Annotated in this window: 379 protein-coding genes, 1 tRNA gene and 7 pseudogenes (1 of these 387 cut by a window edge); 187 read left to right on the top strand and 200 right to left on the bottom strand. The window is 63.0% G+C overall.

Annotation, left to right across the window (positions count from 1 at the left end):
* Window positions 1-118 precede the first annotated feature (118 nt).
* Genes FJV83_RS10040 through FJV83_RS10030 form a run of 3 tightly spaced genes read left to right on the top strand, consistent with a single transcriptional unit; the run spans window position 119 to window position 3,915 of the window.
* Window positions 119-1,048 carry a sugar ABC transporter permease gene (locus tag FJV83_RS10040; protein ID WP_142885579.1) on the top strand — a complete coding sequence of 310 codons (930 nt, stop codon included), beginning with the start codon at window positions 119-121 and terminating at the stop codon, window positions 1,046-1,048.
* On the top strand, window positions 1,048-1,905 hold the full coding sequence (locus FJV83_RS10035) for a carbohydrate ABC transporter permease (RefSeq protein WP_095774922.1): 858 nt from the start codon (window positions 1,048-1,050) through the stop codon (window positions 1,903-1,905). The genes FJV83_RS10040 and FJV83_RS10035 overlap by 1 nt, the downstream gene beginning before the upstream one ends.
* Window positions 1,906-1,926: 21 nt before the next feature.
* The gene (locus FJV83_RS10030) at window positions 1,927-3,915 is read left to right on the top strand and encodes a glycoside hydrolase family 127 protein (protein ID WP_142885427.1); all 1,989 of its coding nucleotides are present in this window, start codon (window positions 1,927-1,929) and stop codon (window positions 3,913-3,915) included.
* Between the two features lie 17 nt (window positions 3,916-3,932).
* Here the strand turns inward: FJV83_RS10030 and FJV83_RS10025 are convergent, their stop codons facing one another.
* The 7 genes from FJV83_RS10025 to FJV83_RS09995 all read right to left on the bottom strand — a co-directional run bounded on the left by FJV83_RS10025 (window position 3,933) and on the right by FJV83_RS09995 (window position 7,817).
* A complete protein-coding gene (locus FJV83_RS10025) occupies window positions 3,933-5,027 on the bottom strand; it encodes an acyltransferase family protein (RefSeq protein ID WP_142885426.1) in 1,095 nt (364 codons plus the stop codon).
* Between the two features lie 388 nt (window positions 5,028-5,415).
* The gene (locus FJV83_RS10020) at window positions 5,416-5,808 is read right to left on the bottom strand and encodes a DUF1801 domain-containing protein (protein ID WP_142885425.1); all 393 of its coding nucleotides are present in this window, start codon (window positions 5,806-5,808) and stop codon (window positions 5,416-5,418) included.
* Between the two features lie 33 nt (window positions 5,809-5,841).
* On the bottom strand, window positions 5,842-6,270 hold the full coding sequence (locus FJV83_RS10015; protein ID WP_142885424.1) for a DUF1801 domain-containing protein: 429 nt from the start codon (window positions 6,268-6,270) through the stop codon (window positions 5,842-5,844).
* An 11-nt stretch (window positions 6,271-6,281) separates the two neighbouring features.
* The gene (locus tag FJV83_RS10010; RefSeq protein ID WP_142885423.1) at window positions 6,282-6,503 is read right to left on the bottom strand and encodes a hypothetical protein; all 222 of its coding nucleotides are present in this window, start codon (window positions 6,501-6,503) and stop codon (window positions 6,282-6,284) included.
* A 36-nt stretch (window positions 6,504-6,539) separates the two neighbouring features.
* Window positions 6,540-6,932, bottom strand: a complete 393-nt coding sequence (locus tag FJV83_RS10005; RefSeq protein WP_142885422.1) for a VOC family protein — start codon at window positions 6,930-6,932, stop codon at window positions 6,540-6,542.
* 133 nt (window positions 6,933-7,065) lie between these two features.
* A complete protein-coding gene (locus FJV83_RS10000; protein ID WP_142878360.1) occupies window positions 7,066-7,497 on the bottom strand; it encodes an SRPBCC domain-containing protein in 432 nt (143 codons plus the stop codon).
* Window positions 7,494-7,817: a metalloregulator ArsR/SmtB family transcription factor gene (locus tag FJV83_RS09995; RefSeq protein ID WP_142885421.1), complete on the bottom strand. Its 324-nt coding sequence runs from the start codon at window positions 7,815-7,817 to the stop codon at window positions 7,494-7,496. Before FJV83_RS09995 ends, FJV83_RS10000 begins: the two co-directional genes overlap by 4 nt.
* 100 nt (window positions 7,818-7,917) lie before the next feature.
* Here FJV83_RS09995 and FJV83_RS09990 point away from each other — a divergent pair, with 100 nt between their 5' ends.
* Complete coding sequence (locus FJV83_RS09990) at window positions 7,918-8,781, top strand: NAD(P)H-binding protein (RefSeq protein ID WP_142885420.1); 864 nt, start codon at window positions 7,918-7,920, stop codon at window positions 8,779-8,781.
* On the opposite strand, the gene FJV83_RS09985 is transcribed toward FJV83_RS09990, so the two are convergent.
* The 5 genes from FJV83_RS09985 to FJV83_RS09965 all read right to left on the bottom strand — a co-directional run bounded on the left by FJV83_RS09985 (window position 8,778) and on the right by FJV83_RS09965 (window position 12,741).
* Window positions 8,778-9,494 (bottom strand): gamma-glutamylcyclotransferase, encoded by a 717-nt coding sequence (locus tag FJV83_RS09985; protein ID WP_095774932.1) that lies wholly within the window; start codon window positions 9,492-9,494, stop codon window positions 8,778-8,780. The genes FJV83_RS09990 and FJV83_RS09985 overlap by 4 nt on opposite strands.
* Before the next feature lie 121 nt (window positions 9,495-9,615).
* Window positions 9,616-10,137, bottom strand: coding sequence for an Hsp20/alpha crystallin family protein (locus FJV83_RS09980; RefSeq protein ID WP_095774933.1), 522 nt, complete (start codon window positions 10,135-10,137; stop codon window positions 9,616-9,618).
* A gap of 555 nt (window positions 10,138-10,692) precedes the next feature.
* On the bottom strand, window positions 10,693-11,010 hold the full coding sequence (locus FJV83_RS09975) for a hypothetical protein (RefSeq protein WP_142885419.1): 318 nt from the start codon (window positions 11,008-11,010) through the stop codon (window positions 10,693-10,695).
* Between the two features lie 80 nt (window positions 11,011-11,090).
* Window positions 11,091-11,783 (bottom strand): Imm52 family immunity protein, encoded by a 693-nt coding sequence (locus FJV83_RS09970; RefSeq protein ID WP_142885418.1) that lies wholly within the window; start codon window positions 11,781-11,783, stop codon window positions 11,091-11,093.
* A 49-nt stretch (window positions 11,784-11,832) separates the two neighbouring features.
* A complete protein-coding gene (locus FJV83_RS09965; RefSeq protein WP_142885417.1) occupies window positions 11,833-12,741 on the bottom strand; it encodes a LysR family transcriptional regulator in 909 nt (302 codons plus the stop codon).
* Window positions 12,742-12,839: 98 nt separating this feature from the next.
* Between FJV83_RS09965 and FJV83_RS09960 the strand changes: the two genes are divergently transcribed.
* The 3 genes from FJV83_RS09960 (at window position 12,840) to FJV83_RS09950 (ending at window position 17,270) form a co-directional block, all read left to right on the top strand.
* Window positions 12,840-14,063: an MFS transporter gene (locus tag FJV83_RS09960; RefSeq protein ID WP_142885416.1), complete on the top strand. Its 1,224-nt coding sequence runs from the start codon at window positions 12,840-12,842 to the stop codon at window positions 14,061-14,063.
* 82 nt (window positions 14,064-14,145) lie between these two features.
* Window positions 14,146-14,838, top strand: coding sequence for a DUF2270 domain-containing protein (locus FJV83_RS09955; RefSeq protein ID WP_095790478.1), 693 nt, complete (start codon window positions 14,146-14,148; stop codon window positions 14,836-14,838).
* Window positions 14,839-14,936: 98 nt separating this feature from the next.
* Entirely contained in the window at window positions 14,937-17,270 is a 2,334-nt protein-coding gene (locus FJV83_RS09950; RefSeq protein WP_246691840.1) for a cation:proton antiporter, read from the top strand.
* Between the two features lie 24 nt (window positions 17,271-17,294).
* On the opposite strand, the gene FJV83_RS09945 is transcribed toward FJV83_RS09950, so the two are convergent.
* The 8 genes from FJV83_RS09945 to FJV83_RS09910 all read right to left on the bottom strand — a co-directional run bounded on the left by FJV83_RS09945 (window position 17,295) and on the right by FJV83_RS09910 (window position 25,243).
* Complete coding sequence (locus FJV83_RS09945) at window positions 17,295-17,438, bottom strand: hypothetical protein (protein WP_095774938.1); 144 nt, start codon at window positions 17,436-17,438, stop codon at window positions 17,295-17,297.
* A gap of 343 nt (window positions 17,439-17,781) precedes the next feature.
* Window positions 17,782-18,717: a sigma-70 family RNA polymerase sigma factor gene (locus tag FJV83_RS09940; protein WP_142885415.1), complete on the bottom strand. Its 936-nt coding sequence runs from the start codon at window positions 18,715-18,717 to the stop codon at window positions 17,782-17,784.
* Window positions 18,714-19,472, bottom strand: coding sequence for an SDR family NAD(P)-dependent oxidoreductase (locus FJV83_RS09935; protein WP_142885414.1), 759 nt, complete (start codon window positions 19,470-19,472; stop codon window positions 18,714-18,716). The genes FJV83_RS09940 and FJV83_RS09935 overlap by 4 nt, the downstream gene beginning before the upstream one ends.
* Window positions 19,473-19,562: 90 nt before the next feature.
* A complete protein-coding gene (locus FJV83_RS09930) occupies window positions 19,563-20,444 on the bottom strand; it encodes an ABC transporter permease (protein WP_142885413.1) in 882 nt (293 codons plus the stop codon).
* On the bottom strand, window positions 20,441-21,394 hold the full coding sequence (locus FJV83_RS09925) for an ABC transporter permease (protein ID WP_142885577.1): 954 nt from the start codon (window positions 21,392-21,394) through the stop codon (window positions 20,441-20,443). The genes FJV83_RS09930 and FJV83_RS09925 overlap by 4 nt, the downstream gene beginning before the upstream one ends.
* A 14-nt stretch (window positions 21,395-21,408) precedes the next feature.
* Window positions 21,409-23,061: an ABC transporter substrate-binding protein gene (locus tag FJV83_RS09920; protein ID WP_142885412.1), complete on the bottom strand. Its 1,653-nt coding sequence runs from the start codon at window positions 23,059-23,061 to the stop codon at window positions 21,409-21,411.
* Between the two features lie 45 nt (window positions 23,062-23,106).
* Entirely contained in the window at window positions 23,107-23,880 is a 774-nt protein-coding gene (locus FJV83_RS09915) for a DUF427 domain-containing protein (protein ID WP_095774943.1), read from the bottom strand.
* 10 nt (window positions 23,881-23,890) lie between these two features.
* Window positions 23,891-25,243, bottom strand: a complete 1,353-nt coding sequence (locus tag FJV83_RS09910) for an LLM class flavin-dependent oxidoreductase (protein WP_142885411.1) — start codon at window positions 25,241-25,243, stop codon at window positions 23,891-23,893.
* Window positions 25,244-25,502: 259 nt separating this feature from the next.
* On the opposite strand from FJV83_RS09910, the gene FJV83_RS09905 reads away from it, so the two are divergent.
* Window positions 25,503-27,302, top strand: a complete 1,800-nt coding sequence (locus FJV83_RS09905; protein ID WP_142885410.1) for an ABC transporter ATP-binding protein — start codon at window positions 25,503-25,505, stop codon at window positions 27,300-27,302.
* A gap of 57 nt (window positions 27,303-27,359) precedes the next feature.
* Here FJV83_RS09905 and FJV83_RS09900 read toward each other — a convergent pair whose 3' ends face one another.
* The gene (locus FJV83_RS09900; RefSeq protein WP_246691839.1) at window positions 27,360-28,193 is read right to left on the bottom strand and encodes a class I SAM-dependent methyltransferase; all 834 of its coding nucleotides are present in this window, start codon (window positions 28,191-28,193) and stop codon (window positions 27,360-27,362) included.
* 80 nt (window positions 28,194-28,273) lie between these two features.
* A complete protein-coding gene (locus FJV83_RS09895; protein WP_142885409.1) occupies window positions 28,274-28,687 on the bottom strand; it encodes a DOPA 4,5-dioxygenase family protein in 414 nt (137 codons plus the stop codon).
* Window positions 28,688-28,886: 199 nt separating this feature from the next.
* Here FJV83_RS09895 and FJV83_RS09890 point away from each other — a divergent pair, with 199 nt between their 5' ends.
* Window positions 28,887-29,849 carry an ornithine cyclodeaminase family protein gene (locus FJV83_RS09890; protein WP_246691838.1) on the top strand — a complete coding sequence of 321 codons (963 nt, stop codon included), beginning with the start codon at window positions 28,887-28,889 and terminating at the stop codon, window positions 29,847-29,849.
* A gap of 393 nt (window positions 29,850-30,242) precedes the next feature.
* Here the strand turns inward: FJV83_RS09890 and FJV83_RS09885 are convergent, their stop codons facing one another.
* The 9 genes from FJV83_RS09885 to FJV83_RS09845 form a co-directional block, all read right to left on the bottom strand.
* Entirely contained in the window at window positions 30,243-31,412 is a 1,170-nt protein-coding gene (locus tag FJV83_RS09885; protein ID WP_142885408.1) for a hypothetical protein, read from the bottom strand.
* Window position 31,413: 1 nt separating this feature from the next.
* Window positions 31,414-33,333, bottom strand: a complete 1,920-nt coding sequence (locus FJV83_RS09880) for a hypothetical protein (RefSeq protein WP_142885407.1) — start codon at window positions 33,331-33,333, stop codon at window positions 31,414-31,416.
* On the bottom strand, window positions 33,333-34,460 hold the full coding sequence (locus FJV83_RS09875) for a hypothetical protein (protein ID WP_142885406.1): 1,128 nt from the start codon (window positions 34,458-34,460) through the stop codon (window positions 33,333-33,335). The genes FJV83_RS09880 and FJV83_RS09875 overlap by 1 nt, the downstream gene beginning before the upstream one ends.
* Complete coding sequence (locus FJV83_RS09870) at window positions 34,457-36,394, bottom strand: HAD-IIB family hydrolase (protein WP_142885405.1); 1,938 nt, start codon at window positions 36,392-36,394, stop codon at window positions 34,457-34,459. Before FJV83_RS09870 ends, FJV83_RS09875 begins: the two co-directional genes overlap by 4 nt.
* 6 nt (window positions 36,395-36,400) lie before the next feature.
* Window positions 36,401-36,970, bottom strand: a complete 570-nt coding sequence (locus tag FJV83_RS09865) for an NADAR family protein (protein WP_142885404.1) — start codon at window positions 36,968-36,970, stop codon at window positions 36,401-36,403.
* Window positions 36,971-37,437: 467 nt separating this feature from the next.
* A complete protein-coding gene (locus FJV83_RS09860; RefSeq protein ID WP_019859698.1) occupies window positions 37,438-37,683 on the bottom strand; it encodes a MoaD/ThiS family protein in 246 nt (81 codons plus the stop codon).
* An 11-nt stretch (window positions 37,684-37,694) separates the two neighbouring features.
* Window positions 37,695-39,959, bottom strand: a complete 2,265-nt coding sequence (locus FJV83_RS09855; protein ID WP_142885403.1) for a xanthine dehydrogenase family protein molybdopterin-binding subunit — start codon at window positions 39,957-39,959, stop codon at window positions 37,695-37,697.
* Window positions 39,960-39,961: 2 nt separating this feature from the next.
* On the bottom strand, window positions 39,962-40,438 hold the full coding sequence (locus FJV83_RS09850; protein ID WP_142885402.1) for a (2Fe-2S)-binding protein: 477 nt from the start codon (window positions 40,436-40,438) through the stop codon (window positions 39,962-39,964).
* Complete coding sequence (locus FJV83_RS09845; protein ID WP_142885401.1) at window positions 40,438-41,298, bottom strand: xanthine dehydrogenase family protein subunit M; 861 nt, start codon at window positions 41,296-41,298, stop codon at window positions 40,438-40,440. Before FJV83_RS09845 ends, FJV83_RS09850 begins: the two co-directional genes overlap by 1 nt.
* 290 nt (window positions 41,299-41,588) lie before the next feature.
* Here FJV83_RS09845 and FJV83_RS09840 point away from each other — a divergent pair, with 290 nt between their 5' ends.
* The 3 genes and pseudogenes from FJV83_RS09840 (at window position 41,589) to FJV83_RS09830 (ending at window position 43,683) form a co-directional block, all read left to right on the top strand.
* Window positions 41,589-42,032 (top strand): SRPBCC family protein, encoded by a 444-nt coding sequence (locus tag FJV83_RS09840; protein WP_095789881.1) that lies wholly within the window; start codon window positions 41,589-41,591, stop codon window positions 42,030-42,032.
* Between the two features lie 122 nt (window positions 42,033-42,154).
* On the top strand, window positions 42,155-42,610 hold the full coding sequence (locus tag FJV83_RS09835) for a hypothetical protein (RefSeq protein WP_142885400.1): 456 nt from the start codon (window positions 42,155-42,157) through the stop codon (window positions 42,608-42,610).
* Window positions 42,611-42,658: 48 nt separating this feature from the next.
* A pseudogene (locus FJV83_RS09830) lies at window positions 42,659-43,683 on the top strand (amidohydrolase).
* Window positions 43,684-43,698: 15 nt separating this feature from the next.
* On the opposite strand, the gene FJV83_RS09825 reads toward FJV83_RS09830, so the two are convergent.
* On the bottom strand, window positions 43,699-45,663 hold the full coding sequence (locus tag FJV83_RS09825) for an EAL domain-containing protein (protein ID WP_245318281.1): 1,965 nt from the start codon (window positions 45,661-45,663) through the stop codon (window positions 43,699-43,701).
* A 318-nt stretch (window positions 45,664-45,981) separates the two neighbouring features.
* Between FJV83_RS09825 and FJV83_RS09820 the strand changes: the two genes are divergently transcribed.
* On the top strand, window positions 45,982-47,016 hold the full coding sequence (locus FJV83_RS09820) for a class I SAM-dependent methyltransferase (protein ID WP_142885399.1): 1,035 nt from the start codon (window positions 45,982-45,984) through the stop codon (window positions 47,014-47,016).
* Here the strand turns inward: FJV83_RS09820 and FJV83_RS09815 are convergent.
* Window positions 46,989-47,243, bottom strand: a complete 255-nt coding sequence (locus tag FJV83_RS09815; protein WP_142885398.1) for a hypothetical protein — start codon at window positions 47,241-47,243, stop codon at window positions 46,989-46,991. The genes FJV83_RS09820 and FJV83_RS09815 overlap by 28 nt on opposite strands.
* 84 nt (window positions 47,244-47,327) lie before the next feature.
* Between FJV83_RS09815 and FJV83_RS09810 the strand changes: the two genes are divergently transcribed.
* Together FJV83_RS09810 and FJV83_RS09805 are read left to right on the top strand one after the other, a co-directional pair.
* Window positions 47,328-48,140, top strand: coding sequence for a PfkB family carbohydrate kinase (locus tag FJV83_RS09810; RefSeq protein ID WP_142885397.1), 813 nt, complete (start codon window positions 47,328-47,330; stop codon window positions 48,138-48,140).
* Window positions 48,141-48,364: 224 nt separating this feature from the next.
* Window positions 48,365-49,591 carry an alpha-D-ribose 1-methylphosphonate 5-triphosphate diphosphatase gene (locus tag FJV83_RS09805; protein WP_095774962.1) on the top strand — a complete coding sequence of 409 codons (1,227 nt, stop codon included), beginning with the start codon at window positions 48,365-48,367 and terminating at the stop codon, window positions 49,589-49,591.
* Between the two features lie 70 nt (window positions 49,592-49,661).
* On the opposite strand, the gene FJV83_RS09800 is transcribed toward FJV83_RS09805, so the two are convergent.
* Window positions 49,662-49,862, bottom strand: a complete 201-nt coding sequence (locus FJV83_RS09800) for a hypothetical protein (RefSeq protein ID WP_095774963.1) — start codon at window positions 49,860-49,862, stop codon at window positions 49,662-49,664.
* A 552-nt stretch (window positions 49,863-50,414) separates the two neighbouring features.
* Here FJV83_RS09800 and FJV83_RS09795 point away from each other — a divergent pair.
* The 5 genes from FJV83_RS09795 to FJV83_RS09775 all read left to right on the top strand — a co-directional run bounded on the left by FJV83_RS09795 (window position 50,415) and on the right by FJV83_RS09775 (window position 56,456).
* A complete protein-coding gene (locus tag FJV83_RS09795) occupies window positions 50,415-51,398 on the top strand; it encodes a substrate-binding domain-containing protein (RefSeq protein WP_142885396.1) in 984 nt (327 codons plus the stop codon).
* Window positions 51,395-52,399 carry an ABC transporter permease gene (locus FJV83_RS09790; protein ID WP_142887454.1) on the top strand — a complete coding sequence of 335 codons (1,005 nt, stop codon included), beginning with the start codon at window positions 51,395-51,397 and terminating at the stop codon, window positions 52,397-52,399. The genes FJV83_RS09795 and FJV83_RS09790 overlap by 4 nt, the downstream gene beginning before the upstream one ends.
* A complete protein-coding gene (locus tag FJV83_RS09785; RefSeq protein WP_095774966.1) occupies window positions 52,396-53,160 on the top strand; it encodes an ATP-binding cassette domain-containing protein in 765 nt (254 codons plus the stop codon). The genes FJV83_RS09790 and FJV83_RS09785 overlap by 4 nt, the downstream gene beginning before the upstream one ends.
* A 69-nt stretch (window positions 53,161-53,229) precedes the next feature.
* Complete coding sequence (locus FJV83_RS09780) at window positions 53,230-54,315, top strand: Gfo/Idh/MocA family oxidoreductase (RefSeq protein WP_142885394.1); 1,086 nt, start codon at window positions 53,230-53,232, stop codon at window positions 54,313-54,315.
* Between the two features lie 113 nt (window positions 54,316-54,428).
* Window positions 54,429-56,456: an amidase gene (locus FJV83_RS09775; RefSeq protein WP_142885393.1), complete on the top strand. Its 2,028-nt coding sequence runs from the start codon at window positions 54,429-54,431 to the stop codon at window positions 56,454-56,456.
* A gap of 66 nt (window positions 56,457-56,522) precedes the next feature.
* Here FJV83_RS09775 and FJV83_RS36935 read toward each other — a convergent pair.
* The 4 genes and pseudogenes from FJV83_RS36935 to FJV83_RS09755 form a co-directional block, all read right to left on the bottom strand.
* Window positions 56,523-56,822: pseudogene (locus FJV83_RS36935) on the bottom strand (CatB-related O-acetyltransferase); the annotation flags it as partial.
* Window positions 56,823-57,146: 324 nt separating this feature from the next.
* Window positions 57,147-57,494: a hypothetical protein gene (locus FJV83_RS09765; RefSeq protein WP_095774970.1), complete on the bottom strand. Its 348-nt coding sequence runs from the start codon at window positions 57,492-57,494 to the stop codon at window positions 57,147-57,149.
* A gap of 62 nt (window positions 57,495-57,556) precedes the next feature.
* Window positions 57,557-58,204: a ThuA domain-containing protein gene (locus tag FJV83_RS09760; protein ID WP_095789870.1), complete on the bottom strand. Its 648-nt coding sequence runs from the start codon at window positions 58,202-58,204 to the stop codon at window positions 57,557-57,559.
* Window positions 58,205-58,257: 53 nt separating this feature from the next.
* Complete coding sequence (locus tag FJV83_RS09755; protein WP_095789869.1) at window positions 58,258-59,280, bottom strand: LLM class flavin-dependent oxidoreductase; 1,023 nt, start codon at window positions 59,278-59,280, stop codon at window positions 58,258-58,260.
* A 105-nt stretch (window positions 59,281-59,385) separates the two neighbouring features.
* Between FJV83_RS09755 and FJV83_RS09750 the strand changes: the two genes are divergently transcribed.
* Window positions 59,386-60,483, top strand: a complete 1,098-nt coding sequence (locus tag FJV83_RS09750) for a CaiB/BaiF CoA-transferase family protein (RefSeq protein WP_142885392.1) — start codon at window positions 59,386-59,388, stop codon at window positions 60,481-60,483.
* 81 nt (window positions 60,484-60,564) lie between these two features.
* Here the strand turns inward: FJV83_RS09750 and FJV83_RS09745 are convergent, their stop codons facing one another.
* The 7 genes from FJV83_RS09745 to FJV83_RS09715 all read right to left on the bottom strand — a co-directional run bounded on the left by FJV83_RS09745 (window position 60,565) and on the right by FJV83_RS09715 (window position 67,646).
* Window positions 60,565-60,840 (bottom strand): hypothetical protein, encoded by a 276-nt coding sequence (locus tag FJV83_RS09745; protein ID WP_095793388.1) that lies wholly within the window; start codon window positions 60,838-60,840, stop codon window positions 60,565-60,567.
* Window positions 60,841-60,983: 143 nt separating this feature from the next.
* Window positions 60,984-62,480 (bottom strand): aldehyde dehydrogenase family protein, encoded by a 1,497-nt coding sequence (locus FJV83_RS09740; RefSeq protein WP_142885391.1) that lies wholly within the window; start codon window positions 62,478-62,480, stop codon window positions 60,984-60,986.
* A 173-nt stretch (window positions 62,481-62,653) separates the two neighbouring features.
* Entirely contained in the window at window positions 62,654-63,853 is a 1,200-nt protein-coding gene (locus FJV83_RS09735; RefSeq protein ID WP_142885390.1) for a mandelate racemase/muconate lactonizing enzyme family protein, read from the bottom strand.
* A 9-nt stretch (window positions 63,854-63,862) separates the two neighbouring features.
* Window positions 63,863-64,189 (bottom strand): NIPSNAP family protein, encoded by a 327-nt coding sequence (locus FJV83_RS09730; RefSeq protein ID WP_095775051.1) that lies wholly within the window; start codon window positions 64,187-64,189, stop codon window positions 63,863-63,865.
* A 104-nt stretch (window positions 64,190-64,293) separates the two neighbouring features.
* Window positions 64,294-65,652: a mandelate racemase/muconate lactonizing enzyme family protein gene (locus tag FJV83_RS09725; RefSeq protein WP_142885389.1), complete on the bottom strand. Its 1,359-nt coding sequence runs from the start codon at window positions 65,650-65,652 to the stop codon at window positions 64,294-64,296.
* A 61-nt stretch (window positions 65,653-65,713) separates the two neighbouring features.
* Window positions 65,714-66,880: a mandelate racemase/muconate lactonizing enzyme family protein gene (locus FJV83_RS09720; protein WP_095793361.1), complete on the bottom strand. Its 1,167-nt coding sequence runs from the start codon at window positions 66,878-66,880 to the stop codon at window positions 65,714-65,716.
* A 55-nt stretch (window positions 66,881-66,935) separates the two neighbouring features.
* Window positions 66,936-67,646 carry a GntR family transcriptional regulator gene (locus FJV83_RS09715; protein ID WP_095775052.1) on the bottom strand — a complete coding sequence of 237 codons (711 nt, stop codon included), beginning with the start codon at window positions 67,644-67,646 and terminating at the stop codon, window positions 66,936-66,938.
* Between the two features lie 213 nt (window positions 67,647-67,859).
* On the opposite strand from FJV83_RS09715, the gene FJV83_RS09710 reads away from it, so the two are divergent.
* The 6 genes from FJV83_RS09710 to FJV83_RS09685 all read left to right on the top strand — a co-directional run bounded on the left by FJV83_RS09710 (window position 67,860) and on the right by FJV83_RS09685 (window position 74,333).
* Entirely contained in the window at window positions 67,860-69,338 is a 1,479-nt protein-coding gene (locus FJV83_RS09710) for a sugar ABC transporter substrate-binding protein (protein WP_142876601.1), read from the top strand.
* Window positions 69,339-69,415: 77 nt separating this feature from the next.
* On the top strand, window positions 69,416-70,375 hold the full coding sequence (locus FJV83_RS09705; protein ID WP_095774979.1) for a sugar ABC transporter permease: 960 nt from the start codon (window positions 69,416-69,418) through the stop codon (window positions 70,373-70,375).
* Window positions 70,372-71,262: a carbohydrate ABC transporter permease gene (locus FJV83_RS09700; RefSeq protein WP_142885388.1), complete on the top strand. Its 891-nt coding sequence runs from the start codon at window positions 70,372-70,374 to the stop codon at window positions 71,260-71,262. Before FJV83_RS09705 ends, FJV83_RS09700 begins: the two co-directional genes overlap by 4 nt.
* A gap of 10 nt (window positions 71,263-71,272) precedes the next feature.
* Window positions 71,273-72,370 carry an ABC transporter ATP-binding protein gene (locus FJV83_RS09695; RefSeq protein WP_142885387.1) on the top strand — a complete coding sequence of 366 codons (1,098 nt, stop codon included), beginning with the start codon at window positions 71,273-71,275 and terminating at the stop codon, window positions 72,368-72,370.
* A 26-nt stretch (window positions 72,371-72,396) separates the two neighbouring features.
* The gene (locus FJV83_RS09690; RefSeq protein WP_142885386.1) at window positions 72,397-73,560 is read left to right on the top strand and encodes a mandelate racemase/muconate lactonizing enzyme family protein; all 1,164 of its coding nucleotides are present in this window, start codon (window positions 72,397-72,399) and stop codon (window positions 73,558-73,560) included.
* A 23-nt stretch (window positions 73,561-73,583) separates the two neighbouring features.
* Window positions 73,584-74,333: a ribonuclease activity regulator RraA gene (locus tag FJV83_RS09685; RefSeq protein WP_142876603.1), complete on the top strand. Its 750-nt coding sequence runs from the start codon at window positions 73,584-73,586 to the stop codon at window positions 74,331-74,333.
* A 102-nt stretch (window positions 74,334-74,435) separates the two neighbouring features.
* Here FJV83_RS09685 and FJV83_RS09680 read toward each other — a convergent pair whose 3' ends face one another.
* The 21 genes from FJV83_RS09680 to FJV83_RS09580 form a co-directional block, all read right to left on the bottom strand.
* Window positions 74,436-74,990, bottom strand: coding sequence for a flavin reductase family protein (locus FJV83_RS09680; RefSeq protein WP_245318270.1), 555 nt, complete (start codon window positions 74,988-74,990; stop codon window positions 74,436-74,438).
* Between the two features lie 58 nt (window positions 74,991-75,048).
* Window positions 75,049-76,269 (bottom strand): acyl-CoA dehydrogenase family protein, encoded by a 1,221-nt coding sequence (locus FJV83_RS09675; protein ID WP_142885385.1) that lies wholly within the window; start codon window positions 76,267-76,269, stop codon window positions 75,049-75,051.
* A 28-nt stretch (window positions 76,270-76,297) separates the two neighbouring features.
* Entirely contained in the window at window positions 76,298-77,086 is a 789-nt protein-coding gene (locus tag FJV83_RS09670; protein ID WP_142885384.1) for an alpha/beta hydrolase, read from the bottom strand.
* A 12-nt stretch (window positions 77,087-77,098) separates the two neighbouring features.
* A complete protein-coding gene (locus FJV83_RS09665) occupies window positions 77,099-78,115 on the bottom strand; it encodes an alcohol dehydrogenase catalytic domain-containing protein (protein ID WP_142885383.1) in 1,017 nt (338 codons plus the stop codon).
* A gap of 13 nt (window positions 78,116-78,128) precedes the next feature.
* Window positions 78,129-79,154 carry a branched-chain amino acid ABC transporter permease gene (locus FJV83_RS09660; protein WP_095774987.1) on the bottom strand — a complete coding sequence of 342 codons (1,026 nt, stop codon included), beginning with the start codon at window positions 79,152-79,154 and terminating at the stop codon, window positions 78,129-78,131.
* Window positions 79,151-80,014, bottom strand: a complete 864-nt coding sequence (locus tag FJV83_RS09655; protein WP_095774988.1) for a branched-chain amino acid ABC transporter permease — start codon at window positions 80,012-80,014, stop codon at window positions 79,151-79,153. Before FJV83_RS09655 ends, FJV83_RS09660 begins: the two co-directional genes overlap by 4 nt.
* The gene (locus FJV83_RS09650) at window positions 80,001-80,729 is read right to left on the bottom strand and encodes an ABC transporter ATP-binding protein (RefSeq protein WP_142885382.1); all 729 of its coding nucleotides are present in this window, start codon (window positions 80,727-80,729) and stop codon (window positions 80,001-80,003) included. The genes FJV83_RS09655 and FJV83_RS09650 overlap by 14 nt, the downstream gene beginning before the upstream one ends.
* Window positions 80,726-81,454 (bottom strand): ABC transporter ATP-binding protein, encoded by a 729-nt coding sequence (locus FJV83_RS09645; protein WP_095774989.1) that lies wholly within the window; start codon window positions 81,452-81,454, stop codon window positions 80,726-80,728. Before FJV83_RS09645 ends, FJV83_RS09650 begins: the two co-directional genes overlap by 4 nt.
* Before the next feature lie 25 nt (window positions 81,455-81,479).
* Entirely contained in the window at window positions 81,480-82,787 is a 1,308-nt protein-coding gene (locus tag FJV83_RS09640; RefSeq protein WP_142885381.1) for an ABC transporter substrate-binding protein, read from the bottom strand.
* A 66-nt stretch (window positions 82,788-82,853) separates the two neighbouring features.
* Entirely contained in the window at window positions 82,854-83,672 is an 819-nt protein-coding gene (locus tag FJV83_RS09635; protein WP_142885380.1) for an SDR family NAD(P)-dependent oxidoreductase, read from the bottom strand.
* Between the two features lie 69 nt (window positions 83,673-83,741).
* Window positions 83,742-84,629, bottom strand: a complete 888-nt coding sequence (locus tag FJV83_RS09630) for an intradiol ring-cleavage dioxygenase (protein WP_142885379.1) — start codon at window positions 84,627-84,629, stop codon at window positions 83,742-83,744.
* A 10-nt stretch (window positions 84,630-84,639) separates the two neighbouring features.
* The gene (locus tag FJV83_RS09625) at window positions 84,640-86,394 is read right to left on the bottom strand and encodes an FAD-dependent monooxygenase (RefSeq protein WP_142885378.1); all 1,755 of its coding nucleotides are present in this window, start codon (window positions 86,392-86,394) and stop codon (window positions 84,640-84,642) included.
* A complete protein-coding gene (locus FJV83_RS09620) occupies window positions 86,394-87,443 on the bottom strand; it encodes a branched-chain amino acid ABC transporter permease (protein WP_142885377.1) in 1,050 nt (349 codons plus the stop codon). The genes FJV83_RS09625 and FJV83_RS09620 overlap by 1 nt, the downstream gene beginning before the upstream one ends.
* A gap of 7 nt (window positions 87,444-87,450) precedes the next feature.
* On the bottom strand, window positions 87,451-88,314 hold the full coding sequence (locus tag FJV83_RS09615; protein WP_142885376.1) for a branched-chain amino acid ABC transporter permease: 864 nt from the start codon (window positions 88,312-88,314) through the stop codon (window positions 87,451-87,453).
* Between the two features lie 58 nt (window positions 88,315-88,372).
* The gene (locus FJV83_RS09610; protein WP_185973349.1) at window positions 88,373-89,080 is read right to left on the bottom strand and encodes an ABC transporter ATP-binding protein; all 708 of its coding nucleotides are present in this window, start codon (window positions 89,078-89,080) and stop codon (window positions 88,373-88,375) included.
* Entirely contained in the window at window positions 89,077-89,796 is a 720-nt protein-coding gene (locus tag FJV83_RS09605; protein ID WP_210248216.1) for an ABC transporter ATP-binding protein, read from the bottom strand. Before FJV83_RS09605 ends, FJV83_RS09610 begins: the two co-directional genes overlap by 4 nt.
* Window positions 89,797-89,852: 56 nt before the next feature.
* A complete protein-coding gene (locus FJV83_RS09600) occupies window positions 89,853-91,127 on the bottom strand; it encodes an ABC transporter substrate-binding protein (protein ID WP_142885374.1) in 1,275 nt (424 codons plus the stop codon).
* A gap of 26 nt (window positions 91,128-91,153) precedes the next feature.
* The gene (locus FJV83_RS09595) at window positions 91,154-92,215 is read right to left on the bottom strand and encodes a maleylacetate reductase (protein ID WP_246688966.1); all 1,062 of its coding nucleotides are present in this window, start codon (window positions 92,213-92,215) and stop codon (window positions 91,154-91,156) included.
* A complete protein-coding gene (locus tag FJV83_RS09590; RefSeq protein ID WP_142876616.1) occupies window positions 92,215-92,874 on the bottom strand; it encodes a phospholipase in 660 nt (219 codons plus the stop codon). The genes FJV83_RS09595 and FJV83_RS09590 overlap by 1 nt, the downstream gene beginning before the upstream one ends.
* A complete protein-coding gene (locus FJV83_RS09585) occupies window positions 92,871-93,830 on the bottom strand; it encodes a VOC family protein (protein ID WP_142885373.1) in 960 nt (319 codons plus the stop codon). The genes FJV83_RS09590 and FJV83_RS09585 overlap by 4 nt, the downstream gene beginning before the upstream one ends.
* Before the next feature lie 3 nt (window positions 93,831-93,833).
* Window positions 93,834-94,739, bottom strand: coding sequence for a dioxygenase (locus tag FJV83_RS09580; RefSeq protein WP_142885574.1), 906 nt, complete (start codon window positions 94,737-94,739; stop codon window positions 93,834-93,836).
* Window positions 94,740-94,832: 93 nt separating this feature from the next.
* Between FJV83_RS09580 and FJV83_RS09575 the strand changes: the two genes are divergently transcribed.
* The 8 genes from FJV83_RS09575 to fabG all read left to right on the top strand — a co-directional run bounded on the left by FJV83_RS09575 (window position 94,833) and on the right by fabG (window position 103,991).
* Entirely contained in the window at window positions 94,833-95,783 is a 951-nt protein-coding gene (locus tag FJV83_RS09575; protein WP_019859771.1) for a LysR family transcriptional regulator, read from the top strand.
* A gap of 237 nt (window positions 95,784-96,020) precedes the next feature.
* The gene (locus FJV83_RS09570; RefSeq protein ID WP_245318272.1) at window positions 96,021-96,878 is read left to right on the top strand and encodes a glycosyltransferase family 2 protein; all 858 of its coding nucleotides are present in this window, start codon (window positions 96,021-96,023) and stop codon (window positions 96,876-96,878) included.
* Window positions 96,875-97,828 (top strand): glycosyltransferase family 4 protein, encoded by a 954-nt coding sequence (locus FJV83_RS09565; protein WP_142885372.1) that lies wholly within the window; start codon window positions 96,875-96,877, stop codon window positions 97,826-97,828. The genes FJV83_RS09570 and FJV83_RS09565 overlap by 4 nt, the downstream gene beginning before the upstream one ends.
* A 296-nt stretch (window positions 97,829-98,124) precedes the next feature.
* Window positions 98,125-100,395 carry a propanediol/glycerol family dehydratase large subunit gene (locus tag FJV83_RS09560; RefSeq protein WP_142885371.1) on the top strand — a complete coding sequence of 757 codons (2,271 nt, stop codon included), beginning with the start codon at window positions 98,125-98,127 and terminating at the stop codon, window positions 100,393-100,395.
* A complete protein-coding gene (locus FJV83_RS09555; RefSeq protein WP_095789843.1) occupies window positions 100,392-100,811 on the top strand; it encodes a diol dehydratase small subunit in 420 nt (139 codons plus the stop codon). Before FJV83_RS09560 ends, FJV83_RS09555 begins: the two co-directional genes overlap by 4 nt.
* A gap of 9 nt (window positions 100,812-100,820) precedes the next feature.
* On the top strand, window positions 100,821-101,519 hold the full coding sequence (locus tag FJV83_RS09550; RefSeq protein ID WP_142885370.1) for a cysteine hydrolase family protein: 699 nt from the start codon (window positions 100,821-100,823) through the stop codon (window positions 101,517-101,519).
* 99 nt (window positions 101,520-101,618) lie between these two features.
* Window positions 101,619-103,145, top strand: a complete 1,527-nt coding sequence (locus FJV83_RS09545; RefSeq protein ID WP_095775006.1) for an APC family permease — start codon at window positions 101,619-101,621, stop codon at window positions 103,143-103,145.
* Between the two features lie 81 nt (window positions 103,146-103,226).
* Complete coding sequence (gene fabG / locus FJV83_RS09540) at window positions 103,227-103,991, top strand: 3-oxoacyl-ACP reductase FabG (RefSeq protein WP_142885369.1); 765 nt, start codon at window positions 103,227-103,229, stop codon at window positions 103,989-103,991.
* A 6-nt stretch (window positions 103,992-103,997) separates the two neighbouring features.
* Here fabG and FJV83_RS09535 read toward each other — a convergent pair whose 3' ends face one another.
* Together FJV83_RS09535 and FJV83_RS09530 are read right to left on the bottom strand one after the other, a co-directional pair.
* Window positions 103,998-105,002 carry a phosphotransferase enzyme family protein gene (locus tag FJV83_RS09535; protein WP_245438129.1) on the bottom strand — a complete coding sequence of 335 codons (1,005 nt, stop codon included), beginning with the start codon at window positions 105,000-105,002 and terminating at the stop codon, window positions 103,998-104,000.
* Window positions 105,003-105,122: 120 nt separating this feature from the next.
* Complete coding sequence (locus FJV83_RS09530; protein WP_142885368.1) at window positions 105,123-106,406, bottom strand: aspartate aminotransferase family protein; 1,284 nt, start codon at window positions 106,404-106,406, stop codon at window positions 105,123-105,125.
* 84 nt (window positions 106,407-106,490) lie between these two features.
* Between FJV83_RS09530 and FJV83_RS09525 the strand changes: the two genes are divergently transcribed.
* Window positions 106,491-107,252 carry an SDR family oxidoreductase gene (locus FJV83_RS09525; RefSeq protein WP_142885367.1) on the top strand — a complete coding sequence of 254 codons (762 nt, stop codon included), beginning with the start codon at window positions 106,491-106,493 and terminating at the stop codon, window positions 107,250-107,252.
* A 246-nt stretch (window positions 107,253-107,498) separates the two neighbouring features.
* Here FJV83_RS09525 and tssH read toward each other — a convergent pair whose 3' ends face one another.
* A complete protein-coding gene (gene tssH, locus FJV83_RS09520; protein ID WP_142885366.1) occupies window positions 107,499-110,351 on the bottom strand; it encodes a type VI secretion system ATPase TssH in 2,853 nt (950 codons plus the stop codon).
* Between the two features lie 329 nt (window positions 110,352-110,680).
* Between tssH and tssA the strand changes: the two genes are divergently transcribed.
* The 17 genes from tssA to FJV83_RS09435 all read left to right on the top strand — a co-directional run bounded on the left by tssA (window position 110,681) and on the right by FJV83_RS09435 (window position 130,917).
* On the top strand, window positions 110,681-111,856 hold the full coding sequence (gene tssA, locus FJV83_RS09515) for a type VI secretion system protein TssA (RefSeq protein WP_095775012.1): 1,176 nt from the start codon (window positions 110,681-110,683) through the stop codon (window positions 111,854-111,856).
* 5 nt (window positions 111,857-111,861) lie between these two features.
* The gene (gene tssB, locus FJV83_RS09510; protein WP_019859789.1) at window positions 111,862-112,398 is read left to right on the top strand and encodes a type VI secretion system contractile sheath small subunit; all 537 of its coding nucleotides are present in this window, start codon (window positions 111,862-111,864) and stop codon (window positions 112,396-112,398) included.
* A gap of 3 nt (window positions 112,399-112,401) precedes the next feature.
* Entirely contained in the window at window positions 112,402-113,907 is a 1,506-nt protein-coding gene (gene tssC / locus FJV83_RS09505; protein ID WP_095775013.1) for a type VI secretion system contractile sheath large subunit, read from the top strand.
* An 83-nt stretch (window positions 113,908-113,990) separates the two neighbouring features.
* Window positions 113,991-114,440: an Hcp family type VI secretion system effector gene (locus FJV83_RS09500; protein WP_162034372.1), complete on the top strand. Its 450-nt coding sequence runs from the start codon at window positions 113,991-113,993 to the stop codon at window positions 114,438-114,440.
* On the top strand, window positions 114,427-115,179 hold the full coding sequence (gene tssE / locus FJV83_RS09495; RefSeq protein WP_095775014.1) for a type VI secretion system baseplate subunit TssE: 753 nt from the start codon (window positions 114,427-114,429) through the stop codon (window positions 115,177-115,179). The genes FJV83_RS09500 and tssE overlap by 14 nt, the downstream gene beginning before the upstream one ends.
* Before the next feature lies 1 nt (window position 115,180).
* A complete protein-coding gene (tssF, locus tag FJV83_RS09490) occupies window positions 115,181-117,055 on the top strand; it encodes a type VI secretion system baseplate subunit TssF (protein ID WP_142887314.1) in 1,875 nt (624 codons plus the stop codon).
* Window positions 117,019-118,086, top strand: a complete 1,068-nt coding sequence (tssG, locus tag FJV83_RS09485; RefSeq protein ID WP_142887313.1) for a type VI secretion system baseplate subunit TssG — start codon at window positions 117,019-117,021, stop codon at window positions 118,084-118,086. Before tssF ends, tssG begins: the two co-directional genes overlap by 37 nt.
* Window positions 118,083-119,543: a type VI secretion system-associated FHA domain protein TagH gene (tagH, locus tag FJV83_RS09480; RefSeq protein WP_142887312.1), complete on the top strand. Its 1,461-nt coding sequence runs from the start codon at window positions 118,083-118,085 to the stop codon at window positions 119,541-119,543. Before tssG ends, tagH (FJV83_RS09480) begins: the two co-directional genes overlap by 4 nt.
* A gap of 3 nt (window positions 119,544-119,546) precedes the next feature.
* On the top strand, window positions 119,547-119,999 hold the full coding sequence (gene tssJ, locus FJV83_RS09475; RefSeq protein WP_019859795.1) for a type VI secretion system lipoprotein TssJ: 453 nt from the start codon (window positions 119,547-119,549) through the stop codon (window positions 119,997-119,999).
* Between the two features lie 40 nt (window positions 120,000-120,039).
* Window positions 120,040-121,374, top strand: a complete 1,335-nt coding sequence (gene tssK / locus FJV83_RS09470; RefSeq protein WP_142887311.1) for a type VI secretion system baseplate subunit TssK — start codon at window positions 120,040-120,042, stop codon at window positions 121,372-121,374.
* A gap of 4 nt (window positions 121,375-121,378) precedes the next feature.
* Window positions 121,379-122,707 carry a type VI secretion system protein TssL, long form gene (tssL, locus tag FJV83_RS09465; RefSeq protein WP_142887310.1) on the top strand — a complete coding sequence of 443 codons (1,329 nt, stop codon included), beginning with the start codon at window positions 121,379-121,381 and terminating at the stop codon, window positions 122,705-122,707.
* A gap of 1 nt (window position 122,708) precedes the next feature.
* Window positions 122,709-126,251: a type VI secretion system membrane subunit TssM gene (gene tssM, locus FJV83_RS09460; protein ID WP_142887309.1), complete on the top strand. Its 3,543-nt coding sequence runs from the start codon at window positions 122,709-122,711 to the stop codon at window positions 126,249-126,251.
* Window positions 126,233-126,775 carry a type VI secretion system-associated protein TagF gene (gene tagF / locus FJV83_RS09455; protein ID WP_095789828.1) on the top strand — a complete coding sequence of 181 codons (543 nt, stop codon included), beginning with the start codon at window positions 126,233-126,235 and terminating at the stop codon, window positions 126,773-126,775. The genes tssM (FJV83_RS09460) and tagF overlap by 19 nt, the downstream gene beginning before the upstream one ends.
* Entirely contained in the window at window positions 126,775-127,878 is a 1,104-nt protein-coding gene (locus FJV83_RS09450) for a DUF2169 domain-containing protein (protein WP_142887308.1), read from the top strand. The genes tagF and FJV83_RS09450 overlap by 1 nt, the downstream gene beginning before the upstream one ends.
* Window positions 127,875-128,897 (top strand): beta-ketoacyl synthase N-terminal-like domain-containing protein, encoded by a 1,023-nt coding sequence (locus FJV83_RS09445; RefSeq protein ID WP_095775023.1) that lies wholly within the window; start codon window positions 127,875-127,877, stop codon window positions 128,895-128,897. Before FJV83_RS09450 ends, FJV83_RS09445 begins: the two co-directional genes overlap by 4 nt.
* Window positions 128,897-129,886: a DUF4150 domain-containing protein gene (locus tag FJV83_RS37525; protein ID WP_280951248.1), complete on the top strand. Its 990-nt coding sequence runs from the start codon at window positions 128,897-128,899 to the stop codon at window positions 129,884-129,886. The genes FJV83_RS09445 and FJV83_RS37525 overlap by 1 nt, the downstream gene beginning before the upstream one ends.
* Window positions 129,877-130,917: a hypothetical protein gene (locus FJV83_RS09435; RefSeq protein WP_095793327.1), complete on the top strand. Its 1,041-nt coding sequence runs from the start codon at window positions 129,877-129,879 to the stop codon at window positions 130,915-130,917. Before FJV83_RS37525 ends, FJV83_RS09435 begins: the two co-directional genes overlap by 10 nt.
* 1 nt (window position 130,918) lies before the next feature.
* Here FJV83_RS09435 and FJV83_RS09430 read toward each other — a convergent pair whose 3' ends face one another.
* The 3 genes from FJV83_RS09430 to tssI are packed head-to-tail and all read right to left on the bottom strand — an operon-like array spanning window position 130,919 to window position 134,031.
* Window positions 130,919-131,272, bottom strand: coding sequence for a hypothetical protein (locus FJV83_RS09430; RefSeq protein WP_142887307.1), 354 nt, complete (start codon window positions 131,270-131,272; stop codon window positions 130,919-130,921).
* Entirely contained in the window at window positions 131,269-131,694 is a 426-nt protein-coding gene (locus tag FJV83_RS09425) for a DUF6484 domain-containing protein (RefSeq protein WP_142887306.1), read from the bottom strand. Before FJV83_RS09425 ends, FJV83_RS09430 begins: the two co-directional genes overlap by 4 nt.
* A gap of 9 nt (window positions 131,695-131,703) precedes the next feature.
* On the bottom strand, window positions 131,704-134,031 hold the full coding sequence (tssI, locus tag FJV83_RS09420) for a type VI secretion system tip protein VgrG (RefSeq protein WP_142887305.1): 2,328 nt from the start codon (window positions 134,029-134,031) through the stop codon (window positions 131,704-131,706).
* Window positions 134,032-134,278: 247 nt separating this feature from the next.
* On the opposite strand from tssI, the gene tagH (FJV83_RS09415) reads away from it, so the two are divergent.
* The 8 genes from tagH (FJV83_RS09415) to FJV83_RS09380 all read left to right on the top strand — a co-directional run bounded on the left by tagH (FJV83_RS09415) (window position 134,279) and on the right by FJV83_RS09380 (window position 148,784).
* Window positions 134,279-135,358: a type VI secretion system-associated FHA domain protein TagH gene (gene tagH, locus FJV83_RS09415; RefSeq protein ID WP_142887304.1), complete on the top strand. Its 1,080-nt coding sequence runs from the start codon at window positions 134,279-134,281 to the stop codon at window positions 135,356-135,358.
* A gap of 263 nt (window positions 135,359-135,621) precedes the next feature.
* The gene (tssL, locus tag FJV83_RS09410) at window positions 135,622-137,133 is read left to right on the top strand and encodes a type VI secretion system protein TssL, long form (RefSeq protein ID WP_142887303.1); all 1,512 of its coding nucleotides are present in this window, start codon (window positions 135,622-135,624) and stop codon (window positions 137,131-137,133) included.
* Complete coding sequence (gene tssM / locus FJV83_RS09405) at window positions 137,133-140,663, top strand: type VI secretion system membrane subunit TssM (protein WP_185973479.1); 3,531 nt, start codon at window positions 137,133-137,135, stop codon at window positions 140,661-140,663. Before tssL (FJV83_RS09410) ends, tssM (FJV83_RS09405) begins: the two co-directional genes overlap by 1 nt.
* A gap of 135 nt (window positions 140,664-140,798) precedes the next feature.
* Complete coding sequence (locus FJV83_RS09400) at window positions 140,799-141,578, top strand: PP2C family serine/threonine-protein phosphatase (RefSeq protein WP_095793321.1); 780 nt, start codon at window positions 140,799-140,801, stop codon at window positions 141,576-141,578.
* A complete protein-coding gene (locus tag FJV83_RS09395) occupies window positions 141,575-144,211 on the top strand; it encodes a serine/threonine-protein kinase (RefSeq protein WP_142887301.1) in 2,637 nt (878 codons plus the stop codon). Before FJV83_RS09400 ends, FJV83_RS09395 begins: the two co-directional genes overlap by 4 nt.
* 102 nt (window positions 144,212-144,313) lie before the next feature.
* Window positions 144,314-144,724 (top strand): DUF1036 domain-containing protein, encoded by a 411-nt coding sequence (locus FJV83_RS09390; RefSeq protein ID WP_245437832.1) that lies wholly within the window; start codon window positions 144,314-144,316, stop codon window positions 144,722-144,724.
* The gene (locus FJV83_RS09385) at window positions 144,721-147,156 is read left to right on the top strand and encodes a M23 family metallopeptidase (protein WP_142887300.1); all 2,436 of its coding nucleotides are present in this window, start codon (window positions 144,721-144,723) and stop codon (window positions 147,154-147,156) included. The genes FJV83_RS09390 and FJV83_RS09385 overlap by 4 nt, the downstream gene beginning before the upstream one ends.
* A gap of 302 nt (window positions 147,157-147,458) precedes the next feature.
* Window positions 147,459-148,784, top strand: a complete 1,326-nt coding sequence (locus tag FJV83_RS09380) for a caspase domain-containing protein (protein ID WP_142887299.1) — start codon at window positions 147,459-147,461, stop codon at window positions 148,782-148,784.
* A gap of 84 nt (window positions 148,785-148,868) precedes the next feature.
* Here FJV83_RS09380 and FJV83_RS09375 read toward each other — a convergent pair whose 3' ends face one another.
* Window positions 148,869-149,372, bottom strand: coding sequence for an OmpA family protein (locus FJV83_RS09375; protein WP_095789815.1), 504 nt, complete (start codon window positions 149,370-149,372; stop codon window positions 148,869-148,871).
* Here FJV83_RS09375 and FJV83_RS36385 point away from each other — a divergent pair.
* The gene (locus tag FJV83_RS36385) at window positions 149,371-149,517 is read left to right on the top strand and encodes a hypothetical protein (protein ID WP_179296064.1); all 147 of its coding nucleotides are present in this window, start codon (window positions 149,371-149,373) and stop codon (window positions 149,515-149,517) included. The two genes, FJV83_RS09375 and FJV83_RS36385, sit on opposite strands and share 2 nt — an antisense overlap.
* A gap of 64 nt (window positions 149,518-149,581) precedes the next feature.
* On the top strand, window positions 149,582-150,118 hold the full coding sequence (locus tag FJV83_RS09370) for a hypothetical protein (RefSeq protein WP_245437831.1): 537 nt from the start codon (window positions 149,582-149,584) through the stop codon (window positions 150,116-150,118).
* 46 nt (window positions 150,119-150,164) lie between these two features.
* Here the strand turns inward: FJV83_RS09370 and FJV83_RS09365 are convergent, their stop codons facing one another.
* The 3 genes from FJV83_RS09365 to FJV83_RS09350 form a co-directional block, all read right to left on the bottom strand.
* The gene (locus FJV83_RS09365) at window positions 150,165-151,388 is read right to left on the bottom strand and encodes a caspase domain-containing protein (protein ID WP_095775036.1); all 1,224 of its coding nucleotides are present in this window, start codon (window positions 151,386-151,388) and stop codon (window positions 150,165-150,167) included.
* A 22-nt stretch (window positions 151,389-151,410) separates the two neighbouring features.
* The gene (locus FJV83_RS09360; RefSeq protein WP_246691837.1) at window positions 151,411-152,454 is read right to left on the bottom strand and encodes an OmpA family protein; all 1,044 of its coding nucleotides are present in this window, start codon (window positions 152,452-152,454) and stop codon (window positions 151,411-151,413) included.
* 556 nt (window positions 152,455-153,010) lie between these two features.
* On the bottom strand, window positions 153,011-155,560 hold the full coding sequence (locus FJV83_RS09350; RefSeq protein ID WP_142887192.1) for a caspase family protein: 2,550 nt from the start codon (window positions 155,558-155,560) through the stop codon (window positions 153,011-153,013).
* A gap of 919 nt (window positions 155,561-156,479) precedes the next feature.
* Between FJV83_RS09350 and FJV83_RS09345 the strand changes: the two genes are divergently transcribed.
* The 6 genes from FJV83_RS09345 (at window position 156,480) to FJV83_RS09320 (ending at window position 160,807) form a co-directional block, all read left to right on the top strand.
* A complete protein-coding gene (locus FJV83_RS09345; protein WP_095789812.1) occupies window positions 156,480-156,914 on the top strand; it encodes a hypothetical protein in 435 nt (144 codons plus the stop codon).
* Between the two features lie 123 nt (window positions 156,915-157,037).
* Window positions 157,038-158,078, top strand: a complete 1,041-nt coding sequence (locus tag FJV83_RS09340) for a L,D-transpeptidase (RefSeq protein WP_348645173.1) — start codon at window positions 157,038-157,040, stop codon at window positions 158,076-158,078.
* Between the two features lie 210 nt (window positions 158,079-158,288).
* On the top strand, window positions 158,289-159,083 hold the full coding sequence (locus tag FJV83_RS09335; RefSeq protein ID WP_245438126.1) for an HdeD family acid-resistance protein: 795 nt from the start codon (window positions 158,289-158,291) through the stop codon (window positions 159,081-159,083).
* Window positions 159,084-159,390: 307 nt separating this feature from the next.
* Window positions 159,391-159,858 (top strand): Hsp20 family protein, encoded by a 468-nt coding sequence (locus FJV83_RS09330; protein WP_095775928.1) that lies wholly within the window; start codon window positions 159,391-159,393, stop codon window positions 159,856-159,858.
* A gap of 87 nt (window positions 159,859-159,945) precedes the next feature.
* Entirely contained in the window at window positions 159,946-160,455 is a 510-nt protein-coding gene (locus FJV83_RS09325) for an Hsp20/alpha crystallin family protein (RefSeq protein WP_095775929.1), read from the top strand.
* Window positions 160,456-160,573: 118 nt separating this feature from the next.
* Window positions 160,574-160,807 (top strand): hypothetical protein, encoded by a 234-nt coding sequence (locus FJV83_RS09320; protein ID WP_179296579.1) that lies wholly within the window; start codon window positions 160,574-160,576, stop codon window positions 160,805-160,807.
* 497 nt (window positions 160,808-161,304) lie between these two features.
* Here the strand turns inward: FJV83_RS09320 and FJV83_RS09315 are convergent, their stop codons facing one another.
* Window positions 161,305-161,607 carry a DUF982 domain-containing protein gene (locus FJV83_RS09315; protein WP_281408865.1) on the bottom strand — a complete coding sequence of 101 codons (303 nt, stop codon included), beginning with the start codon at window positions 161,605-161,607 and terminating at the stop codon, window positions 161,305-161,307.
* Between the two features lie 287 nt (window positions 161,608-161,894).
* Window positions 161,895-162,242 carry a hypothetical protein gene (locus tag FJV83_RS09310; protein ID WP_142887194.1) on the bottom strand — a complete coding sequence of 116 codons (348 nt, stop codon included), beginning with the start codon at window positions 162,240-162,242 and terminating at the stop codon, window positions 161,895-161,897.
* A gap of 342 nt (window positions 162,243-162,584) precedes the next feature.
* Between FJV83_RS09310 and FJV83_RS09305 the strand changes: the two genes are divergently transcribed.
* The 5 genes from FJV83_RS09305 to FJV83_RS09285 all read left to right on the top strand — a co-directional run bounded on the left by FJV83_RS09305 (window position 162,585) and on the right by FJV83_RS09285 (window position 165,556).
* Window positions 162,585-162,899, top strand: coding sequence for a co-chaperone GroES (locus tag FJV83_RS09305; protein ID WP_095775977.1), 315 nt, complete (start codon window positions 162,585-162,587; stop codon window positions 162,897-162,899).
* 60 nt (window positions 162,900-162,959) lie between these two features.
* Complete coding sequence (gene groL, locus FJV83_RS09300) at window positions 162,960-164,588, top strand: chaperonin GroEL (protein ID WP_142887195.1); 1,629 nt, start codon at window positions 162,960-162,962, stop codon at window positions 164,586-164,588.
* Window positions 164,589-164,646: 58 nt separating this feature from the next.
* On the top strand, window positions 164,647-164,877 hold the full coding sequence (locus FJV83_RS09295) for a hypothetical protein (protein WP_095775933.1): 231 nt from the start codon (window positions 164,647-164,649) through the stop codon (window positions 164,875-164,877).
* Window positions 164,878-164,961: 84 nt separating this feature from the next.
* Window positions 164,962-165,282 (top strand): DUF982 domain-containing protein, encoded by a 321-nt coding sequence (locus FJV83_RS09290; RefSeq protein WP_095775934.1) that lies wholly within the window; start codon window positions 164,962-164,964, stop codon window positions 165,280-165,282.
* A gap of 25 nt (window positions 165,283-165,307) precedes the next feature.
* Complete coding sequence (locus tag FJV83_RS09285) at window positions 165,308-165,556, top strand: DUF982 domain-containing protein (protein ID WP_142887196.1); 249 nt, start codon at window positions 165,308-165,310, stop codon at window positions 165,554-165,556.
* A gap of 345 nt (window positions 165,557-165,901) precedes the next feature.
* Here the strand turns inward: FJV83_RS09285 and FJV83_RS09280 are convergent, their stop codons facing one another.
* Window positions 165,902-167,305, bottom strand: coding sequence for a PLP-dependent aminotransferase family protein (locus FJV83_RS09280; protein WP_142887197.1), 1,404 nt, complete (start codon window positions 167,303-167,305; stop codon window positions 165,902-165,904).
* 80 nt (window positions 167,306-167,385) lie between these two features.
* Here FJV83_RS09280 and FJV83_RS09275 point away from each other — a divergent pair, with 80 nt between their 5' ends.
* Complete coding sequence (locus FJV83_RS09275; protein WP_142887198.1) at window positions 167,386-168,555, top strand: MFS transporter; 1,170 nt, start codon at window positions 167,386-167,388, stop codon at window positions 168,553-168,555.
* A 306-nt stretch (window positions 168,556-168,861) separates the two neighbouring features.
* Window positions 168,862-169,401: a dihydrofolate reductase family protein gene (locus FJV83_RS09265; RefSeq protein ID WP_095775938.1), complete on the top strand. Its 540-nt coding sequence runs from the start codon at window positions 168,862-168,864 to the stop codon at window positions 169,399-169,401.
* 125 nt (window positions 169,402-169,526) lie between these two features.
* Here FJV83_RS09265 and FJV83_RS09260 read toward each other — a convergent pair whose 3' ends face one another.
* The 5 genes from FJV83_RS09260 to FJV83_RS09240 form a co-directional block, all read right to left on the bottom strand.
* A complete protein-coding gene (locus FJV83_RS09260) occupies window positions 169,527-170,690 on the bottom strand; it encodes a mannitol dehydrogenase family protein (protein WP_246691836.1) in 1,164 nt (387 codons plus the stop codon).
* A gap of 102 nt (window positions 170,691-170,792) precedes the next feature.
* A complete protein-coding gene (locus tag FJV83_RS09255) occupies window positions 170,793-171,818 on the bottom strand; it encodes a zinc-binding alcohol dehydrogenase family protein (protein WP_142876651.1) in 1,026 nt (341 codons plus the stop codon).
* A gap of 73 nt (window positions 171,819-171,891) precedes the next feature.
* The gene (locus FJV83_RS09250) at window positions 171,892-172,806 is read right to left on the bottom strand and encodes a sugar ABC transporter substrate-binding protein (protein ID WP_095793312.1); all 915 of its coding nucleotides are present in this window, start codon (window positions 172,804-172,806) and stop codon (window positions 171,892-171,894) included.
* Between the two features lie 95 nt (window positions 172,807-172,901).
* Window positions 172,902-173,687 (bottom strand): ATP-binding cassette domain-containing protein, encoded by a 786-nt coding sequence (locus tag FJV83_RS09245; protein ID WP_142887200.1) that lies wholly within the window; start codon window positions 173,685-173,687, stop codon window positions 172,902-172,904.
* On the bottom strand, window positions 173,684-174,736 hold the full coding sequence (locus FJV83_RS09240; protein ID WP_246691835.1) for an ABC transporter permease: 1,053 nt from the start codon (window positions 174,734-174,736) through the stop codon (window positions 173,684-173,686). Before FJV83_RS09240 ends, FJV83_RS09245 begins: the two co-directional genes overlap by 4 nt.
* 167 nt (window positions 174,737-174,903) lie before the next feature.
* On the opposite strand from FJV83_RS09240, the gene FJV83_RS09235 reads away from it, so the two are divergent.
* Entirely contained in the window at window positions 174,904-175,788 is an 885-nt protein-coding gene (locus tag FJV83_RS09235; RefSeq protein WP_142887201.1) for a GntR family transcriptional regulator, read from the top strand.
* A gap of 153 nt (window positions 175,789-175,941) precedes the next feature.
* On the opposite strand, the gene FJV83_RS09230 is transcribed toward FJV83_RS09235, so the two are convergent.
* From FJV83_RS09230 to FJV83_RS09190, 9 genes are all read right to left on the bottom strand, one after another.
* Entirely contained in the window at window positions 175,942-176,706 is a 765-nt protein-coding gene (locus FJV83_RS09230; protein ID WP_245318383.1) for an SDR family NAD(P)-dependent oxidoreductase, read from the bottom strand.
* A 607-nt stretch (window positions 176,707-177,313) separates the two neighbouring features.
* Window positions 177,314-178,039: an ABC transporter permease gene (locus FJV83_RS09225; RefSeq protein ID WP_095775944.1), complete on the bottom strand. Its 726-nt coding sequence runs from the start codon at window positions 178,037-178,039 to the stop codon at window positions 177,314-177,316.
* A complete protein-coding gene (locus tag FJV83_RS09220) occupies window positions 178,036-178,749 on the bottom strand; it encodes an ABC transporter permease subunit (protein ID WP_142887202.1) in 714 nt (237 codons plus the stop codon). The genes FJV83_RS09225 and FJV83_RS09220 overlap by 4 nt, the downstream gene beginning before the upstream one ends.
* A 77-nt stretch (window positions 178,750-178,826) precedes the next feature.
* Entirely contained in the window at window positions 178,827-179,624 is a 798-nt protein-coding gene (locus FJV83_RS09215; protein WP_142887203.1) for a transporter substrate-binding domain-containing protein, read from the bottom strand.
* A gap of 73 nt (window positions 179,625-179,697) precedes the next feature.
* Complete coding sequence (locus FJV83_RS37520; RefSeq protein ID WP_142887226.1) at window positions 179,698-181,713, bottom strand: DUF2817 domain-containing protein; 2,016 nt, start codon at window positions 181,711-181,713, stop codon at window positions 179,698-179,700.
* A gap of 22 nt (window positions 181,714-181,735) precedes the next feature.
* Window positions 181,736-183,229 (bottom strand): FAD-binding oxidoreductase, encoded by a 1,494-nt coding sequence (locus FJV83_RS09205; protein WP_142887204.1) that lies wholly within the window; start codon window positions 183,227-183,229, stop codon window positions 181,736-181,738.
* Complete coding sequence (gene hisC / locus FJV83_RS09200) at window positions 183,226-184,347, bottom strand: histidinol-phosphate transaminase (RefSeq protein WP_142887205.1); 1,122 nt, start codon at window positions 184,345-184,347, stop codon at window positions 183,226-183,228. Before hisC ends, FJV83_RS09205 begins: the two co-directional genes overlap by 4 nt.
* Window positions 184,348-184,394: 47 nt before the next feature.
* Window positions 184,395-185,522, bottom strand: a complete 1,128-nt coding sequence (locus FJV83_RS09195) for a 2Fe-2S iron-sulfur cluster-binding protein (RefSeq protein ID WP_142887206.1) — start codon at window positions 185,520-185,522, stop codon at window positions 184,395-184,397.
* On the bottom strand, window positions 185,519-186,559 hold the full coding sequence (locus tag FJV83_RS09190) for an aromatic ring-hydroxylating dioxygenase subunit alpha (RefSeq protein WP_095790412.1): 1,041 nt from the start codon (window positions 186,557-186,559) through the stop codon (window positions 185,519-185,521). Before FJV83_RS09190 ends, FJV83_RS09195 begins: the two co-directional genes overlap by 4 nt.
* A gap of 123 nt (window positions 186,560-186,682) precedes the next feature.
* Here FJV83_RS09190 and FJV83_RS09185 point away from each other — a divergent pair, with 123 nt between their 5' ends.
* Complete coding sequence (locus FJV83_RS09185) at window positions 186,683-187,612, top strand: LysR substrate-binding domain-containing protein (protein ID WP_142887207.1); 930 nt, start codon at window positions 186,683-186,685, stop codon at window positions 187,610-187,612.
* 495 nt (window positions 187,613-188,107) lie between these two features.
* Here FJV83_RS09185 and FJV83_RS09180 read toward each other — a convergent pair whose 3' ends face one another.
* Entirely contained in the window at window positions 188,108-189,007 is a 900-nt protein-coding gene (locus FJV83_RS09180) for a GNAT family N-acetyltransferase (protein ID WP_095775953.1), read from the bottom strand.
* Window positions 189,008-189,254: 247 nt separating this feature from the next.
* On the opposite strand from FJV83_RS09180, the gene argE (FJV83_RS09175) reads away from it, so the two are divergent.
* The 6 genes from argE (FJV83_RS09175) to FJV83_RS09150 all read left to right on the top strand — a co-directional run bounded on the left by argE (FJV83_RS09175) (window position 189,255) and on the right by FJV83_RS09150 (window position 195,854).
* Window positions 189,255-190,379: an acetylornithine deacetylase gene (gene argE, locus FJV83_RS09175; protein WP_142887208.1), complete on the top strand. Its 1,125-nt coding sequence runs from the start codon at window positions 189,255-189,257 to the stop codon at window positions 190,377-190,379.
* Between the two features lie 11 nt (window positions 190,380-190,390).
* Window positions 190,391-191,314 (top strand): glyoxylate/hydroxypyruvate reductase A, encoded by a 924-nt coding sequence (locus FJV83_RS09170; protein WP_142887209.1) that lies wholly within the window; start codon window positions 190,391-190,393, stop codon window positions 191,312-191,314.
* 23 nt (window positions 191,315-191,337) lie between these two features.
* Window positions 191,338-191,691, top strand: a complete 354-nt coding sequence (locus FJV83_RS09165; RefSeq protein WP_095775980.1) for a cupin domain-containing protein — start codon at window positions 191,338-191,340, stop codon at window positions 191,689-191,691.
* Between the two features lie 167 nt (window positions 191,692-191,858).
* The gene (locus tag FJV83_RS09160; RefSeq protein WP_095775956.1) at window positions 191,859-193,322 is read left to right on the top strand and encodes an aldehyde dehydrogenase family protein; all 1,464 of its coding nucleotides are present in this window, start codon (window positions 191,859-191,861) and stop codon (window positions 193,320-193,322) included.
* Window positions 193,323-193,332: 10 nt separating this feature from the next.
* Window positions 193,333-194,376, top strand: coding sequence for a tartrate dehydrogenase (locus FJV83_RS09155; RefSeq protein WP_142887210.1), 1,044 nt, complete (start codon window positions 193,333-193,335; stop codon window positions 194,374-194,376).
* Between the two features lie 17 nt (window positions 194,377-194,393).
* On the top strand, window positions 194,394-195,854 hold the full coding sequence (locus FJV83_RS09150; RefSeq protein ID WP_142887211.1) for an NAD-dependent succinate-semialdehyde dehydrogenase: 1,461 nt from the start codon (window positions 194,394-194,396) through the stop codon (window positions 195,852-195,854).
* Window positions 195,855-195,889: 35 nt separating this feature from the next.
* Here FJV83_RS09150 and FJV83_RS09145 read toward each other — a convergent pair whose 3' ends face one another.
* Window positions 195,890-197,164 (bottom strand): FAD-binding oxidoreductase, encoded by a 1,275-nt coding sequence (locus FJV83_RS09145; protein ID WP_142887212.1) that lies wholly within the window; start codon window positions 197,162-197,164, stop codon window positions 195,890-195,892.
* A 16-nt stretch (window positions 197,165-197,180) separates the two neighbouring features.
* Complete coding sequence (locus FJV83_RS09140; protein WP_142876667.1) at window positions 197,181-197,849, bottom strand: haloacid dehalogenase type II; 669 nt, start codon at window positions 197,847-197,849, stop codon at window positions 197,181-197,183.
* On the opposite strand from FJV83_RS09140, the gene FJV83_RS36380 reads away from it, so the two are divergent.
* The 8 genes from FJV83_RS36380 (at window position 197,848) to FJV83_RS09105 (ending at window position 206,567) form a co-directional block, all read left to right on the top strand.
* Complete coding sequence (locus tag FJV83_RS36380) at window positions 197,848-197,988, top strand: hypothetical protein (protein WP_185973476.1); 141 nt, start codon at window positions 197,848-197,850, stop codon at window positions 197,986-197,988. The two genes, FJV83_RS09140 and FJV83_RS36380, sit on opposite strands and share 2 nt — an antisense overlap.
* Before the next feature lie 180 nt (window positions 197,989-198,168).
* The gene (locus FJV83_RS09135) at window positions 198,169-199,008 is read left to right on the top strand and encodes a GNAT family N-acetyltransferase (RefSeq protein ID WP_142887213.1); all 840 of its coding nucleotides are present in this window, start codon (window positions 198,169-198,171) and stop codon (window positions 199,006-199,008) included.
* A gap of 13 nt (window positions 199,009-199,021) precedes the next feature.
* Window positions 199,022-200,395 (top strand): aspartate aminotransferase family protein, encoded by a 1,374-nt coding sequence (locus FJV83_RS09130; RefSeq protein WP_142887214.1) that lies wholly within the window; start codon window positions 199,022-199,024, stop codon window positions 200,393-200,395.
* A 237-nt stretch (window positions 200,396-200,632) separates the two neighbouring features.
* The gene (locus tag FJV83_RS09125) at window positions 200,633-201,355 is read left to right on the top strand and encodes an HAD-IA family hydrolase (RefSeq protein ID WP_142887215.1); all 723 of its coding nucleotides are present in this window, start codon (window positions 200,633-200,635) and stop codon (window positions 201,353-201,355) included.
* 64 nt (window positions 201,356-201,419) lie between these two features.
* The gene (locus FJV83_RS09120; protein ID WP_142887216.1) at window positions 201,420-203,030 is read left to right on the top strand and encodes an ABC transporter substrate-binding protein; all 1,611 of its coding nucleotides are present in this window, start codon (window positions 201,420-201,422) and stop codon (window positions 203,028-203,030) included.
* An 86-nt stretch (window positions 203,031-203,116) separates the two neighbouring features.
* Window positions 203,117-204,067 carry an ABC transporter permease gene (locus FJV83_RS09115; RefSeq protein WP_095775982.1) on the top strand — a complete coding sequence of 317 codons (951 nt, stop codon included), beginning with the start codon at window positions 203,117-203,119 and terminating at the stop codon, window positions 204,065-204,067.
* Complete coding sequence (locus FJV83_RS09110) at window positions 204,064-204,915, top strand: ABC transporter permease (protein ID WP_095775964.1); 852 nt, start codon at window positions 204,064-204,066, stop codon at window positions 204,913-204,915. The genes FJV83_RS09115 and FJV83_RS09110 overlap by 4 nt, the downstream gene beginning before the upstream one ends.
* On the top strand, window positions 204,912-206,567 hold the full coding sequence (locus FJV83_RS09105) for an ABC transporter ATP-binding protein (RefSeq protein WP_142887217.1): 1,656 nt from the start codon (window positions 204,912-204,914) through the stop codon (window positions 206,565-206,567). The genes FJV83_RS09110 and FJV83_RS09105 overlap by 4 nt, the downstream gene beginning before the upstream one ends.
* 76 nt (window positions 206,568-206,643) lie before the next feature.
* Here the strand turns inward: FJV83_RS09105 and FJV83_RS09100 are convergent, their stop codons facing one another.
* Window positions 206,644-207,120, bottom strand: coding sequence for an Lrp/AsnC family transcriptional regulator (locus FJV83_RS09100; RefSeq protein WP_038644676.1), 477 nt, complete (start codon window positions 207,118-207,120; stop codon window positions 206,644-206,646).
* Between the two features lie 223 nt (window positions 207,121-207,343).
* Between FJV83_RS09100 and FJV83_RS09095 the strand changes: the two genes are divergently transcribed.
* A complete protein-coding gene (locus FJV83_RS09095) occupies window positions 207,344-208,669 on the top strand; it encodes an FAD-binding oxidoreductase (protein WP_142887218.1) in 1,326 nt (441 codons plus the stop codon).
* Window positions 208,670-208,707: 38 nt separating this feature from the next.
* Here FJV83_RS09095 and FJV83_RS09090 read toward each other — a convergent pair whose 3' ends face one another.
* From FJV83_RS09090 to FJV83_RS09070, 5 genes are all read right to left on the bottom strand, one after another.
* Window positions 208,708-210,075, bottom strand: coding sequence for an FAD/NAD(P)-binding oxidoreductase (locus FJV83_RS09090; RefSeq protein WP_142887219.1), 1,368 nt, complete (start codon window positions 210,073-210,075; stop codon window positions 208,708-208,710).
* Window positions 210,072-210,374, bottom strand: a complete 303-nt coding sequence (locus FJV83_RS09085; protein ID WP_142887220.1) for a (2Fe-2S)-binding protein — start codon at window positions 210,372-210,374, stop codon at window positions 210,072-210,074. The genes FJV83_RS09090 and FJV83_RS09085 overlap by 4 nt, the downstream gene beginning before the upstream one ends.
* Entirely contained in the window at window positions 210,371-212,356 is a 1,986-nt protein-coding gene (locus FJV83_RS09080; protein ID WP_142887221.1) for a hydantoinase B/oxoprolinase family protein, read from the bottom strand. The genes FJV83_RS09085 and FJV83_RS09080 overlap by 4 nt, the downstream gene beginning before the upstream one ends.
* A gap of 4 nt (window positions 212,357-212,360) precedes the next feature.
* Window positions 212,361-214,439, bottom strand: coding sequence for a hydantoinase/oxoprolinase family protein (locus tag FJV83_RS09075; RefSeq protein WP_142887222.1), 2,079 nt, complete (start codon window positions 214,437-214,439; stop codon window positions 212,361-212,363).
* A gap of 89 nt (window positions 214,440-214,528) precedes the next feature.
* Window positions 214,529-215,428 (bottom strand): LysR family transcriptional regulator, encoded by a 900-nt coding sequence (locus FJV83_RS09070; protein WP_095790431.1) that lies wholly within the window; start codon window positions 215,426-215,428, stop codon window positions 214,529-214,531.
* A 236-nt stretch (window positions 215,429-215,664) separates the two neighbouring features.
* Between FJV83_RS09070 and FJV83_RS09065 the strand changes: the two genes are divergently transcribed.
* Window positions 215,665-216,786 carry an FAD-binding oxidoreductase gene (locus FJV83_RS09065; protein WP_142876676.1) on the top strand — a complete coding sequence of 374 codons (1,122 nt, stop codon included), beginning with the start codon at window positions 215,665-215,667 and terminating at the stop codon, window positions 216,784-216,786.
* Between the two features lie 418 nt (window positions 216,787-217,204).
* On the opposite strand, the pseudogene FJV83_RS36920 reads toward FJV83_RS09065, so the two are convergent.
* From FJV83_RS36920 to FJV83_RS09055, 3 genes and pseudogenes are all read right to left on the bottom strand, one after another.
* Window positions 217,205-217,351 (bottom strand): annotated as a pseudogene (locus tag FJV83_RS36920) (LysR family transcriptional regulator); the annotation flags it as partial.
* 1 nt (window position 217,352) lies between these two features.
* A complete protein-coding gene (locus tag FJV83_RS36375; RefSeq protein ID WP_095775973.1) occupies window positions 217,353-217,604 on the bottom strand; it encodes a hypothetical protein in 252 nt (83 codons plus the stop codon).
* Window positions 217,605-217,719: 115 nt separating this feature from the next.
* A complete protein-coding gene (locus FJV83_RS09055) occupies window positions 217,720-218,022 on the bottom strand; it encodes a hypothetical protein (protein ID WP_142876677.1) in 303 nt (100 codons plus the stop codon).
* A 232-nt stretch (window positions 218,023-218,254) separates the two neighbouring features.
* Here FJV83_RS09055 and FJV83_RS09050 point away from each other — a divergent pair, with 232 nt between their 5' ends.
* The 9 genes from FJV83_RS09050 (at window position 218,255) to FJV83_RS09010 (ending at window position 227,841) form a co-directional block, all read left to right on the top strand.
* A complete protein-coding gene (locus tag FJV83_RS09050) occupies window positions 218,255-219,397 on the top strand; it encodes a helix-turn-helix domain-containing protein (RefSeq protein ID WP_095775974.1) in 1,143 nt (380 codons plus the stop codon).
* 396 nt (window positions 219,398-219,793) lie between these two features.
* Window positions 219,794-221,443, top strand: coding sequence for an EAL domain-containing protein (locus tag FJV83_RS09045; RefSeq protein ID WP_142887227.1), 1,650 nt, complete (start codon window positions 219,794-219,796; stop codon window positions 221,441-221,443).
* Between the two features lie 161 nt (window positions 221,444-221,604).
* On the top strand, window positions 221,605-222,123 hold the full coding sequence (locus FJV83_RS09040) for a ubiquinone biosynthesis methyltransferase UbiE (protein WP_142885922.1): 519 nt from the start codon (window positions 221,605-221,607) through the stop codon (window positions 222,121-222,123).
* Complete coding sequence (locus FJV83_RS09035; RefSeq protein ID WP_142885923.1) at window positions 222,120-223,298, top strand: class I SAM-dependent methyltransferase; 1,179 nt, start codon at window positions 222,120-222,122, stop codon at window positions 223,296-223,298. The genes FJV83_RS09040 and FJV83_RS09035 overlap by 4 nt, the downstream gene beginning before the upstream one ends.
* The gene (locus tag FJV83_RS09030) at window positions 223,295-225,661 is read left to right on the top strand and encodes a SpoIIE family protein phosphatase (RefSeq protein WP_142885924.1); all 2,367 of its coding nucleotides are present in this window, start codon (window positions 223,295-223,297) and stop codon (window positions 225,659-225,661) included. The genes FJV83_RS09035 and FJV83_RS09030 overlap by 4 nt, the downstream gene beginning before the upstream one ends.
* Window positions 225,662-225,664: 3 nt before the next feature.
* On the top strand, window positions 225,665-226,225 hold the full coding sequence (locus tag FJV83_RS09025; RefSeq protein WP_185973379.1) for an ATP-binding protein: 561 nt from the start codon (window positions 225,665-225,667) through the stop codon (window positions 226,223-226,225).
* A gap of 17 nt (window positions 226,226-226,242) precedes the next feature.
* Window positions 226,243-226,581 (top strand): hypothetical protein, encoded by a 339-nt coding sequence (locus tag FJV83_RS09020; protein WP_095775874.1) that lies wholly within the window; start codon window positions 226,243-226,245, stop codon window positions 226,579-226,581.
* A 155-nt stretch (window positions 226,582-226,736) separates the two neighbouring features.
* Window positions 226,737-227,399, top strand: a complete 663-nt coding sequence (locus tag FJV83_RS09015; RefSeq protein WP_246691834.1) for a DNA ligase — start codon at window positions 226,737-226,739, stop codon at window positions 227,397-227,399.
* 70 nt (window positions 227,400-227,469) lie between these two features.
* A complete protein-coding gene (locus tag FJV83_RS09010; RefSeq protein ID WP_142885925.1) occupies window positions 227,470-227,841 on the top strand; it encodes an Hpt domain-containing protein in 372 nt (123 codons plus the stop codon).
* A gap of 8 nt (window positions 227,842-227,849) precedes the next feature.
* Here FJV83_RS09010 and FJV83_RS09005 read toward each other — a convergent pair whose 3' ends face one another.
* From FJV83_RS09005 to FJV83_RS08980, 6 genes are all read right to left on the bottom strand, one after another.
* Window positions 227,850-229,277: a glycosyltransferase family 2 protein gene (locus FJV83_RS09005; protein ID WP_185973380.1), complete on the bottom strand. Its 1,428-nt coding sequence runs from the start codon at window positions 229,275-229,277 to the stop codon at window positions 227,850-227,852.
* On the bottom strand, window positions 229,274-230,311 hold the full coding sequence (locus FJV83_RS09000) for a HEAT repeat domain-containing protein (protein WP_142885926.1): 1,038 nt from the start codon (window positions 230,309-230,311) through the stop codon (window positions 229,274-229,276). The genes FJV83_RS09005 and FJV83_RS09000 overlap by 4 nt, the downstream gene beginning before the upstream one ends.
* Window positions 230,312-230,313: 2 nt before the next feature.
* Window positions 230,314-232,056, bottom strand: a complete 1,743-nt coding sequence (locus FJV83_RS08995; RefSeq protein WP_142885927.1) for a YaiO family outer membrane beta-barrel protein — start codon at window positions 232,054-232,056, stop codon at window positions 230,314-230,316.
* On the bottom strand, window positions 232,056-232,448 hold the full coding sequence (locus FJV83_RS08990) for a response regulator (RefSeq protein ID WP_142885928.1): 393 nt from the start codon (window positions 232,446-232,448) through the stop codon (window positions 232,056-232,058). The genes FJV83_RS08995 and FJV83_RS08990 overlap by 1 nt, the downstream gene beginning before the upstream one ends.
* A 255-nt stretch (window positions 232,449-232,703) precedes the next feature.
* Window positions 232,704-233,090: a response regulator gene (locus FJV83_RS08985; RefSeq protein ID WP_095775925.1), complete on the bottom strand. Its 387-nt coding sequence runs from the start codon at window positions 233,088-233,090 to the stop codon at window positions 232,704-232,706.
* Window positions 233,091-233,095: 5 nt separating this feature from the next.
* On the bottom strand, window positions 233,096-235,537 hold the full coding sequence (locus FJV83_RS08980) for a response regulator (RefSeq protein WP_095775880.1): 2,442 nt from the start codon (window positions 235,535-235,537) through the stop codon (window positions 233,096-233,098).
* 383 nt (window positions 235,538-235,920) lie between these two features.
* Here FJV83_RS08980 and FJV83_RS08975 point away from each other — a divergent pair.
* Window positions 235,921-236,073 (top strand): annotated as a pseudogene (locus FJV83_RS08975) (transposase); the annotation flags it as partial.
* 325 nt (window positions 236,074-236,398) lie between these two features.
* Here FJV83_RS08975 and FJV83_RS08965 read toward each other — a convergent pair.
* On the bottom strand, window positions 236,399-238,468 hold the full coding sequence (locus FJV83_RS08965; RefSeq protein WP_142885929.1) for an NAD(P)-binding protein: 2,070 nt from the start codon (window positions 238,466-238,468) through the stop codon (window positions 236,399-236,401).
* Window positions 238,469-238,749: 281 nt separating this feature from the next.
* Between FJV83_RS08965 and argE (FJV83_RS08960) the strand changes: the two genes are divergently transcribed.
* Window positions 238,750-239,916, top strand: a complete 1,167-nt coding sequence (gene argE / locus FJV83_RS08960) for an acetylornithine deacetylase (RefSeq protein WP_142885930.1) — start codon at window positions 238,750-238,752, stop codon at window positions 239,914-239,916.
* A gap of 12 nt (window positions 239,917-239,928) precedes the next feature.
* Here the strand turns inward: argE (FJV83_RS08960) and FJV83_RS08955 are convergent, their stop codons facing one another.
* The 11 genes from FJV83_RS08955 to FJV83_RS08905 all read right to left on the bottom strand — a co-directional run bounded on the left by FJV83_RS08955 (window position 239,929) and on the right by FJV83_RS08905 (window position 251,621).
* On the bottom strand, window positions 239,929-240,864 hold the full coding sequence (locus FJV83_RS08955) for a LysR family transcriptional regulator (RefSeq protein WP_142885931.1): 936 nt from the start codon (window positions 240,862-240,864) through the stop codon (window positions 239,929-239,931).
* A 50-nt stretch (window positions 240,865-240,914) separates the two neighbouring features.
* Window positions 240,915-242,405, bottom strand: a complete 1,491-nt coding sequence (locus FJV83_RS08950) for an aldehyde dehydrogenase (protein WP_142885932.1) — start codon at window positions 242,403-242,405, stop codon at window positions 240,915-240,917.
* A 25-nt stretch (window positions 242,406-242,430) separates the two neighbouring features.
* Window positions 242,431-243,105, bottom strand: coding sequence for a DUF1028 domain-containing protein (locus tag FJV83_RS08945; RefSeq protein WP_095789196.1), 675 nt, complete (start codon window positions 243,103-243,105; stop codon window positions 242,431-242,433).
* A 4-nt stretch (window positions 243,106-243,109) separates the two neighbouring features.
* Window positions 243,110-243,526, bottom strand: a complete 417-nt coding sequence (locus FJV83_RS08940) for a RidA family protein (protein ID WP_095775926.1) — start codon at window positions 243,524-243,526, stop codon at window positions 243,110-243,112.
* A 44-nt stretch (window positions 243,527-243,570) separates the two neighbouring features.
* On the bottom strand, window positions 243,571-244,845 hold the full coding sequence (locus tag FJV83_RS08935) for an NAD(P)/FAD-dependent oxidoreductase (protein ID WP_095775886.1): 1,275 nt from the start codon (window positions 244,843-244,845) through the stop codon (window positions 243,571-243,573).
* Between the two features lie 143 nt (window positions 244,846-244,988).
* Window positions 244,989-246,593: a GMC family oxidoreductase N-terminal domain-containing protein gene (locus tag FJV83_RS08930; RefSeq protein ID WP_142885933.1), complete on the bottom strand. Its 1,605-nt coding sequence runs from the start codon at window positions 246,591-246,593 to the stop codon at window positions 244,989-244,991.
* Between the two features lie 10 nt (window positions 246,594-246,603).
* Window positions 246,604-247,407: an ABC transporter ATP-binding protein gene (locus tag FJV83_RS08925; protein ID WP_095775888.1), complete on the bottom strand. Its 804-nt coding sequence runs from the start codon at window positions 247,405-247,407 to the stop codon at window positions 246,604-246,606.
* 13 nt (window positions 247,408-247,420) lie between these two features.
* Window positions 247,421-248,233 (bottom strand): ABC transporter permease, encoded by an 813-nt coding sequence (locus FJV83_RS08920; protein WP_245318373.1) that lies wholly within the window; start codon window positions 248,231-248,233, stop codon window positions 247,421-247,423.
* A 151-nt stretch (window positions 248,234-248,384) separates the two neighbouring features.
* Complete coding sequence (locus FJV83_RS08915; protein WP_095775890.1) at window positions 248,385-249,374, bottom strand: ABC transporter substrate-binding protein; 990 nt, start codon at window positions 249,372-249,374, stop codon at window positions 248,385-248,387.
* Window positions 249,375-250,280: 906 nt separating this feature from the next.
* The gene (locus FJV83_RS08910) at window positions 250,281-251,099 is read right to left on the bottom strand and encodes an NmrA family NAD(P)-binding protein (RefSeq protein ID WP_246691833.1); all 819 of its coding nucleotides are present in this window, start codon (window positions 251,097-251,099) and stop codon (window positions 250,281-250,283) included.
* Window positions 251,100-251,198: 99 nt separating this feature from the next.
* Complete coding sequence (locus FJV83_RS08905) at window positions 251,199-251,621, bottom strand: DoxX family protein (RefSeq protein WP_142885935.1); 423 nt, start codon at window positions 251,619-251,621, stop codon at window positions 251,199-251,201.
* A gap of 119 nt (window positions 251,622-251,740) precedes the next feature.
* On the opposite strand from FJV83_RS08905, the gene FJV83_RS08900 reads away from it, so the two are divergent.
* From FJV83_RS08900 to FJV83_RS08840, 13 genes are all read left to right on the top strand, one after another.
* The gene (locus FJV83_RS08900) at window positions 251,741-252,646 is read left to right on the top strand and encodes a LysR family transcriptional regulator (RefSeq protein WP_142885936.1); all 906 of its coding nucleotides are present in this window, start codon (window positions 251,741-251,743) and stop codon (window positions 252,644-252,646) included.
* A 655-nt stretch (window positions 252,647-253,301) separates the two neighbouring features.
* Window positions 253,302-253,664, top strand: a complete 363-nt coding sequence (locus FJV83_RS08895; RefSeq protein ID WP_142885937.1) for a hypothetical protein — start codon at window positions 253,302-253,304, stop codon at window positions 253,662-253,664.
* 144 nt (window positions 253,665-253,808) lie between these two features.
* Window positions 253,809-254,243, top strand: a complete 435-nt coding sequence (locus tag FJV83_RS08890) for a peptidylprolyl isomerase (RefSeq protein ID WP_142885938.1) — start codon at window positions 253,809-253,811, stop codon at window positions 254,241-254,243.
* 70 nt (window positions 254,244-254,313) lie between these two features.
* On the top strand, window positions 254,314-254,514 hold the full coding sequence (locus tag FJV83_RS08885) for an RES domain-containing protein (protein WP_142885939.1): 201 nt from the start codon (window positions 254,314-254,316) through the stop codon (window positions 254,512-254,514).
* 233 nt (window positions 254,515-254,747) lie between these two features.
* Window positions 254,748-255,017 carry an acylphosphatase gene (locus tag FJV83_RS08880; RefSeq protein WP_095775897.1) on the top strand — a complete coding sequence of 90 codons (270 nt, stop codon included), beginning with the start codon at window positions 254,748-254,750 and terminating at the stop codon, window positions 255,015-255,017.
* Window positions 255,018-255,187: 170 nt separating this feature from the next.
* A complete protein-coding gene (locus tag FJV83_RS08875) occupies window positions 255,188-255,838 on the top strand; it encodes a Rieske (2Fe-2S) protein (protein WP_142885940.1) in 651 nt (216 codons plus the stop codon).
* Window positions 255,838-256,683: an aromatic ring-hydroxylating dioxygenase subunit alpha gene (locus tag FJV83_RS08870; protein WP_095775927.1), complete on the top strand. Its 846-nt coding sequence runs from the start codon at window positions 255,838-255,840 to the stop codon at window positions 256,681-256,683. Before FJV83_RS08875 ends, FJV83_RS08870 begins: the two co-directional genes overlap by 1 nt.
* Window positions 256,680-257,339, top strand: a complete 660-nt coding sequence (locus FJV83_RS08865; protein WP_095775899.1) for a glutathione S-transferase family protein — start codon at window positions 256,680-256,682, stop codon at window positions 257,337-257,339. Before FJV83_RS08870 ends, FJV83_RS08865 begins: the two co-directional genes overlap by 4 nt.
* A 1-nt stretch (window position 257,340) precedes the next feature.
* Entirely contained in the window at window positions 257,341-258,720 is a 1,380-nt protein-coding gene (locus tag FJV83_RS08860) for an amidohydrolase (protein ID WP_095789186.1), read from the top strand.
* 27 nt (window positions 258,721-258,747) lie between these two features.
* Entirely contained in the window at window positions 258,748-259,845 is a 1,098-nt protein-coding gene (locus FJV83_RS08855) for a BMP family ABC transporter substrate-binding protein (protein WP_179296006.1), read from the top strand.
* 4 nt (window positions 259,846-259,849) lie between these two features.
* Window positions 259,850-261,376, top strand: coding sequence for an ABC transporter ATP-binding protein (locus tag FJV83_RS08850; RefSeq protein WP_142885941.1), 1,527 nt, complete (start codon window positions 259,850-259,852; stop codon window positions 261,374-261,376).
* Window positions 261,373-262,473, top strand: a complete 1,101-nt coding sequence (locus FJV83_RS08845; protein WP_095775903.1) for an ABC transporter permease — start codon at window positions 261,373-261,375, stop codon at window positions 262,471-262,473. The genes FJV83_RS08850 and FJV83_RS08845 overlap by 4 nt, the downstream gene beginning before the upstream one ends.
* A complete protein-coding gene (locus FJV83_RS08840; RefSeq protein ID WP_095792995.1) occupies window positions 262,470-263,381 on the top strand; it encodes an ABC transporter permease in 912 nt (303 codons plus the stop codon). The genes FJV83_RS08845 and FJV83_RS08840 overlap by 4 nt, the downstream gene beginning before the upstream one ends.
* A 364-nt stretch (window positions 263,382-263,745) precedes the next feature.
* On the opposite strand, the gene FJV83_RS08835 is transcribed toward FJV83_RS08840, so the two are convergent.
* The 10 genes from FJV83_RS08835 to FJV83_RS37515 form a co-directional block, all read right to left on the bottom strand.
* Complete coding sequence (locus FJV83_RS08835; protein WP_095792947.1) at window positions 263,746-264,474, bottom strand: ABC transporter ATP-binding protein; 729 nt, start codon at window positions 264,472-264,474, stop codon at window positions 263,746-263,748.
* Window positions 264,467-266,245, bottom strand: coding sequence for an ATP-binding cassette domain-containing protein (locus FJV83_RS08830; RefSeq protein WP_142885942.1), 1,779 nt, complete (start codon window positions 266,243-266,245; stop codon window positions 264,467-264,469). Before FJV83_RS08830 ends, FJV83_RS08835 begins: the two co-directional genes overlap by 8 nt.
* The gene (locus tag FJV83_RS08825) at window positions 266,232-267,065 is read right to left on the bottom strand and encodes a branched-chain amino acid ABC transporter permease (RefSeq protein WP_142877211.1); all 834 of its coding nucleotides are present in this window, start codon (window positions 267,063-267,065) and stop codon (window positions 266,232-266,234) included. The genes FJV83_RS08830 and FJV83_RS08825 overlap by 14 nt, the downstream gene beginning before the upstream one ends.
* Before the next feature lie 64 nt (window positions 267,066-267,129).
* Window positions 267,130-268,281 (bottom strand): substrate-binding protein, encoded by a 1,152-nt coding sequence (locus FJV83_RS08820; RefSeq protein WP_142885943.1) that lies wholly within the window; start codon window positions 268,279-268,281, stop codon window positions 267,130-267,132.
* A 53-nt stretch (window positions 268,282-268,334) separates the two neighbouring features.
* Window positions 268,335-269,180 carry a nitrilase family protein gene (locus FJV83_RS08815; RefSeq protein WP_142885944.1) on the bottom strand — a complete coding sequence of 282 codons (846 nt, stop codon included), beginning with the start codon at window positions 269,178-269,180 and terminating at the stop codon, window positions 268,335-268,337.
* Between the two features lie 248 nt (window positions 269,181-269,428).
* Window positions 269,429-270,073 carry an ANTAR domain-containing protein gene (locus FJV83_RS08810; RefSeq protein ID WP_095792942.1) on the bottom strand — a complete coding sequence of 215 codons (645 nt, stop codon included), beginning with the start codon at window positions 270,071-270,073 and terminating at the stop codon, window positions 269,429-269,431.
* The gene (locus FJV83_RS08805; protein WP_095792941.1) at window positions 270,073-271,206 is read right to left on the bottom strand and encodes a transporter substrate-binding domain-containing protein; all 1,134 of its coding nucleotides are present in this window, start codon (window positions 271,204-271,206) and stop codon (window positions 270,073-270,075) included. The genes FJV83_RS08810 and FJV83_RS08805 overlap by 1 nt, the downstream gene beginning before the upstream one ends.
* Before the next feature lie 833 nt (window positions 271,207-272,039).
* A complete protein-coding gene (locus FJV83_RS36915; protein ID WP_246691831.1) occupies window positions 272,040-272,153 on the bottom strand; it encodes a YdhR family protein in 114 nt (37 codons plus the stop codon).
* A gap of 176 nt (window positions 272,154-272,329) precedes the next feature.
* Window positions 272,330-272,761, bottom strand: a complete 432-nt coding sequence (locus FJV83_RS08795; RefSeq protein ID WP_246691830.1) for a hypothetical protein — start codon at window positions 272,759-272,761, stop codon at window positions 272,330-272,332.
* Between the two features lie 50 nt (window positions 272,762-272,811).
* Complete coding sequence (locus FJV83_RS37515; protein ID WP_280951258.1) at window positions 272,812-272,946, bottom strand: hypothetical protein; 135 nt, start codon at window positions 272,944-272,946, stop codon at window positions 272,812-272,814.
* Between the two features lie 155 nt (window positions 272,947-273,101).
* Between FJV83_RS37515 and FJV83_RS08790 the strand changes: the two genes are divergently transcribed.
* A complete protein-coding gene (locus FJV83_RS08790) occupies window positions 273,102-273,380 on the top strand; it encodes a hypothetical protein (RefSeq protein ID WP_142877206.1) in 279 nt (92 codons plus the stop codon).
* Window positions 273,381-273,856: 476 nt separating this feature from the next.
* On the opposite strand, the gene FJV83_RS08785 is transcribed toward FJV83_RS08790, so the two are convergent.
* Window positions 273,857-274,780, bottom strand: a complete 924-nt coding sequence (locus FJV83_RS08785) for a LysR family transcriptional regulator (RefSeq protein ID WP_142877205.1) — start codon at window positions 274,778-274,780, stop codon at window positions 273,857-273,859.
* 102 nt (window positions 274,781-274,882) lie between these two features.
* Between FJV83_RS08785 and FJV83_RS08780 the strand changes: the two genes are divergently transcribed.
* Complete coding sequence (locus FJV83_RS08780; protein WP_095775912.1) at window positions 274,883-275,575, top strand: alpha/beta hydrolase; 693 nt, start codon at window positions 274,883-274,885, stop codon at window positions 275,573-275,575.
* Between the two features lie 628 nt (window positions 275,576-276,203).
* Here the strand turns inward: FJV83_RS08780 and FJV83_RS08775 are convergent.
* The 3 genes from FJV83_RS08775 to FJV83_RS08765 are packed head-to-tail and all read right to left on the bottom strand — an operon-like array spanning window position 276,204 to window position 280,787.
* Window positions 276,204-279,770: a molybdopterin cofactor-binding domain-containing protein gene (locus FJV83_RS08775; RefSeq protein ID WP_142885946.1), complete on the bottom strand. Its 3,567-nt coding sequence runs from the start codon at window positions 279,768-279,770 to the stop codon at window positions 276,204-276,206.
* Window positions 279,767-280,270 (bottom strand): (2Fe-2S)-binding protein, encoded by a 504-nt coding sequence (locus FJV83_RS08770; protein ID WP_095789177.1) that lies wholly within the window; start codon window positions 280,268-280,270, stop codon window positions 279,767-279,769. The genes FJV83_RS08775 and FJV83_RS08770 overlap by 4 nt, the downstream gene beginning before the upstream one ends.
* Window positions 280,271-280,307: 37 nt before the next feature.
* The gene (locus FJV83_RS08765) at window positions 280,308-280,787 is read right to left on the bottom strand and encodes a MarR family winged helix-turn-helix transcriptional regulator (protein ID WP_095792937.1); all 480 of its coding nucleotides are present in this window, start codon (window positions 280,785-280,787) and stop codon (window positions 280,308-280,310) included.
* Between the two features lie 390 nt (window positions 280,788-281,177).
* Between FJV83_RS08765 and FJV83_RS08760 the strand changes: the two genes are divergently transcribed.
* Genes FJV83_RS08760 through FJV83_RS08740 form a run of 5 tightly spaced genes read left to right on the top strand, consistent with a single transcriptional unit; the run spans window position 281,178 to window position 285,670 of the window.
* Window positions 281,178-282,317, top strand: a complete 1,140-nt coding sequence (locus FJV83_RS08760; RefSeq protein WP_095792936.1) for an FAD-dependent monooxygenase — start codon at window positions 281,178-281,180, stop codon at window positions 282,315-282,317.
* On the top strand, window positions 282,317-283,141 hold the full coding sequence (locus FJV83_RS08755) for an alpha/beta hydrolase (RefSeq protein ID WP_142885947.1): 825 nt from the start codon (window positions 282,317-282,319) through the stop codon (window positions 283,139-283,141). Before FJV83_RS08760 ends, FJV83_RS08755 begins: the two co-directional genes overlap by 1 nt.
* Window positions 283,138-283,893, top strand: coding sequence for an Asp/Glu racemase (locus FJV83_RS08750; RefSeq protein ID WP_095775918.1), 756 nt, complete (start codon window positions 283,138-283,140; stop codon window positions 283,891-283,893). Before FJV83_RS08755 ends, FJV83_RS08750 begins: the two co-directional genes overlap by 4 nt.
* 11 nt (window positions 283,894-283,904) lie before the next feature.
* Window positions 283,905-284,594, top strand: a complete 690-nt coding sequence (locus tag FJV83_RS08745) for an N-carbamoylsarcosine amidohydrolase (RefSeq protein ID WP_095775919.1) — start codon at window positions 283,905-283,907, stop codon at window positions 284,592-284,594.
* A 50-nt stretch (window positions 284,595-284,644) separates the two neighbouring features.
* A complete protein-coding gene (locus FJV83_RS08740; protein WP_095775920.1) occupies window positions 284,645-285,670 on the top strand; it encodes a leucyl aminopeptidase in 1,026 nt (341 codons plus the stop codon).
* Between the two features lie 98 nt (window positions 285,671-285,768).
* Here FJV83_RS08740 and FJV83_RS37690 read toward each other — a convergent pair.
* Window positions 285,769-286,050 (bottom strand): annotated as a pseudogene (locus tag FJV83_RS37690) (shikimate dehydrogenase); the annotation flags it as partial.
* Window positions 286,051-286,209: 159 nt separating this feature from the next.
* On the opposite strand from FJV83_RS37690, the gene FJV83_RS08735 reads away from it, so the two are divergent.
* The gene (locus FJV83_RS08735; RefSeq protein ID WP_246691829.1) at window positions 286,210-286,641 is read left to right on the top strand and encodes a substrate-binding domain-containing protein; all 432 of its coding nucleotides are present in this window, start codon (window positions 286,210-286,212) and stop codon (window positions 286,639-286,641) included.
* Between the two features lie 473 nt (window positions 286,642-287,114).
* On the opposite strand, the gene FJV83_RS08730 is transcribed toward FJV83_RS08735, so the two are convergent.
* Window positions 287,115-287,480 (bottom strand): hypothetical protein, encoded by a 366-nt coding sequence (locus FJV83_RS08730; protein ID WP_142885948.1) that lies wholly within the window; start codon window positions 287,478-287,480, stop codon window positions 287,115-287,117.
* A 152-nt stretch (window positions 287,481-287,632) separates the two neighbouring features.
* On the opposite strand from FJV83_RS08730, the gene FJV83_RS08725 reads away from it, so the two are divergent.
* From FJV83_RS08725 to FJV83_RS08665, 13 genes are all read left to right on the top strand, one after another.
* Complete coding sequence (locus FJV83_RS08725) at window positions 287,633-288,103, top strand: hypothetical protein (RefSeq protein WP_142877196.1); 471 nt, start codon at window positions 287,633-287,635, stop codon at window positions 288,101-288,103.
* A 905-nt stretch (window positions 288,104-289,008) separates the two neighbouring features.
* Entirely contained in the window at window positions 289,009-289,830 is an 822-nt protein-coding gene (locus tag FJV83_RS08720; protein ID WP_142885949.1) for an alpha/beta hydrolase, read from the top strand.
* Between the two features lie 75 nt (window positions 289,831-289,905).
* A complete protein-coding gene (locus FJV83_RS08715; protein ID WP_210248221.1) occupies window positions 289,906-290,892 on the top strand; it encodes an alpha/beta hydrolase in 987 nt (328 codons plus the stop codon).
* A gap of 169 nt (window positions 290,893-291,061) precedes the next feature.
* Window positions 291,062-291,976, top strand: a complete 915-nt coding sequence (locus tag FJV83_RS08710) for an alpha/beta hydrolase (RefSeq protein ID WP_142886065.1) — start codon at window positions 291,062-291,064, stop codon at window positions 291,974-291,976.
* Between the two features lie 62 nt (window positions 291,977-292,038).
* Complete coding sequence (locus FJV83_RS08705) at window positions 292,039-293,010, top strand: MBL fold metallo-hydrolase (RefSeq protein ID WP_246691828.1); 972 nt, start codon at window positions 292,039-292,041, stop codon at window positions 293,008-293,010.
* Window positions 293,011-293,038: 28 nt separating this feature from the next.
* Window positions 293,039-293,788 (top strand): SDR family oxidoreductase, encoded by a 750-nt coding sequence (locus tag FJV83_RS08700; RefSeq protein WP_142885951.1) that lies wholly within the window; start codon window positions 293,039-293,041, stop codon window positions 293,786-293,788.
* 61 nt (window positions 293,789-293,849) lie between these two features.
* The gene (locus FJV83_RS08695; protein ID WP_185973390.1) at window positions 293,850-294,269 is read left to right on the top strand and encodes a DUF6130 family protein; all 420 of its coding nucleotides are present in this window, start codon (window positions 293,850-293,852) and stop codon (window positions 294,267-294,269) included.
* 42 nt (window positions 294,270-294,311) lie between these two features.
* Window positions 294,312-295,241: an MBL fold metallo-hydrolase gene (locus tag FJV83_RS08690; protein ID WP_142885953.1), complete on the top strand. Its 930-nt coding sequence runs from the start codon at window positions 294,312-294,314 to the stop codon at window positions 295,239-295,241.
* Window positions 295,242-295,369: 128 nt separating this feature from the next.
* Window positions 295,370-295,966 (top strand): pyridoxamine 5'-phosphate oxidase family protein, encoded by a 597-nt coding sequence (locus tag FJV83_RS08685; RefSeq protein ID WP_142885954.1) that lies wholly within the window; start codon window positions 295,370-295,372, stop codon window positions 295,964-295,966.
* A 14-nt stretch (window positions 295,967-295,980) separates the two neighbouring features.
* Window positions 295,981-296,322, top strand: coding sequence for an SH3-like domain-containing protein (locus FJV83_RS08680; protein ID WP_142885955.1), 342 nt, complete (start codon window positions 295,981-295,983; stop codon window positions 296,320-296,322).
* A 2-nt stretch (window positions 296,323-296,324) separates the two neighbouring features.
* A complete protein-coding gene (locus FJV83_RS08675; protein ID WP_142885956.1) occupies window positions 296,325-296,978 on the top strand; it encodes a nitrile hydratase subunit alpha in 654 nt (217 codons plus the stop codon).
* Complete coding sequence (locus FJV83_RS08670; protein ID WP_142885957.1) at window positions 296,975-297,319, top strand: SH3-like domain-containing protein; 345 nt, start codon at window positions 296,975-296,977, stop codon at window positions 297,317-297,319. The genes FJV83_RS08675 and FJV83_RS08670 overlap by 4 nt, the downstream gene beginning before the upstream one ends.
* Entirely contained in the window at window positions 297,316-297,729 is a 414-nt protein-coding gene (locus tag FJV83_RS08665) for a DUF302 domain-containing protein (protein ID WP_142885958.1), read from the top strand. The genes FJV83_RS08670 and FJV83_RS08665 overlap by 4 nt, the downstream gene beginning before the upstream one ends.
* Before the next feature lie 35 nt (window positions 297,730-297,764).
* Here FJV83_RS08665 and FJV83_RS08660 read toward each other — a convergent pair whose 3' ends face one another.
* The 4 genes from FJV83_RS08660 to FJV83_RS08645 are packed head-to-tail and all read right to left on the bottom strand — an operon-like array spanning window position 297,765 to window position 302,191.
* The gene (locus tag FJV83_RS08660) at window positions 297,765-298,601 is read right to left on the bottom strand and encodes a response regulator (protein WP_142885959.1); all 837 of its coding nucleotides are present in this window, start codon (window positions 298,599-298,601) and stop codon (window positions 297,765-297,767) included.
* A gap of 41 nt (window positions 298,602-298,642) precedes the next feature.
* Window positions 298,643-299,074 carry a response regulator gene (locus FJV83_RS08655; protein ID WP_142885960.1) on the bottom strand — a complete coding sequence of 144 codons (432 nt, stop codon included), beginning with the start codon at window positions 299,072-299,074 and terminating at the stop codon, window positions 298,643-298,645.
* Entirely contained in the window at window positions 299,071-299,769 is a 699-nt protein-coding gene (locus tag FJV83_RS08650; RefSeq protein ID WP_142885961.1) for a response regulator, read from the bottom strand. The genes FJV83_RS08655 and FJV83_RS08650 overlap by 4 nt, the downstream gene beginning before the upstream one ends.
* A gap of 4 nt (window positions 299,770-299,773) precedes the next feature.
* Window positions 299,774-302,191, bottom strand: coding sequence for a PAS domain S-box protein (locus tag FJV83_RS08645; RefSeq protein ID WP_246691827.1), 2,418 nt, complete (start codon window positions 302,189-302,191; stop codon window positions 299,774-299,776).
* A gap of 1,251 nt (window positions 302,192-303,442) precedes the next feature.
* Here FJV83_RS08645 and FJV83_RS08640 point away from each other — a divergent pair.
* Complete coding sequence (locus FJV83_RS08640) at window positions 303,443-304,909, top strand: M81 family metallopeptidase (protein WP_095773741.1); 1,467 nt, start codon at window positions 303,443-303,445, stop codon at window positions 304,907-304,909.
* A 78-nt stretch (window positions 304,910-304,987) separates the two neighbouring features.
* Here FJV83_RS08640 and FJV83_RS08635 read toward each other — a convergent pair whose 3' ends face one another.
* The 6 genes from FJV83_RS08635 to FJV83_RS08610 form a co-directional block, all read right to left on the bottom strand.
* Window positions 304,988-306,013, bottom strand: coding sequence for an ABC transporter ATP-binding protein (locus FJV83_RS08635; protein ID WP_142885962.1), 1,026 nt, complete (start codon window positions 306,011-306,013; stop codon window positions 304,988-304,990).
* On the bottom strand, window positions 306,010-307,053 hold the full coding sequence (locus FJV83_RS08630; protein ID WP_246691826.1) for an ABC transporter ATP-binding protein: 1,044 nt from the start codon (window positions 307,051-307,053) through the stop codon (window positions 306,010-306,012). The genes FJV83_RS08635 and FJV83_RS08630 overlap by 4 nt, the downstream gene beginning before the upstream one ends.
* Window positions 307,050-307,943 carry a D,D-dipeptide ABC transporter permease gene (gene ddpC / locus FJV83_RS08625; protein ID WP_010914232.1) on the bottom strand — a complete coding sequence of 298 codons (894 nt, stop codon included), beginning with the start codon at window positions 307,941-307,943 and terminating at the stop codon, window positions 307,050-307,052. Before ddpC ends, FJV83_RS08630 begins: the two co-directional genes overlap by 4 nt.
* A complete protein-coding gene (locus tag FJV83_RS08620; protein WP_032928857.1) occupies window positions 307,943-308,959 on the bottom strand; it encodes an ABC transporter permease in 1,017 nt (338 codons plus the stop codon). The genes ddpC and FJV83_RS08620 overlap by 1 nt, the downstream gene beginning before the upstream one ends.
* Window positions 308,960-309,220: 261 nt before the next feature.
* On the bottom strand, window positions 309,221-310,762 hold the full coding sequence (locus FJV83_RS08615) for an ABC transporter substrate-binding protein (RefSeq protein ID WP_010914230.1): 1,542 nt from the start codon (window positions 310,760-310,762) through the stop codon (window positions 309,221-309,223).
* 95 nt (window positions 310,763-310,857) lie between these two features.
* The gene (locus FJV83_RS08610; protein WP_095773697.1) at window positions 310,858-311,541 is read right to left on the bottom strand and encodes an XRE family transcriptional regulator; all 684 of its coding nucleotides are present in this window, start codon (window positions 311,539-311,541) and stop codon (window positions 310,858-310,860) included.
* Window positions 311,542-311,670: 129 nt separating this feature from the next.
* Here FJV83_RS08610 and FJV83_RS08605 point away from each other — a divergent pair, with 129 nt between their 5' ends.
* The 5 genes from FJV83_RS08605 (at window position 311,671) to FJV83_RS08585 (ending at window position 317,357) form a co-directional block, all read left to right on the top strand.
* Window positions 311,671-312,822, top strand: coding sequence for an FAD-binding oxidoreductase (locus tag FJV83_RS08605; RefSeq protein WP_142885963.1), 1,152 nt, complete (start codon window positions 311,671-311,673; stop codon window positions 312,820-312,822).
* 26 nt (window positions 312,823-312,848) lie between these two features.
* Window positions 312,849-314,111: an amino acid deaminase gene (locus FJV83_RS08600; RefSeq protein ID WP_142885964.1), complete on the top strand. Its 1,263-nt coding sequence runs from the start codon at window positions 312,849-312,851 to the stop codon at window positions 314,109-314,111.
* 53 nt (window positions 314,112-314,164) lie between these two features.
* Window positions 314,165-315,829 carry a serine hydrolase domain-containing protein gene (locus tag FJV83_RS08595; RefSeq protein WP_142885965.1) on the top strand — a complete coding sequence of 555 codons (1,665 nt, stop codon included), beginning with the start codon at window positions 314,165-314,167 and terminating at the stop codon, window positions 315,827-315,829.
* Between the two features lie 56 nt (window positions 315,830-315,885).
* Window positions 315,886-316,491: a pyridoxal phosphate-dependent aminotransferase family protein gene (locus tag FJV83_RS08590; RefSeq protein WP_185973383.1), complete on the top strand. Its 606-nt coding sequence runs from the start codon at window positions 315,886-315,888 to the stop codon at window positions 316,489-316,491.
* A gap of 68 nt (window positions 316,492-316,559) precedes the next feature.
* Window positions 316,560-317,357 (top strand): M55 family metallopeptidase, encoded by a 798-nt coding sequence (locus FJV83_RS08585; RefSeq protein WP_142886068.1) that lies wholly within the window; start codon window positions 316,560-316,562, stop codon window positions 317,355-317,357.
* A gap of 80 nt (window positions 317,358-317,437) precedes the next feature.
* On the opposite strand, the gene FJV83_RS08580 is transcribed toward FJV83_RS08585, so the two are convergent.
* The 10 genes from FJV83_RS08580 to FJV83_RS08535 all read right to left on the bottom strand — a co-directional run bounded on the left by FJV83_RS08580 (window position 317,438) and on the right by FJV83_RS08535 (window position 329,834).
* Entirely contained in the window at window positions 317,438-318,028 is a 591-nt protein-coding gene (locus tag FJV83_RS08580; RefSeq protein WP_246691825.1) for a DUF1349 domain-containing protein, read from the bottom strand.
* 119 nt (window positions 318,029-318,147) lie between these two features.
* Window positions 318,148-319,035 carry an alpha/beta hydrolase gene (locus FJV83_RS08575; RefSeq protein ID WP_142885966.1) on the bottom strand — a complete coding sequence of 296 codons (888 nt, stop codon included), beginning with the start codon at window positions 319,033-319,035 and terminating at the stop codon, window positions 318,148-318,150.
* A gap of 147 nt (window positions 319,036-319,182) precedes the next feature.
* Window positions 319,183-320,829, bottom strand: a complete 1,647-nt coding sequence (locus tag FJV83_RS08570) for a GMC family oxidoreductase (RefSeq protein ID WP_246691824.1) — start codon at window positions 320,827-320,829, stop codon at window positions 319,183-319,185.
* Between the two features lie 3 nt (window positions 320,830-320,832).
* A complete protein-coding gene (locus FJV83_RS08565) occupies window positions 320,833-322,329 on the bottom strand; it encodes a GMC family oxidoreductase (RefSeq protein WP_142886071.1) in 1,497 nt (498 codons plus the stop codon).
* A 10-nt stretch (window positions 322,330-322,339) separates the two neighbouring features.
* The gene (gene ugpC, locus FJV83_RS08560) at window positions 322,340-323,440 is read right to left on the bottom strand and encodes a sn-glycerol-3-phosphate ABC transporter ATP-binding protein UgpC (protein WP_095773691.1); all 1,101 of its coding nucleotides are present in this window, start codon (window positions 323,438-323,440) and stop codon (window positions 322,340-322,342) included.
* A gap of 5 nt (window positions 323,441-323,445) precedes the next feature.
* Window positions 323,446-324,324 (bottom strand): carbohydrate ABC transporter permease, encoded by an 879-nt coding sequence (locus FJV83_RS08555; RefSeq protein ID WP_142885967.1) that lies wholly within the window; start codon window positions 324,322-324,324, stop codon window positions 323,446-323,448.
* Window positions 324,314-325,210, bottom strand: a complete 897-nt coding sequence (locus FJV83_RS08550; protein ID WP_142885968.1) for a sugar ABC transporter permease — start codon at window positions 325,208-325,210, stop codon at window positions 324,314-324,316. Before FJV83_RS08550 ends, FJV83_RS08555 begins: the two co-directional genes overlap by 11 nt.
* Window positions 325,211-325,303: 93 nt before the next feature.
* Entirely contained in the window at window positions 325,304-326,557 is a 1,254-nt protein-coding gene (locus FJV83_RS08545) for an ABC transporter substrate-binding protein (protein WP_246691823.1), read from the bottom strand.
* Window positions 326,558-326,623: 66 nt separating this feature from the next.
* A complete protein-coding gene (gene hisD, locus FJV83_RS08540; RefSeq protein ID WP_142885970.1) occupies window positions 326,624-327,934 on the bottom strand; it encodes a histidinol dehydrogenase in 1,311 nt (436 codons plus the stop codon).
* Between the two features lie 97 nt (window positions 327,935-328,031).
* A complete protein-coding gene (locus FJV83_RS08535) occupies window positions 328,032-329,834 on the bottom strand; it encodes a thiamine pyrophosphate-binding protein (RefSeq protein WP_142885971.1) in 1,803 nt (600 codons plus the stop codon).
* Window positions 329,835-330,237: 403 nt separating this feature from the next.
* Here FJV83_RS08535 and FJV83_RS08530 point away from each other — a divergent pair, with 403 nt between their 5' ends.
* On the top strand, window positions 330,238-330,954 hold the full coding sequence (locus tag FJV83_RS08530) for a hypothetical protein (RefSeq protein WP_246691822.1): 717 nt from the start codon (window positions 330,238-330,240) through the stop codon (window positions 330,952-330,954).
* Window positions 330,955-330,994: 40 nt separating this feature from the next.
* On the opposite strand, the gene FJV83_RS08525 is transcribed toward FJV83_RS08530, so the two are convergent.
* Window positions 330,995-331,816, bottom strand: a complete 822-nt coding sequence (locus FJV83_RS08525) for a helix-turn-helix transcriptional regulator (protein ID WP_095773686.1) — start codon at window positions 331,814-331,816, stop codon at window positions 330,995-330,997.
* 138 nt (window positions 331,817-331,954) lie between these two features.
* On the opposite strand from FJV83_RS08525, the gene FJV83_RS08520 reads away from it, so the two are divergent.
* From FJV83_RS08520 to hisN, 3 genes are read left to right on the top strand one after another with little or no spacing between them, the layout of a single operon-like run.
* The gene (locus FJV83_RS08520; RefSeq protein ID WP_246691821.1) at window positions 331,955-332,950 is read left to right on the top strand and encodes a Gfo/Idh/MocA family oxidoreductase; all 996 of its coding nucleotides are present in this window, start codon (window positions 331,955-331,957) and stop codon (window positions 332,948-332,950) included.
* Between the two features lie 43 nt (window positions 332,951-332,993).
* Window positions 332,994-333,872: a sugar phosphate isomerase/epimerase family protein gene (locus FJV83_RS08515; RefSeq protein ID WP_246691820.1), complete on the top strand. Its 879-nt coding sequence runs from the start codon at window positions 332,994-332,996 to the stop codon at window positions 333,870-333,872.
* Between the two features lie 45 nt (window positions 333,873-333,917).
* Window positions 333,918-334,700, top strand: a complete 783-nt coding sequence (hisN, locus tag FJV83_RS08510; RefSeq protein ID WP_142885973.1) for a histidinol-phosphatase — start codon at window positions 333,918-333,920, stop codon at window positions 334,698-334,700.
* A gap of 29 nt (window positions 334,701-334,729) precedes the next feature.
* Here the strand turns inward: hisN and FJV83_RS08505 are convergent, their stop codons facing one another.
* The 3 genes and pseudogenes from FJV83_RS08505 to FJV83_RS36910 form a co-directional block, all read right to left on the bottom strand.
* Complete coding sequence (locus FJV83_RS08505) at window positions 334,730-335,542, bottom strand: MFS transporter (protein WP_142885974.1); 813 nt, start codon at window positions 335,540-335,542, stop codon at window positions 334,730-334,732.
* A 622-nt stretch (window positions 335,543-336,164) separates the two neighbouring features.
* Window positions 336,165-336,725, bottom strand: coding sequence for a DeoR/GlpR family DNA-binding transcription regulator (locus FJV83_RS08495; RefSeq protein WP_246691841.1), 561 nt, complete (start codon window positions 336,723-336,725; stop codon window positions 336,165-336,167).
* Between the two features lie 51 nt (window positions 336,726-336,776).
* A pseudogene (locus tag FJV83_RS36910) lies at window positions 336,777-336,920 on the bottom strand (DeoR family transcriptional regulator); the annotation flags it as partial.
* Window positions 336,921-336,976: 56 nt separating this feature from the next.
* On the opposite strand from FJV83_RS36910, the gene FJV83_RS36370 reads away from it, so the two are divergent.
* From FJV83_RS36370 to FJV83_RS08485, 3 genes are all read left to right on the top strand, one after another.
* A complete protein-coding gene (locus tag FJV83_RS36370; protein WP_179296458.1) occupies window positions 336,977-337,174 on the top strand; it encodes a hypothetical protein in 198 nt (65 codons plus the stop codon).
* A 1,089-nt stretch (window positions 337,175-338,263) separates the two neighbouring features.
* Window positions 338,264-338,515, top strand: coding sequence for a hypothetical protein (locus tag FJV83_RS08490; protein WP_095773681.1), 252 nt, complete (start codon window positions 338,264-338,266; stop codon window positions 338,513-338,515).
* Window positions 338,512-339,747, top strand: coding sequence for a tyrosine-type recombinase/integrase (locus FJV83_RS08485; RefSeq protein WP_246691819.1), 1,236 nt, complete (start codon window positions 338,512-338,514; stop codon window positions 339,745-339,747). The genes FJV83_RS08490 and FJV83_RS08485 overlap by 4 nt, the downstream gene beginning before the upstream one ends.
* 21 nt (window positions 339,748-339,768) lie before the next feature.
* On the opposite strand, the gene FJV83_RS08480 is transcribed toward FJV83_RS08485, so the two are convergent.
* A tRNA-Ile gene (locus tag FJV83_RS08480) sits at window positions 339,769-339,844 on the bottom strand.
* A 134-nt stretch (window positions 339,845-339,978) separates the two neighbouring features.
* On the opposite strand from FJV83_RS08480, the gene FJV83_RS08475 reads away from it, so the two are divergent.
* A complete protein-coding gene (locus tag FJV83_RS08475; protein ID WP_095773679.1) occupies window positions 339,979-340,689 on the top strand; it encodes an SIMPL domain-containing protein in 711 nt (236 codons plus the stop codon).
* A 272-nt stretch (window positions 340,690-340,961) separates the two neighbouring features.
* Here the strand turns inward: FJV83_RS08475 and FJV83_RS08470 are convergent, their stop codons facing one another.
* Together FJV83_RS08470 and FJV83_RS08465 are read right to left on the bottom strand one after the other, a co-directional pair.
* Window positions 340,962-341,348: a hypothetical protein gene (locus FJV83_RS08470; protein WP_095789166.1), complete on the bottom strand. Its 387-nt coding sequence runs from the start codon at window positions 341,346-341,348 to the stop codon at window positions 340,962-340,964.
* Between the two features lie 203 nt (window positions 341,349-341,551).
* The gene (locus tag FJV83_RS08465; protein ID WP_095773677.1) at window positions 341,552-341,998 is read right to left on the bottom strand and encodes a YcgN family cysteine cluster protein; all 447 of its coding nucleotides are present in this window, start codon (window positions 341,996-341,998) and stop codon (window positions 341,552-341,554) included.
* Window positions 341,999-342,196: 198 nt separating this feature from the next.
* On the opposite strand from FJV83_RS08465, the gene FJV83_RS08460 reads away from it, so the two are divergent.
* Both FJV83_RS08460 and FJV83_RS37510 read left to right on the top strand, forming a co-directional pair.
* Entirely contained in the window at window positions 342,197-344,461 is a 2,265-nt protein-coding gene (locus FJV83_RS08460) for an OmpA family protein (protein WP_142885976.1), read from the top strand.
* 249 nt (window positions 344,462-344,710) lie between these two features.
* On the top strand, window positions 344,711-344,845 hold the full coding sequence (locus FJV83_RS37510) for a hypothetical protein (RefSeq protein ID WP_280951033.1): 135 nt from the start codon (window positions 344,711-344,713) through the stop codon (window positions 344,843-344,845).
* 263 nt (window positions 344,846-345,108) lie between these two features.
* Here FJV83_RS37510 and FJV83_RS08455 read toward each other — a convergent pair whose 3' ends face one another.
* Window positions 345,109-345,975, bottom strand: coding sequence for an NAD(P)-dependent oxidoreductase (locus tag FJV83_RS08455; RefSeq protein ID WP_142885977.1), 867 nt, complete (start codon window positions 345,973-345,975; stop codon window positions 345,109-345,111).
* A 186-nt stretch (window positions 345,976-346,161) separates the two neighbouring features.
* Between FJV83_RS08455 and FJV83_RS08450 the strand changes: the two genes are divergently transcribed.
* Window positions 346,162-346,428, top strand: a complete 267-nt coding sequence (locus FJV83_RS08450) for a type II toxin-antitoxin system VapB family antitoxin (RefSeq protein WP_095789163.1) — start codon at window positions 346,162-346,164, stop codon at window positions 346,426-346,428.
* Between the two features lie 240 nt (window positions 346,429-346,668).
* Here FJV83_RS08450 and FJV83_RS08445 read toward each other — a convergent pair whose 3' ends face one another.
* Both FJV83_RS08445 and FJV83_RS08440 read right to left on the bottom strand, forming a co-directional pair.
* Window positions 346,669-347,304 (bottom strand): helix-turn-helix transcriptional regulator, encoded by a 636-nt coding sequence (locus tag FJV83_RS08445; protein WP_142885978.1) that lies wholly within the window; start codon window positions 347,302-347,304, stop codon window positions 346,669-346,671.
* 8 nt (window positions 347,305-347,312) lie between these two features.
* Complete coding sequence (locus FJV83_RS08440) at window positions 347,313-348,185, bottom strand: S1C family serine protease (protein ID WP_142885979.1); 873 nt, start codon at window positions 348,183-348,185, stop codon at window positions 347,313-347,315.
* A gap of 168 nt (window positions 348,186-348,353) precedes the next feature.
* On the opposite strand from FJV83_RS08440, the gene FJV83_RS08435 reads away from it, so the two are divergent.
* The gene (locus FJV83_RS08435) at window positions 348,354-349,304 is read left to right on the top strand and encodes a trypsin-like peptidase domain-containing protein (protein WP_142885980.1); all 951 of its coding nucleotides are present in this window, start codon (window positions 348,354-348,356) and stop codon (window positions 349,302-349,304) included.
* A gap of 44 nt (window positions 349,305-349,348) precedes the next feature.
* Here the strand turns inward: FJV83_RS08435 and FJV83_RS08430 are convergent, their stop codons facing one another.
* A complete protein-coding gene (locus FJV83_RS08430; protein ID WP_185973384.1) occupies window positions 349,349-352,090 on the bottom strand; it encodes a patatin-like phospholipase family protein in 2,742 nt (913 codons plus the stop codon).
* 176 nt (window positions 352,091-352,266) lie between these two features.
* A complete protein-coding gene (locus FJV83_RS08425) occupies window positions 352,267-352,692 on the bottom strand; it encodes a VOC family protein (protein WP_142885982.1) in 426 nt (141 codons plus the stop codon).
* Between the two features lie 66 nt (window positions 352,693-352,758).
* Here FJV83_RS08425 and FJV83_RS08420 point away from each other — a divergent pair, with 66 nt between their 5' ends.
* Window positions 352,759-353,388: a TetR/AcrR family transcriptional regulator gene (locus FJV83_RS08420; protein WP_095773668.1), complete on the top strand. Its 630-nt coding sequence runs from the start codon at window positions 352,759-352,761 to the stop codon at window positions 353,386-353,388.
* Here FJV83_RS08420 and FJV83_RS08415 read toward each other — a convergent pair.
* Window positions 353,318-354,277, bottom strand: coding sequence for a LysR family transcriptional regulator (locus FJV83_RS08415; protein ID WP_095773667.1), 960 nt, complete (start codon window positions 354,275-354,277; stop codon window positions 353,318-353,320). The genes FJV83_RS08420 and FJV83_RS08415 overlap by 71 nt on opposite strands.
* 107 nt (window positions 354,278-354,384) lie before the next feature.
* Here FJV83_RS08415 and FJV83_RS08410 point away from each other — a divergent pair, with 107 nt between their 5' ends.
* The gene (locus tag FJV83_RS08410; RefSeq protein WP_142885983.1) at window positions 354,385-355,017 is read left to right on the top strand and encodes an FMN-dependent NADH-azoreductase; all 633 of its coding nucleotides are present in this window, start codon (window positions 354,385-354,387) and stop codon (window positions 355,015-355,017) included.
* Window positions 355,018-355,072: 55 nt separating this feature from the next.
* Here FJV83_RS08410 and FJV83_RS08405 read toward each other — a convergent pair whose 3' ends face one another.
* Complete coding sequence (locus FJV83_RS08405) at window positions 355,073-355,372, bottom strand: AzlD family protein (RefSeq protein WP_142885984.1); 300 nt, start codon at window positions 355,370-355,372, stop codon at window positions 355,073-355,075.
* Window positions 355,369-356,103 (bottom strand): AzlC family ABC transporter permease, encoded by a 735-nt coding sequence (locus FJV83_RS08400; RefSeq protein WP_142885985.1) that lies wholly within the window; start codon window positions 356,101-356,103, stop codon window positions 355,369-355,371. Before FJV83_RS08400 ends, FJV83_RS08405 begins: the two co-directional genes overlap by 4 nt.
* A 171-nt stretch (window positions 356,104-356,274) precedes the next feature.
* On the opposite strand from FJV83_RS08400, the gene FJV83_RS08395 reads away from it, so the two are divergent.
* On the top strand, window positions 356,275-356,733 hold the full coding sequence (locus FJV83_RS08395; protein WP_142885986.1) for an Lrp/AsnC family transcriptional regulator: 459 nt from the start codon (window positions 356,275-356,277) through the stop codon (window positions 356,731-356,733).
* A 144-nt stretch (window positions 356,734-356,877) separates the two neighbouring features.
* Window positions 356,878-358,080 carry an MFS transporter gene (locus FJV83_RS08390; RefSeq protein ID WP_095789156.1) on the top strand — a complete coding sequence of 401 codons (1,203 nt, stop codon included), beginning with the start codon at window positions 356,878-356,880 and terminating at the stop codon, window positions 358,078-358,080.
* Between the two features lie 262 nt (window positions 358,081-358,342).
* On the opposite strand, the gene FJV83_RS08385 is transcribed toward FJV83_RS08390, so the two are convergent.
* On the bottom strand, window positions 358,343-359,812 hold the full coding sequence (locus FJV83_RS08385; RefSeq protein ID WP_095789155.1) for a PLP-dependent aminotransferase family protein: 1,470 nt from the start codon (window positions 359,810-359,812) through the stop codon (window positions 358,343-358,345).
* Between the two features lie 97 nt (window positions 359,813-359,909).
* Here FJV83_RS08385 and FJV83_RS08380 point away from each other — a divergent pair, with 97 nt between their 5' ends.
* The 6 genes from FJV83_RS08380 to FJV83_RS08355 all read left to right on the top strand — a co-directional run bounded on the left by FJV83_RS08380 (window position 359,910) and on the right by FJV83_RS08355 (window position 365,319).
* Entirely contained in the window at window positions 359,910-361,028 is a 1,119-nt protein-coding gene (locus tag FJV83_RS08380) for a Gfo/Idh/MocA family oxidoreductase (RefSeq protein ID WP_142885987.1), read from the top strand.
* A complete protein-coding gene (gene iolE / locus FJV83_RS08375; protein WP_095773660.1) occupies window positions 361,025-361,924 on the top strand; it encodes a myo-inosose-2 dehydratase in 900 nt (299 codons plus the stop codon). The genes FJV83_RS08380 and iolE overlap by 4 nt, the downstream gene beginning before the upstream one ends.
* Window positions 361,925-362,038: 114 nt before the next feature.
* Window positions 362,039-362,995, top strand: coding sequence for a sugar ABC transporter substrate-binding protein (locus FJV83_RS08370; protein ID WP_095773659.1), 957 nt, complete (start codon window positions 362,039-362,041; stop codon window positions 362,993-362,995).
* A gap of 89 nt (window positions 362,996-363,084) precedes the next feature.
* Entirely contained in the window at window positions 363,085-364,182 is a 1,098-nt protein-coding gene (locus FJV83_RS08365) for an ABC transporter permease (RefSeq protein ID WP_095773658.1), read from the top strand.
* Window positions 364,182-364,976, top strand: coding sequence for an ATP-binding cassette domain-containing protein (locus tag FJV83_RS08360; RefSeq protein ID WP_095773657.1), 795 nt, complete (start codon window positions 364,182-364,184; stop codon window positions 364,974-364,976). The genes FJV83_RS08365 and FJV83_RS08360 overlap by 1 nt, the downstream gene beginning before the upstream one ends.
* 112 nt (window positions 364,977-365,088) lie before the next feature.
* Window positions 365,089-365,319, top strand: a complete 231-nt coding sequence (locus FJV83_RS08355; RefSeq protein ID WP_142885988.1) for a hypothetical protein — start codon at window positions 365,089-365,091, stop codon at window positions 365,317-365,319.
* 164 nt (window positions 365,320-365,483) lie between these two features.
* Here the strand turns inward: FJV83_RS08355 and FJV83_RS08350 are convergent, their stop codons facing one another.
* Complete coding sequence (locus FJV83_RS08350) at window positions 365,484-366,371, bottom strand: NmrA/HSCARG family protein (protein ID WP_142885989.1); 888 nt, start codon at window positions 366,369-366,371, stop codon at window positions 365,484-365,486.
* A 103-nt stretch (window positions 366,372-366,474) separates the two neighbouring features.
* Between FJV83_RS08350 and FJV83_RS08345 the strand changes: the two genes are divergently transcribed.
* The gene (locus tag FJV83_RS08345) at window positions 366,475-367,365 is read left to right on the top strand and encodes a LysR family transcriptional regulator (RefSeq protein WP_095789152.1); all 891 of its coding nucleotides are present in this window, start codon (window positions 366,475-366,477) and stop codon (window positions 367,363-367,365) included.
* Window positions 367,366-367,459: 94 nt separating this feature from the next.
* On the opposite strand, the gene FJV83_RS08340 is transcribed toward FJV83_RS08345, so the two are convergent.
* Together FJV83_RS08340 and FJV83_RS08335 are read right to left on the bottom strand one after the other, a co-directional pair.
* Window positions 367,460-369,898, bottom strand: a complete 2,439-nt coding sequence (locus tag FJV83_RS08340; RefSeq protein ID WP_142885990.1) for an FAD-dependent oxidoreductase — start codon at window positions 369,896-369,898, stop codon at window positions 367,460-367,462.
* 129 nt (window positions 369,899-370,027) lie between these two features.
* A complete protein-coding gene (locus tag FJV83_RS08335) occupies window positions 370,028-370,321 on the bottom strand; it encodes an HlyU family transcriptional regulator (protein ID WP_095792876.1) in 294 nt (97 codons plus the stop codon).
* A 247-nt stretch (window positions 370,322-370,568) separates the two neighbouring features.
* Between FJV83_RS08335 and FJV83_RS08330 the strand changes: the two genes are divergently transcribed.
* Entirely contained in the window at window positions 370,569-371,357 is a 789-nt protein-coding gene (locus tag FJV83_RS08330) for a CmcI family methyltransferase (protein WP_246691818.1), read from the top strand.
* Window positions 371,358-371,442: 85 nt separating this feature from the next.
* Here the strand turns inward: FJV83_RS08330 and FJV83_RS08325 are convergent, their stop codons facing one another.
* The 9 genes from FJV83_RS08325 to FJV83_RS08285 all read right to left on the bottom strand — a co-directional run bounded on the left by FJV83_RS08325 (window position 371,443) and on the right by FJV83_RS08285 (window position 381,202).
* Entirely contained in the window at window positions 371,443-372,219 is a 777-nt protein-coding gene (locus FJV83_RS08325) for a TylF/MycF/NovP-related O-methyltransferase (RefSeq protein WP_142885991.1), read from the bottom strand.
* 245 nt (window positions 372,220-372,464) lie between these two features.
* Window positions 372,465-373,106, bottom strand: a complete 642-nt coding sequence (locus tag FJV83_RS08320) for a TetR/AcrR family transcriptional regulator (RefSeq protein WP_095789150.1) — start codon at window positions 373,104-373,106, stop codon at window positions 372,465-372,467.
* Between the two features lie 282 nt (window positions 373,107-373,388).
* Complete coding sequence (locus tag FJV83_RS08315; RefSeq protein ID WP_142885992.1) at window positions 373,389-374,060, bottom strand: PadR family transcriptional regulator; 672 nt, start codon at window positions 374,058-374,060, stop codon at window positions 373,389-373,391.
* A 154-nt stretch (window positions 374,061-374,214) separates the two neighbouring features.
* Complete coding sequence (locus FJV83_RS08310) at window positions 374,215-374,607, bottom strand: DCC1-like thiol-disulfide oxidoreductase family protein (protein WP_142885993.1); 393 nt, start codon at window positions 374,605-374,607, stop codon at window positions 374,215-374,217.
* 13 nt (window positions 374,608-374,620) lie between these two features.
* Entirely contained in the window at window positions 374,621-375,679 is a 1,059-nt protein-coding gene (locus FJV83_RS08305; RefSeq protein ID WP_142885994.1) for a DMT family transporter, read from the bottom strand.
* A 211-nt stretch (window positions 375,680-375,890) separates the two neighbouring features.
* Window positions 375,891-376,184: a GYD domain-containing protein gene (locus FJV83_RS08300; protein ID WP_027047268.1), complete on the bottom strand. Its 294-nt coding sequence runs from the start codon at window positions 376,182-376,184 to the stop codon at window positions 375,891-375,893.
* A 183-nt stretch (window positions 376,185-376,367) separates the two neighbouring features.
* Entirely contained in the window at window positions 376,368-378,392 is a 2,025-nt protein-coding gene (gene rpoD / locus FJV83_RS08295) for an RNA polymerase sigma factor RpoD (RefSeq protein WP_095773647.1), read from the bottom strand.
* Window positions 378,393-378,758: 366 nt separating this feature from the next.
* Window positions 378,759-380,693, bottom strand: a complete 1,935-nt coding sequence (dnaG, locus tag FJV83_RS08290; RefSeq protein WP_095789148.1) for a DNA primase — start codon at window positions 380,691-380,693, stop codon at window positions 378,759-378,761.
* Window positions 380,694-380,833: 140 nt separating this feature from the next.
* Window positions 380,834-381,202 carry an RcnB family protein gene (locus FJV83_RS08285; protein WP_095792873.1) on the bottom strand — a complete coding sequence of 123 codons (369 nt, stop codon included), beginning with the start codon at window positions 381,200-381,202 and terminating at the stop codon, window positions 380,834-380,836.
* A gap of 384 nt (window positions 381,203-381,586) precedes the next feature.
* Here FJV83_RS08285 and FJV83_RS08280 point away from each other — a divergent pair, with 384 nt between their 5' ends.
* The 5 genes and pseudogenes from FJV83_RS08280 to FJV83_RS08260 all read left to right on the top strand — a co-directional run bounded on the left by FJV83_RS08280 (window position 381,587) and on the right by FJV83_RS08260 (window position 386,127).
* A complete protein-coding gene (locus tag FJV83_RS08280; RefSeq protein ID WP_095773644.1) occupies window positions 381,587-383,251 on the top strand; it encodes a Na/Pi cotransporter family protein in 1,665 nt (554 codons plus the stop codon).
* A gap of 130 nt (window positions 383,252-383,381) precedes the next feature.
* A complete protein-coding gene (locus FJV83_RS08275) occupies window positions 383,382-383,591 on the top strand; it encodes a DUF2061 domain-containing protein (RefSeq protein ID WP_095773643.1) in 210 nt (69 codons plus the stop codon).
* 148 nt (window positions 383,592-383,739) lie between these two features.
* A complete protein-coding gene (locus FJV83_RS08270; protein ID WP_142877175.1) occupies window positions 383,740-384,924 on the top strand; it encodes an MFS transporter in 1,185 nt (394 codons plus the stop codon).
* Window positions 384,925-384,933: 9 nt separating this feature from the next.
* Window positions 384,934-385,029, top strand: a pseudogene (locus tag FJV83_RS36905) (MerR family transcriptional regulator); the annotation flags it as partial.
* A 66-nt stretch (window positions 385,030-385,095) separates the two neighbouring features.
* Entirely contained in the window at window positions 385,096-386,127 is a 1,032-nt protein-coding gene (locus tag FJV83_RS08260) for a P1 family peptidase (protein WP_142885995.1), read from the top strand.
* A gap of 107 nt (window positions 386,128-386,234) precedes the next feature.
* Here FJV83_RS08260 and FJV83_RS08255 read toward each other — a convergent pair whose 3' ends face one another.
* Both FJV83_RS08255 and FJV83_RS08250 read right to left on the bottom strand, forming a co-directional pair.
* Window positions 386,235-386,792 (bottom strand): GNAT family N-acetyltransferase, encoded by a 558-nt coding sequence (locus FJV83_RS08255; protein WP_142885996.1) that lies wholly within the window; start codon window positions 386,790-386,792, stop codon window positions 386,235-386,237.
* Between the two features lie 46 nt (window positions 386,793-386,838).
* Window positions 386,839-387,549: a DNA helicase gene (locus FJV83_RS08250; RefSeq protein ID WP_142885997.1), complete on the bottom strand. Its 711-nt coding sequence runs from the start codon at window positions 387,547-387,549 to the stop codon at window positions 386,839-386,841.
* Window positions 387,550-387,926: 377 nt separating this feature from the next.
* On the opposite strand from FJV83_RS08250, the gene FJV83_RS08245 reads away from it, so the two are divergent.
* A complete protein-coding gene (locus tag FJV83_RS08245; protein ID WP_142877172.1) occupies window positions 387,927-388,925 on the top strand; it encodes a hypothetical protein in 999 nt (332 codons plus the stop codon).
* A 39-nt stretch (window positions 388,926-388,964) separates the two neighbouring features.
* Here FJV83_RS08245 and FJV83_RS08240 read toward each other — a convergent pair whose 3' ends face one another.
* Window positions 388,965-389,756 carry an alpha/beta fold hydrolase gene (locus FJV83_RS08240; protein WP_142885998.1) on the bottom strand — a complete coding sequence of 264 codons (792 nt, stop codon included), beginning with the start codon at window positions 389,754-389,756 and terminating at the stop codon, window positions 388,965-388,967.
* A 100-nt stretch (window positions 389,757-389,856) separates the two neighbouring features.
* Between FJV83_RS08240 and FJV83_RS08235 the strand changes: the two genes are divergently transcribed.
* Window positions 389,857-390,783: a LysR family transcriptional regulator gene (locus FJV83_RS08235; RefSeq protein WP_142885999.1), complete on the top strand. Its 927-nt coding sequence runs from the start codon at window positions 389,857-389,859 to the stop codon at window positions 390,781-390,783.
* Between the two features lie 36 nt (window positions 390,784-390,819).
* On the opposite strand, the gene FJV83_RS08230 is transcribed toward FJV83_RS08235, so the two are convergent.
* Entirely contained in the window at window positions 390,820-391,272 is a 453-nt protein-coding gene (locus FJV83_RS08230; RefSeq protein ID WP_185973385.1) for a GatB/YqeY domain-containing protein, read from the bottom strand.
* A 273-nt stretch (window positions 391,273-391,545) separates the two neighbouring features.
* Between FJV83_RS08230 and carA the strand changes: the two genes are divergently transcribed.
* Window positions 391,546-392,763, top strand: a complete 1,218-nt coding sequence (gene carA / locus FJV83_RS08225; protein ID WP_142886000.1) for a glutamine-hydrolyzing carbamoyl-phosphate synthase small subunit — start codon at window positions 391,546-391,548, stop codon at window positions 392,761-392,763.
* 70 nt (window positions 392,764-392,833) lie between these two features.
* On the opposite strand, the gene FJV83_RS08220 is transcribed toward carA, so the two are convergent.
* Together FJV83_RS08220 and FJV83_RS08215 are read right to left on the bottom strand one after the other, a co-directional pair.
* Entirely contained in the window at window positions 392,834-394,099 is a 1,266-nt protein-coding gene (locus tag FJV83_RS08220; RefSeq protein ID WP_142886001.1) for a TCR/Tet family MFS transporter, read from the bottom strand.
* A 219-nt stretch (window positions 394,100-394,318) separates the two neighbouring features.
* Entirely contained in the window at window positions 394,319-395,242 is a 924-nt protein-coding gene (locus FJV83_RS08215; RefSeq protein WP_095773634.1) for a neutral zinc metallopeptidase, read from the bottom strand.
* A 245-nt stretch (window positions 395,243-395,487) separates the two neighbouring features.
* On the opposite strand from FJV83_RS08215, the gene FJV83_RS08210 reads away from it, so the two are divergent.
* A complete protein-coding gene (locus FJV83_RS08210) occupies window positions 395,488-397,503 on the top strand; it encodes a hypothetical protein (protein ID WP_246691817.1) in 2,016 nt (671 codons plus the stop codon).
* Between the two features lie 126 nt (window positions 397,504-397,629).
* On the opposite strand, the gene FJV83_RS08205 is transcribed toward FJV83_RS08210, so the two are convergent.
* Together FJV83_RS08205 and mntR are read right to left on the bottom strand one after the other, a co-directional pair.
* Window positions 397,630-397,818, bottom strand: a complete 189-nt coding sequence (locus FJV83_RS08205; protein ID WP_142886002.1) for a hypothetical protein — start codon at window positions 397,816-397,818, stop codon at window positions 397,630-397,632.
* Window positions 397,819-397,913: 95 nt separating this feature from the next.
* Window positions 397,914-398,366, bottom strand: coding sequence for a manganese-binding transcriptional regulator MntR (gene mntR, locus FJV83_RS08200; protein ID WP_095773632.1), 453 nt, complete (start codon window positions 398,364-398,366; stop codon window positions 397,914-397,916).
* A gap of 231 nt (window positions 398,367-398,597) precedes the next feature.
* Here mntR and FJV83_RS08195 point away from each other — a divergent pair, with 231 nt between their 5' ends.
* From FJV83_RS08195 to FJV83_RS08185, 3 genes are all read left to right on the top strand, one after another.
* Window positions 398,598-399,962, top strand: coding sequence for an Nramp family divalent metal transporter (locus FJV83_RS08195; protein ID WP_142886003.1), 1,365 nt, complete (start codon window positions 398,598-398,600; stop codon window positions 399,960-399,962).
* Between the two features lie 54 nt (window positions 399,963-400,016).
* Window positions 400,017-400,859, top strand: coding sequence for a protein-L-isoaspartate O-methyltransferase (locus FJV83_RS08190; RefSeq protein ID WP_185973386.1), 843 nt, complete (start codon window positions 400,017-400,019; stop codon window positions 400,857-400,859).
* 117 nt (window positions 400,860-400,976) lie between these two features.
* Window positions 400,977-401,627: a dihydrofolate reductase family protein gene (locus FJV83_RS08185; protein WP_095789136.1), complete on the top strand. Its 651-nt coding sequence runs from the start codon at window positions 400,977-400,979 to the stop codon at window positions 401,625-401,627.
* Window positions 401,628-401,868: 241 nt separating this feature from the next.
* Here the strand turns inward: FJV83_RS08185 and FJV83_RS08180 are convergent, their stop codons facing one another.
* The gene (locus tag FJV83_RS08180; RefSeq protein ID WP_095773629.1) at window positions 401,869-402,738 is read right to left on the bottom strand and encodes a LysR substrate-binding domain-containing protein; all 870 of its coding nucleotides are present in this window, start codon (window positions 402,736-402,738) and stop codon (window positions 401,869-401,871) included.
* Window positions 402,739-402,834: 96 nt separating this feature from the next.
* Between FJV83_RS08180 and FJV83_RS08175 the strand changes: the two genes are divergently transcribed.
* Window positions 402,835-403,434: a LysE family translocator gene (locus FJV83_RS08175; RefSeq protein WP_142886005.1), complete on the top strand. Its 600-nt coding sequence runs from the start codon at window positions 402,835-402,837 to the stop codon at window positions 403,432-403,434.
* Between the two features lie 215 nt (window positions 403,435-403,649).
* Here FJV83_RS08175 and FJV83_RS08170 read toward each other — a convergent pair whose 3' ends face one another.
* The gene (locus FJV83_RS08170) at window positions 403,650-404,444 is read right to left on the bottom strand and encodes an SDR family oxidoreductase (protein WP_142886006.1); all 795 of its coding nucleotides are present in this window, start codon (window positions 404,442-404,444) and stop codon (window positions 403,650-403,652) included.
* Between the two features lie 211 nt (window positions 404,445-404,655).
* Here FJV83_RS08170 and FJV83_RS08165 point away from each other — a divergent pair, with 211 nt between their 5' ends.
* Entirely contained in the window at window positions 404,656-405,111 is a 456-nt protein-coding gene (locus FJV83_RS08165; protein ID WP_095792860.1) for a MarR family winged helix-turn-helix transcriptional regulator, read from the top strand.
* An 81-nt stretch (window positions 405,112-405,192) separates the two neighbouring features.
* Here FJV83_RS08165 and FJV83_RS08160 read toward each other — a convergent pair whose 3' ends face one another.
* Window positions 405,193-406,371: an MFS transporter gene (locus FJV83_RS08160; protein ID WP_095792859.1), complete on the bottom strand. Its 1,179-nt coding sequence runs from the start codon at window positions 406,369-406,371 to the stop codon at window positions 405,193-405,195.
* Window positions 406,372-406,576: 205 nt separating this feature from the next.
* Between FJV83_RS08160 and FJV83_RS08155 the strand changes: the two genes are divergently transcribed.
* Window positions 406,577-406,933 (top strand): helix-turn-helix transcriptional regulator, encoded by a 357-nt coding sequence (locus FJV83_RS08155; protein ID WP_142886007.1) that lies wholly within the window; start codon window positions 406,577-406,579, stop codon window positions 406,931-406,933.
* Between the two features lie 32 nt (window positions 406,934-406,965).
* Here the strand turns inward: FJV83_RS08155 and FJV83_RS08150 are convergent, their stop codons facing one another.
* A complete protein-coding gene (locus tag FJV83_RS08150) occupies window positions 406,966-407,436 on the bottom strand; it encodes a nucleoside deaminase (protein ID WP_095773623.1) in 471 nt (156 codons plus the stop codon).
* Window positions 407,437-407,647: 211 nt separating this feature from the next.
* Between FJV83_RS08150 and FJV83_RS08145 the strand changes: the two genes are divergently transcribed.
* The 3 genes from FJV83_RS08145 (at window position 407,648) to carB (ending at window position 413,346) form a co-directional block, all read left to right on the top strand.
* Entirely contained in the window at window positions 407,648-408,406 is a 759-nt protein-coding gene (locus FJV83_RS08145; protein ID WP_142886008.1) for a metallophosphoesterase family protein, read from the top strand.
* A 202-nt stretch (window positions 408,407-408,608) separates the two neighbouring features.
* Window positions 408,609-409,592: an SH3 domain-containing protein gene (locus FJV83_RS08140; RefSeq protein ID WP_246691816.1), complete on the top strand. Its 984-nt coding sequence runs from the start codon at window positions 408,609-408,611 to the stop codon at window positions 409,590-409,592.
* 250 nt (window positions 409,593-409,842) lie between these two features.
* Window positions 409,843-413,346, top strand: coding sequence for a carbamoyl-phosphate synthase large subunit (gene carB / locus FJV83_RS08135; RefSeq protein WP_142886010.1), 3,504 nt, complete (start codon window positions 409,843-409,845; stop codon window positions 413,344-413,346).
* Window positions 413,347-413,371: 25 nt separating this feature from the next.
* Here the strand turns inward: carB and FJV83_RS08130 are convergent, their stop codons facing one another.
* Window positions 413,372-413,739: the 3' portion of an anti-phage dCTP deaminase gene (locus FJV83_RS08130; protein WP_142886011.1), read on the bottom strand. Its footprint extends 1,144 nt past the window's final position; only the last 368 of its 1,512 coding nucleotides appear in the window; its start codon lies off the right edge, out of view — the gene reads right to left on this strand; its stop codon occupies window positions 413,372-413,374.

The following is a 413,739-nucleotide window of genomic DNA, read 5'->3' as shown; positions in this document are numbered from 1 at the left end:
GACCTCCGCCTCGCGCTCAAGTCGGTGACGCGGGGGGGGGGGGCCCGGCGTGCTCCCTACCTCCCAACAAGGGGGAGGTAGGGCGGCCAACTGAATGCGACGCAAGACCAGGCAAAGCATGACCACCATCATCGCAAGCACCACCGCCCCGCCCCGCGCCCGGAAACTCGTCGGCGCCGGGCGCCGGCAATGGATCGGCCTCATCTATGTCGCGCCGGCGGTGGCGCTGGTCATGGTGTTCTTCGTCATCCCGCTCGGCATGACGGCGTGGATGTCGCTGCACAACTGGCCGCTGATGGGCGAGCACGCCTTCGTCGGCCTCGACAATTACTGGGCGATCCTGCGCGACACCAGGTTCTGGAACGCGCTCAAATTCACCGGCTACTACACGGTGGTCGTCACCATCGCGATCTTCGCCGTCGCCTTTCCCTTGGCGATCTTCATCGAGAAACCGCGGCCGCTGACCAACCTCTACCGCACTTTCTTCTTCATGCCGGCGGTGGTCGGTTTCGCCTCGGCGAGCCTGCTCTGGTCATGGCTGCTCAACGTCGATTCCGGCCTGTTCAGCCCGGCCGCCTACGACCTCGGCCTGATCGACAGGAAGTTCAACCTGCTCGCCACCTTCCAGCCGGCCTTCTGGTCGATCATCGCCATGGTGGTGTGGAAGGTCGCCGGCTTCACCATGATCATCCTGATGACCGGCCTGCAATCGATCCCGCAGGATCTGCAGGAGGCCGCCGTCATCGACGGCGCCGGGCCGTTCGCGCGGTTCCAGGCGATCACCTTGCCGCTGATGCGCCGCACGCTGGCCCTGGCGCTGATCCTGTCGGTCGCGGGCTCGATCCTTGCCTTCGACCAGTTCTACATCATCCTGCGCGGCGGGCCGCGCAACCAGACGCTGACGGCGGTCTACTGGATCTTCAACCAGTCCTTCGTGTCGTTCAAGCTCGGCTATGGCGCGGCACTCTCCATGGTGCTGCTGGTCATCCTGGTGGCGCTCAGCCTCATCCAGCTGTGGCTGTTGCGCAAGCCCGAGGGGCTCGACTGATGGCGCAGGCGATATCAGCCAGAGGCAAGTTTGCCGCCCGCCTCGCCAGGCACTCCACCGGCATCATCGCCTCGGTGCTGTTCGTGGCACCCATCGTGTGGACGGCGCTCTCGGCCTTCAAGCCGGCGGCCGAAGCGCGCCTGCCGCCGCTGCCACCCTGGCCGACCACGGGCTTTTCGCTGGAAAACTATGCCACGCTGAACTCCTTCGGCGACGGGCTCTGGGTCTCGGCGCAGAACAGCATCTATGTCTCGGTGATGACCGTCCTGCTGTCGGTCATCGTCAGCGTGCTGGCCGGCTACGGCTTTTCGCGCTTCCGCTTTCCGTTCAAGGACCTGTTCTTCGTCCTCATCCTGTCGACGATCATGATCCCGTTCCAGTCGATCCTGACGCCGATCTTCCTGGTGCTGACCAAGCTTGGCCTGCACAACACGCTGACCGGCCTGGTCGGCGTCTATGTGACGCTGCAATTGCCGTTCTCGATCTTCATGATGCGCAATGCCTTCGACGCGGTGCCGCGCGAGATCGAGGAGGCCGCGCGCATGGACGGCGCCGGCAACGCCACCATGCTTTTGAAGGTGATGCTGCCGCTGGTCTGGCCGGGCGTCGTCACCATCGCGCTGTTCGCCTTCCTCGGCGCCTGGAACGAATTCCTCGCCGCCCTGGTGCTGATGACCGACCAGTCCAAATTCACGCTGCCGGTGATGATGACGGCACTGCAGTCGGGCCGCTTCGGCGCCATCGACTGGGGCGCCGTGCAGGCGGGCGTCACCGTGATGATGGTGCCGTGTCTCATCCTGTTCCTTGCTTTGCAGCGCTTCTACATCCGCGGCCTGATGGCCGGGGCCGTCAAATAACAGACTGAATGGAGTGAGTTCATGACCGAATCGCCATCCCCTCGCCCCGCCTCGAAGCGAAAGCCGAAACTCGCCTTCCGGCCGCTGCCGGTGCCGCAGGTCGATGTGCAAGGCTTCTGGGGCGACCGGGCCGATGCGGTGGCGACCCGCACCGCCGACATCCTCTACGAGCGCTGCGTCGAGGCGCGCATGCTGGAGCAGATCGATCCGGACCGCCCATCGCCCGGCATCGTCATTCCCTTCCACTCGCCCTCGCCCGATGAAGCGGACCGCCAGGGCGCCGAATTCACCGGCTCGACGGTGACGACGCAGATGTTCTGGGATTCCGATCTCGGCAAGACGATCGAGACCGCGGCCTATTCGCTCTACCGGCGCAAGAACCCCCGGCTGGAGAAGAAGATCGACGCCGTCATCGACATGTACGGCAAATTGCAGCAGGAGGACGGCTATCTCTCCAGCTGGTACCAGCGCATCCAGCCCGGCAAGCGCTGGACGAACCTGCGCGACTGCCACGAACTCTATTGCGCCGGCCACCTGATCGAGGGCGCGGTCGCCTATTACCAGGCGACGGGCAAGCGCAAGCTGCTCGACATTATGTGCCGCTACGCCGACCACATCGCCTCGGTGCTGGGACCAGAGCCCGGCAAGAAGAAGGGCTATTGCGGCCATGAGGAGATCGAGCTGGCGCTGGTCAAGCTGGCGCGGGTGACGGGCGAGCAGAAATACATGGATCTGGCGAAGTACTTCATCGACCAGCGCGGCCAGCAGCCGCACTATTTCGACGAGGAGGCGCGCGCCCGCGGCGCCGACCCCAGGGCCTATCATTTCAAGACCTACGAATACAGCCAGTCGCACCGGCCGGTGCGCGAGCAGGACAAGGTCGTCGGCCACGCGGTGCGTGCCATGTACCTCTATTCGGGCATGGCCGACATCGCCACCGAATATGGCGACGATAGCCTGCGCGTCGCCCTCGACCGGCTGTGGGACGACCTCACCACGAAGAATCTCTACATCACCGGCGGGCTCGGCCCGTCGGCGCACAATGAGGGCTTCACCAGCGATTACGATCTGCCCAATGAGAGCGCCTATGCCGAGACCTGCGCCGCCGTCGGCCTGGTGTTCTGGGCAAGCCGCATGCTCGGCATGGGGCCGAACGCCCGCTACGCCGACATGATGGAGCGCGCGCTCTACAATGGCTCGATCTCCGGCCTGTCGCTCGACGGCTCGCTGTTCTTCTACGAGAACCCGCTGGAAAGCCGGGGCCGGCACAACAGGTGGAAATGGCACCGCTGCCCCTGCTGCCCGCCCAATGTCGGGCGCATGGTCGCCTCGATCGGCAGCTATTTCTACAGCCTGGCGGACGATGCGCTTGCCGTGCACCTCTACGGCGATTCCACCGCCCGCTTCGACATTGCGGGCACGCCGGTGCAGCTCACGCAGGCAAGCCGCTATCCCTGGGAGGGCGCCGTGGAGATCACGGTCGAACCGCAAGCGCCGGTGGAGTTCACGCTGCATCTGCGCGTGCCGGCATGGAGCAGCAGCGCCACGCTTCAGATCAATGGCGAGGCGGTCGACCTCGAAGACATGACCAGCGACGGCTATGCCGCGATCCGGCGCCGTTGGCAGAAGGGCGACCGCGTCCGGCTCGACCTCGAAATGCCGATCGAGCGGCTCTACGCCAATCCCGAGGTCAGGCAGGATGCCGGCCGCGTCGCGCTGTCGCGCGGGCCGCTGATCTACTGCGTCGAGGCATCGGACAATGACGGCCGGCTGCACCGCCTGACCCTGCCCCGCACGGCAAGCATAGAGGCACATCAGGCGCCCGAACTGCTGGGCGGCGTGGTGACGCTTTCGGCCACGGCACGAGCCGATGCCGGCGACGGCTGGGAGGACGGACTCTACCGGCGTGAGCCGCCGGCCAGCGTCGAGACGCGCCTGACCGCCATCCCCTATTACGCCTGGGACAACCGTGAACCGGGCGAGATGCTGGTGTGGCTGCGGGATGGCTGAGGCTTCCCGCTGCTCGACTATGTCCGGCTTGATTGGCCGGCGGCCGCCGGCAGCGCCGCGCTCGGTGCCGCTTGCGGGGCGCTGTTGTCGATATGCGCCCAGGCCGTCCGTTCGAACAGGAACATGCCGAAGCCGACCCGCTGGATGATGAGGTAGAGCACGACGGGGCTGATGATCGAGACCAGCAGCACCGCCAGGCTAAGCACGCCGGTATCGGTCAGCAGGCCGCTTGCCAGTGCGGCGCCACGGAAGAGCGACATCGGGATGGTGAAAGCGACATAGACGACCAGCGAATGTTCGCCGAGCCAGCGCAGCCATTCCATCGAGGCGAATGTCGACAGCAAGCCGCCAAGCACGCAGAGCGCCACCGCGCCAGCGACGGCCAGGGTGAGATGCAGCGGCGGCCATGCCGCCAGCCCCATCTGCATACCGACGGGATGCATGGCATATCCAGGCGAATAGACGAGCAATCCATTCACGATCGCCCACACGAGCAGGCCGGCGGCGGCCAGCATCGGGCGGGGCTGCGTCCATTCGACGAGGCGGAACACCAGCGGCGCCATGACGAAGCCAAGGTAGAAGAACACGAAATAGGCCGCGAATTGTTCGACCGCATAGCTGTCGGGATGCGGCGCCCACATCTGAAGTCCGGCAGCAATCGGGATGACGGTCCAGGCCGGCACGCGGAATTGCCGCAAGAGCTTGGCGGCAAGGCCGAACACCGCCAGCATGTAGACGAACCACAGCACGCCGTAGGGCTGGATGACGGCCATTGCCAGATCGTGCAGCATGCCGCCGGGATCGCGGCTGAAGATGCCGATTTTCAGGCCGATCGAGATGATCGCCCACAGCACATAGAAATAGAGATAGTGGACGACGCGCCGGTCGATGTAGCGCCGCCACGGCCGGTCGATCACCTGCGACAGGAACAGGCCGGAGATGAGGAAGAATTCCGGCATGCGGAACGGCGTCGCGAAGCCGATGACATAGTGGAGGAAGCCGACGCCGCCCGTGTACTCGCCGGTGTTGTAGGCCGCGTACATCATCACCACGAGGATGATCGAGAGGCCTTTGGCCGTGTCCACCCACGGCATGCGCATCGGGTTGTTCATGGCAAATCCATCCGGGGGCCGGCCGAGGCGGCCAGCCATCATCCGGCGACATCTAGCACCATCAGGCTTCCCAGATCGTAAACACGGCTGGTTTTGGGGGTGCGAGGCGATATCAGCAGCTGCCTTCTGGCAGATCCCATGGTCGCGTGGGCGTCGAAATCGCCACAACTTCCACCGTCGGCGCTGCCCCTCACCTGCCTGCCGGCATCCTCTCCCCGTAAACGGGGCGAGGGACGCTGTTGTCGGCTATTTCGCCAATCGCCAGCGTTGCAAAAAATGCGCCGGCGTTGCGGCCAGGCCCTCTCGCCCCGTTTACGGGGAGAGGATGCCGGCAGGACAGTGAGGGGCAGCGCTGACGTCGACCGTTGGATAACGGCCCATGACGCAGTTACTTTCGAGCCTTGGAAGTATTCAGCGCCACGGCGGCCCGCACCAGCGCCTTCAGCGCCTCTTCGTCGACTTCCTCACCCTTCTGAAAATCGATCGCCCGCCGCGTGTTGCCTTCGAGGCTGGAGTTGAACAGCCGCGTGGGGTCGGGCAGCGCCGCGCCCTTGGCGAAGGTCAGCTTGACGATGCTCTTGTAGGTCTCGCCGGTGCAGATCATGCCGTCATGCTCCCAGACCGGAACCCCGCGCCACTTCCAGGTCTCGACGACATCGGGATCGGCTTGATGGATGAGCGCGCGCAGCCGGCCAAGCATGTCGCCGCGCCAGTCGCCGAGTTCCGTGATCCTGCCGTCGATCAGTTCGGAGGGGGATTTGCTCTCCTGCGATCCGGTCATGCTGTTCTCCTCGAGACTTGGACAATAATGCGCTCACATGCGCTCGCCAGGCAATTGGCTGGCCTGCTTCACCCAGGCGCTGAATTGCGCCTCGTCGAACGCGTCGTCCTCATGGATGTCGAGGTAGCGCGTGTCCCGACTTTTGGATTCGCCCGGCGGCACCGGATCCAGCGACATGCCGCGAAAGAAGGTCACCTTGATGTATCTGGTGAAGCAATGGAAGCTGAGGAACCAGCCTTCGCCCTCGATGCCGTAGAAAGGCGAGTTCCATTTCACCGCCTTGTGCACGCCGGGCACGGTGCGCCCGATGAGCGCGTCGAGCCGCCTGCCCATCTCGCGCTTCCAGCCCGGCATCGCCGCGATATAGGCCTGCACCGGAGCGTCGCCATAACCCTTGGCGATCTGCGGATTGCCGCCGGAAAGCAGCTTCGGCTCATCCTTGGCCGGGGTCGACTTGGCCATGCGCCTTCCTCCTATCCATTGGCCCGCTGTGCGTTGCGTCCTTTCGCGACATAGGGCAGCACGAACATATAGAGGCCGCTGAACAGCATAAGGAAGAGCGGCGGCAGTGGCGAATAAACCACCCAGGCGGGCGGCTGTCCAAACGCCATGGTGACGAAATTGGCGACGACGGTCGCCGTGAAGATGATCGACAGCCAGCGATGCGCCTGCCTGATCCATGTGCTCCAATCCAAAATGACCTCCCGTGAAAACGTGTGAAACCAGGCGCGCTACCAGCGCACCAGCTGCGTGATCTGGATGAGATTGCCGCAGCCGTCATTGAGCTTGGCGATGGTCGAGCCGGTCACCTCGGTCGGCGCCGTGGCGAATGTGCCGCCGCGTGCCTTGATGCGCTCATGATCGCCCTTGATGTCGTCGGTGAAGAACATCACCGCCGGCTGGCCCTGCTCGAACATCGCCTGCTGATAGGTTTTGGCGGCCGGCTGGTCGTTGAGGGCCAGCTGCAGCTCGGTGCCCTCGGGCTCGTCCGGCGAGGCGACCGTCAGCCAACGGAACGGCCCATTGCTGAAATCGGCCTTCTTGGTCAGGCCGAGCACGCCGGTGTAGAAGGCAAGCGCCTTTTCCTGGTCGTCGACATAGATGCTGGTCAGTTTGATCTTCATCGTCTTTCTCCATGGGTTTTGCTGGCGGTGTGCCGCCCGGTGAAGTCAGGGGTTGGGTTCGATCGGCCGGCGGAGCAATTCCAGGAAAAGTGTGAAACGGTTTTCCGTCCGGAATTGCGTCAAAACAACGGGTCTAATCTGTCCGGTCGAGAAGCTGCTCCAGCTTCTCGAAGAATTGCGGCCAGCCCATCTTGGCGCCGCCATAGGCGCGCCGCTGCTCCGGCCGGAAGCCGGATTGCTCCATGCGCAGATGCGTTCCGGTTGGCGTTGGGGTGAGCGTGAAGGTCACCACGCTCCTGAGATCGAATGCCGGATCCTGGTGCGCGAGGTTCCAGGTGTAGGACAGCGTCTTGTTCGGCTCGACGGCCAGCACCTCGCAATCGAGCACGCCGCCCCAATCGGCGCTGATGTTGAAGCGGTGGCCGACATCAGGCTTGAAATCGTTCTTCATCAGCCACTCCTCGATCAGATGCGGTTGTGTCAGCGCGCGCCAGAGTTTTTCCGGCGGATGGGAAATCTGCCGCTCGACGACGACAGTGCGGTTTTCAGTGGCACTATCGTTCACTGATCCATCCTTTTGAGCAAATCCTCGAGATCATCGAACCGGCTCTCCCAAAACCCGGCCATCTGGCGTGTCCAGTCCATCAGCGGCGCCAGCGCGCCAAGCTGCGCGCTGTAGTGCGTCTGGCGGCCTTCATGGCGGTCGCGCACCAGACCGGCCTGCTTGAGCACGCCCAGATGCTTCGACACCGCCGGCTGCGACACGCCGGACTGGTTCGTCAGCGCCCCCACCGTCTGCTCGCCCTGGCGGCACAGCCGTTCGAAGATCGCCCGCCTGGTCGGGTCGGCCAGTGTCCTGAAGAGCATGTCATGGGTATCCGGCATCTCAGATCGATAACCCGTTGGCTATTGGTTGACGTATAACCGCAGGGATATATGTTCGTCAAGCGGTAGATTGAAGCGGCGGTAGATTGGAGCGGCAGGAATGATCCTCGTCACCGGAGCCACCGGCCATATCGGACGCGCCGTCGTCTCGAGGCTGGTGTCGTCAGGCCATGAGGTCGCCGCGCTGGTCCGCAAGCTCGAGGCAGGGCAAGGGCGCCTGCCCCGGGAAACAGCACTACGCGTCGGTGACTACGAGGACGCCTCGACACTCAAAGCAGCCTTCACCGGCATCGACAGGCTGGTCCTGATTTCAAGTGATGGCGCTGCGGATGCGGTCACGCGCCATCACGCCAACGCCATCGCGGCCGCGACGGCGGCGGGTGTGCGCCACATCACCTTCACCAGCATCGTCGATATCGGCGAGACCTCGCCCTTCTACTACGCGCCCGCCTATCGCGACGCCGAGCGCCGGCTGGCCGCCAGCGGCGTGCCCTCGACCATCCTGCGCTGCGGCCTCTACAGTGATTTCATCCTCGACACATGGCTTGCGCCCGCCTCGGGACAATTGGTGCTGCCTGCCGGACAGGGCCTGGTTGCACCGGTCTCGCGCGATAATGTTGCAGCAGCCGTCGCCGCGGTGGCGACTGGGGCTCACACATCCCGCGCGGTCTACACGATCACCGGAGGCCGGGCGCTGGGCTTCAACGAAATCGCCGCCTGCTATGGCGAGGCGACAGCATGGCCTCTGCGCTATCACCCCTGCTCCCTCAGCGAATATCTGGCCTCGGCGTCGGCGCGCCTCGACGAACCCTGGCCGCGGGCCTTCACGACGCTGTGCGCGTCGATCGCCGAGGGCCGCTATGGCGGGGTCTCCCGAGACTTCGCCATACTCACGGATAGGCAGCCGGAGAGCTTTCGAGATTTCCTGGCTCGCGCAATGTCCGCAATGCCGGCTGAAGGCTAGATGGCGCCATGGGCGCGGCCGATCTCCTGCGCCACCAGTTCCTGCAACTGCCACAGATTGCGGTCGCGTATACCGCAGGCGTCGAGGTGGCGGATCGTCTCGAACAGATACTGCGCGCCCGAGCCCCAGTGGCCGACGGCCCTGGCCAGCGTCGCCGCGACCGCGGGCTTGTCGAGCTTGCCGGCATAGCGCGGATTGGCGGGATCGACGACGAAGCCGAGCGCCCGGCTCGCCCCGCCCTCGGTGCTGACCTGCAGCCAGCGCGGCACGTTGACGGCGGGCAGGATGGTCATCTCGCGGCGCAGCAGCGCTTCCAGATTTTCGGCGACCGGCTCGGCGATTTCGAACACCATGCCTTGGCACTGGCCGCCGCGGTCGAGCGCCATCATCAGGCCGGGCTGTTCGAGCGTGCCGCGAAAGCGCTGCACCGTGAAGCAGAACGATCGGTGCCAGCCCCGCGCCACCGCGCGCTCGCCACCCCGGACCTCGCCTGCCGGCTTCCACAGCAGCGAGCCATAGGCGAACAGCTTCAGCGGTCCGGGCGGCGCAGAGGCCAGGATCTCGTCGCGAAACCGCGCATAGTCGGCGTCCGTCATATAGACCATGCCCGGCGTCGGCCCGGCATCCGCGACCACGCGCATGGTCCGCGCCACCAGCGCCTCGGTCAGCGCCATCGGCGCCTTGCGCGGTACGGCGGAAATGGCCTTGTTCATCCTTGCGCTCCCAGCCTTGCCGCCATGTTGCCGAAGGCTGGGGGATTCTCAAGGGCGACCGGCGCGAAATCCCGCCAGTCAATGCCGGGCGTGCGCGGCACGCACGCCCGGCAGGTCTGTTCTAGTGCTTGGTGCTCTTGCCGCCGATGGGAATGCGCTTAGCCTTGCTCTGCGCCTTCTCGGACTTCGGCAAGCTCACGGACAGTACGCCATTGCGGAAGTCGGCGGCGACCTTGTCCTCCGCGACTTCGAAGCCGATCGGGATGCGACGTTCGAAGCGGCCATAGAACCGCTCGGAGAACTGACGCTCCTTGTCGTCGGTTTCGGAGTGTTTTTCGCCGCGCAACGTCAGGACGCCATCATCGAGCAACACCTCGATGTCCTTCTCCTCCATGCCGGGTATCTCGGCTGTCACGCGGATATCCTTGTCCGTTTCGGAGATTTCCACGCTGGGCCAACCGGTGCCGGCCAAAGAGAACCTGCCCATGGACGGAAGCCGCGACTCGAAGCCGCGGAACATGTCATCTACCAGGCGGCTCATCTCGCGATGCAGGCCCATGAACGGGTCCCGATCGCCTTCGCGAAAGAGGGTCGCAGACTGGCTGGTGTCGCGGCTCCACGGCATGAGATCACGAATGGTCATTGCACTTTCTCCTTTCTTGATCCTGTTTCTGGTACGTTCGTATGCACTGGCTGTGCTCCGGAGGACAATGCGCCGTCTGAAGCCGGCATCGCTGCCAGCCTGATCCGTGCTTGCTGTTTTCGCTCTGCTTCTGGTCCGATCCGCTCAACCTTTGGGAACGCCCTCGCCCGGTCGCGGGTCTCCCGCAACGCTCCGGCACATGATGCCCGAGTTCGACGGTCACCGCCCATGAAGCTGACGCCCGCGTCTGCACCGGCCCATCTGGCGGCGGCATGGTCGATCTGGGGTTCGTTGCGGAGGGGTCAAGACCTGGTAATGCAAAGTGATCGTCGAATGCACGTACGCCCGCCTGGGGCAATCTGGCCGCCTTGCACAAGGCCGTTCGCGACTGGGGATCGAAAAGCCCCGCTTTCCTTGTCCAGGCTTGCAAGCAACTGGCCGCCGCGCTGCCCCAGGCACAATCCCTTGCCCTTGCCGGCCAGGGCCACAATGCACCCGACCTGACCGGCACGGCAGCTGTCGCCCGCCTGCTGGAACAGGTTTTCACGCCGCAACTCAGCGAACTGAAATCCATCCAAGCTGGTCCATGAACTGGATGAGCCTCGGCACCACGGCATCGGGTGTCGTCTCCCTGTGCCATTGCCTTCGCACCATGGCGGTGTCGACATATCGAAACTCGATCCGCCCGGACGCCAGTGGGCTCACCTTCAGATAAGGCCCGGAATAAGGCTCGGCATCCACCTGCTGAATACACAGATCAAACATCGACATCCATCCAAACAAAACGGAACTCAAAGGACCGCCTGCTATGAACGAGGCAAGCGCTTCTACGCCGCCGAGCGCCGAAGCAAACGGGTCGGCCGCGTCACCCAAACGCCTGCCTTGGATGGAGCCAACGATGTCTGGCCAGGAGTTCTGCATCGGTTGAAGGTGTTGGGACCAGGAGCAGCCTGTCAAGAGGGTGGGGTTGCAGGCAGCGCGGGCAATCTCTTTTCCATGAACGGCGCCACCGCATCATTGATCCAGAGGCGTCCTCGATCGGCCGTCACTTGTTGTCTCCCAATCTCTCGGCCTGCTGGACCCAACCCGCTTTGCGACTGGTAGAAGGCGTATTGAACATGGCTCGGGTCCCAAGGTGCACCAGCGGCATGCGCGCCATGGAAATGTCGCCAGATCGTCCCCCAGACAGGCTGCCATATATTGATGGCCTCCCGGAACACATCCAGGAGAACACCAACAGCAAGACCTTCTTCGTTGCGAAAGCTGAGTTCGAGCAAGGCATTGTTCTGGCTGTCTTCGGACAGATATTGCGAATAGGCACCGCAATGGACCGAGGTCGACGCTTCTAGATTCCCATGACGCTGGTTCCAAAGCGACAGCCTGTATCCAAGTTCCGGAATGGGCTGGCGCGGCGCAATATCCGTCTTGTTCTGCCCCTTCAACAGCAAGCGTCGCAAAACCTCCGGCGACGACGTATCGAAAGGCTCGGATAGCATCGCTTGCTTGAGCGATCGGCCCACGGGCGCCCAACGGGCGAGCCCTGGGTCGGCTTTCGCCAGAACGCGAAAGTACGCTGCGGCTTGCGGGATCAACTCGTCGAGAGGGCGTTGCCTGGGGCCCCAATACACGCAGATGTTGACCGACACGGCACCCTCCCCCGGAGTGGAGTCTTTCTCACGACAACTGGCCACCAACTCATGACACCAGCGGCATCGGCACCTTCAGCCCGTCGATCAGCGCATCTCGAAACAGCGCGATCGGGCGGCTGAGCCGTCCGGCGGGCGGGCGGTGCAGCAGCCAGGCGCGCACTTGCGGCTTGAAGTCGGGGCAGTCGATGACCTCGACGGCGTCGCGCCAGCGGCTGTCGGCGAAGGCGCCGGGCGTGACGATGCCGATGCCATGGCCGCGCGCCACCAGCGACATTCTGAGGTCGACGCTGAGCGCCTCCACCCCGACCTGGAACGGCAGCCTTGCCGCCTCGAAACTTTGGCGGATGAAGGCGCGAAACCCGCAGCCGTTTTCGTTCATCACCCAGGCAAAGCGCGACAGGTCGGCGAGCTTCGCCGGCTTCGGCACGCCAAGACCGGGGGACGCGACCAGCAGCACCGACTGCGCGCCGAGATCGTCGCAGACCAGCTCGTCCGGCGGCGCCAGGCCTTCGGCCAGGCACACCGCCACGGCGTCGAGTTCGCTGCGCGCCACCTGCTCCACCAGCCTTGGCGACCAGCCCGAGGTGATGCGCAGCGTCAGCTGCGGAAAGGCGGCACGCAGCGTGTCGAGCGGCAGCGCTAGTGCTGCGTCGGAGAGATAGGGCATGACACCCAGGCGGAACTCGCCCTTGATCTCGCCTTGCGGCGACACGCCCGCCCTGAGATCGTCCAGCGAGCGCAGCACCCGCCTTCCATGCTCATAGGCCTCGCGCCCCGTAGCTGTCGGCTTCAGCGGCTTCGACTGGCGGTCGAGAAGTGCTGTCGCCAGACCATCCTCCAGATTCTGGATGCGGCGCGTGACGCCCGGCTGGGTGAGGTTCAGCCTGGCGGAGGCGCCGACGATCGAGCCGGTTTCCACCACGGCGATGAAGGCTTCGAGGTCATGGATGTTCATGCACATCTCGCATAATCATTATCGAATTGATTGAATTGTAGCATGATAATACTTCGGCATAAAGTCCTCAAACAATATGCAAGTTTATTGAGGACCTCATGCTCGACACCAAGGACGGCCAGTTATGCGGGCGGCTGCCCGCCAGCACCATCACCGGCCCGCAGACGCTGCTCTTCGCCGCCTCCACCGGCATCATCGTCACCAATCTGTTCGCGCCGCAGACGCTGATCGGGCTGATCGGCCCGTCGCTCGGCGCCAGCGCCGCCAGCGTCGGCCTCGTCGCCATGGCCACGCTGCTCGGCTATGCCGCCGGCCTGTTCTTCCTGGTGCCGATGGCCGATCTCGCCGAGAACCGCGCCTTGATCTTGCGCATGCTCCTGACGGCGGCCCTTGCAGCGGGCGCCGCTGCCTTCGCGCCCACCATCGCCTCGCTGCTGGTCGTCCTGTTCGTCCTCGGTGCTGCCTGCTCGGCGATCCAGATCCTGGTGCCGATCGCAGCCTCGATGGCGCCGCCCGGCGAGGCCGGCCGCGTCATCGGCGATGTCATGAGCGGACTGATGATCGGCATCCTGCTGGCGCGGCCGCTGGCCAGCCTCATCGCAGACGCCTGGGGCTGGCGCGCCTTCTACGGCCTCAGTGCTACCGCGCTCGTCCTGCTCGCCGGCGTGCTCGCCTTCACCTTGCCGCAGCGGCGCCCGGAAGCAAAATCGTCCTACGGCGCGCTGATTGCCTCGCTGTTCGGCCTGCTGCGCGGCGAGCCGGTGCTGCGGCGGCGTGCGCTGACTGCGGCGCTGGTGATGGCGGCGTTCAGCCTGTTCTGGACGGCGGTCGCCTTGCGTCTCGCACAGCCGCCTTTCGGCCTTGGCCAGCGCGGCATTGCGCTCTTCGCGCTTGTCGGCGCCGGCGGCGCCGTGGTCACGCCGCTGTTCGGCCGCGCCGGCGACCATGGCTGGACGCGATCCGCCACCATCGCCTGTCACCTCGTGCTGATCGGCGCTATGGCGCTCGCCGCCTGGGCCGGCGCCTCTCAGCCCGGTGCGTCATGGCAATCGCTGGTGCTGATGGGCGTCAGCGCCGTGCTGCTCGACATCGGCGTCACCGGCGACCAGACGCTCGGCCGCCGTGCCGTCAATCTGCTTCAGCCCGAGGCCCGCGGCCGGCTCAACGGCCTGTTCGTCGGCATCTTCTTCATCGGCGGCGCCATCGGCTCATTGCTGGCCGGCGCTGCCTGGACTTGGGGCGGGTGGACCTGCGTGTGCGCCATCGGCGCAGTCTTTGGCGCCACCGCCCTGGTGGTCGACTGGATCGGCGAGCCGGAATGACCGGGCGTTCTTACAATCACGCCGAGTAGCCCAAGGGAACTATGTTGCCGGCAAACTGTTTTAGTCCTTGCCGGAGGATGCCATGAACGATGCGTCGGCGACGCCCGCGGGTCCCGTCCTTTCATCGACGGAGCGCGTGAACACGCTGTCGCATTTCCACCGCGCCGAGATCGCGCGCATGGCGGGCTGGCGCGATCGGCTCGACAGGACCACGAACTGGGCGATCACCGTGGTGGCGGCGATGCTCTCGGTTTCGCTGTCGACGGCCAGCGCGCATCATGGCGTGCTGTTGTTCGCCATGCTGCTGATCCTGCTGCTTTTGTGGATCGAGGCGCGCCGCTACCGCTTCTTCGACTTCTACCGCGCACGCGTGCGCCAGTTCGAACGTCACTATTTCGCGCAGATCTTTTCGCCGCAGCCCGACTTCGCCTCGGATTGGCTGCTCATCGTCGGCGAAGGCCTGCGCGCGCCGAAATTCCTGCTGTCGCAACGTGCCGCCCTGGTGCGCCGCCTGCGCCGCAACTACATTTACCTTTTCCTCATCCTGCTGTTGGCCTGGGTATTGAAGATCTCGACACCCAGCCTGCAAACCGTCGGCACCAGGGTCGGCTTTGGCGGTTCGCTGCGCGAAGCGGTCGACAGCGCCGCCCTTGGTCCCATACCAGGCATCGCCATCGTCGCGTTCGTGGCCGCGTTCTACATTGGGCTGCTTGCCATAGTCGTGTTCGCGGCCGGCGACGACGGCGAACTCGCCTTTGGCGATGTCCACGTCTGACCGGATGATCGACTTCCAATTCCGGCAACAGGCGGCTGCAACGCAAAGGCCGGCCATGCGTTGTCATGGTCAGTCCGCCGCGACGTTTGAGGGAACCCATGAACCGGCAACCGGCAACGACGTCAGGCCGCCTCGCGGCCACCCTCGTGCTGGCCACCCTTGCCCTGGCACCGGCAAGCCGCGCCTTCGCCGCCCAGGCGCCCGGACATGCGTCGGGCATGGGCGGCTCGGCCGAGGGCCTGTTCGTCGCCGAGATCGTGCTTCTCCTGCTGGTAGGCCGCGGCCTCGGCGAAATCTTCCAGCGTTACGGCCAGCCGGCGATTATGGGTCAGCTGATCGGCGGCATCCTGCTCGGGCCCTCGCTGTTCGGATGGATATGGCCCGACGCCCAGCACCTGATCTTCTCCAGCGATCCGGCGCAGAAGGGCATGATCGATGCGGTGTCCCAGCTCGGCATCCTGCTTCTCCTGCTCCTGACCGGCATGGAGACGGATCTGCGCCTGGTGCGCCGCGTCGGGGCGGCCTGTTTTTCGATCTCGATCACCGGCGTCGTCGTGCCTTTCGCCTTCGGCTTCGCGCTGGCACAATTCCTGCCGGACTCGCTGCTGTCCGACCCGCGGCAGCGCGTCGTCGCCGGGCTGTTCCTCGGCACGGCGCTGTCGATCTCCTCGGTCAAGATCGTCGCCATGGTGGTGCGCGAGATGAACTTCATGCGCCGCAATCTCGGCCAGGTCATCATTTCCTCGTCCATCATCGAGGACACGATCGGCTGGCTGGTCATCGCGGTGACCTTCGGCATCGCCACCAATGGCAGCCTGCAGGTCTTGCCGCTCATCACCACGGTGGCCGAGGTGGCGCTGTTCATGGTGTTTTCCTTCACCATCGGCCGCCGGCTTGTCTTCACGCTGATCCGCTGGAGCAACGACTCTTTCCGCAGCGAATACGCCGTCATCACGGTCATCCTCATCATCATGGGCGTCATGGCGCTGATCACCAACCTGATCGGCGTACACACGGTGCTCGGCGCCTTCGTCGCCGGCATACTGGTCGGTGAATCGCCGATACTGTCCGACCACATTGAGAGCCAGTTGCGCGGCCTCATCACCGCGCTGTTCATGCCGGTGTTCTTCGGCATGGCCGGCCTGTCGGCCGACCTCACCGTGCTTACCGACCCGACGCTGGCGCTGCTGACGCTGGCATTGGTCGCCATCGCCAGCATCGGCAAGTTCGGCGGCGCCTTCCTCGGCGGCCGGCTGGCCGGCATGTCGCTGAAGGAAGCCACCGCCGTCGGCAGCGCCATGAACGCCCGCGGCTCGACCGAGGTCATCGTCGCCAGCATCGGCCTGTCGATGAACATCCTGTCCCACAATCTGTTCACGATGATCGTCACCATGGCCGTCATCACCACGCTGGCCATGCCGCCCATGCTGCGCTGGGCGCTCGGCCGCCTGCCGGTTGGACATGCCGAGAAGCAGCGCGTCGATCGCGAACTGCTCGACGAACGCGGCTTCGTTTCCAGGCTGGAGCGCCTGCTGCTGCTGGTCGACGACAGCCCGGTCGGCAAGTTCACCGCCTACCTTGCAGGCCTGGTCGGCGGCGGCAGCGGCATGCCGACCACTCTGCTTCATCTCCAGGATGGCAGGCTCGCCGGTCAGGTCGGCGACAAAGGCCCGGAACGGGCGTCCAGGGAGGTAAAGAAAGGCGCCGCCAGGAGCGCAAGGGCCGTCAGCAAGGCCGAGGACACGCTTGTCGACAGGGTCCACCTCACAGCCCGCACCGAGCTTCAGGCCAGCGCCGAGACAATCGCCGCCGAAGCCCGCAAGGGCTATGGGCTTCTGCTGGTCGGACTGGAGAACATGCTGACCGACAAAGGCACCTTCAGCGGCGCGCTGAAGGACGTCAGCAGCGGTTTCGACGGCCCGCTCTGCCTCGTGCTGAACGGCGCCAAGGCCGATGGAAAGATGCCGGCGCTGCGCGCCGGAACGACGATACTGGTCCCCGTCAACGGCACCGAGGTCGCGCGCCGCGCCGCCGATTTCGCGCTGGCGCTGGCGCGGCCGCACCGCGCCCGCGTCAAGGTACTCTATGTCTCGCAGGCCAGGCAGGGCAGCCGGCCGGGCACGGTCTCGCACCGCCGGGAGGAAGCCGTGCTCAAGGATGTCGCCGATCTCGCGGACCGCTACGGCGTCGCCGTCGATACCGCGATCCGCACCCGCGCCACGGCGGACAGGGCGATCGCCAGGGAGGTGACCAAAGGCGCCGCGATGGTGGTGATGGGTGTCACCCAACGGCCGGGCGAAGAGCTGTTCTTCGGCGACACCGCGACGGCGGTGCTCGCCGCGGTCGCCTGCCCGGTCGTGCTTCTGGCCAGCGAACGCGTCAAGCGGGCCGACGCCAATGCCAACGAGGCGGCGGCCGAAATCAACGCCTGATCATTCCGGCGCAGCTATCGGAACCTACAGACCGAAGAACTGTCGCCCGATCATGTAGCCCAACGCCGCCACGACGAGCGGGAACAGCGCCGGCGCTGCCTTGCTGAAGAAGGAAACTTTCGTGTCCTTGGGCGGCACATAGCGTGCGTTGCCGAGATTCTTGGTCATTGCTACCCCGCGCCAAACCAGACAGTTTTGCGCATGCCGTTATCCCAAACCGCTACGCGGTTCCGGCCGGCATGCATTAGCAGACGCTTATTAACGGCATGGCCAAATTAACGGGTTGCAAAGAAATTCGATCGAATAGGCGACCATTGCGTCAGGAGAATTCCACGCTTCGGGAACCGATCGTGCGCGACCGCTGGCCCGGTCAAGATCATCGTCACCTCGGGCCAGCAACAGCCGGCGCGGACGCTATGCCGAATGGCGGCGTCTTTCCGCCCAAGCCCTATGCGGCTGTTGCAGCCACCATCCAGGGCCTGCTCGACCAGGAACCCGCAGCCCCAAGACATCAGAGCTTGATTCCGTGACCGAAAGACCTGACGTCGCTCGCCAGAACCAGCCTGGCATCGTCGGCAACATAGCCGACATAGCGATAGTCACGGATGAAGCTGATGCGCCCTTCCCGCCACTCCAGCCACATGAAATGGGTTGGCTTCGGGGCCGCCCGATGTTCGAACACCGCGATCACCTCGCGGCCTTCGACCCATGCCGGCTTGAGCCACAGGCCCTCGCTCTTGGCATAGATCGTGAAGAACATCCCAACATCGGCCGCACCTGATCGTGACGGGTGCATGGACTGCTGAAGTCTCACATCATCGGCAAGCAGCGCACGCAAGCCATCCCAGTCGCGCTGGTTGAACAGATCGGTGTAACGGACCACTTTGGCGGAAGCGATGCGCGCATCGGGAAGCCGGCTGGCCTGGGCGTTGATCTCCCGAAGCCGGGCACGGCCGCGCGACAGGTGCGCTTTCACAGCATCGACCGAAATGCCAAGCAGGGCCGCGATCTCAGCCAGGGGCTCATCGAGCACATCTTTCAAGATGATGACGCTGCGCTGGACGACCGGGAGCTCCGCAAAGCGCGACACGGCGGTTTCGATTGCCTCCTTTCGCATCAGCGTCTCCACCGCATCGGCTTTGCTGTCATCGGCGATTTCAAGCGCCGTCTCGATGGGCTCCGCAACGCGGGTTGCGCGGCTGCGCAGCAGGTCCAGCGCCCTGTTGTGGGCAATGCGGAACAGCCAGGGCCTGAGCTGTGGCACCGCGCACAGTTCGTCCAGCGCAACGAAGGCCCGGGCAAAGGTGTCTTGCACCACATCCTCGCCATCGATGACGGAGCCCATCAGGCGCGCGCAATAGCGGTGCAGCTCTGGCCGCAGCGCGGCGGCAAGGGCAAGCAGTCCTTCGCGTCGATCGCGGTCCACACCAGGCTCTCGTTCGTTCAAGCCGCCGCGCCTTCCATGATGGTCACGCCCGCGTCGCCATTGAGGCCGAAGACGACGCCCTCGGCATATTGCGGGTCTTCCAGCACCGAAACCACCCTGTCACCGAACGACCGGGGCGGCATCGGCGCCCCAAAGCGGGTGACGAATTGTTCCGGCGTGATGCCCATGGAGCCTGCGTAGGCGCCTGCCGCGGCGTCGCCGGTTCCGGTACCGAGAATCATCTGCCGCGGCAGGATCGCCTGGAAGCGAATGCCGAGCTTCTTCTCCTGCGAGACGCCATTGGCATATTTGGCCATGAACCAGAGCATGCGCTTGGAGCCGCCATAACCGCCGGACATCTGCGATCCGGTAACGGCAGCACCACTCGATCCCACCAGCACCCGGCTGCCCGGCTTGAGCGGCAGGTTCAGCGCCGCCTGCAGCCAGTACAGGCCAGCCTTGACGTCGGTCTCCCAGGTGACGGAGAAATCCTCCCATCTCAGCTGATCCAGCCGCCCCATCCGGGGTGTGGCGCCAGCATTCAGCACCAGTATGTCAGGGCTGACTTCGCCAAGGATACGATAGGCCGCGTCCTCGTCCGTGACGTCGGCGCCAATCGTGGCGACCCCGAGCCGCGCACGGACCGCCTCCAGCGCTTCGGCGCCACGCGCGACGACCGTCACTTGGGCATCATGCTCGACCAGCGCTTCGACCAATCCCAGGCCAAGCCCACGGCTGCCACCGGTGACCACGATTTTCTTGTCCTTGAGGCTCATCGACCCTGCTCCATTGCTTCACTGTAGCAAAGACGTTTGAGCATCGGGAAAAGAGTCAGCCCCGCGCCGATCAACCTGTTCGACTACCGCCTACTTGTCGCTGTTTTCGAAGGCACCGATGCCTTGCGCGATGAGGTTGGTGGCCATGACCAGCGAGATGATCGCGGCCGAGTTGAAGACCACCACCCACCATTTGCCGCCGGTGAGGAAGCCGTAGCCGTCGGCGATCGCCAGCCCCCAATCGGCCGATGGCGGCTGGATGCCGAGGCCGAGGAAGCTCAGCGTCGCGATCGAGAAGAAGGCGTAGCCTAGCCGGGTGATCAATTCGATCAGGATGGTTTCCCGCACATTGGGCAGGATTTCGAGGAACATGATCGCCAGGCGTCCCTCGCCGGCGAGCCGGGCGGCGCTGACATAGTCGCGCTCGCGCTGTTCGCGCGTGGCGGTGCGCACGGTGCGCGCCACTAGCGGCGCATAGGCAAGGCCGATGACCGCGATGACGGTGAGGTTTGACGGGCCGATCGCCACCAGCGCCATCGTCACCAGCACGATGAAGGGCAGCGACATGACGGCATCGAGCAGCCGTGCGCCGACCGCATCGACCAGGCCGCCGAAGGTGCCGAGCACCAGGCCGATGACGCTGCCGGCGGCCACGCCCGCCAGCGTCGCCAGTGGCGCCACCAGCAGGATGTCGCGCGAGCCGACGACGATGCGCGAAAGCACGTCGCGCCCGAGCTGATCGGTGCCGAACCAGTGCACCGCGTCGGGCGGCGTCATCATCGACAGGAAATCCTCGGCATAGGGATCGAACGGCACGAACCGCGCGCCGAACACCGCACAGGCAACCCACAACAGCAGCACCACCGAGCCGATCGCGGTCGACGGCGCCAGATCGGGCAAAAAACCGCGCAGCCGGCCGACCCAGGAGAGCCTGATGTCACCGAGCATGGGAGACTGGGCGAGATCGGTCATGGCGCGTTGCGCCGGCGCTGGCGCGGGTCGAGCAGCGCCTGCAGGAGATCGCCGATCGCGGCCGTCGACACGAAAATCGCAGCCATCACCAGCACGCCGGCCTCGAGCATCGGGAAATCGCGCGCCTTGGCGGCGCTCAGCACCAAATTGCCGAGACCCTGTATGCCGAACAGCGCCTCGATCACCACCAGCCCGCCAAGCAGGAAGCCGCTTTGCGTGGCGATGACCGCCACCGTCGGCACCATCGCGTTGCGCAGCACATGCTTGAACAGCACCTGCGAGGGGCTGAGACCCTTGAGGATCGCGGTGCGCGTATAGTCCGCGCCGCGCGCCTCGATAACCCCTGCCCTGGTCATGCGCGCCACATAGCCGATCAGGTTCAGCACCAGCGGCAGCGCCGGCAGGATGAGATAGTAGCTGGACGTCCAGAAACCGGACCCATTGGGCGCGGCACCGGTGATCGGAAACCAGGCCAGCCACAGGCCGAAGACCATCAGCAACAGCAGGCCTGAGACGAAATCGGGCACGATCGAGAGCGAGACGCCGGTCAGCACGATCAGCCTGTCGGCAAGGCTCCCCGAGCGCAGGCCCGCGACGACGCCGGCGCCGATGCCGACCGGCACCAGGAACAGCAGCACGACGCCGGCCAGTGCCGCGGAGTTCCTGATGCTCGACAGAACGAACGGCGCCACCGGCGCGCGCATCGACAGCGAGTCGCCGAAGTCGCCCGTGATGGCCCGGCTGAACCAGTGCCAGTACTGCGCAAGAATCGGCTGGTCGGTACCGAGCTTGCGGTTCAATTCGGCGACCGCCTGCGCATCGGCGAACGGGCCGAGCATGACGCGGCCGACATCGCCGGGCAGCACCTGCCCGGCGAGGAAGACCAGCGCGCTGACCAGCCACAGCGTCAACAGCAGCGAGCCTGCGCGTACCGCGAGCGGCCGCGCCATCGAGGCGATGCCGCTCACACGAACGACACCTTGTCGAGCAGCAGATGCGAGATCGCGGTGAAGCGCACGCCCTCCACCTTCGAGGAGACGATGCGGCTGTATTGCGAGAAATAGCTGATGATCAGCGGCGTCTCGTCGAGCAGCAAATTCTGGATCTTGCCGGCGGCGAACCGTTGCGCCTGCAGGTCGCGGGCCTTGCCGTAGTCGATGAGCAGCGCGTCATAGTCCGGACTGTTGAAATGCGCCGCGTTCCAGGCGCCCGAGCTCTTCAGCGTCGCGTTGAGGAAGATATCGGGCGTACCGCGATGACCGAAATCGGTGATGCCGAGATTGGAGTCCAGCCATGGCGAGCTGCCGAACGTCGCCGAGCCGTAATAGGCGTCCTGCGGCAGCACGTTGAGCTTGATGTCGATGCCGGCCTTCCTGGCGAAGTTCTGGATGATCACGGCATAGTCGGGAATGTCGTAGGCGCGTTCGGTGGTCAGCGTCACCTCGAAGCCGTTGGGCACGCCGGCCTCGCCGAGCAGCCGCTTGGCCTCGGCGATGTCCTGCTTGCGCTGCGGCACGGACGGATCGGCCGACGGGAAGATCGGCGCGAACGGCGTGTCGTTGCCGACGACGGCGCGGCCCTTGAGCAGGCCCTTGACCACGGCCTCGCGGTCGATGGTCAGCGCCAGCGCGCGCCGCACGCGCTTGTCGGTGAACGGCGCCTGGTCGGTCCGCAGATGCGCCGGATCATGCGAGCTGGCCTGCACGCTGAGCAGCTTGAAATTGGGATTGCCTTCGATCGCCAGCTCAAGCCGCGTGGTCGAGGGGATGACGTCAAGCTGGCCGGCCTGCAGCGCCAGCACCTGCGCCTGCTCGTCGTCGAAGAACTTGATCTCGACGCGGTCGGGCAGCGCCTTGTCACCCCAATAGTCCGGGTTGCGCACGAAGCTCGCGCCCTGCTTGGGGCGGAAGGACTCCAGCTTGAAGGGACCCGTGCCGTTGAAGGTCCTCTCGAAATCGCCGGCATAGTCGGCCGGCACGATGACGGCATTGTAGACGTCGGAGGAAACGTAGAACGGGAAGTTGCTGTTCGACTGGTCGAGATCGAAGGCGACGGTTTCGTCGTCGACGACCTTGGCGCCGCCCTTGGAGAGAATGCCCTTGTAGGCCGACAGCGCCGACGAGCCGCTGGCCGGATCGACCAGCCGTTCGAAGCTTGCCGCCACGTCCTTGGCGGTGACGGTGCGGCCGTCGTGGAACTTCACGCCGGGCCTGAGCTTGAACGTCCAGCGCCTGGCCGTCTCGTCGGCTTCCCAGGACAGCGCAAGCTTCGGCTGCAGCCCGTCCTTGGGATCGTCGAGGATCAGGTACTCGCCGACCTGGCTGATCACGCCGATGCTGGCCGGATCGGTGATCGTGACGGGATCGATCGCCTTGGTCGGCTGGCCGAGCCCGACACGGACCGTGCCGCCAGGCGTCGCCGCGCTTGCCGCGCCCGGTGCGAACAGGCCATGCGAGGCGGCAAAGCCGGTGAGGCCTAGAAGTGCCGCGTATTTCAGGAGGTCGCGGCGCTTGAGGAAGCCCTGCGCATATTCGTCGACCGCGACATTCCAGATGTCGCCGGTATGGCCGCGCGTCGACTGGTTGCGCAGCAAATCGATGTCGGAACGTTTCGTCATTGTCAGTCTCTCGTCAATTGGAGGATGGGGGAGAAAAAGCCGCCGTCAGGCCGGCTGGCCGTCGAGATGGATGCGGTCGACCGCTTGCGGATAGAAGGCGATCAGCCCTTTGATCCTGGGCATTTCGTCGATCGGGTCGCGGTAGCTCCAGGCAATGTCGGGGCGCACCGAACCGTCCTTCAAAAGGCCCGACCAGTAGGAGGCGATGCCCTTGTAGGGACATCGCGTCGTCGAGTTGGACGCCGTCAGCCGCTCCAGCCGGACATCCTCCGGGCGCAAATAGAAGCGCGTCGGCAGATGGGTCTCGAACAACAGCACCGGCCGGTGGCTGTCGGCGATGATGTCGCCGTCGAACCAGACCTGCACATGGCTGGAACTGTGCAGCACATCGATGCGCGCATAGGGATCCCGGGCATGGACGAAGACTTCCTCTTCCTCCTCGAACCACTGGTCGACCGCCTTCCAGGTGAAGGCGATGCGGCCGGCGAGCGGCGCCAGGCTTTCATCCGGGGGTGCCGTGAACGACCACGCCGCATGGGCGGCGCGCCTGTCGCCGCTGTCGATGTCCCAATAGGCGGTCTCGCCGCCGACGGCGTGCGGCTCGCGATGCGGCGACGGCTTCAGCACCGACGCATCGACCGAGGATGGCGGGAAGAAATAGATCGGCAGGAAATGGTTGGAGCGCAGCACCAGCACATTGCGGCTGTCGGCGATGGTGCGGCCGCCGAACTTGACGCGCACACGCTTGGGGCTGTGCAGCACATTGACGAGACGCGGAGCGGTCGCTTCGCGCGGCTGGAGATTAGGGGCTGCGGTCATGGCTGCCTCCTCAGGACACGGCGCGCTGATTGGCGCGCTGCTCGGCGAAGCGGTTGGCGGGGCGGTCAAGGCCGAAGCGATCGCGCAATGTGCCGGGCGCATATTCGGTCGGGACGAGGCCGCGCCGCTGCAGTTCCGGCACCACCTGCTCGGCGAAATTCACCCAGTCCTCGGGCAGCAGCGGGAACATCAGGTTGAAGCCGTCGGCGGCGCCCGAGATGAACCAGTCCTCGAGCTGGTCGGCGATCTGCTTCGGCGTGCCGGCGACCGTCGGCACCGAGCCGCTGTTGGCGAGTTTGCGGGCGATGTCGCGCAGGCTGAGATTCTGCTTCGACCATTGCTTGACGCGGTTGAGCGAGGTGCGCCCGCCATTGAAGGTGCTCTCGTCCGGCAGCGGCGGCAGCGGCCCGTCCGGCGGATAGGCCGAGAGGTCGATGCCGCTCCAGCTCGACAACAGGTCGATGCCGACCTGGTCGGGGAGAAGCGTCTGCAGATATTCCTGCTTGTCCCGGCCTTCGGCCTCCGAGGCCGCGACGACAGGCAGGATGCCGGGCAGGATCTTGAAGCTCTCCGGCCGCCGGCCATGGCGCGCCAGCCGCTCGTTGATGTCCTGGCGGTATTTGATGCCGTCTTCCCGGGTGCTGTAGATGGCGAAATGCGCATCGGCATGGGCGGTGGCGAAATTCTTGCCGTCCTCGGACGAGCCGGCCTGGACGATCAGCGGATGGCCCTGCGGCGGCCGCGACACGTTGAGCGGCCCGCGCACCTTGAAGTGCTTGCCCTTGTGGTCGATCGGATGGACCTTGTCGGGATCGGCGAAGAACCCCGTCTCCTTGTCGATAAGGAGCGCCTCGTCCTCCCAGCTGTCCCACAGCGCCTTGACGATATCGAGAAATTCGCCGGCGCGCTCATAGCGGAAGGCGTGCTCGATATTGCCGTCGCGGCCGAAATTGCGCGCCTCCTCGTCCATCGCCGAGGTGACGACGTTCCACGACGCCCTGCCCTTGCTGATATGGTCGAGCGAGGCGAACAGGCGCGCGACATTGTAGGGCTCGCTGTAGGAACTCGACGCCGTGGTGATCAGGCCGATATGGCTGGTCACGGCGGCCAGCGCCGACAGCAGCGTCAGCGGCTCGAGGCGGGCATTGGCATAGTGCGCGACGCCGCTCTTGACCGAATCCCAGATCGACACGTGGTCGGCGACGAAGATGGTGTCGATGCGTGCCCGTTCGGCCGCCTGCACCAGCTCGCGATAATAGTCGAAATCCAGCACTTCGCGGCCCGGCGCGCGCGGGTGACGCCATGCCATGCGGTGGTCGCCCTGCGGATTGAAGAAGAACGCGCTGAGGATCATGTGCGACATCTCTGTTCCTTCCCTGCGGATGCGGAAAACCGCCAGTGCGGCGGCCTGTGGCCGCGCCCCGAAAATTGTCCAGTCAGCGAAAGTTAGATTGCGCCCAGGCTTAATTCGAGTAATTTTATAGAGATTGTTTCATATGAAAGCGGAAGCGATTGCCCCTGATCGCGGCGCGCGCAGAAAGTGGTTTCCGGTCGTCCCCATGTCTTCGGTTTTGACAACAATGTCTTCGGTTTTGCCAACAATGCCTTCGGTTTTGCCAACAATGTCGTCAGTTCTGAACGTCGAGCACCTCTCCGTTTCCTATCGCGGAGCCAGGCACCGCGCGGTCGACGATATCTCGCTCAAGATCGGCCAGGGCGAAGCGCTCGGGCTGGTCGGCGAATCCGGTTCCGGCAAGAGCTCGGTGGCGCTGGCGGTGCTGCGCTATCTGCCGAGGCATGCCCGGGTCGAAGCCGCGCAACTGGCCTTCGAAAACCGCGAGATCCGCGACCTCTCCGCCAACGAGCTGCGCCGGCTGCGCGGCGACCGCATCGCCGCCGTCTACCAGCATCCGGGCTCGGCGCTGAACCCGAGCATGACCATTGGCGGCCAGATCACCGAGACGATCCTGCGCCACCGCCCGATGCATCACGACGATGCGTTTGCGCGCGCTGCGCAACTTCTGAGCCGCGTGCGCGTCGCCAATCCCGAACGCGTGCTGCGGCTCTATCCGCACGAACTGTCGGGCGGCATGCAGCAGCGCGCCAACATCGCCATTGCGATCGCGCTCGACCCGGCGCTGCTGGTGATGGACGAGCCGACGACGGCGCTCGACGCCAGCGTCCAGTCCGAGATCATCGCCATCCTCGACGATCTGCGCCGCGAGCACCGCACCAGCATTCTGCTGATCAGCCACGACATCAATCTGATCCGCCGTTCCTGCGACCGGGTCTCGGTGATGCAGTCCGGCTCGATCGTCGAAACCGGTGCCGCCGAGGAGGTTTTCGACAGCCCGCGTCACGCCTACACGCGGGCGCTGGTCGCCGCCATTCCGACGCTCAACCGCACCAAGCGCGACGGCAGGCTGGCCGAGGATGCGAGCCCCGTGGACATAATCTCCGACGCGCCGGCCGGGGAGCCAGCGGAAAGCGCCCTGCCCGCACCGCGGCGCGAAACCGCCCTCTCTTGCCGGGGCATAAGACAATCCTTCGGCGGCCAGCCGGTGCTGCACGGCATCGACCTCGACATCGCCAGCGGCGAGACCTTTGGACTGATCGGCGAGTCCGGTTCCGGCAAGTCGACGCTGGCCCGCATCGTCACCGGCCTGCAGCCGCCGACGGCGGGCACGGTCGAACTGTTCGGCAAGGCCGTGGCGCCGTTGGTCGAGCGGCGCCGGCCCGGCGAGCGGCGCGACGTGCAGATGGTGTTCCAGTCACCCGACCGCACGCTCAACCCGCGCCAGCGCATCGGCCGCATCCTCGGCCGGCCGCTGCGCCGGCTGGCCGGCCTGCCGCGCCGTGCCGTGCCGCAGCGCGTCGGCGACCTCCTGGCCTCGGTGCGCCTCGCCCGCACGACATCCCGGCAGAAGCCCGGCACGCTGTCCGGCGGCCAGCGCCAGCGCACGGCCATTGCCCGCGCCTTCGCCGGCCTGCCAAGGCTGGTGGTGCTGGACGAGCCGACCTCGGCGCTCGACGTCTCGGTGCAGGCGACCGTGCTCAACCTGCTCAACGACCTGCAGAAGAAAGGGGATACCGCCTATCTCTTCATCAGCCATGACCTCAGGGTCGTGCGCTACATGGCAGACCGCATCGGCGTGCTCTATCGCGGCCGCCTGGTCGAGACCGGTTCATCCGACCAGATCTTCGCCGGCCCCAACCATCCCTACACGCAGTTGCTGCTGGCGGCCTCGTCCAACGACGGACAGGCCGCCACCATGGCCGAAGCACAAACCGCCACCGCGCCCGGCGGCTGCGCCTTCGCCGGCCGCTGCCCGCTGGCCGACGCCGGCTGCCACGCAGCCGAGCCTGTCGCCCGGGAAGTCGCATCGGGCCATTTCATCGCTTGCTGGAAGCACGCCGGTTGAGGGTGGCCCCGAGATAAAGCCGGCGCGCCGGCGATTTGAGCAGCTTCACGCCGAGCGCTAAATCCGGCAGACCGCCATGACGAAGAACTCGCGGTAGCAGAAGTCGGGATCGTCGAGCAGGCGATCGGGCCGCTGCTTCAGCTCCCGCCAATAGGCCTGGTCGGCGTCAGGCAAGGCGTAGCCAGGCGCGACGCTGGCAAAATAGGCCAGCAGGTCGCGAACATAGTCGCGCGTGAAGCGAGGCACGGGCGCCCAGCGCTCGACCAGCCAGCCCTTGCGGCTGACGACCTCCAGGCCCGCCTGCCGCAGCCGCGCCGGAAGCGTCGAACCGCAATCGGTGCCGAGCACGCCCCGGTCGCGAAACCCCTGCAGCCTGGCGGCCATGAAGCGCGCCAGCAGGGCCAGGTCCATGGGCAGGATCTGCAGGATCGTCGAATCGAAATCCTTGACGGCGAAGATGCCGCCCGGCTTCAGCACGCGCCTGGCCTCGCCGACGGCAAGCTCGAACTCGGCCGGCGTCAGATACTGCATGACATTGCCGGACCAGACGCAATCGAACGATGCGTCGGCGAATGGCAGCGACAGGATGCTGCCGACACGCGTGGCAATTTCCGGCGGCTCGGGCAGCGTGCCCGCGAGCGCCTCGACCCGGCCGATGTTTTCAGGCGCGAGGTCGAGCGCGGCGATGAAGCCGGATGGGCCGACGGCCCTTGCGATGAGCGGCAGGAAGCCGCCGCTGCCGCATCCGGCGTCGAGCACGCTCCAGCCCGGGCGGATACCGGCGTCGCGCAAGGCCGCCTCATATTCGGGCCGCGACGATTCGAAATGAAGATCGAGCCAGCCGGCCTCGCTCGCTTCGTGACCGGTGGACGTTTGGTTCCTGGCAGACAAATGATGACCCCCCATGGCGGGCGGGATAGAAGCGCACCCAACGCCATCACGCAATGCCCTGCGAAGCAGGCGACGCCGGTCTACGCCGGCAGCGTCGGCTCGGTGTTCGGCTCCAGCGCCTCTTCCGCCTCATGCTCGTCCGGAAGCACGTCGCCATGCACCCCCAGCGGCCGGCCGATCCAGACCGGATCGACCAGATGGTCGCGCTTGGGATTGTTCGTGTTCGGGTGGATGAGGATGCTCAAGCCGCCATGGTTCAGCATCAGCCACGGAACCAGCGCGCCGAAAATCCCGGTTGCGAAGGAGACCTGGTACATGGCCTGCTCATGTGGGCCGACTTGTCTGTCGTGCCAACTGCCCAGGCGCACGCGGAACCGTTCGGCGATGCGCAGACGCAGCCATTCGGCATGCTGCCGCTCGGCCTGCCCGTCGAAATAGATATGGGCGTGATAGCTGGCGATCTCGGCAAGCGGCCTTGGACTGTCTTGGCTCATCTCGATGCCCTCCTCGCGGCGTGTCCGGCCATTCAGCCCAAGAACGCGGCTTTAAGCAAGGCCGCTCGAGCCGCCGGGAAGACCGGCAATGGCTGGACGCGGTTCTGATCGGCCAGGCAACCGTCACGCCGCTCGCGCCGCCAGGCTTTCGGCCCCGCGCACATCGTGTAGTCTGACGGTTTTCTCAGGGGAATATGACATGATGAACACCGCCGAAACCCTGCCCTATCTGTCGTCGGCGGTTCTCGATCGCCTGGCGATCTCCACGCCTGAAATCGTCGACGAGATCGAGCGCCAGATCGTCGGCCAGAGGCGCGGCGAAGTCTGGTGCGCGCCGAAGGCCGCCGTGTGGCCGGGCGACGACCGCTACTTCATGGCCACGCTCGGCGTCGCCTCAGTGCCATCAGTGCTGGCCACCAAGTCCCTGGTGGTGAACCCGCGCAACGCCGCGCGCGGGCTGGCGACGCTCAATTCGCTGATCACCCTGCTCGACGCAGAGACCGGCCTGCCGCTGGCCCTGGTCGACGGCAATTGGGTGACGGCCAAGCGCACGGCGGGCCTCAGCGCCGTCGCCGCCAGGCGCATGGCAAGGCATGATGCGTCGTCCGTCGCCTTCATCGGCTGCGGGGTGCAAGCGCGCGGCCATTTGGAGGCATTCGCCGACCTCTTTCCGCTGCGCGAAATCCGCGCCTTCGGCCGCGGCAAAAGCAATCGCGACGCGCTCTGCGAAATGGCGCGGTCGCGCGGCTTGAACGCAATCCCCTGCGACACGGCAAGGGAAGCGGTGGAGGGCGCCGACATGGTGGTGTCGACGGTGACGCTGGTGCCCGAACCCGAACCGGTCCTCGATGCCAACTGGCTGAAGCCAGGAAGCTTCACCGCCATCACCGACCTCGCTTTGCCCTGGCTGCCCGCAACCATGCGCCGCCTCGACCGCATCGTCGTTGACGATCTGGAGCAGGAGAAGCAGATGCCCAAACCCATGGTCGACCCCACGCTGGTCGCCGGCGACCTGACAGGCCTGGTCTGCGGTGATTTTGCGGGGCGGCAGGGCCCAGGCGAGACCACGGCGTTCGTGTTCCGGGGCATGGCTGTCGGGGATCTGGCGGTGGCGGGGTTGGCGTATATGCGCGCGCAGGCGGCGGGGGTGGTTGGGAAGTAGGGGCAAGGGAGGGAATGGGTTTCGGTACGGATCGCATCAGGCCGAAGTTCGCGACCGGGATTCGCGCTTCGCTGGCGTCGTGGGCAATGAAGAGCGTTTCCGCGTGCGCGCCGGGGCGTTGGCACCGGCAAAGTCGGATGACTAGGCGCGGCGGGGGATGCGATCCTTGCGGGCAGGCGCGAGATTGAAGAGGGGATTGCGGCGACCACAGCGACGTTGCGGGAGAGGCAGACGTTTTTGTTGTGAGGTGGGGCCACATGACGAAGATTGGACCCCAAAGTCGACCTTCGCAGCCGGCTCCCAAACGGCTATTTCACGACGCATGTCGGCTGTGGCCGAGCAATTGCAGCCCCTAGAGGCAATCGGTGCGTAGGAGTGTGACTAGTGCGCCAGCTATATCTGAAACGGATCGCCGGTTAGGACGAGAACCGACAGATCTGGCTTCGAAGATCGCAGCGCACCAACATCCGCAATATAACGCTTTGGCTCTGCATAAGGAATCGCAACGCCAGAAGTTGTATCAACGGAACGCATCTTCATTTCGAAACAAGCTAATGCGCTTCCGACAGTTATCAGTTTACTCGCGAGCGGTGTAACAACAAGACGGCTACCACCGATGACAGCTAGCGTGCTTCGGAAGCGTAGCATTGCCTCTAGTAATTGCCTGTACACCTCAAATGGGTGACCCTCATGAACATAAATAATATTACTGAGTGGCGTCTGCCGTTTTACAAAAAGCGCGTTGTCATACTCCGTGAGGAGTTTGTCACCTCTCCGCGGATCTCTTGATGGATGTGGTAGAACAGGACAAATTTCCGCCCAATCAGGGATGTTGCTTTCGACCTTCAACACTTGCGCGAGGCGATTTTCCCCAAGTATTGGAAACCACGCCATCGGCATATCTCGCAACGTCTCTGATTGAAAAGCCTCCGAATAACCCGGTATCAATACGAGATCATTACTTGGGTCCAGAGCTGCGATTTTGCTATCGAGTTCCGGATCTTCACCGACCAAAACCTGGAAGGTCACGCCCTGACGCGTCAGTCGGTCTTGACTATCCGTCGCAGGGACGATCCGGGCCAAGATAGAAAGAAGAATTGTGAGATAGACAATTCGAGGCAGCGAGCTGACATCGAGGATGACGTCGGTAACGTCGTCTAGATATGTAAGGATCTTGGATGCGCCAAGCCGCAGCATGATGGTCGCATTCAGCTCCTCGTCATCTTCTATTTCGTCGATGAAGTAGGTTTCGACCTTGCCAACACGACAGAATATTTCTTCCAGAATGCCTGCATTTTCTTCCGTCAACTCTTCGAGTTCAGACGACAACTGATAACCGCCAAAGCCGACAAGAAGAAGGGTCGCCTGTTCAATCTGGCATCCAGACGCGTTCAGCCGCTCGACATATTTGGAAATGACATCGTTTGCCCTCAGGTCGAAACCGCGACCAGCGATGTACAGAAGACGCATCGGACGATGGTTCGTTTTACGATCCGCATACATATCATCCCACAAGTCTTCGACCGCGACTCCGCGACGGAAGACATAGTTCTCCCAGATCATGTCATCGACCTCCCAAGCTGAGCTTTGCTGCAGGCTGATAGCCGCCTTCCATCCAGTCCGATAACTTCTGGATTGTGGTTTCCTGCCAACCTCCATATTGGAGCGGCAAGGAGAAGTGCGCGCAGAGTGTTCTGTTAAGGTAGAACACAGTGCCACCTTCGCGGTTGGTGCTTGCCGCACTTTCTCGAGTTACCAAAAGGTTTTCGGCGACGCATTCGAAGAGCACCTTTTTCAACTTGCCGATCTTGGTCTGGTCCTGGGTGCGCTCAAATTTCGAGAGCTCAGAGTTGGACAGCCGCACGCCGGTTACACCTGGAGCGTAGGGGGCATTGGGCTGGAACGTCCGGTCCCGACAGAATAAGCCGATCGAATCCAGCAATCGCTGAGCCATGGTCCCATCCTTGTGGTTGCGCGTTATGAAATCACGTTTGCTTGCGGCAGCCTCCTTGAATCTTTTTTCCTGCTCCTGCGGCAGCAACTCCCGGGACGCCCGTTGTCGAAGAACCTGCTTGGCCTTCATTCCCTCGTAAAGCGCTGCCGCCAAAGACAAAAGCTCTTCAATATTATTTGTTGCCAGTGTGCATAATCTCTCGATGCCATAATAATATGGGAATTTCTGCTCGAAATTGAGAAAAATCTCAGCAGCACCTTTTGCCGCGGCACTGTCACGCTCTTGAAGCTCTTCAGTTGGAAGCGGAGTTAGCTCAAACGAAAGCTGCTTGTCTGCCTCATCTCGCGCGATTAGGATTCTGGTTACATACAGGTTTATGATTGCGTCAAGGCTTGGCGTAGGCGGTCCAATTGCTGCATTGGCCAACCAATCCGAATAACGGATATTTCGCTTATGCCGGACGGCGAAGACGTTGAACAACGACTGCGCTTCCACATAGGCATCGTTCAACTCGTTGAGCGGAAAGTTCTCCTGAAGGTATTGCGCGAACGCCTGACCCGGAACGACAGTTTGCATTTGAAATCTTCGATCAAGGATGCTCTGCGCGAAGGCTATGAACTGTCTGTTGTTGCTGCCGGTCCCCCACAACTCCTCTAGCGCGTATTCACGCACATCACGGCCACTTCTTGCGCCTTGGGATAGAAACTCGTCGCCAAACGCGATGGTTCGGCTCGCCAGCCACACCGGAATAGACGGTCGCAGCGTGACCAGTTCATCGATCAAAAGCGAGCGCTGTGCCTTTCGTAGGGCCTGAACATCGTCGATCATCAACAGCCGGTTTACCGCAACGTCCCGACCTTTGTAAGAGAAACGGACAGATTGCAGCCATAACACCGATTCAAAGCGGGCATGGGAGGGGGGAGGATCTTCCGCCCTGCTCGAAGATAAGATGTCAAGATGCTCGTAGACGGCCCTCTCGCTGTCTTCGGCCCATTTCATCATAGTTGCTGCGGTATCGTGAAGAGGGATGGCCCTCAATCCATTGGCATCGGCAGCATAGTGTAGTTGCACGTTTTCAAGCGCATCGGGCATACCGTTATTGAGGAATTCTGACAGGCTGCGTAACGTGCGCATTACAATGCGGCAGTCCAGGAGTGCCCGAAACAACTCAGTGCTGGCATTCGACGCGCCGGGGGGCAGATCCGCATAGCCCGACGAGCAAGATACCATAACGCCCAATGTGACGGGCCCATCCTCTTCACCCAACACGCCCCGGTCGACCAGGAATTTGTACGTTTCTGCCTGATTGGGTCCGGCGTTCCAAAACGCCCGCAATGAGTTAGGGGTAAAGGCCCGCAATATTGTCGACTTGCCGCCGCCAGGCGGGCTGCGAAAAATGTGGACCGCACCCTTAAAACAGTCCTCATGGAGCTTTTCTAGGATTTTGGGCGAGAACAGGTGAACGAAGTCCTGATCGGACGTTGTCCGCTCAGACATACGTTCAAGAAAGGGATTAGCGCGATATGCCATTACAGCTCTCGATGCCTGCTTACCCTAGGAAACAGACCGAAGAACGACCTGTCTTCCGGGCCCCACAGCGCATAGATCGAATTGTTCGGGGTATTATGAGACAGGATTAACGGGAGCGCGCACGCCGCGAAGCCAAGCTTTGCGTCGCGTGTGCCCCCTATCCTGATGTGTTCGTCACTAGCTCGTTCGTCGTAGTATCGATCCTGTTTGGCGATCTCGATAATTGGAGCGTCGAGGGGCGCCGAGAGTGAGCTATATTTCTCGATCGGATGAAGCACATGTACTTTCAGTGGCTTATAGCCCTTTTCGTTCGTGAACCGCTCTGACCAGTACTCAATGTGGTCGATCGCTTGCCTAGTCGCGACATATAGAAGGAGAGACACTTCATAGTAGTTCGGGTTGATCAGGTCACCCTCATAAATTCGCTCATAAATCTTCTTTATTTTTCCTTTAAATTTGCGCTCTTCTGCATCATACCGGATATATGTGTTGCCACTCCCAGAGAAATCATCCACTAGCCAAACGAGACTAAAACGCTCCTTGTCACTTTGACCAGCACCGGCGCGCGGAATGAAGTTTCCGGTCGTCAGAGATTTGTGAAGCGCTGCCAGCATGTCCTCCGCCTTGGCGTCTCCTAGCTCATAAGCCTGCCAGATCTGCTCATTACTGATGGCTCCGTTGCTGGCCCGTCTAAGTTCGTTAGTATGAGCGCCGTCGCTCAGCCCAAGATAAAGCGACCGGATTCTCAACTCCTCGAAACGGGGGTGCGTCGCCAATGAAGCGACCTTGTGTGGCGCTATTTCATTTTCCTCGGCGACCAACCGGAGTCTGTCTTGAACGATCACATCGGAGTAAGAAAGTTTAACAAGGTGGGAAATCTCGCGTTCGGAGATAAAGATCAGCTTGTCTCGAACCAATTCGAGCGCCACCGGCCGATCATCCTTGTCGAATTGATTTAGCCACAAAGCCAAGCTTTCGACAAATTGTTTTCCTGGCCCGAACCGTTGATAGTGATTATATTTATATTCAGCCAGCAATTGAAGAACGGTAGCGTTACGTCCAACAACTTCGGAATCCTTCCAGTCCATCACTTGAGCGAGGAGAGCTTGAGCGTTGACGTCTTTCATTCTTCCTGACCGGAAAGCGAGAAGCTGAAACTCCCCTCATTAGAGGTCTGCATACGGTCCAGATACCACAAGGTCGCATCAACATCTCTCTTAAACCGAGGTGCTAGTTTCCAACCACGGTCAAGACGTCTCGATGGAAGATCGACGCTGAGGGAGAAGCGATGCTGCAGCAACGACGAGTCGTTTCCCGGCCACGCGCCCAAATCACCCATCGTGACGATTTCGTAGGGATCTATGCGCTCGCGTTGCACAATGTTTGCGACAACGTGCGATTTGCTGACCCCGCTTGCAAGGATATCAATGGAATGTTTGCTTCTAAGAATAGTACCGGTTTCAAGCCCCGATTGCTTCATTGCGTCCGCAACGACGAACCACATGTCCTCGGTGCTGACTCCATTCTGGAAGCGTACGCTCAACTGATGGGGAGGGTTTTCTCGTACAACGTAAATTGGCACACCACTAGACTTCAAGCTCGCCACAATCCGTTTCGCATGAATGAGGAAATCATTCAAACCTGCCTGTGCGGGCGGTCGGTGGCCGAGTTCGCCGATCCAGCCGCCATTGTAAAGACCCATTCGAATTCGCGGCCAAATAGACTTATCGAACAGACTCTCGAAGCTCTCTGCTATCGAGCCGCCGCGTCCTGAAGCAATTCCGATCATGACGCCGGCTTCGGCCAACCGCCGAATATGGGCGCAAATCGCCTCGGGCGGCGGTGTATCCACTGCATTTGAGCTGCACAATGTTCCGTCGTAGTCGAAGACCACCGCTCGAAACTTCTGGCTCTCCAGTGATGCTTCTGCCTCTAGCCGGGCTCGGCGAATTTTGCCGCTGCTGCGACGACTTGGCCACCTGGCACCCAGAACCTCATATTTGGAGTGTTCGCCGCGGATCTGTTCTTCTTCAGGCGGCGGTACCAATTCGCTCAGCTTCGCATAGTACAGTTTGCGGCCAAGCTCGGAGATCGTTGGTTTGGCGATATCCTTCCCTGCGGCATTTGCGACTTTCGAAACAAGATGCATGCCGCCCAGAAGGCCCGCGATCAGATCTGTCGGAGTCGATCCGTTCAGCGGCATTTCAAATGTCGCCACTTCGCGAGGGACCTGCGCGCGCATGTCCTGCCAAAGTCCTCCAACAGTTGGCTCTGTGATCACTAGAAGCGCCGTGTCCTTGGATCGCTCAGTGAGCCACAGGTGTCTCCCGTGTGCAAACGAACGGAAATCGGCAAGTTGAATGAAGAGCAGAGCGGATTCTGCAAACCTCGATTCAAGATCTTCGGCAATGGGCCGGAGGCGCGGCGAAAAAACGATGATCATGCTTCTACGAGTAACGGCCTCGCTGGCAAACGTGCCCGCACTTTCCAACCATTCGAACAAAGAGAGTTGATCGAAGCGGATGTCAGACATCCTGAAAAGGTTAGGCGGGCCATCCTTGTCGAGTTCGCCGAATGCTCGCGCAACTAGGGAGGCGCTCAAGGCAAGGCTGTTGGTCGCGAGATATCCGTCCTTCTGGGCTAGATCGAATACGTGCGGGGTGACGTCATTCATAGACCGGACCAGATCCATTAACGGGCTGTTCTGCCTGTTAGTGATCACATGGACAGCCCGAGAGCTATGCTGACGAGCTCGCTGCAATGCCTCCAATATGTCTGGGTTTTTGCCTTCAGCGGAGAAGATGAAAATCGGGCTGGTGGACGCCAAAGTCGGATTGCAGATCAGTTCAAGCGGGGTAATCGGCCGTGAAATGCGGCCTGTATAGGCTTCGTGGAGGCTGCATAGAAGGGAGGCAACAGTGTAGGAGCCGCCAGAACCCACGGCAATGACACTCGATTGGCTTGCTCCGGCGATCGCCGATTTGAGAGGCTCGATCGACTCAGCAAGTGCTCTGTCGAGGCTTGCTTGCAGTTGTTCCAGTTCGATTTCATATGGCGTCATCAGGAATCAGCGCGCATTTAAGCAAACAGATTGCTGTTGATCGACTGCTTCTTCCCGTTTTGATCGCGGAGCGTGCCCTACTGTGTGACCGGAAATCTGGTCCCGTAATTCCATAAGCATGATACCCAGCATATTTTTGCCTTTGCCGTTGATCTCTCCCCAAAGTCGATTGACGGCATTGTTCACGGAGCCAACTTCGACCAGCCTTTTCGTACCAGTGGAAACTAGGATTTGCGCCAGATCAGAATGTTGCGTGAACTTGGCACGGAGGACTCCCCGCATACGGTCAAACTTTATGCTCGCCCAGTTGGGAACCACGTCCCACGTGTAAAGACCGTGTGCGGCCATGGCCGCAAGCGAAGGACTCGGTGCGGCCAAAATCCATTCGCGAACTGCAGGTTTGAGGGCCTTTCCGGCTTGGTACGCATGTTCGGATGTGGGGAAAATGCGCCCCTCGAACTCGATCTCCCGCCGATAAAGATTGCTTAATACGCCATAAGGGCGCTCGTTGGCCCGATAGAATGAGATAACATCCGCTTCAGGCTGAGCGTTCAAGGCTATTTTTGTGGATTTCATTCCGTCGCAGCGCTCCGACTTCATCCTCTGATGGTCCTACTCCCGCGATTAGCATGTCGCATGCCATACGCCCATGCACCAACCTCGAAAATGGCGGTGGCCGTTCCACCGATATAATCGCTACGGTACATTGTCATGTTGCCGAGCGAGACTGGTAGCTTTTGCCATCAGGGGCAAGGCAATCAACCGCAAGGATTGCCGGAATACGATCAAGAGTACTAGCCATCAGACGCTGCGAAGGGCCGCATGATTCGGCCTTTGTTCTCGAGCGAGAGAGGTCTGTAACGGGTCAGACCAATAAATCGGCCCTCTTTCAGGTCAGCGTCCACCTACAGTGCATAACAGTCATGGGAGCCGCATGACTTGCCGGCGGAACTGGTAAGCAATTGCCAAGCCAATTCGAGCCGTTTCTCAAGTCCACGCTACTGGCCGGATCCCGATCAACGACCGCAGCAGCGAGCCTCCCCTCACCCCCCAGCCAATCTCGGCAGCAGAAAAATCTCCGCCCCCTCCGGCAGCTTCTTGCTCCACGTATCGCGATAGATCGTCCCGTCGATCGCAACCGCAATCCCCCGATCGATCCACGGCTCAAACCCGGGATACTGTTCAGCCAGTTTCCTGAACAGTTCCCTGATGTCCTTGGCTTCAACCTCGACCTTGCTCTTGCCGCCGGCGAGCTGGCCGAGCGCGCCCCAGAGGGTGACTTCGACCATTAGACCTCGCTTTACTCTCCCCGTTCCGCCTCGATCGCCGCCAGGATGCGTGGCGGCGACATCGGGATGTGGGTCATGCGCACGCCGGCCGCGTTCGACACCGCGTTGGCGATCGCCGCCAGCGGCGGCACGATCGAGGTTTCGCCGACGCCGCGCACGCCATAGGGGTGGTTGGGGTTGGGGATTTCAAGGATCTGCGTGTCGATCATCGGCAGGTCGGAGCACACCGGGATGCGGTAATCGAGGAAGCCGGCATTCTGCAGCCTTCCGTCCTTGCCGTAAATATACTCCTCGTTGAGCGCCCAGCCGATGCCTTGCGCCGCACCGCCCTGGTACTGGCCCTCGACATAGGTCGGGTGCACCGCCTTGCCGGCATCCTGCACCACCGTGTAGCGGATCACCCGGGTCGAGCCGGTCTCGGGGTCGACCTCGATGTCGCATATATGGGTGGCGAAGGAGACGCCGGCGCCGTCGGCGACGAGCTCGCTATGGCCGGCGATCGGCCCGCCGGTCTTGCCGGATTCGGCCGCGATCTCCTTCAGCGACAGTTTGCCGAGATTGCCGTGCTTCTCGCCCTTGGCGACCGCGTGTCCCTGTTCCCAGACCACGTCGTCGACGGAAATGTCCCACATCTGCGCGGCGCGCTCGCGCAGGATCTTGATCGCGTTGCGGGCGGCCGAGATGGTCGCCATGGAGGAGGAGAAGGTGCCGCGGCTGCCGTCGGTCATGTCGTTGTAGCCGAGGGATGAGGTGTCGGCGACGATGGCCTTGACGTGCTCATAGGCGATGCCGAGTTCCTCCGCCGCCACCAGCGACAGCGACGCGCGCGAGCCGCCCACGTCCACCGTGCCGACGGCGAGCGACACCGAGCCGTCCATGCCGATGTTGAGGTCGGTGCAGGTCTGGCCGCCGAAATTGAACCAGAAGCCGCAGGCCATGCCCCTGCCCTGGTTTTTCCTGAGCGGCGCCTTCATGTGCGGATGGTTCTTCACCGCTTCCAGCGTCGGGCCGATGCCGATCGGGCCGTAGACCGGGCCGTAGGACGAGCGCGTGCCTTCCTGCGCGGCGTTCTTGATGCGGAAGTCGACCGGGTCCATGCCGAGCTCCTTGGCGAGCTCGTCGACCGCGCTTTCGACCGCGAAGGCCGCCATCGGCGCCGACGGCGCGCGATAGGCCGCGGTCTTCGGCCGGTTGACCAGCACTTCGTAGCCGACGGTCTTGACGTTATCGAGCTTGTAGCAGGCGAAGGCCGTCATGGCGCCGATTTCGGCCCAGGAGCCGGCATAGGGGCCGGCGCTGTAGCGCAGCGTCGCTTCGGCCGCGGTGATGGTGCCGTCCTTGCGGGCGCCGATCTTGACGTCGATCGAGGTGGCGCTGGTCGGCCCCGAGGCGCGGAACACCTCGTCGCGGGTCATCACCAGCTTCACCGGCCGTCCGGCCTTGCGGGACAGGGCAAGCGCCACCGGCTCGGCCCAGACATGGGTCTTGCCGCCGAAGCCGCCGCCGATCTCCGACGAGGTGACGCGCAGCTTCGAGGCTTCCATGCCGAGCAGCTGGGCGCAGTGTTGGCGATAGACGAAATGGCCCTGCGTGCAGACCCACAGGTCGGCGGTGCCGTCGGACGAGACGCTCGCCACGCAGGCATGCGGCTCGATATAGCCCTGGTGCGTCTGCTCGGTCTTGAACGAGCGCTCGACGATGAAGTCGGCCTGGCCGAAACCCTGGTGGACGTCGCCATGGCCGAACTGGCTGCGCTTGGTGACGTTGGAGGGTTTTACCGGCTTTTCCTCCAGGCCCTCGGTGAAGATCGTGTCGTTGATCAGCGGGGCGTGGTGCTGCATCGCCTCGTCGACATCGGTGACATGCGGCAGGATCTCGTATTCGACCTCGATCAGCTTCAGCGCCTGCCTGGCCGTGCGGGCATCGACGGCGGCGACCGCGGCCACCGCATGGCCGTCATAGAGCGCCTTGGTGCGCGCCATGCAATTGTCGAGGATGTCGTACATGGCGGCATCGCCATCGGTGAGGTCGGGCAGGTCTTTCGCCGTGATCACCGCCTTCACGCCGCTCAGCTTTTCCGCCTTCGAAATGTCGATCTTGCGGATGATCGCGTGTGCGTGCGGGCTGCGCAGCACGCGGCCGACCAGCTGGCCGGCCATGTTGAAGTCGGCGCCGTAGCGGGCGCGACCCGTCACCTTGTCGACGCCGTCGGGACGGATGGGGCGCGTGCCGACGGATGCGAATTTACGCCCGGAAAAACGCGGATCGAAATTCATCTTCAGGCTCCCTTCATCACAATTGCGGCGTCCTGGACGGCGCGCACGATCTTGTCATAGCCGGTGCAGCGGCACAGGTTCCCGGCGAGCCCGAAGCGGATCTCCTCCTCGCTCGGGTCGGGGTTCTTGGCGAGCAGATCCTTGGCCGCGATCAGGAAACCCGGCGTGCAGATGCCGCATTGCAGGGCGGCATGCTCGAGGAATTTCTGCTGCAGCGTGTGCAGCTGGTCGCCATGCGCCATCCCTTCGACGGTCTCGATGCGCCGGCCTTCCGCCTCGGCGCCGAGCACCAGGCACGAGCAGACCAGCCGGTTGTCGAGGATGATGCTGCAGGCGCCGCAGTCGCCGGTGCCGCAGCCTTCCTTGGCGCCGGTCAGGCCGAGCCGGTCGCGCAGCACGTCGAGCAGCGTCTCGTCAGGCTGGCAGAGATATTCGATATTGTCGCCGTTGATTGTGGTCGAGACTGCAATGCCAGCCATTATTTGCCTCCTGCACGTGCGTAGGCGGTCGTTGCGGCTCTCCTGGCCAGCACGCCCGCGACTTTGCGTCTGAATTCGATGGTACCGCGCTTGTCGTCGATCGGGCGGCAGGCGCCGGCGCAGACTTTGGCCAGCCGCTCGAGCGCGGCCTCGTCCAGCTTCCTGCCGATAAGCGCCTCGGCGGCCTCTTCCACCAGCAGCACCGTCGGCGCCGCCGCGCCCAGCGCCACGCGGGCCGCCGTGACGACGCCATGCTCGTCGATCGTCAGGTTAACCCCGGCGCTGACCACGGCGATGTCCATCTCGGTGCGCGGAATGAAGCGCAGATAGGCATCGCCCGAACGCGGCGCGCGCTTGTCGAGCAGGATCGCCTCGATGATCTCGCCCTTGGCGAGCGAGGTCTTGCCCGGCCCGGTCGGCACGGCCTCGACGGCAATGGTGCGCTTGCCCGAAGGGCCGGCGATCACCGCCCTGGCACCCGCGGCCACCAGCGCCGGCACGCTGTCGGCGGCCGGCGAAGCATTGCAGAGATTGCCCGTTATGGTGCAGCGTCCCTGCACCTGCTTCGAGCCGATCAGCTTGGCCGCCTCGACGACGCCGGGCCATGCCTTTTTCAGGGCGGCATTCTCGCCCAGCACGGCGCAGGGAACGGCAGCACCGATGCTGAAGCCGTCCGCGGTTTCGCGGATTTCGCTCAAGCCGGCGATCGACTTGATGTCGACGATCAGGTCGGGCTCGACAAAGCCCCCCTTCATCCTCACCAAGAGGTCGCTGCCTCCGGCCAGAATGGCGGCCGTGCCAGCCGATCCGGCCAATTGGCCGACGGCATCTTCGATTGAAAGCGGACGTATGTAGCGCATCGTCTCCCCTTGGATATCGCGATTTCAGCGACCGTTATAAACACTCTCCTCATAATGGCTATCGGGTTCGTCGTTTGCGACGATTGGTCCAGCCGCCGCAAAATCGAGTCCCAAATCAGGCTGAATTGGCCTACGCCAGTGCATGTCGTCCAAAAGCGTGCAGCGGTTTTGCGACAACGACATGCAGAGATAGCCTACGGCCGGTTCTCGAAAATTTGCGAGCCCGTGTCGGATCGGTCAAGCCCCGTTCGTCCTTGGGACATCGAACAGGCATCATGAAAGGACAGGATATGCCCGGTACCGTACGTTTGCACCGCGTTCTCACCACCAGCCCGGAAAAGGTCTATCGCGCCTTCGTCGAAGCCGACGCGCTGGCGAAGTGGCTTCCGCCGAACGGCTTCACCTGCACGGTCCATCAGTTCGAGGCCAAGGTCGGCGGTACGTTCAAAATGTCCTTCCGCAACTTCACCACGGGCGGCAGCCACGCCTTTGGCGGCGAGTATCTCGAACTCGTTCCCGGCGAGCGCCTGCGCTACACCGACAGGTTCGACGACCCCAATTTGCCCGGCGAGATCCAGGTCACTGTGATCCTGAAAAAAGTCTCGGTCGGCACCGAAATCGACATCACCCAGGCCGGCATTCCCGACGTCATCCCGGTCGAGGCCTGCTATCTCGGCTGGCAGGAATCGCTGCGGAACCTGGCAAAGCTGGTCGAGCCGGAGATCAATCAGTAAGCAGCTCCAGAAAGCGCGCTGCACCGCCGCCGATGACATGCCCATCGGCGGCGGCTGTGCGTCGAGGCCTTGACCGTGCGATCGCCTGCGTGAAATCCTCCCGGCCAAAGGGAGGCGTTTCCATGCGATATCTGCTGCTCGTGCTGTCCACCCTGCTGCTGGCCACTTCCGCCGAAGCCAGGACCATCTATTACGGCAACAAGGTGGGAATGGAACTCACCATCGTCAAAAGGTCGGGCATCGGCTCCGAGCACGCCAGCATCCTGGCCAAGCACGACAGGCACAAGGCCGGCGTCTACTGCCGCGAATATGGCCACGATTTCTCCAAGGAGTGCATTGACGCGGAAATGAAGTCGCCCCTGCACTTCGAGATCACGGCCAACTGCAAGACCGGCAAATTCACCACCTTCTATGGCGCCAACATGCTGTTCCAGGGCCGCAACAAGGGCACTGAGGTGACGACGGACTACCTGATCACATCGATCGATGACAATGTGGTGCTCGATGGCTCCGGCGCCTCGTCATACGATGTCACCCTGGACCAGTTCAAAGCGCTCTGCCCCAATCGCGTACGCTAGCGGCGTTTGCGACACTGTGCCGATCGGAACAAACGGAGGCGCAAACGCATGGCCCTGACCAACCGGGATATCGTCGAGCTGACCGAATGGCGGCGCAAGCTGCACCGGCAGCCGGAAATCTCCAATGAGGAGGAGAAGACGGCGAAAGAAGTCGTCGCCTTCCTCGCCGACACCGGGCCGGACAAGGTGCTGACCGGCCTCGGCGGGCATGGCGTGGCGGCGGTCTACGACAGCGGCAAGGCCGGGCCGACCCTGCTGTTCCGCTCCGAACTCGACGCGCTGCCGATCGAGGAGCTGTCCGGCGTGCCGCACGCCTCGCAAGTGCCCGGCAAGTCGCATATGTGCGGCCATGACGGGCACACGGCGATTCTCGCCGCCCTTGGCCGGCAGCTGGGGCGCGAGCGGCCGGCCAGCGGCCGCGTCGTGCTGATGTTCCAGCCGGCGGAAGAGACCGGCAATGGTGCTGCCGGCGTCGTCGCCGATCCGCGCTACGGCGAGATCGCGCCGGATTTCGCCTTCTCGCTGCACAATCTGCCGGGCGTGCCGTTCGGCGAGGTCAGGCTCAAGCCCGGCGTGGTCAACTGCGCCTCGCGCGGCATGCGCATCGTGCTCGAGGGCAAGACCGCGCATTCCTCCATGCCCGAGACCGGCATTTCGCCGATGCCGGCGATCTCGGAGCTGATGCCGGCGCTGCCCGCGCTCGGCCACGCCACCTTCGCCGACGACGATTTCTCCATGGTCACCGTCACCCATGCCGCGATGGGCGAAGCCGTGTTCGGCATCGCGCCCGCACATGCCGAGGTGTGGGCGACGCTGCGCACCCGCCGGATGCGGTGGAGCACCTGCAACGCGCGCTCGACGAAGAAGGCGTCGTGCACGGGCAAGAGGCCCTGCCGATGCGCGCCTCGGAGGATTTCGGCCTGTTCGGCCGCAGTGCCAGATCGGCGATGTTCTTCCTCGGCGCCGGCGAACGGCACCCTTCCCTGCACAATCCGGATTATGATTTTCCCGACGACCTGATCCCGATCGGCTCGAGGATCTTCATGCGCACGGCGCGCAATCTGCTGGGGTGAGTTCGCCGGGCGTTGTCAGGCGGACCTGAGGAACGGGCGCTTCTGGACGCCCCGCTTTGCCTGGAAACTCGCGGCGGGAACCGGACGGCCGACGCGGAAGCCCTGGATCTTGTCGATGCCGAACTCGCGCATCAGCGCGATCTGCTCGTCGGTTTCCACGCCTTCGACCAGGATCTGGTGGCCGCGATTGCGCACCAGCGCGATGATGTCCTGCAGCATGGCCATGCCCTTCGGGGTGCCGCAGTCGTGCAGGAACGAGCGGTCGATCTTCACCGTATCGAAATCGATCAGACGCAGCCACGAAAGACCGGCGAAGCCGGTGCCGAAATCGTCGAGCCAGATCTTGATGCCGAGCAGCTTCAGGTCGCTGATGCAGCGCAGGATGTCCGAATGCATCTCCATCTCGAGCCCTTCGGTGATCTCGAAGGCCAGCCTGTTGCCGGTCACGCCCGTCTCGCCCAGAATGGTCGCGACGGACGCGGCGAAGCCAGGCGTCTTGAGCTGGATCGGCGAGACGTTGACACTGACGAGAGGGACGTGATCATCCGCCAGCAGCTCGGCGCACACCGTCCGTATGGCCCAGCGGCCGAGTTCCAGGATCGCGCCGGTGCGTTCCGCCACGGGAATGAACAGGCTCGGCGGAACCAGGGTTCCGTCCAGCATCTTGAGACGCATCAGCGCCTCCACCGCTTCGACGCGGCCCGACACGACATCCTGGATGGGCTGGTAGACGAGTGAAACGAGGCCCTGGCCGATCGCGATCTTCAGCAACGCCGCGAGGTTCTCGCTCTCGTCGCTGCTCTGCGGATCGGTCGGGTCGAACAGCCTGGCGCAATTGCGGCCGCTGGCCTTTGCCAGATAGAGCGCGCGGTCCGCCTCGTGGATGATCTTCTCCAGCTTGGCGCCGGCCTGCACCCTGGTGAAGGCGGCGCCCACGCTCGCCGTCACGATCGAAATGCCGTCGCGCCTGAGCTCATGGGTGATCGCCAGGGTCTCCACCGTGCGGCAAATGGCTTCCGCCAGTTCCGCGACCTGATCCTTCTTGTCCATGCGGGCGAGCACGATGAATTCCTCGCCGCCATAACGCCCGATCGAGCCATTGTAGTTCTTGATCAGGTCGCTCAGCGCGTTGGCCACATGGATCAGGCAGCGGTCGCCTTCCTGGTGGCCGTAGCAATCATTGAACTTCTTGAAGAAGTCGACATCGATGAGGATGGCCGCGAAGCCGTTGCCAAGCTTTTGCCAGTCGCTCCAGTAATCGCGCAGCTTCTCGTCGATCGCGCGCCGGTTTTCCAGGCCGGTGAGCGGATCCGTCCGCGACAGTCTGAGCAGGGCCTTGCCGCGTTCGGTGGCCTCCTTGTGCTGGATCTTGGCTTCCAGCGCGTTCAGGAAGACGTTGTAGCGCTCCTCATTCAGCTTCCAGTTCACATAGGAGGTGAAGGTGAAGCACGAAACGTAGAACGTCCCGAACACCATCTTGTATGTCAGCGAGGCGGGCAGGAAATAGTTCACCACGTACAGGATGCACAATATGATCGTCGACGTTATGATCGACACCTTGAAGCTGAACGTGAAAAATAGATTGGCACTCATCATGAAAATGGTGCCGAACACCATGTAGTAGGCGACGGTTTCCTTGTTGGCGCCCAGGGATGCCGGGAACAACCAGCCGACATAGCCGAAGATGATCGCCGCGGCGCAGGTCACGTCGAGCCACTCCGTCGCCACGCCCCGGCGAAGCTGTGTTTCCAGGGTCAGCAGAGCGGTCAATCCGACCGCGAAGCGCGCCGTGATCGTGTAGGCCGCCACGTCGGGTATCAGCAGCAGGTCCGACACCGAAAACAGCACATAGATGACGACGGCGATCCAGAGCCCAGGCCTGGCGTCTTTCCTTCGCTTCGCCAGGGCTTCGGCGCGGTAGAGGATGCGCAGTTCCGCCACCCCCAGTTCCTGGCGCGGATCATACGGTTCCACATCCACCGTATCGGCCGATCTGGACGACGCGCGTTCGCTCACAAATCCCCGGGTTGGGGGATTTTGCGCTCCGAACTCTCTTCCAGCTTCTGCCCCCACGCAGGACGACTCCTTGGGACGCGACACGATCGCCACGCGGTAAAATGCGATGGCGCCAGACAAGTTTGCGTTAACTCGGACCCAGAATCTTATCCGCAATATCGCTAATAAACTGAGATGGTTAGCGGGAAATTAATCATAACAATAAAATGCGCCCGAAGCGCCGTTGGCAAATGGAGCATTCTACGCAATAAGTTAACTGACTGTTAACCAAGGAGTCCTGGTGTGCAAACCGTGTTCGATGGGCAAAGCCTGATTACCGCAGAGATTATCGCCGGCAGCCTGCCCCGGGGTAAGCTCGAGCATCACGGCGAAGAGTTCGAAACCGCACGTGCGGAACTGGCGCTCATCCTCCACGCCACACAGCAGCAGATCGAGCAGCAGAAATATCCCGCCGAGATCGTACGCCGGCTTCTGTCGCTGCTCAGCGCGCTGCGGGCCAAGGTGCATCCCGACGTCTGGCAGGCCTTGATACCGGTGGCCCAGAACCACCCGATCCTGAAGTATTTTCTGGAGGATCCGCTGACGAACTGGTCCTTCACCAAGCCCAGGGGCTATTCCGGCGACGCGCAGCTGCTCGACTACATCTATTGCGCCCCGCATGTTGCCGAGAGTGTGGCCAACGCCTCGGAGATCGGCAAGGCGCTCTACAGCCATACCCAGAACGTTCCGTCATGCGTGGCGGCACGCGAACGGCGCGATCTCCTGACCCGCTATGTCGACGAGGCGGCGGCCAAGAACGGACCCGAAACCGAGGTTCTGGCCATCGCCGCCGGCCATCTGCGCGAGGCCAATCGCTCCGTCGCTCTGGCCGAGGGCCGTCTCAAGCGCTGGGTTGCGCTCGACCAGGATCCGCAGAGCGTGGGGCTGATCGCACGCGACTTCCAGGGCACCGCGGTCGAGGCCGTCGACGGCTCGGTGCGGACCGTGCTGACGCGGGGCCACAAGCTCGGCAAGTTCGATCTCATCTACGCCTCGGGCCTCTACGATTACCTCCAGCACAATGTCGCCGTGAAACTCACCAAGACCTGCCTGCAGATGCTGAAGCCGAACGGCACATTCCTGTTCGCCAACTACGCCGAGGGCACCCCTGACGCCGGCTACCGCGAAACCTTCATGGACTGGGTGCTGCTGCTGCGCTCGGAGGTCGACATGTGGAACATCGTCAACGCCAGCGTCGACCGCAACGCGGTAGAGGCCAAGGTGTTCTTCGGCGAGAACCGCAACGTGCTTTACGCCGTGATTGAGAAGCGCGGGTAAGCAGGCGGCGCGGGCATCCGGGAATGCCTGCGTGAATTGTTGGCTGTGTTTGGCTGAGAGGCGACCTTCGCCTCCCGGCCGCTTTCCGCCTCATCGCGGTTCTGGGAAGCCCTGAGCGGTTCGTCGGGCAGGCGCAAGGCCATGGCGTGGACGGTGTCTCCGTCCGTGCCGACGCCGGAACGCTTGACGAAGACGCGCTTGTCGACGGTGACGCCGACCCCGGTCATAGTGCGCCAAGAGCATGCCCGTGCGGCCTCATCGCCGATGCACTGGCGCCAGGCCTGGCGACCGAAGACCGAACGCAGGGGATCATGAGCAGAGTCATCGTTGTCGGCCACGTCAATCACGACCAGGTCTGGTCGCTGTCTTCGCCCCTCGCCTCGGGCGCGCGCCTCACCTATTCCGATCGTGTTGTCAGGCTTGGCGGCGGCGGCTTCCACACCGGCACCCGGTTGGCGAAGCTCGGCAATGATGTCCGGCTGATCAGCAATCTGATGGACGACGGCCATGGCCGGGCGGCACTCGCCGAATTGCGGGCGAGCGGCATCGACACCGGCTACGTCACCATGTGGGCCGGCGAAACCCGGTTCACCGAAATCCTGCTCGAGCCGAACGGCGAGCGCACCATTTTGAACACCAGCGGCCAGCTGCGCCCTCTCTTCGCCGCACCGGAGCCTGTCAGTGGCGACGCCGCCTATCTCAACGCCCTGGTGCTCGACGACGGTCTTGTTGCCTCGCTGCGGACGATCCCGCTAGTGGTCTCGCAGTTTCCGCTGCGCAGCACCTCGCACCGCCCGGCCGACATCGTCATCGGATCGCGCGCCGACTTTCCCGGCGAGAACACGCACGCGATCTGGGAGCGGGCATCAAGGATTGCCGGGCCTCGCCTGAGGACGCTGGTGCTGACCGATGGAATGGGGCCGATCTCGCTCTATGACGGCAAGGCGCTCAATCACGTCACGCCGCTGAAGCAGGTCTCCGTGCCCGACACGATCGGCGCCGGCGACTGCTTTGCGGGGATCTTCCTGCACGGCCTGCTGCAAGGGCTGATCCCTGAGCTTTCCGCCGAACAGGCCAGCCGGCAAACCGCCGAATGGCTGTCGGAACGATCACGTACCGGCTGAATTAGTGGCTCCGGCAAGGCCGGCTTTCATGAAAATGTCATAAAAATCAAATGGAAACCGGCATTCGAGTGAACTAGAAAACATGTCCTGGAGAGATCGTGATCGAGGCGTCGGCAAGCCGGCGCATCGTCGCCATGATCGGCGTCTTCATCATCCCAACGATGTCGCCGACCTTGTCGCCCGCGCAATCCACCTTGAAATCGCTGCCTTGCAAGAGACATGACATGTGGCTGAGTGAATTCGAAATTGTCCTGCGCGACCGCGTCATCCCCAACGGCGCCGTCAGGATCGAGAACGGCCGGATCGCCGAGATTCGCGAGAAGCCTGTCGGGCACGCCGACATCGAGGGCGGCGGCCGCCTGCTGCTGCCCGGCTTCATCGACATGCATGGCGACATGGTGGAGAGGGAAGTCGAGCCGCGCATCGGCGTGCATGTGCCGATGCGGATCGGCATTGCCGAGCTCGACAAGAAGCTCGCCTCCTGCGGCATCACCACCGCCTATGCCGCGCTCTCCTTCATCGGCGCCAGCGTCACCAGCGGCGTGCTGCGCTCGGAAGACCATACGACAGAAATCATCGGCACCATTGCCGGGTTGAAGGACCATCTGTTGGTCGACCACCGCATCCATGCCCGCTTCGAAGTGACCTTCACCCCGGCGCTTCCCACGCTGCGGAAGCTGATGGACGCCGGCAGGCTGCACCTGATCTCGCTGATGGACCACACGCCCGGACAGGGTCAATACCGCGACGTCGAGCTCTACATTGCCCGCATCGCCAAGGAGCGCGGCATGTCGGTTGCCGCGGCCTCCGAGGTCGTCGGCAAGCGCATGGCGGGCCGCGAAGGGCAAGGCGATGTGCTGAACGCCCTGCAGGACCTGTCGGCGCGAGCCCGGGCCGCCGGCATCGTGCTCGCCTCGCATGACGACGACACGCTGGAAAAGGTCGAACTGGTGCATGGCCTGGGCGCCGCGCTCAGCGAATTCCCGGTGACCCTGGAAGCGGCGCAGGAGGCCCGCAGGCTCGGCATGCATACCGCCATGGGGGCGCCCAACGCGCTGCGCGGCGAGTCCTATTCCGGCAATCTTTCCGCCCGGCAGGCCTATGAGGCCGGCTTGCTCGACATGCTGGCCAGCGACTACCATCCGGCGTCCATCCTGCCGGCCGTGCTCGGCCTGGCGGAGCTGCGAGGCAATGGCCTCGCGGCGGCGGCGGCGCTGACAAGCGCCAACCCGGCCAACGCCCTGGGGCTCACCGATCGCGGCGCCATCGAGCCCGGCCTTCTGGCCGATTTCGTGGTGGCCGACCGCCATCCCGTGCCACGCGTCCGCGCCACCTTCCGCGCCGGCCGCATGATCTACGGTGATGGCACGCTTGCACCAGCGGGCAAGGCAGAACGCGTTGGCCCGGTCGCGGCTGAACGGCTACCTGCTGCCGCCCGGGAAAGCGCGTAGCGCTTTCCCGGGGAATTGCATCAAAACAAGGTTGGAGCAGTTCGCCGTTTCCGGGAAACGGTGAACTGCTCTAAACGTCGAGCACGACCGTCATGCCGCGCACCTCGGCCATTTCCAGCAGCATGTCCTGCAAGGTTTCGATGGTGTGCGCCGCGCCGGTCAATGCCAGCAACTCGGTGATACTCTCTCTCATCGAAATGACCGCGACTCCGGTCTTCTCGGAAAGCAGCCGTCCGATGGCTGTGCGGATCATGGCATTGTGGTCAGGCATGATTCCCCCCTTTCATGCTGGATGACGGTAAAAGCCTTCTCAAACGGCATGCTTTTCCACAACTTCTGCGAGCTTTAGCTTACGCTTGCAAGCCGTTTTGGTATGTCTGATCTCCAGTATTTTTCTGACAGTTGCTCGGCGGCGACAGCGACGGCAGCACCCATGGATTGCCGCTTGGCGGCAAACGGGCCGGCGGCGGTGCCGACAGAGCCTGGTGAGAGCCCCGCCCCTGCCGAGCCGGCAATTCCGGAAATCTGTCGAAAGCGGCCCAACGAGCCAAAACCGCTTCGCACCATTTTAAATCTTGACGCGTGTCAATTTTTTATCAAACATGCGCAAATGCTGATGGGGCTAGGTCAGCGCTCTGGGAGGAGAAATGCCTGGCATGGAAAAGGTCCCGACCGGGTCCGTCGTCCGCGAGACGTTTGGCGTTCGCCGGGCCGCGGGCCGCGCGGCGTTGCCGATGCAAGCATGGCTCTCGCAGCACCGGCCACGGACGTTCGTGGGCTTGCCGACAAGACACATCCAACAATCAAGAAGCGGAGGAAAAAAATGCGCATCTTCAACGGCCTGACGCTTGGCGCGGGCCTGCTGGCAACCATTGTCTCGGCCCACGCCGAGGACGCGGCCAAGGTCGCGGCCATCGTCAAGGGCCTCGACAACCCCTTCTTCCAGACCATGCAGAAGGGCATCGAGGAGCAAGGCAAAGCCAGTGGCGTCAATGTCAGCGTCCAGGCCGCCGCCAATATGGGCGACGCCACCGGCCAGGCCGACCGTCTGACCGCCATGGCCATGCAGGACTTCGATTGCTACCTGGTCAACCCGATCAGCGTCTCCAACCTCGTCCAGGCGCTGGTGCCGGTCGCCCAGAAGAAGAAGCCGATCGTCAACATCGATTCGACCATCGACCCCGAACAGGCCAAGGCGGCCGGCTTTGCCGTCTCGACCTATATCGGCACCGACAATGTCGCCGCCGGCGCGCTGGCCGGCGAGGAAATGCTGAAGCGGGTGCCGAAGGGCTCCAAGGTGGCGCTGATCGCCGGCATCGTCGGCGATGTCGGCTCCAATGCCCGCATCAAAGGCTTCAAGCAGGCCGTCGAAGGCAAGCTCGAGGTGGCGGTGATGGTGAGCGCCGACTGGGATCGTGAGAAGGCGTTGACCGCCGCCACCGACATCCTCGCGGCGCACCCCGATCTCGCCGGCTTCTTCGCCGCCAACGACATCATGGCGCTCGGCGTCGAACGCGCCGTGCAGACCTCGGGCAAGGACGTCAAGGTGATCGGCCTCGACGGCATCGTCGACGCGCTGAAATCGATCGCGGCAGGCGAACTCACGGCCACCGTCGCCCAATATCCCTATGTCGTCGGCGCCATGGGTGTCGAAGCCTGTGCGTTGGCCGCCAAGGGCAAGGAACTGCCCGCCAACGTGCCCGCACCCGTGCTCCTGATCAACAAGGACAATGCCGACGCCTCGCTGAAGAACTTTCCGCGTCCCGGCGGCGATTATCCCGATCCCTTCCGCGAGATGCTGAAGTGAGCAATCCCACGGACAACGCGCCCGCCGAATGGGCGGCGGGCGCGGCGGAGGAGAGCCGCCCCTCCCTGTCGGCTCTCCTCCTGGATCCTTCCTTCTGGGCCGACTGGGCATCCGTCGTCGGCCTGGTCGGTCTCGTCATCGTCTTCGGCATCGCCCAGCCGGTCTTTCTCAGCGTCGCCAATCTGCAGGCGCTGCTGCTGGCGGCGGCTATCCTGGTCGTGTTGTCGATCGGCCAGACCTTCGTCGTCACGACGTCAGGCATCGACCTGTCGCTGGCGGCGGCCGTCATGCTTGGCGCCATCATCCTCGGTCTCCTCAACGCGGCCGGCTACGGCATCTTCATCGCCTGCGTGCTCGCGGTGCTCGCCACCAGCGCCATCGGCTTCCTCAACGGCCTCATCATCACCGCAGGCAAGATCCCCGATTTCGTGGTGACGCTCGGCACGCTGTCGGGCATCACCGGGCTTGGCCTGATCCTGTCGGGCGGCGAACCGACCATGGTCGGCTCGACCTTCCTGCTGAAACTCGCTTCGGGCTCGTTCGGACCGTTCGGCTATCCGGTCTGGGTAGCGATCGCGGCCGTCATTGTGGCGCATATCGCGCTCTACCACACGCGCTTCGGCGTCCATCTCTTGGCGACCGGCGGCCAGGTCGAAAGCGCCGGCGCGCTCGGCATCCGCACCAACCGCGTCAAGATCGCCGCCTACACCATCTCCGGCTTCTGCGCCGGCATCGCAGCCATTCTTCTGGTTGCCCGCATCGGCTCGGCCGAGCCGCAGATCAACACCAGCCTGCTCCTGAATTCGGTGGCAGCGGTGGTTCTGGGCGGCGTCAGCCTGTTCGGCGGCCGCGCCAGCATATTGGGCCCGGCCATCGGCGCGCTGATGCTCACCGCGCTGGTCAACGGGCTGACGCTGCTCAACGTCTCGGCCTTCTACCAACCGCTTGCTGTGGGCGCCATCGTGGTCCTGGCAGCGCTGATCATGCGGTACCAGAAATGAGCGCCGTCAGCCCCTCCTCCGCCTCGGACGCGATCATCGCCTGCAATGGCCTGAGCAAGCATTTCGGCGGCGTGCGCGCCTTCACCGACGTCGCCTTCCAGGCACGCCGCGGCGAAGTCACCGCCGTCATCGGCGACAATGGCGCCGGCAAGTCGACGCTGATCCGCTGCCTGGTCGGCGTGCATGTGCCGGATGCCGGCTCGATCGTCTTCGATGGCCGCGAACATCCCTTCTCCAACCCGGACGGAGCGCGCAAGGCCGGCATCGAGACCGTGCACCAGAACCTGGCGCTGATCGACGAACTGACGGTGGCGCAGAACCTGTTCCTCAACCGCGAGCTCGTGCGCCGCATCGGCCCCTTCGCTTTCCTCGACCGCAAGGCGATGAAACGCGAGGCGCGCTCCATGCTGTCGCGCCTGTCGATCAACGTGCCGTCGATCAACCAGCGTGTGCGCCGCCTGTCGGGCGGCCAGCGGCAGGCGATCTCGATCTGCCGCGCCGTCGGCTCCGGCGCCAAGCTGGTGGTGATGGACGAACCGACGGCAGCGCTTGGCGTGCAGGAGACCGCCAATGTCGAGGCGTTGATCCGCCGCCTGCGCGAACAGTCGGTCTCGGTCATCCTGGTCAGCCACAATTTCGATCAGGTGCGGCGCCTGTCCGACCAGATCTGGGTGATGCGGGCGGGAAAGATGGCCGCGACGGTGCGTGCCTCCGAGACATCAGGCAACGAACTGGTCGCGCTGGTCACCGGCGCGGTGTGATCGCCCAATCGTGAAATCAATCGTTGGCCGCCTCGGTCAACCCGCAAATGAAATCAAGGGAGTTTGAGAGTGGCGCCACTTCGTGTCGGGCTTGTGGGTCTTGGAGAGGTCGCGCAGTCGATCCATCTGCCCGTTCTGGCTGACCAGCGCGACCGCTGGGTAATCGCGGGCGTCTACGACGTCTCGCCAAGTCTGGTGGCCCTCATCACATCCGAATATGCCGCAAGAGCCTTCGACACGGCCGAGGCGCTGATCAATTCACCCGACATCGACGTTGTCTTCGTGCTGTCGTCGGACGACACCCACAGCCGCTTCGTGCGCGCCGCCATGCAAGCCGACAAGCACATCCTGCTGGAAAAGCCCGCTTGTCTCACGGTGCGCGAGATCGACGAGCTGCTGGCGTTGATGCCGGCCTACGGGAAGACCCTTTTCGTCGGCTACATGCGCCGCTATGCGCCGGCCTATCTCCAGGCGAGAGACGAATTGCCTGATCATGCCGACATCACCCATGTCCGCATCTTCGACCTGATTTCGGAGGGCCGGCATTTCCTGAAGAAGAGCCAGAACATCCTCTACCCCGACGACATCGACCCTGCCCTGCTGGCGCGCGGCGCCAGGGAGCGGGACGCGCTGATCCGCGAGGTTGTCGGCACCGACGCGCCGGCCGACCTGGTGCGCGCCTATCGCGGGCTGACGGCGCTGTCCTCGCACCACATCTCGGCGATGCGCGGGCTCATTGGCGAGCCCAAGGGCGTGGTTGCCGCGCACCGCACCAATGGCGGCGCCAACACGTCGGTCACCTTCGACTACGGCCATTTCGCCTGTCTCTATGATGCGGTGGTCGACGATCTCGGCCTGTTCGACGCCATGATCGAAGTGCGCTCCAACACCAGGCGCGTGCGTATCATCTACGACACGCCTTACATCCGCAGCCTGCCGACCCGGCTGGAGGTCACCGAAGCCGGCCCATTCGGCCCGGTGACGAAAAGCTTCGGGCCGCTTTACGGCGATGCTTTCTCCAACGAGTTGGAGATTTTCCATCGGCATATCATCGAGGGCACCAAGCCGCTGACCGACCTCGCCGATTCCCGCCGCGACCTGGCGCTGATGGCCGCGATCATCGAGCGCATGAAGGAGAGCGGCGGAGACGCCTGAGCACTGTCGGCAAGGCAGGAAAACCACGTTCCGACAAAGATTGACTGCTGGCCCTTGCCGAAGGAAGCGGGCTCGCTCATCCATGGCATACAGATAACAGCCTGGGACCCGTGATGACCGATGCCAGCCTTCATCTCGTCGAAGCGACGATCCATCAACTGCGCCGCGCCCTCGATGACGGCACGGTCACCAGCGTCGAGCTGGTCGCGGCGTATCTCAGGCGGATCGCGCATTTCGACCGGCATGGCGTCAGCCTCAACGCCGTCCCCGTGCTCAATCCGTCCATGTTCGAAGAAGCAGCGGCTTCCGACCAGCGGCGGCGCAACAATACCTTGCTCGGGCCGCTCGACGGCATCCCCTACACCGCCAAGGACAGCTACAAGGTCAAAGGCCTGACGGTCGCCGCCGGCTCGCCGGCCTTCGAGCACCTGGTCGCCAATGAGGACGCCTTCACCATCGCCCGGCTGCGCGCCGGCGGTGCGGTGCTGATCGGCCTCACCAACATGCCGCCGATGGCCAATGGCGGCATGCAGCGCGGCGTCTATGGCCGCGCCGAAAGCCCCTACAATGCCGACTACCTGACCGCCGCCTTCGCCTCGGGCTCGTCCAATGGCTCGGGCACTGCAACGGCCGCCAGCTTCTGCGCCTTCGGGCTCGGCGAAGAGACCTGGTCGTCCGGCCGGGCGCCGGCCACCAACAACGCGCTGGTCGCCTACACCCCGTCGCGCGGCGTCATTTCCGTGCGCGGCAACTGGCCGCTGGTGCCGACCATGGATGTCGTGGTGCCGCACACGCGGACCATGCCTGACATGCTCGAACTGCTCGACGTGATCGTCGCCGACGACCCGCAGACGCGCGGCGATTTCTGGCGTGCGCAGCCTTGGGTCGCGCTGCCGAAAAGCTCTCAAGTGCGGCCGCAGCGCTATGCCGATCTGGTGCTTGCGGGCTCACTGAAAGGCAAGCGGCTCGGCGTGCCGAAAATGTATATCGGCCGCGACAGCGAGGCCGATAAACCGATCGAAACCCGTGCCTCGGTGCACGCCCTGTGGGGACAGGCGGCGGCCGACCTCGAACGGCTTGGCGCCGAAGTGGTCGAAGTCGATTTCCCCGTCGTCTCCAACTACGAGCGCGACCGTCCCGGCGCCCGCACCATGGTCGAGCGCGGGCTGGTGCCGCCGGATTTCGCCGACCGCGAAATCTGGGATCTCTGCATCTGGGGCTGGGACGATTTCCTGCGCGCCAACGCCGACCCGGCCCTGCACGATCTCGCTTCGGTCGATGGCCCGAATATCTTCCCGCAGCCGCCCGGCACGCTGCCCGACCGCTATGAGGACGGCTTCGACCTGGCGGACTATGTCGAACGCGCCAAATCCGGCGTCACGCCCTTCAGGGACATCCCAACGCTTGAAGACGGCCTGAAAGGGCTGGAAGCGACACGGCGGATCGATTTCGAGGACTGGCTCGACGCGCAAGGCATCGACGCCGTGGTGCTGCCAGCCGCCGCCGATGTCGGCCCGGCCAACGCCGACATTAACGAGGCGTCGGCGGACCTTGCCTGGCGCAACGGCACCTGGGTCGCCAACGGCAATCTTGTCTGGCGCCATTTCGGCATCCCGACCGTCACCGTGCCGATGGGCACGATGGCCGACATCGGCATGCCGGTCGGCCTGACCTTCGCCGGCAAGGCCTATGACGATGAAAATCTGCTGCGCATGGCCGGCGATTTCGAGCGCGCCACCCAGCGCCGCACAAGCCCGCCACGCACGCCTGAACTGGCCGATGATGTGTTTTCAGGACGGAGCGCCAAGGCCGGTGGCAGCGCGGCGCCGCGACTTGCCATCGCGCTCGCCGCTGAGACGCGCAGGTCCGGAGATCAGGACGAGATCACAGTTACGCTCGACCTGCCTGTCGAGCCAACCGAAGCCAAGAACGCCGACGTCAAAGTCCATGTCAACGGAGAGCCGGTCGCGATGCAGCGGGCCGGGGCGCGCTTCAGCGGGCGTGCACTCGTGCCGGCCGCCGAGCATCAGCGCCTCCACAGCGTCTGGCGCGGCTCCTATGGCTCGATCGTGACAGTGGTGGTGCGGCTGGAGGATGGACGCACCGCCGGCGCCTATGTGATCACGGGAGGAATTGAGTGAGGGCATGATGTGCCGTTCGGCACAAGCGGAAAGCAGTTCCATGGATTCTGGATTGACGCCGTTGGGCTATGATGCGCGGTTGGCGGCGATGAAGGCATCAATGGATCCATAGAAGGTCGGCAGGTCGGCCTTGATCCTCTCGTCGCTCCATTCCCACCAGCGTATAGCGAGCAAACTCGCGATCTGGTCATCGGTAAACCTGTTCCGGATGAACCTGGCAGGATTTCCCGCCACGACCGCGTAGGGCGCCACGTCCTTGGTGACGACCGAGCCGGCTCCGACAACGGCACCGTCTCCAATGGTTATTCCCGGCAGGATGATTGCGCGTCGACCAATCCATACGTCGTTGCCGATTTTTGTCGGCCCGTTGACCACCAGATCATCATATGCCGCGATCGAATTTGTCATGTGAACTTCGAATGGAAAAGTCGAGACAAAGTGCGTCGGATGATTGGCACGACAAAGGAATAGCGTCTCCTCCGCAATGGAGCAGAACGCTCCTATTTCAAGCGGTGAGGTCTCGTCACAGCCATAAATATTGCTGGGCTTTGTGTAGAAGAGCGTTCTTCGCCCGATCGATGCGTGCTGCGGTATGTTTTCCGGCTTTGGCGCTCGTCGAAGACCGAGCATGGTTCGAAGTCTTCTTGCAAATCCCATTTTTTCCAAGCCATGGTTGGTCTTGACCGGCCGTCACGGAAAGCTGGCCGAGCGACTCGCCACAAAGGCCAAGTCCCGCTGAATGACGTCTCGTTTGTCCTGCGACAAGCCGACAAGCAGCTTTTCATCGAGATAACCTGCGCGAATGAGCTGCGCAAACACGTAGAGAAGCTGGGAATAGCGGTAATCGAACGTCCGATCGATGTCCCGCCGCCGTTCGCGCAAATAGTCTTCCAGCTCCCACATCTCGGAGGGCTGCGTCACCGCACCGGCCTTGCTTTTGAATTCGGCCATCGTCTTTGCGAGGGCCGTCTCAAGAGCCGTATCGAAGGCATGGCGCGCGAGCTTCTTCTCGGATGTGGACCAGTTGAAATCACTCATTGGATATCTCCGTAGATGTCCCAGCGAATTCGGCCCAGATTTTCACGGGATTTCCCGTGCCGCTACCCCCGCGCCGCCCAAAGCAAACCACGCTCGACAATGAGCGCCATTTCCGGCACCGCGAACTCGTCCGCGGTGTGCCCAAGGGAACTGTAAAACACCTTCCCCGCGCCATACCTTCGCTTCCAGACCACCGGCATGACGACACCATCGATGCCCGGAAAATGCGCGTCGCTGAAAGTGGTCGTCGCCAGCACCTCGTTGCTGGGGTCTACATGCATGTAATACTGCTCCGACCGGTAGGCGAAATCACCGACGCCTCTGGTGATCGGGTCGTCGGGCTGTGTGATCACCACCCGATAATCGATGATGTTGCCGGGGTGCGCGACCCATTGGCCGCCGGTCATGAACTGGTAGTCGGGCTCGTTGCGGAAACTGTCGCCCATCGTGCCGTGGAAGCCGCCGAGGCCTGTTCCCCCGCGAACCGCGGCGGTCAGATTCTGCAGCTCGGCCTTTTCGATCGTCGACATGGTGATGGCAGGCACGATGAGATCGAAGGAAGACAGTTCCGGATCGGCGAACATCGCCGTGCCCTGGCCCAGCGTGACATCGAACCCGTTGCGCTGAAGCAGTGCGCGGATGACGTTGGCGCTGCGTTCGGGCGTGTGGCCTTCCCAACCACCCCAGGCAATCAAAGCCTTCTTCGCCATGCCGTGAACCTCCTGAATCGCCAACCGCGATCGATGGTTACATGGCGCGGCCGTCAGCGCCAGCCCAGGGCCGGCGCGACATGGGTCAGGATCGCCTCGATGACGTGGGCGTTGTAGTCGACGCCGAGCTGGTTGGGTACGGTCAGCAGCAGCGTGTCGGCCTCGGCGATCGCCTCGTCCTGCGCCAGCTCCTTGATCAGCACGTCAGGCTCGGCGGCGTAGCTGCGGCCGAAGATCGCTCGCGTATTTTCCTCGATGAAACCGATCTGGTCGCGGCTCTCGTTGCCGCGGCCGAAATAGGCGCGGTCGCGGTCGTCGACCAGCGCGAAGATGCTGCGGCTGACCGAGACGCGTGGTTCACGCGCGTGTCCTGCCGCTTTCCACGCCTCGCGATAGATCCGGATCTGTTCGGCCTGCTGGATGTGGAAGGGCTTGCCGCTTTCGTCGAATTTGAGCGTCGAGCTCTGCAGATTCATGCCGAGCTTGGCCGCCCATTCCGACGTGGCGTTGGTGGCCGCGCCCCACCAGATACGCTCGCGCAGACCTTCCGAATGCGGCTCGAGCCGAAGCAGGCCGGGCGGGTTGGGGAACATCGGCCGTGGATTGGGTTGCGCGAACCCCTCGCCGCGCAGCGTGTCGAGAAAGACCTCGGCGTGATGCCGCGCCATGTCGGCGTCGCTTTTGCCTTCCTGCGGCTGGTAGCCGAAATAGCGCCAGCCATCGATCACCTGCTCTGGCGAGCCACGGCTGATGCCAAGCTGCAGCCGCCCGCCGGCGATGATGTCGGCGGCACCGGCATCCTCGGCCATGTAGAGCGGATTCTCATAGCGCATGTCGATGACCGCCGTGCCGATCTCGATGCGGCTGGTCTTGGCGCCCACCGCCGCCAGCAGCGGAAACGGCGAGGCAAGCTGGCGGGCGAAATGATGCACCCGGAAATAGGCGCCGTCGGCGCCGAGCTCCTCGGCCGCGACGGCGAGATCGATGGATTGCAGCAGCGCGTCGGACGCCGAGCGCACCTGCGATTGCGACGAGGGCGTCCAGTGCCCGAATGACAGAAAACCGATTTTTTTCATGGCCCTGAAGTATATGCGAGCGGCGCGTGCTTCAATGCCAAAACAGCGGGGTTACACACCGTCACCTTGCGCCGTACTCTGGGCCTGAACGCCGTGGAGGGGGGAATGCTGAAAGGGACGCGAATCGTCGAGATCGAGGCGCTCGGGCCGGCGCCATTCGCCGGCATGTTGCTCGCCGATCTCGGCGCCGATGTCATCGTCGTCCACCGCAAGCAGGCGCCCGTGCCTGGCCTGCCCGAACGCTCGCTGCTCGATCGCGGCAAGCGCTCCATCGCGCTCGATCTCCGGAATGCCGGGGATGTCGCCGTGCTGATGCGCCTCATCGCCACCGCCGAGGGCCTGATCGAGGGATTTCGGCCCGGCGTCATGGAGCGCCTCGGCCTCGGCCCGGAGGCCTGCCTCGCGGCCAATCCAGGCCTGGTCTACGGCCGCATGACCGGCTGGGGCCAGGACGGCCCGTTCGCCCGCACCGCCGGGCATGATTTGAATTATACCGGCGTGTCCGGCGCGCTGTGGTACGCCTCCTTGCCGGGCGAGCCGCCGATGGCGCCGCCGACGCTCACCGGCGACATAGGCGGCGGCGCGCTTTACCTGGTGATCGGCATGCTGGCCGCCATCATGAGCGCGCGTGCCGGCGGCCAGGGCACGGTGGTCGACGCGGCCATCGTCGACGGCTCGGCCCACATGATGAACCTGCTGATGGTGCTCGGCCAGTCCGGCGGGCTCGTCGCCGAACGCGGCCAAAGCCTTCTCGACGGCCCGCACTGGTGCCGCGTCTATCGCACCGCCGACGACGGTTTCATCAGCGTCCAGTGCATCGAGCCGAAATTCTATGCGCTGTTTCTCGACCGGCTCGGCCTCGCCGCCGATCCGCAATTCGCCAAGCAATTCGACCGCGATCTCTGGCCGGAACTCGGCAGCCGGCTGGCGGCGATCTTTGCCGCAAAACCGCGCGACGAATGGACCGGCCTGTTCGAAGGTTCCGACGCCTGCGTCTCCCCGGTGCTCAATCCATGGGAGGCGGCACAGCATCCACACATGGCCGCGCGTGGTTCCTGGCTGGCGGTGGGCGGCGTCCTGCAGGCAGCCGCCGCTCCGCGCTTTTCCGGATGGGCGCAAAAGACGCCGACGATAGGTCCCGCGCGCGACGAACACGGTACCGAGATTCGCGCGGAACTGGCGGGTCCCGCTGCAAACCGTTGAAATCAGCCAGTTTCAGGCTGCTGGAGTTGCAAATTGACTGCCGGGCCTGACACTGGCTTGCGCTGACAGCCAAGCGGCCAGCTATTTCCCGCAATGATGATCGTTGATCTTGTTCAACGCGTTCGCATCCGGCCCGACCCGATGGTAGGAACAGGCGCCCGCCGCCGTCGTGAACAGCTGCTGGTCGTAGTAGCGCGGACCGCCGAACAGGAAGCCGATGAGATCGTCATCGGCGGGAACGTAGCGTTCCGGCTCGGCCTGGTGGTGGCGATGCCTGGACCCGGCGAATGCCGACATTGACATGCCACAGGCCATCGCCACGGCAAGAGCGCAGATCGCAACCCGTTTCGTCGTCATCGCCAACACCCTCCTGGCCATTCGTATTTCCTATATAGGCAAAAATCACCAGCCGAACAAAGGTTCCCCCTGCAACGGTTCGCCTGTCCCGCGATTTGCCTGCGCCGCAGCGAACCGCACAGCGCGTCAGCCCCGCACACCCGTCAGTCTGTCTGGATCCAGACAGACTTGGTCTCCAGATACTCATGCAGATGCTCGATGCCGCCCTCGCGTCCATAGCCGGACATCTTCATGCCGCCGAACGGCACCGCCGGGTCGATGGCATGGTACATGTTGACCCAGACCGAGCCGGCCTTGATGCGGCGCGCCAGCTTGTGCGCGGTGCCGAGATGCGTGGTGAAGATGCCGGCGGCGAGCCCATAGGGCGTCGCATTGGCGCGCGCCACCGCTTCGTCGAGCGTGTCGAAGGGCATCGCCGAGATGACCGGTCCGAAGATCTCTTCACGCGCAATGGTCATCTTGTCCGACACTGCACCGAAGACGGTCGGCGCGATGAAGTTGCCGCCGTCATAAAGCGCGCCCGTCAGCCGCGAGCCGCCGGCGACCAGTTTGGCGCCCTCGTCGCTGCCGGCCTTGATATAGCCCTCCACCTTGCCGGCCTGCCTGGCATTGATCAGCGGCCCGATTTCGGTTTCCGCCTCGATGCCGTGGCCGATGCGCAGCCTGCCGGCGAATTCCGCGACGCGGCGCACGAACTCGTCGTGGATTTCGCGCGCCACGAACAGCCGCGAACCGGCGATGCAGATCTGCCCTGAATGCACGAACACCGCCATCGCCGCGACCGGAACGGCTTTGTCGATATCGGCGTCACGGCAGACGATGATCGGCGACTTGCCGCCGAGCTCCAGCGAAACCCGCTTGAGGTTGCTCACGCCCGCCCGCGCGATCGCTTGTCCGGTCGGCGTCGAGCCGGTGAAGACGATCTTGTTGACGTCTGGATGCTCGGCGAGCCGCGCCCCGGCCTCCGCACCTGTGCCGGTGACGATGTTGACGACGCCGTCGGGCACCCCGGCTTCCTGCATCAGACGCGCGATCAGCAACGGCGTCAGCGACGCCTCCTCCGAGGGCTTCAGCACGATGGTGCAGCCGGTGGCCAGCGCCGGCGCGATCTTCCAGATCGAAGCGGCGGTCGGCGCGCTCCAGGGAATGATCGCGCCGACGACGCCGACCGGCTCGCGCCTCGTGAAGGAGACGATCTCGCCAGGGATCGAGTTGTCGATCGCCTCGCCATGCAACGCCGTCGCCATGCCGCCATAGAAGCGCAGCATGCCGATGACACGGCGCCGGTTGGCCAGCGTGCGGGTGATCGGCAGCCCCATGTCGAGCGTGTCGGAAACGCTGAGCTCTTCCCAATGCGTCTCGAACAGGTCGGCGATGCGCAACAGCACGCATTGTCGCTCATAGGGCGAGAATTTCGACCACGGCCCTTCGAAGGCCGCGCGTGCGGCGGCCACGGCCGCGTCGACATCGGCCGCCCCGCCGCGCGGCACCGTGGCCAGCACCTCGCCTGTCGCCGGGTTCAGCGCCTGCATCTCCTCGCCGGACCGCGCCGCGACCCACTTGCCGCCGACGAACATCGGCCGGAATTCGCCATGGTAGAGCGTCGTGGCCTTCGCTCTCGGGTCGAAGTTGAGCGTCATCTCTTCCTCCTCACGAACTCCGCCGCGACTATTACTCCCGGCGCGGTCGACCTCAACATGGAAAGGGGAGCTTGGGCTGCATGCCGGCGACGTTGAGCACCGCAAGCGGCGCCCGGGGCGGCTGTCGGAAGCAGGTGCCAGGGCGCCTGCTTGCATGGCGAAAGAAGGATGGTTCAGTCGAAGAAGCCCGCATCCTCTTCGCTGAGATACTTCCTGGCCGCTTCGGCGTCGATATCGAGCCCCAGGCCCGGCGCTTCCAGCAGCTCCACCATGCTGTCCTTGACGATCTGCGCCGGCAGGCCGATCACCAGATCCTCCCACCACGGGTCAGAGGCGCTGGGATATTCGAACGCCACGTAATTTGCCGGCAAGGTAGCGCAGACATTGATCAGCGCGCCGAGGCCGAGCAGGCCGTTCGCGGTGCCGTGCGGCGCCATCAGGATCGAGTGCATATAGGCGTGCTCGGCAACCCATTTGAGCTCGGCAATGCCGCCGATATCGGCCGGGTCCGGACCGATCACCCGCACCGCCTGCGTCTCGATCAGTTCCTTGAAATTGTGCCTGAGGTAGATCTGCTCGCCGGTATGGATCGGCGTCGAGGTGGAGGTGGTCAGCTCGCGATAGGCCTGCGGATTGACCCATGGCACATAGTCGCCGGTCAGCATGTCCTCGAGCCACATCAGATTGTACTTCTCGACGGCGCGGGCGAACTTGATCGCATCGGGCAGCATCCAGCCCGGGCCGCAGTCGAGCGCCAGGCTGACCTTGTCGCCCAGCACCTCCTTCATCGCGATCACGCAGTCGAGCATGTGATTGAAACCGCGCTCGCTGATCACGCCCTGATCCATGGCGCCGTGATAGCCGGCCTTCTTCTGCGTCACGCCGTAATGGAAGCCCTCGATGCTGTCCTTCATGTTGGAGTGGAACGAGATTCCCTGCTTGACCATGAAGAAATTCTGCGGCTGCTCCATCATCCATTTGACGTCGGCGGCGTAATCCTCCGGCCGGTCGCCTGCGCGCTTGCGGCGGATCGAGCCGTTGTAGACCCGCACCTTGTCGCGCACCTTGCCGCCGAGCAGCTTGTAGACCGGCACGCCCGCCGCCTTGCCGGCGATGTCCCACAAGGCGTGCTCAATGGCGGAGACGGCGGCGCCATAGGGCTTGAACGAGCCGCGCTGGCGGATCTTCAGCATCACCCGCTCGACGTCGGTCGGATCCTCGCCGATCAGCGCCTCGCGGAAATGCAGCACGAAGGGCTTGAGATAGGTCTTTGTGAACTCGACTTCGCCCAGACCGTAGAGACCCTCGTCAGTGACGACGCGAACGATGGGATGCCGCCCGATGACGGCGCAGCGCAGGTCGGTGATCTTCATGGCGCAGTCCTAGTTCACAGACGAGAAAGCTGTCGGCGTGAGCAGCTGGCTGCTGATATTGGCAATGATCTGCCCGTCGCGCTCAGACTCGTCCCGGGCCCTGTGCCATGTCGGATCGGTGACGAAAGCCGACCATTTCGCCTCACGCTCGGCCAGCGATTCCCAGGCGAGGAAATAGGTGAGGCGATTGCTGTTTTCGCCGATCGCCGTGGTGAAAAACCCGGCTTGGCGGATGCCATGCCTCTCCCAGATGGCCAGCGTTTGGTCGGAAAAGCGCTTGAGCAAAGCCGGCAGCCTGCCCGGCAGGCAGTCATAGATACGCAGTTCGTAGATCATGGTTTCGTCCGTTTCTTTCTTCACCTCTCCCTTGGGCGAGGTCGACACGAATGGTCGGTGGTTGGCCCTGTGAGCCTGGCGGGAATGATGGCAGGGGGTCTGGGCTAACTCCAGGTCCGGTCCCAGCTATATTCATTGTTCCAATGCTCGGTGGATTGCCATATCCCCGTGACACCGGGCTGCAGATGCTGGCTGATCACCTCGTCGACCACATCGTCTATGCCCAGCCCCGGCTTGTCGGACACGGTGATGAAGCCGTCCTTGACGAGCGGCTTGGGCAGGCCGATGACGATATCGTCCCACCAGTCGACATCGGCGGAATGGTATTCGAGCGCCATGAAGTTCTCGGTCGCGGTGGCGACATGCGCGGCGGCCATCGCGGCGATCGGGCTTTCGGCCATATGGATGGCCATGGCGACGCCGTGATCCTGCGCCATGTCGCCGATCTTCTTGGTCTCGAGAATGCCCCCGCTGGTAAGCAGGTCCGGGTGGATGACGGAAAGGCCGCCGCTCTTCAGCAGCGGCTCGAAGCCCTCCTTGAGATAGATGTCCTCGCCGGTGCAGATCGGCACCGTGGTGGCCCCCTGCAACTGCCGGTACTGCTCGGTGTGTTGCCAGGGGATCACATCCTCCAGCCAGGCTGGAACGTATTTCTCGATACGGCGCGACAGGCGTATGCCGTCCTGCAGCGAGATGTGGCCGACATGGTCGATGGCGAGCGGGATCTCGTATCCGATCACCTCGCGAACCTCGTGGATGTACTGCTCGAGCAGGTCGATCCCCTTTTCGGTGAAATGCAGGCCGGTGAACGGGTGCTGCACGTTCTGCGCGTCGTAGGCGAGATTGCGGGCCTTGCGCTCTTCGAGCGTGCCGCCACGGCCGCGCGGATTGGCATGAAATCCTTCGAGCGCGCCGGCGGGCGCGGACACGGCGCCCGGGACATGGGCGATCTGCATCAAGCCCAGGTCCATCTTGAGGAAGGTGAAACCGCGGTCCATGCGCTGCTTGAGGCGCTTTCCGGTTTCGGTGCCGCTCGGTTTCTCGGCATCGGTATCGCAATAGACGCGCACCTGATCGCGGAACTTGCCGCCGAGCATCTGGTAGATGGGGACGCCATAGGCCTTGCCTGCGAGATCCCACAACGCGATCTCGACCGCCGAGACGCCGCCGCCTTGCCGGCCGTGACCGCCGAACTGCTTGATGCGGCGAAACAGGCGATCGATGTCGCAAGGGTTCTCGCCAAGCAGCCGGCTCTTCAGCATCAGCGCGTAGGTGGCGCTGGCGCCGTCACGCACCTCGCCGAGCCCGACGATGCCCTGGTTGGTATAGATCTTGAGCAGCGCCGAGGTGAACGGCGCGCCGACGATTTCGGCCACCCGCATGTCGGTGATGCGAAGGTCGGATGGCTTGGAATTCGTGTTGACCCGATTGAGAGCCTCGCCGGCTCCACCCGTTTTTGGCATGATTTGTCCTCGTTCTGGTCGGGGGCTTGTCGCCCCAGGCGCGTGCCGAAGTTGAGCCTTGCTAGCTCAGCTCGATCTCATGGGCTTGCAGGTAGTCGCGGTTCATCTCGACACCGAGACCAGGCTTCGACGTCAGCTTGAGGCTGCCGTTCGAAACATCGAGCGGTCTGTCGATGAGGTGATCGTATTTGCCCAGGTTCCACTCCGACGTTTCGAGCTTGTAGAAGTTCGGAACGGTCATCATCACCTGCGCCCCCGCGACCACGTTGATCGGCCCCGCGGCATCGTGCGGCGAGACCGGGATGTAGTAGGCTTCGCACAGGGCGGAAATCTTCTTGAGTTCGGTAATGCCGCCGGTCCAGGTGACGTCAGGCATGATGTAGTCAGCGAGCTTGTTCTCGAGCACCGGCACGAAATCCCATTTCGTATGGCCGCGCTCGCCCCACGAGATTGGGGCGCTGACCTTGTCACGAACCTGTTTGAGCGCGTTGAGGCTTTCGGGCGGACAGGGCTCCTCGAACCAGTCGATCTGGCCGGCTTCCTCCAGGCTGCGGCAGAGGCGAATGGCGGTGGGGACGTCGAAGCGGCCATGCGCATCGATGAGGATGTCGACGTCGGGGCCCGCCGTTTCGCGGATCAGAGCCGTGAGTTCGGCTGCTTCGCGCTCGTCCTTGCGGGTCATGCTGCCATCGAGATAGCCGTCCCGCTGCTCGCGCGACAGCCCATCGGCGCCGCGGCCCTGATGCGGAAAAGGGTCGAACTTGAGCCCTGTGTGCCCGGATTCGACGATGTCGCTGATTTCGCGGACCACAGCCTCCTTGCTGGTGAATTTGGCCTGGTTGGGATGGGTGTAGAGCGCGATTTCCTCGCGCACCGGTCCACCCAGCAACTCGTAGATCGGCTTGCCGAGGACTTTGCCACGGATGTCCCAGAGGGCTATGTCGATGGCGCTCACGCATTCGACGGCGGCGCCGCGGCTGCCCATATAGGTGAAGCTGCGAAAAATCTTGTGCCACAGGTGCTCTATGCGCGCCGGATCCTCGCCGGTCACGGCGGCGCCGATCTGTCGCAGGATCGTGCAGAGCGCACGGTTGGCAAGCTTTGTCGTGGTGGTGATCTCTCCCCAGCCGCTCACCCCTTCGTCGGTCGTGACTTCGACGAACAGGTACTCTCCCCAATAAGAAGCATCGGATTTGATCAGCCACGGCCGAATGCTCGTGATTTTCATCTCTCAACTACCTTTATCTGGAAGACCCGAAGAGCGGTGTTCCGGGCCGATTGCTCTACCCTGCCCGCGCGGCGTTGCGCGCGCGCATGTGTTCGAGGACATGCCGCCCGGAGCCCTCGACATGGCGCGCGATGAGTTCGGCTGCCTCGTCGGCATTTCCCGCCTTCACATGTGCGATGAGTTCGCGGTGCTCGCGAATGATCGCGGCACGCCGGGCGAGCGTGAAATTGAAACGCCGGCTCACGGCGCGCAGCACTTCGCGATGCTTCCACCAAAGCTCGGCGGCATGGCGGTTGTAGTGCCGCTGGTACATCACGGTGTGAAAGGCGGTGTCCAGCTCGCTGTGCCTGAACGTGTCGGCGAAGTTGTTCTCTTCGATCAGACCTTGAAGACGTTCGAGTTCGGCGATGTCCTCGTCGGTGGCCATGCTCACGAACCATCGCGTCAGGGCCGGCTCGATCAGCACACCGATCTCGTAGATATCGCGGACAAAATCCTGGTCTATGGGCCGCACGCGCGCCCCGCGATTGGGGAGAAAGGTGACAAAGCCTTCCCCACGCAGCAGTTGCAGGGCCTCGCGCACGGGATTGGTCGAGGTGCCGTGACGCCGGGCCAGATCGGTGACCACAAGCCGCTCGTTGGCGGCGAGCCGGCCCTCGATGATGTCCTCCCTGATCAGCTCATAAAGCGAGGCGCCCTCGCTCGAGGCCCCAAGAGGATCGATCCCCTCGGGTGGCTCTGCTTTGAATTCCCGCGTTTCGGCCAAGGCCGGTTCCCCTTCCATGAATACACGACTTTTTCGATATCACGCACGATTTCCATAAACAATGTACGATTTGTTGCGTTGACAGCCAATCTGCGATCTGAAAACGTGTAAAGCGCTCGAAGGGATACATTTGAGGAGATGTCCCCGCGGTCGACGAATAAAGCCGCTCGCCTCGATGCAGAGCGGCATGGGAGAGAAACCTGGAGGATACCTATGACGAGGTTCACACTCGGCGGTGCCGTCCTGCGCGGCACTGTCTCCACTGCATTAATCGCATCGTTGATGTCCGCACCGGCTCTGGCTGCTCCGCCGGTCGACTTGAGCAAGTGGTCGCCGGAATATGTGCGCTCCATTGCGGGCACGCAGGAATTTGACACGGCGGCCGATTGCGCCAAGGTCACCCCGCTCGACTACAAGGGGCGACTGACCTTCTGGTATCAGGGCGTGTTCGAGGGCGACCCCGATCTCTTGCGCCAGTACTACAAGGATTTCTTCGAGACCTTCCGCAAGACTTATCCGAACATCCAGCTCGAGGAACAGGCCCTCACCTACAACGATCTCCTGGACAAGTTCCGCACGGCGCTCCTTGGCAATGCGGCGCCGATGGCGGTCCGCCTGCAAATCCTGGGCGGCACCGAGTTCGCTTCAAAGGGCTATCTGCAGCCGCTCAAGCCCGAGGATGTAGGGTATTCGACGGATGATTTCTGGCCCGGCGCCATGAAAGCCGTGACCTGGGATGGCGTGACCTACGGCATTCCAACCAACAATGAAACGATGGCGTTCATCTGGAATGCCGATATCTTCAAGCGCGCGGGCCTCGATCCGGACAAGGCTCCGGCAACCTGGGACGACGTCGTCAAATATTCCAAGCAGATCCACGACAAGCTCGGCATTGCCGGTTACGGCCTCGTGGCGCGCAAGAATGCCGGCAATACCCCGTATCGCTTCATGCCTCAGTTGTGGGCCTATGGCGGCGGCGTCTTCGACGAAGCCAAGGCGAACCCGACCTATCAGCAGATCGAACTCGACAGCCCGCAGAGCAAGGCGGCGCTGCAAGCCTCTTACGACATGTACGTCCGCGACAAGTCGGTTCCGGTTTCGGCGCTCACCAACCAGCAGGCCGACAACCAGCCGCTGTTTCTCGCCGGCCAGCTCGGCATGATGATCTCGCACCCGTCCGACTACAACGTCATGCTCGACCTGCAGAAGAAGGCGACCGGCACCGACAAGGACAAGGCGCAGACCGTCATCGACAACATGCGCTACGGCCTTATTCCGACCGGCCCTGACGGCAAGCGCGCGGTCGTGTTCGGCGGCTCGAACATCCACATCCTGAAGCCCGAATATGTCGAGGGCGGCAAGGTGGACGAACCGGCCGCGAAGGCCATCATCTGCATGTGGACCAGCCCGGAATGGTCGCTGAAGATGGCCTATGCCGGCTCGAACCCGGGCAATCTCAACGGCTTCAAGACCAAATGGATGAAGGAGCGCCTGGACAAGATCAAGTTCCTCGATGTCACCACCTCGATGCTGCCATACGGCATCCCGTTCCCGGCGCTGCCGCAATCTCCCGAGATCATGAACATCATCATCCCGGACATGCTGCAGAATGCCCTGACCGGAGCGATGACCGTCGATCAGGCAGCGGACGACGCGGCCAAGAAGGTGAGAGACCTGATGGGCGGACTCTAGTCCGAGCCTGACCTGCGATCTTAGCCGGCTGCTCCGAGGGTCAGCCGGTTCGTTCCGAAGAACAAGGGCACGCCAAAGTGACGATCGTGACCGGCAAGGCCGAGGCTCGCCGAAGATTGCAACCCGGTGGAGCCGGCGTGCTGCGCAAGATCTGGGAGCATCGCGCCGACTACGCGTACGTGCTGCCCGCGATCGCCGTGATGCTCGTCGTCATCGCCTATCCGATCTACTACACGATCGAGCTGTCGTTCTTTAATACGCCGCCTGGCCTGCAGCTTCGCGACAAGACCTTCATCGGCTTCAACAACTACACCGCCATCCTCACCAGCGCGGTGTTCTGGAAGGTCACCTGGAACACGCTGATCTGGACTGTGGGATCCACCGTCATCTCCTTCGTCCTGGGGTTTGCCGCCGCGCTGGCGCTCCACCGCGACTTTTTCGGCCGTGGTGTCCTGCGCGCCATTCTGATCATTCCCTGGGTCATCAGCGCGGTCGCCGCCTCCTATATCTGGAAGTGGATCTACCACTCGGACTTCGGCATCATCGGCGCGGTGCTGGTCGGCCTCGGATTGGCCGACCGGCCGCCGAATTTCATCGACAGCGTCTCAACGGTGCTGCCCTCCCTGATCGTCGTCAACATCTGGCGCGAATTTCCGTTTGCCATGATCATGATGATGGCAGGCCTGCAGACGGTTCCCGAGCAGCTGCTGCGCGCCGCAAAGGTCGACGGAGCCAATGCGTGGCAGCGCTTCTGGCACGTCACCTTCCCGCATTTGAGCAATGTCTCGACCGTGACGATCCTGCTGCTGGCAGTCGCCAACTTCAACTCCTTCATCATCCCCTGGATCATGACCGGCGGCGGGCCGTCGAACGCATCGCATATCTGGATCACCCACATTTATGAGCTCGCCTTCGGCCGGCAGCGCTGGGGGGTGGCATCGGCCTATTCGGTGCTGCTGTTCATCATCCTGATGACGCTGGGCTACTTCTACGTCCGCGCGCTCAGCGGCAACGATCGCAAGGATGGGGGCGCATGAGCACGATTGCCGAGACAACTCCTCGAGGCCAGGCCCCTCGCCGCATGCGCATAGACGGATGGCGGTGGGGCGGACGCATCTTCCTCGTCTTCATGCTGCTTTACACCGCGTTGCCGATGGCCTGGATGCTGATCACCTCGATCAAGTCCGGCTTCGCCGCGATGCAATTCCCGCCGCAATGGTGGCCTGACCAACCGACCCTCGCCAGCTACCAGAAGCTGCTCGATCCGCAGAACAGCGTCGGCCAGGACTTCCTCCGCTTCTTCTGGAACAGCCTTTTCGTCTCGACCGCCACGACTGTCCTTTCGGTGATCGTGGCGGTTCCCGCGGCCTACGCGTTTTCGCGCTTCACCTTTCCGGGCCGGAACTTTCTGTTCTTCACCGTCTTGCTTCGCAACATGTTCCCGGCGGTGATCTTTCTCGTGCCGCTCTTCATCCTGATGCGCGCGATCGGGCTGGTGAACACGCATGGCTCGCTCGTTCTCACCTACCTGACATTCGGCCTGCCGCTGGCGATCTGGCTGCTCAAGGGCTTCTATGACAACATCCCGGTGCAGCTCGAACAGGCGGCGCGCATCGACGGGGCAACGCGGTTCCAGGCCTTCATCCTGATCGTCATGCCGCTCTCGACGCCGGGCATCATCGCCACGGCGATCTATTCCTTCATCGGCGCGTGGAACGAGTACATCTACGCCTACACCTTCCTCTCCAAGAACGAGCAGTTGACGCTGCCGGTCGGCATCCAGCGCTTTTTCTCGGAAAACACGACGGACTTTCCAGGCCTGATGGCGGCCAGCTTCATGATGAGCGTGCCCGTCGTGGTGCTGTTCCTCGTCCTGCAACGATACTTCGTACGCGCCCTTACAGAAGGCGCGGTCAAGCACTAGGGAGTTGCCGATGGCCCATGTGGTCCTCAAAGATCTCGTCAAGACCTATGGCGGCTTCAAAGCCGTCAACGAGGTTTCGCTGACGGTGAATGACGGCGAGTTCGTCGCGCTTGTCGGCCCCTCTGGCTGCGGCAAGACGACGACGCTCAACCTCATCGCCGGGCTGATCCCGATCACATCTGGCGACATCGTCATCGGCGACCAGGTGGTCAACGACCTCGACCCCAAGGACCGGGACATCGCAATGGTGTTCCAGAACTACGCGCTCTATCCGCAAAAGTCGGTCTATATGAACCTCGCCTTCCCGCTGCAGATGCGCAAGCTGCCCAAGGCCGAGATCGACAAGAAGGTCCGGGAAGCGGCGCGGGTGCTCGACATGACGCAGTTGCTCGAGCGCAAGCCGCGCGAACTCTCGGGCGGGCAACAGCAGCGCGTGGCACTCGGCCGCGCGCTCGTTCGGGATCCGGCGGTGTTCCTGATGGACGAACCGCTCTCCAATCTCGACGCAAAGCTGCGCGTGCAGATGCGCTCCGAAATCAAGCGATTCCATCAGGATCTCAAAGCGACGATCGTCTATGTGACGCACGACCAACTCGAGGCCGTGACCATGGCGGACAGGATGGCTGTGATGAACGGCGGCTATCTGCAGCAATATGATTCGCCGGCGCAGGTTTTCGCGCATCCCGCCAACATGTTCGTCGCCAGCTTCGTCGGCAGCCCGGCGATGAGCCTTATTCCGCTGGAGGCATCGACGGCAAACGGCGACACCGTCCTGAAGAGCGCCGAAGGCTGGAGCCTCCAGCTGTCGCAACGCAACGCGCGCAAGGCCCAGAATGCGACCACCAGGAAGATCGTGCTCGGTGCGCGACACTCGACGATCAAACTCCACAAAAGCGCGGTCCCCGGCGCCATTCCGGCCAAGGCCTATACGGTGGAACCAACCGGAGACGTCACCTTCGTGCAGGCGCTGCTCTCCGGCGCCATCGTCAACATCAGCGTGTCCCCCAACATTGCCGTCAAACCTGACGAGCAGATCTGGCTCGAGTTCGACCAGGAGCGGATGCACCTGTTCGACGGCGAAACTGAAATGGCTCTCGAGGCCGCCTGAGACAGGCGTTTGGGACGTGGGCGTTGATGACGACGAAGCTCAAGATCACCGCGATCAAGCCCTACCCGGTGTGGGTGGGAACGCGCAACCAGATGCTGGTGAAGGTCGAGACCGACCAGGGCATCTTCGGCTGGGGCGAGAGCGGCTTGAGCGGCCGCGAGAGGGCCGTGACCGGCGCGGTCGAACACTATCGCGAATTCCTCATCGGCCGCGATCCCCTGCAGATCGGCCGCATCTGGCAAGAGGCCTATCGCAGCCAGTATTTTGAAGGCGGCCGCGTTTTGCAGGCGGCGATTTCCGCCATCGACATCGCGCTTCACGATATCAAGGGCAAGGCGCTGGGCGTGCCGGTCTACGAATTGCTCGGCGGCAAGCAGCGCGACCGCGTCCCCACCTTCGCCTCGACCGGAGACGAGGCCGAGGGCGATATTGCCATCGAACGAGCCCGCGAATTGTACGAACAGGGCTGGCAGGCGATCCGCTTCTTCCCCGCCGGGCAAAGCAGCAAGGACATCTTCGAGCCGCGCGAGTCGATCGGCGTGACCGCGCGGATGCTGAACAAGGCCCGCGAGGCCCTGGGCGACGACGCCGTCCTCGGCATCGACTATCATCATCGGCTGTCGGTGGCCGAGGCGGCGAGCTTCTGCAACAAGCTCGACCGCGGCGTGCTCGATTTCCTCGAGGAGCCGATACGCGACGAAACCCCGGAAGCCTACGAATCCCTGCGCACGATGACCGACATCCCGTTCGCCATCGGCGAGGAATTTGCCAGCAAGTGGCAGTTCCTGCCCTACATCGAGCGCGGCATCCATCAGTTCAACCGGCTCGATGTCTGCAATGTCGGCGGGCTCACCGAAGCGATGAAGATCGCCGGCTGGAGCGAGGCGCACTATGTCGACCTGATGCCGCACAATCCGCTCGGCCCGGTGTGCACGGCCGCGACCGTGCATCTCGCCGCCGCGGTCCCCAATTTCGCCTGGCTCGAGACCAGGGTGCCGGAAAGAAAGCTGGGTTTCGACAGTTCCGAGTTCTTCCCCGTGCAACCGCAACTCGACGGCCCCGCCTATCCGGTCGGCGATCTGCCGGGGCTCGGCGTCGAGGTCAACGAGGCGGCGATCCAGGCGCAGAGCTTCCGCTTCTGGGAAGCGCCCCACCTCAAGCGCCGCGATGGTTCTGTCACCAACTGGTAGTTCAATTTGAACCGGAGTCCACCATGACGCATACCTCCGACATCATCCGGCCGCCCAAGGACCTGATCGAGGGACTGAGGGAGATCGGCGCCGCGACCGTTGCCGGCACGCTCGGCCACATGGGCTTCCGCAATCCGCATATGGTCGGACCGGTGGCGCAGAACCACGGCAAGTCGATCGTCGGGCCGGCGCTGACACTGCAGTTCCTGCCGCAGCGGCCGGATCTCTTCAACGAGGGAGAATATGCCGATCCGGAGACGCAACTGCATCGGCATGTGCTCTATCACGCCCAGGACGGCGACGTGGTCGTGGTGGACGCGCGCGGCGACATGAGCTCGGGTGTCTTCGGCGATATGATGTCGACCTACTTCAAGGGCAGAGGCGGCGCCGGCATCGTCATCGATGGATGCATGCGCGACAGGCCCAATGTCGAGAAGCTCGACCTGCCGCTATGGCTGCGCGGCTGGACGCCCAACTATCATGTGCAGACCAGCATCTATCCCAATGCCGTCAATGTTCCGATTGCCTGCGGCGGTGTCACGGTGATCCCCGGCGACATCATCGTTGCCGACGACGACGGCGTCGTGGTGGTTCCCGTCGCAATGGCGGCAAAGGTCATCGAGGAAGCCAAGAAGCATCACGATTGGGAAGTATTCTCGCGCGAGAAGCTCCTCCAGGGCGCCCCGTTGCAACGCTATTATCCGCTGCATGACGACGCCCGCGCAGAGTACGAGGCGTGGCGCAAGACAAACGGCTTGAGGAATCCGAAGTAGCACAGGGATTACCCCCGGCGGGTGGCAGCCCTTCCGGCAGCGCGATGGCCACTCGCCATATCGTCGAGCGATATTTTGAGCCCGCCTCGCCCACAGGCGGGCTTAAAGAAAACGGGACGTATCGAGCAGCTCGGCCACGCCGTCCAGTTCCTTGTGCAGGCGATGCCAACGACGGTCGAGATAGACCAGCGAATGCGCCTCAGGAGGGACCTCGTCCGGCTGTACCTCGCCTTCCAGCAACTCCGCCGCGACCAGCGTCGCGCCCTCGATCGGCAGCAGGCCGAGCCGGCGTGCGCGAAACCAGGTCGAAACGCCGGTATAGCGCGGTTCCCCCGTGGGCAGCCGCGCCCAGGCGCCCCCGGGCGGGAAGCGTTCCGCGCCGCTCGACGCACAGAGTTGCGCCAGGTCGATATCGGTGAAGCGGAGCAGGTGGATCACCATGGTCTCGGCCCGCAGCAGGGGCTCGGACGAGGTCGATTTCATCGACAGCGAGAAGGCGACGACCGGCGGCGCGGCACTCACCGAGATCAGCGAGGACACGGTCATCGCCACCGGTCTGTCGCCGGGGTCGGCCGTGATCACGGCGACGCCCGCCGGATGGCGGCGAAAGGCTTCGCGAAAGGCGTTGGTCATCGGATGCGGCGCGTTCATCGACATGTCTCTTCTGCTGCGTGGAAAGGCGGCCGGGCGGTGTCCACCCGCCCGGCCCTTCGGACTACTTCTTCTCGATCAGGTCGTAGAACTGCCAGACGCGGTCGCTCCACATGCCGCCGATGTCGCGGCCGGCCGAGGTGACGATCGACGGCGCGATCGTGAAGTGGTTGGCCGCCACCATCATCTCGCGGAAGGTGCGCTGGATCACACCGGCGCGCAGCGACGCACCGCCACCTGCGCGGTAGGCGAAGTTGCAGATATCGACGCCAACTTCGTGAATCTCGGACTTGGCCAGATGCACAAGGCTGATCTGCCGCGTCGACATCCTGTGGCCGGCCTCGACCGTCGCCTCGACGTCGCGCCAGGTTTCGAAGACAAAGGCGCGGGCGGCACGATAGCGGGCCTCGGCGCGGCCATAGTCGTGCCAGAACTTCTCGCTCTCGCCGATCAGCCCGGCGCGGCCCGACTTCGAGCGGGCGAATTTGGCGATCTCGTCCAGCATCCGCCGGCCGGCACCGAGAGCCCAGCCGGTATGGCCGATGGCGGCGAGGCCCACGACACCGAGGCTGAAGAACTCCTTCTGGCGCAGCGGCGGCGCGGTCAGGATCGGGAAGACGAGATCGTCGGCGATGAAGACCTCCTCGGCCGCATAGTCGATGGAGCCGGTGCCGCCGAGGCCCAGCACGTCCCAATTGCCGAGCTGCTTGTGCTCGGAGATCGGCGCATGCGCGCACATGACGATGACATTGCCGTTCTCGTCCTTGGCGGGCTTGCCGGTGCCGTCATCGACGAAGGCGGCGCTGTGGCTGTAGGTGGCGTGGCTGAAACCGCTGCCATAGCTCCACTTGCCGTTCAGGCGGTAGCCGCCGTCGACCTTCTTCAGCATGCCCAGCGGCGCGCCCTGCCCCGAGAAACGGTTGTCGGTGCCCGGCGCGAAAAGCCGCGCGACCGCGCTGTCCGGCAGGAAGGCCGCCGACATCGCGCCGATGCAGCAATGCACCATCGAAACCCAGCCCGCCGATCCCGAATGCCAGGTGATCGCTTCGATCAGTTCAAGGCCCTGCGTGGGTGGCAGCTGCGCGCCGCCAAGGCTCTCGGCGGCGAAGATATGCGACATGCGCAGCGGCTTCAGCGCCTCGAACGTAGCCTGGGTCAGTTCGCCGCTCTCCTCGTCGGCGGCGGCATTGGCTTCCAGGATCGGCCCGATCTCGGCGATCTTCTCCAGCAGGTCGCGATGGTCGACGGTCGTTCCCCATGAGCCATGCTTGATGGGTTTGTTCATCGTTTTCTCCTCCTTGTTTGAGTTGTGATCAGCCGGCGAGGAAGTCGCCGATCTTGTTCAGCGTTTCTGGTTTTTCCTGCATGACGAAATGGCCGGCATCCTCGACCAGGATCAGGCGTGCATCCGGGAGCGCCTCGACGAAGAGTGGCGCCTGGCTGGCCGGCAGCAGACGGTCCTTGGTGCCCCAGACGACCAGCGCCGGATTGGTGATGCGCGCCAGGAAGCGGCGCAGATTGGGATGGCCCATGCCGAATGGCGCCAGCAGGCGGCCCAGCGTCTCGCCTTCGCGGGCGCGGTCGGCGCCGAAGGCCTCCGCAAAGGCCGGGTCCGAGCCGTCGGGGAAATAGCGCAACGCCGCCGAGACGTCATGCGCCAGAAAGGCCGGCAGCTCCTGCGGCGCGACCGCGCCCAGATCGGTGGCCGGGTGCGCGGGATCGTTGAGCCCTGCCGGCGCGACCAGCACCACCTTGTCGAAGCGCTCGCGGGCAAGGCCGGCCAGCTCCGTCGCCATCCAGCCGCCCATGGAAAAGCCGATGAGATGAGGTTTTTCCGACAGTTTCAGGGCATCGAGCAGGTTCAGATAGTGTAGAACCATGTCGGACATCCCAGCCACATGCGGCGCGGCACCCGAAAAGCCGAAGCCCGGATGGCTGGGGCACAGAACGCGGAACCGGTCGGCGAGACCTGCTGCAAAGTCGAAACCTTCCAGCGTCGAGGCGCCGTGCAGGAACAGCACGGGCTTGCCCTTGCCGATGGCCTTCACCACCGTTTTTATGCCGCCGACATCGTAGTCGAGCGTTTCGAACTGAACGGTCATTCTTATTCCTCCTCAGACAAGATCGGGCTGGATCAGCACTTTGCACTGCGTGGTACGGCGGCGAAGGCTCTCGAAAACCTGCGGAACCGGCGAGAGGTCGATCCGATCGGTGATCAGCGCCTGCGGCGCGAAAGGTCCGCCGCGCAGCGCATCGAGGGCGACGCCGAACTCGTTGCACTGATGGAAGAAGACCGAGAACAGCAGGTTCACTTCCTTGGTCAGCGCGACGAACGGGTCCCATTCGTCGCCGCCGATGCACAGCCCGACGCCGACCACCGTGCCCTGCAGCCGGACCGCCTTGACCGCCGCGTCGATGAGACCGCGCTTGCCGACGCATTCGAAGACGATATCGGGCGCACCGCCGCAGAGATCGGCAAGGTTCTCGGCCAGCCTGTTGCCCGATAGCGCGAACCCGGTCGCGCCAAGCGCCAGCGCGCGGTCGCGCTGATGGCTGTGGATATCGGCCACGACCACGCACGACGCCCCCATCCGCCGCGCCCAGAAGGCGACGAGCAGGCCGATCGGTCCGGCACCCAGGACCGCGACCCGGTCTCCCGGTTTCATGCCCGAGCGCACGATGCAGTGCAGCGCGACCGAGAGCGGCTCGGCCAGCGCGCCGTCCTCCAATGCCACCTCTTCGGGCAAGACATGGCACTGGCGCGCGGCGACGGCCGCGTATTGCGCATAGCCGCCACCAATCAGCACCATGTCGGGGCAGCGGCCCGGATCGCCGCGCCTGCAGGCCTGGCAGTGCCCGCAGCCGCGCATCGGCACGACGGCAACACGATCACCGACCCCAAGGCCCGCCACGCGTGATCCCAGCGCGATGATGTCACCGGCGAATTCATGACCGAGAACGAAGCCTCCGCCGATGCCGAAAGGCACCGGATCCTCGGTGATGTGCAGGTCGCTGCCGCAGATGCCGCAAGCGGCGACACGCAGGACGACCTCGTCGGGCGCCGGCGTCGGGTCCGGCACCGTGCCGACGCGCAGCGGACTGCCGACCATATCAAAGATGGCTGCTTTCATAAGAACCTCCCTCTCAGCGGTCCGGATCGACGAGCTTGCGTCGGATCGGGAACCATGGCGCATCCCACCGTTTCGAGATCAGGCCCCAGATGCCCGTACGGGCGTAGAGCGCCACCAGCAGCGTCATCAGGCCGAGGACGACGAAATAGGTTGCGCCGTATTCACCGAACCAGCGGTCGGCGATGAAGAAGATCAGGGATCCGATCAGAACGCCCTCGATGGAGCCGATCCCGCCGACCATGACGATGAAGATCGCCACATTCGCCCACATCGGGTCGAAGGCCGAACCCGGCGTGATCCGCAGCTGCGCCATGAAATAGATCGCGCCCGCAAGGCCGCAGCCGACCGCCGACGCGACATAGACCAGGAAGCGCAGCTTTGCGACATTCACGCCCTGGCTGGCTGCCGCAACCGGATTGTCGCGCATGGCGATCAGCGCAAGGCCGAAGCGCGAGCGAAGCAGCCAGTAGCTGCCGCCGAGCGTGACCAGCAGCATGCCGGCGCAGAGCAGCGACATGGCGACATTGCGCTCGAAGGCCGAATAATCCTTCATCACGCGCAGCGACATGCCCGCGCCGGAATTGACCAACGGCATGTTCGAGGCCGTCAGCCGGAAGACCTCGGCCACCACCCATGTGCCGATCGAGAAATACGGTCCGTCCAGGCGATGAAGCAAAAGGTAGATCGGCACGGCAAGTGCGGCCGGCACCAGCAGCGACAGGAAGACCGCCGCGAACGGATTGATGCCGTAAGTCTGCGCCAACACGAAAAGCGCATAGCCGGCCGCGCCCATGAAGGCGTGCTGGCCCACCGAGACAAGGCCGGCATAGCCGGCGAGCAGGTTCCACATCTGCGCGACGGCGATGTAGCAGCATAACACCAGGATCGAGCGGATCGTGCCGGTCGAGGCCCACCACGGCATGGCCGCGACTGCGATCATCGCCAGCACCGCCAGCGTCATCGCGACGCGGCCGGAGCGGGTCTGGCGCTGCACCAGGACTTCGGGCGCCTCGGTTTCCACATAGGGGATCGCACTCATGACAATGCCTTTCCGAACAGGCCCTGGGGGCGGGTCGCCAGCACGATCAGGAAGACGATGTGTCCGGCGAGCACGCCAAAGCCCGGATCGATGCGGAAACCAATGGCCTGCGAGATGCCGAGGACCATCGAGCCGACGAAGGCGCCCCATACCGTACCCATGCCGCCGATGATCACCGCCTCGAACGCGTAGATCAGCTGGGCCGGTCCATCGGCCGGCGCGACGGTCGACCGCAGCGCCTGGAAGACGGCGGCAAAGCCCAGGATGCCGACCGCCGCCGCCGTCGCCATCGCATAGACGGCGCGCGGGTTGATGCCGGTCATCGCCGCCGCCTCGACATCGGCCGACGCGGCGCGCAGCGCCCGGCCGAAGCGCGTGCGCTTCAATGTCAGATCGAGGCCCCAGGTCAGGCCCGTGGCGACCGCCAGCACGATCAGCGGCAGCAGGCCGACATAGACGCTGCCGATCTCGATCGATTGGCTCTCGATCCCATGTCCGGGCAGCGACCGGCTGTTCGCAGACCAGATCTGCAGCATCAGGTTCTGCAGCGCGATCGACAGTCCGAAGGTCGCGATCAGCGAAGGCAGCGGGTCGCTGCCCACCACCCGGTTCAGCACGGCCTTCTGCAGCACCCAGCCCATAAGCACCGCGAGCGGCACCAACACGATCAGCACAGGCAGCGGTCCCAGGCCCCAGGCCGTAGCCATCGAGATGCCGATCAGCGACAGAAGTATCACCAGATCGCCATGGCTGATGTTGACGATGCGCATGACGCCGAACATCAGCGCCATGCCGAGCGCGTACTGGGCATACATGCCGCCCAGCAGGATCCCCTGCACCAAGGCGTCAAACCACTCCATGGCCCGCTCCAAAATAGGCTTTGCCGATCTGCTCGCGCGTGATTTCGGCCGACCTGCCGGTCAGGGTCACGCGCCCCTCCAGCATGCAGTAGAGACGGTCCGAGGCGGTCCGGGCGAGGCCGACATCCTGTTCGACCACGATCATCGCCGTCCCGGTGGCACGGATTTCGGGCAAGGCGGCATAGATCTCGCGGATCACCTTGGGCGCTAGGCCGAGGCTGATCTCGTCGCAAAGCAGCACGCGCGGCTGGCACAGCAGCGCGCGGCCGATGGCCACCATCTGCTGCTGCCCACCCGAGAGGCTCTGCACCTGCTTGCGGGCCTTCTCCTTGAGGATCGGGAACAGCTGGTGCAGCCGTGGCAGCGTCCATCCGCCCTTGGCGCCCATGCGCGCGGCCTGGTCGATGGCGACGCGCAGATTGTCCTCGACCGACATGCCGGTGAACAGGCGGCGGCCCTCCGGCACGATGGCGACGCCCTTCTGCACCATGCGGTCGGTCGCGGTACCACCGACAGGGTCGCCGTGCAGCCGCACCATCTCGCGCCCAACCGGGAGCAGGCCCATGATCGAACGCAGGAGGGTGGACTTGCCTGCCCCGTTGGCGCCGATCAGGGCCACGGCCTCACCCTGGTGCAGCTCGATGTCGATGCCGTAGAGCGCCTGGAAATCGCCATAGCGGGCCAGCAGCCCGCGGGTGGAAAGAACGGCCGTCATGCCTCGATCCCCATATAGACGCGCTGGACCTCGGGCAGCGCGATCACTTCGGCGGGCACGCCTTCGGCGATCTTCTCGCCGAAGTTCAGCACCAACAGCCGGTCCGCCACCGCCAGCAGCGCGTGCAGCACGTGCTCGATCCAGACGATGGTGATGCCGCGGTCGCGGATGCGGCGCACCAGCGCCACCAGCGCTTTCGATTCATCGTCGGTCAGCCCGCCCGCGATCTCGTCCAGCAGCAGCAGCTTCGGATCCGACGCCAGCGCGCGCGCCAGTTCCAGCCGCTTGCGGTCGAGCAGCGTCAGGGCGCCGGCCGAGACATTGGCCTTGTCGGAAAGCTCGCAATCGCGCAGCACCTGGGCGCAGAAAGCATAGCTTTGCTTCTCCGACCGGCCCCCGCCGAACGCGGCGGCGACCAGCAGGTTCTCGAAGGTGGTCATGCCGGAATAAGGACGCGGGATCTGATAGGTCCGTCCGATTCCCATCTGGCAGCGACGGAAGGGCGGCTCGCCGCGCAGCGCCGTGTCGCCGAGCTGGATCTCGCCGCCGGATGCCTTCAAATCGCCGCTGATCATGTTGAACAGCGTCGTCTTGCCCGCCCCGTTCGGGCCGAGGATGCCCAGTACCTCGCCCCGATGCACGTCGAAACTCACCTCATGCAGGACGCGGACGGCGCCGAAGGACTTCGACACGCCGCGCGCCGTCAGCAGGATTGCCCTATCCATGGATCCGTCCGCGTCCCTGCTCATGTCACCAAGCGATCGGCTTGATCGCCTGTTGGGGCGCGAAGAGCTGATTGACCGTGTTGTCGACGATCTTCAGGTCGTAGGGCCATTTCTCGCCCTTCACCCACTGGCCGCCGAAGATCGGCGTCTTGCAGATGTTCTTGTGCGGCGAACCGTCGAACTTGATATGGCCGACCAGCGTCTGCAGATCGGTGGCGACCAGCGCGTCGCGGTTGGCCTGGCGGTCGAGCGGATTGGAGGAGCGCTTCAATATGTCGAGCGCGACCTCGAGCAAGGCATGCGAATAGCCCAGCGGCTGCGTCCACTGCCGCTTCGCGTCGGCTTCCCACTGGTCGGCGATGTCGCGGCTGACCTGCCCGGTCAGCGACGACTTGAACGGGAAGGCCGGCGTCCACCAGACCTCGGAGGACATGCCGGCGCCGAGCGGACCCATCGCCTCGACGCCGCTTGGGAACAGCAGCGCCGCCGCCACCGTGACCGCCTTCGGCTTGAAGCCCTGCTGGTTGCACTGGGTGACGAAGGTCTTCAAATCGTCCGGATAGGTGATGCCGCCGATGATGTCGCAACCCTGCTTCTTGAATTCGGATATCTGGGCGGAGAAATCATTGGTGCGCGGCTGGAAGTAACCGGGCACGACGACGTCGTAGCCGGCCTTGCGGGTCGGCGCCGGCAGGCCGTATTCGTCATTGCCCCAGGTCTCGCCGTCGATGTTCTGGGGAAACAGCATCCCGACCTTCTTGTTGGTCTCCAGATGGTTCCAGAGCCCGACGAAGGTATTCAGCGCTTCGTCGAGACCCCAGAAGAAATGGTAGGTCCAGTCGAAGGTCTGCTTGCCGCCGCCGCGCGGCATGATCACGGCCTGCCAGGGCGCGCCCGAGGAGATGCACGGCGTCTCATAGAGTTCCGACTGTTCGGCCGCGGGCAGGATCGTGTCGGTGGTCGAAGCCGGAACGAGCAGGTGCACCTCGTCGTTCAGGATGAGGTTGCCGGCGATTTCCGATGCCTTGTTCGGATTGGACTGGCTGTCGCGATCGAGGATCTCGATCTCGTAGGTATTGCCGTTGGCGCATTGCAGCTGGCCGCCGAGCAGGGCGCGGATCTTCTGCAAGGTGTAGCCGTCCGTCTCGCCGAAGAGGGCGAGCGGACCGGTGGTGGGGCTGAGATAGCCAAGCTTGATCTTGCCAGCGGTCGCGGCGCGCACATAGCGCGGCATGGCCAGCGTACTGGCGGCCGCAACACCGGCCCCAATCCCCTTCAGCACGGTCCGGCGGCTGGGCAAACCCGATTTCACGAGTCTGTTGTAGTAGGTCATGTCATTTCCTCCCTGGGTTAAGCCGGCCCGTCCCCTCGACGAGACCGGCGTCGGTTCAAAGCTCCTTCAAGTCATGCGCAGCAGCGAGCCGCCATCGATGACGATCAGCGAGCCGGTGACGTAGGACGCGGCGGGCGACGCCAGGTATAGCGCCAGCCCCTTGATCTCCTCCGGATCGCCGATGCGGCCGACGAGCGACTGGGCCTCGAAGGCCTGGCGGTCGGCCGGATTGCGCAGCCGGCCACCGGCGATGTTGGTGATGAACGGTCCGGGCAGAATGGCGTTGATGCGGATGTTGTAGGCGCCGAGTTCCATCGCCATGTGGCGCACGAGATGGTTCACCGCGGCCTTGGCGGGCATGTAGGGCGTGCCCACGATGCTCTCGTTGATCAGCGAGGCGATGGACGACGTGACGATGATCTGGCCGCCGCCATTCGGCTTCATGTGCCGGACGGCATGCTTGATGGTGGTGTAGACCGAAGTCAGGTTGATCTCGATCACCTTGTCCCAATGCTCGTCGGCCAGGTTCTCGATGGCGCCCTCGGGGTTCCTCTCGCCGGTCGGGCTGTTGAAGCCCGGTCCGGCGTCGATCCCGGCATTGGCGAACACGACATCGATCGAGCCCGCCTTGTCGGCAACCTTGTCGAAGGCTTGGGCCATCGCCGCACGGTCGCCGACATCGACGACCTGGCCCCAGACATCGCCGCCCGCTGCCCTGATCGCGGCGACGGTCTTGTCCAGCCCGGCGGGGTTCAGGTCAAAGATGCAGACCTTCGCGCCATGCTCGGCCATGATCTCTGCATAGGCCTGGCCGATGCCGCTGGCGCCACCGGTGACGATCACCGACTTGCCTCTGACATCGAACATCTTCTCAAGTGCGGCCATCAGTTTCCTCCCATTTTTGCGCGATACGACCTGCTTGCGGGCGCCTTCGCGGCACCCACGGCGCGGGGGTCACTTCTTCTTTCGCGAAAGCACGAAATCGAACTCGACGTCGTAGAACGGCGCGGCAACCTTGGCCTTCGCCGCGGCTTCGGCATCCTCGACCTTGCGGAACTCGGCGAGCAGGCTCTGCTTCACGCCGAAGACGGCGTCCGTATCGATATACGGGTCGTCCGGATCGAAGATGTGCGTGGTAAGCGCGTCGAAACCCTCGGCCTCGACGATGTAGTGGAGATGCGCCGGGCGATAGGGGTGGCGCCCCAGTGCGCCGAGCAGCTTGCCGACCGGCCCGTCATCCGGGATCGGGTAGTATTTGGGCTTCGCACCGCGGAACCAGTAGCGTCCGTCAGCACCGGTGCGGAAGACGCCGCGCAGGTTGAAGTCGGGCTGGATGCCCTTCTGCTGCACATCGTAGAAGCCCTCGTCATTGGCCTGCCAGACATCGATCTTGGCGCCAGCGATCGGGTTGCCATCGGTGTCGAGGATGCGGCCATGCACGAACATGGGCTCGCCCTTCTGGTCGAGGCAGATGTTCGAGCCCATCGGCAGTTCGGGCGCGTCGGCGACATGGAATGGCCCCAGCACGGTTGATTCCGAGGCGCCGGACGGCTTGCGGTTGTTGATCGCGTCGACCAGCATCGAGACGCCGAGAACATCCGACAGCAGGATGTACTCCTGCCGCCACTCGTTGCAGATCTGGCCCGTCCGCGTCAGGAACATGATCGCCTCGAACCATTCCTCCTGCGTCGGCTCGATCTCCTTCACCGCCTCGTGCAGCTTGCGGGTGATGACCTCCATGACCTGGCCGAGCCGCTGGTCCTTGGCGTTCTTGTTGCGCGCCACGACGACTTCGGCCGAGTTGGCTTCAGTGAAATAGCCGTGTTCGTGTTCGTCGGTCATGGGATCCTCCTCAGCGCGCCAGAACGGATTTGAAGACGCGGCGCAGCTCGGTCGCCGGATCGGCCGCCAGCGTTTCGGAACGCCAGGCGACGTGATGGTCGGGGCGCACCACCAGGCAGCCGGAGTCGCGGATTTCGCGTGCGCGCGCCCAGTCGCCGGTATGGTCCTCGATCGGGCGGCGCGGGCCGATCACATGGGTGCGGATCGGCAGACCGAGTTCCGCGGCGACCGTCTCCGCGGCGGCGAGCCACGCCTCGCCGCCAATGCCGGTCAACAGCGTGAACTCGCCATGTCCGCAAAGGTCGAGTGTCGAGACCTTCCTGCCCGCGCGCTCGAACACCCAGACATGCGGCAGCCGCGCGCCGGGCCAAGTCGTGGGCGCATAGTGCAGCTCGCGATCCTTCTCGAAAGCCGGCTCGCGCTGGCCGTCGGTCACCACGGCGCCCGACGCATAGCGATGGTTCATCTCGACGCCATGGGCATCGAACTCGTATTTCTTGAAGGCGATGGCCTTGCGCAGCGCCTCGCGCTGCGTTTCGGCGGCTTGTGTGGCGTCGGCGCGGGCCTCCATGTTCCTCTGGATCTTGTCGTGATCCACGCCTCCATCCATGCCGAGCGCCTCGAAGATCGGGCCGAACTCGGCGATCGACTGGTTCGCGCGCGTCACGATCTGGCGCGCAATCGGCGCTCGCTCGGCCGAGTAGCTATTCAGAAGCCCGATCCCCGCCTGCCCCTTGACGACCTTGGCGAGTTTCCAGGCGAGGTTGAACCCGTCCTGGATCGACGTGTTGGAGCCAAGCCCGTTCGAGGGCGGATGCCGGTGCGCGGCGTCGCCCATGATGAACACCCGCCCCTTCTGCATGTGCGTGGCGAAGCAGTTGTTCACGGTCCAGGTGTTGGCGCCCAGGAGCTCGATCTCGAGCTCGGGATCTCCGACCAGCTGGCGCGCGACGCCGGTTGCCAGTTCGGGCGTCACATCGGGCGGCGGCTGGTTGATGTCGTAGCCCCAGACGATGAGCCACTCGTTCCACGGCCGCACCATGCGAACGAGACCCATGCCGATCCCGCCGACATCGGCACCGGGCTGCATGACCCAGTAGAGGACGCTTGGCCGGTGCGCGACGTATTTCGAAAGATCGGCCCGGAACAGGATGTTCATCGACCCGCCGACGCCCATCTTGCCCTCGAAAGGCAGGCCCAGATGCTCGGCCACCAGCGAGTTGCCGCCATCGGCGCCGACGAGGAATTTCGACCGCACGGTGAAGTCCCTGCCCGACAGCCTGTCGCGGCAGGTCGTGGTGACGCCGTCCGCATCTTGGACATGGCTGACATATTCGGTGCTCATGCGCGCCTGCGTGCCGCGCGCGCACGCCGTCTTGAACAGGATCGGCTCCATGAAGGTCTGGGGCAGATCGTTCATGAAGGACGGCGACGACTGGAGATGTTCAGCCTTGGAGAGCGGGTCGGTGCCCCAGCTTTTCATCCGGCCAAGCTCTTCGCCGGCCAGGCTTTCGCAGAACACGTTCTCGCCCATCAGCTCCTGCGGCGAGGCGTGCATCACGGCCTCGGCCTCGACCTCCGGCCCGAGGTCGCGCAGCACTTCCATGGTGCGCTGGTTGGTGATGTGGGCACGCGGCGTATTCGACAGCCAGCGGTAGCGGTTCACGACCATGTTGGCCACGCCGGAGCTGGCGAGAAGTGCCGCCGTGGCCGAGCCGGCCGGGCCCGTGCCCACGATCAGCACGTCGGTTTCGATATCCACCATCAAATTCCTCCCTCGATCTTCGGACCGGCCAGCCTGCGGCGGACCGGAAACAGGTGCAGGCCGGTGCGGGCCGAAATCAGCCCCCACAGCCCCTTCGGTGCGAACAGCATCACCGCGATGGCGGCGAGACCGAGTGTCATCAGGTACCAGCTGCCGTAGTCGGCCAGCGCTGAACGCAGCGCAAAGAACACCAGCACCCCGACGATGGGTCCCTCGATGGTGCCGATGCCGCCGATGACGACGATGAAGATGACATAGGCCGTCCAGTCGGTGACGACGAAGGCCGCCTCCGGCGAGATGCGGGCGGTCTGAACGAAGATCAGCGCGCCGGTCAGTCCGGTGGCGGCCGCGGCGATCAGAAACACCGCCCATTTGAGCCGCCCGACATCGACGCCGACCGCCTGGGCCGCATCGACATTGTCGCGCACGGCCGCCAGCGCCAGCCCGAGGCGACTGCGCAGCAGCCAGTAGATGCAGCCGGTGACGGCCACGGCCAGCGCCAGCGCCAGCCAATAGGCGAGAATGTCGCGGGCGGCCGCCTCGCGCACGCCGAACAGCGTCCGGATCGCATCCGTGCCCATGATGTTGCTGGTCGCCTCGCGTGGCAGCGAAGTGCCGGTGCCGCCGCCGAGCGCCTTCCATTGCGCGATCAGCAGCCGCGTCACCTCGGCGATCACCCAGGTGCCGATGGCGAAATAGGCGCCCTGCAGGCGGAAGGCGAAGAAGGCCGTGGGAACGGCCAGAGCCAGCGCCGCAAGGCCGCCCAGCAGGATCGCGGCAACCGGGTTCCAGCCCAGCAGGATCACGCCAGCGAACATCGCATAGGCGCCGATGCCGACGAAGGCCTGCTGCCCCACCGAGACGAGACCGCCATAGCCCGCCAGCAGGTTCCAGATCTGCGCCAGCGTCAGCATGGTGAGAATGAAGAACAGATCCTGTATGACACCGCGCGAGGTCACGGCGGGCAAGGCGAGCCCGGCAACGACGAGAACAATCACGGCGATCTCCGTGGCAGTTCCGGCGCGGGTGCGGGTTGTCAGCCGATACATGCCGCCCTCAATCCACTGCGCGCGGGAACAGGCCCCGCGGCTTGAGCAGCATCACGGCCAGAAAGGCGATGTGGCCCGCCAGGATCTGCCATTCCGGATTCACCGCCGCGCCGGCCGTCTGGGCCACGCCGATGATGATCCCGCCCGCAAGCGTTCCCCACAGGCTGCCGAGGCCGCCGATGATCACCGCCTCGAAGGCATAGATCAGCCGCGCCGGCCCGATCGAGGGATCGAAGTTCGCCCGCATGCCGAGATAGAGCGCCGCCAGCGTCACCACGACCATCGCGATCCCGGTGGCGATGGCGAACACCCGTTTCGGCTCGATCCCCATCAGGCCTGCCGTCACGGCGTCGTCCGAGGTGGCGCGGAAGGCACGGCCGAGGGCGGTGTGATAGAAGAGCCCGTTCAAGGCCACGATGGCGCAGATCGCGGACGCAAAGGTCATCAGCGGCATCACGCCCACCGTGACCAGCCCGAGATCGAGCGAGGCCCCCTCCAGCGCGCCTGCCGGAATGCGCCGGCTGTCTGCGGAAAAGGCTTCGAGCAGCCCATTCTGCAGGGCAACCGACAGGCCGAAGGTGACGAGAAGCGGCGGCAGGATATCCTTGCCAAGCACCCGGTTCAGCACGGCGGCCTGCAGCAGCCAGCCAAGCGCGAACATCACCGGCATGGCGATGAGCGCAGCGACCCAGGGCGACAGGCCAAGCAGCGTGACGCCCATCAGCACCAGATAGGCGGCAAAGACGATAAGGTCGCCATGGGCGAGGTTCACCAGCCGCATGATGCCGAAGACGAGGCTCAGCCCCGCCGCGAACAGCGCATAGAGCCCGCCCAGCAGCATTCCCTGCACGAGGGTGTCCAGCCAGATCATCGCCGCGCCCCCATCGTCAGGCGGCGGGAAAATTGCGCGGGCATGCGGTGCTGCCTCGTCATGCCGCCACTCCGAAATAGGCGGAATGGATTTCTTCGCGCGTGACATCGGCAGCCTTGGCGACCAACGTCACGCGGCCCTCCATCATGCAATAGACACGGTCGGCCACCGCCAGCGCCTTGCCGATGTCCTGCTCCACCAGCACGATCGCGGCGCCGCTTTCGCGGATCTTGGGAAGTGCTGCGTAGATGTCGCGGATGACGACGGGCGCGAGGCCGAGGCTGATCTCGTCGCACAGCAGCAATTCAGGATTGGACATCAGCGCCCGGCCGATCGCGACCATCTGCTGCTGGCCGCCCGAGAGCGCCGTGCCGGGGTTTTTGCGCCGCTCGCGCAGGATCGGGAAGAGGTCGTAGACCGCCTCCAGGCTCCACGGCCCCGGCGCCTTGCGCGCCTGCCCGCCGATCAGCAGGTTTTCCTCGACGCTCAGCGAGGCAAAGAGCCGGCGCCCTTCCGGCACCATGGCGATGCCGCGCTTCATGATCTCGGCCGAGGACAGCGCGCCGATGGGCTCGCCCCGGTGCAGAACCATGGCGGCCTCGTTGCGGATCACGCCCGTGATCGAGCGCATCAGCGTGGATTTTCCGGCGCCGTTGGCGCCGATGATCGCCACGCACTCGCCCGCCGCGACGGAGATATCCAGGCCGAACAGCGCCCGGAACTGGCCGTAATTCGCGGTGAGGGCGCGCGTCTCCAGCAGCATCAGACCTCGAGCCCCAGATAGATTTCGCGAACCTGCTGCGAGGCCATGATCGCGTCCGGCGCTCCGATCCCGATCACGCGCCCGAAATCCAGCACGAGAAGCCGCTCGACCACCGACGTCAAAGCATGCAGCACATGCTCGATCCAGATGATCGTGGTTCCCTTGGCGTGGATGGCCTTGATCGTCGCGACCAGCGCCTTGCATTCGCCCTCGGTCAGCCCGCCCGCGATCTCGTCCAGAAGCAGCAGCTCGGGGCCCGTCGCCAGGGCGCGGGCGAGCTCCAGGCGCTTGCGGTCGAGAAGGCTCAGCGATCCGGCCAGCACATTGGCCTTCCTGAGAAGTTCGGTCTCTTCGAGGATGCGGGCGCAATCGTCGACCATCTCGGCCTCGCGGCCGCCCCGGCCGAACGCGGCCGCGGTCAAGAGGTTCTCGAACACGCTCAGCCCCTCGAAGGGCTGCGGGATCTGGAAGCTGCGGCCGACACCCATGCGCACCCGATCCATGGCTGGGGCGCGGGTCACGTCGCGGCCGAGCAATTCGATGCGGCCTTCATTGGCGAGCAGATTGCCGGTGATCAGGTTGAAGAGCGTCGACTTCCCCGCCCCGTTCGGGCCGATGATGCCCAACGCCTCGCCGCGCGGCACCGAGACGGTCACGCCATCGGTAACCTTCAAGGCCCCGAAGGACTTCGAGACGTTTTCCAGCCTGAGTATCATCACTGTCATCCTCGGGTCGCGCCGAACGAGGGCGACGGCATCCGCCGCCCTCGGCGGCGTCAGGCCAGGGCTTCCATCTTGCCCGCGGTGGGGATCTCGGACGCGGTGGCGTTTTCGACGATCACCAGATCGAAGCCGCCGCTTGCCTTCTTGCGCCACTGGCCGCCGACGAGCGGCGTCTTGCAGACGTTCTTCGCGGCGAAAGGCGGCAGCGCCGCGCCGCTCCAGGCCACCTTGCCGACCACGGTCGTCATGTCGGTGGCCGCGATCGCCGCCGCGATCGCCTCGGCATTCGTCGGATCCGAAACGCGGCCCATGACATTGGCCGCCACCTCGAACAGCGAATGGACGAAGCCGATCGGCTGGGTCCACGGACGCCCGGTCTTGGCGGTGAAATCCGCCGCCAGGTCCGCCGAACTCTGACCCGTCACCGACGACTTGAACGGATGCGAGGCCGACCACCACACCTCGGACGAGAGGTTGTGGCCGGCGTCGCCGAGCGTCTCGACCGATTGCGGGAAGAGGATCGCCTTGGCCACCGTCACCGCCTTGGGCTTGAAGCCTTGCTGGCGGGCCTGGTTCCAGAAAGTGGTGAAGTCGGGCGGAATGACCACGCCGGTGACGATCTCGGCATTCGCCGCCTTGAAGGCGTTGACCTGCGCGGTGAAATCGTCCGAGAGGTTCTGATAGCGGCCGGGATCGCTGAGGCTGAAGCCTGCGGCATCGAGGCCCGGCTTCAGCCCGTTCTTGGGGTCACCCCAGGCATTGCCGTCGGCATCGTTGGGGAACAGCCCGCCCACCTTGCCGTTGGAGGAAAGCTGCTTCCACATGCCGGTGTAGACGGCGATGATGTCTTCGAGGCCCCAGAAATAATGATAGGCGAAGTTGAAAGGCTTCCACGACGATGGATCGGCCGGATTGCCCTGTTGGCCAATGAACCAGGGTTGCCACGGCGCCATGGTCGAGATGACCGGCACTCCCTCCGCCTCGCAGGTGGTGGCGACCGGGTTGGTGTTCTCGGGCGTCGAACCGACCAGCATCAGGTTGATCTCGTCGTCGACGATCAGGCTCTTCGCCACCTCGGCCGCGCGATTGGGGTTCGACTGGCTGTCCTTGACGATGACGTCGAAATTCTTGCCCGCCTCGGATGCGAGGAAAGCCTTGATGTTGTAGGCATCGCTTTCCGCGAAGCCGGCGAGCGGCCCCGTCTGCGGCGAAACATAGCCCAGGCGAATCTTGGCGCCCTGCGCGAGCGCCGGCGTCGCCAGCCGAGAACCGGCAAGCGCAAGACCTGTCGCCGCCGACGCTTTCAGTAAGCTCCGTCTTGTAATCATCTGCTCTTCCTCCCTCTTGCCTCTTGTCAGCCCCCTGGACGGCGTCCCTCAAACGCAGCCTGGAGGAGTTCCCTTATCGACCCCAAATCGATTGGCCTCGGATTCGCATAGGCGTTCCTCACCGCGATCGCCGCCGCGCGGTCGAGATCGGCTTGCCTGATGCCGATCTCCTTCAGGCTCAGCGGAGAGCCGACGGAGCGCGCGAAATCCCAGAGCCCGCCGCCCGCCGAGCCACCACCGAAGGCTTCGGCCATCGGCCGCAGCAGATCTGGCACCGCCGCTTCGTTGAAGGCGGTCGTGTAGGGCAGCAGGATGGCGTGGGTTTCGGCATGCGGCGTGTCGAACGAGCCGCCGAAGACATGCGCCAGCTTGTGATGCAGCGCCATCGAGACATAGCCGAGCGCGGTCGAGCAGCACCAGGCCGCGTACAGCGCCTGCGTCCGCGCCGCGCGGTCCTGCGGATTGTCGATCAGCCGCGGAATGCCGTCCCGGAACGCAGCCATGGCATCCCTGCACATCAGTACGATCACCGGGTTGCGGTCGGGGGCGTAGAAGGCCTCCATGGCGTGGGCGATCGCATTCATCGCCGAAGTGACGGTGAGACCAACCGGGAGGCTCAGTGTCAGATCGACGTCGTAGATCACCGTCTCGGGACGGATGTCCGGCGAGCGGCGTGTGGTCTTTTCGCCGGCCGCCGTCTCGCCGAGGATGTCGGTCATTTCCGAGCCGGCATAGGTGGTCGGGATCACCACCTGATCGGCGCCGGTGCGCACGGCGATGGCCTTGCCGAGCCCTGTGGTCGAGCCGCCGCCGAGGCTGACCACCGCCGTGGCGCCGCTGGCGCGGAAGGCGTCGACGGCATTTTCCGTGACCTCGACGGGGGTATGCATGACCGCGCCGGCAAAGACCCCGGCGGCGAGGCCGCCAAGGCTTTGAGCCAGCTTGTCCGCATCGGCCTTCTGATGTGGCGTCGACAGCACCAGCGCCTTGTCATGGCCGAGCCGCCGCACCTCCTCCTCGGCGCGGGCCATCGTGCCGGCACCGAAGATCACCCGCGTCGTGAGCCCGGGAAAGGTGAAACTGTCCATCATCGCGCCGCTCCCATGCGCGCACCCCGGCCGGCCTCCAGGTCGGCGATGATGGTGCCCAGCATTGCAATCTCGGCATCCGAAACCTCGTGGCTCCGGCCGGGGAACAGATCGGCCCGCAGGCTCGCGCCACTGCGGCCCAACGACTGCGCCGTATCGGCGAAGGCCGAGACCGGAATCCAGGGATCGGAATCGCTGCCGGAAAGATAGACCGGCACGCCGGCCGGCACGGCTTCGGAGCGCCCATCCGCCGGCACACCGACGCGACAGCCCGTGAAGGCGGCAAGCGCGTCCGGCGGCGGCAGCCCGGCGCAGAGATATTCGATCGACAGGCATGCTCCTTGCGAGAAGCCCGCCAGAAGCAGCGGCAGTCCGGGCAATTCCGCCCGCGCCGCCACCACAGCGGCCGCCAAATGGTCGAGCGCGTCGGAAAGGTGCGCGCGGGCGACCGGCGTCAACGGGTCGACGGCGCGCGCCTCCCACCATGTGCCGAGCGGCGCGCGCGGCAGGATGAATGCCACGGCCGGCGCGGAAAGCCGCGACAGCACATGCGACTGCATCTCCTCCGGCGATTGGCCGCGGCCGTGAACGAAGACGCAGATCGCCTTCGCTTGCGCGCCCTTTGGCCCGAGCCGGAGTGGACCGCTGCCTGAACTCACGCGAAATCCGCCTGTTCCAGACCGGCCTGCAATTCGCTCTCGCGGTCCTTGAACCATGGCGGGAAGACCAGCGTCTTGCCGATCTGGCCCGGGGGTTCGTCCTTGGCCCAGCCTTCCGGCGTGGTCCAGGCGAGTTCGAACAGCGCGCCGCCGGGCGAGCGGACATAGCAGGACTTGAAGTAATTGCGGTCCTTCTGCTCCGAGATATCGGTGAAGCCGAGGCCCTCGATATGAGCGCGCAACTTCAACTGGTTCTCTTCGTCGCCCGTGTTGAGGGCGAGGTGGTGGATCGTCCCGCCCGCCAGCGTCCAGGTGCCTTGCGCGCTGTCGCGATCGACGATCACCTCGACCCGCTGATTGACGCCGGTCGCGTCCGGCACGCGGAACACCAGTCCCTCGTGATTGTCCGCCTCCTTCTCCAGCGGCAATGCGACGGTCAGGAAATCGTCCATCGCGGTGCGATCCATCACCGCCACGACGGCGCCGTAGATGCCCTTGATGCCGTGGGCCTTGCCGATGCCCTGCGCCTCGTTGGTGATGGGCGCGCGCGGATCGCTGTCGCTTTCCACCAGCTCATGCGAGATGCCGCAGGGATGCGCCAAAGCCACGCGGTCGGCGCCAAAGCGTGTGATCTTGGTGGCCTTGATGCCGCGCGCGTTCAGCCGGTCCACCCAGAAATCCGCCGCCCCCTTGGGGATGGATTGCATGATGGTGCGCGACTGGTTGGTGCCGCGGCGGCCATAGACGCCCGGCTTGCGGAACGGGAAAGTGGTGATGATCGTCGAAGCATCGCCGTCGGGCGAGCCGTAATAGAGGTGATAGACCGGGATGACGCCGTCGAACAGGACGGTGCGCTTCACCGAATGCAGGCCGAGTGCCTTGGTATAGAAATCAAAATCTTCCTGAGCGCCATCAGTCGACAGCGTCAGATGGTGGTAGCCGCTGACACGGGCCATCGGTCATCTCCTCCCAGAGGTTTCGGTTTCGCCCGGCCGCTGCGGGCAGAGCACGAGATTGAGGTCGAGTGCGTGCTTCCGCTTTCCTCCATGGGGCGGCAGCGCGCGGAACTCGGCCATGAGTTCGGGTTTGACCCCGAAAATGGCATCCCGGCCGATCGCGGGGTCCGACCGGTCGAAGATGTGGGTCGTCAGCGTTTCGAAGCCCTGTGCCGAAACGCGAAAATGGATGTGTGCCGGCCGCTCGAGGCCAAGACCGAGCGCGGACATCAATTGACCGACAGGGCCGTCCGCCGGCAGCGTGTAGCCCTTCGGCTTGACCGTCATGAAGCGGAACCGCCCCTGCGGATCGGCACGGAAGCGTCCGCGCAGGTTGAATTCCGGTTGTCTGTCCGGTTCCTGGTTCTCGTACAGGCCCTCGGCATTGGCCTGCCAGATCTCGACCATAGCATCGCCGATCCCGGCGCCGCCGAGCGCCACGATCCGCCCTGTAACCTCCAGCGGCTCGCCCTTGTGGTCGCGCGAAATGTTCCCGCCGATCGGCATTTCCGGCACATCGGCCCGGTAGAAAGGTCCGGCCAGGGTGTTGGGGGTCGCCCCGGCGGGGCGCGGGCTGTTTTGATCCTCGATCAGCGAGGACACGCCCAGCACATCGGCGAACAGCACCCATTCCTGGCGCCGCGCATCGGCGTAATGGCCTACCTCGGTCAGGAAATCGATCGCCAGCCGGAATTCCTCGCCGGAAGGCCGCAACTCCACTATCAGCGCGTGCAACCCATCCACGGCCGCCTGCGCCGCCGCCGCCAGGCGGGACTGGCCCATCGCCGCCAGGCGCCGCGCGAATTCTTCGGCCTGCGTCGAGATCGCCTTGGGAAATTCATCCCTCTGGGGGTCGTGCTGGCCGTCCATTTCGCCGGGGCCTCCCTTCCCCTTGCCAAACGGGATAACACGGCCCGACGCGATGCTTGATGAGATGTCGCGCCCCTTGTATAGCATTTTGCTATGAAGCTGAACGAGCGCCACCTGATGCAGCTCGCCGCGGTGCTGGATGCAGGCGGCGTGTCGGAAGGAGCCGCCATGCTGGGCCTGACCCAGCCCGCGGTCAGCCGATCGCTGGCCATGCTGGAGGCGCGGGTCGGCGAGCCCCTCTTCCTCAAGGGCCGCCGGCCGCTGCAGCCGACACCGCTCGGTTTCCAGCTGGCGGCGCAAGGGCGCACGATCATCACGGCCTCGCGCAAGGCGTCGGATGCGGTGCAAGGCTTCATGAAAGGCACCAAGGGTGTCGTCCGCGTCGGCGGCGTGCCTTTCTTCATGGATGCCATGATCAGCCGGATGATCGGCGAATTCCAGAAGCTCGAGCCTGAGGTCACCGTCCAGCAAAGCTATATGAACCTGCCCGAGATGGTCGCGGCACTGGAGAGCAACCAGATCGACCTCGGGATCGTGCCGATCGGCGTGCTCGACCTCGGACCCGGCTTCGAATTCACCGAGATCCTGCCCGGACGCAATGTCGTGGCTTGCCGGCCAGACCATCCGCTGCTGCGCAATCGCCGCCTCAGGGCGCATGACCTGACCAGCTTTCCCTGGGTGGCGCCCCTGCCCGGCTCTCCGCTGATGTCGGACCTGCAGATGATCCTGATGAGCATCGGCATGTCGGACCTCAACGTGCGCTATTCGGGCGGCTCGCTGATGAGCGTGATCAACTTCCTCGCCGAAACAGATGCACTGGCCGTGCTGCCATTTTCCGTGGTCTTCGCGCAGCGGAAGGAGAACCGGGTGACGGTGCTCCCCTATGAAATCCCGCAGCCCAGCCGCTCACTGGGCATCCTGCGCCGGGTTGGCGGGCCGCGCTCTCCGGCGGCGGAGCGCTTCGCCGGCCACGTCACGACCGCCTTCGAGAATCTGAAGCACATCATAAAACGGCACGAGAATGCCGTCATCTGGGGTCGCTAGAGCAATTCACCGTTTCACGGAAACGACGCCACAAGCGGCCGTCTGGCCTGTTTTCCGAATACGCATATTCCCGAGACTCGCGATCGCGACGGGAACCGCTGTGAGCGGTTGCACTTCGGGTGACGGCGCGTTGGCATGGCGGGTCTGAGTCTTTAGACTTGTCATTTCGGCCAAGTTCAGTAATTGCGCCAGTTGACCGGCCAGCATCCGGAAGCACACAACGAAGGATTGAGGAACTTGGTCGAACTCAACACCAACATTGCGCATGCCGCGCGTGATCGGAAATCCCCGCGAGTCGTCGCGGTCCTTACAACACGCAACGAGGAACGGTTCGTCGCCGGATGTCTCGAGAACCTCTTTCGTCAAGGCGTACAGGTCTACATTTGCGACAATCAGTCGACGGACCGAACGCTGGAGATTGCCCAGCGCTACCGCGGGGCAGGGTTGATAGGATTCGAAAGCATCCCGCACAACGGCTGGTATTGCTGGGAACAGCTTCTTCGTCGCAAAGAGGAACTATTTCAGTCGCTCGAGGCTGACTGGTTCATGCATCTTGACGCTGACGAGATCCATCTTCCGCCGACTTCGTACTCATCGTTGGTCTCCGCCATTGCGGCAGCCGACGCACTTGGCTTCAATGCGATCGAGTCTTCCGAGTTCACGTTCATTCCCACCAGGGAAGCCCCCGACCACGACAATCCCAATTATCAAGACACGCTGCGCACCTACTACCCGTTCCGGCCGTTCTCCCCACACTGCGTCCGTGCGTACAAGAAACAGGACGGCCCCATGGAGATTGCGTGGTCAGGGGGCCATCGCGTGCGCTTCGGGGAGCCGGTGAGGCTCTCCCCCGAGCGTTTTCGCATGAAGCATTATCTGTTCCTGAGCGCGGAGCACGCCGCGCGCAAGTATGGTGGCCGCCGGTTCCTGAGCGAGGAGGTCAATGGTCGTGGTTGGCACGGATGGCGACCCCGTTTGCGACCAGGCGATATCCAACTGCCGGACACTACCCAGGTGCGCACCACTGCGACGGACGATGATCTGGACGAGGCCAATCCATGGTTGGCGCATTGGCTTGAGCGGTACGCCTCGTGAGCGATGGACACCTCCCCCGCATCCTGGCGATCGCGGACCGACCCGGCTGGGCGATCGATAGAAAGACCCAGAATCTCCGGCGCGTGCTGGCAAGGAAGTTCGAGATCGTCGAACGATTTCAGCATGATGTGACTGAGTCCGACGTGAACGCCGCGGATGTCGTGCTCATCTTCTATTGGTTCCAGATCGCGAAGCTGCCTCTGCCGGAATCGGTCCTCGCCCGGCGCTCTGACAGGCTGCTCATCGGGATCTGCAGCCACAGGGAGATGGAGGGCGAATTCCGCGAGCCCGGGCTCGCTATCCTGCAGCGGTTGGCGCGCGCCGTCTTCGTCAACAATCGGCAGCTCGAGCGCGAATACGCTCCTCTTCTGCGTATTCCGGTCCACTACACGCCCAATGGAGTCGACACGACATTCTTTTGCCCCCGGCCAGAGCCGCAACCCTATTCTGGCGAGCTCCGCGTCGGATGGGCGGGAAGTCTCGGCAACCATGGTCCGGCACATCGCGGCTTCCACGACGTCATCGAGCCCGCGGTCGCTGCCGTGCCGGGCGTGCGACTGCAGACTGCGATTCGGGAGCAGCACTGGCGCAACCATGACGAAATGCTCGACTTCTACCGGGATCTCGACGTTTATGTCTGCGCCAGTCGCAGCGAAGGCACACCCAATCCTTGCCTGGAGGCGGCGGCGTGCGGTGTCCCCGTGGTGACGACCCGTGTGGGAAACATGCCCGAGCTGATTCGGGATGGCGACAACGGGCTGTTCTTCGATGGAACCGCGGAAGGGCTTGCGAACAAGCTCGCCCTGTTGCGGGACACGTCATCGCTCCGGTCGCGGATGGCCGCCCGCATGATCGAGACGATCCGGGAGTGGGATTGGGGCGTGCAGGCGGAGAACTACGCGCACATGTTTACCTCGTTGCTCACCGCAGCGGAGCGGTCGGGCCGGTGAGACGTGCGGCTTCAGACGTGCCCGGCCAAACCTGATCTTTGGCGGCCGAATTCGATGCCGAAACACGTCGCGCCATGCTCCAGCAAAACGAAATAAATGCCGTATGACCTGTGGCACCGGCAGCCTCTGCCGTCGGTGGATTTCGAGCGCCTCAGCTGCGAAGATCGACAGGATGGCGAGCAGCTTCGGGTATTTTGAGCCTGCGGCGTGCGCCCCCTTGGCCGGCGGTCGATCCAGGGTCATTGTGTGGCGGGTAAGCTTTCACTAGTCTTTCGGCTGGGTCGAGGATCGCACGCATGACGCCGAAACTGAACCGCTGGAAGCGCTTCGCAGACTGGGACGAGCGGCCGTTGCGGCTGGACAAGTTTGCGGCGGAAGACCCCGCCAACGGCTTCTCCGCTTTCTCCAGTCCGGCCGATCCCCCACCCGGCATCGGCATCAGGGACGGGCGCGTCGTATCCCTCGATGGGGTGCTCGAACACGACTACGACATGATCGACCGCTTCATCGCCCGCCATCACATCGATCCGGAGGTGGCACCGGAAGCGATGTCGCTGGATTCGGCGACCGTCGCACGCTGGCTGGTCGACATGAACGTGCCGCGCGAGACGCTGGTGCGGCTCGCCCATGGCATGACACCCGCCAAACTCGCCGAAGTGGTGTCGCAGCTCAACGCGCTGGAGATCGCCTTCGCCTACTCGAAGATGCGGGCCCGCAAGACGCCGGGCAACCAGGCGCACGTCACCAACGCCAAGGACGATCCGCTGCAGCTCGCCGCCGATGCCGCGACCGCCGTCGCCTTCGGCTTCGACGAGATCGAGACAACGATGCGCGTGTCGCGCAACGCCTGGTCCAACGCAGTGGCATGCGCGGTAGGCGGCGCGGTCGGCCGCTGGGGAACGCTGTTCCAATGCTCCAGCGAGGAAGCCGAAGAGCTGCGCATCGCCATGGCCGGCTTTACCTCCTACGCCGAAACCGTTTCCGTCTACGGCACTGAAAAGTCGTTCACCGATGGCGACGACACGCCGTGGTCCAAGGCATTCCTGGCCGCCGCCTACGCCTCGCGTGGCGTCAAGATGCGCTGTACGTCGGGTGCCGGCTCCGAGTTACTGATGGGCTTCCACGAAGCCAAATCGCTGCTCTACCTGGAAGCGCGCTGCCTCTGCCTGCAGCGCGGCATGGGTGTGCAAGGCACGCAAAATGGCGGTATCGACGGAGCGCCCTTGACCGCCACCATACCCGGCGGCGTTCGCGAACTGATGGCCGAGAACCTCATCGCCGTCTGGCTCGATCTCGAATGCGCCTCGGGCAATGACGCGCGCTCGACCGAATCGGAAATTCGCGTCGGCGCCAAGATCCTTCCCTACCTGATTGCCGGCTCGGATCTGATCTGCTCCGGCATGGGATCGATCCTGAAATACGACAATTCGTTCAACCCGTCGCTGATCAACGGCGAGGAACTGGAAGATTATCTTGTGCTGCAGCGCGATTTCGAGGCCGATGGCGGATTGACGCCGCTGCCCGAGTCGCGGGCGATCGAGCTGCGCGAGAGGGCGGTGGAAGCGATCGCCGCCGTGTTCGAGGAACTCGACCTTTCCTCACCGACCGAGGACATGAAGAGCAGCGTGGTCTACGCTTCCGGTTCCGACGATACGCGCAGCCTGATGCCGCGCGACGTCAGCTTTATCAGCGAAGCCATCAAGGAGCGCGGCATCACCGTGATCGACGTGGTCAAAGCGCTGGCCAAGCGTGGGTTCCGCGAAGAGGCGGAGAACCTCCTCGACGTGGTCAAGCTGCGCCTTTCCGGTGACTATCTCCAGACATCGGCGATGATCCGCAATGGGCGGATCGTCAGTGCGGTCAACGATCCAAACGACTATCTCGGCCCCGGTTCCGGCTACCGCGTGTCTGAAGAACGGCGCCTGCAGCTCAATGACATCCGCGATGTGCTGGACCAGAAGGAGGTGCTGCGCTCGGAAGCCCTGCACGAGAAGGACGAGGCAAGGCACATCCGCTATCGCAACCTTGGGCCGGCGGCCAACGGATCGGCGAAGGACGATGTGGTCATCGGCATCAGCCCGGCCTTCGGGCTGAAGCTTTACCGGACGACGGCCGGACATCGGCTCTCCGAAGTGCTCGGCGCCATGCTGGATGCGATCCACGCACGCGGGCTCAAGGCGCGCGTCGTCCGCTTTCGCCATACGGCCGATACCTCCTTCCTCGGCCTGTCCGCCGCCCGGATGGCCGGCAGCGGCATCGGCATCGGCATCCAGGCCAAGGGCACGGCCGTCATCCACCAGCGCGATCGCCAGCCGCACAACAATCTGGAACTGTTTTCCAATGCGCCGATCACCAGGCTCGAGCACTATCGCGCGCTGGGTGCCAATGCGGCGGCCTATGCGCTGGGCGAAATGCCGGAGCCCATCGTGGTGCCGCAGCGGGGCGAGGCCATGGGGTCACGCTACCACGCCCGCGTCGCCCTCATCTACGCCATCGAAACCGGGCTGACGGAGGCCGGCGCGGCTCCCGAAGAGGTCGACGTCACCCTGACGGGGGTGAAATCGTGACCCACACGCGCGCCGACTATCCGCTCGCCGAAACACAGCCCGGCGCCGTGACGGGCAAGCGCGGCAAATCGCTTGCCGAGATAACGCTGGATTCGGTGCTCGCGGGCGACGTGACGATGGAAGACCTTCGCATCACCCCGCAAGCGCTCCAGGCACAGGCCGATGTGGCGCGCGATGTCGGACGGCCGACACTGGCACTCAACTTCGAGCGTGGGGCGGAGCTTGTCGAGGTGCCGCAGGATTTCATCATGCAGGTCTATGAACTGCTGCGCCCCGGCCGCGCCAAAGCCAAGGAAGAATTGCTCCAGGCCGCTGCCACGATGCGCGATACCTACCAGGCCGAACGCATCGCCCGTTTCATCGAGGAAGCCGCCGAGACCTACGCGGCGCGAGGCCTCTTCACGTTCCGCTTCTGAAAGGACCGCATGAGCTGGAAAACCGGATTCCGTTCGCTCTACTATCTCGGCGCGCCCGAGCCGGATGATCCGGTGCTGGTGCCGGCGCAAACCGCCATCCTGGTCATCGACGTTCAGAACACCTACCTGGAACGGCCGGATCGCGCATCGCTTTCGCAGCAGGAACAGCATCGCTACGATCTGTGGACGCCGTTCCACGAGCGTATGCACGGCACGGTCATACCGAACACGGGACGACTGCTGGCGCTGGCACGGCAAAACGGCATCGAATGCCTTTTTGCCCGCATCGCCTGCCACACCAAGGACGGGCGTGATCGCTCGCTCTCTCAGAAAATGCCGGGCTGGAACAATTTGCTGCTGCCGAAGAACGACGCACCGTCGCAGCTGGTTGCCGAGCTTCAGCCGGCCGGCGACGAGATCGTGGTGACCAAGACCACCGATTCCGCGCTGACGGGAACGAATCTGCGCCTGATCCTTCACAATCTCGGCATCCGGAATGTCATCTGCTGCGGTATCTTCACGGACCAATGCGTGTCCTCGACGGTGCGCAGCCTGGCGGATGAGAGCTATGCCGTCATCGTGATCGAGGATTGCTGCGCGGCGGCGACCGAGGAGCTTCACCGCAAGGAGCTCGAAATCATCAACATGATCTATTGCCACGTGATGTCGAGCGGCGAGCTATGCAAAATCATGGCCTTGGCAAAGTGACGCTGCGTCCGTACTGTCATGGCGGCACGAGCAGGCTGGGACACATCGGCCGCCCTGTGCGGGGAACTGCATACAGCTGTCACGAATGGAGAGGGCTTCATGGCCATAGAAACTGCACGCGGGACGATCGACGTCTCGAAGAGTAACAGCATCAACCTTTTGCACTCGAAGGCCGTTGGGCTCGCCGGAGTGCTCTTCCTGGCCGTCACCGGCGCGGCGCCAATGTCGGCGATGCTGGGCAATGTCCCGTTCGCGGCGGGCTACGGCATCGGCAAATATACCCCTGCCGCCTTCCTGATGGCGACGATCGTGCTGACCATCTTCTCGATCGGCTATGCCGCGATGGCATCGCGCGTATCGTCGGTCGGCGGCTTCTACTCCTTCATCAGCCAGGGGCTCGGCCGCGAGGTCGGCATGTCGGCGGGCATCGGCTCGCTCGCATGCTACTCGCTGTTCGAGGCTTCCCTCACCGGGCTGTTCGCCTTTTTCGGCAATCTGTGGCTTTCGCAGCATTTCGGCATCAACGTGCCGTGGATCGTGCTCGCGCTCGCCATGATCGTGGTCATCGCGGCCCTCGCCTACCGCGATGTGAAAGTGTCGGCACGGCTGCTCGGCATAGCCCTCATTCTGGAAGTGATCATGCTGGTGATCTTTTCGCTGGGCGTGATCTTTGCCCATGGTGGGACGAATTTTTCCGGCGATTCGCTCAATGTGTTCAAGGTGTTCACGCCTGTCGCCGAGCAGACAGTCGGAACCGTGGCCATACCGGCGGGCGCGGCGGCGGTCGGCATCTTCATGGCGTTCTGGTCGTGGGTCGGCTTCGAGATGGCGCCGAACTATGCCGAGGAATCCCGCGATCCGAAGCGCATCATTCCGCAATCGCTGCTGATTTCGGTCATCGGCCTTGGCCTGTTCTACACCTTCGTCAGCTGGTGCGCGGTGGCGGCCTATCCGACCGAGGCCGACATGGTAGCCAAGGCCTTCTCCGACGGCGTGAACTTCTTCCTGACACCCATTCAGAGTTTTGTCGGTGGCTGGGGCTACCAGTTGATGTCGCTGCTCATCCTGACCAGTTCCTTCGCCTGCGGCATGGCTTTCCACAACACCGCTTCCCGCTATCTGTATTCGCTGGCGCGCGAAGGCGTCCTGCCGCAGGCGATCGCCGAGACGCATGACCACCACAAGAGCCCGCACAAGGCCTCGGCGCTGCAGTCGGTGCTGGCGGCGGTATGGGTGCTGCTCTACGGTCTGGCCTACGGCTTCGACGATCCGTCGGGACAGGCCTGGCTTGGCGTCTATACGCTGTTTGCCGTGCTTGGCACCGGACTGCTTTTGGTGCTGCAGGCGGTTGTCTCGCTGGCCATCTACATGTGGTTCAAGAAGAACGGCGGCGGCAGCATGCTGACGACTGTCATCGCGCCGTTGATCTCGCTCGTTGTGCAGTTGGTCCTCGTCTACACGCTGGTCGCCAATCTGGCGACTCTGGGCGGCACCAATGGCTTTGCCAGGAGCATCCCCTATGTCGGGCTTGCGATCCTTATCGTCGGCCTGATCTGGGGCTTCGTGCTGAAGTCGGCCAACCCCAAGGCGTATGAGAACATCGGTCACATGGTGAACGAGGGCTAGGGCATTCTTCGCCCTGGATTTCCAGCGTCAACGGGGACGGAGCATCACTCTGTCCCCGTCTCATTTTTGGAGCTTCAAGTCATGACCCAGTCTCTGAGGGGTCGGTCCGTCGTCGTTACCGGCGGGTCGAAAGGCATCGGCAAGGGCATAGCGCGGGTGTTCGCACTCTCGGGTGCCAAGGTCGCCATCATTGCGCGCCATGTCGACCAGGCCGAAGCCGCGGCCGCCGAGATCGGCCATGGCGCCTTTGGCGCGGTTGGCGACGTTACCTCGCTCGCCAGCATCGAGAGCGCGCTTGCAGCGGCAGCCGCGAGAAACGGCAGTATCGACGTTTTGTGCGCCAATGCCGGCATCTTCCCGCAGGCACGGCTCGAGGACATGACCTCACAGCAATGGGACGAGGTTGTCGACACCAACCTCAAAGGCACCTTCCACGCGGTCAAGGCGGCGGTTCCCTATCTCAAGGCATCCGACCAGGGCCGCATCGTGCTGACGTCGTCGATCACCGGCCCGATCACCGGTTTTCCCGGCTGGTCGCACTACGGCGCCACCAAGGCGGGACAGCTCGGCTTCATGCGAACGGCCTGCATCGAACTGGCGAGATACGGCATCACCGTCAACGCCGTCATGCCCGGTAACATCGTGACCGAGGGCCTTGTCGGCCTGGGCGGGGACTACCAGAAGACCATGGCCGCCTCGATCCCCCTCAAGCGGCTCGGAAGCGTGGAGGACATCGGCTACGCCGCGCTCTACTTTGCGTCGAAGGAAGCCGGCTACGTGACGGGACAGACAATCATTGTCGATGGCGGCCAGATCCTGCCGGAGAGCCTGGAGGCACTGGCATAGGTTGGTTCAAAACTTGCTCAGATAGGCCTCGCACAGCCCGACCGTTCCCTCGGTATAGGGAAGGCCCATCGACTTGGCGAGGTCTGTCTCGGCGTGCGAGCCGATCCACGCGACCAAGAGCAGACGGCGCAGCATCACGAAGGTCTGGATCTCGTCTTCGTCCGCCCTGGGCAGGTCAAGCACACGGCGATAGCCGGTCGTCCATGACCGGATGAGATCGGCTGCCTGTGGCTCGTGCTCGTAGAAAGAGATGGGCGTCGCCGCGTCGTACATATACCAGCCGAAGCCGCAGTCGTCGAAGTCGATGACCTTCACCGTCTTGCCGTCGATCAGAAGGTTGGCGAGCCGCAGATCGCAATGGATGAGGCCGAAGCGGTCATGGCCCTTGCCGAAGGCGGCGAGCCGGCGGCCGATCAGCTCCGCGGTGCGGCCAAAAAGCCTGGCTTTCGCGGCATCGACGCCGATGCCGTCACGCCAGCGTCCCCAATGCGGCCTCTCCTCGCCGAGGCTTGTTTCGAAATCCCATACAGGGCGGCTGAACCAGGAAGGGCGCTTCCACTGCCGGGTGTGGATGTGCATGCGGGCCGTCACCTCGCCCAGCAGTTCGAAAGGTTCGCCAAGCGCCTCGCCTATGCCCGGCTCCGAACCGGTCTCCCATTGCGACAGCACGACATTGCGTGGTTGCGCCAATCTGGCATGGCCGACACGCTGGATTTGCTCACCGTCCTTCCCCGCCACCGGCACGGGCGTCGGGACGATCCCCGTCTGGCGCAGATCGGTCAGCCAGGCCAGTTCAGATTGAATGGCCGTCGTTGAATGGTAGCCGTCGCGATGGATGCGGAGCGCCCAGCGCCGGCCGTCGCGGGCCGCAATCTTGTAGGTCGCGTTCTCCGACAGATTGATCATCTCGACGGAAACGTCCGCCGGCAGATCGTAGTTGGCGGTGGCCGCCTCCGCCGTTTCCTGCAGGATCCCGAGTTGCTGGTCGTGGGTGAGCGCGTCGAAATCCATCACTGTCCGTCCTGCCCTATCCCAGCACACCTGTCCCCTGCCGGAACCCGCGCGATCCCGGCAAGCCCAGCCGCCCGTTCGCACTGGACGCCTGACAATTTCAACGAGGGTTGGACCATGTCAACTCGCCTTGCCTGCCTGATGCAGCAACGCCCGCGCGCGCGGCATTGCCGCATCGAAGCGATCCATGATGTCCCGGCAGGTCTCGTGGTCCAGAAGAACGCCGGGCTTCCATTGCAGCACCCGCTTGTCGAGCGACGAGAAGATCGCCCAGACGCCCTGCTCGTAGAGCGCACGCGACACGAAGACGGCGCCTTCCGGATGATTGCTGAATTCCAGCCCGAGGATCACGCCTTTCTGGCGTACCCCGGTGAAGATATCGCCGTGACGAACCTGCATCTCGCGCATGGCCTGCGCCATGAACTCGGTTACTGTGCCGACATTGGCCACCAGTTCGGGCCGCTGCAGCATCTCGATGACCTTGTGGCCGACGACACAGCCGAGTTCGGCCCCGCCGGTCGTCGAAATGTGGGCTGCCCCATCCTCGTTGAGCCAGCCGCCGGCTCTGTCGTTCACCAGCGCCGCGCTGATCGGATAGAGGCCGCCGGACAGGCCCTTTGCCGTCACCATGATGTCCGGCTGGACGCCGTAGGCCTGCCAGCCCCACATGCTGCCGGTGCGCATCAGGCCGGTCTGGACCTCGTCGGCGATGTACATCGCGCCATGCTTTTCGCACAGCGCCTTGCAGGCGGTGAGATAGCCGTCCTTCGGCATCGGGAAGCCGTAAGTGGCGGGGATTGTCTCCATGATCAGCGCCGCGACGTCTTCGCCCTTGAGCACCCGTTCCATGGCGTCGATATCGTTGAAGGGAACCTGGATGAACGTCTCCGGCTGGTCGGAGAGAAAGATCTTGGTGAAGCGATCGTCGCCGGTCGCCACGGCGAGCCCCGAATGCCCGTGATAGCCCTTGATGATCGACACGATCTTGCGCCGCTTGGTGGCATAGCGGGCGCTCTTGATGGCGATGTCCACCGCCTCCGCGCCGCCCGGCGCGAAGATCGCGTATTTCATTCCCGGCGAGACATTGACGAGGGATTCCGCCAGCGCCGTTCGCGCCACGGAAGGGAACCAGTGGTTGCCGATGTCGAAATAGTCGAGCGCGCTCTTCAGCGTCTCGACCAGCTCCGGATTGCGGTGACCGAGATTGTAGGTGCCGCCATTGAGGTGCAGGTCGATCAGGCGCCGCCCCGTCATGTCGTAGAGGAAATAGCCCTCTCGCCTGCCGATCACCAGATCAATCCCGGCCTTCTGCCAGAACCTGGTCTTGTCGGGGTTCCAGAAACGCATTGCCTTGTCGAAAAAATCCTGCTTCGACTCGAACTCGAAGGGGCCGAAGTCGTACATGCCTGTCTTGTCCTCAAGGGTTGATCGGGCGAGGCTCGCCCGATCGATGATGCAGGATTACCGACCGGCGAGAAAGGGGGAAGCATGATCCTGAAGGACAGGACCGCGATCGTCACCGGCGCGGGATCCGGCATCGGCAGGGCGGCGGCGCTGATCATCGCGCGCGAGGGTGCGGTGGTCGGCGTGGCGGATCGTAGCGCCGACGGCGCCCACGCGACGGTCGAACAGATTCTTGCCGTCGGTGGCCGGGCAAAGGCGCTTGTGTTCGACCTGACCGACGATCAGGCGCTTGAAGCCGGTTTTCACGATTTCATCCATGCTCAGGGCAGGATCGACATCCTGCACAATCATGCCGGCGTACAGGTCGAAGGCGACGTGCTCGGTGTCAGCGTGAAAGGCTTCGACACCTCCTGGACGCTCAATGTGCGGGCTCACTTCCTCGGTGCCCGCGTCGTCATGCCATTCATGAAGAAGGCAGGCCGCGGCGTCATCCTCAACACGTCGTCGAGCTCCGGCGTGCTCTACGACCGCGAGATGATCGCCTATACGACGACCAAGCACGCGGTGATCGCGATGACCAGGCAGATGGCCGGCGACTATGGCCGCTTCGGCATTCGCGTCAACGCGCTTTGTCCGGGTTGGGTGGACACGCCCTTCAATGCTCCTTTCATCGCCCAGATGGGAGGCCGGGAAGCCATCGAAGACTACATCCGCGAAAGGGTCCCGCTAGGCCGTTGGGCAACCGTCGAGGAGATCGCGGAGGCAGTGCTGTTTCTGGTGTCCGACCGGTCCTCGTACATGACGGGTCAAATCCTGGTTGTCGATGGAGGAGAAACGGTGATCTAGGACAATTCCGAGAAAGGTGTGAGCGGTTTTCCCGGGAAAGGCAGATAGCGCTTTCCCTTGAGAATTGCGTCAAAACAAAGAGTTAGAGCGGTTCGCCATCGCCATGAAACGGTGAAACGCTCCGGGAAATGCGCAGGTGCTTCAGCCTAGCGCGAGTGCCTTTCACGAGGGCCGGTGCGCCAATGATTGGCCTGAGCGGTCATAGGAATGCGTTTTGGTCGGCGCCAGGGAACGAACGTCGAAGATCTATTCGAAAGAGTAGGTAAATCCTTCCGACGAGGCACCGACGGTGACTTTTGTCATCTTCTTGCCCTCGAGCGAGCGATTGAGCACGCCGCGGCTGAGTTCCGGCAGCAGCGTGTTGGTGAGGATGGCGTCGATCATGCGTCCGCCGGATTCGATCTCGGTGCAGCGCGCCTTGACCATGTCCATGACACCGTCGCCGATCACCAGCTCGGCATCGTTGGTTGCCTTGAGGCGCCGCGCGATCTTGCCGAACTGGTGCCTGGTGATCGCCTCGATCATCGCGTCCGAGAGCGGATAGTAAGGGATTGTCACCACGCGGCCGAGGAACGCGGCCGGGAACACTTTCAGCAGCGGGCCGCGCAAGGCGGTGTCCAGGTCGTCCATGCCGGTGCGCAAGGTGCCGTTCTTCGTGCGGTCCATGATCACCTCGGAGCCGACATTCGAGGTGAGCAGGATCAGCGTGTTCTTGAAGTCGATCCGGCGGCCTTCGCTGTCGTCCATCATGCCCTTGTCGAAGACCTGGAAGAAGATCTCGTGTACGTCCGGATGCGCCTTCTCGACCTCGTCGAGCAGGATCACCGAATAGGGCTTGCGCCGCACGGCTTCGGTCAGGATGCCGCCCTTGCCATAGCCGACATAACCGGGCGGCGCGCCCTTCAGCGTCGAGACCGTGTGCGCCTCCTGGAATTCGGACATGTTGATCGAAATCAGGTTCTGCTCGCCGCCATAGAGCGTTTCGGCCAGCGCCAGGGCTGTCTCGGTCTTGCCGACGCCGGAGGGGCCGCAAAGCAGGAACACGCCGACCGGCTTCTCCGGCGCGCCGAGGCCGGCGCGGCTGGTCTGCACGCGCCTCGCGATCATCTCCATCGCATGGTCCTGACCGACAACGCGCTCGGACAAAGTGGCGGCGAGCTTGAGCGCCTTCTCGGTCTGGCTGGACAGCATCCGTCCCGTCGGGATGCCGGTCCAGTCCTGGACGACGGCAGCCACCGCATTGCGATCGACCGACGGCAGGATCAGCGGGGTCTCGCCCTGCGCCTCGGCAAGTTCCGCCATCAATTCGCGCAGTCGTGCCAGATCGGCAGTGGAATCCGGCACGGCAACGGGCTCGTGCGCGGCAGCGGCCTCCATCTTTGCCGCCTTTGTTTTCGGAGACTTGGCCTTCGAGCCCTTGGGTTCGGCCGTCTTGGGTTCGGCCGTCTCGGGTTTCGGCGTTTTGGCCTCAGCTGCCTTGCTTTCATGCGCCTCGGCGGCTGGCGCATTGACGGCCTCGCCCGGAGCGGCTTCCCCGCCCTCCACCGCGTCAAGCGGCACGCCCTCGCCTCGGAGTTTGGCGCGCAGGTCGAGAATCTCGGCGACAAGAGCCTTTTCCCGATCCCAACGCGCTTGCGCTGCCGCAAGCATGGTCTCGGTTTCCGCCAACCCGGCCTCCACGCGAGCCTGTCTGTCGGCCACTTCGATGCCGATCGCCGCCTCGCGGCCGATGATGCCTTCCTCGACCTCGAGCGCCTGGCGGCGGCGCAGAATGTCCTCGACCTCCGCCGGCGTAGCGTGCTGCGAAACGGCAACGCGGGCGCAGGCTGTGTCGAGGAGGCTGACCGCCTTGTCGGGCAGCTGCCTGGCCGGAATGTAGCGGTGCGAAAGCGAAACCGAGGCCTCGATTGCCTCGTCGAGGATCTGCACCTTGTGGTGCTGCTCGAGAACGCCGGCGACACCGCGCAACATCAGCACGGCCACCGTTTCGGAAGGTTCTTCGATCTTGACCACCTGGAACCGGCGGGTCAGCGCCGGATCCTTCTCGATATGCTGCTTGTATTCGGCCCACGTCGTGGCGGCGATGGTGCGAAGCTCGCCGCGCGCGAGCGCGGGCTTGAGGAGATTGGCCGCATCGCCGGTTCCCGCCGCGCCGCCGGCGCCGATCAGCGTGTGCGCCTCGTCGATGAAGAGGATGATCGGCGTCTCTGAGGCCTGGACCTCGTCGATGACGGCCTTCAGCCGCTTTTCGAACTCGCCCTTGACGCTGGCGCCCGCCTGCATCAGCCCGACATCGAGCATGCGTACGCTGACATTCTGAAGCGTCGGCGGCACGTCGCCCTGGGCGATGCGCAAGGCAAAGCCCTCGACGACCGCCGTCTTGCCGACACCCGCCTCGCCGGTCAGGATCGGGTTGTTTTGCCGGCGCCGCATCAGGATATCGACAATCTGACGGATTTCGGGATCGCGGCCGACGACCGGATCGATCTTGCCGTCGCGAGCACGCTGGGTCAGGTCGGTGGCGTATTTGGCGAGCGCCGAATCCCCGCCAGGGCCGCGTCTCATCGGCGTTTCGGCGGCCGCCGCGGCAGGAGGTGAGCCGGCTTCGAGCGAGCCCTCGGTGACGTCGCCAAAGCGGGCAATGACCCCGTCCGCATCGATCTTGTCGAATTCGGCGCTGATTTTCGAAACCAGCCCATCCAGCGCCGGCGTCTTCAGGCAGGCGAGAAGAATATGCGCGCTGCGCACCTCCTCGACACCGAATTCCAGTGTGGCCAGGCTCCAGCCTTCCTGTATGGCGTGGAAGATGTGATCGGAGAATTCCTCCACCGAGGTCGCGCCGTAGGGCAGCTTGTCGATGGCGCGGGTCATATCGGCGGTCAGCCGGCTGACATCCAGCCCGGCATCGGCGACGATCATCTGTACATCCGAGCGCTCGGACAGCACCAGTTGCTGGACGAAATGAACGAGCTCGACATAGGGGTTGCCGCGCATCTTCGCCGTGTCCGCGGCGGCCTTGAAGGCGCGCACCCCCGTGGGATTGAGCTTTGCAACCAGTTCCTTGCGCTTGAAACTCTGCGACGATCGGCGCTGTTCCATTGAACCTGCCCCCGAAATCTGCTGACCGTACCCTGCCATAGAAGCGGCCGCTTGACAAAGCCGTGTGACGAACGAGGCCTTCCGACCCGGTTCGGGCGGCACCTCGTGGTTACACAAGCCCTGCAAACTCCTGCAACAAACCCGGATTGCGGGCCGGGCATGCGAGCCATTTCGCATGCCCGGCCCGCCGATCGCACAATGGGTTTGGTTGAAAGATTACTGGAGAATTCAGCTTCTGTTAGTTTTTGAGGAAGTGCTCAATTGTCGTGGCATGGGACCGATGATAACGTTGCGTCACATGGGTCACAGGGCCTTTGCTGGGGGTAGGTGTGATTGATCTCGCACTCTGGCTGAATCCTCTGGACGGTGCGAACCCGTCGGGAGAGGATTTACGCAACGACCCGGCTTTTCATGAGCTGGAGCGGCTCACGGAAGCCCAGCTCAAGGTCGTCCACGACGGTGGCAACAAGGCTTCGCAGTCAACCAGCGCCGTCGACTGGGCGGCCGTCCTCGAAAAATCGGAAGAATTGCAGTCGCGCGGCCGGGATTTGCGCCTTCTGGTCATCGTCACGCGCGCGCTGGCCAATGAAGAGAAGCTCGCCGGCCTCGCCCAGGGGCTGACCCTGATCGCAAGGACTTTCGACCAGTACTGGGATACGATGCATCCGGCTTTGCGGACTGGTGCCACGCCCCGCGACGCGGCGCTGCGACGCATCAATGCGCTGCTTGACCTCCAGAACGGCCAGGAAGGCCTGCTGGCGAACCTCAGGCAGACCGTCTTCTTCTCACCGCGCGCCATCGGGCCGATCAGCGGGCGAGACCTGGAACAGGCAGCGCTCGACGAGCGCGTCATGCTCCAGGAAGCTGCCTCGGGCCTCGGAACCGCCGAAAAGGCAGCGCTGACGGCCGCCCACAACCAGCTGCTGAACCGGGTGCGCACAGGATGCGCGGCGCAGATCGATCAGGCCGCGGACACTGTCACGACACTTTTGGCCGATGCGCGCGCCGCGATTTCGGCGCTGGAGGCGGTGGATACCGCGCTCAATGCCCGCATCGACGGCAATGGCGCGGCCGTTCCGGATCTGAAGAAGTTCCTGCAGCGCCTGCTGACGACGCTGGAGCGGAATTCCAGCGCCGGCGCCATGGCCAACGGTGCGGCAAAGCCTGCCCCGCAGCCGGCCCAACCGGCATCGACGCCCACCCAAAACGGTCATGGAGCCGAAACGATGGCAAGTGTGGCAAGCTCCGTGGACGCCAGCGCCGGCCTGCCTGACCGGATCAACTCGCGCGACGACGTCGTCAAATGCCTCGATCTCGTGGTCGCCTTCTACGACCGCACCGAACCGTCCAGCCCTATCCCGCACCTCGCCCGGCGCGTGCGCAGGATGGTGCACATGGATTTCGTGGAACTGATGGAAGATCTCGCCCCGTCGGGACTGAAGGAATTCCGGCTGCTTGCCGGTGTCGCCGATCCCAAGAAGCCGGCCCAGAAGGATGAAAGGTAACCAGTATGCCAGCAGAGAGCAAAGCCAAGGTCATCGAAAGAAACCGCGCCCCGCGCGTGCAGATCGCCTACGACGTCGAAACCTACGGCAGCCCCACGACGATCGAGTTGCCGTTCGTCATGGCTGTCATGGCCGACCTTTCCGGCGCCTCGCAGACCAAGGAAGCGTCGAAGTCGGTTCTGGACCGCAATTTCGTCGAAACCGACGCCAATCGCTTCCCCAAATTCATGGAAGCGATGGGACCGCGCGTGAAGGCGCGTGTGAAGAACACGTTGCCGCAAGCAGAAGGCGCCGAGCGGGACGAGGAACTGGCGATCGATCTCACCTTTTCCAAAATGGGTGATTTCGCGCCGGACAAGATCGCCGAGCAGGTGCCGCAACTGGCCGAGATCCTCAAGATGCGGCGTCAACTCGAGGAACTGCTGGGCTTCATGGATGGCCGTGTCGACGCCGAAAAGCGCATCGCGCAGCTTCTGAACAACGAGCCGCTGCTGAGCAAGATCGCCGGCCAGGCGATTTCTGACGGCAAGGGCGAGGAGTAAGTCATGGCCGAACAGCAAAAGACCGCAGCCGCTACCGCCGAGGCCGAAGCCATCGATCTTGGCGAATTCAGCGGCCTCCTTGAAAAGGATTTCAAGGTCAAGAAGGACGACAGCGAGAAACTGCAGCAGTTGGTGCGCAACCTGGCGCTGGCCGCTCAGTCCCGTTCCGAGACGACGACCATCTCGTCCAACGCGATCAGGTCGATCAAGTCGCTGATCGCGGGCATCGACAAGATGCTGACGACGCAGGTCAACGAGATCCTGCATGCCCCGGAAGTGCGGGAGATGGAAGGCACATGGCGAGGCCTTTGGTACCTCATCAACAACACCGAGACGGACACCAAGCTGAAGATCCGGGTGATGAACATCTCCAAGGAGCAGTTGGGCGACACGCTGGAAGACTATGAAGGCCAGATGTGGGACCAGAGCCCGATCTTCAAGAAAGTCTACACGGACGAGTATTCGATGTTGGGCGGCGAGCCGATCGGCTGCATCATCGGTGCCTACGAATTCTCCAACCATCCGCGCGACGTCGGCCTGCTGCGCAACATTTCTGGTGTCTGTGCCTCGGCGCACACGCCATTCATCGCGGCTGCGTCGCCGCGGCTGTTCCGCATGGACAGCTGGCAGGAACTGCCGAACCCGCAAGACCTGCAGATGATCGTGAACAACCCGTCCTATGCCTCATGGCAGTCACTGCGCGAGAGCGAGGACGCCCGCTATATCGGGCTTACCATGCCGCGCGTGCTGGCACGCCTGCCCTACGGCTCGGAAACCGTTCCGGTGAAGGGCTTCACCTTCGAGGAGGAGGTGGGCGGCGACCACAACAAATATGTCTGGATGAACGCCGCCTTCCCGATGGGCGTCAACATCAACCGCAGCCACAAGCTCTATGGCTGGGGAACGCAGATCCGCGGCGTCGAGAATGGCGGCACGGTGCTCAACCTGCCGGTGCACGCCTTCCCGACGGACGACGGTTCGATCGCAATGAAATGCCCGACCGAGGTCGCCATCGACGACCGGCGCGAGGCGGAATTGGCGAAGCTTGGCCTGATGCCGATCCTGCACCGCAAGAACACCGATCTCGCAGCCTTCATCGGCGCGCACTCGCTCCAGGATGACGAGACACGCGCCGGGCGCCTCGTCGACCCCGACGCCCAGTCGAACGAAAGGCTGAGCGCCAACCTGCCCTACCTGTTCCCGGTGTCGCGTTTCGCGCATTACCTCAAGGCGATCGCGCGCGACAAGATCGGATCGTTCAAGGAACGCACCGATATGGAGATCTGGTTGACCGAATGGATCAACCGGTACGTGCTGGCCAATCCGGCCTTCGCCGACGACAAGGCACGGGCCAAGCGTCCGCTTGCCGCTGCCGAGGTTCAAGTCGACAGTGTCGAAGGCCGGCCCGGTTACTACAATGCCCGTTTCTATCTGCGTCCGCACTACCAGCTGGAAGGCATCAACGCCTCTCTCCGGCTGGTATCGGAACTGCCGTCAGTGAAGGGCTGAAGTCGCAGCGAAGTCATCTTGTTTCGTTTGAAAAGCGGTGGAGAAAGACAATGCCGACCACAGAGAGAAGCGAGGGTCCTTCAATGAAGATCGATGGTTTTTTGAAAGTTCCGGACATCAAGGGCCCGAGCAAGCGCGACGGCCATGAAGACGAGATCGAAGTGCATGGCGTCGATTACAAGATGATAGCGCCCTACGACCCGAATTCGCTTTCGCGACGCGGCCGTGTGTCGATGGGAATGATCAAATTCATCAAGCACTACGACAAGTCGTCGCCATATCTGAAGAAGGCGCTGTTCGAGAACAAGGCGCTCGACGAGGTGGTGTTCTCGGCACGCCGCACCATTGACGGCGAGACCAGCGACTATCTGGTCGTGACGCTCACCGACGCCTCGGTCATGGAGTACGATATGCGGCAGGCCACGGACGAGGCCGATCTTATCGAGGAAGAAGTCAGCTTCGCCTACAAGAAGATCAAGTTCGTCTACGACAAGGACGACGAGATCGAAATGGACGTCTATGTCGGCAAGTGAGGCCAAGCGGCCTGGCGCGAAGCCGCAGTTTGCCGGCAGTTCGCGGGCAAAGCGCGAGGCGGTCCAGCCTTCGCTCTGGGACCGCCTCGTCAACGACTTGCCTGGTGTGGCGTCGGAGATCGACGGGCTGCGCCGCCTTCTGGATGAAGAACTCGGCGCCGAGCGCGTCGAGGCTCTTCTTGCCGGCAGCGCACGCGGCATCGATACCGAAGCCGAACTGACGCCAGAGCAGAGGCGGCGCCTGCACCGGCTGGTCTTCCAGGCCGAACATCGCGCCGAGATCGAAAGCCGCGGTGTGGTGGTTTCGGCACGCGTGCTGAAAGAAGCCGTGCGGCGCGACATCGAGGCCCTGTTCAACACCGAGCGCTTCGAATCCGTACCGATGCTCTCCGATGCCGAACACGAACAGCCCCTGGACGAACTGCCGTCGCTCGCCGACTTTCCCGAGGTGCGCCGCAGCGTGGTCAATTATGGCGTGCCGTCCTTTTCCGGCCGCTCTTCGCGGGATTTCGACCGCGATGCGCTGGCGCGCGAAATCCGCGCGGTGCTTGCCACCTTCGAGCCGCGCCTGAAGGAGAGCGCCACGACCGTCAACGTCACGCTCGGAGACAAGACCGTCGGCCTCAAGATCGAGATCGACGCGGTGCTGATCATGGCCCCGACACCGGAGCGCATGCGGCTGCGCACCACGATCAATCTCGACAACGGCCTGGCACGAACCGAATTCCGGGAGACCTGAGATGGATCGGGTCTTCGTGGAGTACTACGAAGAAGAACTGACCCATATCCGGGCGTTGGCCGCGGAATTCGCCGACATGCATCCGGCGGTCGCCCGTAATCTTTCCCTCGACACGGTCCCCTGCCCCGACCCTTATGTGGAACGGCTGCTCGACGGCGTGGCCTTCCTGGCCGCGCGCACCCGCCTCAAGGTCGACGCGGAGCGCTCGCGCTTCTCGCGCGCCGTGCTCGATGTGCTTTACCCGGATCTGGTGACGCCGGCGCCGGCGACGGCGATGGCCGTGCTGAAACCCGGCCAGCAGGTGCAGTCAATGATTGCCGGCCACGCCGTCGCGCGCGGCACACGATTGGTCTCCGGCCTCAATCCAGGGCTTTCGACACGTTCGACCTTCACGACCGCGCAGGAGGTCACGCTGTGGCCGATCGCGATCACCTCGGTCGGTTATTTCCAGGATCGCAGCGCGCTCGCGGCTGCCGGAATCGCGCCGATCGGCGGCGCGCGCGGCGAGGCGGCGTTTCGCGTCACCCTCTCCCGGACGGGAAAGGGCAAGCTCAGCGAATTGTCGCTTGACCGTCTCGACCTCTATTTCGCCGGGCGTGCCAGGGCACCCTTGCTTTTCGATGCGATCTTCGGCGCCTGCTCGGCTCTCGGCGCGCGGGCGGAAGGCAAGACCAATCCGCTGACGGCGCTGCCCGAGCCCGAAATGGTCGGCATCCGCGACGACGAAGCGCTGATGCCGCGCACCCGTCCGACCTTCGAGGGCTACCGGCTGCTGCGCGAATATTTCATGATCCCGGAGCGCTTCCATTATGTGCGGGTCGCCGGCCTCCAGCCGGTGGTGCGCAAGTGCGATGCGGGGATCGAGATCATCTTCCTGTTCCGACGTCCGGTGCCCGAGCTCGCCGATGTGACGGTTGCCGACTTCGAACTGTTCGTGACGCCGGTCATCAATCTCTTCGAACGCGAATGCAACGTCATCGAGATCGACCCGCGCAAAACGCGTCAGGTGCTGCACGCCGACCGCACGCGGGCGCGGGATTTCGAGATCTTCCGGGTCACGCGGGTCGAGGACGCCGACGCCGAGAGCGGCGAGGCGACAATTCCCGAACTGTTCAGCCTGGGGCAGAACCGCGGCAGCGGCTGGGTCTATTCGATTGAGCGGCGTCCGCGCCGGGCCACCGAGGACGAGCGGCGCGAGGGCCTGACCCGCACCTCCTACACCGGCGACGATGTCTTCATCGCCGTCTCGCGGCCGGCAGGGAGCTCGCCAAACCGGCCACTCAAGCGGCTCGACATCACGGCGCTGTGCACCAACCGCGACCTGCCGATCCTGGACGACACGCCGACGCTGACGCTGGAGACCGCCGATCCGGTCGAAGCGGTGCGCTTGCTTGGAGCGCTGCGGGCGCCGCAGCCGGCAGTCCCGGCGTCCCTTCCGGCCAGCGCGGCCGGTGAATCCCGCGCCGACAATCTCGCCTGGCGGCTGGTGTCGCAGCTCTCTCTCAACTTCCTCAGCCTTGCCCAGGAAGGCCGTGGTGTCGATCCGCTGCATGCCTTGCTCGACCTTTATGCCGATCGCGGCGATCCCAGCCTTGCCCGCAACGTGCATTCGATCGTGCGCATCGATTCACGCCCGGTGATCGAGCGGCTCCAGATCGACGGGCCAATGTGTTTCGGACGCGGTACCGAAGTGACACTGCATGTCGACCAGTCCGTGCTGGCGGGGCAAAGTTCGCTGCTGCTTTCGGCCCTGCTTTCGCGGCTGTTCGCCCGCCATGCAGGGATAAACGGATTTGTGCGGACCCGTACCCGGTTGCTGCAGAAGCAGGAGGATGTGCCATGGCCGATGACGCCCGGCAATCGCTACCTGATCTAGCGGAGCCGGCAACGGTTGCGACCGAACCGTTGCTGGAGAGCTTCGACTTTTTCGAGTTGCTGCGGCGCCTGGAGCAGCGCGGTGGATTGTTCGGCCAATCCGGAACGGCCGACCGCGAGCCGGCGAGACTTGGCCAGCATGTGCGCCTGAGCTTCTCGGCTCGCGACGTCGTCAAGCTCCAGGACGCCGGGGACAAGGCCCACGCCCGGGTGACCGTCGCCAATCTCGGGCTGCTTGGACCGGAAGGACCGATGCCATTGCATCTGACACGCTGGGTGCTCGACCGGCTGTCGCAGCGCTGGTTCACCGGGGCCGACGCCGAGCAGACCAGCGACACGACCTTCGTCGATTTCGTCAACATCCTGCAACACCGCATGATGGCCCTTTACTATCGCGCCTGGGCTGACGCGCATCCGGCCGTGCAGGTCGAGCGGTCCGTCGGCGGGCGGGTTCGCGCCATGCTGGAGGCAATGTCCGGGATCGGCTTCCCCGGCACGCAGGATCCCGAACTCGACACTGTGCGACTGCGGCAGGCTGGATCGCTCGCCAACCAGATCGACGGCGCGGAGCGGCTGACGCTGTTTCTCGCCACCGCCTTCAAGGTGCCGGTGCAGATCAAGGAATTCGTCGCCGCTTGGATCACCATACCGAAGGCACTGCAGACGCGTCTCGGCAAGGCCCATGCCGGGCTTGGACGTGGCGCGACGATCGGGCCGCGGGTCTTCAGCCGCCAAAGCAGGATCGAATTGCGCATCGGTCCGTTGAGCCTCGACGACTTCAGGTCGTTCCTGCCCGGCGAACGGCGCCTTGGCCTGTTCGAGAAGGCGGTGCGCGACATGATCGGCGAGACGCTCGACGTCGATTTGCGCATCGTGCTCGCACGCGACGCCGTGCCGCCGCCACGGGTCGGGACCGTCCAGCTTGGCCGGACGGCCTGGCTGGCGCGTCCCGCCGAAAAGGGTGACGCCGACGATCTCAGATTGCACACCATCGTCGGCTGGCGGCCGGAAATGGCGGAGGCGGCCGCATGAGCCTGCTGCTGACGCTGGAACAAGGCCCGCGCTCGCAAGTGGTCAGGCAGACCCGGCTGGACGAGGGCGAATTGGTGATCGGGCGCAGCGCCGACGCCGGCTGGCAGATCGACGACCCGGACATGTTCGTCTCGCGCGCCCATTGCAAGATCAGCGGCGACCGGGATGGCTATTTGGTTACCGACACGTCGAGCAGCGGATTGTTCGTCGATGACTCCGACAGGCCCCTGGGTCCTGGCAGGTCGATGCGGCTGCAGAACGGCATGCGGCTGCGCATGGGCGACTATGTCTTTCACGTCGAGGTTCAATCCAAAGCGAACCGGACGTCGGTCGGCCCGGCCCCTGTCACCGGCCATCCCGCGCCTGCATGGTCATCGCCGGGAGCGCGAACGCCTGCCAGCATCGGCGGCGACGACTTCTTCTCGGCCAAGGTCGAGGAAGAACCGCGCCCGCCACGCCCGGCGGACTTGCCGAACCCGTTCGAGCAGCCCGTTCCGGGGGCTTATGACCGCCCATCGATCCAGCGCAGTTCGCCTGCCTTCGACGACCCGTTCAGCCTCGACCCGGTGGCGACATCGCAATCCAGCGATGCCGCTGCTCCAGGTCAGCCGGATCCGTTCGGGTTCGGCGAAATGCCTTCGCGCAACGATGCGTCCGGGCATGCGGCAAAGCCGGCCAGCTTCGATGACGATTTCAGCTTTGGGCCGGCCGCGACCCCGCCTCTGGCTAACGGCGCAGACCCGGCAGGACGTGTGCTGCATCAGGCTGAAAAGCCGCGCGCCGGGCATCCCTGGGATGTACCGGTGCAAGCAGCCGAGCCACCGCCGCCGCGACGCGCCGTTCCAGCGCCCAAGCCGGCGCGCCCGGCGCAGCCCGCATCCGGCGATATGGCACTTCGTGCCGCATTCTTGCGCGGCATGGGCGTCGAGGAGGCCGATTTTCCCGGCCGCGACCCGATCGCCGAAATGGAAAAATTCGGACGTGAATACCGGCTGATGCTGGATGGCTTGATGCAACTCCTGCGCAAGCGCGCCGAGGAGAAGGGAAGCGCGCGCGTCGCCCAGACGGTGGTCGGCGCTTCCGAGGTCAACCCGCTTAAATTCCTGCCGACGGCCGAGGATGTCATCGTCACCATCATCTCGGAACGCAGTCCGGGCTTTCTCTCCGGCGAGGCGGCGATCGACGACGCGGTAAAGGACCTTGCACAGCATCACATACGCGCCTGGCGCGGCGTTCAGGCCGCGCTTCGGCGCATGATCGACCGTTTCGATCCGGCCGCGATCGAGGAAGAGCTCAAGTCCAATTCCGCCATCGGCAATCTGCTCTCCGGCGGACGTAACGCCAAGCTGTGGGAGCTCTACCAGAAACGCCATCGCGACATCGCCCAGAGCGCGGAATCGAGTTTCCTGGGCGAGATCGGCGCGGACTTCAGGGACGCATATGAAGAGGAGGAGTAGGACATGATCGACAGACGCGAATTCGTCGTTGCCCTCGGCGCGACGGGGCTGCTTGCGGCGTGCCAGAGCGGCCCGCCGAAACCATCGGTTATCTCGGTCAACGTGACCGGGGGCGCCGGCATGAATCCAGGACCGGGCGGCGGCGACAGGCCGGTGACGGTACTGGTGATGCGGCTTGCCAGCACCGGCAAGTTCAACTCGGCCGACTATTTCGCGCTGCAGGGCGATGCCAGCTCGGCGCTCGGCGCCGACCTCATCGGCTCCGACACGATCTCGGTCGCGCCAGGCAAGACGGCGGCCAAGACCATCACGGTCGAGCCGAACGCCACGGCACTCGGCTTCGTGGCGCTGATCCGCGAGCCGGGCGGACGCAACTGGCGCACGACCAAGTCGGTATCGCCAGGGTCGAAATTCACCGTCAATGTCAGCCTCGGCAAGGGCGGCATTTCCGCCTAGCGACAGGGGCCACGGATGGTTGTGCGCAGAAAGTAATGGCATGAGCGATGCAAACAGGGTGCTGTGGTCGGAGGGCCTGTTTCTCAGGACCCAGCACTTCCAGCAGCAGGATCGGTTCTTCGAGGGCATGGTGCGCGGCGCACTGCAGGCCGGTCAGCTCCATACTTTCGGCTTCCAACAACTGACCCTAGACCAGTCGCTGCTCGACGCCGGCCAGGTCTCGATCGTGTCCGCCCGGGGTATTTTCCCGGACGGCACGCCTTTCTCCATCCCGGAACTGATGGATGCGCCGAAGCCGCTGCCGGTCACTGCGGACACCGGCGCCGGTCCGGTGCTGGTGGCACTGCCGCTCGAGCCGCCCGGTGGCGTCGGATTCGATCCGGCGCATTCGGCATCGACGGGCGCGCGCTACCACGGCAAGATCGTTTCGGTGCGCGACGCCGTCCAGAGCGGCGCCGATCCGGAAGAGATCGAGGTCGCCCGGCCGCAAGCCGCCCTGCTTGCACCGGGCAAATCGGTCGGCGGTTATACCGCCTTGCCGATCGCCGACATAGAGGGTGTGCGCGCCGACGGCGGCATCTCGCTCGATGAGACGTTCCTGCCGCCGACGCTGATCACCGGCGCGGTCCACTGGTACCGGCAATTGCTGCAGGAAGTGGTCACCGGCCTCGACCAGATCGCCGAAGCGCATGGCAAGATGGTGATGGGCGGCGCCGGCCGTAGCGTCGAAGACCTTTTGATGCTGCACCTCGCCAATGCCGCTCGCCCGCGGCTCGCCCACATGCTGGCGCAGGATGTCTTTCATCCGGCCGAACTCTATCTCGAACTGGCCGGACTGGCCGGCGAGATGGCAACCTACGGCTCGAGCTCGCGGCGGCTCGGCGAATTGCCGGCCTACGACCACATGGCGCCCGGCCCCGCCTATATGGCGCTGGCCGACGCCCTGCGCTCGCTCATCCTCAGCCTGCGCTACATCGAGCCGAAATCACGCGCGCTGCCGGTGATGCGGCACGCGACCAATGTCTGGAAAGTGCGCATCGACAACCCGAAGCTCTTGGTCGCCAGCCGCATCGTCATCCGCGTCGGATCGGAACTGTCGGAAGACGCGCTGCGCAAGATCTTCGTCAACCAGGCGACGGTCGGCGCCGCCGACCAGTTCGAAGGCCTTTGGAAGTCGCGCCTGCCGGGTATTCCGCTGAAACCGCTTCATTCGCAGCCACGCGAGATTCCCTATGATGGCGACCGGCTGTGCCTGGAGCTTGACCAGAAGAGCGAGCATTGGGCCTCGTTGCTCGACGCCCCCGGCTTCGTCATCGGCGTTTCCGGTGTCCTGCCGAGCGAGCCGCAGGTCGACTGCTACTCAGTGAACAGGTGAGGCCATGAGCCGGGATGATCCTTTCGGACTGTCGGAGGATCGCGAACGCACACGCATCAGGCTGGCGGGCGCCGCGCCGCGGCCGATGGCGCCGCTGGCACCGGGCGCGCCGGTCAAAAGGGCGCGCGCCCATCCCAACACGCTCATCAATATCTTCGCGCCGTTGCTCGAATTCGCGCCGGAGCTCGAGAGCGCGCTGGCGCCGGAGAACCCGGAAGCGATGCGCACGCGCCTGCTCGACGAGTTGGTTCAGGCGCGCGACGCCGCGATGGCAGCAGGCTCCTCGCTGGAGCGCGCCGACCAGGCGGCCTGGGCGGTGGCGGCGTTGCTCGACGACCTCGCGCTGAACACGCCGTGGGGCGGCGCCGGCGCCTGGCCGCGCCAGCCGCTGGTGGTCATGCTGCGTGGCGATGTCGATGCCGGCACCCAGTTTTTCACCCGCCTTGACGAGTTGGAGCGCCATCCCAACCGCGACCGCGAGATGCTTGAGCTTCAGTATTACTGCCTGGCGCTCGGCTTCCGCGGCAAGTACCGGGTGCCCGGCCGCGCCGGCGACCGCTCGCTCAATGCCGTGCGTGTGGCAGCCGCGCGGTTCCTGCGCAATGCCGACGCCGAGGACGCGCCGCTGTCGCCGAACTGGAAAGGCGTGATCGCTTCCGACGAGCCGCAGCGCTTCATCGTTCCGATCTGGGTAATGGCACTTGCCGCGGTCGTCGTCGCCGCCGCCGCTTACATCGGTCTGTCGATGGGCTTGAGCAGCCAGGCGGTCGAACTCTCCGCCCTCGTGCGCACGCTGCCGCCGGCCTCACGCGCGGACGTTACCCGCGCCGCGCCCAAGCAGGATGCGCCCGCACCTGAACCGCCACAGCCGGTCGATTTCGCGCTGCTGCCCGCGTTCAAGGTGGAAGCGCCGGCGAGCCTCAAGGGCGCGCTCAGCGGCACCGAAAGCGTCTCGCTGGCCAAGCTGATCATCCAGTCGTCCAACCCCGAACTCTTCCAGTCTTCGCGGCCGACACTGTCGCAAGGCTATGAGCCGCTGATCCAGTCGATCGCCAAGGTGATCCTCGCCAATCAGGAGCTCATCGGAAACATCACGATCGTCGGCCATACCGACAATGTGCGCCTGCAACGGTCCAATCCGCTCGCCAGCAACCAGCGGCTCTCTGAGGCACGTGCCCAAACCATAGCGGACCTCCTGGTGCAGGCTGGCGTGCCACAGGAGCGCATCCGTTCCGAAGGCCGCGCCGACTCCGATCCGGTGGCCGACAACTCGACGCGCGAGGGCCGCGCGCTCAACCGGCGCGTCGAGGTCCTGGTCGAGAAGAGGCTCTGAGATGTTCATCCTGCGCTTCCTCTGGGCGGTCATCACCTCGCGCTTTCTCTGGACGCTGATCGGCATTGCGCTGCTTTCGCTTTTGATCTGGGTGTTCGGCCCGATCGTCCAGGTCGGCCCGTACGCGCCATTCGAATCCGACAATGTGCGCATCGCCATCATCGCGGGCCTGATCATCCTGTGGCTGGTTTGGCTGATCATCGCGCAACGGCGCGCGATCCGCGCCAACCGCATGTTCGTCGCCGAGATCGCGGCACCCGTGACTGAACAGCAGCTTACCCCCGGCGAGGAGAGCGTTGCAGCCGTCGGCGCGAAGTTCGGCGAGGTGATGGCCGAGCTCAAGCGTCGCAAGCTCGGCGGACGGAAGTTCCTGCGCGAGATGCCGTGGTATGTGATCGTCGGGCCTCCGGCCACCGGCAAGACCACGGCATTGCGCCAGTCGGGCCTCAATTTTCCAATCGATCTGACCGATGATCTGCAGGGTGTCGGCGGCACGCGCAACTGCGACTGGTTTTTCTCCGAGAACGCGGTGCTGATCGACACTGCGGGCCGCTACGTCCAGCAGGAGAGCCAGCCGGACGTCGACGCCGCGGAATGGCTGGGCTTCCTGGACCTTCTGAAGAAGCACCGCGGTCGCCGCGCACTCAACGGCGTCATCGTCGCGCTGTCGATCGATGTGCTCTCGGAAGGCGATGAGGCGATCAAGACGCACGGCCGCAAGATCCGCCGCCGACTGGCCGAGCTCAACGATCGGCTGGAGATTCGTCTGCCCGTCTACCTGATGCTGACGAAGGCCGACCTGATCAAAGGGTTCGAAGCCTTCTTCGGCGGCTTGTCGACGAGCGCGCGCGAGCAGGTGTGGGGAACCACCTTTGCGCTGGATGCCCGCGTCAACGCCGGCATGATCCAGACGGAGCTGGCCAGGCTTGGCAGCGAGCTGGAGCGAAGGCTAGTGCCGCGCCTTGAAGACGAAGACAAGCTTGGCTCGCGCGCCGAGATCTTTCGCTTTCCGGCGCAGTTGGCGAGCCTCTCCGGGCCGATCCAGGTGCTGATCGAGGCGATGTTCGGCGAAAGCCGCTACGAGGAAGCCGCGTGGCTGCGCGGCCTTTATCTGACATCGGCGACGCAGGAAGGAGCCCCCATCGACCGCCTGACCGCGGCGTTGTCATCGTCCTTCGGGTTGCCGCCGCGCCGCGCCATGCCGGCGGCGCGCGTCGAGAAGCGCAGCTTCTTCCTCAGGAACCTTCTCACCGAAGTGATCTTCAAGGAGGCCGGCCTTGGAACATTCGATCCGCTGGCGCAGCGCCGCCGCGCCTGGATCTGGCGCGGGGCCGCCGCCGCCTGTGCGCTCGCGGCCCTGCTGGCCGGCGGAGTGTTCACCTGGTCCTACCTCGACAACCGCAATGCGATCACCGAACAGGCCGGCCAGTTCGAAGCCCTGCAAGGGCCGCTCACCCAGGTCGCCGCCACGCCGGCCGCGGTCGAGCAGCCGACCATGGATGGCGCGCTGGCGGCGATGGACGCGGTGGCGACCGCCCGAACGGCGCCACCAGACGCCGTCCATAACCTGCTTGGCCCTACCGCTTCGCCGGAGCTGGTGCGCGCGCAGACCGATACCTACGGCCATGCGCTGCGCAACGTGCTCGAGCCGCATATGGTCGCCCTGCTCGAGGCCACGATGTGGCGGCAAATCCGCGATCCGGATTTCATGCTCGGCGCGCTGAAGACCTACCGGATGATGACCGGCCTGTCGCAGATGGACACCGATTTCGTCCAGAACTGGTGGGTGAACAGCCTGCCGCAATTCGCACCGGCTCCGCCTTTCCCCACGGCCGACGCCGAAGAGCACCAAATCGCCGCCATCCGCCGCATGGCCGTCGACGACAGCTACATCGCCCCGGACAAGGCGCTGGTCGCGGAGGCGCTGAAGACTGTATGCACGATCTCGCTGCCGCAGCGCGCCTACAAGCAGCTCCTGGCCGATCCGGAAGTAGCCGCCGCCAAGGAATGGGTGCCGGCCAATTTCGCCGGGCCGAACGGCGCCAAAGTGTTCGCGCGCCGCTCCGACAAGACGTTGCGCGTCGGTGTTCCCGGGCCCTACACTTATGCGGGTTTCCACGACGCGATCCTCGACCGGGTCGAGGATGTGGCGGGACAGGCCGCCCTCGATCGCGCGGTGTTTGCCGGCGGCTGCTCGGAGAACTCGGAGACGTCGGTCTCGGCGCTCTCGCAGGACATCCTGAAGCTCTACTACGACGACTATATCGCCCAGTGGGACTCTTTCCTGCGTGACATGCGGCTTGCGCCGCTCACCGATCTCAACATCGCCAGTGAAAACCTCAAGGATCTTTCAAACGCCGACTCCGCGCTGAAGCGCCTGTTGACGGCAGTGGTGCAGGAGACCGACCTCACCCGCTCCGACGACGCGCCGGCCGACGACAAAAGTGGCGCTGCCGCCAAGACCGGCTCCAAGCTGCTCAGCAAACTCGGCAAGCTGGGCAAGGTGGTGACCTCGGGCGCCAAGCTCCTGCCGCGCGCCGGCTCCGCCAACCAGGTGGACATGACCGGCAGCTTGGTTGCCGAGCATTTCAAGCCGCTCAAAGGCACCATTGCCCAGGTCGACGGCCAGCCGCCGGCGCTCGACGCCGCCGTCGTGGCGCTGACGGCGCTGTCGAATGTGTTGCAGACGGTGACCGCCAATCCCAACCCGCAGGATGCGATCAAGAAGCAGGGCGGGCTTGCCGAGCTGACAGGCGCGGTCGCAAGGCAGGCGCAGATCCTGCCTTCGCCGATCAACGAGTGGCTGGGCGGCATTGCCGGCGACACCAGCGGCCTGTCGCAGAAGGCCGTAACCAACGAGCTCAACGCCATCTGGCGGGCCGACATACTGCCGTTCTGCCAGGCGGCGCTCAACAACCGCTATCCGTTCAGCCCGGACAGCGCGGTCGATGTCAATGTGCGCGATTTTCAACGTCTGTTCGGGCCGACCGGCCTGATCGATGCCTTCACCACCGACCATCTGATCAACTATGTCGACACCGCCAGCGAGCCGTGGAAATGGCGTGCCGATTTTGGCCTCGACCCGGCGGCGCTGGCAGCGTTCGAGCAGGCGAGGCATATCCGCGACGATCTGTTTCCGGGCGGCACCGGCCCGGTGATGAACTTCACGCTGGAGCCCAAGGACCTCTCCCCCAACGTGGCGCGTGTCACGCTCAACCTCGATGGCCAGAACCTCGTCTACTACAACAACGCCACCAGGCCGCAACCGATGACGTGGCCCGGCAAGGATGGCACCGGGGTGATCTCCCTCGCTTTCCAGCCGGTCGACGGCTCGCCCGAAGTGATGCTCAACGAGACCGGCAGCTGGGCGTGGCTCAGAATGCTGCGCGGCGGCCGCTTCGCCGCGACCAAGCTCACCGACGTCTACAGCCTGCGGCTCGGGACGAAGGGGATGTGGGCCGATTTCGAACTCAAAGCCGCCAGCGTCGAGAACCCCTACACGCTCGAAATGTTCAAGAAGTTCACATGTCCGCCGCAGATCTGATCGCGCCCGGCTTCTATGGCAAGATGCCCGCCACCGGCGATTTCGTGACCCGGCGGCTGCCGGCGGATTTCGTGCGTGGATGGGACCGCTGGCTGGCGCAGCATATCGTGCCGCTGTTCGGACTGGAAACCTGGCCGCAGCACATTGCGCTGCGTTTCCTCAGCGGGCCTGGTTCCTTCGGCGCCTCGGCCGGCATCCTGCTGCAAAGCGCCGACAGGGTCGGCCGGCAATTTCCGCTGAGCGTCGTCGCGCGTCTTGATGAAGCACCGCTGAAGCTCGCCTATGCCGATGCCTGGTTCGAAAATATCGAAAAAGCCGCCTTCGCCGCACAGCGGGGCGAGATGACGCCTGACGAACTCGACGCGGCGCTGGCCGCCCTGCCGGTTCCGGTAATCGATGGCGAGGGCGATGTGATCGACGATCTGGTCATGTGGTCGGCGCATACGGATATTTTCGATGTCGACCAGCTGGCGCCGCAGCCGGTGCTAGAGCAGATCGCCGCCAGCCACATGGAGGCGAGCTGATGCAGGTCTGGAACCAGATGGGCTATCCGCATCAGTTCACCATGGGCATGGACAAGGCCGGCCACGAATGGATCGTGGTCGTGGTCAAGGGCACTTTCGATTTTCCGACGAAGCCTGGCGGGCTGGTGCAGAAATCGGCCGAACAGGTTCCGCTGGTCATGGCCGACACGCAAACCGGCGTGCCCGGCTATTCGGCGACGCTGTGGGAGACGGACTTCGCCTTCCGCAAGCCGCGCTGCGACGTGATCGCCAATGGCTGTGCCTACGCACCGGGCGGACGGCCGGCCGAGCGCGTCCCGGTCGGCATCAAGGTCGGCAACTGGTCTAAGCTGTTCGAGGTGGTTGGCCACCGCGAATGGCGCGCCCTCGGTCCGGTCTTTACCGCCACGTCGCCGCAACCCTTCCTGAAACTGCCTATCTCCTATGACGTTGCCTGGGGTGGCGTCGACAGGCTGGATCCAGAAGACAAGCTTCCCGCCAGTTATAAATACAACCCGGTCGGAACCGGATGGTCGCGTACCAAGAACCAGCGTCTAGTCCCGGGCCTGCGGCTGCCGAACACCCAAGCGGTCAACGAAGAAATCCGCTCGCCCTTCGGCGACTACAAACCGATGAGCTTTGGGCCGATGGGCCGCGGCTGGCCCGGGCGTATTGAGTTCGGCGGCACTTACGACCAGAACTGGATCGACAATATTTTTCCGTTCCTGCCGCCGGATTTCGATGAACGCTATTTCCAGATGGCGCCGCCTGACCAGCAGATCGACCATCCGCGGGGCGGCGAGGACGTGCAGTTGATAAATTTGACGCCGGCAGGCAAGGAAAGCTTCCGCATGCCAACGACAGCGTTGCCGCTGACGCTGTTCAAAGGTCGCGAAAAAGCGTTCGGGGGCGAGCTTCTGCCCGATACGGTGCTGTTCGATCCGGAGAAGCGGCGATTTTCGCTGGTCTGGCGGGTATCGCAACGGATCCAGCGCACGATCCTCGACTTCAACGAATGCTGGGTCGGGCCACCTACGCGCGGAATGGAGCGCGCCAGGACAACGGGCAAAGTATATGTTCGCGGCTTCAATGCGCCGCCACGAGATGAGGCCGACGCGGCATGAGCGCCAGTCTCGACATCGTCTCAGTTGGAATGGTCACCGCTGTTGGACTTGACGCACCGTCGAGCTGTGCCGCAATGCGGGCGAGATTGGACGGATTTCGCGAGACGAGATTCGTCGGCCCTGGCGGAGACTGGTTGATCGGCGCTCCAGTGCCGCTGCCGCGGAATTGGGTTGGCGAGAAGCGCCTAGAGCACCTGGCGGCCGGCGCGATCAGCGAAGCTTTCGCAAGTGGTGAAGCGGCGAGGGATCAGACGGCACTGCTGTTGTGCCTTGCTGAGGAGGGTCGCATTGGCTCGCCGGTGCGCGACAGCTCGCGATTTATGCGCGCAATTGCAAAAATTCTGGAGTTCGAGCCGCATATCGCGTCACGCATTATTACGCACGGCCGGCCGTCTGGACACGTCGCTTTGGATCACGCGCGTAAGCTGATCGCGTCAGGCGCTGTTTCGAATGTCATGATCGTAGGGGTGGACAGCTACCTCTCGACATTGGCAGTAGGCCATCACCTACGACAAAATCGCCTGCTGACGGCCGACAATGCCAACGGATTTATTCCTGGCGAGGCGGCCGCAGCAGTGCTTTGCGCTCGCAGCTCGAACGGTAGCCTTTCCCTCTTCGGTCTCGGACTCGCACGTGATCCTGCGCCAATCAACAACCCGCGTGATCTGCCATTGCGCGGGGACGGCATGGCCTCAGCCTACCGCTTGGCCTTGGATGAAACCGGCATTGGACTAAACCGCGTCGGCTACCGGATTGCTGACCTCATCGGCGAGCAATACTGGTTCAAGCAAACTACCCTTGCGAGCTTGCGCCTGGAGCGCGACGCCACAGGCTTTCAAGATCTCTGGAGCCCCGCCGAGTCTCTTGGCAACGTCGGTGCGGCCGTGGTCCCGCTCATGATCGGAATGGCGTACTTTGCAGCGCGCAAGGGCTATGCGGCTGGCAACCCCGTGTTGATCGAGGCATCGGGAGATGACGGAGCCTGTGGGGCTGCCATCGTCTCCGCGAGGGCTGCCTGATGTCAAACGTCTTTGCGAATGGGCTAGAGATCTCTGGCAAGGCCGTCCAAGCACAAACCATTGCTGCGTTTCCCGATGTGTGCTTCACGCCACCTCAGACGCCGGCGACGCCGCCAGGGGTGCCGATCCCCTATCCATCCTTCGGAATAGCATCCGACACCGAAAATGGCACTGGCAAAGTCCTCATCGGCGGCAAGACGGTGAACATCAAGAATAAATCTGATATTTCGCGGACCAGCGGAACAGAAGCCGGATGTGCGCCGAAAAAGGGAATCGTCACATCGAAGAATACAGGCAAGAAGTATTTCAACTCTTGGTCCAACAACGTCAAGTTCGAGGGCGAGCCGGTCATACGCTTCACCGATCTCGCAACGCACAACCACGCGTCGCCCGGTGGCCAAACTCCTCCTTGGCCGGAGATGGTCGCGGCGGCGCCGCCAAATCCCGACGGGACGAAGTGCATAGTTGGTGAGTATTCCTCGGATGCGGCGAAAGACTGTGCCAAAAACACAGACGCCGATGGTAATAAATACCAGTTCCACCACATTGTGCCCGATCGCACTTTCCGAACCGGTCGCAGAAAGGTCCGGGGGCTGAAGAATCCACGCGACTCACGAATGCCTGGCGCGCCCTCACACGGTGAAGGCATGTGCATCTGTCTTCCTCCTGATAACCACGTTGGATCGTCCAAAAGCACGGAGACCGCAGTTCACAAAGCCATGGACAGCAAGTTGACCGCTTTGGGCAAACAGGCGAGCACTAGAGCCAACCCAAGCGGAGTCGCCAAGATGAGCGACGTGAGAATTGACTGCTTGAAAGCGCTGAAGAAGCTCGTCCCCGACGTTATCACTGCGGAATGCTTCAAAGCTGCCACGAAGGCGGTGATGGAACAGACCGAACCGCATAAGGACAGGCTTGTGCGAGCAGAAAAGAGCCTGAACAATCTCAGTCCGACGGCGAGAGGAGTGTTGAATAAGCCATGGCCATAGAAATTCCTAAAGGCCCCGCTTCTCTGCGCGGCGGAGTTCTTACCACGTCGGGCACGTTTTACCTTCTATGCGACCACGAAGACGCCGAGGATGATGAGCTCGTAGTCGTGGGGGGCCGCCGTGACGGAAACCGTATCCCGCTGACGGGACTGACCGATCTCGAGGAAATCGTATCGCTCATTCCCCTGTCGGGCGTTTGGGCCGGTAGCGCCGAGGCGGCGGCAATGACTGCCGAGGGAACCGTTTTCTTTCTAACTCCGGCTGCGGCAACTCCAGATCCTATCCCCGGCGCTGGCTATAATCGAGCAGGCGCGCTGGACCTTGGCCGGATGACGACCCTTGTCCAGGCAGGTGATTATCTGTTTGCATTCGGTTTCGGCGGGCAGGTCTATCGGCGTACCCCAACGGAGAATTGGCAAAACCTGAATGTACCCTCCGAGGCAAGTGAGCCGGGATACGACCCATGCTTTTATGCAGTCGTTCTCGGGAAGAACGAGTTTTGCTTTGGTGGGATCGATATTTCTCGAGATGAAACAACCCCGGAGATGGAAGCAGCGAACAATGCCGGCGACGCTGATCTGCTTGCCGACCTCCTGCTGGCAGATGTTCGGCCGGATCGCACGACGCTGCGCATCTATGACGGACGCTGGCGTACGCTCGATTTCGACTATTCCGGTGCCGTTATCGAGATCCTGCCCGCTCCTGGTCGAACCTGGTACGTTTTCTCAAGTACGGGTGTGGTTTGGCGCACGACGGATTTCCTCGCCTTTGACGAAGTTGTTGCCCTCCCTGGCCGACGATATTTCTTCGACGTCAAGGCACGCGACAACGATGTGTTGCTCTTGCTGGGCAGTGGCCTCAACCTCCTGCAGGGCGGGGAAATCGTGCCTTTCGACCCTCCGCTGCCGTCCATCGAGTCAGCCTACGTGAGCATCTCCCCAACAGTTGGCGCAATCGCGGCAATGTTCGAGAGCGGCGTCATGTTTTTCGATGGCAGCCGGTGGGCGCGGCTTTATCCTATCTTCGAATAATTCAAGGCTCTTGTTTTTCGACATGGGCGGCAAGGAAAGCTCGCACCTTTGCTAGGTCGAGATCAGACACTCGCGTCCTTGTCGCAGATGGCTCCAACATTCGAAGCACAAACAGTTCCCCCGCTTCTGGGAATTCCGAATAGCGCTCCTTGGCGATGCGCAAGCCATCCGCCCGCGCCACTCGCAGCCCGTCGAGATGCGCTTCCAACCGTTCGATTAGTCGGGCAATGCGCACTTCGTCCATCTCGGGATTCTCCTCCGGATGTAGAAGTGCATCGTCATATACAATCCACAGAAAGGCCGCCATTTCCGCGTGTTGGCGCACTATCTCGGGAATGACGGGCGCCGGGGTCAATTAAGGTTCACCGATCCACCACGAATTCGGTTCGTGGCACTAGCATGGCTCGTGACATAAGTTCCGCGGATGGTGATGTGCCCATCCTTCTCCAGGATTATCGTCGCTTTTCCGCATCTAAGTTCAACGCGATCTTCACCGCTGATGCGGGTATATTTGCCGTCGGCAATCACATGAGTGGGTCGCGTTCCCTTGGTTGGATCGACAATACGCCCAACAATTAAAGGGCGTGTGGCTTCGCCGCTTTCGAACAACAGTGCGACCTCAGCGCCGATCATATCCGAAGTAAGCTCAATAAGACTGCGAGCCCGGATGCCGTGATCTTTAGGATTCCCCACAAAAACCACCAATGGTGCGCTGGCGTCGAATCCTAAAAATATACCAATTACTACACCGTCAATACGCTTCAATATGTCAGGCATCTTATCACCTCAATTTTGCAGTATTTTACTGCCTTTCATTGTAATATCGCTTGACGCCTCCGCGCTTATTTTTCCAGATGCGTCAATCGAAATATTCTTTCCTTTTATTCCAATTGTTCCATCTTTTTTTAGAATAATCGAAGCTGCCCCACATTTAATCGTAATCGATTCTTTGGCCTCGATCGTCAGATTTTTTCCTACTATAATACCGCTGTCTTCTCCAACCTGTACAAGGCTGCCCTTTCCAATCTTCTGCTCATGTGCACCGTTAATCTGAGTTGCATCGTCTTCGCCAATCTTCGTGGATCGTTTTTTTCCGATTTCCGTCGACTGACCGCCACCAATCTTTATTCCTTGATCCGCCCCGATCTGAACGCTTTGGCCTGCACCAATCTCCCAACTGTCTGATACTGCGATAGTATGGCTCTGGCTAATGCCGACCGTGACAGTGCGGGCGGCGGCGATCGTGTTGGTCTGAACGCCACCCACAGTTCGGGTCTCGGCGGCGCCGACCGTGTCGATGCGTGCTGCGCCCACCGTGATGGTCTGGACGATCCCCACCGTCTGGGAATGATTGGCGTCGATGTTCTCCGTCGAGTTCGACACAACATGGATGGTCTCGTTCGCCCCCACCGTCAGCGACCGGTTCTTGCCCACCGTCTCCGTGTCGTTCGACCCGATATTCGTCGTCTGGTCGACGCCGATCTTGACCGTCTTGTTGTTGCCGACGTCTTCATCGAGGTTATGGCCGACGGAGTGCTTGGCGTCATGGTCGATGCGGTCGGACTGGTCGTGCTGTACCGTCTTGTTGCGGTCGTGCTTGATCAGCAGATGGTGGTCCTTCTGTGCCTGGAAATTGACCAGTTCGGAACCGGCCTTGTCCTCGAACATCAGCTCGTTGTAACCGCCGCCGCCTTTCGAGGAATTGGACTTCCAGCCCGATTGCGTGGCGTTGCCCGGCAGCGCGTAAGGCGGCATCTCGGAGGCATTGTAGACGCGCCCGGTGATGATCGGCAGGTCCGGGTCGCCCTCGATGAAATCGACGATGACCTCCTGGCCGATGCGCGGGATCTGGATGAAGCCCCAGCCGCTGCCGGCCCAGGTCTGGGACACGCGCACGAAGCAGGACGAGTTCTGGTCCTTCTTGCCGAGGCGGTCCCAGTGGAATTGCACCTTCACCCGCGCGTATTTGTCGGTGAATATCTCCTCGCCCGAAGGGCCGACCACCGTTGCCGTCTGCGGGCCACGCATGATCGGTCTGGGCGTGATGCGCGGCGGCCGATAGGGCAATTTCGTCGGCGCTACGCCCAGCACCACCTTGAAATTCTCGATGTGGGCTTCGTTCTGGGTCCGGTAGCCCGGATCGAACAGGCGGTATTCGGCGCTTACAACCAGATATTCCGTGTTCTGGTCGTCGCGCGGAAAGCTTTCGAGCGTGAACTTGCAGCCGGAAAAAAGGCCGCGCACCGTACCGACGGCGGTGTTGCGATGATGCACTGCCTGAAGTTCCTCGCGGCGGATCCCGGCGATCGTGTCGCCGCGCCCGACATCGAGATGCGCTCCGGGCTGGCGGTAGTTTTCGCCCGAAGCCTCCTTGTGGCTGAATGGCTGGGCGGACTTCGCCATCAGATCGGCGCCGGGCTTCTCGAAGTCATAGTCCGTATGGGCGTAGGCGCCTGGCCGCACCGCACTGCCCGGGATCCATTCGGTGATGTATTCGACGTCGCGTCGCGAGCCATAGCCCTCGAAATTGTAAAGCACCTTCTCGTAGCCCGGAGCCGGCTTCAGCTTGCTCATCGCATCGCACAGCACGAGCGTGTGCTTGTCCTCATCATGCTCGAAGAAATAGAAAATGCCTTCGTGCTCGAACAACCGCTGCACGAAATCGAGATCACTCTCGTCATACTGGACACAGTATTCACGCGATGGGTAGGAGCCCTGCAGCCGCTTCTCGAATTTTGCGATGCCGTATTTCGAAAAGATCTTTTCGACGATCTCCACAGCGGTCATGTTCTGGAAAATGCGGCAGTCGGTGGTGTTGCCGAGGAACCAGAGCCATGGCCTCACGGTGGCCTCGTAATAGGCCAGCCGGTCCTCTATGCGCGTTAGCTTGAAATCCGACACCAGGCCGCTGAACCAACGCTTTGGATCGGATTCACCTTCGACCGAAACGACGCCGCCCAGCATCTTCAGCGGATCGACGTCGCGGCTCTTGCTGACGAACCCGACGGTATAGGCAAAACTTCGGCTGATCTCGTCACGACCGACAAGATGGGTGAAGGTCAGCACATCGGCGCCAACCGGCGTGTGTACTACCGTGGCACGTTCGTTCGGCATGGGGCGTGCCCCTCCTCGACGCGGCCGCCAGTGTGATGGATTGAAGCCCCCGCTCCGTAAACTGCATCACGCTCGGGAGGTTTTCGAATTCACCGCATCGGACCGAAGCAAGCCTAGCATATGTTTGATGGAGGCCAAACAGAAGCAATGTCTAAACCGTGGCGTGCATTCATGTGAGGCGCACCTCTCCCACTGCGCTGGCAAGATGCTAGAATGCCTGGGATTTCAGGTTTGCCAGTGGCGTCGAATGTTCATTTCGCTCCAGATCAGCAATGTTGACAGACTGCCGCCAGGCATAGCGACCAGCTATGCCGCCCGCGACCGCAGCTTCGAAATCGGGCGCGAAAATTGCGACTGGACACTGTCCGACCCCGACAAGTTCATCTCGGGCCGGCATTGCGAAGTCCACTATCAGGCGGGCTCGTTCTGGCTTCATGACGTCTCGCGCAACGGCACTTTCGTCAACGGCTCCAGCCAGCGCATGAATGCGCCGCATCGGCTGACCCAAGGCGACCGGCTGCTGATCGGCCGTTATGTCGTCGCCGTTTCGGTCGACGAAGAGCGCGTCGCCACCGGGCATCCGCAAGCCAGGACCGGTTCAACGCAACGCGAGTTGCCGCCCACGACGGGAAGGCCGCTGGAACCTGGCAGCGCGCCATTCCACAATCCAGCGGGGCAGCGCCTGACCGAGGCGGCGCCGGTGCCGACGTCTTCGGCGCTGCAGTCCACCCCCGCTGTTCCGGCCAAGCAGTCGGCGGAAGCGGACGGGATACTGCGCGATATCGCCAAGGCGGCCGGCTTGTCGCCGGAGCTGTTGCAGTCGCGCGACCCGCATGACGTCGCTGCCGAGATCGGTGCGGTGCTGAGAACCACGGTCGAGCAACTGTCCTTGCTGCTCAAGGCGCGGGCGGCCGCCAAGGTGCTCGCCAAGAGCGCGCACCGCACCATGATCGGCGCCGAGGACAACAACCCGCTGAAATTCGTGCCGGGCACCGACGACATACTCGAGATCATGTTTGCCAAGCGCCGGGCCGGCTATCTCGATGCCAGGCACAGCATCGAGGATGCGTTCCGCGACCTGAAGACCCACGAAATCGCAACCTACGCCGCCATGCAGGCCGCGCTCTCGAGGCTGCTCGACGACCTGTCGCCGGAGGCGATCGCCAAAAGAATCCCGCCTGCGTCCTTTTCGTCCAGGAAAAGCCAGGCCTGGGACGCGCTCGTCGCAACGTGGCGGACGATGGAGGACAAGCACGAAAACGGCATGCTGGATGTCTTCCTCGCCTATTTCGCCGAAGCCTACACCAAGGCTGGCAAGCAGAAATAGCCGCGCTCGGCAAATGTCGTCGGCAACGCTCTTACGGGCTGTGTGAGGGGCCCCCTGGAAGAAGCCGCTTCCTTGATCATCCTGCTTTCCGATTTCAATCGGCTTGCGGTGCGACTAGGATAGCGCATGGGTGCTTGCCTGGCTGGCAAAGCGGCGTGGCTTGGGGCGTGTGCAGGAATGTCATGTTTCGGCAAGATCAGTCTTTCCATCCGGCTCGCTGTTGATACCCAGCCTGGTACGCGCACCTCGACGGTGGCGCGCCGATGAACTCGAAGGACGATCCCTCCGAGCCACCGGACAAAACCGTCATCCGCGCGCCACGGCCAAGGCAAAAGCCGCGCGTGGCTCCCGATAGTTCCGGTGCGCCATCACCCGCCAGGGAATCGACAGTGTTCGACCCCGGCCTCGGCCGGCAAATGCCCCCCGGCTGGTCGTCCGGAACCGTGGTCGTTCAGGAAGCCGGCCACGGGGCTGAGCCTGAGGCGGCACCGGCGTTGCGGCAGGACGCCTTGCTCGACGCCACCGCTGGCGTGAAGTATGCCGCGCCAAATCCTATCCTTGCCGCCGCAGCCCCCTTGCTCATGCTGTTCGGTCAGCTGCGACTGATACCGGTCGAACGGCAAGCCGCAGCCTTGGCGGCGCATATCGCAGACGCCATCGAGACCTTCGACTACACCATGGCCAAAGCCGGCATCGGGGAAGAAGACGCACGGATCGCGAAATTTGCGCTTTGCGAAACCGCCGACGATCTGGTCGGCAACCTGCCCTGGCCAAACAAGGAAACCTGGCTTCAGCACAGTCTGGTGGTGCAGTTCTTTCACATACGACCGACAGGAACCGGCTTCTATGAAGCGCTGAACAATATCCTCGCCAAGCCTGAAGCCCATTACGACCTGCTCGAATTGATGCATGCCTGCCTGTCGCTGGGGTTCGAGGGCCAGTATCGGGGATTGTCCGGCGAACGCAACGCACTCGAGCACGTCCGGCGCGACGTCTACGACACGCTGCGCTATTTCAGGCCGCGCGCCGCCGAGGACATTTCGCCCCGGTGGCAAGGCATGGCGGCGATAGTCAGGCCAGGAGGGCGGCTGCCTCTGTGGGCGATCGCAGCCGCTGCGGCGACCCTGGTGACGGCGGCCTTTTTCGGGCTGCGGATCCTGATCACCGATGAAGGCGATGCAACCGCCGGCGCGCTGCTGGCGCTCAATCCTTCGACTCCTCTCACCATTGAACGCGCCAGCGTGGCGGCACCCGCCGAACCGGTGCAAGCCAAACCGCCGCCACCCGCTCCCCCGGACACCACGCAGATCGACCGCATCCGCGCGGCACTCGCCCAGGAGATCGCCGCCGGCGGACTGAACGTCGGCACGAAGGGCGACTTCATTGTTGTCGAGATCAGCAACCAGCTTCTGTTCGCATCCGGCCAGGCTGAGTTGAAGGCACAGTTCCAGCCGATCGCGGCCGATATCGCCACGGCCCTCGACGCCGAGGCCGGACCGATCGGGATCGTCGGCCACACCGACAATGTGAAGCCGAAGAAGTCGAGCGCGTTCAAATCGAATTTCGATCTCTCGGTCGCCCGCGCGAAGGCCGTGCAGGCGATGATCGCCAGGCAATTGAAGGATCCATCGCGCCTGAGCGTGGACGGCAAGGGCGAAGACGAACCCATCGCCGACAACGCGACGGCGGACGGCCGCGCCAGGAACCGCCGCGTCGACGTGATGATCCCGAAACAGGAGACCTTGCAGACCGGATCGGCGGAGAACGGCAACTGATGCGCTGGCTGCTGCGGATATTCAGCGTGCTGGCCCTGGCCGGCTTCTCGACAGCCGTCTGGTATGCCGGACCGCTGATCCGCTTCGCCGATACCCGCCCGCTCGGATCCGTGTGGCTCAGGGCGATCATCATCGGGGTGACGGTGGCCGTGCCGGCGTTGTTCTACGGCATCGGCTTCTGGCAAAGGCGCAAGGCGCAAAAGGCGCTCGAAGCGGCCATCGTGCGCAGCGACGAGCGCAACGACGATGCACAGCTGCTCGAAGCGCGCATGAGCGAGGCCATCGCGACGCTGAAGCGGACGAGCGGCAAGCGCAACTTCCTCTATGATATTCCCTGGTACCTCATCATCGGCCCGCCAGGTGCCGGCAAGACGACGGCTCTGGTCAATTCCGGCCTGAAATTTCCGCTTGCGGGCTCCGGCAATGCCCAGCCGGTGGCCGGCGTCGGCGGCACCCGGTCATGCGACTGGTGGTTTACCGATGAGGCGGTGCTGATCGACACGGCCGGCCGCTACACGACGCATGAATCGGACCGCGAGCGCGACAAGGCAAGCTGGCTTGCTTTCCTCGGATTGCTCAAGAAAAACCGCGTAAGGCAACCGATCAACGGCGTGATCCTGGCCATCAGCCTCGCCGATCTCATCGGCCTCGACGACCGGCATATCGAGGCGCATGTGACCGAGATAAGAAGCCGCCTGCGCGAATTGCACGAGACGCTGAAGATCCAGTTTCCCGTCTATCTGCTTTTCACCAAGTCCGATCTCGTTTCCGGCTTCATGGATTATTTCGGCCAATTCGACGAAGCGCGCAGGCGCAAGGTGTGGGGCGCGACGTTCCAGACCGCCGATCGCACAAGGAACATGGCCGGCGAAGCGCCGGCCGAACTCGACCGGCTGGCGAAGCGCTTGGCGGAAGAAGTCGTCGATCGCTTGCAGGAGGAGGCCGACCCGGTGGCGCGCATCGCCATCTTCGGCTTCCCGGCGCAGTTCGGTGCCCTCGGGAACCGGATAGCGCATTTTATCGGCAGCTTGTTCGATGCCTCTCGATCGCATGTCAATGTCAGCCTGCGGGGTCTCTATTTCTCCTCTGGTACTCAGGAAGGAACACCGTTCGACCAGGTGCTGGGCACGATCGGCCGCAGCTTCGGCAGCACCTCGCAGGCGCATCTTTCCGGCACCGGCAAGAGCTTCTTCCTGCACGATCTGCTGACCAATGTGATCTTCCCGGAATCGGGCTGGGTATCCTTCGACCGGGTGGCCGAACGGCGCGCCAGGCTCGCGAGATTTGGCGGTCTCGCCGCCATTGCGCTGGCGGCCTCGGCGGCTCTCGGCGTGCTTGGCCTCAGCTTCTTCGCCAACAAGTCGCTGATCGCCTCCACCAGGCAGGCGATGGCACAGTATCGCGACAGCGCCGATCCGCTGCTCAAGAGCACGACGGTGACCGACGTCGACCTCGAAAACGTCATCGGCCCGCTCGACCAGCTGCGCAACCTGCCGGCCGGCTTCGAGAACGGCGACCAGGCAAAGCCGATCGAGGAGACGTTCGGGCTCAGCCAGCGCGAGAGGCTGCTGTCGGCCTCCAGGACCGCCTACCGACAAGCGCTCGAGCGGACATTCCGCTCCCGGCTGCTGGTGCAGGCCGAGCGCACCATCCAGGCCAGGATGGCCGATCCGATCGCGCTTTACGAACCGCTGAAGATCTACCTGATGCTGGGCGGCAAGGCTCCGAAGGTCGATGACGAGTTGATCGTCTCCTGGATGAGGCAGGATTGGGAAGAGAACCGCTATCCCGGCGAGAACAACCGCGAGGGCCGGGCGCAGCTCGAAAAGCATCTGCGCGCGATGCTGGCGCTCGACGACGCCTACGATCCCGTCTTTGAGCTCAACCAGCCACTGATCGAGGCCGCGCAACGCTCGCTTGGGCGCATGAGCCTTGCCGACCGCGCTTCGGCGCTGATCAGGTCGGCGGTCTACGCCGCAAGGCTGGAGGACCTCTCCGTCGCCGCGAAAGCCGGCCCCGAGGCGCAGCTGCTGTTCGAACGCATGGATGGCAGCGATCTCACCGATCTCAACGTTCCCGGGCTTTACACGCGCGCCGGCTTCAACCGCTTCTTCCTGCCGCAGCTCTCGCGCATCGCGCAAATGCTCGTCAACGACCGGTGGGTGCTCGGCGGAGGCGGCGAACAGGGCGGCATCGACCAGGACCTGCCCAAGCTCGGTCCCGAACTGATCGACCGCTACGGCAAGGAATTCTCCTCCGCATGGAACCGCGTGCTCGACCAGCTCAAGTTCAAGGCGTTGCTCAAGGACAAGCCGCAATATCTCGCGCTTTCCGCCCTCGCCGCGCCGGACTCGCCTCTCGATCAGCTGTTCACCGCGATCGCCGATGAGACTGCATTGACGAAACAGGACACCACGGCCGAGGGCGAGAGCAGCGCGGCGCAGGAAGACCCCGCCGGCGTGGCCAAAGGTCTGGCACGCATCGGCCTGCAGATCGCCGGCGGCAAGTCGCAGAGCCGAGCCGGATTGGGCTCGACCGTCACACAGAATGCCGGCGCGAGCGTCGAGGCACAGTTTCGACCGTTCCAGGCCCTGGTCAGCGGCCCCAGTGGACGGCGGCCGCTCGATGCCTTGACACGGAATTTCCGCGACATCTTTCAAAGCCTCAAGCTTTCGGCCGATGTCCCTTCACAGACCGAACGCGTCAATGCCAACCTGCAGTTGCAGATCTCCACGCTGCGCGCCAATGCCTCGCGTCTTCCGAAGCCGCTTGCGCGCATGGTCAACGCGGCAGCGGACGAGTTCGAAGGCAATGTCGCGGAAGCCTCGGTGGCCAACCTCAACCAGAACCTCGACCAGACGGTCACACGAGCCTGCGAGGAGGCGGTCAACGGTCGCTATCCCTTTGCCAGTGACGGCACCGGAGAGATCCCGATAGCGGATTTCGCCAAGCTTTTCGCGCCGGGCGGGCTGATGGACCGCTTCTTCGCACAGAACCTTGCGCCGCTGATCGACATGACCGGCCAGGAATGGACCTGGAGACAGGATGTCCGCTCCAGCCGCGACCTGGCGAAGTCGACCTTGAAATCATTTCAGTCGGCCGCCGAAATCCGCAGCGCCTTCTTCCCATCCGGTGGCTCGGTGCCGTCGGTTTCGATCACCATCACGCCTTTTTCGCTGAACAGCGACGCTGATAACGCGGTTCTCGACATTGACGGACAGACCGTCCAGAGCAGTCAGGCCGGGAGCGCGCCAAGCACCGTGACCTGGCCAACCAGCACGGCCTCTGGTTCCGCCAGCCTTAGCCTGATGCCGGAAATGCCGGGCCGCGACTCCGCTCTCAAATTCGAAGGACCGTGGGCCTTCAAGCGTCTGTTGGACAAGGCGACCATCACCGCCAATGGCGCCAACACCGAAGCCCGCTTCGTGATCGGCGGACGAGACGTCGCTTACACGATGCAGACCGGACCGGGGGCCAATCCATTCCTGCTGCCGGCCCTGTCCGGCTTCAGCTGTCCAAAGGCGTTCTGACATGGCTGTGTTCCAGCGCGCCGCCGGCCGCAGCCCTCATTTCGGTACTCTAACGTATGCGCTTGTGGCAAAGTGGCCTGGGCACGCCGCCCATGATTGGTCACAGAGGACGCTCGCGAAGCGCTTGGTGGCAAATTGAGCTCTGTCGTCCTTCCCATCGAAAGCTTCGGCGTAAGCCATAAGGGCTGCGTGCGCGACCACAATGAGGACAACTACCTGATAGAGCCGCAGACCGGCCTGTGGGTGGTGGCCGACGGCATGGGCGGGCACGAGGCCGGCGAGGTCGCATCGGCCAGCATCGTCGATCATCTGGCGACGATCGGCATTGCGAGCTCGGCGCCGGACCTTCGCGCGCGCTTCGAAGACCGGCTGAGCCGCGCCAATTCCGAGATCCGCGACATCTCGCGATCGCGCGGCATCACCATCGGCTCCACCTTCGCGGCCTTGCTTGCAATGGACGGACGCTTCGCCTGCTTGTGGGCCGGCGACAGCCGCATCTATCTGGTCCGCAACGGTGTGATCTTTCAGGTCTCGAAGGATCACACCGAGGTCCAGGAACTGCTGGACCGCGGCATGATCAGCGCGGAGGAAGCGCTTACCTGGCCGCGCCGCCATGTCATCACCCATGCGGTCGGCGTCAGCGATGAGCTCGAGATCGATTTCCAGCAGGGCGAGCTGATGCCGGGCGATGTTTTCGTCCTGAGCACCGACGGACTGACGGCGCATGTCAGCGACGCCGAGATCGAAGCCGCGGTGATATCCGCAACGCCGCAGGCGGCGTGCCGAAGCCTGCTGGAGACGGTGCTGGCGCGCGGCGGAACCGACAATGTGACCATCGTACTCGTGAAGATCGGCGGCGGGCGCAACGGCGCGCTCCATTCGGATCGGTCCGGAGCGGAGAGCCTGGCGAGATGAGCGACGAGGACAAGACCCGGATATCGACGAACGACATCTATGCCGGCGTCGGCACGCAGCTCAGCGGCATTTACGAACTCGACGAGAGGATCGCCTCCGGCGGGATGGGAGAAGTCTATCGCGGCCACAATATCCAAACCGGCGACCATGTGGCGATCAAGATCGTACTGCCCGAATTCGCCCGCGATCAGACGATCCTGTCGCTGTTCCGCAAGGAAGCGTCGATCCTCAACCACCTGTCGCATGACGCGGTGGTGCGCTATCACGTCTTCACCATCGATCCGAGGATCGGCCGCCCCTATCTGGCGATGGAGTTCGTGGACGGCCAATCACTGTTCGACGTGATGCGTCGCGGAGCGATGCCGGGGGGAGAAGTGCGGCGGCTTTGCCATCGCCTGGCTTCGGGGCTCGCCGCGGTGCACCAGGCGGGCGCGGTTCACCGCGACCTCTCGCCGGACAACATCATCCTGCCTGGCGGGCGGGTGGAGAGCGCCAAGATCATCGATTTCGGCATCGCCCGATCGGCCGCCGTAGGCGGTGAAACGCTGATCGGCGGGAAGTTCGCCGGCAAATACAATTACGTTTCGCCCGAACAGCTCGGTCTCTATGGCGGCGAGGTCAGCGAGCAGTCCGATATCTATAGCCTCGGACTGGTGCTCGCCGCGGCATTGCGCGGAAAGCCGCTCGATATGAGCGGCTCGCAATATGAGGTGATCGAGAAACGCCGGACCGTGCCGGACCTGTCTGACATCGACCCCGATTTCCAAGAGCTCATTGCCGCGATGCTGCAGCCGGATCCGCGCGATCGGCCGGCCAGCATGGCCGAGATCGCCAGGGCAACGCGTGGCGAGGATGTCGACGCGACATTGCCGCCGGCATCGTATGGTCCGCGTGACCGCGCGGGCTTGCCGCGCGCCGGCTGGACGGCGCTGGCCGAGTCCGGGCCGCAGCCTTCGGCCTCGGCGGGCGAAAAGCACTTTGTTGAACATGTGCGGCCGGCGCATCTGTCACAACCCCGGCCTGCGCCAGCGCCCGCGCCGGCCAGCACGCCCATGCCGGCTGCGCCGCGAAAACCGTCGCGGATGCCGGCCGTCGCCGGCGGCCTCGTGACGCTGGCGGTCCTGCTGGGCGGCGGCCTTTACTTCAGCGGCGTCCTGGCGCCTCCGCCGGCCGAAGAGAAACTCAAGCCGCTGACACCGAAGCCAGTGCCCAAATCCGGTGTTGAAGCCCCCAAGCCGGTGGCTCAAACGCCGCAGCCGGATGAATCGAACCCTCAGCCGCCGGTGCAGCCTCAGCCAGAGCCTTCAAAATCCGACAATGCCGCCACCATCGAGACGGTGAACCCACCTGCCCTGCCGGATGCACAGGTGAAGCCCCCGATGCCGGCCGAGAACCAGGCGGACGGCGCGGGCGAGCAGAAACCGGAGCCGGCCAAGCCTACCGACACCCCCGTGCCGACCACCAGGCCCGAGGCGCCGCCGGCAACGGAAGCACGGCAACCCGCCGAGCAGGCGCCGGTAGCGCCCCCCGTCGGCAAGCCAGCGCCGCCTGCGGCCCAGCCCGAAACCACGGACAACAGTCAGGCGCAAGTGGCCCCGGGCAAGACCAAGCCTGCCCAGGAACCGACCGCGAACCCGCCGAAGACGTCCGCGCCAAGCCAGGCGGAGGCAGGGAGCAAGCCGGCGCAGCAGGCAAATCCGCCGGCGACAGAACCCAGTGCAACGGACCTGGTCGAGATCCTTTCCAAGCTGGCCAGGCCGGGGGCTTCCTCGCCGCCGGCCTCTGAAAGCCGGTTGCCGACGCAGCCAGCCAGCCCGCCGGCGAAACCGGCTGCCCCGCCCCCGACGGCCAGCCAGCCGATACCACCAACCTCGCCATCAGAGCCGACACAGATGGCGCAGCCGTCGCAGCAACCACAGCCACCGGCAACCACACGGCCCGACACCGAAGTCGCGATCGATGTGCCAAAGCCGGCGGTTCCACCGGGAAAGCCGGTCGACGAGGCGGCGCAACGCGCCTCATGGGTGCGCGACTTCAGCGGCGGCGACTGTTTCTATGCGTCGCTGACATCGCAAACCGCCAGCTCCGCGGCCATCGAAGGCCTCGCGACAGCCGTGCAGCCCTTCGAGCAGATGCTCAACGATTTTCGCTCGAGGTTCCATCTCGAGCCGGACATCAATGTCCATCTTATCGAGCAGTCTCAGTGTGAAGTGACCAACTTCCTGCGCGTCCTCGACCGGAACCGTGTGGAAAGTCCGCAGCTCGTTCTCGACCGGACATCGGTGCCGGATGGCGCGCCGATCAGCGGCACGCTGGTAACGCGTGGCGGGCTGGTTTCCAACGTCATGCTAATCGACCACAGGGGCATCGCCTTTAACCTCGATGATCGCATCGTGGCGCAGACCGACAAGGCGACCTTCAACATCCCGATCGGTCTAGGCGCCGCCGACAAGTCGGCCGGCAAACCCCTGCCGCAGATCATGCTGGTGATCGCCGGGCCGAAGGACATCCAAGCCGCGATGTTCTCGAAACCGACGCCGGTCTCCGAGCTTTTGCCAAAGATCCTCGAGGAGATCGGCGCCGACGGCTTGCAGTTCTCCGCCACCGCCAAGTATTTCCGGCTCGGCGGATAGATATGAACGCCGATGGACCTTCGCCCCTCGCATTCATTTTGCCGGCCTTCGTCACACGCAAAGCGTAGCTGGCTTCGATTGTTGGCGGATTTCTCCGGCCGCTTGGCATTCTCCGCGCTGTCCGGCGCGGCGCTGCTCGTTATCTTCTCGACCGACAGCGCGCATGCCGAATTCACCGTCTGCAACCAGACGCTCGACGTCGTCAACCTCGCCGTCGGACAGAAGGTCGACAATGCCGACCAGACCGACGGCTGGTGGACCATCGGCGCCAACCAGTGCGTGAACGTCATCCGCGAGGAACTGGCCAACCGCTACATCTACCTCTACGCGACCGACGTGTTCGGCCATGCGATCCTCAACGGGTCGACCGAGATGTGCGTTGATCGGCGCCGCTTTTCCATCCGTGGCATCGAGGAGTGCTGGCAGCGCGGTCATATCGCGGCGCGTTTCGTCGAGGTCGATACGCTGGAGCAGGTGCGCTGGACCTATTTCCTGACCGGAAACAGCCCGTGACGCACAGCATCGACACGAGCTTCAAACAAAAGAGACTGGCGCGCCTGGCCGAGCGCAGACGCAAACTCTGGCGCCGCGTTGTTGCTGGCGTTGCAACGCTCACAGTCATCGCGATCGCCACCGGCTTCTATCTTACCAAGGACAACTGGTCGTTCGGCGACGAGGACGAGGAACTGCATCCCGTCGAAGGCATGGAAGACGTGCCGTCCGACGCCTCGGTCTATGTGCCTGCCATCATCGACCTTGCCGGTGACCCGATGTGGATCACGCTGGCGCCCGACGCGGACACCGCCACGAAGGGCCACACGGTTGCGCGCCCGGCCGAACTCGACAGTTCCGGGGCCTCGCCGCAGATCGAGATTCTGTCCGACGTGATGCTGAGCGCCAGCGAGAAGTTCATGACGACGATCCCATCGACGCAGGAGGATTTTGCCTTCTTCAAGGCGCAGCGGCAGACTGCTGCGAAGTCTTCAACCGCAGCGCCTGACGATCAGCAGCCGACCTCGCCCGCACCTGCTGCGGCGCCCAACGACCAACCGGGCGATCTGGCAAACGACCTGCAGGCGCCGCCGGACGAGGGCGAGATCCCCGCCGGCTCGGCGCCCAAGGCCGACGCGGACGACCCCGAGGCCGGCTGGGGCGAGACCATCGACCAGGGCGAGGCAGCGCTCCCCGCCTTCAAGAAAACCGCGATCGAAAACAACACCACCGTCGCCACGGTCACCAGCGAATATCAGCGCTTCGCGACGACCGAGGACACTTTCGTGAAAATCCTCAACGACCGCAGCCTGGATAGCGTGGCGCTCGACGCGCATTTCTCCGCGGACGACGCCAGGCTTGCCGGCGAGGCGCTGAAGGCGGTGTTCAAGCGCGACGGGCTCGAGGCCGGTTTTGTGGTCGCCATGCGCGGCTTCCGGCCGAACCGCGAGACGACCACCATGTCGCTGATGCAGGTCTCGGTCTACGCCAGGAACGTCTATGTCGGCACGCTGACGCGCAACACGGCGGGCGCCTTCGTTTCCGGCGTCGACCCCTGGGTTCGCGAGGACCTCTTCAACTATTCCGGTGCCTCGGACCAGGGCGGGCCCAAGCGGCAGTACCGCCTGCTCGACGCGATCTACTCGACCGCGGCCCGCAACAAGGTGCCGACCAGCGTGATCGGCGAAGCGATCATGTATCTGTCGAGGGGACAGGATCTCGACGCTTTCGCCAGTGAGGACCAGCGCCTGGTGATGATCTACTCGCAGACGCCGCGCGACCAGGGCGAGATCTCCGGACGGGTGCTTTACGTCGGTGTCCTGGGTAAGGACAAGAACCTCGACTGCTTCGTCTTCCAGCAAAGCGACGGCCAATACGCCTGCGTGACCGGCGATGATCAGGTTCGCTCGCTGAACGTCACCAACGGCATGGTCACGCCGGTCGCCGGGGTGATGACGTCGACCTTCGGCCCGCGCAAGCATCCGATCCTCGGGACGGTTCGGATCCACAAGGGTGTCGACTGGGCGGCTCCGGTCGGGACGCCGGTCATGGCCGCCTTCGACGGCGAGATTTCCTTCCAGGGCGATGGCGGCAGCTATGGCAATCTGGTCAAGATCGCGCATGCCAACGGCCGCGAGACGCGCTACGCGCACATGCAAAAATTCGCCATCGCAAGCGGCGTCGGCACCAAGGTGAAGGCCGGCGACATCATTGGCTACATCGGCACCACGGGGCTTTCGACCGGCCCGCATCTGCATTTCGAGCTCTACGAGAACGGCGAGGCGATCGACCCGCTCGGGACAGTCACCACGGTCGCCACCGCCGTTTCCGTCAGTTCCGGCGGGCCCGGCGATTCCGCGGTCGAGACGCTGACCGACCGGATCGTCCATGTCGAAAGCGGCGGCAGCGCCCGTGCCAAGAATCCCAACTCGTCGGCAACCGGCGCCGGCCAGTTCATCACCAAGACCTGGATCCGGATGATGAATACCTATCGTCCCGACCTTGCCCGATCGCTTTCGACCGCCGACCTGCTCGCGCTTCGCTATGACGCGACGCTGTCGCGCGAAATGGTGCGCAACCTGGCGCGCGAAGGGGAGGCCTATCTGCGCGCCCGCGGCCACCAGATCACCGCCGGGCGTCTTTATCTCTGCCACTTCCTTGGCATGGAAGGAGCGCACCAGGTGCTGGCCGCGTCCGGCTCGTCGCAATTGACCGCCGTTCTGGGCGCAGCCGTGATCCAGGCCAATCCGTTCCTGACCGGCAAGACCGTCGGCTACGTCATCGATTGGGCCGAGCGGAAAATGGGGCAGAAAGTGCCGCGCGTGGCGACCGATCAGAGTCAGCCGGCGACAACCACGACCGAGGTCCGGCAGACGTCGCCGGAGTTCGAGAAATACAAGCAGGCGATAACCGCGCTGCTCAATTCAATCCAAGAAACGCTTGAGCCGGGCTGAGCAATTCCAGGAATAGTGTGAACGGTTTTCCCGGGAAGAGCGCGTAGCGCTTGCCCTCGGGAATTGCGTCAAAACAAAGAATTGGACCGTCCCGGCTAAAGGGCGGCAGGATCGCCTGCTCGATCGGTTTTGACACCGGCATTTCGGCAAATATTTGCTGAGGCCAGGTGCATTCGGTGAACCTAAGCCGTCGTCGGGGCTACACAAGCCTGAGAGCCATTTTGGCAGAAGCGACTTATGGCTGACGAAATGAGCATGCGCAGAGATCGATAGCGTGCCCCGATGGGCCGGAGGGCTGATCCATGAAACTGTTTGCCATCCTTTTGAGCGGAGTTGTCCTTTCCATCCTTGCCGCCTTCGGCGTCCAGGCCGCAACGGCCGGGGGCAAGCGTGTCGCGCTGGTCATCGGCAACAGCAAATATGTCAACGCCGTCGCCTTGCCCAACCCGGCGAACGACGCCCACTTGATTGCGTCGACGCTGCGCAACGCCGGCTTCGACGTGATCGAAGGCGTCGACCAGGACAATGCCGGCATGCATGGCCTGATCAGCAAATTCACCGAAGAATCCTACAACGCCGACCTCGCGGTCATCTTCTACGCCGGCCACGGCATGCAGGTCGACGGCAAGAACTATCTCATACCGGTCGATGCCGATCTGACCTCGCCCGCCTATCTCAAGACCCGCACGGTTCAGATCGACGAGTTCATGGCGGCGCTGCCTGCCGATCCCGCTGTTGGCATCATCATTCTCGATGCCTGCCGCGACAATCCGCTGGGTCGTACCCTGGCTGCGGCTCTGCCCAAGAGCCGCTCGCTTGGCGCCGGCCTCGCGCCGGTGGATGCAAAGGCGGACGGCGTCGGCACCGGCGGTGTCCTGATCGCTTACGCAACCGATCCCGGCGCTATCGCTTTCGACGGTGACGGCTTAGACAGCCCCTACTCGCTGGCGTTGGCCAAGCACCTGACCGAACCCGGTGTCGAGATTCAGAGCGCGCTGACGCGCGTGCGCGGCGACGTGACGGGAGCAACGCAAGGCCGGCAGCGCCCATGGCACAACGCATCGCTGGGACGCGAGGTTTTCCTTGGCAAGCCGTCGGCACAAGCCGCGGGGGCGCCGATCGCCGATGCAGCCGGGACGACGGCCTCGCCTGCCCCCGCGCCGTTGGCCAGCGATCCGCCGTCCTGGGAGGTCGAGCAGCGGCTTTGGGACGAGGCTTCGAAGAAGAATGCCATTCCCTATTACGAGGCCTATCTCGACCAGTTCCCGAGCGGCCCCTTCGCCACGGTGGCAAGGCTCGACATCGACCAGCTGAAGGCCCCCAAGGCGGGCAAGCAGGTCGCGGCGCTCGACACGAGCGATGCGGACGCGAGTGCCGGCTCGGCCGTTCGTACCTCGGCCGCCGACCAGGTCCGCGCCGCACCACCGAAGAAACAGGTCGTGCAGAAGACCCGCACGCTGAAACCGGTGGCGCAGCGGAAACCGCGAAGACAGCAGATCGTCGAGCGCTGGCGCAACAGGGAGATTGTGATGCGCGACGAGCCGCGCCGGAGAGACAACAATGACTTCCTGACCAAGGCGCTGATTTTCGGCAGCGGCGTCGTGATCGGCGGCGCGATGAGATATTGATCATGGCCCGTCAAAGGGAACCTGCGCTGGACGAGTTCCCTTTTGCCGCTATCGCTGTCGACGGATCGGCCTGGCGGCGACCGCCTACTCCGTCCTGATGCGCATTTCCACGCGCCGGTTGACCGGATCGTAAGGATTGGCGACACGCGGGTGCGACTTGCCAAGGCCGATTGCTTCAAGCCTAGCAGGTTCTACGCCGTTCGCTTCGAGGAAAGCCGCCACCGACTGGGCCCTCCGCTGCGACAGGTCCTGGTTGTAGCGATCCGGGCCGGTTGCATCGGTATGACCTTCAACGACAAAGCTGAACGTGCTCAGCCGATTGTCCTTCAGCGCCTTGGCGAACTCGTCGAGTTCGGTACGCGCCGTCTGGTCGAGTTGCGCGGAATCAAGGGCGAAATTGATCATCATGTCGAGACCGGTCTTTTGTGCAGCCGAGCCAGTCTTCTCGGCCTTGCTCTTGCACTCTTCCTCCGTGCCGACGCAGATGCCGCGCGCGGCACCCAGATTGCCGGGCTGTCCGGCGAAGAACTTGACGATGTCTTCCGATTTCTGAAGCGGATCGGCAAAGACGTGCGTTGCAAGAAGCATGGCCGCCAATGCCAAGGCTGAACTGCCCCATCGCATGACCGTCACTCCTGTCCAAGAGGATTTCGCTGGCGCATCATATCAAATCGGCAAGCGATTGTCTGTGAACAAACGCATGCCGCCCTGGTCGCCGCCTGCCAACGACTGACGCTTGACCGGCGCGCGGCCACAGGCTTGAGTGCTGTTCTGGTGGTTCTTGGGGTGTGGCAGCCATGGCCAATGAACTCGGATACAGAACGGCACGGGATCTGTTTCTCGCTTGTCCCGCCATCGCCAGGGACATGAAGTCGCTGGCCACCGGCCAGCCGCCGCTTGATTTTTGCCGAGCCTTGCTTGCCGGGCGCGTGCCGGAAGAAGCAGTCACGTTCTGTGCCTACCTGCTGCCCGAGCGAGCCGCCGTCTGGTGGGGACATGAATGCCTGAGCAATCTCGCCGAGCTCCTCGCGGACCGGGATCTCGAATTGCTGGCGCTTGTCCACGACCGCGTCGGCGAACCCGATAATCCCCACCATCAAGCAGTCTTGAGCAATTCCCTGGACCTGCCGCCGGCGACGCCGGCCGCCTGGATCGCTCTGGCAGCGGTATGGCGCGATCCGACCCTCGACATGGTGTCGACCGGATTTCCTGCCGCCCATGCCGTGAATGCCGGAATTCTGGCCGGGCTGGCCCGCGCCTCGCTGGCGGACCGGTTTTCCGTGCTTTCGGCCTTTGTCGAAATGGGCATCCAGATGGCGGAGATGGCGGCGTAACGGCATTCGCCGATCGCTGCCCGTCATCGCTGGTATCAGGCCGGCATTATTGGCAGCCGCCTTGCGCCCATCTGGCCAACGCGACCTTGAAGCGGGTACCGAGCGGATGCTGCAGGCGCAGGACCGAGACGTCGTTGGCGGCGAAATTTTTCGCCTGCTCGCAAAGCCGGACCTCATTCCACTCATGGCAGTTGTTGCAGTGCTTGCCTTGCCAGACCGATTTGTCGAGGCCTTCCACCGGACTGAAAAGCGGTTCGCTCTTGATAAGTTGGGCGATGCTCTTGCCGTCGATCGCCGGGTCGCCGAACTTCACGGGACGATCGAAAAGGATAGGACCGTCTGTAGCCAGCTTCGGGATTTTCGCACGCAGCGTATCAAGCGCAAGCTGGTCGGCATTCTGGCCTGGCGAAGCGCCGGTGTTGCGCGTGTCGGATCCGGCTTCAGATTTCGGGGGGCTCGCCTCGCCGACGATCAGCGGCGCCTTGAGATCGACCTTGTGCAGGACGACCTCGGTGGTCAAGGAAACATTGATCCAGGGGCGTTGCTTGCCGGCGGTCGCCTTGAAGACGTCGCTGGTCACCCTGTTCATCGCTTCGGTGATGGAGACATTGGATTCCCCAATGTGCTGAAGCAATGCCGTCGTGAAGGGCGAGTGATCGCCGGACCCGTCATAGGCGAGCTGGTTGGGACTGGCGGCAAAGGCGACGAGCGTTCCGGCGCCGCCATTCTCGATCGGAATTTCCGCAAGGCCGCTGCTTGCACCCTTGACGCCGGCGGTCTTTGCCAGCACCTCGGCCAAAGGATTGTCCCGGCATGCGTCCAAAAACACCAGCCTTATGCTGGTCTCGCGAGACATCTGACGCAAAATGAAATCGACCGACACGGCCTCGAAGTCGAGCGAGGTCTCGTCCTCGAGCGCGGCATCCACCGGAAGCAGATAGTTCTTGCCTGAAACCTGCAGGCCATGGCCGGCATAGAAGAAAAGCGCCACATCGGCGCCGCGCACCTGCTTGGCGAACTGGGCGACCGTGGCCTGCGTCTGCTGCTTGGTGAGGTCGAAGCCGGATATCACCTCGAAACCAAGGTTCTGCAGGCGATCGGCCATCGCTTGGGCATCGCGTGCAGGATTGGCGAGCGGCGCTGCGTGCTGATATTGCGAGTTGCCGAGCACCAGCGCGATACGGCGCTCGGCACTGGCGGCCGTCGAGGTCAAAAGCAGGACAAGGGCGACAAGGCCGGCGCCGCGAAGCAAGACGGCGCAAAAGGCCATTGTACGGGAACCCACCCCGACCTCAGTTCGCGAGCTTCGTGGCGGAGAACTCGATCCGCCGGTTGAGCGCCTTGTTCTTCGGCGTGTCGTTGGCGGCAACCGGGCTCTCCTCGCCATGGCCGGCGGCAGTGATCTGCTGACGCGGCACGCCACCGGCGACCAACGCATCGGCAACCGCCTGCGCGCGCCGTTCGGAGAGCGCCTTGTTGGCCTCGGGCGAGCCGTCCGAGTCCGTGTAGCCGGAGACCTCCACCTTCAAGGTCGGGCATTTGCCGACGACACCTTCGACTTCGGTGAGCAGCGGACGGCTCTTGGCATCGAGCCGGGCGCTGGCCGGACGAAAGTAGATGGCGCCGGTGCGCGACAACACGGCAAACCGGTTGAGGCACTCCTCGTCGCTGAAATTGGCCTTCGCCGCGTCGGTGGCCACGGGACCGACATCGGCGGTGCCGGCAGCGACCGTCTGCACCGCGGCCGGCTTGCTGCCTTCGGCGACGAAGACGAAGTCGAAGGACACCGAGGCGGTGGGCACGATGTTCGTCACATTGGCGGCCTGCTGCAGCTTGTCGACGTTCGGCAGCAGGCCGAAATCCTCGACATGCACCGCGACGGGAGCCTCTGACGCGACAGAAACCTGAGTGTCGCTGATCATGGTTACGACGACGCTCGCCTCCAGATCCTTGTCGACGCCGTGCAGGCTCAGCCGGAACGGCAAGCTTGCCTTGATCCGGCGTTTGGCCGGCAAGTCGGCAAAGGCCGCCGGGTCCACCTTCGCCGTCAGCTCGGCCGTCGGATACTTGAATGTTTCGAAGAACAGGAAGCGCATGCGCACATTGCGCAGGTCGACGCCGGTGTCGACGGAATTGAGATCGAAGCTGACCTTGGCGTCACCCGCAGCGCTGAGCGTGCCGGTGATATTCCTGATCTTGTTGGTCTCGACGATCGTGTTCTTCTTGACCGACTGATAGGTGAGCACCGAGGCGTCAGGATCGAGCGTCCAGTTCGGCGCGGCGTTGGCGGCGTGCGGTTCGAAGACCAGCAAGCCCAGCAGCGCGGCAAGGACCAAACCAAAGGCTCCGGCCTTCGCTCGCACTTTTCGACAGAATGCGACGACTTCGAACATGGAACGCCCCCGCCAGGACAACCTATCTCGATACCGCAGGAGATGGCAGCATAGAGCACTTGCCCTTGCTTGGCGAGCGGTTCGAGTCGGCCTCGGCACGTAACGTCAACCTGCCATGCGCGGGCGGAATTGCCTTCTATCGAGCGCTCATCCTCCCCAACCGCTGCCTCCACCGCCGCTGCCCCCGGTGCCTCCGCTACCGCCGCTGCCCCCGGTGCCGCCGCTACCCCCAGTGCCGCTACCGCCGCTACCCCCGGTGCCGCTACCGCCGCTACCGCTGCTGCCCCCGGTGCCCCCGCTACCGCTGCCGCCGCCCTTCCGGCTAAAGACGTTTGGCGCGGTCGTCGTGCGAACGACTTTCGTCTTGTGCATCGTCGTCGGGGTCGGCTCGACCCTCGGCGTCACGGTCGTGCACCCCGCGACAACCAGGGCGCCGGATAGGATCGATGCGACAATTGCCTGTTTCAATGCACAGCCCACCACATTGCCTCCTCGTTGATCAGAACAAGTCCCGACGCGGGTTGGCTTGTTCCCAGACCGCCCTGGCCGTCTTGACCAGTTGATCGTCCAACGAGCCGTCCGCCGAAATCTTCGATTTGAGGGTCCCACGCATCTGCTTCAGAGCCGCCGTCTTGGCCTTGGCTCCGAACTTCGCCAGCGTGTTCCTGGCATCGGGAATTTCGTTGCGAAGATCGAGCGCGGCGGCGAAAGCAAGGTAGCGTACCGCCACGGCCTGGTCCGCCTTCTCGCCTCTCTGCATCTCAAGGGCCGCGCGATCATACGCAGCCGACTGATCGCCACGGTCGGTCGCCAACTCGAACAACCTTTGCGCTTCTGCAAGATCCTGCTGCACGCCGACACCGTCCCTGTACATGCGCGCAAGGCTGCCGGGAGCATAGGGCTGGCCGAGATCCATGGATTTGTGGAAGAGCGAGAGTGCTGTCTTCGGGTCCTTCTCGACTCCCCTGCCGGCAAGATAATTGCGGCCGAGCAGATTCATCGAATACATGTCCTGCCGCGCGACGCCAGATTTGAGGAAGGCCACGGCGCGAGCTGGATCGGCAGGCACACCATTACGGCCTTCCGTGAAGATCGCTGCGAGATCGTTCATTGCATAGGTGTGCCCCATCGCCGCCGCCTTGAGCAGCAGGTCCAGCCCCTTGGTGGTGTCACGCTCCACGCCATAGCCGTTGAACAAGGCGCGGCCCCACGAGGTCATCCCATAGGGATCGCCCTTGTCGGACGCCGCGGAGTAGAAGGTATTGGCCTGCTTGCGATTGACGGGCATTCCCGTTCCCGTCGCGTTGAGGTAGCCAAGCTCGAACACGGCGCGAACGTGCCCCTTGTCGGCAGCCTCCTGGATTGCCTTCTTGGCCTCGTCCACCTTGCCGACTGCAAGCAAAGCCCGACCGAGTTCGTAGCGGAAGCGAGCGACGTCCGGATAGGCTTTCATCGCCGCCCTGCAGACGTCCACGGCGTTGCTGCTGATCTCGTTCGGCAACAGGCCGGGGACGACGCCCTGCAGGTCAAGTGGCTCACCGGCCTCCCTGTCGCAAGGCTCGACGCTGGGCGACAGCTTCATCGTCGCCGGCTTTGGCGAGGTGTTGTCAGCCCTGATTTCGAAGCCGACTATCAGTGGTTTGACGGCGCCGATCTGGGGTTCGTAGCGCAAGCGGTCGACTTCATCGGCCATCAGGTTCGAATCCGGAGACAAGGTCCGATCCGGCAGGGACAGCGTCCCGGTTGCCGGATAGCTCGCAAGTTTCAGGCTGACCGCCGGATCCTTGGTCGGGAAATCCAGCTTCAACGGAACTGGGCCGACACCGACTGGAACCTGGACGTCACGGTTTTCGATGGCTTCGGCGGCGCCGGCAATGTGAATGCCGCGTTCCACCGCTTGCTGTTTCTGCTCGGACTCGAGCGAGGCCACGAGTTGCTTGCCCTCGTCCCCCTCACCATTCCTGACCCGGAAGACAAGGATGCCTTGGGATTCGCCACCCCAATCATCGCGTGTGGCATAGGCCAGCATGTCGACTTCTTCCTGGATGCCGGCCCCCTTGGGCACGTCCATCTGCAAGCGCGGGAGATCCTTGCCGGCGATCGGCTCACCCGCCGCAACCGGCTTGCCGTCCAAAATCAGACGCCCCAGCGCCGGCGGTCTCTCGATGGTGACGGTGACCGAGCCGCCATCGACATCCAGCGGCTCCGGCAGGTCGAGCGCGACAGGGCCGACGCCGGACGGCACGACCTTTTCCAACACCGGCGGCAGTGCTGGCCGGCTGGCGCGACGCATGAGGACGACCTCGTCGATCAGCGATGAGTTTTCCCAAGGCACCTGCTTACCGGCCGTAGCTTCGACCACATCCCGGCGGACGGCGGCCATGACCGCGCGTATCTCCTGGTTCGGCGCCAGTGCGCGACGGGAGAAGGCGGAGGAAAAAGGACTGAGGTCGCCACTTCCGTCATAAGCGACGGCACCGGGCTCGGTGGCGAAGGCAATAAGCGTATTCAGCGAACTTTTCACCTGCGCAAGGCCGGTGTCGCCGGCAGTGATCAGTTGGTCTCGCAACCAATAGTCCTTGCGCGGAAACGGATTGTTGCGGCAGGCGTCGAGGATGATCACCTGGATCTTCGATTTCGCTCGCAACTGCTGCAGCACATCATCGAGCTTGATGGCCTGGACCTCAATGTCGGCCGCGTTCTTGAGCGATGCATCGACCGGGATCAGGAAATTTTCACCGCCGATCTGAAAGCCATGGCCGGAATAGTACACGATCGCCAGATCGGCGCCGTCCGCCGCCGCGAGGTAGTTGCGGAACTGCTTTTCGAATTCGATCTTGGTGAGGTCCTTGGCGACGAACACATCGAATCCGGCCAGCCGGAAGGTGTTCGACACGTCCGCGGCATCCTTGTCCGGATTCTTGAGGGCCGGAATTTCGCGGTATTCGGAATTGCCGATGACAAGGGCAACCCTTCGATCGGCACAAGCCTGGAACGCCGTGAAGCTCGCGAGGATCAGGGCCGCAACGAACGCACAACATCGCAGCATGGCTCATCCTCAACTGCTAATGACCTGTCGGCTGCAAGACACGGCTTGCGACACCTGGTCTGTTAAAGACTTCACGATCTGCCGAAACGGCAGGGCCGCACCCACGATGGATGCCGCACCTAACCACTTGCTAAAATACCCCAGTGGCGTGGGTACCGCAATAACCCGGGATAAAGGACCTGGAGGGGTGTCGGCACGATCCAGTCTTCGACGAGCTTTGTCGATCGCGAACAGGCCCCCATGGAACCGTGTGGCGGCCGTCACGCGCATCGGGACGACTTGGCGAAAACCATCCCGGACAGTCTTATCTGGTCGGGTGCCATCGGCGGCGCTCCTCGGCTCGCTGGTGAAGCTGGATCATCGCTCCAAAGCGTTTCGCGCGCATGTCACCCGGCACATCGGTGTGTTTCAATTCGATTACACGTTACGCCGAGTTGTTTTCGGTTCCGTTCCACGAACAGGCCCGGCATCATTGCAGAACCTGATGGGCGCATCACCCGGGCCTCCTGGTTCATCCCCATTATCGAATGTTGGCCACCTAGGTTCCTCCAACAGAAGGAACCGCTGAAACTATTTTTTGTGCTGTCAGAGTTTTTGCCTGGCCTTCCGTGAAGGTCTGAGGCGATGCGGAGCGCGCCTCCTCGTCCCCACGCTTATGCTTCACACGGTCGATCTGCCCCGGCTTGACCCATTGTGCGGCCGGCCGCACGAAATCTGCCCCTGCCGTTGGAACATTAGAGATCGATAACGGTTCTTTCGCTTATACCGCTGTGTGGTGTCGGCTGAAGGTCGCTTGAGCAACCCGAGCGGCTCGCGCCCATGATCTCTTAGCCGCGAGCTCTCAGACGTCGAGCTGAAGACCCTAGGTCGAAGACGACAGGCTGCGGACGCCGCTGAAAGCTAAGAACAGGAGCTAATCATGAAACATCAGACACTTGAGGAACTGCAGTCGATCGCCGACATCAATCCGAAGGCGCCGGCTCTGCCGATGACCAGAAAGCAACGGATCGAACGGTGGGCAGAACTGCTCGAAATGAATCCGTCGCGCTGCCTGACCGCGCTCACCGGTACCGAGCGTCTTAACTCCGGGCTCCGCGAAGAGGCACGGGCAACCGGGTCGCCGATCACGGTTGCCTTCGATGATTCATTGCTGCGTGCATCGGGCCTGAAATCGGACACTTACGGCGAAGCCAAGCGCTTCTTCGAACTGTCCGACTGGCAGTTGCACGACATCGTCTGCAGTTGCCATGCCGGTGCCACGATGCGGGCCGACTGGGCGGCCGGCAGAGTGCGCAGGGTGCTCGGAGGCAGCAAGGTTCTTGCATGGCTGAGAAGTATAATGGTGCACGGTTGAGCGCCAGACGCTAGGTCAGCGAAGACGCCGCGCCGCCTCGGCTGCAAAATTGCCAGCTGGCGAGGCGGCGCTCGCTGGCCTGCGGGGTTTTGCGGAGCATGTCCTGGAGTGGGGGCCGGCGACTTGGCCTTGCTGCGTCATGGAAACAGGTACTGGCGGGGTGCATCGATGGTCAGGCTCCTTCTCCTCGTGGCTGCGGCGCTTGCCCTCACTTGCGGCGGGACAGCGGCGGCCAAGCTGGACCTCGCCACTGTCAATCAAGCGCAATTCTCAGCCGAAGGATCGAAAGGCTTCAGCCCGGTTATCCTGAAAGCGCAGATACTTTTGGATCGCGCCCGCTTCTCGCCAGGCTTGATCGAGGGCCGCTTCTCGGAGAACGTCGCAAAGGCCATCAGGGCCTTTCAGACTGCGAACGGATTGCCCTCCGATGGGAAGCTCACGCTGGAGACCTGGGACAGGCTGACGGCAACCTCCACCAACCCGGTTGTGGTGAGCTACGAGCTGACGCGCAAGGATCTAAGCGGACCCTTTACCAAGCGCATTCCGGCGCGCATGGAGAGGATGGCCCACCTGCGGAGGCTCGGCTATCACAACGTCACGGAGAAGCTCGCCGAGCGCTTCCACATAAGTGAGCAATTGCTCAGGAGGCTCAATCCGGGCATCGGCTTCAGGAAGGTCGGCACTAAGTTGCTGGTTCCGGATGTAGACCGGGGTGATCCTCCCGCCACAATTGCCGGCATCGAGGTCGACAAGGGCGCACGCCTGGTGCGCGTTCTTGATCCTTCCGGTAAATGGCTCGCAGTCTTTCCCGCATCCATAGGCAGCGCCGAGAAGCCGGCGCCGAGTGGCGAGGCGCAGGTCAAGCGCGTCGTGCGCAATCCCACCTATCACTACGATCCGCACTTCGCTTTCAAGGGGGTCAAAGCCAAGCGGCCGTTCACGATTGCGGCCGGACCGAACAATCCCGTGGGATCGGTCTGGATCGATCTCTCCATCGAGAGCTACGGTATTCACGGCACGCCCGAACCGGGCAAGATCGGCGCGACCTTCTCGCATGGCTGCATCAGGCTGACCAACTGGGATGCCGAGGACCTCGCCTCCATGGTGCAAAAAGGCACGAAAGTCAGCTTCAAGGACGAGATGGCGAACGCAGGCGGCGGGTAGAAGGCGAAGTCCAGCTCGGCCTTCTCGCGTCGTCCTTTGGCCTGGCAACAGCGCGGGCGACGCGCCGTAAACGAAACGCCGCTTCCGGCGTCGGAAGGCATTCGCCGCCGCGGGCGGCGCTCACGGGTGAATGAGCCGGCCGCATTTTCAGAATTATGATCAATCGTCGAGGCGCGTCGGAACCTTTCGTCCGCGATGCACTTCATTTGCATGTCCCAGAAGGTTGAACCCCCAATCCTGCCAGAGGACAGCCCCGATCGGGAGGTCAACTGCGAGGTCGCATTGGAGCCCGCATTCGAGGAACTGGTCGCTTCGTCACAAGCCCGCGGATGGACAGCCCAGGAGACGGCAATAACCCTCCTGAAAATCGCAAAAGCGCATGCGGCCCAGCTTGAGGCCGTCGTAGACACAGACGGCTTTTGGAGGCAGGGCAGGTCGATCTCGTTGGATGCAGCAGCAGACGTCTTTCGCGAGGCGATGCGGCAGACCCTCAGGCAGTACTCACTTTGGTATTTGGTCGAGGGCGCGATGCTGGTCGCAGCCGGAATTCTGGCAGTGACCTTTCCGATGATCTCGTCGATTGCCGTGGTGAACTTGCTCGGCTGGGTGCTGATCGTCAGCGGAGGCCTACAAGGCATAAGCCTGATCGGCGCGGGCCACGTGCCTCATTTCTGGCTGCAACTCATCTCCGTCATCCTTGCTGTGCTGATTGGTCTTCTCTTTCTGCGCCATCCTGGAAACGGACTGCTGACCATCACCTTGCTGCTGATCGTCTTCTTCATGATCGAGGGCATCGCGAAGGTAGTTTTCGCCCTCACCATCCGCCCCTTCCCCAACTGGGGCTGGGTCCTGGGGAGTGGGATGATCGGGATTCTTCTTTCCGTGACGCTGTGGGTCAGGATCCCCGTGACAGCCGTATGGCTGATCGGACTGCTGTTGGGGATAGAATTGATTGGTGTTGGCGCCGCGATTGCTTACCTGGCCTGGCATGTGCGGAAGAGTTGAACGCTTACGGGCTTGGCTGGTCCCAACATCTGTGAAACGTCCAGATCGGGATTTTTCTTGCTGTTGCCGGCCGCGAGACTGCAGAAGTAGCCGCTGGCCAGCACCCCAGCTATCCTGGCAAAACTCACAAATGCCTGCGCCTGTTTGGTTGTCATTTGCTCGGTGATTGCGGCGGTCGCTCTTGACGCGGCGGAAATCGATTCCCAACTCATCTTTGTCGGTCGCCGTGCAAGGGGCCGACGTGTCAGGGAGCGCCAGGCTTCTTGGCGTTCCCTCGTATCTATGTTGCTCCAAGGAGGATGTAGCTATGAGAACGAACGTGGACTTTTCCCCCTTCTATCGGTCGAGCATCGGCTTTGACCGCATCTTCAACCTGCTCGAAAACGCCAGTTCGCCACAGAATGCGGACAACTGGCCGCCTTACGATATCGCCAAGCTCGGCGAAGACACCTACCGAATTGTCCTAGCGGTGGCCGGTTTCGGTGAAAACGAGCTTATGATCACGCATCAGCCGAATATGCTGGTGATCGAGGGCGCCAAGACAGAGAACGAGGAGGTCCAGTACCTCCATCATGGCCTGGCGCTGAGGCCGTTCGCGCGCCAATTCGAACTGGCCGACCATGTAACCATAGTCGGGGCGAAACTCGAAAACGGTCTGCTGATCATCGACCTCAAGAAGGAAATTCCCGAGGAGATGAAGCCGCGCCGCATCGCGATTAATGTCGAGACCGACAAAAAGGCGGCCTCCAAGCGCATTGAAAGCGCGGCGGCCTGATCTTTGGCGGTCGGCCTGCAGAAGACACCCCGTCCTGTCGTGGGTGGGATCCGGGTGCGACCCATAAAACGAAAAGGAGAAGGACAAATGAGCGTACGGAACTTGATTCCCTGGAGCCGTGGCGGCAGCCAGGCACCGAGCATTTATCGCGGTGACGACATGGATCCGTTCCTGTCGTTGCACCGCAATGTCAACCGGCTATTCGACGAGGTGTTCCGCGGTTTTGACACACCTTCGGTTCTGGGCCGCGTGCCCCCTCTCAACGGGACTTGGCCAAGCGTGGAGTTCTCGGAAACCGATAAGGAAATCCGGGTGACGGCCGAAATCCCGGGCCTCGATGAGAATGACATCGAGGTCATGCTGGATGATGGTGTCCTGACGCTTCGCGGCGAGAAGAAGGCAGAGACCGAGGACAAGGATCGCCAGTTCAGCGAACGCTATTATGGGCGCTTTGAGCGGCGCTTCAGTCTCGGCCGTGAGGTTGAAGATGACAAGGTCGCGGCCGCGTTCAAGAATGGTGTGCTCACCGTGACACTGCCAAAGACCACAAAGGCGCAGGCAAACGCCAAGCGCATTGCGATCAATGGCAGCAAATGACTGTCGCGAAGGAGTGCCGGGGCTCGACTAGCCCCGGCACTCGCAGATAGCGAGATGGTCAAATGACGTCCATTGAATGCCCATCTGCTTCGGGGGTATTTCGACCGGAAGGAAAAGGATAACCATGACACGCCAAGACGTTGTCTCGGTCCTCGGGCCTGTAGACGACGTGACAATTGCGGAGATCATCGCGTCCGGTGCCTCGCTCGAGGAATTGAGAGAGGCGTGGGCCTGGGCCTTTGGTGACGAGGCGCCGATGAGCCAGGGGCGACCGCTGCCGGGAACACGGGTGGCAGCGCTAATCGACCTGATCGAGCCCGATGACGAAGGCGACGTGGCAGATCCGGCCTAGGCGCATCCGGGCATCGGTAGTTGATCAGAGATGCATGGATCGCCACGCTATTCCAGCGATTCCAAGCGCGCCGTTTAAGGTCCGAGGATGCTTGCGGACTTGGGCGGCCTCGCCCGACAACGGCGTGTCGTTGGCATGACAGTTCGCGAGGCCGTCGCTGCAAGTGTCTTGCCAGCTTCGAGCCCTTGTTCCTGAAAGACTGCGAAGACGACCATTGGCCGACGTGTAGGCGGCCCACGAGAAGGAGGGGGGGCGACCTGCACTAGCCTGTCAGTTCATTTGCAAGCAGCCAGGTCCTTCAATGCCTTGTCGGCATTGGCCTTGCTTGTATACGTCTTATTGCCGGCATCGGTCAGTTTGTGCCGTCCGGTTTTTTTGGTCACCACCTCACTCTTCTTGGTCGCCGCATCCTTGGCTACCCAGTACTCCTCCTCCCCATGGCACTAGTGACGCGTCGACCGATGCGGCGGCGGTACGACCTGCCGCCGCAAGCGAAATCAACCGTCAATTTCTGTAGGATGGTCTGCAGCGCTAATCTTAGGCCCTGTCATCCAAGGCGGCGCCACGGGAATATCCTCAATGACACCGACCCTGCGTGCCCAAGTCGTGAATGTCTTGTGTGCCGCATCGACGGACTTTCGACCATCATATGCCGAGTAGCAAGTGTCACTCGCCGCTGTGTGAAGCAGGCCGCGCCTTTCGAGGGGCCATTCCTCAAGAAACTCTATCGCATCCATGACACAAGCGATCCTTCTGAGAGCGAAGCCATCGTCTCGTACGAAGATCGTCTGTTTGAACATTCCATCTTCCATGTGACCTCCCTTCAAACTGCGTGACAACCGATCCTGCCTCGCCTGCGTGTGGCAAGGATCTCAGTTCCGGCAAGTCGACGAGCTTGGGCGAATACCATAGCAAACAGGGCAGAGTTCGACTTGAGATCCGCCAAGCCGCCGCCGGACATAGTGCCGGACATAGTAAAGAGATTGGAGACACCTCTTTTAGGTTCAAGGGGTGTTGGCAACCAGACAGCCAGAACCTTCTTTAAAGCACCGTGACAACAACAAAGGGCGTCTCTCCTGTCGCGCGTTCAGGCGTTAAGTCTTTGCGGGCGTTCTCGAGCCTGCCATTCCTCGCGGTCACAGCCTATCTCGGCGAGACTGTCGTCCAGTCGGCGAAGTGCATCCATCACGGCGTCGAACGTCACCGGGCTAGCAGCGCCCGGTGGCTTTCGCAGCGCAGGCATGGAGTCGACGGCGCAAGCATCAGAAGCCCATGAGGCAAGAATGGCGCGCTTTTCCTGAATGTCGAGCGTGCGGTCGCCCACCACCTCATTGGGGTGACTAAAGTGCCGCGTCGGAAACAGCAGGCGGTCAAGCGAAGGATCAGAGGCCTCAGGGGCGATCGAGGGGATGTTTTTCGGGAAAGTTCGTTCCATCGATAGTCTCCACTTCCTAACAAATCTCCTTGGCATCGGTTTTGCGCTCGAGCCCCTTTTTCAGGACTCCAGCGCCGAAAAATTTCGTAGAGTCCCTGCGGAATTTCAAGATCTGAAAGTCGCGCGTCCTAGCGAAAATAGCTGCATGAATTCATGTCACTAGCGCTCTTGTATGCAGAGTGCCAAAATTTTTCCAGCGACCCCTTGAAACTCGAAAATTCCAAAACTAGCTCGATATCCGCGCGATGCCTGAAAAAGGGTCGTGGCGCCCCGCACCGGCCCGATATTGCCGGTCCGGTGTGGAGGAACCTCAAAAATCTGTTTGTCCCGAAGGAGAACGATATGACGTTCCGTCCATTGCATGATCGTGTCCTGGTCCGCCGCATCGAAGCCGAGGAGAAGACGGCCGGCGGCGTCATCATCCCCGATACCGCCAAGGAGAAGCCGCAGGAGGGCGAGGTGATTGCCATCGGCCCGGGCGCCCGCGACGAGAGCGGCAAGCTCACGCCGCTCGACGTCAAGATCGGCGACCGCATCCTGTTCGGCAAGTGGTCCGGCACGGAGATCAAGCTCAACGGCGAGGATCTGCTCATCATCAAGGAAACCGATGTGATGGGCGTGATCGACCGGGCCGCGACGATCAAGAAAGCCGCCTGATCGATGCTTCAGCGCCACAGCAACCCAGTCAATGAAGCTGCCTATTGAAGGAATGATCCAATGGCTGCCAAGGAAGTGAAATTCCATTCCGACGCCCGTGAGCGCATGCTGCGCGGCGTCAACATCCTCGCCGATGCGGTGAAGGTGACGCTCGGCCCCAAGGGCCGCAACGTCGTCATCGACAAGTCGTTCGGCGCTCCACGCATCACCAAGGACGGCGTCACCGTCGCCAAGGAGATCGAGCTCGAGGACAAGTTCGAGAACATGGGCGCCCAGATGGTGCGCGAGGTCGCCTCGAAGACCAGCGACCTTGCCGGCGACGGCACCACCACTGCAACGGTGCTTGCCCAGGCGATCGTCAAGGAAGGTGCGAAGGCCGTCGCCTCGGGGATGAACCCGATGGACCTGAAGCGCGGCATCGATAAAGCCGTGGAAGCGATTGTTCAGGAGTTGAAGACCAACGCCCGCAAGGTGACCAGGAATGACGAGATCGCCCAGGTCGGCACCATCTCGGCCAATGGCGACGCCGAGATCGGCCGCTTCCTGGCCGAAGCGATGCAGAAGGTCGGCAACGAAGGCGTCATCACCGTCGAGGAAGCCAAGACCGCCGAGACCGAACTCGAAATCGTAGAGGGCATGCAATTCGATCGCGGCTATCTCAGCCCGTACTTCATCACCAATCAGGACAAGATGCGCGTCGAACTCGAAGAGCCCTATGTGCTGATCCACGAGAAGAAGCTGTCCAATCTGCAGGCACTGCTTCCGGTGCTGGAAGCCGTCGTTCAATCGTCCAAACCGCTGCTGATCATCGCCGAGGATGTCGAGGGCGAGGCATTGGCCACCCTGGTCGTCAACAAGCTGCGAGGTGGGCTGAAGGTCGCCGCCGTCAAGGCGCCCGGCTTCGGCGACCGCCGCAAGGCGATGCTGGAAGACATCGCCATTCTGACCGGCGGCACGGCCATCAGCGAGGATCTCGGCATCAAGCTGGAGAACGTCACGCTGGAGATGCTCGGCCGCGCCAAGAAGGTGGTGATCGAGAAAGAGAACACCACCATCGTCGACGGCGCCGGCTCGAGGAGCGAGATCCAGGGTCGCGTCAGCCAGATCAAGGCGCAAATCGAGGAAACGACCTCCGACTACGACAGGGAAAAGCTGCAGGAGCGGCTGGCCAAGCTCGCCGGCGGTGTCGCCGTCATCCGCGTCGGCGGCTCGACGGAGGTCGAGGTCAAGGAGCGCAAGGACCGTGTCGACGATGCCATGCATGCGACGCGCGCTGCGGTCGAGGAAGGCGTGTTGCCGGGTGGCGGCGTGGCGCTTCTGCGTGCGGCCAAGGCACTGGACAGGGTGCCGGCCGAGAATGAAGACCAGAAGCATGGTATCGAGATCGTGCGCCGCGCGATTGAAGCGCCAGTGCGCCAGATCGCTGAGAACGCCGGCGCGGAAGGCTCGATCATCGTCGGCAAGTTGCGTGAGAAACCGGAGTTCGGCTGGGGCTGGAACGCACAGACCAACGCGTTCGGCGACCTCTACAACGAGGGCGTCATCGATCCGGTGAAGGTGGTGCGAACCGCACTCCAGGATGCGGCATCGGTTGCCGGCCTGCTAGTAACGACGGAAGCGATGGTTGCCGAGAAGCCGAAGAAGGAACCCGCCGTTCCGGCAATGCCGGCTGGTGGCATGGACTTCTGATGGCAACGGCTGTGTCCGCGCCCGGTGGGCCCGGACACCCTGACAAATGGGTAGAGCCATGAACGTGATGAACTTGAACGTAATCCCGCCGCCGGCGCGTGCGGCCACCGATCTGAACTACGAAGCAGACCTGAAGGTTGCGCTTGACCCGATACTGGTCGACTTGCTCGACAGAGCGGAGGCCGCGGGTTGGGACCGGCGCAAAGCAGCATACACGGTGATGTTTCTGGCCGCGCGGAATCTTACCGACAGCAAAGGTCCTCCTGGAAACGGGAGTTCGGCAGGCTAAGGCGCGACGCCCGCAATCTATCGCGCACGCGCCATGGGAAAGGCTTCCGATCGATTGAGCTAATCGCGTGAAACGGAGGAAAATATGGAACACAATCAATTTCAGCATCCCGTGAGGGTGCTGGTGGGTCTTGGGTTTCCGACCGACATTCAAAGCGTAAAAGACGCCTTCGTCCTGTTGGATGAATGGCCGCCATCGAAGCGAAACTCTGCTCATGGCGTCGCGCTCAATGCCTGTCGGGCAGCCCTCGCCGGCGAGGTGGATGCCGAAACCGCTCGCAGCACATTTGTTGCCTTCGCCCGCCGCATGGATTTGCTTGTACAGGCCGCAGGCGACATCGTCGCGGCCGAGGCAGTTGGCGCTTTCGGAGCGGCTTCGAGAGGCCCCTACAACAAGTCGATGTAATCGGTCTGCGGGAGCGCACAAAGCTATGAGGGATATTCGATTTTCCGAACCAGTGAGACTGCGCGTGAGACCCTCGAGGGAGCGGGTGGTTGCCAGCAGTTGGGAAGCACTTGAGTGCCTTTATGACCAATGGCCGGAATGGGCGAGAGGACCAAGCTATCGAGCTGCCCGCCGCACTTGCCGCGACGCCTTGGACGGATGGCGGGCTCCGCAACAAGCAAGACGGGCATTTTTGAAGGCGGCCCGTCGTGCAGGTTTGATCCAGGTCTCATAGTGAGCCCGGCGCTGAGGTAAGTCTTTGCTTTGCGAGCGACGCAATCTGACCGATTGCACGCCTCCGTCGGATCTGCAAGGAGCGGATATGACCCGGCGGCCCAGGTCGGAACCAGCCTGCACGTCGTTGTCGCCGCCTATCGCAAGCATCGTTCCCAAGCCTTTAGAAAACGGCGAGTCATGAGCTGACGAGTGCCATCATTTGCCGGACAGGACTGACGAAACGGCCCCCAAAATCATTTCGCCTACAACTTATGGACTTACGCGATAGCGCTCAATTCAAACTGGAAGAATTGAGCGTGTATGGGGCAGAAATGCACGTTGCACCGACCGCGATCACCGGACTTCACTGGGGCGAGACGTCACGGATGGTCTGCGCGAGCAAGCGGACGCTGGAAGCAATCGCGCTGTCGGGAATTCGGCCGTAGCCGATGAACAAGCGCCGTGGCCCGGCCGCGGTTTGAGAATATCGTCCGAGCGCTTCGGTCGCCACGCCCCGTTTTCGCAGAAGCGCGACGATGTCGGCCTCACCGGCTCGACCAATGGTCGCGGGCAGTCGCACCGTTACGTGGAGACCCGCTGCCGCGCCCTCAACCTCGACGTCCGGGAGTTCGTCCCTCAAGCAGCTCAGCAGACTGTTGCGGCGATCACGGTAGATACGGCGCATCTTCCGCAAGTGCCGATCATAGGCGCCTGACTGCAGAAGGTGCGCAAGTGCGTCCTGATCGATGCGCGGAGGTCCTTCGCTCCAGCGCCGCAGCTCGCGGTTCATCGGTGCGATCAGCTGCGGCGGAACCACGAGCCAGCCGAGGCGCAGCGCCGGCGCCAGTGTCTTGCTTGCGGTGCCTGCATAGACGACCCGATCGGCAGCGAGGCCCTGTAGTGCCCCGACCGGCGCCTGATCGTAGCGGAACTCCGCATCATAGTCGTCTTCAAGAATATAGCGGTCCGTTTCATGAAGCCATTTCACCAGCCGCTGTCGCCGAACCGCGCTGAGCACGCCGCCAACCGGAAACTGGTGCGACGGAGTAATCAGCGCGCCATCGGCGCCGGTCGCGATGAGCTGGTCGACGTCGATCCCATCCTCGTCCACCGGCACGGGGACCCGGAGGAGCCCGGCTTTGTCGACCGCGACCCAATCGCTGTAGCCCGGATCCTCGACCGCAACCCTGCGCGCTCCGACGGCATGCAGGACAACACAGGCCAGGGCGCGCCCTTCGGCAAAGCCGCTGGTGATGAAGATGCGTGAGGGGTCGGCGATGAGGCCGCGCACGCGGCCGAGATAATCGGCGAGCGCAGCCCGGAGGACCGAACTCCCGCGAAGGTCGCCATAGCCGAGATCGCTCGCCGGAAGGGTCTGGAGCACCTGCCTGACGGCGCTCAGCCAGGCCTTGCGCGGGAAATGCCCTACGTCCGGCATGGCCGGCCGCAGATCGTAGCGGATCACTTCATCGGCGGACCGCTGCTCTGCCGAGGCGGCGACGTTCGCCAAGCCGGCGGCGACCATCGGCCGTGCGCCCTGACGCACGGTCAGGAATCCCTCGGCGGCGAGTTGCGCATAGGCGTCGACCACAAGTGGGCGCGAGACACCCAGTTGGGCGGCGAGCGCGCGGGTCGAGGGAAGGAGGACGCCCGGGCGCAAGGCCCCGGTTCGAATTCGGGTCAGCAGGCCGCGGCGGAGCTGACTGCCGAGGGTCTCATTGATCGAGCGGTCAAGGCTGAGAGCGATGTCCGCGTTCAAACTGGTCAACTAAATTCCCCAACAACTGGCCATGTCGTCAAGACCAGTATCACGGTAAGCCGGGCCTCGTCATCTGTGAGGACAAGACCATGGCGACAACCGCAATTACCGCACCACGGGCACGAACCGCTCCTGAGCCGATTTTGACGGCTCCCATGCTGAGCATTGCAGGCGTGATGCTTTCGGCAATGAGCAGCTTCTATCTGCTTCTGTCGGCCATTCCCGCGCATGCGTCGGCTGTCGGAGGGACCAGCGGCGCAGGCGCCGCAACCGGCGCCTTGATGGCAGCCACCATCGTCGGCGAAATTGCCGCGCCACAGGTGATCAACCGCGCCGGTCGTAGGAGCGCGCTCGCGCTCGCCCTCGGCTTGCTCGGTCTAGGCTGCCTCACGGCCTTTCCTGCTTCGCTCGCGCTGCTGCTCCTCAATTGCGCGGTTCGCGGGCTCGCACTCGGCGTGCTGCTCGTCGCCGCCTCCGGTCTCTCGGCCCAGATTGCACCGCCGTCGCGGCGTGCCGAAGCCATGAGCATATCTGGGGTCGCGTCGGCGGTTCCGGCGATCGTGGCCGTTCCCCTTGGCCCTTGGGTGCTGACGAATCTCGGTGCACCGGGTACAGCCGTCTGCGCGGCGACGCTTGCCTTTGCCGCCCTTGCCGCGACCGCGCTCCTTCCTTCCGAGCGGAAGATCGAAACGCACGAGGCTCATCGCCTTCCGCCTTTGGGCGTGGCGATCGGGCCGGCAATCTCGCTCGGCTGCGGCGCGGTCCTAGTCGGTGCAACGGTCACCTTCCTTCCTCTCGCCCATCCGGAGGCGACCAGCGGGACGATCATGCTGGGCCTGCTGCTTCAGGGGTTGGGCGCAACCGTTACCCGCTGGCTTTCGGCACGGCATGTCGACAGGCACGGCACGCGCCTGCCTATGCTCGCTGGCCTCGCCGCGTGTGTCGTCGCCGCAATCGGCCTGGCGGCCACGGGCGAGGCAGAGGTGCTCTGCGGCGTGCTCTTGAGCGGGATAGCCTTCGGCGTGCTGCAAACCGCGACTCTCGCCGAGCTGCTCGCCCGCGCGGCTCCCTCTCAGGTCGATGGCGCAGGCGCACTGTGGAACGGCGCTTATGACGCGGGCCTCGGTATCGGCGGCATTGCGTTCGGCGGCCTTGCGACAGCGGTCGGGTTCAGCACGGCGTTCGTCGCGACAGCTGGCGTTTTCACGCTCGTTGCGCTCCTCCATCTCGCCACAACGAAAGGGAACCATGCATGCTGAGGCGCCAATTTCTTTCCGATATTGTCTGCGGACTTCATGACCGGCTGGATGCGATCCCTGAACTGAATCGGGCCGCAACGCGCCAGGGACGCCGGCTGATCGATGTTCGCCACAGCGACGTTCATGCGCCGGTCGCTGCCGGCGCGCTGAGGCGCCGTAGCCAATCCGTTTCGCAAAAAGGGCGGCGGGACCGGCGATGGTTGGCGCAATCGAGCATTCCTCGCCGACGGCAGGTGGACAGATTTAGACGGCGCGATGCTGATGGGCCCGCCCGTGTTTTGGCATCCAACACAAGGAGCGACTGACATGAGAAAACTACTGGTTTCGAGTTTCATCTCACTCGACGGTATCGTCGAGTCGCCGATGACCTGGGCGTCACGGTTTTTCGATGACGAGGTCAGGGCGTTTGCCCTTCGGAAGCTAGACGATGTCGAGTTCTTCCTTCTCGGCCGCAAAGCCTATGAGTACTTCGCTCCGGTTTGGCCTAACGCGACCGGAAGCGCCTACATGGATCGAATCAACGGGCTGAAGAAGCTGGTGGCGTCAACGACGCTCGACGAGGTCGGGTGGAATGCATCGCTTATCAAAGGCGATGTGGCCGAAGGACTTGCCATGCTCAAGAGGCAGGCCGGCGGGCATATCCTGAAATACGGTATCACGGAACTGGACAGAACGCTGTTGGACAACAACCTCGTCGATGAATACGACCTTTTAGTCTTGCCTACCAAGGTCGGTCAGGGCAAACGCGCTTTTGCGGACATCGATGCGGACAAAATAAACATGGAACTCGTCCGCACGCACCGCTTCGCGAATGGTGTCGTGGCGCTCACATATCGACCGCACTGACTGCCATCCGAACAGCGAAAGCTGCTATCTGTGGGCGGCGCCTAGCCTCGCCCCCAGATCCATTGGGTTGTTGCGATACCCTTGATCGCACAACCAGCCGAGCCAATACGACAGCACAGATGCAATTATGGGACGACGTTTTGGCGATCCGCATTCTGGTCGACGGCCGAGAGAATCTTCTCGAGAGATGGCGACTGTCGACGGCGCTCCTCCGGCACCCACTGAAGAAAGCCGCCGATACGCCGTTGAACCTTGGTCAGGTGACCAGCGGCGATGTCGCTCAGACGATGATCAAGAAAAGGGTTGTCGAACCTCTCAAGCGTGGTCGCTACGTATGCTGTCGCTTCCTGCTCCAGGCCCCGGGCCTTGAAGCCAGGAACGACCTCGGAACCATAGATCTCCGTCAGCAAGCTTCGATATCCATCGACTTCCAGCATTTCGCGCACCGTCAGGTTGGGTCTCAGCCCATCGGCCATCCAGTATTGTGCGAGCACCGTGTGACCGAGGTTCAAGATGGGTAGCTTCAGTCTCTCGATGCGGTCGAGATCATCGACAAGCGCGATCGCGGGGTGACGGCAAGGCAGCCTCAGCCCAGCTTGCTTTTCAATCGCCCATAGCGCGTATGGCTCCGCGACTGCCCCGACGGGCTCGATGGCCGACGAGACGATGCGGTCGACCAGCGAGTTGGCAAAGACGCAATCGTCGGCGATGAACGACAAAAGGGCGTCGGAGGCGCCGCTTCGCTTGGCCAAAGCGATCAACGCTTCCTTCAGCGTGTCGCCATTGCGCGGAACCAATTCGGTTGGAAGCACCACGACGGGCCTTGCCGACACCGCAAATCGGTGCGCGAGCAGAACGAGCAATTTTGCCGGATATCCCGCCGGCGCCGGGCCGCGGGCGTGGGTGAGGTTGACGACGAGATCGGATGGAATGGTGAGGCCCGCCTCCGTCGTGTTCGAAACAACGAATTCCGCTTGTTCCGCAAACAGCGTGGTCAACCGCGACCAGTCAAGTTCGGCATCAAGCGCGCGCCGTATGCTCTTCACGCGGATTTCATGCTCGACGCGGTGGCCCTTCTTCAGCCCGCGGATGACAACCGGGTAGCCCTCATCGCGGGCGAGCCCCTGCAAACGGGCTCGGCCGCTCGCCGAGCCGCTGATCGCGACCACCGTGATGGGTCCGACCGCATCGCCTGCCGACAGCGCCTCGTGCACGAAGAGCGCTGCGTGCGCCTGCAGAAAGCGGCTCGTGCCAAACTGGAAAATGGGCGTGACGATTTCGTTGGTCAACGATCTTCCTCGTTCTCTAGACGCTTGGTGAGGGTACGCATCGGCCGCCGGTCCAAATATGATCCGTCGGCTGCGGGTCCGACAATCCGCGTTTGCTTTAAGTCAGCCAAGTTCCGCCACGCCGATAACGGCCTTGATCAGGCCGGATTTCTGCCGAGCCCAGATCGCGATATCCCGGGGGCTGTCATGCAGGGTGGTGCGGTGGGTGACGAGTTGGTCGATTGGTATTTTTCCGGCGTGGATCGTGGCGATGACGTGCTGGAAGTCGGCGTGCGTCGCGTTGCGACTGCCGATCAGAATCATTTCGCGCTTGTGGAATTCGGGATCGGAGAAGCTAACCTCGTCCTTGATGACGCTGACCAATATCATGGCGCCGCCATGGGCCACGTAGCTGAATGCGGCTTGGATCGAGGCCTTGCTGCCGCTCGCGTCGAAAACGAGGTCAAAACCGTCACCATCGGTTCGCTCCCGCACCAGCTCGACAGGCGAGGCCGATGCATTGTCGATGACAGGAAAACCGAGTTGGCGTTCGGCGAAGTCGAGCCGCTCTCTGCTCATGTCCATGATCGTCACCGCCTGGCCTGCAAGACGGGCAAACAATGCCGTACCCAATCCAATCGGCCCAGCGCCGATGACCAGCGTACGGACGCCAGCAGCAAGCTTGGAGCGCCTCACCGCGTGGGCGCCGATCGCCAGAAATTCCACGGCTGCCGCGTCAACGGCTGAGAGTCCTGCAGCCGGGTAAAGGTTGCCGGCAGGCACCAACAATTGTTCACACATGCCACCGTCGCGATGAACGCCCAACACTTCTATCGACACGCAGCAATTGGGCTTGTCGTGACGGCACGCAATGCATTTGCCGCAGGCGAAATAGGGATTTACGACGACCCGTTCTCCGGCCTCGATGGCGACGCCTTGACCAACCGCCTCCACGGTGCCGGAGAGTTCATGCCCCATGATCCGCGGATAGGCCAGGTAGGGGTGCTTGCCTTCAAAGATATGGTAGTCGGTGCCACAGATGCCGACATGGCTGATGTTGATCAATGCCCATCCGGCTTCCGGCCGCCCCGGCGCCGGGCGATGTTCGAAGATCAATTCGCCGGGCTTTCGGCATACGAGCGCTTTCATTCGGGCATCTTCCTGAAATGTTCCAAAAAAAGACCCGGCGGTTGGGGTAGCCGCCGGGCCGAGGTGTGAGTGCCTATTCGAAGTCCTTGACGTTCTTCAGCGTCACGAGCCCGGCGCCGGTATCCACATTTGCCTCCACAGCTTCCCCACGGATCGCCTTGACGACAGTGTCGATGCCCAGCTCGCCCATCTTTGCCGGAAATTGTGCAACACTGGCATCTTCCGCGCCCGACTTGATGGCTTCGATCTCACCGCAGCAGGCGTCGAAGCCGACCAGGATGATCTTGTCGTTGGCAATGCCCGCATTGCTGATCGATTTGACGGCTCCCGGGATTGGCGGGCCGCAGGCCGAGTAGATCGCCTTGAGGTCGGGATTGGCGGTCAGGATGTCTTCGGTCACTGACGTTCCAAGTTCGAGCGTGCAATTGGTTGCGCCCTTGCCAACCACCTCGACCTTGACGTCGCCAAGGCCCTCCATCATCCCGGTGACCCGGTCGTCCAGCGCCGGCACACCTGGGACGCCTTGCAGAATGCCGATCTTGTCGCCGCTCTTGAGCACGGTCTTCAGGTACTCTCCGGCGATCTTGCCGCCGTTGAGATTGTTGGTCGAGACCAGTGCGGTCTGGCCCTTCCAGTTTGGGATGCTGTTGTCGACGAGAACCACCTTGATGCCTGCAGCGACGGCCTTGTCGAGCGCCGGTGCAACGGTCGGATCGACCGGAGTGATCGCCAGACCCTTGACGCCTTGCGTGATCATGGACTCGATCAGAGCGATCTGACCCTCAATGTCGGTTGCTGCCTGGCCCTGGCCGGTGACCAGTTCGATCTCGGGATGGGCGGCCGCGTATTTCTTGGCGGCGTCCTCCATGGTCGAGTAGAACGGCACCGGGAACTTCGTAATCAGGCCGACCTTGATCTTGTCGGCGGCAGAAGCGGGCATCGCAAACGCAATGGCGATCGCCAGCCCGGCGAACAGTTTTCGGTTCATTGGCATTCCATTCCTCCCTTGGAATTTGAGGCGTCTTCCGGCGGAAGTCGCTTCAGGCATTTGCGGACCGGAACGGCCCCCAAATCTCGAACGGATCAGGCTCCAACGATCATGGAAACCAGCTCCTGCTTGTTGTCCTTGGTCGGAACAAGTTCACCAACCTTGCGGCCCTGGCGAAGCACCACGGCGCGATCGGCAAGCTCGACGACATGCTCCATATTGTGGGTGATGAGGATGACTGCGTTGCCCTGGTCACGCAGGGCAGCAACGAGGTTGAGCACCTGGCGTGATTCGCGCAGGCCAAGTGCTGCGGTCGGCTCGTCGAGGATCACAACCTTGCGGGCAAAAACGGTCGACCGCGCCACTGCGATGGCTTGCCTTTGGCCGCCCGACATCATGGCAACGACGGCGTCGAGCCGCGGCAAGGTGACCTTAAGGTTTGCCAGCAGAACGCGGGTCTCGGCATCCATCTTGCGCTGTTGAAGAAATCGCAGGCCGCGCGGAAGCCATGGCGGCCAGGCCAGTTCGCGACCGGCAAAGAAGTTCTGTCCAGGCGTCAGATTGTCGAACAGCGCCAGGTCCTGGTAGACGGTCTCGATGCCGGCGAAGCGCGCATCCGCGGGGGAGCGTACCTGCGTCGGCGCACCGTCCAGAAGGATCGCGCCGGCATCGAGTTGGTGCACCCCGCTGATGCATTTGGTCAACGTCGACTTGCCGGCGCCATTGTCGCCGAGAAGCCCGAGGATCTCGCCGCGTCGGACCTCGATGCTGACATCGTCCAGCGCCATGACCGAGCCGAAACGCTTGGTCGCGCCTCGCACCGCCAGCACAGGATGGTCGGCAGAGGCTGTATGATCGACGCTGGCCGCAACGGCACTCATGACTGCCTCCCGGCCTGCATGACGCGCACACGCCCTTCGAGGTAGTTGCGCAGCACGTCGGACTCGACCGCTATGACAATGACCACGCCGATGACGATGAGCTGGAAGAAGACGTTGACGTTAAGCAGATTCAGCGCGTTGCGGATGACGCCGATCATGATGGCACCGATCAAGGCATGGCCAAGATGGCCGCGGCCGCCGAGAAAACTGGCACCGCCGATGATCACCGCCGCGATCGTATCCAGTTCCAGCAGATTGCCGAACAAGGGCGAACCGGCGTCGGTACGGCCGGCGAGGATGACCGCGCCGATGCCGGCGCACAGCCCTGAGATCACATAAACCGAAACCAGCACCCATGACACGGGAATGCCCATGCGCACGGCAGCGTCAGGTCGGCCGCCGACGGCATAGATCCAGCGCCCCCAGACCATCGTCTTGGCCATGACGAAAAGGACCGCGGCAACGCCGGCAACGACGAAGACCGAACCCGGCAGACCCCAGACCGCCTCGCGGCCCAGCGCATCGATGGCCTCCGGCATTCCAGGAATGGCGCGCCCATCGGCCAATTGGAGCGCCAGGCCCTTGGCGATGCTCAATGTCGCCAGCGTGATGATAAAAGGATGCGGCAACCGGCCGAAGACATAGAAAAGCCCGTTGATGGCGCCGACCACCGCCCCGCAGCCAACCATCACCGCGATCACTGCGACTGCGGGAGCACCGGCGTGAAAGCTGAGCGCGCCGACGACCGAAGCCAGTGCAACGTTCGAGCCTACGGAAAGATCGATCCCGCGTGTCAGGATGACCAGATGCTGCCCCATTGCGACAACCGAGATAACGGCGGTCTGGGCGAGGATGTTGCTGAGGTTGCGCCCTGTCAGGAAATAGGGTGACAGAAAACTAAGCAAGACGATCAGCAGCACCAGGATGACGACCGGACCAGCACTCAGCAGGGCCAGCCCAAGCGCGAGGCCTGGAACGGCTTCCTGCTTCCCGGACTCCGGCAATGCAGCCTCGCCGGCAGTGGTGCCGGTGTTTCCCGATTCAGGCAAAGTTCTCCTCCCCGCCGAAAGCTCGTTCGAGCCCTCGCCGTCAAAACTTTTGCTGTATTTCAGCTTCTTCTTATCGATAAAAAACAACCACCATCACTTGGTCAAGTTGTTTTTTATGGATAAAGTTCATGCTAGAAAGGACAAGGTGTTGCTCCGAGGAAGAACCGATGCGAACCGACACTGTGTACAAAAAGGCCTTCAACCGCGCCGCCACCATGCTGCGGGATGGACAATTAAGCGGGGAGCTCCCCTCCGAAAATGAGCTGAGACGGCGGATGGGAGTGAGCCGTACGACCGTTCGAAAGGTTCCGGGAGAACTTGCCCACCGCGAACTCGTCGCGGAGCGCGGCGGCGTCCGGACGGCAGGCCGCGCGGTCGAGGATAGCGACTACTATCCCGACGCCGAAACCACGTCGCGGGCCAACCATGTCGAACAGCAGTTCATGGAGTGGATGCTGCGGGGTGACACCAGGCCTGGCACCAGTATCAACGAGCTCGAACTTGCCCGGCAGTTCGGTGTCGCGACCAACGGTATTCGTGAGTTCCTGATCCGGTTCAGCCGATTTGGGCTGCTCGAGAAAAGGCCGAACACCGGCTGGCTTTTCAAGGGCTTCACGGAGGATTTCGCTCTTGAGCTGTTCGAGATCCGGGTGATGTTCGAGCTGCGCTCGGCGCATCTCTTTTCACGGCAACCCAACACATCTCCGCTGTGGGATAAGCTCGCCGCGCTCAAGGTCGCACATACCGAATTGCTGAAGCGGATTGAAAGCCGCTATCACGACTTCTCCGGCCTCGACAACCGCTTTCATCGGCTCATAAACGAGGCTTCTCCGAACCGCTTCATCGACGATTTCTACGACATCATCAGCTTCATTTTTCACTACCACTATCAGTGGAACAAGCATGATGAACAGCAGCGCAACCAAGCTGCGATTCTGGAGCATCTGGCCTATATCGATGCACTCGAAAGCCGCGATCCCGAGCGCATCAGACGGGCCTGCCAGGCGCATCTCGCTTCGGCAAAGGCAACGCTGATGCGCTCGCTGGTCTGAACTTTGTGGATGGCGGAAGCTCCGCTGAGGAATCGACGCATCCGTCAGGAAGTTGGTGGACCGTCGCTTCAGCCTCGGCGAATGCGTTGGCGATGCCGTTTCCAGTGCTTTCCATAAACCCGACCCGATCGTGAACGACCGGTCGTCTCAGAGTCAGCCCTTGCGCTCCTGAAGGCTGTTGCCGCCGTCGACCACCAGCAGGGCGCCGTTGACGTAGCTCGCGCCTTCCGACGCCAGGAACATCACCGCTGCGGCAACCTCGTCCGGTCGCCCGGCCCGCGCCGGTGGCGTGTGCAGGGCAGCTTGCCGTTCCATCTCGCTCGACGAACCTGTTTCGATCCAGCCGGGCGCCACGGCGTTGGCCGTGATGCCGCTTTTTGCCACTTCGAGCGCCAGCGTGCGCGTCAGGCCGACCATGCCGGCTTTGGCGGCGGAATAGGCTGATGTGCCTTCGAAAGCCACCAATGGCCCGGTGACCGACGCCACATTGATGATACGCCCATAGCCTGCCTTTACCATCGCCGGCAAAAACGCCCGGGTGACCAGGAAGGCCGTCTTCAGACTGACGGCAATCCCTTGGTCCCAGTCGGCCTCCGTCATGGCGAGAAACGCCCTGTCGGCCGAGGGCGATGCCAGCGAGCCCATGCCGGCATTGTTGACCAGGATGTCGACAGCGCCGACATCCGCCCGCAGCCGCGCGACTTCGACTGCGATGGTGAGATCGGCGACCGCGGCTTTGGCATTGATGTCTTCGGCGCAAAGCTCGGCGGCGCGATCGAGTACACGCGCGCTGGCACCGCTCAGGAAAACGGCATGACCGGCAAGGCCAAGCTGCCGCGCGATGGCAAAGCCGATGCCGTCGGCAGCACCCGCCCCTGTGATCAGCGCACGCTTGTTGGTAGACGAAGGCAAGGTCAAATCAGGCTCCCCTGGTTGCGCGGCCGCTGCTTCACCGCGCACTTTGGCGGCCGTGCCGCGAAGATTTGCTCGCAACATTCCGCGCCACTTTGCGTTCTCGAAATGCCGAAACCGGTCGCTCAGTGGTGTCCGCTCTGCTGCCGGAAGCTTTCTCCTCAGACTTCATCCGACTAGGATGAGACCACAGGCCGAACTATGCAAGAGTGTGATCTTTCTAAGGAAAGTCAATGGTTTAGCGGATTGTTAGCCAGCCCATATCCTTCGTACGATCTCGTATGGTCTGGCGAACCCGAAAACAACGAACGAGATTGATTACTGGCTCGACATACCAATTTAGCCCGAGTGGCCCAGGACTCACTTTGTGATTGGCGGAAATGTGGCCGGACACGGACGGCCCGCTTTCGGAGCAGCCCAAAGAGAATGCGGTAGTTTGGGCCCGAGATCGCCCTTGGCCGAGGATTGCATTCTCCAGGGGACGGTGGACGAATGAGATAGGGGCAACCTTTCGGGTCGCGAACCCTAAGGCCGACGCGGTCCCGGGCTTATCGATGATGATGGGTTGCAGAGAGCGGGCAGATCAAACAGCCAATCTTAAGATGTGACGAAATCAAGGTAGATCGACCTGGGTGAGCGCTACCGATTTTCGACGAGAAGACGTCTCGTGCCGCATGAGAAAGCGTTCAAGGACGCGGACAATCGCGATCAGCAGCAGGTTGATCACCAAGTAGAGCACCCCGGCAATGGCGAATATCTCGAAGATCGCGAAGGTCTGGCTCATCAGCCGCTTGGCGTAACCAGTGATTTCGAGCACCGTGATCGTCGACGCGAGGCTGGTGCCTTTGACGACAAGGATCAGCTCGTTGCCATAGGCCGGCAGCGCCTGGCGGATGGCGAGCGGGAACTCGATGCGGCGGAACCGCAGCATGCGCGACATGCCGCACGCCTGGGCTGCTTCGACGAGACCGACCGGAACCGACATCAATCCGCCGCGCAGGATTTCTGACGTGTAGGCGGCCGTATTCAATGCAAGCGCCAGCACGGCGCAGCGTGCGCCGTCGCTGATCACCCACCACAAAGCCGCATTGTCCTTGATCAGCGAAAGCTGGCCAAGCCCGTAGTAGAACAGGAATATCTGCACCAGCAGCGGAGTCCCGCGAAAAACATTGCTGTAGTATTTGGCGAAACCTGACAACAGCCGGTTCGACGACAGCCGCATTAGTGCCAGACCGAGGCCCAGATTGAAGCCGATCAGCACCGAAACGAAGGTCAGCGCTGCCGTGACCCATAGGCCCTTCAGCAGAACGGGAACCGCAAGCTGGATGAGGTCTATCATACTGCTTTTCTCGTCCGCAGCCTGAGCAGGCGTTCGATCCCGTCGAAGCCGGCCTGGCTTACAAGGGTGATGAGCAGATAAACCGCCGCCGCGATCAGGTAGAAAATAAATGGATGGCGCGTGGAATTCGCGCCGATGAAGGAAACGCGCATCAACTCCTGAAGACCGACCACGGAAACCAGGGCCGTATCCTTGATCGTCGTCTGCCAGACATTGTTGATGCCGGGAACCGCGATGCGCAGCATCTGCGGTGCGATGATGCGGCTAAAGATCCGCCAACCCGACAGTCCCAGCGCGCGAGCGGCCTCGATATGCCCATCGGGGATCGCGCCGAGCCCCCCGCGCACGACCTCGGTCGAATAGGCGCCGGAGATCGCGCCGATGGCGATGACCGCGATGACGAACGCATAGCCGCTCTCCGCGACACCGGCATAGCCGAACGCTGTCACGACCTTGGTCACGAATTCAACCGAACTGAAGAACAAGAGATAGATAATGAGCAATTCGGGCACGCCACGCACCAGCGATGTATAGGCATCGACCAACAGTGAAAGCGGAAATATCCGGGCCCATTTGATGAGACCGCAGACGATGCCGATCACCAGACCGGCAGCCATGCTGACGAGACCGACGAGGATCGTTATCGACGCGCCGCGCAGGATGGCGGTGACCCAACCCGCTTCCCAAACCTGCCAGAGACCGAATTCCATCTGAGTTCCCTAGATGTGCCGCGTGAATGAGAAGCATGCGCCCGGCAGCCCGGACGCATGCGAGAGCTTTTCAGCGTTTATTTGCAGGGCCGGGAGATGTCGGTCTTGAACCATTTCTGGCTGGCCTTGCCGACCGAGCCGTCGGCGATCAACTCGCAAAGCGCCTTGTCGATCTTGGCTTTGAGTTCGGTGTTTTCCTGCGCGATGCCGACGCCAATGCCTTCGCCGAGCGTCGGATCGAAGGTGCTCTTGATCTCGACGCCGATCAGCTGAAAATTCTTGCCATCGGGCTTGTCCAGGAAGTCCTGCAAGGCGGATTGATCAGCGAAAGCGGTATCGATGCGACCGCTCGCCAGGTCGATCTGCATCTGGTCGAGCGTGTCGTAGGTCTTGAGATCGGCATTCGGGGCGCGCTTCTCGAGGAAATGTGCGTGGGTCGTGCCGGCCTGCACGCCCACCTTCTTGCCGTCCAGCGATTTCAACAGCGTGTCGACATCAGTGATGGCGGCGAGATCCGAACCCTTGGCCGCCACGAACATGTTGGCCAGTTCGGCATAGCCGACGCTGAAATTGATCTCTTTCTTGCGGTCGGCGGTGATCGACATGCCCGAGATGATGACATCGAAGCGCTTGGCCTTCAGTGCCGGGATCAACCCGTCGAACGCCTGCACGACGAAATGGCACTTCACTTCAAGCTTGGCGCAGAGCAAGGCGCCGACATCGGCGTCGAAGCCGGTGACATTGCCGTTGGCGTCGGACATGCTCCATGGCGGGTAGGCGCCTTCCGTGCCGATGGACAGCTCGCCTTCGGCCGCCAATGCGCTGCCCATGGTTCCCGTGAGAAAGGCGAGCAGCGTCAAGACTTTCAGTTTCATGTCAGTTCCCCTTGTTGTTGGTCTTCATTGCAGTTGTCCGGTCCGAACCGGACGCTTCGAGGATGCGGCTTCCTCACAGTGTCCGGGCCAGGAATTGGCGCAGACGCTCGGAGCGCGGACTGCCGAACAGCTCCGCTGGCGCACCCTCTTCCTCCACCTTTCCCTGGTGGAGAAACAGAACCTTGTGGGAGACCTCGCGCGCGAACTGCATCTCATGCGTCACGAGGATCATGGTGTTGCCTTCCTCCGCCAGCTGGCGAATCACCCGCAGCACCTCGCCGACCAGCTCGGGATCGAGCGCCGAAGTCGGCTCGTCGAAGAGGATGACCTTGGGCCGCATCGCCAGCGTGCGGGCGATCGCCGCCCGCTGCTGCTGGCCGCCGGACAACTGGCCGGGATAGTGGGCATGCTTGTCGGCGAGCCCGACCTTCTTCAGCAAGGCGTGCGCGTGTTCGATGGCTTTCTCGCGCGGCTCCTTCAGCACGTGCCGGGGCGCCTCGACGATGTTTTCCACCACCGTCATGTGCGGCCATAGATTGAAGTTCTGAAACACCATGCCGACGCGCGCACGGATACGCTCGACCTGCGCCATGTCGGCCGGACCAAGACGGCCGTTCGACACCGGCTTCATCTTGATTACCTCGCCGTCGATGGAGACCTTTCCGCCGTCCGGCTGTTCCAGAAGATTGATGCAGCGCAGGAATGTACTCTTGCCCGAGCCTGACGAGCCGATCATGGAAATCACTTCGCCGGCGTGAGCGGTAAGATTGACGCCCTTCAACACCAGAAGCGAGCCGAAGCTCTTGTGAAGCTCGTCGATCTGTACGGCCGGCGTCGTGATCTTTGCTTCGTCAGCGGGCGCCGGATCGGCAACCTCAGCGCGAACGGTGGGTGACGACGGTTCGCCTTTGATGGCTTCGTCCTGATCCAGCTCGACAGCCTTCAGGTCCGCCAGCGCGCGGTCGAAATGGCGCAGACTGCTGGACAGGCAGGCGCGCTGCCAATCCGGATCATCCGGAATGAAGGCCGAGCGCAGCGTCTCCCGGATCCGCTTGCCGAGCGGCGAATCGAGCTTGCCGAACAGATGCAGCCAGTTGTCGGCCTGCACCGCTTCCATGACGGCAGGCCCCTCCAGGGTGCCGCATTCGACGACAAGCGGCAGCACGCGCGCGTTCGGCATTGCCTTGCGCACGGCGTCCGAGACATAGCCAGTCGCCGTCGCCGCGATGCCGGTGCCTGTCTTGGCGCCCGGGCCTGTCAGCACGGTCGTCAGCGCTGGCCCGAAGATGGATTTGCCCCAGGCAAGACCGGCATGCTCGGAACTCGCCACCGAAAGCAGTGCCGGATAACCGTAAGGCCCCGCTCCCGTATGCAGGTCGAAGACGATGGCCTGCCGCGCCTTGGCGGCAAAGGTCTTCAGGATTTCGTTCAACGTCCGGTTCGACCAGACAGGGCCGCCGCCGCCATAGAACATCCCGTCGGCGAACTCATATTGGCCTGCCTCGATAATCGCCGCCAGCCCGGCGTGCCCAAGCCTCTTGCGCGCCGCGGCGAGCTTCTCGTCAGCCGCTATTCGATCCGGCCCTTCCCACTCGCGGTATGCCACGGCGTCGTGGAGACCGGCATAGCCGTTGTTGACCGGAGCACTCGCCGACCAGTCGATGAAGTTGCGGTTGAGGTCGACATTGTCTTCGTTGACGCGCCGCAACCACGCCGTGCCCCAGGGATTGATGAGATGGATGGCAAGGATCGCGATGTCGTCAGGCAAGCGCCGCAGGTTTTTCTGCCCAAGCCAGGCGGTCTGGCAGGTCGAGCCGAACGGCCCCTCGACGCCATGCGTGCCCGAGATGACCACGATCAGCTTGCGCGCATCGCGTCGGCCCAGCAGCGCCACATCTGTCGCCAGCGTCTCGCCATCCGGTCCGTTCAGCGGATGGACATACTCGGACAGTTCTGCGCCCACCCGCTCCGCCGCTTCGCGAAAGCCCTGGCGCAAGGCGGCAAAGTCGCAGGGATAGGCTAATGCCGGCTCATCATGGCGCGTCGCTGATTCCACGGGACGTCGGGTGGTTGCGGTCAATCCGTTCATTCCCTGCGGTTGCGGCATGGGGCTACTCATCGTCGAGGTCGCTCGCGTTCTTGGGGGGCAATCGGTTCTCATTGCCGGAAAGGGATGGGCTTGAGGACCGAACGAACCAGGCATCGCGGGGAAGCACCTTGTCGGGGTTCATGATCGACCGCTCGTCCAGCGCTCGTTTCACGCGCTCCATCGCGTCGAGCTTTGTCGGGTCAGCTGTCGCCAGCAGGGAATGGATGCGTTTTGACCCAACTCCGTGCTCGGCGGAAAAGGAACCGCCAATCTCCCCGAGCTGTTGATAGAGGACGCGCTCGACAGCGATCGCCACGTCAGGCGCCAGCGGGCCCTTCCGGTTGAGGATGATGTGCAGGTTCCCATCGGCGAGATGTCCGAAGACATAGGGTGCAAGATCCGGTTCGACGGCGGCGAGCCCGGGCAGGATTCTGTCGAGATAGGCCGGAATTTCCGACAATGGGACAGACACGTCGAAGGAAGGCGCGTGGGGATGAGCGCGGTAGAGCACGCTGGTGTCCTCGCGCAGCCGCCACAGGTCGTCTTCCTGCCGCCGCGAGTCGGCGATGATGCCGGTCGCTTCAGGATACTGCTGCATCGTCTCCAAATAGATCCGCTCGAAGTCCTCGCGCAGCGCGCTTTCGCGCGCGCCGCCAAGCGACAGCAGCAGGAACAGCGGCTGATCGAGCGGCACACTGCGTTCAGACCATTCATGCGCGGCGGCGGCCAGGCTGAAATACGAGGTCCACATCGCCTCGGCCGCGCGCAGATGCCCGGCATCCGATTCAAGCGCCAGCCGAGTTGTCCGCAGGGCCGCCTCGACCGATGGCAGCCCGAACAGCGCGGTCGCTGTGGCGCGCGGTGAAGGATCGAGCTTGACGGCCACTCGGGTGACGATGCCGAGCGTGCCCTCGGCGCCGATAAAGAGATGCTTCAGATCATAGCCGGCGGAATTCTTCACCACCCGTGTCAGGTCGGAATAGACCGATCCGTCGGCCAGCACGGCCTCGAGGCCAAGCACGCGGTGGCGCATGACGCCGTTGCGAAAGGCCATCACCCCACCGGCGTTGGTCGACACCATGCCGCCGATCGTCGCCGAGCCGCGCGCGGCAAGGTCGATGCCCGGCTCCAGCCGGTGTTCGCGCGCGGCCGTCTGCAAGGCTTCGAGGGTGACGCCGGCACCGACCACCGCCACGCGTTCAAGCGGATCGAGCCGCTCGATGCGATTCATGCGCGCCATGGAAAGAACGATCTCGCCTGGCCACGAAACGTCGCCGCCGACCAGGCCGGTCTTCCCGCCTTGCGGCACCACCGGAACTTCGTTCTGGCGGCAGATGCGCACCACCGCCGCGATTTCGGCGGCCGATGAAGGCGTGACGACGATGCCGGCGCCGCAATCCGCGTCACTGGTGCGTACGTTCGCGGCGCCAACGGCCTCGCGCATCGCGTCGACAACCAAAAGCGGGACCGCCCGTTCGTCCGGTATCGTTTGCCTTGGAGACACGAGGCCGCTCATTGCGCCATCAACCCCTGAAGCGCTGCGATCAGCCGGTCATTGTCAGCCGGCAGCCCGATAGTGGCGCGCAGATAGTGCTCATAACCGGCTTCGCGCCACGCCTTGACAATGATCCCCTGCTCCAGGAGGGCAGCGGCAAGGCTCGAACTGTCGCCTTTGCAGTCAAAGAAAAGGAAGTTTGTCTGCGACTGCGCGACCCGCAGGCCAAGGCCGGCAAGCCCGGCGGCGGTGCGCACGCGCTCGGCCCTGACGCGGTCGGCCGACGCCTTCATCCAGCTTTCGTCGGCGAGTGCAGCGATGGCCGCGGTCTGCGCCGCCGCATTGACGTTGAATGGCGTCTTGGCGGCGGCAATCACTCTTGCCAGCTCGAGGCCGGAGCAGACGGCATAGCCGACGCGCAGCCCCGCCAGGCCATAGGCTTTCGAGAACGTCCGCAGCACCACATGGTCGATGCCGCTGCCGCGCAGGACCTCGATGCCGTCGGGCGCGCCGGCATCGGCGAATTCGAAATAGGCTTCGTCGAGGACAAGAAGGGTGCCTGGCCGTACCGCGCCGATCAGCCGTTGCAGGCTGGAATGGTCGAGCCCCGGCCCAACCGGATTCCAGGGCGAGGATATGAAAACGAGACGCGGCCTGGCGGCGATCGCCGTTTCAAGCGCGGCAAGGTCGAACCCCATTTCGGGTGTCATCGCCACCTTGATGACATCGGCGCCTGCCGCCAGGGGCTCTATCTCATGCAAGCCGAAGCTCGGCACCGTGGTCACGACAGAGGTGCCCGGCACCAGGACGGCGCGCGAGATGGCGGCGATCATCTCCTCGGAGCCGTTGCCGGCAACGATCAGCCCGGGATCGACACGAAGTCTTTCGCCAAGTGCTGCTCGCAACGCCGTGCAGGCCGGATCGGCATAGCGCCATGGTTCGAAGGATGAGGAGGACAATGCGGCCATGACGGCCGGAGAGCAGCCATCCGGGTTCTCGTTGCTGGCCAGCCGGGCAATGTCGTGACGGCCACTCAGCTTCCGTGCCATCGCGATGTTCATGCCTGCATTGTAAGGTGGCAAGGCCGCGATATGCGGATTGAGCGGCAGGCTCGACGCTGGTTTGACCGACTGTTCCAAATCCCGACTTCCGTTTCCCCGCGCCCAGACGCGGCATCAAGATCTTGTCAAATATCCAGGACGACTGATCCGCTCGGCCTGGAGCAGCACAGCAGCACTTCGCCTGCTCCCAGCTCGTCCAGGGGTTCTTCAAAATAGGCGACTTCACCCGAAACCAGCCGCGACTTGCATGTCCCGCAGATGCCGGACCGGCAGCTGAATTCCGGCGCCAGGCCCTGGTCCTCGGCAAAGTCGAGCAGCGATGCCGCCTTGCCATCCCAGACCGCCGTCAGTCCCGATTTTCGGAACTCCACAGTGGCCACCTCGCCCGCCGGCTCGATCCGTGCCTGCTGCGCCAGCGCGGCAGGGGCTCGGGCGGCATCAGGCTCCAGCACTGTTGCCGGGCCGAAAAATTCGTATGCGATGCGAGGCTTCGGCACGCCAAGCCCGCGCAGTATGGCGTAGACCGCCTGCATGAAAGGCGGCGGGCCGCAAAGGTAGAAATCATAGTCGTCGATTGGCAGCAGACGCTGCAGCACATCCTTTGAAATCATGCCTTCGCTGTGGAAGTGCCCGTCGGCCCTGTCGCGCTCTGACGGAAACCGGTAACAATAGTGGGCGCGCAGACCAGGCCGTGTTGCGACAAGGCCCGCGACTTCATCACGCAAGGCATGCACATCGCCGTTCTCGCAGGCGTGAATGAAGACGGCACGGCGATCCGGCATTGCAGCCAGCGCATGCAGCATCGATACCATCGGCGTCAGCCCAACGCCGCCGCTGAGCAGCACCACCGGACGGCTGCTGGCCTTGTCGAGCACGAAATCGCCGCGTGGCCCTTCGGCCTGGAGTACATCGCCAACGTCGATCCGGTCATGCAGGAAGCACGAGCTTGCTCCGTCGGGCAGACCCGGCGCGGGTGCTGCTTCACGCTTCACGCTGATCCGGTAGCGACCCTTAGCGGCCGGGGAACAGGAGACGCTGTAGTTGCGCAGCACATATGCCTTTTCGCCGGCTCCCTGCGGCATAGGTATCTTGAACACCAGGAACTGCCCTGGCTCGAAGTCGCGCCAGTCCTCTGGATTGACCGGCTCGATATGGAACGACGTGATGATGGCGCTTTCGCGCACCTTCGCGACCACCTTCAGGTCGCGAAATCCGCTTCTTGCGATAGTGTCGCGAGCGGTGAATGCGTTCATTCGGCGGCCGCCAATTGCTGACCCTCGCTGGCGATCAGCTTGGCGAGGTTGCGGCGGAAGCGCAGCGGACCGACATCGATCTTTAGATCGAGATTGGGCGTGCGCTTGTTGGCCATGCCCTTGTGCACCGCATTGAGCACGGTGCGATCCTCATCGAAGGCGCCACGCACGGAGGTGGCGAACTGGCGCGAAACCTCCAGATCGTCCGGGGCGAAATTGCGCATCTGGAACCAGTAATATTTGGTCTGGTTCTCATCGACCGGCGTCATGAAATTGTAGCTGTCCATGAGGAACACGTCCTCGTGCAGCGGCTTGCCTTCGCCGCCGGTGCGGGCGGGCACGAAGATCGCCTTGATGATCGCGTTGGAGGGGTAGCGCACCTCATAGTGCTGCTTGCGGTCGCAATTGCCGGAGAATTTGAGGAAAGGCGCATAGAAGGGCGCCGGCGCGGCATCGACCACCCAGCGCCATACGGTCACGCCGTCGGCGCCCACGGTGGTTTCGAGCGGTGCATCCTCCATGGCCTGGACGCCGCCGAAGGACGACTGGTGGACCCACGACACATGCGAGGGGTCGAGCAGGTTGTCGGTCATGTAGAGATAGTTGCAATCGAGCGCCATGGACTCGCCGCGATTGACGCCCCATGCCGGATCGCCCCAATGGTCGACGGCGAAAATCAGCGCGGGGTCGGCCTTTGACGCCTCGCCCATCCAGACCCAGAGCAAGCCGTAGCGCTCGGCGATCGGATAGGAACGAACGCAGGCGACATGCGGTATCTTTTCGGCGCCCGGCACCCGCGTGCAAGTTCCCGTGCTGTCGAAGGTCAGGCCGTGGTAGCCGCATTCGACCGTATCGCCCTTGATGCGGCCCATCGACAGCGGCAGCTTGCGGTGCGGACAAGCGTCTTCGAGTGCAGCCACCGCGCCGTCGGTGCGGCGGTAGAGGACAATGTCCTCGCCAAGAATCCGCGTCGGCACCAGCCGGTCGGCAACCTCATGGTCCCATGCGGCAACGTACCAGCAGTTTCGAAGAAACATGGCGTCCTCCCAGGCTTGTGAACGCCCAAACGAATATCTTGCGGACCGGGGACGACATAGGCCTTGCATCTGCGTTCTATTTTAGAAAAACTAAACCAAGCTGACCCGAGGATCGTTGCCCAGGTGAACAAGACGCCCCCGCTGCGTGCGATACAGGCCTTTGAGGCGTTTGGCAGGCGTGGCAGCGTGACGGCCGCGGCAAACGAGCTCGGTGTATCCGTTGGCGCTGTCAGCCAGCAGATTCGCAAGGCCGAGGATGCCTTGGACGCACGGCTTCTGGAACGTCGCGGCAGGAGCGTCGCCCTTACAGCGCTGGGCCGCGTCTACCACGCGGCGGTTTCCATCGGCTTCGAAAAGATACGCGAGGCCCAGGATGTCATCGAACAGGCCCGTTTCGCCGACACTTTGACCATCTCCTGCCTGCCGTCGCTCGCCAGCAAATGGATCGGTCCGCAGCTTCTGGATTGGCAGATCGGCCATCCCGGCGCCACCGTGCGGCTGGTCGGCGCCGAGACAGAGCCAAGGCTGAGCGCCGAACAGGTCGACTTCCGCATTTCCTACGGCACCAAATATCGTGATTTCGAGCACTACACCGAGTTGTTCACCGACTGGGTGGTGCCGGCCTGCTCGCCCGCGCTGCTGGCGAAACATCCGGTCCGTAAGCCCGCCGATATCCTCGATCTGCCACTTCTCAGTATCGAATGGGCGCGCGACCATCGCTCGCCGCCTACATGGGCGGAATGGGCGGCAAGCATCGGCGCGGTGCACCGCAAGACATCAGGTGAAGTCGCCTTTTCCCTGTCGAGCGCCGCGATCGATGCTGCGGCCAACGGCAGGGGCTTCGTGCTGGCACAACTGTCGATGGCCGCCGACGACATCGCCTCGGGAAGGCTTGTGGCGCCGTTCGACAAGCGTATCAGGCTGCCGGAGCCCTATTTCCTGGCCTGGGACCGGGCGATGCTGGAGAAACCTTTTGGGCCGGAGCTGCGAACCTGGATTGTTTCAATTTCCAAGCGGCTTGGCGCAACCTTGGCAGGTTTAGCCGAGCGCTGATCTCGGGACGCACATTCCGTTCTGTTCTCACAAAGACCGAAGGTCGGATGGTCGCTGACTGAATGTCCGAAAGGCCCAAGTGGTCGGAAAAGCCCCGTCGCGCATCCGCCCTTTGCGATCGAGTTTTAGCCGACGCTCGACCTCGGCCAGCAGCCTGAAGCCGCGCCGCCATGTCCGTTCTCGCCACATCAATTCAACCTCGATGATCCACGACAAGGGCAAAACTGCTCGCCCTCCCCGAGTTCTGACGGACGATCATCGGCAACGTCTTGACGCTCGCTGCCGCCGTCGCCGCCTTCAACCCGCTGTGCGCCTGTCCAATCCCGAACGCGTCCCGACTGGCTCCTCAGGCGCATTAGAGACGACGTCGTGAGCAGGACAGCGGCAGCGAGGACCCAGTAGTAGCAGGCGTCGAACCCGAAGAATCTGAAGGCAAACGGGGGCGATGATAGACACCACCCCGACGGCCCGATTGACGCAAAGTCGAATAACAACCTACCCGAGAGTTTGGCTTGCCAGGGCATAGCTCTCCGGTCTGGTCGCACCGCCGACGGCAAAATCGGTTAGGCGTTTACCCAGCGACATGGTCAGCACCGTGTCGAAGACTGGCATTCCAGCGTGCGACAGAAAGGTGGCGAACTCGCCAGTGTCCATGTGGGTGTCGATCCGCAGGAATGACCCTAAATGGTCATGGACGTGTGGCCGGACGATCGCCACGGCATCGGCGTCGCTTTCCGCCACGACCGGCCCCACGACGTGGCCCCTCCCGAATGGCCGGCAGAGCGCGAATGCGCTCAGCCTGCCATCCTTGAAAAGACCATAGCCGGCCGAGTGTGCGAAAAGCCTTTCGATGAGCGCCGCCCGCCTCACGCCAAATCCTGCCGCGTCTAGCGCGATCGCTGCCGGAATATCCTTTGGGTCCAAGGTCCTGACATCGAGAATGTCCGCCGGGCGACCCGTCGTCTCCAGGCGGGCGACGCCCTGGCATTGATAGACAGTCTTCTCCGGCTGGAAATCGAGCGAGAGATAGAGCCGCCTTGCCGCGCGCGTTGCATTGAGACGCAGATCGCAGCCGACGACGTTCTCGAAAACCCGCTTCATCAGCCATTGCCCCGCCCCCAGCGTCTGAAGTCGCGGCGAGGTGATCACCATGCCCACGGTCGCGAAATCGGTACCATGCGCGAACCACATGGCCGAACCAAGAACCCGGCCGATCTCATCGAGCGCCACGAACCCGTGTCCCGACTGCCGCAGGAATTGCCAGTCTTCAGCGCGATGCGGCCACCCCACGGAGAGCGAGAGTGCATGCAAGCGGTCCAGCTCAACGCCTTCGATGTCGCCAATCCGCATCGAGAAGGTATCGATTTTCAAGCTTCCGGACGGCTTCAATTCCATGCCCCTGAAAGATTATCGTACTAGAAGGCGACGTGTCGCTGGCTACTTTCCGGCTGCCAACGCTAAACAAGCAGACCGATACGATTTGCTCGAAAGCCATGCGGCAACGCTAGATTCAACTGAAACACTTCCGCTTTCGGCACGCAATCGCGAAAGAACGCGCACATCCTCTGCCGAAATCGAGTAGCCGACGGCATCGATCCCGGCAAACCCGAAATGCCAAACCCGAAATGCTTTGAGGGCTGGAATGGACGTCTTCGACATCCTGGACCGACTTGTCGCCTTTCCGTCGGTCGCCGGCAAGCCGAACGGCGATATCGCCGGCTGGATCGAGGCCTATCTCGCAGAGCACGGGACGCAGGCTGTCCTGCTCCGAGGGCCGGAAGGCGACCGGTCCAATCTGTTCGCGACGATCGGCCCCGCCAACGTCCCTGGCTATATTCTGTCCGGCCACATGGACGTCGTCCCCGCCAGCGAGCCGCAATGGAGTTCTAGCCCTTTCGCGCTGCGCAAGGAGGGCGAACGGCTCTATGGACGCGGCACCACAGATATGAAGGGGTTTCTTGCCGCGGTGCTCGCGACAGTGCCTCTCTTGGCGAAAATGCACCTTGCCAGGCCGATCCATCTCGCCTTCTCCTATGACGAGGAGGTGGGGTGCCGCGGTGTACCGCATTTGATCGCCCGCCTTCCCGGACTTTGCGCGAAGCCGCTCGGCGTTATCGTTGGCGAGCCGAGCGGTATGCGCGCCGTGCGCGGCCACAAGGGCAAGGCGGCCGCCCGCGTGATCATCAACGGGCGCTCCGGCCATTCCTCCCGACCCGATCTTGGGCTCAACGCCATCCATGCCATGGCCGATGCGCTGAGCGCGGCCGTGACCGAGGCCGAACAGCTGACGCACGGTCCGTTCGACCCTGCCTTCGAGCCGCCCTACTCCTCGCTGCAAGCCGGCGTGGTGACTGGCGGACATCAGGTCAACATCATCCCCGACACCTGCACTCTGGACCTCGAGGCACGTGCCATACCCGGCGTCGACCCGGCGAGCCTGCTGGCGCCTGTAAGGGCGCGAGCAGAGGCCCTTGCGGCCCATGGCTTTCGCATCGAGTGGGCGCCGCTGAGCGCCTATCCGGCGATGTCGCTGCCGCCAGATGCGCCACTTGCGGGACTGCTGCACGCCTTGACCGGCGAGGCGCCGCTTGCCGCCGTCAGCTACGGCACGGAGGCCGGGCTTTACCAGGCCGCCGGGTTCGATGCGATCATCTGCGGACCGGGCGACATCGACCGCGCCCACAAGCCGGACGAATACATACTCACCAGCGAACTCGCCACCTGCCAGCGATTGATCGAGGCGCTGGGCGCCCGCTGCGCGGCTTGAAGGGAACCGGAATGACATTCCTGTTCAATTCCGATGCGCGGCGCGGGGCGATCTTCGCCGATGCCTTCGCCAAGGAGCTGCCGGACGTCCCCTTCACGATGGATGCCGCAACGGTCGATCCCGACGCCGTGCGCTATCTCATGACCTGGACCGCGCCAGAAGACCTCGCCCGCTACAGGAACCTGGAGATCCTGTTTTCCATTGGCGCCGGGGTCGACCAGTTCCGCCTCGATAGCGTACCGGAGCAGGTGAAGATCGTGCGTACGATCGAGGAAGGCATCGTGCGCATGATGCAGGAGTATGTGGCGCTGGCCGTGCTCGCCCTGCATCGCAGCCTGCCTGCCTATCTGGCGCAGCAGCGCGCCGGCGAATGGCGGGACGTCCCCCAGCTGCAGGCCGGGTCGCGCCGGATCGGCGTGCTCGGCCTCGGGCAGCTTGGCCAGGCCGTCCTCGACCGCCTGAAGCCCTTCGGCTTTCCGCTCGCCGGTTGGAGCCGCTCTCCACGGCAGATCGAAGGCGTGACCTGCCATCACGGCGAACTCGGGCTGGAGGAGATGCTCGCGGCCAGCGACATACTGGTCTGCCTGCTGCCGCTGACCGAGGAGACACGCGGTTTCCTCGATGCCCGCCTGTTTGCGAAGCTGCCCAAGGGCGCGGCCCTCGTCCACACCGGCCGGGGCCCGCAGCTCGATCACAAGGCGCTTGTCGCCGCTCTCGACAGCGGCCACCTTTCGGCGGCGATGATCGACGTGACCGATCCCGAACCGCTGCCGGCCTGCCATCCTTTCTGGCGGCATCCAAAGATCGTGCTGACCCCGCATGTCGCCAGCGTCACCCAACCCGTGACAGCCGCGCTGGCCGTCATCGAAAACATCCGCCGCCACCGCGACGGGCTCGACCCTATCGGGCTCGTCGACCGGTCGCGCGGCTATTGAAATCCAAGCTGAAAGGCCATCCCTTGTCCCTGCTCAAGACCGTCGATACCAGCCCTGCATTTCCCCCGCGCGAATCCGGGGCGCTGCCTGAACGGCTGATTGCCGGCAACCCCGCCTTCAAGACCTGGGCGCAGGACGTCGCCAAGGACGACCTCGTCCATACCGGCGTCTGGGAGGCGACGCCTGGGGAAACGCGCTCAATCAAGGGCGACACTTTCGAGTTCTGCCACATCCTCTCGGGCGTGATTGAAATCACGCCCGATGGCGGCGAGGCGGTGACCTACCGCGCCGGCGATAGCTTCGTGATGAAGCCTGGTTTCACCGGTGTCTGGAAGACCATCGAGACGGTGCGCAAGATCTACGTGACGGTCGGATAGCGGAACCTGCATGACGTACTGGCCTGCGCCGAAGAATTTGCCGTCTCTTGCCTCGAGCACACAACATTCATCGGCAACGGATCACCGAACAGCGCATGCTGCCTGGCAGTACGCGCTACGCTCCAGTCAATGCTGGAAAGCGGTCACCCTATGAACCGAGCCTCGATATGAGCCTGAGCTTCGATCCGGATACGGTTCCCCTCCCGATTGGCCATTTCATCGGCGCAGAGCTTATCGCGGACGATGGTGCGATCGAGATGCGCCGTCCGTCCGACGGTAAGGTCTATGCCGACTGTCCCGTGGCTGACGCGGATATCGTCGACCGCGCTGTGGAAAGCGCCAAGGCGGCGCTGAAGGCCAGCAACTGGGGGGGCGTCAGGCCGCGCGAGCGCACAAGGGCGCTGCACGCCTGGGCCGACCTGATCGAGGCGGAAGCGGCAACGCTGGCTCGGATCGAGGCGCTGTGCTCGACCCGGCCCGTCGGCCAGCTCATCGCCGGCGACATCGCCGTCACCGCCGAGCAGATCCGCTTCTTCGCTGAGTTCGCCGACAAGGAAGGCAGTGAGCTGGTGCCTACCGACGACACCACTCTCGGCATGATCATGAGCGAGCCCCACGGCGTGGTCGGCGCGATAACGCCGTGGAATTTCCCCATCTCGATGGCCGGCTGGAAGCTCGGCCCGGCGCTGGCCGCAGGCAACGCGGTCGTGCTGAAGCCCTCCGAGATGACGCCGTTTTCCGCTGTCTGTTTGGCGCAACTCGCGGTGAAGGCAGGCCTGCCGGCAGGGCTCGTCAACGTGGTGCTGGGCGATGGGCCGACGACCGGCACGGCGCTGACCGGCCATGCCGAAATCGCCAAGGTCTCCTTCACCGGCTCTACCCGCGCCGGCTCGGCCATCATGGAGAACGTCGCCCGCACCGGCGTCAAGCCGATGACGCTGGAACTGGGCGGCAAGAGCCCGCAGATCGTCTTTGCCGATGCCGATCTCGACAAGGCGGCGACGGCGATCGCCGGCAGCGTCACCTTCAACGCCGGCCAGGCCTGCGTGGCCGGCACGCGTCTGATCGTCGAGAAAAGCGTCGCCGACAAGCTGACGGCCGCGATCCTGGAGAAGATGAAGGCGGCACGCCCCGGCCCGACCTGGGACGAGGCGACGCACTATTCACCTGTTATCTCGGAACGGCAGCGGGCGCGTATCGACGGCATCGTGCGGGCCGCGATCGGGGCCGGCGGCGAATGCCTGAGCGGCGGCAACGTTATGGACGACCCCGGCTATTTCTATGAGCCGACGCTGATCGCCAATGTCGATCAGGCCAATCCGGCGATCGTCGAGGAAATCTTCGGCCCGGTCCTGACAGTCCAAACCTTCGAGACCGAGGACGAGGCGCTGGCGCTGTCCAGCCATCCGACCTATGGGCTGGCTTCCGGCCTGTTCACCTCGGACCTGTCCCGCACGATCCGGTTCGCACGCAAACTCGAAGCAGGTACCGTCTGGGTCAACCGCTACAGCCGCTCGCGAGACCATATTCTGCCCACCGGCGGCTACAAGCGCTCCGGCATCGGCAAGGACCTTGGCCGCGAAGCCTATCTCGCCAACCGCAGGACAAAGAGCGTCCTGATCAGCCTGTAAAGAGATGCCCATGAAGTCCTATTCGATCGCCCTGATCCCCGGTGACGGCGTCGGACGCGATGTGACCGCCGCCGCCTGGTCCGTGCTGGAGACAGCGGCCGGGCAGGCCGGCTTTGCCTTGACCGGAACCGAGTTCCCCTGGTCCTGCAAATTCTACAAGGAAGCCGGCCGCATGATGCCCGAGGACGGCATCGAGACTTTGCGCAGCTTCGATGCGATCCTGCTAGGCGCGGTTGGCTGGCCGGCGGAAGTGCCGGATTCCGTTTCGCTGCACGGCCTGCTGCTGCCGATCCGCAAGGCATTCGTGCAATATGCCAACATCCGGCCGCACCGCCTGCTGCCAGGCGTGACAGGCCCGCTGCGTGCGGAAGGTTTCGACATTTTGTGCATCCGCGAGAACACCGAAGGCGAATATTCGGGCGCCGGCGGGCGCGTGCATCAAGGCACGCTGGACGAGGTCGCCGTGGAGACCTCGATCTTCACCCGTGCCGGCGTCGAGCGCATCCTGCGTTTCGGCTTCGAGCAGGCGCGGACACGGCGCGGCAAACTCGCCTCCGTCACCAAATCCAACGCGCAGAAATACTCGATGGTGTTCTGGGACGAGATCGCGCAAAAGCTGGCCGCGGAATACTCTGACGTAGCCGTGACCAGCTATCATGTCGACGCGCTCGCCGCGCGCATGATCATGGCGCCGGAGAGCCTCGACGTGGTCGTCGCCTCCAACCTGTTCGGCGACATCCTCACCGACATCGGCGCGGCGATCCAGGGCGGGCTCGGCTACGCCGCCTCGGCCAACATCAATCCCGATCGCTCGGCGCCGTCCATGTTCGAGCCGGTGCACGGCTCGGCGCCCGACATCGCGCATCTGGGCATCGCCAATCCGATCGCCGCCATCTGGTCCGGCGCCATGATGCTCGACCATCTCGGCGAAGCGGCCGCCGCCGGCCGGGTCATGCAAGCGGTCGAAGCGACAACCGCGCGCGGCATTGGAACCACTCCGGGCAAAGACAGAACGGAGGCCATCACGGCCGCCGTCGTCGCCGCGCTCTCCTGATTGCAAGGTCGTTCTCGATGAAAAACCTCAAAGACAAAAGTCTCTTCCGCGAAGTCGGCCTGATCGGCGGTGAATGGGTCGCTGCCGGCTCCCGCAAGACGGTCGATGTTGTCGATCCAGCGACCCAGGCGGCGATCGGCACGGTGCCCGATATGGCCGGTCCGGAGACTCGCGCGGCCGTAGAGGCCGCAGCGTCCGCCTATGGGGATTGGAGGAAAAAGACCAACGCTGAGCGCGCCGGCCTCCTGGAGGCCTGGCATGGCCTCATGCTTGCGCATCTGGACGATCTCGCGCTGATCCTGACGACCGAACAGGGCAAGCCGCTGGACGAGGCCAGGGGCGAGATCCGCTACGGCGCGTCCTTCGTCAAATGGTTTGCGGAGGAGGCACGCCGCATCAATGGCCACACCATCCCCTCGCCGACGCCGGACCGGCGCATCATCGTGCTGAAGGAACCGGTCGGTGTGTGTGGCATCATCACGCCGTGGAACTTCCCCAACGCGATGATCACCCGCAAGGTCGCGCCGGCGCTGGCCGCCGGCTGCACGGTGGTGATCAAGCCGTCCGAGTTCACGCCCTACTCGGCGCTGGCGCTCGGCGTGCTTGCCGAACGGGCAGGCATCCCCGCCGGCGTCATCAACATCGTCACCGGCATGCCGGCCGAGATCGGCAATGACATCATGGCGAACGAGACCGTGCGCAAGATCTCCTTCACCGGCTCGACGCGGGTCGGTTCGCTGCTGATGCGCGGGGCGGCCGACAGCGTGAAGCGGCTCAGCCTCGAACTCGGCGGCAACGCACCCTTCATCGTCTTCGACGACGCCGATCTCGACCTCGCTGTCGAGGGCGCTCTCGTCTCCAAGTTCCGCAACGGCGGCCAGACCTGTGTGTGCGCCAACCGCATCCTCGTGCAGTCCGGAGTCTATGAAACCTTCGCAGCGAAGCTTTCCGCCCGTGTCAACGCCATGACGGTTGGACCCGGCACGCAGCCCGACGTCGCCATCGGGCCGATGATCAACATGGCAGCGGTCGAGAAGATAAACCGCCATGTCGAGGACGCGCTCGCCAAAGGTGCAACGATTATCACCGAGAGGCCAGCATTGCCGGACGGCCCTCAATATGTCGCGCCGCTGGTGCTGACCGGCGCTACAAAGGACATGCAGCTCGCCAGCGAGGAAACGTTCGGCCCGGTCGCGCCGCTCTTCCGGTTCGAGACGGAAGAAGAAGCGATCACGCTGGCCAACGGCACGCCCTACGGGCTTGCTTCCTACTTCTACACCGAAAACCTGAAACGCGCCTGGCGCGTCGGCGAGGCGCTGGAATTCGGCATGGTGGGTCTCAACACCGGCTCGGTCTCGATGGAGGTCGCCCCCTTCGGCGGCGTCAAGCTGTCCGGCCTCGGGCGAGAGGGCGCGCAGGCCGGCATCGAGGAATATCTCGAGATGAAGAGCTTCCACATGGGAATAGGCAGTAGGTAATTGGCAGCAGGGAATTGGGAGATTCTGCCTACTGCCTACCTCACCCGGTCGAGCGCCTTGTAGTAGAGGCCGACCATCGGCAGGAACCAGGGCTTGCCGGAATAGCCGGGAATGGACGGCCACTCGAGTCCCTTCAGCGGGTTGCGGTCCTCGCGGCCGAGCATGGCATCGGCCATGAGCATGCCAAGGTGCGTGGAAAGCTGCGCGCCATGGCCGGAATAGCCCATCGCGTACCAGACCCCGTCATGGTAGCCGGCCCGTGGGAAGCGGTCCTTGGTCATGTCGACAAGCCCGCCCCAGCAGTAATCGATCTCGACCTTGGCGAGTTGTGGGAAGATCGCCGCGAGGCCTGCCTGCAGTATCTGTCCGCTCCTGGCGTCGGAGCGCTGGTCCGATGTCGCCGAAAAGCGCGCGCGGCCGCCGAAGATCAGGCGCCTGTCGGGCGAAAGCCGGAAATAGTTGCCGATGTTCATCGAGGTCACGCATGTCCGGTTGCCCGGCATGGTCGCGGCAATCTCGACGTCGCTCAACGGCCGCGTGGCGATGATGAAGCTGCCGACGGAAATGATCCTGCGGCGGAAGTAGCCGAAATTCGGAGTGGTGTAGGCGCCGGTCGCCACCAGCACATTGTCGGCGCTGACGCGGCCACGCGAGGTGGTCAGTTGGTGCCTGCCGCCGGCCTGCTTGCGATCGGTGACCGCCGCATTCTCGTGGATCACGGCGCCGTGGCGGGCGGCTGATGTGGCGAGACCAGCCACATAACGCCCCATATGCATCATGGCGCTCTTCTTCGACAGCATCGCGCCGTGGAAGGGCGAGCCGATCTCGGACTTGAGATCCGCCGCCGACAGCAGCGCCGTATCCGGATCAACCTCGGCATGCAGGGCCTCGAAGTTGCGGGCGATTGATGCAAAATGCTGCGGCTTCGAGGCGAGCTTCAGCTTGCCGGCGCGGCGGAAATTGCAGTCGATGCCTTCCTCCGCGACCAGCGCCTCTATGGTGTCGAGGGAGTCGTCCAGCGCCCGGTAGAGGGCGATTGCGCGTTCCTTACCGAGCTCCGCCTTGGCGGAGAGGTAGCTGTGGGCGAGGCCGTTGTTGAGGTGCCCGCCATTGCGGCCGGATGCGCCCCAGCCGACCCGCTCCGCCTCCAGCACGACCACCTTGGCGCCGGCCTTGGCCAATTGGCGCGCGGCGGCGAGACCAGTGAAGCCGCCGCCGATGACGGCGGCATCGTAACGCCCCTCGACCGGGTCTTGCGTCCTGCCGGAAAAGATAGGGGCCGTGTCGTGCCAGTAGGAGACGAACTTCATTGGCTATCCGCCTGTTTTAGAGACCGACGACGCCTGCAAGACCCGAAATGTCCGATATCTCGACATAGCCGTAATACGGGTTGGCCGGTTCGTGGCCGCGATTGACCCAGACCTTGTTCTTGATGCCGAGATCGTGTGCCGACATCAGGTCGTAGCGGAAAGAGGACGAGCAGTGAAGAACGTCCTCCGGGCCGCAACCCAGTCTGTCGAACATGTATTCGAAGGCTTGGAAACGCGGCTTGTAGGCCTGCGCCTGCTCGGCGGTGTAGACGGCATGGAACGGCGCGCCGAGCTTTTCGACATTGGACATGATCTGAGCGTTCATCGCGTTGGACAGGATGACCAGCGGAATTTCCTTGGCGACCTTCGCCAGGCCCGCCGGGACGTCGGCGTGCGGTCCCCAGGTCGGCACGCGCTCGTAGACCATCCTTGCGTCGTCCGGGCTGAAGGCGAGGCCGTTGCGCTTGCAGGCGCGTTCGAGCGCGTTGTGGACGACGTCGGCGTAGGGCTTCCAGTCACCCATGATCTCGTCGAGCCGGTACGCCGCGAAGTTCTTGATGAACTCCTGCATGCGCGGCTCGTCGAGCCGGCTGCCATAGAGGTCGCGCGCCGCTTCCGCCATCTGGAAAAAAGTCAACGTGCCGTAGCAGTCGAAGGTGATGTATTTGGGCCTGAAGGAAGCCATGTCCGTCGATCTCCGGTGGAAGCACATCCGCGTTGGGATGTGTTTCATCATAGAGCGGCAGGCGGCGGGCGACCTGACCGAAATCGCCCTTCCGAAAGCAGAAAGTTCCGTATCCGCCATCCGCTTTGGCACGCTGTAGCATCTGGCATGCCGATAGCTGCGCCGCGCGCGGCGTGAAGCGCCCCCGCCGCGGACGGTGCCAGCACAAGATGCGGCACACCCCTCGCGCTACGGCGAAAGATACTGTCCAAGCCAAAGCCTTCAGATGATCTGCGGCACGCCGATGGCCGAAACTTGTCGTCAGACGGAAGGATGCCTCATGCCGCAGGGCGACATTGAACTCCGAGCCTTCGGGCCCGACCATATCGAGGGAGCCGTAGTGCTTTCCCGCCAGGAGAATTGGCCACATCGCCCGCAGGACTGGCAGATGGCGCTGCAGCTTTCGAACGGCGCGGTCGCGCTCGACGACCAGGGCCGCGTCACCGGAACCATCCTGGTAACGCCCTACGGCGCGGATTGCGCCATGATCAACATGGTGATCGTCGACAGGAACGCGCGCGGCAAGGGGCTTGGGCGCCGGCTTATGGATCAGGCCTTCGCCTTGGCCGGGGACCGTCCGCTGCGGCTCGTCGCGACGGCGGACGGCATGCCTCTCTATGAGAAACTGGGGTTCGTGCCCTCCGGCACCATTCTGCAGCATCAAGGCAAGGTTGCGGAGCTTGGCGAGCCCGATGGCGTAGAGGCCGCAAGCATCGGCGATCTGCCTGAAATCAAGGCGCTGGACCGCGACGCCTATGGCGCCGACCGTGAAGCACTGATCGATGCGCTGGCCGAGCGCGGCCAATTCGCCGTCATCCGCCGCGACGGCGCCATCGAGGCCTATGCCGCGATCCGGCCGTTCGGACGCGGCGAGGTGATTGGTCCGGTCATCGCGGGAAGTATCGACGAGGCGAAGGCCCTGATCGGCTTCTTCGCCGCCCCGCGCGCCGGCGCCTTCCTGCGCGTGGATACCGGCAGCGGGACCGGCATCGCCGGCTGGCTCGAGGAAATCGGCCTCACCCATGTCGGCGGCGGCATAGCCATGGACCGTCCGCCCAAGACGGTTGCGGAGCAGGCCAGGCCAAAAGTTTACGCCCTCGCCAACCAGGCGCTGGGATAGTCGGAGGACAACAATGCTCGCCAATTCCCTGATCGAACTCGATCGCGCCCATCTCATCCACCCTGTCTCTTCATACCGTGGTCATGAGGCGCAGGGCGTGCGCGTGTTGAAATCGGCGAAGGGCGCGACCGTGACCGATGCGTCCGGCCGGCAACTTCTCGACGGTTTCGCGGGGCTGTGGTGTGTCAATGCCGGCTACGGCCATGACAGCATCGTCGAGGCAGCGGCCAGGCAGATGCGAGAGCTTCCCTACGCCACCGCCTATTTCGACCTCGGCTCGGAGCCGGCCATCCGCCTCGCCTCGGAGCTGGCCGAGCGCGCGCCAGGCAACCTCAACCACGTCTTTTTCACGCTTGGGGGGTCGGACGCGGTCGACAGTACGATCCGGTTCGTCCGCTACTACTGGAATGCCAGGGGCGAGCCGAAACGCGATCAGTTCATTTCCATCGAGCAGGGTTATCACGGCTCGTCGGTGGTCGGCGCCGGCCTGACCGCCCTGCCCGCCTTTCACGCCGGCTTCGGCATTCCCTTCGAATGGCAGCACAAGATCCCCTCCCCCTATCCCTACCGCAACCCGGTCGGCCAGGACGGCAACGCGATCATCGCCGCATCGCTCGCCGCGCTGAAGGCCAAGATCGAGCAGATCGGGCCGGAGCGGGTCGCCGCCTTCTATGCCGAGCCGATCCAGGGCTCGGGTGGCGTCATCGTTCCACCGAAAGGCTGGATCAAGGCCATACGCGAACTCTGCCGGGAGTACGGCATCCTGTTCATCGCCGATGAGGTGATCACCGGTTTCGGCCGCACGGGGCCTTTGTTCGCCTGCACCGATGAGGACATCGTTCCCGATTTCATGACGACGGCGAAGGGTCTGACCTCGGGCTATGTTCCCATGGGCGCCGTGTTCATGGCCGATCATGTCTACGACGTCATTGCCGATGGCGCGGGCGCCTCGGCCGTCGGTCACGGCTACACCTATTCCGCCCATCCCGTCAGCGCCGCCGTCGCGCTCGAGGTGCTGAAGCTCTACGAAGACGGCCTTCTGGAGAATGGCGTCAAGGCCGGCGCCCGCCTGATGGCAGGACTGGCAAGCCTGAGCGACCACCCCCTCGTCGGCGACGTGCGCGGACGCGGAATGCTTGCCGCGATCGAACTGGTGGTCGACAAAGAGAAGAAGACGCCGCTTCCGGCGTCGGCCATGCCGGCGCGGCGGGTCTTCGACAGGGCGTGGGACAATGGCCTCATCATCCGTGCCTTTGCGCATGGGGTTATCGGCTATGCACCGCCGCTCTGCTGCACCGATGCCGACATAGATGCGATCATCGAGCGCACGCGCCGGACGCTCGACCAGACGCTGGACGATCCCGATGTCCGCCAGGCCCTGGCATGATCGCGGCGAAATATGTCGTGTCTCGAAATATCGCCGGGGCAGACGATTTCGCAATTTTGTGCCGCCCCCTCACGCCTTTTCGGCGAATCCAGCGCGGGGGAAGTGCCAGACTGCTCATAAGACAAGGCCAGAAAGCCCGGATTTCCGGGCCTTCAAAAAGGGCCGACGCCCCCGACAGCACGGAATTTTGTTCTGTTCAACACATGCAATTCGGCCGTACGCAGAGGAGAGCCAGTCTTGGCCAGGGGCTTTAGCGAATTCAAATACATGACCTTCGATGTGGTCGGCACACTGATCGACTTCGAAGGCGGGATCACGACCTGCCTGGCGGGAATTGCCGCCGAGGCCGGCGTTTCGATCGATGGCGAGGAGGCGTTGGCCCTTTACCGGAAGGCCCGCTACATGCCCCATGCGAGCCTGTTTCCCGACGATCTCGTCCGTGTCTACAGAGTTGTCGCGCCGCGGCTCGGCCTGCCGGCCGAGGAGAAATACGGCGTCCGCCTGCGGGATTCGGCCAGCGTCTGGCAAAGCTTCCCCGACAGCGCGGCGGCGTTGGCGGACCTTGCGAAGTCGCACAGATTGATCGCCATGACCAATGCAAGGCGCTGGGCGCTCGATCATTTCGAGAAGCAGCTCGGATCGCCCTTTTTCGCCACCTTTACCGCCGACGATACAGGCACGGAGAAACCGGACCCGGCCTTCTTCCAGAAGGTCTTCGATTTCGTGGCCTCACAGGGCGACAGCAAGGACGACATCCTGCACGTCGCGCAAAGCCAGTACCACGACATCGGCATATCCCGGGCGCTTGGCATGACCAATTGCTGGATCGAGCGCCGGCATGCCCAGAAAGGTTACGGCGGCACGATCGAGCCCGAGCGTTTCACCGCGCCTGACTACCACTTCACGTCAATGGCGGCCCTTGCCGCCGCCGTGCGGGAAAGCCTGAAGCAACGAACCTGAGCCCAAGCCCGGAAAGCCGCAGCAAGACGAGCAATCCGGAAAAACAAACAGAAAGGGGAATGATATGACCGACAAGATCACGAACTGGACCAGCGCAGACGATGCCATGGTCGAGAATGCCATTCGGCGGGGCGCAAGCCGCCGCGAACTCCTCAAGATGCTGCTGGCCGGCGGCGCCGCGATCGCCGCGGGCAGCTTGGTACTTGGCCGCGCCACCAATGCCGTCGCCGCCACGCCGGTTTCCGGCGGCAGTTTCAAGGCCGCCGGCTGGTCCTCCTCGACCGCCGACACGCTCGATCCGGCAAAGGCGTCGCTGTCGACCGACTATGTCCGCTGCTGCTCGCTCTACAACCGCCTGACTTTCCTCGACAAGGATGGCGTCACGCAGATGGAGCTGGCTGATAGCTTCGACAGCAAGGACGCCAAGACCTGGACCATTAAGCTGCGCAAAGGCGTCACCTTCCACGACGGCAAGGACCTCACCGCCGAAGACGTTGTCTTCTCGCTGAAGCGCCATCTCGACAAAGCGGTCGGCTCCAAAGTCGCCAAGATCGCCGCGCAGATGACCGGCTTCAAGGCGGTCGACAAGTCGACCGTCGAAATCACGCTGGCCGACCCGAATGCCGACCTTCCGACCATCCTGGCGCTGCATCACTTCATGATCGTCCAGGACGGCACCACCGACTTCTCCAAGGGCAACGGTACCGGCGCCTTCGTGCTGCAAACGTTCGAACCGGGCGTGCGTTCGGTCGTCACCAAGAACAAGAACTACTGGAAATCCGGCAAGCCCCACCTGGATTCGTTCGAATTCATCGCCATCAGCGACGACAGCGCCCGCGTCAACGCCCTGCTTTCCGGCGACATCAATTTTGCCGCCTCGATCAATCCGCGCGCGATGAAGCTCATCGGCGGCCAGCAAGGCTTCGAATTGTCGAAAACCACCTCGGGCAACTATACGGACCTCAACATCCGGCTCGACATGGATCCGGGCAATAAGGCCGACTTCGTCGCTGGCATGAAATACCTCGTCAACCGCGAGCAGATCGTCAAATCGGCATTGCGCGGCCTCGGCGAAATCGGCAACGACCAGCCTGTCTCGCCGGCGAACATCTTCCACAATGCCGACCTCAAGCCGAAGGCCTTCGACCCGGACAAGGCCAAGTTCCACTTCCAGAAGTCGGGCCTGCTCGGTCAGTCCATCCCCGTGGTCGCGTCCGATGCCGCGACGTCGTCGATCGACATGGCGGTGATCATCCAGGCCGCCGGTGCCGATATCGGCATGAAGCTCGATGTCCAGCGCGTGCCGTCCGACGGCTACTGGGACAATTACTGGCTCAAGGCGCCGATCCATTTCGGCAACATCAATCCGCGCCCGACGCCCGACATCCTGTTCTCGCTGCTCTACGCCTCCAACGCGCCCTGGAACGAAAGCCAGTACAAGTCCGAGAAGTTCGACAAGCTGCTCGTCGAGGCGCGCGGCTCGCTCGACCAGGCCAAGCGCAAGGAAATCTACGGCCAGATGCAGACCATGGTCTCCGAGGAGGCCGGCACCATCATCCCGGCCTACATTTCCAACGTGGATGCTCTCTCCAGCAAGGTGAAGGGTTTGGAGGCGAACCCGCTCGGTGGCATGATGGGCTACGCAATGGCGGAATATCTCTGGCTCGAAGCCTGAGAGGCGCCTGCCAGGGACCGGACCGCCGGTCCCTGGCACCGATTGCGCAACATGGCTTGGCCGAACGCAACCGCAGGAGCGCTTCCATGACGTCTGGGGTTCTAAACCTCGTGCTGAAGCGGCTGGCAATCGCGGTCGTTACACTTCTGATCGTCCTTTTCGCCGTGTTTTTCGCCACCAGCATGCTGCCTGGCGACACAGCGTCGATCCTGCTCGGCCAGGCGGCTACACCCGAAGCCGTCGCCGGCCTGCGCGAGGCCATGCATCTCAACGATCCGGCAATCCTGCGCTTCCTTCGCTGGCTTCTCGGCCTGCTCCACGGCGATCTCGGCACTTCCTATGCCAACGAGATGCCGGTCGCGGCGCTGATCGGCGGGCGCTTCGTCAACACCATGGAGCTCGCCGGCATCACCACGCTGCTCTCGGTGCCCCTGGCGCTGACGCTCGGCATCACCGCCGCCATGTTGCGCGGCTCCCTCTACGACCGCACCGTCACCATTCTTGCGATCGGCGTCATCTCCGTGCCCGAATTCATGGTCGCGACCCTCGCGGTCCTGCTTTTCGCCGTTTATCTCAAATGGCTGCCGGCACTGTCCTCGGTCAATGAGGCGCATACGCTGACCGACCTCGTGCGCATCTATGCCATGCCGGTGATCACGCTGACCTTCGTCATCTCGGCTCAGATGATCCGCATGACCCGCGCCGCGGTGATCGAAACGCTGTCCACGCCTTATGTCGAGATGGCGCTGCTCAAAGGCGCCTCACGCGGCCGCATGGTGCTCAAGCACGCACTTCCCAATGCGCTCGGGCCGATCGTCAACGCGGTTGCGCTGTCGCTGTCCTATCTGGTCGGCGGCGTCATCATCGTGGAGACGATCTTCAACTATCCCGGCATCGCCAAGCTGATGGTCGATGCGGTCGCGACCCGCGACCTGCCGCTGATCCAGAGCTGCGCGATGATCTTCTGCCTTGGCTACCTTCTGCTCATCACGATCGCCGACATCATCGCCATCATGTCCAACCCGAGGCTCAGATGACGATGGCCCGCGTGGCAGCTTCCCAACGGTCCTTGCTGGGCCACAGCTACAACCTCGTGGGTGTCGTCGCCTCGCTGGTCATCCTGGCGTGGACGCTGATCGCCATCTTCGCGCCCACCATCATTCCCCATTCGATCGGCGACATCGTCGACGACGATTATTTCGGCCCGATGCGTCAGGGCTTATGGCTCGGCTCGGACTATCTGGGGCGAGACATGCTCTCGCGGGTGCTGATGGGTGCGCGCTACACCGTCGGCATATCGCTCGCCTCCGTCTGTATCGCCTGCTTTTCCGGCGTGGTGCTGGGAATGATCGCGGCCGTCACCGGCGGCTGGCTCGACACCTGCCTCAGCCGCTTCCTCGACGCCATGAACTCCATTCCCAGCAAGCTGTTCGGCCTTGTGGTCGTTGCCGCGGTCGGCTCGTCGATCCCGGCGCTGATCCTGACGCTCGCCGTCATCTACATACCGGGCGCCTACCGCTTCGCGCGGGCGCTCGCCGTCAACATCAACACCATGGACTTCATGACCGTCGCTCGCGTCCGCGGCGAAAGCACCGCCTATCTCATCGGGTCAGAGATCCTGCCCAATATCATGCGCCCGGTGCTGGCCGACTTCGGCCTGCGCTTCGTCTTCATCGTGCTCTTGCTGTCCGGCCTGTCCTTCCTCGGGCTCGGCCTGCAGCCGCCGCTCGCCGACTGGGGCGCGCTGGTGCGCGAGAACATAGGCGGCCTGCCCTTCGCAGCTCCCGCTGTCATCGTTCCCTCGCTGGCGATCGCTAGCCTCACCATCAGCGTCAACCTGCTGATCGACAATCTGCCGCAGAAGATCAGGGACAGGGACGCATGACCAATCTCGTCGAGGTCAGGAACCTGAGGATCGAGGCGACGACCGACGCCGGACGCGTCGTCGAAATCATCAAGGGCGTCAGCCTCGACATCGCCGACGGCGAGATCGTCGCCCTGATCGGCGAGAGCGGCTCGGGCAAGACGACAATCGCGCTCTCCCTCATGGGCTATGCGCGGCCCGGCTGCCGGATCACCGGCGGCGAGATCAATGTGAACGGCAAGAACATGGCCGCGCTTACCGAAAAGCAGCGCGCCAAATTGCGCGGCACCGACATCGCCTATGTTCCGCAAAGTGCCGCCGCCTCCTTCAACCCTTCGTCCACCATCATGGAGCAGGTGATCGAGGTTACGCGCATCCACGGGCTGATGCCGCCGGAGCAGGCACGAAAGCGCGCGGTCGAGCTGTTCCGGGCGTTGTCGCTGCCGGACCCGGAAGGGATCGGCGCCCGTTATCCGCACCAGGTTTCAGGCGGGCAGCTGCAGCGGCTGTCGGCTGCGATGGCGCTGATCGGCAATCCCAAGCTGATGATCTTCGACGAGCCGACGACGGCACTCGACGTGACGACGCAGATCGACGTGCTGAAGGCATTCAAGTCGGTCATGCGGGCCGGTGGGATAGCGGGTGTCTACGTTTCCCACGACCTTGCGGTCGTCGCCCAGATCGCCGATCGCATCGTTGTGCTGAAGGGCGGCGAAATGCAGGAGGCCGGCACCACGGCTCAGATCCTTTCGGCTGCACAGCACCCCTACACGCGCGAACTGCTGGCTGCCTTCGAACCGAAACCGAGGCAAGCAGATGCGGACGCGGATGCCGGCACGAAGCCGTTGCTGCGTATCGACAATGTGACCGCCGGCTATGGCTCGTTGCGGGCCGACGGACTGCCGCTTGTCCGCGCTGTCAATTCCGTCAGCCTGGTCGTCGAGAAGGGGCGCAATCTTGGCGTCATCGGCGAATCCGGCTGCGGAAAATCGACGCTGGCGCGCGTCATCGCCGGCATCCATCCGGCGGCGGCCGGCGACATCGTCTTCGACGGCAGGCAACTGGAGCGCGCCGCCGGCAAACGCAGCCAGGACCAACTGCGCGAGATGCAGATCGTGTTCCAGTATGCCGATACCGCGCTCAATCCGGCCAAGCCTGTGGAGGACATCATCTCCCGGCCGCTGGCCTTCTATCACCAGCTCGACCGGCAGGCGCGCTCGAAGCGCGTCGACGAACTGCTCGACATGGTTCGCCTGCCCCGGACGTTGCGCTACCGTCGCCCGTCGGAGCTCTCGGGAGGCCAGAAGCAGCGGGTGAACTTCGCGCGCGCTCTGGCGGCCGGGCCTAAGCTCATCATCTGCGACGAAATCACCTCGGCGCTCGACACGGTGGTGGCGGCCGCCGTGATCGAACTGCTCAAGGAGCTGCAGCGCGAGTTGGGTCTTTCCTACATTTTCATCAGCCACGACCTCTCCGTCGTCGAAGCGATCTGCGACGAAATCATGGTCATGTACAATGGCGAGCGGGTGGAGCAGATCACGCCCGACAGACTGAAGGCGCCCATCCACCCCTATTCGAAGCTTCTATTCTCCTCCGTGCCGAAGCTCGATCCGACATGGCTCGATGGCCTCGTCCGCGACCCCGAGCTGGTCAGCCAGTACGGTCACCGCTGATGCATTTCGCCCAGAAGTGTGCAGCGGTTCTGGGGCAAGGACAGGCATCAAAGCAAAAACTATAGGCGGCAGTGCCTCACCTCGGAAACAGGCTGGGCAGCGGCATGTGCGCCTTGACGATCGGGGACTTCAGCACCACGAAGCTGAAATACTTGTCGATGCCGATATCCATGTCGGTCAGCCGCTCCATGATGGTCTGGTACTCGGCGATGCCGGCGGTCACGAATTTCATCAAATAGTCGTAGCCGCCCGACACGAGGTGGCATTCGATGACCTGGTCAATCTTCTCCACAACGGCGAGAAAGCGGGCGAAGTCGACCTGGCGATGGTTCTTCAAGGTGATTTCGGTGAACACGGTCAGCGTCTGGCCGAGCTTGCCGATATTGACCTGCGCGGAATAGCCTTCGATGTAGCCTTCCGACTGCAATTTCTTCACCCGCATCAAGCACGGGCTCGGCGACAGATGCACCAGATCAGCCAGTTCCACATTGGTGATGCGGCCGTTCTTCTGCAATTCGTGTAGAATCTTGATGTCGATCCGATCCAGTTTCATGGCCGTCTCCGCAGAACGCATGCCGCAGCACAAAATGCTGCCTTGCTCGTAGGCATTGACACTACCACAGCCCGTTGGCCTGTCCATACAAGTGGACAGCGCTTTGAAACGCAGTGGCTCCCGATTTCGACCGGGCTGCCGGAATAAAATTCTGCTTCAACTTCAACTGCGGCAGCGGCTGCCTGCACAACACGGTAGATTGGCGCGTCAAGGCAGAGAGACCATGCGCGCACCACTGCAGCAAATCGAGACATCTGGCGAACCGCCGCGGACCGCGGACGCGGTGGTGATCGGCGGCGGCATCGTCGGCATCTTCGCGGCCTATTATCTGGCACGGCGCGGCCTGAAGGTGGCGCTTGTCGAAAAGGGCCGCATTGGCGCCGAGCAGTCCTCGAGGAACTGGGGATGGTGCCGCCAGCAGAACCGCGACGCCCGCGAACTGCCGATGGCGACCCGAAGCCTTGAGTTGTGGGACAGCTTCGCGACGGAAAGCGGCCAAGACACCGGCTTCCGCCGCTGCGGCCTGCTCTATCTCAGCAATGACGATGCCGAACTGGCCGGCTGGGTGCGTTGGCGTGACTTCGCCAGGACGGCCGGTGTCACCACGCACATGCTCGACAGCGCCGAGGCCAGCGAGCGGGGTCGAGCCACTGGCCGGACCTGGAAGGGCGGTGTCTTCTCGCCGACCGACGGCACCGCCGATCCGTCGCGGGCCGCGCCCGCGGTCGCCCGGGCCATCCTCGAGCTCGGAAGCTCCGTGCACCAGAATTGTGCCGCGCGTGGCATCGAGACCGAGGGCGGACGCCTGAGTGGCGTGATCACCGAAAGCGGGACGATCCGGACCAAGGTGGCGGTGCTGGCCGGCGGCGCCTGGGCATCCTCCTTTTGCCGGCAGTTCGGTTTCCGCTTTCCGCAGGCGTCGATCCGCTCCTCCATTTTGTCGGTCTCGCCCGGCGCCGAGGGACTGCCGGATGCGCTGCACACGGCAAGGATTTCGGCGACACGACGCGGCGACGGCGGCTACACGCTCGCCATAAGTGGACGCGGCCGCGTGGACGTGACGCCGCAGCAGCTGCACTTCTCCTCGCAGTTCCTGCCCATGTTCCTGAAGCGGTGGCGCAGCCTCGCGCCCGGCGGCCTGCAGGGCATGTGCTCGGGCCACGAAACGCTCCGCCGCTGGCGGCTCGACCAGCCGACGCCGATGGAGCGGATGCGCATCCTCGATCCGGCCCCGGACCAGGCTACTATCCGCCTGACCCATGCCCGGGCACTCGAACTTCTGCCCGAACTTCGAAAGACCAGGATCAGCGCGGCCTGGGCCGGCTACATCGACAGCACACCGGATGGCGTGCCCGCTATCGGCGAGATTGATACCGTTCCGGGTTTCTTCCTGGCTGCCGGGTTCTCGGGACACGGCTTCGGCATCGGGCCCGGCGCCGGGCACCTCGTCGCCGATCTGATGACCGGGTCGCAACCGATCGTCGATCCGCAATCCTATGATCCCAGGCGCTTCGACACTTCGGTCTGGGGAAAGGTTGCCGACTTCTAACCCAAAGTTCCGGCACTCCGGATCGCTGTGAAACCGCATCAGCCGTCCCGCAGAAAAGCGCCGACAGGCGCCGGGCGGACAGGCGCTTGCCCGCGCAACCGGCCGACAGCACCAGGCGTGCAGCCGGTCTGCGCCGCGATGAGTTCGACGGCGACCAACTGACAATAGCGTCCCTGGCATCGCCCCATGCCGACGCGCGACAGCGATTTCACCCTGTTCGCTTCGCCGCCGCCGAAATCCACACTTTCGCGTACATCTCCGGCGGTCACGTTCTCGCAGCGGCAGACGACCGCGTCGTCGGGGAGTGCCCGCATCATCGCGGCAGGCCAGGGAAAGGCGCAAGCCATGCCAAGGACAAAGCGCTCGAGCCGCGCAAGCTCGCGCAGATCGGCCGCGGTGGAAGGCGCTGGAAATCCAAGATCGGCAAGGCACGCCGCTGCCGCCAGACGCCCTGCGATCTCCGCAGCGTCTGCTCCCAGAAGACGAGCTCCATCGCCCGCGAGATAGGTCCCGTTGCCAGCGCGCCCCATCTGGTCGGTCTTCGGCAGCCATTGCCGCCACTGTTCCTCATAGGTGAAGGCGCATCCCGCCAGGTCGGACAGATGCGTCTCCGCCCGCAGGTGCCAGCCCATGCCTATCATGTCGCAAGGAGTGCAGTGCTCCCAGCCGCTGGCGTCGCGCCAGCGCATCGCCGTGACACCTTTTTCGTCAGCCTCGATCCGCTCGAGCGTCACGCCCGCATGGTAGCGGCCGCCGAGCCTTGCTCGCAGGGCCAGACCGCGCAGCGCCACCAGCGGTCGGGCGGCAAGCTGCCAGAGCCCTCGCATCTGCTGATGCCAGGGAGAAGTGTCCAGCACCGCCGCCACATCGGCTCCAGCCTTGACGAGCTGGGCGCCGACCAGCGTCAGCAAAGGCCCCGATCCGATTAGGACGATGCGCCGCCCAAGCGCCACGCCCTGCGCCTTGAGCGCGATCTGGGCCGCGCCGAGGCTGTAGACGCCGGCGTTCTGCCAGCCCGGGACCGGAGCGACACGGTCGGACGCGCCGGTGGCAAGGATCAGGCGGTCATAGCTGACTAGCTGCACGCCGCCCTCCCCCAGCACATGCAGCCTACCCTTCTGCACGGCGATGACCGAGCTTCCCGCGCAATGGGTAAGGCGCCTCTCTTCGGCCAGCCGGTCGAAGAGCTGATGCAGCGCGCTGGCCTTCGCCGCCTCCGATCCGTAGAGTTGTTTCGCGGTGCGGGCGAATCCGGCAGGCGGACGGCGATAGATCTGCCCGCCCGCGCGCTGCCCCTCGTCGATCACCACCGGATGGAGCCCGGCCTCGACCAGCATGGCTGCGGCCCTTATGCCGGCAGGGCCAGCGCCGACTATCACGATCCGAGGCGGCGTCGTCTCGCTCATGGCCAGCTCTCCGGCGGCGTCGTGCGTAACCGCAGGCCTTCCACGATAAGGGCCGAGCACGCCCGCAGGCGTGGTCCCTCGTCCTGCCACACCCAGCAATCCTGGCAGGCTCCCATCAGGCAGAACCCGGCGCGCCACTCGGGCCCGAACTCGGATTTTCGCAATACGTGGCCTGAAGCCAGCATGGCGGTCAGCACGGTGTCGCCCGCCAATGCACTGCACATCTGCCCGTCGAGATAGAAATGCACCTGTGCCCGGTCGAACTCGGCCAGCCTGACGATACGGCCGGCGATGATCATTCCGCGGCCTCTCGCACGGGGCGCGGACGCGGCAGTTCGGGGAAGCGTTTGCAGACAGCATCGAAGGCCGCCTGGACGCCCTCCGGTCCCCAGCGCCCCTTCATGCGGCGGAAAATCTCCGTCTTGGTGAAGAACCGCCAATGGATCGGCAAACCAATTAATATGGCAGTGAGCCGGTCATAGGCGTCCGGCGTCCACTGCGCTTCGTAGCCGTCGCGCTCCGGACCGAAATGGAAGTGGCCGGCGGCCGGCTCCTGCCGCGCACGCAGTTGCCCCGTTGCCTGCTCGTCGATCTCGCCGCCACGGATGACGACGCCATAGTCGTGCTCGGCAGCTGTCGTCGAGACGTAGCCGCGCCGCACATCCTGTGCGACCCGCCAGGGTTCGCGTTGATGTGGATCGCCGCGTCCGCCGCCTCCGGCGGAGCGGATCTCAAGCACATCGCCGGGCTGCAGCACAGTGGTATCAATGTTGCCCAGCCGCCGCTCGTGCTCGGTCCCTGGATTGACGATCATGTCCGACAGGCCGGCCGCCTTGCCGCCCAGCACGCCCCAGGGACGGAAGAAGCTGCGGTCGCGGTTGCGGGCCGTGATCCTGGAATCAGGAGCGAAGACGCGGAAGGCCATCTCTGTCGCCAGCCCGCCGCGCCAACGGCCCGCGCCGCCGCTGTCCTTGGCGAGCCCATATTTCACGAATTCGACCGGGGTCTCGGTCTCGGTAATCTCGATCGGCGTGTTCTTGAGATAGGCGGCATCCGCGCCTGATCCATTGGTCCCATCGCGATGCGGCATCGCGCCGCCGCCGCCGACCACGGGGTTCACCGCCGTGATGACAGTACGGCTGGCGCGCTCGTCCGTGGTCATGACATTGACGATGCAGTTGTTGCCGGCCGGCGCCGCGGGCAGGCGCTCGGGCATCACCTGCGAGAAGGCACCGAAGATGACAGACCGCAGTCGGGCGCAAGTGAGCGAGCGCATGCCGACAGCGGCGGGATGGACCGGGTTCAGCACCGAACCTTGAGGCGTGATGCAGGTGAACGGCCGGGTCAGGCCGGTGTTGAGCAGGATCTTCGGGTTGAGTGTGTAGAGCACGTAGTAGACACCCACCAGCAGCATGGTGTGTCGCGGGTCGCCGCCGGAAGGCACGTTGAGCGAGGAGCCGAGCTGCGGATCGGAGCCGGTGAAGTCGAGCACCGCCGCATCGCCCTTGATCGTCAGCCTCAGCTTCAGCCGGCACGGATTGGCCTCGACGGAATCCTCGTCGGCATAGTCGCAGAATTCCCATGTGCCGTCGGGCATGGAACGCAGCACGTCGCGCGCCTGCGCTTCCGCCTGGTCGAGAAGCGCGGAAACGCCTTCAATGAAGCCGGTCTTGCCGAACTTTCGCACCATTGCCTGGATCTTGCGCTCGCCGGTGTTGAGCGCGCCGACCAGCGCCTTGATGTCGCCGATGTTGAGGTCGGGCTTGCGAACATTGGTGCTCATGATCCGCAGGATCGACTCGTCAAAGATGCCCTCATTCACCAGCTTCATGGGCGGAAAGCGGATGCCTTCCTGATGGATTTCAGTCAGTGCCCGGCTGAGCGAAGCCGGCACCGCACCACCCATGTCGGTGTTGTGGATATGGCCACCGGTCCAGGCGACGATGTCGCCGTCGACGAAGACCGGCTTCCACAGATGCGTGTCTGGCGCGTGCGTGGCGACGTGGCCGGAATAGGGATCGTTGGTGAAGGCGACATCTCCCGGCCGGTAGTCGTCGACCATCGCGATCGCGCGGTGATACGAAAGCCCCGGGTACCAGGTGGCACCAAGCTCCATCGGCACGGCGAAGGTCGCGCCTGAACGGTCCATCAGCATCACCGTGAAATCCTGCGTCTCCTTGACGAAAGCGGAGTGCGCGGTGCGATGCAGCGTGTGCGCCATGTTCTCGGCGGCCGCGCGGGCATGGTTCGCCAGAACCTGTAGGTTTGTCCGGTCAAACATGGCGTTACTCCGCGAAGGTCAGCAGAAGGTTGAGATGGCGGTCGACCCTTGCCTGCGCTCCGGCAGGAATGGCGAAGGTGGTGTCTTCCTGAACGACCACGGCAGGCCCGTGGAACGTGCTGCCCGGCACGAGGGTCTGCCGGTTGTGGAGGTCGACGGTCTCGACGCTCGCGCCCGTGTAGACGGGAAGACGGCGCGCCGGGATTGCCGGAGCGTTGATCTCGTCGGTCTCCGGGAGGGAGAGCTTCGGCCCCGCGCCCACTGCGGACAGCCGGACGTTCACGAGCTCGATCTCGCCATCAACGTCGTGGAAGTCGTAGAGCTGCTGATGGGTGAGATGGAAGGCCTGCGCGATGGCGACCGCATCACCATCTGCCAACCATTGCGGCGACAGGACAACCTCGATCTCATAGCTCTGCCCGACATAGCGCATGTCGCAGGAGAAAGTGAGGTCCGCGGCCGCGTCGTGCCCCTGCGCCGCAAGCCAGTCGCGTCCCTCTTGCGCCAGCGCCTCGAAGGCCTCGCGAATTCCGGCGAGCGACACGCCCGAGAGCGGGGTGAAGATGGTGCGAATGAAATCCCCGCGCAAATCCGCCACCAGTCCGCCGAGCGCCGACACCACGCCGGGGCGGCGCGGCGCCATCACGCGCTTCATACCGAGTTCGCGGGCAAGAAAAGCGCCGAGCATCGGCCCGCCGCCGCCGAAAGGCATCAGCGTGAAGTCGCGCAAGTCGACGCCGGCGCGCGAGGCGAGCTTCTCGACCTCGACGAACATCTCCGACACCGCGATATCGAGGATCGCCTGCGCGGTCTGCTCGATGGGGCGGCCGAGCCGGGTGGCAAGCTCGCCGACCGCGCGATGCGCCAGGCTGGTATCGATTCTGAGCTGGCCATAGGCCATCTCGCTGTGACCGAGCCATCCGCACACCACCATGGCGTCCGTCACCGTCGGCCTCTCGCCGCCACGGGCGTAGCAGGCCGGTCCCGGCGCCGAACCGGCCGATTCCGGTCCAACCCGTAGCACCCCCTGCGCATCGACACTGGCGATCGAGCCGCCGCCGACACCGATCGAGCTGACCGACACGGAGGGGATATGGAGAGGAAATTCGCCGATCAGCTCGCCGGTGCCGAACTGCGCCTCGCCGCCGATAATGAGCGCGAAGTCGGCCGAGGTGCCGCCGATGTCGAGTGTAAGAATCTTGTCTTCGCCTGCCTGACGCGCCAGCCACGCGGCGCCGATGACACCGGAGGCCGTTCCCGACAAAAGCATATTCACGCAGGCGCGCTTGCCCTCGGCAGCGTTCATCAATCCGCCGTTCGACTTCGTCAGCATCGGACGGGCCGGCACGCCGCGACTTTTCAACCGCTGTTCCAGCGCCGTCAGATAGCCGGAGACGCGCGGATGGACATAGCCGTTGAGGATGGCGGTCGAGCTGCGCTCGTATTCGCGGATGACCGGCCAGACCTCGGCCGAGGAGAAGACGAAGAGGTCGGGCTCAAGACGCGCTATCGTCGCCTTCACTGAAACTTCGTGGGCGGCATTGCGCCAGGAATGGAGGAAGGACACGACAATGCCTTGCGCCCCGTTTGCTTTTGCCACTGCCACCGCCCTTTCCACCGCCGCCATGTCGGGCGCCCGGGATTCGCTCCCATCGGCACGCATGCGGGCCGGGATGCCGAAAACCATGTCGCGCGAGATCAGCGGATCCGGCCGCGCGCAGAACAGCGAATACATGTCCGGCATACGCAGCCGCGCCAGTTCGATGACGTCCTCGAAGCCGGCATTGGTGAACAGCGCGAGCGGCGCGCCCTTGCGCTGGATGATCGTGTTGATGCCAACCGTCGTACCGTGCACGAAGCGCGTCATACGGGCAGGATCAAAGCCTTCGCGTTCGGCCAGAAGCGTGAGGCCCGTCATCAGCTCGGCGCCCGGATCCTCCGGCGTCGTCAGCACTTTCAGCGAGGCGACGCGACCGGAGCGGGCTTCCAGCGCGCAGAAATCAATGAATGTGCCGCCGATATCGACGCCGACCTTCCAGTCGGTTTCGTTCCGCGCCTCGTTGGCCGTGATGACACCATCCATGATGCGTCCCTTCCTGTCAGCCAACCAAAGCTGACACGACAGGATTGCCAGGGTCCAAGACGTATGACGAGGAACGATATAAGTCTTGCTTATGCCCTGGCACCGCCCAGCACGACGGAGCAGGCGGTGCGGATCTGGTCGCGCATCATCTCATCGGCCCGCGAGAGAGCCCGTGTGCGCGACGTGAGCAGCGCGATCGGAAATTCCGGCCCATTCGCGAGCGGCCTGACGGCAAGCCCGGCAAACTGGTGCCAGGGCAGCAGCGCGTCGACCAGGGCGACACCCAGGCCGGCCTGGACGAAGCCGACCGCCGAGATGGAGACGTCGATCTCGAGCGACGGCGAAAGCGCCACACCTTGCGCGCGGGCCGCGTGGGCCAACTCGTCGGCGGGGCGGGTGTTTCCGCGATAGGATATCAACTCTTCCCCGGCGAGATCGGCGAGGCTCAACTCGGTTTTCCCGGCCAATTCATGCCCGGCGGGCAGCAGGCAGGCGAAGCCGACGCTGCCGATCACCTCCGCATCGATATCGGGAGGCAGCCGGTCGTCCAAGGCCACGCCGAGGCTGGCATCGCCGGCACGCAACATGTCGACGATTGCGGCGATCGGCGCGCTGTGGGAACGCAGCAAAATATCGGGATGCTGCGCCCGGAAGCTGGTGAATGCGCGCGGCAAGATAGCCATGGCCGGCGGCGGCGAGGCCGCGACCCGCACCAGCCCCGTCCGGCCCAAACGTAGGTCGGTGGTCTTGCGGCGCAAGCCCTCCAGCCCCGCCGACAGCCTCTCGGCATCGGCGAAGATCTCGAGTGCCTCCGGGGTCGGCCGCAGCCGGCCCTTCACCCGCTCGAACAGCGTGAAGCCGAGTTCGTCCTCGGTGTGGAGCAGGATCTGGCTGAGCGCGGGCTGGGAGATGTTCAGCATCCGCGCCGCGGCGGTCACGGTGCCCGCGCGCATGACGGCGATGAACACTTCGAGCTGACGGGCACGCATTGCCACTCCATAGGCTAAGCTTATGGCTGTTGTCCAAACGCATCTTTGACGCAATCAAGCGGTGCCGACAAGATCGGCGCCTTCAGGGATTGTCCGCTCCGCGCTGGATGAGGATGACATTTGGTCGAATAGCCATCATCCAGCTCTTTGTTGGAGCATGATCTCTGGACAAACGGAAACCGTTTGTCCGAGAAAGCCGGTTCCCACTTTTCGGGATCATGCTCTAGGGAATAACCATGGATGTGATCGTGCTGGGCGGCGGACTGATGGGGACGGCTTCGGCCTATTTCCTCGCCCGGCGCGGCGCGCGCGTGACGCTGATCGAGCGCAATCGGGTCGGCACCGGAGCGACAGTCGCCTCCTTCGGCAACATCCGGCGCACGGGACGCCATCTGTCCCAGCTTCCACTCGCCCACCGCTCGCTCCGACTGTGGGGCGAAGCCGAAAGGATGCTTGGCCGCGACGTCGAGTTCCGCGCCACCGGTCATGTCCGGCTGATCTTCGATGAAGGAAGCCTTGCCGACATGCGGGCCTATGCCCAAGCCGCGCAGCCCTGGGGCCTCGACCTGGAAGAACTCGGCCCACGCGAGATTAGCGCCCGCTTTCCCGGCCTCGGCGCCGACGCGATCGCCGCGTCATTCTCTGCGCATGACGGCAGCGGCAATCCACGGCTGATAGCGCCGGCCTTTGCCGCAGCGGCCCGCAAACTGGGGGCGCAAATCATCGAGGGAGCCGAGGTCGGGAAGATCACCTATACGGGCTCCGGTTTCCTTGTCACCAGTTCGATGGGCACATTCGCCTCCGAGTGCCTGCTCAACACCGCCGGAGCCTGGGGCGCGCGCATCGCCGCTGGGTTCGGCGAAGAAGTCCCGCTTGACGCCCGCGGTCCGCAAATGGGCGTGACCGAACCGCTGCCGCATCGGATCCTGCCGGTGGTCGGCATCTGGACGCGCGACAAAGACCATGGCGCCTATCTACGCCAGGTCGAACGGGGCAACATCGTCTTCGGCGGAGCGGCCGAACGGGTGGCGGTGGACCTCGATCCGGGTCATGCCAGCGCCGACCCCATGCGCCTGCCGACGCAGTTGCGGGCAGTGGCGCGGCTGCTGCCGGCGATCGCAAAGGTCGCGGTCATCCGCACCTGGTCCGGCTGCGAGGGCTATGTCAGGGACATGCAGCCGGTGATGGGACGCTCGGCGACGACGCCAGGGCTATTCCACGCCTTCGGCTTCAGTGGGCACGGCTTCCAGCTCGGCCCCGGCGTTGGCGACGCCATGGCCGAACTCATTGTGACCGACCGCTGCGAAACGCCGCTCGATGATCTCAGGATCGATCGCTTCAACCACCGCCTGAATTGACGAGAGCGTCTTTGCCCGATCTACGTCACGTTCCGGTGTCGTTCCTTTCCGACCCACCGATTTGCACGCCTTAGTACGTCAAAACCCTCCGCGAGACAGTCCGGCATTTACTTCAGACGCTGCAACCTGTCAGCTCAGTCGGACCGTTGGAAAGGAAACGCAGAACCGTCGGGGGCACTTGATGCGTAATGAAGAACGGAGAGCGGGAAGAGTCGCCATTTTTTATTGTCACGGTATCGCGGCACACAGTCAGCTCTATTGGACGGTTCAGTCCGCAGCCTTATCACTAAACGGCCGAGATGGGGCCGGGTATCCGACTGGCAGCTTCAGGGGGAAGACCATGCGAGAAAGCGGACATTATCACCGACGCCACGGAGGTGAGTTTAGGGCCCCCCCTGGGCGCTTGCAGGAATCCATTCGACCGCCCATGGCGGGCATGAAGCAGTGCAACCACGTCAGCAGGCGGCGATGACCAACGCGGGAGAATAGCCTGCAATCTCCCCGTTGCCAGATCATCAGCCACATCCCACGCGCTTCGTACCATGATCCCAAGCCCGGCAACCGCTTCACACTTTCCTGGAATTGCTCTGGTGCTCGGTTCCCGGAGCCTTTTGCCGACGAGACCTGACCGCCTCCAGAAGTTCGCGCTCGCTGGTGTGCGCATTTCGAAAAATGGCCACAACCATCACCGCCAAGATTTCTGCGTCCGGGTCCAAAGGGTCGAGATTCTCATCCGCGCAGACCTGATCGAACACGCGCTCGCAATTAGCCAGGTCGAGGGGGCTCAGGCAGGTGTGATTGAAACGCCGACGCAGCATCTGTGCGAACCTTTCAGGGCCTGCCCCCGTGCTTGGCGGCGGGCTTTTACTGATAAACCGCTGACGTGATGGAATCCTTACGTGATAATATCGCCCACAGTGTATTGGAATAAGTTTATCTGCCGCCTGATGATTCCTCTGTTAAGAGTCCCAAAATCAGCGCACACTCACGAGCTTTATACTGACCAGCAATCATAAGCTGGTAGTAATCTTGCCGCTTGTGTTCCGGGACATGAAATCCTCGCCGAAAATCCGCCGCCTCTTTCGCGGTTCGAGTGCAGCCGAGTTTACTGGCGGTGACTTTCAAACTCGCCAGTGAGCATCCGATCTTTTCCGCAATAACTTTCAACGGCTCGTTGTTGCCATATCCATCAAGAATTATCTTGCGGCGAGCCTCACTGTTGAGCTTTGCGTTCATGTCGGTAGCCTCCTCGACTAATATTTCACCATGCCAGAATCTATACGCATCGAGTCGAAGAGTGTCGTTATCTTCGCATCCAGAAACTTATCTCGGAATGCATTTCTTGCTGCGATCCAGCGTGATCGCCGTTTTTTGTCGACTTGGGTTCCGCAGTCTTGCCAGATGCCTGACGTACACCACATGATTGTGGGGGGCATGGGCATACCCGATTCGGATATGGCACCACGCGATGGACACTAAAAGGCAAGACGAGGCCCCTGCGCGGCAGCTGCGGGACCTTGATCGGCGTCGTTGGCCGCGCGAAGGTCCACCTCACAATGAGGCTGCTCCGCCGCTCGGGCCGGCGCTCGAACCTTTGTCCTTTTCAACGCTCGAACTGGCGCCAGAGGATCAATTCGCCGCATGGCAAGCGCATATGACACCGCTTGTCGAGGTCAGGTTGCCGGATGACAAATTGCCGGACGATGGCTTTCCCGCCGACCACACGGCTTGGAATCTCGGCGGCATGCTGATCGTTCAACAGCGCGCGCCGGCACATAGCTACATGCGTTCCGCCGCGAAGCTCCGATCCAGTTCGATCGATCACTGGTATATCGTCTTGCCACGTACTGGCCGGTCGTGGACGGAGGTGGATCGCCGCGTTGCGGAAAACCTGTCGGGCAAATTGGAGATCAGATCGCTTGGCTATCCGTTTCGCGGGAGGGTAACGGACTCGGAAAGTCTCTTTCTCTATCTGCCGCGTGATTTGTTCTCTGATGCGGCGTCAACCCTCGACGCAAAGAACAATTCAATTCTGTCCGGCAACTTTGCCGACCTCTTGGTCGACTACGTCAATAGCGTCGAAGCAAGACTGCGCAGTCTGACGGCTGAAGATCTGCCCCGCATCGTACACGCAGCGCGCAGCATGATCATTGCCTGCCTCGCGCCTCCGACGGAACATGCTGCGGCCGCTGAACAATTGGCGAGTGTCGCGCTGATGGAGCGAGCGCGTCGATACGTCCAAAACAATCTGGATGCGGCTCATCTGACGCCGGATTCAATGTGCCGGGCTCTCGGCGTATCACGCTCCCGTCTCTATCAATTGTTCGAACCGAGCGGTGGTGTTCTTCATTACATACAAAGCCGCCGCCTTCTGGCAGCCCATGTTGCGCTTAGCGATCCGGCGGACAGCCGGCGGATTGTTGATATTGCCGAGGCCTTCGGGTTCAGTTCAGCGGCTAATTTCAGCCGAGCATTCAGCAAGGAATTCGGTTACAGCCCCCGCGAAGGCCGCAGTACTGTGGTGTTGCCGCGCCCCGCCCACTCTGTTTCGCTTGCTGAACACGAGAAGGCCTCTTCCTTCGAAGGCTGGCTCAAAGCGCTCGGACACTGAGTACAGGATCGGCGATGGTTGAGGTGGGGCGGGCTCAAGACAGGGGCGGGGAAGGCCACGCCGCCTCATGGACCAGAATATTTCGTGCTGCGTCCACCACGTCATCAATCATATAGCCAATTCCCGATTTATTAACCAACCGGACTGTTCATCGTTATCGCCGCCAATCACAGCGGAGCATGCATTGCAACTAAGCCGCATGCGGAACTTGTTAGGACTGCGAGTTGAAACTTTGCCAAGCTTGACAGTTATGCTATTTCTGGACTGGGGGATGTGGATTCGCATTGCCTATGGAGGTGGCTCTTGTACCCAGAGGCATCAGGCGTCGGCACAGAGAGTGAGGGGCCTTCCTCGAGCGATGGTCCTCGTGCCGGCGAAGGGCTTCTCGCCGACCTTTTGGCGAACACGACCGAACTTTTGTCGTTCTATGACCGCGACTTCCAACTGACGCACCACGCGGCTGTGCTCAAAGGCATGTATGGAGGCGCCGTGGCGCCCGGCGCTGCCATCTGGGAGATCTACCCGAGCTTCCTCGATTCGAGGTTTCGCGACGAATTTCTTCGGGTGTTCCAGGGCGGCACTCCGGCAAACATCGACCTGCCGGGATCACCGGGCAAGGCGCCCCGATCCGTTTTCGTCTTCGGCACTGCGAATGGTGTGGGAATCATCGAATCAAGGGGGCGCGGCGGGCGGAGCGCCGCGGAGGAGCAAGAGCATGTAACTCTGCTCCACCAGGCGACGCACGACGTGCTGACCGGGCTGCAGAACCGACGGCGATTCGGCGACCGGCTGCAACTTGCACTGGCGGCCGTCGGCGGAGCAAAACCCAAGGCTGCCCTGCTGCAAATCGACCTTGACGATTTCAAAGCAGTCAACGACACGCTCGGCCATGGAGCGGGCGACACGCTTCTCCAGCTCGCGGCGGGTCGTATCCGCGACGCGCTGCAGGACGGCGAATCCGCGTACCGGTATGCCGGCGATGAATTCGCCGTCATCCAACTGGGAAAGGACCAGCCCGCGGAAGCCGAGCGCCTTGCGGGATCGCTGGTCGACGCGTTCAAGGAGCCGTTCGTCATCAACGGCATTTCCGTCTTCGTCGGCTCGAGTATCGGAATTGCTTTCGGGCCGGAGCACGGGACCGATGGCGAGCAGCTGATGAAAGCCGCCGACATTGCTCTTTACGCAGCCAAGACGGATGGCCGCGGCTGCGCTCGAACGTTCAACCGTTCGATGCTGCTCTTGCTCGAGCAGCGCGAGAATCTGAGGCGCAGGCTTCGAACCGCGCTGGAACGGGACGAACTTTATCTGGAGTATCAGCCGCTCATTCGGTCTCCCGCGTCGGTGACCGGTTTCGAAGCGCTGCTCCGGTGGCGGCACCCGGAGATCGGGATCATTCCACCCAGCGTGTTCATACCGATCGCCGAGGCCGACGGCCTGATGGACGAGATCGGACGATGGGTGCTCGAGGAAGCCTGTCGCCAGGCATTGACGTGGCCCTCCTCGCTGACAGTCGCAGTGAACCTGTCGCCGGCCCAGTTCCTTAGCGGTTCGCTGACGGATACAGTCGCTCAGATCATCGATGCGGTTGGAATCCGAGCAGACCGGCTTGAACTCGAGATAACCGAGACGGTCCTCCTCGAGAAGACGATCGACAATATCGACACGTTAAATACCCTGAACGTCTTGGGAATACGAATATCGCTCGACGATTTTGGAACATACTATTCTTCGTTGAGCTATCTAAAGAACTTTCCTTTCGACACATTGAAGATAGATCAGTACTTCATTGCCGACCTGGATACCGATCTCAAAAGCCAAACAATCGTGCGATCGATCATAAATCTGGCGCACGGCCTGGGAATAAGCGTCACAGCCGAGGGGGTCGAGACGTCGGCACAGGCCCGGTGGCTGATCAAGGAGAATTGCGATAGCCTGCAAGGTAATTTCCTGGGACGGCCGCTCGGAGCCGAGGCAACCGGCAATTTCATCAGACGGTCCCCGTTGAGGGTGGTACGAACGATGGAGGAAGCAAATCGGGCGGTTTAGCGCCTTGCACCCTTTGTTAACCTTGAAGTGGAGATTTGTGGAAGCGATCGAGGCGGATACCGCGCAATTCATCGAGTCGGTGCAAGAGTGACTTAATCACGGCGCGCGGCGAAATTTTAGCCCCGCGGGCTCGGTACTGATGGAACAAGGGGAGGATGCCGATGGAACCTGTTCATCATGAGGCTGGCGAGCCGACTTTTGCGCCCATGATCCAGATCGAGATGGAAATCAAAACGTTCGTCTCCGCATGGAGACACTGCGATTATGTCTCGACATACATGGCCCGGATGATCAGTCAAAACAGGTCCGACTCGGTCCGGCATTCAAATCTCTTTTCCTCTGCCTTCAACGAATTGCTGGAAGTCGCGTTTCGTAGCCGCCATGGCGACGGCGAGCTGGCATGTAGGGTGTCCCGCCATGGCGCGACGGACAGGATCGAGTTGACATTCCCCTGTGTCCCGGAGGAGCGCCAATTCTACGAAGAAGCCATGTCGCAAGCCACGGGAACCGAGGCCAGGGAGCGCTACCTCAATTCCGTGTCCGGGGATCTTGCGCCCAGTCGGGAGATCGTGCTCCTGGAACTGGCTGTCGACTACAATGCGATACTCAGGGTCGAGGAAGCCGACGGGAATGCTATCAGGCTCGTCGTGGATCTTCCGCTCGAGGGCCTGCGACATTGAGCCCTTACGACCTTCTCCCACGCTTCAAGGCGCAATACGACGCCAACAACCAGGAGTTCTCCATATCGGGAGTGGTCCGGCCTCAGGCGATCGATGAGCTTGGGCCCAGTATAGCATTGCTTCGTGGCGCGATCGACCGCGTGCGCGGCGTTCTCTACGTCAATGTCAGACGTCTCACGCAGATGAATAACGCTGCATTTCATGCCTTTTCAAGGATCATCATTGACGCTTGCCGCGCTCGACCCGATCTCAAATTCGTGGTCATCACGTCAAGCGTCGTCGGATGGACCTCGCGAAAATTCGGTCGCTTGAGCGGCATCGAACCGAACATAACGATCGAGGAATATGACAGCGAATTCTATCCGGGACAGGGCTTCCTCGAGGAGGGCGGGTTCGTACCAATCCTGCGCTCACAGACAAAGATGACCTGGCGCCACGAGCGCGCAATCTTGCCCCGACACGGCATGAGGCAGGGGATCGTCATGGCCGACATCTGTTGCGGGATCGGTGATTTCGCCGTGCTCGTGCAGAAGGAATTCCAGCCAGCGCGGATCGTCGCCCTCGACCACTCCAAATCGAGCCTGGATTATGCTCGACAGGTGATGCGGGAGTTCGATATCCGGGGCATCGAATATACCTATGGCGATGCGTCCGAGATGCTGCTCGACGAAGCGCAGTTCGACCTGGTGACCTGCCGGCATTCCCTTCAGATCTTCAATCGGCCTGAACTCATCCTCAAGGAGCTCTACCGCATATGCAAGCCGGGCGGTCGGGTCTACATCACCAACGAGAAGAATTCGCATTGCCTCGGCGAGCCGCGCGCCGAAAGCATTCGCTGGACCTACAACGAGGTGGCGAAGCTGTTCGGGCATTTCGAGATGGACGTCGAGCTTGGGCCCAAGAGCCGGCGCTATCTCATGGAAGCCGGATTCGAAGACATCCGTGTCGAGACCTTCATGGTCACTAACCTGGACGGCGATCCGCAGGATTTCGCTGATATCATTGCGGCCTGGGCGGATGTCTATGCGGGCGAGATGGCGACCAGACGCGGCGACGGACCAGAGTTCGTCGCACGGTTCCGGCAGGGCTTCCAGGACCACATTTTCGCAGCGCTCCACCCCAAGGGTTACGCGGGTTGGCCGATCTGGGTCGCATCGGGGCGACGGCCGCAATGAAAGCCGACAATGAGCCCGCCCCGCGCTTCGGCCTGCGCTCCTTTCGGGCAAAATTCGTATTGGTCGTTGGCGGCGCCGTATTGTTCGACCTCCTGCTGAGCGGTGGCCTGGCGCTTTGGAACGTTCAGAAGCTGTCGCGCGATGCCACATCGGAAGTCGGTGAGGGCCTGACGACCGCAAACCAGGAATACATTCGATCCTATGCCGAATCGACGGCGTTGAGCGTCGACCTGCTGCTCGATCGGGTTCATGGGGACGTCAAGGCGCTGGCCGGTGTGCTGCAGGCCCAGATCGACGATCCGAGCAGGCAGCAACAGGTTGGAGCGACGCTGTCGCATGAGGCGCCCGGCTCCGTGAAGGTCGTCTACGACGCGCGGGGCGATTGGGCGCAGAATCTGCCGGGCGCGCCTTCGGTGGTAAGCGTTTGGGGCTACCTGCTGGGTGCCGACCACACTCCGCTGCCGGGCGTTCAGAAGGAAATAGACGACAGCACCGTGATCGATCTCGTCGCGCCGACTCTCATGGCCAGCGGGTCGTCCAAACTGCAGATGTACTATATTGGTCCAAAAGAACGGCCGATCTTCAGGACAGTGCCGTATACGAACCAGGCACAGACCTTCGACCGGCTCTATCCAGGCCACAACAAGTCGGAATTCTGGGAGTTCTTTTTTCCGGGGATCTATGGGTCATGGCAGCAGTGGGCCAGGGATCCGGCGTCGCGTCCGGTCCCTGACGACATTACCCAGACTGCGCCTTACACCGATGCAATCACGGGAAAGCTGATCGTCAGCTTTTTCCAGCCGCTGTGGACGCGCGATCGCTCCGGTATCGCCGGTACGGCGGGAGCAGACATCACTCTCGACCAGCTCGCGGAAGTCGTCGAAAGGGTGAAGATCGCCGAAACCGGGTTCGGCTTCCTCACGATGTCGACTGGCAACGTGGTGGCGATCAATCCGTCGGGCCAGGCGATCATCGGCCTGACTTCATCGAGCGACGCGGGCACGCAAGGCGTCACCGGCCTGGAGAGGTCTTTGCGGGGAAGTGTGCAGCCGGCAATCGCGTCACTGCCTCTCGACCAGAACAATGACGGCGTCATTCAGCATATCATGCTCGACAACAAGGGCGAGCGCGTACCCTACATCGTCGTCCTCAAGAGATTGAAGCCGACCAACCTGTGGAGTTCGGGACCGATCAAGTCCGAAACGATGTCGGTCGGGATCGTCGTCCCCGAACGGGAAATCTATGCGTCCTTGTTCGCGGCGCAGGTGAGTATTTCGCGCGCAACCAATCGTATCCTGCTCTTTCAGATCGGTGCGATCATCGTTTCGCTTCTGATTGTTTTCGCGGCTGTGCTCGGAATTTCGAAGCGGATCACCGCCGGCCTCAGGGCGCTTGCCGGTGCCGCCCAGCGGCTCCAGACCAAGGACTATTCAGTCCGCGTGAGCATTCCGACGCGTGACGAGGTTGGAGCGGCGGGGATCGCTTTCAACCGGATGGCTGAGCAGATCAGCTTTCACACCGAAAACCTCGAGCAACTCGTCGACGAACGCACCAGGGAGCTCGGGGACGCCAATCAGGAGATTTCCGCACTCAACGAAAAGCTACGGGACGAGAACGTCCGCCTCGGCGCCGAGCTCGCGGTTGCCAGGCAGATCCAGATGATGGTCCTGCCGAAACCATTCGAACTCGAAGCGATTCCGGGACTGGAGATCGCAGCCTACATGCGGCCGGCCGACGAGGTCGGCGGTGACTACTACGACGTCCTGCAGAATGGGTCACGGGTCAAGATCGGCATCGGCGACGTGACCGGTCATGGTCTCGAAAGCGGCGTTTTGATGCTGATGGTCCAATCCGTTGCACGCGCGCTGCAGGAGACCAACGAGCGGAATCCGCACCAGTTCCTGGACCGGCTGAACAGAGCGATCTACAAGAACATCGAGCGGACGAAGACCGATAAGCATCTCTCGCTGGCCTTCCTCGACTTCGAGGATGAGCGCGTAACGCTATCCGGTCAGCATGAGGACGTGCTCATCGTGCGCGCTGACGGGGAAGTCGAACGCATCGATACGCTTGATCTGGGTCTGCCGGTTGGCCTTGAGAATGACATCTCGAAGTTCATCGACACGCGTGACATCCCGTTCGAGAGTGGCGACGTGATCGTGCTGCACACCGATGGTGTGACCGAGGCGGAGGATCAGGACAAAAGGCTGTTCGGGTTCGAGCGCCTCTGCCAGAGCGCACGAAAACGTCAGGGCGAGAGCGCCGAGGAAATCAAAACCGGGATCGTCGAGGATCTGATGGCCCATATCGGAATCCAGAAGATCCACGACGACATCACCCTCGTGATCATAAGGCACACCTAGGCAATGACAACGCTGTTCGGGACCCCTGACGTTGCAATCGGAATGATGGAAAGCGTCAGTCGCGTGCGGCTGTTCGACGGACCTCTCGACTTGAGCTGGCGTCATTGTGCCACGACGTCGGACTTCATCGCCGATCTTTTCGCTTTGCGCTTTCAGGCGTCCCGCAATGACTACAGAGAAGTGCGGCACTCCATCGGATATCTGGTCAACGAGCTCATCGAAAATGCCGTCAAGTTCCGCGCGCCGGGTGAGATCGTGATCGAGACGTCGATGGATTCGGAGTGCTTCAAGATCAAGGTGTCGAATGACGTCGACGGTGAAAACGCGTCCGGGTTCCAAAGCCTCCTGGCGGACATCACGGTTGGCGACCCCAGGGACCTGCTGATACAGCGAATTGAAGCGAATGCTGCGAACCCCGACGTGTCAGGCTCCGGACTCGGATTGCTGACGTTGATGAGCGACTATGGCGCACGCCTGGCCTGGATATTCAGCCCGGCCGACGAAAGCGATCGGATTTGTCTGGAGACATACGCCTCCATTCCGATCTCGCAAACGCACAACTAGAAGAAACGAACCAGGCCATGGAAATCAAGACAGACGACTACCGCGTGTGGATTGAAGGAAGCGATATTTTTTTCGACGGCGCCATGCGGCTCGCGAGTTCCGAGGCCGGTGCGCCCATCACGGCTTTGGCGACCAGCGTCCTTGCCTCAAATCCCGCTTCCATTACGCTCAATCTGAAGGACCTTCACTTTCTCAACTCTTCCGGCATCAACCTGCTGGCGAAATTCACCATCGAGGTGCGCAAACATCCCGATGTTCGGCTCGTCGTGCGTGGAACGCCCGACATACCCTGGCAATCGAAATCATTGCCGAACCTGAAGAAGCTGCATCCCGCCCTGGTGCTTTTGATGGACTAAGGTCGCCCGAAATCAGCCTACGACGCACCGAGTGAGATATGTACTCCATGACAAGTATTTGGATGCGAAGGTAACGACAATTCGGCCTGGTGCGCAGATGCTGGCAATTGCCCGGCGGGGGCTCGGCACAGGCGGCAGGCGTCCATGTTGGGGGGATGTCGGGCTGCCTGTGCCGATTAGCCGCCGCTGCGCGATCAAAGGTGGCGTCATTGAGTAAGCGTGCCAAGGTGACCGGCGGCCGGCTGGAGTTCATTCCGCCGCAGATCCCGACTCGGGTCGAGGAGCCGCCCCGAGACGAGGGATGGGTTCACGAGGTCAATCTCGATGGCTACCGCACGCAGATCATCATCGATAAAGGCAGCGTGCGCCTTTACAGCAAGAACGGCCGTGACTGGACCACCAAATATTGGCCCATCGCGCTGGCTGTCGAGCTGCCATGCCGGGCCGCCATTATCGACGGCGATGTCATTGTGCCAGACGAGCAGAGCGCTCACGATTACCCTTCGCTGGAAGCCGCGATCTGGAACGAACCGAACCGGCTCGCGTTCGTCGCGTTCGACATCCTCCATCTGGACGGTCGCAATCTAGTCTCCTTGCCCCTGCTGCAGCGCAAGCAGGCGCTATGGCAACTGGTTGAGCACGGCCTCGGCAAGATCCAGTACAGCGAGCATTTCGAGAGCAGTGCGCCAGCGATCTTTCGCGCCATCGAGAATGTGGGGCTCAAGAGCATCATCTCGAAGCGCGCCGACAGCAGCTACACGAGCGGACCGTCGAACACATGGTTGAAGGCCAAATACTTCGAGGAGGCCGATTTCTGAGCATCGACGACGCTTCTGGCGCAACCGCGGCCTCAGCGCCGGCACCAGCAATGTCCTCGAGCAGGAGGTCGTGCGCGAGAAGCAAGCAGTTCAAACCTACGCCGCTTTCTGCTTGAATACTTTCGACATCCCGCTGGAGCACCACCCCATCTCAAACGATGCTTTCGCCCCCTTGCGGCAACGCTTCCTTGCCCGATGCGCCGATCAGCTCGGGCAGCTGAAGGTCATCGCATGTGAGGGCGGTCCTTTGCCCCGCGGGGCGGGCGGTCCGCTGGTCAGGATAGCGCACTCGCTGGCGGGTGCGGCGGGGACATTCGGCTTTCCGGATATCGGCGCGCGGGCGTCGGCGCTGGAAACGCTGCTAATCGAACAGCCGGATGAAGGAGCCGCCCAAGCCGCGCTCGATGCGCTCATCGCGGAGATTGAGCAAACGCTGAAATGAAGCGGGCGTTATTTCTTCGCACCGGACAGGCCAGTCCTGGTCATTTCGCCCCAGCTCTGGTCGGCCCGCAGATATTGCCACCAGCCCTTCACGCGCCAGAAATTGTTGAGCTGGCGGTAGCCGAAATTCTCGATCACCGCCACCGCCGTCAGCACCGCCAGGTCCCTGGCGCGCGGAAAACGCTGCAGCTCGGCCTCTTCGAGGACCAGTGAGCACACGCTGACGCAGACGCCATAGGTGAAGATGAGCGAGGTGAAGGCCAGCAGATACTCGGTCGACAGGATGCCGAGCAGCCAGAATGCCGGGATCAGGATGTAGCCCAGCACCTCCGCTACCGGCCCTAGCACATCGACAATCAATATGTGGCCGAAGCCCAGGAATCCGACGCGGCCATAGCGCGGGTTGAAGAGCATGGCGCGGTGGCGGAAGAAGCACTCGAGCGCGCCGCGCTGCCAGCGCGTGCGCTGCCGTGCGAGCACGCTCAGTGTTTCCGGCGCCTCGGTCCAGCACACCGGCTCCGGAATGAACTGGATGCGGTATTTGCGCCCGGCATCTCTCATGTGGCGGTGCAGCTTGATGACGAGGTCGAGGTCCTCGCCCATCGAGCCCATGGTGAAGCCGCCCACCGCCACCACCTCCGTGCGGCGGAACATGCCGAAGGCGCCGGACACCAGCATCAGCGTGTTGATGTGGCTCCAGGCCAGCCGGGCCATGAGAAAGGCCCTTAGATATTCGACGACCTGGAGCAACGGCAGCAAGCGGTTGGGCAGGTGGATCTCGCGCACCCTGCCGGCTTCGATCCTCGATCCGTTGGCGATGCGGATCGTGCCGCCGACGGCGATGGTGCGCTCGGGGTCGTCGATGAAGGGCTGGGCGGCGCGCATCAGCGCATCGGGCTCGAGGATGGAATCGCCGTCGATCACGCAGAAAAGCGGCGCGCGGCAGACATTGATGCCGGCATTCTGGGCATCGGCCTTGCCGCCGTTTTCCTTGTCGACCACGAACAGCCGCTCGGTCATTGGCGAGGAATAGAGGCCGCGGATCGGCTTGTGCGCCAGCGCCTCCTCATAAGGCCGATGGAATTTCACCAGCTTGAAGGCCCCGATCAGGCGCTGCAGCGTCTGGTCCTTTGAGCCGTCGTTGATGACGATCACCTCGAAATTTGGATACTCGAGCGCCAGCATCGAATGGACGCTCTCGACCACGTTCAATTCCTCATTATAGGCGGGTACGAGGAGCGCGATCGGCGGCGCGACATCGCCATAGCGGTGCCACAGCAGCGCCGAGCGCGCGACCGGCGGGCGCTTGGAAAGCGCGTAGGCGGCAATAATGAGTTGCAACAGATAGATCGCCGTCTGCGCCAGCCCCGCCCCGATGATGAACCAGGACAAGATGGAAGCGGCCAGAACGATCTCGTGGCTCCAGTCGGACATCATGCGGCCGGCCCCTCGGCAAGGATGAGCGAGGCGGTGCGCTGGCTGCGCGAGACCTCGCTCGCAGCGATGTCGCGCAGCAGCCGTTCTCCCGGCTGGCCAAACGAGCGCAGGGCGTTGGCGGCGGCATAGCGCACGGTCCACGCCTCATCGTCCATCAGCGCGGAGAGCGGCGCGGCGAGCCCGGTGAGCCCGAGGCGCCCGGCGGCATCGGCGGCGGCGGCGCGCACGTCCCAGTCGCCATTGGCCATCGCGCTTGCCAGGATGGCAGGCGCCTCGGCGTGCCCGGTGAGGCCCAGCGCGCGCAGCGCCGCGGCGGCGACCTCGGGCGATTGATCACTGGTGGCGCGGGCGAAGAAATCGGCGAAATGGAACCCGGCGGCACGAGCCAGCGCGTCGATCGCGGCCGCCCGGATGAAGGGCACCGCGTCGGTACGCGCGGCATGATCCCTAAGCTCCTCGAAGCGCGCCGGCGGAAAGCGCCTGAACAACTCGATCAGGCGCCGCGAGCGCTGTCCCACCACGCCGACCTTGCCCAGTGCGATATCGAGCGGCGGCAGGCTGCCGAGATCGCAGAGCGCGATGGCGGCGGCGATCCTCACCTCGCGCGAACGGTCACGGTCGAGCGCCGAAAGCAGGCTCGCCACCGCGTTTTCCGAACGCAGCGCCGCAAGCATCTCGGCCGCGTGGATGCGCTCGGCGCCGTTGCCTTTTTCCAGCTGGCTGCCGACAAGCGCCGGCAGGCCGCATTCGTTGAAGGCGGCAAGGACGTCGTCATACTCCTCGCCGCGAAGCAGCGAAATGAACTCGAAGCCGGCATTGATCGCCACGCCCGCCGGCACCGCGAGCACCACCACCTTCAAGGCCTCGCGGTCCCGGTTTTCGGTGAAGGCGATCAGTGCTGTGTGAAGCTGGCGCCGCTGATCGATCTGCGCCCTGCCTCGGCGTTCCTGCAGCACCCGCCGGACGATCAGGAACAGCATGATCACCAGGGAAAGGGCGCTGAGCAAAATGGAAAGATCCCAGACGTACCACATGATCAGAACCGCGCGGTCAGGCCGAGCCCGAATATGCTTCGGTCGAATGTCGGGCGTTGCTCATGTGCGATACTGGCGCGGACCGTCAGCGGATCGTTGACGTCCCAGGAGATGCCGCCGAAGACGGTGCGCGTCGGCACCAGCGTGCCGTCGGAGATTTCGGGGGCGTCCGCATAGCCGCCGAACAGGTTGAAGCGCTGCGTCACCGCAAGGTCGACCCTAAGCACATAGCCGTCCGCGCGCGTGCCGATATCGTCGGCCGCATGCACCCAGCGGGCGGAAAGCCCCAGGCGGCCGTCGAAGATATAGCCCTGCACCCAGGGCGAGACGCTGGTGACATTTGTGTTGGTGAAATTGTCGTAGCGGGTGTCGATGTTGAGCGACAAAGGGCCGAACGCCTTCGCCGCCGCCATAACCTGCAAGGACGCGCCGGCGCCGATCGCATAGCGCGCCAGGAAATCGGCATCCGGCGTCGCCGCGGCGAGCGCATAGGCGGAGAAGGCAGGCGAGAAGGCCTCGTCGATGCGGCCCTCGATCTGAACGTCGGTACGGCCGAAGCGGGTTGCCACGCGGTTGCGGCCTGAAATCGTCGTGCGCGGCGACAGCCGATAAGCAAGGTCAGCCGAGCTGTCGGTCCAGTCGCTCAGCCCGTTGGTGAGATCGCTCACCTCGGTGCCAAGGTCGAGCCGCCATCTGCGCGGGGGCGGCACGGCCAGTCTTTGCTCGATGTCGGAAGAGCCGGGCTCGATGGCGAGCGCCTCTCTGTAGGCCTGCCGCGCTGCATCGTCGTCGCCTAGGGCGCGGCGCACATCGCCGATCCCCACCAGCGCCTCGGCATTGCGCGAATCGATCGCAAGCACGCGCTGGAACGACTGTCCGGCCCGCGTGTAGTCGGCCTCGAGCAGGGCGACCTTGGCATCGAGGTCGAGCGCCTCCACATTGTCCGGCGACGAGGTCAACACGTCATCGACCAGCGCGCGGGCGCCCGGCACGTCGCCCTGCCAAATCGCCAGGCGGATCTTGCCGATCCGCGCGTCGAGAAGGCCGGGTTTTATGGCCAGCGCCCGGTCGAAGAAATGCCCGGCTTCGTCGAACCGCTGGCTGGAGCCTAGGATAAGGCCAAGGGCAACCAAGATGTCGGTGTTCTTCGGCGCCAGCCCAAGCGCGCGGCGATAGACCTTCTCCGCTTCGGGCAGCTTTCCCGCTGTTCGCAACCGTCGACCTTGCTCCATCAGGCCGGCGACGGGATCGGGCCGTGGTTTCGCCCTCGGCGCCGCCACCGACGCCTTCCTCGCCTCACCGCCGGCGGCCTGCATGGCCTTGCGGATGTTCTCCACAAGCGCGGCGGCGTCGGTGTTGCCGGGCTGGGCGCGCGCCACCGATTCGGCGAGCGGCAGCGCGGCATCCAGATTGCCGGAACGGAACTCGATCTCGGCCAGGCCAAAGCTTGCATCTTGATAGGCCGGAGCAAGGGAAAGCGCCTTGGAAAAGGCGTCGTGCGCCGCCGCCAGATCGTTGCGGCCGAGTTCGGCGAAACCGAGCTGAACCAGGGCGTCGGCATTGTCGGGTTTGAGCGCGAGTGCGCGCCGAAGCAGATCCACCGCCTCGTCGAAATGCCGGGCCTGCCTGGCTTTCACGGCGGACGCGTAGAGCTCATCGACCGTCTGCGCAAGCACCGCACCAGGAGTGGCCGCGATTGCCAGGATCAGGCATGCGGCAAGCGCTGCGCGCCGGCTGCGCCTCATCAGCGTTTCCCAGTCTTGCGCGCGATCAGACGCGCCAGCCGGGCCAGCAGTTCCTCGGGGATGAATGGCTTTACCAGATAGTCGTCGGCTCCCTTCTCGAGGGCCGAGACGATGTCCCTTTCGGCCTTGCGGGCGGTCAGCATCACCACCGGCGTGTCCGACAGAACCGGGTCGCCCTTGAGGCGAGCCAACACCTCCAGGCCGTCGGCCTTGGGCATCATCGCATCGAGCACGATGATATCGGGTCTGTCCTGTTCCGCCTTCGCCAGTGCCTCGGCACCGTCCACTGCCGTGATGACCTCGTATCCCTTCGCCCTCAGCCTGAATTCCATCAGTTCAAGCAACAGGGGATCATCATCGCAGATCAGAACTCTTGCCTTCGCTCCATTCACCTGTCCGGCTCCGGTTCACGCCTCGTTGCCCCCCGGAGTGATCAACCCATGAACCGACATCCGCCAATGTGGTCCATGCCAACGCCGGTGCGGGTCTCCCGCGCCGGCCGATGCCGCGCAATCATAAATAAAACCGATTCGCGACTGCCGTATTTCGATACAATCAGTAGATGAATATTGGGGTGTGGTACAGGTGCCGTAAACGGCAAACGGAGGTTGCTGACAGGCTTGTTGCCGCTGCCTTCGACCCGGAGGCTATGCCTGCCCGGGTCGCTCCGGAAGCAGCTTCCTGACTTCGCCGGCGAGCGCCAGCGGATCGAAAGGCTTGGCAATGACCCCGACCGCTCCCATGGCGAGATAGCGCTCGACCTGATGCGTCTGGGTGCGCGCGGTGATAAAGGCCACGGGTATCGACGCCGTCAGCGGTGAAGCAGCCAGGCGCTTCAGCGTCTCCGGCCCGTCCATGTCCGGCATCATCACGTCGAGCAAGATGAGGTCGGGATGCCATGCGGCGGCATCGGTCAGCGCCGCGGCGCCCGAAGAGCAGGACCGCACCTCGAATTCCGGCTCGAGCTCCAGCGACATCTGAGCGATTTCGCGGATATCGTGGTCGTCATCCACGTAGAGGATTCTTGCCGGCATGATCGTCACTCCTTGGCGCGGGCGGCGGGTCTGGTGCCATCGCGCGATGAGGCCAACATGGTTCTGACAAGCTTTGCCACATCGATCTCCGACGCCCTGGTCTTGGTCATCATTGCCTGCACCCGATCGCCGAGTTTCTGGTCCGGTTCCGCCGCCGAGAACACGATCACTCCGGTCTCCAGCGGCAGATCGGCGAGCAGGTCCAGTCCCGATCCGTCTGGAAGTGCTATGTCCAGGATGACCAGGTCGAAGCGACGCTTCGCAACCGCCCGCCGTGCCTCCTGCAGCGTTTTCGCCGAGATGATCGAGACGTCCGAGCCCAGTCCCGCCGACATCACGGCTAGCACACCCTCGTCGTCCTCGACATGGAGGATCTTCGGCCTCTGTTCATTCCTGCCGGCGACGATCTTGGCAAGAGCGGCGTGAAGCCGCCCCGAATCCACCGGCTTCTCCAGCCAGTCGACGATGCCGACGGCGGTGCCGTTCAGCGAGCGCCTGGCCTCATCGGCGACGGCGGAGATGACGATGACCGCAATGTCGGAATTCACCGGTGACGCCCTGATGTCATGGAAGAGCTTGATGCCCGATTCTTCCGCCAGCTTGATATCGAGTGTCAGTGCCACATAATCGCGAGACTGCAGAAGCGCCTTCGCGGTGGCGATGTCCGGGGCGACGTCGCTGGAAAAGCCTTCCGCGTCCAGGAGTGCCGCAATCACCGCCGCGACGTCGGTCTCGTCTTCGCAGATCAGAACCCGTAGGCGGCCATCGGGCTCCCGTGGCGGGCGCGGTGGCGGATACGGCCTCGGTTGGAGCCTGCGGGCTTCGGCAAGGTCGACATGGAACGAGGTTCCTTTCTCTTCCTCGGTTTCGAAGGAAACGGCGCCGCCCAGCTTTTCCACGATGGTCTTGACGATGCTGAGGCCGAGGCCGGTGCCGCCTTTCTTGCGGGTGCTGGACGCGTCAGCCTGTTCGAACTTGCCGAATATACGGCTGCGAAACGCCTCGGGGATACCCGCCCCCTGATCGATCACCGAGATGCGCAACATGTCGCGATCACGACGCTGTAGCTTCACCATCACGGTGCCGTCGGCGTGCGAGAACTTGATCGCGTTCGACAGAAGGTTGGCCATTACCTGGTGCAGGCGGTCCGGATCGATGTTGGCTTCGGCGCGCGGGGCATCGTCGACCAGGACGATGCGTATCCGGCTCTCGGCCATGTAGTTGGAACTGGCGGCAATGGCCTGCTCCATGATCGGGCGCACAGGCATCTGCTTGATCTTGAAGGCGATGACGCCTGACTCGATCTTCTCCATATCGAGGATGTCGTTGATGAGAAGAACCAGTCTCTCGCTATTGGTGTGAGCGATATTGACGAGGTTGGCGGCCTTCGGTGGCAATTCGCCCGCCACGCCCGCCGCGATCAGGCCCAGCGAGCCTCGGATGGATGTCAATGGGGTGCGCAGCTCATGACTGACCGTCGAAATGAAATCGTTCTTGAGCTGAGCGTTTCGCTTCTGCTCGGTGATCTCGCGATTGTAGGTGATGACACCGGTGATCTTGCCGACCTCGTCGCGGAACGGCGCCTTGAGCGTGTAAAGCCAGCCCTGTTTGCCATCCGGAAACACCGCAGGCTGTTCGATGCGCAATGTCTGCCCGGCCTTCAGTGCGCCCATCTCGTCCTGCCTGAAGCGCTCGGCCACGTCCTTCGAATAGAAATCGAAATCGGTCTTGCCGATGAGCTCCTCGACTGAAGCGGCCCCCAGCATTTCGGCGGTGGCGGGATTGGCGGCGATGAAGCGGCCGTCCACATCCTTTATGTTCAGGCAGTCCGGCAGTTCACGAACCATGGCCCGATAGATCATGTTGGACATGGAGAGATCGCGCCGCCGCTGTTGCCGGTCGAGCAGGATGCCGATCACCATGGTACTAAGGAAGCGGAACAGGAGGGACGGGAACGTGCTTTGCTGGATCAGGCCTGTGACGACTTGCGGGGGTATGACCAGGAGCGTGATCAGCCCGGCGAGTGCAACTGACACGCCGAAGCCGAATATGTCGAGCATCGTGCGCGACCGGGCCGCGACAATGTGGTGCCATGCCAGGCCGACGACGGCGGTGATCAGGATACCCATGACGCCGACATTGGCCCCCTGCCCGCCAAGATAGAGGCGATAGGCAATGGAGCCGATCGTGGCAACGAACATTGCCGGCCATCCGCCGAAGAACGCCGCGGCGCCGATAAAGGCGGCGCGCAGATCGACCACGAAGCCAGAGACAGACAAGGCGGTCGCCATTGAAAAGACCGCCCCCACGCACATGACCGCGCCCAGAAGCAGCGACTGTATTCGCGGCGAGAGACGCCCGGTGAAATCGGCCACAAGGTCCCAGGCGACGACCAGGACGGAGACCAGAGCAAGATTGGCGAGGAGTGATTGCCAGATCTCGGTCATGACTTTCCGGCTCCTTTTTTCCGATGAATATCGGCTAATCCTATCCGATATCTAAAGAAGCTGCGCATCAGTCCGCAGGGCCGGCACGCCGAGCAGAGGCGACATGGCAGCCACATGGCAGGCGTCTTCGTACCGGGCGCTTATCGACCATCAAGTTGAAGCTTGATCTTCGGCGCCGCGTACTGACTATGGCCCCGACGTGCCCGGCCGCGCCGCCGTGAGGGTTGATACGTCCAAGCCTGCCTACCGGCTCACGGACTACTACAGCTGGCACCTTTTTTCTGGAAGCCCCTGCTCCGCTCAATGCCGAGAGGGGCTCCTCCGGTCTGCCGCCGGTTTCGTGGACACCGAGATAAGGTGTTTAACGGAACTGGAGGGTGGGAATGCAAAGAAGGAAGTTCGGCCGCAAGTTCAAGCTTGAGGCGGTGAGATTGATCAAGGACCGGGGCGTTGCAGTGGCCCAGGCCGCCCGCGACCTCGATGTCCACGAGAATGTGTTGCGCAAATGGGTGCGCGAGCTGTCGACGGATCCGCAGCACGGCTTTCCTGCGGCCGGCATCGCAGGTTCGTCTGGCGGTTCAGGGTGGGGATCGCGTCGTGCGGCTGGTGACCCGCAAGCCGATGCTTGGCGAACCTTTTGGCGAACCTACCCGTAAGCCATTGATAAATAACGATAATGGTGGGCCCGGAGGACATGGTAAGGACGTTGAATCTATTGCGTTTTTCGTGGGCCAAAATTAGAAAGTTTCCCGTATCGTTCCGTATTGTCTTGCGATTGATCCCGACATCAGATTTCGACACGCTAGCGCGAAACACTATCGGCTTGTGGCGACGTCATTCCTATCAAGCCATGTCATCGGCCTACCCCGCCGCCAAAGCCGTCACTTCTCGCCGGAACGGCAGCGCGTCGCCGATATCGAGTTCGTCCAGCTCACGGGCGAAACGATGACCGGCGTAGGTCGCCCAGGCAATCGGACCTGGCGCCTCGGCATCGCCTATGACCTTGATCGAGCGAATGCCATTGTCGGCCCATTCGTCGCGCCGCGCTTTCAGGTCGCGCCAGACCTGGTCGTCCTGTTGGCGCGACGTCACCAGCACGACGGCGTCGGCGGCAATGTCGCGTTCGGCATGGGTGTAGGCGCAGGCGGTTGCGACGCCTCCCGGCACGACGCGTGTCACGATCCGGTTTAGCACGATCTCGACGCCGAGCTCGGCCAGCCGGCGATGGATGGCGCCTTGCTCCAGCGTGTTGCGGGTCCAGTCGGACACATAGGCGGACGGCGTCACCAGCGTCACCTTCGCGCCCCGGCGCGCCATCAGCTCGGCCAGAACGCCACCCATGTAGTAGTGGTCGTCGTCGAACAGCACGACAGTGCCGGTCGGTACATTTCCGCCCATCAGGTCGTCCGGGGTATAGAGCGGCATGACCGGGTCCACCGGCATCGGCATGACATGCGCACGCGCCACGCCGTCACGGCGCCATGCCGAGCCGGTGGCAATGGCGATGTTCTGAAACCCGAAGGCCAGGATATCCTCGGCGGACAACCGGCTTTCGAAATAGACGTCGACATTGGACATCTGGCTGAGCTGATACTGGCGATAGTCGCGTACGCGACCCCAGGCGGAGAGGCCAGGCAAGCGGCACTCGCGCGACACGCGGCCGCCGAGCTCGGTGCCTGCCTCGGCGATCGCCACCTGGTAGCCGCGCAGGCCGAGTGCGCGGGCGGCCTCAAGCCCGGCGGGACCGGCGCCGACGATCAGCACGCTGTCGCTGTCGCCCTTGGCCTGCATCCGCTCCGGATGCCAACCCTTGCGCCACTCCTCCATGAAGGTCGGGTTTTGCGTGCAGCGCGAGATCGACATGGTCATGTCGCCGGTGATGCAGATGTTGCAGCCGATGCATTCGCGAATGTCCTCGATCCGTCCCTCCTCCATCTTCTTCGGTAGGAAGGGATCGGCGATCGATGGACGGGCGCAGCCGATGAAATCGAGCGTGCCGGACTTGATCATCCTGACCATCACGTCCGGCGAGGTAAAGCGACCGACGCCGACGACCGGCCTCGACGTCAGCGTCTTGATGCCGGACACCAGGCTCTCCTGTGCCGCCTCCTCTTTGAACCGCGACGGCCCCGAACAATCCTCCCAGGCGCCATGCGCCAGGTCCCAGAGGTCGGGCAGCTCGGCATGCATCTCGATCATGTCGCGCACTTCGGAATTGGCGAAGCCAAGTTCGCCGATCATCTCGTCCAGCGACAGCCGCAGCGTCAGGCCGCAAGTGTCGCCGATGGCGTCCCGCCCCTCCTCGATGAGCTCGCGCATCAGCCGTGAGCGGTTTTCCAGCGGGCCGCCATATTCGTCGCTGCGCTGGTTGGTGGCGGTGGACAGGAAGTGCTGGATAATGCCGAAGCCATGCGCACCATAGAGACAGACCAGGTCGAAACCCGCCAGCTTCGCGCGTTTGAAGGCATTGCGGTGCCAGCGCCTGAGGTCGCGTATATCCTCTCTGTCCATGGCGCGTGCCTGGACTGGATCGTTGGTGAAGGTGCGGATCGGCAAGGCCGACGGTCCGCGCGGCACTTCCTTGGTGTAGAGGTTCGGGCCGTTGATACCGGAATAGGCGAGCTGGATGCCGGCCAGCGCGCCATGCTGGTGCATGGCCTTGGCCATCTTCGCCAGCGCTGGGATGTCGGCGTCGTCCCAAAGCCTGAGCTCGATGAAGGGCGTGATCTCCGAGGTGTGGTGCATCTCGGTCTGCTCGGTGAAGATGACGCCCCAGCCGCCTTCCGACTTGATGCGCCGCATCTCGGCCGCGGCGGACGGATCACGATAGCCGCCGCCATTGCAGTGCGGCACCTGGTAGAAGCGGTTCTTGGCGGTCACCGGACCGATTTTCACAGGCTCAAACAGAATGTCGTAGCGTGGATCACGCATGGTGCTTCCTTCCTGCCAGCGTCGCGTCGCGGCATGCGCGGTGATGGTTTCAAACCTGGCGCAAGCCGGTCTGCCCGGTGGGTAGACGCCGTGAACCTACTCATAAGTTGCGGCGCGTGCCGGAAAACTACAGATTTCTTCTGTGCCGATTAGGACGCGCCTAATCCGCCCCTCCGCCGCCTGGATTAGCATCCGAAGAATCCCGGCTGAGCCAAATGCGACTTCAAGGCCGCGGCCACGCGATGCTAGATAGCGCACACGGCCAACGAGACGTGAGACGCATGGACAGCATCCAGATCCTTGAAAAGCTGATCGCATTCCCGACGGTGAGCCGGGACTCGAACCTCGACCTCATCGGCTACGTGACAGACCTGCTGGCGACGCGGGGCATTGCATGCCAGATCATCCGCAGCGCGGACGGCCACAAGGCCAACCTGTTCGCCACCATCGGGCCGGCCGACGCGCCCGGCGTCATGCTGTCCGGCCACACCGATGTCGTCCCGATCGACGGACAGGACTGGACGCTGCCGCCTTTCGAGATGAGCGCGCGGGATGGCAAGCTTTACGGCCGTGGCGCGGCCGACATGAAGGGTTTTGTCGCCTGCGCGCTTGCCGCCTGTCTCAAGGCCTCGAAAATGGGCCTGCAAACGCCCTTGCATCTGGCGCTTTCCTACGACGAGGAGATCGGCTGCATCGGCGTGCACAGCCTGATCGACATGCTGCGTTCGGCGCCGCATCGGCCATTGCTGTGCATCGTCGGCGAGCCGACCAACATGCAGGTCGCGACCGCCCACAAGGGCAAGCTTGCGGCGCGCGCCATCTGCAGGGGACGCGAAGGCCATTCGGCGCTCGCTCCCCTGGCGCTCAACGCTATTCATCTCGGCTGCGACTTCGTCTCCGCACTGCGCCGGGAACAGGACCGGCTGGCCAGCGATGGCGCGCGCGACGGTGACTATGACATTCCCTACACCACCGTCCACGTCGGCAAGATGCATGCCGGCGTTGCGCTCAACATCGTGCCGAACCTGTGCCAGTTCGACTTCGAGATCCGCAATGTCGCGGCCGACAACCCCGACCAAATCCTCGATGGGTTGCGCGCAGAGGCAGCGCGCATTGCCGCAGCCGCTTCAGCGATCGCGCCGGAGGCGGCCATCGACATCGATATCACCAACACCTATCCGGGTCTGGACACGCCGGCGAATTCGCAGGCTGTGGCTTTCGTCAAGTCATTGACCGGGGCCAACGACACCATCAAGGTTGCCTTCGGCACCGAAGGCGGATTGTTCAGCCGCGACCTCGGCACGCCGACCATCGTGTGCGGGCCGGGCTCGATGGCGCAAGGGCACGGACCGGACGAATTCGTCAGCGTCGAACAGATGCGCCGCTGCGACGACATGCTCGACAATTTGCTGCGGCGGCTTGCCGGACAACAGTTGAAAGTCGCCTGACAAAGGCCGCTGCTATTCCACGACCCGTCCGCTGCCGAACACGCCCTGTTCGACAACGAAGCGGCGGCAATGATCGATGAATGCCTGCACCGTCTGGGTGCGGTGCTCGGCGTTGGGCAATGCGACCCCCATGGTCAGAGGCCGCAAATCCCCTTCCAGGGGCACGAAGACCAGCGGCTTGCCGTCCGGCGCCAGGGTGTTGAGCGGCCGCATGTTGGCGATGCCGTAGCCGAAGCCATTGGCAACCATCGACCGCATCACCGCGATGTCGCCGGTGCGCTCGGCAATGTTCGGCCGGATGCCCCGCATTTGGAAGGCCGAGAGAAAATATTCGCGGCTGTATGGCAGGTCGAGCAGCACCATGGGCTCGTCGGCCAGTTCTTCCGTCGCGATCGAAGCTTTGCCGGCGAAGCGGTGCCCCTGCGGCAGCATGACATAGGCCGGCACCAGCATAAGCGGTTCGAACGTCGTGTCCTGCGACAGTTCGAGATCATAGGTCAGCGCCGCATCGATTTCACCTCGCTGCAACATTTCGAGCAACTGACCCTGGTTGCGTTCGAACTGCCGGAACCGCACCTCGGGATAGGCGCGCTCGAACTTCGCGCGCAGCGTCGGCATGACGATCTGCGCGAAGGTCAGCAGGCATCCGACTGCCAGCGGCCCACGCACCTTCTCGGCGATGTCGCCGGCGATATCGTGCAGAGCGTCGGCGTCGGCCAGCAACCTGGCGGCCTCCTTGAGGAAAACACGCCCGCCGGCCGTGAGCGACAGGCCATGCGAATGCTTGCGGACAAAAAGCTGGACGCCGAATTCGGCCTCGAGCTGCGCGATGGACGCCGAAATCGAAGGCGGCGAAACATTGACCTGCTCGGCCGCCTTGGTAATGGAGCCGGCTTCGCCGACGGCGACGAAATATTCCAATTGTCTCAGGGTGAAGCGTAGCGGCATGGGCTTCTATGTTGCCGGTTTGGGCGCTGCGATCAAGCGCCCGCTCCGCCTCAGTACTTGATCCATGTCGTTTTCAGCGCGGTGTACTTGTCCAGCGCGTGCAGCGACAGGTCGCGGCCAAAGCCCGATTGCTTGATGCCGCCGAACGGCGTCATCGGGCTCAGCGCATCGACCGTGTTGACGGAAACGGTGCCGGCGCAGAGCCGGCCGGCAACGCGGTGCGCGCGCGAAAGACTGTCGGTCCATAGTGACGCGGCCAGCCCGTACGGGCTGTCATTGGCAATGCGGATGGCCTCCTCCTCATCGTCGAAGGCAATGACCGACAGCACCGGTCCGAATATCTCATCCCTGGCAATCGGGTCGTCATGGGCAACATCATCGAAGATGGTGGGCTGTATGAAGCTACCGCGACCGTTGACCGTGACCCGATCTCCGCCGGCAACCAGGCGCGCGGTCTTCTTGCCGGCCTCGACGAAGCGCATGACGTTGGCGGCGTGGCGGGCATCGACCATGGCGCCCATTTTCGAGGCAGGGTCGAGCGGATCGCCAGGCTGGGCGGCCGCCGCGAGCTCAGCCAGTTTCTCCACGAAGGCATCCTTGATGCCGCGTTGCACGAGCAGGCGCGAATTGGCCGAACAGACCTCGCCCTGGTTGAAGAAGATGCCGAAGGCCGCCATGTCGGCCGCCGCATCGAGGTCGCCGCAGTCGGCGAAGACAAGGTTCGGGCTCTTGCCGCCTGTTTCGAGCCAGACCTGCTTCATGTTCGACTGACCCGAATATTGCAGGAACATCTTGCCGACCGAGGTCGATCCGGTGAAGGCAAGGCAATCCACGTCCATGTGACGGCCAAGCGCCTGCCCGGCCGTCTCGCCAAGGCCGGGCACAACGTTGAGCACACCGGCGGGCAGCCCCGCCTCCATGGCGAGTTCCGCCAGCCTGAGCGCCGAGAAAGGCGACTGCTCCGCGGGCTTCAGCACCACCGAATTGCCCGCCGCCAGCGCGGGCGCGCACTTCCATGTGGCCATGTCGAGCGGGAAATTCCACGGCACCACGGCACCGACCACGCCGAGCGGCTCGCGCCGCACCAGCACCAGATCACTGCCGCCGGTCGGCGCCACTTCGTCATAGATCTTGTCGATGGCCTCGCCATACCACTGGAAGATAGCCGCGGAACCCGGGACATCGACAGTCGCGGCATCCGTGACGAGCTTGCCCATGTCAAGCGATTCCAGCAGGGCAAGCTCCTGCAGGTTTTCGCGCAGCAGCCGCGCCAGCCTAAGCAGCACCTCCTTACGGTGCGCCGGGCTCGCGCGTGACCAGGCACCAGCCTCGAAACTGCGGCGCGCCGCGGCAACGGCGAGATCGATATCTTCCTCGCCGCAGGACGCCACCTCGGCGAGCGTTTCGCCAGTGGCCGGATTGATGCTGGCGAAGGTGCGGCCCGAACGCGCGGCAACCGTCTTACCGTCGATGAACGCCCTGTCGCGAAACCGGATCGCGGATGCCTTGCCGATCCAGTCCTTGTGACTGAATTCGCTCATGCGGATGCCTCCCCCTGCGTGATGGCTACTCGTCGCCCGGCACGCCGTAGCTCGGCGCGTCGGACGGATTGATCGCGCGGGTCACATAGGCATCGAGCTGGGGCTTGTAGCGGTCCCACAAGGCCGCCAGTTCCTCGATCGGGCAGCCGTCGGTCCAGTCGCAGCGCAGGTCCGCGACGGGCCATGCGACCTCGCGCACCAGCTTCATTCCAGCCGAATGCACCGGACCCGCCTCGCCCCCTGCCTTCAGCGCGGCGCGCATGGTCGCGATCAGGCGGTCGCCGAGGTGCCCTTCCGAGGCCAGGAAAGCGTCGACCATGGCTTGCGGCACGCCATCATGGGCCAGCATGTTGCCGCCGCAGGCGACATTGTCCGCACGCGCTTCCGCCCAGATGCCAAGCGCCCTGGGTCCTGAATGAATGGCGGTGGTGCCGGCGGCATCGACAGCCAGCACCTGCCGGTAGTTGCTATAAGCGCCGGTGCGCTTCAGGATGGCGACCGCCTCGGCGGCAGAGGCGCCCCGCGCCAGCAGTTCGAGCCCTCTTGCGCCGAGCGTCGGATCGGTGACGTTCTGGCTGGCGACCGCGCCGACGCCCGCTTGCGCATAGGCGCAGCGCGCCGCCACCGCCGGTGAGGAAGACGACACCGCGACGCCGAACATGCCGGTGCGGCTGCACCGCGCGACAATGGAAAAGGTCATGAGATCAATCCGGGATGACGGCGGTGCCGTCGATCTCGACCAGCCAGTCCGGCCGCGCCAGGGCCGAGACGACGAGACCGGTCGAAACGGGATGCACGCCTTTGATATACTCGCCCATGGTGCGGTAGACTGCCTCGCGATGGCGCACGTCGGTGATGTAGACCACCACCTTGACCAGATGCTCCATGGTGCCGCCGCACTCTTCGATGAGCTGCCTGATGTTCTGCATCACCTTATGCGTCTGCTCGGCCGGGTCGTGGCTGCCGATATTCTTGGCGGTGTCGAGATCCTGCGGGCACTGGCCGCGCAGATAGACCGTCCGGCCGCCCCGCGTGACGACCGCCTGGCACAGATCATTGTCGAGCTTCTGCTCGGGATAGGTGTCCTTGGTGTTGAACTTGCGGATTCTCGTATGCGCCATCCAGGTCTCCATTAGATCGGGCTCGTGGCTGTTGTCAGCGTCGGTCAGGCGTCCACCGTCTCGCGCTGCGCCGCAGCGTGATAGGCCAGATATTTGCGCTGCGTCGAAATTCGGTCGGCGACATGCTTGGCATCATGCCAGACGCCCCAGATGAAACTCGACCCTCTTCGCGACTGCCAAGGCAGGCCGAGAAAATAGATCCCAGGCTCGACCGAGACGCCGCGTTGGTGCCTTGGCCGGCCCCTCTCGTCAAAAGCATCGACCTTCAACCAGCTGTAGTCGACGGCAAAGCCTGTCGCCCAGATGATCGCCGCTATCCCGGCGCCCGCCAGATCGAGGTCACGAAGCGGGTTGGTCAAGCAGTCCGGATCCGGGTCGATCCGACGGGCCGCGGGCTCCTGCGGAAGGTCGAGGCCGTTGCGCGCGACATAGGCATCGGCCTCGTCCAGCAGCGACATCAGGTTGGCGTCACCGCGGGCAATGTTCTTCGCCAGATCGGGCGCGAAGGTCAGTATGCCGTCCTGATATGCTTTTGTCATGCCGACCAGAGTAAGCCCCTGCGCCGCCAGCCGACGGAAATCAATCGTTTCGCCGCCACGCGCGCCGCTCACCGCAATCGTGACATGCTCCGTGCCAGGCCCCGGGGTTTCGAGGTCCCATTTGCCGAGAACGCCAAGCCACCAGCAGAAATCACGCCCGCGATAGGCACGCGGCGGGCGGTCGTGCGGGCCGACCGAGAGGTAGACGCGCCGCCCCGAGCGCTGCAGCTCATCGGCGATCTGCACACCTGACGATCCTGCCCCGACCACCAGCACCGCGCCCTTTGGCAACTGCCCGGGATTGCGGTACGCGCTGGAATGAATCTGCAGAATGCCGGCATCGCCGGGGACAAGGGCGGGGATGACGGGGACCTGGAAAGGTCCGGTCGCCGCGACGATGCTGCTGGCTTCGATCACCCCGGCCGACGTCTCGACGCGAAACCCGGGTCGACCGACATTTCTTTGCGCGAGCTTGACCTCGACGCCGCAGCGGATCGGCGCATTGATCTGCCTTGCATAGGCGGCGAAATAGTCCGCAACCTCCTCCTTGGAGGGAAAGCCGTCAGGACCCGTCACGGGAAATTCCATGCCTGGGAAACGGTCATGCCAGGCCGGGCCATTGGCGACGAGCGAGTCCCATCGCTGCGAACGCCAGCGCTCGGCGATCCGGCCACGCTCAAGGACAAGATGCGGCACGCCGCATTTGCTCAGATGCTCCGACATAGCCACTCCCGCCTGGCCACCGCCGACGACAAGCGTGTCTATTTTTTCCACCGACATTTCTGCGTCCTTTCCCCCCAAGAGTTTCTGATGCGAGGAGGTCAGATCGCTGGTGTACTGGAGGGACTGATTAGCGAAAATTACGATTTCACGTGGCAGTGGTTAGCTTGTCCCTAAATGCCGGGACACGGGCCGACGCGCGGCTACGACAGCATCGCCCTGGCCGCTTTTTCGCCGATCATCATGGACGGCGCATTGGTGTTGCCGCCGATCAGCGTCGGCATGATCGAGGCGTCCGCCACACGCAGATTGTCGAAGCCGCGCACCTTGAGACTGACGGGATCGCCCACCGCCATGGTGTCGTTGCCCATCTTGGCCGTGCCGACCGGGTGATAGACGGTCAAGGCTTCGGCACGCAGATAGGCGAGGATCTCGTCGTCGGTGACGACATCGGGTCCGGGCAGAATTTCCGGTCCGCGGATGTCGGCGAAAACCGGCGAAGCAAGGATGGAACGCGCGACCTTTATACCTTCGACAAGGGTCAGTGCATCCTGCCCGTCGCTGAAGAAGCGGTGATCGATCAGCACGTTGCGGCGGGTGCCGTCACGCTCGAGCGTGATTTCACCGATGCTTCCGGGCCGCAGCACGCAGGTGTGCACGGCATAGCCGTGGCCATATTCGACAAGCCGGCCGCGATGGCTGCGATAGCCGGGGACAAAGTGGAATTGGACATCGGGAATATCGCCGGCATATTTCGTCTTGGCGAAGCCGCCGGCCTCGACGTAATTGGTCGTCAGCATGCCTTTGCGGCGGACGAAATACTGAAAAGGCGCCGCCAGCATCGCTGGCAGATTGGCGAGCGACAGGCCGAGCGTCCTGGCGCTGTTCGATCGCATCGTGATCATTCCGTCGACATGGTCGCGCAGGTTCTTGCCGACGCCCGGCACGTTCATGACCGGTTCCACCCCCGCCGCCTTCAGCTCGTCGGCTGGGCCGATGCCGGAAGCAAGCAGGATGCGCGGCGATCCGATCGCGCCTGCGCTGAGCACGATTTCGGCGCGGCACGTCAGCCTTTGGGCTGATCCGTCCCTGATCACATTGACGCCGGTGGCGCGTCCGCTTTCGATCGCCAGGTCAAGCACCTCGACGCCTGACAGGACCTGGAGGTTCGGGCGGCCGAGAACCGGCCGGACGAAGGCAGTGTAGGCTGAGAAGCGCTCCCCCCTGTTCTGGGTCACATTGTAGATGCCGAGGCCGAGTTGGCCATCGGCGTTGAAGTCGCGGTTTTCGGGCAGGCCCACGCCCCGACCCGCCTCTATCCACAGCCTGGATACGGCGTTGGGGTCACGCGGATTGTCGACCAGCAGTTCGCCCTCGAAGCCATGATAGGCCGGGTTTTGCGACAGGAGATTGCGCTCGAGCTGCTTGAACACCGGCAGCACGTCGGCATAGGACCACCCCGCGCAGCCGAGTGCCGCCCACTCATCATAGTCCTGCGCGGCGCCTCTGATATAGACCATCGAATTGATCGAACTCGACCCGCCAAGAAGCTTGCCCCGGTTGACCGGTATGCGGCGGTTGTTGAGCAGCGGCTGCGGCACGCCCTTGTAGCCATAGTCGAAGTTCGGATTGCCGTAGAGCGAGAGAATGCCGGCCGGTACCCGCACCCTCGTGCGGTCGTCGCTACCGCCGGCTTCGATCAGGCAGACGCGGTTGGCGGGGCTAGCGCTCAGCCTGTTGGCCAGGACACAACCGGCCGAGCCCGCGCCGATGACGATGTAGTCGAATTCCGCGGTCGCGATGCTCATGCCATGCCTGCTAGTGCTCTTCGTCTTCGTCGTTTTTCAAGAGCTCGAGGATTTCCCGCTTCATGGCGATGAAGCTCGGCTCCATGACCAGATCCATGCTGCGTGGGCGCCGGAGGCCGACGCGGATTTCCTTCTTGATCTGGCCGGGCCGGCCCGACATGACGAGCACCCGGTCCGCCAGCAGGATCGCCTCGTCAATGTCATGCGTGACGAACAGAACCGTCTTCTTGGAATGGTCCCAGATCCTCAGCAAAAGCTTCTGCATTGAGTGGCGTGTCTGGCTGTCGAGCGCTCCGAAGGGTTCGTCCATCAGCAGCACCTGCGGATCGTTGGCGAGCGCACGTGCAATCGCCACGCGCTGCTTCATGCCGCCCGACAGCTGAGAGGGATAATGGTTGGCGAATTTTGCCAGGCCGACCTCATGGAGAAAATGTTCGACGATGGCCCTGCGCTCGGCCGCCGACATGCCCTTGCGCTTGGGACCGTATTCGACGTTCTGCGCCACCGTCAGCCAGGGGAACAGCGTGTAGGCCTGAAACACCATGCCGCGATCCGGACCTGGCTCGGTAACCGGCTTGCCGCCGACTGAGATCATGCCGCCGGTGCGCTCCTCGAGGCCAGCAATGAGATAGAGCAGGCTCGATTTGCCGCAGCCGGACGGACCGACGATCACGCAGAACTCATTGGGCACGACATGGAAGGAGATGCCGTCCAGCGCCAGCACCGCGTTGTCGCCCTTGCCGTAGCGCAGGACCACATTGTCGATGGCGATGTCGGAACTCTTCGGTTTCGTCGCGAGTGTCAGGGCGTCCATGTCGGCAAACTCCTCAATTGGCCCAGGGAGCGACGAGGCGGCGAATGCCCCGGAACAACTGGTCGGTGCAAAGACCAAGGATGCCGATCATGGCGATGGCCATGAAGATGACGTCGACCTGGAAGCCGCGCATCGCCTTGAGCGAGATGTATCCAAGCCCGCTGCGGGCGGCGACGAGTTCGGCAACGACGAGATAGGTCCAGGCCCAGCCCATGGTGACGCGCAGCACGTCGAGCACGTTCGGAAGCGTGGCCGGAAAGACGATGTGGAAGACCGTGTCGCCGCGTTTCGTGCCGAGCGTATAGGCAGCGTTGACGAGGTCGCGCTGAACGCCGCGGGCGCTGTCGGCGATCATCACCAGCTGCTGGAAGAAGATGCCGAAGATGATCACGGCCACGCGCTGCTCGATGCCGATGCCGATCCACAAGATGAAAAGCGGCACGAAGGACGTCACCGGCAGATAGCGGATAAAGTTGACGAGCGGGTCGAGCGCCGCCTGGACGATGCGGTAGGTGCCCATCGTCAAACCGAGCGGCACCGCCACGACGCTCGAAATGACGAAGCCGATCAGCACCACCTGGACGCTGGCGAGCACGTGCTCCCACAACGACCCGTCAAGCGCCATGCTGATGGTGGTGAACAGTACGGATTCCGGGCGCGGCAGGAACATTTCCTTGACCGCTCCGGAATAGGTCAAGGCAAACCAGCCGCCGATGACCGCGCCCCAGACCAGGACGCTGAGCGTGATGGAGAGAGGGCGCGACACGGCCTGAAAAGGCGTGGTGATGGCTTTCCAGGCGGATCGACCGGGCTGATTTTTTTCCACGCTCGTGGTCACGATATGGCTGATGGGAGACGTTGCATTCGGTGCCAGTGTCACAGGGAAACCTTTTGGGCTGGATGGACCGCAGGCGAGAGGCTCGGCCCGCGGTCCAGCGAGCTCACTTTACCAGGATAGGTTACTTCGCAGGGCCAGATCACTTCGCAAGGAAAGACGTATCGACGAGGTCGTCGTATTTGATGTCCATCTTGAGCTTGCCGAAGCCGCCCCAGATATCACCGCCGAGCTTGATCAGCTTGCCGGCTTCACCACCCTCGCCGCCGGCGAAGAATTGGGCATTGCGCTCCTTGCCATAGAAGTTCACGCCCGCGGCGGAGGAGGCGAAGTCCTTCGGCTCCTTCAGCCAGCCGCCGACGCCCTTGGCCATCACCTCGTAAGCCTTCTCGGGATTTTCCTTGATGAACTCGTTGGCCTTGTAGAGCCCCTTCACCAGCGCCTCGACATCGCCGGGGTTCTTCGTGATGTAATCGCAGTTCAGCGCCACCACATCGACGATCAGGCCGGGTGTCTTTGAGGAGTCGATCAGCACCTGTCCCTTGTTTTCCTTCTTGGCCAGCGTCAGATGCGGTTCCCAGGTGACGGCAACGGGAATGCGGTCGGCCATGAAGGCGGCGGCGGCATCATCCGCGGTCATGTTGGTGATCTTCACATCGGCCTGGCTGAGACCGGCCTGCTTGAGCAGGATGTTGAACCAGAACTGAGAGACCGAGCCTTCGTTCAGCCCGACTTCCATGCCTTTGAGATCAGCGACGCTCTTGACGTTGCTGGGCGCCAGGACGCCGTCGCCGCCATGGCTGTCGTCCAGGGCATAGACCGATTTGAAGCAGACGTCCTTGGAACGGTACTTCATGATTTCGTCGATGGTCGAGGCGCTGCCGTCGAGCTCGCCGGCGGCGACGGCCGCCATGTACATCGATGCTTCCTCGATGACTTCGAGCGAGACATCGAGGCCGCCTTCCTTGAAGTAGCCCATGTCGCGCGCAAGGAAGAGCGGGCCGTATCCGACCCAGGTCGTCATGCCCAGCTTCAAGCTGCCGGCTTCGGCGTGGAGGCTCACCGAAAGCGCGCTGAGGGCAATGCCGGCCGCAAGCGCGGCACGGCGAAACTTCGAGATTATTGTCGTCATTATGTTCCCCTGTCTTTTTCTGAGGGCAGGCGCTGTCCGCACCAAAACAACCCGCTTCGGACGCATCGCCGAAGGCTGCCACCTGACGTTCTTTTTGTTCTCTTTCAGCCGGCGGATGGAGCAAAGCACGCTGTGTGCGATGCACAAATAATGATTTTCGATAATTCTGCTTAGGCTGGGCCTAACCAAGCCGGCACTGCTGCGTCTGCGCCACCCACAGACTTTGGCGTGAGACGGGCTGACGATCCCGATGACCTCATCGTCGCTTTCAGAGAGGTCAACGACGGTCGCCTCCTGGAATTGGCGAAGCTAGCTATTGACCTGGCCTCTAGACCGCGACCTGCCCTCGCGCATTCAATGGCGACATCAATACCAACGCCTTCTTCCGTGTGCTCGCTGACGAAGGCCGGCACGCTTGTGGGATCGAGGCAGATCGCATCCAGCATTAGCTATTTTGCCAGACCGCGGCGATGGGCATTTTGGCTCGCTCACGAAGATCACCGCGGCACCAGCCGCGGACGGCTAGCAATGTCAGTGCGCCAATGGGGTCGAGGCCGGAAATCAGCACCGTATACCTGACGTCACACAAGAGTCAAAAACTTACCCAATAATGTGGGAAGAAGCCGTCGAGATCAGAAGACAAGGTTAAGCCTGACCGATGTCTTCAGAGTTTTGCTCATATCTTTCAAAGCCGCATCCAATTTATAACATCGGTTCGAACTCAGCTTGAAGATGCCTTGAATTTCGCACCAGCGGATGCATGCATCGAAAACTACTGGATTCTGCGGAGATTCAGGAAGTCAGGCGGGAGTAGAGGAGCTTCGCGTTGCTTTGAACTGTGAGCGGCTCCCCCGCTTCCGACGCGAAGCGGGGGAGTATCCGTCTCATGCCTGATCCGTCCAGGTCTTACGTCTTGGCGGCGTTCCGGGCAGCCTCGAATACATCGCGTGCGGACGTCGTACCCGCTACGTGCTCCGTACCCTGGACCCCGAGGGCCATCCATCCCGCGTTGACGGCCTCAAACATCGCTTCGGCTGGTCCTGTCTGGCCCTTCGGAATGCCGAACTGCTCGAATGCTGCTGGCCACTCGGCCCGCGGGATGGCAAAGGCTTTGACGTCGAGCTTCATGACTTCACCCAATTGCGCGGCGACCTCATCCGCGCTCACCATCGAACCGAGTTCGATGACCCGATGCCCCGACCACGCCGGCCCGCTCAGAAGCCTTGCAACCTCAGCGCCGATGTCGTTGGTCGCGACCATGGTCGATTTCCGATTTGTCGGGTTGTAGTAGACGGGCAGCGTGCCGCCCTGGACTACGTGCAAGCCGTAGAGGAAGTTTTCGAAAAACCCGCCGGCCCGTACATATGCGATCGGCAGTGTCAGGTCGCGAAAGCCCTGCTCCAGAAGCGACAGGGCCGTGATCATCCCCAGCCCGCTGGTCCTGTTCGCGCCCATCGACGAGAGTGCGACCATCCGCGGCGGCGCCACCTTGGTGAGCGCCTCGACATAGTTCGCGATGACGCCCTTGGCTTCCCTGAAATCCGGCGAAGGTGCCCAGACGGCCGGCAACATGATAAACGCGCCGTCGACGCCCTCGAGCGCCCGCTCGATGGCGGTCGCATCGTTCCAGTCGCCGTCGACCAGTTCGACGCCCTGGTCCGCCCAGCTTGCCGCCTTGGCGCGGTCGCGGACCAGCGCGCGTACCTTCTTGCCTTGCGCCAGCAAATGCCTTGCGGCGGCACCGCCAACATTTCCTGTGATTCCCGTCACTAAAAGCATGTGTTTTCTCCTGATCTTGGGGGACAGAGGACTGCCCTTATTGGTTCAACGGATGAGCGGCAGAACGGCCCGGATACGGGGATGGCGCGCGTAGAGGCCGCCCCATGTCATCGCGCCCAGAAGCAGGGAGATGATTTCCGGCGCCGACCCCAACTCACCGATGCGGACATGGGCGCAGATGGCACCTCCCAAAAAGCCCGTCACCAGGATCGCGCCGAGCACGGTGGTAGCTGGGATGGCGTAAAGGATGGCGCAGGCGAATATGATCGGACCCACGACATGGGTCAGGTCCATCGAGAACCCGGTTTCCTGCAACGTGCTCGCGATCTGTGCCGGCGCGAAAAGCTGAATGGTACCGTCTGCCGCCAGAGCGACAACGACAAACGCGCTCAAGATCCGGCCCGCCCACAGGGCGCGATGCAAGGTCATAGTTTCAGGTCTCTGATGCAGGTTCATAGTTTCGGACACTTGTCATTCTCCGATGGGAGGATCCCATATTCGAAGCTTACTGTGCCTCTTAGGCGTGATAAACACCGAGAAAACGAACCAACTGTTCTCTTTTTGGGACACAATACCGAGGCACGAAAATGCAGAATCTCGAACCCGTCCTCATTTTCATAACGGTAGCGGAAATGGGGAGCTTCACCCGCGCGGCGGATAGCCTGGGTATCCAAAAAGGGAGGGCCTCAACGGCGGTCCGGAAGCTGGAGGAAGATATCGGTGTCAGGCTCCTGCACCGGACGACGCGCAGCGTGCAATTGACGGAGGACGGACGCGCATTTCATGCCCGTGCCCGCGATCTGCTTGCTGAAGTCGATGACCTGCACTCGATGTTCGCAGGCGATCGCGTGGCACTTCGTGGGCGTTTGCGGGTCGATCTTCCGACCGAGGTGGCGCGCACAACGATCGTGCCGGCCTTGCCGGATTTCATGGCGACACATCCCGAGTTGGAGCTGGAGGTGTCGAGCACGGATCGACAGGTGGATCTGGTTCAAGAGGGGTTCGACTGCGTATTGCGGCTTGGCCCCATAAGGGACGAGACGCTGATTGCCCGCCCATTGGGCCTGTTGCGTATGGTCAACGCTGCCAGTCCCGCCTATCTCGCGCGCTTTGGCGTCCCTCGATCGCTAGACGATCTCCAGCGTCAGGAACATCGGACAATTCATTTTTCGACGACACTGGGCGCAAGGCCCCATGGATGGGAATATCCGGACGGCGACAGCTACGCGACGCTTCAGTTGCCAGGTGCGCTACACGTCAACAGCGCGCAGACCTACGAAGCCGCTGCCCTCGCCGGCCTTGGCCTGATACAAGCGCCGCTCTTGGGGATTGGTCGATACTTGGAGAGTGGCACGCTTGTGGAGATCCTACCCGATTTTCGTCGCCGGGCGCTCGCCGTGTCCCTCGTCGTGGCACATCGGAGCAATCTGTCGCGCCGGGTCCGCGCATTCATGAAATGGATCGAAGATGTGCTGGCGCCGTATATGGAGTAGCGAGACGAACATCTCCGTGCCGCCGTCGAAATCAACATTCTGAAGCTATGTCTGCCGGTCGGCGGTCCAACAGAATGCGGCACTGAAACCGGCGACCTTTGACGTCCGACATGAGATGTCCTCAAACTTTCCGCCTTCTGTCTCCCCAACGCCGTGCCCATGCACAGAACCATTCCGTATCAAGTTCGGAGGTATCCGGTTGCTCGCAACCCTATCCGGGGCCGCCGTCGATCTCCGTAGCGTAGCAAAACGGGCAATCGAAACGAATGGCCGTTTTCAGGCCCGGGAACGGCGAGGATGGGGCGCGAAGCGGTCATGCCGGACGTCACCTGCGAGAGTTTGCTTCGGGTCAGATCAAGTCGATACGCGCGACGAGCCTGAAGGTCCGCTTCTGGCCTTCCGAGCCTCGAACTCGCCAGTCCGCTTTTTCGGCCCAATAGCGGTCGCTTACAGGGGCACGTTCCGAAGGTCAGCACCTGACGCGAGCAGATCCTTGCTAGAGGTGAACGAGGTCAGTTTGAATCCTTACCGCAAAGGCAAACCTACGTTCTCAACGAGTTCGTCCAGTCCTTGCTCGTAAAATTGCAACACCCCCTCTTGACGGTCGGCGTCATCAGATTCAGTTTTCGTGACGCACGATAATCGCGAAAATACCATGGCCGACGACATGCCCAAACGGAAGCGAGGCCGCCCACTGAAGGGCAGCGCTCCGATGTCCCCAGCCGAGCGTCAGCGGCGCCGTCGCCAGCGGCTCATTGAAGCCGCGCGGCTGGGGTTCCTGGTGCGCCTATATGCAAAGCGGATGGCGGGACGGCTTGAAATGGCGGAGGAGCAAATCCAGGAGTTGACAACCGCGCTGCAGGAGAAGGACCGCCCAGCCTATCCTGGTCTGGTGACCAAGATCGAATTCTCGATTGAAGTCCTAAGGGAGAACCTGACGCTGCTCCAGAAGGCACTCCCCACCAGACGGAAAACGCTCTCCGACTTGAATTTCGTACCGAGCCACGGCATCGAATAGCTCAAATCGGCATTCTGGGTTTACATCGGTAGCCAAGCCCCTAGTTTTAGAGCTTCGCGCCGTGCACCCCGAGTGCGTGGATGATCGAGAACGGGACCGTGAGCTTAGGCCGGCCCCTCAAGAACTTCCGAAAGGATGACTGCTATGACACAGGCCAAGAATGGCGACACCGTGCGCATCATTTACAATGGACGCCTAGTCGACGGCACTCAATTCGATGCTTCCGGCAGCGAACCGCTGCAATTCACGCTGGGTGAAGGACAAGTGATCCCCGGTCTTGAAACCCATGTCGAGGGCATGGAGGTGGGTGCGAAAAGCACCGTCACCGTTCCAGCCGACGCCGCCTATGGCCCTCACCGCCCCGAAGCGGTCATAACCATCGACCGCGCCAAGGTACCTGACAACATCAACGTTGATATCGGCACTCGCTTGCAGGTCAGAACCCGCGACGGTCGCCCCATCCCGGTAACAGTCGTCGAATTAGACGACGCCAGCGTCAAGCTCGACGGCAATCATCCATTGGCCGGAAAGGATTTGGTGTTCGACGTTGAACTGGTCGAGATCGTTCAGGCGGCGTAAGGCACGAATCCGGCCCAGAATTGGTCGGCTTCGCGGGCTTGCTGATTTGCGAGATGACGGGCCGGTGGTCATGGGGATTCCTGCGGACGTCGCCAAGGCGACTAACCAGACCCTGGCGCGTGCGTGGTCCGTTGCTCTCGATGATCATCCGGACGAACCGGATGGCATTCTCTATCTCTCCCGACTGAACGGGCACACCAATCTGGCTGTCGATGGCCGCGCGGTCGCACGCCTTCGAGCCGTGCGTATCATCAAGCTCATCGCCGCGTGAGGCGTTGCCTCCGCGGTGATTGCGGCCCCGGCCCGACACATCGGGCGCCTGTCGCGCGGGAGATGGTCTTCCGCCTCCAAGACAGGAGCCGGCAAGATATCCCTTTCGCGTCGGTGCCTCCCGGTGATGAAATGTCGCAATTGCCCGGTCAGATCCACGGAAAATTGCCGGCGCCCATTTGCTCGTGAGAAATTGTGTTGCATGACCGACTAGGCTAATGTGTTAGGTCCTTCATGGCAGAGCAAATCAAGAGCGCCTCGCGCGAGCGTATGACGATCCTTGGCGACGTCGATGCTGTCTCCTTCGTGCCGTGGATCCGGCGCCATGCCGCCAAGCTCGGGCTTGTGCAGACCATATCCAGCACCAGTACCGGCCGGATCGAACTCGACGTTGCCGGCCCAGTGGAATTGATCGATATGATGGAAATGGGATGTTCCCTCGGTCCCATCGATGTCTGGGTCGAGGCAATCCACCGCGCGCCGATTAAGGGAGAAACCGGCTAGCTTGAACCTCATGCAGGGACCGGCTCCTCGGCGCATTGGACCAGTCTTGCCTTTTTTTTAGTCATTATTGCCAGTGCGAAAACATTGTGCAAACGTGACAACGCCGGTAGGAGGTCGTCGGCCACGAATTTGCATTCAGAAGATGTCGATCCTGTTCGGAAAGTTGAAGCATGAAGTCACGTACGACCGGCTCTTGGACGCCAGTCGCCCTTTCCGCCGACTTGCCGGCGGGAACCGTAATTCCGGCAAGGACGCCGACCGGACCGATTGCCCTTTGGCGAAGCCAGTCCGGAGGCGTGTCGGCATTCGCGGATAGATGCCCGCATCGCGGCATGCGGTTGTCCCATGGATTCGTGCGCGGCGAGGCCCTTTCCTGCATCTATCATGGCTGGAGCTATGCCCAAGCCGGAAACTGTGTGCGCATCCCGGCCCATCCGGGCCTGACACCGCCGGAGGCGATCCGGGTCGCGACGCGGCAGGTCGAAGAAGGCGACGGGATCATCTGGATTGCCGCGGATCAATCGGCAACTCGTCCTCCGCGACTTGACGGTCTCGCTCCGCTGCGCTCCCTGACGGCATGTGCCGGGATTGCGGCGATAGAGGCGGCCGCTGGCGCCGATGCCTCCCCCGGGGGCATTGTCGGATTTGCCAACAATTCACAGACGATCCGATTGCTGGTTGCCTCGCTGGAAGACGAACAGGCGCTGATTCATGTCCTTGTGGAGGGTGACGCCAGCCCACCGGAGCGGATCGCCGCGTCACGGGCAGCGGAGGCCCTACGGCGCATGGCCGAGCATATTCAGCGGAAAGGGACCGCATGATGATCCCAAACGCAATGGTCGACGAATGGTATCCGGTCGGCCTTTTCAGCCAACTGGATGTGAGTGGGCGCAAGACGGCCCTCATGGGCGAGCCGGTCGAGGTGGGACGCGACGCCGAGGGAACCGTCAGGGTTACATCCGCCGATGGCCGCATGCTTCCCGTCTGCGTGCGCTACGGCCATATATGGACGTCGCTCGGCGAACCGCGGAAGCCGCTCTTTGCGATTCCCGAGGCCGACCAACTCGGCCGCCGGCTTGTCGATGTCGGCGTGGTCCGGGTGCGCTGCTCGCCGCTGCGCGCGGTGGAAAACTTTCTGGACATCGCGCACTTTCCCTTTGTGCACACGGACATCCTTGGTGCCGAGCCGCATACGGAAGTTCAGAACTACAAGGTCGACATACGCGAGGACGAAGACGAGGTCTGGGCAACGCAAGTGAAATTCTACCAGCCGCAGGCCGCCAAATCGGCAAGCGGGGGCGTCACCACGGAATACATGTACCGCGTGCCGGCGCCAACCTGCTCCATCCTCTACAAGACCTGCCCGCCGCGTCCCGGTGAATGGGACGTGATCACCCTCTTCGTCCAGCCGCTCGCGGAAGACCTGTGCGACGTCTGGCCATGGATGGCGCTCTTCGACGATGAGACGTCGATGACCGACCTGATCCACTTCCAGCAGACCATCTTCGTGCAAGACAGGTCGATCCTCGAAAACCAGATCCCCCGGCTGCTGCCGCTTGACCCCGGCATGGAGATCCCGACCCGGGCCGATCTGACCTCGGTCGCCTACCGGCGCTGGCTGAAGCGCCACGGCTATACCTATGGCGCGCAACTGGTGGCGCAATGAAGCTTTACGACTACATTCTTTCGCCCAGTTGCTACAAGGTTCGCCTGATGGCGGCGCTGACGGATGTGCGGATCGACATCCGCGCGGTCGATTTCCATCCCGGCGCCGAGCATCGCGGTGCCGAACTCCTGGCGCTCAATCCCGCCGGTGCCATTCCAATTCTGCAGGATGGCGACCTGATCCTAACCGAATCTTCGGCCATGCTCGTCTACCTCGCCTCAAAGGTCGACCCGCGATGGCTTGGCGGCGGTACGGCCGAGGAAGCAGCGCGTGTCCAGCAATGGCTTTCCTTCTCGCATCGGCTGACGGCCAGCCTCGGAGGCGCGCGCCTCCACGAGATGCTTCTGCGTCCTGGCGATATCGCCGGCCTACAGGCACAGGGAACCGCAGCCTTGCGCGAATTGGAAGCGGGTCTCGTCGAACAGAGTATCCGTGGCATGCGGTTCCTCGCCTCGCAACGGGCGACGATTGCCGATATCGCCTGCTTTCCCTATGTGGCGCTGGCGCCGGACGGCGGCGTCTCGCTCGATCCCTACCCCACGATCCGGCTCTGGTCCCGTGCCGTACGCAGCATAGAAGGCTTCATCGAGATGCCCGGCATCCACCGGTTGCACGATTTGAAGCCGGAACCCCTCCCTGAAACCAGTGGGTTCTGACGTGGCAGGCTACCTTTTTGAGAATTGCGTGGCAGTCATCGTCGACACGGGCGACGGCCTTGGTGTCCGGCGCAACGTGGACGTGCTGACCGATGGCCCCGCGATCAGGGCGATCGGCGAAGGTCTTGGCAAAGGACCGCTGCCCGCCGGGACCATCACGCACGACGCCGCTGGCTGGTTCGTCTATCCTGGGCTCGTGAACACCCACCACCACTTCTTCCAGTGTTTCGTGCGCAACCGAGCGGATCTCGACTGGACGAAGTTGTCGGTGATGGAATGGCTCGACCGCATCTATCCGATCTTTTCGCGGCTGACCGAAGACTGCTTCTACCACGCCTCGGTCACCGCGATGGCCGAGATGATCAAGCACGGCTGCACCACGGCGTTCGATCACCAGTATTGTTTTCCACGCCATGCCGGCAAGCGGCTGATCGACCGCCAATTCGAGGCCGCCGACCTCCTGGGCATGCGCTTCCATGCGGGCCGCGGTGGCAACACTCTGCCGAAGTCGGAAGGCTCCACCATTCCCGACGCCATGCTGGAAACGACTGACGAGTTCATCGCCGATTGCGCCCGCCTTATCGACACCTATCACGACGCCGGCCCGTTCAGCATGCGCCAGCTTGTCGTCGCCCCTTGCCAGCCGGTCAACTGCTACCGCGAAACCTTTGTGGAATCGGTGGCGCTGGCACGAGATCGGGGCGTCCAGATGCACACGCATGTCGGCGAAGGCGAAAGCCGGGTTATCGAGGCCCGGTACGGCATGCGGACCGTCGACTACTGCGCGGAACTCGGCTTCGCGGGGCCGGACGCCTTCTATGCCCATTGCTGGGAACTGACCCACGACGAACTGCGCAAGATGGCTGCAAGCGGAGCCGGCGTCTCCCATTGCCCAGAACCGGTCTATCTGGTTGGCGCGGAAGTCACGGACATTCCGGCCATGTCGGCCTTCGGCCTCCGTGTGGGGCTCGGTTGCGACGGTGCCGCCTCGAACGACAATTCCAACTTGATGCACTGCATCCACTCCGCCTACATGCTGCAGTGCCTGGCGGCATCGACGCGTGCGCATCCTGTCCCGCCGCCGGCCGACTTCCTCGGCTATGCCACGACGGGCGGCGCGGCGCTCCTGGGCCGAGGTGACATCGGCCGGCTTGCGCCCGGCATGGCCGCCGATCTCTTCGCCATCGACACCCGGCGCATGGACTATGTCGGTACCCGGCACGATCCGCTGAGCCTGATCGCCAAGGTCGGCATCGGCATGCCGACGGACCTGACCATGATCAACGGCCGTGTCGTCTGGTCGAAAGGCGAGTTCACCGGGCTCGACGAGGGGCGGCTATTCGCCGACGCCGAGGCGGCACTTGCCTCGGTTCAAATCTAGAAACTTGAAAACAGGGGAACCTAAATGCTGAAAAATCTCAACCGCAGAATACTGATGAAGGCCGCCGCCGCCTCCGGCCTCGCCGCGGTGCTGGGCGGTCGCTCCGCGCTCGCCGCCGACGAACCCTTGGGCATCACGCTCGTGGTCCCCTCGCCGGTCGGCGACGTCGGCTGGGGCCGGGCGCTTGCCGACGGCCTGGAGCCGGTAAAGGCCGCTTATGGCGACAAGGTAAAAGTCACGATCATCGAAAACATCGCGGAAGGCCCGGATGCCGACCGCATCATGAACAAGACCGTTGCCGACGGGAACAAATTCCTGATCGCCGGCTCCTTCGGCTACCAGAACGGCGCCCTCCAGGCCGCCCACCGCAATCCCGGCGTCACCGTGCTGCACGCCTCCGGCTTTCAGGTGGCGCCGAACTTCTCGCCCTTCGCCGCCAAGTATTTCCAGGGTACCTATCTGATGGGAATGGCCGCTGCCGCGCTGTCCAAGACCGGCAAGCTCGGTTCGGTCTCTGCCTTCGCCATTCCAGAACTGATCACCTCCATCAACGCCTTCACGTTGGGCGCGCAGGCGGTGAAGCCTGATATCGAGGTCTCGGTCGTCTGGGTAAACTCTTGGTTCGATCCGGCCAAGGAACAGGAAGCCGCCAAGGCCTTGCTGGCGCAGAAATGCGACGTGATCTTCTCCAATGCACAGGACACGCCGTCGGTAATCGCGGTCTGCGAGGAGGCCGGCATCTACACCTTCAACCTCAATTCCTCGATGAAGAAATACGCTCCGAAAACCTATCTCGGTTGCGTCGCGACGGATTGGTCGCCTTTCTTCAAGGCCTCGGTCGACGCCCATCTCGCTGGCACGTTCAAGGGTGCCAACGCCTTCCTCGGCGTCGGCGACAAGGTCGTCGAGGTCGTCGACTGGAGCCCGGACGTGCCCGCCGACATGATGGCCAGGATCAAGGAGGTCGAGACCAAGATCGCTAATGGCGGTTTCTCGCCATTCACCGGACGGATCGCCAAAGCCGATGGCAGCGATGGCGTCCCCGCCGGCGCTACGCTCACGGATGCCGAGATTGTCGCGATGGACTGGCACGTCAAGGGCGTCACCACCCCTCTGCCGAAGTGATCCTATGACTGCTTCGCTCCTGTCGCTTCGCGGCATCTCCAAGAAATACGGCCAGATCCATGCCAATCAGGACATCGATCTGGACGTGACTCCACGGTCGATTCACGCGATCCTCGGGGAAAACGGGGCGGGCAAATCGACGCTGATGAAGCTGATTTACGGCGTCGAACAGCCAGACGGCGGAACCGCCTTCTGGGACGGCGAACCCTTGCGCCTTGCCTCCCCCGCGGAGGCGCGGCGTAAGGGGATCAGCATGGTTTTCCAGCATTTTTCGCTCTTCGAAACCCTGACCGTGGTGGAGAACATTCGACTGGTCGTGCCAGGCCGGAAAGCCCGCCTGGCGGAGCGCACCCGCGCGCTCGGGGACGAGTTCGGCTTGGAGGTCGATCCACTCGCCCAAGTGCATGCGCTCTCCGTAGGCGAGCGGCAGCGGGTAGAGATCATCCGTTGCCTGATGACCAATCCGAAGCTGCTGATCCTCGACGAACCAACCTCTGTCCTGCCCCCGCAATCGGTGGGCAAGCTTTTCGAGACGTTGCGCCGGCTACGCGACGGCGGCGTCTCCGTCCTGTTTATCTCGCACAAACTGGACGAAATCCGTGCAGTCTGCGACCGGGCGACCATCCTGCGCGGCGGGCGCGTGACCGGAAACGTCGACCCGCGCGATCACGATACGCACGACCTTGCCTGCATGATGATCGGCCGCGACATGCCGGAGCCAGCGCCGGCACTTCCCATGCCCCGGGGGGAAAAGCGGCTCGAGATTATCGGCCTGGACTATCGGCCCCACGACCTCTTTGCCGTTGCGCTCTCAGATGTCGACCTCACGCTGCGTTCCGGCGAAATCCTCGGCATAGCCGGCATTTCGGGGAATGGGCAGAGCGAACTCGCCGCGCTCGTCTCCGGCGAGACGCTGCTGCCGAAGGGACAGCGCGACCATATCCACATGATGGGCAAGGATGTGAGCGCGCTCGACGCGGCCTCGCGCAGAAAACTCGGATTTGCCTTCGTCCCTGAAGACCGGCTCGGTCGCGGCGCGGTACCCGAGATGTCGCTCGTCCGCAATAGCCTGCTGACGGCTCATCCGCTCGGGCTTTTGAGACGCGGTCTGGTCGACAAGGCGCGGGCGACGGCGTTCACCAATGACTGCATCCGGCAATATGATGTGCGCACGCCCGGCCCGGACGCGGAGGCCGGCGCGCTTTCGGGCGGCAATCTGCAGAAATTCATCGTCGGCCGCGAGATCATGCTGTCCCCGAAACTGCTGCTCGTGGCGCAGCCGACATGGGGCGTCGACATCGGTGCCGCATCCGCCATACGCAGGCGCCTCGTCACACTGCGCAACGGAGGCATGGCGATCCTCGTCATCTCCGAGGAACTGGAGGAACTCTTCGAACTCTGCGATTCCATCCAGGTGCTCCATCACGGCCGGCTGAGCCCGCCGCTGGTCACGAACGACACCAGGCCGGAGGACATCGGGCGATACATGATCGGAGCATCTGCAACCGCCGCCGGTCAGGTTCCCGCATGAACGCTTTTCCAGTGTCTATCCTCCCGGCCCTTGTGCGCCGGGAGCACGCCTCGCTCGCTGCTACGCTGCTTGCCCCTCCCGCCGCGCTCGCCGTGGCGATCCTTTTCAATCTTGGGCTCTACGTGCTGATCGGCCGGGACCCGGCAGCAGTCGTCTATGCGATGCTCCTCGAGCCGTTCCTGTCCTGGGCCTCATTCTCGGAAGTGCTGCTCAAAACAGGACCGCTGCTTCTCGTAGCGCAGGGGCTGGCGATTGGTTTTCGCGCAAAGGTGTTCAACATCGGGGCCGAAGGCCAGTTTATCCTCGGCGCCATCTTCGCCTCGGCCATTCCCGTATGGTTTCCGCTGGCAACGGGCCTTTGGATCTGGCCATCGATGCTGCTCCTCGGGGCCATAGGCGGCGCCCTCTGGGCGTCGATAACCGCCTTCTGGCGCGTCCGGCTCAACGCCAACGAGATTCTTGTCTCCCTGATGCTGAGCCTCGTTGCCGTACAGGTGCTCAACTACCTGCTGCTTGGCCCGTGGAAGGATCCCAATGGCTTCAACTTTCCTCAATCCGTGATGTTCCAGTACGATGCGATGGTGCCGATCCTGATCCCCGGCACCCGCGTCAACGTCTCGCTGCTTCTGGCATTTGCCTTGTCCATCGCGGCATGGGCATTCATACAGAAGAGCTTCACCGGCTACAAACTGCAGGTTGGCGGGCTCGCGCCGCGTGCTGCCGCCTATGCCGGTTTCGCCGAGGGACGGGCGATCTGGCTCTCTCTGCTCATCGGCGGCTTCGCCGCGGGACTGGCGGGCGCGGCCGAGGTGGCCGGCCCTATCGGTCAACTGCAGCGCTCGATCTCGACGGGTTATGGCTACGCGGCTATCATCGTCGCCTATCTCGGCGGTCTGCATCCCCTGGGCATCGTCTTTTCCGCGCTCATCATGGCGGCGCTCTATATCGGCGGCGACAACGCCATGGTGTCGGCCAATCTGCCGGTCGCCGCGGTGCGCGTCTTCCAAGGCAGCCTGCTCCTCGCCTATCTCATCGCCGCTGCCTTCGTGCGCTACCGTCTCGAATGGCGCCGTCCCGCCCACCGGAGCCCATCATGAACGCCGTCGAGTTCGTCCTTGCCGGCATGCTCGCGGCCGCAACGCCGTTTCTTCTCGCGTCGCTGGGCGAGCTGGTGGCCGAACGCACCGGGGTGCTCAATCTCGGTGTGGAAGGATTGATGGCATTCGGCGCGGTCCTCGCCTTCATCATCGTCTATCATGGCGGCGGGCATTTCCTGGGTTTCCTCGCCGCGGGCGCCGGCAGCGCGGCGTTGTCCCTCGTCTTTGCCATCGTCACGCTCGGGTTTCGTGCAAACCAGGTGGCGACTGGCCTCGCCATCGGCATCCTCGGCCAGGGCCTCTCGGCGCTGTTCGGCAAGACCTATGAAAGCCTTACTGTCCGGGGGCTTCCAAAGCTCGCCTTGCCCTGGCTTTCCGATATCCCGGTCGTCGGCGGGCTTTTCACGCAGGATGTCGTCGTCTGGCTTTCCCTTGCGGCGACCTTGGCCATCTGGGCGATGTTTGCCTATACGAAGGCCGGGCTCGTCATCCGGGCCGTCGGTGAAAACCCTAAGGCGGCGCACGCCATCGGCTATCCGGTCATCGCCGTCCGCCTCGCCGGAGTCACGTTCGGCGGCGCGATGGCAGGCTTTGCCGGCGCCTACGCCGCAGTGGTTTATACGCCGCTTTGGGCAGATGGAATGATCGCCGGGCGCGGCTGGATTGCCATTGCCCTCGTCGTTTTCGGAACGTGGCTCACCGGTCGGATTTTCCTGGGTGCATGCCTCTTCGGCGCGGTGTCGCTTTTGGCTCTCGCCGCGCAGGCAACGGGACTGGACGTGCCGTCGCAACTGCTTTCAAGCTTGCCCTACCTGGTCACGATCATCGTACTCGGCATCATTTCATCAGACCGCCGCATGATGCAGCTCAACGGCATCGCCTCGCTCGGTGACCCCTTCGAGCATTAACAACAGCTAAATTTAGTTTCCATGCGAGTTGTGGCTCAGCTTTATCCCAAAGCGGGTCAATCAATGCATTTTAACCACGGCGCTATGAGCGCGGCCGCATTGGGGCCGACAGCGGGCCGGCAGCTTTAAGCTACAAATAGCTAGCAGCGGACATTGCTGCACTCCGCTTGCTTCGTCGAGAAGCTGGCCTGGGCGGACACTCGGATCTCCAGACTGAAAGGTCGGAATGCGCCCTGACCCGGATATTGTCTTGGTTGCCGGTTCGGACATTCCCGTCGCCGCGAGCTTCCTTCTGCAAATCGCCGGCCACAGCGTCGCAGTTCAGGGGAACGAATGGGTTCGGAGTATCTGGGCCGGATACGCCTTAGATCTTCAGATGCTGAAGAACTCGGCTCGCCGTTCCCTCGGTTACATCCCCAGCATCGTCGATACGGCCAAGTTTTAGCACCGCCCAGTTGTCGGCGACGCCAAGCGCGAAGGGCAGGTTCTGCTCGACGATCAGGATCGTCGTGCCGTTGGCCCGGCGTTCTTCCTTGAGAGCTGTGGCGATGCGTTCGACGACGGAGGGCTGCAGGCCTTCGGAAATCTCGTCGATCAAAAGCAGCTTCGGCTGCAGCATCAGCGCACGGCCGAGGATGAGCATCTTCTGCTCGCCGCCGGACAGCGTTCCGGCGCGTTGCGACAGGCGCTCCCGCAGGAACGGAAAATGCCCGTAGACCCGCTCTACCGCTTGCGCAAAGCCGCGATCCGAACGCAGGGCGAGCCGCAAATTGTCGCGCACGCTGAGATCCTGGAACAGGGCCTGCTCCTGTGGCGCATAGCCGACGCCCGATGCGATCAGCGAGGCCTGGGAAACGCCTGACATCGACGCGCCATCAAGGCTGATGTCGCCCGAACGCAGCGCCACGAAGCCTAAAATGGTTTTAAGCACCGTGGTCTTGCCCATGCCGTTCTTGCCCATCAGCGCAAAAATCTGCCCAGGCGCGATGGAAAGCGACAGCGCCTCGATGACGGCAACCGGCCCATAGCCGCTCGAAACGTTCGACAGCGAGAGTTTCGGCAAGGTGGTTCTGGCCTCTCTGGTCTCAAGCATGGGCGGCTCCCGAATAGATCGTCCTGACCGTTTCGGAATTGACGACGTCGGCGACGCTGCCGTCGAGGACAAGCTTGCCCTGGTGGAGAACGACGATCCTGGTCGAGATGTCGCGGACGAAATCGAGATCGTGCTCGACCAGGATGGCGGCAAAGCCAAGCTCCCCGGTCAGCTTCTGCAGCGTGCCACCGATGGTGGTGCGCTCGACCTTGGTCAGTCCGGCCGTCGGTTCGTCGAGCAGGATGAGTTTTGGCTCGAGCGCAACCACCATGGCGAGCTCAAGGCTCTGTTTCTGCCCATGCGACAAGAGCGACACCGGCTGGCCGAGCATACGGTCGAGCCCGGTGGAGCGCAAAATATCGGCGGCGGCTGCCGGCAGTCCAAGCGTGGCGGAGCGGCGCAGCAGGCTCGGCGCCTGGCGCGAGGCGCGTGCCATGCGCAGGCAGTCGGCGACGGTCAGGCTGTCGAAGACGCTCGCCACCTGGAATTTTCGGCCGACGCCGAGCGTCACGATTTCGTCCGGGGTCATGCCATCGATGTTCTGGCCGGCGATGCTGACGCTTCCGGTGGTGGCCTCGGTGCCGTCGCTGAGGCAGCGCATCAGCGTCGTCTTGCCCGCGCCATTGGGGCCGACGAGGCTGACCAGTTCGCCGGGGCGCACATCGAGGTCGATGCCTTGCAGAACCTGCAGGCTGCCGAAGGATTTGCCGAGGCCGCTGACGGAGAGCACGCGGTTGTCGCCGGTGCTGCCGTTCCCGGCCGGCGCGACGGTGATGGCCGGGCTGCCGGCGGCGTTGGCCTGCTCACCATTGCGGCGCGGCAGGGCCATTCTGGCCAGTTGCGCCAACCCGTTCGGCAACAGGATGATCATGACCACGAACAGGGTTCCGACGACCAGGTTCCACAGGAAGGGCAGATCGCCGGACAGCTGGGCGCTGAGATAGTCGATGCCGATCGCACCCATGACCGGCCCGATAATGGTGCCGCGGCCGCCAAGGGCGGTCCAGAGGACGATCTCGGTGCCGAAGACGAAGCCGGTGTTTTCCGGCGCCACCACGCCGGAGGCATTGGCATAGAGGAAGCCGGCAATGCCGGCGACGCCGGCCAGCAGCGCCGTCAGCACGATCTTGAGGCGCTGCGGATTGAGGCCGAGATAGGCGCAGCGCGCTTCATTGTCGCGAATGGCGACGAGCAGCTTGCCCGCATCGGAGCGGGTGAAGACCAGGGCGACGACTGTGGTGACGATCAGGCAGATGCCGGTGAGCCGGAAATAACCCGGCAGGCCGAGCGGCAGGCCGGAATAGCCGACCAGCCCGCTGCTCGATCCGGTCCACACTCCGCCCGAAAACACCAGTTGCGTCACCACGATCGGCACCACCAACGAGATCACCGTCGCATAGAGCGGTGTCGAGCCATGGCCGAACGACAGCCAGCCGACGAAACCGCCGAGCAGCACAGGCACGATGACTGCCAGGGCAAGCGCCAGCGCCAGAAGGGCGGGCGTCGAGCCGAGATGGCTCAGCACCATGGCACTGGCATAGGCGCCGGTGCCGAAGAACGCCGCCTGGCCGAAGGTCAGGATGCCGGTGTAGCCCCACAGAATGTCGACGGTCACCGCCAGCATGGCGTAGATCATCGAGCGGGTCAGCACGTTGAGCGTAAAGCGATCGAACAGCGCAGGTCCGATGACGACGACGACCGCGGTCGCAAGCGCAATGGCTGCAAACAGCCAGACCCTCGGTGGGATGGAACGGTTTTCAGGCACGGGCAAATCCCTTCGGGCTGATGCGCAACACCAGGGCGCACAGGACCGCCACCGTGATGCCGCCGAGAATGGGGCTGACGAAGGTGCTGACCAGAACCTGGGCGCCACCGAAGACGATGCAGGCGATGGCCAGCGTCGAGAAGGACGATCCGGCGACCATGACCAGCATGAACGAGCCGATCAGCCAGGCGACGCCCATATTCGGATCGACGCTGGTCAGCGGCGTCAGCAGCACGCCGGCAAGTGCCGCCAGTCCGGTGCCGACCATGAAGGTGGCCAGCCGCACGCGGGCGGTGTCGACGCCGAGCGCGCGGGCCAGCATCTCGTTCATGATCACCGCTTGCGCCGACAGGCCGAGCCGCGTGCCTTCGAGAAGAAAGGTGAAGGCAAGCCCGATCACCAGCGCGGCGGCCACCGCGAACAGCCGGTAGAGCGAATAGCCGACACCGAAGACATCGACCGTGCCCGACAGGAGATTGGAAGTGAATTGCACGTCGCGCCCGAACCACAGCGTGATCAGCTGGCCGATGACGATGCCCAGCCCCCAGGTCGCCAGAATGGCGTCTAGCGGCCGGCGATAGAGCGGCCGCACGATCACCAGTTCGGTGATGCCGCCAAGGATTGCGCCGACGGCAAATGCGATCGGCAGCGCTGCCCAGGGATTGAGCCCGAGGCCGGCCGTCGCCACCGCGCAATAGGCACCGATCGTCAGCCAGGCGCCGTGGGCGAAATTGATGATCTTCAGCACGCCGAAGATCGCAAGCAGGCCGGCGGCAACGATGAACAGGATCGCCGCCGTCGTCACCATGTCCAGGAGAAGCGTCATGGCAGGTCCTCGATGATGTGGAATGGGGCGGCTCAGGGCCGCCCCGTTGCGAACAGAGGCGCGACTACAGGTTCGGGCACTGTTGCCCGGGGTCGACGCCTTCGAATTTGTCGACGACGGTCACCGAGCCATCCGCCTTTACCTGGCCGAGATACATGGTCAGCGGAGCGTGGTGCTGCTTGCTCATCGAGACCGTGCCGCGGGGGCCGACGAAGGATACCTCGGCAAGCGCTGCGAGCACAGCGGCTGTGTCGGTCGACCCGGCTTTCTCGACCGCGGCCTTGTAGAGGTAGATGCCTTCATATTCAGGCACTGAGAGGTCGTTGGGGGTGCGCAGGTCGGCGCCGAACTTCTTCTCGATGGCGGCAAGGAAGGCCTTGTTGGCGTCGCTGCCGATGCTGGTCACATAGGAAGCGGAAATGAAGATGTCGGCAGCATCCGCACCCATGCTCTTGGCGGTCCCTTCGTCGACGGCGAGGTTGCCATAGGGGATGGTAACACCAGCGCCGCGCAACTGCTTGGTCAAGGTGACGTTCGGCGCGCCGCCGGCGGTCGAGGTGATCACCGCATCGGCGCCGGAACTCTTCAGGTTGGAGATGATCGCCGTCCAGTCGCTGCCTTCCATCGGCAGATACTCCTCGCCGACCACACTGGCGCCTGACTTCTCGATATAAGCCTTGGCGAATTCCAGCATGCCGCGGCCGAACGCGTAATCCGAGCCGATCAGGAAGAATTTCTTGGCGCCTTGCGTCTTGATGAAATTGTCGACGATCGGCGGCACCTGCTGCTCCGGCACCCAGGCATTGACGAACAGGTTGGCGTTGCAGGATTTGCCCTCGTAGAACGAGGTGTAGATGTAGGGTATGTCGCCCTTCGAGATGATCGGCAGGCCGGCATTGCGGGCAGCACTCGTCTCCATGGTGATGACGGCGTTGACCTCCTTCTGGAAGACCAGCGAATCGAAGGCCTTCTGCGCCCCCGCCGCACCCGAGGCATCGTCGGCGATCTCCAGCGCAAGCTGGCGCCCGAGCACGCCGCCGGCAGCGTTGATTTCGGCAACGGCCAGTTCCGCCGATTGGACGACCGAAGGCGCGACGACGCTGTTGGCGCCAGAGAGACCGACCGGGATGCCGATCTTGATCGGTCCGTCCGCGGCGAAGGCGGCGCTGGTCAGGGCGGCGCTGGCGAATGCAAGGATCACTGCTCTGTTCTTCATGGTATTCCCCTTTCTTTGGTTGATCTTACCGGGTGGTGCCGGCTTCTTCTTGGTTATCCGTAGACGTCACTGCGGCGGTCGCCGATGGCGTCGTTGCGCTCACTCAGCGCGCGCGCCCTGGCGACCTCGCCGAGGTTGATCGTGGCGATGAGGATTTCCTCGTCGGCTTCGCTGGCCGGCCCAGCAATCGGCCAGCCGGTCGGGCCGACGATCAGGCTCCTGCCGACAAAGGGCTGGCCGCGCTCGATGCCGACACGGTCGGCGCAGGCGATGTAGATGCCGTTGCTGTGGGCGGCGGCCTTGTGCAGGATGTTGGCCATCGGCTCCGGGTGGTCGCCCTGGGCGGGCATCGGCACCCAGTTGGTCGGCACGCAGACCAGCTCGGCGCCCTTCAGCGCCAGCTGCCGATAGGTCTCCGGGAACCAGCCGTCATAGCAGATCGCCACGCCGATCCGGCCTATCGCGGTCTCGAACACCGGCAGGCCGAGATTGCCCGGCTGGAAGTAGAGTTTTTCGCGGTTCCACAAATGCAGCTTGCGGTAGGTGCCGATGGGACCCGATGGCCCGCACAGCATGGCTGCGTTGAAGAAGCGGTCGCCGTCGCGCTCGGCAAGACCGCTGACGATGTGGAGGTCAAGCTCGTTGGCCAGCGAACAGAGCAGCGTGGCGCTGCGCCCATCCGGGATGGGCGCTGCGAACTCGGCAAGCTCTTCGTGGCTGTCGAAGACATAGCCGCTGTCGGCCAGCTCCGGCAGCACCACCACAGATGCGCCGAGACCGGCGGCCTGGCGGATCAATCGCTCCATCGATTTGAGATTTTTGTCCAGCCGGCCGATCGCCGGCTGGAACTGGATGCAAGCCAGACGTAGGTCCGCCGTCGCTTTCGCATGTGTCGTCAAGGCCTGTCTCCAAACGCAAAAAACCCCTGGGCGCGGAAGTCATCCGCGAGCCAAGGGCTACATAGCCATCAATGTGAAACGGCATTCCTGCCGATGAGCAAACCTGCTCGTGCTTTAAGAAATTGCACGGACGGGAGATCGCGTCAAGGGCCAAAGATTCTGGCCAAAACCGCTGGTGTAAAGTTCGATTTATGGAAGCAAAATCAGCTGGTTATAACAGCTTTTTGCCGCAGCATATCGCTAGCGGCCTATCGATCGGTCGGCTGTTTCTGATTGCCTTGCGTGGCAATTCCGAAGCCGAAAGCCCGCATCGCTTCCTGGGCCGCGAGGATGCCGTCGGCGACAGAAACCAGCGCCACCCGCTTCGATGTCGCCTGATCGCGGATGAGCTTGTAGGCAGTCTCCTCGTCGACGCCGTTCATCTCGACCAGCACCTTGACCGCCTTCTCGATCGTGCGGCGACCTTTCAGCGTATCCTCCAGCTTGCGCACCTTGTTGGCCAGCCGCCCTTCGTAGCCGTAGCGATAGCGGGCCAGCGCAAATTGCGTTAGCACGCCCAGTTGTCGCAGCGGTTTGGTGATGACACCGTGGGCGTTGAGGTCAATGATCGCCTTGATCGAAGTCGGGCTTTCGTAGGTGACGATGGCGACGACTGCTGCATTCACGCCTTCTATGAGTGACACCATCGCATCGGTCGGCGCTTCGCCCACCTGCACGAACACCGTGTCGATATCGCCCGGGATCGACGCCGGCGGCGGCCACGCCGCCCGGACCTCGCAACCCAACCGCCTGAGGTGATCGACCAGGGCAGCGCCATCCTCGTCCTTGGGGTGGATGACCAAGATCTTCGCTTGCCGCAGATCGTTGAGGATGCGTTTGAGCGTCGCCGTCATTACAGCCACGGCTCCTCGAAATGGGTGGCGGCGAGATAAGGGTCTGGCCGGATCGGCGCCTGCGACTGCCATGCGATGTCGAACTGGCCAGCAGCGTTGGCGATGCCGATGCGCGGTGTCGACCAGACATGGCGGTTTTCCTGGTCGAACATCATCCTTCCCTCCGGCGACGCATAGTCGACTTCGAGCGCCGCCTGGCTGAGGCGGAATGTGTCGAGGGTTCCCGCCTTCTCCAGCGCGCGAGCGAACAGATGCACCTGCGTATAGGCCGTTTGCGACCACATGGTCGCGGTTGTCCTGTCGCCAAAGCGGCGGGCGAGGTCACCGACAAAGCGCTGGTTCTCGTCGCTGTCGACACTCGCCAGATAAGGCGCGGCCAGCACATGGCCGGTGCAATGCTCGGCCCCGATCACCCGGATCTCGCCTTCCGCGAGCGTCAGGCTGGCGATCGGCCGCTTTGTCCGGTCGATGCCGGCTTCGGCATAGAGCCTGTAAAGGATCTGCGCGCTACGCCCGATCACCGTCGAGAAGACGGCGTCCGGCGCGGCCTTTTCGATGTCGGCCATTAGCCGTCGCATCCGGCGTTCGTCGGCATCGAGCGGCACATATTGTTCCTCGACGATGGTGCCGCCCCTGCATTCCAGCAGGTCGCGCATCACCCGGTTGGATTCATGCGGGTAGATGTAGTCGGACCCGGCCATGAACACGCGCGGCCCGTAGCGTTGCAGGATGAAGTCGGCAAGCGCGAAGGTGTTTTGGTTGAGCGTGGCGCCGGTGTAGAGGACGTTTTCGGAATATTCGAAACCCTCGTAGATCGAGGGGTACCAGAGCAGGCCATTGTAGCGCTCGACGATCGGCAGCACGGCCTTGCGGCTGCCCGACATCGAACAGCCGAAGATGACGTTGACATCGTCCTCGGTCAAAAGCTTGCGGGCGAGCGACCGAAACGCCTCGGGGTCGCTGCCCGGGTCGTAGGCAATCGGCTCGATCTGCCGCCCCAGTACGCCACCGCCGGCATTGATCTCTTCGATTGCGAGCGCCGTGCCGTAGAAATGCTCGCTTTCGGTGACCGAGGTGATGCCGCTGCGCGAAAAAAGGATGCCGACACGCCATGTCTGGGCTGTTCCTGGCACGGCAATCCTCCCCTGCGTTTTTCCGGGAAAGGCCTATTGCACATGAGGCGTTATGGCAATCGTCATTGGATAGTTGCTCTAGTTGCGTACAGATGACGTGCCGTTTGGTCAGTAGTTAATGCAAAGCGCGGCGCACGTCTCGTTTGAGCGAATGTCAAGAATGCCACCAAGCAGCCGCCATTGTAGCGGCCACTTTGAACGAGCAAAGTTGGCGCAAACTCGCCTATATCCAAAGCACCAGCGATGTCCGCTTTTGGTAGGCGAACCGCACTACTAGAATAACCGAAATGAGGCGCAAAGCTGCCATCAAAGTCGGAGAATATCGGTTGTGGAATTCCACTGCGAGAGATCCGCTTCTGGCCCAAAGCCGGCCTTCGCGACCGGATTGCGGGTGACCCCTTTGCGCCTCTAACCGGACTCTCGGAGCCGACTACCGAGCTGGTCTCGCACCACAGCGGGGCAGCGCGACGCCTCCAGGCTTGGCGATGCTCTCGCCACATGCTGCAACATGCCGCCGTCCCATAGATGTCACCGTTCTCGACAACCTCAAATTGGCTTGAACTGGCTTTACCTACGCGCGACAGCGGGAGGCGCTCGTCCCGTTATCTTAAGTGACGCTTGCGCCATCCTAACCTCCGAGAACACTACTTCACCGGGCCACGTGTGATGGTCGTGAGTCCCCCGATCACGTCAAACGCCTTGATGCTCAACGTCGGATCACCTTTCATCTCCGCAATAATTGGCCCGTCCAAGAAGGCTTGCACTGTGGCGCCATCGTCGAAAAGATAGATCCCTCCGGCTTCGCTTTGGGCCTCGTTTATGATCCAGACCTTTCAGCGCAGGCCAGGTAGGTCCGCGATGGGTTGAGCATAGGGCAGGTTTTCTCGCTCATACTCGGCCCTCGGGCCGGTGAGCTTGTAGTTGATTTGCAGGATTTTGGCCGACATGTCTTCCCTCCCTTATTTCCTCTGTAGTAGGCGTTGCGCGGCTACGAACGACCCTCCGCGCGTGAGCCTGCAACCTCAGTGTGGTTTTCAAGAAAGCGGGACGATTCCCTCGAGCGCCGCATAGACCAAGGTTCGCAGCCAACGGTCCATGCTGCGTGCAAGGCCGGGGTCGCCGCTCAGGAAAAGGCCGCCCTTTTCTTTCTCACGCTCGATGCTGGAGCGGCCCTCCAGGATGGCCCCCAGCGAAACAACGCCGGTCTCGACGTAAAGGTCGACGTCTCAGCGGGGTCGAGCGAGCATAGCTCGGGCAAGTCCGCGCCCGGCTCGACCACAAACCAGTAGTGGGGGCACTTCGGTGGGGGATCGTCGCGGAAATGGAAGCGGATGACGGCGCGCCGCCGCGGCAGTTCAGCGAGGTCGATCTTTCGCCGCACGAACCACATGAGGGTCGAAACATCCACGTCGGCGAGCGCGATCTCGGCCTCGATGTTGCATTGCGCCCATTCCGCCAGCGCGTTCATCGCCGGCTCGAGCTTGATCGACTTCTCGGTGCGGAAATAGGCGACGTTGCCCGACGCCTCGTCCTCCACGCGCTCGACCAGGCCCAACGCTTCCATCTCCTTGAGCCGCCTCGACAAGAGGGCGGACGAGATGTTGCCTACCCCCTGCGAATGTCATTGAAGCGGGTCGAGCCGTTCCAGAGCTCGGTCAGGATTTGGATCGTCCAGCGCGGCTCCGGGAACTCGCAGGCGCGCGAGATCGGGCAGAGCAGTCCGTAAGGCCGTCGCGTCATCGCTGAGCGCTCCTTTGCCGCAAGTTAGGCCTTGCGGAGGACTAAGGCCAGTTCACAATCTGAAGCGGAGCGCTTCCGAAGCTGCCCTGGCGCCTTCCCGCCTTCTGCCGTCACGGTGATCGTCATTCGAGCAACCCGGCCAACGGAGGTTTACCATGACCAGGCGTAACGTGATGCAAACGACACTAGGCCAGACCGCACGGGGCTTGCCGGGCACTGCTCTTGATCGTCCGCTCGAACGCCTGCCGGCCCTTGTCCATGAGTGGCGGACCCGCCGCAACATAGAGCGCGGGCTTGGTCACCTGTCCGACTTCCATCTGCGCGACGTTGGCTTGACCAAAGCTGACGTCGAAGCGGCCTGCGCAGACAGCTTGGATCGATCCGCCTCTCGCGCGCTCAAGAGTGCAGCGCAGAACCGCACGGGCAATTGGTGAGAAAGGAAAGCTGCGTGCGAGGCGATCGTTCTAAATCCCCGTTGATCCAAAGACAGGAACCACTTGAAGGCGGCAAATGATCAGCCGAAGCCGGGCCGCCATCAATCTCTAAGCCCTAATTTCCAGAAAACTGGCGCGCCGCAAGGGATCCGAACTGATGCGTCCGCTTTCGGCCAGATGCTTTCATTCCACAGCATGAATCCGAACCGCGGTCCAAGGCGCTAAGCTGGCATTCGCAGTCGCAGAACATCCGTTTTGGAATTTCACTGCGATATGGCCGCTTCTAGCCGGCAGCGGAACGGCAGCATTTGGTCGGCCAATGCGCAAAAGCGGACCTTAGTAAGTCAAATCGCCTCCATGCACGCTAGCGACTAAGCCGGTCATCCAACGGCGCATTCTGCGTGCCTCAAAGTGGACCGTCGGATATCGCCTAGACGGACGTCCCTTTGCTGTTGATGCTTTGGGCCGTAACTTTACTATGGCGTTTCAGCATACCGAATGATGCTTTGATTTTGAACGCTTTCGATCAACTCGTCCGCACGGGACAGAAGTCGATGGAGCAAAGGTGATGAGTTAGCGTCGGCATATCCCAAAGTAAGATCGACTGTCGGAGGCACACCTTCGAGCGCCCTGGCAACGACGTTCGGCGTCAGCATATTCTGTGCATACAGCGGAACGAGCGTCACGCCTCCAGTGGACGCGACCAGTGACATCGCCGACGATATGTTCTCGCCTTCGTACTTAGGTTTCAGCGTGATTCCAGCGCTCGATGCGTAGGCCTCGATCACTGCTTGCAATACCGGAGACGTCCTCGCTGAGCTGACGTAAATTTCGCTGGCAAGGTCCTGGGGCCGGACCTTTTTGCGCGAAGCCAGGTGATGGCCCGCTGGCAGGATGGCGATCAGAGGCTCCTTCGTCAGCAATTTAAAGGTCAGGCCCAGGCTCTGTTTTTCGGGGCGAAGGAAGGCCATGTCCAGCTTCCCGCGCATCACCGCGAGGGCAAGTTCAGGGGAAGACAGGCTGCACAGCGTGACTTCCGTTTCCGGTACTTCTTCGCGGATGATGCGCAACAGATGAGGCAACCACGTGACCTCCAGCCCTACAAGAAATCCGATGGAAAGTACGGGCCTATTCGGCTGCGCCGCCCGCTGAGCACCATCGACCGCGGCCTCGACCTGCAGAAGTGCGAGCCGGGCATGATCTAGGAAGACGCGTCCCGCAGGGGTAAGCACTACGCCGCGTGCCTGCCGCTCGAGCAACATCACGCCGATTTCGGCTTCCAAATCGCGAATCTGTCGGCTCAGCGAAGGCTGCGATGTGTTTAGCCGCCGCTGGGCAGCAGTTAGCAGACTACCCTCCTCTGCGACGGCAACGAAATAGCGTAAATGTCGGAGTTCCATGGGTCACCGTTATACTTTTAAGGCATAGGTCGAACGTACAAAGTCTTTGTCGCCGGTGGAAGACAGCTCTAGGTCTCTTTTGATCAACCAGGAGACCGCAAAATGTCGACAATATCCAAGCTGACCATCGTGTTCTGCCACGGCATCTGGGCCGACGGTTCATGCTTCAACAAGGTGATTCCAGCGCTCCAGGCAGACGGTCACGAAGTCATCTCTGTTCAATATGGCCTGGATTCGTTCGAGGAGGACGTGGCGACTGTAAAGCGGACACTTAACCGCGTCGGCAATCCCGTCCTCCTTGTCGGGCATTCCTACGGTGGTGCTACCATTACCGCCGCCGGCGTTGACGATCGCGTCGTGGGGCTCGTGTTCATCGCGGCAGTTGCCCCGGATGCCGGCGAAACGGTGCAGAACCAGCTCGATAAGTACCCATCGGATATCTTCACGCGGGTCGAGGTCGCGGATGGACGCGCCTGGATGTTGCCGAATGGCCCTGAATTCTTCGCGGGCGACCTATCCGAGGCAGACCAGAAGCTCATATGGGCTACCCACTATGCGCCCGTGTTCGATCTGTTCCATCAGCAGAATCTCAGCGCCGATCGAATCGCATGGAAGTCAAAGCCGAGCTGGTATGTTCTAGCCACGAAAGACCATACCGTGCATCCCGACCTGCAGCGCTGGGTCTCGAAACGCATGGGCGCTGATGTCACCGAGGTGGTGAGTAGCCACGTGCCGATGCTTTCCCATCCTGCCGTCGTGATCGACGTGATCCGGAAGGCAGTGGCCGCAGTTTAGAACAACTGACAAAGGCCTAATCGGGAAGGGAGGAGACCGCGCGAGGCGGCCCTCTCCCTCTCTCTTTTGCCCACGCGAAGGAGCGCATGACGCTAGGCTCGTGGTCAAAGTTCCTCTGATTGGATAGAATTTTAGGTGGGTCAGCTCGAGGCCGAGCGCCACTGCGCACAGGCGCAAAACGGACCCGCCTTTGCGCACGCCATTCTACGCCAGAGCCCTCTCACCCTTTCAAACGCTTTACATCAACCGCGACATGGGCGCAGATCGAACCTGCAAGTTCAGAGCCGCAAAAAATATTTTGAGGTTTCACCAACTATCGAGAACAATCGGGCGATTTTTTTCACTTTGTGGCGCTCGACGACGCGCCTTACCTGCTTCAAAAAGTACCGTCACTTCTCCAACCAACAGATTTTTTCGGTGCAAAATCAATAGTCATGACCCGGGAGACATGCCAGAGTCGGTGATTTCATTTACTTTTTCGCGGGCCAAAGTCAGAAATCTTCCCATGTCGTTCGTGTGTTTCGGCAGCCCAGAAAAATCCGCTTTCACGCTCGATCCAAATCTCGCCTGGGCGTTCCAACCATGTTTTCCGGAGGGCACATTGGCACTCTGATATTTCCAGTCTGCATCAATGGTGAGTGGATCGGACGGCGGCGAGCGAATCCGGGACGGCTTGCCAGTCCGGTCTGTCGGGCGCGAAACGCGCCCTCAGATAGTTCACGAGGTCGACCAGATCGGCATCGTCCAGGGCGCCGCCGAAGGCAGGCATCGCCATGACACCGAAATCGGTCGCGTCTGTCCTGAGCGGCGAGGCAGCCGGCGCAGACACGCCTTCCAGGATGGCATGGAGGAGATTGTCCGGCGCATCGGCATGAAGATTGGTGTTGAGAGCCAGCGACGTGATGGACGACGCTTCGGAATGACAGGTCTCGCAGGCACCTGCGAACATTCGCGCACCGCGAGGAAAGGCGGCCGCAGCTTTGGGGGCAGCAAGATTTGCAGCATCGATGACGCTTTGGATCGATCCGCTGGCCGCGAACGTTTCGCCGCCAACGTTGAAACTGGCGAGATAGACCGCCAGCGCCCTGATGTCAGCATCGGGAAGCGGTGCCAGCGAATCCACCACGTGAGCCATCGGTCCCGCCGCCGCGCCATGCTGGGCCGAGTGGCCGGTTCGCAGATAATCATAGAAAGCCTTTTCGCTCCAGGCGACCGGCGCGAAGGATTTTGCCGTCAGCGAATGTGCGTGCCAGCCGTCGGCGACGCCGCCGGCAAGATGCATCGCGCCCTTGATCTCTCCGCCGATGACATTGCGCGGCGAATGACAGGCACTGCAATGGCCAAGGCCTTCGACCAGTTCCGCGCCGCGGTTCCAGGCCGCGGTTCGGGCCGGATCGGACGGTGCCGGCGATGACGACAGGAAAAGCGCGTTCCACCCTGCCATCAATGGCCGTACACCGAAGGGAAAACGCAGCTGTGTTTGCGGTACTTTGGCCGTCACGGCGGGCTGTGCCATCAGGTAGGCGTAGAGCGCCTGGAGATCGGCCTCGCTTGCTTTGGCGAATGATGTGTAGGGGTGCGCCGGATAGAGATGGTGTCCGTCGCGCGCAACACCCTGGCGCATCGCCCTGGCGAAAGCCGGGTAGGACCAGGTGCCGATGCCGGCCGCTTCATCGGGGGTGATGTTGGTGGCATAGACGATGCCGAAGGGGGTTTCGAGAGCCCTGCCTCCGGCAAAGGGCGTGCCGGTGACGCCGACATGGCAGACGTTGCAGGCGCCAGCCGCTGCGGCCAGCCGGCCACGTTCGATCGTGGCAGGCGAAAAGACATCGGATAGCGGACGCGCCACAGGGGCAATGGCCGCATTGAACGGGCAAATTCCTGCGCCAAGGGCGATGGCGCCGGAAAAAGCGCCGGCAAGTGGCCAGGCAAACCGCAGGCGCGAACCTTTGGCTCGGGCCGTTCGCCTGTTCCCGTTCGATGGCGACGAAGCCGGCAGCGGATTCAGGGCGGCGCGCACGCGCTCCGGCGTCAGCGGCAGTTCGCGAAAACGCACGCCGGTGGCGTCGAACACCGCGTTGGCGATCGCGGCCGCACTTGGTACGGAGGCGGACTCGCCGGCACCCAGCGGCGGCTCGTCGGGGCGCGGGATCATCAGCACGTCGATGTCCGGCACCTCTGGAAAGCCGATGATCGGATAGGCGCCCCATTCGAGGCTGGCGACCGCGGTGGAAGAAAAATTGACCTCCTCCTTCAGAACGCGGCTGGTCGACTGAATGACATTGCCATGAATCTGGTGGCGAACGCCGTCCGGGTTGATCACCGCGCCGGTATCCTGACCGCAGATGACTTTGGTCACCGCGATCTCGCCCGTCACCTTGTTCACGGCCACGTCGGCGACCCAGGCCGCCCAGGCGGCTGCCTTGCCCGGAAAAGGACCGTGGACATAGACGGCATAGGCAAAGCCGCGCCCGTACAAAATATCGCCCTCGCGGCCATGCGTGCCCGGCTTGGTATGCGGTTTCCACTTGGCGCGTTCGGCCACGGCCCGCACCAGTTCGATTGCGCGCGGATCGGTTAGATAACGCAAGCGGTATTCGACTGGATCGACTTTGGCCGCCGTCGCTAGCTCGTCGATGAAGGATTCATGCGCAAAGCTGTTTGGCAGCGCCGAGACACCACGAAACCACGAGGCGCGGGCAAGTGTGGGCATATCGTGGACGGTGACGCGCAGATTGCCGAATGCATAGGGAGGCACCGCCGTGCGGTCGCCCATCAAGGCGACCTCCGCGACTGGTGAAACCTTGCCGGTCAGGATCAGCGGCAGGGTCGGCGCCAGATTGGACGGGTAACGCGTTTCAAAGTCATAGGCCGCCGGACCACCCTCCTCGTCCAGGCCGCCCCGCACATCGATGACCTGCGCGGCACCCTTTGGCTCCCATGCGTGTTCCTGCTCGCGAGTAAGCTGGACCCGCACCGGCCGGCCGACAGCCCGGGACAACAGGGCGGCGTCAGCCGTCACGTCGTCGGCGCAGTTGCGTCCGTAGCATCCGGCCGCTTCCAGTCGTTCGACAACGATCCGGTCTTCCGGCATGTCGAGAAGTTGTGCCAGGTCGGCGCGCATCGGAAACGGGTTCTGCGTGCCAGACCAGACCGTCAGGCCGTCGTGGCGCCAGTCGGCGACCGCACAGGACGGTCCGATCGACCCATGCATCTGGTAAGGCCAGACATAAGTGCGTTGCATCGGCTCGGCTGTCGCGCCGAGCGCGCGTTCGACATCTCCCCGATCGGCCAGCTTGCGGGCCGTCGACGGATTCCCGCGCAGCGCCGCCTGCGGTGCATTGAGGTCGGGCATGTCCGGTGCGGCGCGCCATCGCACCTCGAGACGTTGCATGGCCTCGACGGCCTGCTCTTCGCGTGAGGCAACCACGCCGACGAAATCGCCTACGGCCACCACGGCGACGAGGCCCGGCACATTGGCCACCGAGTTCTCATCGACGGAAATCAGGCTGGCACCGACGTGCGAACCGGAATCGAAGCCGGCATAGGGCGGTCGGACAACGCGCCCGTGCAGCATCTCAGGCAGACGCACGTCATGGACGTAGGTGAATGTGCCGGTGGCTTTAGCCGGTATGTCGGTGCGTGGCTGCGGCTGGCCGACGATGCGGTATTGCGAAGCATGTTTTTGAGGCGCGTGCGGATTGATGAACAGGCGCGTGTGGGCGCCGGCGATGAGATGACCAAAGCTGACCAGGCGGTTTGTTTCCGTATCTCCCGCGCGGACCACCCCTTCCTCGATGACCAGATCTTCCGCCTTCAAGGCGAAGCGGGTCGCTGCCAATTGCAGCAAATGAACGCGCGCCGTCGCAGCCGCCGCGCGCAGCGGCTTTGCGCTGATCTGGATGGTTTCGCTGGCGATGGTCGCTCCTTGATCCGGGGTGGCCGAGGTCGACCCAAGCACCATGCGGACGCGGTCGAATGGAACATCCAACTCCTCGGCCACGATCTGGGCCAGTGCAGTGCGAATTCCGGTGCCGAGATCGACATGGCCATTGAACGTCGTAACGTTGCCTTTGGCGTCGAGCGCAAGGAACAGTTCATCGTCCCTGCCCTCCAAAGGATTTGGGCGCAGAACCAGAAGCGTATCGGGATCTGCCAGATAGGCCGCGGCAGGCCGGTCGCGCGGGCCGGTCATGAAGCCGTCTCCTCTGCCTCAGCGACTGCGACATCGGATGGGGCCAGAGCCGCTTCGCGAACAGCAGCAAGGATTTCAAGATACGTGCCGCAGCGGCATAGATGGTGGCGCAGGGCAGTTCGAATAGCGGTCTCGTCCGGCTTGGGATTGCTTCTCAGCAACGCCACGGTGGCGATAATCATCCCGTTGATGCAGTAGCCGCACTGGGCGGCGTTGTTTGCAACAAACGCGGCTTGAACGGGATGAAGGTGCTCAGGCTTTCCTAGCCCTTCCAATGTCGTGATCGACCGGCCTGTGACCGCCCCGACCGGCACCGTACACGAGCGAACCGCGGTATCGCCGACGAGCACGGCACAGGCGCCACACTCGGCCAGGCCGCAACCGTATTTCGGGCCATTCAGGCCAAGGTCGTTTCTTAACACGTGGAGAAGCGGCGTCGACGGTGCGACGGAGACTTGCACATCCATGCCGTTGACGCTCAGCGCAATCAATGCCGCCATCCAGACTTGCTGAAGGCTGCAAGCACTATGGCGTACTTCAGTCGTTCGGATCCGTATCCTCTCCGAGGAGGCGAAGCGTGTGGAGAAGTGCCATTCGTTCGGCAGGATTCAGGGGCATTAAGGTCAGTTCGGTGACATCTCTCGCATGCGGCACGACTGCTTCCAGCAATTGCAGACCGGCGGTCGTGATGGAGACTATTACCTTGCGCGCATCCGCGCCGTCCTTCGAAAACGCAATCAAGTCGCGATTCTTCAACCTGTCGATGATCCCACGAATTGTGCCCTGGTCGACGCTTGTTGCCTTCACGAGTTCGCTTTGCGACTGAGGGCCGCTGTCCTTTAGCGCACACAGTGTCGAAAATTGAACTGCCGTCAGTTGCGGATCGCCAACATTCGCTTGGAAGATTGCGAGATGTCGCTGGTAGGCCCGCCGAAGCAGGTAGCCGACCTGGTCCGTGAAAACATAGGGATCCGCATTCTCGATCCGATCCGCTTCGTTTGGCCTGTGATCCGGCACCGCGCGTTCCGCTCCAAAGTCGTAGCACCCGACGCATGCATAAAACGCCCGCGTTGCGCAAGGCAAGACAGCTTCCGTTGCTGCTTTTATGTCCGATTTGCGGGCCGCATTGCGCGAGAGTCTTTCGGCAGCCGGATCTGCGGGAGCCAAGACGCGGTTGCCCACGCTGCGTGCCTTTTGTAGGGCCGTAAGCCGCAGGGGAGTCCGGTCGTACAGGCGTGATAAAAAAGTGCATACACTATAATATCTGTTTTGCAGACGATGTCAAATCCCCAAATTTCCGCAGATTTTTTTACCGTCGTTCTATTTTTCGATTGACATTTAGAGTGTGTACTCTATAAATACACAGATGATCGTGGTTCTAAATTCACACGGAGGGTCAACGAGCCCATGCAAACGCAAATTGCCGTCATCGGCGCTGGTCTCGGGGGCGCTGCCGCTGCCAGCCTACTTCAGCAAGCCGGTTTTCATGTCGACGTCTTCGAACAGGCTCCAGCTTTCGCACGCATCGGCGCCGGCATTCACATGGGTCCCAATGTCATGCGGGTGTTTCGTCAACTAGGAATGGAAGACGCTGTCGTTGACATGGGGTCGAAGCCCGATTTCTGGTTCAGCCGTGATGGGCGCTCCGGCGAGTATCTTTCCCGAATTCGGCTCGGCGCGTTCGCCGAAAAAGAATATGGCGCTCCTTATGTGACCGTCCATCGCGGCGATCTGCACGCGCTCCAGGTATCGCTGTTGCGCCCGGAAAACCTGCACTTCGGCAAGCGGCTGGACGCGGTGATGGACAATGGCGCCGGCGTCGAACTCAGCTTCGCCGACGGCACTCGAGTCACAGCCGAGATCGTTATCGGCGCCGACGGCATCAATTCGAAGGTGCGCGAAGCACTGCTCGGCAAGGAAAAGCCTAACTACAGTGGCTGGGTCGCCCACAGGGCGGTGATTTCGTCCGACAAGCTAAGCCGCTACGGCCTCGACTTCGAAGATTGCGTGAAATGGTGGTTCGAGGACCGCCACATGATGGTCTACCACACCACGGCGGACCGCAGCGAATACTACTACGTCACCGGCGTCCCACACCCGGCCTGGGACTTCGATGGGGCTTTCGTACCCTCCAGCCGCGAAGAGATGCGCGACACCTTTGCCGGCTGCCATCCGGTGGTGGACTCACTGATCGACGCGAGCGACGAGGTCACCAAATGGCCGCTGCTCAACCGCAAGCCGCTGCCGGTATGGAGCGAGGGGCGGCTGGTGCTGCTCGGCGACGCTTGCCATCCAATGAAGCCGCATATGGCACAGGGCGCGGCCATGGCCATCGAGGATGCCGCCATGCTTGCGCGGTGCCTGGGCGAAACCGGGACCAGAGATCACGCAGCCGCCTTCGCCCTTTACGAAGCGAATCGCAGGGATCGCGCCTCGCGCGTGCAGGCGGTGTCCAATGCCAACACCTGGCTGCGCAGCCAGGAAGATCCGGCCTGGGTCTTCGGCTACGACGTCTATGGCGCCACGTTGAAGAGTGAGGTTGCCTGATGAGCGCCATGGCAACGTCGGGCGCGAACGTTTTCGCGAACGGCATCCGCCAGCACTACCGGCACCATCTCGGCGCGGGAGCGCCGCTGGTGCTGGTGCCGGGCATCACCAGCCCGGCCGTGACCTGGGACTTCGTCGCTGAAAGGCTTGCTTGCGAATTCGATGTCTACGTCCTCGATGTGCGTGGCCGCGGTCTGTCGCAATCCGGCCCAGGCCTCGATTACCAACTCGACTGCCTTGCCAATGACCTGACCGGCTTCATCGCCGCGCTCGGTCTTTCCGGCGTGACGGTGCTCGGCCATTCCATGGGCGCGCGCATCGCAATCCGCGCCGCGACGCGAAACCCGGCCGGTATGGCGCGGCTCCTGCTCGTCGACCCGCCCGTCTCGGGGCCGGACCGCCGCGCCTACCCGTCGAAGCTGTCCTGGTATGTGGATTCGATACGGCAGGCAGAAATGGGCATGGATGCCGAGGCGATGCGTGCGTTCTGTCCGACATGGAGCCACGAGCAGCGCGCGCTGCGCGCCGAGTGGCTGCACACTTGCTACGAACCCGCTATCGTTACCGCCTTCGAGGGCTTCCACACCGACGACATCCATCAGGATCTGCCCGGCCTTCCCGTCCCCGCTGGCATCATGGTGGCGACGCGCGGCGGGGTCATCGAACCTGCCGACGAAGCGGAAATTCAGTCGCTCAACCCCGGCATCTGCATCGAGCGCGTGCCCGATGCCGGACACATGGTCCCCTGGGACAATCTCGAAGGGTTTCTGGCCGCGGCTGACCACTTGCTCGGAACCGCTCTGGCAGCGAGGAAAACGGCATGACCACGAAACCGTTCCGGATCGGCCAGATCGTGCCGAGCTCCAATACGACCATGGAAACCGAGATCCCGGCGATGCTGATGGCGCGCCAGGCCATCCGCCCCGAGCGCTTCACATTCCATTCGAGCCGCATGCGCATGAAGACGGTGAGCAAGGACGAGCTTGCCGCCATGGACGGCGAATCCGACCGCTGCGCGGCCGAGCTTTCAGATGCGAAGGTCGACGTGCTCGGCTATGCCTGCCTGGTCGCCATCATGGCGATGGGGCTCGGCTACCATAGGCAGTCAGAGGCGCGGTTGCGCGGTCGCACGCAGGAGAACGGCGCCGACATCCCGGTCGTCACCAGCGCTGGCGCCTTGGTCGACGGCCTCAAGGTGATGAAGGCCAAGCGCATCGCCGTCGTGGCGCCCTATGTGCGGCCCCTGACCGAACTGGTGGTCAACTACATCCGCGAGGAAGGTTTCGACGTCGTCGACTGGCGCGCGCTGGAGATCCCCGACAACCTCGACGTGGCGCGACACGATCCGGAAAACCTGCCCGGCATCGTTGCCGGCATGAACCTCGAAGGTGTTGACGTGGTCGTGCTGTCGGCTTGCGTGCAGATGCCGTCGCTGCCCGTCATCGCCAAGGTCGAAGCCCTTACCGGAAAGCCGGTATTGACGGCGGCGGTCGCCACCACCTACGGCCTGCTGAAGGCGCTCGGCCTGGAGCCAGTCGTTCCCGGCGCCGGCGCGCTGCTTTCCGGCGCGTACTGAGGGAGACGGCCATGACTCAGCCGACAATTTCCATAGAGGCTGAAACGCAGTCGGCAGCCGACAACTACGGCGGCGTCTGGGGCAGTCGCATCGGCTTCGGTCGCAAGCCGGCGCTGTTGGTGATCGATTTCATGAAGGCCTACACGACCCCTGGCGCGCCGCTCTTCGCACAGGGCGTGGTGGAGGCCGTAGCGCGCACGCCCGAACTGCTGGCGGCAGCGCGCCAAGCCGGCGTACCGGTGGTCCACACCAACATCCTCTACCGCGCGCCGAGCTGCGCCGACGGCGGGATCTGGGTGAAGAAGGCGCCGGTGATGGCAGCCTTGGTCCCCGGCAGTCCGCTGGCCGAATTCTGCGACGGCGTCGAACCGTTGCCGGATGAACTGGTCGTCACCAAGCAGTATGCCAGCGCCTTCTTCGGCACGAGCCTGGCGCCGATGCTGCATGCCGACGGCGTAGACACCGTCATACTCGCCGGATGCTCGACCAGCGGCTGCATCCGGGCAACCGCAGTGGACGCAGTCCAGCACGGATTCCGAACCATCGTGGTCAGGGATTGCGTTGGCGACCGGCACGCCGGGCCGCATGAAGCCAACCTGTTCGACATCGATGCCAAATATGGCGACGTCGTCGGCCTGAAAGAGGCGCTGGACGAAATCGGGCGCGCCGGCCAGCGAAGAGCGCCCAAGCAGAACGCATAACTGAATCCCATGGGCCGCGACGCCGCCCACATTGCAAAGGAGATCGCTGGATGGACCGCAACGTTCTGACTGAAATCTGCCTGCACCAGCTCACGCTCAGCGGCGTGCACGAAGGCGAGAAGGTTATCGTCCTGTCGCAAGGCAGCGAGCGCCTCGACTATGCCGATGCGTTCCTCGCCGCCGGCCAGCGCCTCGGCGCACGCATGTACCACATGCGCCTGCCCCCGCCGCTGCCCGGCAATGGCGCCTGGGCGGTCGGCGAGACCGGCCTGGCCGCCAATCCCGAGGCGGTCGAAGCGCTGAAGCAGGCCGACATGGTCGTCGACCTCATCTTTCTTTTGTTCAGCCCGGAGCAGATGGCGATCCAGGCGGCCGGTGCGCGCGTCTTGACAGCCGTCGAACCCGCGCCGCTGCTTGCCCGGCTGCTGCCGACCAAGGAACTGCGCGAGCGCGTCGAAATCGGCGAGGCGCTTTTGTCGAAGGCCAAGACCATGCGCATCACCTCCCGCCACGGCACCGACGTGATCTACAGGCTTGGCGTTTATCCGACGGTTGGAGAATACGGCTACACCGACCAGCCCGGACGCTGGGACCACTGGCCAGCGGCCTTCGTCTTCACCGGCGGCGCTGACGACGGTGTCGACGGCAAGATCGTGCTGGCGCCTGGCGACGTGCTTTTGCCATTCAACACCTATGTGCGCGAACCGGTCGTCTACACGATCGAAAAAGGCTTCGTTCAAGACATCCGCGGCGGGCTCGAAGCCGAGCTGATCAAATCCTACATGGGCGAGTTCAAGGACCCGCGCGGCATGGGCATGAGCCATGTCGGCTGGGGCCTCGACCACCGGGCGCAGTGGCACGGCCTGACACAGTTTCCCGGCGGCATGGGCATGGAGTTGCGCTCCTTCTACGGCAACGTGATGTTTTCGACAGGCCCCAACAACGAACTCGGCGGCCCCAATGACACCGCCTGCCACCTGGACATTCCGATGCGCGGTTGCAGTCTTTTCCTGGATGACGAACCGATCGTGGTGGACGGAGACATCGTCGTTAAGGAAATGCAGCAAAGCCAATAGAGGAAACTGCCGGCACTCACGGAGTGCACCAGCGTCGTTCAAACCAACTCTTTCAACATTGGTGGGACATGCAACAGACACGACGCAGTTTTCTGACAATTGGATATGATGAGGTCGAACGACCGACCATCGGGCAAGAGCGCATCAGCGCAAGCCCGGACGCTCGTCAGTGAGACGAGGTCGAGCTTGACCAATCGTGGGCCCCATTCGCGGCATCACGCACGATTTCGGTCTCGGTGCGCGCCTTGTCGAGATTGCGCGCCGCCCCCACCACCTTGGCGCCCTACGCCACCACGCTTGCGCCGTCTCGATACCCAGACCCCCAGATACCCAGGTTACGAGATTCGTTTAGCTGAAAGGTCGACGCGGGAGCGCTCCATGCTTCAATCGGCGGATCTAAATACCCAAAGTGACGCCGACCGTGCCTTAGAACCGGCTGGCGCGCTCTTCCGGTTGAGGCGACTTCAAACCATGGCAAGAGCATTCCGGATTGACCGGAAGTCGTGCCGCGGTCTCGACGCATTGCTCTACAACTTCTCGTGCAGAAGGATCAGGCGAGCGCCGCCCGTCTCGCCGGCTATGCAAGGGCGATGGCCGAGGCCGGTATCCCGATCGACCAATCGCTGATCGGTCATGGCACGCTCACGATGGAATCGAGCGCTGCATGGTTCGATCACCTGCTGGCGTCGTCGGATCCGCCGACCGGCCTGGCATGCGCCAACGAACTGGGCCTGCTGGGAGCATTGCACGCTCTCGGCAGGCGCGGTCTTGAGCCTGGCCGCGACGTCCACATCGTCACGCGCGACAACATCCGGCTGGCACGCTTCCTGCCGGCGAAGATCGGCGTTCATTCCGTAGACATGGCAAATGTCGGGCATAAACTCATCGAGGTCCTGGCGAGCCGGATCGCAAATCCACTTGGGCCGGTCGCGGCAATTTTGGTGCAAGGCAGATTCGACCCGGCCGAATAGTCCGGCCGAAAGCAGATCGACGGCTTCGAGGTCTACCGGCGTCTTCATTGCCGCGGGCGGTTTCCCAGATCGCCTGCAGGCTGAACGGTCTAGATAAACTCGCGGTCGGATCGGCCGCGCGGTACTGACCCCGGATGCGGCCGATGCTGTCAGGTCGGCCGCATCTTTGCTTCTTAAGACACCGTCCTAAGCCCCAGCCTGCTGGAAGCCCGCTTCCTTGAAGCGCCTTGGCAGCAGGAAACAACGTTTTGGAATCGATGCGTAGTGCTCCACGGCGTTCCAGGGGGCCGATCAAACCCTGCAATGTTCTGGGCGATGGTGCCGGCGAAGAGCCTATCATCCTGTAGAACGCAAGCCACCACCTCGTGCTCCGCAGTTGGCTTGAGTCCCATGCAATATACCCGTTGGACGGCCGTCAGTTCAAAGTCGGAATCCGAATGCCCTGTTCATCGAAACGATGCAGGTGCAGTCGGTCAGGTGTCATCCGAAGCGTCCCTTCCTTCCTGCAGCAGGCAATCGAACCAGGCGAACGGCTCGCCCTGGATTATCTTGGCGAAGTCGGCCGCGAGATCGGTCATCGGCTCAGCGGCCTGATCGATCTCATCGACCCGGAAGTCGTCATCGTCGGCGGAGAAGCGGCCCGTTTTGGTCCGGCGCTTATCGAGCCCCTCCTTGCCACTGTCCGCGAATCCTCGTTCGCGACCCCGCCGCCGATTGAAATCGACTGGGACAACAACGTCTGGTCCCGCGGCGCTTCGGCACTCGCGATTCAGCAGTTCTTCGACTTCGAAAGCACTGCGGGGTTTGAGCGCGAGAGCGGAACCCGCCCAACCGGACATACCTGACCTCGAGGTCCATATCGATCTTGGCGGCGGCACACGTCCCGTTCGGCGGGCTTCTGACCAACGCGACTGAGAGCAGTGTAGAGCGCTTGCTTATTAAGGGGTTCGAGTCCCTTTGGGCAAGGCAATAACAATATATATACCCGGCCTTGCTGTTTCTGCAGTCGCTCGCGACGGATGATATAGAAATTTCAATCGCGGACGTGGCAAAAGCAGGGGTCGAACTGGCGCGCTTCCAAGAGGTAGTCGCCGTCAAAGGTGTAACGTGCGATCTGGAATTTACAGAGCTTGAGAAGGTGCCGGTCGGCGCTGAGCGGCTAGTTTATTCCGCACATATAACAGTGGGCGAAGCGACGTTCTGCGCCATCGTCGAACGACCCGTGATCAGCGAAGATGCTACAAGCCCACAAAGACGACTCGGACTTGGAAGCCCTCGCATTATCGAAAGCTATGCAGGGACAGGAGAGGTTGAGGTTCTCCAAAGCCAGTTGCAAGCTGATGTTGAACGGGAGATCAACCAAAGCAACCTTACGCTGGGCATTGCTGACATTCAGCCTGCCTTTGAGGGCAGCGAAATACGCATCTATGGGTCCCCGGGCTTCGACCGCGCTGACATTTAATTGCACCTGTTTCGGCTCGGTAGGTCGCTTGCCGACGGCCGCTACTACGGTGCGACTGTGAGCGCGGCAACCAACATGCAACTGGCAGATATCAACCCGGCAATGATCGCGAGCCAAGCCTATTGATCCAGCGAATTGACAAAACCTTGGTGAAGTCGGCGAGGACCGCAGGCAGACTGAGGCACGGGTGGCCCACAATGGGCCCAGAACGTTTTGGGTTGAGTCGAATTTTCGTCAACAAAATCAAAGATCATGGTGGGCCCGGAGGATGTTTGGAAAATAAGCTAAATCAAATGCTTAGGAATCAGTGGGATCGCGGAGTAATCAGATCTGTTCCAATGTTTTTCGATGTTATTGTCCCACCTACAACGCGACATTCATCCGATGAACGCGTCACTCACTTCAACGCGCGGTGAAGGATCGTGACGGTGTTCCAGTCTCACATTGGAAGGTCGAGGTAACGCCATCGACGACGCTCTGGGACGAGTAAGGATCGTCTCGATTGGGGCCGATTTCGGACTGTCAGCTTTTGGCATGGAACAGGCTAAAGCTGCCGTCCGCTGACAGCCAACCCAGCACATTGAGCAACTTCTGCTTACGCCTCAGAGATGAGTACATCTTTCCGTGGTGGTGAAGGAAAAGCCGCGATTCAGCGCCTGTCTAACGGACCAATTTCCGCAGCACGTTGTCATTGAGATTTAACGGGATTGTCCGAGCCTCTGGGAAAGCGTCGTTGGGCGTTCAATGCTTTTACAACACTAAGGCACCTTTCGTTGCAACAGACGGCCCAATCATGCCGACCTTTGTCTCCGCTTCGTCTTACACTTTCTAACGCCCTCTCTCGGATTCTCGTTCGATCCGCGAAATGCCGCGGCGTAAGCTGCAGGAAATGAGAGGACAGGTCCATGAGCACGATCAAGACCAAAGACGGTACCGAAATTTACTACAAGGACTGGGGATCCGGTCAGCCAATCGTGTTCAGCCACGGCTGGCCGCTGACCGCAGACGCCTTCGAGGACCAGATGTTCTTCCTGGCCTCGCGCGGCTACCGCTGCATCGCACACGACCGGCGTGGCCACGGCCGTTCCAGCCAGCCCTGGCAGGGCAATGATCTCGACACCTACGCGGACGACCTTGCGGAACTGACCACCGCGCTCGATCTGAAGGACGCGATCCACATCGGCCATTCGACCGGGGGCGGCGAGGTAACCCGCTATATCGGCCGGCACGGCACCGGGCGCGTCGCCAAGGCTGCACTGATCGGAGCAATCCCGCCGGTCATGATCAAGTCGGAAAAGAACCCTGGCGGCACGCCGATGGAGGCGTTCGATCAGTTGCGGGCTGCGGTCGTCGCTGATCGCTCCCAGTTCTGGAAGGATCTCAGCCTTCCCTTCTACGGCTACAACCGCCCCGGCGCCAAGGTCTCGGAGGGAGTCCGCCAGTCGTTCTGGCTGCAGAGCATCATGGCGGGCTTCCCGGCCTCCTATTTCTGCATCAAGGCGTTTTCTGAAACCGACCTGACGGAGGACCTCAAGCGGATCGATGTCCCGACGCTGGTGCTTCACGGCGACGATGACCAGATCGTACCGATCGCCGACTCCGCGCTCCTGTCCTCCAAGATCGTCAAAGACGCGAAGCTCGTCGTCTACGAGGGCGCTCCCCACGGTATGTGCACCACCCTCAAGGATCGCGTGAACGACGAGTTGCTCGCTTTCATTAAATCGTGACGGCATCGCGCGGACGGCGCCCCCAGGGTTGGGTTCGCAGCCTGAGCGCTCCGCGACAATGGAAAGGATAAAGCCGTGACCGAGACTTCGCACCTGCGCCTTGCTACGACATCGCGCCGCACCGTTCTGTTGGCAACAACAGGACTGCTTGCCGCGTCGGCTCTCGGCCTGCCTAGTCTGGGGGGTGCAAACAGCGCCGCCGCCGCCACCGTGAGTAAAAAGGGAACGCCTTCCGGCAGCATTTTCACCACCAGAGACGGCACGCGGATCTATTACAAGGACTGGGGCTCGGGGCAGCCAATCGTCTTTAGTCACGGCTGGCCGTTGTCCTCCGATGCCTTTGAAGACCAGATGTTCTTCCTCGCCTCGAATGGCTATCGCGCGATAGCCGCCGACCGTCGCGGCCATGGACGCTCGAGCCAGCCATGGCAGGGAAACGACATCGATACCTATGCCTACGATCTGGCCGAACTGGTCGCGGCGCTCGACCTGAAGCATGCCATCCATGTCGGCCATTCCACCGGCGGCGGTGAAGTGGCGCGCTATGTCGGCCGGCATGGAACGAAGCGCGTCGCCAAGGTTGTGCTGATCAGTGCCATACCGCCGCTTCGACTGAAGACTGAAGCGAATCCCCTCGGCGCGCCTATCGAAGCCTTTGACGGGCTCCGCCAGCAGGTTCAGGCGGATCGGTCGGCCTTCTGGAGTGAGCTGTCGCTGCCTTTCTACGGCTACAACCGGCCGGGCGCAAAGATTTCAGAAGGCGTGCGCGAGCAGTTCGTCCTGCAATGCATGATGGCCGGCATGCCGGCGTGCTATCTCGGCATCAAGGCGCAATCCGAAACGGACTTCACGCCGGACCTCAAGAAGATCGACGTTCCGACTCTTATCCTCCACGGCGAAGACGACCAGCTGGTGCCGATCGCTGACTCTGCCTTGCTGACGGCCAAGTTGATCAAGGGATCGGAATTGAAGATCCTGAAGGGTGCGCCGCACGGCATGTGCACCACCCGCAAGGACGAAATCAACGCCGCCCTTCTTTCGTTCATCCGTGCTTCGGCCTGAAGTCGCCACGCATTGGCCGAAGCCGCGCTACGCGGCCCTCCCCTCCCGCGTAGCGCCCCTTTTCCCGTAACCCCGGCCCCTGGCCGGCAAAGGAGCTGAAATGTTGAATTTCAATTCGAGGGTTGCCGCCCTGGCGCTTGCGTCCGTCCTGCTGTCGTCGACGGCGTCGATGCATATTGGAGCCCAAGCCGCATACGCCGCGGAGCAGGTTGTTCCGCCAACGGTCCACTATCGCACCGCCAAGGTCGAGGGTGTCGACATCTTCTACCGCGAGGCCGGCCCGGCCGACGCGCCCGTGGTCCTGCTGCTGCACGGTTTTCCGACATCGTCGCACATGTTTCGCAACCTGATCCCGACGCTGGCCGATCGCTACCACGTGATCGCGCCCGACTATCCGGGGTTTGGCCAAAGTGGCGCGCCCGATCACAAGGAATTCGCCTACACCTTTGGCCACTATGCGGACCTGGTCGACGGACTGCTCGGCCAGCTCGGGACGAAGAGTTACGCGATGTACGTCATGGATTACGGCGCACCTGTCGGCTACCGGCTCGCGCTCAAGCACCCCGAGCGCGTGTCCGGCCTCATAATCCAGAACGGCAACGCCTACGACGAAGGACTCAGGGAGTTCTGGGATCCGATCAAGGCATATTGGGCGGACGGATCGGATGCCCATCGCGAGGCGCTGAGCTTCCTTGTCGCGCCGGAAACCACCAAGTTCCAGTACACGGACGGCGTGTCGGACGTGTCGCGCATCGACCCCGACAACTGGGCGCACGACCAAGCCTTGCTTGATCGTCCCGGCAACAAGGACATCCAGCTCGACCTCTTCCACGATTATGGCACCAACGTTCCGCTCTATCCGGCTTTCCAGGCCTTCTTTCGCGACCACAAGCCGCCGACGCTGATCATCTGGGGCAAGAACGACAAGATCTTTCCAGCCGACGGGGCCGGTCCCTATCTGCGCGACCTGCCGGACGCGGAGCTCCATCTGATCGATACCGGCCATTTCGCGCTGGAGGACAAGCTCGACGAGATGGCGCCGCTGATCAGAAATTTCCTGGATCGCAAGCTCGCCATCAACTGAAGGTCGCCAAAGCCCGGCGCGTGCGCCGACAAGGCTCTCGCGCCCAATCGAGGACCATGACAATGCATGTTGCCCACCAGCATCTCCTTACCCGCCGTGGTTTCTGCCTTTGCTGCATCGGCACGTCGGCCATCGCGGCAGGCGGCGGATGGCTCAGCCCCCGCGCGGCCTATGCGGAGGCCAGGGGCCTTGTCAGCCTGATCAAGGACAGCGCCGCGACGTCGCCCATCACGGTCCATAGGCTGCGCAACAATGTCAGCGTGCTGGAAGGGTCGGGCGGCAACGTCGCCGTGCTAACCGGTCCGGATGGCAAGGTGCTCGTCGATGGGGGGATCAGCGTGTCGCGGCCGCAGATGACCAAGACGCTGCAGGCCATGTCCGCCGATCCTGTGACGCACCTGATCAACACCCACTGGCATTTCGACCATGCCGACGGCAATTCCTGGCTGGGTCCGGCGGGAGCAAAAATCATCGCGCACGACAACACACTGAAATACCTCTCGCAAGTGCAGCGCGTCGAGGAATGGGATTACAATTTCCTGCCGCTGGACGCCGTCAGCCTGCCGACGGACGTTTTCGCTGAGAGCCACGATCTCGAGCTCAACGGCCAGTCCATCGCGCTCAAATACTATGGTCCTGCTCACACTGACAGCGACATCTCCGTCACTTTTGGAGAAGCGGATATCGTGCATGTCGCCGATACGTTCTGGAACGGCGTCTACCCTTTCATCGACTACTCGACCGGTGGCAGCATCGACGGGATGATCGCCGCCTCGGACGCCAATCTCGCGGCGACGACCGACAAAACGATCATTATTCCCGGCCACGGCAAGCCGGTCAGCAACCGCGCCGAGTTGAAGGCTTTCCGCGACATGCTGGTCGGGATCAGGGACAACGTCGCCAAACTCAAGCGCGAAGGTCGGACGCGCGACGAGACTGTTGCGGCCAAGCCTACGGCAGTCTTCGACCCCATATGGGGCAATTTCGTCATCGACCCGGCCTTCTTTACTCGGTTGGTCTACGAGGGCGTGTGACTGAACCTGTACAAGAAGGAGGTTTGCCGTGGGCAAACTCGACGGAAAGGTCGCCGTCATTACCGGCGCGACGAGCGGCATCGGCCTGGCAATGGCCAAGCGATTTGCCAAGGAGGGCGCTCGGGTCTTCATGACGGGCCGCCGGAAGAAGGAACTGGACAGCGCGGTGCTCGCAGTCGGCAATGGTGCTCGCGGCATCCAGGGTGACGTAGCCGACATGGCAGATCTCGACCGCCTCTATGCGATCGTCCGCGACGACGCCGGAACGATTGACGTACTTGTCGCCAATGCCGGCGGCGGCGAGTTCGCCGCATTGGGCGCGATCACCGAAGACCATTTCGACAATACCTTCCGGACCAACGTCAAAGGCACGCTCTTCACTGTCCAGAAGGCGCTGCCGCTTCTAAAGGATGACGCCTCGATCATCCTGGTCGGTTCGACGGCCGGAACGACGGGAACGCCGAATTTCAGTGTCTACAGTGCCACCAAAGCTGCCATCCGAAACTTCGCGCGCAACTGGATACTCGATCTCGCTGGCCGAGCCATTCGAATAAATGTCCTCTCTCCCGGAGCGACATCGACCCCCGGCTGGCATGATCTCGCCGCGTCTCCGTCCGCGCATGACGAGATGATCCGTTTTGTTTCGACGACAACACCCTTGGGGCGGCTTGCCCACCCCGATGAAACGGCGAGCGCCGCGCTCTTCCTGGCCTCGAGCGAGAGCAGCTTCGTTACCGGGAGCGAGTTGTTCGTCGATGGCGGGTCAGCACAGATCTAGGTGAGCCGCATCTCTGCTGAAGGATTTCGCGATGAAGCTCATTCTAAAGGATCTGATCGCCATGACCGCAGCCGGCATGATCGCCACCGGCGCCTCCGCTCAAACCGCAAAGGACATCGTCGGGCCATCGCCGCTGGTCGCCATCGAGAATGAGCCGGCGCCGAAGCTCATCGTCGACCCGCCCTTGGCCGAGCCGCTGTCGCACGGACTCGTCTTCATCCAGTACCGAACCGAGAACTTGCGCGTCGTGCCGGTGTTCGGCAAAGGCGCCCTCGATGTCTCGCCGCGCATCGGCCATGTCCACATCACTGTCGATGACGCGCCCTGGCATTTCGTCGATGCGAGCGGCGAGACGATCATCGTGGTCGGTCTGAAGCCTGGTCCCCACAGGGTATTGATTGAGCTGGCGGATCCGACACATCACGTCATCGATAGCCAAACCGTGAGCTTCGACATCCCGGCCAAACCAGGTACGCCTTAGCGCCTGGCCGGACGTGCAGCCAATGGACGAAAGGTGATTGCCATGGACCTCGATCGTGTCACCCGTCGGCAGGTGCTCGGTGCCGCCAGCGTGCTGGCAATGTCGTCGCTTCTGCCGAAAGCGGCACACGCGGCGCCTGCCTACAGCTTCTCGCATGGCGACTTCCAGATTACTGTGCTCAGCGACGGCTTCATCTCAGTCCCCGGCGAGATCCTCGTGCCCGACGTCCCTGCACAGGAAAGAGCGGCCATCCTCAGTCGTATCGACGCTCCGGGCGGAGTTGTTCGCGCCAAGGCCAACATTCCGCTGCTGCGCAAGGGGAACGACCTCATCCTCGTCGATATCGGCGGCGGCCGCAAATACCAACCGACCGATGGCCGCCTCGCAGAGGACCTGCAGAGCGCCGGAATAGATCCTGCCGCCATCACCAAGGTAATCTTCACCCATGCCCATCCGGACCACATTTGGGCAACATTGGTCGAAAGTGGCGGCCTGCGATATCCGAATGCCACTTACCATGTCGGCGCATCCGAATGGGATTTCTGGATGGACCCGAATTATCTGACCAACATGCCCGACGCTCTCCATGATTTCGCAAAGGGCGCACAGCGGGACCTCAATGCGATCAAAGACCGGGTCGTGATGCTGAAGCCCGGCGACGACGTGATCCCGGGATTGAGCGTTCTCGATACGGCTGGCCACACACCGGGTCACGTGTCATTCGAACTGGCAGGGTCCGAGGGACTGCTTATCACTGCGGACGTGGCCAACAACCAGATCGTCTCGTTCGAACATCCGGATTGGAAGTTCGGCTACGACACACTTCCGGATCTCGCCATCCAGAATCGGCTCAAGCTGCTCGACCGCGCGGCGACCGACAGGATCAAGCTGCTTGGGTACCATTGGGAATATCCGGGGATCGGATATGCGGAGCGCAAGGGCAGCGTATTCCGCTTTTCAAGCGTGGCTTGAAGACCACGTGTTGAAAGTGAAGGATGAGTTCACAGGACGTGCAGGGCTGCCCCGAAGACGTCGGGCATCCCACAAGGTTCTTTCCGTTGTTCGGCTTGTTTCCTCGACTGGATAGATTCGGAGTTCCAATGCCTGAGAAGTTCGGGGAGATCGCATTCACCAGTGCCGTGAAGGCCGTCCAGGATGCCATGGGCAGTCGTAAGGCCTATGCCCGACGCGAATTTGGGCCTGATATCAATGGGCGACTCGGCGAAGATGAGATTGCCTTCGTCGGGGCGCGCGACAGCTTCTACATCGCTTCGGTTTCCGAAACCGGCTGGCCCTACGTCCAGTTCCGAGGAGGTCCGGCGGGCTTCCTGCACGTTCTCGACGAACGGACCCTCGGCTTTGCCGACTTTCGCGGCAACCGCCAGTATATCACCACCGGCAATGTTGCCGGAAATGACCGGGTCTCGCTGTTCCTCATGGACTATGCGAACCGGCGCCGCCTCAAGATTTTCGGGCGAATGCGCGCCGTCGACGTTGACGACGATCCAGGGCTCGCGGAACGGATGGTGATTGCCGATTACGGCGCGGTGGTCGAACGATCCATGGTGATTACAGTCGCGGCGTTCGACTGGAACTGCCCGCAGCACATAACCCCGCGCTTCGCGGAGAGCGAAATTGCCACGGCGTTCGCGGCGTTTCGACAGGGAAGCACCAGAAATTGCGAGCCGGACACTTGAACAAGGAGGAATGAATGGAGGGCCGATCAGACTCGCCGGGGCGCTTCGGCGTCGTGCTCGCTACGGACGAGGCGCCGATCTTCCAGCCTGGAGACCGGGTCGGTATCCTTACGCGCGCCCCGATCGGCCACTATCGCGTACCGATCTATCTGCGCGGTAAGAAGGGGGTGATCGACGCCGTGATTGAGCCGGCTGCGGTCGACAACGAGGAGGAAGGCTTTGGCCGCAACGCCGGGTCGAAGCGCCATTATTACCGCGTGGCGATCCCGATGACCGAGATCTGGGCCGACTATGTCGGCTCGCCGCGAGACGGGCTGCGCATCGAAATCTTCGAGACATGGCTTGAAAGAATCTGAAGATGACCAAACCTGACCACGATCACGACGGGCATGATCATGCCCACCCCGAGATCACGCAGGGCGAGGCGCCGGGCTATTACGACATCATGGAGACGGCGGTGCGCGAGCTTTTGATTGAGCGCAAGCTGATCCGCGCCGACGAGATCCGTCGCCAGATCGAGGTGATCGACTCGCGGACCCCGGCGCTTGGAGCAAAGGTCGTGGCGCGCGCCTGGGTCGATCCTTCGTTCAAGGCCCATCTGCTGGAGAACGGCCGCACCGCCTGCGAGGAACTCGGCATCAGCTTCTACGACGATACCCAACTGATCGTGCTGGAGAACACGCCGGAGGTTCACAACCTGATCGTCTGCACCCTCTGCTCATGCTACCCGCGGCCCGTGCTAGGCCTACCTCCGGACTGGTACAAGCTGAAGCCCTACAGGGCGCGCGCAGTCTCCGAACCCCGCGCCGTTCTCGCTGAATTCGGTACGGAACTACCGGACGACGTCGAACTCCGCGTCAGCGATTCGACGGCGATGGTCCGCTATCTCGTGCTGCCTATGCGTCCGGACGGCACCGATGCCTATGACGAGCAACAACTGGCCGATCTCGTGACGCGCGACGCGATGATCGGCGTGATCCCCGTCAGACTTGAGCGTGAGGTTGCAGCATGACCGATACCCAGCACCTTGTCAGCCGTCTACCCAACGACATCGGCGGGTTGTCGTCGGAACCCGTCACGCGGGTCGACCACGAGTTGGAACCTTGGGAAAAGCGTTGCCATGCCTTGGCCGACGTCCTCGATTTCCACAAGATCATCAACACTGAGGAAAAGCGCTGCGGCGTCGAAGCCCTTGGCGCCGAGATGGTCGGCAAGCTCAGCTACTATGAGCGCTGGATCGTCGCCTTTGCCAATATTCTCTTCAGGAAAGGCGTTCTCACGCCAACCGAACTTGCCCTCAAGATGAAGGAGGTAGAGGCGCGGTGGTCCCAGCCAGGCAATGGCTCGGTATGACCCCACAAGGTTTTATCGCGCGCGAAAGTAGCTTCGATCCCACGGTGACCATGGATCGTCTCATTGCAGCGGCGGTCGCTGACGGAATGGCCATATTGGCGCGCATCGACCACACCGCGGCAGCTGCGAAAGTCGGCATGGACCTGAGGCCGACCGAGGTCCTGATCTTGGGCAATCCGAGGACCGGGACACCGATCATGCAGGATGTTCAGACCGCAGCGATCGACCTGCCGCTGAAGGCGCTGGTGTGGCAGGATTCAGCGGGCAAAACCTGGATTGCCTACAACGATCCCATGTGGATCGGCAACCGTCATGGGGTCGGCGCTCACACGGAGCCACTGCTGCGCGGGATGGCGGACAAACTTGCAAAAGCAGTCGCCGCCGCATCGGGCGGTGCGCGAGTCAGCTGACGTCGTACTCAGACATTAATGTGTCCACGCCACGATCATGGCGCCGCATTCCAAGGAACTGAGGCGGACACTGTGAGGCTGATTGCGTTCAGCAAGTCTTCGTGCCGCACCGGCTTCGTCAGGAAATCAGATGCACCGGCCTTGATTGCACGAACCGACATGGCGATGTCGGCGTGACCACTGATGAAGATAATAGGCACGCTGGCGCCAGCGCGAAGCAACTTGTCCTGAAAATCCAGGCCGCCCTGACCCGGCAACCAAGCATCCAGAACGATACAGATCGGCGGCTGGAGTTGATCGCTATCCAGGAAGGCACGCGTCGACTGGAAGGTCTCGACGCGAAAGCCGGCGGAACGAATAAGGCCAGCGAGGGCCTCAAGGATCGAGGCGTCGTCGTCTACGAGGGCAACGTATTGCTCTGACGGAGAAATCTGGTCGTGAGGAGACCTGAGCCAGATCGGAAACAAGGAGGAGGGAATCGGTACTGCAGCGGGCGCCGATGGTTCCGAACCAGGTTCCGGATCGGCGAGCAGATACCCACGTCCTGGAATGGTCTTGATCAAGTCTCCCTCCGGGCCAAGCGCTTTGCGAAGCGACGCTACCTGGAAGCGGATATTGGATTCATCGACGGTGGTGGAGGGCCAGACACGTCTTCTAATCTCGACCTTGTCGACCAGTTGACCGCGCACCTGGAGCAGGGCGACGAGAAGATCGAAAGCGCGGCCGCCGATCGGGACTTTCTGCCCGTTGCGAAGCAGAAGGCGAGAGCCTGGGAGAACACGGAACCGCCCAAAGCGGATTGTTTCCGCCGCGGCGCGAGCGGTTACTCCCAGGGTCATGCAACCTGATGTTTCCGTCTGGTACGTCTGCATTGGCAGCTCCACGATACCGGTCCGGGCACTCTGGCCGGGCCCTAGGGGCCTCTGCCTCTCAGGGCGGTTTCAACGACTTCCAGAAGGCGCTCCGACGAGATGGGTTTCGACAATACCTCGATGGCGCCTGCCCTCATTGCCTGTGCTCTGTATCCGTTTCCGGCAACTGCGGTGATGACGATGGTTGGGATGGAATGTCCCGTCGAGATCAGTTCTTTTTGAAGCTGAAGCCCGGACTTTCCCCCCAATCGAATGTCGGTAATAATGCAGTCGACCGCGGCAAGCTTGCCGGACTCGAGAAATGCTTCAGCCGACGCGAAGGTAAGGACCCCATAGTCAAAAGCCCGCAAGAGTCCCTCGATCGCCTCGCGGACCAAGGCATCGTCGTCCACGCAGGCAATGATGAGCGGTCGTGATGTGATTTTTGTATCCCTCATCACGGCGATAGTGCACGAGGCAATCTGCTCGTTCAATTCGACGAGAGGTGACGAAACCTAGCCATAGGTCGTGTGCTGTCACTGCTTTGGTCCAGCGCAGCTGCGTGACCGTCATTGAGAAGGTCTGCCATCCTAACCAGCGCGGCGATGGAATCCGCTGCCATCTTGCGCATCACCTGCCCTCGGTGAAGCTTTACAGTAGCCTCCGCAATCCGGACCTCAGTCGCGATCCGGCTGTTTTGCATTCCGGTCACGACGAGGGCCATGATCTCGCGCTCCCGGACTGTCAACTTAGCGTACCGTGCCTCCAACGAAGTTCTCAGCTTCGTTTGTCCGAGGCACAAGGCATCCTGCCTTATGGCTTTGTGAACGGCCTCCAAAAGGTCTTGCTCTCGAACGGGTTTGGTCAGGACATCGACTGCGCCGCCTCGCATTGCACGAACGGCCATCGGCACGTCGACATGGCCACTGATGAAGACAACTGATCGCGGCGTTCCAGTCCTGGCAAGCATTTCCTGAAGTTCGAGACCGCTCTGTCCCGGAAGACGAATGTCAACCACCAGACAACCGGGCCGCGTAGGTCGGTCATCCGCCATGAACTGCTGTACCGAACCGTAAGTTTGAGCCGACAGCCCCACGGATTCGAAAAGTCCTCGAAGCGCCTCACACACACTCTTGTCGTCGTCGATGACGACTACCGTGGGTTTGTCAAAACTGGTGTCCTTGCTCATCTCACTATGCCGCCACGGCCAGAGGCACGGTAAAATGGAACACGCTGCCTTTAGGAGTGTTCTGGGATGCCCAGATCTGCCCACCATGCCCGTCGATGATTGATCGGCAGATGGAAAGGCCCATCCCGATCCCATTTGGCTTGGTTGTGAAGAATGCGTCGAACAGACGGTCGATGGCGTGGGGATCGATACCCGGTCCGTTGTCTGTAATGCGTACCTCAGCAAACCCCTCGTCGCCGATAGAAACTTGAATATGCAACAGCGGCTGTCCATCCGGGGTATCAGCCATAGCCTCGACGCTGTTCAGGATCAAGTTCAGCACGACCTGTTGAAGCTGTGTACGGTCACCGAACACCTCGGGCTTGTCGTCCGAAAATTCCAGCGTCGGCTGGATGCCCGCCCGGCCGAGCTGTCCCTGAATGAGTTCAAGCATTTCTCTGATCGCCTTTCCCAGGTCCATTCGTTCGATCAGCGGCGACGATTTGCGCGCCAGTGCGCGGATGCTTGCAATGACTTCACCGGCGTGATGCCCATCCCTGACAATGCGTTCGGCCGCTTGCCTTGCCTGGGCTACATCAAGCTTGCCCTCCTCCAGCCACCGCAGGCATGTCGCCGCGTTGGTGACGATGGCCATGAGCGGCTGGTTCACCTCATGCGCGATCGACACGGCAAGCTCGCCCATGGTGATCAGTCGGGTCACATGCGCGAGTTCGGCCTGGGCCTCGCGCAGTTCTTCCTCGGCGCGCTTTCGGTCGTCGATGTCCGTGTTGATGCCGAACCACTGGGTGAGATTGCCAGCAACGTCGTAAAGCGGGTTCGTGCGAAACAGGAGCCAGCGATATTGTCCATCGGCGCGACGCATGCGCGCTTCAGCATCGCCGCCGCGCCCCGATTCCAGCATTGATGCCCACCTCCTCAAAAGACGCTCCAGATCATCCGGATGAACCGCAGTGGACCACCCACGACCGAGAGCGTCCTCGGCCGAAAAGCCGAAAAAATCTAGGTAGTGCTGGTTTGCGAACGTGGCCGCGCCGTCCGGGGAGGCTGTCCAAACCAAGCCCGGGATGGTGCTGATGATCTCCTGTAGCTTGCGTTCGCTCGTCCGGAGCGCGGCCTCGCTCTCCTTCAAAGCGTCCTCAGCCCGCTTCAGGTCTTCAATGTCTATATTGGCGCCGAACCACCTGACCGCTCCGCTTGAGTCGATGAACTTCCGACCAGCGAAATAGAACCGTCGATACTCGCCGTCGTGGCGACGGAGACGAGCCTGATTGACGGCCCAGTCCAGGTCTAGTTGCGCCTTCCAGCGAGCGACCATGCCGTCGACATCGTCGGGATGCAGCAGGTCAACATATCCCCACCCCATGATGTCGCGCTCGGGCAGGCCGGCATATTCGAGATAGTGTTTGTTCACATAGTCGGCGCTTCCGTCCGCCCTGCTTGACCAGACGAGCAAGGGCAGCGAGTCGATCATGAGGCTGAAATTGCGTTCTGTCGCCGCGAGCGCCGCTTCGGCCGCTCTCAGTGAGTCTTCCGTGCGCTTACGGTCTTCGATGTCGGTATTGACCCCATACCACCGCACGACATTGCCATCGTCGTCTAGCAGAGGGGCCGTGCGGATCAGCGTCCAGCGATATTCACCGTCTGCCCGACGCACGCGCCCCTCGAGGTCGCCCCCCTGTTTGGAAGCCAACATCCCCTGCCAAGTTGAAAGGAGACCCGGCAAATCGTCGGGATGGAACTGCCCGAGAAAACCCAGGCCTTTCATCTCTTCGTAAGTGCGACCCACGTAGTCCAAATGATGCCGATTGATGAGCTCCACCATTCCGTCGGCGGTAGTGCAATATGCCGCTGCCGGGATCGTGTCGATGAATAGCTGCAGGGCGCGTTCGCCTTCGGCTGGCGCCGCCTCGGTTGGCTCACGATAACGGGCGTCGCGGGGCAGCGGCCGATTGGCCAGATCACGCACCTCGCGAAACGCGACCGTGGCATGAGTGACCGCCACGCCCAGCCGCAAATGCTCCGTTTGGCTGGGGAAGTCGTGGCGACGCGAGCCTGCCACCAACCAACCGATCCCTGCGGCGATGCCCAAAGGAAACGCTACAACCGAGATCGACATCTCGTTAGCCAAAAGATGCGTTGGGCGCAGCTGCGGGTCAGTGTCGAGCCAGCGTCCAATTCGTACCGACATGTCGTCGGTTTCAAGCGCGCTACCCAGGACTTGTCCAACTCGGGTGAACGCGTGTACCGCTTCATCCGGGCGAAGATAGACAAAATCCAGATCCAGCATACCACAGAGAGCGGTAAGGAGGCTTTCCGCGATAAACGTTGTGTCGCGCCCTCTCCAGGTGCCAGTCAGATCGAGAATATGGGTGAGATCGTCACCGCATTTCTGAAGCTCCTGGAATTCGCTCTGTGCACCCATATGTGGCTCCGCCCGCCCCTACATTTGGAACCGCGCCCTCTGTAGGCGGATACGGTGATATTAGCGCGCTTTAGCGAAAGGTTGCTCTGCATTTCATGCCAAAGTGGCCAGTTTTTTTGACGACCCATTTCGATACGCCGGCCACGACAATACTCGGTGATTAACGGAGCAGCCTCCCGTCTTCCCCACATTCCAGCGAGCTGTTTGCTATTAGTTGTCCTCTTCTGGCGTAGGCTATCCGTCGCTATCGTCGCGATTTGTGCATGACGTTTCGTGATCGCTTTCACAATCCAACACGGTTCGTAAGTAGCCGTTCGCTTCCAATCACCCCTTCCGCAACTGCCTCCGGGCGGTGGAACTTCTCGCTCGATGACCGATATGCGGCGCCGAAGCCGTCATTCAACAGGCGCAGCGAGCACGATGGCCATAAAGCGGTTCGGCGGACGCGAGTCAGGATAACGCAGCTGCAATGACCATTGGGACACGGTCGCCGCAGCCTTTCTCGAGTTGGCGCTCCAAACCATCCCGTTCGCACGCCGTTACCGCCCTTTGCCGCCCCTATCCTCCAATGGTCTTTTCAGCCTTGAAACAGCTGGGCTACGAATGGCTGTGCGCAACCTCATCGACGAACAGGGGCAAGGTAAAAGGTAGCGACAGGCATAGATCGTCCGGATCATGTTCATGCCAGAACCAACGAACTGAGTCCTGCGCAGAACAAAGCGAACTGGTCCACTTCCGAACGAAGTTGGTCATAAGTGATTGATATTGAAAGATTTTGGGGGGCCCGGAGGGTCAACGTTTCCTATTGGAAATCAATACGTTAGCGGATGGTTCGCCAACCCATTTCCTTCGTATTCTCTCGTATGGTCTGGCGAACCTACGGACGTTGAACGCGAGTAATTGCAGGCTTCGAGACATCGCCGATGTAGCCGCAGGTCGCGAGGAACCCGTGTAGTGAATGACTAAAAGGGGCCGAGCGCGGACGGACAACTCCAATCTGTTCAACTTTCCCCGCCACAACCTCTCATCGTCCGAGCACCGCGATCTGCGATGCACCGCCATGGCGACGTGGCGCCAAATCTCCAGGGTCGCGGCCACCTGAAACCCAACTTCACGGCGACCTCAGTGCCCGTTCGTCGACGACTTTACGATGCCCATATTTTCAAGGTCTGTCGGCAATTGACTTTCCGAACATAAACACTTTTATATTGATCATAAAAGTTGTTTCATGTCGGCGCCAGAGGTGGTTTCGTGAAGTTGTTCATTGCTGGATTGGACACCGAAACCAACACGTTTTCTCCGATACGCACCGGCCATGACGCCTTTGTAGAGGGCCAGATTGCGCATGGCGACGCCACGACGAAGCCGCTGAATTGCTGCTCTTCACAACTCTTTGTCTGGTATAATGCCGCTCGCGAGCGCGGCTGGACTGTTGTCGAGAGCCTATGCGCAGTGGCGGAGCCCGGCGGCACGACGACACGCTCCGTCTACGAAGATTTCCGTAGCGAAATCCTGCGCGACCTCAAAGCTGCCATGCCGGTGGACGCCGTGCTTCTCGCCTTGCACGGCGCTTGCGTTGCCGAGGGTTACGACGATGTCGAAGGCGATCTGCTGGCCCATGTCCGTGCGCTGGTCGGACCCGATATCCCCATTGGCGCGGAGCTCGATCTGCACTGCCATTTGACGCGGCGCATGATGGAAAGCGCCACCATCATCGTGGCCTATATGGAATATCCCCACACCGACATCGAGGAGCGCGCCGGCCATCTGTTCGAGCTGATGGTCAAGGTGCTGGCCGGAGAGATCCGCCCGGTGATGGCGCTGTTCGATTGCCGCATGATCGGCACTTTCAGGCCCCATCAACAACCCTTGCGCGGGCTGGTCGACCGCATGAAGGCGAGCCAAGGCCGCGACGGCATCCTGTCGGTGTCGTTCGGCCACGGTTTCCCCTGGGGCGATGTCGCCGATGTCGGCGCCAAGATGCTGGTCGTCGCCGATCGCGACGCAGGCAAGGCGCACCAAGTCGCGTCGGCCTTTGGCCGCGAGATTTTCGCGCTGCGCAATGCGCTCGAACCCCATCATCTCACCATCGACGACGCGCTTGATCGCGCGATGGCGACCGACGGCGGCCCGGTCGTGCTGGCTGACGTATCGGACAATGCAGGCGGCGGCGCTCCGGGCGACTCCACCTTCATCGTTCGCCGGGTGATCGAGCGCGGCATACGCGGCGTCGCCAGCTGCCTGTACTGGGATCCCATTGCGGTGCGGCTTTGCCGGGCCGCCGGCGAAGGCGCGACGCTGCCGCTTCGGATCGGCGGCAAGATCGGGGCGGCATCCGGCGAGCCGCTCGACCTCAACGTCACCGTGCGCCGCATCGCTTCCGGCATCACCCAGCGCTTTGGCGCGGTGCCGCTGCCGATCGGCGACGCCGCCTGGGTCAGCGCCGACGGCATCGATCTGGTGATCAACAGCGTGCGCACGCAAACCTTCCATCCCGAATGCATGACCGCGCTTGGCCTTGATCCCGCCACTCGCAAGATCGTGGTCGTCAAGTCGAGCAATCATTTCCGGGCCGGTTTCGAGCCGATCGCCAAGGACATTCTCTATGTGGCCGCGCCCGGAGCGCTGCAGCCCAATTTCCGCGATCTGGCATACACCAAGCTGCGGCAGCCATACTGGCCGAAGGTGGCGGAGCCATTCGCGGAATTGGCGCTATAATCAACGCCAGGCTTCAGCGTTTCGCGGCGCGCGAACCGGGTAGGTCGACCGCCCTCCGCGCCCGCCCACCATCCGCTTTCAGATATCACCCGCCTGCGCGCGGTGACATCGTACCGAGCGCGGCCATGCCGCCTTGTCCGGCGGTGACATGCTGACGGTTCCGGCACGATCGCCGAATTCGACGAGAGGCTGCAGGCTGTCGCAGCCTGCGGCGGCGAACGAGCAGCGGTCGCGATAGTAGCAGCCGGTTGGCAAGATCCGGTTGTTGGGAAGCTCGCCGACACGGGTCGCGGCAAGCTCGGGCAGCGGGTGCTTGAGGCTCGGAACCGTGGCCAGCAAGGTTCTGGTATAGGGGTGCGCCGGAGAATCGAGCACCTGCACCGCCGGTCCGGCCTCGACAATCTGGCCGAGATACATCACCGCCACGCGGTCGCAGAAGTGGCGCACCAGCGAAACGTCGTGCGAGATCATCAGATAGGCAAGGCCGAGCTCACGCTGAAGTTTCAGCAGCAGGTTGATGATCTGCGCCTGCACGGACACGTCGAGCGCGGACGTCGGCTCGTCGAGGATCAACAGATCCGGATCAGTGCTGATCGCCCGCGCAACCGCGATGCGCTGCCGCTGGCCGCCGGAGAATTCATGCGGCCGTCGATCCAGGTGCTCCGGCCGCAGGCCGACGGAAGCAGCGAGTTCGGCGGCGCGCGCCCGCAGCGCGGCTTTTGACATTCCCCCGCGCACATGCAGCGGCTCGGTGATCAGGCGCCAGACCGGCAGGCGTGGATTGAGCGAGGATTGTGGATCCTGGAACACGATCTGCATCTGCTGGCGGATTTCACGTTTGCGCCTGCCACGCGCTTCGTGAAAATCCTGGCTGTCGATCACCACCTTGCCCGAGCTGCGCTCGACAAGGCCGATAATCGCTTGGACGAGCGTGCTTTTACCACACCCGGACTCGCCGACGATGCCTAGGCTTTCCCCCGGGCGGATCGTCAGGTCCACCTTGTTGACGGCATGGACATGGGAGGTGGCCCGGCCGAACCAGCCGCCGGGAATCGGAAAATTGACGGTAAGGTCTTCGACGCTGAGAAGAGGCGCGGTCGTCATTGCGTGGCCTCGCGCGCCTTGATCGATGGTTGGAATGTCTCGCGCCGCCAGCAGGCGACGATATGATCGGGAGCAGGCGCCATCGAAGGAGGCTTTGCGAAACATTGATCGTTGGCTTCCGGACAGCGTGGCCGGTAGAAACAGCCCGGCGGCGGATCAAGCAGATTGGGCACGGTGCCGGGGATGGCCTCCAGTTCCGCTTTCGGCTCCACCCGCTCCGGCAGACAGCGCAGTAGCGCTTGAGTGTAGGGGTGCTGTGGCGCTTCCAGCACGGCCCGCGTCGGGCCGGACTCGACGATGCGGCCCGCATACATGACGTACAGCCGGTCGCAGAGCTGTGAGACAACAGCAATGTTGTGCGAAATGAAGACAACCGAGGTGCCGGTTCGCTTGGCGCGATCGAGGATCAGGCGAAGGATGACGGCCTGCACCGTCACATCCAGAGCCGTGGTCGGCTCGTCGGCGATGATCAAGCCGGGGTTGCACGAGAAGGCCATGGCGATGAGCACGCGTTGGCGCATGCCGCCCGACAGTTCGAACGGATAGGCCCGCATGATCCGCTCGGGTTCCGCGATCAGCATGTCCTTGAGAATGCCGCGCGCCGTGCGCTCGGCTTCGGCCTCACTGACCGCTTCGTGGCGCTGGATGACGCCGACAAGTTGACGGCCAATCCGGATGGTCGGATTGAGCGCGTTCATCGGCTCCTGGAAGATGGTCGAGACCAGCTTGCCGCGAACGTCCTGGAGTTCGGTTTCATCCATCGCGAACGGATCGCGGCCAAACAGGCGGATACTGCCCGCGGTGACGCGGTAGCGGCCCTCCGGCAGGAGCCTTGTCGCCGCCATCGTGGTCACCGACTTGCCGCATCCCGACTCGCCGACCAGGCCAACGATCTCGGACGCCCCGATTTCGATCGTCACGTCGTCGAGCGCCTTGATCGCGCCGGCGTAGGTGGGAAATTCCAGCGACAGGCCGTCGATAGTCAGGGCCGCGGGTTTTTGCCCGGTTGGCCTCAGGATTTCGGATGCCGCCACCATCATCGTCCCCCCAGCCGTGGATCGAGCATGTCGCGAATGCCGTCGCCAAGCAGGTTGCAGCCCATCGCGGTGATCAGGATGGCAAGGCCGGGGAAGGTGCAGTACCACCATTGGTCGAGGATATAGTTGCGCCCCGTGCTGACCAGCGCCCCCCATTCAGACGTCGGCGGCTGTGCGCCAAGTCCGATGAAGCTCAACGCCGCGGCAATCAGCACAATGCCGCCAAGGTCAAGCGTTGCCTGCACGATGATCGGCGACATCGCATTGGGCAGGACATGCCAGCGCAGGATGTAGAGTGGCGAGGCGCCGAAGGTGCGCGCCGCCTTGACGAAGACCCGTTCCCTCAAGGACAGCGTCTGCCCGCGAGCCAGCCGCACATAGGCCGGTATGCGCACCATCGCCACGGCCAGCATCGAGTTGACCAGGCTCGGGCCGAGTGCCGCCGCGAGCGCCATCGCCAGAACCAGCGCCGGCAGCGCCATGATGACATCCATCAGTCGCATGATCGCCGTATCGATGCGACCACCCAGTATGGCAGACATGCAGCCAATGATCACGCCGATGCTCACCGATATCAGGACGATCATGAACGCCGCGACGCATGAGGCACGCGACCCGTAGATGATGCGTGAAAACAGGTCGCGACCGACTTCGTCGGTACCGAACCAGTGAAGCGCGCTCGGTGGCTGCAGACGCGCGGACAGCATCAGCTTGTCGGGATTGTAGGGTGCAATCAGCGGCGCGGCGACGATCATCACGATGACCATCAAGATGATCACCGCCCCAACCAGCGTCAGTGGGCTGCGGCGGGTCAGATACCAGAAAAAATGTAATCGCGACTTCCAGCCAGCGGCGGCGGCGACACTTTGTGTTGTCGAAGATGCGACGCTCATCACCCGATCTCCCTGATCTGCGGATCGGCGAACATGTAGGCGATGTCGACGATCAGGTTGATGAGGACGTAGCCGATCGATGCAACCACGGTGAACCCCATGATCGCCGGGAAATCGAGAGTCTGGATCGAGGTCACGACATAGGTGCCCATGCCCGGCCATGCGAACACGGTCTCGGTCAGCACCGCGCCGTAGAGAAGGTCGCCGAGCGCCAGGCCAAGCAGCGTGATCGACGGGATCAATGCGTTGCGCAAGGCATGGTTGAAGATGATGACCCGGCGTCGCAGGCCACTGGCGCGAGCCGTTCGGATGTAGTCCTCCTGAAGGACGTCCAGCATCGAAGCCCGGATCTGGCGCGTGATGACGCCGAGATTGGCAAAGGCTAGCACGGCGGAAGGCAGGATGAGATGCCGCACGCTGCTCCAGAAAGCGTCCATGCGGCCTTCGAGCAGGGAATCGATCAGGAAGAAGCCGGTGATGCGCGTTGGCAACGCAATGCCCATGTCGATGCGACCGCTCCCGGGCAGAATGTGCAGCTTGGCGTAGAACAGCAGCACCAGCACCAGTGCGAACCAGAACACCGGCATCGAGATACCGCAGACCGAGATGGTGCGAGCCACCTGATCGATTGGTCCGTCCTTGTAGATGGCGGAGGCCACGCCGAGTGGAATGCCGATCACGATCGACAGGATCAGCGAGATGGCGCCGAGCTCCATCGTTGCCGGCAGGAAGGTGGCAATGTCGCCGGCAACCGAGCGGCGCGTCCGCAGCGAGGTACCGAGGTCGCCATGAAGCAAGTTGCTGACGTAGATAGCGAATTGATCCCATACTGGCCGATCGAGCCCGAGATCGCGCCGCACACTCATCAGCGTTTCGGCGCTTGCCCTGTCACCGGCGATCATCCGGGCGGGATCGCCGGGGATCAGGTGGGAAATGATGAAGGTGATGACCGCGACGCCGAAGACGACGAAGAACAGCATCACGAAGCGGGGAATGATAATGCGCATGATCGTCATTTGAGGTCGGTCCTCGCGGCGCTGCGGGCTTCTTTTGCCTATGAAACAGGGCGGCCGGAAAGGCGTCCCGCCTCCCCGACCGTCAGACATTGTTCGGCGCTTCCCGTGTTCAAGCCATCATCGAGATTGCACAGCACGACGCTTCCGGGGATCGTCCGGAAGGCATCTGGTGGGCAGCACTCTGCGAGGCAGGGATGCCGAAAAGGTCAGGGTCCATATGGGCGACGAACGGGAGCGCCATCGGCGCTCCGTCGCGCGCGCTCATTCCGACTTCGACATGGTGGCGAAGTTGTAGACCTGGATGAGCATCGGGTTGTAGACGTAGCCCTTGACCACGGCCCGTCGCGCGAAGATGTCGTTCTTCTGCATCAAGTAGAGATAGGGTGCGTCTTGCGTCGACAGCTTCTGTGCCTCGAGGTAGAGCTGCTCGCGCTTCGGCTGGTCGATGATGCTAGCGGCCTCGCGAACAAGGCCGGCAACCTTGGGATTGTTGTAGAAGGCGCGGTTACCTGGGCCGCCCATCCGGTCCGGATCGAACCAGTAGTTCATGAACATGTAGGGGTCGGCGAAATCGGGCGTCCATGCGCCAGGCGCCAGGTCGTAATTGCCGCTTGCCGCCATTTCGCGTTTTGTGGTGTCGGCAACAGCCTGCAGATCGAGCTTGATGCCAATGTCGGCGAGATTTGCCTGCAAGGCGAGGCCGACCGGTTCCCAGGCCGTGTCTGCCTGCGAGAATGTGTAGGTCAGATGGATGTCGGATTTGCCGGCTTCTTTCAACAGTGCCTTGGCTTTTTCGACGTCGTAGCTGTACTGGAAACCGTTGGGGTCGTGCGCCCACATGCCGTCCGGAACAGCGCCACGCATCTGCTCGGCCTGGCCCTGCATGATGCCGTCGACGATGCCCTTGTAGTCCACGGCATAGGAGATCGCCTGGCGCACGCGCGCATCGTCGAGCGGTGGGCGTTTGTTGTTCATATAGACGTAGTTGACGTAGAGGCTTGGATTGCTCTCGACAACGATGTTGGGATCGCCTTTGAGCGCGGCCGCCTGGTCGACCGGGACCTGTTCGATGATGTCGGCATCGCCGTTGACGAGCTGCAGGCGGCGCGCCGAGATTTCACCGACGGTGCGCACCACGATCTGCTTCAAGGCCGGAGTTGACCCAGCGTAATGCTCGTTGCGATCGAGGACGACGCTCTGGTTGCGTTCCCAGCTGGTGATCTTGTAGGCGCCACTGCCGGCCGTGTGCTCCGCCAGCCATGCCTTGGCCATGTCGCCATCTTTTTCATGCTCCATCACTTTCGGATTGATGATGGCCGCGCCGGAGACGGCCATAGTCGAGAGGAACGGTGCGAACTGCGACGACAGGATGAACTTGACGGTGCCCGGATCGACGACCTGAACTTCCTTCAGCACGGGAAAGGCATCGGAAGGGCCGGCCTTGAGCTTCATTGCGCGGTCGAAGCTGAACTTGACCGCTGCCGCGTCGACAGGTGTGCCGTCATCGAATTTGTGGCCCTGGGCCAGCTTGAAGGTCCAGACCGTGTTGGTGTCGTCGACGGACCAGCTTTCCGCGAGCTCCGGAACGACCTCGGTGGTCGCGCCCTTGTAGGCAACCAGATGCTCATAGGCGGCATAGATGAAGGTATAGCCGCTGTTGCTGATCTCGACGCCAGGGTCCGCGGTCGGCGCGTCCTCCGCCCGGCTGAGAACCAGCACGTCCGACGCGGCCCATGCTGTTTGCGTAAGCGATGATGTAACTAAAAGGGCAAGGCCCAGCTTCTTCCAGTGCGCGAAAACCATCTATCTACCCTCTGAGGTTCGGCGGACTCGAACGACGCCTGTTCCGGCAATTTGTCCGCAGGATCAGATTAGGCAGCGATTTTCCTAAGCGCAACTTATTTTCTTATCGTACGCGCCAGTTGATCGGTATTGGCGCGTGGCGCCAGTTTCGAAATGGCACTTTCAGCGATTGAGGACGAGCCGATCGCGTCGATCAGTTCTTTCTCGGACGTGGAGCAAACGCAGACAAAGCACGCCGGCTTCTCGCTGACCGTCACGTATGCATGGCCCATCGTTGCGTCGAAATAGACGGAGTCGCCGACCTTCAAGGTCACCGGCTCATAGTGTTCGGTGTGGAGCTCGAGCTCGCCTTCGACCACATAGGTATATTCTTCACCGACGTGGCGGATGAAGGCGCCGAACTCTTCCATCGTGCGGGCGTGCGCCACGCCAAACATCGGGACGATCGACTTTTTCGAGATGTCGGTGCACAAATAGAGATAGTCGTAGTTCTTGGTCTTGATGGACCTGCCCTCGCCTGCCCTGCTGATCGTGCGGCGGCCCAGTGGGCTCGGGGTGGCTTCCGTGGCTCGGGTCCCGAACAGTTCGACAATGTCGACCTTCAGCCCATCGGCCAACTGGACAATGCGGTCGTAGGTCAACGACATCTGGTTGTTTTCAACCTTGGACAATGTCGATATGGCGAGCCCGGTCATCGCGCTGACTTGCGACAGCGTCCAATGGTTGCGGGTGCGGATTTCCCGCACGAAATCACCCAGGCTGGCTTTCTGATCCATCATTTCCGTTGCCGTATCCCGCATTTCTGGCCCTCAAAGATATTACATTCTATTTTTTTGCGCGATACGGAAAACTTCTTGATCAATCGGAAAAATAAGTTTCTGATGAGATCAATCGGCTTGGAGTGAACGATGTTCGATTTTGTTGTTGTAGGCGGCGGCATGGCGGGCGCCTCTGCGGCCTATGAGTTGGCCGACGGAGCGAGCGTTCTGCTTCTCGAGCGTGAGGGCCATTGCGGCTACCACACGACTGGCCGCTCGGCCGCCCTCTTTTCGGAAACCTATGGCAACGCCACCATCCGGTCGCTGACGCGAGCCAGTCGCGGTCTGTATGAAACGCCACCGGCCGGCTTTGCTGAACATCCCCTGCTGACGCCGCGCAATGTGCTTTTCATCGCACGCGCCGATCAGGAAGAGAGCATGTTCAGGATGGTCGAGATATTCGCCCAGACTGGCGAAAAGCCGTCGCTGGCTCTCGATACAGACGCCGTGTGCAGGCGCGTGCCGATCATGCGAGCCGACTATGTGGCACAGGCCCTCCTCGATGAAACGTCGATGGACATCGACGTTCACGGCTTGCATGAAGGCTATCTGCGCGGGGCGCGCAGCCGGGGTGCTCGCATCGCGGTCTCCGCCGAAGTCGTGGATGTAGATCGGGGTCCTTACGGCTGGCGGATCTCCACGAACAACGGGCAATTCGAGGCAAGGACGATCGTCAATGCCGCTGGCGCATGGGCCGACGCCATTGCAGCCATGGCCGGTGTTGCAACAGCCGGACTAACACCGCTGCGGCGCACGGCCATGATGCTGGACCTGCCTGATGGCGTGGACGGTTCATCTTGGCCGCTTGTGATTGACGTCGACGAGGAGTTCTATTTCAAACCGGAGGCCGGGCGGCTTCTCGCTTCGCCGGCGGATGAAACGCCAAGCGCACCTTGTGATGCACAGGCCGACGAGTTTGACGTCGCCGTCGCCATAGACCGCATCCAGCAAGCGGCCGATCTGCCCGTCCGTTCGATTTCACGCCGCTGGGCGGGCCTGCGCACTTTCGCCGCTGATCGTAGCCCGGTGGTTGGCTTCGACCCGCGTTGCGAGGACTTCTTCTGGCTGGCAGGTCAGGGCGGCTATGGCATCCAGACCGCCCCGGCGCTGGCCAAGGTGGCCGCGGCGCTGGCCCGCCGCAAGACAGTCGCCGACGAAATTCTCGAAACCGGCTTCGATCCCGATGCGGTGTCACCGGCTCGCCCCGGCCTTGGCAGCGCCTCACATGTCTCCGTTGCGTAGCTCTGTTTTTGGGGGGAGATCGGCCAATGGCCTTCAATCTTGACGCGCTGGCGTCGGTTGTTGTGGACGACAGCATCAAAGGCATTCCGTTCGGCGCAAGGCTCGGAATCGCCGATATCGCCAATCAGGGCTGGAATGTCCTGGCCGGCGACTTGCCACTGCCCGCCGCAATTATCCGTGCCGATGCGCTCGCCCACAATTCGCGCTGGATGCAGCGTTTCGTATCCGAGCGCGGCGCGCTGATTGCACCGCATGTCAAGACGACGATGTGCCCGCAGATCATTGCCCGCCAGATCGCCGATGGCGCTTGGGGCGTAACCGTCGCGACAGTCCAGCAGATGCGCGTCTGCCGCAATTTCGGTGCGGACCGGATCATCCTCGCCAATCAGGCGGTCGGGCGATCGGAACTCGACGCGATCACCGCGATGGTCAAGGAGCCGGACCTCGATTTCATGATGATCGTCGACAGCGCCGTCGGCATCGAAGCGGCGGCCGAAGCAGTGCGCCGCAACCGCCTCGACCGCCCGCTGCAACTGCTTCTCGAACGCGGCTACCCTGGCGGCCGCACCGGCTGCCGGACCAATGACATCGCCCTTGCCCTTGCCAGGCAGATACGCGCCACCCCGGAGCTTCGCCTTGTCGGGATCGAGGCGTTCGAAGGTCTGATACAGACCGAAAACGGGTCGCCCGAGCAGGCGGTCGCGCTTTTTATGGATGAAATCGCCGCGCTCTTTGGCCTTTGCGCGGATGATGGTTTGTTCGAGAGCGATGCGCCGCTGGTCACCGCCGGCGGCTCCTCGCATTACGATATCGTCATCGACAGGTTGGCGCACTGCACCGCCCGCGTGGTGACCAGAAGTGGCTGCTACGTCACGCACGATTCAGGGTTCTATCGGATCGCCCATCAGCGCTTGCAAGCCAAGATCGGAGAGCAGGACGGCCTGCGCCGGGCGCTTGAGATCTGGACCTATGTGCAGTCGATTCCAGAGCCGGGGCTTGCCCTGCTGACTGCCGGCCGGCGCGACTGCGGCACGGATTCGGGATTTCCCGTGCCGCTGCTCCTGTCGAGCGCGGGCGCCTATCCACGGGACTTGCCGCCAAGGTGCGAAGTGATCAACCTCAACGATCAGCACGCTTACATGCGCTTCCCGCCCGATCTACCGCTTGCCGTCGGCGACCGTGTCGGGCTCGGCATTTCCCATCCATGCACGACATTCGACAAGTGGCAGATCATCTACCTTGTCGACAGCGACTACAGGGTGATCGAAGCGATGAAGACCTTCTTCTGAGCATTCGGCGAAAGACCCTAACTGCTTCCGCTTGATTTTCCGAGGAGACCACAATGAGCAGACTTTCCGCCGCTGCCATCGAGCTGTTCGAGGACCTGATCCGGCAGCAGGTCGAGGACAAGGCGATCCCCTCCATCTCCTATGGCCTTGTCGACCGCGACGGGCTAATGAGGGCGGGCCATATCCAGCGCCATGACCGCGGCTTCGTCATGGGCGACGACACCTGTTTCCGCATCGGCTCGATCACCAAGACCTTCACGGCCGTCGCCATCATGCAGCTGGCCGAAAAGGGGCTGGTCGACCTCGATGTCGATGTCTCCGAATATCTGCCTGGCTTCAAGCCACAGAACCCATTTGCCGGGCGCGAAGGCGGGCCGCACGGCGCGCAGATCAGCCTGCGCAAACTGATGAGCCACACCGCCGGCCTGGTGCGCGAGCCCAAGAGCGGCCACTATCTCGACGCGGCGCGGCCGCCGCTGGCCGACACCGTTGCCGAACTCGCCACCTCGACGCTGAAGCAGGATCCGAGCCTTGGCCAGATGCATTATTCCAACGCCGGCATCGCCGTGGCCGGGAGGGTCATCGAGACGCTGACACGCAAGAGCTATGCCGAATACGTCAGTGAGAACATCCTGAAGCCGCTTGGCATGGACCAAACCTCGTCGGGCCTGGCGCCCGGCATTGCCGAGCGGCTCGCGCCTGCCGACATGTGGACGCTGGAAGGCGACAGCCCGGCGCCTGTGTTCGACCTTGGCGGCCCACCGGCCGGCAACATCTATTCGACCACCAGTGACATGGCGCGCTATGTCCAGTGCCTGCTGCGCGGCGGCTTCGCGCCGGATGGCTGGCAAATCGTCTCGCCCGGATCGCTACGCGAGATGTGGGTGCCGATCGGCAAGCGCGCCTCCGGCGAAAGGGTGGCGAACACCTATGGCCTGTGCTTCGGCGTCGGCGACGTCGACGGCTGGACGTCGGTCGGCCATGGCGGCGCCGTCTACGGTTATTCGTCCCAGATGATCCTGCTGCCCGCTGCCGGCGTCGGCGTGCTGATTTTCTCGACGCTGGATTTCTCTAATCAGATAGGCGCACGGCTCGGCGTCGAGGGCCTGCGCATCGCGCTGGCCGAGCGCCGTATGGGAACACTGCCGGTGCGGCCGCAGAGCCTGCCGCCCGTCGCCGCCGACCAGCTTGTGGCGCTGCCTGGCCACTACCGGCACGACACCTCCGGCGAAGTCGTCGAGGTCAAGGCCAAGGCCGGCAAGCTCTTTCTGATGGGTGAAGGCGTGCCGTTGCAGATCCGCCCTGTCGCCGGTTCGGATTTCACCATTGACGGGCGTATCTATGGACACGGCGCTGAATATCCGCACATGAACCTGTCGTTTCCCGCTCCCGGCGCACTGGTGTGGAAAGGGGTGTACTGGTCGCGCATCGACGCGCTGCCCGCTGAGGCGGTGCCGGCCGAAATCGCGCCGCACCTCGGCAAATACGGCCCGGACTTCAACATCACCTATCTGAGCTACAGCCATGGCGAGCTGAAATGCCTGATCGAGTATTTCTGCACGCACGGCTGCGAGCCGGTGGAGGCCGGGCGCTTTCGCATGCACGGCCTCCTCTACGAGGAGGAGATCCTGGAAATCGACGCCATCGACGATCACGGCCGGCGCGGCATCCGGGTCGGCCCGATGTTCCTCGAGCGCCGGCACGCGCCGGCCGCCTGAACGGAAGAACGCCAATGGCAATGCCGATTATGATGGAATCGCCGCTGGGTGCCCGCATGCGCATCAACGGCCGTGAGGTCGATTATTTCTGCGGCACCAGCTACTTCTGTTTGCATGGCCACCCCGAGGTCATCGAGGCCGCCTGCACCGCCACGCGGCAGTTCGGCATGGGTCCCGGAACATTGGCGCAGATGCAGGCCTATACCGACCTGGGCGAGCGGCTTTGCACATGGTTCGGCGTCGAGCACGTCGTTTCCATGATATCGGGCTACACTGGCCCGATGACGCTGCTGCAGGGGCTGCGCGACGATTTCGATGTGGTGTTCGTCGATGCCGCCACGCACCACAGCGCCCGCGACGCCATCCCCACGCTCGGCAAGCCAGCCCACAGCTTCGGCCATCTCGATGCCGGCAACCTGGCTGAAGCGTTGTCGCGTGATGTCGGACCGGGGCAGCGTCCCGTTTTGGTGGTTGACGGCGTCTTTCCCTCGACAGGCGCATTGGCGCCGCTTGCGGATTGCCCCAAAGCGATGGCGCCGTATGACGGTGCGCTCTTATGCGTCGACGATTCCCAGGCGTCGGCGCGATCGGCGAGAGTAGGCGCGGGTCGCTTGAACATGCCTGCCTCGAGACTGAAGGCAACTATTTTGCGGGCACCCTGAGCAAGGCTTTCGGCGCGCTCGGCGGCGTCATTCCGGGCGACGCGGCACTTGCCGAGAAGGAACAGATCATGAAGGTATTCATCAGCGCCGACATCGAAGGCACCGCCGGCATCACCAACTGGGACGAAGCCAAGAAGGGAAATCCCGACTATGCCGAGTTCCGCGAGTACATGACCGACGAATTGGTCGCGGCCTGCGAGGGCGCCAGGGCGGCGGGCGCCACCGAAGTGGTGGTGAAGGACGCGCACTCCACGGCGCGCAACCTCATTCTGTCGAAACTGCCAGACTATGTCCGCATCGTGCGCGGCTGGAGCGGCCACCCTGACATGATGATGTTCGGCATCGATATCAGCTTCGCCGCAGCGCTTTACACCGGCTACCACAACAAGGCGGGAACCGACACCAACCCGTTGGCGCATACCTTGACCGGCACGGTATCGCGGTTGCTGATCAATGGCGAGGTCGCCTCGGAATATATGCTGAACGCGCTCTGCGCGGCACGCTATCGCGTGCCCTCGGCATTCCTCAGCGGCGACGCCGGCATGTGCGCGGATGCCAAGGTTCTGGTGCCGGCCATCGGTACGGTAGCGACAAGCGAGGGATTTGGCCCTGCGACCTCGTCACTGACGCCCGGAGCCGCCGTCAAGGCGATCCGCGACGGCGTTGAAGCGGCATTGTCACGCGACCTGTCAGTTTGCCTCCCCCGGCTCGCCGACAGTTTCGAACTGGTCGTCGAATACACCACTCCGGTCGAAGCCTATGGTGCCAGCTGGTATCCGGGTGTCGAGCACGTTGCGGCGCGCACGCTGCGCTTTAAGGCTGCGGATTTCTTCGATATTCAGCGCGCGGTGCGTTTTATCGTTTAGGGATAGGGAAAGACACCCTGCGCACCAGCCGTCATCGCTCCTTGCCGCTTCCGATGAGTATGAGGTTGGGCGGGTTCGCATTACTGCCCGTTGCGCAGGTCCGCGATGACGTCAAAATTCAGCTCCACGTCGCTGAATGTCGCAGTTACGCCCGTGCCAGTGGGGGACTGGACCCCTAGTCCGATCTTGATCGGCCGCTCATCCAGGCCGGTGATCGTGAACCAGCGCAGAAACTTCCAGAACTTCCCGTCTTCGGAGAAATGCAAGGCACTCGTTTTGCCGTCGCAGTAGATCCGAAGATAAACGAAAGCTCCGGGAAATTTGGGACCATCCGAATCGTCCGACGTGGAACGGGTGACGACGCTGACGATAGTAGGCAGTTGATCGGCGGAATACTCGAAAGCGACCTTCGCCCAATTTTCCTCATCGGCCTCGATGAAAAGCGCTCCAGCGTCATACGCGGATGCAAAATCAACCGACACCTTGGCCGACAGGGAAAATACCGGTTCAGCTGCTTCCCACACCAGCCGCGGCACATTGGCCATGCGTGCCGCGCCTGCGGGTGAGAAAAACCAGTCCGTCTTCCCGTCAGAACGAAAAGACGCGGTGCCGCCACTAACGGCGACGCTGCCATGCGCCGCTCCCTCTACCGTCATATCTTCAAGGCGCAAGATTATCTCCTATGGTTTTCCGGTACGAACCAGACGACGCAAGAAACATCGTCCCGTGCGCTCGCTGGGGGCATGGGTGACGGCTCAGCTGGCCTGGCTCGCAAAGGTCCCAACACAGGTCAGACGTTCAAAAATCTGCCGAACCACTCGACAGTGCTCGGAATGAGAACATTCTCTACGGTGTCCGGCGAGGTTTCGGCATTCCAGTCATGACCGGAATCCACCTCGACGAGATCATTGACCCCACCGTGATGGATCAGCAGCGACCGTCCCTCCGCCGGCTGCGGCGCCACAATCATTTCGCGCCTGCCGACGACGACCCGCAGTGGACCGTGATATCTCGAGATTGCTACGGCAGGAGCAAACAGCGGCAGTTCCTTGTAAAACGCCGCCTTCAGGGTTGTCTCGCCTCCCCAGGAAAGCTTGGTTCTGATCTCCTCTGAGGCTTCTCCCGCGATGGCCCTGGCCACGGCCTCGGCGCCAACGAGGTTTGAAAAAGTCGACATTGGGTTCGTCACCGGCGCCCACAGTACTACCGCGGATGCCTGCGGTCGTAGCGCGGCAACATGTGAGGCGACCAGACCGCCCTGGCTGTAGCCGAGAATGCCGACACGGCTACCGTCGACGTCGCGCAGCGTCTGTAGGTAGTCGTAAGCCAGCATCGCGTCGTTAATCTGGCCCGAAAACGTCGTGTCGATCCAATTGCCAGCGCTGTCGCCCGAACCGTTGAAGTCGATTCGCAGCGTTGCAATACCTTGCTCGGCTAGCTTCGCAGCAGCATAGGCGAACAGTCCAATACCCGTTTTGGCGAGCTGGAATTCATTCTTCTGACCCGTGAATCCGTGCAGCATCAGAACGACAGCCGGCGCTGCGATGCCGCAAGGCCTGTTAAGGATGCCAGCAAGGCCCCGGCCTTCACTGTCGATCCTGACTACCTTCTCGCCGGCGTCGCCGTAATTGCCGGCGTGGACGGCTGTCCTCTCATCTTTAATGAACCTCGACTTCACCAGCCCGTCCCCTTACTCCTGCCCCAATCTCCGCGGTGGCGACTTCGGTATCGAATGGCACCGTGCCATGTGGGACAGTTCGAAGTTCCAATCCTTTTGACGCGGCGTGAAGCAAAAGTGCCTCCCGGCAAGCAATGACAAGGACAGTCAAGTCGCCTCTGACAGAAACGATGCCGCTCTCTCGCCTATCATGATGCAAACGGCGTTGGGATTTCCCGAGATTAGCGTCGGCATGACCGAGGCATCCGCCACGCGTAGTCCGTCAATCCCGCGGACGCGAAGATCCGGGCCGACAACCGCCATTTCGTCCTGGCCCATCCGGCAGGTGCCGGCTGGGTGTAGCGCAGCATGGGCCGTTTCAAGGCAGAAATTTCTGATGTCCGAGCGGGTCTTCATCGTGGGCGCAGGCGTTTGCCGCGCCGCGATATAGCGGCTGATCGCCGGCTTCTCCATGATGTCGAGCGCAGCCATGGTGCCTTCGGTCACCGCGTCGAGATCGTAAGGATCGGAGAAATATCGGGGCACGACTCGCGGATTTTCGGCAGGGTTCGCACTCTGAAGCGTGACTTCGCCGCGAGAGCGCGGTCTTATCTGACCAAGGTTGACGGTGCAGCCATTGCCGCCCGGAACAGTATCGACGCCTTCCTCGATACCGGCACCTACCACCATGAAGAACTGGACGTCGGGCACCGTTTCATTCTTGTTTCCCCACCAGAAGGCGCCGCCTTCTATCAGATTCGATGAAGCCGGCCCGCCACGAAACAGAAGGTAGTTCAGTGCTGCCGCGGCCTTCCAGTGCAGCTTCTTGTATTTGTCGTAGCTGTGCGGTCCGTTGAGCTGGTAGACCAGCGACATCTCAATATGGTCCTGCAGATTCTGGCCTACGCCTGGTAGATCCATCGCCACCTGGATCCCATGTCTGCGCAGTGCGTCCGCCGGGCCGATGCCCGACAACATCAACAGTTTCGGCGAAGAGATTGCGCCTGCCGACAAGATGACCTCGCGCTCTGCGTGGAGAACCCACCTGCGACCGTTCACGAAATATTCGACGCCGGTCGCCCTGCCTTGTTCGACGATGATCCGGCTGACGCGTGCGCGTGTCCGCACGTGCAGGTTCGGACGACGGCGGGCAGGCTTCAGGAAAGCAGTAGCGGCACTGCTGCGCAGACCGTTTCTGGCCGTGATCTGGTAAAGGCCAGATCCGGCCTGATCGCCGGAATTGAAATCGTGGTTATAAGGGAGACCCGCCTGCTGGCATGCCTGGAGCCAAGCGCGTGTCAGCGGATGAATGTTGTCAATGTCGGAGACCCCCAGCGGGCCGCCAACCGCATGCGCTTCGTTGCAGAACCTGTTGTTGTCTTCCGAGCGAAGAAAATACGGCAGCACATCCCCATAGTTCCAGCCGCTGGCGCCAAGTTCTTCCCAACGCGCATAGTCTGAAGGAACGCCGCGAATATAGATCATGGCATTGACGGAGCTCCCGCCGCCCAAGACGCTCGCCTGGACCATTGTAGGCGTTGCATCGGGCGATTGCCCGGCCATCGGCTCCCAGGGGATTCGCTTCAGCAAAGGCCCTTGGGCAGTTTTGTAATACGCCCCCGGTATATGTATGTACGGGTTGATATCATTCGGCCCCTCTTCGAGCAGGACGACCGAGACATCAGCATTTTCGGACAGTCGGGAAGCAACGACACAACCGGTTGAGCCGCCACCGACGACGATGTAGTCGCACTTCCCTGCGACTGTCTCGGATCGCGGCAGAATTCCCCATCGAGCGGATCCAAAATTAGCCATGGTTCACATCGCCCTGATCGCCGCTCCGGCTTTCAGAGCCAGAGCCGCTATGGTCAACGCAGGATTTACTGCCGCCGACGTCGGCAGCACAGACGCGTCTGTGACATAGAGGTTCGCGATGTCGTGCGACCGACAATCAGGCGACACGACAGATGTGTTCGGGTCGTTGCCGAGCCTGGCCGTGCCGCACTGATGCGATGTTGTCTTGCGGCCGAACGTTCGGGTGAGAACAACAGGGAAGCCGGCTTCACGCATCACTGCGCGCGTCCGCCTGATTAATGTCTCGTGCGCACCCATATTGCTGCGGACCCAGTTCATGACGATGCGCCCGTTGCGGATGGTCACACGGCTTTCGGGATTGGGCAGATCCTCACTGGTCAGGAACCAGCCGTAGCAGTTTCGCGCAACGAGGCCGGCCAGCCAGCGCGGCAGCAACGGTGCGTTGGCTTTGAGAATATTGCCGGTGATGTGACCGAGCAATTGTACGTTGCCCAACGGAAAGCTGCCCAGCGGGTCCTTGTTGTAGAAATCGTTGAATCCAAGCGTTTTCTGATAGACGGCGGTGTTTCGACGAAAAGGGTCGATGGCCAGCATCGCCGTCGTGTTGTGGTTCATGAAGTTGCGGCCGAGCTGATCGGAACTGTTTCCAAGACCGTTCGGATAAACCGAATTCGACGACCGAAGCAGCAGCGCCGCACTTTGCACAGCGCCGGCAGCCACGGCGAAGACATCGGCGCCTATGCTGTGCTCGACACCATCCTTGATGAAAACCGCAGCCACAACCCTCTGTCCTGAAGCATCCGTTACCACGCGCTGAACATTGGCGCCGGTGAGCAGCGTGACATTCGGATGCTCCAACGCCTGGGTGAGCGGGCCGACCTCCGCATCGATCTTGCCTTTGCCGGTATTCGGAAAAGCGTCCCAGCCTGTTTTTGCCCGCCGCAGCCATGCGTCGATATCGACGGCGAGCGGCAGGCTTGCCGGATGGATTCCGGTCTGCCGCAGCCGCTGGCGAACAGTCGCGATTGCAGGTTCGTCGGGAACGGGAGGATAACTGTATGGTCGGTTACGCGGCGGCTCGGTCGGGTCTTGCCTGGCATCGCCGCGGACCCCGAACAGGATCTCCGCACGCTCATACCACGGCTCAAGTTCAGCGTAGGAGATCGGCCAGCCAGGCGAGCGCCCGCCCACGTGATCCCGCGGATTGAAATCTTCCTGCCTGTAGCGGTACATCACTGCGCCGAAGAACTTCGAATTGCCGCCGACATAGTAGTAATTGCCAGGCAGGAAGCTCTCGCCGTCCGTCGCCAGCCATTCCTCGCTCGATCTGTAGAAGCCATTCTGGAAGATGGCGATATCGTCGCGCGCCTCTGGCGTATCCCTGAGGTGCTCCCCGCGTTCCAGGATCACGATGCGTCTTCCGGTGTCGGCGAGGCTGTAGGCAAGCGAGCTGCCGCCGATGCCGGAACCGATGATGACAATGTCTGCGGCGTGCTCCATCATCGGGCCCTCAGTCGATCCGCTCTTCGGTTTGGGCGTCAAATAAAACGATCTTGCTCGTATCGACCGACAAGGTGGCTGTCTTGCGCGCCTCTACCGTCTTGGGAGGAACGCGGGCGGTGACTTCCACGCCACCAATCTGGAACAGCGCCAGCGTATCTGGGCCGGTTGGCTCGACGACATCGATATGGACCGAGAGTGTCCTGCCCGGCTCGCCGGCAGAGACACTGAACAGCTCAGGCCGTATGCCGACGAGGACTTTGCGCCCGTTGAACTTTGCAGCGCTTTCCTTCGTGATCGGTATGCCGGAAATACGCACTGGCTCCATGTTGACGACGTCGAGAACCGCAACGGCAGTCGCCGAGTCGATCTCCAGCTTTCCCGGTATCAGGCTCATCGAGGGCGAGCCGACAAACCTGGCGACGTAGACATTTGCCGGCCTGTCGTAGACCGTCTGTGGGTCGGCCAGTTGCTGCACAACACCGTCTTTCATGACCGCGACGCGGGTCGCCAGGGTCATCGCCTCGATCTGGTCATGCGTCACATAGACAGTCGTGGTTCCAAGCCGTGCATGCAATCGCTTGATCTCGGTGCGCATGTCGACGCGCAGCTTGGCGTCGAGATTGGACAGCGGCTCATCGAACAGAAACAGCTTCGGCTGGCGAACAACAGCACGGCCCATCGCCACACGCTGGCGTTGGCCCCCCGACAGCTGACCTGGGCGGCGGTCGAGCAAATGGCTCATCTGCAGCATCTCGGCTGCCGCTAGAGTTGCCTTCGCACGTTCAGTGGGCGGCACACCGCGGATTTTCATGCCGAATTCGATATTCTGACGCACCGTCATGGTCGGATAAAGCGCGTAGGACTGGAACACCATGGCGATGTCGCGATCTTTCGGCGGCAGATCGTTGACGACTTCGTCCGCGATCCGGATTTCGCCCGACGTGATGCTTTCCAGCCCGGCGATCATGTTGAGCAGGGTGGATTTACCACAGCCCGACGGCCCAAGCAGGACAAGAAAGTCGCCATCGGTGATCGAAATGCTGACCCCCTTCAGGACGTCAACTGCGCCGTAGGATTTCCGAACACGATGGATTTCGAGAGTTGCCATTTGGATCAACCTTTTACCGCGCCAGCCGTTAGGCCGCGCACGAAGTAACGTCCCGCAACGACATAGACGATGAGGGTAGGCAGGGCGGCGATCATGGCGGCGGCCATGTCGACGTTGTATTGTTTGCGTCCCATCGAGACGTTGACGATGTTGTTGAGGGCTACGGTGATGGGAGCATTTTCGCCGGCGGTAAAAGATGCCCCGAACAGGTAATCGTTCCAGATCTGGGTGAACTGCCAGATGCAGGACACGACAATGATCGGCAGCGCCGTTGGCAGCATGATCGACACAAAGATCCGAATGAACCCGGCGCCATCGATTTGCGCTGCCCTGACAAGTTCATCGGGAATGCCAACGAAATAGTTGCGGAAAAACAGCGTGGTGAACGCGATGCCGTAGACTGTGTGGACAAGTACCAGTCCCGGAAGCGTACCTGCGAGACCAAGGATGCCCAAAGTTTGCGCCATGGGAAGGATCACCGCCTGAAACGGCAGGAAGCAGCCGAACAACAGCAGCCCGAAAATTACGTTTGAGCCGGGAAACCGCCATTTGGTGATCACGTAGCCGTTGATCGCACCAATGCCGGTTGACAGGACCACCGCCGGGATGGTCACCAGCAGTGAGTTGATGAAGTAAGGTTTGAGGCCCCTGCAGGCAGTTCCATTGCAAGCTTCGGACCAGGCGCTGCGCCAGGCGTCGAAGCTGATTTGCCTCGGCAGGCCAATAAAGGAGCCTGCATAGATCTCATCCAGATGTTTCACCGAAGTGGTGATCATCACCCAGAGCGGCATCAGGTAAAATGCAGCCATGAAAAACAGGCTGCTGTAGATGAAGGCACGACCGATTCCATGCTGTCGACGGAGAGACGCGGCATTAGTGGCCATCGCGGGGCTCCTTCAGCTCTGAATAGAGGTAGGGAACAATGATGGCCGCGACTGTCATCAGCATCATCATGGCGCTGGCCGCACCAACGCCCATCTGGTCACGCCGGAAGGTGGCCGAGTACATGAAGGTCGACGGCATTTCGGTAGAGGAACCGGGCCCGGTGTTTGTCAGCGCCAGAATGAGATCGAAGCTCTTGATCGCGATGTAGCTGAGCAGAACGATCACGCTCAGGAAGGCAGGCCGCAGCATCGGAACGACGATGGTTCGATATATCCGCGGCAACCCTGCACCTTCAATCTGTGCGGCCTTGATGACCGAATTGTCGATGCCGCGCAGGCCGGCCAGGAAAATCGCCATGGCGAAGCCGGTGGACTGCCATACCGCGGCGATCACCACGCAATAAATCGCGAAAGTCGGCTGCGCGATCCAGTCAAACACGAAGCTGGTCCAGCCCAGATCATTGACCACCTTCTGCACGCCCAGAGCGGGGTTGAGGATCCATTTCCAGGCGGTACCTGTGACGATGAAGGACAGCGCCATCGGGTAGAGAAAAATCGCACGCAAGGTGCCTTCGACACGTATCTTCTGATCAAGAAGGATCGCCATCAACAGTCCGAGGCCGGTGGTCAGGCCGAGGAAGAGTGCTGAAAAGACAAACAGATTGAACACCGCCGTGTGCCAGCGCGGCGTCGACCACAGGCGGAGATATTGATTCAAGCCGACGAAATCGTATTTCGGCACGATCATGGAAGATGAGAGCGAAATCCAACCCGTCCAGCAGATGAAAAGGTAGACCGCAACCAGCACAACCAAAAGGCTGGGCGCCAGAACCAGCCGCGGAAGCCAATTCGCAATACGGTCCGATAGTGGGATGGGTCTGCTCATCGACTTGCCCTGTGGTTTGGTCAGTGGAGCGGCGCGGAAATGCGCTGCCGGGACAGTACTGGGAGGAATTGCCCCGGCAGCTGAACGCGCGCCTCAGCGTGCGTTGCTAATGCCGTCGACCAGGGATTTGACCGCGTCTTCCGCACTCATGTCTGTGACGAAAAACTTGCCGACCACATCCTGGAACACGCCGGAGAAGCGCGGCTCGACGGCAAAGCCGTCAGTGAGCGATCCGTATATGGCGTTGTTCTTGATGGCTTCGACGCGGTCTGAAAAGCTGCGCTTGGCGCAGTCGTCAAAATCGTCCATCGCCACGTCGAGACGAGCCGGGATCGAACCCTTGATCAGGTTGAACTTTTTCTGAACCTCCGGGTCCATGATCGCTTCCGCGACCGCGTCCTGCCCTTTTGCAATATCGGCATTGTCGATCTTGAAGCCGCCGAATGTATCGAACACGAATTTGTAGTTCGGCGTGGCGGTCGGCGTCGGGAAGCACAGGAAATCGACGCCCGGCTTCATGCCCTTGGCGAGGAATTCGCCCTTCGCCCAGTCGCCCATGATCTGCATGCCAGCCTGGCCGTTAGCGACCATGTTGGTCGCAGCCGCCCAGTCACGGCCGGTGAAGCCGGCATCATGCAATCCACGCACCTTGCCCAGAAGTTCGAAGGTCTTGATCATCTCGGGACTGGAGAGCGCCGTTTCATCAAGATCGATTGCGGCTTTCTTGTAGAAATCGGGGCCGTTGACATCGATCAACATTGATTCGAAGAGCTCTTCGATCTGCCAGCTTTCATCGCTCATCGCGATCGGGGTAACACCAATCGCTTTCAGCTTTTCACCACTTGCAATCAGTTCATCCCAGCTCGTGGGAATGGCGATTCCTGCCTTGTCCAAGACAGCCTTGTTCGCCCAAACCCAGTTCTGACGATGCATGTTGATCGGGGTCGAGAAAAAGCTGTCATCCTGTTCCAGGAATTGCAGCATGACCGGCGGCAGGTCGGCTTTCCAGCCTTTCTTGGCATACAGATCATTCAATGAACGCAATGCGCCTTCCTTGGCCCAGCCCAGCCCTTCGAAGCCTAGGAACTGCATCACTGCAGGCGGATTGCCGGCGGCGACACGGGTACGCAGCGCCTGCTGGGCGTTGGCGCCATTGGCGCCGCCGACCGCGCTGTCCTGCCATTCGAAACCCATGGTCTTGAGTTTGTCGGTGAGCACCTTCAGCGCGCCGACCTCGCTTGCCGAGGTCCAGACGTGCAGACCTTCGATCTTGGTTTGGGCGGTTGCCTGCCCAGCAAAGGACAGGCCGAGCGTCGTGGCCAACAGAATTTTCTTGAGTTCAGTCATCGTCATTCCCCTTGTTGATGTTGAAATGCCCGGTCGCCTATTCGGCTGTTATCGGGCGGTTGGCAGTCAGCGTGGATCGACCGGCATGGCATAGCCGACGTTTCGCCCCCCGTAGCGGCGGACCCGGATGTTGGATTGTTCGGCGTGGCCGACGAAGCCCTCCATGAGGGAGAGACGCGAGCCGTACTCCCCGATGAGCGCGGAGGCCTCGTCCGTCAGGATGCGCTGATAGGTGCAGGTCTTGAGGAACTTGCCTACCCAGAGCCCGCCGGTATAGCGGGCGGCCTTATTGGTCGGCAGCGTGTGGTTGGTGCCTATGACCTTGTCGCCGAACGAAACGTTCGTGCGAGCCCCCAGGAACAGCGCGCCATAGTTCCTCATGGAGTTGAGGAAGTAGTCGGGGTCGCGCGTCATCACCTGGACATGTTCGGAAGCGAGACGATCGGCCTCGGCCACCATCTCTTCGGTCGTCTCGCACAGGATGATCTCGCCGAAATCCTGCCAGGCCTTTGCCGCGATGGCCGCCGTTGGTAGGATCGTCAGCAGGCGCTCAATTTCGGCGACTGTGTCCAGTGCCAGCTTTTCGGAGTTGGTGATCAGCACCGCCGGCGAGTTCACGCCATGCTCGGCCTGGCCGAGCAGGTCGGTCGCAACCAGCTCGCCATCGACGCTGTCGTCGGCGATCACCAGAGTCTCGGTTGGACCGGCAAAGAGATCGATGCCGACCTTACCGAACAGAAGGCGCTTGGCTTCGGCCACATAGGCATTGCCTGGCCCCGCCACCATGTCGACCGGAGCGATCGTTTCGGTCCCGTACGCCATGGCCGCGATTGCCTGGACGCCGCCGAGACAGTAGATCTCGTCGGCCCCGGCCAGGGCCTGGGCGGCCACGATCTTTTCGGCGACCTTGCCCTGGAAGGGCGGTGCGCACGTGATGATGCGCTCGCAGCCGGCAACCCTTGCCGTGAGCACCGTCATATGCGCCGAGGCAAGCAGTGGATACTTTCCGCCCGGCACGTAGCAGCCGACGTTCTGGATCGGCACGTTGCGGTGCCCAAGGACGACGCCCGGCAGCGTCTCGATCTCAAGATCGAGCAGTGTTGCGCGCTGCGCCTCGGCGAAGTTGCGGATCTGGTCCTGCGCGAAATCAAGGTCTTCGCGTTCACGCCCGGTCAGCGAGTTGATGCAAGCGTCGATCTCGACCTTGGTCAGGCGATAGGAGTCCCGGTCGAACTTGTCGAAACGGATCGACAATTCGCGGACGGCCCTGTCGCCCCCCTGCTCGACCTGATCGAGGAGTGTCTGGACCGCGCTCGTCACGGCACCGTTGCCGCCGTTTACAACGCTGCCTCGAGCCGACTTGATGGTGCGTATCATGGCAATGGCTCTTCGTTTGCAGGGCCTACGCCCCGCACTGCGGTCTGAATCGATGGAATGAAGCGCGAGCAGCCAGGGCTGCTCGCCCCAGGCACGGCTACATGTGCTGTTCGAGCACGCGCTTCTCGGTGTAAGCCGCCTGCTCTTTCTCGTAGTAGGCGGGCGATGGAAAATCCCACCAGCCGGTGGCAAACGGGCCGGCTGCATCGCGAGAGGTTATGACCTCGACTAGCGCCGGGCCGCCACAATCGAGAGCGGCCTTCAGCGATTTCTCCAGATCCTCGTCGGCCGTGACCTTCCAGCTCTCGACGCCGAAGTTCCTCGCGACCGCCGCAATGTCGGCGCTGTAGGGTTCGCCATTGCCCTTGTGACGGTTGAATTCCGAGGCGATGTGTCGTCCCATGAACTTGCGCTGGCCGCCGCGGATCGACATGTAACCCTGGTTGTTCTGGACCAGGAACACGACCGGAATGTTGTTCATCGCGGCCGTCCCGAGTTCGGGCAGCGACATCATGAAATCGCCATCTCCGGTGATGGAGACAACCTGACGATCCGGCATTGCCAGCTTCGCGCCCATTGCCGCGGGAACGGCCCAGCCCATCGGCGAGAACGAGCCGGAAGTGAGATGTGTCCGCGGCTGGTAGATCGGGAACGTTTGCTTGACCGCGCCTTGAGTGTTGCCCGAGCCGACAACGACGATGCCGTCGCGACTCATGACCGTGCGTAACGCGCCAAGCGGCCGTTGTGACGTGAAGGGCGACTCGCGGCTGTCGCGGCGCGGCGCAAGCAGCGCTTCCCAGTCTGCCTTCGCTTTCTGGACATCGGCCAGAAACCTGTCGCGGCGCATGACCGCTTTCTTCGACTCGTCCTCCGAAATCATGGCCAGCATCGCTTCTAGCGTTGCCCTGGCGTCGGCCACGATGCCGACTTCAGTCGGATAGTTCTTGCCGATCTCGTGATGATCGAGATCGATGTGGATGAGCTTGCCCGGCGGGATCGAGAAGCTGACGCCCTTGGCGTAGGAGGAGGCCGACCAGTCAGTAAAACGGCAGCCCACCGACATGACGACGTCCGCCGAGGCGGTGATGCTGTTTCCGCAGGTCGTGCCGGTCTGGCCGACAGCGCCGATGAACAGCGCGTGATCTTCGGAGATCGCACCTTTGCCATTCCAGGTAATGGAAACCGCCGCGCCCAGTTTTTCCGCCAGCCTGGTGAGTTCGCTCGATGCGTTCGCCGAGATGGCGCCCCCGCCCGCCACGATCACCGGACGTTCGGCCGAGAGCAGCAGCTTCACGGCGCGCTCGACCGCTTGCGGGTCGGGATAGGAAACGCCTCGTGCCATGCGAAGGTCAAGGGGATGAATCTCGACATCGGCTGCCTCGACCTGGATGTCCATCGGAACCTCGACATGCACGGGTCCTGGGCGGCCGCTGAGCATGGTGTTGAAGGCGCGATGCATGATGAAGGGCAGTTCATCCACGCGGCCAGCCTTGTACGAACGCTTGGTGACCTGCTCGGTGATGCGGGGGAAGGCGTTCTCGTTCTGCCGTTCGATCTCCTGCATCACGCCGTGGCCCTTCATATGGGTCGCCGGTCCGCCGGAGACATAGAAGGCTGGAATCGAGTCGGCATAGCAGGTCGCGAGGCCGATGATCGTGTTGGTCGCGCCGGGACCGATCGAGGTCGAACAGGCCATCGGGCGGCCGCTAGCCCGGAAGAAGCCGTCAGCCATGTGGACGGCGCTCTGCTCATGCATGACCTGGATGAACGGAAGGGTCGACCCCTCTTCCAGGAAGGCGTCAAACAGCGACCAGATGCCGTGGCCGGGAACGCCAGCCACGTACTCGACGCCATACTCCTTGAGTGCCCTTGCAACGATTTGACCGCCCGTCAGCTTCATCTGTTCGACCCTCTGTTTTTTTTGCTCTTTTGCCTCAAGCGGTCGTCTGCTCAAGATGAGGGTCCCTGAAAACCGGCCCTCGGTGATAGCGCAAGTAGGCAGACAATCGAGGGATTGTGACAAGTTCGCAGAATGCGTTTCCTTGACGCGAGATGACGCACCATTCGAGAATAAGTGCATCAAACCCGTTCGGCCGATCAGCTCTTACGCCAAACGATCAGAAGGATAACGGGCTAACCGCATTCGACATCGGCTATCGTGACACGCCCCGGGCCGAACAGCAGGAGCACCGGGTCTCGACGGTCGATGCGACGCAACATGACGCATATACGACGTCATCCTGCGAATTAATTCATCGATCCGCGCACTTCCGCCGGCTACGCCCGTGTGGCTTGTTGGTCTCATGACAATTCATGCACCAGATACGATGATGAAGAACCAGGCCAGAGACCTATCGTTCGCCGACGACTTCATTTTCGCCATGCTCGTCGAGAACGTCGTCGAATATGACGTCGAGGACGCCGTCGTCGTCAACATCAGCGCCTCGCCCATGATTACCGGCGATGAGCATCCTGCGGTCGTCCCTGCCTGGAAATCCACCCAGTTGAAGGGAGGACGCATCAAATCGGCGGAGCGTGCAGCACTTCTCAGGGTAAAGAATGCCGTCAATCTCGGCGGCTGCATGTTCCGCGGCTGGGACTGGCTCGGCAACCGCATCAAGAGTTTCCCGCGCGACACGCCGCTTTTCATTTCACCGCAGGACGAGATCGGCACGGTAACCACCGATCCCTATGTGTTCACCAATGAGCGTCGCACAGCGGAGGCGCCGCAGACCTTCAGGCTGAAACTCAATCTATGGTGGTCGCCGGGCGATACGGACTGCTTCATCCACAATGAGCATCGGTTCCTGGAAACTCATACCCAGATCCACGGCAGCGGCCGCATGCAGAAGTTCCGGGAACGGGCGGCGTCCACGATCTATGAGGACGTGGTAATGCCGGTCGGCTATTCGCACGATCCATTCTGCCGGGTGACGGGCGAAAACCAATGGACCTATCCCTGGCATCGCTACTATGCCGATACGGATTCGGTCTGGCTGGCGATCGAACTGCATCCCTGAGCGTCATTTCGAAACCTTCTTGCGTCCGGCCAAGGCCACCTCACATCTGGATCATGTCCAGCCCGTCCCCCAGATATTGCAGCGCCTCGCGGGGGATTGCCGGGTCGTTGCGATCCATGACCGTCAGAGCCTTGAGATGCTCCCGGCGCAGTAGGCCTGGCCCACGGTAATGCAGCGCCACTTTGGTCGAGTACGGCTGGCGAAAAACGTTGGCGGCGATACCGCTGGAAATGCCGAACATGAACCGCTTGGCATTGCGCTTCACCTGAGCATAGACGCCAAACGTGAGTTCGTTGCACTGAATGCCCTCGAAATCGGCAGTGAACAGTCGATCGGCAAGTGGAAAGCAGAAGCCGTAATATTTAAAGATGTACTCGGTCTTTCGAGGCGTATCGAAACTCGGGAATCGCTCGACGTAATAGTGCTGCAAAAACTCCCGGTTCCTGTAAATGCAGAATGCGGATTTGAGGACAAATCCCTTGTAGATCGACGAGAACTGATAGCGGTCATAGATACCGGCGATTTCGTTGTCCTGCGAATTGTTCTCGACGATCATATTGGAAATAAACCGCGAAAACTCCGGCAATTGCCGCGCCGTCGCCATGGCATGAAAGAAATTTCCATCCACGAGCGTCCGGAATTCTTCTGGGTCCGAGAAAAGGATGGGCACGCTCAACCCGAAATAGTTGGCGATTATCCGGATGTTGGCTGCCGACGGAACATGAGCCCCGGAAAGATATTTGTTGAACTGCTGGCGATTGACGTTGATCTTGCGGCAGACTGCGGCAACCGAGCCGTGCTGGTCACACAAGGTTCTGAGATTGGCAGCCAACGCGCCAGTGTTCTCGCCAATATACGTCACCGCAGGCCTCTCCAGCAAATATGAAGCAACTAGACGCTACGACTACGCCGAAGTGAGAAGGACTTCAATAGGATGCGAAATTGATGGCGACGCAAGCGGGCTCCATAGTTTGCAAGGTATAGCCGGGAGGGATGTTCAGTGGCAGCAGGCGCCAAGGTGGGTTGGTCCTTCATGGGGACCGGAACCATCGCTACGGAGCTGGTGGTCGAGGCAATCCGATCGGTCGGCCATTCGCCGCTGTGGGTGGTGAGCAGAAGCAGGAGGGATGCCGACCATTTCGCCGTGGATCTTGGCATTCCGCATTCGACGACCGAGCTTGGCCCTGTTCTGCAGGATCCATCGGTCGGGTTCGCCTATATCAGCGCCAGTCTCAAGCGCCGGCCGCACTACATCACTGCGGCAGCCGGTGCGGGCAAACACATTCTGTGCGACGGGCCGATTTCCTGCACCAGCAAGACGGCCAGCGCATTAGTGGAGCTATGCCGGGCCGCGCGGGCGTCGCTGGTGGTCAATCAACGCTTGCGGGCATCGACTATCCATCAAACGATGCGGCGGTTGGTACGGGATGGCGACATCGGCGCGGTTCAATCGATCGTGTTGATACGTGGAGGGCCCTATCAGGCCCCGCCCAACCGAAGAGCCCGGGACTTCAACGATGGTAGCGGAATTTACCTCGACGTCTCCGTCGAGAACATCGACCTGGCGCGTTTCCTGACCGGTGCAGAACCGGTAGAGGCCACTGCTCTGATCACATCGGAAAAAATGGTGCCGAGCCAAGCGACCTATATACTCCGGCTCAGCGATGGAAGCCTTTTTCAGGCCTATGAAAGCTTCAGGACCGCCGACATCGAAAGCATGGTGCTCGTAGCGGGCGATAGAGGTGCCCTGATTGCGCAAGGCACGCTGAATGGCCGCACGTCGGGGACGCTGATGCGACGAGCCGACGGGAGGAACGAAGCTGTCCCCGTTCGCGACCACGATGTCCACCTCGCAACCGTTAGAGAATTTGCCAATACGCGCGGCCAAACGCCGTCCTGGCTATCGCAGGGCACTGACAGTGTTATTGCCCTGCGAACTGTCGAAGCCGTCGCCATGTCCGCGAAAAAGCGCCGTACGGTTCCCATTCAAGGCTAGCGCTATCCAACCCCAACGATGCTGTACTCGGCAGGGAGTCATGATGAAAAGCAATCCCATCCTGTTCCACTCGCTTGCCGCCCGGCATTCCACGCTCGCCATCGATCTCGACATCGTTCGCGAGATCGGGTTCGACGGGCTGGAAGTCTCGGCCGCCAAGATGCGCGCTTTCCTGGATGCCGGCTTCACGGCCAAGGATCTGAACAAGGCCTTTGACGGCGTGTACGTGCCGGGAACTGGCTTCCTTGTCGACATCGAGCGCCAGGGTGAAGGCAGGGCCGCGCTGATGCGCGAAGCCGACAGCCTGTTTCAGCTTGCCGCCAGCGCCGGCATAAAGGGCGTGCAGGTCATTACTGGCCCGCTCAGCCTGAAAGCTCTGGATGACGCTTCCGCCGCCGCGACCCCCGGCCTTTACCGCGGTGTCGTCGGTCTGCCGCTCGAGACGCAGATCGATCTCACCGCTTCAAATCTGGCAGCGGTCGCCGACCTTGCGGCACAGTATGGGCTGCTGATCTACCTGGAGGCACTGTCCTGGACGCCGCTCAACACGATCGACAGGCAGCTTCGGACAATCGAGATCGCCAATCGCGACAATATCCGGCTCGTGATCGACTTCTGGCACTGCTACACGTCCGGTGACACGCCCAAGCGCATCGCTCGGCTGCACAAAGACATTATCTACGGTGTCCACATCTGCGATTCCCTCGCCTATGCCGGCGGCGTCCCTGACGAGAACATGCTGAGGGACGTGCCAACGGGAAACGGAGTGCTGAACCTCAAGGAGTGGGTCGATGCGGTAAAGTCGACCGGCTATGACGGCTGGTGGAGCTGCGAGCTGTTCTGCCGGCGGCAGCATCAGGAAAACAGCTATGACGTGGCCCGTAGCCTCAACGCGCTGATGCGGGACCTTGTCGGCGCCTGACGACCTCATCCCCAGCTACCTGCCCCAACCGACAAGTGGAACGCCATGCACAATCTGCCAGACATCTCCTTCTTCCATCGGCTTGCGGATGCAGCCGCGAACGTTGCCCTGGCCTACTATCGCAAGCCGATCGAGGTCGAGGAGAAGGTGAAACCGGGTTATCGCTTCGACCCGGTGACGATTGCCGACAAGAAGGCGGAACAAGTCATCCGCGCGCTGATCTCGGGAGAATTCCCGGACCATGCGGTGCTTGGCGAGGAGTTTGGCGAAAGCGGCCAGGGACCCGTCAAATGGATCATCGACCCGATCGACGGCACCCGCCCGTTCATCTGCGGTATTCCCGTCTGGGGCACCCTTATCAGCCTGACGGTCGATGGAAAGGCCTGCATGGGCATGATGAGCCAGCCCTTTACCGGCGAACGGTTTTGGGCCACGGGGACCGAGGCGTGGACAGGTGGCGCATCAGGCTCGAGCCGGCTGCAGACGAAGGCTGCGGGCTCGTTGGCCACCGCGATCCTTCATACCAATTCACCCGACAGGTTTCCGGATTTCCCCGACATCAACTTCGCCCGCCTTAAGGATGCCGCGCTGATGACCCGCTACGGCGGCGAGTGCTATGCCTTCGCGATGCTGGCGGCTGGGCAGATCGACCTTTGCCTCGAGCCCAGCCTGCAGCCCTACGACATCGCGGCGCTGATTCCAATCATCGAACAGGCGGGAGGCGTCGTTACCAATCTGGACGGAAAGTCGGCAGAAGATGGTGGCGCCGTGCTGGCTTCAGCAAACCGCCATTTGCATGAGGAAGCGCTGTCACTGATCAACGGCTAGCTGTCTTGCCATGGTGGCAATGGACAGCATCATTCTTTGCGAAGCGCCCGCGTAGCCAATGCAACCAGGATAAAGGCCGCGGCGATCAGCATGAATGTGACTGACAGAGAAGATACCTGTGCCACGAAACCGAGCACGGCAGGTCCCAGCAGCAAGCCGGCATAGCCCATCGTCGTCACGATTGACATCGCGCGGCCGGCGAATGCCCCGCCGGAGCGGCCGGCAGCAGCGAATGCCAAAGGCACGAGATTGGCAACGCTAAGACCGCATAGCGCCAAGGCGAGGAAGACGACGACAACGTTGGCTGCCAGCACCAGCAACCCTACCGAAGCCGCACAAATGATCGAACAATAGTACAAGAGCCGCGTCGAACCGATGCGGGCGGTGATTGCGTCGCCGAACAGGCGTCCGAAAGCCATCATCGTTGCGAAGACCGCGAAACCATAGGCGCCGGCGCTGTCGGTTCCACTGAACGCATTGACGATGTAGATGGCGCTCCAATCCATGATTCCGCCTTCGCCCATCATGGACAAGAAGGCGATTGCCCCGATCAGATAAAGATACGCTTTCTGCGCACGGTCGAGTCTGCCGCCGCTGCTGGCTCCAGCTTGAAGGGCATCGGCCGGGTCAGCATTTCGCGATGAGCCTAATCTGGCGACGATCGCAAACGTAGCGACGCCGACACCGGTGGCTCCTAGGCAAATCGCCAGCGCCCCGCCGTGAGACAAGATCTGGCCGACAGTGAAAGCGCCGGCCAGATTCCCAAAACTGAACATCGCATGAAACGAAGACATCAGATGCCGGCCGGAGCGGCGCTCCAGAGCGGATGCATCGGTGTTCATCGAGACATCCAGTGTGCCGAAGCCGGAAACGTTGCTGGCATTTGACTCCGCGGATGGGTGCCCTGTGCCGGGATCATAGCCAGCCGTCTGAAGGAACAGACGACATCAGTTGAGTTCGCACGGCAACTTCGCAGAGACCCGTTGCCCGACGCACAGCGACGCACTCACCCGCTTGAGTCGGTATCCATTTTTGATCGTCTGTGCCGACTCGGAGATCCAATGCCGAGTTTGTTCGGCCGGCGAGCGAACTTGGCTCTCTCTAATGCGACCTGACAATCGCCACTGCTATTGTCTCAGCAGCCATAACAATGAGCGCATTGACGTTGGCAGAGGGAATTTTCGGCAAGCTCGAGCCATCCACAACGCGCAGATGTTCAGTCCCGTCGGCGCGCGTGGCCAGGGCCCGACGATCACAGGACGGGTGCCGGTCACCGAAAATCCTCGGACACGAGCGTCTGGTGTTCACTGAAACGAAAATCGGCCCCATCACACAACGCGCTTTGGATCAGACGGTTTGCCCAATGTGCCGGGGACGAGCTTGAACTGACGTTGCTGCGCAACAGGCTTCACCGAAGAGCGGATCGAGACGGTGTCAGATGGAATATAGGCCGTGCCGTTGGCGTCAGAAAGGCTGAAGGGCTTTTACAATGCTGGCTCCGGCTCGCACTAGATCGTCGAGATGGCTTATTGGCGCATCGTGCTGGAGGACTAGACAGTCGATCTCACTTATCTCGGATACGCGGTGCGGCGCTCTCACCTCTAGCTTATCCGTCGTAGCCAGGGCGATAGTATATCCCCTGGTAGCCACCAGAGCCCGCTTGAAGGTAGCGTCTGCAATGGCGAATGCACTAAGGCCGAATGTTGGAGAAACCGAACAGACGCCGATAAAGGATCTGTCGATGTTCATCTGCGCAAGACTTCCTATAGCCGTGGCATCGACGCAACCGCCGACAGCAAGATCGACTGTCCCGCCGAGCATAATGAGGTTCAGGTCCTGTCTTCGCAGCGCTGCGCCGGCAATATCTATGGAATTGGTGGCCAAGGTCAGATCGTAGCCTTTCGGCAAGAAATCGATCAGCGCCAGATTGGTGCTACCGCTGTCCAGAAATATGAATTCTCCAGGCTCGATCATTGTCGCGGCGGTTTGCGCAAGCGCCTGCTTTTGTCGATGCTGGGTGTCCATTCGGACTGACATTGGAACACTGCTTGCAAGAAGTGGGAGTGCTCCGCCATAGACGCGGCGACAGCGCCCCGCTGCTGCAATCGCCCGCAAGTCCCGTCGTATGGCGTCTTCGGAGATATCGAACTCGACCGCAAGTGCCGCGGATACGACAGCCTGCCCCTGGCCGATGACTTGGACTCCATGGCCACCATGCACGGCGATAGCGTTGCTGCGGTGGCAATTGATGCGCTTAACGCCGGATGCGATTCCTATTGCTCGCTGATACCGGCACCCAACTGGACGAGATCGCGGATGCAATCGAAACAGCAGCTCGGTTGGAAACGATTTCAGCCGAGGCGTTAGCAAAATCTGCTACCAAGGTTCGACAGCTGTCACGCAAATATGAGGCGCAAAACTTCCATTCGGTAGAAGATAAATGCGGTCAGCGAGTCGCTGGATCAGCTTCTTGAATCAATTTGGGCGAACCGCCTCATAACCAACTGGCAAATAACGATTATGTTAGTCGCCGAGGGACAGGATTTTCAATAGAAACTCAAGGTTTTAGCGGCCGGTTCGCCAATCTATGTCCGCCGTATGTTCTCGCATGCACTGCCGAACCATAAATCAAGAGGAGGAATGCCCCCTCCCGGAGGCATACACGGTTCGCGCGCGTTGAATGCAAACGCGCCTTCCGAGCTAATCCGGCGACACCGCGCTAGGTTTGACCCGAGACCAGGCCTCGCTCGGCGATAAAATCCCGCCTCGCCGCGTCTCGCGCCAGCGCCTCAAGGATTCGCTTCAATAGTTCATCCTTGTGAGGGCCGGCCAAATCGAGAATGGTTTCCACCTCGACGCCGTCGGCCGTAAAGAATCGAACTGGGGAGTCTTTTTTCTTTCGCACCATAGTGAGCCCATCAAACTGCGTTTGGAATAAAAGCAGCGCCGTACCAAGGCATTGCGAGACCAAAAAGGACGCGTGAAATACCCTAAGGCATTCGCATCTGGCTGTCGCCAATCTCCCACCCTGCCGCTGCTTCTTCAACCCTATCGAGCAATCGTCGGCATTCACATCATCCGTCTGGGATGAGTATCGTGGGCAAGCCGTCCCGCTGCACGCTTTCCCGCACGCGTGTGTCGCAGGCATTCCGGCGTTGAGATGGATGCGCTAAGAATCTCTGCAAGCGAGCTAACCAATCGTCACGCGCAAGATGCAGATGCGTTGGCCAAAAGAACAGAACGGAACGGAGATGTTGGTATGCCGTGTCCAGGCGACCTTCGACACCACCGAGTACCCCCTCGCCGGGACAGTGGCGCGCGATGTTGGGGTGACACGGCGTAGGCCAATTTTCGAACGAACAAGGGATGGTAGCGCTCTCCCGACTCGAACCCACGCAGCCGCGGTCTGCTATCCAATTTTCACGCCGTCACCGCCGTTTGCCGCATTGGCCGGACAGATCCATTCCAGGCATAGCAAGGAAAGCGTAGCGTGATTGCTTCTTAGGTGAATGCTCCACTGTCGCGGAACTCAGCCCGCGAGGCGATGTGCAGCGAGAAAAACAATGAAACGCGCACTTGGCGGGCTCCTGCTGTTCGGCATTAATCGAGAACAGGCAGCGGTAGCTATCGGCGTCAGTCCAACGACGTTCGACCAGATGGTCGCGGATGGCCGTATGCCACAACCGCGGATGCCCAGCAAAGAGCGCTATGTCTGGGACGTGAAGGAACTGGCAGAGGCATTCGGGCGGCTACCACACCGCAACAGCAAACTTGACGGGGTGTCCTCCAGCGATAATCCTTGGGATCGCAGATGATGGACGTGGCGAGCACCATGGTGAAATTCAATCTGAAAGGCGTTGTCGAAGACAGGGATCGGCACGGCAATATCCGGCTGTACTTCCGCGCACCGGGAAGAAAAAAGATCCGCCTGCGAGAAAAGCCAGGTTCAGCCGAGTTCCACGAAGAAGTGCGCTGTGCGCGAGATGGCGTTCCTTATGCTTCGGCTCAGAATGTGGTCAGGCCTGTAGTGAGGCCAGTGGCCCCCGGGGGCAGTCTGATGTGGCTTTGCCAAGAATATTTCCGGCGCGGTGGCGCAGAGGTCGGCGAAGGCACGATGCTTCGACGACGAACAATACTCGAAGGCGTTTGCAAACTGCCTCACCCGCTGAGCGGGCCAGTCAATCCGGACTTCTCGACGAAGGGTTCATTACCATACGCGGCCATGAAGCGGGCTCACGTCAAGGAGCTCCGTGATACCCGGTCAGACGCCCCGGGAGCAGCCAACAATATTACAAAAGCCATTAGCGCGATGTTCGCTTGGGCCAAGGATGCCGAGATGGTCGAGGTCAATCCGGCAAACGGAATAAAGCGCCTGACTTCGGGCAATGGCGAAGGTTTCCACACATGGGAAGTGTCGGAGATCGTCCAGTATGAGAAACGGCATGCGCGCGGCACCATGGCTCGTATGGCGCTGGCGATTTTCATGTTCACAGGTTTGCGACTGTCCGATGCAGCAATCTTCGGCAGACAACACATTACCCAGGTTCGCAACAAGGATACCGGGATTTGGGAGAAGTGGATCAGGATCAAGCCTGGCAAGACCGACAAGAGCAAGGTGCGCAAGGAAGCGATTGTCGTCGAACTGCCTCTGCTCCCAGAACTCGAGGATGAACTTTCCGTCGCCCCGGCCGGCAACCTGACATTCCTCGTCACCGAGTATGGTCGGCCTTTCTCGGAAAACGGCCTTGGTAACAAGATGCGCCAATGGTGCGATGAAGCGGGGCTCCCGGGCTGCAGCGCCCACGGGGTCCGCAAGGCAGGCGCCACCGTTGCCGCAGAAAACGGTGCCACGCATGAACAGCTGAAGGCGATTTACGGCTGGACGACGTATCAGCAGCCCGATCATTACATCCGCAAGGCACGCCGCCGGATAGTGGCGCAGTCTGCCCGGACGCTTCTGGTATTCGATCGAAACGAGAACGAAAATGTCCCACTTTTGGAGGGGGTGGAAGAGAGTGGGACAAAAAAGTACAGAAAACCCAATTAAATCAACGGCAGCGAAAGCCAATGGTGGGCCCGGAGGGACTCGAACCCCCAACCAAGCGGTTATGAGCCGCCGGCTCTAACCATTGAGCTACAGGCCCCACGCGGGATGGATTAGTGTTTTTCGCTTTCCGGCACAAGGCTTTCCCGACGGGCTTTCGCGGATCGCCCAAATCACCCCATAATCGCGCTCTACGCGACCTGTGCGACTGGATCGCAGACCAAGGAGATTTTCATGACCAGACATCTTTTGCCCCTCGCGCTCGCCGCTTCAGTCGCTTTTCCGGCGATGGCTGGAGCCGCCGATTCGCCGACGCCCGCCCGCATCATTGTTTCGGGTGAAGGCGAAGCGACCACTCCTCCCGACCTGGCTTTGCTGTCGCTCAGCGTGATGCGCGAAGCCAAGACGGCGCGTGCCGCCCTCGATGCCAACAACGACGCCATGGCCGCCGTGATCGCTGCGATGAAGGCGGCGGGCATCAAGGATCGCGACCTGCAGACGGCGGGCATCCAGATCAACCCGCGCTACAACTACACCAACAAACCCGATGGGAGCCAGGAAGCCGAGTTCGTCGCCTACCAGGTGACCAACACGCTTTCGGTGCGCGTGCGCGACATCGACAAGACAGGCGAGATCCTCGACAAGGCTGTTTCGCTCGGCGTCAACCAGGGCGGCGGCATCGCCTTCACCAATGACGATCCGGCGGCCACCGTCACCGAAGCGCGCAAGAAAGCGGTGGCCGACGCCATGGCCAAGGCTAAGACGCTTGCCGCGGCGGCCGGCGTCAGCCTCGGCAAGGTGCTCGAGATCACGGATCAGAACATCAGGCCGGCACCGATGCCGATCAACGCCAAGGCTTTCGACGCCGCGGCAGGCGCCGCGCCGGTGCAGGCCGGCGAGAACGCCTACAACGTCCAGGTGACTGTCACCTTCGAACTGAACTAACCAGCGTCGACAATCCATGGCGGGGCTCTTCGCCCAGCCATGGATTGTCCGCCGGCGCGCATGAAAAACCCCGCGGGATCGTTCCCGCGGGGTTTTTTTCGAGCCGCGCCCGCCCGATGGGACAGGGGCTCCGCTAGTCCAGGCTCATCTTCGAAGAAGATGATGCCTCCAGACCGACCTTCGCAGAAGGTCGTGTCTCCAGACTGCCCCCCCTAGGGGTCATGTCTCCAGGCTCATCTTCGAAGAAGAGGATGCCGCTCCGATTTGCAGCTTCAGCGATAGATAACCGGGCAACCGCGTTGGTTGGCGAACACGATGACGACGCGGTCGCCGTCCTGGCGGCCCATGACCTTGACCACGCGGCGGTTGACGTCGACGATGCGGGCCCGGTAGAGGCCCATGCGCTCCGCCTTGTCGAGGGCGCGATCCGGCGAACAGCCGCGGCGCCAGCCGTCGCGGCGCCAATCGTCACCCCGCCAGTCGTCGCGGCGCTCATCGCGGCGATGCCGATAGCCGTCGTCGCCGGTATAGACGCCGAAGCGCGGATCCTGGTTGTTGCCGAAGCCGAGATAGAGACTGTCGGCATGGGCAGGAATGGCCGTCAGCGCGCCGAGGCCGACCAGGGCCGAGAGCGCTGCCGTTTTCACCGTGTTGAACATGGTCTTCTCCTTGTTGCGGGCTTGTGCCCGTCCTCTTGAAAGCGATGATGGGAGAATGCGCCAGCCTGGCTGAACTGTTTACGAACCCGCCGTTCATCTGCGGTTCATGTGGCGGGAAAAGGAAATCGTCGCCAGGTTTCGGACAATGCGCGCCCAAAAATTCCTGCTCGTGTTCCTTGTCGGGAGCCGTATTGAGGCGGACCTCAAGGCTCGTCGTCGAGCATATAGTCAAAATAATCTTCGGGCTCGGCTAGATCGGTTTCGCTCGCCTTGACCCGGCCGCGCATCGAGATGCCGGCCTCATGCACGGTCTCCGCACTGCCCGACACCAGCCGGTGCCACCAATAGAGGTCGCGACCCTCGGCCACCAGCCGGTAGGCGCAGGTGCTTGGCAGCCAGCTGATGGTACGCACATTCTGCGGCGTCAGCCCGACGCAATCGGGGACGCGCGCCAGCCGGTTGGCGTAGTCTGAACAGCGGCAGGTCTGCGCGTCGAACAGCCGGCAGCCGACACTGGTCCAGTAGATCTCGCCGGTATCCTCGTCCTCGAGCTTCGACAGGCAGCATTTGCCGCAGCCATCGCACAGCGATTCCCACTCGGCCGGGCTCATCTGCTCCAACGTCTTTGTTTTCCAGAACGGCGTTTTCATTTTGGGGATGTGGCCCCAGCCGCCGCCGAGGTCAAGCGCGACGACGGTTGAAATGCGGCCGCAACCCGCCCGAATGACATGAAGTTGCCTTCAAAAGGCCGGCCAATCGCCCTGTACGGTGTCTATCCCCGCCAAACCGGAACCAATCGGGCTAAGATCGGTTTCGGCAAGGATGGGACCCCACAAGGAGAGTTTTCGATGAAACGCCAACCATGGATTCTGGCAGGCACCGCACTTGGCCTGTTGATGGCATCCGCGCCGTTGGGCGCGTTCCCGCTTCAGGGAAGTGCCTCGTTCGGCCCCATGCAAGGTGGTGGAACGCCGCTGATCCTGGCACAGGACGCACCGACCGACGAGGCGCAGCCGGCCGACCAGGAGCAGCCGCGCAAGAAGAAGCGCGATCAGCAGGCCCGACAGGCGCCGGCCGAGCAGGCAGCCCCTGCCGCCGAACAGCCTGCTCCACCCGCCGAGGAGCAGCAGCCCCGCAAGAAGAAGCACGAACAGCAGCAGCAGACCGAGCAGGCGCCGGCCGAGCAGGCGGCACCCGCCGAAGAGCAACAGCCGCGCAGGAAGAAGCGCGATCAGCAGCAACAGGCCGAGCAGGCGCCGGCCGAACAGGCGGCACCCGTCGAAGAGCAGCAGCCGCGCAGGAAGAAGCGCGACCAGCAGCAGCAGACCGAACAGGCGCCGGCTGAACAGGCGGCCCCCGCCGAAGAGCAGCAGCCGCGCAGGAAGAAGCGCGACCAGCAGCAGCAGACCGAACAGGCGCCGGCTGAACAGGCGGCACCCGCCGAAGAGCAGCAGCCGCGCAGGAAGAAGCGCGACCAGCAGCAGCAGACCGAGCAGGCGCCGGCCGAACAGGCTCCGGCTGGTGAGGCACAGCCCGCCAACGACAACCAGCCAGTCAAGCCCGGCAGGAAACACAAGCAGGATCAGCAGAAGGAGGCGCCTGCTGCCCCTGTAGTGACGCCGGAAGCCGCCCCTGCGCCGAAAGAAGCTCCGGCCGGCGAAGCAGTGACGCCGAAGGTTGAACCCGCGCCTGCCGGCGAACAGCCGGTCCAGGGCGAGCAGCCCCAGGACAAGACAAAGAAGCACGGCAGGAAGCCGGCGGGCGAACAGCCCGCGAATGGCGAGCAGCCGGCGACAGGCGAACAGCCGCAGACCGGCAAGCAGCCCGCGACGGGCGAGCAACCGGCCAATGGCGTGAAGCCGGCAACCGGTGAACAGCCCGCCAATGGCAACACGGCCGCGCCTGCCCAGGGCGAAAACCCCGTGCAGGGCGAAGCGCCCGCCGACAAGAACGCTGCGCCCATCCTCGACAGCCAGAAGGATGCCCAGCGCAAGGGCGGCGGCCGCAAGCATGGCGACCAGAACGGCCAGCAGAATGGCGAACAGCAGAATGGTGGCCAGAACGCCCAGCAAGGCGGCGACCAGGGCCAGAAGCCGGCGGTCGCTCCTGTCGACCAAGGCCCGCCTCCAACCGACGACAAGTCAGCCCAGCAAGCGATCAAGCCTGAAACGCTCGTCCCGGTAACGGAAGAGAAGGGCAAGCGCCTCGACCGGGCCCCCGACGAGAACATCCGCGACCGCCGTCGTCCCAAGGGCGTCGACGTGCTCAAGGAGATCGGCGACCGCGTCATCATCCAGCTCGGCGGCCAGACGATCGTGCAGAGCAATGAGGGCTCGCGGATGAACCGCGGCGCCAAGGACGTCTATTACGAGGATCTGTCGCAGGGCCGTACACGCGAGACGGTCCAGCGCGACAATGGCGTCCAGATCGTCACCATCCGCAACCGTTACGGCGATGTCATCCAGCGTTCGCGCATCACGCCGGATGGGCGCGAATATGTGCTGAGCTATGTCGACGAGCGGGACTATCAGGATGAGGGCGACTGGCGCGATCCCGGCGACGACCTGCCGCCGATGCGGCTGACCATCCCGCGCCGCGATTACATCCTGGATTCGGAGGATGTCGAGAGTCCCGACGACTACTACACCTTCCTCGACCAGCCGCCGGTGGAGAGGGTCCAGCGTCTCTATTCGATCGACGAGGTCAAGCGTTCGGCCCGCGTGCGCGACATTGCACGCCGCGTCGACCTCGACACGCTGAACTTCGAATTCGGCTCCTCCTCGATCTCCGACACCGAGGTGCAAAAGCTCGAGGGCGTCGCTAGCGCCATGGAGAAACTGCTGAAGAAGAACCCGGCCGAGACCTTCCTGATCGAGGGCCACACCGACGCCGTCGGCACGCCGGAAGCGAACCTTGCTCTGTCGGACCGCCGCGCCGAAGCGGTTGCCGAAGCGCTGACCAATGCCTTTGGCATCCCGCCGGAGAACCTGACGACGCAAGGCTATGGCGAGCAGTATCTGAAGGTCAACACCTCGGCGCCCAACCGCGAGAACCGGCGTGTCGCCATCCGCCGCATCACCTCGCTGGTGGCACCGGTCGCCAGCAACAATTAGGTCATGATTTCAAAACCATGACCTGGTTTGCGGACTCAATGCGAAAAGCACCCATCCCCGGCTCGATCGGGGATGGGAAAGGCTCGGGTCCAGCCCCCGGGCTCAAGAAGATTTGTACCGGCATCGGAAGCGGCTCATTGAATCACAGGCTTGCTGACCCCAGATTCAGGGCTGGGCGTTCCCTGCCCCGTCCCGACTCCAGCGGGACGTATTGAGCCCCGCCGGCCCTCTCCGGCGGGGTTTTTTGCTTTGGATCCATCTTGCAAAGAGCGACGGCCTGGTCTGACCATCATCCACCTCGCCTTCGTCGTCTCGGCGCTGATGCTGGCCTATATCGATCGGCTTATGGGTCTGAGCAAAGGCAAGAAGGGCAAGGCAGGCTGACCCTCGTCACAGACTGGCCAAGGCGGCCCCGACTTCGTCATCCTAGAGCGGAGCAGCCGCGTAGCGGCGTCGCGAAGACCCTAGGATCCATTCCGTGCTCTCGGCCGTAGAGTGCGGCGGCGCAGAATTCTGCACCGTGGCGACACGCCAGAGTCCCGGCATGGATTCTGGGGTCTGCGCCGCGTCGCTTCGCTCCTTGCTTCGCCCCAGAATGACGAAACTGTTGGAGCCAATCTCGAAGTGATATGTCCTGCGTTGACGAGCTAGTAGATGCTCTTGATCTTGCTGTCCGTGCGGGCGAACACCTCGTCGGGCACGAAAAAATCGCCTGCCAGCGGTCCGGCCGCGCCGGGCGCATAGATCGAAAAGTCGCTGACGCCCTCGGCGCGCAGCACTTCTTCGTCGATGTAGAAATTGCCGGATGCCTCGCGCGACGGCCGCATGAAGATGGCGCACGCGGCGTCGGCCATGATGTCGGGCGAACGGCTCATCGCCGCGACCGTCGCACCGCCGAGCAGGTTGCGCACCGCCGCCGTGTCGATGGTCGAGATCGGCCACAGCGAATTGACCGCGATGCCGTCCTTGGCGAACTCCGCGCTCATCCCCAGCGTGCACATCGACATGCCGAACTTGGCCATGGTGTAGGGGACATGGTTCTTGAACCACTTGGCCTTCATATCGAGCGGCGGCGCCAGATTCAGGATGTGAGGATTATCGGCTAACTTCAGGTGTGGAATGCACATTTTGGAGACCAGGAAGGTGCCGCGCGTGTTGATCTGATGCATCAGGTCGTAGCGCTTCATGTCGGTCTCCAGCGTGCCGGTGAGCTGGATGGCGCTGGCATTGTTGACGCAGATATCGATGCCGCCGAATTTCTCCACCGTCTTTGCAACAGCCTCGGCCACCTGCGCCTCCTCGCGGATGTCGCACAGCACAGGCAGCGCCTTGCCGCCGGCCTGCTCGATCTCCTGCGCCGCGCTGTAGATCGTGCCCGGCAGCTTGGGATGCGGTTCGGCGGTCTTGGCGGCGATCGTCACATTGGCGCCGTCGCGCGCCGCCCGCAGCGCAATCGCCAGCCCGATGCCGCGCGACCCGCCGGAGATGAACAGCGTCTTTCCCTTGAGCGACATTTATCCTCCGCTTCCCTGATATCTCTTCGTCCGCGCGATCCTTGCCCGTGCCGCTGCCGGATACAAGAGTTCGCGACGCAACGCCATGGTGACGCTGCGGAGGGTCTTATGCCGAGGTGGCCGCAAAACGGTGTGAAACTACAACAGGATTTAGCATATAATTCCATTGCGAATGGGAGATCATCAATGGCGTTGTCGATCAAGAATGCCGAAGTGGAGCAGTTGGCGCGCGAGCTTGCACGCAGCCGCGGCGTGTCGCTGACGGAAGCGATTCGGCAGAGCCTGGAGAATGCACTTGATCGAGAAAACGCGGCGTCCCGGCAGCACGAATCTGACCTGATCGTGAAGCTTAGGGAAATTTCAGAGCGAGCAAGTCGGGTACCAATGCGGGATCCCCCAATGACCGAGGATGAGATACTCGGTTACGACGAACTCGGAATTCCCACTAGATGATGATCTCATCCACAGGGTCGCGCTGCCCCTCATTGCCCTGCCAGGCATTTCTCCCCGTATAGTGACGGGGAGAAAGACGCTATCATCGCGGCCTTCGCCAATCATCAACGCAGCAAGAGGAGCGGCGAGGTCGCGGTAGCTTCCTTCTCCCCGTCACTATACGGGGAGAAGGTGCCGGCAGGCGGATGAGGGGCAGCGCTGACTTTGAATATGACCGCCATATCTGCCTGACGTCGGCCCCTAAACCAGCACCAGCCCCTGCCGCATCGCAATCGCAATGGCATCGGTGCGGTTGGCCGCCCCCAGCTTGATCAGGATCGCCGCGACGTGGAATTTCGCCGTGTGCACGGAAATGTTGAGTCGCCGCGCGATCACCTTGTTGGGCGCGCCTTCGGCGAGCAGCGCCAGCACTTCGGCCTCGCGCGGCGACAGCGCTGGCCGGGCGGCATGCTCGTCCAGGACGTCATCCTCGAACGGCTCGCTTTCGCCCGTATGGAAATCCTCATGGTGTCCGCTTCTGCCCTCGCCCGTGACGCGATAGCCGGCCGCCGCCAGCCGCGCCGCCGCGGCGATCAGCAGATCGTCGGCGCCCGCCGGAATGACCGCAAACACCTCACCGGCGGGCCGCCCGCCGCCGGTGCGTCCTGACAGCAGCACGCGCGGTGTGGAGGCCGGCACGGCATCTCCGCTCCTGTCATCGATGATGGCGACATCGGCCCTGCCGCCGCCGGCCGCCACCGGCAGCAGGTCGTCGCTGGCGGCAAGCGTGGCGGCCAGGCGCTCGGCGCGCGCGGCATCGCCAAGCGCAATCAGCACCACCAGTTGCCGCGAAGCGGCCCTGTTGCTCACGATCCGGTCGCCGGCGAGCGTTTCCATCAATCCTCTCAGCTCAGCGGCTTTTCGCCGATCGTCAATGTCACGTCGCGCTGTTCACCGCCACGCACCACGCCAAGCGTCACGGAAGCACCGGCGCTGTCAGGGCCGAGCCGACGGATCAGGTCGCGCGGGCCATGCACGGCCTCGCCGTTCCACGCCACGATGATGTCGCCCAGCGACAGGCCGGCGGCCTTGGCCGGACCGGCGTCGTCGAGGCTCATCACCATCGCGCCATGGGCGTCGCGGTCGCGCACCGGATGGAGGCCAGCGCCGAGATAGCCGCGCGCGACGTGGCCCTTTTCACGCAATGTCGCCACTGCCCGCTCGATCGTCTCATAGGGCATGACCAGCGCACGCCCGCGCGGCCCGAACAACAGCATGCCGATCAGCGCGCCCTTGGCGTCCAGCACCGGGCCGCCCTCGAAGCGGCCGCCGGCGCCGACAGCCAGATGGATGAGCCTGTCGATCGTGCCGCCGCGCATCGAGCGCCAGGCCGGCCCGACTTCACCGACCGAGCCCGACACCGCCAGCGCCGAGCCCTGGCTGTTGCCGATGGCGATGGCAATGTTGCCCGGCCGAACGGCATCGGCCCTGGCAAGGATAGGCACGCCGGCCGCATCCGCGGGCTTCAACAGGGCAACGCCCGTCGACGGGTCGCGGCCGACCAGTTCGGCCTTCACCGTCCCGCCAGAGGCCAGCGTCAGCTCGATCTCCTCGCCGGCCTCGACAGTCTCCTCGGCGGTGACGAAATAGCCGTCGCTCCAGTGGAAGGCGCTTGCCGTGCGATGGTGGTGGGTGGCGAAGCTCGCCATTGCTGGCGCCGCCTTGGCGGCGAGGTCGGCAACGGCTTGCGAAAATGCATTCAAATTGAAATCGCTCATGGATGTCTCCTGGGGTTCGTCATGTCCCAGATATCGCCCGACGGCGCCCCTGGAGGTACTCGCCTGACGGCTAGTTGGCGGTTTGACTGGCCATCTGGTCAGGTCGCGGCCGTTCCAGCCGCTCCGCACATATAGTCACGATCAAGCCTGAAAACACGGAGCCCATCCATGGCCCTCGCCATCGCCAATTTCCAAACCGATGACACGCTGCTCGACGCCTATTCCATGACGGTCGCGGACGCGGTCGACCGCATCGGCCCGGCCGTCTGCCGCATCGAGCGCATTGGCGGCCAGGGCGGCCATGGTTCCGGCTTCGTCATCGCGCCGGACGGGCTGGTCGTCACCAATTTCCATGTCGTCGGCGACGCCAGGACGGTGCGCGTGTCGATGCCCGACGGCGCCTCACGCGAGGGTCGCGTGCTCGGCCGCGATCCCGACACCGATATCGCGCTGGTGCGCGCCGATGGCAGCTTCACTGACGTCGCGCCGCTCGGCGATTCCAAGCGGCTGCGTCGCGGCCAGATCGCCATCGCCATCGGCAATCCGCTCGGCTTCGAATGGACGGTCACCTCGGGTGTCGTCTCGGCGCTCGGCCGCTCGATGCGCGCTTCGACCGGCCGGCTGATCGACGACGTCATCCAGACCGATGCCGCGCTCAATCCCGGCAATTCCGGCGGGCCGCTGGTGTCGTCGGCCGGCGAGGTCATCGGCGTCAACACCGCCATGATCCACGGCGCGCAAGGCATTGCCTTCGCGGTCGCCTCCAACACCGCCAATTTCGTCATTTCGGAGATCATCCGCTTCGGCCGCGTGCGGCGCGCCTTCATCGGCGTCTCCGCCGACACCACCAATCTGCCGCGCCGCGCGGCGCTGTTGTCGCAAGTGTCGACCAGCACGGCCGTGCGGCTGCGCAGCGTCGAAAAGAACGGCCCGGCGGCCAACGCCGGCCTCAAGGAGGGCGACATCATTGCCGCGATCGACGGCCGCCCGGTCACCGGCGTCGACGACCTCGTGCGCATGCTCGACGCCGAGCGCATCGGCCGCGAGACGCTGTGCACGGTGGTACGCCGCACCGGCGTCAGCCAGGTGGCGGTGACGCCGGTGGCAAGGGCTGGCTGAGCGGCACGGTTCACGAAAAAGGCCCGGCGTAGCGCCGGGCCGCCCTAGCTTATCTGCTGCCCCTGGTTGCCCAGACGCATCTTCAGCAAGGTCACCAGACTTGCCTGCATGCTGTCGTCGCCCTGGATACGGGCGGTTTGCTCCCGTTCCCGAAGCGCGACGCGCATAGCGTGAAATCCAAGCGCACGGTAGGCCTCCATCTGCTCCTCCGAAAAGAACTGGTCGCTCGTCGGTTCATTCGGGAAAAGCGGATAGCGGCGCTCATAGTCGAGGACATAGTCGGCTTCATCGCCGGTTACCGACGCCTTGACATAGAGAAGGATTCCCTCAACCGGATCATTTTCATAGAGGATCTTGCCCACTGCGAAATGCCGCAGATGCAGAGGAGAGTCCGGCGGGATGATCTTGGCGCGATCGGCGTCGCGCGCCAGCGCCGCATCCCTGACCGGCCGCCAGTCCAGCGAGATACGCACGCCGAGATCGATCCGCGCGAAGCGCTGGACATCGGTGAACGCACCGAAGTTCATGCCGGCATCGGCTTCGGCATCGACCACGATGATCAGCTTGCACCTGCGCTTGAGAAGTTGGTAGAGGCCGATATTGTCGATATGGCCGCCGTCGGTGATGTAGACGCGCGAACTGTCCGACCTGAGGAGGCCCATCGCTTCGTGCAACAAATACAGCCGCAATATGTCGTCCCAACTGCGCCGGGAAGGCTTCTTAAGCTCGCCCGGGTTGGGAAGCCAGAATCCCAACCGCAGGTTGAGCAGCGCCAGCGTCGGCCCGAGCAGGCCAAGGTTGGTGCGCCCCATGCTTGAGGAAATCGCCGCGCCCGAAATCGCCGCCGCCGCCGCGAGATCCAACTGCCCCTCTTCCTTGGTCATAGCTTTCGAGGTCGCATACCCGGTGGATTCGCTGCCGATAAAATGTTTTGAAAACAGAAAGAACTCAGCGTTGCGTCCCCGCTTGCTCGGATCTGGTGCCGGCAGGTCAGTGGAACTTCCTGTGCTCTGCTGAGAATTCCTGGCCCGACGGACATTCAACGTCCCGTTTATAAGGAGATAAGGTGCCTTTGCGCCAAGAGCAGTCAATGCAATGTCCGGCTGATCTTCACTGCCGCCAAGGCGAAAGGCCCACCGCAGCCGGTCGCGGTAAAGGCGGTGCAGGCCGTTGGCATTTTCGGTGAAATTGAAAGCCACTATTATGACGATGGCATTGATGGCCAGATAGTTGAGCAAAACGGTGACTTCATCATCCTGCCAGGCACCTTTTGCCATTCTGGCTGCGACCGCGAAAACGGCCGAGCTTGCCAAGAAGAGCAAGACCTTGATGAGCACCCAACCATTGTAGTCGTGCCTAATCGCAGCAAAGAAGCTGCTGAGGCGACCGGACCTGCCCTTTTTGGCGAAGCGGCGCACCAACAATGTTCGCACTGTCAGGAACAGCGCCATGCAAAGAACGAGGCCCAAGCACAGGAAAAGGCTGTTATCCGTCAGCCATTTGGGACCGTACGCGTAGCCGCTGGCACGGCCAAATAACCACGACACGTCGAAACCCCAGATCGTTATCGGAGAAATCTTGATCCCCCAGACGGTGATCAGCAGAAAGAAACCATAAATCAGCAGAGGAAAGGCAAGTCCGAGCGCCAGAAATGCTGCCCGCGCCAGGTAGCCTCGGATCTGGTGTCCGATCTTCGGCGAGTTGAGGGCTTTCTGCACCCAGGAAATCAACATGCCCCGGAAAGCCGCGGTGGCCGTGACGATGGCCGCGGCAGCTGTGATCAGCGCCTTGAGCGTTTCGAGTGTCGTTTGCCTATGGCCAAATCTCGGCGAAGTCACCTCGATCAGCCACAGGATGATCTTGGGCTGAACTTCGATGAGGAACAGGCCGGCCGTGACCAGCAGCAAGGTGCGACCATGCTTGGCCCAAAGGCTGTCCTGCTCCAGATGTTCGCCTTTGCGTGTGATGGCGTAGCTGTCGGAGTAGGACCGCCGCAGTCCCCAGGCAACCAGCCAGGCGGCGAAAATCACCAAGGCCGAACGGGACAGCACAAACGGATTGGCGACTGTCGATCGCACAATGGCAGCCCATCCCGTCTCTCCCCAATCGTCTCCGAACATCCAGTTGGCGACGTCAAGCATGATGCTATGCCCTAGGTGGTCGGTGGTCGGGTTGGTGAGGATGACGAATGTTGCCAGCGGCAGGAGCAATGTCAGCAGCAGCAGGAAATTCACCATCCAGCCACGCATCAGGATGCCGACCGAAAGGGTGATGTCGCGGAAGCCGCCCGGTGCCAGAAAACGGCTGTTGTCGCGGATGTGGCCGACAAGCTGATTGTCGTGCACGTCAGACGCACGCTCGCCTGAGGCGAAGGGAAAATCGAGTGGCTTGTCTTCGCAGCTTTTCTCTGGTTCTAGGTTCTGACGCGCTATATCGGCTTCGAGTTCCTGACGCGTCATATCGGCAACCATCGCCGATCCGATATAGCCGCCGCCGGATACGGTCGAAAGATAGTCGATCCGCGATGTGAGCTTGTACTGGTCAAGCGCCTGAAGCGCACCAAGACAAAACGAAGCGGATCTTATCCCGCCGCCTGAGAGTGCAACGCCAAACAGCCAGGCCGGATCACGCTTGGGGACGGAGTCGGGCTTACCGTTGCTAGCACTCGAAACATTGACGCCCAGCCTCCTGCGGCGTCGGATAATTGAACGATACTCTGTCCGAAGAACCGTCTCGAAGTCCTTTGTATACGGGTTACGCCTGCGTTTTTTTGGTTGATTGGCCACAGCTATCCCCCGACGCCGCCATTATTGAAACAATACAACAGGCAAAGATGTTTTTCCGCAAGGATTATTACCTGCGGGAAATGGAGACAGCGCCAACAAGACCCGCGACTTGAAAACCACAAGACGGCGGCTCCGTCACCACGATCTGCCGGCAGTTTTCTGTCAGGGATCGCCCCTCAAACCCCCGCCGCGCCCTCAGCGTACTGCGCCAGGAACGCCTCGCTGGGCGGGATCGGCTTGATGACATCGATCAGCACGCCGTTGGGGTCCCTGGTGATGAAATGGCGCTGGCCGAAGGGCTCGTCGCGCAGCGTTCGCAGGATCGGCAGGCCGGCGGCGAGGATCCGCTCATAGACCGCATCGGGGTCGCGTACCTCGAAATTGATCAGCAGGCCGCAGGTGCGCCCCCGCCCCTCTTGCGGGATCGTCTCGTGGTCGCCCTGGACGATGCCGAGATTGACGCGTTTGCTGTCCACCGATTGCAGGTGCACATACCAGTCGCTTTCGAACAGCGGCCGGAAGCCGAAATGCTCGACATAGAAGGCCGCCGTCCCGGCGACGTCGCCGGTCATCAGCACCGGATAGTAGCTCGTGGTCTTCATCTTTCCTTCTCCGTGGACATAACATACAGTCTGCATGTAAATCGAATTAACATACAGGCTGCATGTATGCAACAGGAATCCACGCGCCGTTCCAATCGCGACCGCACCGAGGCGACGCGCGCCGATTTGATCGCGGCGGCGCGAAAACTGTTCACGGAAAAATCCTATGCCGAGACCGGCACGCCGGAGATCGTCACCGCGGCCGGCGTGACGCGCGGCGCGCTCTACCATCACTTCGCCGATAAACAGGCGCTGTTCGCCGCCGTGGTCGATCAGGAGGCACAGGCGGTGGCGCAGGAGATCGAGCGCGCGTCGCCATCCTCGCTCGAAGCCCGCGATGCGCTCATCGCTGGATCCGACGCCTATCTCGACGCCATGCGCGCGCCCGGCCGCACGCGGCTGCTGCTGCTTGATGGCCCCGCCGTGCTTGGCCGCGCCGCCATGGATGCGATCGACAACCGCCACGGCAACCGCTCGCTGCGCGAGGGCCTGGTCGCGGCGATGCGGGCCAACACGATGACGAGATTGCCGGTGGATGCACTGACCGCGCTGCTCGCCTCCGCCTTCGACCGCGCCGCGCTGGCCATCGAGGCCGGCGCTTCGGCGCAGGATTACCGCGCCGTGCTCATGGCGCTGATTGATGGATTGTCTCCGGCGCTTCCTCGTCAGGCACCTCGCCCGGCTCGAACTCGTTGAAGCAGCCGAGTTCGCTTTTGAACCGTTCGATCAGCCAGGCGGCGGCCGGCTTCGGGCTGCGATCGTTGCGGTGCATGGCAAACAATGGCGAACTGATTTCCTCGTAGGGTTCGAGATCAAGTTCCACCAGGCGGCCGGTGGCCAGGTCGTCGGCGATCAGCCAGCGCGGCAGCCCACCCCAGCCCAGCCCCTCGCGCATCAGCGTATGCTTGGTGCGCATGTCCGAAAGCCGCCAGGTGCGGTAGGCAAAGACGCCGTAGTCGCGCCCCTTGGTGCGTTCGGACTGATCGGTGACGACAAGTTGCGTGTGCTCGCGCACATCCTCGATCTTCACCGGCTTCGGCAGCAGCGCCAGGGGATGGTTGGGTGCCGCCGCCGGCACCATCGACATGAAGCCGATGCGCACGAGATGGACGTCGACCTTGCCCAGCAGGCCGCCAATGCCGAGATCCGCCTGTCCATTGACGACATGGTCGGGGATCAATCCAAGCGAGCCTATATGCAGGCGCAGCATCACGGTCGGAAACTGTGCCTCGAACGCCTTCAGCACCCGCACCAGCACGGGCGACGGCAACGTCGCATCGACCGACAGCGCCACTTCGGCCTCCAGCCCATGATGATGGCCATCGACGCGCGAACGCATACGCTGCAGCACGCCGATCATGCGCCTTGCATCCTCCAGCATCGCCCGGCCGATCTCGGTCAGTTGCGGCTCGCGTGTGCCCTCGCGTTCGAACAGCTTCAGCCCCAGCTGTGCCTCGAGATTGGCGATGCCATAACTGATGACGGATTGCGCCCGGTTGAGCTTGCGGCCGGCGGCCGAGAAACTCCCGCTATCGGCGACGGCAACGAATATCTGAAGCTGGTCGAGTGTCGGATTGGGCTGCATCGTTGTATCTATTTTGTGGATGGATCGTATATAAAATATACCAGTTTATCTGATGGATGGATATCCCATATCTAGCGGGACAATTCATTCCACTGGAGAGACCCGCCATGTCCATTCTTCTCGTTACCTCAAGCCCGCGCGGCGCTGCCTCGCACTCGACCCGCATCGCCACCGACTTCGCCGAAAAGCTCCTCGCCGCCGATCCGTCGAACACGCTTGTCGTGCGCGACCTCGTCGCCAACCCGCTGCCGCATATCGATGCCGACTATTCGACCGGCATCTACACGCCGGCCGAAGCGCGCACCCCGCGCCAGGCTGAAGTCGTCGGCGTCTCCGATGTCGTGCTCGACGAGTTGTTCGCCGCCGACACGGTGATCCTCGCCACCGGCTTCATCAACTTCAACATCTCCTCGACGCTGAAGTCCTGGGTCGACCACATCGCCCGCTCCGGCCGCAGCTTTGCCTATGGCGAGAACGGCCCCAAGGGGCTCGTCACCGGTAAGAAGGTCTATATCGTACTGGCTTCGGGCGGCATCTATTCGGAAGGTGCGGCCGTGCAGTTCGATCACGCCATTCCCTATCTGCGCGGCGTGCTCGGCTTCCTCGGCATGACCGACGTCGACGTCATCCGCATCGAAGGCGTCGGCATGGGCCCCGACGCGGTCACCGCGGCGCTCGCCAAGGCGACCGCCAAGGTCGACGCCGTGGTCGCCAGCCAGCAGGCCGCCGCTGCCGCGTAAGGCGCCTCGATCATCGGAACTCGAAAGGCAGGCGTTCGCGCCTGCCTTTTTCATTTTAGCCCATGAAATGCCTCAGCAGCCCCGCCGCAGCGACGCCGATCAGCACGGTCGGGAGCATGGAAAGCCGCGTCGCCGCGATGAAGGTGATGGCCAGCGCCAGAAGGTCGGCGGGATTGCGCGACACGAAGGCCGGCGCGATGACCGAGATCAGCACGCAACCGGGCGCCGCCTCCATCGTCGCGGTCGCCCGCGCGCTGAGCTCGCGGTTGCGCAGCATCACATAGCCGCCGAGCCGCGTGAGATAGGTGACGCCGGCCATCAGCACGATGGTGACAAGGGTTGTCATGTCGATCATGCGTCACCTGCCATCAGCCAGGCAGCAAGCAGCCCCGACACCGCGCCCGCCGCGACATACCAGGCACCGGGAATGAAGAGATGGACAAGGGCCGCGAGGACCAGGCTGACCAGCCAGGGCCGTGCCGCCGCCACGCTTTTCCACATGCCGCGCATCAGCACCAGGAAGACAGCCGGAAACGCCATGTCGAAACCATAGGTCTCGACATGACCGAGCATCGGGCCGAGCAAGGCGCCGAGCGTGGTGAAGGAAGCCCAGGTCAGGTACATCGCCAGTGCCGCGCCCATATAGTAGCGCGGGCTGAAGACCGGCGTGATATCAGCCGCGGCACGCTGTTTGGCGTCGGCCAGGCCCAGCGCCCAGCTTTCGTCGCACAGGAAGAAAAGTGCTGGAAACGCCTTGCGCCGCGGCAGATCGCGCAGGAATGGCGCAAGGGCTGCTCCCATCAGCAGATGGCGGCTGTTGACCAGGAAGGTGATGGCGACGATGAGCAGGATATGCGGCGGCGACGTCCACAACTGGATCGCCGCGAATTCCGAGCCGCCGGCGAAGTTCAGCCCCGTCATCATGGACAGTTCGAGCGTGCTCAACCCTTTCTGGGCCGCCTGGGCGCCAAGCACCAGCGCATAGGGGATGGTGCCTAACAGCACCGGCGCGCAGGACGCCACGCCCCGGCGGAACTCGGATCGCGAGCCGTCGCCCGCCGCTTCGACTGCCTGTGAAATGCTCATGCTCTGCCGTCGGCCGGCCTCGCGGCCAGCGCTTCCCTCGGTTTTGAACTCTCATGATACCGGCGGCAAACATACCCACACTTCTCGGCAATTTGGTTGCGAAGATTGTTGCATTCTCTCTACGTTTGGCACTGGATGTCACAAATATCCGATAAAATGGAATCCAGAGCCATGACGCTCGACGACATCGACAAGCGCATCCTGCGGGCACTGCAACGCAACGGCCGCATGGCCAACAACGATTTGGCCAACGAGGTCGGCCTGTCGCCCTCGCCTTGCCTGCGGCGCGTCAAGCTTCTGGAGGAGGCCGGCGTCATCGACCGCTATGTCGCCGTGCTCAACCCGGCCAGCATCGGCAAGGGCCTGACATTCTTCACCCGCATCTGGCTGAAGACGCAGGACGAGGACACGGTCCAGCACTTCGCCAGCCAAGTGGCCAAGCTGCCCCAGGTCATGGAGTGCTACCTGATGCTCGGCGACTGCGATGCCCTGGTGCGCGTGGTGGCGGCCGACGTCAACGACTATCGCCGCTTCCAGTCGGAGCATCTGAGCCGCATCAAGGGCGTCCAGAACGTCAAGACCGACGTGCCGAGCTGGACGATCAAGTACACGTCGGAACTGCCGATCTGACCGGTGCCACAGAGCGGCCCGGATGCCTGGTGCAGCGTTTCGGACTGGATAAAAAATGCAACCGGATTGTAGGATCGGTTTCGGTGCCATCGTCCTTCGGACGCAAGCAGCGCTGGGCGCTGCCCTCTGGCATGGGAGATTTGCATGAACCTTTCCTATCGTTGGGTCATCGTCGCCGCTGGTGCGCTGATGTCCTGTGTCGCCATCGGGACGATGTTTTCGCTGGCGATTTTCCTCGAACCTATGGCGATCGACACGCAGTGGTCGCGCGCCGGCATTTCGAGCGCCATGACGCTCAACTTCCTGGTCATGGGCCTTGGCGGCTTCGCCTGGGGCGCGCTGTCCGACCGCTTCGGCGCCCGCATCGTGGTGGCTATCGGTGCCGTGCTGCTCGGCCTGGCACTTGTGGTGGCGAGCCGCGCCGGCTCGCTGCTGACCTTCCAGATCAGCTATGGTGTCCTCGTCGGGCTTGCCGCCAGCGCCTTCTTCGCACCGATGATCGCGCTGACCACGGCCTGGTTCGACACCAACCGCGGCCTTGCGGTTTCGCTGGTCTCGGCCGGCATGGGCGTCGCGCCGATGACGATCTCGCCTTTCGCCCGCTGGTTGATCTCGGCCTATGAATGGCGCACCGCCATGTTCGACATCGGCATCATGGCCTGGGTGCTGCTGCTGCCGGCGGTGCTTCTGGTGCGCCAGCCGCCAAAGCCCGCTGTGGCGGATGTCGGTTCCGCGCCTGTCGCCGAAGGGGCTGGCATGAGCGTGGGCCAAGCGCTGCGCTCGCCGCAATTCATCGTGCTCGGGCTGACCTTTTTCGCCTGTTGTGCCGCCCATTCCGGGCCGATCTTCCATATGGTCAGCTACGCCATGCTGTGCGGCGTCGCCCCCATGGCGGCGGTGACGATCTACAGCGTCGAGGGCCTCGCCGGCTTGGGCGGCCGGCTTCTCTACGGCGTGCTGGCCGACCGGCTCGGCGTCAAGCCGGTGCTGATCGCGGGTCTGGTGATCCAGGCGATCGTCATTGCCGGCTATCTCTCGGTCAGCCAGCTCGACCAGTTCTATGTGCTGGCCGTCATCTTCGGCGCCACCTATGGCGGCGTCATGCCGCTCTATGCCGTGCTGGCGCGCGAATATTTCGGCCAGCGCATCCTCGGTACCGTGTTCGGCGCCGCCACCATGCTGTCCAGCCTCGGCATGGCGCTCGGCCCGCTCGCCGGCGGCATGGTCTTCGATGCCTATGCCAGCTACCACTGGCTGTTCATCGGCTCGGCCCTTATCGGCCTGGGCGCCGCCGGCATAGCGATCGCCTTCCCGCCGCTGCCGCGCAGGCAGTTGCAGATGGCCTGAAGCGGAGACGGGCGCTGGTGATAACCCATCGGCGCCCGCCTTCGTCGAAGCCCGGGTTCCTTGCCGTGTGGGAAGCGCGCGGCGTGCAGCGCCGCGCCGAGCGTAACAAAACCCGGGCCGTGGCGGCATTCGAGCAAGCAGCCACGCGCTTCGCCGCACTTGGCAGGCCGATCGACGAGGTGCGCTGTCGGCCACGGATGGCCGATCTGGGCAAGCGCCACCCACCAGCACGAGCCAGGCTTAAACGAATAATCCCAGTTGCTTACCCGGGATCATTCATTCGCGAAAAATGGCTTTGCATCACGGTGCGAAACTTCTGCATCGTCCTTTCGGTCGTCTGCGCATCGGCGGCCGCGAAGCCCATGACAAGGCCGTTCTGCTGCGTGCCGTGGCGGTACTGGATCGACAGGGCCGACACGTTGATGCCTTGCTGGAGCGCCGCCTCGGCAACTGTCCTGTCGCTGCATCTGTCGCGGAAAATGCCGACGACCTGGATGCCGGATTCGGTCGCATGGAAATCCAGCCATTCCCCGAGGTGCCGTTGAGCGCTTTCCAGGAAGAACTGCCGTCTCTCCGCGTAGAGCCGCCGCATGCGCCTGAGATGGCGGGTGAAATGCCCCTCATTCATGAAGTCCGCCAGCGCGGCCTGGGTCAGCAAGGGGGCGAACTGGCCGCTCACGCTCAGCGCCGAGACGATCGTATGGTCGATCGCCTTGGGCGCCACCATGAAGCCCAGCCGCATGGCCGGGAAAAGGATCTTGGCGAAAGTGCCGACATAGACCACGCGGTTCGACGCGCCGATGCCCTGCAGTGCCGGAATGGGCTGGCCCTGGAACCGGTATTCGCCGTCATAGTCGTCCTCGATGATCCACGAACGCCAGGTCTCGGCCATGTGCAGCAGATTGAGCCGCTGTTCCATCGGCATGGTTATGCCGAGCGGGTGATGGCAGGAGGGCGTCACGAAGATCATGCGGGGCACGACATCGGGCGGACCGAGATCCCAGCCCGCATTGCTGACGCGCAGCGGCGCCAGGTTCGCGCCGGCCGAGACGAATGCCGAGCCGGCGCCGTAATAGCCAGGCTCCTCCATCCACACCGTGTCGCCGTCATCGATCAGCAGCCGGGCCAGGAGATCGAACGCCGACTGCGCGCCATTGGTCACGACGATCTGCTCGGCGGTGCACTTCACCCCGCGCGAGGCGGTGAGATAGCGCGCTATGGCCTCGCAAAGCGGCGGATAGCCTTTGACGTGATAGGTGCCGAAAAGATCGATATGGGCGAATTTTGCGCGACGGCTGAGCAGTTTCGACCAGGTGTTGAACGGAAAATTGTCCGGGTCCGGCATGCCGGGATGGAAGGCAAGCATACCCGGCCGGCCATGATGATAGGGTTGGGCAAGCATGGTCTGGCCGCGCCGCGATAGCGGATTGGCGTCCTCGACCGACATTTGTTCGGCAACTGCCGAACGCGACGGCAGATCCATCACCACCGAGGGTCGGCGCGGACGTATCGCCAGATAACCCTCCAGCGCCAGCTGGTCGCAAGCGGCAATCACCGTGTTGCGTCCGACATTCAGATCCCGCGCCATGACCCGTGTCGAGGGCAGTGCGTGCCCGCTCGGCAGCACGCGCCGTTCGATCAGGCCGCGCAACTGGACATAGAGCTGCCGGTGCAGATTGGCGGGACTGTCGCGATCCAGGGCGATGCCGTCGACGGGAAAGCTGGTCTTCATCTGGTTCCCAAAAATCAATGGAATCTGGTTCTAACAATGGAACCAAAGGAAGCCTACCCTCAAGAAAAAAGCGTTCGGGTTCAGATGGGGCTGGCCGATGCAGTGCATAAGGGTGGGAGTGATCGGGGCGGGCGGCGTCGCCCAGGTCGAGCACATTCCGAACCTGCTCAAGCTGCACCGGCAGTTCAAGATCCTTGGCGTCTACGATCCGTCGCGAAAAGTCCGCGCTTTCGTCGCAGAGGAATTCGGCCTCGAAACATTTTCCGATCTCGACGCGCTGCTCGCCATGCCGCTTGACGCCGTGGTCATCGCTTCGCCGGATGCGCTGCACCGCGAACAGAGCCTCGCCGCCTTTGCCAAGGGCCTGCATGTCTTCTGCGAAAAGCCGCTTTGCTATGGCGCGCAGGACATCGACGAACTGATTGCCGCCAGGGATCGCGCCGGAAAGGTGCTCCAGGTCGGCTACATGAAGCGTTTCGACCCGAGCTACGAGGCGGCGCTGAACTTGCTGCCCGGTACGGCGCGGACGCTTCGCTACATTTCGGTCGAGGTCAACGATCCCGACGCCTGGCCCTTCATCCGGCACGCCTCCACTTGCCGAGGTGACGACGTCGCGGCGGAACTGATTGCCTCGACCGAAGCCAGGCAGCGCGAGCAGGTCGACCGCGCGGTGCCCGGGATCGACGATCCCGAGGCCTTTCGGGGCTTTGTCGGCGCCTATTCTTCGTCGATCGTCCATGATGTGAACGCCGTCCACGGCTTGCTCGATGCGCTCGGCGTCGCCGACGGTGAAATTGTCGGCGCCTCGTTCTTCGCCAAAGGCGAAGGCGGCCAGGGCGCCGTGCGGCTGCTCGATGGCCAGGCCCTGTGGACCATGGTCCATGTCGCCACGCCGGGGCTGCCCGACTACCGCGAGCGCATCACGCTCCATTTCGATGATGCCTCCCTCGAGCTGGAATTTCCCTCGCCCTATCTCAACCACCAGCCGACGCGGCTGACCATCCGCGGCGCCGACGGCCACACGCTTTCCAGCCGCGACATCCGCAGCGGCTATGAAGAGGCTTTCGTCGAGGAGTTGAAGGGCTTCTGGTCGGCGATCGTCGAAGGCTCAACCGTGCGCAACACTGCCGAGCAGGCGCGCCGCGACATGACGCTGCTGGCTGGGCTGACCCGCCACCACCTTGCCCAATCGAAGCAATCAGGAGCTCGCCCGTGACGGTTCGCATCGGCATCAATCCGATCACCTGGACCAATGACGACGTGCCGGAACTCGGCGGCGATACGCCGCTTGAAGTCTGCCTCAGCGAAACCAGGCAGGCCGGCTACGCCGGCACCGAACTCGGCGGCAAGTTTCCGCGCCGGTCGGCCGAGCTCAGGCCGATCATGGACCGCTATGGCCTCGCGGTGATTTCCGGCTGGTATGATGGCCGCTGCGACGAGAAGGATATTGGCGCCGAGATGGATGCGATCACGCCGCATCTCCAGCTCTTGAAGGATATGGGCTCGACCCATGTCGTCTATGCCGACACCTCGCGCGGGCGCCACAACGCCATCTGGGGACCGATCTCTCAACGCCCGGCCCTGAGCCCGGAAGAATGGCCGGCCTATGGCCGCAAGCTCACGGCACTCGCCGAAAGAATGGCGGAGTTCGGCGTGCGCATGGCCTTTCATCACCATATGGGGACCATCGTCGAGACCGATGCCGAGGTTGGCCTGCTGATGCGGCATACCGGCGAAGCGGTCGGCCTGCTTTACGACACCGGCCATTCGATATTTTCGGGCGGCGACCCGCTCGCCTTGATCAAGGCGCAGGTCAAACGCGTCGTGCATGTGCACTGCAAGGACGCCCGCAAGACTGTGCTCGAGCGTGCCCGCGCCGAGGACATGAGTTTCATGGGCGCGGTCATGGACGGGATCTTCACCGTGCCCGGCGACGGCTTCATCGACTATCCCGCCATTCTGCGCGTGCTGGCCGACAATGGTTACAGCGGCTGGCTGGTCGTCGAGGCCGAGCAGGACCCCAACAAGGCCAATCCGCTGACCTATGCGACGATGGGATTCAAGAACCTGTCGCGCATGGCGAAAGAGGTTGGATTTACCGTCATGGAGTGATCGAGGCCACTATTCGGCCTCCAGGAAACCAGTGCTGAGGAATGAAACTGGAATGAAGGGGCAACTGGACTGCCGACCGTAATTGCGGCGGCGGAAAACAAACAGGAGGTTGTTATGTTTTCGCTTGCGAAATTAATAAAGCCCGCGCTCGGCCTGCTGGCCGGCTTCACGATGATGGCGGCGGCCACGACCCTTGCGGCCGCCGACGAAACGCGGGTGGTGTTCGTCACCCACGGCCAGAGCGGCGACCCCTACTGGTCGGTCGTCAAGAACGGCATGGACGATGCCGCCAAGACGCTCGGCGTCAAGGCCGAATATCTGGCGCCCGAAACCTTCGACATGGCTAAGATGGGGCAGATGATCGACGCCATCGCGGCCTCGAAGCCCGACGGCATGGTTGTTTCGATCCCCGATGCGGCCGCCCTTACAACTCCGGTCAAGAACGCCGTCGCCGCCGGCATCCCGGTGATCGTCATCGATTCCGGCGGCTCGAAACTCACCCATGACCTTGGCGGCCTGCTGTTCATGGGGCAGGATGAATTCCAGGCGGGCGTCATGGCCGGCGAGCGCATCAAGGCGCTCGGCCTCACCAAGGCGGTCTGCGCCAACCACGAGGTCGGCAATTCGAGCCTCGACGACCGCTGCGCCGGCTTCGCCAAGGGTCTGGGCGTCGACGTGCCGGTGATGAACGGCGTCATCGACCCGACCGAAATGAAGAACCGCGTGATCGCCTACATGACCGCTCATGCCGATACACAGTTCATCCTCGCCGTCGGTGCCAGCGGTGCCGAACCGACGCTGGCCGCGCTTGATGAATTGGGCCTCTCGGGCAAGGTGAAGACCGGCACATTCGACCTCTCGCCCACGATCCTGCAGGCCGTCGTCGGCGGCAAGATGGAATGGGGCATCGACGCCCAGCAATACGCCATGGGCTACATCCCGGTCGCGATGTTCGATCTCTGGAAGAAGTACAAGATCATGCCGATCGCCGACTATCCGACCGGCCCAGGCTTCGTCACCAAGGATACTGCCGCCTCGGTCATCGAGCTGTCGAAACAAGGCAAGCGCTAACACAGGCGGGGGGGGCGGGCGGCCGGCGGCGCGCGAGCGAGACGGCCGGGGCCACGCCCCGGCCGCTACACTCTTGAGGGCAAGCAGCCATGGTTTCAGAGATTCGCGACGAGCGGGTCCGGTCCGTCTCACGCCTCAGCCGCCTGCTAAGCAGGCCGGAGCTTGGCGCGGCCGCCGGCACCGTGCTGGTCTTCGTGTTCTTCGCCATCACGGCGGGAAGCACGGGGCTTTTCAGCGCCAAGGGCATCGTCAACTTCCTCGAAGTCTCGGCCCAGCTTGGCATTCTCGCCGCACCCGTGGCCCTGCTGATGATTGCCGGCGAGTTCGATCTGTCGGTCGGCTCGATGATCGGCTTTGCCGGCATCCTCATCGCCATCCCTGCCGTGTTCTGGGGATGGCCGATCTGGCTTTCGCTGCTGTTCACCTTCGCCGTCTGCGGCGGCATTGGCGCGCTGAACGGGCTCGCCGTCGTCAGGACCGGCCTGCCTTCCTTCATCGTGACGCTCGGCAGCCTGTTCATGCTGCGCGGCCTGACGCTCGGCCTCACGCGCGGCATCTCAGGGCGGACCCAGGTGTCGGGCGTGCACGAGCTGGCGCGGAACGATCCCCTCAACAGCCTGTTCTCCGGCCAGGTGTTCACCGGCCTGATCGCCTGGCTTTCCGATCTCGGCCTGATCGGCAAGCGGGCTGACGGAATGCCGTCGATATCGGGCATTCCGGTGTCGATCGTGTGGTGGATCGCGCTGACCTTGGCCTGCACCTGGCTCTTGACGCGCAGCCGCTTCGGCAACTGGATTTTTGCAGCCGGCGGCGAAGCCAATGCCGCGCGCAATCTCGGCGTGCCGGTGGCGCGCACCAAGATCACGCTGTTCGTCATGACGGCGCTCGCGGCCGCCCTGTTCGCGGCGGTCCAGGTGCTGGTCACCGGCTCCGCCGACACGCTGCGCGGCACGCAGAAGGAATTCGAGGCCATCATCGCCGTCGTCATCGGCGGCACGCTGCTGACCGGCGGCTATGGATCGGCCATCGGCGCCATGTTCGGCGCCCTGATCTTCGGCGTGGTGCAGATGGGTATCTTCTACACCGGCATCGACACCGACTGGTTCAAGCTGTTCATGGGCGCCATGATGGTCATCGCGGTGCTGTTCAACAGCTATGTGCGCAACCGCGCCATGAGGAGCCGGTGATGGCCGAGCCCTATGTCGAACTGAAGTCGGTCAGCAAGTATTTCGGCTCGGTCGTGGCGCTGAAGGACGTGTCCTTCGATGTCTGCCCCGGCGAGGTGCATTGCCTGCTCGGCGACAATGGCGCCGGCAAGTCGACGCTGATCAAGACCCTGTCCGGCGTCTACTCGCCGGACGAGGGCGAAATCCGCGTCCAGGGCAAGCCGACAAGGTTTGCCTCGCCCGCCGATACGCGCGACAGCGGCATCGCGACCGTCTACCAGGACCTGGCGCTGGTGCCGCTGATGAGCGTGGCGCGCAACTTCTTCCTCGGGCGCGAGCCGATGCGCAAGTTCGGCCCGATCAGCCAGTTCGACGCCGAATTCGCCAACCGCACCGCCTATGACGAAATGTCGGCGATGGGCATCCAGCTGCGCGATCCCGAACAGCCGGTCGGCACGCTGTCGGGCGGCGAACGGCAATGCCTGGCCATAGCGCGCGCCGTCTATTTCGGCGCCAAGGTGCTGATCCTCGACGAGCCCACCTCGGCGCTGGGTGTCCACCAGGCATCCGTGGTGCTGAAGCTCATCGTGCAGTCCAAGGCGCGCGGCATCGGCGTCATCTTCATTTCCCACAACGTCCACCACGCCTATGTCGTCGGCGACCGCTTCACGCTGTTGAAGCGCGGCAGAAGCACCGGCACCTACGCCAAGGGCGAAATCACCCGCGACCAGCTGCTCAACCTGATGGCCGGCGGCAAGGAACTGGTGGACTTGGAACAGGAACTGACGAAGTCGGCCAGGAGCGGCCAGGCTTAGGCGCCGCGCTGATCGGATGCCTGTGGCTGACCAGTCTGGCCGGTACGCATCGGTATCGCGCAGCCGCGAATCTGTGCTAAGCCGCCGCCCAATCAACAAGAGGACGACAGCTGTGAGCGAACCGACCGTGGCCGAGGCGACCGAGAATATCTATGCATCGCTTCGGGCGGACAATGCCGACATCGACGCACATATCGCGACGCTCAAGACCGCGCTGGCACGCGAGGGGATGAAACAGGCGGTGTTCGATCCGACCAAGTTGGCGCAAAACAACCGCTCGGGCCGCAAGCTGATGCAGGCCTATTTTCGCCAGCGCGGCGTCAGTGTAAGTTTTTCGGATTAAGAGCCCCGAACGGAGTATTCGCCTCTCTCGCCTACCCCCGTGTAAGCTTGCTATTGTGCAGTCCAGCAATGACGTGTGCGCCGGCTGCGGTTGCGCGATCTGCGATATTCGCGGGCGGTTCGAGGGATTGATCCAGGCATTGTAGAGCCGGCCAGTTTTACTCCTCAGCTTGCCGTCTCTATCGCCCGCGAACCAGCGATCGCTGAGGCGAAGTCGCGATATGGGCGCAGTGGGCGGCCCAGAAGCGCAGTCAGGCGCTCGACGTCGCCGGCCTCGGGCCGCATCCCGTCGGTGAAGAAGCGCTCGCCCATCAAGCGCATGTCGTAGGCCATCCAGGCGGGCAAGAACTGCTTGAGATTTTGCTCAAAGCCCTCTGTATTGTCGCCGCCGTAGTGGATCGGGCGGGCAAGCACGTCTGACCAGATTGCGGCGATATCCGTCCCAGTCAGTGTCTGCGGACCGACGAGGTTGATCCGGTCGAGCGCAAGCGGCTCTGCGGACTGTTCGCGGCGCAGCAGCTCAAGGGCGGCGATCTCAGCGATATCACGCACGTCGATCATGGCAAGACCCTTGGCGCCGATCGGCATTGGGTAGGTGCCGTAGCCGGTGATGACGTCTTCGATCATCAGATCGTTCTGGATGAAGTAGGCCGGGCGCAAGATCGTAGCCTTGAAGTTCATCTGCTCGATCATTCGCTCGACGCCGAACTTGCCCGCGAAATGCGGCACGTTCACATAGACGTCAGCGTGGATCACCGACAGATAGACGATGCGCTCGATGCCGGCCGATCGGGCGACGTTCAGTGCGATCAAAGCTTGGGTGAATTCGTCCGGCACCACGGCGTTCAAGAGGAAAAGAGTGGAAACGCCAGACATGGCTTTGCGCAGCGAATCGACATCGAGAAAGTCGCCTTGCACGACGGATACGCCTGCCGGGAAGCTGGCTTTCGACGGATCGCGGACGAGAGCACGGACATCGGCGCCGCGCTTGACGAGGTGTTCGACGACTTGGCGGCCAATATTGCCTGTGGCGCCGGTAACGAGAATGGTCATGAAATTTCTCCTGTTGGGTTGCTTGACACCTCCAATATGTGTGGCTCACTGAGAGCCCAATAGACGGAAACTCTAGACGCACCGTCTCACTGGTGGAACACCAATGGATCTTCTTGCGCTCGCCGATTTCAATCTCGTCGCCCGCCATGGTGGCTTCGGCAAAGCGGCAAGGGCCACCGGCCGGCCCAAGGCAACGCTGTCCCGGCGCGTTGGAGAGTTGGAAAGCAGTCTTGATCTGCGCCTGTTTGAACGGGGTGCGCGCAACCTGAAGCTCACTGAAGAAGGACGGGCGCTCTTCGAGCGGACGGGGGCGTTGCTTGCCGAACTGGACGAGACGGCTTCGGCGATTGCCTCGGGCGCTCAGAGACCCAAGGGGAGATTGCGGATCAGCGCACCTTTACATTTTTCGCAGACGGCAATGGGGAGGATCGCCGCGGGATTTGCCCTCAAGTATCCGGAGGTGAAGCTCGAGGTGACGACCGAGGACCGGCCTGTCGACATGATCGAGGAAGGCTACGATCTGGTAATCCGGGTCAATCCAGATCCCGACGAAAGCCTGGTCGGACGGGCGTTTCTCCGCGATCGTCTGGTTGTTGTGGCGAACCCCGACCTTCCTCGCACGACCGGTGAGCATGCCGCTCCTGGCGTTGCGCGCGGAGCAGGCGAACTGCAAACATGGCACGTGAAGACACCCGGTGGCCGGTCAACGATTACAATCGAGCCGGTCCTCGTTTTGTCAACGCTCATCATGGTCCGGGATGCCGTGCGAGCCGGCGTCGGTGCAGGACGTCTTCCCATTTCGTTGGTGAGCCACGACTTGGCTGACGGGACACTGGTGAATTGGGGGGATATTGACGGTCCCGAAATCTCGATTTGGACGCTCTACCCATCGCGCCGGCTGCTCAGCGCGCGAGTGTCGGCGTTCTTGGACTTTCTAAAACAGGCTTTCCCAAATGGGACGCCGGACGAACTGGCCGCCTACATCGGCAAGTGATGGCCGAAGCCGCTTTCGGGCGCCGACAGTCCTATGCAAAAAAAAACGGAAGCTGGAAGCGTCCCCCAATACCTTCGCTCACCACTGCTGCGCGTTACATCCGCGCCCTGGCCGAAGAGGGATCATAGGGCGAATCCGCGATGACCTCAGCGGTCTTCCATTCCCCCAGAATGGCGACGTCGAGCTTCGTGCCGGGCGTGCCGAGACGCTCGGGCAACAGCGCCAGCGCCACATCGTGCCCGAGCGTGTAGCCATAGCCGCCCGACGTGATGCGGCCGACCAGTTCGCCGCCGATGTACAGCCCTTCACTGGCAAGCGTGCTGGCGCCGTCGGTTTCTATTCTGAGCGTCACCGACCGGCGCTGGTCGCTCCTCGCCTTGTATTTCACGACCGCGTCGCGGCCGACGAAATCGCCCTTGTCGAGGCGGATGAAGCGCTCGAGCCCGCTCTCCAGCGCGTTGAGTTCGGGATTCATGTCGCGATACATGGCGCGGTAGGATTTCTCCAGCCGCAGCGATTCCAGCGCATGCAGCCCGACGAGCCGCATGCCGTGCTTCTCGCCCTCTCTCAGGATCGCGTCGAGCAATTGCCGCTGGTAGGCCATCGGATGGTAGAGTTCCCAGCCGAGTTCACCCTCGTAGTTGACGCGCAGCAGCCGCACGTCGCTGGCAAGCGCCACGCTGCCGGTCTTCACGCCGAACCAGGGAAAGCCCGCATTCGACAGGTCGATCTCGGTGAGTGGTTGCAGCACGTCTCGCGCCTTCGGCCCGACGACCGTGAAGCAACCGCGATCGTTGGTGACGTTCTTCAGACTGACGCTGCCGTCGGCGGGAAGCAGCCTTGAGAGATCGTCGAAATTCCAGCGTTCCGCGCGCGGCGTCGAAATCAGGTAGAAACTGTCGTCGCCAAGGCGCGCCACCATATATTCGGCCTGCACGCCGCCGGCAGCGGTAAGGTGATGCGCCAGCACCGCCCGGCCGGTCGCCGGCAGGCGGTTGGCGAGGATCGTGTCGAGCCAGGCGGCCACGCCTGGCCCCCATACTTCGAACTTGGTCATCGGCGTCATCTCGACCAGGCCGACGGCGTTGCGCACCGCCTGCACCTCCTCGCCGACGAAGACGCCCTTTTCGGTCCAGCGCCAGCTGCACTGGTCCTTGGCCTCGACGCCCTTGGGCGCGAACCAGTTCGGCATTTCCCAGCCGTTGAGCACGCCCCAGACCGCACCCAGTTCGGTCAGCCGCGCATAGGACGGCGCGGTCTTCTGCGGGCGGGCGGCGGGCATGTCCTGTCCCGGATATTTCTGCTCGGCATGCGTGCCCCAGGCCTCGCGGACCTTCTCGCGCGTCCAGGCCTTGTTGGCATAGTCGCCGAAGCGGCGCGGATCGAGATCGGAAGTGTCGAGGCTGTTGCCGCCCTCGACGATCCGCTCCGAAAGGTAATAGCCGATCGTGCCGCCCCACAATATGCCGCCCGGCACGCCCTCGGCCAGCCACACATTGGGCAGGCCCCAGGCCGGTCCCATCAGCGGAAGCTCGTCCGCCGTCATCTGGAAGGGACCGCGGACATTGGCCTTGATCCCGGCACGTCCCAGCGCCGGCACGAGCTGCGTTGCCTGCTCCCAGTTCCACGACACCGCCTCGAAATCCTCTTCGACGAGGTCGGCGCCGAACCAGGCGGGAACGCCGTCCTCGGCGAACAGCTTGAGGTGTTCGGTGCGCTCGTAGGGCCCGAACATGAAGCCGTCGCCTTCCTCGCGCAGATAGCCTTCAAAACCCTCGTCGCGCAGGATCGGCATTTCGGCACGTCCCTGCTTTTTGCGCTCGACGATCTCCGGCACGGGCTCGGTGATCCAGTACTGGTGCAGGATCGGGATGGCGGGGATGTCGAGGCCGAGCAGCGCGCCGGTCTGGCGCGCGTAATTGCCGGTGGCGCAGACCACATGTTCGCAAATGATGTCGCCCTTGTTGGTGGTGACCCGCCATTCGCCGCCGGCGGTCCGCTGAAAGCCGGTGACCTCCGTGTTCAGGTGGATCCTGGCACCCAGATCCCGCGCGCCCTTGGCCATGGCATGGGTCACGTCGGCCGGCGCGATATGGCCGTCGTCGGGATGATAGAGCGCGCCAAGCATATGCTTGTTGTCGAGAAGCGGGCAGAGCGCCCTCGCCTCCGCCGGCGACAGCAAATGCGCCCGCATGCCCTGAACGTCGGCCACGCTCATATAGCTCTTGTATTCGTCGAGCCGGTCCCTGGAATTGGCGATCCGCAACTGGCCGCATTTGTGCCAGCCGACCGGCTGTCCGGTCTCGGCCTCTAGCCCTTCATAGATCTCGATGGTCTTGTTGATCATCCGGCCGATATTGATGTTGCGGGCATAGGACGGGACGAGGCCCGCCGCATGCCAGGTCGAGCCGGCCGTCAGCTGCGTGCGTTCGAGCAGCGCGACGTCGGTCCAGCCGCGCTTGGCCAGGCCGTAGAGGATGCCCGCGCCGACGCACCCGCCGCCAACAATCACCACCCGCGCATGTGTCTGCATCGACCCACCAAATCCCAGTCATTTCCAATGTGTAGGGTCGAAGCTACAGACGGCGAAAGACCCTGTAACGTCTTCAAAAACTAGGGGTGACGATAAGCTGGATTTATGCAGGCTCCACGTGGCCGAGCCCTAGCCGAAAATCCGCTCGCCCTGTTCATCGACCAGCTGGATGCCCTTCTTGATCGAGATGTCGACGGCGTCGTCGAGGCCGGCGAAGCGGTCGGCGCGGATGAATTTGTGCTCCTTCACCACGCCGTCGATCTCCTTGGAGACGATGCCGCAGGTCTGGTACTGGCCATCGTTCTTGTAGGGTGTGGCACTGATCAGGAAACCCTTGTGCTCGACCTGCTTGGCGGGTGCGGCACTCTTGGGCTCGGCCGCTTCACCGCCGCCACCGCCGAAAAGACGTTTCAGAAAAGACATGGCTCAAATCTCCTTGTTCGCCCTGCGATCGCGGCCTGCCCTGTTCGCGATTCACGACGCTGTTGTCCCAGCATGCGCGAATGTGCCGCCGCGTTCCAGCCCCCTCTCACTGTTCCGCCCCTGTCCTGACGACCGGTGCTGCGTTGCGGGAGGCGCATGGGAATTTAATCACGATCGGCAATATACCGGTGCGTGCCATGAATGTCCTTGAATATGGGTGGCGATATTTCGTACCAGTAAGCCGTTCATGACCAGCGAGTTGCGACCCCGTTGCTACACCGGCTTCGGCAAGTATCTTCTGAACCGCCAACCGACCCGCTCACGCTGTGTCGCGGCGGCATACCGGATAATCGGGTTTGACGTTGGCTTGAAGGACAACCGTATGATTGAACGTCTTGCCACCGGAAGCGCATTGCTTGGTGTACCGCTTGCGACGATTCAAGACGGCACCTTGCGCTACACCTACAAGGGCGTGCCCACCTACAAAAATCCATTCGATCTGGCGCTGTACCAAATGCTGCTTTGGCAGCAGAAGCCCAGGACATTGATCGAGATCGGCTCCAAATGGGGCGGCAGCGCGCTCTGGTTTGCCGATATCATGCTCAGCTTCGGCGTCGACTGCGTCATTCACTCGATCGACATCACGCCGCCCTCGATCAGCGTGCCGGGCGTGACGTTTCATCGTGGCGACGGTCGCGACCTGGCGGCAACCTTACCGGCGGATCTGATCGAGAGCCTCCCCAGACCGATGTTCGTCATCGAGGATGCGGACCATCATTGCGAGACGACGCTCGCCGTGCTGCGCTTCTTCGATCGTTGGCTGGTTGCGGGAGAGTATATTGCCGTCGAGGACGGTATTGTCGACGATCTTTATGGTCCAGAATTTGTCGCCAAGCTGATGGGCGGCCCACGCCGTGCGGTCGAGCTGTTCTTGCGCGATCGTGGGCAGGACTATGAAATCGATACCGGCCTTTGCGACCACTTCGGCACCAATGTGACCTGGAACGTCAACGGCTATCTCCGTCGCGTTCGCTAGAGCAATTGCAGAAAAGTGTGAAGCGGTTTTCCCGGGAAAAGCGCTTAGCGCTTGCCCTTGGGAATTGCGTAAAAGGAAAATACTCTCACTCCTTGCGCCACCAGGATCCGGTCCAGTCGACCTCCTGCATCGGTGCCGTGATGCCGTGTTGATCGCGAAAATCGATCACCGCGCGCTGGCATGGATCGAGAGCGCGATCGTCGATGATGACAACACCGCCCTGGGACAATTTGGGGTAAAGGGAATTCAGCGCCACAATGGTCGACTCGTAAAGATCGCCGTCGAGCCGCAGCAGCGCGAACGGCCCGGCCGACAGCGACGGCAGGGTGTCGCTGAACATCCCTTCTACGAACACGACCTGCTCGTCGAGCAGCCCATAGCGTGAGAAATTGTCCTTGACCGTCTCCAGCGAGACGGCCAGTTCCTTGAACACGTTAAGGTTCCACCCGGTATCCCAGGGATAGAGCTCTTCGTTTGGCGCCGGCAGGCCGGCGAACGAGTCCACGACATAGACCTTGCGGTCGTGGATCTGGTTCGCGGCAAGAACGCCGCGCATCAGGATGCAGCAGCCACCGCGCCAGACGCCCGTTTCGATGAAGTCGCCAACGATGCCGTCGTCCAGCACCTGCTGTGATAGATTGCGCAAGCTCTCGAGACGCGCCTGGCCGACCATCGTGTGAGCCTGCGTTGGCCAATCCTTGCCGATCGCGCGGGTTTTCGGGTTGAACGGCTCGACCACCATCGGCTGAACCTCCGGGTTGATCGCGGGATCCTGGTAAATCGTGTTGAGCAATATCCTGATCAGGAGATCAAGATACAATTCCCACGCTGCTGGAGTTGAATCGTTGACTGTCGTCATCATCCGGCCCTTCATTGCTCCGATCTGCCACGTTCGCGAATCCGCGCGACGCGTCAACCCTCAACGTCAAGGCAATTGCTCAGGACGATGTCCTGCGCGAGCGTTTGGAATGCAGCCGATCCTGAACGAGTTGACAATGGTGAGCAGACGAAGACCGTCTATTGCAAGGCCGGTGGCTCAAAGGTCTGGTCAAAGCGCCGGCCTTCAGCTTGGCTTGCCGAAGGCCTGCACGCCATCAACGTCTCGATTCACGACGCTGTTGTCCCAGCATGCGCGAATGTACCGCCGCGTTCCAGCCCCCTGATGAAGACGGCGACCAGCAGCTCGATCTGCCGGTCGATCTCGTCGGCCTGCCGGCGAACGGACCTGCCGGCGTAGCCGCTGGTGACTATGCCATGCACGCTTGACCACAATGTGCGCGCGGCGATCCGGCGGGTGTCGTCGTCGAGGTCGAAATCGCCGCCGGCGAGCACGCCGGCAATGATCTCGAACAGCTGGTCGAGCCGCGCCTCATAGGCATCCGGCTCGGTCAGCGTCGGACGCCGCCTGTTGAAGGCGAGCAGCGCCGGCCAGCTGCCGGGATGCGCTTCGACAAAACGCACATAGGCGCCGGCCAGTGCCAGCAGGCGCTGGCGCACGTCGGTGATGCCGCGCTGGGAAAGATCGGCCATCGCCGCCGCCCCTGCCGCGCCCAGCCGGTCGAGCAGCCGCATGTTGACGGCACGATGCACCCCGTCGAGGTCGGAAAACAGATTGTAGACCGAGCCGACCGAAATGCCCGCCTGCTCGGCGATGGTCCTGGCCTTCAGATTGTCCATGCCGCCCTCGTTGAGCAGCACCTCGGCAATCGCCAGCACCCGCTCGCCTGTTTCTTCCCTGTCCAGCGCCATGCTTGTCCTCATGGATGCCGTGCCCTCGGCCCGGCTGTTCGAACCACGATCGTCCCTCCGTCTACCACATCCGGGATTTCGTGAACAGTGTTCAAAAACAGGTCTGAACGATGTTCATTTCCTGGTACGAGCGCCTGTCGGCCGAGATGACCGCCAAGATCGAGAAGGCCCGCAACGAAAGGCTGATCAGCGAATATGTCGGCAAGGAATGATCCGCATTCGCGCTGACGCAAAAAAGCCCGGGTCGACCCGGGCTCTTTTCATGCATTTATTGCATCTGGATCAGCGGTGCGTCAGAGCTTCCAGCGCTTCCGCCGCGGCTTCGAGAATGGCGATCGCCTCGGCCTGCTTTTCGGCCGGGGCATCGACGATGTCGCCCAGGGCAGCGCGCAGGCGGTGGCGGATGGCGCGGAATTCGTCGCGCGTTTCCGAACGCTCGCCACGCCCGCCCCGGCCACCGCGGCGGTCCTCGCCATCATCGTTCCAGCCGAACCAGTCGCGTGCCTTGGCCATCTTGCGGCCAAAGCGCTCGAGGTGGTCGAGCACGCCGTCGATCATCTCGCGATTGTCGGCAAGATGCGCCTGCCCGGCCTCGGTGATGGAAAACACCTTCTTGTTGCCTTCGCTCGACGAGACGGCATAGCCGGCCTCTTCCAGGAAGGTCAGCGTCGGGTAGACCACGCCCGGGCTCGGGCTGTAGATGCCGCTTGTGCGCTCTTCCAGCGCCTTGATGATGTCGTAGCCATGGCGCGGCGCCTCGGCCAGCAGCGAAAGCGTGATCAACTTGAGGTCGCCGTCGGCCAGCATGCGGCCGGCGCGGAACATGTCGCCAGGGCCACCGCGTCCGCCGCCGCGACCGCCGTGGCCGAACGGACCAAAGCCGCCGCCTCTGCCACCGAATTTGCCGGCCATGTGCATGAACATGCGTTCGCCGAAATGACTATGTCTGTGCATGATTGCTCCTTGAGTTCTATCTTACGATATATCTTAATTAGGCACCTGCCCTGCTGGTGTCAAGATATATCTTACGATGTATCGGAATGCGCCGCCAGCCGGATCGGCCTTCCCGGGTCTTGTCGTTGCAGACGACGGAGTTGGATGCGTTCGGCTACCAGCGGCCCTTGCGCCGGTTCCAGGCGTAGAGCAGGTCGGCGAACCGGTCATAGGCAAGTCGTGTCAACGGCAAGGCAACCGGATTACCGAAAAGCGCGGCCAGCCAGCCCTCGCCCGGTGTCGCTTGCCATATGGCAATCGCGACGTCGGCGCCGACCAGCAGCCGGCCGGCCGCGTCGGTGGCGTGCAGCCGGCGGCGGATGTCCTCCAGCGAGGCGCCAAAACGGCCAAGTGCCGCCGGCTCCAGATTGATGTCGCGAAACTCGATCCGCCCTGCCTGGACCGCTTCGATCAGCCGCCGCTTTTGCCAGCTGATGCCCGCATCGCAGACAGGGCATCGCGTGTTGTACCAAACGGTCAGTTCAGGCTTGGGTGTTTGCTTGAGCATGATGTTGGCATGCTCAGCCGTGGCTATGCCGATGATGCAGGTCCGGATAATGCGGATGCCGGTGGCGCATCAGCGCGTGCCGGTGCCAGTGCGAATGCGGCTCGCTCACCGGCCCGTCATGATCGTGCTGGTGGTGCTCGTCATGCACATGGCTGTGCTCATGTTCCAGCGCCTCATGGTCGTGCTCGTGCTCATGGCGTTCCGACAGATGCAGCCACAGGCCGACACCCATCAGAAGCCCCGCGATCACCAGTTTGAGAGTGACGGCATCGCCCAGCATGACGATGGCCACAACCGCACCGATGAACGGAGCGAGCGAATAATAGGCGCCTGTGCGCGCCGTCCCGAGATGGCGCAGCGCCAGGATGAACATCGCCAAGCTGACGCCGATACCGAGGAAGCCGACCGCGGCCGTGGCCGCGACAATGGATATCGTGGGAAACGACGCCCCGGCGGCAAGCGCCAATCCGACATTGGCCGCACCCGCCACCAGGCCTTTCAGCATGGCGATCACCACGGGGTCGGTGGCTGAAATCCTGCGCGTGAAATTGTTGTCCAGCCCCCAGGCCACGCAAGCCCCCGCGACCAGCAGGGCGCCCGGGTTGAAAGCAACGCCGCCGCCGTCCCATGACAACAGCACCGCGCCCGCCAGAATGGCGAAGGCGCCAAAAAGCAGGCGCCGGTCGACATTCTCGCGATAGACGAGCCAGGCGATCGCCATGGTCGCCAACCCTTCCAGGTTGAGCAGCAGCGCTGAACTGGATGCCGTGTTGAGGCTGAGGCCGAACATCAACAGCACCGGCGCGAGGATGCCACCCATGCCGATTGCCAGCGCCAGCCAGGGGATATCCCGGGCGGCCAGTTGCGCTTCGCCAGCCGCCGCCTGCCTGCCGCGAAGCAAGCGATAGAGAGCGAGGCCGAGACCGGCGCCAAGATAGAGCAGGCCGGCCAGCATGAAGGGGTTCACGGCGTCGAGCAGCAGCTTGGAAAGCGGCGGCGTCGCGCCGAACAGAGCGGCCGAGCCAAGGGCGAGCGGCACGCCGGGCCAAAGATGCGAATGTGTTTCGGACATCATCTCACCCTATGACAGCCGCGCATGGCCTCGGTGCATCCGTTGTCGCGAAACAGCGCCCCACTCTTATCAAGGCAAGGCTGCCAGCCAGTATCGAGACTTTCTTCATCGCGATCCTCTGGCCGCAGTTTATCACGGCAAAGCGTCCTGTCCTGCGGCAAAGCGCCGTCAGGCCGGGTATCTTGTCGTCGCCTTCGAACCCTGCCGCCTGCTATCCAAGCGACGAGATGATCTCGCGGTAGGCGAATTCGGGGAAGGCTTTCAGCGTCCGCGTCCGGATGTTGCCGGCGGCCGCCAGCATCAGCGAGAAACGCGCCAGGACCGCATCGTCGGGTGCTTCCACCACCGCCACCATGTCGTATTCACCCATCGTCAGGTAGAACGCCTTGAACGAGCCGCCCATGTCGCCCAATTGTTTCCTGGCGGCATCAAGCCGTTTCGGCGAATCCCGCACATTCTTCGCGCCCTGCTCCGTCCAGTTCATCAGCACGATGTAGCTTGTCACGGCACACCTCCCTCCGGGGCCACGGAGCACGGCGTCTTCGCCGGGGCGGGCATCCGGGTTGTCGCCCAGAAAATGCATCCGACCTGGAAATTATCCTCCCGATGGATGCGAGCCGCAAGAGCGCGTGTCACAAACGAAAAAGGGCGCCAGGGGGCGCCCTTTTGTTCTTGTTTTCGGTATGTCTCAGCTGTCGAGGAAGCTGCGCAGCTTGCGCGACCTGCTCGGGTGCTTGAGCTTGCGCAATGCCTTGGCTTCGATCTGGCGAATACGCTCGCGGGTGACCGAGAACTGCTGGCCGACTTCTTCCAGCGTGTGGTCTGTGTTCATGCCGATGCCGAAGCGCATGCGCAGAACGCGCTCCTCGCGCGGCGTCAGCGAGGCCAGAACGCGCGTGGTGGTCTCGCGCAGATTGGCCTGGATCGCGGCGTCGATCGGCAGGATTGCCATCTTGTCCTCGATGAAGTCGCCCAGATGCGAATCCTCCTCGTCGCCGACCGGCGTTTCGAGCGAGATCGGCTCCTTGGCGATCTTCAACACCTTGCGCACTTTTTCGAGCGGCATGGCGAGCTTTTCGGCCAGTTCCTCCGGCGTCGGCTCGCGGCCGATCTCGTGCAGCATCTGGCGCGAGGTGCGCACGATCTTGTTGATCGTCTCGATCATGTGCACCGGAATGCGGATGGTGCGCGCCTGGTCGGCGATCGAACGCGTGATCGCCTGCCGGATCCACCACGTCGCGTAGGTCGAGAACTTGTAGCCGCGGCGGTATTCGAACTTATCGACCGCCTTCATCAGGCCGATATTGCCTTCCTGGATCAGGTCGAGGAACTGCAGGCCGCGATTGGTGTATTTCTTGGCGATCGAGATGACGAGGCGCAGATTGGCCTCGACCATTTCCTTCTTGGCGATCGCGGCTTCGCGCTCGCCCTTCTGCACCTGGTTGACGATCTTGCGGAATTCCAGGATCGAGATCGCCGTTTCAGTGGCCAGATGCTGGATCTCGGCACGCAGGTCCTTGATCGCATCCTTCTCGTTCTTGGTGAATTCCTTCCAGCCGCGCGAGGTCAGGTTGCCGATCGCGCGCGTCCAGTTGGGGTCGAGTTCGGAACCCTGATATTCCTTCAGGAACTCCTCGCGGCGCACGCCATAGCTTTCGGCGAGGCGCAGCAGCTTGCCCTCGTTCTGCACCAGGCGTTTGTTGATGTCGTAGAGCTGCTCGACCAGCGCCTCGATGCGCGCCGTGTTGAGCGACAGCGACTTCACCGCCTTGATCAACTGGTCCTTCAGCTCCTTCAGCCGGCGGTCCTGGCTGGGCGACAGCGTGCCGGCGGCGGCCAGACGGTTCTCGACCTGCTGGTCCTGCAGCTTGCGCAGCTTCTTGTAGGTGTCGGCGATGACGTCGAGCGTCTCCATCACCTGCGGACGCAGTTCGGCTTCCATCGCCGCCAGCGACAGGCTCGCTTCGTCCTCGTCTTCCTCGTCATCGTCCCCGATGCCGCGCGTATCGGTGCCGACATTGGTGATGTCGTCTTCCTCGTCGCGTCCGCGCCGCGGCTTTTCCTCGGCCTTGGGCGCTTCCTCGATGCGCTCGACCACCGGCGCCTGCTTGGCCTCCGGGCCGGCATAGGTGGCTTCGAGATCGATGATCTCGCGCAGCAGGATCTTGGATTCGTTGAGCTCGTCGCGCCAGATGATGATGGCCTGGAAGGTCAGCGGGCTTTCGCACAGGCCCGCGATCATCGTCTCGCGGCCGGCCTCGATGCGCTTGGCAATGGCGATTTCGCCCTCGCGCGACAGCAGCTCGACCGAGCCCATCTCGCGCAGATACATGCGCACCGGATCGTCGGTGCGGTCGGTCGGCTCTTTCTTGGTTGTGGTGGCGGCGACCGCCGTGCCGGTCTGTTCGGCCAGCTCGTTGGCGTCTTCCTCGGCGTCCGCCGCGGTGTCGCCGGCCTCGGCCTCTTCGCCCTGCTCGTCATCCTCGACGACGTTGATGCCCATGTCGGACAGCATCGCCATCGTGTCCTCGATCTGCTCGGAGGTCACTTCCTCGGAAGGCAGCACCGAATTCAGCTCGTCCATCGTGACATAGCCGCGCTTCTTGGCGGCCTTGATCATCTTCTTGACAGCATCATCGGAAAGGTCGAGCAGAGGGCCATCGGTGGCGCCTTCGCGTTCGGTCTCGACCTCTTCCTTTTCCTTAGTCGCCATAATTTTTATCTTCTCCTAGCGGCCGGGCATCGGGGCCGCGTAAGCTGTCGGACCAGTCAAATCGGATAGGCTCGTTTTGAAACGCGCTTCACCGGGCCACTAACTTCATTGATCGTTAAGTCCAGATTAACCCTGATATCTGTGGCAGGCTGCCTGCCTGTCCAGTGACCAGTACCTCACATCGCTCATTTCCCGTCGGCGCGGGTGCGGGTTAACGTTTCGAATCGTCCTGATTCCGCCATTCTGTCTGAAGGTCAAGCGCCTCTGGCATGATTCGCATGAAAAAAGCGAATCAATTACCCGACTTAGCGCGCCTTGCTCCGCTGGGAAGCCCGGCCACGCTCTCATTCTTGCACTCAGCTGCACTTAGGCTCGCCCAGCCCTGCCCGACGAAACGCCGAATCCTTCGATCAGCGCTTCCGTCGCCTGCACATCCTGAAATTGCGCCTGAATTTCGATCAGATGGCGGAAGTTTTCGTCCGAGGGATCCGCTTCGAGCGCCGCTTCCGCCTGTTTCAGCTCCTTATGTAAGGTGCGCGCGCTGCGCTGCAAGTGCAGTGCCTGGTTCAGAGCGTCACGGGCGTCGTCAAGTGCTGCCGTCTCCAGCGCCGGCCATTGCCGCGCCCGCCGGATCAGGCCGACCGCGCGCTCCCAGATCTCGGCGCAGCCGGCACGCTCGATCGTCGCCACCACGGCGTGGCGGTCATTGGCCATGTCGTGCGCCATTGCGTCAAGGATGGCGGCGTGCAGCCGCTGCAGATCGGAATTGGCAAGGTCGAGAAATTCGACATGGGCGAAATTCTCGTCGATCAGCGCCGGATGGTTGACCAGCGCCACGATGATCGTCGCCTCGCGCACAGACATCCCTTCGCTGCCGCGCTTGACCAGCGCCGACTGGCCGAGGCTTTCGGTGATCGCCATGCGACCGCCGCCAGGCTTGGCGAACTGGCCGCCGGGTGCGACTGCCTTGCCCTGCCCCGGTTTCCAGTCCTGGCGTCCTTGCCGCGCATCGCGCTGCGAGCCGAAGAAGCTCTTTTCCCGCTCGCGCATTTCCTGCTGGTAGTGAAAGCGCGTGCTTTCGTCGCGGATGCGGCTGGTCAACTCCCGCAGCGTCTTTCCCAGTTCCGCCCGCCGCTCCGGCGTGTCGAAGACACCGCCAGCTGTCTCGCGCATCCACAAAAGGTCGACCAGCGGCCGCGCATCGGCAAGCACTGCGCGGAACGCGTCCGGCCCTTCGGCCTTGACGAGGTCGTCGGGATCCTTGCCTTCCGGCAGCAGCGCAAAACGCGCCGAGCGCCCGGCCTGCACCGACGGTAACGCCAGATCCGCCGCACGCCATGCCGCCTTCAACCCGGCCTTGTCGCCGTCGAAGCACAGCATCGGTTCGGGCGCCATGCGCCACAGCAATTCAAGCTGGTTTTCGGTAAGCGCGGTGCCAAGCGGCGCCACGGCATTCTCGAAGCCGGCCTGCGCCAGCGCGATGACATCCATATAGCCTTCGACCGCAATGACCGTGCCGCCCTTGGCCAGCGCCTTTCGCGCCCGGGCGAAATTGTAGAGCACATTGCCCTTGTGGAAGAGCTCGGTGTCGGGCGAGTTCATGTATTTGGCCAGCGCATCGGGCGCCAGCGCCCGGCCGCCAAAGGCGATGATCTTGCCGCGCGAATCCGGTATCGGGAACATGATGCGGTCGCGGAACCAGTCATAGGAGACCGGAATGTCGTCGCCATGGCGCACCAGCCCGCAGGCTTCGATATCGGCCTTCGGCACGCCTTTTGCCGCGAGATGCTCCTTCAGCGCGTTGCGGCTGTCCGGCGCGTAGCCCAGCCGGAACGACTGCTGCGTCGCCGGCGTCAGCCCGCGGTCCCTGAGATAGGCTCGGGCCTTTGCCCCCTCAGGCCCCTGCAGCCGCTCCTGGAAGAAGGCGGTCGCCATCTCCATGACGTCGGTCAGGCTGGCGCGTTCCTGCTCGCGCCGCTCTTCCTGGGCGTCGCGCACCGGCATCGGCACGCCGGCCATGTCGGCGATCTTTTCGACCGCTTCGGGGAAACTCATTCCGTCGAGTTCGGTCAGGAATTTGAAATGATCGCCCGAGACCGAGCAGCCGAAACAATGATAGCGGCCCTTCTTGTCCTCGCAGTGGAAGGACGGGCTCTTCTCGCCATGGAACGGGCAGCAGGCCCAAAAGTCGCCACGCGACGCGTTGGTCTTCCTGCGATCCCACGCGACGCGCTGGCCGATAACCGATGAAATCGGCACGCGGTCGCGGATCTCGTCGAGAAAGGCGGGCGGAAAGCGCATTGAGGGAACTCGTTTCCCCACCATATAATCATGCCAGCGAAATCCGACGACCCCCAATACCGGCCATACCCGGTTTCCACAGGGTAAAAGGAAGGGCGGCCGTTACAGGCCGCCCTTCCTTCTCAGCCCGGTTGCGGCGCTTACTGCGCGGCGAGCGCGCCGAAGATGACGCCCGAGAGGATGCCGACCAGCACATAGTCGTTGCCGACGCGGATCCATTCCTGGCCGCGGCCGGGACGATGCAGGCCGTAGCGGCCATAGTCGCGGATCGGCCGGTGCTGCCTCCAGCCGGAATATTTCTGGCCATTGCGCCAGTGGTTCCGCTTCACGACGACTTTCTTCTTGAAGACGCGCTTCCTCACATCATCGTGGTGGCCCGGCTTCTGCCAGTCGACCTTGGTGTAATTCGACTGCGGCACGACCGGCGCGTTCATCGGCGCGGCCTGGCCGGCAAGTGAGGTGGCGGCCAGCATCGAGACGGCGACGACAGAAAGAACAATGCGCTTCATGAGAAATCTCCTTGGTTGTCGATGCCCGAGGAATAGCGGCCGGCGGATGAACTGAAACTGAACGCCGGCATTACAATTGTGTAATGAAATCTTCTGCTTATTGCCGATACTTGAACATCATCGCAAAGATGAGTGTCGGCCACTCGGCAAAACAACCGTTCCAGACCGGCCAAAGCCCGGCCGTGCAACCATTCGCGCACCCATCCATTTCCCGACACGGCCTGTCGCGCCGCGACGGCCTCTTGAAATCGACAAAGTTTTATTACCCGGCTAAAATATTCCGGCTATTATTCACAGTGTCATGACCATGATTCGAACCCTTGCTTTTCCGCCTGTTGGCCGCGCCGTCCGCACTGCGTGCCCTGTCCGCATGCAGGCGCCGAAATGAGCGGTTCCGTCGTCCTTTTGCATCTGGCCGGCGCCGTGGCGCTGATGCTGTTTGCCACCCGCATGGTGAAGACCGGCGTCGAGCGCGCCTATGGCGATGTGCTGCGCCACAGGCTGCGCGCCACCATGCGCAATCCGATCATGGCGGTGCTGGCCGGCACCGGCCTCGCCATCGCCCTGCAGAGTTCGACCGCCGTGACGCTTTTGGTCGGCTCCTTCGCCGGTTCCGGTATCGTCTCGGGCGCTGCCGGCCAATTGGCCGTGCGCGGCGCCGAGATCGGCTCGGCGCTCGTGGTCAAGCTGCTGACCTTCGACCTCACGCTGCTGGTGCCGCTCTGCCTGATCACCGGCACGGTGATGTTCATGGCGACCGAGCGGCGCGACTGGCGCCAGACCGGCCGCATCCTGGTCGGCATCGGCCTCTTGATCCTGTCGCTGGAAATGATCGGCCAGGCGTCGGAGCCGCTGCGCAACAGCCAGCTGATGCCGGTCATCATCAACTACTTCTCCAGCGATTCCATCACCGCCTATCTCCTGGCGGCGCTGATCACCTGGCTGTTCCAGTCGAGCATCGCCGCGGTGCTTTTGATGGCGACGCTGGCCGGCCGCGGCCTGATCAGCCCGGAACTCGGCGTCGTCCTCATCCTCGGCGTCAATCTCGGCTCCTCCATCATCGCGCCGATGCTGACGCGCTCGGCCGGACCCGCCGTGCGCGTCGTGCCGATCGGCAATCTGCTGATGCGCGGGCTCGGCTCGCTGGTCATTTTGGTCCTTTTCATGATCGTCCGGCCGCATGTCGGCTTCCTCGGCACCACGGCGGCTGACCAGATCGTCAACGCCCACATCCTGTTCAACGTCATCATCCTGCTGGCAGGCCTGCCGCTGGCCGGCTTCGTCTACCGCGCCTCGGAGAAGATCGTCGCGCTCGGCACCAAGGCAGCGCCGGCTGCCTCGCTCGACGTCATCGAACTGTCCGCGCTCAACGAAAGCGCGCTCGATGTGCCGAGCCAGGCGCTGGCCAATGCCACGCGCGAGGTGGTGCGGGTCTGCGAGACGGTCGAGATCATGCTGAAGCGCATCATTGAGCTCTATGAGAGTGCCGACGCCGACAAGATCAAGGCGCTGGCCGCCCTCGACGACCGTGTCGACCGTAAACATGCGGCGATCAAACTCTACCTCGCCAAGGTCACCAAGAACCCGCTGACCGAGGACGAGGCGCTGCGCTGCCAGGAACTGATCGGCGCCTGTGTCAAGCTCGAGCAGGTCGGCGACATCATCGTGCGCAACATGCTGGTGCATGTGAAGAAGAAGGTCGATCGCGGGCTGGAATTCACCGACGAGGGATGGAGCGAATTGTGCGCCTTCCACGGCTCGGTGCTGGCCAATGCAAGGCTTGCCTTCAACGTGCTGGTCTCGCGCGACCCCGAAACAGCGCGCCAGCTGGTGCTGGAGAAGGACCAGTTGCGCGACCGCGAGAAGGAAACCAGCGCCAGCCATTTCCTGCGGCTGCGCGAAGGCACCGCCAAAAGCGTCGAGACAAGCTCGATCCATCTCGACACCATCCGCGACCTCAAGCAGATCAATTCACTGCTGGCCTCGATGGCCTATCCGGTGCTCGAAGAGCGCGGCCTTCTCACAGGATCCCGACTGAAGGCCAGCTAGCGAGAAGGGATTTGCCACGGCGGCGTCAACTTGGGAACAAGCTTGCGTCGTTCCGGCTCGAACGGCAAAATTAGTCTTTGCTCACCCTGCCTCCCGTCGGCTAAGCATCCGATGCCCCGGGAGGAAATCGATGGATACCCATTCGCGCAGTTTCGCCAAGGCGCTTTCATGGCGCATGACCGGCACCATCGACACGATCATCATCTCGCTTGTGGTGACTGGCAGCGTCAAGCTGGCGGCCGCCATCGGCGTGACGGAGGTCTTCACCAAGTCGCTGCTCTATTATTTTCATGAGCGCGCATGGCTGAAGATCCCTTACGGCCGCAGGACCCCAGTCTAGGAGCTTGCCCACTGCCGGCATGCGCTGCGTGACCGATCGCGCCGGCGGCAAGGGGAGCAGTCAAGAAAAGCTAAAGTCGCGACAAAAATTTCTGGATTGCCCGCGCCTCCTATCCGTGGTTTGACGCCGTTCCAGCCAAGGCTTTCCCATGTCGCTTCCGCTCATTGCCCTGTTCATTGCCGCTTTTGCCTTCGGCACTACCGAATTCGTCATTGCCGGCGTGCTGCCGCAGGTGGCGGAAGGGCTCGGCGTTTCGGTTCCCTCCGCCGGCTACCTCGTCTCCGGCTATGCCTGCGGCATCGCCATTGGCGGTCCGCTGCTGGCGCTCGCCACCAAATCCCTGCCGCGCAAGACCTTGCTGCTCGGCCTCGCCATCGTCTTCACCATCGGCCAGGCGGCCTGTGCACTGGCGCCCGACTTTACCTCGATGCTGCTGCTGCGCATCGCCGTTGCCGTCGCGCACGGCGCCTATTTCGGCGTCGCCATGGTGGTCGCCGTCAGCCTCGTTCCCGAGGACAAGCGCGGCATGGCAGTGGCGGTCATCCTGTCCGGCCTCACCGTCTCCAACGTCATCGGCGTGCCGGCAGGCACCGCCATCGGCAACATCTGGGGCTGGCGCGCGACCTTCTGGGTGATGTGTGCGCTCGGCGTGGCGGCAACGCTGGCGATGACTGCCCTTCTGCCGCGCACCGCCGGATATCAGGCCAAACCGGCCGGGCTGGCGCGTGAGGTCCGCGTGCTGGCGCGCCAGCAGGTCTGGACCTCGCTGATCCTGATGCTCATGCTGATGCTCGGCCAGTTCTGCCTGTTCACCTACATCACGCCGACCTTGCTGGAGGTCACCGGGCTCGACGAAGACCTGGTGCCCTGGGTGCTGCTGCTCAACGGCGTCGGCGCCACGCTTGGCGTCTTCCTCGGCGGCAAGCTGTCCGACTGGAAGCTGATGCCGTCGCTGATCACCATGCTGGCCCTGCAGGCGGTGACGCTGGCAGTCATCTATGCCGTCAGCCCCTATCCCCTGCCGATGATCGTGGCGATCGTCATCTGGGGTGGCCTCAACTTCGCCATCGGCACGCCGATCCAGACCCGCATCCTGGCGTGGACGGCCGATGCGTCCAATCTCGCCTCATCGCTGATCCCGTCCGGCTTCAATGTCGGCATCGCGCTGGCAGCGTCATTGGGCGCCGCCATGCTCAATGCCGGCTATGGCTATCGCAGCTTGCCGGTGGTCGGCGCTTTCGCCATGCTGGTCGCCGTGGTGGTGGCTGTCACCTCCCAGGTCTGGGAAGCGCGCAGCAATGCCACGCCGCCGCTGACGGCACCGGCGGAATAGACCACGATCCGCATCGCCTCCTGCTGTGACGGCAAGACGGTCGGCGACTGCTATGTCATCCGCGCGCTGTCAGACCACGCGCTGTGTGCGGACGAGCATGTCTGATACGGAGATCCGGTCCGACGCGGGCCTCGGCCTGGGCGCGTGCCGTTCGTGAGACCAGGAGCAGACATGACGAGCACTGTCAGCGATTTCGGCTTGAGCTGCGGCAGCTTGCCGGCGGGCGCGCGCAATGCGATCACCGATGTGCCCGGTGTACGCGTCGGCCACTGCACACTGCGCAACGGCGACACCAACACCGGCGTGACCGCGATCCTGCCGCATGGCGGAAATCTGTTTCGCAAGAAGGTGACGGCGGCAAGCCATGTCATCAACGGCTTCGGCAAGACCACCGGCCTGGCGCAGGTGCAGGAGCTTGGCACCATCGAAACGCCTGTTCTCCTGACCAACACGCTCTCGGTCGGAACCTGCGCAACGGCGCTGATCCGCGACGCCATCCGCCAGAACCCGGATATCGGCCGCACCACCGGAACCGTCAATCCGGTGGTCGGCGAATGCAATGACGGTCCGCTGAACGACATCCAGGCCCTGGCGATATCAGAGGAACACGCCCTCGCCGCGCTGGCCGACGCGCATGCGGGCGAGGTCGAGCAAGGCAATGTCGGCGCCGGAACGGGAATGACTTGCTTCGGCTTCAAGGGCGGCATCGGCTCGGCGTCCAGAAGAATCGCGCTCGGCGGCGGCCATCATCTCGGCGTTCTCGTTCTGTCGAATTTCGGCAGACCCGGAGACCTCGTTCTGCCCGATGGGCGCCGGCCGGACCCAGGACAACCGGCCGCGGATGAGCGCGGCTCGGTCATGATCGTGCTGGCAACCGATGTGCCGCTCGAACACCGCCAGCTTGAAAGAGTGGCGCGCCGCGCCGGACCCGGCATCGCCAGGCTCGGCTCCTTCTGGGGCCATGGCAGTGGTGACATCGCCATCGCCTTCAGCACCGGCAATCTGGTCGACCACGATGAAAGCCGCGATCTGGTGCCGCTGCTCGCGCTCAATGAGTCGCGCATCGACATCCTTTTTCGCGCGGCGGCGGAAGCCACGCACGAGGCTGTGTTGAACTCCATGCTGTCGGCCGTGGCCTTCACCGGCAGGGCCGGCAAGCATCGCGCATCGCTGGCCGACTGGCTGCGCGATCAACAACGTTGATGCATGTCGCCCAAAAGTGACCTCGGTTTTGGGAACGCGACTTGCATAAAAAGACAGACCCGAAGCGCGCCATGCATCCGTTTCGATGTGACGCGCTTTAAGGCGACCTACAGCTCGATCCGGAACCGCAAACTCTCCGCCCCGCCGTAGGCGGCGTCCTCGAAGAAGCGTGCGACCAGCCTGCCGCCATTGGCCAGGATCACCTTGTGCGAGGCCGGATTGCCTGGCTTGGCGGTGATCTCGACACAGGGCAGGCCGACCGCCCTCGCCTCGTCCAGCATCAGCCGCAAGGCCTGCGTGGCGTAGCCGCGCCGCCGCTTCCACGGCACCACCGCATAGCCGATATGGCCAAGCACGTGCGAGGGCAGTTCCGCCGTGCCCTTTTGCCAGCGAAAGCCGATCGAGCCCGATGCCTCGCCATCCCAGATCCAGCGGCGGAAGCCCGGCAGGCGCGGCACTTGCGTGCCGTTGGGCAAGGTGATCGGGCCGCCCCTCGCTTCTGGGTCGTCGAGGCTGGCCAGGAAGGCCACCGGATCCTGCTCTATCTCCGCCAACTGCTCGCGCGTCGCCTCCTGGAGCCGGACATTGTCCGGCGACCAGCCGCGCTCGAGCGCCGCCTTGTAGGACGGCAGATGCTCAAGCGCCGGTTTGACGATCTCGATCATGATCCATGCTCCCTGGCAGCAGGCATAGCCGTGGCCGTCCGAGCGCTCAAGCCACCTGAAAGCGGATCTCGCCCTTGTTCAGGAAGCAGGTCTTGTCGAACAGCGACAGATCGAGCGGGTTGGGCAACCTGATGTCGCCGATATCGGGGACCGGCTTGGTCTCGGGATCGTAGGACCGGTCGATCTGCGAGATGAAAACCAGTATGACGCCGCTGACGCGCGCGAAAGCTTTCAAGGTGCGGACCTGCTCCATCAGGCTGGGGTTCTCACGTCTCTGGTCGAGCAACTGCAGATAGTCGATGACCGCCAGCGTACCACGCGGCGCCGATCGCAAGATCCTGACGATGTAGTCGGCGCTGATGGCATCGGAAGTGTCGAATTCGAACAGCCGGTCGAACCGGGCCGGCTCCACGCCGATGGCATGAAACCGCTCCAGCACATCGCGTTGCGTATATTCCAGCGTGAAGGACACGCTGCGATGGCCGCATTTCATGGATTCGACCGCGAGTTCAAGGCTCATCAGCGTCTTGCCGTGGCCGGGTCGCGCGCCGACCAGGACCAGATCGCCCGGTGTCAGCTGCGCAAACAATCTGCCGGCAGGCGCTGCCTCGGACAGCTTGGCCGCAAGCAAACCCCAGCTGGTAAAACCTTGCTGCGCGGCAACACGATCAAGCGCCTGGTGGAGCGGAATTCCTGCCTGGCGCGACAACAGCCTGGCCTGACGTTTCAGATGGTAGATGGGCGCGGATAGTTTCATGGCAAAACCTTCTGATGCGAGCCGTTTTCGCAACCCCTCCTTATGCCGTGCGCTCGAACAGTCGGTTCGGTGATGAGAGTGCCCCGCATGAACTGATGCTTTCCCATTGGAGGGAGGAGGCGTGGGCCACGCCAGAATCACATCATAGCTCAACCCTTGCGGATCGAAAATCGGGCATGTCGGTGGAGGCATCGGCCGCAAGCCTTGGACCAGCGTCCCGGTCTATGGGCGGTGCGCGCGCCGGCCCCGGTTCTTCGTGCGGACTTGCAGGCTCGCTAAACAAGATGTGTTTCGCCGATTGCCGCGAGACATTTTATGATTGGTTGCGGATATAACACAGCAGGGATTCGCATGGCTTCGGCAGGAGAATTGAACCGGTGCGGTTGAGATTTTTTCCCCTGGGTGTAGTCGTCACCCTCAGCCTTCTTGTCATCGTCATTGCGCTGACCGCGACGGTCCGGTCCATTGCCGCGCCCTCGGCCGTCCCGGCCTGGCTGCAGGCCCATGTCGGCGACAGCGACGGCCAGATCTCAACCGTGGTGCTGGAGCGGGCGCGGGGGCTCTACCTGAAAAAGGTGGCGCAAGGCGTGGTCAGGAACCCCTGTTACTTCGCCATGGATGCGACACGTCCCGGCGACATGGGCAACGGCGTGCTAGGGCGCCGGTACTACGTCATTTGCGAGGCCAGCCAGTCGTTTCACGCCATCTCGTCGGGTCACGGCGGCGGCCGGAATCTGAAAGGCACGGTCGATTTCTCGAACGGCAGGCGGTGCTCCAAGAACTTCGGCAATGCCATGGATTCCGAACTGACCGCCGGCGGCGCCTACATGACCAGCGAGGCGAAGACCTCCTTCAAGGGTTTTTATCGGACCGGCGCGAAACGGGACGTAGCTTTCCAGCGCACCTTCATCCAGTTCGACGGCGAAGGCGAAGCCGCCAATGCCAGGCAGCGGGTGATCGGCGGCCATGCGGCGCAGGTGCTGCGCGGCATGTGCATGCGCAAAGGCCCCAACAGCTCCTACGCCGACCATGACGGCCTGGTGCCGTTCGGCAAGCTGGTGGACTATGCCGGCGGCCGCAGCAATGGCTGCACCAGCTGGTCGCCAACGGATGCGCAGCAGATCATCGCGATGGTGAAGGACAATCCGACGACGCTCTACATCTATCCGGAATCGCGTGATATCGCCGCCGTCGCGCAGGCGGCAAAAAGCCATTCGCCATCGGGCGAAGCACCCTATTGGAACGCCTCCTGCCTGAAGGAAATCGGCGCGCCGAAATTCTGGCCGCGAAAAACCCTCGAGCCGATCATCGCCCAATACAAGCAGGACCACCCGGCACCGCCACCGCAGCCGGTGCCGATGTGCAAGGAGCCGTGAGGTCGCGAGACAGCAGACCTCACGAGATTAGCCTTTCGCTCAGCGCAGAAAACCGAGCACGGCCTCCATGAACTCCGCCGGATACTCCACATTCGACAGGTGAACCGCCGGCAGCACGACCAGCTTCGCGCCGGGCACGGCCGCCGCGATCAGTTCGCTGTGGCTGGCGGCCGTCACCGTGTCGTGCTCGCCGGCGATCACCAGCGTCGGCCGGTTGATCAGCGACACCGTGCGGCGAAGATCGGCATCGCGAACGGCGGCGAACAGGCCAGCCAGGCCTTGCCGGTCGATAGCGAGCAGCATGGTGCGGAATTCCTCGATGACGGGTTCATTGGCCGTCACCATCCGCGCGGGGAACCAGTTGTTGAGGAAGACTTCGGCGGTTTCCGACATGTCCGGCGCCTGCCGGACAACGGCAATCCGCTCGTCGAAATAGCTTGCCGGCGCCAGATGGGACGAGGTGTTGCTCAGGATCAGCCTGTCGATCCGCTCCGGTGCATGGATACCGAGCCACTGCCCGACGAAGCCGCCCAGCGACAGTCCGAGGAAATGCACACGTCCAAGCCCGAGTGCATCGAGCAGTTCGATCACGTCGCGGCCGAGCCGGTCGAGCGAATACGCACCGACCGGGGCGCTTGATCCGCCATGGCCGCGAAAGTCGTAGCGCAGGACACGGAAATGTTTTGAAAGCTCGCCGGCCTGCCCGTCCCACATGTGCAGCGTGGTGGCGATGGAGTTCGACAGCACCAGCACCGGCTTGGCGGCATCGCCATCGAAACGATAGGCGATGCGCGTGCCGTCGGCGACGGTCACGAAATTCAGCTCATTCATGATGAAAAGTCCTTCTGGAACGATGAATGAGGCGAGCGTAGTCGCGTCGAGCTTTTGTTGATATTACAAAGATAGGACAAACTCTGTAGTCAGAGCTGACATGGCCGAATTCACCTTGCACGACCTGCAATGCTTCGATGCGGTGATCCGCACCGGCGGCTTTCAGCCGGCGGCGACCTTGCTGCACCGCTCGCACCCGGCGGTGTTCGCCGCCATTGCCAAGCTCGAACGGCAGCTCGACCTCGTTCTCCTGGATCGCAGCGGCTATCGCGTGCGCCCCACCGAAGCAGGGCTGTCGTTCCACCGCCGGGCGCAATCGCTGCTGCGCGAACTGGAAAGCCTGCGCGTCCACGCCGCCCAGCTCTCGATGGGCGAGGAAAGCGAGATCCATGTCGTGATCGGCGACCTCTGCCCGAGGCCGCAGGTGCTGGGCATGCTCGGACGGTTCTTCGGCCAATGCCCGGGCACGCGCCTGCATCTGCATTTCGAAGCCGTCGGCGGCCCTTGGGAGCGGCTTTTCGATGACGAGGCCGACCTGATCCTGCACTGGATCGACAAGGGCGACGCGCGGGTGGAATGGATCGATTTGTGCAAGGTGCCGTTCATTCCCGTGGCGGCGCCGGGCTTTTTGCCCGAGCGCCTCAGGCAGCCGATCACGCTGGACCAGATGCGGGCGCTCACCCAATGCGTCATGCGCGACACCGCCCGCCATTCGCCACGGCAGGACTACTTCATGGTCGAAGGCGCGCCGCAATGCCTGGTGCCCGACCAGGCCATGAAGAAAGAAATCATCCTGCAGGGCCTTGGCTGGGGCCACCTGCCCCGCTTCCTGATCGAGGAAGAATTGCACGACGGACGCCTGCGCTCCATTGCCGGTCGCCATATGCCGGGCCGCACCGACGAGCTGGTGGTGGCGCGCCGCCGCGACCGGCCGCACGGGCCGATCGCCAACCGGTTGTGGGATCACATCCAGCAGGAGGCGCCGGCATTGCGACGCGCGCTGGAGCCGCCAAAAACAGCGTCTTAGGGCAAGTCCAGACCTGGCGGTTGCCCTTAAAACGCCCTACTGCAGCAGGCCCTTGACGATGCCGCTGGCCTTGCCGAAATCCATCTGGCCGGCATATTTCTGTTTCAGCGCGGCGATCACCTTGCCCATGTCCTTCTGGCTGGCGGCACCCGTCGCGGCGATCGCGTCGCGGGCTGCCGCCGTGACCGCCGCGTCGTCGAGCTGTGTCGGCAGGAAGCCGCGGATGATCTCCATCTCGCCGCGCTCCTGCGCCGCCAGTTCCGGGCGCTTGCCGTCCTCGAAGGCTTTCGCCGATTCCTCGCGCTGCTTCACCATCTTGGCCAGTATCTGCAGGATCTCCTCGTCGCTGGCGGGATCCTTGCCCGACCCGCGATTGGCGATGTCGCGATCATGAATGGCGGCCTGGATCAGCCGCAATGTCGGCAGCCGGTGCTTGTCCTGCGCCTTCATCGCGCTCTTCAGGGATTCGGCGATTTTTGCGCGCATCATGCTTTCTCCTTCGATCGGCGCGGACAATAGCGCCGGGGCCAAGCCAACGCAAACCCTGATATTGCGAGGCAAGCCTATGATATTGCTTGATGAAATAAATCGGAGCCGCATTTCGCATGATCATTGACCGCCCTGCCCCCTTCCCCTATGTACTGGGCCTTGCATGAACTGAAGCTTGAGTGCGTGGAGGCTGCGAATTCGCCGCTCCGCGCCGTCTGCTGCGCGGATGGCCCGCCGGGCCTTTGCAACGCGCAGCCTGATAGGAGTGCCGCCATGGCCGAGATGACGCCCGCGTCGACCGCCCCTTGGGCCACCGAAAAGCCGACCGCCCTTCTGGTGCTGGCCGACGGCACCGTCATCGAGGGTCGCGGCCTCGGCGCCAGCGGCTCCGCTGTCGCCGAAGTCTGCTTCAACACCGCGCTCACCGGCTACCAGGAAATCCTCACCGATCCGTCCTATGCCGGCCAGATCGTCACTTTCACCTTCCCGCATATCGGCAATATCGGCACCAATGGCGAGGACATCGAGGACCTCAACCCGGCGGCCCGCGCCGGCGCAGTCGGGGCCGTGTTCAAGGCCGATGTCACCAACCCGTCCAACTACCGCGCCGCCGGCCACCTCGACCAGTGGCTGAAGAAGCGCGGCATCGTCGCGCTCTCGGGCATCGACACCCGCGCGCTCACCGCCCTGATCCGTGAAAAGGGCATGCCCAACGCCGTCATCGCGCATGCGCCCGACGGCGTGTTCGACCTCGACGATCTGAAGCGGCGCGCCGCCGCATGGTCTGGCCTGATCGGCCTCGACCTCGCCAAGGAAGTCACCTCGGGCCAGTCCTCGGTCTGGCGCGAGACGCCCTGGGTGTGGAATGAGGGTTTTGGCGAACAGGCGGCGCCGTCGCTGCACGTCGTGGCCATCGACTACGGCGTCAAGCGCAACATATTGCGCCTGCTTGCCGGCCTCGGCGCCAAGGTGACGGTCGTCCCGGCCAGCACCGGCTCGGAAGAAATCCTCGCCATGCAGCCGGACGGCATCTTCCTTTCCAACGGCCCCGGCGACCCGGAAGCCACCGGCGACTATGCCGTGCCGGTCATCCAGGACCTGCTGAAGACCGACATTCCGGTGTTCGGCATCTGCCTCGGCCACCAGATGCTGGCACTGGCGCTCGGCGGCAGGACCGCCAAGATGCACCAGGGTCATCACGGCGCCAACCATCCGGTCAAGGACCACACCACCGGCAAGGTCGAGATCGTCTCGATGAACCACGGCTTTGCCGTCGACGCGGACTCGCTGCCCGCGGGCGTCGAGGAAACCCATGTCTCGCTGTTCGACGGCTCGAACTGCGGCATCACGCTCACCGGCCGTCCGGTGTTCTCGGTCCAGCATCATCCGGAAGCCTCGCCCGGCCCGCAGGATTCGCACTATCTGTTCCGCCGCTTCGTCAACCTGATCCGCGAAAAGCGCGGCGAGGAATTGCTGGCCGAGCGGGCTTAGCCGGAAGCGACGCGACCCGCCGCGACAGCGACAGGCCGTCCCCTGGTCAGCGCGATCCGGCTGTCGTGGCTCATACCTGCGCCGCATCTTCCGCGACGCTGGTCGCGGCGTTCCTCAGCCGCGAGGGTCTCGCGACCTTCGTGACGAAGACGATGAGCGCCAGCATCAGGAAGCATGCGCCAACCAGATAGGGTGCGCCACCGAAGGTCACCGGTGCGCTTGGCCCGGTGAACCAGGAAAAGATCGCCGTGTAGAGCAGCGGCGTGATGATCGAGGTGATCGAGAAGAGCGAGGTCATCGCGCCCTGGAGTTCGCCTTGCGCCGAAGGCGGCACCTTGGCGGCGGCGAGGCTCCTCAGCGGCGGATCGGCAAGTGCCTCCAGGCAACCGGCGACGATCACCGCATAGATCATCCAGCCCTGCGTCGCGAAGGCGTAGCCGAAGGCGCTGAGCGCCGTGAATGTCAGGCCGATGACCGCCGTCTTCCACTCGCCGAGCCTGGGGATGACGCGCGGCAGCACCGTGCCCATGACGATCGCACCGCACAGGCCGAAAGCGCCGAGCGAGAAGCCGATCTGCTGCTCGCTCCAGCCATAGCGGTAGCTGGAGACGAACGACCAGACCGCCGGATACATCATGTGTCCGAGCGTCATCAGGAAGAAGACGAGCCCGATCCAGCCGATGCCCTCATACCTGCGCATCTGCAGCAGCGTGCCGACCGGGTTGGCGCGTTTCCACTCGAACCGGCGGCGATGCTTCTCGTCGAGCGTTTCGGGCAGGAAGACCATCGCGATCAGGAAGTTGACGAAGGCGAGCCCGGCGGCGAAATAGAACGGCACGCGCGGCCCGAACGTGCCGAGCAGCCCGCCCAACACTGGGCCGATGACGAAGCCGACGCCGAAGGCGATGCCGAGAAGGCCGAAATTCTTCGCCCGGTTCTCGTCGTTCGAGATATCGGCGATGAAGGCCGACGTCGTCGAATAGCTGGCGCCTGAAATGCCGGCCAGCACGCGGCCGATGAACAGCATCGGAAAAGACCAGGCGACCGCGCAGATCAGATTGTCGATCGAGAAGGTCAGCACCGAGGCAAGCAGGATCGGCCGCCGCCCGAACCGGTCGCTCAACCCGCCCATGATCGGCGCGAAGAAGAACTGCATGGCCGCATAGACGAAGAACAGCCAGCCGCCCTCGATCGCCGCGCCGCTGATGCTGACACCGGACAATTCCTGCAAATAGGCCGGCAGCACCGGCATGATGATGCCGAAGCCGATAATATCCAGCAGCAGCGTGGTGAAAACCAGCGCGAGGCCCCGCCTGGCGGTTTTGGGGTCGATCATGATGGGCCAGCCTCCTCTGGTCGCCCGGGGCGCAGGCGGACGAACCTTATAGGCGAGCCCGCAAAAAGGAACAATGCGGGAACAGCCAGGAATCGCTGATCCTGACTCTCCCTGACGGCGACTTCGTCGTCAGGCCAGTGTCAGGAAACGCTAGCCGAGACTGTTTTGAAATTCGCTCCGGCTCGACGGCCGCAGGCGTAGAATTTCCAAAAGGCTTCGTCAGATCGGGCCGCTCAGCGTGTTGCAGTCCGAAAGCTTGCCGCTCTTGTAGCCGCGCGCCAGCCAGGTCTGCCGCTGCTGCGAGGTGCCGTGGTTGAAGCTTTCCGGCACGACATAGCCCTGCATCTTCTTCTGCAGCGTGTCGTCGCCGATCTGCTTGGCGGCGTTGAGCGCGCTTTCGATGTCGCCCTGCTCCAATATGCCCTTCTGCGCGGTGTAATGCGCCCACACGCCGGCAAAGCAGTCGGCCTGCAGTTCGATGCGCACCGACAGTTGGTTGGCATCGGCCTCGCTCATGCCTTGTCGCATCTGGTTGAACTTGGACATGATGCCGGTGAGGTTTTGCACGTGGTGACCGACCTCATGCGCTACGACATAGGCCCGCGCGAACTCGCCCGAAGCACCGAATTGCTGGTCGAGCTGCTGGAAGAAGGTCATGTCGAGATAGACCTTGTGGTCGCCCGGACAATAGAACGGTCCGGCCGCCGCCGAGGCAAAGCCGCAGGCCGAGCGAACCTGGCCGGAAAACAGCACCAGCTTGGGATCCTCATAGGTCAGGCCCTGCGACTTGAAGATGCCGGTCCAGGTGTCCTCGGTTTCGGCAAGCACGGTCGCGACAAACTGCTTCATCTCGTCATTGGCGGGTGCCGTGCCGCTGCCCTGGCCGCCGCTGTTGTCTGAAATCTGGCCACCGCCCCCCGGCAGCAGGCCGCCGTCGCCACCGCCCAGGATCGCCGAGGGATCGAAGCCGAAATACCATCCGGCCAGCACGACGAGGATAACGAGGATGATGCTGCCGCCGCCACCGGTCCGGCCGCCGATGGGGAGCTGGAATTGGCCGCCACCGCCGCCGATCCCGCCGCCGCCGCTATCGCTGCGGTCGTCCTCGATATTGTCACTCTGACGACGGCCTCTCCAGAGCATGGCAACTCCCCGTGATAAACTTCCTCATTGCTCCGGCAAGGCCGGCTCAACCCAACAAACAATTATCCCAATGGTTGCGCCAAGTCACAGTGTTTTTCGATGGCCAAGGCGATGCCGGCATGACCGCTTCACCACTCTGGCCGGAACCTTTGAAGGCTTGTAGCATCGGCCGTGACGGAGGATGCGAGGGGCGGTTGCGAACGATCGGTCAAATAGTCTTGGTTTTGGCACTGAGCTGCCTGGGCTTGCGGGGAGCCACCGCGGCGACGCTCGACTCCGGCGTCGCCGTCACCGACCCGGCCACCTTGCAGGCGCTGGAGCGCGGCGGCCTGTCGATCAGTCGCCTGCTCGGTCCCGCGCTCGGCCTCACCCGCGACGTCGACAATCGCGGCCTGTTTTCCGTGCCGGCGCTGGCCAAGGTGCGCGACACCGTCAAGCAGGAGATATCGAACGAGCCGACGACCAGTCCCGACCCCTATGTCGCCGCCATGGCCAAATCGAGCGACACCAGCCAGAAATTCAATCCCAGATACATCGACGATGACGGCTCGACGCTGGACCTGACCGGCGTCGTCAACCGCATGGATCGCGGCTATCTCGGCCACACCGAATGCGGCGAGATCAGGCTGATCTACCGCTTCCACTATTCGGTCGCCGAAAAGCCGGCCAGGGGCAAGGTGGCGCAGCGCATCTCCTCGCGCCTGCCGCTGACCATGAGCCTGGTCTTCAACGCCAAGCCGAGGCGTGCGCAGGCGCGTGCCTCGAAGGATTTGCCAAGTGCCACCGACGTATCCTGCGCCGAAGTCGCCCAGCGCTGGCTCGCCGCCGGCCAGAAAGACCTGCCGCCCGGGCAACTGGCCGCCTGGCTGCGTTCCGACGAAGGCCCGCTGTCCGGCGCCATGCTCAATTCCTCGCAGATCATGCGGCTCGAGCTCAACATGCAGGTGCTGCGGCTGTCGGCCTCGACGCGGCGCGATTTCGGCGGCCACGCCGAATATCTCCTGAAGATCTTCAAATGGGATCCGGCGATCTCGAGCTTCTACGAAGCGAGGATGGAGAACCAGATCGACCGGGCGACGGTGCTGGCCGACGTCAAGTCCTTCGCCAAATGGCTGCTCACCGACCGCAACATCTACGATCTCGACCATGGCCGGCTCGTCATCGACGAAAAATTCCTGGCCAAGAGCGCCGTTTCCGTCGCGCCTGGAGGCTTGAGCCGCTCGCAGAACAACATCGCCTATGGGCTGGTCGACGATACCGATATCGACAAGGCGCTGAAGGATTACGTCGCCAGGGGCAACACGCTCGTCACCATCAAATCGGTCGCCGGCTTCAATTTGCGGCTGAACGAAATGAGCTGCACCGGCTGCCATCAGACCCATGGCATTGCCGGCTTCCACTACACCGGCGCCGACCCGGCCAGCGAACCGCGCCGCAACGCCGTCTTCGTGCCGGGCTCGGCGGTGTTCTTCGCCGACCTGCCGCGCCGCCGCGCCATCGTCGAACAATTCGCCGCCGGCGGCCATCCTGATTTCACGCGCGGCTTCGCCGCCCGCCCGGACCAGAAATATGCCGAAGCGCTGAAGGGCACCGATCTCTACAATGGCTGGGGCTCGATCTGCTATCGTGGTGACGACGCGAGCTTCAAGGACTGGACCTGCGGTGCCGGCCTGCGCTGCGCCGGCGTCCACGAAAGCGCCATCCATCCGGGCTTCGGCATCTGCGTCAGCGAGAAGGGTACCGCGGTCGGCGATCCCGTCGAGTTCGGCGAGATCAAAATGTCGACCTGGGGCAACGACCAGTATTGCCGCCTGTCGCCGGCCACCGCCAAGGCCTGCGCCATCGACCCCGCGCGGGACAAGAAACCACTGGTCAAACTCGCCGGCTATGGTGCGGCGCGCCAGCGCTACGACAATCCCGAGCAGAAGACCGGCGGTTTTCCCGGCGGCATGTTGCGCAAGGCAAGCTGCGACAAGCTTCCCGACGAGGCGACCTGCGGCCGGCTGGCCAAGACCGGCTTCAACGACTGCATCGCGTCCGGCAGGGACCACAAATTCTGCACCGGGGAATTCACCAAGACCGCCGGCCTGCGCGCCTGCGACAAGGCGCATCCCTGCCGCGAGGACTATATCTGCACCGCCGGCTATGACGATTTACCCCAGGCCAAGTCTGGCGAAGGCACCTGCATCCCGCCCTATTTCATCTTCCAGTTCCGCGTCGACGGCCACCCCAGAAGCTGGGTGCAGGATGTCAGCGAGTGAGAACGGTTTGCCGCGGGCAAATTGAAAGGTTCACTGGGACCTTTCAAAGGGCTCGAACGCCCGTAACCATAGCGCAACCGGCCGCTGAACAGACAGCTTTCGCATGCCGCCGACGTCGGCCCGGCCTCAGCTTTTCTGCTTGGCGCCGGCGCTCTTGCCGTCGGAGCTTTTCGAGCGCTCCTCGAAACGCGCCGCACCCTTCCTCAGGGAATGGCCTGTCTCGGCCTCGGTCTTGCGCTCGTCCTTCGCCGCCGCCTGCTTCAATCCCTTGGCGGCCTGCTTACCCTTCGCGGTCGGTGCTTGTTCGACGCCCATTGCTTCCTCCCTTGGCGCGATATCAGCGCTATGTGAGGAGCAACGTGCATAAGGGACTGCGGTTCCGGCGACCGCACTGAGAACGGGTGAGCAATTTAGCGCGGCGCCGTCATCGCCTTGCGGAAGGCTTCCAGCGTCTCGGCGCTGACATGGTGCTCGATGCCCTCGGCATCGATGCGCGCGGTCTCGGCGCTGACGCCGAGCGAGCGCAGGAAGGCTTCCACCGTCTGATGGCGGATGCGGCTCTCCTCCGCCACCTTGCGGCCGGCCTCGGTCAGGAACACGCCGCGATAGGGTTTTCTCGACACCAGCCCGTCGGCGCACAGGCGCGTCAGCATCTTGGCCACCGTCGGCTGCGCGACGCCGAGCCGCGCGGCGATGTCGACCTGGCGCGCCTCGTTGCCGTCCTCTATCAGATCGGCGATCAGCTCGACATAGTCCTCGACCAGCGCGCTGCGGCGCGCTTGGCGCTGCTGCCGGAACCCTTCCGAATGGACATCGGCGTCGGGCAATGGCTCACGCGGGACGGGTTTGTTCTTCAGCGCCAATGCGCGCTCCTCCTCGGGAGTTTAGCCGTTCCTGCTTTATAGCACGGGCTCTGATTCTTCAGGCCGTTTATTTGCATTCCCCCACAGGAGCAACCGGCGTTCCGATTGCGGTTTCGCAAACCCGAGCGAGCGCGCGGCAAAAAGCACAAACAATGAAATATAGCCTATTGCATAATGTTGAGCCATGGCATAGCTTATGGGTATTCGTCGGAAGTCTCGGAAAGCCTTTTCATGTCAGACGCAGAAGCCACAGCCCCTCGATCCTCATGGCGGTTCGCCGGACGGGACGAGGACGATCAGCCCAGCCTGCGCGAAGTCAATTCCACCATTGCCGTGCCGAGTTCGGGCGTCTGGTTCCGCCGGCTGTTCGCCTTCATGGGGCCGGGCTACATGGTCTCGGTCGGCTATATGGACCCCGGCAACTGGGCGACCGACCTCGCCGGCGGCGCCCAGTTCGGCCACACGCTGCTGTTCATCATCATGCTGTCCAACCTGATGGCGATCCTGTTGCAGGCGCTGGCCGCGCGGCTTGGCATCGCCACCGGCCGCGACCTCGCTCAGGCCTGCCGCGCCTATTATCCCCGCCCCGTCAATTTCGTGCTGTGGATCGCCTGCGAACTCGCCATCATCGCCTGTGACCTCGCCGAAGTGATCGGCACGGCGATCGCCTTGAAGCTTCTGTTCGGCATTCCGCTGATCGGCGGTGCCATACTCACCGCGCTCGACGCCTTCCTCGTGCTCATGCTGATGAACAAGGGGTTCCGCTATCTCGAAGCCTTCGTCATCGCGCTTTTGATCATCATCTTCAGCTGCTTTGCCATCCAGATCTTCGTTGCCGCGCCGCCGGCCGGCACGATCCTGCACTCGATGTTCGTGCCATCCTCGGAGATCGTCACCAATCCGGCGATGCTCTACATCGCCATCGGCATCATCGGCGCCACCGTCATGCCGCACAATCTCTATCTGCACTCCTCGATCGTGCAGACCCGTGCCTATGAGCGCACAGAAAAAGGCAAGCGCGACGCCATCAAATGGGCGACGACGGACTCCACCATCGCGCTGATGCTGGCTCTGTTCGTCAACGCCGCCATCCTGATCGTCTCGGCCGTCGCCTTCCACAACACCGGCCACCAGGATGTGGCTGAGATCGACCAGGCTTTCGAGCTTCTGTCACCGCTGCTCGGCCTCGGCATCGCCTCGATCCTGTTCGCCGTGGCGCTGCTCGCTTCCGGCCTGAATTCGACGGTGACGGCGACGCTTGCCGGCCAGATCGTCATGGAAGGGTTCCTGCGCCTGCGCATCCCCAGCTGGGCGCGCCGGCTTCTGACGCGCGGCCTCGCCATCGTTCCCGTGGTGGTCGTCACCGCGCTCTATGGCGAGAAGGGCACCGGCCAACTGCTGGTGTTCAGCCAGGTGATCCTGTCGATGCAGCTGCCCTTCGCGGTGGTGCCGCTGGTGCAGTTCGTCTCCGACAAGAAGAAGATGGGCAACCTCGCCATTCCACGCGGCGTGGCCGCACTGGCCTGGGTGGTCGCGGCGATCATCCTCGTGCTCAACTTCAAGCTGCTCTACGACACGATGTTCGGGGTCGGCTAGAATTCCGCCAGACAGCGCGACAAACCGCCAAATCGCGCTATCTTTCCCGATGCCATGAGCAACATCGAAGACATCAGGAAATTCTACGCCCGGCTGATGGCGGCCAATGCCGCCTCATCGGATCCACGCCTGGAGGAGGTCTTCGCCGAGGTTCCGCGCGAAGCCTTTCTTGGCCCGGGACCGTGGACGATCGTCGCCGGCAGCGGCAAGGTCACGACGCCGAGCGCCGACCCGGCGCATGTCTACCAGAACGTGCTGGTGGCGCTCGATGCCGACAAGGGCATCAACAATGGCGAGCCTTTCCTGCACGCCATGTGGATCGGAAGGCTGGCGCCGAAACCCGGCGACGCCGTCACCCATATCGGCGCCGGCACCGGCTACTACTCCGCCGTGCTGGCCAGGCTGGTTTCACCTGGCGGCACCGTCACCGCCTTAGAGCTCGACGGCAGGCTGGCCGATCTGGCGCGCAAAAATCTCGAGCCCTACCGCAATGCGACTGTCATCCAGGGCGACGCCGTGACCACGCCTTTGCCGCCATCCGACATCATCTATGTCAACGCCGGCGTCGTCGCCCCGCCGGTCGGATGGCTGAAGGCGTTGCGCCCCGGCGGCCGCATGATCTTCCCCTGGCGCCCGTCCGAACGCGTCCCGCTGGCGGTGATGGTGACCCGCACCGAAAAGGGCTTTGCCTGCGATCCCTTCATGCGCTCCTGGTTCATCCCGTGCTTCGGTGCCTCGGTTGCCGATCTTGCGGCGAAGATCCCGACACGCGAGCAGGCCGCGCGCAGCCGCTCGATCTGGCTGACGAGCGATAAGCCGCCGGACCGCACCGCCACGGCCATCTTCGGCGACGTCTGGTTCTCGTCGAAAGAAGTCCGCGCCAAACCCGGCAACTGACGCATCGATGCGCGGATTTGGCCAGAATTTCGCATGCCCTGTCGGGATAGGTGCGGGCTAGCCGTCCTTGGGCCATAATCCGGCCGCGAGGGCGTGGATGGAACAAGGGAGAGACCCATGAGAAGGATCATCGCCGCCACCTTCGTCAGCCTCGACGGCGTCATGCAGGCACCCGGCGGGCCGGAAGAGGATCCGGTCGGCGGCTTCAAATTCGGCGGCTGGACCTTCCATTATTTTGACGAGGTGGGCGGCGCGGCAATGGATGAATTGTTCTCCAAGCCCTTCGCCCTGCTGCTCGGCCGCAGAACCTACGACATCTTCGCAGCGTACTGGCCGTATCAGAAAGATCCGATCGCCGATGCCTTCAACCCCGCGACCAAATATGTGGCGACACATCGGCCCGACACCCTCACCTGGCAGAACACGCAATGGCTTGGGGAAGATATCGTCGCGGCGTTGCGCCGCCTCAAGCAAGAGGATGGACCCGACCTGCTCATCCAGGGATCGGCCGACCTCATCCAGACCTTGCTCGCCAACGGGCTGATCGACGAGATCCGGCTGATGATCTTCCCGCTGTTGCTGGGCAAGGGCAAGCGGCTGTTCGGCGAAGACGCGATGCCGGCCGCCTTCAAGCTTGTGAAGTCGCAGACGTCCAGCACCGGCGTCATCATCGCGAGCTACGAACGCGCGGGCGAAATCGAGGTCGGCTCCTTTGTCACGGGCGAACCGTCCGACGCCGAGCTCGAGCGGCGCAGGAACTGGAAGTAGCGGACGGCCTTGGCACCTTTCCTCTCCCTCCGGAGGGGGGAGAGGTGGCGCTGCGAAGCAGCGACGGAGTGGGGGAAGCCATCGCCAAACGTACCGCCGTAAGACAGGCAGAACCAGGCGGGCAAGAAGGCTGGAGGCCTGCGGGAATCAAGCCGAAAAAGATCGACCCCCACTCCGTCGAGCTTCGCTCCCCACCTCTCCCCCGATCGACGGGGGAGAGGAACCCAAGTTCTGCTTGGTCTCAAGCCGCCTGTGGCCGTCGCGCCAACCCATCGCGTATGTGCCGCGCGAACTCCTGTGCCGCAGGCCCGACGCCATGCCGCGGCAGATGCAGATTGATGGCAAAATTCGGCAGTGGCGGCAGCCCGACATCGAACGGCAAGATGTCGAGATCGGCCGGCACGGTGGAGGCCAGCCAGGTGGTGACTGCAAGATCGGAGCGCACCGTCGCCGTCGTCGCGTCGATGTTGCCGTTTTCGAACACGGTGCGCCATTCCAGCCCATGCTCGTTGAGCGCCGAAAGCACCACCGGGCGGAAGGCGCAGGTGTCGGCGACGATCGACACCGGCAGCGGCCGCTTGGCGCTGGCGGTGCCGCCTCGGGCGCCGACCCAGACCAGCCGGTCGATGGCCAGGCACTCGCCCGATGTCGGGCCGACCCGTTCCTCGATCACCGCGAGGTCGATGGTTCCGGCCGCAAGCGCTGACGCCAGTTCCGGCGATGACGCGCAGACCAGCGATATCTCGACCTGCGGATAGGTCTCGGCATAGGCCTTCAGCACCGGCGCCAGCAAGGTGCCGACGAGGTCGTAGGGCACGCCAAGCCGTACCTGGCCGGCGACGGCCGAGCCCGCCATCTCGGCCCAGATCTCGTCGTTGAGGCCGAGCAGGCGCTTGGCCTTGCCGAACAGCCGCTCGCCGGACCGCGTCAGGCGCAGGCCGCGCCGGTCGCGCTCGAACAGGCTGCAGCCAAGCGTGTCCTCCAGCCTTTTGACCTGCTGGCTGACGGCGCCTTGGGTCAGGTGCAGCACATTGGCGGCCGCCGTCATGCTGGCCTTGTCGGCGACGGTGACGAAGGTGCGCATCAGCGCCGTATCGAGATTGCGGATCATAATTGCATTATAAATGCTAATGCTAATCATAGCAAACATTGCATTTGCTGATGCACGCACCCAGCCTACGATGGAGCCTCCGATAAAGGGCGCCCCATGCTCCAGCCGATCCTGCCGCTCATCCTGTTTGCCTTCGTGGCCACCGCCACGCCTGGGATTGCCACGACCTTGTCCACCGCCTCGGGCGCGCAGTTCGGTTTTCGCCGTTCGGTTCCGCTGATGATCGGCAGCGCCGCCGGCCTTGCTACCGTGACGGGTGCGGCCGCCGCCGGCCTCGCGGGCCTGCTGCTTGCGGTGCCGTCGCTGCAACTGGCCATGAAGGTGATCGGCTCGCTCTATCTCCTGTGGCTGGCGATCAAGATCGGCCGTGCCGGGCCACCCAATCTCGACGTGACCATGGCCAAGCCCAACAGCTTCCTTGGCGGCGCCGGCATCCAATGGATGAACCCCAAGGGTTGGGCGATGGGGCTGGGCGCGGCGGCCTCGTTCGCCGCGCTGGCCGATGGGCCGGGACAACTCGCCTTGCTGCTCGGCTCAACCTTCGGCCTCACCGCCGCCATCTCGCTCTCCGCCTGGTGCGTGGCCGGCATGGTGCTGGCCCGGCTGCTCAAGACCGAATGGCAGTGGCGAGCGCTCAACATCGTGCTGGCACTGGTGCTGGCCGCATCGATCATTCCGATGTGGCGGTCGGCGTAGCTGAGGCCTTGCAGAGCCTGGGTTCCTCGCCCTCGCCAGAGGCGGGAGAGAGGTGGCTCGGCGAAGCCGAGACGGAGAGGGGTAATGGCGCAATCCTGTCCGTGAACGGGGCTTCCAGAATCCTTTCCACCGCTGGCGCAGGCCCCCTCTCCGACCGCTTCGCGGCCACCTCTCCCCCACTCCCGTGGGGGCGAGGAACTCAAGTCCTGAAACCCTCAACCCGCGTAGCGCGCCGCCGGCTTGTCGGCGTGCAGGCTGCCGTAGAAGGCTTGGCGGGCGCCGAGGAATGTGTCCAGCTTGGCGACATCGGCAAGTGCCGGCACGGTGACGGCTTCGCCCCTGGCCAGGCCGACAAGCGCGGCATCGACCATATCGTCGGCGGACATGATGATCTCCTTCGGAAGCTGGTCGATATCGCTGCCGGCGAGTTCCCAGAAATCGGTCCGGGTCGCGCCCGGCAGCACCACCTGCACCTTTACATTGGTGCCCGCGACCTCGCGGTGCAGAGCCTCGGTGAAGTTGACGACATAGGCCTTGGTGCCGCTGTAGATGCCGCCGAACGAGGTTTCAAAGGCGAGCACCGAGGCGATGTTGACGATGGCGCCGCGGTTGCGTGCCAGAAGACCCGGCAGCACGGCACGGGTCAGGCGGGTCAAGGCGATGACATTGACCTTGATCATGCGCTCGGCCGCGTCGGCGTCGGCCGTAGCCACCACCTGCTGGCCGCCAAGGCCGGCATTGTTGACCAGCAGCGTCACGCTGTCGTCGGCCGATATCGCCTGCTCGACGCGGCGCACATCATCGTCGTCGGAGAGATCGGCGCTGATCACGCTGACCTTGCGGTCGTAGGCGTAGCGCAGCTTTTCGGCCAGTTCCTCGAGCCGGTCGGCGCGCCGCGCCACCAGAACCAGATCATAGCCCTGCCCTGCCAGCCGGTCCGCATAGACCGCGCCGATGCCAGACGAGGCGCCGGTGACGACCGCCGTTCCCTTGTTTGCCTGTCCACTCATTGTCCTGTTCCTTCCATCTCTGTTCGCTTCGACCTGGCCGCCGGCGCCGCAGGCATTCGCCTCGGCTCGCCGGCAAGCCGCCTGATTGACTTAGTGGCATATACCACTTTCGACGAAGTAGGCATATGCCACTATCTTGTCAATGAGTGCGTTCGGGATTATTTGTCTGGCAGCGGCCGGACAGAATTTCCACCGGCGCCAAGGAACCACCATGCCGAAAGACACCCTGCCCGGGCTGACAGCCTGCAACTACGCCATGCTGCGGCGCGCGACGCGCAAGCTCGGCCAGTTCTATGACGACGTGCAGGCGCCGTCAGGCCTCAAGGCCACGCAGCAGGGCCTGCTATACCAGATCCATATCGGCAACGAGCCGGCGATGGGCGCCATTGCCGCTGCCCTGGTCATGGACCTTTCGGCGCTCGGCCACACGCTGAAGCCGCTGATCCGCGACGGCTATGTCGAGACCTTCGCCGACCCGGACGACCGCCGCATAAAGCGGGTGCGGCTGACCCGGCAAGGGCGCATCAAGCTCGATGAGGCGATGAAGCTGTGGCAGCTCGCCCAGCAGCGCTTCGAGGATGTGGTGGGCAAGGAGAAGGCGGAACGCCTGCGCGCGGTGCTGGATGACATCAGCGCGCTGGATTTCGATCTGCCGCCGGCTACCTAAGCAATTCCAGGAAAAGTGTGAAACGGTTTTCCGTCCGGAATTGTGTCAAAATGGATTGGCAGCCGGCGGCTTTCGAAGCGGCTATTCAGCCGGCATCGCGACCGGCCGTGCCGCCCAGCGGCCGGCCAGCACGATGCCAAGCCCGATCAGCGGGAAGGCAGCCGCGACCAGGCCGAGATCGGCCGGCGCGCCATAGCGCAGCACGCCACCGCCGACCACCGCGCCCAGCGCCACGCCGAGATAGAGCGCCGAGCCGTTGAGCGACAGCACGATCGGGGCGGCATCGGGTGCCAGCTTGATGATGCGGCTGGCCTGCGCCGGCGGGAACGCCCAGCCGACAATGCCCCACGGCACCATCATCGCCATCAGCGCCGGACCGGCAATGTGCTGCGGCAGGAAGGCCGGCACGACCGACAGCATCACCAGCATGGCGGCACTCAGCGTCAGCGACCAGCCGACGGTCCGGGTGGCGCCGAACCGGTCGGCCGCCTGGCCGCCGGCAATGTTGCCGATGACGGCGCCGACACCGAAGGCAAGCAGCATGCCGGGCAGCGCGATCTGGCTGAGCCCGGCGCCCTGGATGGCGAGCGGCGCGACATAGGCAAAGACGGCGAAAGCGCCGGTCAGCGCCAGCAATGTCGTCACCAGGATCGGCATCACGCCCGGCCGCATGGCGGCCGCCAGCCGGCGCTTCAGCGGCAGCCTGGTGCCGACGATGCCGCGCGGCAGCCTGTACCAGAGGATGGCGCCTGCAAGCGCGCCGAGCCCGGCAATGGCATAGAAGGTGCCGCGCCAGCCGGCGATCGTCGCGACCAGCGCGCCGAGCGGCGCACCGACGGCGACGGCCACCGTGGTGCCGCCGACGACCACGGCGATGGCGCGTGCCCGGTGATGGTCATCGACCAGCGCCACCGCCGTGCCTTGCGCCGTCGCGGCGAACAGGCCCGACGACAGCGCCATGATGATGCGCGCGATCAACAGCACTTCGAATGAGGAACTCAAGGCGGCGGCGATGTTGCCGATGACGAAGAACACCAGCGTCCAAAGGATGACGCGACGCCGGTCCCATTCGCCGGTCAGCGTCGCCAGGATCGGCGTGCCGATCGCATAGGCGAGCGCGAAGGCGGTGATCAGCGTGCCGGCGAGTGGAATGGAAATGCCGGCATCCCTGGCGATGTCTGGCAGAAGGCTGGAGATGACGAAGCCCTCGGTCGAGATCGTGAACGATCCGAGCGCAAGCCAGAAGAGCCGCTTGTCCATGGCGCGTGTCCTTAGTTCAAAAGTTATTGAACAATTGGACATAACAGGGCATGATGTCAATGAAGCCAGGGCAAAATAGCTGAACCATCCTGACAGCCCTGTGTCAGCACGGTCGATCGGTACGGATAAAATGGAGAAACAGTGTGTACGGGCCGGCGAGGACGGATGCGTTGAAATCGGCCCGAACTGCGCTTAGGTTCCAGCCATGACGTTACCTCATCCCAATACGGACCAGATCAGCCTGCCGATCGTGCTTGGCGTGCTCGGCGATCCGACGCGGCTGGCCATCGTGCGCTATCTCGCCAGTAAGGAAGGCGCGGCGCTGAACTGCAGCCAGTTCCTCGATCTCGGCTCGAAGACCAATCTCAGCTACCACCTTGCCAAGCTGCGCGAGGCCGGCGTCACCCGCGCCGAAGTGGTCGGCACCAACCGCATGATCACGCTGCGCCGCGCCGACCTCGACGCCCGCTTTCCCGGCCTGCTCGACAGCGTCATCGCCGCCGCCGTCGACGACCCCGCGCTGCCGGCGGTCGGCGGCCACGATATCGAGATGCCGGCGTAGGGTTGCTGGTTCAAAGGTAAGGGGCTGTCGTCCTAGCGCTGCCAAAAACCGATATGCGGGGCGAGAAGCTCCTCCTCCATCTCGGGGACGGGGCCGTGGACCTCCACCGGCTTCTGCCCGGAGCCGAGGACCGTGCGCGAGGAGAGGTTCATCGTCGGATTCTCGGCATGGTCGCCAGTCAGCGCGAGAAGCTTGGTCTCCTCGAAGCCGTAGACCAGCCGGCCGATATTTGCCCAATAGAGCGTTCCCGTGCACATCGCACAGGGCTCGCCGGTCGAGACCAGTGTGCAGGACCACAGGAATTCCGGCGGATAGGCGTCCGCGGCACGCCGGCTGAGTTCGGTTTCGGCGTGGCGCACGGTGTTGATGTTGCCTTGCCGCATCAGGATGCGGTCATCGGGGCCGACGAGCACACAGCCGAAAGGATGGTGCCCATGCGCGGCGGCGTCGCGCGCGACCTCATTGGCAGCGCGCAGGTGGGCGAACATCTGGTCGCGGGTCATCGCTTGGTGCCTTCCGAACCTGTCTGAGCGGATATCATGAACTCTGGGACGGCGTGGATGGTAGCAGACGGAATGCTGCCTCGCGATAGCCATGGGCGGGCTGCGCGGTGGTTCCGGCTGCCCCAAAGGTGGGGACTTGATTAGGAAGGCGGTGGCTTGATAACGAAGATGGGCCGGCGTCCCGATGGGCCGCACCAAGGGAGCCCGTCGCATGCGCATAGCCGTCCTCGCCGATATCCATGGTAACGTCCTTGCGCTTGACGCGGTGCTGGAGGATTTGGCGCGTCGCGGCGGCGCTGAGCTCACCGTCAATCTCGGCGACAGCGTTTCAGGACCGCTCTGGCCGCGCGAGACGTTTGAGCGCCTGGAAGCGCTGAACCTGCCGACGGTGCGCGGCAACCATGACCGCCGCGTCGCGGTCGATCCGGCCGACGAGACCATGTGGGCGTCCGACATCTATGCGCAGGAGCGGCTGACTGAGGCGCAGCGCCAGGTGCTGTTCGCGCAGCCGCTGACGCTGGAGATCGCGCCGGGCATCGTCGCCTTCCATGCCCGTCCCGACCATGACGAGAAATACCTGCTCGACGCAATCGTCGATGGCCAGCTGGTGCGCGCGCCGCTGGCGTCGATCAGGCGGCGGCTCAAGGCGCTCGACCGGGCCTGCCGCATCGCGCTGTGCGGCCACAGCCACCGCCCGGAACTGATCCGCATCCCCGACGGTCCCGTCATCTTCAATCCGGGCAGCATCGGCTGCCCCGCCTATGATGATTCCACCCCGCCGGCGCATGTTTCCGAACAAGGTTCGCCGCATGCGCGCTACGGCATCGTCACCTTGGGTGGCGAAGGCCGGCCCGACCGTTTCGAGACGATCGCCGTCGACTACGACCACGAGGCGGCAGCACGACAGGCCGAACAGGCGGGACGCCCAGAATGGGCCAACGCGCTGAGGACCGGCTTCATGCCAGGCTGAAGCTTGCTTCATGCCCCGGGCTGAGCGAAGCTGATGCCCCGGGGAATGCCTTGCGTTCATGCCGGTAGCCTCATCCGACCTGCTCAAACGCATTCGCGGCCAAGGCGTAAAACATCTCGCTTGTAGACACGGCGGCGCAGCGTCGCTTATAAAACCGGCTTCGCGTGCGGCAGCGTTTTGGGTTCTGGCGGTGCCTTTGGGAATGCAATTGATCGCCGACAGCCAAGTGACGAGGCGCCGAATTACGCTGCGGACAACGCTCTTGGCGCTGATGGCCGCTCCGCTGCTGATGGCGGCGTGGTCCGCCATTGCCCCGGCCCATGCCGAAGAGACGCCCTTCATCTCCGTCGTCACCGGTCTCGCGCCTGACGACCTGCTCAATGTCCGCGCCAAACCGTCGGCGACCGGCAAGACCGAGGCGCGTCTGGCCGCCGGCGCCAGCGTCAGGAACCTCGGCTGCAACGACATTGACGGGCACCCCTGGTGCAAGGTCGAGACAGACAACCCCAAAGCCAGCGGCTGGGCCCCGGCGCGCTACCTCGTTCCCGTCAACCCGGCAACGGTGCCCGTCGGCCAGGCGGCCGATGGAGGCGCGGCGCCCGATGCGCCGCCGCCGGCGGTACAGCCCGACCTGACGGCGCGGCTCGGCGGCGCGGCCCATCCCGACACGCCGGAAGCCCCGGTCAAGTCCGCCGCCGAGATCGCCATGCAGGATGCCTACGGCCTGGCGCTGGCGGCGAATGAAACCCCGCCGACCGGAGAAATCCCCGCCGTCGCCCAGGATGCGGCCGCGGACAGCGGCTCGGCGGCCGGATCGCTTCCCGTTCCCACGCCGCGTCCTGACGGCGCCGCGCCCGCCGTCGACACGCAGACCGTCGCCGAACTGCCGCCGCAGCCGACCTCGCTTGCCCAGGGCGGTGGCGTCGACATCCCCTGCGCCCGCTATGTCGGCCAGCCGATGCAGCGCTGCGCGGCCGCCATCGTGCACAAGGGCGCGGACAAGGCCGATATCACCGTGACCTGGCCCGACGGCGGCACGCGCCTCATCTCCTTCTATGCCGGCCTGCCGGCCGGCTCGGACACCAAGGGCGATTTCCGCTTCACCCGCGAGGGCAGCCTGAGCATGATCCGCATCGGCGTCTCCGAACGCTTCGAAATCACCGACACGGTGGCGTTTGGACGTTAGGGATTAGGCAGTAGGCAGTAGGGAATGGGCAGTAGGGGCGTACGTCCAAGGCGCTTGAAAAGCCCTACTGCCTACTGCCCAATCCCTACTGCCTATTTCCTACTGCCTAATCCAGCATTTTCGGGGTTACATCCGCCAAAACTCTTCCCTATAAGGCCCACCTAGCCTGATACCAGAATCGCGAGCACAACCGGCCGGGTCTTCCCGTCCCGGTTTTTTGTGCAAGCCGCCCGCCGAACGGACCTATGACATGCCAAGACGCACCGACATCAAGTCGATCCTGATCATCGGGGCCGGCCCCATCGTCATTGGCCAGGCCTGCGAGTTCGACTATTCCGGCACCCAGGCATGCAAGGCGCTGAAGGAGGAGGGCTTCCGCGTCATCCTGGTCAATTCCAACCCGGCAACGATCATGACCGACCCGGAACTGGCCGACGCCACCTATATCGAGCCGATCACGCCGGAGGTCGTCGCCAAGATCATCGCCAAGGAGCGGCCGGACGCGCTGCTGCCGACCATGGGCGGCCAGACCGCGCTCAACACCGCTTTGTCGCTGCGCCGCATGGGCGTGCTCGACCGCTACAATGTCGAGATGATCGGCGCCGACGCCACGGCCATCGACAAGGCCGAGGACCGCGCGCTGTTCCGCGAGGCGATGAGCAAGATCGGCCTGGAAACGCCGAAGTCGATGCTGGCCAACGCCACCGACGTCAAGAACGCCGACCGCAAGACGCACGAGGCGGAGCGCGCCGCGCTCAAGGCCGAGAAGCCGGACAATCTCGACGCCGAACTCGACGCGCTGGAAACCCGCTGGAACCTCGGCGAAGGCGACCGCAAGCAGCGCTACATCAGCCATGCCATGGCGATCGCCGCCCAGGCGCTCGACCATGTCGGCCTGCCGGCCATCATCCGCCCCTCCTTCACCATGGGCGGCACCGGCGGCGGCATCGCCTACAACAGGGCCGAATTCTACGACATCGTCCAGTCCGGCCTCGACGCCTCGCCGACCACCGAAGTGCTGATCGAGGAAAGCGTGCTCGGCTGGAAGGAGTACGAGATGGAGGTCGTCCGCGACAAGGCGGACAATTGCATCATCGTCTGCTCGATCGAGAACATCGACCCGATGGGCGTCCACACCGGCGACTCCATCACCGTCGCCCCGGCGCTGACCCTCACGGACAAAGAATACCAGATGATGCGCAACGCCTCGATCGCGGTGCTGCGCGAGATCGGCGTCGAGACCGGCGGCTCCAACGTACAGTTCGCCGTCAATCCGGCCGATGGCCGCCTCGTCGTCATCGAGATGAACCCGCGCGTCTCGCGCTCGTCGGCCCTGGCTTCGAAGGCGACCGGCTTCCCGATCGCCAAGATCGCGGCCAAGCTTGCCGTCGGCTACACGCTGGACGAGCTGGAGAACGACATCACCGGCGGCGCCACGCCCGCCTCCTTCGAGCCGTCGATCGATTATGTCGTCACGAAGATCCCGCGCTTTGCCTTCGAGAAATTCCCCGGCGCCGAGCCGGTGCTGACGACCGCCATGAAGTCGGTCGGCGAGGTCATGGCCATCGGCCGCACCTTCCAGGAATCGCTGCAGAAGGCGCTGCGCGGGCTGGAAACCGGGCTCACCGGCCTCGACGAGATCGAAATCCCCGGCCTCGGCCATGGGGCGACGGCCGCCAACCACGCCGACGACCGCAACGCCATCCGTGCCGCACTCGGCACGCCGACGCCCGACCGGCTGCGCATGGTGGCGCAGGCGATCCGCATGGGCACCTCGCTGGAAGACGTGCACGCAATGTGCAAGATCGACCCGTGGTTCCTCGAACAGATCGCAGGCATCCTCGCCATGGAAGCCCGCATCCGCGAGCACGGCTTGCCCGCCGATGCCGTCAACCTGCGCATGCTGAAGGCCATGGGGTTCTCCGATGCCCGCCTGGCGTCGCTGACCAGGACCGACGCCGAAGTGGTGGCGAAGATCCGCGACAGGCTCGACGTTCATCCGGTCTACAAGCGCATCGACACCTGCGCCGCCGAATTCGCCTCGCCCACCGCCTACATGTACTCGACCTATGAAGTGCCGTTCGCCGGCGCGCTGGCCAACGAGGCGCAGGTCTCGTCGCGCAAGAAGGTGGTCATCCTCGGCGGCGGTCCGAACCGCATCGGCCAGGGCATCGAGTTCGATTATTGCTGCTGCCATGCGGCGTTCGCGCTGCGCGATGCCGGCTATGAAGCGATCATGATCAACTGCAACCCGGAGACGGTCTCGACCGACTACGACACGTCGGACCGCCTCTATTTCGACCCGCTGACGGCGGAGGACGTGCTGGAGATCCTGCGCGCCGAGCAGGCCTCGGGCGAACTGGTCGGCGTCATCGTCCAGTTCGGCGGACAGACGCCGCTGAAGCTGGCGGACGCGCTGGAAAAGGCCGGCATCCCGATCCTCGGCACCTCGCCCGACATGATCGATCTGGCCGAGGACCGCGACCGCTTCCAGAAGCTGCTGCACAAGCTCGGCCTCAGTCAGCCGAAGAACGGCATCGCCTATTCGGTCGAGCAGGCCCGCCTCGTCGCCGGCGAGCTCGGCTTCCCCTTGGTGGTGCGCCCGTCCTATGTGCTCGGCGGCCGCGCCATGCAGATCATCCATGACGAGAGCATGCTGCAGAGTTACCTGCTCGACACCGTGCCCGGCCTGGTGCCGGAGGACATCAAGCAGAAATACCCCAACGACAAGACCGGCCAGATCAACACGCTGCTGGGCAAGAACCCGCTTTTGTTCGACACCTATCTCTCGGGCGCCATCGAGGTCGATGTCGACTGCCTCTGCGACGGCAAGGCGACCTTCGTCTCCGGCATTCTCGAACACATCGAGGAAGCCGGCATCCATTCGGGCGACAGTGCCTGCTCGCTGCCCGTGCACTCGCTGCCTTCCGAACTGGTCGACGAGCTGGAGCGCCAGACGGCCGCGCTCGCCCGCGCGCTCAATGTCGGCGGCCTGATGAACGTGCAGTATGCGATCAAGGACGGCACGGTCTACGTGCTGGAGGTCAACCCGCGCGCTTCCCGCACGGTCCCCTTCGTCGCCAAGACCATCGGTCGTCCCATTGCCAAAATTGCAGCCCGCATCATGGCCGGCGAGACGCTGGAAGACGCCTTCGCCCATTACGGCGCGATGCCCGACCCGCGCAATCCCGGCCACATCGCGGTCAAGGAAGCCGTCTTCCCCTTCGCCCGCTTCCCCGGCGTCGACATATTGCTCGGCCCGGAAATGCGCTCGACCGGCGAGGTCATGGGCTTAGACCGCGATTTTGCCCTCGCCTTCGCGAAGAGCCAGCTCGGCGCCGGCGTCGACCTGCCGCGTTCGGGCACGCTGTTCGTCTCGGTACGCGACGAGGACAAGAAAGGCATACTGCCGGCGGTCAAACGTCTGACAGGCCTCGGCTTCAAGGTGCTGGCAACTTCGGGCACGCAACGCTTCCTCGCCGAAAACGGCGTCGACGCCGAGAAAATCAACAAGGTGCTGGAAGGCCGCCCCCACATCGAGGACGCCATCCGCAACCGCCAGGTCCAGATCGTGTTCAACACGACGGACGGCCAGAAAGCGGTGTCGGACTCCAAATCGCTGCGGCGGGCAACGCTGATGCAGAAGGTGCCGTATTACACGACGCTGTCGGGCGCGGCTGCGGTGGCGGAAGCGATCGCGGCGCTGAAGGCGGGGAGCCTGGAGGTCAGGCCGCTACAGGAGTATTTTGGGTGAAGGGCTTGGGCCGACCACAACAAGCCTATCCCTCGATGACCGCTCCGAAGCGTTCGATAGCAGATCGTATGCTTTGTAGGACTGTCTCTTCAAGTTGGGTGTAGAACGGCGACTTGATATCGAAGAATGGCCTTTTCTGCCCGGACGCATACCGCTCGAAATCTCCATTCCTATCTTTCCGTCGATTTCTCTCAAAGAATTCTCGATACCTGCGCGGTGTTACACCGAAAAAATGCTTAAATTCCACCGAAGGGTAGTCCTTATAGCCACCCCTTTCTTGCCCTTCAATTTCTATGGAGTCAGCATGCAGCCTTGAGGCTAGGCTTTTTGGATAAGGCTCAAGGAAGACAACTTCTGAAACACCACTCGCCACTATGTGCTTTGCACACATAT

This window comes from Mesorhizobium sp. WSM4307 (assembly GCF_007003945.1).
Taxonomy (GTDB): Bacteria; Pseudomonadota; Alphaproteobacteria; order Rhizobiales; family Rhizobiaceae; genus Mesorhizobium.
The sequence above is the reverse complement of the archived record's forward strand: the minus strand, read 5'-3'. Positions and strand labels throughout refer to the sequence as shown.

Bases quoted from the DNA above. Each gene is read 5' to 3' on its own strand.
- FJV83_RS10040 (WP_142885579.1), top strand. From the start codon at position 119: ATGACCACCATCATCGCAAGCACCACCGCCCCGCCCCGCGCCCGGAAA.
- FJV83_RS10035 (WP_095774922.1), top strand. From the start codon at position 1,048: ATGGCGCAGGCGATATCAGCCAGAGGCAAGTTTGCCGCCCGCCTCGCC.
- FJV83_RS10030 (WP_142885427.1), top strand. From the start codon at position 1,927: ATGACCGAATCGCCATCCCCTCGCCCCGCCTCGAAGCGAAAGCCGAAA.
- FJV83_RS10025 (WP_142885426.1), bottom strand. From the start codon at position 5,027: ATGAACAACCCGATGCGCATGCCGTGGGTGGACACGGCCAAAGGCCTC.
- FJV83_RS10020 (WP_142885425.1), bottom strand. From the start codon at position 5,808: ATGACCGGATCGCAGGAGAGCAAATCCCCCTCCGAACTGATCGACGGC.
- FJV83_RS10015 (WP_142885424.1), bottom strand. From the start codon at position 6,270: ATGGCCAAGTCGACCCCGGCCAAGGATGAGCCGAAGCTGCTTTCCGGC.
- FJV83_RS10005 (WP_142885422.1), bottom strand. From the start codon at position 6,932: ATGAAGATCAAACTGACCAGCATCTATGTCGACGACCAGGAAAAGGCG.
- FJV83_RS09995 (WP_142885421.1), bottom strand. From the start codon at position 7,817: ATGCCGGATACCCATGACATGCTCTTCAGGACACTGGCCGACCCGACC.
- FJV83_RS09990 (WP_142885420.1), top strand. From the start codon at position 7,918: ATGATCCTCGTCACCGGAGCCACCGGCCATATCGGACGCGCCGTCGTC.
- FJV83_RS09985 (WP_095774932.1), bottom strand. From the start codon at position 9,494: ATGAACAAGGCCATTTCCGCCGTACCGCGCAAGGCGCCGATGGCGCTG.
- FJV83_RS09980 (WP_095774933.1), bottom strand. From the start codon at position 10,137: ATGACCATTCGTGATCTCATGCCGTGGAGCCGCGACACCAGCCAGTCT.
- FJV83_RS09965 (WP_142885417.1), bottom strand. From the start codon at position 12,741: ATGAACATCCATGACCTCGAAGCCTTCATCGCCGTGGTGGAAACCGGC.
- FJV83_RS09960 (WP_142885416.1), top strand. From the start codon at position 12,840: ATGCTCGACACCAAGGACGGCCAGTTATGCGGGCGGCTGCCCGCCAGC.
- FJV83_RS09955 (WP_095790478.1), top strand. From the start codon at position 14,146: ATGAACGATGCGTCGGCGACGCCCGCGGGTCCCGTCCTTTCATCGACG.
- FJV83_RS09950 (WP_246691840.1), top strand. From the start codon at position 14,937: ATGAACCGGCAACCGGCAACGACGTCAGGCCGCCTCGCGGCCACCCTC.
- FJV83_RS09945 (WP_095774938.1), bottom strand. From the start codon at position 17,438: ATGACCAAGAATCTCGGCAACGCACGCTATGTGCCGCCCAAGGACACG.
- FJV83_RS09935 (WP_142885414.1), bottom strand. From the start codon at position 19,472: ATGAGCCTCAAGGACAAGAAAATCGTGGTCACCGGTGGCAGCCGTGGG.
- FJV83_RS09930 (WP_142885413.1), bottom strand. From the start codon at position 20,444: ATGACCGATCTCGCCCAGTCTCCCATGCTCGGTGACATCAGGCTCTCC.
- FJV83_RS09925 (WP_142885577.1), bottom strand. From the start codon at position 21,394: ATGGCGCGGCCGCTCGCGGTACGCGCAGGCTCGCTGCTGTTGACGCTG.
- FJV83_RS09920 (WP_142885412.1), bottom strand. From the start codon at position 23,061: ATGACGAAACGTTCCGACATCGATTTGCTGCGCAACCAGTCGACGCGC.
- FJV83_RS09915 (WP_095774943.1), bottom strand. From the start codon at position 23,880: ATGACCGCAGCCCCTAATCTCCAGCCGCGCGAAGCGACCGCTCCGCGT.
- FJV83_RS09910 (WP_142885411.1), bottom strand. From the start codon at position 25,243: ATGTCGCACATGATCCTCAGCGCGTTCTTCTTCAATCCGCAGGGCGAC.
- FJV83_RS09905 (WP_142885410.1), top strand. From the start codon at position 25,503: ATGTCGTCAGTTCTGAACGTCGAGCACCTCTCCGTTTCCTATCGCGGA.
- FJV83_RS09895 (WP_142885409.1), bottom strand. From the start codon at position 28,687: ATGAGCCAAGACAGTCCAAGGCCGCTTGCCGAGATCGCCAGCTATCAC.
- FJV83_RS09890 (WP_246691838.1), top strand. From the start codon at position 28,887: ATGATGAACACCGCCGAAACCCTGCCCTATCTGTCGTCGGCGGTTCTC.
- FJV83_RS09885 (WP_142885408.1), bottom strand. From the start codon at position 31,412: ATGATCTGGGAGAACTATGTCTTCCGTCGCGGAGTCGCGGTCGAAGAC.
- FJV83_RS09880 (WP_142885407.1), bottom strand. From the start codon at position 33,333: ATGGCATATCGCGCTAATCCCTTTCTTGAACGTATGTCTGAGCGGACA.
- FJV83_RS09875 (WP_142885406.1), bottom strand. From the start codon at position 34,460: ATGAAAGACGTCAACGCTCAAGCTCTCCTCGCTCAAGTGATGGACTGG.
- FJV83_RS09870 (WP_142885405.1), bottom strand. From the start codon at position 36,394: ATGACGCCATATGAAATCGAACTGGAACAACTGCAAGCAAGCCTCGAC.
- FJV83_RS09865 (WP_142885404.1), bottom strand. From the start codon at position 36,970: ATGAAATCCACAAAAATAGCCTTGAACGCTCAGCCTGAAGCGGATGTT.
- FJV83_RS09860 (WP_019859698.1), bottom strand. From the start codon at position 37,683: ATGGTCGAAGTCACCCTCTGGGGCGCGCTCGGCCAGCTCGCCGGCGGC.
- FJV83_RS09855 (WP_142885403.1), bottom strand. From the start codon at position 39,959: ATGAATTTCGATCCGCGTTTTTCCGGGCGTAAATTCGCATCCGTCGGC.
- FJV83_RS09850 (WP_142885402.1), bottom strand. From the start codon at position 40,438: ATGGCTGGCATTGCAGTCTCGACCACAATCAACGGCGACAATATCGAA.
- FJV83_RS09845 (WP_142885401.1), bottom strand. From the start codon at position 41,298: ATGCGCTACATACGTCCGCTTTCAATCGAAGATGCCGTCGGCCAATTG.
- FJV83_RS09840 (WP_095789881.1), top strand. From the start codon at position 41,589: ATGCCCGGTACCGTACGTTTGCACCGCGTTCTCACCACCAGCCCGGAA.
- FJV83_RS09835 (WP_142885400.1), top strand. From the start codon at position 42,155: ATGCGATATCTGCTGCTCGTGCTGTCCACCCTGCTGCTGGCCACTTCC.
- FJV83_RS09815 (WP_142885398.1), bottom strand. From the start codon at position 47,243: ATGACCGGGGTCGGCGTCACCGTCGACAAGCGCGTCTTCGTCAAGCGT.
- FJV83_RS09810 (WP_142885397.1), top strand. From the start codon at position 47,328: ATGAGCAGAGTCATCGTTGTCGGCCACGTCAATCACGACCAGGTCTGG.
- FJV83_RS09805 (WP_095774962.1), top strand. From the start codon at position 48,365: ATGTGGCTGAGTGAATTCGAAATTGTCCTGCGCGACCGCGTCATCCCC.
- FJV83_RS09800 (WP_095774963.1), bottom strand. From the start codon at position 49,862: ATGCCTGACCACAATGCCATGATCCGCACAGCCATCGGACGGCTGCTT.
- FJV83_RS09795 (WP_142885396.1), top strand. From the start codon at position 50,415: ATGCGCATCTTCAACGGCCTGACGCTTGGCGCGGGCCTGCTGGCAACC.
- FJV83_RS09785 (WP_095774966.1), top strand. From the start codon at position 52,396: ATGAGCGCCGTCAGCCCCTCCTCCGCCTCGGACGCGATCATCGCCTGC.
- FJV83_RS09775 (WP_142885393.1), top strand. From the start codon at position 54,429: ATGACCGATGCCAGCCTTCATCTCGTCGAAGCGACGATCCATCAACTG.
- FJV83_RS09765 (WP_095774970.1), bottom strand. From the start codon at position 57,494: ATGAGTGATTTCAACTGGTCCACATCCGAGAAGAAGCTCGCGCGCCAT.
- FJV83_RS09760 (WP_095789870.1), bottom strand. From the start codon at position 58,204: ATGGCGAAGAAGGCTTTGATTGCCTGGGGTGGTTGGGAAGGCCACACG.
- FJV83_RS09755 (WP_095789869.1), bottom strand. From the start codon at position 59,280: ATGAAAAAAATCGGTTTTCTGTCATTCGGGCACTGGACGCCCTCGTCG.
- FJV83_RS09750 (WP_142885392.1), top strand. From the start codon at position 59,386: ATGCTGAAAGGGACGCGAATCGTCGAGATCGAGGCGCTCGGGCCGGCG.
- FJV83_RS09745 (WP_095793388.1), bottom strand. From the start codon at position 60,840: ATGACGACGAAACGGGTTGCGATCTGCGCTCTTGCCGTGGCGATGGCC.
- FJV83_RS09740 (WP_142885391.1), bottom strand. From the start codon at position 62,480: ATGACGCTCAACTTCGACCCGAGAGCGAAGGCCACGACGCTCTACCAT.
- FJV83_RS09735 (WP_142885390.1), bottom strand. From the start codon at position 63,853: ATGAAGATCACCGACCTGCGCTGCGCCGTCATCGGGCGGCATCCCATC.
- FJV83_RS09730 (WP_095775051.1), bottom strand. From the start codon at position 64,189: ATGATCTACGAACTGCGTATCTATGACTGCCTGCCGGGCAGGCTGCCG.
- FJV83_RS09725 (WP_142885389.1), bottom strand. From the start codon at position 65,652: ATGCCAAAAACGGGTGGAGCCGGCGAGGCTCTCAATCGGGTCAACACG.
- FJV83_RS09720 (WP_095793361.1), bottom strand. From the start codon at position 66,880: ATGAAAATCACGAGCATTCGGCCGTGGCTGATCAAATCCGATGCTTCT.
- FJV83_RS09710 (WP_142876601.1), top strand. From the start codon at position 67,860: ATGACGAGGTTCACACTCGGCGGTGCCGTCCTGCGCGGCACTGTCTCC.
- FJV83_RS09700 (WP_142885388.1), top strand. From the start codon at position 70,372: ATGAGCACGATTGCCGAGACAACTCCTCGAGGCCAGGCCCCTCGCCGC.
- FJV83_RS09695 (WP_142885387.1), top strand. From the start codon at position 71,273: ATGGCCCATGTGGTCCTCAAAGATCTCGTCAAGACCTATGGCGGCTTC.
- FJV83_RS09690 (WP_142885386.1), top strand. From the start codon at position 72,397: ATGACGACGAAGCTCAAGATCACCGCGATCAAGCCCTACCCGGTGTGG.
- FJV83_RS09685 (WP_142876603.1), top strand. From the start codon at position 73,584: ATGACGCATACCTCCGACATCATCCGGCCGCCCAAGGACCTGATCGAG.
- FJV83_RS09680 (WP_245318270.1), bottom strand. From the start codon at position 74,990: ATGTCGATGAACGCGCCGCATCCGATGACCAACGCCTTTCGCGAAGCC.
- FJV83_RS09675 (WP_142885385.1), bottom strand. From the start codon at position 76,269: ATGAACAAACCCATCAAGCATGGCTCATGGGGAACGACCGTCGACCAT.
- FJV83_RS09670 (WP_142885384.1), bottom strand. From the start codon at position 77,086: ATGACCGTTCAGTTCGAAACGCTCGACTACGATGTCGGCGGCATAAAA.
- FJV83_RS09665 (WP_142885383.1), bottom strand. From the start codon at position 78,115: ATGAAAGCAGCCATCTTTGATATGGTCGGCAGTCCGCTGCGCGTCGGC.
- FJV83_RS09660 (WP_095774987.1), bottom strand. From the start codon at position 79,154: ATGAGTGCGATCCCCTATGTGGAAACCGAGGCGCCCGAAGTCCTGGTG.
- FJV83_RS09655 (WP_095774988.1), bottom strand. From the start codon at position 80,014: ATGGAGTGGTTTGACGCCTTGGTGCAGGGGATCCTGCTGGGCGGCATG.
- FJV83_RS09650 (WP_142885382.1), bottom strand. From the start codon at position 80,729: ATGACGGCCGTTCTTTCCACCCGCGGGCTGCTGGCCCGCTATGGCGAT.
- FJV83_RS09645 (WP_095774989.1), bottom strand. From the start codon at position 81,454: ATGGATAGGGCAATCCTGCTGACGGCGCGCGGCGTGTCGAAGTCCTTC.
- FJV83_RS09640 (WP_142885381.1), bottom strand. From the start codon at position 82,787: ATGACCTACTACAACAGACTCGTGAAATCGGGTTTGCCCAGCCGCCGG.
- FJV83_RS09635 (WP_142885380.1), bottom strand. From the start codon at position 83,672: ATGGCCGCACTTGAGAAGATGTTCGATGTCAGAGGCAAGTCGGTGATC.
- FJV83_RS09630 (WP_142885379.1), bottom strand. From the start codon at position 84,629: ATGACCGACGAACACGAACACGGCTATTTCACTGAAGCCAACTCGGCC.
- FJV83_RS09625 (WP_142885378.1), bottom strand. From the start codon at position 86,394: ATGGTGGATATCGAAACCGACGTGCTGATCGTGGGCACGGGCCCGGCC.
- FJV83_RS09620 (WP_142885377.1), bottom strand. From the start codon at position 87,443: ATGTATCGGCTGACAACCCGCACCCGCGCCGGAACTGCCACGGAGATC.
- FJV83_RS09615 (WP_142885376.1), bottom strand. From the start codon at position 88,314: ATGATCTGGCTGGACACCCTCGTGCAGGGAATGCTGCTGGGCGGGCTC.
- FJV83_RS09600 (WP_142885374.1), bottom strand. From the start codon at position 91,127: ATGATTACAAGACGGAGCTTACTGAAAGCGTCGGCGGCGACAGGTCTT.
- FJV83_RS09595 (WP_246688966.1), bottom strand. From the start codon at position 92,215: ATGGACAGTTTCACCTTTCCCGGGCTCACGACGCGGGTGATCTTCGGT.
- FJV83_RS09585 (WP_142885373.1), bottom strand. From the start codon at position 93,830: ATGGCCCGTGTCAGCGGCTACCACCATCTGACGCTGTCGACTGATGGC.
- FJV83_RS09580 (WP_142885574.1), bottom strand. From the start codon at position 94,739: ATGGACGGCCAGCACGACCCCCAGAGGGATGAATTTCCCAAGGCGATC.
- FJV83_RS09575 (WP_019859771.1), top strand. From the start codon at position 94,833: ATGAAGCTGAACGAGCGCCACCTGATGCAGCTCGCCGCGGTGCTGGAT.
- FJV83_RS09560 (WP_142885371.1), top strand. From the start codon at position 98,125: ATGACGCCGAAACTGAACCGCTGGAAGCGCTTCGCAGACTGGGACGAG.
- FJV83_RS09550 (WP_142885370.1), top strand. From the start codon at position 100,821: ATGAGCTGGAAAACCGGATTCCGTTCGCTCTACTATCTCGGCGCGCCC.
- FJV83_RS09545 (WP_095775006.1), top strand. From the start codon at position 101,619: ATGGCCATAGAAACTGCACGCGGGACGATCGACGTCTCGAAGAGTAAC.
- fabG (WP_142885369.1), top strand. From the start codon at position 103,227: ATGACCCAGTCTCTGAGGGGTCGGTCCGTCGTCGTTACCGGCGGGTCG.
- FJV83_RS09535 (WP_245438129.1), bottom strand. From the start codon at position 105,002: ATGGATTTCGACGCGCTCACCCACGACCAGCAACTCGGGATCCTGCAG.
- FJV83_RS09530 (WP_142885368.1), bottom strand. From the start codon at position 106,406: ATGTACGACTTCGGCCCCTTCGAGTTCGAGTCGAAGCAGGATTTTTTC.
- FJV83_RS09525 (WP_142885367.1), top strand. From the start codon at position 106,491: ATGATCCTGAAGGACAGGACCGCGATCGTCACCGGCGCGGGATCCGGC.
- tssH (WP_142885366.1), bottom strand. From the start codon at position 110,351: ATGGAACAGCGCCGATCGTCGCAGAGTTTCAAGCGCAAGGAACTGGTT.
- tssB (WP_019859789.1), top strand. From the start codon at position 111,862: ATGCCAGCAGAGAGCAAAGCCAAGGTCATCGAAAGAAACCGCGCCCCG.
- tssC (WP_095775013.1), top strand. From the start codon at position 112,402: ATGGCCGAACAGCAAAAGACCGCAGCCGCTACCGCCGAGGCCGAAGCC.
- FJV83_RS09500 (WP_162034372.1), top strand. From the start codon at position 113,991: ATGAAGATCGATGGTTTTTTGAAAGTTCCGGACATCAAGGGCCCGAGC.
- tssE (WP_095775014.1), top strand. From the start codon at position 114,427: ATGTCGGCAAGTGAGGCCAAGCGGCCTGGCGCGAAGCCGCAGTTTGCC.
- tssF (WP_142887314.1), top strand. From the start codon at position 115,181: ATGGATCGGGTCTTCGTGGAGTACTACGAAGAAGAACTGACCCATATC.
- tssG (WP_142887313.1), top strand. From the start codon at position 117,019: ATGGCCGATGACGCCCGGCAATCGCTACCTGATCTAGCGGAGCCGGCA.
- tagH (WP_142887312.1), top strand. From the start codon at position 118,083: ATGAGCCTGCTGCTGACGCTGGAACAAGGCCCGCGCTCGCAAGTGGTC.
- tssJ (WP_019859795.1), top strand. From the start codon at position 119,547: ATGATCGACAGACGCGAATTCGTCGTTGCCCTCGGCGCGACGGGGCTG.
- tssK (WP_142887311.1), top strand. From the start codon at position 120,040: ATGAGCGATGCAAACAGGGTGCTGTGGTCGGAGGGCCTGTTTCTCAGG.
- tssL (WP_142887310.1), top strand. From the start codon at position 121,379: ATGAGCCGGGATGATCCTTTCGGACTGTCGGAGGATCGCGAACGCACA.
- tssM (WP_142887309.1), top strand. From the start codon at position 122,709: ATGTTCATCCTGCGCTTCCTCTGGGCGGTCATCACCTCGCGCTTTCTC.
- tagF (WP_095789828.1), top strand. From the start codon at position 126,233: ATGTCCGCCGCAGATCTGATCGCGCCCGGCTTCTATGGCAAGATGCCC.
- FJV83_RS09450 (WP_142887308.1), top strand. From the start codon at position 126,775: ATGCAGGTCTGGAACCAGATGGGCTATCCGCATCAGTTCACCATGGGC.
- FJV83_RS09445 (WP_095775023.1), top strand. From the start codon at position 127,875: ATGAGCGCCAGTCTCGACATCGTCTCAGTTGGAATGGTCACCGCTGTT.
- FJV83_RS37525 (WP_280951248.1), top strand. From the start codon at position 128,897: ATGTCAAACGTCTTTGCGAATGGGCTAGAGATCTCTGGCAAGGCCGTC.
- FJV83_RS09435 (WP_095793327.1), top strand. From the start codon at position 129,877: ATGGCCATAGAAATTCCTAAAGGCCCCGCTTCTCTGCGCGGCGGAGTT.
- FJV83_RS09425 (WP_142887306.1), bottom strand. From the start codon at position 131,694: ATGCCTGACATATTGAAGCGTATTGACGGTGTAGTAATTGGTATATTT.
- tssI (WP_142887305.1), bottom strand. From the start codon at position 134,031: ATGCCGAACGAACGTGCCACGGTAGTACACACGCCGGTTGGCGCCGAT.
- tagH (WP_142887304.1), top strand. From the start codon at position 134,279: ATGTTCATTTCGCTCCAGATCAGCAATGTTGACAGACTGCCGCCAGGC.
- tssL (WP_142887303.1), top strand. From the start codon at position 135,622: ATGAACTCGAAGGACGATCCCTCCGAGCCACCGGACAAAACCGTCATC.
- tssM (WP_185973479.1), top strand. From the start codon at position 137,133: ATGCGCTGGCTGCTGCGGATATTCAGCGTGCTGGCCCTGGCCGGCTTC.
- FJV83_RS09395 (WP_142887301.1), top strand. From the start codon at position 141,575: ATGAGCGACGAGGACAAGACCCGGATATCGACGAACGACATCTATGCC.
- FJV83_RS09380 (WP_142887299.1), top strand. From the start codon at position 147,459: ATGAAACTGTTTGCCATCCTTTTGAGCGGAGTTGTCCTTTCCATCCTT.
- FJV83_RS36385 (WP_179296064.1), top strand. From the start codon at position 149,371: ATGGCCGCCAATGCCAAGGCTGAACTGCCCCATCGCATGACCGTCACT.
- FJV83_RS09375 (WP_095789815.1), bottom strand. From the start codon at position 149,372: ATGCTTCTTGCAACGCACGTCTTTGCCGATCCGCTTCAGAAATCGGAA.
- FJV83_RS09370 (WP_245437831.1), top strand. From the start codon at position 149,582: ATGGCCAATGAACTCGGATACAGAACGGCACGGGATCTGTTTCTCGCT.
- FJV83_RS09365 (WP_095775036.1), bottom strand. From the start codon at position 151,388: ATGGCCTTTTGCGCCGTCTTGCTTCGCGGCGCCGGCCTTGTCGCCCTT.
- FJV83_RS09350 (WP_142887192.1), bottom strand. From the start codon at position 155,560: ATGCTGCGATGTTGTGCGTTCGTTGCGGCCCTGATCCTCGCGAGCTTC.
- FJV83_RS09345 (WP_095789812.1), top strand. From the start codon at position 156,480: ATGAAACATCAGACACTTGAGGAACTGCAGTCGATCGCCGACATCAAT.
- FJV83_RS09335 (WP_245438126.1), top strand. From the start codon at position 158,289: ATGTCCCAGAAGGTTGAACCCCCAATCCTGCCAGAGGACAGCCCCGAT.
- FJV83_RS09330 (WP_095775928.1), top strand. From the start codon at position 159,391: ATGAGAACGAACGTGGACTTTTCCCCCTTCTATCGGTCGAGCATCGGC.
- FJV83_RS09325 (WP_095775929.1), top strand. From the start codon at position 159,946: ATGAGCGTACGGAACTTGATTCCCTGGAGCCGTGGCGGCAGCCAGGCA.
- FJV83_RS09315 (WP_281408865.1), bottom strand. From the start codon at position 161,607: ATGTTCAAACAGACGATCTTCGTACGAGACGATGGCTTCGCTCTCAGA.
- FJV83_RS09310 (WP_142887194.1), bottom strand. From the start codon at position 162,242: ATGGAACGAACTTTCCCGAAAAACATCCCCTCGATCGCCCCTGAGGCC.
- FJV83_RS09305 (WP_095775977.1), top strand. From the start codon at position 162,585: ATGACGTTCCGTCCATTGCATGATCGTGTCCTGGTCCGCCGCATCGAA.
- groL (WP_142887195.1), top strand. From the start codon at position 162,960: ATGGCTGCCAAGGAAGTGAAATTCCATTCCGACGCCCGTGAGCGCATG.
- FJV83_RS09295 (WP_095775933.1), top strand. From the start codon at position 164,647: ATGAACGTGATGAACTTGAACGTAATCCCGCCGCCGGCGCGTGCGGCC.
- FJV83_RS09290 (WP_095775934.1), top strand. From the start codon at position 164,962: ATGGAACACAATCAATTTCAGCATCCCGTGAGGGTGCTGGTGGGTCTT.
- FJV83_RS09285 (WP_142887196.1), top strand. From the start codon at position 165,308: ATGAGGGATATTCGATTTTCCGAACCAGTGAGACTGCGCGTGAGACCC.
- FJV83_RS09275 (WP_142887198.1), top strand. From the start codon at position 167,386: ATGGCGACAACCGCAATTACCGCACCACGGGCACGAACCGCTCCTGAG.
- FJV83_RS09265 (WP_095775938.1), top strand. From the start codon at position 168,862: ATGAGAAAACTACTGGTTTCGAGTTTCATCTCACTCGACGGTATCGTC.
- FJV83_RS09255 (WP_142876651.1), bottom strand. From the start codon at position 171,818: ATGAAAGCGCTCGTATGCCGAAAGCCCGGCGAATTGATCTTCGAACAT.
- FJV83_RS09250 (WP_095793312.1), bottom strand. From the start codon at position 172,806: ATGAACCGAAAACTGTTCGCCGGGCTGGCGATCGCCATTGCGTTTGCG.
- FJV83_RS09245 (WP_142887200.1), bottom strand. From the start codon at position 173,687: ATGAGTGCCGTTGCGGCCAGCGTCGATCATACAGCCTCTGCCGACCAT.
- FJV83_RS09235 (WP_142887201.1), top strand. From the start codon at position 174,904: ATGCGAACCGACACTGTGTACAAAAAGGCCTTCAACCGCGCCGCCACC.
- FJV83_RS09225 (WP_095775944.1), bottom strand. From the start codon at position 178,039: ATGATAGACCTCATCCAGCTTGCGGTTCCCGTTCTGCTGAAGGGCCTA.
- FJV83_RS09220 (WP_142887202.1), bottom strand. From the start codon at position 178,749: ATGGAATTCGGTCTCTGGCAGGTTTGGGAAGCGGGTTGGGTCACCGCC.
- FJV83_RS09215 (WP_142887203.1), bottom strand. From the start codon at position 179,624: ATGAAACTGAAAGTCTTGACGCTGCTCGCCTTTCTCACGGGAACCATG.
- FJV83_RS37520 (WP_142887226.1), bottom strand. From the start codon at position 181,713: ATGAACGGATTGACCGCAACCACCCGACGTCCCGTGGAATCAGCGACG.
- FJV83_RS09205 (WP_142887204.1), bottom strand. From the start codon at position 183,229: ATGAGCGGCCTCGTGTCTCCAAGGCAAACGATACCGGACGAACGGGCG.
- FJV83_RS09195 (WP_142887206.1), bottom strand. From the start codon at position 185,522: ATGAACGCATTCACCGCTCGCGACACTATCGCAAGAAGCGGATTTCGC.
- FJV83_RS09190 (WP_095790412.1), bottom strand. From the start codon at position 186,559: ATGTTTCTTCGAAACTGCTGGTACGTTGCCGCATGGGACCATGAGGTT.
- FJV83_RS09180 (WP_095775953.1), bottom strand. From the start codon at position 189,007: ATGGAATTGAAGCCGTCCGGAAGCTTGAAAATCGATACCTTCTCGATG.
- argE (WP_142887208.1), top strand. From the start codon at position 189,255: ATGGACGTCTTCGACATCCTGGACCGACTTGTCGCCTTTCCGTCGGTC.
- FJV83_RS09170 (WP_142887209.1), top strand. From the start codon at position 190,391: ATGACATTCCTGTTCAATTCCGATGCGCGGCGCGGGGCGATCTTCGCC.
- FJV83_RS09160 (WP_095775956.1), top strand. From the start codon at position 191,859: ATGAGCCTGAGCTTCGATCCGGATACGGTTCCCCTCCCGATTGGCCAT.
- FJV83_RS09155 (WP_142887210.1), top strand. From the start codon at position 193,333: ATGAAGTCCTATTCGATCGCCCTGATCCCCGGTGACGGCGTCGGACGC.
- FJV83_RS09150 (WP_142887211.1), top strand. From the start codon at position 194,394: ATGAAAAACCTCAAAGACAAAAGTCTCTTCCGCGAAGTCGGCCTGATC.
- FJV83_RS09145 (WP_142887212.1), bottom strand. From the start codon at position 197,164: ATGAAGTTCGTCTCCTACTGGCACGACACGGCCCCTATCTTTTCCGGC.
- FJV83_RS36380 (WP_185973476.1), top strand. From the start codon at position 197,848: ATGTCCGTCGATCTCCGGTGGAAGCACATCCGCGTTGGGATGTGTTTC.
- FJV83_RS09140 (WP_142876667.1), bottom strand. From the start codon at position 197,849: ATGGCTTCCTTCAGGCCCAAATACATCACCTTCGACTGCTACGGCACG.
- FJV83_RS09135 (WP_142887213.1), top strand. From the start codon at position 198,169: ATGCCGCAGGGCGACATTGAACTCCGAGCCTTCGGGCCCGACCATATC.
- FJV83_RS09130 (WP_142887214.1), top strand. From the start codon at position 199,022: ATGCTCGCCAATTCCCTGATCGAACTCGATCGCGCCCATCTCATCCAC.
- FJV83_RS09120 (WP_142887216.1), top strand. From the start codon at position 201,420: ATGACCGACAAGATCACGAACTGGACCAGCGCAGACGATGCCATGGTC.
- FJV83_RS09115 (WP_095775982.1), top strand. From the start codon at position 203,117: ATGACGTCTGGGGTTCTAAACCTCGTGCTGAAGCGGCTGGCAATCGCG.
- FJV83_RS09110 (WP_095775964.1), top strand. From the start codon at position 204,064: ATGACGATGGCCCGCGTGGCAGCTTCCCAACGGTCCTTGCTGGGCCAC.
- FJV83_RS09105 (WP_142887217.1), top strand. From the start codon at position 204,912: ATGACCAATCTCGTCGAGGTCAGGAACCTGAGGATCGAGGCGACGACC.
- FJV83_RS09100 (WP_038644676.1), bottom strand. From the start codon at position 207,120: ATGAAACTGGATCGGATCGACATCAAGATTCTACACGAATTGCAGAAG.
- FJV83_RS09095 (WP_142887218.1), top strand. From the start codon at position 207,344: ATGCGCGCACCACTGCAGCAAATCGAGACATCTGGCGAACCGCCGCGG.
- FJV83_RS09090 (WP_142887219.1), bottom strand. From the start codon at position 210,075: ATGAGCGAGACGACGCCGCCTCGGATCGTGATAGTCGGCGCTGGCCCT.
- FJV83_RS09085 (WP_142887220.1), bottom strand. From the start codon at position 210,374: ATGATCATCGCCGGCCGTATCGTCAGGCTGGCCGAGTTCGACCGGGCA.
- FJV83_RS09080 (WP_142887221.1), bottom strand. From the start codon at position 212,356: ATGTTTGACCGGACAAACCTACAGGTTCTGGCGAACCATGCCCGCGCG.
- FJV83_RS09075 (WP_142887222.1), bottom strand. From the start codon at position 214,439: ATGGATGGTGTCATCACGGCCAACGAGGCGCGGAACGAAACCGACTGG.
- FJV83_RS09070 (WP_095790431.1), bottom strand. From the start codon at position 215,428: ATGCGTGCCCGTCAGCTCGAAGTGTTCATCGCCGTCATGCGCGCGGGC.
- FJV83_RS09065 (WP_142876676.1), top strand. From the start codon at position 215,665: ATGGATGTGATCGTGCTGGGCGGCGGACTGATGGGGACGGCTTCGGCC.
- FJV83_RS36375 (WP_095775973.1), bottom strand. From the start codon at position 217,604: ATGCTGCGTCGGCGTTTCAATCACACCTGCCTGAGCCCCCTCGACCTG.
- FJV83_RS09055 (WP_142876677.1), bottom strand. From the start codon at position 218,022: ATGAACGCAAAGCTCAACAGTGAGGCTCGCCGCAAGATAATTCTTGAT.
- FJV83_RS09050 (WP_095775974.1), top strand. From the start codon at position 218,255: ATGGACACTAAAAGGCAAGACGAGGCCCCTGCGCGGCAGCTGCGGGAC.
- FJV83_RS09040 (WP_142885922.1), top strand. From the start codon at position 221,605: ATGGAACCTGTTCATCATGAGGCTGGCGAGCCGACTTTTGCGCCCATG.
- FJV83_RS09030 (WP_142885924.1), top strand. From the start codon at position 223,295: ATGAAAGCCGACAATGAGCCCGCCCCGCGCTTCGGCCTGCGCTCCTTT.
- FJV83_RS09025 (WP_185973379.1), top strand. From the start codon at position 225,665: ATGACAACGCTGTTCGGGACCCCTGACGTTGCAATCGGAATGATGGAA.
- FJV83_RS09020 (WP_095775874.1), top strand. From the start codon at position 226,243: ATGGAAATCAAGACAGACGACTACCGCGTGTGGATTGAAGGAAGCGAT.
- FJV83_RS09015 (WP_246691834.1), top strand. From the start codon at position 226,737: ATGTCGGGCTGCCTGTGCCGATTAGCCGCCGCTGCGCGATCAAAGGTG.
- FJV83_RS09005 (WP_185973380.1), bottom strand. From the start codon at position 229,277: ATGATGTCCGACTGGAGCCACGAGATCGTTCTGGCCGCTTCCATCTTG.
- FJV83_RS09000 (WP_142885926.1), bottom strand. From the start codon at position 230,311: ATGTGGTACGTCTGGGATCTTTCCATTTTGCTCAGCGCCCTTTCCCTG.
- FJV83_RS08995 (WP_142885927.1), bottom strand. From the start codon at position 232,056: ATGAGGCGCAGCCGGCGCGCAGCGCTTGCCGCATGCCTGATCCTGGCA.
- FJV83_RS08985 (WP_095775925.1), bottom strand. From the start codon at position 233,090: ATGCCGGCAAGAATCCTCTACGTGGATGACGACCACGATATCCGCGAA.
- FJV83_RS08980 (WP_095775880.1), bottom strand. From the start codon at position 235,537: ATGACCGAGATCTGGCAATCACTCCTCGCCAATCTTGCTCTGGTCTCC.
- FJV83_RS08965 (WP_142885929.1), bottom strand. From the start codon at position 238,468: ATGCGTGATCCACGCTACGACATTCTGTTTGAGCCTGTGAAAATCGGT.
- argE (WP_142885930.1), top strand. From the start codon at position 238,750: ATGGACAGCATCCAGATCCTTGAAAAGCTGATCGCATTCCCGACGGTG.
- FJV83_RS08955 (WP_142885931.1), bottom strand. From the start codon at position 240,864: ATGCCGCTACGCTTCACCCTGAGACAATTGGAATATTTCGTCGCCGTC.
- FJV83_RS08950 (WP_142885932.1), bottom strand. From the start codon at position 242,405: ATGAGCGAATTCAGTCACAAGGACTGGATCGGCAAGGCATCCGCGATC.
- FJV83_RS08945 (WP_095789196.1), bottom strand. From the start codon at position 243,105: ATGACCTTTTCCATTGTCGCGCGGTGCAGCCGCACCGGCATGTTCGGC.
- FJV83_RS08940 (WP_095775926.1), bottom strand. From the start codon at position 243,526: ATGGCGCATACGAGAATCCGCAAGTTCAACACCAAGGACACCTATCCC.
- FJV83_RS08935 (WP_095775886.1), bottom strand. From the start codon at position 244,845: ATGTCGGTGGAAAAAATAGACACGCTTGTCGTCGGCGGTGGCCAGGCG.
- FJV83_RS08930 (WP_142885933.1), bottom strand. From the start codon at position 246,593: ATGAGCATCGCGACCGCGGAATTCGACTACATCGTCATCGGCGCGGGC.
- FJV83_RS08925 (WP_095775888.1), bottom strand. From the start codon at position 247,407: ATGGACGCCCTGACACTCGCGACGAAACCGAAGAGTTCCGACATCGCC.
- FJV83_RS08915 (WP_095775890.1), bottom strand. From the start codon at position 249,374: ATGACGACAATAATCTCGAAGTTTCGCCGTGCCGCGCTTGCGGCCGGC.
- FJV83_RS08900 (WP_142885936.1), top strand. From the start codon at position 251,741: ATGCAGAATCTCGAACCCGTCCTCATTTTCATAACGGTAGCGGAAATG.
- FJV83_RS08895 (WP_142885937.1), top strand. From the start codon at position 253,302: ATGGCCGACGACATGCCCAAACGGAAGCGAGGCCGCCCACTGAAGGGC.
- FJV83_RS08890 (WP_142885938.1), top strand. From the start codon at position 253,809: ATGACACAGGCCAAGAATGGCGACACCGTGCGCATCATTTACAATGGA.
- FJV83_RS08885 (WP_142885939.1), top strand. From the start codon at position 254,314: ATGGGGATTCCTGCGGACGTCGCCAAGGCGACTAACCAGACCCTGGCG.
- FJV83_RS08880 (WP_095775897.1), top strand. From the start codon at position 254,748: ATGGCAGAGCAAATCAAGAGCGCCTCGCGCGAGCGTATGACGATCCTT.
- FJV83_RS08875 (WP_142885940.1), top strand. From the start codon at position 255,188: ATGAAGTCACGTACGACCGGCTCTTGGACGCCAGTCGCCCTTTCCGCC.
- FJV83_RS08870 (WP_095775927.1), top strand. From the start codon at position 255,838: ATGATCCCAAACGCAATGGTCGACGAATGGTATCCGGTCGGCCTTTTC.
- FJV83_RS08865 (WP_095775899.1), top strand. From the start codon at position 256,680: ATGAAGCTTTACGACTACATTCTTTCGCCCAGTTGCTACAAGGTTCGC.
- FJV83_RS08850 (WP_142885941.1), top strand. From the start codon at position 259,850: ATGACTGCTTCGCTCCTGTCGCTTCGCGGCATCTCCAAGAAATACGGC.
- FJV83_RS08845 (WP_095775903.1), top strand. From the start codon at position 261,373: ATGAACGCTTTTCCAGTGTCTATCCTCCCGGCCCTTGTGCGCCGGGAG.
- FJV83_RS08840 (WP_095792995.1), top strand. From the start codon at position 262,470: ATGAACGCCGTCGAGTTCGTCCTTGCCGGCATGCTCGCGGCCGCAACG.
- FJV83_RS08835 (WP_095792947.1), bottom strand. From the start codon at position 264,474: ATGCTTGAGACCAGAGAGGCCAGAACCACCTTGCCGAAACTCTCGCTG.
- FJV83_RS08825 (WP_142877211.1), bottom strand. From the start codon at position 267,065: ATGACGCTTCTCCTGGACATGGTGACGACGGCGGCGATCCTGTTCATC.
- FJV83_RS08820 (WP_142885943.1), bottom strand. From the start codon at position 268,281: ATGAAGAACAGAGCAGTGATCCTTGCATTCGCCAGCGCCGCCCTGACC.
- FJV83_RS08810 (WP_095792942.1), bottom strand. From the start codon at position 270,073: ATGACGGCGACGCTCAAACGCATCCTCAACGATCTGCGGCAAGCGAAG.
- FJV83_RS36915 (WP_246691831.1), bottom strand. From the start codon at position 272,153: ATGTCGGCCAAAATCCTGCAAATCAACTACAAGCTCACCGGCCCGAGG.
- FJV83_RS37515 (WP_280951258.1), bottom strand. From the start codon at position 272,946: ATGACGCGACGGCCTTACGGACTGCTCTGCCCGATCTCGCGCGCCTGC.
- FJV83_RS08790 (WP_142877206.1), top strand. From the start codon at position 273,102: ATGACCAGGCGTAACGTGATGCAAACGACACTAGGCCAGACCGCACGG.
- FJV83_RS08785 (WP_142877205.1), bottom strand. From the start codon at position 274,780: ATGGAACTCCGACATTTACGCTATTTCGTTGCCGTCGCAGAGGAGGGT.
- FJV83_RS08780 (WP_095775912.1), top strand. From the start codon at position 274,883: ATGTCGACAATATCCAAGCTGACCATCGTGTTCTGCCACGGCATCTGG.
- FJV83_RS08775 (WP_142885946.1), bottom strand. From the start codon at position 279,770: ATGACCGGCCCGCGCGACCGGCCTGCCGCGGCCTATCTGGCAGATCCC.
- FJV83_RS08770 (WP_095789177.1), bottom strand. From the start codon at position 280,270: ATGGCGGCATTGATTGCGCTGAGCGTCAACGGCATGGATGTGCAAGTC.
- FJV83_RS08760 (WP_095792936.1), top strand. From the start codon at position 281,178: ATGCAAACGCAAATTGCCGTCATCGGCGCTGGTCTCGGGGGCGCTGCC.
- FJV83_RS08755 (WP_142885947.1), top strand. From the start codon at position 282,317: ATGAGCGCCATGGCAACGTCGGGCGCGAACGTTTTCGCGAACGGCATC.
- FJV83_RS08750 (WP_095775918.1), top strand. From the start codon at position 283,138: ATGACCACGAAACCGTTCCGGATCGGCCAGATCGTGCCGAGCTCCAAT.
- FJV83_RS08745 (WP_095775919.1), top strand. From the start codon at position 283,905: ATGACTCAGCCGACAATTTCCATAGAGGCTGAAACGCAGTCGGCAGCC.
- FJV83_RS08740 (WP_095775920.1), top strand. From the start codon at position 284,645: ATGGACCGCAACGTTCTGACTGAAATCTGCCTGCACCAGCTCACGCTC.
- FJV83_RS08730 (WP_142885948.1), bottom strand. From the start codon at position 287,480: ATGTCCGGTTGGGCGGGTTCCGCTCTCGCGCTCAAACCCCGCAGTGCT.
- FJV83_RS08720 (WP_142885949.1), top strand. From the start codon at position 289,009: ATGAGCACGATCAAGACCAAAGACGGTACCGAAATTTACTACAAGGAC.
- FJV83_RS08710 (WP_142886065.1), top strand. From the start codon at position 291,062: ATGCATATTGGAGCCCAAGCCGCATACGCCGCGGAGCAGGTTGTTCCG.
- FJV83_RS08705 (WP_246691828.1), top strand. From the start codon at position 292,039: ATGCATGTTGCCCACCAGCATCTCCTTACCCGCCGTGGTTTCTGCCTT.
- FJV83_RS08695 (WP_185973390.1), top strand. From the start codon at position 293,850: ATGACCGCAGCCGGCATGATCGCCACCGGCGCCTCCGCTCAAACCGCA.
- FJV83_RS08690 (WP_142885953.1), top strand. From the start codon at position 294,312: ATGGACCTCGATCGTGTCACCCGTCGGCAGGTGCTCGGTGCCGCCAGC.
- FJV83_RS08685 (WP_142885954.1), top strand. From the start codon at position 295,370: ATGCCTGAGAAGTTCGGGGAGATCGCATTCACCAGTGCCGTGAAGGCC.
- FJV83_RS08680 (WP_142885955.1), top strand. From the start codon at position 295,981: ATGGAGGGCCGATCAGACTCGCCGGGGCGCTTCGGCGTCGTGCTCGCT.
- FJV83_RS08675 (WP_142885956.1), top strand. From the start codon at position 296,325: ATGACCAAACCTGACCACGATCACGACGGGCATGATCATGCCCACCCC.
- FJV83_RS08670 (WP_142885957.1), top strand. From the start codon at position 296,975: ATGACCGATACCCAGCACCTTGTCAGCCGTCTACCCAACGACATCGGC.
- FJV83_RS08665 (WP_142885958.1), top strand. From the start codon at position 297,316: ATGACCCCACAAGGTTTTATCGCGCGCGAAAGTAGCTTCGATCCCACG.
- FJV83_RS08660 (WP_142885959.1), bottom strand. From the start codon at position 298,601: ATGCAGACGTACCAGACGGAAACATCAGGTTGCATGACCCTGGGAGTA.
- FJV83_RS08650 (WP_142885961.1), bottom strand. From the start codon at position 299,769: ATGAGCAAGGACACCAGTTTTGACAAACCCACGGTAGTCGTCATCGAC.
- FJV83_RS08645 (WP_246691827.1), bottom strand. From the start codon at position 302,191: ATGGGTGCACAGAGCGAATTCCAGGAGCTTCAGAAATGCGGTGACGAT.
- FJV83_RS08635 (WP_142885962.1), bottom strand. From the start codon at position 306,013: ATGACGACCGCGCCTCTTCTCAGCGTCGAAGACCTTACCGTCAATTTT.
- FJV83_RS08630 (WP_246691826.1), bottom strand. From the start codon at position 307,053: ATGATGGTGGCGGCATCCGAAATCCTGAGGCCAACCGGGCAAAAACCC.
- ddpC (WP_010914232.1), bottom strand. From the start codon at position 307,943: ATGAGCGTCGCATCTTCGACAACACAAAGTGTCGCCGCCGCCGCTGGC.
- FJV83_RS08620 (WP_032928857.1), bottom strand. From the start codon at position 308,959: ATGACGATCATGCGCATTATCATTCCCCGCTTCGTGATGCTGTTCTTC.
- FJV83_RS08615 (WP_010914230.1), bottom strand. From the start codon at position 310,762: ATGGTTTTCGCGCACTGGAAGAAGCTGGGCCTTGCCCTTTTAGTTACA.
- FJV83_RS08610 (WP_095773697.1), bottom strand. From the start codon at position 311,541: ATGATGGATCAGAAAGCCAGCCTGGGTGATTTCGTGCGGGAAATCCGC.
- FJV83_RS08605 (WP_142885963.1), top strand. From the start codon at position 311,671: ATGTTCGATTTTGTTGTTGTAGGCGGCGGCATGGCGGGCGCCTCTGCG.
- FJV83_RS08600 (WP_142885964.1), top strand. From the start codon at position 312,849: ATGGCCTTCAATCTTGACGCGCTGGCGTCGGTTGTTGTGGACGACAGC.
- FJV83_RS08595 (WP_142885965.1), top strand. From the start codon at position 314,165: ATGAGCAGACTTTCCGCCGCTGCCATCGAGCTGTTCGAGGACCTGATC.
- FJV83_RS08590 (WP_185973383.1), top strand. From the start codon at position 315,886: ATGCGCATCAACGGCCGTGAGGTCGATTATTTCTGCGGCACCAGCTAC.
- FJV83_RS08585 (WP_142886068.1), top strand. From the start codon at position 316,560: ATGAAGGTATTCATCAGCGCCGACATCGAAGGCACCGCCGGCATCACC.
- FJV83_RS08570 (WP_246691824.1), bottom strand. From the start codon at position 320,829: ATGGCTAATTTTGGATCCGCTCGATGGGGAATTCTGCCGCGATCCGAG.
- FJV83_RS08565 (WP_142886071.1), bottom strand. From the start codon at position 322,329: ATGGAGCACGCCGCAGACATTGTCATCATCGGTTCCGGCATCGGCGGC.
- ugpC (WP_095773691.1), bottom strand. From the start codon at position 323,440: ATGGCAACTCTCGAAATCCATCGTGTTCGGAAATCCTACGGCGCAGTT.
- FJV83_RS08555 (WP_142885967.1), bottom strand. From the start codon at position 324,324: ATGGCCACTAATGCCGCGTCTCTCCGTCGACAGCATGGAATCGGTCGT.
- FJV83_RS08550 (WP_142885968.1), bottom strand. From the start codon at position 325,210: ATGAGCAGACCCATCCCACTATCGGACCGTATTGCGAATTGGCTTCCG.
- FJV83_RS08545 (WP_246691823.1), bottom strand. From the start codon at position 326,557: ATGACTGAACTCAAGAAAATTCTGTTGGCCACGACGCTCGGCCTGTCC.
- hisD (WP_142885970.1), bottom strand. From the start codon at position 327,934: ATGATACGCACCATCAAGTCGGCTCGAGGCAGCGTTGTAAACGGCGGC.
- FJV83_RS08535 (WP_142885971.1), bottom strand. From the start codon at position 329,834: ATGAAGCTGACGGGCGGTCAAATCGTTGCAAGGGCACTCAAGGAGTAT.
- FJV83_RS08530 (WP_246691822.1), top strand. From the start codon at position 330,238: ATGACAATTCATGCACCAGATACGATGATGAAGAACCAGGCCAGAGAC.
- FJV83_RS08515 (WP_246691820.1), top strand. From the start codon at position 332,994: ATGAAAAGCAATCCCATCCTGTTCCACTCGCTTGCCGCCCGGCATTCC.
- hisN (WP_142885973.1), top strand. From the start codon at position 333,918: ATGCACAATCTGCCAGACATCTCCTTCTTCCATCGGCTTGCGGATGCA.
- FJV83_RS08505 (WP_142885974.1), bottom strand. From the start codon at position 335,542: ATGAACACCGATGCATCCGCTCTGGAGCGCCGCTCCGGCCGGCATCTG.
- FJV83_RS08495 (WP_246691841.1), bottom strand. From the start codon at position 336,725: ATGGACACCCAGCATCGACAAAAGCAGGCGCTTGCGCAAACCGCCGCG.
- FJV83_RS08490 (WP_095773681.1), top strand. From the start codon at position 338,264: ATGAAACGCGCACTTGGCGGGCTCCTGCTGTTCGGCATTAATCGAGAA.
- FJV83_RS08485 (WP_246691819.1), top strand. From the start codon at position 338,512: ATGATGGACGTGGCGAGCACCATGGTGAAATTCAATCTGAAAGGCGTT.
- FJV83_RS08475 (WP_095773679.1), top strand. From the start codon at position 339,979: ATGACCAGACATCTTTTGCCCCTCGCGCTCGCCGCTTCAGTCGCTTTT.
- FJV83_RS08470 (WP_095789166.1), bottom strand. From the start codon at position 341,348: ATGTTCAACACGGTGAAAACGGCAGCGCTCTCGGCCCTGGTCGGCCTC.
- FJV83_RS08465 (WP_095773677.1), bottom strand. From the start codon at position 341,998: ATGAAAACGCCGTTCTGGAAAACAAAGACGTTGGAGCAGATGAGCCCG.
- FJV83_RS08460 (WP_142885976.1), top strand. From the start codon at position 342,197: ATGAAACGCCAACCATGGATTCTGGCAGGCACCGCACTTGGCCTGTTG.
- FJV83_RS08455 (WP_142885977.1), bottom strand. From the start codon at position 345,975: ATGTCGCTCAAGGGAAAGACGCTGTTCATCTCCGGCGGGTCGCGCGGC.
- FJV83_RS08450 (WP_095789163.1), top strand. From the start codon at position 346,162: ATGGCGTTGTCGATCAAGAATGCCGAAGTGGAGCAGTTGGCGCGCGAG.
- FJV83_RS08445 (WP_142885978.1), bottom strand. From the start codon at position 347,304: ATGGAAACGCTCGCCGGCGACCGGATCGTGAGCAACAGGGCCGCTTCG.
- FJV83_RS08440 (WP_142885979.1), bottom strand. From the start codon at position 348,185: ATGAGCGATTTCAATTTGAATGCATTTTCGCAAGCCGTTGCCGACCTC.
- FJV83_RS08435 (WP_142885980.1), top strand. From the start codon at position 348,354: ATGGCCCTCGCCATCGCCAATTTCCAAACCGATGACACGCTGCTCGAC.
- FJV83_RS08425 (WP_142885982.1), bottom strand. From the start codon at position 352,692: ATGAAGACCACGAGCTACTATCCGGTGCTGATGACCGGCGACGTCGCC.
- FJV83_RS08420 (WP_095773668.1), top strand. From the start codon at position 352,759: ATGCAACAGGAATCCACGCGCCGTTCCAATCGCGACCGCACCGAGGCG.
- FJV83_RS08415 (WP_095773667.1), bottom strand. From the start codon at position 354,277: ATGCAGCCCAATCCGACACTCGACCAGCTTCAGATATTCGTTGCCGTC.
- FJV83_RS08410 (WP_142885983.1), top strand. From the start codon at position 354,385: ATGTCCATTCTTCTCGTTACCTCAAGCCCGCGCGGCGCTGCCTCGCAC.
- FJV83_RS08405 (WP_142885984.1), bottom strand. From the start codon at position 355,372: ATGATCGACATGACAACCCTTGTCACCATCGTGCTGATGGCCGGCGTC.
- FJV83_RS08400 (WP_142885985.1), bottom strand. From the start codon at position 356,103: ATGAGCATTTCACAGGCAGTCGAAGCGGCGGGCGACGGCTCGCGATCC.
- FJV83_RS08395 (WP_142885986.1), top strand. From the start codon at position 356,275: ATGACGCTCGACGACATCGACAAGCGCATCCTGCGGGCACTGCAACGC.
- FJV83_RS08390 (WP_095789156.1), top strand. From the start codon at position 356,878: ATGAACCTTTCCTATCGTTGGGTCATCGTCGCCGCTGGTGCGCTGATG.
- FJV83_RS08385 (WP_095789155.1), bottom strand. From the start codon at position 359,812: ATGAAGACCAGCTTTCCCGTCGACGGCATCGCCCTGGATCGCGACAGT.
- FJV83_RS08380 (WP_142885987.1), top strand. From the start codon at position 359,910: ATGCAGTGCATAAGGGTGGGAGTGATCGGGGCGGGCGGCGTCGCCCAG.
- FJV83_RS08370 (WP_095773659.1), top strand. From the start codon at position 362,039: ATGTTTTCGCTTGCGAAATTAATAAAGCCCGCGCTCGGCCTGCTGGCC.
- FJV83_RS08365 (WP_095773658.1), top strand. From the start codon at position 363,085: ATGGTTTCAGAGATTCGCGACGAGCGGGTCCGGTCCGTCTCACGCCTC.
- FJV83_RS08360 (WP_095773657.1), top strand. From the start codon at position 364,182: ATGGCCGAGCCCTATGTCGAACTGAAGTCGGTCAGCAAGTATTTCGGC.
- FJV83_RS08350 (WP_142885989.1), bottom strand. From the start codon at position 366,371: ATGACCATTCTCGTTACCGGCGCCACAGGCAATATTGGCCGCCAAGTC.
- FJV83_RS08345 (WP_095789152.1), top strand. From the start codon at position 366,475: ATGGATCTTCTTGCGCTCGCCGATTTCAATCTCGTCGCCCGCCATGGT.
- FJV83_RS08340 (WP_142885990.1), bottom strand. From the start codon at position 369,898: ATGCAGACACATGCGCGGGTGGTGATTGTTGGCGGCGGGTGCGTCGGC.
- FJV83_RS08335 (WP_095792876.1), bottom strand. From the start codon at position 370,321: ATGTCTTTTCTGAAACGTCTTTTCGGCGGTGGCGGCGGTGAAGCGGCC.
- FJV83_RS08330 (WP_246691818.1), top strand. From the start codon at position 370,569: ATGACCAGCGAGTTGCGACCCCGTTGCTACACCGGCTTCGGCAAGTAT.
- FJV83_RS08325 (WP_142885991.1), bottom strand. From the start codon at position 372,219: ATGATGACGACAGTCAACGATTCAACTCCAGCAGCGTGGGAATTGTAT.
- FJV83_RS08320 (WP_095789150.1), bottom strand. From the start codon at position 373,106: ATGGCGCTGGACAGGGAAGAAACAGGCGAGCGGGTGCTGGCGATTGCC.
- FJV83_RS08315 (WP_142885992.1), bottom strand. From the start codon at position 374,060: ATGCACAGACATAGTCATTTCGGCGAACGCATGTTCATGCACATGGCC.
- FJV83_RS08310 (WP_142885993.1), bottom strand. From the start codon at position 374,607: ATGCTCAAGCAAACACCCAAGCCTGAACTGACCGTTTGGTACAACACG.
- FJV83_RS08305 (WP_142885994.1), bottom strand. From the start codon at position 375,679: ATGTCCGAAACACATTCGCATCTTTGGCCCGGCGTGCCGCTCGCCCTT.
- rpoD (WP_095773647.1), bottom strand. From the start codon at position 378,392: ATGGCGACTAAGGAAAAGGAAGAGGTCGAGACCGAACGCGAAGGCGCC.
- dnaG (WP_095789148.1), bottom strand. From the start codon at position 380,693: ATGCGCTTTCCGCCCGCCTTTCTCGACGAGATCCGCGACCGCGTGCCG.
- FJV83_RS08285 (WP_095792873.1), bottom strand. From the start codon at position 381,202: ATGAAGCGCATTGTTCTTTCTGTCGTCGCCGTCTCGATGCTGGCCGCC.
- FJV83_RS08280 (WP_095773644.1), top strand. From the start codon at position 381,587: ATGAGCGGTTCCGTCGTCCTTTTGCATCTGGCCGGCGCCGTGGCGCTG.
- FJV83_RS08275 (WP_095773643.1), top strand. From the start codon at position 383,382: ATGGATACCCATTCGCGCAGTTTCGCCAAGGCGCTTTCATGGCGCATG.
- FJV83_RS08270 (WP_142877175.1), top strand. From the start codon at position 383,740: ATGTCGCTTCCGCTCATTGCCCTGTTCATTGCCGCTTTTGCCTTCGGC.
- FJV83_RS08260 (WP_142885995.1), top strand. From the start codon at position 385,096: ATGACGAGCACTGTCAGCGATTTCGGCTTGAGCTGCGGCAGCTTGCCG.
- FJV83_RS08255 (WP_142885996.1), bottom strand. From the start codon at position 386,792: ATGATCGAGATCGTCAAACCGGCGCTTGAGCATCTGCCGTCCTACAAG.
- FJV83_RS08250 (WP_142885997.1), bottom strand. From the start codon at position 387,549: ATGAAACTATCCGCGCCCATCTACCATCTGAAACGTCAGGCCAGGCTG.
- FJV83_RS08240 (WP_142885998.1), bottom strand. From the start codon at position 389,756: ATGAATGAGCTGAATTTCGTGACCGTCGCCGACGGCACGCGCATCGCC.
- FJV83_RS08235 (WP_142885999.1), top strand. From the start codon at position 389,857: ATGGCCGAATTCACCTTGCACGACCTGCAATGCTTCGATGCGGTGATC.
- FJV83_RS08230 (WP_185973385.1), bottom strand. From the start codon at position 391,272: ATGATGCGCGCAAAAATCGCCGAATCCCTGAAGAGCGCGATGAAGGCG.
- carA (WP_142886000.1), top strand. From the start codon at position 391,546: ATGGCCGAGATGACGCCCGCGTCGACCGCCCCTTGGGCCACCGAAAAG.
- FJV83_RS08220 (WP_142886001.1), bottom strand. From the start codon at position 394,099: ATGATCGACCCCAAAACCGCCAGGCGGGGCCTCGCGCTGGTTTTCACC.
- FJV83_RS08215 (WP_095773634.1), bottom strand. From the start codon at position 395,242: ATGCTCTGGAGAGGCCGTCGTCAGAGTGACAATATCGAGGACGACCGC.
- FJV83_RS08205 (WP_142886002.1), bottom strand. From the start codon at position 397,818: ATGGGCGTCGAACAAGCACCGACCGCGAAGGGTAAGCAGGCCGCCAAG.
- FJV83_RS08195 (WP_142886003.1), top strand. From the start codon at position 398,598: ATGTCAGACGCAGAAGCCACAGCCCCTCGATCCTCATGGCGGTTCGCC.
- FJV83_RS08190 (WP_185973386.1), top strand. From the start codon at position 400,017: ATGAGCAACATCGAAGACATCAGGAAATTCTACGCCCGGCTGATGGCG.
- FJV83_RS08185 (WP_095789136.1), top strand. From the start codon at position 400,977: ATGAGAAGGATCATCGCCGCCACCTTCGTCAGCCTCGACGGCGTCATG.
- FJV83_RS08180 (WP_095773629.1), bottom strand. From the start codon at position 402,738: ATGATCCGCAATCTCGATACGGCGCTGATGCGCACCTTCGTCACCGTC.
- FJV83_RS08175 (WP_142886005.1), top strand. From the start codon at position 402,835: ATGCTCCAGCCGATCCTGCCGCTCATCCTGTTTGCCTTCGTGGCCACC.
- FJV83_RS08170 (WP_142886006.1), bottom strand. From the start codon at position 404,444: ATGAGTGGACAGGCAAACAAGGGAACGGCGGTCGTCACCGGCGCCTCG.
- FJV83_RS08165 (WP_095792860.1), top strand. From the start codon at position 404,656: ATGCCGAAAGACACCCTGCCCGGGCTGACAGCCTGCAACTACGCCATG.
- FJV83_RS08160 (WP_095792859.1), bottom strand. From the start codon at position 406,371: ATGGACAAGCGGCTCTTCTGGCTTGCGCTCGGATCGTTCACGATCTCG.
- FJV83_RS08155 (WP_142886007.1), top strand. From the start codon at position 406,577: ATGACGTTACCTCATCCCAATACGGACCAGATCAGCCTGCCGATCGTG.
- FJV83_RS08150 (WP_095773623.1), bottom strand. From the start codon at position 407,436: ATGACCCGCGACCAGATGTTCGCCCACCTGCGCGCTGCCAATGAGGTC.
- FJV83_RS08145 (WP_142886008.1), top strand. From the start codon at position 407,648: ATGCGCATAGCCGTCCTCGCCGATATCCATGGTAACGTCCTTGCGCTT.
- FJV83_RS08140 (WP_246691816.1), top strand. From the start codon at position 408,609: ATGCAATTGATCGCCGACAGCCAAGTGACGAGGCGCCGAATTACGCTG.
- carB (WP_142886010.1), top strand. From the start codon at position 409,843: ATGCCAAGACGCACCGACATCAAGTCGATCCTGATCATCGGGGCCGGC.